This is a genomic window from Xanthomonas sp. NCPPB 1826 (assembly GCF_056725285.1).
This window is the reverse complement of sequence record NZ_CM161521.1, coordinates 3,965,741-4,427,113: the sequence shown is the minus strand read 5'-3', so window position 1 is coordinate 4,427,113 and position 461,373 is coordinate 3,965,741. Positions and strand designations below refer to the sequence as shown.

Here is a 461,373-nt window from a genome sequence, read left to right as displayed (position 1 = left end):
CCGGATCCGGCCGATGCCCAGGCCGCGCAGCATCGCCACCGCACTGCCGTAGCGGCGCTCGTCCGGGCCAAAGCCCAGCTGCGCATCGGCATCGATGGTGTCCAGGCCGGCATGCTGGTAACCGTACGCGCGCATCTTGGCGGCGATGCCGGTGCCGCGGCCTTCCTGGTCCAGATACAGCAGCACGCCGCCGCCGAGTTCCTTCAGCTTGGCCAGGCCATGCCGCAGCTGGTCGCCGCAATCGCATTTGAGCGAACCGAACAGATCGCCGGTCAGGCAGGAGGAATGCACGCGCACCGGCACTGCGGCCGACAGGTCGGGCTGGCCGACCACGATCGCCACCTGGTCGCGCTGCGCCACCCCGCCGCGAAACACCACGAACTCGCTCATCCCCAGCCCGCGCAACGGCACCGGCGTGCGGGTGACCAACTCGTAGCCGGCCGCGGCGGATTTGGCGCAGCCGCTGCCCAGATCGTCCAGTGCCAGCGACTGGCAACCGGCAAAGGCGGCGTGGTCATCCGCGTCGTGCAGCTCCACGGCCAGCATCGCCGGTAGCAGCAGGCCCAGCCGCGCAATTTCCACCGCGCCGGCATCCAGCGCATCGCCCGGGGTCCACTGCGTCGTTACCGGGGTGTCGCGCAGGTAGGCCAGGGCAGCGAGCTGGTCGTAGTCGTGTTCGACCAGCGCCACGCGTGCGCCCTGCGGCGCGCTCAGGCCCAGCACCTGGGCACGGGTCGGGGTGACGAACAGATAGTGCCGCCCCTGCGCCGCACGCGCGAAGGCCGCGTACGACTGCGCGGTGCTGCTGTCCAGCGCCAGCACCGCGCGCGCCTGCCCGTTGGCCGCCGTCAGCAGCACCGGGCGGCCGGCGCGCAGTTCGGAGGCGGCGCGCTCGCAACGGATCGCCGCCGGATCACCGAAGGCCTGTGCGCTGGGGGAGGGGACGGGGCTGCTCATGCACGACTCCAGATGGGGATTGCCACGGCCGCTTCAAGGCGGACGCCGCCGCGGCCGTTGCCTGCCGCGTGCGGCCATTGTCGCGTGGTTCGCAAGCGCCAGTCGCCACGGCCGGGTGGAACGCTGCATCCAGCGGCCGCCGTTTGAGTTGCGCGGCAGGCGTGGATTGGTTGCATGCCGGCTGCGTTGTTCATCGCCCGGCAATGCCTTTTAATCGCAAGACCCTCTGCCCGCACCGGACCCCATGTCTCTCATCGACTGCAGCGAAGACCGCCACGCCAGCGCCATCCTGGAGATCTTCAACGACGCCATCGCCAACTCGACCGCGTTGTACGACTACAAGCCGCGGCCACCGGAGAGCATGGTCGGCTGGTTTGCGACCAAGCGCGCGGGCGGCTTTCCGGTGATCGGGGTGGAAGCTGCCGATGGCAGCCTGATGGGGTTCGCCAGCTATGGCACCTTCCGCGCCTGGCCGGCGTTCAAGTACAGCGTGGAGCATTCGATCTACGTGCACCGCGACCATCGCGGCAAGGGGCTCGGACGCCTGCTGTTGCAGGGCGTGATCGCGGCGGCGGAACAACGCGGCGTGCATGTGCTGGTCGGCGGCATCGATGCCAGCAATCAGGCCAGCATTGCCCTGCACGAACAGTTCGGCTTCACCCATGCCGGCACCGTGCGCGAGGCCGGTTTCAAGTTCGGCCGTTGGCTGGACCTGGCGTTCTATCAGCGCATCCTCGCCACGCCGGCCGATCCGCACGACGATTGAGCCGCCGGCAACGCCGCGCTATGCGCAGGCGGATCCGTCTTCAGGCAGCCGGCGTCAGTGCGGATGCCGCTCGGTCGCATACGGATTGGGCTCGCCGCTGCCCGGCGGGCGCAGCGTGTAGCGCTTGTAGGTCCACTGGTATTGCGCCGGGTCGCGCCGGGCGATCTGCTCGATGCCCGCGTTGAGCGCGCTGGCGGCGCGCACCGGGTCGGCGTCGGCCACTGCCGGGTCGGCCGGCTGCACATGCAGCGCGAATTGCAGGTCGCCACCGGCCCGTTCGCACCAGCCATACAGCACGATCGCGCCGGTGCGCTCGGCCAGTCGGTTGACCAGGGTCATGGTCAGGGCGGGGGTGCCGAAGAACGGCGCAAACACGCCATCGCCCATTTTCGGCTGCTGGTCGGGCAGGATGCCGACCGCGCCACCGTCCTTGAGCACCTTGAACAACTGCCGCACCGCCGGGCCTTCGGCACGCACCTGGCGCACGTTGTCGCCGCCGCGTGCCAGTTGCAGGAAACCGTCCACCGCGTCCGATTCCGGCGGGCGATACACGATGGCGATCGGCCCGCGTTCGGACAGCCACTGGTTGAGCAGCTCCCAGTTGCCGAAGTGCGGCGCGGCCACGATGACGCCACGCCCGGAAGCCAGCGCCGCGTCGTAGAGCGCCTGGCCATTGCGTTGCAGCCGCGCCAGGTTCTCGGCCGGCGGGCGGGTCCAGGTGCGTAGCACTTCCAGCGTCTGCCGCGCGGTCGACCGCAGCACCTGCGCATGCAGCTTTGCGCGCTGGCCTGCATCCAGTTCCGGGTACGCCAGTTCCAGGTTGCGGCGTGCCACGCGCGCCTCGCGCGCATTGAGCTTGCGCCAGCTCCAGGCCAGCGCGTCGGCCACACGTTTGAGCAGCGGCCACGGCAGGCGGCCCACGGTGGCGGCGGTGGCGTAAAGCAGGCGAGCGCGAACATCGGGTTTCATCCGCGCAATTCTAAACAGCGCGGCCGGCGATGACCCGCGCGTGACAGTGCCAACCGTGCTGGGCATGCTGCGCGGCACAGTTTGCTGCCGGAGAGTGCCCATGCTTGCGCTGATCCAACGTGTCACCCGCGCCGCAGTCACGGTCGATGCGCAGACCGTCGGGCAGATCGGTCCCGGGCTGCTGGCCCTGGTCGGGGTCGAGCCCGGCGACAGCGACGCGCAGATCCGGCGCCTGGCCGAACGCCTGCTCGGCTACCGCGTGTTCGCCGACGACGCCGGCAAGATGAACCGCTCACTCACCGACACCGGCGGCGGCCTGCTGCTGGTCAGCCAATTCACCCTGGCCGCAGACACCAGTTCCGGCAATCGCCCCGGCTTCAGCACGGCGGCGCCACCGTTGGAGGCTGAACGGGCGTTCAATCAATTGGTGGCGATCTGCCGGCAAAAACATCGCGGCGGGGTGGAAACCGGGCGCTTTGGTGCCCATATGGTTGTCGACCTGGTCAACGATGGCCCGGTGACCTTCCTTCTCAGACCCTAGAAACCCACGTCCACCAGCGGTCCTGTCTTGAATCCGGCAGACCGGGCTTCACGCTGGTATAATGCTAGGTTCTCTTTCCAATCTCAAAGCCGGTGGCGCGAGCACTCATGGCCAACGAACGTCCTGCCCAGCAATCCGACATCAAGCTACTGATCAGCAAGGGCCTGGAACAGGGCTATCTGACCTACGCCGAAGTCAATGACCACCTGCCCGACGACCTGGTCGACCCGGAGCAGATCGAAGACATCATCAGCATGATCAACGGCATGGGCATCGATGTCCATGAAGTTGCGCCCGATGCTGAAACCCTGTTGCTCAACGATGGCAACACCGGCAACCGCGAGGTTGACGACACCGCAGCCGAAGAAGCTGCCGCCGCGCTGACCGCGCTCGACACCGAAGGTGGCCGCACCACCGACCCAGTGCGCATGTACATGCGCGAAATGGGCACGGTCGAGCTGCTGACCCGCGAAGGCGAAATCGCCATCGCCAAGCGTATTGAAGAAGGCCTGAGCCAGGTCCAGGCAGCGCTGGGTGTGTTCCCGCTGTCGACCGAAATGCTGCTGGCCGATTACGAAGCGCACAAGGAAGGCAAGAAGCGTCTGGCCGAGATCGTGGTCGGTTTCAATGACCTGATCGAAGAAGCCGACGCCGCCGCTGCTGCGCTGGCTGCCGCCGGCCCGGTTGCCGTCGACGAAGACGCGGTCGATGAAGACGACGACGAAGACGGCGATGACGACGCTGCCGAGGAAGAGGCCGGCCCGACCGGTCCGGACCCGGTGGAAGTGGCCACGCGTATGGAGAACCTGGCCAACGAATACGCCAAGTTCAAGAAGATCTATGCCAAGAACGGCGCCGAGCACAAGCTGGTGGTCAAGGCGCGCGAGGACATGGCTGCCATCTTCACCACGCTCAAGCTGCCGCTGCCGCTGACCGATGCGCTGGTCACCCAGCTGCGTGGCGTGGTCAACGGCATCAAGGATCACGAGCGTAAGGTGCTGCACCTGGCCACCACCGTGGCACGCATGCCGCGCAAGGATTTCATCCGCTCCTGGGAAGGCAACCAGACCAACCTGGAATGGGTGGAAGACGCACTCAAGCGCAAGCAGAAGTGGTCGTCGGCGCTGCGCGACGTCAAGGACCAGATCGTCTCCGAGCAGCAGGGCTCGATCGAGATGGAGAAGGCCAACTACCTGACCCTGGGCGAGATCAAGGAGATCAGCCGCGCGATGGCCTATGGCGAAGCCAAGGCACGCAAGGCCAAGAAGGAAATGGTCGAGGCCAACCTGCGCCTGGTCATCTCCATCGCCAAGAAGTACACCAACCGCGGCCTGCAGTTCCTCGACCTGATCCAGGAAGGCAACATCGGCCTGATGAAGGCCGTGGACAAGTTCGAATACCGCCGCGGTTACAAGTTCTCGACGTATGCAACGTGGTGGATCCGCCAGGCCATCACCCGTTCGATCGCCGATCAGGCGCGCACCATCCGTATTCCGGTGCACATGATCGAAACGATCAACAAGTTGAACCGCATTTCCCGCCAGATGCTCCAGCAGTTCGGCCGCGAGGCCACGCCGGAGGAGCTGGCCAAGGAAATGGACATGCCCGAGGACAAGATCCGCAAGGTGATGAAGATCGCCAAGGAGCCGATCTCGATGGAAACCCCGATCGGCGACGACGAGGATTCGCATCTGGGCGACTTCATCGAGGACACCAACGTGGAGTCCCCGATCGACAACACCACCAACATCAATCTTTCCGAGACGGTGCGGGACGTGTTGGCAGGGCTGACCCCGCGCGAGGCCAAGGTGCTGCGGATGCGCTTCGGTATCGACATGAATACCGATCACACGCTGGAAGAAGTGGGCAAGCAGTTCGACGTCACCCGCGAGCGGATTCGTCAGATAGAGGCCAAGGCGTTGCGCAAACTGCGTCACCCGAGCCGTTCGGAACAGCTGCGCTCGTTCCTGGACATCGACTGATCCGGTAGCCGTATCGGTGCAGTGATCACACAACAGCCCCGCACATGCGGGGCTGTTGCGTTGTGGGGCATGTCGCGAGCTATGCTTGCCCGGGTGGACGTCGCCGAAGCACGGACGCGCCGGGGGATGGCGCAGGCGACATTCACGCCCCGGCGACGAAGCCAGACAGCGGCGCAACATGAAGCCGGTGTTTCTGCCTGACTCACGTGACGTTCTAGCCGTGGCTTCTAAGTTGATGGACGAATGGAACGAGGCCGTCGTATGAGCAGGCAAAGCCGCTTTGAAACCACCACATACCGCGAGCACGAGATTCGCGTACGCACCGAGCAGGCGTCCCCGGGCGCCAGGTGGACACTGTGGGTCGACGTGTATGCACTGGGCGGCAAACGCCAGCCACGCATCGGTGGCCGGGAACAAGGATGGGAGACCTACCAGGAAGCCATCGCGCAGGGATTCCGCGCAGGCCGGCAATTGGTCGATGCGCAGCTTGAGGTGGCTTAGTAGCCGGGATTGGGGAGTGGGGATTCGGGATTGCTGAGGCGCTGATTGCTGGGGTGCTTGTGGCACCGGATCACCTACCGCGAATGGTGCGCAAGGCGCGGTCATCGCATACAAATTTAGAAGCCCGGCTCGCGCCGGGCTTTTTTGTGTGGGCATGTGCGGCCACGTGTGGGTGCGGGCGCTTCTCCTCATCAGTGCCTGATGTCAGCAGACAGCGACGTGCGCGGGCAGGTAAACTTTCGCCTCAGCTGGACGGTCCGACATGCCCCGCATCTCGCCACCCACCCTGCCGGGCCTATAGCTCAACGGTTAGAGCAGAGGACTCATAATCCTTTGGTTCCAGGTTCGAATCCTGGTGGGCCCACCAGTAAAATCAATGATTTGCTGACGCGTCTCACCTTAAGAGAGAGGCCAAAGGTACATTTTCGGTACAGTCCGGGAAGTAGAGACCTATGGCAACACTCGTAAAAACCCCCGCAGGTTCTTGGAAGGCCGTCATCCGTAAGACTGGATGGCCTCCTGCGATCAAGACATTCCGCACCAAGCGTGATGCCGAGGACTGGGCTAGGCGCACCGAGGATGAGATGGTGCGCGGTGTGTACATCCGCCGCGCCGGCTCCGAGCGCACTACCGTTGAAGCTGCGATGCGGCGATACCTGGCCGAAGTCACGCCAGGCAAGCGGCCTGTCACGCAGATCAGTGAAGTGCGCCGTGCCGAAGTTCTGATCAACCATCTTGGCCGTTATTCATTGGCGGCGGTGACCGCAGAGATCGTTGCTCGCTTCCGCGACGAGCGCTTGGCCGGAGACCTGGATGCGCAGGGTCAACGCCGGCCGCGCAGTAACAACACAGTGCGCTTGGAACTCGCGTTGCTTGGGCACATGTTTACGGTGGCATTGAAGGAGTGGGGCCTAGGGCTCATCCACAGCCCGGTGCTAGGCATTCGGCGCCCGCCACCTGGCCCTGGGCGAGATCGCCGCTTGATTCCGCACGAGGAGCAGCGCCTGCTTCGCGCAGTAGATGGCCACTCAAATCCGATGCTCGGTTGGATCGTACGCTTGGCCTTGGAAACGGGAATGCGCGCTTCCGAACTGGTGGGCTTGCGCCGCAGCCAGGTTGACTTGGTGCGCCGCGTGGCCCGTCTTCAGCAGACAAAGAACGGCAGCTCTCGGACTGTCCCGTTGACCCAGGAGGCTGTACAAGTCTTGCGAGTTGCCTTGGCTAACCCTGTACGTCCTATCGACACCGATCTGCTGTTCTATGGCGAGCCTGGGCGAGACGGTAAACGTCGCTCTTACCAATTCAATCCAGCTTGGATGAAGCTCAAGCGCGACGCCGGAATGGCGGACCTACATTTTCATGATCTACGGCATGAGGCAATCAGTCGACTTGTTGAAGCAGGCCTTTCAGACCAGGAAGTTGCTGCGATCAGTGGTCACAAATCCATGCAAATGTTGCGGCGATACACCCACCTACGGGCTGAGGATCTTGTATCAAAGTTGGACCGACTCGGAAGAGGGGTTGCCCAACTGATAAGTGGATAGGGAGATATCGTCTACCGCTTGATAACTTTGCTCAAGATGCGCTGTGTTCTCCCAAATACACCTTGTGGGAGCACGACCAAAGTATGTCAATTTGGCTTTCGTTAAGGGTGTGCGCAGGCAGAAGTAAGATTTGTTGTATTTCTGTTTTCCCTTGTTATCAGGCTTATTTTTAGCCGAAATTAGGTTTTCAGCGGATCAGGCGGTACCTGCAAAAAAAGCCAATATATAGCACCTTGGTATTCTAGAAATTTCAGTGAATGTTTGACCAAGGGATTTGAATTCATGAGGATGAGCATCTACAGAAATCAACCGTAGGTACATGCACTCCTATGACAACTGAAGAATATTTGCTGCAGAAGTATGGGCCGCTTATGAAGCTGGTTGACGTTGCCGCTCTTTTAGGACGTTCTCCCGATGGAATGCGTGTAGCGCTGTACTCGAATAATGAGGTTTCTCGAAAACTCAGGCCAACAATGTTGCGTGTAGGGAGGCGTGTCTACTTCCGAACGCTTCAAGTCAAGGATGCATTGTCACTTGACGGAGAAGCAGTGCCTGCCGACAGCGTTGCAGGCTAGTCTAGCTATGAGCGAATTTATCAGCATCAAGCGTCGTGCGTTCTCGGCAGTGCCTGATGACATCTTGACCGACAGCCGATTGGGATGGACGGCGCGTGTTGTCCTATCCTGGATGCTTGGGAGAAGTTCTGATTTCAAGTTAAATATTTGGCATGTACGTAAGACCTTCAAGTTGAGCGAGCAGCAGTGGCTTCGCGCTCGGAGAGAAATGCAAGCTGCTGGTTACTTCCAGCAAAAGCGGGAGCGTGATTCGCAAGGAAAAATAAAGTGGTTGCAAGTTGTCACAGATACGCCGGAGCAGCACATCGCTACGACTACATCAAACCCTGAACCATACCCCCAAAAACCTGGGTATGGCCGTCCAAAGCATGGCGACTCATCCAATGGCCTGTCAGGCCTTGGTGCACAGGGGGGTAAACCAAGTGTAAGTAGTACCAAGAAGAACAGTACCAACTTAATTAAGACTATTGATGAAAAACCACTACAACCTACTGCGTGTAAGGTCATCAACGGTAAAAACGATGGCGACACAGATGCAGGCGTCCCGGTTGGAAGAGAACTTTTCTGGCCGCACTCATTAAATGCGTCACAAAGGCGTGCAGTGGAACTGCTGATGGCTGGAATAGACGTTGACGAAGCACAGCTTCTCTTGGACGAGCTTGCCGGAGTGCTTTCGACCAACAGCATCAAGACCACCCCAGAACGTTGGCTAAGAGCCATCGTTTCGCGCTACGAGAGAGGTGAATTTGAGCCAGTAGCTGGAGTAGCCGTATCGGAGGCAAGAAAGAGCGCGAGCGAGAAGAAAGCGATTGAGCCAGTTCGTAGCCTTCAGCGATCGTCACCAGGGGCCAGCAAGCCGTACATGGATCAGATAGGTGCAATGCTTAGGGTGAAAACGTAAAAGCTAATGAGCACCACGACGCCTGATAAATATTTATCGTTTCATAACCTCGAAGACTACTGTGACAGTCTGGAAAGAAGATGGGAAATTCAGGTGATCTTACATGCCGAACGAAAAAGGGGATACGCAATGCGTATCAACGACGGCGCCGAATCCCGAGTAGTTGTCGATAGGTATGGCATGCAGCTATGGTTCCGCACCGTCGATCAGGCTTTGGAAGATCTGGCAGATGTACCGTATTTGAGCGAAAATCTAATCATCGTCCGAAGCAACTGGTAAAGACGATACGTTTCCAAGACCCTGGGTCGAGTTGCCCCAAGAACGCTTCGTGCGTACCGGGTGCCGGGCTGAAAAGAAGGCCCTGACAGCCATGAACAGAATGGCCGCATAGTGGGCTAAACGCCAAAGGCGAAGCTGCGGAGGCTAAGCCCCTCCTGACCCAGCCGGAACAGTCGGCCTCGTCCCTCCTAACGCAACAGGAGTGGCAATCATGCACATCAAAAAATCATTTCTTCTCGTAGGCTCACTGATGCTCGGCGGTTATGCCTACGCCGGCGTCCCGGTCACTGTCGTGGCCGACGTTCCTTCTACGATAAATCAGATCGAGACGATAGCGAAGTGGAAGGCACAGTATGACCAGATGGTGAGCCAGATTAACCAGATGCAGAAGCAATACGACGCAGTCACTGGCCCGCGCGGTTTGGGGCAGATCATGAACGATCCGGAATTGCGCGACTACTTGCCCAGGGATTGGCAAAGCGTCTACGACTCTGTGCGCAACGGCGGTTACAGCGGCCTTAGCAGCTCGGCAGCAGCCATCTACGAAGCTAACAAGATCTTCGACACATGCGCACGTCTTGTGGGCGATGCGCAGCGAACTGCCTGCCAGGCTGCAGCCGCGAAACCGGCGCAGGACAAGGCGTTCGTTGGCGATGCATATGAAGCTGCAAAGTCGCGGCTCGATCAGATCAGCTCGCTCATGGGCGAAATCAACAAGACACAGGATCCAAAGGCGATCGCTGAGCTGCAAGGACGCATCGCTAGCGAACAAGCGATGATCGCCAACGAGGATACCAAACTCCAGTTGTTTCAGATGATGGCGGTAGCTGAGGAAAAAATTCAGCAGCAACGACAACGCGAAATCAATGCGAAATTAAACTCGCGTCGTGGCTATTCCCCTTTGAGTCCAGTCGAATTCTAAGGAGGATTTATGCAGCACTTCATCGAATTACTGCTACTCATCGGATACGTAAATTTACCTATTAGGTTCTGGTTTTCAATTCGGAAATTCGGGTCTTCTCGTTTCAATGAAGCATTACGTGGCGATGCCCATATGTTTTGCCTCGATATCGTAGCAATGTTCTTTGCATTGGTCGCCTTCTACTGGATTGCGCATGAAACGCTGGGAGTTTCTATTCCCGGAATCAAGAACCTCGCGAGCTGGGAAGCAGAGGTTGTAGCGTTCGTTTTGACGGCGGCCTGCATCGCGCTTGCATTCGTGAATGGCAGGCAGCGTTTTCTAGATGCAACACGCGCCGGGATGCCGGAAGCAGCACTGAGGTGGCTTGCGACACGGCAAATCATCGTTGCTTCGGAAGTGTCCGCTGCGCTCACGCAGGTCCCGCACTCTACTAAGAGGATGTAACTATGAAAAAGTTTATCTATGTGACTTCGCTCGTCTTCCTCTTTGCTGGTTGCAACAACAACGAGCCAACCCGGACTGTCGCCGAGTACAAAGCAGACAGAGACCGACGCAATGCGATGTTGGCGGCCTGCAAGAATAACCCAGGCGAAAGGAGCTCGGCGCCGAACTGTATTAACGCGCAGCAGGCAGAAAACGAAATAGCTAATTCGCGTCGCGGTTACTCTCCGCTGCCCTCCGTAAAAATGGGGGAATGACATGTCAGACCCTATGATTTTTCAGTTCATAGGCGATTCCATTACTAACGCAATGGACGCATATGTCGAGTCAACGGTTCCCGTGGTGATTGAGAAAATCACGTTAAGTGCCGTCCTCTTGGGCTCACTTTACTATTCCATTACTGGAATTTTGATGACTTTGGGTCGCATTGATGGGCCGTTTTCTAAATTAATGCTGTCTTTTGGAAAATTCGCTTTAATCGGAGCGTTTGCGCTGAGCTCAGACATTTATATGAACTTTGTCGTTGCGTCCGGTCATGACTTAGAAGCCGGAATAACGCAGGCATTCTCAGGCGCCAACGGTGCCACTCCTGCTACCGTCTATCAGGTTCTTGACCAATCTGTCGGCAAAGGGCTCGATTTGTCAGGTGAGCTTTGGAATCGGGCCTCTGATAGAGGTGCGACCGAAATGGGAATGATGATCGGTGAATATTTTGAAGCGATTATTGTAGCTACCGCAACTCTTATAATAGCCGCCCCTGCTGGGGCAATGATTGTTGCATCTAAAACGCTGCTTGAATTGCTGCTAGGTATTGGGCCTCTTTTTATCATGCTGCTTATGTGGCCGACCACCAAGGCATTCTTTGATAGGTGGTTTGGCGAGGTGATAACGACCGTTCTTCAAATCGCTCTCGTAAGCGCCGTTCTAGCATTTGCGATGAAGATCTTCGTTGCGGTGGTCAGCGCCACAAATATCGACAGCGTTGACGCAAGCCCGTTTTTTGACTGCGTGCGCCTAATCATCATCACCGTGGTGATGCTTTGGCTTATGTATGTTGCTTACCAAAAAGGGGGCGCGCTTGCAGGGGGCATGACATCTGCAGCGATCACCTTGGGCGGCTTGGCTGCAGGTGCATCGGGAGTTGGGTCCGCGGTGGTGCGGTCAGTCAATCCCGTTTCCACTCGTCGCGATCTTGAATCAGGCATGATGGTGACGGCTGGGCGAACCAATCATCTTATTGCTGGCAATACGGTATGGAATCCCTCATATCGACAGCATGTACTAAGCAACGTGGGAAGGAACTGGGGCCGATCTAGTGGTGGTCAGGTTCAAAGTGGATAAGGACGAGGCCCCGCTTAGGCGGGGCTTTTATTTGGCTGACAGCCTAATATGTTGAGCTTGGATTTATCCTCTCATGTGCAAGACAGATTCAGCGCCGAACTGGCGCACCTGTAATGAGCCATGCCAGCTGCTGGTAAAGCTCTGGCTCAAGATGACTGCTGCCTGTGGCTCTATTTTTCGTCATGACGAAATTTTCAGGGCACAACACAGGCCTGATTGGTGAGCTCTAGGTGGCTTCATATGCGGTTTGCTTAGAACGCTGACAAGCATGGGTATGGAAGAGCTAGCTGAGAAATTTCGTCATGACGAAATTTATAGCCAGTGATAGCAAGGGTGATGGCAGCAGCAGTTGTGAAAATCAGATGCGGCATTAAGTGATTCGGCGAGCGAAGCAAGGAGATGGAAAAAGCGAAGAATGGACAATGCAGGATAGGCCCGAGGCCGGTAAACTGTGCGCACAGTTTAGTCGCAGGGTCTACCCTACGTTGATCGCGGATCAATTGGAGAAACCTGTGGAGACCTTCGGTAGAGGCATCAATGTGCATCTAAGCCCAGCTGAAAGCACAATGGGTCGCCTACTGCGAAGGGCGCCGGAAGACTCTGGGCGCTGCTATTCGCGAAGCAATTGAACACACGTTGGCTTCAGCTCCCGAGGAGCCTCCAAGGTCATACAAGCAAACACGGTAAGTGCCTGACGTAGAGCGAAAGGAGATTTCAGTTCCTGATGACTGCTTCCGAGAAGGAAGCAGTCCGAGAGCGTGCCAATGTCGAGAGGTGCTCGACGAGCGGATGGGTGATACTTGCTGTTCGCGCCGGCCTTACCGGCGAACCTCAATTCGGGACGAAAGTGTTTGGAGAGTCCAGCTACCAACTGTTTGTCTGGGCCCGGAACCTTAACCAGATTGTGCGGCGATTAAGGTATGCGCTGTATAGCGCTCAACACACGCCACAGTACCGTGCGCTGACGCCGAAGCACGCGCTGTGCCGCTTGAACTGACGCGCATGCGCATTCCGCCTGGGCTTGCTGCTCAGAGCAGAACTTCGCCGCGCATAGCTCTCGCCTAGCGCGATGTCATGCCGCTTCGCCGGCGCTGGCGCGTGCCCTCGCTTCAGGGCCATGCCAATCAGTGGCGTGCAGTGCAGTCCTATACTAGCGTTTGACTTTCAGTGCATGTACGGTAGTATTCCGTACAAGGAGAACTGTCATGCCTGCTGCTGCCGCCCGTCTCGACCTGCGCCTGAACTCCACTGACAAGGCGCGTATTACCCGTGCCGCCGACCTGCGAGGCGTGCCGCTGTCCGCTTTCGTGCGTGATGCGGTACTGCGCGAGGCCGAGAACGTTATGGCTGCGGAACTGACCGTCACCCTGTCGGTGGAAGAGTCTCGGCGCTTCCTCAAGGCTCTGGATGCTCCCTTCCGGCCGAACGCGAAGCTGAAAAAGGCCCTCGCCCGCGTCGCGCAGGCCTGAGAAGTGCTCGTTGTCGAGCAACTTAAGCCCAAGCGGCACCATCGCGACGGGTTTGTCTGCGGCGAACCCACGCTGGATGCCTACATCCGCCGGCAGGCCGCCCAGCATCACCGTGACGGCATCAGCACTACACACGTCCTGGCGGATGACGCGGATCTGACCTGCATCCTTGGCTACTACAGCCTGTGCGCTGCCCAACTTCTGCTGACCGACTTGCAGGAGGCTGATCGCAAGTACCTGCCCAACTACCCGGTGCCGGCCATCCGCATGGGACGGCTGGCCGTTTCGGTCAGTGAGCAGGGCAAGGGTCACGGTGATTACCTGCTGGCGCATGCCGTAGCGCGCTGCCTGGAGCTGCGCGAGCAGCTGGGGGTACGTGTGCTGCTAGTGGATGCGCTGCATGAGAAAGCGGCCCGTTTCTATCGCGCCTACGGCTTCCGCGATGCCACGGCGAATTCGCACACGTTGTATTTGCCTTTAGGGAATGCATGAACACGTTATAGGGGGCGCTGTTTCACGACTGACCGACTTGATTGCCCAAGCCAAGTTCAAGGATTCGAAGTTGTGTGCGGATCTGGACCCCCCGTTGAAGATGCTGTCGGCGCGGTTGCCGTTTGGTTTGACTTCGAGCGTAATAGTCTCAAGGCAGGCGAACCTATGAATTCTAGTCAAATCCTGGAATTTTCAGCTATTAGCGAAACGGTGTACATCGTCTTTAAGCAGACGCATCCGGTGTGCTTAGCGTCCAAAGTGGAGCTTGGAAGTTCGCCTAATCTAACTTGGGCGTCCCATCTGCAGCCTACTATGGCAAAGTAACCGCTGGGCGGATCGTGTCAGGATGCAGGAGGCGGGACGGCCGTCGCTGCCCCTACAAAAAGGAATTCAGGAGGAGCTGTGACCGTAATATTCGTTCATCTTTCGGACATCCATTTCGGTCAAGAGCGACCCGGAGGCCCGCGTAAAATCAATGAGGATGCTAGACGAGAGCTTATTGAGGACGCTGCCAACTTGATATCAAGCCTGCCCGGAGGAGCTGCATCGGGAATTTTAGTAACTGGTGACATTGCCTATGCAGGAAAGCATAGCGAATATGTGGATGCAGGTGATTGGCTTGATCAGCTAGCCGCACGTGTTGGCTGTGCACCGTCCGATATACAGATGGTTCCTGGAAACCATGATGTTGACCGCGACAAGATCGAGGGTGCGACCAAATTTTTGCTGGAATCTATCTACCAATCCGGTGAAACCGCATTGGACGAGATTTTGGCGGACAAGGCAGGTCGTGAGGCCCTATATACCCGGTTTGAGCACTATCGAAATTTCGCGACCGCATACGAGTGCCCACTAGACTGTGAGGGGCAAAGTACCGAAAGGAAGATTGAGCTAACACAGGGTCGATCCATTCGATTCGTCAGACTCAATTCTGCACTCACGTGCACCAAAGGGCGCGATGAAAAAGGGGCGCTCCTTCTCGGAAAGCAGCAACGCGTGATGCGGGCCGCTCCGGGTGAAGAGCTGGTTGTTCTGTCACATCACCCTTTGAGTTGGTGTGCGGACTCGGAGGATACTAGAAGTTTCCTTCGTGGTCGCGCTCGGATGTTCATCTCTGGTCATGAGCATTTGGCGGCCGTCTCGGTTGAAGAGATTGAGGAAGGGTGCTCCTTGATGATGCTTGCTGCGGGTGCGACCACGCCTGACAGAGTTGAAGGTGAATATACTTACGCCTACAACATCATCCAATTCGACTGGAATGAGAGCGCTGACGCGCTTGAGGTCACTCTTCATCTCCGGGCTTGGGACGACAGCCTAAAGCGCTTCGATTCCGATCAACGCCGTCTTGCAGAAACCGGAGAGACGACTGTGCTGGGGTCTCCAAATTTTGTCAAAGCACCTCGCCCCGCTACTGAGCAGCGAGACGACCCGGATGAGGCGCCTCCGCCAGTAGAGATCATTCGTCCCAGTGAAAACGAAGATCACACCCCTCTGCCCGCCACATCTGAAACCGAATACCGAAATCTCCATCTAAGGTTCTTTAGAGACATCTCTGAGGGCGATCGGCTAAGGATTTTCGCGGACCTAGATGCTATCGTCGGAGACATGAATGAAGGCTTCAATCATAGTTACCAGTCCAGCTTATTACGGGAGCTCGTGATGAACGAAAATAAGCTCAAAGTTCTGGACATGAAAGTAGCCGAAGTAGTTTTGGAGAGAACAAAGCCACAGGGGGAGAAATGAAAAAGCTAGCTGAGTATGCGTTGGTCTTCGGAGCGGCTGTCAATGATGACTGGGTTGAGAAGAGAGCTGCCGCTGTAATTGACATAGTCGAATGGATAGCTGCGTTTTCGGCACAAGAAGCTGTCAGATATGCGTCTGAGCTTGCAAACGCGATGGGAAATGTAGAGAAATTTCCCGGTCCAACTTCTTCTGTCATCGTGGAAAAAATCCAGAAACATGCAGTCTCATTTGTTGCAAAGAGCCAACACGACGAACTCCAGATCAAAGTACTAGGATCGATGGCAGCGATTCACTTCTTTGAAGTAGAACTTTCGGATTCGCAATCGGCATGTGCGGATATTTTGGCCGCAGCACTTTGGTCTGCACTTTCGTACCAGATTCCGATTGAGGAGACCAAGATAGAGGCCATAAGGCGCGATCTCCTAGTAGCCTCTCGCGCTCGGGCTCTGAACGCAGCAAATGCAGGCCGAGAACGTATGCCGGTGCCGGCGGTTGGTGCTGTCACTATCTCTCAAGACTCGCCTACAGGAGCCAAGGTCAATCAGGCCTTTAGTAAAGCAGTTGCGCCAATGTTAGAGGCGCTTGAAAAAAATGCCGAACTAGATCGTGAAGAGCTCGACTTCATGTGGTGGGTACTTGGAAATCATAGCGATAGCCTCGACCTCTCAATGGCCGAGCTTCCACTTCCAACCAGAGCCGTAGCATCTGGAATTGACGCCGCTAACCGATTGAAGAAGCCCCCGGGGAATGGCCATCGACACATTGTTTTGAGAGATGTCAGGGGTGGAGATCCCCTTTCTCTGGCCGAACTTCTCTCCTCGATTACGGCACACAGAGAAAAGCTTGCGGCTGCATTGACGCCTCCTACCCAGGCCCCGGCTGTGTTTCCCCTTTTGTATGCGATAGCCAATTCTTCTTCAGATGCTGCATTTTCTTCTGAGAAGCGCCCAGCTGGTGACTGGGGAGCAAGAGCCCTGCTAGAAGGCTCTGTGGCACGATTGGCCGCTAAATTCGCGGCACAGCCATGACAGAGGTACATTGTTCTGCGCCTGAATGCACTGTGGCGCAAACCAAACTCTGCATGAATGGGTATAACTCTCTTGATCTGTGCCCATATTCGTCATTAAGTGCCTTTGTTGAATCGCCCAACGAGGAAAATAAAGCTGGTGAGATAGATGGAAAGGAAAGCTCGGAAAGTACTTTTTCCGAGGACTCAGGGATCTCAGATGCCGGCGACGCAGTATTAGTGCCTCCGACAAGCTCGGCGGTAGCTCTGCCGCGAACGGGTACGCTGAGCCTCGAATCGGCCGGCGAGCTGATGCAAGAGCGATATGTCACCTTAATTGCAATCCTCGGGCTTCCCGACGCCGGCAAGACGGCTTGCATTGCTAGCCTGTATTTGCTCTTAGCTCACCACCGACTGAATGGATATAGCTATTTGGAGAGCCATACACTGATGGCTTTAGATGAAATATCTCGCGGCGCGCGTTGCTGGAACGCAGGCCATGCACCAGAGCAGATGACTACCCGCACAGAGATAAGCGACGCACGTCAGGCTGGGTTTCTGCATCTCCGCCTCAAAAGGCGTCACGACGAAAGACGCTTTGATCTTTTAATGCCTGACTTACCCGGAGAATGGACGACGTCTCTAATCAGCAACTCCGAGCGAGACAGGTTTGAGTTTGTCAAGTCGGCTGAGGTTATCTGGATAATGGTGGATGGCAGGCAGTTTGCCGATCACAAGACTAGGCAGCGTGCTGAGCACACTTTGACAAATCTGATTGAAAGACTGCATCCCCTGCTGACCTCGTTGCCACAGATTATTCTCGTAGCTACGTGGCGCGACAAGCAAACGTTCCCTGCAGCTTCACTAGTAAAGGTTCAAAGGGCCGCGCAATTACTTGGGTTAAATGTATCATTGTCACCAATCGCTTCATTCTCGAATGAGAAACAAATTGCACCAGGCGAAGGCTTGTCAGAATTGATAGACCTCACACTCTCACGGACGCATGCCGCTCCAGAGTCGTGGCCCGATGCTGAGCGCTCTATATCTAGCCGAGCTTTCGCCAACTACAGGAGGTTTGTGTGAGCCATCGCTCTGTCCTCTTGATTGGGGGTCCCGACTCAGGAAAAAGCAACTATGTTGGTCGCCTATGGATCGCGCTTAAGGAGCGCCGTGGTAGGCTTCAGCGGATCGGAATGCCCAGCAACATTGAATACGTAGATTCAATTTGCGAACAGCTCTTAAAGGGCGAATTCTCCGGCAGAACTGATCGTAGCTCCGAGAGGCGGGAATTCACCGCGCAACTCAAGGACGGAGATCATGGTTGTCCCTTTCACCTCGTAGTTCCGGATTTCTCAGGTGAGCTTTGGCATGAAGCAGTGCGCGATAGTGAGCTTCCTCAAGAGTGGCTAGAGGAAATAGAGAAGGCTTGTGGGGCCCTGCTATTCGTTCGTGTTCACTCACCGTCCAATGTTCAGCCAGTCGACTGGATTGTGGCTCCCGGCCAGCTTGCAGGAAAGTATGGTGGCCAAAATAACGAGACTGAGATCCCTACTCAGGTAGTGCTTTGCGAACTTCTACGACTACTCCAGCAACGCCTCTCTCGGCCAAGTAAGAAGCCCCGTGTTGCGGTGATGGTTACAGCATGGGACCTGCTTGACGAGGTCACTCGCGCAGCCGGCCCTCTGGCGTATCTCACTGCCCAGTTCCCTCTCTTCGCAGGTGCGATTGAAGGTTGCGAATCACTTGAGTTAAGCATCTACGGAGTGTCTATCGTCGGTGGCGACCTAGGGGAGCCCAACTTTCAACAGAAATGCCTTGAATCCGACCTCTCAGAGATGGGGCATATTCAACGGATGGTGGAAGGAAGCTGGGATGGATCGTCCGACTTGACGCTTCCAGTTGCATGGGTTGTTGGCGAGCAAGATTGAGATGAATTTGATTCTCAATCAGCAGTTGCATGGCTATCGGCAGGGGCACCAGATGCTCTCAACATGCATGAAGCTTGACAAAACTGATCAGGCATCAGTCGACCGTCTCTCGGACGTTGCTGGTCCTCTTCGGCCAAGCGAAAGGTTCCAGCCCTATCTTTCTTTGTACCCGCTGCCGTCGATGACACACTACGTAGTGGCGCGGACGTGGCAAGATATGGATGCCACTAGAGCTGGGTGTGTCAATACACGCAGCATTTTCGTTCCTATGGCTAAGTGGGAGCGCGGTGTAAGCCTTCAAGCCTGTGTTGCACTACTGGATACAGTTGGGCCTAAGGTCACTGCCGAACCATTAGAGTTACCTGTTACAAACTTTGCGATTGAAGCGGTTCAAGAGGGCAGCGCTTTTGAGCTCGTAGAGGCCATCTTTTTAGAAGATAGGCAGCCTATCGCTGTGTTTGGATCAACCGCAGCAGAAGCCATCGCGGTTCGTCTTATAACTGCGGTTTGGCCAAGGCTTAGATGTGAACTGGCTATATCTACTTTTGCACTATCACCTCGTTCACTTGGCGGAAGAAGCTTTGACATCGTCTTTTCTCCCAAAGATGCTCGGTCAAGGTTCGGTGATTGGAGCGGACGGAAGATCGACGCAGCACAAATTTCCCCTCCCAGGCATCGCTGGTCAGCAAGCATTGCAAAGCTGCTCTTCCAGAGTGCTCAGCCGTCCCTCATCAGCAACTCCGACGCTGAGTTAGTCACTGGGCTGGGTATTTCACAGGAGTCCGACCTTAGGATCGCTTACCTGTGGACCGAACTGTTAAAAAAGCTCCATCAGTCCCCTCATGCCATCCTCGGACTGCTTGATATCGCGAATAGTCGTCCACGCAGGAGCGTTGAATCTATACACGCACTTGAGCCACAGATCGCCAAATCGGCTGACCTAGCAGTCGATGCCCTGGCTCCTGCCGATGCTTGGCGGTTCTTGCTAGCGCTTACGGACAAGTTGCATGGCGTCCCTGTAGGTTTTTCTGTCCTACGTAGAATTCGTTCGGCTGCCTACAGGCTTGCAATATCTTCACCTGAAGTAGCTTTGCGTAGCATTGATATGCTCGTAGAATCTCGCGATCACCCGCTGCTTATTGGCCCATTGGGTGATGGAATCTCGCTGAGAAGAGACAGTCGGATCGCCGAAGAATTCTCGGGCGCGTCTCCTGCCGGCTTGATTCAAGCACTCGTGAGAAGTAGGTCTTTAGCCGGTTGGCTAATCCCCGAGCAACCACACCTCTCTGAGCATATTGCAGCGGGTCTGTCCCTCGCGTCACCAAGGCTGCAGCGAATAGCGAAAAGTAGGCTATTGCCGCTCCTAGTGGAGAGTGTCCACTTCGGCCCCGCCGCACTGCTCATTCGTAGCCTGGATGGGACTGAACTTTGCTGTGAGTTGGTCCGGCTTTATAAAGCAGGTAGCCTCAATGACTTGCGGTATCGCCAAGCGCTAAAACTTCGTTCAAAAGAGATTTCCGCGAAGAAATTGCTTATGGATGCTGCTGCCCATCTATCCGCAGCAGACGGTGCCTACTTGTTCATCAGCGAGATGCTCGCATCAAACGCACAAGATATTCGGTGGGTCATTGGAAATAAAAATCTTGTTCCGGAGACGAGAGCTCGATTGGCCGCCCACTTGGTCGACTTGGCGTCTGATAGCGAGTTGCGTGCCATGCTCGCATTTGACAAGGATTTATTTAAAGTAATAGGTATACTTTGCGAATTCCCGCATCGTAATGCGGACGAGGTAGTTCGTACTCTAAGTATTTTCCGGCCCGAGGGTGAATTGACGAATTTTTCGCTGCTTCGCGTGCTTCCGTTTGTATCTGGCAATGAGGCACAGTCACTTGCTGAGGCGTCATTAGAGCGTCTATTTATCGCCCCGACGAATAAGTCTTGGGCGCATTCAATTGAATCGATTACGGAATATCTTGGCGCAAGGGTGCACGCGAGTCGAATTGTCCGGGCGGCCATGCATCCTGATGTTTCTCTCGAAATATTCGAAAGAAATGTCGCCGCTATCGAGAGCTGCATTCCACCATTCAGGCGCAGAATTGTTAAGGAAATAAATCTTATAGCTCAAGCTATCAGCATGCGTGGATTCGCCGGCTATTCGCTTTCAACTGCGAGGGCGCTGGGCAGACTGATTTGGGACTCGGCAGCGGTCGACTCCCCCGCTCAGCTGAAAGCCGCCGCCTCGCTTTTACCTATCCTCCTAGCTACAAGGCATATCAATGCTGGACCGATGGTTGCTGCCACGTTCCCAACGGCTTACCAGGTCCTCAGACGTTCTGAAGACACATTCGGATTGTTCAAGTTTTTTACAAGTCACGATTGGGACAAATGCCGTGATGCAAGAGAGGACTTGGTTTCGTCCTATCTTGAATCGGAATGGGATGCTTTGGATTTTGCGACTACTGCTGCTAGATCCGAAGATATGAAGCGCATCTTGAAGGTACTAGCGCAGCGATCAGAGGGGGCCGAAGCAAGTCAGCGGATCCGAGCTGCTTCGACTCAGTTGCCACAGGGTTGGCGGTGGGAGATAGAAGAGGCACTTTCAGACCTTGATTTTAGAGGTAAAGACAAAAAAAAATAGTCCTTTACCAAATATTTAGATCGCGGTAAGGCTGCGGACATGCTGTTTGAGCTTTGAAGGCTATTAGCGGCTGACGAAACAGTGGCGTAACATCGCCGGTGCACTGGTGATGCCGGACGTTGCAGAGTTCCAGTTCAAGCCGCCGCGCGTGACCATTAGAGCACGATCGGCTGATCTGGAATAATGTACGTGCTCGATACCCCGAAATATCAGAGGTGCGCAAGTACGCCTCGGCAAGCGTAAAGCGATTGTGACAGCGTGGGGTGAAAGTGTTGATGCCGCCGACTTCTCATACCGGTCATCACTATCATGGAGCTAGAGCTCGCGTTCTGTCGGCTCAACACAAGGATGCAACCCGGGGGCCATACTGCGCTCCTGGCTCGATCAGCACGTATTATAACCGCAAACATTGCCTACTGATACCGCTGTTGCGCCGCGGCGCTCGTCTGTACGGATCTAACAAGCGCAATGAGCGCATCCGCTCGCAGCTGCGATAGTGCACAGCATGGCGGTGGTCACGCGCAAAGCAGCCGATTCAAGTCGACGGGAGTGACTATCGTCAACCCGTGGGCGCCACAGCCATAAACCGCTACGGGTTCAAGATTTTTCCAGATACTGGTACTCCAGCGGTACAGAGCTGAGTTTTGCGTACCTTCGGAAAGTTGCGCTAAACTACTGTCTCAGCTTACTTTTTTGTTCTGCTGCTTACGCTGCCTTGCGCTTGATTTTCCTAGGCATGGCGCGTTGACGACAAACTCATAATCCTTTGGTTCCAGGTTCGAATCCTGGTGGGCCCACCAAATTCCGGTTCAAGAACGTCCGATATAGTCCGGAAGGTTCAAGAAATCCCCTGAAAAACGTTGGTATTTGGTCTTGCAAGGTCCAGCTGGATCCAGCTGGATCCAGCTGCATCCATGTGTGAAGTGAGTCGGGCTGTGAGTCGTTCCATCGCATCTTGCCTGCCCGACTCACAGGTGCCTGACTCCACATGCTTACAGATACAAAGCTTCGCGCGCTTAACCCTCGGGATGCTGCTTTTCGGGTGGCTGACTCAAATGGCTTGTGCATTGAGGTGCGTACCACTGGTGCAAAGCTTTGGCGGTATCGCTATCGGTATGCAGGCAAGCCAAGCATGGTGACCATCGACGAGTATCCGGCGCTTTCACTGATGCAGGCTCGTGCAGAGCGCGACAAGCTACGCATGCTGCTGAAGGGTGGAGCTAACCCGGCCCATGTCGCTCGGATTGAGCGAGCGGTCCAAGCCGAGCGCGTGAACACTACATTCGGAACCATTGCGCTTGAGCTGTTGGCTAAGCGAGCGAAGGAGGGGCTAGGTCCAGGTTCGGTAAAGCGAGAGCGCCGTCTGATCGAAAAGGATTTGGCTTTTATTGCTGACATGCCGATCACTGATGTCAGTGCTCCCATTCTTCTGGCTGCTCTGAGGAAGCTGGAGCAAAGGGGCGTGGTGGAGACTGCCCACCGCGCGAGGTCTCATGCAGGACGAGTTTTCCAGTACGCGATGGTGACGGGTAGGACTCAGCGAAATCCTGCTGGGTGCATTGGAGCAGCGGCAAACCAAGCACTTCGCAAGCCTGACCGAGCCTGCGCAAATCGGCGAGCTGCTGCGCGCGCTGTGGGCCTACCAGGGCTCGCCTGTGACCTGCGGGGCCCTCAAGCTGGCTCCCATGCTTTTCGTGCGCCCTGGCGAATTGCGGCAGGCCAAGTGGACGGATATCGACTTGGAAGCCGGCGAGTGGCGCTACGTCACCAGCAAGACCAAGACCGCGCACGTTGTTCCTTTGTCAGCACTAGCAGTGGCAGTGCTTGAGGAACTGTGGCCACTGACCAAGCGCAGCGACTACGTGTTTCCCGGGGTGCCTAGCGCCGATCGCCCCATGAGCGAGAACACGGTCAATGCCGCGCTCCGCAATTTGGGTTTCGACGGCGAAACCATTGTAGGTCACGGCTCTCGTGCAATGGCGCGCACCGTGCTTTGGGGTTTCGCCCGACTACATCGAGCACCAGCTTGCGCATGCCGTGCGTGATCCATTGGGGCGAGCCTACGACCGCGCGGCGCACCTGCCAGAGCGCAAGAAGATGATGCAGGCGTGGGCGGATTATTTAGAAAGTTTAAGGACACATCGTTAGACAAACTAAGATTGGTCGGCAAGGGCACCTTCACCGTCGATGAGGTCGAATACAGAAGTGCGCGGGATATCATCACCGTGCGGGCGCGAAGTGCAGATCTGCACCATGCGTCTCAGGCGATGCGACCGCGCTGCCGATACTTAAGGGATGGACAGAGCCAAGTTGCGCATCGATCTCAATCACTTGCACGCAGCAGTGCCAGCACTGCGGGCGTCAATTCCGAATCGCTACCATTTCTTGCGGGCGTTCGCATGCATTGCGCGACTAATTAAAGAGAAGGTACTCACGTCCAAAGATGCTGACTTCGTCGGACGACGCATCGACGAGATGTTGTCTTGGCACGGGCTCGCAGGCGGCGAAAACAAGGTTAAGCCAATCGGTTGTTAGGCTGCGCTTACCGAGCCTGTGCTCGATACATGGCACGTGATCATCCACTGCTTGGCGTAGTCATACGCATAGCTTTGATCAGTGAAGCCGACACTGGTGACCGGGTGGCGATGAAGTGTGATACCGCCGGGTCTTGAAATCAGTTGCGGGCCGTGAGCATTTAATCGCCCACGTGCCGAATTGCGGTAACGCTCAACAGTGTTCCCCCCCTCGTGTGCTCGCCATCCTGCGGGATGAAACTGGATTGGAAAACGGGTCAGATTTTGTACTCCCGTGCTCGCTTTGATGCTGCCTCTACAAAACTTACCAACCTCACTCAGCTGCTCCTGTGTTGAAAATAAACGCGGAACGCGCGAGGGTGACTACAATCCTGCTTGCCGATCTCCAGGGCATAGTCTCTGAGCTCTACGCCGCTACATTGGGAACTGACACATCGTCGATAGGCTTCGCTCCGCCGTCACTTCAACATCGCTTTTTCTCCATGTCTGGCTGGATAGGGTACGGTTTCCCCGATCTGACGAGGATATCCTAATGGCAGAACCCAAAGAGAACTTGCTTGATTGGCTCCGCGATGCCCATGCGATGGAACAGCAGGCCGAAACTATGTTGAGGGGCCAAGCGTCCCGCATTGAGCACTACCCCATCTTGAAGGCGCGGATTGAGGAGCACATCCAAGAAACGATCGGCCAGAGAGAGTTGCTCGAGGGGTGTATCAAGCGTTTGGGCGGTTCTCCCTCCACGATCAAAGACGTGATGGGCAAGATGGCGGCTCTAGGCCAAGCGGTGGGTGGGATGACCGCATCAGACGAAATCGTGAAAGGCGCGATGGCCGGCTATGTCTTCGAACACTTCGAAATCGCGTCCTATACCGCGCTGATCGCGGCGGCCAAGACCGCCGGTGACCCGGAAACGGCGCGCGTATGCGAGGAGATTTTGGTTCAGGAGGAAGCAATGGCCGACTGGCTGGCGACGCACCTGCCGGAACTCACCGAAGAGTTCCTGGTGCGCGATGCAACTCCGGGCGTTGAGGCGAAGAAGTAAAGATTTGATATTCAACAGTACCCTGTCGGATGCGCTACGGTGATCCGACAGGGGGTCGACTTGCGACACGTCCTAGAGTGCGCGATAGACAAGACAGCGTCGGAACTCAAAAAGGGCGGGAAGCACAGTAAGAAACTACGCCGGCACGATGGCGAATAGCCACAAGGCCATTGGGGCTGGCTCAAACGCCACAGCAGTCTCGATGTGCTTGTTAGGGATAGACCAATAAACTGCACCTACTGCAACCCATGGGGCAACGTCCAAGATACTGTGAACGTGCTGTTCCAAGGGGCGGAGCGCTCGCTTGGGATAGGCCACCCGCGTGTCCCAATAGCCCGTGATCGCATGCAGGCACACCAGGCCCAGAAGGATCGCGAAAAGTGGTTGCGATGCTCGAAAGCAGAGCCAGAGGATGGTTGCCAACCCGAGGATTGCGATCTAAACCAAGTGCAGCCTGGATTCGTTTAGCCCCGACGTGGATTCGATACTGCTGGCTCTGTGCAGCTGAAAGTCAACGGCGCCCACAGTCAGCCAGAGCATATAAAGAATGTGCCAAGCCGTTACGTCCATGGCTGATTTGAACGTTTGCAGTCCCGGACTCTGTTGCAATCACTCTTCATCGTGACTCCTGGGCCGTGAAGCCGGAGGTTAGTTTGTCTGTAAATTCTAGGGGAGAAAATACGCAAGGCGGTGTGTATTTTCTGGCTCGCGTGCCACCCAACAAGCGATCAACAACAAGTAAGTAGTAATGCGGAGCAGAGCATGTCCCTCACCGGATACCGCTGCAAGCGAAGCTTTGACAAGACGAAGGAACCAGAGCCTGGCAAAGCATTGCCACAGGGATGACGGGCCATTCTTGTGATCCAGCTGCATCATGCCAGCCGACGTCATTACGGTTTTCGACTCCAAGTCGGTGGCGCGCTCAAAAGCTTGGCCGATGAGCGCAAGACGACTGATCTTGCCCGTCTCTTTCGGTAACAGATTCAGGAGAAAACATCATGCGTAGACCCATCCTATCCGCTGCGGCAGCCCTCGCCTTAACCGCGTGCGGGGGCGGAAACACCGAGTCCAGTGTCCAAGCTCCTGGGGCGGAGGAAACGGCCAAGACGAAGGCCTTGGAAACGGGTGCGGCAGTGATGCAGGATCGGCCGCCGATCGATGCCGTCAACGCCTACCTGGATGGATTCCATTTCTACAATGGTCAGATGAAGCTCCAGATGGAGGCTCATCATTACTGCTCTATCCTCAATGAGGATGTCATTCAGTGCACCATCTACGATGGCAATGTGAAAGACGCCAAGCTGATGGGCGTGGAATACATCATCAGTGAGAAGCTATTCGCGGGCCTCCCTGAGCAGGAGAAAGCGCTCTGGCATAGCCACGTCCAAGAAGTGAAATCGGGGCAGCTGATCGCACCAGGCATCCCGGAGGTGGCTGAGCACGAGCTCATGGAGAAACTCATCCGCACATATGGGAAAACGTGGCACACCTGGCACACCGACTTGGATAAAGACCTTCCGCGAGGCATGCCGCAGTTGATGATGGGCTTCACGGCCGATGGCCAAGCCGACCCGGCGATGGTGGCGGCTCGCGACGCGCGGCTTGGCGTCAGCAGCGAAGACAAGCGAAAGCGCCGCGTCGATATCGCCGTGCCGAACATAGACCCCGGGGCAGACGCCTGGCAAAAGGGGGCGGTGATCCAAGTCGAAGACCCAAGCGGTGGACACGCTCACGGAGCCGAGAGCCAGGATAAGGAGCCTTCCAACCGGAAAGAGAACGCGACGTCCAAGGGCTCGACCGACCAGTAGCGGGGGAAGTGCTTGGGGGACGTGGCCGACCAAGCCCGGCGCACGCTCCCCTCGCATAGTGCCCGCAGTCGGTTAAGAGGGTTCGGTGATGATTCGGGTCTTAGCTCACCTTGAGCCAGCGCCATGCAAGGGACCTCGTATCCGTGGATCTGCTGTGCGTTTAACTATCCCGTCCTGGCCCAAGAAAGCGACATGTCGCTGATCAAAAGTGCGGGGACGGACTGACTCATGGAACTCCGGCGCCTCAATCGCCTGTCTGGCTATGCGGGGCGCCCAGTGGTTTTGACTGAGGCGAGTCCTTCTGACGCAGGAAAATGGTCAAGATGACCAATGAGAGCACAGCCAAAAATTCGCTCTGCCAATTTTGGAAGGACTCGAACCAGAAGCTACTGCTCCAAAGGTGTTCCCAGCACGTGGGAGCAGGCTGTCCAAGCGCCATCTGCTCATCGACTTCCGCGCGCCAGCTGCCCGCCAGGTGCAACGAGAAGCTCAGGAGGAACAAGGCTCCGAAGGCGATCGCCAGGGAATGACCATATAAGGTTTTCCAGAGCCCTCCCTTGCGAACGGCCCAAGGCGTAGAACCAGCCTCAATGCGCTCTTTTTCCTGGGATTCGTCCAATGGGCGAGATTCAGCAGAGCCCTTCTGGCGGAGGCTGACGGTGAGCAGAACATACATGCCCATCTGAAGAAACTCGCTTTCCCAGTTCTCGAACGTGGCGCTGACGAAGTGCCCGCTGTGCAGATAGTTCCATAGATTCAATGACGCACGGTGTGCAGCAGCGAGTTCTTGATTGTGTGCCAAAAAGCCGGTCCACACTTGCCCCCCGAAGAAGCAGAGAAGCAAGAAGAGCAGCACGATCGATAACCCGTTTCGTTTCCACATGCGCATACGGCCTAGAGTTAAGCGAGCGACCCGACGTTAGTCCCGCCAGCGCAGAAATCCGTGAAGGAGCGGCAATGCGTGCCGCTCCCCCAAGTCGGCCGCTGAGTCAGGGCGCTTTGCCAGACGTTCCAGCTTGTCCAAAATTGGGCTGGGTCGTCCCGTTACGTTCCGACGTGCCCTCCGGCTCTCCTTCGCCCGCCTTGCCGCCCTTCCCGTGCCCGTGCTGGTTATAACCAGCGTTTTCGGTAGCACGGTCTTCGGCGGGGTGTTCATCCACCGGAGGCTTGGCTGGAACAAAGGGAGAGATGGGATCACTAGCTGGAAAGGTCTCCTCCAGCGCTTCTTCGTGATTACGCTCTGTGCGTGATTTTTGATGCTGCTGTTGGGCAGGCGTATCTTCGCGCGATTTTTCGCCCGGCGCCGGCAAATCTTTCTGGTCGCGTTCCATGGTCCTACCTCAAGCTGCTTGGATGGCTTTGGCGTTCCCGCCGGCCTTGGCCAGGAGGGTCAACTTTTCATCGGTTGCCTTCTCTTCTTCCAATGTCTCAAGAAGAAGTGGGAGCGCGTCCTTGTATCCGAGCTGCTTGGCGAGCGCCGCGATGGTGCCATACGAGGCGATTTCGTAGTGTTCCACCTTTTGGGCGCCGCCAATCAGCGCGGCGTCGCGCACTGCTCCTTTCTCGATCGAGTCGATGACTTCTTTACCTTCCTCGACCAATCCCTCCATAGCTGCGCACTTGATCCGCTTGAGCCGGATGCCCAGCACTTCGGCGACCTCATCGATGCGCTCAACTTGATGTTGCGTTTCTTCCAGATGGGTCTCAAACGCAGCCGCGAGATCCGGATTCTCTGCTGCCCGAGCCAAGCGGGGCAGGGCTTTGGTTAGCTGCTTTTCAGCGCTATAAATGTCAGAAAGCTCTTGAACGAACAGCTCTTCAAGGGTCTTGATGGCCATCTATCGGTCCTCTTCTAGGGGGGAGCCAATAACTTGCCGCTGGACTCGACCAAAAGACGTGAAGGCAGTCCTCCTAGCGTTGAGGCTCCCTTAACCAAGCCAGCCCCAAGCGGTGGGGGGCGGCCATGGGCGGGGGGCGCCAGCTGCCAGAGCCTCGGAGTGGGAGGTGGTCCAAAAACACGTCGCAGCCCACTGTGCTACGGCAAAGTGCTCGTTGCCTGCCAAGTCGTCGTCGACCGTGAGCTGGGTGGCCATACACCAGATCCTGTTCTCGGTTGCGATGTCGTGGAGCTTGAGTTGCGCGATTTCGTTGACACGCGTGCCGCTATAAAGTGCCGAGATGGGGCACCACCAGCAATGGGAAATTCCTTTGCCCAAGCGAAGAACGCGTCGGGATCGAAGATCTTCTGAAGGTCGGATTCCTCCAAGAATCGCTCGGCTTTCTTGCCACGGTTTGGGTCGGCCACCAGGTTTTTCTTGATCTTCCCCATTGCAGTCATAGGGTTTCCAAGAGTGGTGCGGCTAGCCACCAGGCGCCGGAAGAAGTTGGTCAGGCAAAGCTTGTCTTGGATCGGGGGGACTTACGAAGCCCCGGCCTAAGAATGAGTCGCCCGGCCTCAGATGAGCCGATGTTCCATTGCGTAGGGCGACAAGACGCCTGGCTCAGAACTTCCTGACATCGCGAACGGCTTGATGGCATACAAAAACAGCTATGGCGCAGTCCTCGCTAAATTGAGCGCTATGCCGATCCAAGCGGCCCAGTTAACCATCTTGGATCATTGCCGTTTGCCGATGCGCTGGCTCTGTGCGCGCCTCAACTCTGATCGCATCTTGTGGGCCAGCTTTGATGCTCGCCGGGCAGCAGGCGAGCCAGGAGCGGCGCGGCCAATTCTCCAGCGCTGTCAGGTCAGCCACGCGTGCATCTTATTCAGGTTAATTGGCCGCCGCTTTGCGTGGGTTTCAGAAATTCGTCAAGAATCTCGAAGAGCGACGCCAAGGTGTAGGGCTTTGGGAGGAATTTAGTTTTATCTGGAAGTTTGCCAGGGAGCTCCGTCCACCCGGAGATAAGAAGGACCGGGACGTTTATCTCCTTTTCCCGAAGCTCGCGTGTCATGTCGTAGCCGCTAATAGGTCCTGGCATGAATACATCGGTCACGATCAGATCAAGAGAGGGATGCAGATAGGCGACTTCAAGAGCCAATCGTGCGTCTGGCACTGCAATGACCTTGCAGCCGTACTCCTCCAAAACAGCGCCGGCTAGTTCGCGCATCGCGGCGTCGTCCTCGGCCAAGAGAACAAGCGGCTGACTTTTACTTTCAGACATTGTGTCGCCTATCGAACGGAATGCCTAATCATCTCCTGCTCGGCCTGCTACTACAATTGGCGAGTGGATGCGTTCGCTTTCATCTTGTGACTTATACCCAGACAGATATGCGGCCTGCGACATGAAATATTCATAAAATATATAGCCGCCGGTAGGCATGAGGAACATTGAGGCCAAAAGCGGGAAAATTTTGATAGCAACGAAAAAGGGGGCCTATGCGACCCCCTCACTTAATTATTCACTTAATTGTTCATCAGCCGAAGTCTGGCGTGGCTGTGCAGTCAGGGCTTGCGCTGGATATCACCTGTGGTGGAGCCGGCACCGGGGCCTGCGCCCAAATCAGCACCAGTTACACGGTCCAGCTCGGGATTAGAAATTAAACGCAGCGACATGGCCTCCAGCGCCTTAGTCTGGCTGGCGTCCAGCGCCACGGTAGCCAATCCATCCCCGCCATCGACTGCAGCCTGCTGTTCGTGGTCTGCGACGACCTCCCATTGCTCACCGCCATTCCAGGGGCCGGTAGTGTCACCATCGCCATGTGAGGTGTTGTAGTAGACATCGGTGAAGCGAGGATCACCTGGCAATTTGCCTGGCGGGAAATTGGGCTCGATCGAATACAGTGCTTTTTCGAAGGACTTTTGATGTGCAATTTCGCGCGTCATTAGGAAGCGCAAAGCATCCACAATGCCCGGATCGTCGGTGACATTGATCAGGCGCTCGTAAACCAGCTTGGCGCGTGCCTCCGCCGCGATGTTGGAGCGCATGTCGGCAGTTGGGCAGCCGATCGAATCGACGTATGCAGCGGTCCATGGCACCCCGCTTGAGTTCACCAGTGCCGGGCCACCGCCATACAGAATCTGCTGGGTATGACTGGTGCTGTTTTGCGTGAGCGTACGCATCTCCATGGCTTCTTCCATCCCTTCGGAGAGAACCGCCTTCGGCCCCTTATTAAGCATTGAGATAATCGAGCCAATAATCTCAAGATGGCTTAACTCCTCGGTAGCGACATCGAAGAGCAGATCCTTGCGCCCCGGATCGCTCTCGCCTAGGGCTTGGGTGAAATAACGCATTGCAGCGGCAAGTTCACCCTGCGGTCCACCAAATTGCTCAAGCATAAGCGTAGCCAGATCAGGGTTTGGCTGGGCCACTCGGACGGTATACATCAAACGCTTGTTGTGCATAAACATAGAAAATTTTCCTGGCTAGCTCCCAGTAATGACTGCTGCAGCTGGCCTGTAGCCGCTTAGGCTAGCTGGCCGAAGAATGGGAGGAGGCTGTGGGGTCTGCATACTTGGACGATTACGCCACGGCGCAACAGTACCACGCCGTGAATTTCATCATTAAGAGGAGAGATGGTTGCAATAAAAAGAAGCTATTGGAAATGCGTGGTCAATTAGTGAAGGGCTTGCAGCAGATAATCTAATTTGATGCGTGTTAGCGATGTTGCTAGGAGCGGTGATAAATCCGAGAAAGCGAGCTTTACCTTAGGTTGGCTTGTATGAAGACAGCGCCCGTATGTCTGCACAGACTCGACGAGTGTGCTTGGGGGAAAGTGTGGGAGCGCTAGCAGCATCAAGTTAAAAAGTTCGATACAAAGGGTCATAGACCCCGTCAATTCTCAATGAGGGAAGCATCGGTAGAGCGTTTCCGGCTTTATTGCAGGGATGGTTCATCAATCCCAGGCTGCTCGTGTCGCAGGCGCACGCAGAGTGGTTGAAGAGCAGCTTGCTATCGCTAGGCACAGTAACCAGCCCGCGAATCGAATTCCTGGAAGATGTAGTGCCTCGGCGATATCGCTCCTGGAATCGGGGTTCCTATGAAGGCCCGCCCTGACAATGAGCCACCAGGCCTTGGTTAGGCCGAGGTTCCTGACGTTGCTCAGGGCTCCAGACCTATGGTCTCGGAAACGCCCTCAACGGACTTTGATTCTGCCGGATGCTGGACCAATGGTCGCTCACCCCGTGCGACGTCTGAGCAGCGTCATGCAGGCAGCTTTTAAGGAATAGCGTTGACTTCACTCTGGCTTGCGACGGGGAGGCGAGCATGCGATGCCAAGACGAGCCCCAAGCGTCGCCGACATTCTCGAAAGGCAAGTGCGGACGCGGGCATGTCGCACGAATCAAGATTGTTTGCTTTCGCGTCCCATACGGCCAGTAGCACTTCCAGGTCACTTATCAGTCTCTGCATTCATGCCTTTTGATGCGCAGACGGTAGCCGTTGCTTTTGGTCTGGCCGTGCGGAGCAAGCCTGCCCAGCCACTATATCGGCGCTGTTTAAGCAGGCTCAGCGAGCCTATAGCGGATTCGACAATAGACGACCAGCGTTTGACATCGCTTTGTCTTGTGGAATGGTGTCAGATCAGAGCTCCGGTGGGCCCAGCAATTTGGGCCCACTTCGGTTCGGTCAAAACTCCTGCCAACCTGCGCCGTCTGTTGAACCAGTGAGTGACTCGAGTTTGCGTGGTGCCCGGTGCGGGACGAGTTTTGCGGGTGTCTTCAAAGGCGATGCCGTCTTTTTGCTGTTTGAGCTAGCAATGGCTGATGTGGCAGGAGTTATGCGGGCCGGAAGAACTTTCTCTTTGTCGATCTTGAAGACCGCCACCGCCTCGGTTAACTGGGTGGCCTGCTCTTCCATGGCCCGGGCTGCAGCGGTGGCTTCCTCAACCAGTGCGGCGTTTTGCTGCGTCGTTTCATCCATCTGCGTCACGGTGATGTTGACCTGCTCGATGCCGGCCGACTGTTCCTGCGAGGCTGCGGAGATCTCACCCATGATGTCAGTGACGCGCTGCACGCTGGAGACGATCTCGGCCATCGTTGTGCCCGCCGTATGCACGAGGGCGGAGCCTTCGGTGACGCGCTCGACAGAGTCGTCGATCAAGGTCTTGATTTCTTTCGCTGCGGCGGTGGATCGCTGAGCAAGGGTGCGCACTTCCGATGCAACCACGGCAAACCCGCGACCTTGCTCGCCAGCGCGTGCCGCTTCCACGGCTGCATTCAAGGCCAGGATGTTGGTCTGGAACGAGATACCGTCGATCACGCTGATGATGTCGGCAATCTTCTTGGACGAGGCCTCGATGCCGGCCATGGTCCCCACGACCTTGCTCACAATCTCGCCGCCCTGGGATGCCACACCGGCTGCCCCGATGGCTAACTGGTTGGCTTGGCGGGCGTGTTCGGCGTTCTGGCGGACGGTGGAGGTGAGCTCTTCCATCGAGGCGGCGGTTTCTTCCAGGTTGGCCGCCTGTTGCTCGGTGCGCTGCGACAGATCCTGATTGCCGGCCGCAATCTCGCTGGCCGCCGAGTTAATCGACACGGCGGATTGCTGGATGTGTCCAACAATTTCTGCAAGCTGCGCAGCAGTAGTGTTGGCGTTATCGCGCATCTGAGCGAACACACCCTTGAACTCGCCGGTCATGCGTGCGGTCAGGTCGCCTGCGGCGATGGACTGCAGCAGCGAAGACAGCGAATGCAGGTTCGTGTCGGCGGTGGCCATCAGCTGGTTCAAGCTCTCCACCATCACGCGGAAATCGTACTGGAAACGCTCGGCATCGCCGCGCACACTAAAGTCCCCTGCTGCAGCAGCTGAGGCGAGGTGACTTATCTCCTGATTGATCGCTGTCAGATTATGCTTGACCTGGTCCATCGTTTCGGTGAGCACAGCTTTTTCGCCGGGTAGTCGATCCATATCCTCGGAAAGATCGCCAATCGCGTAACGTCCTGTAATCTTTGCCAAGCGCATCATGATTTCAATGTGCGAGTTGGCCAATGCGTTGGCGTCGCGCACCATATGGCCATACTCACCTGGGAACGCTTCTTCATCCATGCGATAGCTGATCTCACCAGCATCGTGCTGGCGTGCCATCTCTAGCTGCGCCGCAATGACTCCTTGCAGACGGTCACGTATGCGATAGACCGCTTTGGCCAGTTGCACGGTTTCATCCTTACCCGTGACCTTGACGTCGACATTAAGCACTCCGTTTGACAGGTGTTCTACAGCCGTCACGGCCCCTCGGATCGAACGAGAAATCGCATTGCCAAGTATCAAGGCAATGCTGATTCCGGCTAAGGTGATCAATGCTAGCGCAACTGCAGAGAGGGTCATTGCGCGCGTGTTGGCCGCCTGCTGCTGCTGATAACGTAGCTTGGCTGAATTGCCGAGCTCCTCACGAAGTGTGGCAAGCCCAGCGAAGGTGGCATCGGCATTGTCTTTGACCTGAGTCCGATTGACTTCGGCGCCTCCTGGAATATCGCCAGCTTCGATCAACTCAACTTGGCGCTGCATACCTGCTTGCATCAACGCATAGCTCGCCGTGATTGCTTGCAACTTAGCCGTATGTTCCTTTTCCTGGCTTAGCAAATGTTTTAGCTCAACGATGCTGGCAGCCACTTGAGTGAATCGCTTTTCGTTCTCCTGTTTCCACTGTGCGATCAGTTCGGGCGTGCCGATAGCAATCATGCGCAGGATATTGATGTCGACCCGGGTCAGTTGACCGTCGATGCTGCTGGCAAGCGCAGAGCCTGTGAAGTCTCGATTATAGAGCGTGCCAACATTGTTCTTGGAAGTGTGAAGGCTATTCAATAGAAATAGGCAGAGCACGATGCTTGGAATCAGCGTTCCCAACAATGCTAGTAAAAATTTGCTCTTGATCGTGGTTAGCATGGCGGGGCCTTGTGCTGCGGCTGGGGGTGGGGAGGGCCGATGGGGAACGGGGAGAGTAGGCAGCCTGAAGCGCTACCTTGGCAGTCGATTCGTTCAGTCCGGTAGAGTTTGCTTGGTGCGTGTTACTGCTTAGCGGCACCCATCACGAAATCTTGACCGTGGTCCTGATACAGGCGGCTTGATGCCTGGGCGGCACGTCTTGTGTTCGTCGACCAGACGCTTTGATAAAGCGCCGCCTGGAGTTCACAAGCTAGGTTACCAACCCGCAAACGACATGCCCGGGAACTCGTGCCTTGGCGCGGCTCTTCCTGCAATGAGGGGGCTACGAAGACTTGGCCGAGCAAGGGAGGATAGGTCTGCCTGCTGCTAGGGCGCGCTAACCGAGCCCGTGCTCGACACGTAGCACGTAGCCATCCAGCACTTGGCATAGTCATACGCTGCGCTCTGATCAGCAAAGGTGGCATTTCTGAGTTGGCATCGGTGCAATGTGATGCCGCCGGGCCTGGAAATCAGGAGCTCCGGCACGAACTTTCCGTCGCACGGAATGCTGTGGGCCGTGAGCAGGTAATCGCCCACGTGCCGAATTGCGGTGACGCCCAATAGACATCCTCCTTGATGAGCGGCACCTACGTTCGTCCAACATCAGTGTCAGACGATCGGCTGTCGATGCTCGCCGAGTGACACACCATCATTATAGGAAAAGCCTCAAGCCGCTATCGGCAATAGGCGAACATGCCTGTAAGTATTTCCCTTACCCGCAGCTGTTGGTCCCGCTGACAGCGCCCATGCGTGCCCTCGTCCTTTGTCTTAGCCTGATCCTGCTGGGCCACCAATGAAACGCAGGCACTTGGACGCGCGCCCAAGTGCCTTTTTTTGGCTCGGAAACTACCGGGACACGTCGTGTTCTTCTTCGCTGATTGCGTAGTTGGCGTCTTCTGGATAAGCGTTTGCGTGTGCGGTAGTCATCGTGTCGCTCCGTTACGGTGCGCTTGCCTGCGCAGCCAGGTGAGGACATCAACTGCCGGGTCTTCATGCATGCAGACGTGCAGCCGGCCCAGTACGACGCTCTGCGCATCGCCGCCTGGCAACACGTCATCAAAGCCGGTGGCTTCGCAGGCGATCAGGACTGGCGGCAGACCAGGCTGCGCGTGGGCATGCAGCATGGCCAGCACATAGCCCTGCATCATTTCGAAGCTGAGGGTGACGCCTGTGCAGACGCGGAACTGTTTGCTAGTGCTCATGGCCGCACCTGCGCGCACAAGGGATCAACTGCAGCGATTGCTGCAGCAGCGTCGGCAAACGTGAAGGTGTGGATGGCTTTGCGTGCACTTGCGAGGTGCGCCATCAAGTTCAGCCACGCTGCATGGCTGCATTCGTGAGTGTTGGCGATCAGGCCCAAATGCTGGGGCATCCGGCGCGCCGCAAACGCGGGCGCTTCTTGGGTGTTGTAGGACATACGGGTCTCCTCAGGTTTTGGAAATCCGTCACCCCGACGCCAATCCGGGTGGCGGACGGTACGCGGTTGGCGTGCCGGCCTGAGGACCGGTGGGCCTTGCGGCCCCCGCGCACCGCCCGCCATAAAGCTGGCCGGCATGCGCCCGCGACGATGCGGGCGATAAAAAAGCGCCATGCATCGATCGATGGGCGCTGGTGCGCCTCAGGTTGCGGGACGCCAATCCCGGTCGCCGAATATGCGGCGACGCCCGAATACTCGCTCCAGCTCACGGCGCGTGTCAACGGGAAAGCATTGGAGTTAAGGGAGCTCATTTCGAGAATGTCCAACAGTGCTCGGTCATGCCTGCCGCATCTTCAGGCTGGGCTCTAGTAGTCGATGAGCGAGCACACGCGTCGAAGGTCAAGGCAGGTAGCCATGTCGCCCAACCTCTAATGGCGGGCATTGGCCAACGCGCCCGTCTGACCGCATGCGGCTCTCACGCCGCCGCTTGTCGTGTTGTCATGTCCACGCTACCGAGGGTCATTGGAAGGTCCATCAAGGCTGGCTGGGGCAGGGTTGGTCGATGACGCGCCGCCGGCGATCACACGTACCGCCAGCTCAATGGAAGACGCGTCACTCAAGCACACCTCCACACGCGGTTCAGCCTGGCGCAGGAGCACACCAATACGCGCTGCGATAGCCCTACGGGCGAATTCGCAGCGCGCAGCGCCAGCCGCTGGCGGATGCATCGGAGGTGATGCTTGTGCTTCAGGTTGCGGCTGGATAGTCGGTGTAACCCTCTGCGCCGCCGCCGTAGTAAGTGTCGCGATCCGGCGATGCGAGCGGTGCGCCTGTCTGCAGGCGTGCCACAAGGTCCGGGTTTGCAATGAAGGGCTGGCCGAACGCGGCCAGGTCGATCACTGCCTGATCGATCAACCGGGCCGCGCGCTCCAGGTTCAATTTGCCCGCAAGGATCACGGTGCCGCCGTAGGTGCGCTTGAACGCTGCGAGAAATGTTTCGCTCATGTCCGGCGAGCCGTTTGCGTGGTTGTCGTTTAGATGCACATACGCAAGCTCGCGCTTGGCCAGTTCTTCGGCCAGGTAGAGGTAACTGGCCTCGCTCTCGGCGTACGCGGGCATGTCGAATTGGCGATTGTTCGGTGCAAGGCGGATCCCCACCTTGCGTGAGCCGATGCGCGCGGCCACCGCATCCACGGTCTCGAGAATGAGCCGCGCCCTGTTCTGCAGCGAACCACCGTAGGCGTCGACACGGTCATTGGTGATCGGGTTGAGGAACTGCTCGAAGAGGTAGCCGTTGGCGGCATGGATCTCGATACCGTCGAAGCCTGCGTCGATCGCGCATTGTGCCGCGTGCTCGAAATCGCCGATGATGCCTGGCACTTCTTCGGTCTCAAGCGCACGCGCCGGGCTGGGCTCAGCCGTCCCGCGCGTTCCGTCTTCGCGGTAGATAAACGCAAAGCTCTTGGAGCTGGATGCCACCGGGCGCGTGCTCGCGCTCACCGGATCGGCGCCATCGGGCTGCAGCGAGGTATGCGACATGCGGCCCACATGCCACAACTGGGCGAAGATGTTGCCCTGTTGGGCATGCACTGCATCGGTCACCATCTTCCAGCCGGCGACTTGCTCCTGCGACCAGATGCCGGGCACATCGATGTAGCCCTGGCCTTGCTGCGAAACGGGAGTGCCCTCGCTGACGATCAGGCCTGCGCTCGCGCGTTGAGCGTAGTACGTCGCCGTCAATGCGTTCGCCACGCATCCCGGATTGCGCGCGCGGGTCATCGGTGCCATGACGATGCGGTTGCGCAGCCGGATGTCGCCGAGATCGAAGGGGTGGAAAATCGTTGATGTCATGGGGAGGGCGCTAGTTGGTGGGGACAGGCTAAAGAAGGTAAGGTTGACTTCGGCGCACATAAAGGCGCTTGGCGTCCCGCCATTGGGGACATTGATTCCCCAAAGGGCCGCTGATGATCCCTGTCGAGACACTCAATGGGCTGGTCACCTTCGTCACTGCGGCACGTTCCAGGACGTTCACCGAGGCGGCCGAGTCGCTGGGGATCTCGCGCTCGGCGGTAGGCAAGGCGATCGCCCGCCTGGAAGCGCGGCTGGGCGTGCGCCTGTTCCATCGCACCACACGCCGCATCGCGCTCACTGCTGATGGCGAATCCTATTTCGCGACGTGCGCTGCTGCGTTGGAAGAGATCGCCAGCGCAGAAGCTGGCCTGGCCTCTCAGTCGTCACTGCCCAGCGGCCGGTTGCGCGTGGACATGCCGTCGTCTTTCGGCCGCCACGTCATGCTGCCGATCCTGCTCCGCATCGGTGCAGCGCATCCCGATCTCCACTACACGCTTTCCTTCAACGACCATCTGATCGACCCGGCCCAGGAAGGCATCGACCTGACGATCCGGTTTGGTGGCGTTGAAAGCTCCGGTGGCCTGGTTGCGCGCAAACTGGGGCGGCAGCGACTGGTGCTATGCGCCTCACCTGGGTATCTCGCTGCACACGGAACTCCCCGCACCATCAAGGACCTGCAAGCGCATCGCAGCATCGTCGGCTTCCGCAATGGCCAGCCTGTCGGCTGGCGGTTTGGCGACACGGTGAGCGCCGGCGATTTTGTGCCGCAAGGAACGCATCAGTTGAATGACGGCGACGCGGTCATCGACGCCGCGATCGCAGGTCTGGGCATCTGCCAGATGCCGATCTCGCTGGTGCGCCCGCACATCCCGTCGGGCAGGCTGCAGCTCGTCCTGGAAGAGTGCACGGCCTATTGCATCGAAATCTACGCGCTGTGGCCGCGCACGCGCCACCTGCGCCCGAAGGTGCGCTACGTGGTGGACGAGTTGGTGCGGCTTTCCGCTGTCGGCACTTTCGACTAGACCAGCACAGCGATGCGCGCTGCCGCTGCCATCGATACCTCCGGCGGCGCACAGGTTGAAGCGCTACCTGCTTAGCGCGCTTGGCCGTCCCACAGCCCCATGAGCTGCGTGATCGCGGCATCCATCGCCTTGAAGCTCATGCCATCCCGGGCCAGCGTGGATAGCCCGAGCAGGAAACTGTCGAACACGCAGGTCAGTGCGGCGGCGTCCACGGCGGGCCCGAGTTCGCCGCCGGCGATGGCGCGGTCCACGCAGGCGCGGATGCCGGCGCGCGTGCGTGCGCGCGAGCGCGTCAGCGGTGTGCATAGTGCCGAGAGCTCCGGCGACGGCGCGCTCATCACTCCCAGCGTGACCATGCAGCCTTTCGGGTGGCCACGCTCGCACTGCATCTTGGCGGAGCGGCGCAGCGCAAGCTCCACCGCCTGCCTGGGGCCGAGCGCGGCGTCCCACAAGCAGTGGGTCACCTTGGCGTAGGTCGCCAGGTAGCGGTCCATGCATTCCTTGAAGAGCGCTTCCTTCGAGCCGAAGGCGGCATAGAAGCTGGGCGCGGTGATGCCGCCACCAATCGCGGCCTTGAGCTGGCTCAACGAAGTGGATTCGTAGCCCTGTTCCCAGAACAGGTGAAGCGCTTCTTCCACCGCGGCGTCACGGTCGAAGCTGCGTGGCCTTCCCATTTGCGCCATGGCGCCCTCCGATCTCTACATCAAGACTAGTCGATACAGATGTCATTGACAACGCGGTTGCCCTGCAGATATATATACCGAGCGATACATATGTAAACACTCAGTGGTGCCGGTCGGCAGGTCTCAGGACGAAGACCTGTTTTTTTGGTCTTGATGTGTATCGATCGATATATATGTAGAAGCCTGACCGGCATTCTCCCTCCCCAACGAAGGACAGCGTGTGACCTCTTCAACTGCATCCACTGCCGGTGCTATCCCGCCGCCATTACCCGTCGCCGCGCTGTTGGCGCTGGCCATGACCGGCTTCATCTGCATCGTGACCGAAACCCTGCCGGCAGGACTGCTGCCGCAGATGTCCGCAGGCCTTGGTATCAGCCCGGCACTGGCCGGGCAGACGGTGACCGCCTACGCGCTGGGGTCGGTGATTGCCGCAATTCCGCTGACCATTGCGACCCAGCAGTGGAGGCGGCGTAACGTCCTGTTGCTCACCATCGTCGGCTTCCTGCTGTTCAACTCGGTCACCGCACTGTCGACCAGTTACGCGCTGACCTTGGTGGCGCGCTTGTTTGCCGGCGCAGCGGCAGGCCTGGCGTGGAGCCTGCTTGCCGGTTACGCGCGGCGCATGGTGCAGCCGGACCAGCAGGGCAGGGCCATGGCGATTGCGATGGTGGGTACGCCGGTTGCGCTCTCCCTCGGCGTGCCACTGGGCACCTGGATGGGCGGCCTACTGGGCTGGCGCAGTGCGTTCGCCGCGATGTCCGGATTGACGCTCATCCTGATCGTGTGGGTGCTGCTGAAGGTGCCCGACTACCCCGGCCAGTCCGCAGCGCAGCGGGTGCCGCTGCGCAAGGTGCTCGGCACGCCGGGCGTGCGCCCGGTGCTCGCCACCGTGATGGCGTGGATGCTGGCTCACAACATCCTGTACACCTATGTGGCGCCGTTCGCCGCACACGCGGGGCTGGCACATCGCGTTGACGTGTTGCTGTTGATCTTCGGCGTTGCGGCACTGGTCGGCATCGGCGTGGCGGCAAAGTTGGTGGAGCAGCACCTACGTGGCACGGTGTTGGTGTCGTTGGCGACGTTCCTTGCGATCTCTGTGGTGCTGGCATTGCTGCAAAACGTGCAGCCTGTGGTCTACGTCTGTGTGGCGGGGTGGGGCCTGACCTTTGGCGGCGCGGCGACCCTGCTGCAGACCGCGCTTGCCGACAGCGCGGGCGAAGGCGCCGATGTTGCGCTGTCGCTCAATGTGGTTGCCTGGAACAGCGTCATCGCTGGCGGTGGCGTGGTGGGCGGCGTGCTGCTGGACCAATGGGGCGCGCAGACCTTTCCGGTTGCCATGGCCTTGCTGCTGGCAATCGGGCTGCTGATTGCATGGCGTGCCCGACAGCACGGCTTTGCGGCGGGCGCGCGCTCGCCGGTTGCCGGTCACTAGCGCTGCCCTGCCTGATGTCTTCCCGGCTGCGTTCGCCTGATACCCAGCGAGCGCAGCCGCAGGCAACTGCCGGCATTGCAGGTGTTTATACGTTTCATATACGATCCGTATATTCATGACATAGGAGCTTGCATGGGCATCGTCAATATCGATGACGAACTGCACGATCAGCTGCGCCGCGCGTGCACGGTGACCAGCCGGTCGATCAACGCGCAGGCCACTTTCTGGATCAAGGTCGGCATGCTGTGCGAGATGCATCCGGAATCCTCGTTCCAAGACATCGTGGCGCAGGAACTGCGCGCGGCAGGCGTGCGGCCGCAATCCCTGAAACCGGCGCGGACGTGATCAAGCAGCCGGCGGAGATTGCGTTGATGGCCAACGCCGGTGCGTTGCTGGCGCAGGTGTTCCATGCGCTGGATGAGCTGCCGCTGGCAGGCCGCAGCACGCTGGAACTCAACGACTTCGTCGAGCGGATGATTGTCGACGAGCTGGGCGCGCGGCCGGCCAGCAAGGGGCAGTACGACTTCCCCTTCGTGCTCAACGCCTCGATCGATGATGTGGTGTGCCATGGCGTGCCCGCGGCTGGGGACGTGCTGCGGAGCGGGCAGATCGTCAATCTGGATATCACGCTGGAAAAGGATGGCTATATCGCCGACTCCAGCACGACGTATCTGGTGGGCGAGGTGGCCTATCAGGCGCGGCGGTTGGTGCAGGCCACCTATCAGGCGATGTGGAAGGGGATTGCGGCGGTGCGTCCGGGCGCGCGGCTGGGCGACATCGGTCATGCGATCGCGCGGCATGCGCGCGAGCAGGGCTATAGCGTGGTGAAGGAATATTGCGGGCATGGCATCGGCCGGCAGATGCATGAAGAGCCGCAGATCCTGCACTACGGGCATGCCGGCACCGGGATGCAGCTGCAGGAAGGCATGGTGTTCACCATCGAGCCGATGATCAATCAGGGCAGGGCGGCGATCCGCGCCGAGCCGGATCAATGGCCGGTGCATACGCGCGACGGCAAGTTGTCGGCGCAGTTCGAGCACACCGTGGCGGTCACGCGTACCGGTGTGCGTGTGCTGACCTTGCGCCCCGGGGAAAAGCCGCTGTGTGCGCTGGGGTGAGCGCGCCGTCCCCCGGCGCGTGGCCTGCGCCCGCTGCCGCCGCTGTGTTCGTTGCGTGCACTGCCGCGGCCAGACTGCCGCGGCCAGACTGCGGCAGGTCAGCCAGGTTGCTGCACACTAGGCCGCATCGCTGACGTCTCCCGTGCGCCGGCACCTTGATCCGGCGGAGCGCTGGTCTTCCATGCAGCCACTTCCTCACAACCCCACGCACGCCGTGCACCCGGCAGTTGCATCCTGGCGACGGCCGCTGGAGTGGTTGCGCCGGCAGTTGCGCGCCAACGATCTGTGGTTCATCGGGCTGGCAGCCGTGGTGGGGCTGATCGCGGCGGCACTGATGGTGGTGCAGGCCGGCATGGCGCATGCGCTGCAGGCCTGGCTGTACGCGCTTGCGCCGGGCGAGCGGCTCAGCACTGCCGAATCGATCACCGCCACCCAGCTGCTGGTGTTGCCGTTGGGCGGCCTGTTGGTGGGCCTGGTAGCCTTGCTGGCACGGCGGCGCAAGCGGCCGCTGGTGGATGCGGTGGAAGCCAACGCCCTGCACGGCGGGCGCATGTCGATGCGCGACAACCTGATCGTTGCGGTGCAGACGCTGCTGTCCAACGGCTTTGGCGCATCGGTGGGGCTAGAGGCGACTTATACGCAGATGGGCGCAGGCGCCGGTTCGCAGCTGGGCCGTGTCCTGCGGGTACGCCGGGCCGACATGCGCACGCTGGTTGGTGCCGGCGCTGCAGGCGCGATCGCCGGTGCGTTTGGGGCGCCGCTGGCCGGTGCGTTCTACGCGTTCGAGATCGTGATCGGCGCCTATACGCCCTCGGCGCTTGCGCCAGTGGCCGCAGCGGCGCTGGCCGGCGCGTTCATGGCCAACGCGCTCGGCGCCGCGCCGTATTCGTTGCCGGCGGCGGTCGCCTATCAACTGCAGCCGCGTGACTATGCGATCTACATCGCGTTGGGGCTGACCTGCGCGTTGATCGGCATCGCGGTGATGCGGCTGGTGGCCGGTATCGAACGCGCCGTGGGGCGGATCGAGCTGCCGCTCTGGGGGCGCCCGGTGGTGGGCGGGTTGCTGCTGATTCCGCTGGCGATGTATTCGCCGCAAGTGCTGTCGTCGGGACATGGCGCCCTGCATCTGGACCTGACCAGCAGCAGCACGCTGCAGGTATTGGCCGGTTTGCTGGTGCTCAAATGCATCGCGTCGGGCATCTCGCTGGGTTTCGGCTTCCGTGGCGGCCTGTTCTTCGCGTCGCTGTTCATGGGCTCGCTGGTGGGCAGCCTGTTTGCGGTGTTCCTGAACCTGCTGGTCGGCGCCGCGGCAGTGGACATCACCAGCGCCTCGTTGGTGGGCATGGCTGCGTTGGCGGCAGCCATTGTCGGTGCGCCGATGACGATGGCCATGCTGATCCTGGAGGGCACGCACGACTTTGTGCTGGCGAGCGCGGTGATGGTGGCGGTGTTGGTGGCCAACACCGTGGTGCGCCAGGTGTTCGGCTATTCGTTCTCCACCTGGCGCCTGCATCTGCGTGGCGAGAACATCCGCAGTGCACGCGACGTGGGGTGGGTGCGCAATCTGTCGGCCGGCAAGATGATGCGCAAGGACGCCAACCACACTGCGCACGACACCACGGTCAGCGAGTTTCGCCGGCGGTTTCCATTGGGGTCCACGCAGCGCGTGGTGCTGGAAGACGCCGCCGGCCATTACGCCGGTGTGGTGCCGCTGGCGGTGCTGTACGCGGACAACGTGCAGGCCGATGCGCCGGTGAGCGACTACGCCAAGCACCGCGATGCGGCATTGCTGGCAGACACCGACATCGTGGCGGTGATGAAGGTCTTCGATGCCACGCAGGCCGACGAGCTGGCGGTGATCGATGCACAACGCAAGGTGCTGGGCGTGTTGTCGGAAGGCTTCGTGCGCAAGCGCTATGCCGAAGAACTGGAAAAGCGCGAGCGCGAACTGATGGGCGAGCGTGTGCTCGGCGACGACTGAGCCACACGCTGCCGGCAGCGGCTGAAGCGACAGGGCGCATGCTGGCCCTGCATATCCACTGCGTGCAGACGGTGTCTCACGCAGCGCCCTGCGCCCGCGACGCATGCAGCTTGCCCATCGACAGTGGCAGCATGCGATGCCAACACGCAGCTTCCAGCCGCCTGCGCGTTGGTGGTGCTCACGCATTGGCAGCGTTGCTCAGCCTCGACTGCTCGACGCGCGTGCGCAGCAGCGCGCCATCGGGTTGTGCAGACCGACATCAGCGCGTTAGCATGAAGCCTCGTCCAAAACGATTTCCTCCGACACATGACACCACCCTGACCTAAGGCATCACGCGCTCGCAGTTGCTGCGAAGGTCCAGGTATTTGACGTTCATGTATTCGCGCCGTGTGTTTGCCGGTGCGCGGAGTCGTTTCAATGTCCAGAGTTTTCTCGTTGCGCCAGCAATGGCTCGGCAACGTGCGTGGCGATGTGCTCGCCGGCATCTTGGTCGCGCTTGCGCTGATTCCCGAAGCCATTGCCTTTTCGATCATTGCCGGCGTCGACCCCAAGGTCGGGCTGTACGCGGCGTTCTGCATTGCGGTGGTGACTTCGATCGCCGGTGGCCGGCCCGGCATGATTTCGGCTGCCACCGGCGCGATGGCGTTGTTGATGGTGGATTTGGTCAAGGAGCACGGCCTGCAGTACCTGCTGGCGGCCACCGTGCTGGCCGGCGTGCTGCAGCTGATCGCCGCGGCATTGCGCCTGGGCGCATTGATGCGCTTTGTCTCGCGCTCGGTGATCACCGGCTTCGTCAATGCGTTGGCGATCCTGATCTTCCTGGCGCAGTTGCCGGAGCTGGTCGGCATGCCATGGCCGGTGCATGCGGTGTGTGCAGCGGGCCTGGCCATCATCTATCTGCTGCCGCGCTTCACCACGGCGATTCCTTCGCCGCTGGTCGCCATCGTAGTGCTGACGGCGGTGTGCGCGTACTGGCACATCGACATCCGCAACGTGGGCGACATGGGCCGTCTGCCCGACAGCTTGCCGGTGTTCCTGCTGCCGGACGTGCCGCTGACGTGGGACAGCGTGCGCATCCTGCTGCCGGTGTCGACGACGCTGGCCGTGGTGGGCCTGCTGGAGTCGTTGATGACCGCGCAGATTGTCGAAGACCTCACCGACACGCCGTCGCAGCGCAACCGCGAATGCGCAGGGCAGGGGCTGGCGAACCTGCTGGCCGGGTGCTTCGGTGGCATGGCCGGCTGCGCGATGATCGGGCAATCGGTGATCAATGTGCGCTCGGGCGGGCGCGGGCGCCTGTCGTGCCTGGTGGCCGGCGTCGTCCTGCTGCTGATGGTGGTGTATGGCGCGCCCAGGGTGCGCCAGATCCCGATGGCGGCACTGGTGGCGGTGATGATCATGGTCAGCATCGGCACCTTCAGCTGGGGCTCGCTACGCGATCTGCGCACGCACCCGGGGAGTTCGTCGGTGGTGATGCTGGGCACCGTCGTGGTCACGGTATGGACGCACGATCTTGCCCGCGGCGTGCTGGCCGGGGTGCTGCTGTCGGCGCTGTTCTTTGCGCGCAAGGTCGGGCGCATGTTGCAGGTGGAGGCCTGCGAGCGTGACGACGGAGTGCGCGTGTATGCGGTGCGCGGCCAGGTGTTCTTTGCATCGGCCGGCCAGTTCGTGGCCAGCTTCGATTTCCCGGGCACGCCGCCGAAGGTGCTGATCGATCTGAGCCACGCGCACTTCTGGGACATCAGCGCGGTGGCAGCGCTGGATCGGGTGGTGCTCAAGCTGCGCGCGCACGGCGCCGAGGTCGAGGTGATCGGCGTGAATCAGGCCAGCGATACGCTGATCGAAACCTTAGGAACCCACCGGCGCGATGGCGCGCGCCTGCAGCTGGGGCACTGAGCTTGGCTGCTCGTGCGCAGCCAGTTCGGCCGTCGGCGCTGCCGTGTGACGTGCATGGTCGTCCAGCAACGCGGACAGGCGACGATGGCAGTCGCGGAAGGCCAGCGCGGAGGCCGGCATGTCGCAGGCATCGAAGGTTCTGGCTTCGGCCTTCCAGGCGGCGAGCAGGTCTTTCAGGTCGCAGATCAGGCTCGGCATGCGGGTGACTCCGTGGGCGTTCTCATCACTACGGCCACAGGTGCCGGCCGGATGCAGTCGCGCTCGTTCGTCTCACGCATGGCCGCGCGGGGGCGCTGCCATCGTGCAGGACACACGTGCACGTCACATTGGCGGGAGGAGGGTGGCCGTGCGGTCTTTTACCGCTGGAGCAGACCATGAGCAACGACGAAAACGGCAACCGCGGCGTAGACGATCCGACTCCGCCCAATGGCATCAAGGCACCGGGCAGGGACAACACACCGATCCAGGAAGGGCCTGCGCAGGACAGCGAGATCGATGACGACGATGGCATCGAAGACCCGGTCGAGGACGATGACGACCTGGGCGCGGAAGACGACGAAGACGAAGACGACGACCAGTAAGCGCGTGGCAGCGTTGCACGCGGCCGTGCAACGCTGAACCCGGCAGAGGGCACCGGTTGCGCGGCATGTGCTGGCTGTGGCCGGCCATGCTGCCTAGACTTGCGGATTGCCCATCCTGTGACATCCATGGACACCTCCCTGTCGCCATTGCCCAGCATCGCGTTGGGCCAGTACCGCCACTTCAAGGGCGGCCGTTATGAAGTGCTCGGCGTCGTGCGCTGCAGCGAAACGCTGGCCCCGCTGGTGCTCTATCGCCCGTTGGACAGCGACGTCGGTCTGTGGGTGCGGCCGTATGCGATGTTCATCGAGCAGGTCGAGGTGGACGGCGTTGCGCGTCCCCGTTTTGCGCGGGTCGAGTAGGCGCGGCTTGGTCTGCCCGACGTCACAGGGCCGTTTGCGAGTACGTTGGCAATGACGGCCGCCGCCGATGCTGCGCCCGTCACCACGCCCGATGGCCGGTATCTGATCGTGCGTGGCCGGCTCTGGCGTACCGCCAACCCGCATCTGCGCGAAGACGTGCGTGCCGGGCTGGTCGCCGCCTTGATGGACGCGCGACGCGCGGTCAAGGCGGCCAAGCGCGACGGGGATGCCGGGCGGCTGGCTGCAGCGCGTGCGGCGGTGGATCGTGCCAAGACGGCGCTGGGAGAGCGCGGCCCGGTGTGGTGGAGCGATGGTGCCAAAGACTTCAATCGGCATCTGGTCAAGAACACGCCATACGCGGACTGGTTTGCGGCGCTTGCCGCGCCCGAGGCCTGAGTGCGCGTTGCGGCGGGCCAGGCGTGGTGCTGCCTGCAACGACAAGGCCCGGGAATCCCGGGCCTTGTCTGCTGGATCACACGCCCAGCGGTGTAGAGCGGCTGAGCAGGCTGCTGCGCTCAGCGCCCGGTGGGCACGGCCGGTGCACGGCATCGGCAAGGGCCATTCGGACACTCCGGTGCCGGACGCGCCGTTCGCACCCACCTGACGCCTGCTCGCAACATGGTGTCAGCCGCGCTTGATCGACGTGGCTGGAGAAGCGGGCAGCCGCCCTCAGCCCAGGTCGCAATTGCTCGGCTGCGGCCAGGTGGTGGCGGGCAGCATGGCCTTGACGGCGGCCGGTGCGGTGATGCCGATGGTGCTGGCGCCGTAGAGGTCTTCCAGTTCGTCGATGCTGACGATGTAGCTGTCCAGCGAACCGAGGTTGGCGCTGTTGGGAATCAGCCAGCTGATCGCGCGGGTGCCGCCGCCCGGGTTGGCGGTGATGATGGTCTTCCAGAAGAAGTCCGGGGTGCGGATGCCGTGGCTGCTCAGGAAGTAATCGTTGGTCGTGTCGCTGTAGATCACGCCGCCGTAGACCTGCACGCTGGCGATGTCGCGGTAACACTCGGCCACGTTTTCGGCGCGTACCCAGATGCCCTGGTTGAAGCTGGACACCTGCGGCACGATGTTGGACATCAGGTTGGCGCGACGGATGTAGGTCGCGTTGTAGTCCATGTGGTTGGAGGTCACCAGGTGCCCGCGATCGTAGCCGGTGCGCACGCTGGCGTAGGAGGCGGTGGAGGTCTGGCCGGCGCAGCCGCTGGGCAGTTCGGTGTCCAGATTGAAACTGGACGGGCGCGCGGCCGAGCCGGTATCGGCCTGCAGCACATACTCGTAGCGCAACGCGGTGTGGTTGGTGCAGTCGTAGCGCAAGGTGTAGCCGCCCTTGTTGAGGGTGACGACCTGGGCGTTTGCGCTGGCACTGGCAGCGGTGAACAGCAGAACGGCGAAGAAAGTCCGGAAGCGCATGGGCAGTGAATCTCCTGGAAAATCAATCGGACGCACGACGCCATCGCCGGCTGCCGGGGGGCAGATCGACGCTCAGCGGAACGCGCGCTGGAAGGGGGATAGTTGGCTCGCTTTTTTAGCGAGCGCGACAGCTATCGCATGCAAATGTTGCTTGGTGGTGACGTAGGCGTGAGGAATGTGCGGTCACGTCAGTTTTTCCGACAAAATTGTGACCGGTCTCGCGCATTGGGCGGCATACGGACTGGCAGGCGATAAGCGCGTGGTTATGCCTGGAGCGTGCGGATGCCCTTCCGCGCCAGGGTTTTTGCGATGGCGCACAGCTGCGCCATCAGCAGAGCGCGGTTGCTGCTGTCGGACAACCGCCCGCCTTGCGGTCGGGATACGCCAGCACACACCGGCAGGCGACACCGCCAGAGGTCAGGTTGGAAGCAGCGCAGTGCCGTTCGTCGGTGCAAGATGCGCGCCTTGCGACGCTGCCGTGCCGGCGCTGCGTTCGCCGTCGGCGGACACAAAAAACCCCCTTCTGCAGTCCATGCAGAAGGGGGCGTCAAATACGTCGCGAGACGATACGCTGGGTCGACTATGCGACCTCTTTTTCCAGTTGCGGTGCGCTGGCAGGCTGCAGCTGGAACAGCGAGACCAGCTGGGTCAGGGTGCTGGACTGCTTTTCCATCGCCCGTGCCGCGGCCATGGCTTCCTCCACCAGCGCTGCATTCTGCTGGGTGGTTTCGTCCATCTGGATCACCGTCTGGTTGACCTGTTCGATGCCGGCCGATTGCTCGCTGGATGCGGCGGTGATCTGGCCCATGATGTCGGTGACCCGATTCACGCTGGCGACGATCTCGGTCATGGTGGTGCCGGCCTTGTGCACCAGCACCGAGCCTTCGGCTACCTTGCCCACCGAGGCGTCGATCAGCTCCTTGATCTCCTTGGCCGCAGCGGACGAACGCTGCGCGAGCGTGCGCACCTCCGAGGCCACCACCGCAAAGCCGCGGCCCTGTTCGCCGGCACGTGCGGCTTCCACCGCCGCGTTCAAGGCCAGGATATTGGTCTGGAACGCGATGCCATCGATGACGCTGATAATCTCGGCGATCTTCTTCGAGGAGGTTTCGATGCCCGACATGGTGCCGACGACCTGGCTGACCACTTCGCCGCCCTTGGAGGCCACACTGGCGGCACTGCGCGCCAGTTCGTTGGCCTGCAGTGCGTGCTCGGCGTTCTGCCTGACGGTGGAGGTGAGTTCCTCCATCGAAGCGGCGGTTTCTTCCAGGCTGGCCGCCTGCTGTTCGGTACGCCGCGACAGGTCCTGATTGCCGGCGGCAATTTCGCCGGCCGCGGTGTCGATCTCCGACGAGGAATGCTGGATGCGCCCGACGATATCGGTCAGGCGATCCACCGTGGTGTTGGCATCGTCACGCATGCGTGCGAACACGCCGGCAAAATCGCCGTGCATGCGCGTGGTCAGGTCGCCGCTCGCAATCGCCTGCAACACCTGCGACACCGCACCCAGGCTCTTGTCCGAGCTGCTCATCAGGTGATTGAGGTCCACCACGATCTGGCGGAAATCATGCTCGAACGCGGTCTCGTCGCCGCGTGCGCTGAAGTCGCCTGCCGCCGCGGCCGATGCCAGCCGCTTGATCTCGCCGTTGATCGACAACAGGCTGGCCCGCACATCGTTGATCGACTGACTGATCACCGCCTTCTCGCCCGGCAAAGGCTCCAGCTGCTGCGACAGGTCGCCGGCGGCATAGCGCTCGGTCAATGCGACGATCTGCATCGTCACCGCGATATGGCTGGACACCAGCGCATTGCTGGCACGCACCATGCTGCCGAATTCGCCGGGGAATTCCTGCTCGGCGATACGGTGACTGACCATGCCGGCTTCATGCTTGTCGCCCATGTCGGTCTGCGCCTGGATCACCCGACGCAGCTGACGCTGCATGCTGTCCATCGCCTGCAGCAGCTGGCCGACCTCGTCGTTGCGGTCGATCGAGATGCTGTTGTCCAGCTTGCCCGACGACACCGCATGCGCAATGCCCACCGCACGGTTTAGCGGCTGGGTGATGGCGCGTGCCACGATCCAGCCGAAGGCGATGCACAGCACCGCACCGACCAGGCCCAGCACCAGCCCGCCGATGCTTGCCGCCACCGAGCTGTCCACCGCTTCCTGCACGGTGCCGCGGAAGCGTGCATCGGCACGCTTCTGCATGGCGGTCAGGGTGGTGCGATAGGTTTCCAGTGCCGGTGCCATGGCGCTCATCTGCGCCGCATCGGGTTCGCGCTGCTCCACGAACGCGGCGGCCACGCCGTGCGCCAGGCTGTAGTACTGATCGAACTGCTTGCCCAGGCCTGCCAGCTCCGTCGCATTGGCGGGATCGGATTTCTGCAGTTTCACGTAGGAGGCGTGGATCTCGTCGGCCACCGGCTTGGTGGCCGCCAACATGTCGGCATCGCCGGCGGCAGCGGCGCCGTTGAGCCCGTTGATGAGCTTGTCCAGCGCAGCCACGTTGCGTGTCATGGCGTCGAGCATCGGGAAATGCACGTCGCGTACCGCTTCCAGGCGGTCGTTGTTGCGGTGAAAGACCAGCGTACTGAAGGCCACATAGCTCGATAGGCAAAGGATCGCCACCGCGGCCGGCATCAGGATTTTCCAGAACAACGGTAGCGACAGGATGCGTCTCATGACTTGAGTCTCGAGCAGGTGGCGGGTCACGGCTTCAGGACGACCTTGACGCTGGCGTCGACTGCGCTGGCGCTGATGTAACCGATGGCGCCCGGCGTGGCGGCAACGGCTTTCTTGACCGCATCGTCGCCACTGACACGCTTGGGACGCTGCGCCTTGCCGGTGAACATCAGCTGCGACCAGTACGACTTCAGCTGTGCCGCGTCGCGTGAGGCCACTTTCTTGTAGAACTCATCGCGGGTGGCGACGCCTTCTTCCTGATCGATCGGTACCGCCGCGCCGCCACCGGGCAGGCTGTTGGATTTGGCCAGGAAGATCTGCGACACCTGCGCGGCGCTGAGGCTGTCCGGGCCGCCCTTGGCCGACATCACCACCACGACATCGGCATTGGCGCAGAACGCGGTCAGCGACAGCGCGGCAAGCAGAGAGACTGCAAAACACTTGGAAATGGTCATGGGGGCTCTCTTAGAACACGAAGTCGACGGAGGCCGACAGCAGGTTGTAGCTGCCGCCCGGACGGAAGCCCGGCTGGATGTTGTTCAACGACCCGAACGAGCCCGCGTTGTTGTTGATGTGGCTGGCCTGCAGCTTGAATGCGACGCTTTCACGCGCGTCCCAACGCAGCGATGCGGTAAAGCTGTGACGGCCGCTTTCGGCCTGCGCCAGTGCGCGCGTCATCACGCCGACCGGATCCTGGCCGGTCGCGATGGTCGGGCCCTTGCGATCGACGTTGGCATAGGTGACCGACGGCGTCAGCGTGCCGAAGCGACCGCCGACACTGAGATAACCGGAGGTGGTCTTGCCGTTGAGCGAGGGCGAGTAATCGGCGCGGATCACTTCGCTGCGCAGGAACCAGCTGCCCGGATCGTAGGCGTAACCCAGGCTGGCAAAGCTGCCGTCCACGCCATAGGTGGTCAGGCGATCGGCCAGCGCGGGATTGATGCGCTGATAGACCGAGAACAGGCGATCCAGCGCCGGTGTATCGAAATCGGTGGTGCCCACGATGTAGGCGGCGCGGAACGTGGACGCACCCGATTCCAGGCCCAGCGCCAGGCCGCGCATGGCGTACACATCGGCCTTCTTCGAATTGATGCGGCCGTAGAAGCCCTGCACGCTGACCACACTCTCGCCGGCGTTGATGGTGTACACGCCTTCGACGCCGTCCATCGGCAGCAGGTAGTTGTAGACCTCGTACGGCGGACGCACCCACGGGGTGGCGTAACCGACGCGCTGGTACTCGGACAGCATGTACAGCGGCGCAGTGATGCGGCCCAGGCGCGCGGCGAACTGCGGGCCGAACTGATACTTCACATGCGCCAGCGTGACCTTGGGATCGTAATCGCCGCGTTCGGCGTACTCACTGGTCACCTGCAACACGCCGGTGAACTTGTCGGTGAAGTTGGCATTGACCTGGCCGGCGATGCGCGAGTCCGGACGTGCCGAGGTGGAGTGGCTGGCACCGGCACCTTCCACGGTCTGGATGTCGGGCGTGAAGTCGGCCTGGTCCTCGGTCGAATGCACCACGCCCAGCGTGCCGAAGCCGCTGAAGGAAAACATCGAGTCCTGCTGCGCGTAGGCGCAGGTCGACGACGCCAGGGCGATGGCGCCACTGAGAAGCTTGACGGTCAATTTCATTGAAATCTCGGCTGAGTGGGTGGTGGACGCAGCGCCATGGGAAGCGCGCGGGCAGAACGGTGATGAGCGTCGCAACGCCCTGGATTGCGGTAGCGGCCGTCTGCATCATTGCTTTAGCGAGATTTTTACAACCTGGAAAAACCGGTTAAGAAACCAAAGCACCACAAGAAGTGGGCGATAGTTCCGCCCTATCGAGACGCGTAATTTAGGTGTTTGAAACAGCCGGAATGAATATCTTCGGACATAATCGTCCGCATCTCGGGCCTGCCGAGGATGAGCACAGCCGGTGAAGGGCGACGTAAGCAAAACACGCATTTTTCCAGGGGAAAATTGACATAGATGCGTTTGCTCCGAAGTGCACACGCAAAAAAACGCCACGCACTGGCGAGCCAGGCATGGCGGTCTTTGAACTATTTCGCGTGGGCGCGCCAGTTACTTATCGCCAGTGCGATGCGGCCAGCGGAGATTTTGCTTCGGCTGCATGCAGACGCGACGCGATACAACCGGCAAGTTACTGGAAACGTTTACTGCTGCCGTGTCGGGAGTTTCACCACCACCTTGATCTCGAAGCGAAAGCCGGCCAGCCAGGTCACGCCCACTGCGGTGACGGTGGGGTAGGGCGCCGGACCCCAGTAGCTCACCCACTTGTCCCACATGGCCTCGAACACCACGTCGGGGTCGAGCATGAACAGCGTGACGTCGACGACGTCCTGCGCGCTGCAGCCGGCCGCGGCGAGGATGGCATCGAGATTGGCGAAGGCGCGGGCGATCTCTGCCTCCAGCTCCGGCTCCGGCGAGCCGTCTTCGCGGCTGCCGACCTGGCCGGCGACGAACAGCAAGCCATCGGCGCGCACTGCCGGCGAATAGCGGTGGCGCTCGTACAGCGCGTGCCGCCCCTGCGGAAAAACTGCCTCACGTGTTGCCATGGTGACCTCCATCGGGTGTCGAATCGGAACAGGCAGGCAGCGTAGGTGCTTGTCTGCGCGCGATAAATCGGCGATGCCGACCAGCACTGTTTGTAGAATCCAAACAATCTTGGAGTCGGGAGTGGCGATGGACCGGTTCGACGCGATGCAGGCGTTTGCGCGGGTGGTGGAGACCGGCAGCTTCACCAAGGCGGCCGAGACCTTGCACATGAGCCGGGCCAGCGTGACCCAGCTGGTGCAGCAGCTGGAGGCACGCCTGCGCGTGAGGCTGCTCAACCGCACCACGCGGCAGGTGCATGTCACCGCCGATGGCGCGGCGTACTACGAGCGCGTGCTGCGGCTGCTGGCGGACATGGACGATGCCGAGACCAGCCTGTCCGATGCGTCGGCGCTGCCGCGCGGGCGCCTGCGCGTGGATGTGCCCAGCCCGTTGGCGCGCCTGATCCTGATGCCGGCACTGCCGGCCTTTCATGCGCGCTATCCGGATATCCAATTGGACATGGGCGTGAGCGATCGCCGCGTGGACCTGATCGGCGAGCACGTGGATTGCGTGGTGCGCGGCGGCACCATCACCGATCAGTCGCTGATCGCGCGCCGCGTGGGCGACCTGCAGGCGGGCGTGTACGCGGCGCCGGCGTATCTGCAGCGGCTGGGCATGCCGGCACACCCGCGCGAGCTGGAAAACACCCAGCACCGCTGTGTCGGCTTCATGCGCTGGCGCAGCAGCAAGACCGTGCCCTATGTCATGCAGCGCGGCAGCGAGGCGGTGCATCTGCAAGGGCGTTACGTGGTGGCGTCCGACGACGGCAACGCCTATCTGGCCGCCGGGCTGGCCGGCATGGGCGTGCTGTGGTTGCCGGTGTACATGGCCAGGGCGCATGTGGCCAGTGGCGAACTGGTGCCGCTGTTCGAGGACTGGCGGATGGAGCCGATGCCGCTGTCGATCGCGTTCCCGCCCAACCGGCATGTCAGCGCCAAGCTGCGTGTGTTCATCGAGTGGGTGAGTGCGTTGATGGCCGAGCATGCGCCAGTGGGAGCGCCGGCGCTGCGCTGAGCGCGCTGCGTGGCGTGGCTGATGTGGTCGTGATCGTGCACGCCAGACACGGGGGGCACGCACGCATGATGGAGCGCGCAGTGCGTGGTGAAGCGTCCTGTCTGCCGGCATGCAAGCGACGTTGCTGCCGGTATCGATGCCGATGCGGTCGCCGTTGCCGTCGCCACGGGCCTTGCGCGATGCGCGATGCGAAAGAAGCTCGAGCCGCATTGCCGATCCCACAGCGCGCAATCGACAATGCGCAGGGTCACTCCGCCAGTTGGCGCCGCACCGGATAACGCCAGCCGGTGATCGCCGCATACGGCGAGCGCGCATAGATCCATTGCAGCCGCGCATCGCCATCGGCGCGGAATGCGGCATCGTCTGCGAGCTTGCGTTCGAAGGCGGCGCGCAGGGCGTCGTCGCTGCGCAGCACGCGCTCGCTGAAGTCCACCAGCTCGGCGCCGTACAAGCCGCTGTCGGGGCTGCCGGCATTGCGGAAACGTCCGCTGGCCAGCAACGAGTCGCTGCTCTGCGGCTCGAGCAACGCGGCTGCCAGCATGCGCATCGGTTGATCGGCAGGCACGCGGATGCTGCCGGCGGCGAAGGTTTCTTCCACGTGCTCGGCGTGCGGCGTTTGTGTGCCGGCATCCTTCACTACGCGGATCTGCTGCACCTGGAGCTGGCGTGGCTGCTGCAGGCGTTCATAAGTGATGCCGTGCGCCTTGAGCAGTTCCACCACATCGTCGTTGCCGGGCGGGATCCACCAGGCGAGCGGGTAGCGCACCGCCTGGGTCTGGCGATAGCCGATCACCGGCAGGGTCCAGGTTTCATCGCGGCCCTCCCAGCGCAGTTCCTGCCGCCCGGATACCGGCGACAACGCGCGGGTGTAGCTCACGCCGTTGAACGGCACCTGGGCGATCGGCTGTTGCAGGCGTTCCCAGGCCACCATCAGTTCCTGCGGGCGGGCGGCGCGATCGGCGCGCTTGGCCGCATCGATGTTGCCTGCATCGCGGGCAACCACGCGCAGTGCTGCTTCCAGCAGCACATAGTCGCCCAGCACGCGCTGCCGGTACGACTTCAGGCGATGGTTCTCCACCAGCACGGTGGGGATGCCGGCGAAGTCGCCGTAGCCGGTGGAATAGCGCGGGCCTTCCGGCGCGTAGCGCAGGCCCGAGCGCGGCTCGTCTTCGTCGATCAGGCTCGGGTAGATGGCCGGTTCGTGGCCCTGTTTGCGCAATGCGGTATTCACCGCCGGCGTAAAGCGTTGCTGCAGCCAGTCGGCAGTGGCGCGCGAGCGTGCATAGGTGCCCCAGCCGGCGAAGGTAAAGGTGATGTCGTACTGGTGATCCAGCCCACCGCTGACATGCAGGTCGATGTAGAGCGCCGGATCCAGGCGATGCAGCAACGCGACCATCGCGCGCGTTTCCGGCGCTTCCAGGGTGAGGTAGTCGCGGTTGAGATTGATGCCGCGCGTGGTGGTGTTCCAGCCCATCTGTTGCGGGCCGCGCAATGCGGCGCCGATCAGCGGGCCGCGCTGCTCGTGACCGTCGGCATTGAAGATCGGCACGAACACCAGATCCACCTGGTCGAGCAGGTGGTCCTTGCCGCGTTGCGCGATATCGCGCAGCAGCATCAGGCCGGCATCCTTGCCATCGATCTCGCCGGCGTGGATGCCGGCCTGCGCCAGTACCACCGGTTTGCCGGGCGCGCCCTTGTGCGCGCGGACCAGCAGCAGGTCGCGGCCCTCGCTGCTCTTGCCGAACACCTCCAGCGACAGCAGCGGCGAGGCGGCGACCAGGCGCTCCAGCCAGGCGCGCGTCTGGTCGTAACTGGGCGTGCTGGCGAACGCGTTGCGCTCTGCCGGGGTGCTCCACGGATCGTCCGGTGTGACGATCAACGCCTCGCTGGCCCCATGCCAGGCGCGTACCGGCGGCAGCGGTGCGCTGGTGTCGATGGACTGCGCGCTGGCCTGTGCGGCGCTGAACAGGGTGGCGGCGAGCAGGCCGGCAGCGGCACGCGTGGTGCTGCGGCTGGCGGGCCCGGCGGCGTTGCCGGAAGCGGGTGCGGAAGCGTGCGAGGCTTGGGGGGCGGAGGGGCGCGTATCGGAAGTCATGTGGGACGTACGGGATCTCGATTGAGGGGAGAACGTGGCAAGGCTTGCTGGTCCTGGGTGGTTGCGACGGCAGCGGCGTTCGACGGCCGCCATGCCGCATCGACGCGTTACAGCGGACTGCGTGGGTCGGAGGGCGGAGGGCTGGTCTTTCCCTGGGCGCGGGTCGCGCGGTGCAGGGAGTTCCTGCCTCCGGCTGCAGCAACCAGCAGGATATTTGCGTAATACAGTAACATTTGACGGGCCGCGCTCGCGTCGACGGTCGCGCAGCCTGCTACCTGTGGTGCTGTCGCCCGAGAGGGATAACACCGCGCATTCGCCGCTCCGGCTGGCGCTTGAGCGGCGTCGCCCGGTCCACTGCAAGCGTCGAACGCAATGTGATAACGTATCATTTCGTTAAGCCATTGCCTTGCCATGCTTTCCAGTCCCCCAGTCGCCCCCGCCATCTCGATCAGCAACCTGCACGTGGCCTACCGCGGCCGCACCGTGCTGCAGGGGCTGGATCTGCAGGTCGCCCCCGGCAGTGTCTACGCCTTGCTGGGCGGTAATGGCGCCGGCAAGTCCTCCACGCTTTCCAGCTTGCTCGGCTTCGTCAAACCCACCTCCGGCAGCCTGCGGGTCGATGGTGTCGACCCGGTCGCCGATCCTGGCGCCGCACGTGCGCGGCTGGCCTATCTGCCGGAAAACGTGGCGCTCTACGAGCACCTGAGTGCGCTGGAAAATGCCGACTACCTGCTCGCGCTGGCCGGCCAGCGCCGCGGCCAGGCCGAGATCGGCCAGGCGCTGGCCGCTGCCGGCCTGCAGCGTGAGGCCTGGCGCCAGCGGCTGGCGGGGTTTTCCAAGGGCATGCGCCAGAAGGTGGCGATTGCAGTGGCCACGCTGCGCCAGGTGCCGGTGTTGCTGCTGGACGAGCCCACCTCCGGCCTGGACCCGCGCGCCATTGGTGACTTCAACCGCTTGGTGAGCAGCGTGCGCGAGCGCGGGGGCGCGGTGCTGATGGTGACGCACGACCTGCTCGGCGCAGTGGATGTCGCCGACCGGATCGGGTTCCTGGAACACGGGCGCATTGCCGAAGACATCGGTGCCGGCGACAGCGGCTTCGACGTGCGCAGCTTGCATGCGCGTTTTGCGCGTGCGCAGGATCGGGCTGCATGAGTCCTGTGCTGTTGGTCGCACGCGAGGAACTGCGTTTCATGGCGCGCAACCGTTCCGCTGCCATCGGTGTGGTGCTGCTGATGCTGCTCACGCTGGTGGCGGCATTGACCGCCGCGCATCATCAGCGCGAGGTGGCCGAGTTCCGCGCGCGCCAGCAACTGGCCGCGCAGCAGGCCTTCGAAGCGCAGCCGGACCGCCACCCGCATCGGGTGGTGCATTACGGCCACTTCATCTATCGCCCGTTGCCCGCGTTGGCCGCCTTCGATGCCGGCGTGGACGCGTTCACCGGCAACAGCATGTTCCTGGAAGGCCATCGCCAGAACACCGCCAACTTCGGCGATGTGCGTCAGAGCTCGCTGCTGGTGCGCTTCGGCCAGCTCACCCCCGCATTCGTGTTGCAGGTGCTGGCGCCGCTGCTGCTGGTATTTCTCGGCTATGGCGCGGTGGCGCGCGAGCAGGAGACCGGCACCTTGCGCGCGCTGTTGCTGCAGGGGGCCACGCGTGGGCAATTGTTCGGTGGCAAATATCTCGCGCTCGCGGTGGTGGCCGCAGCCTGCCTGTTGCCGGCCCTGGTCGGGTTGCTACCGATCGCGTCGTTGCCGGGTCAGGCGCTGCGGGTTGTGCTGCTGGTGCTGGCGTATGCGGTGTATCTGCTGGTGTGGTGCGCGCTGGTGCTGTCGGTGTCGATGCTGTGCCGGCGCGGCCGCGATGCGTTGCTGGTGTCGCTGGCGGTGTGGGTATGGCTGGCCCTGCTGGTGCCGCGCGTGGCGCCGGATGTGGCCAGTGCGGCGTACCGCCTGCCGACACGGCTGGAGACCGATGTGGCGATCCAGCGCGACCTGCGCACGCTCGGCGACAGCCACAACCCGGATGACCCGCACTTTGCGCAGTTCAAGCAGCAGACACTGGCGCGCTATGGCGTGCAGCGGGTGGAAGAGCTGCCGGTCAACTACAAGGGCCTGCTGGCGCTGGAAGGCGAGCGTCTCACCGCGAGCCTGTTCGAGCGCTACGCCGCACGTGATTCGGCCATCCAGCAGCAACAGAACTTGTTGGTGCGCACGTTCGCCTTGCTGAGCCCCACGGTTGCGCTGCGCGAGCTGTCGATGACGCTGGCAGAAACCGACCTGCGTGCGCATGAGCGGTTTCTCGCCCAGGCCGAGCATTACCGCTACACGCTGGTGCAGCAGCTCAACCAGCTGCAGGCAGATGCGGTGAGCATGGCCGACGACACCGCGCAGGATGCCGGTGCCGACCAACGCAAGCGCATCTCCTCCGCGCATTGGCATGCGATCCCGGTGTTCGCATTCCAGCCGCCGGCCACCACCGAGGTGCTGCGCGCCGCAGGCGCGGCGCTCGGCCTGGTCGGTGCCTGGCTGCTGGCGGCGCTGTGCATGCTGCTGGTGGCCGGCCGGCGTGTGGGAGTGGCGCGCTGATGCTGCTGTGGAAATACGAACTGCTGCTGTTGCTGCGCGCACGCGCCGCGCTGGCCGGCCTGCTGTTGCTGGCGGTGTTGACCGTGTGCAGCCTGCTCTCCGGCCAGCACCTCATCGCTGCGCAACGCGCCAACATCGCGCGCATTGCAGCGCTGCAGCAGGAGGACATCGCAGCGGTGCAAGACTATGTGGCGCGCTCCAACGACGCCGGCAGCGCGGCCTACTACAGCTTCCACCCGACCTGGGATGTGCCCACGCCACTGGCATTTGCTGCGGTGGGCATGCGCGATGTCTCGCCGTACATCCTGCGTGTCCGCGCGCTGGGCCTGGAAGCGCAGATCCACGATGGCGACAGCTACAACCCGGAGCTGGCACTGGCCGGGCGCTTCGACTACGCCTTCGTGCTGGTGTTCCTGCTGCCGTTGTTCGTGATCGCGTTGCTGTTCGATTTGCGCTCGGGCGAACGCGAGGCCGGGCGTGCGCGCATGCTCGCCGCATTGCCGGGCGCGGGCACCGCGTTGCTGGTGCGGCGCGTTGCGGTGCGTGCCGCTGCGGTGCTGGTGTGTCTGAGTGTGCCGTTTGTGATTGCCGCAACCTTCAATGCGGTGCCGCTGCTGCAGCAGCTCGCGGTGCTGGCATTGACCTGCGCCTATCTGCTGTTCTGGGTGCTGCTGTCGGTGCTGGTCGGGCGCCTCCACTGGCGCCCCGCCGCGCATGCCACCGCCCTGGCGACCTGCTGGGTGGTGCTGGCGCTGGTTGCACCGGCGTTGGCGCATGTGGCGATCAATCAGGCAGTGCCAGTCAACCAAGGCAGCGAGATCGCGCGGCTGCAGCGCGAAGCGGTCAACCACGCCTGGGACATTCCGCGCCAGGACACCATGCGGGCCTTCTACGCGCAGAACCCGCAGTGGGCGGACTCGGCGCCGCTGACCAGCGCGTTTCATTACAAGTGGTATTTCGCCTTCCACGAAAACGGCGACCAACAGGTGGCCCCGCAGGTCGCAGCGTATCGCCAAGGTTTGCAGCGACGTGAAGCACTGGCGCAGCGTGTTGCCGGCGTGTTGCCACCGGTGGCGTTGCAGGCCGCGTTGACGCGCCTGGCAGGCACCGATCTGCGCGCGCAACTGGCGTACCAGGACCGCATCCGCGCCTATCACCAGGCACTGCGGACGTTCTATTACGGCTATCTGTTCCGCGACCGCCCGTTTACGCGCGAGGACTTCGGGCGCGCGCCACGTTTCGATGCAAGCGCCGATCCTGCGTCATAGCGGCCGCTGCGTGTCACCCCTCACCTTCGTTGTCTCACTTGCGACCCGGGCCCAGCGCGCCCGGGTGCTTCAGGAGTCCTGCCCGATGTCCGTGTCCACGCCGCGCCGCCGTCTGTCCAACACGCTGCCTTTGCTCGGTGCACTGAGCTGCGCAGGCGTCAGTCCGCTTGCCGAAGCGGCCGAGCCGCAGGCGCGCGACCTGGATGCGGTGCAGGTGCGCAGCCAGTACACGCCGTACCGCGCATTGAGCGTGACCGGTGCCACCAAGACCGATGCGCCGCTGCGCGACCTGCCGATCAGTGCGCGCGTGCTGGACCAGACCCTGCTCGAGGACGCCGGCGTCAACGATCTGGCCGGCGCGCTGGAGATGGCCAGCGGCATCACCAAGGCCAACAACCTGGGCGGGTTGTGGGACAGCTATTCGATGCGCGGCTTCACCGGCGACCCGAATTTCAGCTCGGACTACATGGTCAACGGCTTCAATGCCAGCCGCGGCTACAACGGCCTGCGCGATGCGGCCAACACGCAGAGCATCGAGGTGATCAAGGGCCCGGCTTCGGCGTTGTACGGGCGCGGCGAGCCGGGCGGTGCGGTCAATATCGTCACCAAGAAGCCCTTGTTCCAGCCGCAACACAGCGCGGATCTGTCGGCGGGGCGCTTCGACAGTTATCGCGCTGCGGTCGACAGCACCGGGCCGCTGGGCGAGAACCTGGCCTATCGGTTGAATGTCATGCACAAGGATCAGCACAGCTTCCGCGACACCGTCGACAGCGACAACACGCTGTTGGCGCCCTCGCTGCTGTGGATGCCGACGCCCGATACCACGGTGTCCTACGAGCTGGAATTCGTGCGCATCCATGCGCCGTTCGATCGCGGTGTCACCGCCATCGATGGCGATGCCAATCGGCTGCCGGCCGGGCGTTTTCTGGGCGAGCCGCGCGATGGCGATATCGATCTGCATTCCACCGGGCACCAGGTGTTCGTGGTGCATGGCTTGAACCAGACGTGGTCGCTGCAGGGCGGGGCGACCTATCGCGACAGCGGCATGCGCGGTTTTTCCACCGAACCGTGGACGCTGCAGGCCGACGAGCGCACGCTGCGCCGCGAGCGCCGCTACCGCGATTATCAGGGCCGCGATATCGCCGCGCGTGCGGAACTGCTTGGCAGCTTGCAGGCGGGCAGCGTGACCCACAACGTGTTGTTCGGCGTGGATGGCAATCGCTTCGACGACAGCCGCTTCCAGCAGCGCGCACGCTCTGCGGCCACGCCGTACAGCATCGACGTGCTCGCGCCGCAGTACGGCGTTGCGCAGCCGGGGCGGCTGGCCACCATCACCGACACCGAGGAGCGCCAACAGGTGTGGGGCGTCTATGCGCAGGATCAGCTCGATCTTGGCGCGCGCTGGAAGGCCTTGCTCGGCCTGCGCTACGACCATTACCAGCAGGATCTCGACAACCAGCTGCGCGGCGCCACGCAGCGCGCCTCCGATGGTGTGGTCAGCCCGCGTGCGGGCGTGATCTTCCATGTCGACGCTGCGCTGTCGCTGTATGCCAGCGCTGCGGCGGGCTTTCGTCCCAACAGCGGCGTGGGCGCGGACGGGCAGAGTTTTGCGCCGGAGAAAAGCCGCTCGCTGGAAACCGGCTTGAAGTACGTGCAGCCCGGCGATGGCCTGGAAGCGACGCTGGCCGCGTTCCGCATCGACAAGAAGAACGTGCTGAGCCTGGACCCGGCTGACACCAGCTTTTCGCTGCCGGTGGGCGAAATGCGCAGCCAGGGCGTGGAGCTGGATCTGCTCGGTCGGCTGACCCCGCGCCTGGCCGCATCGGTGGGCCTGGCCTATACCGACTCGCAGGTCACGCGCAGCAGTGAGGCCGCCGCCGGCACCGGCTTGGCCGAGGGACGCCGCTTCCCGAACGTGCCGCGCTTCAGCGGCAATGCCTTCCTCAACTATGAGCAGCCGTTGACCGGCAAGCGCACTGCGGCAGTGGGCGTGGGCGTGTCGCATACCGGTGAGCGGCTGGGCTCGGTGGATACCAATACCGACTTCGTGCTGCCTGCGTACACGGTGTGGCGCCTGGTCGGGCATTACGACCTGAGCGAGCGCCTGCGCCTGTATGCCAAGGTCGAGAACCTTACCGACCGCCGCTACGCCGCGTTCTCCTACAGCGAGCAGTGGGTGTATCCGGGCGCGCCGCGCAGCTGGACGGTGGGTGTGCGGCTGCGGTTTTGATCAGCGCCCACATGTGATCGCCACCGACTGGCGACGTCCGACCATGCCTGCTTGATGGACCACGCCAGTGCTGGTCGGCGGATGCGAACGACGCCGACCAGCGCACTGGCCACGATCGTGCTGGACAGGTGCGCCATGCTGGTTTCAGCCAGCCGCCGTGTGCGTGCAGCGCCAGCGCGACTGACTGGTTGCGCTAGCTGCGCCGCGTGGACGGACGCTTGCTGCGCTTCTTGCCCGGCGCCACCGGCGCAGCGTCCTCGCTGGCCAACGCGCCACCGCTGTGCAGCTGCTCCAGCCACGACAGCGCGTCGACATAGCCGAGGAAGTGCTGCAGATAGCCCGGTGAGCACTCGCGCATCAGGCTGATGCAGCGATGCACCAGCACGCTGGAATTGAGCGGGCCGGCGTCCTTGGGGGCGTCCTGCAGCGACTGCCGCACCTGGCTGGCGGTGCGCACCGTGGTCCAGGTGCGGCGAAAATCCTCCAGCGCCGGCAGCTCGGGGAACTGCGTGGCATCGGCGCTTGCGGTCTTTCTGCTGTCCACTTCCATCAACGCGGCGTGGCCTGCCATCCGCTCGGCCAGTGCGCCCAGCGCGCTGCGTTGCGACGGCTGTGTAGCGGCGCTGGCGACACGGCGGCGTGCGGCTTGCTTCACCGTTGCCGCATACGCATCGACCAGCTTGCCCAGCTTTTCTTCCAGTACCTCGCGCACTGGCTCGGCCTGCGTGCCGGCACGCGCGGCCAGCGTTTCCATCAGATGGAAACGCACCGGGTCCAGCCGGTCGGCACCCTGGCTGCGCCAGCGCTGCAGGCGCGCGTGCGCGGATGTCGCCTGCGTGCTCATCGCGTGCCTGTGGCCGGTGCTGGCTTGGCGGCAGAGGAGGCACGCGACGTGGACGGGCGCGCAATCGGTGCGATCTCCACACGGCGGTTCCTGGCGCGGCGTGTTTCATCGGCATTGGAATCCACCGGCTGTTGCGAGCCGAAGGCTGCGGCAAACACCGATGCGGCCGGCACGCCTTCGGCAATCAATGCACGCGTCACCGTGAGTGCGCGTTGGGCAGACAGTTCCCAGTTGTCGGCGTAGCGACGGTTGCCGCCCAGCACCGGGCGGTCGTCGGTAAAGCCGCTGACCATCAGGATCTCCTCGCGTGCCGCCAGGTATTCGGTCAACGGCGCGGCCAGCGTCTTCAGCACCTCGCGGCCTTCCGGCTGCAACTGATCGGAATTGAAGGCGAACAACACATTGCCGCGGATGCCGATGCGGCCGTCGACCAGGGTCACGCGGCCGGCGGCCAGTGGCGCCGCCAGTGCCTGCTCCAGCGTCTTGCGGCGCTGCGCTTCGGCCTGACGCTGTTTGACCTCTTCGTCCAGGCGGCTGGACAGCTGCAGCTGCACGCCGATCACCCCGACCAGGATCAGCACGAACGCACCCAGCAGCACCGACATCAGGTCGCCGAAGGCGGCCCAGATCGGTGTGCCCGATTCGCCGTCGATGTCGATCTCGTCGCTCATGCCGCGCTGGCCTCGCCGGCAGCGGCCTCACCGGCATCGCCGCGGCCGCGATCGAGCTGGCGTAGTTCTTCGATGATCTGCTTCTGCGACAGCATGCTGAGGTCGACCACCTCGCGCGCCTGCGCCACGTAATACGCCAGTTGGTCGTCGCTGCGGGCCAGCGAGGCATCCAGTGCGCTGGCGACGTGCTGCAGGCGCTCGTTGAGCTCGCTGGTGGAGCCGCTGAACAGCTGCACCGCCACGCCGAAGGCTTCGCCCAGGCTGGCCACTTCCACCGCGCTGCCGCTGACATGTGCAGCCACCGCGCCGAGCTTGCCGGTTTCGCTGCCGATCTGCTCGGTGAGCTGGGTGCCCACGCGTTGCAGCAGGTCGGCCGAGGTGGTGACCAGCGCATCCACCGCTGCGCGCTGTTCGGTGGAGGCGTGATTAACCGCGTTGAGCAAGGTGTCCAGGGTGGCGAGCAGCTTGCTGCGTTCTTCCAGCATGGCGGTGTCGCGCACCATGCTCTCGGACAGGTTCTGGCGCAGCTCGGCCACCACATCGGCGGCCGCCTTGGGCGCTTCGGAGGCGATCTGCATCAGGCGCGCCACTTCGCTGATGGTGGCACTGGCCTGTGCCTGCGCCTGCGTGGACAGCTCGCTGGCGGTGCTGGCCAGGGTGTCGCAGATCGCCTGCTGCTGCTGGGTGACGCGCTCGCCGGTGCGTTCCCACTGCGTGCTCAGGTCTGCGCTCATCGCGCTGAAGCGCTCGCTCCACAGCGCCAGGCGCTGGGTGTCGCGGGCTTCCAGTGCGGCCTGCAGCTCGGTGTGCGATTGCTGCAGGGTGCCGACCAGGGCGGCGGCATGCGCGTCGAAGCTGGCGGTGGCGGCTGCCAGTGCGCCCTGGTGCTGGGCGGCCAAGGCGGCGCTGGCGTCCTGTTGCTGCGCCAGCGCGGCGCTCCAGGCGCTGGCGGTCTCGCTGCTGGACTGATCCATGCGCCTGGACACCGCATCGACCAGGGCGCTGGAGCGTGCGTCGAAGGTGCTGGCGAACTGGGTCAGGGTGCCCTGCAACTCCTGCGTCAGTGCGTGGTTTGCGCGTTGCTGTTCGGCCACCGCCGCGGTCCAGGTGGCGGCGGCAGCGGCGGTGCTGCTTTCGAAGCCGTTGCTCAGTCCATCGAGTTGCTGCTGTACGGCCTGGTGCACGCCGTCCTGCAGTGCGCTGCTCTGCTGCGCGAGCTGTGCGAGCGTGGCCTGCATTTGCGCGTTCAACGCGGCGCCTGCGCGCTGTTGCTCGGCGAGCACCGCGGCCCAGTGCTCGGCCGTGTCGGCGTTGCTGCGTTCGAACCCGTCATTGAGCGCGGCCAACTGCTGCTGCACCGCGTGGGTCACGCCGTCCTGCACCGCGATGCTGCGCTGATCGATCTGCGCCAGCGTGGTCTGCAACTGCTCGGTCAACGCGTGCTGCGCATGTTCCTGTGCAGCCAGCACGGCCTGCCAGTGCTCGGCGGCCGTCTGCGCACTGTGCTGGAAGCCGTCGTTGAGCGCGTGCAACTGCTGCTGCACGGCGGTGCCGACGCCGTCCTGCACGGCAGTGGTCTGCTGTGTGATCTGCTCCAGCGTGGCCTGCAACCGCGTGTCGAGCGCTTGCTGCGCGCGTTCCTGTGCGGCGAGCGCGCTGGTCCAGTGCGCGGCCGCGGCACTGGCGCTGTGCTGGAAGCCGCTGGTGATGCCGTCCAGTTGCTGCTGCACGGCATGGGTGAGGCGCTCGTGCAAGGCGGCGGTGTCGCGCGCGATGCTGGTCATGGTCGCTTCCATCGCCGGCTGCAAGGCCGCGCCCACCGCGCGTGCGCTTTCTGCCACGCCGCTCTGCAGCGATTGCTCCATCGCCGTGGCCAGGCGCGCGTAGGCCGCTTCGCTCCGGGCGTGGAATTCGGCCTGCTGCGCGGCCAGGCGTTCGTCGGCGGCAATGCTCTGCTGCTCGATGCTGTGCATCAGCGTCTGCAGGCGATCGATCAGCGTCGGCATCAGTGCGCTTTGCTGCTGCTGCAACTTGAACACTTCGCCACGCTGATGCGCGTCCGAATGCGGATGCAGCTCGGAGGCGATCTTCAGGTCCAGGCGCTGCACTGCCTGCAGCCGCTCGCGCCGGCACAGTGCCGACAACAGCCCCAGCATCGCGGAGGTTGCAACGCCGGCGATCGAGGTGCCGAACGCAAACGCCAGGCCTTCCACCGGCGCGGCCAGCGAGCCGCGGATGGCCTGCAGGTCGGTGGCGCTCTGCAATGCGAAGCCGGTGCCCTTGAGCGTGGCCATCATGCCAAGCAGGGTGCCGAGCATGCCCAGCAACACCAGCAGGCCGACCAGATACGGCGTCAGCACCGGTGCCGGCAACGCCACGCGCTCGCCCTTGATGCGCAGGCGCACCGCATTGCGCAGGCTCGGATGCAGGCGCTCCAGCCATTCGCCCAACGCCGATGGCGCGGTGGTCAACGCGGTGACCGCATCGTCCAGCGTCGCGCTGGCCTGGCGATAGCGGTACAGCTCCAGCGCGCCGGCCACATAACAGGCGCCGATCACTGCCGCGACGCAGGCGCCGAGCGGATTGGAGCCCAGATAACCGATGCCGACCCAGCAAACCGCCAACAGGCCGACGACAAACACACACAGGTGGACGAGAGTTCTGAACATGAGGTCCCAGTTAGCGGGTACGAAGCGCTGCGAGCAGGCCTTCGATCGGGTGAAAACGGACATCCAGTTCGGCGAGCAACACGCTCTGCATGTCTTTGCGAAACACATCCAGCCAGCCATCGGAGAGCGCGCGTGGCGCGGCCTCGCCGTCGGGTGCCGGGTTCTGCGCCTGCGCGGCATCGCGCAGGCGCTCGAAATGCGCGCCGAGCAGGTTCGGCACATGATTCAGCAGGGTCTGCTCGCGCGGGCTCAAGGTCAGCTCCATCACCGCATCCACCTCGGCCAGCCGCGCCATCGGCGCCGATTCCAGCGCCAGCATGTCGCGCAGGCGGCCACGCAGATCGCCGGTGGCGGTGCGCATCGCGCGTTGCATTGCCAGGTAGTGCTGGCGGAACGGGGCATAGTCGAGCGCGGGCGGCGCTGCCGCTGCGTCGATGTCGGTAGCGGCGGCGCTGCGCGCATCACGACGCGCGCGCGCGAGCACGGCATCCAGCTCGACCACGCTGCTGGTCGCCAGCCCGGTGCGCACGCGGGCGCAGGCCTCGGTATCGAGTCGGCGCGTGTCGGGCAGCGCGTCGATCTCCGGCAGCTTGCCATCCAGCGCCTTGGACACGGCGACCGCGCGCGTCCAGTCGATCCATTGGCTGAGCCGGTCGGCGAGCGCATGGTTGGACTGGGCCACGTGGGCATCGGTGAGGCGAGCAAGCAGGCGAATGAACGCCGGGCCCGACAGGGGCGCCCGTGGAGAAGCTTTCGCCATTGTTCCGGTCAAAGACCGCGCATTTTACACGGGAAGCTGCGCGGTTCGGCGCTTTGCACGGCAGCTGCGGGCTTGGCCGCGCAGGCCGGCCCTGGCGGCATTCAGCCGGCCTGGTGTGGGGGCATGCGTGCGATTGCAGCGTGCAGCGCTGCGATCCAGCGGGCGCAGCGCCCACGGATCGAGTCCATCTGTAGCGGTATCTGGCCTGCGCGTTCCGTGATCATGCACAGCGAGCGCGACCAACGCTGCGGGCCGGATGTGCCTGGCCCGCAACGCGATAACTCAGCCTCGGGCGCGATGTACCAACGGAATCAGCACCACGCCCAGCAGCGCCACCGCAGCGGCCACATAGCCGATGCTGCCCAGCCCCCAGGCCGGAATCACCAGCCCGCCGATGATGGCGCCGATGCCGATGCCGGCATTGGCCGCCGACACATTGGTGGTGCCGGCCAGCGCCTGCGAGTGGGTCACCGAGTTCATCACCCGCACCTGGCTGATCGGAAACAGCGCGGTGTAGGCAATGCCCCAGACCGCCAGGGTCAGATAGAGCAGCACGCCGGTCTTGGCCACCGGCACGCACAAGGCCATGCCCAGCGCGAGCAGCACCAGGAACACCGCCGTGGCACGCAACGGCGAGCGATCCACCACCCGCCCGCCCAGCCAGTTGCCGATCAGGCCGATCGCGCCGAAGCCCATCAGCCACCAGCCCACATTCGCCGCCGGCACGCCCACGCTGCGTTCCAGCAGGTCGGCCAGATAGGTGTAGGCGGTGAACATGGCGGTGAAGACCACCACCGACAGGATCACATTGGCCAGGAAGAAGCGCTCGCCGAAGATGCCTGCCTGCTGACGCAGATTCACCCGTTCGCTGCGGGCCACGGTCGGCATCCAGAGCGCCAGCGCCGCGGCCATCGCCAGCGACAGGGCGGCCAGGATCCAGAACGCGCCACGCCAGCCGATGCTGTTGGCGGCCACCGTGCCCAGCGGAATGCCGAACAGCAGCGCCGCCGAAATGCCCAGATACACCCGCGACACCGCACGCCCGGCGTGCTGCGGCCCGGCCAGTTGCCCGGCGGTTTCGCTGGCGGTTCCCCAGAACACCGGCAGCGCCAGCGCCGGCACGAAGCGGGCAAAGGCCAGCACCCAGATATTGGGCGCCAGCGCGGCCACCGCGTTGGAGACCGCAAACACCAGCAGGATCATGACAAACAGGCGCTTGCGATCCAGATGCGACAGCCAGGCGGTCAGCGGCGGGCCGAACAGCATCACCGTGAAGGCGAACAAGGTCACCAGCTGGCCGGCCGCTGAGATGGAAATTTCCATGTCGCGTGCAAGGCCGGGCAGCAGCCCGACGATCAGGTACTCGGTGGTGACGATCACGAACGCGGCAAACGCCAGGATGAAGATCGCTAGGCCGCTGCGTGCAGCGGCCGGCGCCGCAGTGGCGGAAACGGGGGAGGAGGTGGAGCCGACAGCAGACATGGCATGCGCCGCAGTGTGGGCTGGTCATCATGGGAAAGAATTAAGATCGTATATCGGGAGTATTTTCCGTACATTGCGGACTTAAGTTCTTGAATAAGCGCCCATGCATCCGTCCGAACGCGTCAAAGGCATCGATATCTTCGTCAGCGCCGCCGATGCCGGCAGCTTCACCGCCGCCGCCGAGCGGCTCAGCCTGACCAGCTCGGCAGTGGGCAAGGCCATTGCACGCCTGGAGATGCGCCTGGGCGTGCGTCTGTTCGCACGCACCACCCGGCGGCTGGCGCTGACCGACGCCGGCGCGGCGTTCTACCGGGTCTGCGTCAAGGTCCTCGACGAGCTGGAGGAGGCCGAGCACGTGCTACGTGCCGAAGGCCAGGCGCCCACCGGCCGGTTGCGGCTGGACCTGCCGGTGAGCTTCGGCCGGCACAAGGTGTTGCCGGTGTTGCTGCCGTTCTTCCAGCGTTATCCCGGCCTGCAGCCGGTCATTTCGTTCACCGATCGCTTCGTCGACATGGCCGAAGAAGGCATCGACATCGCGGTGCGCATCGGCGGGCCGGATCAGTGGCACAGCAGCCTGGGGCACCGCTATCTGGGCCATGAAAAACGCGTGTTCTGCGCCGCGCCGCAGTACCTGGCGCAGCGCGGCACGCCCGACAGCATCGCCGCCTTGCTGGCGCACGATGCGGTGCTCTACGGCAAGGCCGATGGCAGCAGTAGCCCGTGGTTGCTGCGGCATGGCGCAGGGCCGGTGGAACAGCGTGCGATGGACGCGCGGGTGGTGTTCGGCAATGCCGAGGCGCAGGTGGATGCGGTGGTGGCCGGGCTGGGTATCGCACAGCTGCCGACCTGGCTGATCGATCAGCACCTGCAGCGCGGCAGCCTGGTCGCGGTACTGCCGCAGTGCGATACCGAAGGCCTGCCGCTGCATCTGGTGTGGATGCGCGCGCGCCAGCTGCTGCCCAAGCTGAGCCGGTTGTTGGAATGCCTACAGCAGGGCTTGCAGGATGCGGCGTGAGTGCGGTGCCTGGCGTGGTGTCGTGCATGATCGCGGCAGCGGTTGCGCATGGTGCACATCGACGCGCCGCGATGCAGCGCCAGGTTCGGGTCAGCGCACACGCCAGCACACGCAGCAGCGGGCCCGATCAAGCGCAATCACGCCGGTCTGCGCCTGCTCTCTGACCAATTCAGCTCCAACCGCGCTGTCTCACGGCCGACCCTGTTTTGTAAGGTGAACGCGTGTAGTCTGCCGTCCGGGGACGATTCCCCAACGAGGTAACCGCAATGGATCGCTGCGACATGCAGGTGTCCGATCTCATGGTTCTGGAGTTACAAGGGTTCCACGCTGCCTATGGCAGTGGACCGGACTTCTGGGACGCGTATCAACGCATCATGACCCTTGCCGCGCAAGCCGGCGGCGATCTGATCACACTGGCCAACGAAATGGCTTCCCTGGCGCAGGGACTTGGCGCAACCAAGCACGCGCAACTGCTGTAACTCGCGACTGCCTGCCGGCGGCGCGGCTCTGCGTGCCGGGCGCAGGCCATTGTCGAAGAAGACGCTGCCCTGCAGCCGGCCGCGGTGTCTGCACGCGGCGCGGCATCGATCACCCAACTCCAACTCCAGCCGCGACAGCCACACCGCAGGTGTGCTGCCACTGCGACGCATTTACTCGGCGTCGGTTGTTGCGGTTGTCGCGGTCTCTGCTTCGGACGCGTCAGTTGCCTTGGCAGCAGGTTTCTTGACTGCCTTGGCAGGGGCGGCCTCGGGCTCGCCACGCTTCTTGTCGCGACGCAGCGGGGTATCGCCCAGACGCTCGATCGCGCCGCCGGATTGCTGGAACGCCTCCAGATCGGCGGCCAGCCGTTGCTCGGACAAACGCGGCTTGCCTGGCTGATTGCTCACGGTCATCGACTGACGGCGGGAGTTGTTCATGGCGAAATCCTCATGCGTTGTACAGCGTCAAGGGAATGCCCCGCCGGCGTTGGTCGTCGTAGGTGGCACGCACGTCGCGGCAATACGGCCCGGACATGACGAAACGCCGGCAGATTGCCGGCCGCGTCTCGTAGATCGAACAACACATGCGCGCCGCATCGATGGCCACGCACCAGCCTTCCTCGTCACGCGCCATCACGTGCCAACCTTGCGGTGTCACGCTGGTCAAGTGGTTGGGGATGCGGTCGGATGGATCGACCATGACGGTGAGCCGGCAACAGACGGCGTCGCAACGTTCGCAGAGATTCTTGATGGAGGAGGCCAGATAGAGTGAAGGCGACACCGGAGTCCGGCCGCCCTTGCACCATACACCCTGGGCGCGCCGGGGTGTGAACCGGTCCCCGCCGTGGCGGCAGCAGGCTGTTTTCTCGCGGCGCAAACCGCGATGATCGCGTTGCCGGCAGTGTCCTGCGTTGCGTGTGTGCCTGTGGATGCAAGCAGCGGCATGCTGCGCGCTCAATCGTGCTGTGGTCCGCCTGCGTACGATTGCGACGTTGCGGCAAGGTGCCGATGCATCCGACGTTCGCCTAAACGGTTGCCTTTGTCGCGCCGATGCGAAGACCTCTTTCACCTGTGCCGTCGGCAGACCACCGTAGCGTTGGGTGGTCCGCATCAACGCGACAGGAGATCCTATGAATACTGCCCATCAACACGCAACCGCGCCCGATCTGGCCGGCGATCAAGACGACCAACGCAGCGAGAAGGAAAAGCAGGACGCCTTGCAGGACGATGCGCTGGAAGAAACCTTTCCGGCCAGCGATCCGGTGTCGCCGTTCGTGCCGGCCAAACCGCTGGACTGACCCGGCCACACGAGCCAGCAACGCAAACGGCGCGGTCATCGACCGCGCCGTTTGCGTTTGCAGCGTTGCTGGCTGTTACGGCGTCAACACCACCTTGCGGCAATCGTCCTGCTTCTTGTCGAACAGCTCATAGCCACGCGCCGCATCGGCCAGCGGCATGCGATGGGAGATGATCGCGCTGGGCTTGAGGTCGCCATTGCCAATGCATTCCAGCAAGTGCGGCATGTGCTTCTGCACATGGGTCTGGCCCATCTTGAAGCTCAATCCCTTGTCGAAGGCATCGCCGAACATGAAGGCATGGATGAAGCCGGCATACACGCCCGGCACGCTGACCACACCGCAACGGCGCGTTGCCGCAATGCATTGGCGGATGGCAACACCGCTGCTGCCTTCCAGCTTCAAGTTGGTCAGTGCGGTTTCAATCGCGCTGCCTTCGGCCTCGAAGCCCACCGCTTCGATGCTGGCATCCACACCGCGGCCATCGGTTTGCGACACGATGACATCGGCCGGGTCGTCGACCTCGTCGAAGTTGATCGGAATGATGCCGTAGGCCTTGGACGCGAAGTCCAGCCGGTAGGCATGCCGGTCGACCATGAAGATGCGCTCGGCGCCCAGCATGCGGCAGCATGCCGCTGCCATCAGGCCCACCGGGCCGGCACCGAAGATTGCCACCGTCGAGCCCTGCTTGACCCCGGCATCGATGACGGCCTGATAGCCGGTCGGCAGGATGTCGGACAGGAACAGCACCTGCTCGTCATGCAATGCATCGGGCACCACCAACGGCCCGACATTGGCCTTGGGCACGCGCACGTATTCGGCCTGCCCGCCGGACAAACCACCATACAGATGACTGAAGCCGAACAGCGCCGCCGGCGGCCGCATGTCCTTGTGGTTGAGCGCCGCGCCCTTGCCGGTATTGGTGGTCTCGCAGGCGGAAAACTCCTGCAGCATGCAGTGGAAGCAACGCCCGCAGGCCACCACGAAGGGGATCACCACGCGGTCGCCGCGTTTGACGGCGGTGACGTCGGGGCCCACGTCTTCGACAATGCCCATGAACTCATGGCCAAGAATATCGCCATGCCGCAGATCCGGGATCTTGCCGCGGTACAGATGCAGATCCGAACCGCAGATGGCGGTGGCGGTCACGCGCAGGATGAGATCGTCGCGTTCGACCAGGACCGGGTCCGGCACGGTTTCGACCCGGACATCGCGTGAGCCGTGGTAGTTGAGGGCGAGCATGGGGGTTCTCCGGATAGGCCGTCGGTGTGCGGCAACACAGCCAGTGTCGGCAGCGCGCCGTTAAGTCCGTCAGCACGGCACGTGCGCACGGTGTGGACGCGTTCGATTGGCGACGCGGCGTTGATGCGCGTGTCACGTCTGGATAACCCGCGCGCTCGCACTCTCGAAGGCCACGCTGAATCGTTCGCAGCTCATGCGTGCAGCGACCATGCGACCCCGACAATCAACGATCGTGCCTTGCGCGATCAACCAGGAGACAACGATGGGAATTTTCAAGATGGTGACCGCCGGTGCAGTGGGCTACGTGGCTTACAAGGCATGGCAGCGTCGTCAGAACGAGTCTGGTGAAGCGGCCAGCCCGAAGAACAACGATCGCGACATTCAACCGCAGACGCTGAGCGCGCCGGCCAATGCGGGGAGCACGCCGCCGCATGGCGACCCGTTGCGTGATGCCGCTGCAATCTCCGGCGATCGCAAGCAGGCGCTTGGTGCGCTGGTGGTGTTCAACGAGCAGGAGCGCACGCTGGCGCAGCTGGCAGTCGTCAAGGGACTCGGTGGCGAGACCTTGCAGTTTGCACGCAAGATGGACGAGGCCCACAGTGCGGCACTGACCGATCTCAGCCGGTTTGCACCGGATCGCAGCGGCACGCTGGCGCAGGCCGCAACCACCCGCGCTGACGGCACCCGCAAGCGTCTGGAAGGCTTGAACGGCAAGGAGTTCGAAACGCAGTACCTGCAGGCCAGCGTGACCAGCCACGAGCAGGCGTTGACGTTGCTGGATGCGCAGTTGGCCAGCGAGCCGGGTTCGAGCGATCTGGGCAAGGAACTGCAGCGTGCACGCGAGACCATCGCCCAGCATCTGGAGCATGCCAAGTCCCTGCGCGCCAAGTCGAGCCAGGCGCACTGATCAGGCAGAGATGTTGATCGGGCACCGCGTGATGCGCGGTGCGATACAGGCAACAGGCAGCTTCGGCTGCCTGTTGTCGTTATGGGCATGGGTGGCACGCGTCGATCAGGTTCGCAACACGCAACATGCTTAGCGAGTGCTGGGCGATCTCATCTCCAAGCAGTCGTCATTGCTGATCAGGCATAGCCTGCTCGAATCCCGCCGCCTGGCGCTGCCACAGGCCATCGAACACGCCCCCATGGCCACGTAGCTGTGCCGGGTTGCCGTCCTCGACCACGCGGCCTTCCTGCAACACCACGATACGATCGAAGCCGATCACCGTGGACAGACGATGCGCCACCGCCAGCACCGTGCGGTCGCGCATCAGGTGATCCAGCGCGGCCTGGATTTCCGCTTCCGACTCGGTGTCCAGTGACGAGGTGGCTTCGTCCAGGATCAGGATCGGTGCGTCCTTCAGAAACGCGCGGGCGATGCCCAGACGCTGGCGCTGACCACCCGAGAGCATGACCCCGCGTTCGCCGACCTGGGTGTCGTAGCCCTGCGGCAGCTGCCGGATGAATCCATCGCAGAATGCGTGCCGCGCAGCATCCTGCACCTCCGCGTCGCTGGCCTCCGGGCGGCCGTAGCGGATGTTGTCGGCAATGCTGCGATTGAACAGCGCGGTTTCCTGCGGGACCACCGCAATCTTTTCGCGCAGGCTGTCCTGGCTGACGCTGCGGATGTCCTGGCCATCGATCAACACGCGTCCGGATTGCACATCGTCCAGGCGCTGGATCAAGGCGATCAAGGTGGACTTGCCGGCACCGGAGGGCCCGACGATGCCGACCTTCTGGCCGGCAGGGATATGCAGGTTCAATCCATCCAGCACCGCCGCCCGATCCGGATAGGCAAAGCGCACCTCTTCGAACCGCACATCGCCCTGGGCCAGGGCCAGCGGTGCGTCCGCATCGACGATGGCATGCGGTTGCAGGATGATCTGCAGCGTGTCGGCGATGGCGCCCAGCTGCTGGGTGGTATCCACCAGCGTCAGCGCCAGGTCGCGCGAGCCGTGCAGGATGCGGAAGGTCAGCGCGCTGACCAGCACCACGTCGCCCGCGCTCACCGTGCCGGCGCGCCACATGCTGATCGCCCAGATCAACATGCCGCCCGCCATCACCGACAGGCAGATGTCGTGGATCACGCGGGCCTTTTCCACGTACATCCAGCTGCGGCGATGGGCGACCGCCTCGTAGCCGATCTGCTCGGCCAGCCGCGCGCTTTCGCGGTCGCGTGCGGCAAATGCCTTGATCGTCCACACATTGGACACTGCATCCACCAGCTCGCCGCCCACGCGTGCGGCCTGCGCGGCAAAGCGCTGGTGCTTGGCGCGGCCGCGGATGCCGAAGCTGGTGATGATGGCCGCCACCACCGCGATAAAGCCGATCAAGGTGGCGGCCATGCGCCAGTCCACGGTGAGCAGCAGCACGATGGCGCCGATGAAGTCCACAATCGGCGGCACGATCTTCCAGGCCAGCCCGCCATAGATCTGCCCGGCCGCGCTGCCCAGCGCGGTGATGCGATTACCCAGGGCGCCGGCAAAATGCTCGCTGAAATAGCGCATCGGGTGGCCGGTGAGGTGGCGGAACAGATCCACGCGGATATCCACCACGCTGGCCACCACGGTGCGACAGCCCAGCCAGCCGCCCAGCCGCCACAGCAGGTTTTCGATGGCAATCAGGCCGATGAACAAGCCCAGCGGCAACCAGACATTGGCTTCGCTCCGCTGGTCGGTGGCCATCGCATCGACCAGCACCTTCATGCCGTATTGCACCGAGACCGCGCAGCCGGCAGCGCCGATGATCAGCAGCAGCAACCCGGCAAAGTGCCAGGGCCGCTGGCGAATGTAATGCCATAGAAAGCGCGCGGGAGTGTCCGGCAACAGGGCGGGCTGCGCGACGGTGTTCACGTATCGATGTCGGCCAGCGCACGCTGCGGTGCAGGCAGGCCAAAGCGTTCGTGTTCGCGGCGCAACTGCTCGGCCAGCCCGTCATGCAATGGGCGCTGGCCGTGTTCGTCGGCGTAGCCGAACACGCCGGTGGGGCAATGGCGGTAGTTGTCCCAGCCCGGATAGTCCAGCACCGGATACAGGCAGATCCCTTCCATCGGCACGCCTTGCTGCATGGCCAGTGCCACTTCGCTGCCGACGTGCGCAAGCCAGCCGGCGCGTTTGTCACCTTCCGCACCGGTTTCGGAGATGATCAGCGGGCGCTGATAGCGCCGCCAGAACTCATCCATGATCGCCGACAGCGGGCGGTGGTCCGCGGACGTGCGCGGAATCGGCGTACCGCCCAGATACCACTGGTTGTCGGCGTAGTAGTTGAGGCCGACGATGTCCAGATACTGCGGCGCGCCGCCCAGGCCGGGCCACTGCTTGCCGCAGATCATGTCCCAGGCTTCGAACTGCGCCACCCGCAGGCGCTCGGCTTCGCGACGCGGGCCGGGGCGGTCGTTGGAGGCGATCACATGGATGGCGGGGTCCACCTGCACGAAGCGCGCGCGCGGCTCCACCTGGCGCACCGCATCGATCGCGGCGATGGTGGCGCGTACCAGCTGATGCTTGAGCTCGAAGCCGCGCCCGCGTGCCAGCGGATGCATGCGCGCGTGATCGCCGCCGTTCCAGGCCCAGAACGAGATCTCGTTGAGCGGCGCATAGAACGGCACCGCATCGGTTTCGTTCTTGACGCATTGCGCCGCCGCGGCGGCAAACCGTGCGAAGCGATCGACGAACTGCGGGCTCCAGATATCCACATCGTCCGGCCAGCCGTAATGGCACAGGTCCCAGATCACCTGGGTGCCGGCGGCATTGGCGGCATGCAGCATCGGCAGGAAGCTGGACCAGTCGTAATGTCCGGGCCGCTGCTCGATCAGGTGCCAGCGCAAGCCGTCGCGCGCCGTGCGCATGCCATGTGCGGCGACGGCGCGGTAGTCGTTTGCCGCCCAGCGGTCGTGCCTGGTGCCGGCGATCAGATCCAGCCGGCGGCCATCGCGACGGCGATGGGTCGAACACTCGAACCCCGCCATGAAGAAACTGTCGAACACTGTGGGGCTATGCATCTGGGGTCCTGCTGCATCTCCGCCGCAGTCTGGCAGCGGAGCAATGGAAAGTGGCTGACACGACACGCCGGCTCGGTGAGCCGCTTCATGCATCACCCGCAACCAGACGTCTGCAGGGTGACATCCGGTGCTCAGGCGATCAGTTCGGCGCGGCGTTGGTGCTCGGCCTCTTCGATACGCTTGAACAAGGCCAGCGCCTGGCCGACGACCTGATCCATGTTGTAGTACTTGTAGGTGCCCAGCCGCCCCAGGAAGGTGACATTGGGCGTTTCGGCCGCCAGCCGCTCGTAGCGCCGGTACAACTCGGCGTTTTCCGCGCGCGGGATCGGATAATACGGATCGCCCTCGGCCGAAGGGTACTCGTGGGTGAGGCTGGTTTTGGGATGCTGCTGACCGGTCAGGTGCTTGTACTCGGTGATGCGCGTGTAGGCGACATCTTCGGCCGGGTAGTTGACCGTGGCCACCGACTGGAAGTGTTCCTGATCCACGGTGCTGTGTTCGAACCTGAGCGAGCGATACGGCAGCTTGCCGTAGCAATAGTCGAAGTATTCGTCCACCGGGCCGCTGTAGACCAGCTGGTCGTAGTCCAGTTCGTCGCGGATCTCACGGTAGTCGGTGTTGAGCATCACCTTGATGTTGGGGTGATCGAGCATGCGTTCGAACATGCGCGTATAGCCATGCAGCGGCATCTGCTGGAAGGTGTCGGTGAAGTAGCGGTCGTCGTCGTTGGTGCGGGTGGGCACGCGCGAGGTCACCGACTTGTCCAGCTGCGACGGATCCAGACCCCATTGCTTGCGCGTATAGCCCTGGAAAAAGGTTTCGTACAGTTCGCGGCCCACCTGGTTGATCACCACATCCTCGCTGGTCTGGATGTCGGCCACCGGCTCAGCGCGGCTGGCCAGGAACGCGGCAGCCTCCTCTTCGGTGGTGAGCTGCAGGCCATACAGCCGGTTCAAGGTGGTCATGTTGATCGGGATCGGCACCTGCTGCTCGCCTGCTTGCGCGAGCACGCGGTGCTCATAGGGCCGCCACTGGGTGAAGTTGGACAGGTAATCCACGATGCGCTGCGCATTGGTGTGGAAGATGTGCGGGCCATAGCGATGGATCAGCACCCCGGCGTCGTCATGAAAGTCGTAGGCATTGCCGCCGATATGCGGGCGGCGGTCGACCACCATCACGCGCTTGCCCAGGCCTGCCGCCAGGCGCTCGGCCAGCACGCTGCCGGCAAAGCCTGCGCCGATGATCAGGTAGTCGAATCCGCGCCGGGTGCCGCCAAGGGTGCGCGTGCTCGCCAGCGGGACGGTGCCCGACGGTGTCATTGCTTCCACGTGAGTTTCTCCTTCATCAAGTCATAGGTGTGGTCCCAGGACATATCGCCCAGCACCTGGTCGGCGGTTTCCAGCAGCTGCTCGCGATCGGCGCCGTCGCGCAGCGCGGCCTCGCAGGCGGCAACAAAGGCCGCGACGGTGTCGGCAATGCGCACCACGCCGGTGTCGCCATAGGTGCGCACCACATCGTGGATGGGTGTGGACACCACCGGGCAGCCGCCGGCCAGGTATTCGGGGGTCTTGGTCGGGCTGATGAAACGGGTGGAGGCGTTCATCGCGAACGGCATCAGCGCCACCTCCCAGCCGGACAGGTAGCCGGGCAGCTCGTCGTAGGTCTTGCCGCCGAGGTAATGGATGTTGGCGGCCTGCGGCAGCTCGGACGCGGCGATCTTGACCACCGGCCCGATCATCACGAACTGCCACTGTGGCCGCTGCTCGGCGATGTCGCGCAGCAAGGCCACGTCGAAGCGCTCGTCGATGACGCCATAGAAGCCGAGACGCGGATGCGGGATATCGGCTTGATCGGCTGGCTCCTGCTGTGGCTGGCGTGCGGCGGCGAAATGCGCCACATCCACGCTGCTGGGGAAGGCATGCGTGTTGGAGTGCAGCGCACGCTTGGCTTCCCAGATGCTGTAGCCACCGGTGAACACCACGTCGGCGCGTTGCAACAGCTCGCGCTCGCGCTGCACCAACTCGGGCGGTGCACCGCGAAATGCCGACAGCTCGTCCATGCAGTCGTAGACGATCGCACGCGGATGCAGATGCGCGCTGAAGCTCTGGCTCATCGGCGTGTAGTACCACAACAGCAGGTCGCGTACGCCGAGCTCGGCCAGGTAACCGTCCAGCAATTGGCGCTGCACTTGAACCGCGGCGTCGCCGGTACAGCCGGCCGGCAGGCGCGGCACCAGCACATGCAGGCCGCCTTCTTCGCCACGCACCTGCAGCCAGGGCTCGGATTCATCGCAGGCGATCGGCTCTTCCCAGAACAGCACATTGAAGTCGCCGGCAAAGCGCGCCATCAGATGTTGCGGGCGCTGGTAGACGAAACTCCAGCGCAGATGCGACAGGCACAGCAGGGTGGTCCGGGACGGATCGAACTGCGGCGTGCTGTCGGACGAAACGGCTCGGCGGGTCTTGCCGATGTCGTAATGGAACTGACCAGCCCAACTCATGGAATGACCTCACTAGAAGAAAGGAATGCGCGCCGATCAGGCGCGCGACAGACGGTCCGTCAGCAGCAGCGGGCGCGCCGGCTCGCTGCGACGACGGCCATCGGCCGCCGGCAACAGGCGGCGTACCGGTGCCACTGCGTCGCGGGCAAGCTCGGTTTCCGGCACCGGAGCCGGCGTGCGCGGCCGGCTCAGGCGCGAGGTGGCGTAGCCATCCGGGTGCATGGACTGCCAGCGCCAGGTATCGCGGCACATGCGGTCCAGGTCGTGTTCGGCCTTCCAGCCGAGCAGGCGATGGGCGAGCGTGGCGTTGGCGTAATACACCGCCACATCGCCACCGCGACGCGGTGCAATGCTGAGCGGAATGCGCCGGCCACTGGCCCGCTCGAACGCGGCGGCCACTTCGCGCACGCTGTAGCCGCGGCCGGTGCCGAGGTTCACCACCAGGCCGGTGCGCTCGCGCTGCAGGTAGTCGATGGCATCCACATGCGCGCGTGCCAGATCCATCACATGCAGGTAGTCGCGCACGCCAGTGCCATCGGCAGTGGGGTAGTCGTCGCCAAAGACCTGCAACGCATCGCGGCGACCGACCGCCACCTGCGCGATATACGGCATCAGATTGTTCGGCACGCCACGCGGGTCTTCGCCCAGATACCCGCTGGGATGTGCACCGACCGGGTTGAAGTAACGCAGCAGCGCCGCATTGAACTCCGGCCAGGCCGCGCTGAGGTCGGCGATCATCTCTTCCATCATCAGCTTGGTGCGCCCGTACGGGTTGATCGCCTTCAGCGGCGCGTCTTCGCGGATCGGGCTGGTGTTGGCATCGCCATAGACGGTGGCCGAGGAGCTGAACACCAGCCTGGTCACCTTGGCGGTGCGCATCGCACGCAACAGCGCCAGCGTGCCGGTCACGTTGTTGTTGAAGTACAGCAACGGCTCGCGCACCGATTCGCCCACCGCCTTGAGCGCGGCAAAATGCAGCACCGCGTCGATCTTCTTCGCAGTCAGCAGCTCAGCCAGCTCGGGCGCGCGCACATCCATGCGATGGAAGTCCGGGCGGAAACCCATCAAGTGCTGCAGATGGTCGAGTACGCGCTCGGAAGAGTTGCTCAAATTATCGACAATGCACACTTCATGGCCACGTCGCGCCAACTCGACGCAGGTATGTGAGCCGATATAGCCGGTGCCGCCAGTGACCAAAATTCTCATGGATGTCTGCCTTGTGGAGGGCGCTGACGCGCCGGCCTATCAATGGCGCGGATGCACCACCTCGCACGTTTCATGCGTGTTGCGTGATGTCATCGCGCCGGCAGGACATTGCGCTTGCGCCACGCAGGGGGTGGCAGGCAGCTCTGGGCGAGAAGAAAGGAGTTGTGCATCACGGTCCAACGCCACCTACGGTAGGAGGCGGGCCGTGAGAGCAGGCACAGTGGTGGGTGCGTGCCACGCGAGTATGGCCTTGACCGGAACCTCACCGTGACTGTGGGTGTGTGCGCGCGCGACATGTTGCGTGCGCAGTACAGTGCAAGAGACGAGGTCGCATCAGGCAGCTGCAAGCGCACGCTGCAGCAAACGAAAAAGCCCGCCTCGCTAAGCAAGCGAGGCGGGCTTTACAAGCAGGTGCAAGGTTGGATGGGGTTACAGCGTGACCGCGCCACCGGCAATGGTGAGCAACGTGCCCGAGGTGTAGCTGGCGGTATCGGCTGCCAGCATCACGTACGCAGATGCCAGCTCCACCGGTTGCCCGGGGCGACCCATCGGCGTCTGGCCGCCGAAGTTTTCCACCGACTCCTCATCCATGCCGGCGGGAATAAACGGTGTCCAGATCGGACCAGGCAGCACCGCATTGACGCGGATGTGCTTGTCGGCCAGCACGCCGGCCAGGCCAATCGTCAGGTTGGCCAGCGCACCCTTGGTTGCGGCATACGGCAGGATGTTCGGCGTCGGCTTCTTGGACTGCACCGAGGCGGTATTGATGATGGAGCCGCCGTCCTTCATCAGCGGTACCGACAACTGCACCAGGTGGAACACGGCATGCACATTGGTGTCGAAGGTCTTGCGCCATTCCTCCAGCGTGATGTCTTCGAAGTTCTCAAAATACTTCTGATAGCCGGCGTTGTTGACCAGGATATCCAGGCCGCCGAACGTGCTGTTGACCTGTTCGATCAACGCAGCCGCCTGGGCGGGGTCGCTGATATCGCAGCCCACCAGCAAGGCCTTGACGCCGGCTTTTTCGATCAATGCGCCGATTTTGGCGGCGTCTTCCTGCTCGTCAGGAAGATAGGCGATCGCCACATCGGCACCTTCGCGTGCATACGCGATCGCCACGGCCGCACCGATGCCGCTGTCGCCGCCGGTGATCAATGCACGTTTGCCGATGAGCTGCCCATGACCGACATAACTGTCTTCGCCATGATCCGGGCGCGGGTCCATCTTCTCGGTACGCCCGGGAAAGTTCTGCTGCTGCGGCTTGAATGGCGGGCGCGGATAGTTGGGTACGGGCATTTCGGTCTCCTGGCGGTGTGACGCATCACAATGACCGGCAGTGTGCGTGCGCAAACGTAAACGCGCGGGCTAGGCAATGTCGGCGGCGTGTGTGTTGAAGATGCCGCCGCTTGCGCGCGGCGTTGGCTTCACGCCATCGCGCAGCTTTGTTCACTGCTGTGCAATGCATGCCGGCCTAGCGTGGGCTCAAGACTACAAACGCAGGAGAACGACGATGGGCAGTGAACCGAAAAAGCCATGGGGTCCGGATGACGATCAGCAAAAGCCGTTTACGCCGCAGGAGCAGCGCAATGAGGATGTCGAGTGGAAGGTGCACGACATGCCCGACGAAGACCGCGATGTGAACAAGGCCGACCCCGAACACGATTACGAACGACCAGACGGCTCTGAGAAGCGCTGAGTCGCGCTCAACGCTGCAGTTCCGGTGTTCGCGATGCAAGCGCACGCAACTCCGCCGTCGTATCACAGCGCCGGCCCTGGCAGCCCCATGCACATTTTTTCTACGGCCAGTGTGTAGGCTAGTGGCAACACAGCGCGCCCGGTGCCTTGCGGCCGCGCTTGCGCAAGGCCCCAAGCGGCAACGATCCACGTCGGCACGAGCCGACAGTCCAGCAGGCGCGTCATAGCGCAGGCCAAGCGAGCTGATCCGCCAGCTCGGTCCAGCGGGACCCGTGTTCGGGCTGCCCTCCATCTCCTGCAAACCTTGCGCTCCTTGGCGTTTCGACCAATTCGACGCGCCTACCGACCCCGACCATGACGCTTGGCACTGGCGTAATCCGGCATTGCCGTGCGTACTTCGGTCAAACTTTTACGGCGAGCTCGACTTGGGGGAGCGAGCACCCACGCGGCCGGACGGCCGTGACAACGATGTGCCATCTCGTGGTGACGTGCAGGCGTGTTTTTCGCGCCGCCGTCACAATTCTCAACTGAACATGTACTAGTCATTGCGGACAGAAGCGCCCATGGACCGTCTTTCCTGCGCCATCATCGACGACGACGTGGAGTTCTGCGATCAGGTGGTTGAGTTAGCCACCGATAGCGGCTTCCGTGCCAAGGGCATCCACACCCTTGGCGAAGCCAGCCGTTGGCTGGACAGCAACTTCCCCGACCTGTTGGTGGTGGACGTTGGCCTGCCCGACGGCAGCGGTTTCGATCTCATCGAACGGCTCGACCCGGATCACACGCCGCAGATCGTGGTGGTCTCGGGCGATTACGCCTACGAAACCCAGGGCCGCGCGCAGCAGTTCGGCGTCAGCGAGTTCCTCACCAAGCCGTTTGCGCCCGAACGGCTGGAACGCGTGCTCGGCGGCCTGCGCGAAGCGCAGCAGGGCAACCTGGGCATCATCGGCAACAGCGACAGCATCGTGCTGTTGCGCAAGGACATCGTGCGCGTGGCGCCGACCGATCTGAATGTGCTGGTAACCGGCGAGACCGGCACCGGCAAGGATCTGGTCGCGCGCGCGATTCATCGGGTCTCCGGCCGGCGTGGTCGCTTCGTGCCGGTCAACTGTGGTGCGATTCCCGAGGAACTGCTGGCCAGCCAGTTGTTCGGTCACGAGCGCGGCAGCTTCACCGGCGCCGATCGTCGGCACGCCGGATTCCTGGAACAGGCCGCCGATGGCACGCTGTTCCTGGATGAGATCGGCGAGATGCCGACCCGGCTGCAGGTCTACCTGCTGCGCGCGATCGAGTCGCGCAGCTTCATGCGCGTGGGTGGCAGCGAGGAGATCCCGCTGGACGCGCGCGTGGTCGCGGCAACGCACCAGCATGTGCAACGCGAGCACGGCGTGCTGCGCGAGGATCTGTTCTACCGGCTCAACGAGTACCCGATCCAGGTGCCGCCGCTGCGCGAGCGTCGCGGCGATGCGCGGCTGCTGGGCCTGCGCGTGATCGATGAGCTCAACGTCAAGTACGGCACCCGCAAGCTGCCGACCAAGTCGTTGCTGCGCTATCTGGCGTACCACACCTGGCCGGGCAACGTGCGCGAGCTGCGCTCGTTCATCCGCTATCTGTACCTGCGCGCGGACGGCGATCTGCTGAGCGCGCCGGACGTGGTGCAGACCGTGCCACAGGCCGACGAAGACGGCTTGCTGATTCCGGCGGGGTGGACCATGCGCCAGGCCGAAGACGCCATGATCGAGGCGGCATTGGCGCGCACGCGCTTCAACAAGAAGGCGGCGGCGCGCGAGTTGGGGATCAGCGTGCGCACCTTGCACAACCGGCTCAGCGACAAGGACGCGTAGTGGGCGATGCATCCCAGGGGCGGCGGCGCGAGCTGCTGCATCAGCTGCGCAATCGCCTCAATGTGATGGGCTTTGCGTTGTATGCGTTACGCAATGAGACTTCCAAGCCCATGGAGACCTTGCGCACTACCCATCAATCGGCGGTGGAGTTGCTCAATCAACTGGGCGAAGAAGAGCGCGCCCTGCGCCAGGACGATGGGGTGTCCAGCGACAGCGCTGATCAGTAATGCTCGGCAGGCTGGGTCTGGTTGCTGAGCAGGGCGGTGATGGTGCGCGGGTTGTACGGCTTCATGCAGTACGACAGGTGCGCAAACCGCGGCGGTAGCGTATAGCGGTCGTAGCCGGAGCAGAACGAAAACGGCACGCCGCGCTCCAGCAGTGCGTCGGCAACCGGAAACACCGGTTGACCACGCACATTGACGTCGAGCAATGCGCCATCGATGGTCTGCCCGGAGGTCACCAGCGACAGCGCCTCCGGCACATTGCCCACCGGTCCAAGCACATAGACGCCGGCCTCCACCAACAGATCGTTGAGCGATTCGGCCAGTAGATAGTCGTCCTCGACCACGAGGATGCGGCGGCCGTTGAGTGGATTGTCCAGCATGGCGAACTCCTAAAGCGGTGGCGCTGTCTGGCGACGCGCAAGCCATAGTGCGCGTCGCGTCGGTTAACGCCGCGCGTAAGCAGGCGCTTCCAGTACCGGTCTGTGCAAGGCAGCTGTATCGCTCAGACGTCGCGTAGCAGTAGAGGCAGGTTTGCGCCATCATTGACGATTGCGCCCACACCCGGCGCGATTGATGCGATGGCTGCAATGACTGACGACGACACTTCCTGCGACGACACCGCAGCGCCTCCTGCGCACGAGGCCGTGGCGCCACCGCCGTTATTCATTCTCGGTGTCGGTGCCGATGGTCTGGATGCCACCCGCCTGGCCGAACTGCTCGACGCGGTCACCGGCGCGCCCAATCTGGTCATCATGCTGTTGCTGCGCGATCGTCATCTGCTGGACGAGCCGCGCCTGCGCGAGTTGCTCGGCCCGCAATCCAGCCTGCTGCTGGCGCCCGAGGATGGCGATGCGCTGCATCCCGGGCGCATTTACCTGCCGCCCAGCCAGACCCTGGTGACCCTGGAAGAAGGCCGGCTGCGGCTGCGCTCCCTGGAGGAGGCCAGCGATCACGGTTTGATCGACAGTTTCTTCGTCTCGATGGCGCACGACCAGGACGGCAACGTGATCGGCCTGATCATGGGCCGCTTCGACGGCGACGGCACCCTGGGCACGGCCGCGATCAAGGAATGCGGCGGTCTGGCGCTGGCGGTGGACGACCCGTCCTTGCACGGCATGGATCTGCGCAGTGCCGGCAACCCGGCCGCCATCAGCGACGACATCCTGCCGCTGCCGCGCGTGGCCGCACGCATCGCCGCGCATATGCAACGCCACCATCGCTTCGGTCATCCGGCACCGGTGGGCGTGCGTAACGGCAGCGAGAACGATCAGCTCAGCCAGGTCGCCAGCATCCTGCGCAATGCCACCGGCCATGATTTCCACGGGTACAAGCGCGCCACCTTCCTGCGCCGCGTGCAGCGACGCATGCAGGTGGTGCAGGTGGACACGCTGGAGCAGTATCTGGAGCAGCTGCGCAGCCGCTTCGACGAACCGCTGCTGCTGTTCAACGATCTGCTGATCGGCGTGACCCAATTCTTCCGCGACCGCCGCGAGTTCGAGTTTCTGGAGCAGCAGGTGATTCCGCGCCTGTTCCAGGGCAAGCAGCCGGGCGATCACCTGCGGGTGTGGGTGCTGGGTTGCTCCACCGGCGAAGAGGCCTATTCGTTGGCGATGCTGTTGCGCGAGCACGCACAGACGCTGGACGTGGCGCCACGCATCCAGATCTTCGCCAGCGATATCGACGGGCGGGCGTTGGCCATCGCACGGGTGGGCCGTTATTCGTCCAGCATCGTCGCCGACGTGGGGCCGGAGCGCCTGCAGCGCTGGTTCGTCAAGGAGGGCGATACCTATGTGGTGAGCAAGCAGCTGCGCGAGCTGTGCGTGTTCTCGCAGCACAGCATCGTCAAGGATCCGCCGTTCTCGCGGCTGGATCTGGTGTCGTGCCGCAATCTGCTGATCTACCTGGACGCCGAGCTGCAGAACCGGGTGATCCCGGTGTTTCACTTCGCCCTCAAGCCGGGCGGCTATCTGTTCCTGGGCAATGCCGAAAACGTCTCGCGGCATGCCAAGTTGTTCGCACCGGTGGAGCGCAGCTTCCGCGTGTTCCAGAAGATCGATGCCGACAGCCGCATGCATGCGACCTTCCCGTCGTCTTCGCTCGGACTGGACGGCCATGCACCGGCGGCCAACCGCCAGCAACGCAGTGTCAGCAATGCACTGGTGCGCGCCGGCGAGCGCATCGCCGATCGCTATGCCCCGGCCTATGCGGTGCTGGACGAGCATTTCGACGTGCTGCATTTCTCCTCGCAGGCCGGGCGTTTCATCCGTCCCGGCGGCGGCGCGCCCAGCCTCAACCTGCTCAACCTGGTTCACCGCGACCTGCGGCTGGAGTTGCGCAGCGCGCTCAGCCGTGCCGAAGCGGACATGACGCCGGTGCAGGCCAGGGGCATCCAGATGCACGAGGACGCGGCGACCCTGGCGGTGGACCTGTTCGTGGAGCCGACCTCCGATTCGGACGTGCCGCGCGGCTATGTGGTGTTGTTCCAGGAAGTGGAAGCGCGTGAACTGGCCGAGCTGGCGCCGCCGAAAGATACCGTGTCCGACAACGCACACGTGCAGGCGCTGGAGAACGAGCTGCGCATGACCCGCGAGCGGCTGCAGTCGATGATCGAGGAGCTGGAGAGCACCAACGAGGAGATCAAGTCCTCCAACGAGGAATACCAGTCGCTCAACGAAGAATTGCAGAGCGCCAACGAGGAGCTGGAAACCTCCAAGGAAGAGCTGCAGTCGGTCAACGAGGAGGTCACCACGGTCAACGGCGAGCTGGCTCACCGCGTGCAGGAACTTGCGCATGCCAACAGCGATCTGAAGAACCTGCTGGAAAGCACCCAGATCGCCACCGTGTTCCTGGACAACGAGCTGCGCGTCACCAACTTCACTCCCGCGGTCACCGACATCCTGCCGCTGGTGGAAAGCGACATCCACCGGCCGATCAGCAACATCAAGCTGCACGTGGCCTACGACGAGCTGCAGGACGACGTGCGCCGGGTGATCCGCACGCTGGCGGTGCTGGACCGCGAGGTGGAGAACCCCGCCACCCGTGCGCGCTACATGGTGCGCGTGCTGCCGTACCGCACCGTCAACAACTTCATCGGCGGTGCAGTGTTGACCTTCATGGACGTCACCCCGCTGACGCGCGCCGAGCGCGCGTTGCGCAGCAGCGAGCAGCGCCTGCGCACCTTGATGGAAGGCATTCCGCAACTGGTGTGGCGCTCGCTCGATGGCGGCCGCTGGACCTGGTCCAGCCCGCAGTGGTCCAGCTACACCGGCCAGCGCGATGGCGAGAGCCTGGAGCTGGGCTGGCTGCAGGCGGTGCACCCGGACGAGCGCGAGCTGACCTTGAATGCCTGGCACGACAGTGCGCGTACCGGCGGGCTGGATGTGGAACACCGCCTGTTCAACGCAGCTGAAGACGGCTACCGCTGGTTCCATACGCGCAGCGCGCCGGTGCTGGACGAACGCGGCCAGGTACTGGAATGGCTGGGAACCTCGACCGAATCGGACAATCTGCGCCGCCTGCAGGACGAGCAGCGCGTGCTGGTCAGCGAATTGCAGCACCGCACCCGCAACCTGATCACCGTGGTGCAGTCGGTCGCCAAGCAGACCGTCCAGACCAGCCACAGCATGCCGGAATTCGCCGGCAGGTTCGACGACAGGCTCTCTGCGTTGTCGCGTGTGCAAGGGCTGTTGTCGCAGTCGGACAACGAGCCCACCACCATCGGCGCACTGCTGCGGATGGAGCTGGATGCACTTGGTGCCGAGCCCGACCAACAGCGCATCGTGGTGGAAGGCCCGGATGTGGCGCTGCGCAAGTCCACGGTGCAGACGCTGGCGCTGGCGCTGCACGAACTGGCAACCAATGCGCTCAAGTACGGGGCGCTGGCGGTGGAGACCGGCACGCTGTCGGTGCGCTGGGACGTGGTGTCCACCAACGACGCTTCCGCACGCCTGGTGCTGTCGTGGATCGAAGAAGGCGCCAGCCAGCAGCGACGCGACGACCGCGACCAGGCCGGCGGATTCGGCCGCCGTCTGATCGAAAAGGCGCTGCCGTACAGCCATGGCGCACAGACGCGTTACGAGCTCAGCGATACACGCCTGGAATGCGAGATCCAGTTGCCGTTGACCTCGCTGCACGATCGGTAGACACCTGCGCGCGCACGTGCAGTCCGTGCGCACTCTGGCGGGCGCGGCCATGCCGATGTGCGAAATGCTGCGCATTCCGACGCGCCCCTCACGGAAAATCCTGCGCGTGCGTGCAGATGTTGCGACGGATTCGCACCTCGCGACGGTGCCGATGCCACGGCCGTCATGCAAGACCATTGCAGTGCATCGTTGCGCGGCGTCCCAAAAACTTGGCGCGTATTGTGCGTAGCTCCTGCTGTCATCAAGATGCACAGTGGAGTAAACATGATTACGCGCATTCTTCAGTTGTCGGGCCGCGTTGCGAGCAATGCCTGGGTCGAGATCGGTGTCGGTGCCGATGCCGACATTCTGGTTGCCGACCGTGGCGGCAAGCGCGAGGAGCGTGCAACCTTCGGTCGACGTGCTCCAGGACAGCAGCGCTCGATCAATACCCAGGAGCCGGAGTGGCTGGGGCGCGTCGACCTCGCCATCTGGGAAACCCAGCGCTGCCTGATCCCGCTGTGTGGCTTTGTCTGCGCCGCATCGGCTGATGGCGCCACGTCGGCGACCTGGTTGAGTCAGGACGGTGGCGCGCTGTACGCCGCGGGCCTGCGCAATGTCATGGATATCGGTGGCCGCCTGCAGATGGGGTTCTCGTTGCTGGTCGCTTCCTCGACCAGCCTACCGACACAACGCCCGTTATGCGTCGAAGGCGATGCCACGCAATGGCTGCAGGTCAGTGGCGAGGAGGCCATGCGTCATCTGCTGCCATGGCGGTTGGAACGCTGCACCACCGCAGCAGGCGTGCGTCCGGAGTGGGCCAGCGAAGCGCATGCCCAGCAGGCCGCGCCGGTGTGAAAGGCGCGGGCACGCAGTGATACCAGGAGGCCCGTCGGGCCTCTTTTCTTTTCAGTCGTTCGGTAACACCTTGCGTATTCGTCGGCGTCTTGTATCGAGCCACCCGTGTTGCACGGGCGTCGCAGACCACACTTCGACGTTGCCGCGATAGCTAACGCAAGACGACCAACGGCATGCAGCCTGCTGTCCACAGTAGGTTACGCATTAAAAAGCCCGGGTCGCGAACGACCCGGGCCAGTCTCGGCAACTGCTAGCGCTGAAGATCAGCGTTGGATGTCGCCGGTGGTGGAGCCGGCGCCCGGGCCTGCGCCCAGGTCCGCACCGGTCACCCGATCCAGCTCGGGATTGGACAGCAGGCGCAGCGACATCGCATCCAATGCCTCGGTCTGGGTCGCATCCAGCGCAACCGTGGCCGAACCATCGCCACCGTCGACTGCGGACTGCAGCTCACGGTCTGCCACCACGTCCCACTGCTCGCCGGCATTCCACGGGCCAACCGTATCGCCTTCGCCCTGCGACATGTTGTAGTAGATGTCGGTAAAGCGCGGGTCGCCCGGCAGCTTGCCCGGCGGGAAGTTCGGCTCGATCGAGTACAACGCCTTCTCGAACGACTTCTGGTGCGCCACTTCGCGCGTCATCAAAAAGCGCAGCGCATCCGCAATGCCCGGATCATCGGTGACGGTGATCAGGCGCTCATAGACCAGCTTGGCGCGTGCTTCGGCAGCGATATTGGAGCGCATGTCCGAGGTCGGGCAACCGATCGAATCGACATAGGCCGATGTCCACGGCACGCCACTGGAGTTGACCAGGGCCGGGCCACCGCCATACAGGATCTGCTGGGTGTGGCTGGTGCTGTTCTGGGTCATGGAGCGCATCTCCATGGCCTCTTCCATGCCCTCGGACAACACGGCCTTGGGGCCCTTGTTGAGCATGGCGATGATCGAGCCGATGATTTCCAGGTGGCTCAGTTCTTCGGTAGCGATATCGAACAACAGATCCTTGCGGCCCGGATCGTCTTCGCCCAATGCCTGGGTGAAGTACCGCATCGCTGCAGCAAGCTCGCCTTGCGGTCCGCCGAACTGCTCGAGCATCAACGTGGCCAGATCCGGATTGGGTTCGGCAACGCGAACGGTGTACATCAGACGCTTGTTATGCATAAACATGGATCGTATTTCCTGGCTGGCGCCCGGCGACGACTGCAACGCGGCATGCGCGCAGAAACCTGAGGCTGGCTACGGGTGGGGGTTGCCCGCGGGATGCGGACACACGCAGGCGGCAGCGCCGCCCGCGCGATGCATCAGGCCGCTTTGCTGGCCTTGGATGCCTTTTGATTGCCGCCTTGCTCGGCGAGCAGGGTCAGCTTTTCATCGGTGGCCTTTTCTTCTTCCAGCGTCGACAGCAGCAAGCTCACCGCATCGGTATAGCCAAGCTGCTTTGCAATCGCAGCGATGGTGCCGTACGAGGCGATCTCGTAATGCTCCACCTTCTGTGCGCCGCCGATCAGTGCCGCATCGCGTACCGGACCTTCTTCGATCTCGTCGATCACCTCGCGGCTTTCCTCGACCAGGCCTTCCATCGCGGCACACTTGATGCGCTTGAGCTTGATGCCGAGCAGTTCGACGATCTGGTCGATGCGTTCGATCTGGCCCTGGGTTTCTTCCAGGTGCAGTTTGAACGCTTCCACCAGCTTGGGTTCGGTGGCCGCACGTGCCAGACGCGGCAGCGATTTGGTCAACTGCTTTTCTGCGCTGTAGATGTCCGACAGCTCGTGGACGAAAAGCTCTTCAATTGTCTTGATCGCCATGGGCGGCTCCTTTGGATGGATAGGTAGATAAACGATGCGGTGCAGCGTGTGTGCGTCTTGCCTTCAATGCGTGCGAGCCAGCTGCGTCGTCACTCCAGCATTGCGTTGCCTGACTGACTGACGCCAAGCCTGCAATGCAGCGTTGTTGTCGTGCTTGCTCGCGCTGTCTCGCATGGTCGCTACGCTAATCGTCGGCGTGTTAGCGCGATCGGTGGATGCGGTGATGCTGAGGCGATAACGACCTGTGCCGTGAGTGGCGCGGTGATGATGCGCATGCAATCGATTCGCCAGCGCCGAGCCGTGGCAATTGCACTGCAACCGACCGAGGTTGATGCCGGCTCCTCGAGATGCATGCGCACAACGCACACCGCGGCCTTGCATGCGGCACCGGTGCGCCTGTGCCGATGTCGATGTCGATGCCATTGCGCGGATGTCGATACGGACGCGCAGCGATTGCACCCGCACCGCGCGGCATGCACGACGGGGAATGCACGCCGTTGCAGACCGATGCGCTACAACCGATGGCTCGTTCTTGCTCCTGGAGCTGCCATGACGCCGTTGGACAAACCGTTACGCCGCGAGCTGCAGATCGGCGAGCAGGCCTATACCTTGATCATCGACCCGCAGGGCTTGAAGCTGGTCGAAAAAGGCCGACGCAAGGGCGTGGCCTTGCGTTGGGACGAGCTGGTCAGCGGCGATGCCGCACTGGCCCGCGCGCTGCAGGCCTCGCTCGGCGAGTCCTGATCGCAGCGCGCGGGAAAACCGATTCAGCGCGCAGGAAACAACCGTGCCAGCTCGCGGACCGCTGCAGCGGACGCGGCGTGATCCGGCGTGGCATCGGGGTTGTTGAAATCGTGGGCACCTTGCGACTGCACCAGCAAGCCATCGCGGCGTGGCACCACATTGAGATTGTGGCCGCGCCAGACCAAGCCGTAGGTCACTTCCGGTTGCGGAATCAGGCGGGCGGTCTGCCCACGCACCGGGATGACGCTGTCGTCGCCAAGCAACACACGCGCGCCATAGCCGGTGGCATTGACCAGGATCTTTTCGCGCAACTGGCCGAACTGGCGCGGATGCTCGAAGTTGCGCGTGTACAGCTCGCCGCCGGCCCGCAGAAAGTCGTCCATCAGCAGGCGCGCGTAGGCGCTGAGGTTGAAGGTCAGCTGGCTGTAGCGGCGCACGAACGGCACCGGAAACGGATGACTGCCGGGCGCAACCGGTTGCGAGCGTGGGCCCAGATCGTCAAGCAGGTCGCGCTCCAGTAGCGGGTAGTCCGGCTCGTGCGCTTCGGCCGACGCGCTCGGTTGATCGAACGGCACATCCGACAACGCATAGCCATCGCGCCATTCGATCGGCTCGCCCGGCAGGCCCAGCAGGGTCTGGTAGCGACGAAACGAAATGCGCGCCATCTCTTCCCAGCGGGTCCTGAAATCCGCGCTGGCGTGCTCGCTGGTGCACACGCGCGAGTCCGGCGACCACACGCCAGTGGCGTAGAACGAGCGCACATCCGGCAGGCGCTCGCGCGCATAGATGCGCACGCGCAGGCCCGCGCGTTGCGCCACCAGCGCGGTGGTCAGCCCGATCGCGCCGCAGCCGATCACCGCCAACTCGCGCGCATCCGCATCGGCGGCACGCACCAGCCGCAGCGCATGCTCGGCCGCGCCCCACGACAGCGACCACCCGCTGCCGCCATGTCCGTAGTTGTGCACCACCGTCTTGCGGCCGATGCGCTCGGCCTCGATCCGCGGCCCCTGTGCACGGAACGGACGGGTGCAGCCGTTGATCGCGATGATGCGATCGACAGCCGCACGGATCGGCGCCAGCGGCGGCGCTGCGGCGAACTGGTCGGGCGAGGCGCCCGGCGGCATGGCGGGTAGCGGCGAGGACGGCACAGCGGCCGCCTTGCCGGTCGCGGCCCAGCTCCCGGTGGAAGCGGCCGCGAGCGCGAGACCGGCGCTGTGCAGGAAATGACGACGGTGCATGCGGCTCCTGAGCGATGTAGAGAAGGTGATTGGGATAACGGCGCCCGCGCGGCCGGCCACGCGTAGCGCGCGCGGTGCAGTACCGGTAAACGCCAGGCCATGCGCTGCGCGCCAGCGACCGGCACCCGCAGCATCGTCGGTCGCGCACGCCGAGCATACCGCGCGCATCTGTGCCTGCCACCGCCGACCAAGCAGGTTTCGCACCGCGATCCGGGCAATTGAGGCCGCGCCGGCGGCCATTCGTCGCCCGGGGCTTTCGCCCGATCGCTTGCCGGCTATGCTCGCCGCGTCCCAACCCAACGAGTCGCCACCGTGTCTGCCAGCGTCTTCCTGATCGTGCGTATCGTGTTCGCCTGGGCCGCCGCATTGGTGGTGGCCGGGATCATGTGGGCGCAGTTGTTCGGCTCCACGGGCGCGTTCTTCGGGCTGATCTGCGTGGTGCTGCTGACATTGGCCCTGATGAGTGCGATCACGCATGTACGGCGGGTGCGCCTGATCGCCGGGCGGCTGGATCACGACACCTTGTCGACCCGCCAGCGCCGCCAGATCGAGGTGCCGCTGGACGTGCAGGCCAGCTTTGCCGTGGTCGAAGAGGCCGTGCGTGTGCTGCCGCGCGTGCAGGACATCGAATGCGCGCCCGGCAGCCTGCTGATCCGCGCCAAGGTGTGCCGCATCGACCCTTACGAAGGACGTCAGCCCTCGCGCTGGAACCTGTTCGCGCGTTTTGCGATCAAGCGCAACCAGGTGCTGGTGACGATCGCGCCGGGGCAGGGCACCAGCAGCGTCACCGTGTTGTGCGAACCCGACGCCGGTGCCTGGGTGGACCTGTTTGCGGTGGACGAAGGCAGCAATTACGAGAATGCCGAGGCGATCAACCGTGCGGTGGTGCGCCGGGTCGGCGAGCAGCGTCGCGACGAACAGGCCGCGGCCGAGCAATCGGTGATGGAAAAGGAACTGGCGGTGGCCCGCCTGAACCTGCTGCATGCCCAGGTCGAGCCGCACTTTCTCTACAACACGCTGGCCAGCGCGCAGGTACTGGCGCGCACCGACCCGCCGCGCGCGGAGATCATGATCGGGCACCTGATCCAGTACCTGCGCAGCTCGCTGCCCAGTGCCGATGGGGCCATCTCCACCCTGGGCGAAGAACTCGAACGTACCCAGGCCTATCTGGAAATCCTGCGCATCCGCATGGGCACGCGACTGGTCCTGCAGGTGGAAGTGCCGTACGAGCTGCGCGCGCTGCAACTGCCGTCGATGATGCTGCAGACCCTGGTGGAGAACGCGATCAAGCACGGGCTGGAACCCAAGCCCGGCGGCGGTACGATATGGATCCTTGCGCGTCGCGTCGACGACCACGCCACGCTGACCGTAGCCGACGATGGCCAGGGCTTCGGCACCCACACCCAGGGCACCGGCATCGGCCTGAAGAACCTGCGCGAGCGGCTACAGTTGATCTACGCCGGCAAGGCCAGCTTTGCCATCGTGTCCAATTTTCCCAGCGGAGTGGCCGCCACCATCAGCCTGCCTCTGCCGGCGCAGATGACCGCCACACGCATGCCGCCGCCGTTGCCAGGCACGCACAACTCCACCGCGCAGGTGAAGGCATGAGCGCGCTGCGTGCGGTGATTGCCGAAGACGAAGCGTTGCTGCGGCAGTCCCTGCTCGCGCTGCTGGCCGAGGTGTGCCCGCAGCTGCAGGTGGTGGGCGAATGCGAAGACGGCGCCAGCGCGCTGGAGACCATCGCCACCCAGCAGCCGGATGTGGTGTTTCTGGATATCCGCATGCCCGGGCTCACCGGCATCGAGGTGGCGGGTGCGCTGCGCGAGGTCAGCCCGCGTACCCAGGTGGTGTTCGTCACTGCCTACGACCAGTACGCCATCGATGCGTTCGAACACGGTGCGGTGGACTACCTGCTCAAGCCGATCAGCCGCGAGCGCCTGCAGGCCACCTGGCAGCGCGTGCAGCAGCGCGCCGCCGCCGGCCAGCCGGATGGCCAACTGCTGGAGACCTTGCTGAAGCGCCTGTCCGCACGCCCTGCTGCCCCCAGCGTCGCGCCGCCACTGGCCTGGCTCACCGCCAGCAGCGGCCGCGAGACGCGCCTGATCGCGCTGGACGAGGTGGCGTATTTCCAGGCCGACCAGAAATACACCACGGTGATGACCGCCGCCGGCGAGGCGATCCTGCGCACGCCGCTGCGCGAGTTGCTCGACGTGCTGGACCCGCAGGTGTTCAAGCAGATCCACCGCTCCACCATCGTCAACATGAAGGCGGTCGCCTCGGTGGTGCGCGAGGACACCGGCAAGGGCCGCCTGGCGCTGCGCGGGCGCAGCGAAACGCTCACCGTCAGCCAGCCCTTCATGAGCCTGTTCCGCGGCATGTAATTCCCCCGATCGCATCGACTGAAAGGATTGCTGATATGCGCCTGATCGCCTCCCTCGTGTATTGCCTGCTTGCCTTGGCCGGTTGCCACGACCGCAACGGCACCACCTCCATCACCCGCGCCACCAGCAATGGCCAGGACGTGATCTTCAGCAAGACCCTGGCCACCGCTACCGACCTCAATGTGCACTGCCTGGCCAGCAGCAGCGGTCGCTGCCATTACCTGGTGTACGAGGAACACTGCGCCGCGCCTGCCGCGGGCAACACAACGGGCATGCCGGCCTGCGCACGCAGGACGCTGGACAGCTTTGCGCTGACACCGGGGCAGGTGCGCGAACTGCGCGGCATTCCGCGTCAGGCGCATACCTGTGTGGATACCAGCGCGCCCAGCGCCGACTGCCATGGCTGAGCGGGCATTGCGGGTCTGGCTCGGCGGAAACACGCTTCAGCTATGTAGCAAGCCATGCTGCAACCGGACGCAAGCCTGAATACGCACTGACGATCAGCGGCCGCTTCTGCGATCATTGCGGGCTTGTTGCCGGTTCACGGCGTCCTCACTGCCAGGCTTCTCATGTCCGAACAATCGCTACGCCGCGACGTTGGCCCCTTCGCCCTCATGCTCACCGGCCTGGGCTCGATCATCGGTTCCGGCTGGCTGTTCGGTGCCTGGCGCGCTGCCGGCCTGGCCGGCCCCGGCGCGATCTGGGCCTGGATTCTGGGCGCGGCGATCATCACCACCATCGCGCTGTCCTACGCGGAACTGGGCGCGATGTTCCCCGAGTCCGGCGGCATGGTGCGCTACAGCCATTACTCGCACGGCTCGCTGGTGGGCTTCATCGCCGGCTGGGCCAACTGGATCGCGATCGTGTCGGTGATCCCGGTCGAGGCCGAGGCTTCGGTGCAGTACATGGCCTCCTGGCCATGGGCCTGGGCGCAGGGCCTGTATGTGCAGGCACCCGGTGGGGCGGGGGAGTTGTCGGTGCCCGGGCTGCTGATCTCGGCGGTGCTGGTGCTGGTGTATTTCTTCCTCAATTTCTGGAGCGTCAAGCTGTTCGCGCGCTCCAATACCCTGATCACCGTGTTCAAGCTGGTGGTGCCGGCGGCGACCGGCGTGGCCTTGATCGCCAGCGGCTTCCATAGCGAAAACTTCAGCGTCGGCATCCACGGCGATGCGCACGTGATCGACCTGGCCGCGGTGCTCACCGCAGTGGCTACCGCCGGCATCGTCTTCAGCTTCAACGGTTTCCAGAGTCCGGTGAACCTGGCCGGTGAAGCGCGCAACCCGGGCCGCAGCATTCCGTTCGCGGTGCTGGGCTCGATCGCGCTGGCCACGGTGGTCTACGTGATCCTGCAGGTGGCCTATATCGGCGCGGTGCCGCCGGACCTGCTGGCCAAGGCCGGCTGGCACGGCATCGATTTCCGCTCGCCGTTCGCCGAGCTGGCCATCATCGTCAACCTGCATTGGCTGGCGATGCTGCTGTACATCGATGCGTTCGTCAGCCCCAGCGGCACCGGCATCACCTATACCGCCACCACCGCGCGCATGGTCTACGGCATGGAAAAGAACGGCACCATGCCGTCGGTGCTGGGCAAGCTGCACCCGGTCTGGGGCGTGCCGCGCATGGCGATGTTCTTCAACCTGGCGGTGTCGTTCGTGTTCCTGTTCTTCTTCCGCGGCTGGGGCACGCTGGCAGCGGTGATCTCGGTGGCGACCATCATTTCCTACCTCACCGGCCCGATCAGCGCGATGGCGCTACGTCGGCACGCGCCGGAGCTGCATCGCCCGCTGCGCATCGCCGCGCTGCCGGTGCTGGCCGGCGTGGCCTTCGTGATGGCGACCGAGCTGCTGTACTGGGCGCGCTGGCCGCTGACCGGCGAGATCATCCTGCTGATGGTCGTGGCGCTGCCGGTGTACTGCTACTACCAGGCCAAGCAGGGCTGGCCGGACCTTGGCCGCAACCTCAAGGGCGCGGCCTGGATGATCTGCTACCTGCCGACGATCGCGCTGCTGTCCTGGGCCGGCAGCAGCGACTTCGGCGGCCATGGCTATCTCAGCTACGGCACCGATCTTGCGGTAGTGGCTGCAGTCGGCGCGGTGTTCTACATCTGGGGCGTGCGCAGCGGCTGGCGCACCCCGTCGGTGGAGAAGGCCGTCGCGCAGGCGTGAGCGCCTGATCGCTGATTGCTGCTGAAACAAGGCGTCTGTCTCCGGGCGCCGCAAACAAAAAACGGCCGGTGCACTGCACCGGCCGTTTTTTGTTGGTCGCCACGCACGCCATTGAGTGCAGCGATTGGCGCCGCCTGGCAGCGCACGCCGTGTTGCGATCGGACATCGGGCGCATCAATCAGGCCGTTTCGCCCGACGCGCGGCCTCGCCGATGCCTTGCGGCAACCACCGCATCCATCACAAACCGCTACGCCAGCGTCCCCGCCGCCGCACTGTGGGGAGCGGTATTGGCCACCAGCCGCGGCGCACCATCGAAGCGGTCCAGATCACGCAACAGTTCGGTGTAGCGACGCAGCCGCCCCATCTCGCGCATGTTGACGATGTCCTCGTGGCGCAATTCGCGCCTGGAACTGACCTCCTGCTTGTAGCGCAGCACTTCCGGATAACGGCGTGTCATGTCCAGCGCATCGGCCACGCATTCGACCGAGTCGGCATCCGGGGTGACCCGTGCGCGACTGTTGAAGGCGCGCAGCCAGCGTTCGAAACCGGCGCTGTGGTCGAACAGATCGGCGATGTACCACATGACGAACAGGATCGAGGCCCACGAGGTAAAGATGATCACCACGCGGCTGAAGGTGAGGTGGTAGTCGTTCTGCCAGAGCTGGTGGGTAATCACGCCCAGCAACACCAGCGAGATTGCCTGCCAGCCGATGATCGAGGCGATCACCCACTGTTTCTTGGCCACCTTGAGCAGATTGAGCTCCTGGTCGAGCTGTTCGTCGGTCTTTTCGCGCCAGTGCGCGACCTGCTCGTCGAAGGAGAGCCGATGGAGTGCGTTGTCCTGCAATAGCAGGCCCAAACCCTGGAACAAAGCGATCATGACAAGCTCCTGACGGATGGCTGGTACGAACGACTTGCTGCACCCGGCAACGCGCCGGTGCCCTGGAGCGACCGGGCAGCGGCTGGCAGTGATGCAGGCCGGTGCGCGGACGGCCCTAGTTCTAGCACTTTCGCCGTGCTTGGCAATGCCTGCTATGCGCCGAAGGCCAGCCAATCCTGCGCACCGGCGCACAAATCGCGGTATTCAGGCGCTTTGCAGCGTTTGCCGGCCGGCTGCAGCTGCAGTGCGCCGCCATTCTTGCTGCACTGCACACCCGCGCCTGCGTGATTACAGCCGTGGCGGTTGCGACCGGCGCGACCCAGTCCGGCGTACAGATCGCGTGAGCGCCGCGCAAGCATGCATGCCGCGCAAGGTCCAGCGACAGGCGGGCAAGCACCCGCCGAGAATGTCGGCGCGCATGGATACAAGCAGCGCACACGCCGCCGCCTTTCACCAATCCCAAATCCCCAATCCCCAATCCCAGCCCCTCAGCGCCACGACGCGGTCTTGCAACCGCCTAGGTATCCTTGCGCGCATGTCAGCCGTCCTGCGTACCCTCACTGCTCCCGCCGCCAGGCAGATCCATCGCTGGGTGCTGGGCGCGTTTCCGCGTGGCCAGAGCACCATCGACTACGACCAGCCACTCGGAGATCCCGGCATCTTCGGGCCCGACAGCGTCACCTGGCGCGTGCATTCCGAATTCCCCGGCATGTTGTCCGGCGGGCTGTGCGCATTGATGCTGCAGCTGCTGCACCCACGTGCGCTGGCCGGGGTCTACGACCATTCCAACTTCCGCGCCGACCTGATCGGGCGGCTGCGGCGCACCACCAACTTCGTCGCCGGCACTACCTACGCTCCGCGCGCCGAGGCCGAGCAATTGATCGCCCGCGTGCGCAGCATCCATTCGCATATCCACGGCCACACCGCCGACGGCGTGCCTTACGACGCCAACGACCCGCAGTTGCTGACCTGGGTGCACGTCACCGAAGCCTATGGTTTTCTGCAGGGCTGCCGACGCTATTGCCGCGACGTGCCAGCGCACATCGCCGATCGTTACTACGACGAAGCGCGCCGCGTCGCCGAAGCGCTGGGCGCCGCCGATGTGCCCGCCAGCGAAGCACAGGTCGGTGCGTATTTCGCCACCGTGCGCGGGCAATTGCGCATGGACACGCGCTCGCGCGAAGTGCTCGACATCCTCACCAGCATCCAGCTGCCGGTGCCGGCGGCCGGTCTGTCGCGCGGGGTGTTTCTCGGTGCCGGTACCGCCCTGTTGCCGGGCTGGGCCAGCGACATGCTCGGCCGCACCACCACACAGCGCGCACAGGCACATGCGTCGGCGCGGCTGCTGCGCAGCCTGTCGCCCTTGTTCCGCATCGCGCTACGCGACGGGCTGTCCGCACGCGCCTGCCGCCGCATGCAGCTGCCGCAGACGATGTTGCTGGAGTGGCCCGGGGCGCGGTGAGTGCGGGTGCTTGCCTGGTGTGCAGGGCGATGGTGTGACGCGGGGGCTGGCTACCAGATCCGCACCCGTTGCTCGGGCGGCAGGTACAACTGCTCGCCTTGCTGCACATTGAACGCCGGATACCAGGCATCGAGGTTGCGCACGGTCTGCGCGCGGAAGCGTCCAGGTGCGTGCACGTCGGTGAGCACAGCATTGCGTAGCGCCGCATCGCGGTACTTGCCGCGCCAGGCCTGGGCAAAGCCCAGGAAAAAGCGCTGGTCCGGGCTGAAACCGTCGATGGTCTGCGGCTTTTTGCCCCGCAGCGACAGCTGATAGGCGTCGTAGGCAGTGGCCAGGCCGGCGACATCGGCGATGTTCTCACCCAGCGTCAGCTTGCCATTGACGCTCAGGTCGTCGAACGGCTTGTACGCACTGAACTGCGCGGCAAGCGCATTGCCGGCGGCCTCGAACTTTTTCAGGTCCTGCGGCGTCCACCAGTTGTGCAGTTCGCCATGTTCGTCGAACTGCGCGCCCATGTTGTCGAAGCTGTGGCTGATCTCGTGGCCGATCACCGCGCCAATGGCGCCGTAGTTCACCGCATCGTCTGCGGCCGGATCGAAGAACGGCGGCTGCAGGATCGCGGCCGGAAACAGCAGGCGGTTTTCCAGCGGTACGTTCAGCGCGTTGACCTCCTGCGGCAGCATGTACCACTCGCGGTGATCCACGGCCTTGCCCAGCTTGGCCAGATTGCGCCGGTACTCGAACAGCTCGGCGCGCTGCACATTGCCCAGCGCGTCGTCGCGGCGCACATCCAGCGCGCTGTAGTCGCGCCAGGTGTCCGGATAACCCACCGCCACTGTCAGCCCGGAAATCTTGGCCTTGGCATGCTGTTTGGTCTGCGGGCTCATCCACTCCAGCGCATCGATGCGTTTGCCGAAGGCGGTGACGATGTTCCTGACCATCTCCTCGGCACGCGTCTTGGTCTGGGCGCTGACGTACTTCTGCACGTAGCGCTCGCCCACCGCTTCGCCCAGGGCCGCGTTGGTGGCGTCGATGCCGCGCTTCCAGCGCTGCCGTTGTTGCGGTGTGCCTTCCAGCGTGGTGCCGTAGAACGCAAAGCGCTCGTCGGCAAAGGCCTTGGACAGATACGGCGAGGCGCGGTCCAGGGCGCGAAAGCTCAGATAATCCTTCCAGGTCTGCAGCGACTCGGAGCGCACCAGCGCCGACAACCCGGTCACCGCGCCGGGCTGCCAGACGATGAAGTCCGGCTGCGCCTTCAGGCCGGCCGCTTCAAAGAACGGCGCCCAGTCCAGGCCGGGCGCGTTGCGCGCGAAATCGGCCTGTTTCCAGGGGTTGGCGCCGGCCTGCACGTTGTTGGTCTGTTCGGCGGTGGCATGCACGCGTGCCATCGCGGTTTCCAGGGTCAGGATGCGCTCGGCCCTGGCCGCCGCGTCGTCGATGCCGGCCAGTTCAAGCAGCTTGACGATGTGCGCGCGGTAGGCGTCGCGCATCTGCGTCATGCGCCCGTCGTCCAGATAGAAGCTGCGGTCCGGCATGCCCAGGCCGCCCTGCACCAGATATGGCACGTAGCGGCCCGGATGATGCAGATCCTGCGAGATCCACAGACCGAACAGCCGGTCGGTGTGGAAGTTGGTTGAGTTGAGAAGATCCACATCGGCGCGTAGCTGGCCGCCCAGGGTGCGCGCCAGCGCCTGCTTGTCATCCAGCTGCGCGATCGCATCCAGTTCCGGTTGCACCGGGCGCACGCCCTTGGCCTCGATGCCGGCTTCGTCCATATAGGCCGCGTAGTAATCGCCAATCTGCTTGTCTTCGCCGGTGACACGGTCGTTGGCGGCGGCGCCTTCGATGATGTCGCGGCTGTGCTGCTCGGTCTCGATCGCGATACTGACGAAGCTGTTGAAGCTGGAGCGGTCGTCCGGGATCTGGGTGGTCCTGACCCAGTTGCCGCTGGCGTAGCTGAAGAAGTCGTCGCCTGGTGCCACGCTGCGGTCCATGCCTGCCGCATCGAAACCGAAATCGCCCAGCTTGGGCGTGGTGGGCGCGGGCTTGGCGTGCCCCGTCGTTGCCGGTGAGGTGCCATCGCGGTGGCACGCGGCGGTGCTCAGCAGGGCAGCCGACAGCGCAGCGATCAGGACAGGGCGGTGCAGAAGAGCCATGCGAGTACAACTCGGAAACGAAAAACAGACATACCAGTGTAAATTGCCGCCGTCGCCACGTCCCGACGCGATGGCAGCGCGCGGCCGGCCTGGCAGCCGGCGGACACGCGCGGTTCAGCGCCGGCGCTGGTACCAGAAACCCAGCGCATCGCGGGTCTGCAGCATGCCGCGCCCGCGCCATAGAAAGCGCAGCAGCAGGCTCAGGTGCTCGCGCTTGGAAAAACTGCGCAGCTTGCGGTCGGAGGTGTGTACGGTCTGGCGCAGGATCACGAACCGCCCGCAGCGTGCCAGCGCGCGACTCAATGCCACGTCTTCGCCGGCGTAGTAACGCGTATCGAAGCCGCCGGCGCTGACGTATGCCGCGCGCGTGCAGAACAGGAAGCAGCCCGGGGCAATGCCGCTGAGACGGAACAGCCAGCCGAACGTCGCCTGCGCCATGCGTTCGAACCAGGCGCGCCTGCCCTGCAGATGCACCTGCGCGCCACCGCCGACCGCGCCGTTATCCAGCGCCGCCAGCGCCGCGCCGACCACCTGCGGGTTGATCAGCGTATCGGCGTCCAGAAACAGCAGGCGATCGCCTTGCGCCTGCTGCGCGCCGGCATTGCGGGTGGCGGCAATATGGCGCAGTTGCACCTCCAGCACCTGCGCACCGGCCGCGCGCGCGATGGCGGCGGTGTCGTCCTCGCAGGCATCGGCCACCAAGATGACCTCGTAGTCCAGCTGCATGGCCTGCGCACAGGCCTGCAGGCATTGCAGCGTCTGGCCGATCAGCGCGGCCTCGTCATGGGCGGGGATTACGAACGACAGCATGGCAGGACGTGGCACTCGGACGGTGGTGATGCCAAGTGTGCGAGCCATACCGGTGCGATGGCGTGAGCGCACGCAATCGCCGCACAGCTGCGACTGCGTGCACTCACGTGAGCACGCTCAGCGGCTGAGCGCGCCCATCATCGCTTCCGGATACCGCGTACCGGATGCGGCCTGCAACGGGAAGATCGCATCGATGCGTGCGAGCTCGTCCGGCATCAGCGCCACATCGAGCGCGCCCAGGTTTTCTTCCAGGTAGGCCAGCCGCTTGGTGCCCGGGATCGGCACCAGGTCCTGGCCCTGCGCCAGCACCCAGGCCAGCGCCAGCTGCCCCGGCGTGATGCCCTTGTCGGCGGCGATCGCCTTGACCTGCTCCACCAGTTGCAGGTTGCGGGTGAAGTTCTCGCCCTGGAAACGCGGCGAATGGCGACGGTAATCGTCGGCCTCGAAGTCGTCCGGCGAGGCGAATGCGCCGGTCAGGAACCCGCGGCCCAGCGGCGAATACGGAACGAATCCGATCCCGAGCTCGCGCACGGTGGCGAAGACGCCGTTGTCCTCCGGCTCGCGCGACCACAGCGAGTATTCGGTCTGCACCGCGGTGATGGGATGCACCGCATGCGCACGGCGGATGGTGGCTGCAGCGGCTTCCGACAGCCCCAGGAAACGCACCTTGCCCTGTTCGACCAGACGCGACATCGCACCGACGGTGTCTTCGATCGGCACGTTGGGGTCCACGCGGTGCTGGTAGTACAGGTCGATGTGCTCCACGCCTAGGCGGCGCAGGCTGGCTTCGCAGGCCGCTTGCACATAGTCCGGGCTGCCGTCGATGCCGCGCACCGACGGGTCGTTGGGGTCGAGCTTGATGCCGAACTTGGTGGCCAGAAACACCTCGTGACGGCGCGCGGCAATGGCCTTGCCGACCAGGATTTCATTGGTGTGCGGGCCGTACATGTCGGCGGTGTCGAGCAGGCTGACGCCGTGGTCGAGGGCACGATGGATCACCGCGATCGAGCCGGCCTCGTCGCTGCGATCGCCGTAGAACGCGCTCATGCCCATACAGCCGAGGCCGAGCGCAGAGACGGTGGGGCCGGAACGGCCAAGCGTGCGGGTTTGCATGGTGGAGGGAACTCCGTGCGGCGAACAAGTCAGGGGAGGATGCGGCGGCGCGCGTTAGCACGATGTGGCCCGGGCGGTGACGCGCCATGGGCGGCTGGCGGGCTGCCGTGGCGTCCGCTGGGCGCACAGGCAAACGTCGCACAGCCAAGCGGTCGGCAGCACAGCGCGCAAAAACCCGGGCGCGCGACGCGACTGCACGCAAGCCCCGCGCATGTCGGCAGGCCAGGGCCCACCGCCATACGCGGGTGTTCTTACGTAGGCGCTACCACTGGCCGCTTCAGCCCTTGAGCTTGCCGGCGAATTCAGCCACGCGCTTGCCGAGCAGCTTGGCGGTTTCCAGATCGCCGCTGCGCGGCGCTTCTTCCGGCGAGGCATCGGATGGCGAGATCGCCAGCGCGCCTGCCGAACCGGCGGTCCAGTTGATGTCCTGCGGACCGTGCGCCTTGGTGTTGGACGGCAGCAGGCCGGTACCTACCCAGACCTGGCCGTGCTGCTGCGACAGCGTCCAGAAATACTGGATGGTGGCGTACTTGTCGCCGTTCACCGAGGCCGAGTTGGTGAAGCCGGCGGCGATCTTGTCCTTCCAGGCCTGCGCAAACCACGGCTTGGAGCTGGCGTCGGCAAACTTCTTGAACTGCCACGCCGGCCCGCCCATATAGGTGGGGCTGCCGTAGATGATGGCGTCGGCTGCGCCGATCGCCTCCCAGGCGTCGTCGGGCAGGTTGCCGTCCTGATCGATGCGGTACAGCGTGGCCTCGCCGACACTGGCGGCGCCGGCATGCACGGCCTCGGCCAGTTTGACGGTGTGGCCGTAGCCGCTGAAGTAGATGATGGCGATCTTGCTCATGCGCAGTCCTGTGGGTCGAGGGGGCCCGATTGTGACCACACATGCCGTGTCAGGTTAATGACCATCGACGGGACGTACTGTTGCCGGGCTCATCAGCGCCCGGGATCGCCCATGCTGTCGACCAGGTAGTCGATGAAGCTGCGCACCTTCGGGGCCAGGTGGCTGCGGCTGGTATAGACGGCAAAGATGCCGATCTCCCCTAGTGCGTACTGCGGAAGGATGCGCACCAGCCGGCCGGCGGCCAGGTGCTCGTCGGCCAGGAAGTCCGGCTGCATCGCGATACCCAGGCCGGCCACCGCCGCCGCGCTCAGCACATGCCCGTTGTTGGCGCGCAGGCTGCCGTGGATGCGCACATCGCTATCGCCATCGGGCCCATGGAAGCGCACCTCGTCGCCGTTGGGCGAGTAGTGGTACAGCAGGCAGTCGTGGCCGGCCAGGTCGGACGGATGCATCGGGGTGCCGGCACGGGCCAGGTAGGCCGGCGCCGCGCAGGGCACCAGGCGGACCGTGCCCAGGCGCCGGGCAATCAGCGTCGGCGCCGGCTGTCGGGTGATGCGGATGGCGACATCGAAGCCTTCTTCGACCATGTCCACCAGCCGGTCCGACAGCGACAGGTCCAGTTCCACCTGCGGGTAGCGCGCGCAAAAGCCCGGCAGCAGCGCGGCCAGGCGCTCGATGCCATAGCTCACCGGCGCGTTGACACGTAGTACCCCGGCCGGCTCCAGCGCCTGCGCGCCGACCGTGGCCTCCAGATCGTCCAGGTCGGCCAGCAGTTGCAGACAGCGCTGGTAATACGCGGTGCCGGCGCTGGTCAGGCTGACCCGCCGGGTGGTGCGGTTGAGCAGGCGGGTACCAAGCCGTTGCTCGAGCGCGGCGACCTGCCGGGTCACGCTGGCGGTGGAGCGGTCCAGCGCATCGGCGGCGGCACTGAAACCGCTGCGTTCGGCCACTGCTGCGAACACGCGCATCGCATCGAGGGTATCCATGGATGTCCGATTGTTGCTTTGATCGCAATAAATTATCCGAACTAAAACTATTTATCAGAAATTTGTAAGTAATAGGCTGTGCAGGTCCTCACTGGAGTCCGTCCAATGTCCACCTCGCTTGCTTCCCCGCGTACCGCTGCCTATGGCGCCGCCTTGTTGCGCATCAGCCTGGGCGCGCTGTTCCTGGTCCATGGCCTGATCAAGTTGCTGGTGTTCACCCCGGCCGGCACCGTGGCCTATTTCCACTCGCTGGGCCTGCCGGGCGCGCTGGCCTATCTCACCATCGCGCTGGAACTGGGCCTGGGCCTGTCCTTGCTGCTGGGCATCTATGCGCGCTGGATCGGGTTGCTGGGCGTGCCGCTGCTGCTGGGCACCATCGTCAGCGTGCACGGCGGCAACGGCTTCGGTTTCTCCAATCCGGGCGGCGGCTGGGAATACCCGGCGCTGTGGGCGGTGTTGCTGATCGTGCAAGCCCTGCTCGGCGAAGGCGCGTGGGCGCTGAAGCCGGCGCGTTGAGGCTGCCTGTCGTTCTTTCGAGGAGTACGCCATGACCCGTTTGCCTTCCCTGTACATCTCGCACGGATCGCCGATGACTGCGCTGCAGCCAGGGCCGGTCGGCGAGCGCCTGGCCGAGCTCGCGCAGACCTTGCCGCGGCCGCGCGCGATCGTTGTTGCGTCCGCGCACTGGCTGGGCCGTCGCCCGCTGGTCAGCGGTGCGGCGCGGCCGCCCACCATCCATGACTTCGGCGGCTTCCCGGCGCCGCTGTACGAGCTGGAATATCCCGCGCCCGGCGAGCCGGCGCTGGCGCAGCAGATCCTGCGCCGGCTGGAACAGGCCGGCCTGCATCCGCATCTGGATCCGCAGCGCGGCTTCGATCATGGCGTGTGGGTGCCGCTGCGCCTGCTGTATCCGGCCGCCGACATCCCGGTGGTGTCGGTGTCGATCCAGCCCGAGCTGGGGCCGGCGCACCAGTTTGCGGTCGGCCGCGCGCTGGCGCCGCTGCGCGAAGACGGGGTGCTGGTGATCGGCTCCGGCAGCATCACCCATAACCTGCACGACTTCCGCCATGGCTACAGCGCCGAGCGCGAGGCGCCCTATGTGCGGCCCTTCATCGAGTGGACCGAGCGCAAACTGGTGCAGGACGACATCGCCGCGTTGCTGGACTATCGCCGGCAGGCACCGCATGCGGCACGGGCGCATCCCACCGACGAGCACCTGTTGCCTCTGTACGTGGCGATGGGCGCCGCCGGCGTCGACCGGCTCGGCGCACAGCGCATCGATGCCGGCATCGATGCGGGATTTCTGGCGATGGATATCTACCGGTTCGACGGCGATCCCGGCGATGATCGCGCGTTTGCGGGCCCGGTCGCCGCCTGAGCCCTGGCGACCGCAGCACGCCTGCACCGTCGCCGTCACCGACGGGGCAGGCAGCATGCCGGCCCCGCAATCCCGAGGCACCACCCAGCCGCCTGCAAGCCAAGGCATGTGGCCAGTTACTGCCGCTGCAAACCGCTGTGGTGCGGTGGCTACACCAGGCAAGACCCATGGCGATACGGCTTGGTATCTACGGCACACCGGCCCGCAGCAGCGACAAGGCATGCTGCCCGCAAGAGCCAGCGGCGCAGCCACAAGGCATGCTGCCGACAAGTGCCGGCAGTGCAGCGCTCTGAAGCATTCACGATGAAGGTGCTGTGCAGTCTCATAGGCTGAGACGCCTTCACGACATGCTGCTTGCGTGAAAATCCTCGACAAACTCGCAGTGCTGGCCGATGCGGCCAAATACGACGCGTCCTGCGCCTCCAGTGGCGCGAACAAGCGCAATTCGCTTGGCACCGGCGGGATCGGCAGCACCGAGGGCATGGGCATCTGCCACTCGTACACGCCCGACGGCCGCTGCGTGTCGCTGTTGAAGATCCTGCTCACCAATTTCTGCGTGTTCGATTGCGCGTATTGCGTCAACCGTGTGTCCAGCAACGTGCGCCGTGCGCGCTTCACGCCGGAAGAAGTGGTCACGCTGACGCTGGACTTCTACAAGCGCAATTACATCGAAGGCCTGTTCCTGTCCAGCGGCATCATCCGCAACTCCGATTACACGATGGAGCAGCTGGTGGAAGTGGCGCGGCAGCTGCGCGAAGTGCATCATTTCGCCGGCTACATCCACCTCAAGACCATCCCCGATGCGACGCCGGAATTGCTGGCCGCCGCCGGCCGCTACGCCGACCGCCTGAGCATCAACGTGGAGCTGCCGACCGAGCAGGGATTGACGCTGCTGGCGCCGGAAAAAAGTGTCGGCGGCATCCGCTCGGCAATGGGCGAACTGCGTTGGCGCATCGAAGAAAACCAGCTGGAGCGCAAGGCCGAAAAGCTGCGCCGCGCCAAGCCGCCGCGCTTTGCACCGGCCGGGCAGAGCACGCAGATGATCGTCGGCGCCGACGATGCCAACGACCGCAGCATCCTGGACACCAGCCACAATCTCTACGGCAATTACCGGATGCGCCGTGTGTATTACTCGGCTTTCAGCCCGATCCCGGATGCCTCGTCCAAATTGCCGCTGCAGGCACCGCCGTTGCAGCGCGAACACCGGCTGTATCAGGCCGACTGGTTGCTGCGCTTCTACGAGTTCAGCGTGGAGGAGATCGCACCGGCGCAGTCCAGCGGCATGCTCGATCTGGACGTGGATCCGAAGCTGGCCTGGGCGCTGCGCAATCCCGAGCGGTTTCCAGTGGATCTCAACGCGGCGCCGCGCGAGATGCTGCTGCGGGTGCCAGGCCTGGGCACCCGCAATGTGGAGCGCCTGTTGTTGTCGCGCCGGCATGCGCGCTTGCGGGTGGGCGACCTGGCGCGGTTGCGGGTGCCGATGAAGAAGCTGCTGCCGTTTGTGAGCGTGCTGGACCATCATCCGCGCCAGCGCCTGGACGACCCGGTGCGCTTGCGCGCGCAACTGGCGCCGGCACCCAGACAGGCGAGTTTGTTCGATTGAACCCGCAGCTGGCCGCCGGCATCCGGCGCTCCGCCGCGTCCGCCGGCGTCTGCCGTGTTGCCGGGCAAGCTGCCCGAAGCGCGGATAAGGATGGCATCAGGCGCAAAGCTGCCACCGAACGCCAGTGCTGACACAGGAACGCGACGCTTTGCGAATCCCCAATCTTAAATCCCCAATCCCACCTCTCCATCCCGACCGCCGCGATGTTCAACGCTGACGTCGAGCCGGGCTGGAGCCTTGAAACATGGCGTGCGCTGGCGCGGGCGGGGTGGTGCGCGCAGGTGGAGCCCGACTCCATCGCGTGGAATGGCGGAGCGCAGGGCGGCTTGTTGATGGGGCAGGGGCTGCTGGATTTGCCGGCAGTGGCTGCGGCGCCGCGGGTGTCGGCGGAGTTCCTGCAGATGGCGGGAGCGGTGCTGTGTCACCGCGATCCGCAGCGCTATGCGGTGCTGTACCGGCTGTTGTGGCGTGTGGCCTGCGGCGAGCGCGCGCTGCTGGAGCGGGCCACCGATGTCGATGTGCATCGGGTGATGCAGTGGCAAAAGGCGGTGCAGCGCGATACGCACAAGATGAAGGCGTTCGTGCGCTTTCGGCGTTTGCCGGTGGAAGAGGAAGACTTCGTGGCGTGGTTCGAGCCCGAACATTGGATCGTGGATCGGGTGGCGCCGTTTTTCGCGCGCCGCTTCGCCGGTATGCGCTGGGCGATCCTCACCCCGTATCGCAGCGTGCGCTGGGACGGCGAGGCGTTGACGTTCGGCGAAGGCGCCGTGCGCACCCAGGTGCCGGCCGAAGATGCGCAGGAGACGCTCTGGCGCACCTATTACGCGCATATCTTCAATCCGGCGCGGCTCAATCCAACCATGATGCGGCAGGAAATGCCGCAGAAATACTGGAAGAACCTGCCCGAGGCGAGCCTGTTGCCGGAGCTGATCCGCGAGGCGGGTGTGCGCGTGCGCGAGATGGCCGAGCGTGCGCCCGAGCCGGTGCGGCGACGAGTGCCGGTGGCGCCGACGCCGACCCCGGAAGTGGCCACGCAAAGCCTGGCGCAATTGCGCGTGGCCGCGCGCGATTGCCGGCGCTGTGCGTTATGGCAACCGGCAACGCAAACGGTGTTCGGCGAAGGGCCGAGCGATGCGTCGGTGATGGTGATCGGCGAGCAGCCCGGCGACGAAGAGGATCTGAGCGGGCGTCCGTTCGTCGGGCCGGCCGGGCGTTTGTTCAATATGGCGCTGGGCGAGATCGGCATCGACCGCGCCACGGTCTACGTGACCAATGCGGTCAAGCATTTCCGCTTCGAGCAACGCGGCAAGCGGCGTCTGCATCGCAACCCGGAACGGTCGCACGTGCAGGCCTGTAGCGGCTGGTTGCATGCCGAACGCGCGCAGCTGCGTCCGGCGCAGATCGTCTGCCTGGGCGCGACCGCCGCACAGGCGGTGCTGGGGAACGGCTTCCGCTTGATGCAGCAGCGCGGCCAGTGGCAGCGGCTGGACGACGGCACGCCGGTGCTGACCACCGTGCATCCTTCATGGGTATTGCGGCAGGGCTCGGAGGCCGCGCGCGAGGAAGGCTACCGCGGGTTTGTCGAGGACCTGCGCCAGTTGCTGGATGCACCGGTTGCTGCAGAGCGCATGGTGAAGACATAAAAAATGCGCGTGCAAATGCACGCGCACGGTGTCGGAGAACGAGACACCAAGTGGAACCACTGGCGAGCCAGTGGTTCCCTCACCGCCGCTTTGCGGTGTGGTGGGGCTGCCTGGAGCCTGTTTCCAGGCACGCGCGGATACAACGCTGCAACAGTGTCTGCGCCTGTTGCTGTGCAGCCGATGCGCCGGCGTTGTAGGGCAACGCCAGCGCGGCCAATCACTTCAGGCAAGAGCGACAAACAGGATTGCTGCAGGGTGGTCAGACAGGCGCGGTCGGTGTTCGACATCGGCATGTACCACCCGTACCTGCCGGTGTCGAGCGCAGCGTCCACGCTTACCCGAGTGCTTGCGGCAATGCAGCTGCTCTGAACGTTGCTGGCGTGCGCAAATCGTCGTCGACCCATCGACGGAACCTGGCTGCGTTCCGCCGATGCAGGTCACGCGCCTGCGACTGCCTGCGTCAGGCAGCAAGCTGCCGTTACGGCATCAACACCTTGTCGACCACGTGGATCACGCCATTGCTCTGCATGACATCGGCAATGGTGACGTTGGCGGTGTTGCCCTTGGCATCGGTGATGGTGACCTTCTTGCCGTTGAGCTTTGCGGTCAACGCCTCGCCCTGCACGGTGGTCAGCGAGGCGCTGCCGCCGCCGGCCTTGATCTTGGCGACCAGCGATGCGGCGTCGACCTTGCCCGGTACCACGTGATAGGTCAGCACCTTGGTCAGCGTGGGCTTGGATTCGGGCTTGAGCAGCGTTTCCACCGTGCCGGCCGGCAGGGCGGCGAATGCGGCGTTGGTCGGGGCAAACACGGTGAACGGGCCCGGCCCCTTTAGCGTGTCGACCAGGCCGGCGGCCTTGACCGCGGCGACCAGGGTGGTGTGGTCCTTGGAGTTAACGGCGTTGTCGACGATGTCCTTGGTCACCAGCATCGGCGCACCGCCCACGGTCGGGTTCGATGCGGCGTAAGCGGGGGCCATGGCACTGGTCAGGGCAATGGCAGTGGCAATGGCAAGCGACTGGAATGAGGTCTTCATGAGGCATCGATCCTTTGGGTAAGCGACTGCCTGGATGGCAATCGTAGTGCTGGATACGCGGGTAGATGCAGCGCGGATGCATCACGCGGTCTTTACACAGGCGTACCCGGCACTGCGTCGCTCGAGACCGTCATAACGCAGGCATCGATGCAGCCTGTTGCGCTCGCTGGGCTCGGGCGGCAACTGCAACCCGGGCATGTGCCGGTCGTCCAAACCGAAGCGATGCAGGTCGAGGTGCCATTGCAGACAGGACGCGATTCGCCTGCCACCGTCCATGCGATACGCAGCCAGTGCAGGCAAGGTTCAATGCGTTGCTGACGAAAATTGCCAGCAAACGCAAACAGGGTAGGCAGGATTATCTTTGGTGTTGCAACCTGATTATCGAATGCGTGAATCTCGAGTGGCTTTTTTTGCTACATGAGTTCGTGGGTGAAGCCGGACTAAATAAGCAACGCTGTAGCATGATGTCGTCAGTGATCTGCTGCTGGTGTCATGTAACCTCGCGCCGCCGGCTGCACTCATCGCAGGCAGCGTGGAGTGCAGATAACGACGCTGAACCTTGCAGGCTGGCGTCCGCATTTGCGGGCAACGCAATTCACCCGATCACGCAGAAAGGTTGTAGCTAGATGACGCAGAAAAAAAACCAATGCACGCGGCTGGCACTGCGAGTATTCATGGCTACAAGCGTAATGGTGTGCGGCATCACGCAGGCCTCGGCCGCAGTGCGGGCTCCGACGTCAACGCCGGCAAAGGCCGTTGCTCCGTCCAGTGAAGCCTATCGGCCAGGGCAGCAATGGATCGTTCCGGGCGAGTGGCAGTTCACTATCGATGCCGTGCGCCCGGCCAGGGTGAAAATCCATGACGATGGCGGTGGATCCTGGCGGCCCACGCAGGTGCTGCTGGTGAGTTACAGCTACAGGAACATCGGGTTCGATGACAGCGCCAACTACAAGGGTGGCGGGCCGTCGACGCTGGCGTTTTCAAAAGCCCATATCGATGTGGTCGATGCCAACGATGCGGACAATGGCGGCGCAGGCAATTACCCGGTGCACCTCAAACTCGTGGAAGACGCCGAAGGCCAGAAGATCGGCCAGCAGATGGTCGGCGCACAGTGGCCGTATGCCTTCCGGAAAAAGCCCAAGGCAGTCAAGGTGGTGGTGAGTCACTACGACTCCAGGCTGCAACTGCAGCAAGCGACCTTCATCGTCCCGGTCAAGACCACGCGGCAATCGCCTCCGCATGCGAACAGGCACATTCGCCACAGCTGATTGCAGTCTGTCGGTGAGCTGCCTGGCAGGGCACTCCCTCAACAGGGCGCACGCGTCCATTCGCTGGCGTATCCAACGGCGCCGGGTCGACGCGAGTCGGCAACGGTGTGACATCGACGGGCCCCGATGGCAGATCTGCCGCAACGAACGGCAAGCCGGGCGAGGTGGCGCAAAGGTTTCATCGCCGGATGCAAACCGGTATGTTTCCGTAGGCGCGTGATGGTGCGTTGCACTATGCGATGCCGCACGCGCGCACCGTTTCTTCTTCCGGGTTTTCCATGCATTCGATCGATGTCGTCCTCGCCATGTTGCTGGCGGTCGCGGCCAGCGGTTATCTGATCCGCATCCTGCCGTTCTCGTTGCCCCTGCCGTTGGTCCAGATTGCGCTTGGCGCGGTGGTTTCGGGTGTGTTCGATGCCGGGCACGAGCTGGAACCGGAGCTGTTCTTCCTGTTGTTCCTGCCGCCGCTGCTGTTCCTGGATGGCTGGCGCATTCCCAAACAAGGCCTGTTCCGCGACAAGGCGGCCATCCTCGAGCTGGCGCTGGGTCTGGTGGTGTTCACCGTGATCGGTGCGGGCCTGCTGATCCATTGGCTGATTCCGGCGATGCCGCTGGCGGTGGCTTTCGCGCTGGCGGCGATCATCTCGCCGACCGATCCGGTGGCGGTGTCCTCGATCGCCTCCAAGGTGTCGATCCCCAAGCGGCTGATGCACATCCTGGAAGGCGAGTCCCTGCTCAACGATGCCTCCGGGCTGGTGTGCTTCCAGTTCGCGGTGGCCGCGGTGCTGACCGGCAGCTTCTCGCTCGCCACCGCCTCGCTGACCTTCCTGTGGGTGGCATTGGCCGGCTTGGCGCTGGGCGTGGCGACCACGTTTGGCCTGAGCCGCATCCAGGCCTGGATCTGGCGCCACTTCGGCGAGGAGCCGGGTTCGGCGATCCTGGTCAATCTGCTGACCCCATTCGCGGCCTATCTGCTGGCCGAGGCCTTCCATGCCTCCGGCATCCTGGCCGCAGTGGCCGCCGGCGTCACCATGAGCTACGTGGAAATGGCCGGCAACGCGCCGGGCAATATGCGGCTGCAGCGCTCGGCGGTGTGGGACACGGTGCAGTTCACCTTCAACGGCATCATCTTCGTGCTGCTGGGCGAACAGTTGCCGGGCATCCTGGACGGGGCGGTGCGCAGCGTGCAGGAGGCTGGGCACCTCAATCCGTGGTGGCTGGCGGTGTACGTGGCCACCATCAGTGCCAGCCTGATGGCGTTGCGCTTCGTGTGGGTGTTCCTGTCGCTACGCTGGAACATCTTCAAGGCGCAGTGGCGCGGCGAGCAGCATGTCAGCCCGCCATGGCGCATCGTGGTGGCGGTCTCGCTGGCCGGCGTGCGCGGTGCGATCACCCTGGCCGGCGTGCTCACGCTGCCGTTGATGCTGGAAGACGGCTCGCCGTTTCCGGCCCGCCAGCTGGCGATCTTCCTGGCCGCCTCTGTGATCCTGGTGTCGCTGCTGGTGGCCAGTGTGGCCTTGCCGCGGCTGCTGCGCGGGCTAGAATTGCCCGAAGAGGAAGACGAGCAGCTCAAGGAAGACCTGGCGGTGAAGGCGGCCTCGCAGGCGGCGCTGGAAGCGGTGGAAAAACTGCGTCAGCGGCTGGTGGACGGCAGCAAGCATGCCGAGCGCTACAACGCCGCCGCCAACCAGGTCAGCCAGCGTTATCAGCGCAAGCTGGGTGCAGTGGACATGGCCGAGACCGATCCGGAAGAGGCCGGTGCCTACGAACAGGCGCTGCGCCAGTTCCGCCATGCCGCGCTGGTGGCCGAGCGCAACGAGCTGTTCAAGCTGGCCAGGCGCCGCGAGATTTCCGACGACCTGTCGCGCCGGCTGGTGCGCAATCTGGACCTGATCGAGTCGCGCAAGCGCGCGTGAGCGCGCGGGAATCGGGAGTGGGGAATCGCAGGAGCCACAGCGGTTGCCGTGTTCGGGTAGGAGCGCACCTGGGCGCGATGGGACGTTGGCGGGCAAGCCCCATCGCGCGCAAGCGCGCTCCTACATGGAGATGCGTCGACTACCGGACGCAGCAGGCGTGTGCGGTCCAGTTCGCTGAGGCTTCCCGGCGCGCGCCGGAAGACACCATTCCATTCGCACTTCTCCCATCTTCATGGCGCACGGCCTACCCTGTGCGGCTGATCGCTCCAGTGCAGAAGACATGACTCCAATCGTTTCCATCCAGGGATTGAGCAAGACCTACGCTGGCGGTTTTCAGGCGCTCAAGCAGGTGGACCTTCAAATCCGGCGCGGCGAGATCTTCGCGCTGCTCGGTCCCAACGGCGCCGGCAAGACCACGCTGATCAGCATCATTTGCGGGCTGATCAACCCCAGCACCGGCACCGTGCTGGCCGATGGTCACGACATCGTGCGCGACTACCGCGCCGCGCGTGCCAGCATCGGCCTGGTGCCACAGGAGCTGGCCACCGACGCGTTCGAAACCGTGTGGGCCACCGTGCGCTTCAGTCGCGGGCTGTTCGGCAAGCCGGCCAATGCGGCGTATCTGGAAACGGTGCTGCGCGAGCTCTCGCTGTGGGACAAGCGCCACAACAAGATTTCCACGCTGTCCGGCGGCATGAAGCGGCGCGTGCTGATCGCCAAGGCGCTGGCGCACGAGCCGCGCATCCTGTTTCTGGACGAACCCACCGCAGGCGTGGACGTGGAGCTGCGTCACGACATGTGGCAGATGGTGCGCAGGCTGCGCGAGCAGGGCACCACGGTGATCCTGACCACCCATTACATCGAGGAAGCCGAAGACATGGCCGACCGGGTCGGGGTGATCAATCGCGGCGAGCTGGTGCTGGTGGAAGACAAGCACACGCTGATGCGCAAGCTCGGCAAGAAGCAGCTCACGCTGAGCCTGCAGGCGCCGCTGCAGGCCATCCCGGCCGCGCTGGGCGATCTGCCGCTGGAACTGTCGGCCGACGGCAACAGCCTGATCTACACCTTCGACACCCAGGCCGAGCAGACCGGCATCGGCGCGTTGCTGCGCCGGCTCAACGAGCAGGGCATCGACTTCAAGGACCTGCATTCCAGCGAGAGTTCGCTGGAGGAGATATTCGTCAACCTGGTGCATGGCGCCCGCAACGTGGAGGTGCGCGCATGAACCGGCATGCGATCGCGGCGATCTACCGCTTCGAAATGGCGCGCGCCTTCCGCACGCTGACCCAGTCGATCGCCTCGCCGGTGTTGTCGACCTCACTGTATTTCGTGGTGTTCGGCGCGGCGATCGGCTCGCGCATGGGCGACATCGACGGCATCAGCTACGGCGCCTTCATCATTCCCGGGCTGGTGATGCTGTCCCTGCTCAACGAGAGCATTTCCAACGCCTCGTTCGGCATCTACATGCCGCGCTGGGCCGGCACCATCTACGAGGTGCTGTCGGCACCGGTAGCCTGGTGGGAGATCGTGATCGGCTACGTGGGTGCGGCGGCGACCAAGTCGGTGTTGCTGGGGTTGCTGATCCTGCTCACCGCGCGGCTGTTCGTGCCTTATGAGATCGCGCATCCGCTGTGGATGCTGGGCTTTCTGGTGCTCACCGCGCTGACCTTCAGCCTGTTCGGTTTCATCATCGGCATCTGGGCCGACGGCTTCGAAAAACTGCAGGTGATCCCGCTGATGGTGGTGACGCCGCTGACCTTCCTGGGCGGCAGTTTCTACTCGATCAACATGCTGCCGCCGCTATGGCAGAAGGTCACCCTGTTCAACCCGGTGGTGTACCTGATCAGCGGGTTCCGCTGGAGTTTCTACGGCAAGGCCGACGTGCACATCGCGGTGAGCACCGGCATGACCTTCCTGTTCCTGCTGGTGTGCCTGGGCGTGGTGGCGGCGATCTTCCGCAGCGGTTACCGGCTCAAGGCGTGAGTGGTGAATGCAGTGGTTCGGTCGGCCGCATCCTGGTGGATGCCGTCGGCAGTCCGGGTCAACGCTGACTGGCGCGAATGCGCTGCGCCCTCGCGGCTCGCGTGACGCGCCGTGAAACCGGCTCTGGGGGTTCGGTAGCGGCATCCATGCCGCCACACGGTCTCGCAATCGGCGAGGGCGCCACGCCAGAGAGTTGGTCGGTGTTGAAAACCATGCACACCGATATTCCTGGCTGGTCTTTGCCCACGCACCGTCGCCGGACCTGACGCGGCATTGATGCGGCGTCAGCGCTTATGCAAGACGTACTTGTTGCAGCGTGCCCCGCGAAGGTGGGCGGCCAGGGCGCAGGGCAGCCGGCCTGCAGTAGCTTGGTGTGACGTGGTGGTGTCAGCCGCTCTTATTCGGCAGCAGGCTTGGCGTCGCCCTTGGTGTCCAGGAAGTAGGCTACCACCTCGCCCTTGATCTTCATCGTCATCGGGTTGCCGCGACGGTCGCGGGCCTTGCCGACCTGCACCTTGATCCAGCCTTCGCTGACCGAATATTCCTCCACGTTGTCGCGTTCGACACCGTTGAAGCGCACGCCGACGCCGCGGCTGAGCGCATCGGCATTGTGGAACGGGCTGCGTGCATCGATGGCCAGATGATCGGGAGGGGTATCGCTCATGGGAAAGGCGTCATGGCGGCCGGGATGGCCGTCTTCGGCCGCACAGGATACGGGCCCGCGCCGCGAAGATCAGCCCCGGCGCTGCCTGCGCACGCGCCGGGCGGTTTGCTTGCGCCTCGCCAGGCCTCACACTTCACGCCTGCATCCCTGGAACCAGACCGCCATGCCCGATAACAGCGCCGATTACGAAGACGACGAAGGCCTGCAGCCCGAAGGCGACGAAGACGATGTCGACGACCACCCGGCGCGGGTGTGGAATCTGCTGGTGTTGATCAATCCCGGCGACGAAGACACCGCATTGGGCCAGTTCGATACATGGCGCGAGGCGCAGGCCGACCTGGACGACGACGAGGGCGACGATGCCTGGTTGTGGGCCTTGAAGGATGCGATCGACTGGCGCTCGGGCTTTTTCGTGGACTGGAAAGACACCGACGCGTTCATTGCCGCCATCGACGAACTCAGCGCGCGCTGGAACCTGCGCATCGACTGGGGCGGCGACCTGGATGACGAGGAGTTTTCCAGCGATCTGAGTGTGCCCGACCTGATGGCGGTGGCCTTCGATCGTCTGCGCGAGCACGGCTACTCGCTGTGGAACTGGAACACCGGCGGCGACGCCTATGCCGGCTGGATCGCGCTCAGTCGCGACGACGACGCCATGCTGGCGCTGACCTCGCTGCTGGGGGTGGAAGTGCGGCTGGGGAATGAGGCGTTCTGAGGGGCCGGGATTGGGGAGTTGGGATTGGGGAATCGGGAATCGTAGAAGCGATCTGTGGGTGTGGTTGTGCCGAGCCGCGGTGGTGCGTGCTGCTGCGGCAGCACGCCAAGCGCGTGGTAGCCGCTAGGGTCTGCGCGCAGGCATTGTCCACGGCCCGGCGATTGCCACGTAGGAGCGTGCCTGCGCGCGACGGGCGTTACCGGGACAGCCGCTCGCGCGCTAGCGCGCTCCTACAAGGGCGTGCTGCCCTCTGCAGATGCGTGCCGTCATCACGGGTGCTGGACGTCGCAGGCCTCCAGGCCGATACGCATGCACGGCCCAGCGATTGCCGCGTAGGAGCGTGCCTGCGCGCGACGGGTGTTACCGGGACAGCCGCTCGCGCGCTAGCGCGCTCCTACAAAGGCGTGCTGCCCTCATGCAGATGCGTGCCGTCATCGCGGGTGCTGGACGTTGCAGGCCTCCAGGCCGATACGCATGCACGGCCCAGCGATTGCCACGTAGGAGCGTGCCTGCGCGCGATCGGGCGTTACCGGGACAGCTCCTCGCGCTCAGGCGCGCTCCTACAACGGCGCGCCGCCGATCAGCCCGCGGCCATCGCCGTTACGACTCCCCAATCCCGACTCCCCAATCCCCGCCTCAAGGCGCCTCGCCGCGCGCCTGTGCACGCGCGTTGGCGATCAAGGCCTTGAGCAAGGCGCGGTCGGTGTGACGGGAGATCGCAATGGCACCGAGCGCGATCGCTTCGGCGCGTAGCGTTGCGGACACATCGTAGTGCGCGCCGCTGAGTTTGTTCTGGAAGGCGCGGCGGGGAATGCCCAGCCGCGCCGCCATCGCATGCAGCTCGTCCAGCGTATCGCCGAGCAGGTGCGCCCAGCGCTGCTCGCGCCACGGATGCACCGCATCGTCGACGTAGACGGCCACCGGCAGGCCCTTAGGCCTTCTTGCCCTTCTTCTTCTTGCCGCCGTCAGTTGCGTCGTCGGCGTCGTCCTGCGACGCGTCGCCTGCGGTGTCGGCAGCGGCATCTTCGGCGGTGGCATCAGCATCGGCATCGGTGTCCGCGTCGGCATCTGCCTGGGCATCGCTTGCCTCGGCGTCTGCGTCTTCGGCTTCGCCGTCGTCGCCTTCAGCGTCGCTGTTCTCGAACTCGGACACCAGCGTGGTCAGGTATTCCTCGGCGGTCTTGCCGTCTTCGGCGGCCAGGTCGTCGATCATCTGCTGCAGCTGGGTGGAGTATTCCAGCGAGATAGTCTTGCCTTCCTTCTCCTGCAGATTGGCCAGGTGCTTGAGCATGGCCAGCATCGGCACCGGGTTGTCGGCGCTGCCCATGGTCTGGCCGCCGATCGACAGCAGCCATTCGCTGCCGTTCTGCAAGCCGATCGCAGCGACCACGCGGCCGTCGGCATCCTGCAGCACGGCATGGTTGGCGATCTGCGGCGCCTGGCCCAGACGGACGATCGGGCGCTTGGGTTGGGACTTCTTGCGCTTGTCGCGCTTGGCCTTGGAATTGCGGGACACGGTGTTCTCGACGCTGGGAATGGCCGACCATTCTAGGCGCTTGCGCGTGACCCGGCTCGGGTGCCGCCGCCAGGCCGATGAACGCCGGCCGCGCCGGGCGATGCTCCTGTCGGCGCTTCCGGCGTTCCGAAGGCCGCTGGCGCCGATATGTCGGACAGGCTGCAGCGGCTGGCACCGCGGGTCTTTCGGAGCGCCAACGCGCGATTGCCGGTCAGGATCGGCATGCAGTCCGACAAACAGGACGACAAGTAGCCCGCAGAGCGACCAGATCCGGGATGCACATCAAGTTCGGGATGCACATCGGATTCGATATGCACGATAATGTCTGCCGTCTGCCGTCTGCCGTCTGCCGTCTGCCCGCAACCGCAACCGCAACCGCAGCCCGCAACCGTCCGCAGCTGTCCGCAGCTGTCCGCAGCTGTCCGCAACCGCCAAGAACGCCAAGAACGCCAAGAACCGCCAGACAACTTCAGGCCAAGTTCCCTCCGCCGCCCTCAGCGCCGCGCGGGTACTTCGCTGACGGCAGTGCGCGGTGCGGCCACGGCGGCTTCGGCAGCCTTGGCCAGTGCGGTGGCCGAAGCCACCTGGCTGCGCGTGGAGACGCGCGGTGCCGCCGGCGCGGCGCTGGTGACCGGGGGTGCTGCAGCAGGCGGTGTGGCGCTGGCCGCAGCCGCAGGTCCGCCCGTCGGCGCAGCTGCGGTGGGTCCTGCCGCTGGCAGCGCGGCAGGGGTCCCCACCGCGGTGGTGGCGGTCGCTGCGGCACTCAGATCCGGCACATGGGTGTCGGCATCGTGGGTCGGCTTGCCCAGCGCAATGCCCTGGCCGGCGCCGGCCAGCGCGGCTTGTTCGGCATCCTGGGTCATCACCACGATGCTGATGCGGCGGTTGATCGGGTTTTGCGGGTCGGTCTTGTCGAACAGCACCGACGAGGACAGCCCCACCACGCGGGTGACCTTGGCATCGTCCATGCCGCCGCCCACCAACGCACGGCGCGCGGCATTGGCGCGGTCGGCGCTGAGTTCCCAGTTGGTGTAACCGGTATCGCTGCTGTAGGCGGTGGTGTCGGTGTGGCCGGTGATGCTGATGTGGTTGGGCACCTGGTTGATGAAGCTGGACAGCTCGCGCAGGATCGCCACGGTGTACGGCTTGAGCTGGTCGCGGCCCATGTCGAACATCGGCCGGTTCTGCTTGTCCACGATCTGGATGCGCAGGCCGTCCGGGGTGAGGTCGAGCAGCAACTGGTCCTTGAACGGCTCCAGCGCCTGGCTCTTGTCGATGGCCTCTTTCAGGTCCTGCATCAGCGCTTCCAGGCGCTTCTTGTCCCTGGCGCGGCTGTCTTCGTTGGTGTCGGCGGCGTTGTCGCGCTTGCGGCCCATTTCGTCCTTCTGCCCCTTGGCCATGTCGGCGGTGCCGCCGAGCTTGATCATCGAGGTGCTGGCGCCGCCGGGGCCGTTCATGCCCGGCGAGGGGGCCGGCGACTTGCCCGACAACGGGCTGGGATTGCGGAAGTATTCCGAGATCGCCGCGCGCTGCTCCTTGGTGGTGGCGGCCATCAGCCACAGCACCAGGAAGAACGCCATCATCGCGGTCACGAAGTCGGCAAACGCCACCTTCCAGGCGCCGCCATGATGGCCGCCGCCCTGCACCTTCTTGACCCGTCGGATGACGACGGTGGATTTGCCCTCGGCCATGACCGCGGTCCTACTTGATCGTCTTCAGGTGCGTTTCGAAATCCGCAAAGCTCGGACGCACGTTGGAGGGCAGCGTCTTGCGCGCGAATTCCAGCGCAATCTTCGGGTTGTAGCCACGCAGGCAGGCCAGCAGCGCGGTCTTGACCGCCTCGTACATGCGCCCGTCCTGCTCGGCGCGCGCTTCCATCGCTGCGGCCAGCGGTGCGACGAAGCCATAGGCCAGCAAGATGCCCAGGAAGGTGCCGACCAGGGCCGCGCCGACGTGGTGGCCGATCTCCTCGATCGGCCCGCCGATCGAACCCATGGTGATCACGATGCCGAGCACGGCCGCCACGATGCCGAAGCCGGGCAGGCCGTCGGACACCTTGCTCAACGCATGCGAGGGCGCCAGTGCTTCGTGGTGATGTTTTTCCAGCTCCAGCTCGAGCAACGGCTCCAGCTCGTGCGGCTCGATGTTGCTGCCGATCATCAGGCGCAGGCAGTCGGTGATGAAGTCCAGCAGGTGATGGTCGGCGACCACCTTGGGGTAGTTGCCGAAGATGGTGCTGTCCTGCGGTTTTTCGACGTGGTCTTCCAGCGCCATGAAGCCGTCGCGGCGCGCCTTGTTGAGCAACTCGTAGATCAGGCTCAGCGTGTCCTTGTAGTCGTCGGACTTGTACTGCGGGCCCTTGAACACGCCCAGGATGCTGCTGAAGGTCTCCTTGACGATCTTGCCGGGCGTGCTGACCAGAAACGCACCGAACGCCGCGCCACCGATGATCATCAGCTCGTACGGCTGCCAGAGCGCGCCCAGCTTGCCATGCGACAGCACATAGCCGCCGAGGACACTGACGATGACGACGATGAAGCCGATGATGATGAGCATGGCGCAGCCAAAAGCAAACAGGGTTGCTGTTGTTTCGGCTTGCGCGGCGGATTCTTGAAGCGCACGGCGTGAAGGTGTGCGGTGTAACTGAACGATCGCTTGGTCGATCGCATCTTCACGCGGCAGGTTGCGGCGCTGTCGTTAGTTGCGCCAGGTGCGCTCAGGCCGTTCCAGCTTTTGATTGAAGGGCTTTGCGGCGCGGATGCCCACTGCAAGCAACCCCTGCAACGCTCGTCGTGACATCGCCTTGCTCAGGTCAATCGCGCCTGGCTACAGCGGTGGTTCGACGCCTTGTCGGGGTCGCTGCATCGCGTCGGCGATGCGGCAGCGCCTGCCAGTGGGCGCAGGTGTTGCAGGCATGCATCCGGCACGGAATCCCTCCGGGCCGGATGCATGTGTCGGCTCAGGCCGGTTGCGCTTCGGCGCCTGCGCGCTGCAAGGGGTTGGGCAGGGCCTGGCCGTTTTCGGTAAAGCCCAGCGAGACCGAGTTCAGGCAGTGGCGTTCGCCGGTCGGCGGCGGGCCGTCGGGGAACACGTGGCCCAGGTGGCTGTCGCAGCGCGCGCAGACGATCTCGGTGCGGATCATGCCGTAGCTGGTGTCGCGGATTTCGCGCACATGGGCGGTGTCGTACGGGGCGAAGAAGCTCGGCCAGCCGGTGCCGGATTCGAACTTGGCGCTGGAGCGGAACAGCGGCAACCCGCACAGGCGGCAGGTGTAGACGCCGTCGAGCTTGTTGTCCAGGAACACCCCGCAGAACGGCGCTTCGGTGCCATGGTGCAGCAGCACGCGCTGTTCCTCGTCGCTGAGCCCGGCGATCAGGGCGTCGCGTTGGGCGGGGGAGGGAGGGGTCAGGTCGAACTGGCTCATGGGGTTCTCGCATGCGCGCGCTGGCAGGGTGCCGCGCCTGCCTCCGTGATGTGGGCGCTGTCGGCGTGGTTCAAGCGTGCGGGGACCAAGCCCCTCTCCCGTCGGCGCGCCACGGCACAGCTTGCGCGCCACTGGCGCGCGTGCCTTGGTGCGCCTGCGCCGCTTGCGCAGGCCGGGGCGCGGAGCGGGGGTTGGGGTGAGGTTACTGCGGCGAAGCCATTAAGCAGTAGTGATTGCCAGGCTTCACGCACCCCCATCCGGCACTGCGCGCCACATCGTCCCGATGGAAGAAGGAGGTATTTTTCGCGCCGTGATCATCTGGCGAACGCGTTCATCCCGCAGCCGATCCCGCGTATTGCCGCAGCACGCCGGCGCCCCCATCCAGTGAGTACTCCTCGATCAAGCACGGTGTCCGTCATGGCGATCCCTTCTTCAATGCGCGGCCTGCTGCTGTGCGGCCTGCTAGCTGCCGCCGGCGCCGCGGCGGCGCAATCGGCCACCAGCACACGCTCGTCCAATACACTGCAGCCGATCACCAGCCCGACGCCCGCCCAGCCCACGCTGACCGCGCCGCGCGCAGTGCAGCCCGCGCCGGCCACGGCTCCGGTGCCATCGCAGCTCGGCCAGCGCCCGTCCGCGCCCACCATCCCGACCCGTGGCCCGGCCCAAACGCCGGTGGCGCCGGCCGGCAGCCAGGTTGCGCCGGCCAGCGCGCCGATGGTCTATGACCGCAATGGCCGCTTGCTGCACGGCATGCAGCCGGCCGGCGCCAACCGGGTGCTGGATACCAAGACCGGGCGCTATTACGACGCGGTCCCGGCCGGCGACGGCATGCGCGTGGTGCGCTGACCCGCGCCATTACGAATCCTCACTCCCGAATCTCGAATCTCAGCCTTCGATCGGCAACGCCAAGGTCTCCTTGACCTCTTCCATTACGATGTAGCTCTTGGACTCGCGCACATGCGGCATGGTCAGCAAGGTGCTGCCGAGCAGCTTGCGGTAGGAGGCCATCTCGCTGATGCGCGCCTTGAGCAGGTAGTCGAAATCGCCCGAGACCAGATGGCATTCCAGCACGTTGGGCAGCTTGAGCGCGGCGCGCCGGAACTCCTCGAAAATGTCGCCGGACTTGTAGGCCAGGCTGATCTCCACGAACACCAGCAGGCTGGCCTTGAGATAGTGCGGGTCCAGCCGCGCGTAGTAGCCGGTGATGGCGCCATCGCGCTCCAGCCGGCGCACGCGCTCGGTGCAGGGCGTGGTCGACAGGCCCACCCGCTCGCCCAGTTCGGTAAAGGAAATCCGCCCCTCCTGCTGCAGGATGCGCAGGATCTTGCGGTCGATCTTGTCCAGCTCGCGGGTGCGGGTCGTCATCGGGTCTGCTTCCACAGGGTTTGACAGGAGGATTCACTGCCAAGGCGGGCTGATTCCAGAAATGGCACTGCCTGGCTCGCAATATACTGCGTCTAACTGTCCCCCTCGGCGCCTGGTTGTGGGGGAATACCCTTTCCAGGAGAACGACATGCGGGTGCTCATTCTCGGTAGTGGCGTCATCGGCACCACCACGGCCTGGTATCTGGCGCAAGCCGGTTGCGAGGTCACCGTGGTCGACCGCCAATCGGCGGCGGCGCTGGAAACCAGCTACGCCAATGCCGGCCAGCTGTCGTTCGGCTACACCTCGCCGTGGGCCGCGCCCGGTGTGCCCGGCAAGGCGGTGAAGTGGCTGTTCGAGCAGCATGCACCGCTGTCGATCCGGCCCACCCGCGACCTGCGTCAGCTGGCCTGGCTCAGCCAGATGCTGCGCAACTGCACCGCCGAGCGCTACGCGGTGAACAAGGCGCGCATGGTGCGCATGTCCGACTACAGCCGCGATTGCCTGAACGCATTGCGTGCCAGCACCGGCATCGAGTTCGAAGGCCGCCAGCTCGGTACCACTCAGCTGTTTCGCACCCAGCAGCAACTGGATGCCGCCGCGCAGGACATCGAGGTGCTGGCCCAGTACGGCGTGCCCTACGAGCTGCTGACCCCGGCGCAGATCGCACAGTTCGAACCGGGCCTGGCCGGCGGTGGCGCGCAGATGGCCGGCGCCCTGCGCCTGCCCGAGGACCAGACCGGCGACTGCCGGCTGTTTACCCAGCGCCTGGCCGAACTGGCCGCGCAGGCGGGGGTGGAGTTCCGCTACGGGCAGCAGATCGAGCATCTGCAGCACGCAGGCGGGCGCGTCACCGGCGTGCAGATCGATGGCCGCATCGAGACCGCCGACCGCTACGTGCTGGCGCTGGGCAGTTATTCGGCCGACCTGCTGCTCTCGCTCGGCCTGCACCTGCCGGTGTATCCGCTCAAGGGCTATTCGCTGACCATCCCGATCGTGGATGCCGCGCGCGCGCCGACCTCCACGGTGCTGGACGAGAGCTACAAGATCGCGCTGACCCGCTTCGACGACCGTATCCGCGTCGGCGGCATGGCCGAGGTGGCCGGCTTCGACCTGTCGTTGAACCCGCGCCGCCGCGCCACGCTGGAGATGGTGGTCAACGACCTGTTCCCCGGTGCCGGCGATCTGGCCCAGGCCGAGTTCTGGACCGGCCTGCGCCCAGCCACGCCGGACGGTACGCCGGTGGTCGGCGCCACGCCGTATGCCAACCTGTTCCTCAATACCGGCCACGGCACCCTGGGCTGGACCATGGCCTGCGGCTCGGGCCGCTATCTGGCCGACCTGATGCAGGGCCGCACGCCCGACATCGATAGCGAAGGCCTGGACATCTTCCGTTACCTGTCGCCACGCAGCGCCCGCGCGCAGCAGGAGGCCGCGTAGTGCGTCCTGCGCAAGCGTTGATCGACCTGGACGCATTGCGTCACAACTACCGCCTGGCCAAGCGCCTGGGCGGCAGCAAGGCCCTGGCGGTGGTCAAGGCCGATGCCTACGGCCACGGCGCGGTGCGCTGCGCGCAGGCGCTGGACAGCGAGGCCGACGGCTTTGCGGTGGCCTGCATCGAAGAAGCGCTGGAGCTGCGTCAGGCCGGCATCCGCGCACCGATCCTGCTGCTGGAAGGGTTCTTCGAACACGACGAACTGCGCCTGATTGCCGAGCATGATCTGTGGACGGTGGTGGCCACGCCGCAGCAGGTGCGCGCACTGGCCGAGTTCCAGAGCCCGCGTCCATTGCGGGTATGGCTGAAGCTGGACAGCGGCATGCATCGGCTGGGCCTGTCACCGGAAGACTTTCGTGCGGCGTGGTTGCGTCTGCGCGGGCTGCCGCAGATCGCCTCGCTGGTGCTGATGACCCACCTGGCGCGCGCCGACGAGCTGGAGTGCAGCCGCACCGACGAACAGGCGGTGGCGTTCGCGCTCACCGCAGGCGGCATGCAGGCCGAAACCAGCCTGCGCAATTCGCCCGGCCTGCTCGGCTGGCCGGCGCTGCGCAACGATTGGTCGCGTCCGGGGCTGATGCTGTACGGCGCAAACCCGTTCCCGCAGGACACCGACACCACCGCGCAACTACGCCCGGTGATGACGCTGCGCTCGCGCATCATCTCCGTGCGCGAGCTGCCGGCCGGCGAGCCGGTGGGGTACGGCGCCCGCTTCGTCGCCGAGCGTCCCACCCGCGTCGGCGTGGTGGCGGCCGGCTATGCCGACGGCTATCCGCAGTTCGCTCCCAACGGCACCCCGCTGCTGGTGGATGGCCAGGTCTGCCCGCTGATCGGGCGCGTGTCGATGGACATGCTGACCGTGGATCTCACCGAGCACCCGCAGGCCGACATCGGTGCGTCGGTGCAGCTGTGGGGCGATGCGCCGCGGGTTTCCCCGTTGGCGATGCAGTGCAATGTCAGCGCGTATCAACTGATGTGTGGACTCAAGCGCGTGCCGCGGACGTATGTGGGTGAGGCGGCAGTGGGCGAGGGAGTCACGCGGTGAGATGTCCCTTCTCCCATCGGGAGAAGGTGCTCCGAAGGGGCGGATGAGGGGACGTACCAAGCCACATGCACCTGGAACAACAGGTGGGCTTCGCCCGTACCTTCACCCCAACCCCCGCTCCACGCCCCGGCCTGCGCCAGCGGCGCCGGCGCACCAAGGCACGCGCGCCAGTGGCGCGCAAGCTATGCCGTGGCGCCCCGGCGGGAGAGGGGCTTGAAGCAGCAGCTCACAACCCCGCAGTACTCCGGTCGCCGCGGAACTGCTTGCGCACCCAGTCGTCGACCATCGCCTTTTCGAAGCGCAGCGGATCGCTGTCGGTCAGGCGCGGGCCGCTCATCAGAAACGCCGAATCCACCAGCTTGCGTTCGCCCTGGTCGATCACCTGGCCATCGGCGCCGGTCAGCGTGTAGTTGAAGCTCAGGCGCGGCGGGTAGATGTCCTTGACGATGCGCACGTCCTGCATGCGCGGCCCGTGCCAGGGCTCGTACTGGCCGGCGCGGCGGATGTCGGTGATGGTCACGCTCAGGCGCTGGCCGTCGGGCAGCTTGCGCGCGGCGCTCTGCTGGAAATAGGTCGCCAGCTGGGTCACCCAGTCGCCACGCTGCGCTTCCCAGCGGTTGCCGCTGAAGCGCACTTCGGAAAACTGCGCCGGGTCGGTCCAGCGCACATCGACCTTGCCATCGCTGGTCAGCGCGCGCGGCGCCTGCGGGTCGGTGACGTTGCGTATACGTGCCTGCGCGCCGGTTGCCGCGAGCAGTCCTGCCAGCAACAGGCTGGCGCCGCAAAGGCTGGAACGTTTCATGGAAAGTCTCCAAGCGGAAGGTACGTGGACGTACCGGGCGTCGTTGCAGTGTGGGGGCGCGTCTGCCTGCCGGCAACGCTTGCCGCGCAAGGGCTGGCAGGCCATTGCCACGCGGTTAATCCGCAACGCTGGCGCCATGACGGCGGGTTCACCGCGCCTGCGCCTGCGCTTCACGGCGCAGCCCGGAAGATCGCCAGCATGGACACCCACTCTTTCCGCACAAAGCCAGCCTCTTCGGCGCCGGCACACATGCCGTCGGACGTGCGCCTGCAGTTCATCGACTGGGCGAAACAGCACGGCCATAACCCCGCCACCGGGGCCGCCGCCTTCGTCGCCCTGCAAAGCGATGTGGACCTGGATCTGGCCACGCGCACGCTGCGTCTGGAGCCGGGAGCCTCGCCGCGTGATGCCTTGCGCGAGCACCTGGCCGCGCTGGCGCGCCAGGGCGATGTGGCGGTGCAGTTTCCGCCGGTCTACGCCTACACCGCCGCCAACGGGCTGGAGTACCGCTACTCGCTGATGCTGGTGATTGCCGAGGATTGCGTCGAGTGGACCGGGCGGGTCTGGCAGGACCTGGATTACCAGGGGATGCTCACCGGCCGCGGCCAGGGTCCACGCGCCAACTACACCCAACTGGCGCGGATGGCGCTGGAACACGAGCTTGATCAGGAGCGTCCCCGTTATGTCCAGGCATGAACTCGAATTGCAGTTGCCGCTGGGCGCACAGGTCGCCACCGGCGAGGATGGTTTCAGCGAGCGCTGCCGCAGCGAATGCGCCAAGCTAGGCCTGTCGCGGGTGCGGCTGCTGTTGCTGGACGCCGAGTACGCGCGTTCCACCGCCTGGCGCGAAGAAGCGCAGCGCTGGATGGACGAGCAGTTGCGCCGCGAAGGCGAGTGGGTGTTTCGCGGCGTGATCGCCGGGATCGTGGTGCTGGCGGCATGCATCGCGCTGTGCGCGGCGCTGCTGTGGTGATCCCCGGGGAGCCGGCGGCACGCGCGTGAACCGGGCCGGCCGGCTGTGCACCCGCTGACGACACCGGGCGTGGTTTCATCTGCTCGTCATCCGCCCTGGCATCACCCCTGGATCCCGATTTGAGCACCTCGACCACCAGCCCCGATCTGGCTACTAGCCACCCGGCAGCCCTCGCCGAGCCCTTCCTCGACCCGGGGATGTACCACGAGATCTTCCATAACCTGGACGCGGGGTTTTGCGTCATCGATATGGTGTTCGATGGCGACAAGGCCGTCGATTACGTGATCCGGATGACCAATGGCGCATTCGAGCGCTACACCGGTCTATCCAATGTGTTGAACGTGTCCATTCGGGGCATGCTGGTCGATCACGAACAGGAATGGTTCGACCGCTACGGCCATGTCGCCCGCACCGGCAACCGCATCCACTTCGAAATGCAGGCCAAGGCATTGCGCCGCTGGTATTCGGTGGACGCATTCCGGGTCGGGCAGCCGGAGCAGGCGCGGGTGGCGGTGTTGTTCATGGACATCACCGAGCGCAAGCGGGTGGAGCGCGAGCTGGCCGAGAGCGAGGCGCGTTTCAGCGCCCTGGCCGATGGCCTGCCAATGCCGGTCTGGGTACTGGACGCGCAAGGCGTGGTGCGCTTCGTCAACAGCGCCTATGGCGAATTTTTCGGCATCGACATTTCCAGCGGCACGGTGTCGGCCTGGAGCGAGTTGCTGCATCCGGACGACCTGTCGATCTTCCAGTTCGAACTGGCCACCGCACTGGAAGAACAGCGCGGCCTGCACGCCCTGGTGCGCGCGCGTCGCCACGACGGGCAGTGGCGCTGGATCGAAATGACCGCCACGCCGCGCTACTCGGCTGACGGGCGTTTCATCGGCCTGGCCGGCAGCAGCCCGGACGTGACCGAACAACGCGAGATCGAACTGGCGCGCGAGCAACTGCTCGAATCCGAGCGCAGCGCACGCAACGAAGCCGAGAGCATGGCGCGGCTGAAGGACGAGTTCCTGGCCACCTTGTCGCACGAATTGCGCACGCCGCTGACCACCATTCTGGGCTGGAGCGAGCTGCTGCTGCAGCGGGTCGAAGAAGGCCATCCCAACTACAAGGGTCTGTCGGTGATCGCCAGCAGCGCCCGTGCGCAGAAACGCCTGATTTCGGACATGCTCGACCTCAGCAGCATGTTGCTGGGCAAGGTGCAGTTGGAGGTCGAGTCGCTGGATCTGGTCGAACAGGTGCGCGAGGCCCTGAACACCCAGGAGCTGGCTGCCGAGGGCAAGGACCAGGTGCTGGAAGTGCATGCCCCGTCCGCGCCGTGTCTGGTGCTGGGCGATGCCACGCGGCTGCAGCAGGTGCTATGGAATCTGCTGTCCAACGCGATCAAGTTCACCCCGGCACATGGCCGCATCGACGTCACCATCGAACGCGACGACAGCCACCTGCTGGTCGCGATACGCGATTCGGGCGACGGCATCGCAGCGGAGTTCCTTCCGCATCTGTTCGGCCGCTTCCGCCAGGCCGACGGCACCACCACGCGCCAGCATGGCGGCCTGGGCCTGGGCCTGGCGATCGTGCAGCAGCTGGTGGAAATGCATGGCGGCCAGGTCAGCGCCACCAGCGGCGGTCGCGGCAAGGGCGCCACCTTCACCGTGCGCCTGCCGGAGCATATTCCAGATCAGGCCAGGCGTCCGCGGCGTGAGCTGCGCCGGCGCTTGATGTCCGAACAGATCATCGAAGCGCGCGCGCTCAATGGCTTGCGCCTGCTGGCGGTGGAAGACCAGCCGGACATGCTCGATTACCTGCGCCGCCTGCTGGAAGAGCAGGGCGCCGAAGTGGTCACCGCCGGCAGCGCCACCGATGCGCTGGCATTGATCGATCATCGCGGCCACGCACGCTTCGATCTGATGCTGACCGACATCGGCATGCCGGGCATGGATGGCTACGGGCTGATCCGCACCGTGCGCGAGAACATGGGGCTGGACGCGGCGGCACTGCCGGCCGTGGCAGTGACCGCCCTGGCACGCGACGACGATCGCAAGCGCGCGCTGGACTCCGGTTTCCAGGAGCATCTGGCCAAACCCTACAGCGTCGCCCAACTGGTCACCGCGGTGCGTGCCGCGCGCGAATCGGTGGAGTGAGAGGGCAGGCGGCGCCGATGTCGCGCCGCTGTTCCGGCTGACAAGCACAGGTGAAAGAGGCTGTTTACTGCCTCTTTCACGGCCGATGGCCTAGCGTGGTGCATTCCCTCGATGGAGATGACGCCATGTCCAGATACGCCCCGCATGTCTATTCGGAACAAGTGCAGATCGCCACGCTCGAACATTGGGTGTCGCTACTCGGTGGGCAGGAGCGCGTGCGCGTCGAGCTCGACGACGGCAGCATGATCAGCGGCACCGTCGCCGTGCGCCCGAGCATCCAGACCTATCTGGACGACCAGCAGCGCGAAGGCCTCAACGGCCAGTTGCGCATCGACCAGCTGGATGCCGCGCAAGAGCCGCACTGGATCTGGATGGACCGCATCGTGGCCGTGCACCCCTTGCCGTTGGGCAGCGATCCGCAAGCCGCTCCCTGAGTCACGCATTGACGATGTGTTTACTTCTCGTCATGGCGTTGACGGCATGATGGCCGATTGTCGTAACTGTTCAGGATCAATCGCGCAATGAATGCTCCCGCGTTGAAGCTCGCCCGCTGGCCGCTGTCGCTGATGACCGTCGCCATCCTCGCCGCCTGCGGCGATACCGCCACGCTTGCCATCGAACAAGGGACCGGGCCGAACCCGCAATTGCCCGAGCCGGTCAAACGCCTGATCCCCACCGTCAAGGTGGCACCGGTCAAGCGCTGGACCGAGAACGCCAAGCCGATCGCTGCCGACGACCTGCAGGTGGCCGCGTTTGCACGCGACCTGGATCACCCGCGCTGGGTCTATGTGCTGCCGAACGGCGACGTGCTGGTGGCCGAGACCGCCGAGCCGCCCAAGCCGGAAGACGCTGAAGGCGGCGGCATCCGCAAGAAGGTGCAGGGCGCGATGATGAGCAAGGCCGGCGCCGTGGTGCCCAGCGCCAACCGCATCACCTTGCTGCGCGATGCCGATGGCGACGGCGTGGCCGAAGTGCGCACCCAGTTCATCAGTGGCCTGTTTTCACCGTTCGGCATGGCCCTGATCGGCAATCGTTTCTACGTGGCCAATGCCGATGCGCTGGTGAGCTTTCCGTACAAGCCCGGCGAGACGCATATCACCGCCAAGCCGACCTTCGTGGCCAATCTGCCGGGCGGCCTGAATCACCATTGGACCAAGTCGCTGCTGGCCAGTGCCGACGGCAGCAAGCTGTATGTCGGCGTCGGTTCCAACAGCAACGTGGCCGAAAACGGCATGGAGGCCGAACTCAACCGCGCCGCGATCCTGGAGATCGACCCGGCCACCGGCAGCAGCCGGGTGTTCGCCAGCGGCCTGCGCAATCCGGTCGGCACCGCCTGGGAGCCGCAGAGCAAATCGCTGTGGGTGGTGGTCAACGAGCGCGACGAGATCGGCAGCGATCTGGTGCCGGACTACCTGACCTCGGTGCGCGACGGCGGCTTCTATGGCTGGCCCTACAGCTATTACGGCCAGCATGTGGACGAGCGGGTCAAACCGCAGAACCCCGAGCTGGTGGCCAAGGCGATCAAGCCCGACTACGCGCTGGGGCCGCATACCGCCTCGCTGGGCCTGAGCTTTGCCAGCGGAAGCCTGTTGCCGGAGCGCTTCCGCCAGGGCGCCTTCATTGGCCAGCACGGTTCGTGGAATCGCGACCCGCCCAGCGGCTACAAGGTGCTGTTCGTGCCGTTTGTCGATGGCAAGCCCAGCGGCACGCCGATCACCGTGCTGGATGGGTTCCTGGATGCCGAAGGCAATGCGCAGGGGCGCCCGGTGGGCGTGAGCCCTGACAATACCGGGGCGCTGCTGGTGGCCGACGATGTCGGCAATGTGATCTGGCGGGTGACACCCAAGGCGCGCTGATCCAGATAACGCGCTGGCTTAGGCGTTCAAACGAAAAAACCGGGCCCAGGCCCGGTTTTTTCATGCGTATGCCGCGGTCTTGCGCGGCGCCACGCGGCCAATGCGTTTGCGCTCAGCGCGGCGGCTCGGGCGAGGCGCTGAAGCGGCGCGCATAGCCACGTTCTTCGGTGATCCGGCTGATGTCGTCATCCGCCATTTCCGGGGCGCCATACACCGCATACGCCACGCTGCCATCGTCGCGCTCGCCGACTTGGTGCAGGCGGTAACGCGGCCGGCCCGCACCGGTGTTTTCGGGGTAGTGCATCGGTGGCGGGGTGTCATCCAGATCCATTTCGCTGTTGTCGACCACTCCACCTACGAACAGGGCTCGCATCGCGTCTCTCCGGTATTGGTGTGATTCCAGCCTAGGCGGGCGGATGTTGCGTGCGCATCAATAGACCGTATAGACATTGGAAGGGTCGCTGTCTGCAGGTCACGCAATCGAATGCCCGCCCAAGCGGGCGCCAGGGCGGGCGGCAGGCAGCGCTCCCTTACAATGGCGGCCTGTTCCCGACCCGATGATCCGATGGCTGGCCCGCACGATGCCCCGCTTCAAGCTCTGTTTCTGCCCTTCGCCCAGGGCGTGCTGCCATGGCCCAGCGGCCCGGTGCTGTTCCTGCGCGCGCGCGACGGGTTCCCGCTGCGCGAGCATGCGGCTGCCGATGCGCTGACCTGCGAGCAGAGCTTTCGCCCCTTCGCCGAGGCGCTGGAGCGCAACGGCTGGAACGTGCGCGAAGAGAGCGAGATCGAGGCCGACAGCACCCGTTATGCCTTGGTGCTGGTGCTGCCGCCGCGGCAACGCGAGGAAGCGCGTGCCCTGTTCGCGCGCGCGGTCGCGCTGGCCGCACCGGGCGGCCGCGTGGTGGCCTGCCAGTCCAACAACGAGGGCGCGCGCTCGGGCGAGGCGGATCTGCGTCAGCTCACCGGCCTGGCCGGCAGCCTGACCAAGCACCATTGCCGCACCTACTGGAGCGCGCCGCTGCCTGCCGACACCGATGCGGCGCTGCAGGCGCGCTGGGCCGCGCTGGATGCGCCGCGCCCCATTCTGGACGGGCGCTTCGTCAGTCGCCCCGGTGTGTTTGCCTGGGACCGCATCGATCCTGCCTCGGCGCTGCTGGTCGAGCATCTGCCGAGTACGCTGGCCGGGCATGGCGCCGATCTGGGCGCGGGCTTCGGTTATCTGTCGGCCGAGGTGCTGGCGCGTTGCCCCAAGGTCACCGGGCTGGATCTGTACGAGGCCGAGGCGCGCGCGCTGACCCTGGCGCGGCGCAACCTGCAGGCCATCGCGCATCCGGCGCAGCTGCAGTACCACTGGCGCGACGTCACCGCTGGCCTGGGGGCGCAGTACGATTTCATCGTCAGCAACCCGCCGTTCCACACGCCTTCGCGTGCCGATCGCCCGGATATCGGCCAGCGCTTCATCGCCGTGGCCGCGCAGGCGTTGCGCCCGGGTGGGCAGCTGCTGCTGGTCGCCAACCGGCATCTGCCCTACGAGTACGTGCTCAACGAAAGCTTCGGGCAGGTGCGCGTGGCCGCCGAACGCGACGGCTTCAAGCTGATTTCCGCCATCCGCGGCCGCGGAGCGCGCGCATGAAGCTGGTCAAGCACATCGCCAACCTCGGCTACGGCAGCCGCAAGCAGGTGACCCAGCTGTTTCGCCAGGGCGCGGTCACCGACGCCGCCGGCGAGGTGCTGTATGCCGACGACCAGGTGGAGCACGATGCGATCCGCATCGATGGCGAACCGCTGGATCCGCCGGCGGGTTTCAGCCTGTTGCTGCACAAGCCCGGCGGCTACACCTGCTCGACCAAGGACACCGGCCGGCTGATCTACGAACTGCTGCCGCCACGCTTCCGTTCGCGCGCGCCGGTGCTGGCGCCAGTGGGGCGGCTGGATCGCGAGACCAGCGGCATGTTGCTGATGACCGACGACGGCGCGCTGCTGCACCGGATCATTTCGCCCAAGTCGGCGCTGGACAAGGTTTACGACGTCACCCTGGCCGAGGACCTGCGCGGCGACGAGGCGGCGCTGTTTGTCAGCGGCACGCTGTTGCTGGAAGGCGAAACCAAGCCGCTGCTGCCGGCCGAACTGGACGTGCTCGGCCCACGCGAGGCACGCCTGACCCTGCACGAAGGCCGCTACCACCAGGTGCGGCGCATGTTCGCCGCCGCCGGCAATCACGTGGTGGCCTTGCACCGCAGCCGCATCGGTGGCTTGGCGCTGGACGGTCTGCCGTCCGGGCAATGGCGCGCGCTGGGGGCAGGGGATCTTGCGGTGTTGTTCGGCCGCAGCGAGCAGGCCTGAGCCGCGCCGCCAGTGCTTGCGCCTGCGGCGCTCCCGGCCTGCGCGGTGTGCTGCAGGCCGCCTTCGCCGCAATGCCTCAGACGTACTGCATCTTGCGCGACATGCCGCCATCGACGATGAAATCCTGTCCGGTCACAAAGCCGGACAGCTGCGGCGACAGCAGATAGACCGCCAGTTGCGCGATGTCTTCCGGCGTACCGACCCGTCCGGCCGGATGCTGGGCATGGTCGCGCCGCGACAGCTTGGGTGTACGCCGGCGCGCCGGTGCGCGCCAGGCGTCGGTGCTGATCCAGCCCGGGCTGATGCTGTTGACGCGCACCTGCGGGCCTTCGCTCAGTGCCAAGGCGTGGGTGAAGGCCACCAGCCCGCCCTTGGCGGCGGCATAGGCTTCGCTATGCGGCTCCGATTGCCAGGCGCGGGTGGAGGCGATGTTGACGATCGCACCGCCGCCCTGGGCCTGCGCCAATGCGGGCAAGGCCTGCTTGCTGCACAGGAAGGCGCCATGCAGGCTGGCCAGCCTGCGATTCCACTCCTCCCAGTCCAGTTGCGGCAATGGCGGCACATGCGGATCGGCCACGCCGGCGTTGTTGACCAGGCCATCGAGTCGCCCGAAGCGGGTGAGCGCGGTGGCGATCAGGCGCGCTGCCTGGGCCGGGCGCGCGGCATCGCACCGCACGAAGGCACTGCGTCGCGGCAATGCCCACTCCTGCAGGCAGGCCTTGCCGGCATCGGCATCCAGGTCGCCGATCACCACGCTGCCGCCGGCGCCCAGCACCGCCTGGGCAATGCCACGGCCGATGCCTTGGGCGCCGCCGGTGACCACCACCACGCGGTCCTGCAACGGGGAGGGATTCCATGCGGAGACGGCGGGGGTCAGGGGCATCGGGCGCACCAGGGGAGTGAGGTCGCGCGCACTGTAACGCGGGCGCCGTGGTGGCCGTAGCAACGCGATCGCCGCGCGTGACGCATGCATGTTTGTGGCTTGCGCGCCGTTAGCGCGTCATGCCGCGCCGCTGCGTGCCGGCATCGCTGCGCGTTTCAGGCACGCGCAACCGCACGCGATGCGGCGGTCAGTGCTGCGATGCGCTCAACAACCGTTCCCAGCCGTCCTGGCCCAGGCGTTCCAGCGTCTGGATATTGCGTTCGACGATCACGTCCGGGTCCGGAAACGCGGCCACCGCACGCTCCACGCTGTCTTCGCGCAGCAGGTGCAGGGTGGGGTAGGGCGAGCGGTTGGTAAAGTTGGCCACGTCATCCACCGCCGCGCCTGCGAACTGATAGTCCGGATGGAAGCTGGCCACCTGCAACACGCCACCCAGATCCAGCGCTTCCACCGCCGCATCGGCGTTGTCGAGGAAGTCGTTGTAGTCCAGGAAATCGGTGAGCACGTCCGGATGCACGATCAAGGTGGTGTCGATCTGCTCGGCCGGCGTGTCGCGCAGCAACACCAGTTCTTCGGCCAGTTGTTCGAGCAGCGCTTCGGGCGTGCTGGCATCGCTGAGCACCAGCCGCACCTGCTCCTTGACGTAGACCGCCTTGGCGAACGGGCACAGATTCAGGCCGATCACCGCGCGCTCGATCCACTGGCGGGTGGCGGTCAACGGGTCGAGCGTGGCAGGCGTGGTCGTCATCGTGGCGGCGGCGTGATGGTGGGCCAGTGTATGCGATCGCTGCCGGCGTGGCCGCCTGTGCCGGTGTGGTGCAGCGCGGGGCCGGCGCTTGGCGGAACGCAGGAAAAACTCCAGCAGTTGCAGCGCTGAGGCGGCCTAGGTGGCATCCGCATGCGTGTTTGCGCCGACATGCGCGCGCAGAAACGCAATCGATGCCTGCGCAACTTTATCGGCGTGCGGGGTCTTGTGCGGCGAGCCGATCGCATGCGCGCCGGTGTCGAAGGCCATCGCGCAGGTGTGCTCCGGCGCGCTGCCGAGCGCAGCGAACATCGCCAGCATCGCCGGCACCGAGGCGGTGGGATCCTCCTCGCCGTTGGCAGCGCGGTAATAGCCCAGAAACACCGGGCATTGCACGCGTGGCCACGGTGGATCGGCGGCAACCGCGTCGAACAGGCTGCGCAGCGCGCGGAATCCATCCGGGTGAATGGTGCCGGACCAGAACGCCAGCGACGCGGCGGTGCGCGGGCGCGGGTCGGTCAAGGGCGTCTGCGCGGCGCAGACCTGATCCAGCAGCGCCGGGTCGGCCGGCCGGATGCCAGGTGACCAGGCGACTACTGCAGCCACCGCGTCGGGGCGCTGTGCCGCAAGCCACAAGCCCAGCGTGGCGCCCATGGACGAGCCGACGATCGCCACGCGTGCGCCCATGTGCTGTGCCTGCTCCAGCGCATCCAGGGCCGAGGCCTGCAACATCGCCGGCGTCAGTCCCTGCATCGCATCGGCGGCGCTGCGGCCATGCCCGGGCCAACGGTGCACGTACAGGTTGGCAGCCAGCGCATCGGCGATCTGCTCGGGCAGTTCGCCGGCTTCTCCCGGGCTGGCGGTGAACCCGTGCAGGTACAGCAGCGCCAGCGGCGTGCGTGTGCGCGCGGCGGTGTGCCAGTGCCGGCGTGCCGCGTTGCCCGGTTTCAGGTCAGCCGGTTGCATGGGTGGCATGCGCGGCGAGGATGGCCAGCAATTGGTGCGCGTTGATCGGTTTGGACAGATAGCCGGCCACGCCGGCCGCGGTGGCCTCGCGCATCGAATCGGTGCGGGTGTCGGCGGTCAGCACGATGATCGGCGGCAGCGCGGCGATCGCCGCGCGCGCCTCCCCCAGCGCGTCCCAGCCCGAGGTGCCGGGCATGTGCAGGTCGAGGAACACCAGGTCCGGCGCCGCCTCGCGGATGCGCTGCACCGCGTTGCTGCCATCGCTGTGAAAGCTCACCCGGTGCCCGGCACGGGTGAGCAGATTGCCGATCACCAGCCGATTGGTGTCCATGTCCTCGAACACCAGGCAGTGCAACGGCGGCACCGTCTCGGCATGCTGTTGCAGGGCCTCGCGCAGCGCCGGCGGGCGGCAGCCTTGCGCCGCGGCGGCGGCCAGTGCGAAGGTCCAGCGAAACACGCTGCCGCCGCCGGGGTTGTCGCGCACGCTCAGGCTGCCGCCCATCGCCTCGGACACCGACAGCGCAATGAACAGGCCCAGCCCGACCCCGCCCTCGGCACGGCTGAAACCGGTGCTGAGCTGGGTGAAGGGCGTGAAGATATAGGCCTTCTGGGCGTCGGGGATGCCGATGCCGGTGTCGGTCACGGTCACCGCGATCGCCCAGCGCTGCTGCACCTGCGTGGCGGCGATCAGCACGTCGACCGCGCCACCGGCCGGGGTGAACTTGATCGCATTGATGACCAGATTGGTGATGACCTGTTCGATACGCCCCTCGTCGCCGATGAGGTCAGGCGTCTGCGCGGCATCGCTGCGCAGCGCCAGCGCCACGCCCTTGGTCGACGCTGCACTCGCGCACACCGCTTTGACCGTGGCCAGCACGTCGAGCAGGCTCAGCGGCTTGCTGTGCAGTTGCAGCCGGCCACCGTCGATGCTGGCCACGTCGATCACTTCGTTCACCCGATGCCGCAGCGCGATCGCATTGACCGTCACCGCCTGCATCAGTTCGCGCTGTTGCGCCGACAAGGTGCCGCTGTCGATCAGCTGCGCGCAGTTGATGACCGCGTTCAACGGAGTGCGCAGTTCGTGGTTCATGGTGCTGATGAAGCGGCTCTGCGCATCGCGCGAGGCCAGCGCCTGCAGGGCGATCTCCTGCATTGCACTGACGATGCGCGCCACCAGCAGCGGCAGCACCACGCTCAGCGCCACCGCATACACAAAGTAGGCCGGCCGCGACAGCCAGTAGCCGGCCGGCGCGGTCAGCAGCATCAGTACGAAGGTGCTGAGCAGCACCGGCAGCGTCGCCTTCTGCCCATAGCGCGCTACCGCGGCGATGGTGATGAAGGGCAGGAAGGCATTCAGCGACATCAGCAGGATGAAGGCCAGATAGGTCTGGATGCCGATGAACAGCAAATTCATCGCAAAGCCGATCGCATCCAGCCACTCGCCCGGCGGAATGATCCTGCGTCGCACCAGCACCATCCAGACCACCGCCACCATCCACAGCGTCGCCGCGGTGGGGAAGACCGCCTGTGCATCCCTGACCAGCACCGGTTGCGGCCCGTACAGCCAGCCGAAGCACCACAGCGCCACGATGGTCTGCACGATCACCCGGCCGACGCAGGCGCGATATTCCAGGAACGATTCGAACAGCCGCACCAGCCTGTCGTTGCGCAGCTGCCGGGCGGCCAGAATCAGGCCGGGCGCCGCGCGGTTGGATCCACTACGCATGGGGGGCGGTGTCGTCGTTGGGGAGGGTGCGCCGGTAATTCTCGACCAGCAGGCCGGCCGCGGTCGCAATCGCGGTGTAGCGCTGCGCAAGCGCGGACCCCGGTTCGCCGCCGTCGACATCGCCGCGCAACTGGTCGCAGGCATTCAGCAGTTCGGCAGAGCCGGTCAGCGAGAGCGTGTTCTTGAGCGAATGGATCTGCTCCAGTGCCTGCGCCTGGGTGGTGCTGGCCTGGCCGAGCGTGCAGCTGGCGATGGCGCGCTGCACTTCCACCGCAAACGCATCGGCAAACGCTGCAGCCGCCAGCGGGTCCAGCCCGGCCAACGTGTGCAGCGTCGAGCCGGCTTCGATGCGTGGCTGTGCATGCGTCACGGCGCACGCCGTCCCGGCAGCGGGCGGCGCCTGCGGCACCGTGGCCAGGTGTGCGCGTTGCAACAGGCTGGAGAGCAGGCCACGCATGCTTGCATCAGATCCGTAACGCGCCGGCGCGCGCGTGGCCGATGCCCGGGCAGCGGACAGCCGGCACGCCGCGCTGCGCGGCCCGCCTGCACAGCGTGGCACGACAAGGCGCCGTGTCAGCCACCACGCGTGCTCAGTCGCGGAAGTTGTCGAACTGCAGCGGCAGCTCGAAATCGGCCTTCTTCAGCAGCGCCATCGCATCCTGCAGATCGTCGCGCTTCTTGCCGCTCACGCGCAGCTTGTCGCCATTGATCTGCGCCTCGACCTTGAGCTTGGCTTCCTTCAGCTTGGCCACCAGCTGCTTGGCCTGCTTCTGCTCGATGCCCTGCTTGACGGTGACCTTCTGGCGCGCACCGGCCAGGTTGGTTTCCATGTCGCCGAACTCCAGGCAACGCACGTCGATGCCGCGCGCCAGCAGGCGCGCGCGCAGGATGTCGGTCATCTGCTTGACCTGGAAATCGCTGGGCGCGGACTGGTTGATCGCCTTGCCGTCTTCCAGCTCGAACCTGGCCTCGACCCCCTTGAAATCGAAGCGCGTATCCAGCTCGCGGTTGGCCTGGTCCACCGCATTGGTCAGTTCGTGCTTGTCGACTTCGGACACCACGTCGAAGGAAGGCATGCAAAGCTCCTGCTGTCTGTAAACAGCCGCCATTCTAGGGCATCGCGTCACCGCCCCTGTCGACACAGGGTTGCCAGTCTGCGCGCACGCGCAGCGATAATGGTCCATGCCCACCACCCGCTCTCCGCTTCCCGCCATCACCTGGATGGTGGCCGCCGTGGCCTGTTTCTCGCTGATGGATGCGGGAATGAAGCTGCTGTCGGCGCATTACCCGCCGCTGCAGGTCACCCTGCTGCGCGGCGCCGCCTCGCTGCCGTTCGTGCTGGTGTGGGTATTTGCCACCGCCGGCCCGCGCTCGATCGTGCCGGTGCGCTGGGGCCTGCACCTGCTGCGCGGGGTACTGGGCATGGTGATGATCGGCTGCTTCGTCTACGGCCTGAAGCGCATGCCGCTGTCGACCGCCTACACGCTGTATTTCGTCGCCCCGCTACTGGTGGCGGCACTGTCGGTGCCGTTGCTGGGCGAGCGGGTCGGGCCACGCCGCTGGACGGCGATCGGCATCGGCCTGGTCGGGGTGATCGTGGTATTGCGCCCGGGCGTGGACGGGCTGATCTCGCTGCCCGGGCTGATGGTGGTGCTGGCGGCCACCGCCTATGCCATCGCCGCCATCACCGTCAGTCTGCTGACCCGCACCGACACCCCGCAGGCGATGGTGGTGTGGTTCCTGCTGTTCATGGCGGTCGGCGCCGGCCTGCTGGCCATCCCCGACTGGGTGCCGTTGCGGGGCGAGCACGCCTGGCTGATCGCCGGCATGGGCCTGGCCGGCGCACTGGGGCAGATTGCGCTGACCCAGGCCTTCCTGCGCGGCGAGGCCTCGATGATCGCGCCGCTGGAATACACTGGCCTGGTCTGGGTGATCGGCTTGGACTGGCTACTGTGGCAGACCCTGCCCGACAGCTGGACCTGGACCGGCGCCGGCATCATCGTCGCCAGCGGGCTGTATCTGCTGCGCCGGGAGCGGATTCGGAGGGCGGATCGGCCGATGTCGTTGGATAAGCCGTGATTGGGGATTCGGGATTCGGGATTGGGGATTCGCCAGAGCAACGGCAAGGCGCTCTGGCTTTTGCGAATCCCGAATCCCGAATCTCCAATCCCGTCCTATGCCAATCCCCAATCCCGACTCCCCAATCCCCAACTTAGAACTCATTGGAATATCGTCCGCAAACATTGACTGGTAGGCTTCACGGCCCCCCAATCGGCCACGCGCGGTGATCCAGTTTCAGCGCCTGCACAAGTCTTATTCCGTTGACGGTCGCCAGATCGTGGCGCTGCATCCACTCGATCTGCGGATCGGCCCCGGCGAGGTGTTCGGCATCATCGGCCATTCCGGTGCCGGCAAGTCGACCCTGATCCGGCTGATCAACCGGCTGGAAGAGCCCAGCGGCGGGCGGCTGCTGATCGGCGACGAGGACGTCACCGCGCTGGACAGCCAGGGCCTGCGCGCGCTGCGCCGGCGTGTCGGGATGATCTTCCAGCACTTCAACCTGCTGTCCTCGCGCACCGTGGCCGGCAATGTGGCGTTTCCGCTGGAACTGGCTGGCACCCCGCGCGCCGAGGTCGATGCGCGCGTGGCCGAGCTGCTGGCGCGGGTCGGGCTGGAGCAGCATGCCAGCAAGTACCCGGCGCAGCTGTCCGGCGGGCAGAAGCAACGCGTGGGCATTGCGCGCGCGCTGGCCACCCGGCCGCAGATCCTGCTGTGCGACGAGGCCACCAGCGCGCTGGACCCGCAGACCACCGCCTCGGTGCTGCAGCTGCTGGCGCAGATCAACCGCGAGCTGGGCCTGACCATCGTGCTGATCACCCACGAGATGGACGTGATCCGCCGCGTCTGCGACCGCGTCGCGGTGCTGGATGCCGGCAAGCTGGTGGAAACCGGCCCGGTGACCGAGGTGTTCCTGCACCCGCAGCACGCCACCACCCGGCGCTTCGTGTCCGAAGCCGAGCACGTGGACGAAGCCGAGCTGCATCGCGACTTCGCTGCAGTGGGCGGGCGCATCGTGCGGCTGACCTTCCTGGGCAACGGCACCTACGAACCGGTGCTGGGCCGCATCGCCCGCGAGACCGGGGTCGACTACAACATCCTGTCCGGGCGCGTGGACCGCATCAAGGACACCCCGTACGGCCAGCTCATCGTCGCGCTGACCGGCGGCGACCATAACGCGGCACGCGCCGGCTTCGTCGCCGCCGGCGTGCACGTGGAGGATCTGCGCGTATGACTCTGATCGCCACGACAAGCGGGTTTTTCCGCAATCTCGATGCCGCCAAGTGGGGCGACATCGGCCAGGCCACGCTCGATACCTTGCTGATGCTGGCCGGCGCGTTGCCGCTGACGCTGCTGATTGGCCTGCCGCTGGGCGTTGCGCTGTTCCTGTGCGGTGCCCCGCAGCTGCGCCGCCGCCCGGTGCTGTACGGCGTGCTCGCGGCACTGATCAACCTGCTGCGCTCGGTGCCCTTCATCATCCTGATGATCGCGATGATTCCGCTCACGCTGATGCTGATGGGCACCTCGCTGGGCGTGCGCGGCGCGATCCTGCCGCTGGTGGTCGGCGCCGCACCGTTCTATGCGCGGCTGGTGGAAACCGCCTTGCGCGAAGTGGACCGCGGGATCATCGAAGCCAGCCAGGCGATGGGCGCCACCACCCGCCAGCTGGTGCTGCGCGTGCTGCTGCCCGAAGCGCGCCCGGGCCTGATCGCCGGCGCCACCGTGACCACCATCGCGCTGATCGGTTTCACCGCGATGGGTGGTGCGATCGGCTCCGGCGGGCTGGGCGATGTCGCGTACCGCGAGGGCTATCTGCGCTCGCATTCGGATGTCGCGCTGATCACCGTGATCGCCCTGCTGGTGCTGGTGCAGCTGCTGCAGATGCTGGGCGACTGGCTGGTGGCGCGCTACAGCCGGCGCTGAGCTCAACCGGGATCGCGCGTTGCCGGCGCGCGCGGGGCCCAGCAAGCAACACGGGCCTGCCGATCGCGGCCACACCCGCGGTCTGCTAGGTTTAGCGCTTGCGGCAGTGCCGCATTCCTCCTCCCACGGACCCCCACATGAGCACATTCGCGTTTCGTTCCCTCCTGGCTGCGGCCACGCTGGCCCTGGCCTCCTGTGGTGGTAGCGGTGGCAGCAGCGGCGGCGACACACTGACGGTGGCCGCCACCGCGGTGCCGCATGCCGAGATCCTGGAGGTGGTCGAACCGCTGCTGGCCAAGCAGGGCGTCAAGCTGGACGTGCGCGTGTTCAACGACTACGTGCAGCCCAACGACCAGGTCGTGCAGAAGCAGATCGACGTCAACTACTTCCAGACCGAGCCGTATCTGGATGCCTACAACCGTGACCGCAAGAGCCAGCTGGTGACCGTTGTCGGCGTGCATATCGAGCCGTTCGGTGCGTATTCGCGCCGGTTCAAGGCATTGGCCGAACTGCCCAACGGCGCCGACGTGGTGATTCCCAACGACCCGAGCAACAACAGCCGCGCGCTGATCCTGCTCGACAAGGCAGGCGTGATCAAACTCAAGGACCCGAGCAATGCCCTGTCCAGCCAGCGCGACATCGTCGAGAACCCCAAGCAGCTGAAGTTCCGCGAGCTCGATTCGGCGATGCTGCCGCGCGTGCTCGACCAGGTCGACCTGGCACTGATCAATACCAATTACGCGCTCGACGCCGGCCTCAATCCGACCCGCGACGCGCTGGCGATCGAGAGCAAGGACTCGCCGTACGTGAACTTCCTGGTCTCGCGCCCGGACAACAAGGACGACCCGCGCGTGCAGAAGCTGGCCAAGGCCTTGACCAGCCCGGAGGTGAAGGCGTTTATCGAGCAGAAGTACAAAGGCGCGGTGTTGCCGGCGTTCTAAGAGCGGCGATCAAACCGACCGCGCTCACTGCCAGGCGGGTGTGGTCGATGCTCCGCATCGGCATGCACCCCGCGAACAAGCCGGTTGTTGCGCGCCGTCCACGTTCACCTGGTGTCCGCGCGTTTCGGGTTGCCAACCACTCTTCGCCGCCACCGAGCATGTGATGCCACTTCTCCTCGCCATACCGCTGGCCGTGATCATCGCCCTGGCGGTGTTCGCGGTGTTGTTGCCGTTGTCGCTGGTGCAGCGCTTTCGTGTCGGCACCGCGCGGCGGCAGGCACGCGGCTGGCTGTTGATGATCAATCTGGTCTCGGCCGGCCTCTCCACGGTGTTGTTCGTGATCTTCGTGTTGATCGCCGCCGCGTTCTGGCCCGGCGCGATCAGCCACGCCGCCTTCGGCTGGGCCTGCGGGCTGGCGCTGGGGCTGCTGGCACTGCGTCTGACCCGCTTCGAGCGCACCCAGCAGGGCCTGTTCTACCGGCCCAACCTGTGGCTGGTGCTGGCCCTGACCGCGCTGGTGGTGGTACGCGTGATCGCCGGCATGGTGCAGGGGTGGCGCAGCACCTGGCAGGGTGCTGCCTGGCCCACGGAAGGGTGGCTCAGTCACGCCAGCCTGTTGGGCGCGGCCGGCGTACTGCTCGGCTATGCGCTCGCCTATGCCACCTTGCTGTGGTGGCGCTGGCGCAGCGCGCGCCTGCGCGGCAGCGTCTACTGGCGCTGAGCGGGCGGCGCCACGATTTCAAAGCATAAAAAAACGGGCCTTGCGGCCCGTTTCTTGTTCGACTGAAACGTCGCTTTCCCGCGTGCTTAGAAGCGCGCGCCGACGCCGAAGCCGACGGTCCACGGATCCAGTTCCAGCTCGCTGCCGGTGCCCTGGCCGCCCACGCGCAGTTCCGGACGCGAACGCATGTAGCGGGCGTCGGCACGTGCGAACCAGGTGGAGTTGATGTTCATGTCCACGCCGACGGTGCCGATGACGCCCTTGGCGGTGTCCAGGCCCACGTGCTGGCCGGTGGCCGACGCCGCGTCGATCTTCTCGTTGCTGAAGTTCGACTCGTAGTAGCCCACGCCCACGAACGGACGGAACACGTTATCGGCCTGGCCGAAGTGGTACTGGCCGCTGATGGCGATCGGCTGCTGCTCGACGGTACCAATCTTGCCCACGCCATCGGCGTTGACACGGTGGTTGAACTTGTCGGCGGCGCCCCACAGCTCAACGGCCCAGTTGTCGTTGATGTAGTAGCTGGCGCTCAGCGTCGGTGCCGGGCCGCCATCGACGTCCAGGCCCGGAGCCGGATCGTTCTTCGGCTTGATCAGAGCAACACCGCCGACCACTGCCCAATGCTTTCCGGAAGCGCTATCGGCGCTGGTGGAAGCCGAGGAGGTGTCGCCGGTGTAGGTGGTGTCTTGTGCAAATGCCGACGGCGCAAACGCAAGTGCGGATACGGCAGCCAGGCTCAGGATGGAAATGGCACGCATTGGGGGGTCTCCTCAGTGTTCTTGTTAGGCCCGTGGAGTGGGCCGCGCCAAAGCTATTCCTGAAAATCTGAATCCACGCCCACCCGTGGCTCGCTAAAATTTCGTTTGTTCAGCAAGTTTCCGGAGAAGGCCGTGGCTGCAACAGGCAAGCTGAAAAAGACATTCACGCAGATGCGATCGCCGTGACGAAAACCGACCTGTTGCAGGGCCTTCCAGCGCACATTCCTAACGATTGCCGTGTCCTGGTGCTCGGCTCGATGCCGGGCAACGCCTCGTTGCACGCGGCGATGTACTACGCCCATCCGCGCAACCGTTTCTGGCCGTTGATGCAGGAACTGCTGGGCATCGAGGCCGGGTTGGCGTATCCGGCGCGCCTGCAGGCGCTGGCCAACTGCGGGGTGGGCCTGTGGGATGTGATCGGCCAATGCGAGCGGCGCGGCAGCCTGGACACCGCCATCGTCGCCAGCAGCATCGTGGTCAATCCGCTGGCGGCGCGGCTGGCGACGCTACCGCAGCTGCGTGCGGTCGCCTGCAACGGTGCGGCCGCCGCGCAGGCATGGCGCCGCCATGTGCAGCCGCTGCTGCCCGTCGCCCTGCACACGCTGCCGGTATGGGCCTTGCCGTCCACCAGCCCGGCCAATGCAGCATGGTCGCTGCCACGGCTGTGCGCGGCCTGGCAGCCGCTGCGCGACGCGCTGGATTAATGACGTCGGATCGCCGCGCAACCAACCCATGAGCGAAGACATCAGCGAGCCAATGGCGCCATGCGAGCCATGTGCCTGCGTCGTGGCGGGTTTGGCCGACACCTGTCACCACCGCAACGCCGGCCGTGTTGGTCAGCGCGCAGCCACCGGCCGGAAGTCATGCCAGCGTCCGGCACGGGCAAGTGCCGCTCCCGTGCAGGCATGCTGCAGCCAACGCATCAACGGAAGCGACCAGATGGCGATCAAGCACGCATTACCGATGGCAGCGGGCCTGCTGCTGGGCCTGCTGGTCGCCGTACCGGCCGCCAGCGCCGACGATCTGCACTGCAATGTCAGCAGCGACTACGACCTCACGCTCAACCCGCGCAGCCTGATCCTGATCCGCGCGTCGGGTACGCCGCAGCGGCTGGTGATGCGCCAGGGCGCCTTGTTCGTCGACGACCGCTGGGTCGCGGTGAGCGCGGACGATCGCGCGCGGTTGATCCAGTTCGAGCGGCAGACCCGCGACGTGGTGCCGCTGGCGCAGGAGGTCGGGCGCGAAGCGGCCGACATCGCCGTCACCGCGCTGGGCGAGGTGGCGGCCGGCTTCAGCCGCAGCCCCGAGGCCACACGCGTGCAGCTGGCGGCCGTGCGCGAAAAGATCGACACCCGCCTGAAGCAGAGTTTCGGCAAGAGCCAGCTCACCTCGATCGATATCGATGACGACATCGGCGCGATGGTGGCCGAGCTGCTGCCGCAGCTGATCGGCGATGTCGTCGCCGGTGCGGTGCAGTCGGCACTGACCGGAAACGATCTGCAGCTGCGGTCGCTGGAAGGGGTGGAAACGCGCATCGAGCGCCTGATCGAGCCGCAGGCGCGGGCGTTGCGGCCACGCGCGCAGCAACTGTGCACGCGGGTCGAGGCGCTCGACGGCTTGGACAATGCGCTGGCGTATCGTTTGCCTTCGGGCGAGCCACTGCAACTGTTGCGGGTCGATCGACGCGCGTCGAAATGATCCGGCGCATGCGCCGGCGAACGCTGCATCCCGTCCGGTGCGCGACTTTTTCCACGGCAATGGTTGGCGCTGCGGCCCGCAGCCGGCCACAATAGGGGTTTCCCCATTCTGTTGCCGGAGTTCCCCGTATGGCCGAAATCAAGGAAGCACTTGTCCCCGATATCGGTGACTACAGCGATGTCCCGGTAATCGAGGTGCTGGTGTCGGTCGGCGATACGGTCAGCAAGGACCAGAGCCTGGTCACGCTGGAATCGGACAAAGCCACGATGGAAGTGCCCTCGTCGGTGGCCGGCGTGGTCAAGGAGATCAAGGTCAAGGTCGGCGATTCGCTGTCGCAGGGCGCGCTGGTCGCGCTGATCGAAGTGGCCGACGCCGGCGCCGAAACCGCCGCCGCACCCGCCCCGGCCGCCGCTCCGGCCGCTCCGGCCAAGGCTGCGCCCGCTGCCGCGCCGGCGCCTGCCGCCAAGGCCGAGCCGGCTGCGCCTGCCGCGTCCTCGGACGGCGGCCTGGTCGAGGCCCGTGTGCCCGATATCGGCGATTACACCGACATCCCGGTGATCGAGGTGCTGGTCGCCGTTGGCGATACCGTCGCCAAGGACCAGAGCCTGGTCACGCTGGAATCGGACAAGGCCACGATGGAAGTGCCGTCCTCGGCCGCCGGTGTGGTCAAGGAACTCAAGGTCAAGGTCGGCGACACGCTTTCGCAGGGCAATGTGGTGGCGATCATCGCTGCCAGCGATGGCGGCGCCGGTGCGGCGCAGTCCCCGGCCAAGCCCAGCACCGACACCGCCGAAACCGCCGGCAAGGTCGAGCCGGTCGCCGTGTCTGCGGTGCCGGACAAGCTGGCCCAGCGCGAGATCGCGCAGGTGCAGGGCGCCCGGTCCAGCGAGGCCGCGCAGCCTGTGCAGGGCGGCCAGCCGTCGGCCGGGCAGCCGTCCAGCCCGCCGGTGACCTTCGACGCCGACAGCGTGCTGCCGTCCAAGGTGGCCTACGCCAGCCCGGTGGTGCGCGTGTTCGCACGCGAGCTCGGCGTGGATCTGAACCAGCTCAAGGGCAGCGAGAAGGGCGGCCGCATCACCCGTGAGGACGTGCAGCGCTTCGTCAAGGCCGCACTCAGCGGCGGCGCGCCTGCCGCAGCCGGGGCCGCACCGGCCGGTGGTGGCAACGGCCTGAACCTGCTGGCCTGGCCGAAGGTGGACTTCAGCAAGTTCGGCGAGACCGAGACCCAGCCGCTGTCGCGCATCAAGAAGATTTCCGGTGCCAACCTGGCACGCAACTGGGCAATGATTCCGCACGTCACCCAGTTCGAATCGGCCGACATCACCGACCTGGAAGCCCTGCGCGTGGCGTTGAACAAGGAAAACGAGAAGGCCGGCATCAAGCTGACCATGCTCGCCTTCTTGGTCAAGGCCAGTGCCGCGGCGTTGAAGAAGTTCCCCGAGTTCAACGCCTCGCTGGATGCGGCCGGCGAGAACCTCACCCTGAAGAAGTACATCAACATCGGCTTCGCCGCCGACACCCCGAACGGCCTGGTCGTGCCGGTGATCCGCGACGTCGACAAGAAGGGCGTGCTGCAGATCGCACAGGAAAGCGGTGAGCTGGCCAAGAAGGCGCGCGACGGCAAGCTCGGCCCGGCCGACATGAGCGGCGGCTGCTTCTCGATCAGCTCGCTGGGCGGCATCGGTGGTACGGCGTTCACGCCGATCATCAATGCGCCGGAAGTGGCGATCCTGGGCGTGTCCAAGTCGGCGATGCAGCCGGTGTGGAACGGCAAGGAGTTCGCACCCAAGCTGATGCTGCCGCTGTCGTTGAGCTACGACCACCGCGTCATCGACGGCGCGCTGGCCGCACGCTTCACCACCTACCTCAGCCAGGTGCTGGCCGACATGCGCCGCGTCCTGCTGTGAGAGCAGCGCTGCTGACCTTCGCCCTGCTGGGCGTGCTGCCGTGGACATCCGCGGCGGCACGCGAGTGCGAGAGCACGCTCGGGCGCGGCTGGCCGCCGGCGGTGGGCAATTACGGCACCGCGGTGACCACGCTGCTCGACGCCGGCACCAGGCCGAGCCTGTCGTTGCTGACGCTGCCCACCCGTGGCGTGGAAAGCGGGGTGTCGCTGGTACCGGGCAAGGACGGTGCCGACTGGACCCTGCGGCATAGCCGCGCCGACGAGCGCGTCTACAGCTGGGTCAGCCAGAGCGATCGTGGCAGTGTGCAGTTCCGCACCGCGCAGACCCCGGAAACGGTCGAGATCCCGATTCCGGCAGCGTTGGCAAGGCGCCTGGTCAGCAACTGGACCGGCGCACTGACGCAACTGGCGCCGAGCGGTCGCGGCGCCCCGGTGAGCGAGGGCGAGGTGCTGTCGTTCCAGGTCGATGGCGTGCGTTACAGCGGCACCCGCCCGAGCTGCGGCGCCGGCGAGTTGCTGCTGCAGCAGGCCGCGTTGCTGATCGAAGCCAGCGAAGGCAAGGAAAAGAAGCGCGACAAGCGCTGGACCCAAATCGAATCGTCGCTGGATGAACTCCAGCAGACGCTTGCCGGCACGGCCGGTTGAGCCACAGGAGAAGCAAATGGCGGTCATTGAAATCAAGGTTCCTGACATCGGCGATTACAGCGATGTCCCCGTCATCGAAGTGCTGGTCGCCGTCGGCGACAGCGTGCTCAAGGATCAGGGCCTGGTGACGCTGGAGTCGGACAAGGCCACGCTGGAAGTGCCGTCCTCGGCCGCCGGTGTGGTCAAGGAGCTCAAGGTCAAGGTGGGCGACAGCCTGTCCGAAGGTGCGCTGGTGCTGCTGCTGGAAGCCGAAGGTGAGGCCGCCGCACCGGCTGCGCCCGCCAAGGCCGACAGCAAGCCCGCACCGGCGGCTGCAGCGCCTGCCGCCGCGCCCGGCAGCAAGCCGCCGGTAACGCCGTCGCATCGCGCTCCGGCCGAACCGGCGCCGTCCAAGCCGGCGCTGGCCAGCGGCAAGCCGGCCGATATCGAATGCAAGATGGTGGTGCTCGGCGCCGGCCCTGGCGGCTACACCGCCGCGTTCCGTGCCGCCGACCTGGGCCTGGATACGGTGCTGATCGAGCGCTACGCCAGCCTGGGCGGGGTCTGCCTCAATGTCGGCTGCATCCCGTCCAAGGCGCTGCTGCATGCCGCCGCGGTGATCGACGAAGTGGCGCACGCCGGCGATTTCGGCGTGGACTTCGGCCAGCCCAGGATCACCCTGGACAAGCTGCGCGAGTACAAGGAAAAGGTGGTCGGCAAGCTCACCGGCGGCCTGGCCAGCATGGCCAAACAGCGCAAGGTGCGCACCGTCACCGGCGTGGCATCGTTCGTGTCGCCCAACGAGCTGGAGATCGTCGGCGACGACGGCAAGACCCAGCTGCTGCGTTTCGAGCACTGCATCATCGCCGCCGGTTCGCAGGCGGTAAAGCTGCCGAACTTCCCGTGGGACGACAAGCGCGTGATGGACTCCACCGACGCGCTGGAACTGCACGACATTCCCAAGACCCTGCTGGTGGTCGGCGGCGGCATCATCGGCCTGGAAATGGCCACGGTGTACAGCGCGCTCGGCAGCAAGGTCACCGTGGTCGAGTTCATGGACCAGCTGATGCCGGGCGCCGACAAGGACCTGGTCAAGCCGCTGGCAGATCGCCTGAAGAAGCAGGGCGTGGAGGTCCATCTCAAGACCAAGGCCACCGACGTCAAGGCCGACGCCAGCGGCATCACGGTGTCGTTCGAAGCGGCCACCGAGGGCGAGAAGCCGGGTTTGCAGGCCACCGCCTACGACCGCGTGCTGGTGGCGGTTGGCCGCACGCCCAACGGCAAGAAGATCGGTGCCGACAAGGCCGGCGTCACCATCACCGAGCGCGGCTTCATCCCGGTCGATCGGCAGATGCGCACCAACGTGCCGCACATCTTCGCCATCGGCGACATCGTCGGTAACCCGATGCTGGCGCACAAGGCCACCCACGAGGGCAAGCTGGCCGCCGAAGTGGCTGCCGGCGAGAAGAAGGAATGGGTGGCGCGGGTGATTCCGTCGGTTGCCTACACCAACCCGGAAATCGCCTGGGTCGGCGTGACCGAGACCGAGGCCAAGGCCAAGGGCCTGAAGGTCGGCGTGGCCAAGTTCCCGTGGGCCGCCAGTGGCCGCGCGATCGGCATCGGCCGCACCGAAGGCTTCACCAAGCTGATCTTCGACGAAGAAACCCACCGCGTGATCGGTGGCGCCATCGTCGGCGTGCATGCCGGTGATCTGCTGGCCGAGATCGGCCTGGCGATCGAGATGGGCGCCGAGGCCGAAGACATCGGCCACACCATCCACGCGCATCCGACCCTGAGCGAATCGGTCGGCATGGCCGCAGAGGTCTACGACGGCACCATCACCGACCTGTACATCCCGAAGAAGAAGTAAGCGCACGTCAGCACTTGCTAGCGACAACGCCCCGCCCCGCGCGGGGCGTTGTCGTTTCGGTGTGCTGCCGGGAGGGGTTGCGGGGTGCGGCCGTTCCCACCGGGGCATTGCATGCGCCACGGAATGCATTGCTCGCAGTGTTGATGCTCTGCGCTGTGGTCCCATGGCGCGTTGCAGCTGCGCAACAGGACGAGGGTCCGGCGCATCGTCGCCGGGCACAATGACCTGCCGTGCGGCCCAGGCGGGCGTGACGGTGTGGATGCTGGTGCGGCATTGCCATGCTGATCCGGCCTTCAAGGCGCAGATGCCGGGTGCGCTGACGCAACAGGTCGCGCATGGCGATATCGGTGCACTCGCTGGTGCTGTCGGCACCGCGCAAAAAAGACAAAAGGCCCGCAAAACGCGGGCCTTTTGGTGCAACGCTGCGCGTCGATCAGAACGCGAACGTCACGCCTGCAACCGGGCCCTTGAACTCCTGCTTCAGGCCGATCAGGCCGTCGCTGCCGCGCTGGTCGACGTCGAGCTTGAACCAGTCGTAGCCGGCGAAGATGCCGAAGTTCTTGGTGAAGCGGTATTCGGCAATCGCGTTGGCGCGGCTCAGGTCGCCGTCGTAATCACCGAAGTCGCCCCAGCTGGTGTTGAGGTACTGGCCCTGCACGTTGAACAGCCAATGCTCGCTCGGACGGGCGGTGAAGCGGATGCCGACCACCGGCGCAACGCCGTCTTCGCTTTCGTCCAGCACGTCGCCACTGAAGACGCTACCCAGGTCGGCGTATGCGTTGGCTTCGACCTTGGCGTATTCGGCGCCGATCTGCAGGCCCAGGCTGAATTCCGGCGAGTCGATGACCGAGTAGTCATACACCAGGGTGGCAACCTGATACTTCAGCTCGCCCTTGATGAAGCTGCCGGTCGGCACGGTGACGCCACCGCCGCTGATGTCCTGGGTCAGGGTCTCGCGGCGATCCTTGTCGTACTTGAAGTAATCGAAGATCAGGCGCTGGCGGGTGCTGATGCGGAACACGCCATCGACGCGCGGCTCCCATTCCTTGCCACCGAGCTTGAAGTCTTCGTTGACCGACACGTTGTTGCCCGCCACCAGCGTGTTGCCACGGATGGTGTTGTCGTTGTCGACGTTCATCGCACCTAGACGGAGCTGGAAGCGGTCATCGGTATCTTCGGCGTGCGCCGGCGCGGCGTAGGCGGCAGCCAATACGCACGGGATGGCCAGTGCGAGAAGGTGTTTCATGGGGGAGCTCCGAATTCTTGGAATGGTCAGGCGGTTCGGCCTGTGCGGCGCATCTTCGATAAGACCGCGTCTTCCATAAGTGAAGGAGCTGTCGCATTGTTGTGAAGGCCGAGATAGCAATCGGACAAAACGGTCCGCTGCCACGGGCCGTCAGACTTTAGTCGTACGCCGCGCAATCCGGGCGCCAATGGCGAAGCGGTACGGCTGCTGTCGCAGCACGATGGAGCCGATTGGACCGCCGATGGGAAGGTCGCAGGGTGCGACAAAATGCGCAAAAAGCAGGAGCCCCGGTGCTCTGGGGCTCCCATACGCGACCTGCGGCAGGACCTTTCGACGAGGATGTGCAGGCCTCGCCGGTTATGACCGCCGGTTTGTGGCAAAGTTCCCACCCGCCGCGGCAACCCCTGTATGGTGCGACGCAGCAACGGATGACCTCTGCCGGTTGTCTCGCAATTTGTCCCATTGCTATACTTTCGCGGCTCGACGAGGCGCATCTGCGCTTCCCACTCATTCACACGTAAGGTAACCGTAGTGCTGAACTCCGTTGACGCGGGTCGGCGGTTGATGCTGCGCGCTGCGGTATATCCGCTTGCCGCTGTAGCTATAACCAGTCTGGGGTTGCTGTTGGTCGGTCCCCGTTACTCTGCCGGTCTGGCATTGACCGGATTTGCGACGGTGCTGGGCGGTTGGGTGGCAGCACGTACCGCGCTAGGTGGCGGTATTCAGGCAGCCGGCATTGCCATGGTCCGGCTGATTCTGGCAATGGTGTTGAAGTGGGTGTTGGTTTTCGTGGCGCTGGCGCTTGGCTTCGGCCTGTGGCGGCTGCCTCCTCTGGCCTTGCTGGCGGGTATCGCCATCGGGCTGATTTTTCAGGTTCTGGCTCTGGCCAGGCGTTGATTCGAACTTAAAGGGCTCCGGACACATGGCGGGCGAGGCAGCAACACCTACCTCCTATATCCAGCATCACTTGCAGAACCTGATCTATCCGGTTCGCGAGGGTGGCGGCACGTTTTGGACCATCCACGTCGACACCCTGGTCATGGCGGTGTTGATGGGCCTGGTGATGGTCTTCGCGTTCTGGACGGCGACCCGCAATGCCACCGCCGGCGTGCCGGGCAAGTGGCAGGCGTTTGTCGAGATCTGCCTGGAGTTCGTCGACCGCCAGGCCAAGGACACCTATCACGGCAGCAGCAAGCTGGTGACGCCGATCGCGATCACCATCTTCTTCTGGATCCTGTTGATGAACCTCATCAAGATGATCCCGGCCGATTTCATCGCCATCCCGCTGGGCTGGGCCGGCATCCATGCCTGGAAGCCGGTGCCCACCGCCGACGTCAATGCCACCCTGGGCATGTCGATCAGCGTGTTCTTCCTGATGATCGTCTTCTCGCTGCGCTCCAAGGGCGTGGGCGGCATGACCAAGGAATTCCTGACGGCGCCGTTCGGCAAGTGGATGATGCCGTTCAACCTGCTTTTGAACATCGTCGAGTGGCTGAGCAAGCCGATTTCGCTGGCGATGCGACTGTTCGGCAACATGTTCGGCGGCGAGATCGTCTTCCTGCTGATCTGGGTGCTGGGCGGTGCGGGCATCGCCGGCATGGTCGCTGGCGGCGTATTCGGCCTCGGCTGGATGCTGTTCCACCTGTTGGTGATTCCGCTGCAGGCCTTCATTTTCATGATGCTGTCGATCGTGTATCTGAGCCTTGCCGAAGACAGTCACTGAGTTTCGCTGCACCCTTCATACGCTTCATCCCGATTCATCCATCACCCTTAGAAACTTTCGTTCGGAGATCACCATGTACCTCGCCGTCCTGACCAACCTCGCTCAAGTCCAGAGCTCCACCGTCCTCGCCGTCGGCATCATGATCGGCCTGGCCGCGCTGGGTGCCGGCCTCGGTCTGGCCATCATGGCTGGCAAGTTCCTGGAATCGGCTGCGCGCCAGCCGGAACTGATCCCGGTGCTGCAGGTCCGCATGTTCATCACCGCCGGCCTGATCGACGCCGCGTTCATCATCAGCGTCGCCGTCGGCCTGCTGTTCGCCTTCGCCAACCCGCTGGCCCAGGTGTTCATCGAGCGTCTGTCGCAGGCTGCCGGCTGATCCAGCGGTAGCAGGATGTGGAGGCAACCGCGTGCGGTTGCGTCCGCGGATGAAGGTCGGAAAGCGTCGCCATGCGGTGGCGCTTTCACCCCTAAACAGCGATTGAGCGACCCATGGATATCACCCTTACCATCTTTGCCCAGGCGCTGGCCTTCGCCGGTCTGATCTGGATCGTCGCGACCAAGATCTGGCCGCCGCTGCTGCAGGCGATCGAAGAGCGTCAGCAAAAGATCGCTGAAGGTCTGGCTGCGGCCGATCGCAGTCAGAAGGATCTGGCGCAGGCGCAGGAAAAGGTCAACGAAGCACTGAAGGACGCACGCACCAAGGCCAACGAGATCATCGATCAGGCCCATGCGCGCGCCAACCAGATCATTGAAGCGGCCAAGCACGAGGCAATTGCCGAAGCCAACCGTCAGAAGGATCTGGCGCAGACCGAGATCGACGCGTCCGCCACGCGTGCCCGCGAGGAACTGCGCAAGCAGGTGTCCGTGCTGGCCGTCAGCGGTGCCGAGAAGCTGCTCAAGCGCGAAATCGATGCCAACGCCCACAAGGCGCTGCTCGACGAGCTGGCGGCGGAGATTTAATCGATGAGTCAGGCCCTCACACTTGCCCGTCCGTACGGCCGCGCCGCGTTTGCGATCGCGCGTGAGGGCGGCAACTTCGCGCCCTGGTCCGATGCGCTGGCGTTTTCGGCGCAGGTGGCCGGCGACCCGCGCGTGGCCGCGCTGCTGCTCAACCCGGCCCTGGGCCAGGATCAGGCAGTGACGTTGTTGGCGCCGCCGCAGGCGAGCGAAGACTATCTGCGTTTCCTCGGTCTGCTGGCCGACGCGCAGCGGCTGTCGCTGCTGCCGGAAGTGGCAGGACTGTACGAACAACTGCGGGCCGAAGCCGAACACGTCGTCAAGGCGACGGTGACCTCGGCGGCTGCAATGAGCCAGGCGGAACTGGACACGATCGCTGCTGCGCTGAAGAAGCGTTTCGGCCGCGAGGTGGACATCACCACCGCGGTGGATGCTTCGTTGATCGGCGGCGCGGTGATCGACACCGGCGACGTGGTCATCGACGGCTCGCTGAAGGGCAAGCTTGCGCGTCTGCAAAGCTCGCTCGCCCACTGAATTCACATAAACGCATGGCCCTCGCGGCCGGCACCTAGGACTGAACGATGGCAACCACGCTCAACCCCTCCGAAATCAGCGACCTGATCAAGACCCGCATCGAGGCGGTCAAGCTGTCCGCAGAGTCGCGCAACGAAGGCTCCGTGACCAGCGTGTCCGACGGCATCGTGCGCATCTTCGGCCTGGCCGACGTGATGCAGGGCGAAATGATCGAACTGCCGAACAACACCTTCGCGCTCGCACTGAACCTGGAGCGCGATTCGGTCGGCGCCGTGGTGCTGGGCGATTACGAGAACCTGCGCGAAGGCGACGTGGCCAAGACCACCGGCCGCATCCTGGAAGTGCCGGTCGGTCCGGAACTGCTCGGTCGCGTGGTCAACGCGCTGGGCGAGCCGATCGACGGCAAGGGCCCGCTGGGCGCCAGCCAGACCGCACCGGTGGAGCGCGTTGCGCCCGGCGTGATCTGGCGCAAGTCGGTCGACCAGCCGGTGCAGACCGGCTACAAGTCGGTCGATGCGATGATCCCGATCGGCCGCGGCCAGCGCGAGCTGGTCATCGGTGACCGTCAGACCGGCAAGACCGCGCTGGCGATCGATGCGGTGATCAACCAGAAGGGCACCGGCATCAAGTGCGTGTACGTGGCGATCGGCCAGAAGGCCTCGACCGTTGCCAACATCGTGCGCAAGCTCGAAGAGAACGGCGCGCTGGCGCACACCGTGGTGGTGGCTGCGACCGCGTCCGAATCGGCCGCGATGCAGTACATCAGCCCGTATGCCGGCTGCACCATGGGCGAGTACTTCATGGACCGCGGCGAAGACGCGCTGATCGTGTACGACGATCTGTCCAAGCAGGCCGTGGCCTACCGCCAGATCTCGCTGCTGCTCAAGCGCCCGCCGGGTCGCGAAGCCTATCCGGGCGACGTGTTCTATCTGCACTCCCGCCTGCTCGAGCGCGCTGCGCGCGTGTCCGAGGAGTACGTGGAGAAGTTCACCAACGGTGCGGTGATAGGCAAGACCGGTTCGCTGACCGCGCTGCCGATCATCGAAACGCAGGCCGGCGACGTGTCCGCGTTCGTGCCGACCAACGTGATCTCGATCACCGACGGCCAGATCTTCCTGGAAACCGACCTGTTCAACGCCGGCATCCGCCCGGCCGTGAACGCCGGTATCTCGGTGTCGCGCGTCGGTGGTGCGGCCCAGACCAAGATCATCAAGAAGCTGTCCGGCGGCATCCGTATCTCGCTGGCGCAGTACCGTGAGCTGGCGGCGTTCGCGCAGTTCGCCTCGGACCTGGACGAAGCCACCCGCAAGCAGCTCGAGCGCGGTCAGCGCGTCACCGAGCTGATGAAGCAGAAGCAGTACGCGCCGATGTCCATCGCCAACCAGGCGCTGTCGATCTATGCCGTCAACGAGGGCTACCTCGACGAAGTGCCGGTCAACAAGCTGCTGGCGTTCGAAGAAGGCCTGCACGCGCACTTCGCCAACACCCAGGGTGAGCTGGTCTCCAAGATCAACAGCACCGGCGGCTGGGACAACGACATCGAAGCTGCCTTCAAGAAGGGCATCGAAGAGTTCAAGACCACGGGCAGCTGGTAACAGCGCCGGGAGTCGGGATTGGGCATTCGGGATTCGTAGGAGCGGTGATCTGAGGGCTTGAACGCCCAGGATCACCACTTCGGATCTCCAGATTCAGGTACTCGGGGTTTGTGGGTGAGGTGACGTCGGCGGCTTTGGCCAATCCCGAATCACCCATCTCGAATCCCACCATCGAAGCGAGCGAGTATGGCAGGCGGACGCGAAATCAAAACCAAGATCAAGAGCGTGCAGAACACCCGCAAGGTGACGCGCGCGCTCGAAATGGTCTCGGCCTCCAAGATCCGCAAGGCGCAGGACCGTATGAAGACCTCGCGTCCGTACGCGCAGGCGATGAAGCAGGTGATCGGGCATCTGGCGCAGGCCAGCACCGATTACCAGCATCCGTTCCTGGTCGAGCGCGAGCAGGTCAAGCGGGTCGGTTACATCGTGATCTCCTCCGACCGCGGCCTGGCCGGCGGTCTGAACAACAACCTGTTCCGCAAGATGCTGGGCGAAGTGCGTCCGTGGCAGGACAAGGGCGCCGAGATCGACGTGGTGACCATCGGCCAGAAGGCTTCGGCGTTCTTCCGTCGCATCAAGGTCAACATGGTCGGCAGCGTCACCCATCTGGGCGACAGTCCGCAGATCGAGCAGTTGATCGGTGTGATCAAGGTGATGCTGGATGCCTTCGTCGAGGGCAAGGTGGACCGCGTGTATCTGGTCTACAACCGCTTCGTGAACACGATGACGCAGAAGGCCAGCTTCGATCAGCTGCTGCCGCTGCCGGCTGCCGAGCACAAGGTGGCGCACCACGATTGGGATTACCTGTACGAACCCGATGCCGCGACCGTGCTGGAGCACGTGATGACGCGTTACATCGAGTCGCTGGTGTATCAGGCCGTGCTGGAAAACGTGGCCTCCGAGCATGCTGCGCGCATGGTGGCGATGAAGGCCGCCAGCGACAACGCCAACAAGATGATCGGCACCTTGCAACTGGTCTACAACAAGGCGCGTCAGGCGGCGATCACCCAGGAAATTTCGGAAATCGTCAGCGGCGCGGCCGCGGTATAAGCACGGCCGGGATTGGGGATTCGGGATTGGTAGGAGCGCAGCGAACTGTGCCTTTGCGAATCCCCAATCACGAATCCCAAATCACAAAATTCCACGAGATGGCATTTGCCACTCGGACAGAACAAAGCTAACCGGAGCAGCAAAATGAGTCAGGGCAAGATCGTTCAGATCATCGGCGCGGTCGTCGACGTCGAATTCCAGCGCAATGAAGTGCCGAAGGTCTATCACGCGTTGAAGGTCGAAGGCACCGAAATCACCCTGGAAGTGCAGCAGCAGCTCGGCGATGGCGTGGTGCGCACGATTGCGCTCGGCTCCACCGACGGCCTGAAGCGCAACCTGCTGGCCACCAACACCGAGCGCGCGATTTCGGTGCCAGTCGGTGCCGGGACGCTGGGCCGCATCATGGACGTGCTGGGTCGTCCGATCGACGAGGCCGGCGACGTGCAGGCGTCGGACCATTGGGAAATCCATCGCGCTGCGCCGTCGTATGAAGACCAGTCCTCCAGCACCGAGCTGCTGGAAACCGGCATCAAGGTCATCGACCTGATGTGCCCGTTCGCCAAGGGCGGCAAGGTCGGCCTGTTCGGCGGCGCCGGCGTCGGCAAGACCGTCAACATGATGGAGCTGATCAACAACATCGCCAAGGCGCACTCGGGTCTGTCCGTGTTTGCCGGCGTGGGCGAGCGTACCCGTGAGGGCAACGACTTCTACCACGAGATGAAAGACTCCAACGTGCTGGACAAGGTCGCGATGGTGTACGGCCAGATGAACGAGCCGCCGGGCAACCGTCTGCGCGTCGCGCTGACCGGCCTGACCATGGCCGAGTACTTCCGCGACGAGAAGGACGAGAACGGCAAGGGCAAGGACGTGCTGTTGTTCGTGGACAACATCTACCGCTACACGCTGGCCGGTACCGAAGTGTCCGCGCTGCTCGGCCGCATGCCGTCGGCAGTGGGCTACCAGCCGACCCTGGCCGAGGAAATGGGCGTGTTGCAGGAACGCATCACCTCGACCAAGAGCGGTTCGATCACCTCGATCCAGGCCGTGTACGTGCCTGCGGACGACCTGACCGACCCGTCGCCGGCGACCACCTTCGCCCACCTGGACTCCACCGTCACGCTGAGCCGTAACATCGCTTCGCTGGGTATCTACCCGGCGGTGGATCCGCTGGATTCCACCAGCCGCCAGATGGACCCGCTGGTGATCGGCACCGAGCATTACGACACCGCCCAGCGCGTCCAGCAGACCTTGCAGAAGTACAAGGAACTGAAGGACATCATCGCGATCCTGGGCATGGACGAGCTGAGCGAAGAAGACAAGCAGTCGGTGTCGCGCGCACGCAAGATCGAGCGCTTCTTCAGCCAGCCGTTCCACGTGGCCGAAGTGTTCACCGGCTCGCCGGGCAAGTACGTCTCGCTGAAGGACACCATCCGCGGCTTCAAGGCGATCTGCGACGGCGAGTACGACCACCTGCCGGAGCAGGCGTTCTACATGGTCGGCAGCATCGAAGAAGCCGTCGAGAAAGCCAACAAGATGAGCGCCAAGGCGTAAGAGCCGGGATTTGGCATTCGGGATTCGGGATTTGGTACGGCGGTGAGCGGGGTGCGGAGACGAGGTGAGTGGCCACAGTGAAAGCTGCGGTCGCCAATCCCGAATCCCCAATCCCCAATCCCCGCCTCACAACGCGAGGCACCATGAGCACTATCCGTTGCGACATCGTCAGCGCCGAGAAGGAAATCTTCCACGGTGAGGCGACGCTGGTCGTGGCCACCGGCGAGTTGGGTGAGCTGGGCATCGCGCCCAAGCACGCACCGCTGATCACGCGCCTGAAGCCGGGCAAGGTGGTGGTCACCACCGCCAGCGGCGAACAGCTGGACTTCGCCATTTCCGGCGGCATCCTGGAAGTACAGCCGCAGGTGGTGACCGTGCTGGTCGACACCGCGGTGCGCGCGCAGGACATCGACGAAGCCGCCGTGCGCAAGGTCAAGGAAGAGGCCGAGCGTCTGCTGGCCAACCGTGGCGACACGGTGGATGTGGCCGATGCGCAGCGTCGGCTGGCCGAGGCGACCGTGCAGCTGCAGGCACTGGAACGCCTGCGTCGCAACCTCAAGCACTAAGCACGTTTGCGTGCGCGCATTTGCTAGCGCACACACACGTGATACCCGATGCACCGCCGCACGCAGGTGTGGAGTGAAAAACGCCGACCCCAGGGTCGGCTTTTTCGTTTCTGGAGCTGCGCGTGCGTGGCGCCGCCCCCATGCCTGGGCACAGCAGGCACACTGCCTGCCTTGCGCTGTGCCGCCGGTTGCAGCGTGGCGCGGCCCCTCACTCACGCACGTCGAGGAACACCCGATGACCCGCACGATCGATGGCTTTCGTAGTTATGCGCTGAGCGGCCTGCTGGCTGTGGCGATGCTGGGGTGCGCGCTGCCTGCACGCAGCCAGCCGCCGCTGGATCCGCTGCTGGATCGCATTATGCAACGCAATGCCATCGGCGATGCGGTGGCGCTGAGCAAGTGGGACAGCGGCAAGCCGGTGCTGGACCAGGCCCGCGAGGCGGCGGTGCTGCAGAGCGTGCGCGAGCAGGCGCCTGCGCATGGGCTGGATGCCGACGATGCGGCGCGTTTCTTCGCCGCGCAGATCGAGGCCAACAAGGCGGTGCAATACGCATTGTTGAACCACTGGCGCGAACGCGGACGCGCGCCGGACACGGCGCGTCCGGATCTGGCGAGCCTGCGCACGCGTCTGGATCAACTGCAAGGCGAATTGCTCGACGCACTGGCCGAGGTCGCGCCGGCACGTGCAGCGCCGCAATGCGCGACCAGCACCGCGCGTGCCGCCGCCCATTACGCCGCGCAATGGCAGCTGGACGCGCTGCATCGCGCGGCGCTGGTACGCAGCCTGGGCGATTTCTGCCACTGATACGGGCCGGGTCCGACACTGCCCGGGCTCAGGGACGCTCGCTCAGCGATACACCACGTGCCGGCCCAGGAAAAACGACACGATCGCCAGCCCGCCCTCCACCAGCGGTTTGGCCAGCCAGGCCAGACGCAGGCCGACCAGATCCACCGTTGCCGACAATAGCCAGGTGCTGATGAGCGTGAGTGCCAGCCACATCAGCGCAAAGCGGCGAAAACGCAGCCAGCCCAGACGTGCGCCGCCTCCCTGGGCAAAGGTGTAGCGGCCATTGAGCCAGAAGCCCAGCACCGCGCCACTGATCCGCCCGAGCAGATTGGCCGGCACGGCAGGCATGCCGGCTGCGGTGGCGACGATGAAGATGCCGCAGTCCACCGCTAGCTGCAGGGCACCAATGATCATGAATTGGCTGCCTTGGCGGAACAGACTCATACGGGCCGGGTCATCGTGGAAGGGTGACCATGCTAACCGCAGCGGCGCTTGAAAAGTGTCATCGTCGCGCGTGCTGCAGGCAGGACACGACGCACTGCCGGGACAGCGACTAGAATTTGGTTCTCCCATGTTCTGGAACGCTTCGATGACTCTGCCCTTGTACGTCGTGATCCTGGCTGCGGGCGAGGGCAAGCGCATGCGCTCGTCCCTGCCCAAGGTGCTGCAGCCGCTGGCGGGCCAGCCGATGCTGGCACATGTGATCGCCACGGCGCGGCAGCTGCAGCCGGCAGCGATCCATGTGGTGCACGGGCACGGCGGCGAGCAGGTGCAGGCGGCGTTTGCTGCGCAGGGCGATCTGCACTGGGCCGAGCAACGGCAGCAACTGGGTACCGGGCATGCGGTGCAGCAGGCGATGGATGCGATTCCGGATGCGGCCACGGTGCTGGTGCTGTACGGCGATGTGCCGCTGATCCAGTCGCAGGACCTGCTGCAGCTGCTGCACGCACCCGGGCGCATGGCGGTGCTGGTGGCCGATGTGCCCAATCCCTCCGGCTACGGCCGCATCCTACGCGATGCCGAGGGCAAGGTGGCCGCGATCGTCGAGCAGAAGGATGCCAACGACGAGCAGCGCCGCATCCGCACCATCAACACCGGCATCCTCACTGCCGAGTCCACGGCGCTGCGCCGTTGGCTGGCCGGTCTGTCCAACGAGAATGCGCAGGGCGAGTTCTATCTCACCGACGTGTTTGCCAGCGCCGCCGCCGATTTCACCCCGGCCGACATGGTGCATGTGGCCGACGCGCAGGATGTGGAAGGCGCCAACGACCCCTGGCAGCTGGCGCAGCTGGAACGCGCCTGGCAGCTGCGTGCCGCCCGTGCGCTCTGCCTGCAGGGCGTGCGCATGGCCGACCCGGCGCGCGTGGAGCAGCGCGGCACGGTGACCGTGGGCAGCGACGTGCAGCTGGATATCGACGTGATCCTGGAAGGTGATGTGACGCTGGGCGATGGTGTGGTGATCGGTCCGTTCGTGCGCTTGCGCGATGTGACGCTCGGCGCCGGCACGCAGGTGCGCGCACATTGCGATCTGGAAGGCGTGGTGACCGAAGGGGCGGTGCAGATCGGTCCATTCGCGCGGCTGCGTCCCGGCACCGTGCTGGCCGATGGCGTGCATATCGGCAACTTCGTCGAGACCAAGAAGGTCACGATGGGTGTGGGCAGCAAGGCCAATCATCTGACCTATCTGGGCGATGCGGTGATCGGCAGCAAGGTCAACATCGGCGCCGGCACCATCACCTGCAACTACGATGGGGTGAACAAGTCGCAGACCAGCATCGGCGATGGCGCCTTTGTCGGTTCCAACAGCGCACTGGTGGCACCGATCGAGATCGGTGCCATGGCCACCATCGGCGCGGGCTCGGTGATCACCCGCGATGCGCCTGCCGGGCAGCTCAGCGTCACGCGTGCGCGTCAGACCGTGGTCGAGGGCTGGGAGCGCCCGACCAAGAAGTAGCGTGCCTGCAGGCGTGCGGCCTGGCTGCACGTCGCTGCGGCGCGCACAGCTGCTGTAAAGCGATGCCATGCATAGGCTATGCCCGTCACGATGGCTCAGGAGGTACACGATGCGAACGCCACGTTGCGCGTTGCTGGTGACATGGCTGCTGCTATTGGCGGCAGTGCTGCCAGCTGCGGCCCATGCGCAGACCTACCGGCTGTATCTGGCGCCGGACGGCAACGATGCGGCGGCAGGCACCAGCGCGACGACCGCGTTGCGGAGTCTGGCGGCCGCCCAGCAGCGGCTGCTGGAGCAACGGCCCAGCGGCGCGGTGGACGTGGTGATCGCCGCCGGCACATATCTGCGGCAGTCGGTGCAATGGACATTCACCAACGGGGCGCCCATTCGCTTTATCGCCGCGTCCGACGCAGCCGCGCCACCGTGGTTCGACGGGCGCGGTGGCGCGACCTGGTTCACGCTGAAGGGCGGCAGCGATGCTGCCACCCGGCTGACCTTCACCGGGTTGAAGGTCAGCAATTACTGGATGGCGATGGACCTGGGCAGCAGCAAGCGCAGCGCGGACGGCAACAGCGGCAACATCATCCGCAACATGACCTTCGAACGGATCGGTGGTGTCCATGGCAGCAGCAGTGAGGCCGCCTATTCGTTCGCGGCGATCCGCCTGCAGAACTCGCGCGACAACCGCATCGAACACAATCGCTTCGTATCGATCGAAAACGACACCCGGACCTCGGGTTTCGTGCACGCGATCTACCTGGCGCGCCACTCCTCCGGCAACCGCATCGAAGGCAATACCTTCACCGACGTCAACGGCGATGCCGTGCGTACCCGCGATGCCTCCGACAACACCTACGTGGCGGCCAACCGTTTCGTCCGGGCCGGCAAGTACGCGGCGTTTTCGGACTGGATCAAGCCCGATGGCGAGTGTCCGTCGCAAGGCGGGCAGTTCGTCGACAACACCGTTGGAACCGGCTATTACGGCACGATCGCCGCCACCCGCACCAGTGGTGCCGACGATGCCTGCGGTGCGTTGAAACAAGCGCGGATTGAAGAACGCGGAACGGTGCGCGGCAACTAGCCGGCCGCCGCCGCCGGCAGCAGCAAGGTGACGCACAACCCGCCGTGTTCGCGGTTATGCAGCGAGATGCGCCCGCCGTGCGCTTCAGCGATCTCGCGGGTGAGCGCAAGCCCGAGCCCTGTGCCATTGCGCTTGGTCGAGTAGAACGGCATCAGTGCGTTATGCAGCACGGCCTCGTTCATGCCGTTGCCGCGGTCCAGCACTTCGATCCGTAGCCATTGCGGCACGCGCGTGACGCGCACGGCGACATCGCTGTTGGGCGGCTGCGCTTCGCTGCAGGCTTCGTGCGCGTTCTTGAGCAGGTTGAGCAGCGCCTGCTCGATCTGCGCGGCATCGATGCGGCTGGAGACATCGCTCAGTGCGCCCTGCAGCTGAAACGGAATCTGCTGCCGCAAACGCTCCAGGAATGGTGCCCATTCGATGGTCTGCAACTGCGGCTGCGGCAACTTGGCAAAGCGGGCGTAGCCGCGGATGAAGCCTTCCAGATGACGTGCGCGTTCTTCGATGGTCTCGAACACCGTGCCGAGCCGGTCGGTGCGTTCGCGGCGCAGCAACTCGGCGCCGGAATGTGCCAGCGATGCGATCGGTGCGAGCGAGTTGTTCAATTCATGGCTGATCACGCGGATGACCTTCTTCCAGGTCTGCACTTCCTGGCGCCGCAGTTCGGTGGTCAGGGTGCGGATCAGCAGCAGCTCGTGACCGCGTCCGTTGAGATGGAAACTGCGGCGTGACAGGTGATAGATCTGCTCGTCGTCTTCGTCATCGCCGTCCTCGCGGACCGCAAACAGGCAATCGCCGCCGCGGGCCAGCGCATCGCGCAGTTCGCCGGGCATGCGCGCGAGTACGTCGTCCAGGTGCTGGCCTTCGAGCTTGCGCCCATCGTGCAGCAACTTGCGTGCGGCGTTGTTGGAAAAACCGATGCGGCGCACGCCATCGCCACCGGCCACCACCAGCAGCATCGCCACCGGGGTGTTCTGCAGCATGGTGTCGAGCATCAGTTCGCGCTGCACCAGGTTGCGCCGTTGCGCGCGCAACACCTCGCCCAGTTCCGCATGCGCCTGCACCAGCTGCGCCAGCTCGTCGTTGCCGCGCCAGTACACGCCGAAGTTGTATTCGCCATCGCGGTAGCTGCTGGTGGTGCCGGCCAGGGCACGGAACAGCGAGCGCATCGGCGCAGTGGCGCGGCTGAGGCTGAACCACATGGCCGACAGCAGCACCACCACCGACACCGCAGCCACTTGCCAGCCACGGTCCATCCAGTACGCCATGAACCAGGGCAGCGCGGCGGCCAGCGCCAGCACCGGCAACAGCCGCAAGAACAGCGAGAACGTGAAGGAACGTTGCCACATGTCGGGAATCATTCCGAAGTGATGCCGTAGCGGTCCATGCGCCGGTACAGCGCCTGCCGGCTCAGCCCCAGCTCGGCAGCGGCCTGGGCGATGACGCCCTGCGCGCGCGCCAGTGCCTGCTCGATACGGGCGCGATCCGGCTCGCCCGTTGCCGGCGCGGCCGGGCGCGACGCGGCTGCGCGCGGTAGGTTCAGATCGCCGGCTTCGATGCGCACGCCTTGCGCAAGCAGCGACGCGCGTTGCAGCACATTGCGCAGCTCGCGCACGTTGCCGGGCCAGGCGTGCCGCTGCAGGGCATCGCGCGCCTGCGTGGACAAGGGTTTTTCGCCGGCCAGGAAGTGCTCGGCCAATGGCCCGATATCGCCGGGGCGTTCGGCCAGGGCGGGCAGCGCGATTTCCACCGTGTTGAGGCGGTAATACAGGTCTTCGCGGAAGCTGCCATCGCGGATCATGGCCTGCAGGTCGGCATTGGTGGCGCTGATCACGCGCACCTTGGTGTGGCGTTCGCGGTTGGAGCCCAGCCGCTCGTAACGGCCGGTTTCCAGCACGCGCAGCAGCTTCATCTGCCCGGCCAGCGGCAGGTTGCCGATTTCGTCCAGAAACAGCGTGCCGCCATCGGCGGCTTCGAACTTGCCTTCGCGCGCCTTGTTGGCGCCGGTATACGCGCCGGCTTCGGCGCCGAACAGCTCGGCTTCGATCAGTTCGCCCGGCAATGCGCCGCAATTGAGCGCAATGAAGGGGCCGTGTTTGGCGGGAGAGTTGGCCTGGATGATCTCGGCGATCTTCTCCTTGCCGCTGCCGTTGGGGCCGGTGATCAGTACCGGCAGATCCGAGCGTGCGACCTGGCAGGCGAGCGCGATTGCGCGTTCGCTGGCGGGGTCGGCGAACACCGCGCCGCGCAGGTCGTAACGTTGGGTCAGCTGCTCGCGACCGCGCCGCTCGCGCTCGCGCCGACGTTCCAGCTCGCGGCGCGCTTCGGACAGCTCCAGCAGGTTGTTGACCGTGGTCAGCAGCTTGGTGTCGTCCCAGGGCTTGGCGATGTAGTCGGCCGCACCGGCCTTGACCAGGCCCACCGCGCTGCCCAGGTGGGTCCAGGCGGTGAGCAGGATCACCGGCAAGTCCGGGTGGCGCTGACGGATCTGAGTGAACAGCGCTTCGCCTTCCTCGCCGGAGGTGGTGTCGGCGGTGAAGTTCATGTCCTGGATCACCAGATCAAATCCCTGCTCGTCCAGCAGTGCCAACCCGGCCTGCGGCGAGTGCGCATGCCGCGCCTCGATATCGTGCAGCGAGAACAGCACCTCCAGCGCAGTGGCCACGGCGGTGTTGTCGTCGATGATCAGGATCTGCGGCATCGCGGTGCTCGGTGAAAGGCGCGGGAGGGAAGGGCTATCAGAACAGGATTCGGGGCGTGGCGGAACCGTGCGAGCAATAGGGAGGACATGAGCCTGACTGGCCTTTGCCGGACGGAGCTGATCCCGGCAATCCAGTGATGGTCTGATCGGTGCGACGAGGTTGGCAGCGGGCATGCGTCGATGCCGAGCTCAAGTGCAGGTTCCGGCGCAATACCGGATATCAAGACGGGCAGGCGCCTGCGACACAGGCGCCTTGGTAGACAGGGCGGTGGTGACAAAATCGGCATTGCCCAGGCGGCCGACGGCCAAGTCGCTTGTGGCGATGCTGCCATCGCGCAGGATCTAAGCAACATCACTGTGTGCTGTGTGCTGCGCGTCAGTGGGTCGACAGCGACCGCTGACGCGCAGCGTGCGCATCACGCACTGCGCGTGGCCACCGCCGGCGGCACCATCGCGGCGCGCCGTGCGGGCCAGTACACGGCGATCTGGCCCAGCGCCCAGAGCAACAGTGCGCCGATCGGCAGATACAGCACCGGCAGGCGCGGCAATTCGTAGCGGGCCATCAGCCAGACATTGATCGAGTACGCCAGCAACATGCCGAGCACGATGCCGACCGAGGCCAGCAGAAAATTCTCAATCTGGAAGTAGCGCAGGATCTGGCCGCGTGTGGCACCCAGTGCACGACGAATGCCAATCTGCTTGGTGCGTTGCTGCACCCAGAAGCTGGCCAGGCCGACGATGCCCAGCGCGGTGACGATCAGTAGCGCGATGCTCATGGTGATCAGCAGCCAGGCCATGGAGCGATCCTGTCGATAGAAATTGCGCCGCATCTGCTCGAACACCTTCGGTTTTTCGATGATGCGGCTTGCGCTGTTCTTTTCCAGCGCTGCCACTGCCTGACGCAGCACCTCGTCACGACGCGCCGGATCGGTGCGTAGCAGGTAGCGGCCGCCGTCCTTGTAGGTCATCTTGATCGGGGTCAGCATCGAATCGTCGTAAACAGCTGCGCCGCCATAGTCGTTAACGCGCGCCAGATGCTCCACGATGCCGACGATCTTCATGGGCGTGTCGCCGCGATAGATCGATTTCCCCAGGGCTGACTGGCCGGGGAACAGCTTGTGGGCTGCACTTCTGGTCAGGATGGCACTTGGGACGTTGGCCGTCTTGTCATCGGACCAGGTGAATTCGCCTTCCGTGAAACGGCGCCCCTGTACCAGCGTCAGGCCCATCGTATCCAGGGTCTGACTGTCCCCGGTGTAGTCGTTGACGTTGATCGTGGAGTTCTTCTGGTCAGCCGTCAGTTTGAGGCCACTGACCCACATGTTGTCGCCATAAGGAATCTGACTGACGCTGGAGGCATATTTGACGCCGGGAATGCTGCGCAGTGCAGCCAGGTCTGTCTCAGTGAGTGCGCGTGCGTCTTCATCGCGCCCGATACCGCTGATGCTGAGCGTCACCAGTTCGTTCTCTGCCAGACCGCTGGGGCGTTGTGTGCGCTCCAGGCGATCGCCGATCAGGAACAAGGCATTGGAGATGATGGCGCAACTGAGTGCTACCTCGAGCACGATCAGGGCAGCCGCCGTTTTGTGGCGTCGCAGGGTGGACAGAATGGGGCGGATTTCCATGGGCAATTCCTTGAGAAGGGCTGGCGAAACGCTGCGAAAGGGCGCGCGGTTCGGAGGTCAGCTCACTGCGCTTTGAGTTGGATGGCCGGTGGCACGGTGCATGCGCGCCATGCGGGGAGTAGCCCGGCCACGATGCTGGCCACCAGCGCGAGAGCAAACGTGGCCAGCAACATTGCCGGATCCAGCCTTGCCAGGTCGGCATATTGAGCGGGTTGTTGACGCACCCCCCACAGCCCCAACGCGGCAAGACCGAGCCCCAGGATGCCGCCGACCAGACCGATGGTTCCTGCCTCGACCAGCGACTGCGCGAAGATGCTGCGCTTGGTTGCCCCCAGTGCCCGGCGCACGCCGATCTCTCCACTGCGGCGCATGAATTTGGCCAGCAACAGGCCGACGGTATTGACCAGACACACCAGCAGGAACCCGAATGCCAGCCAGGTCTGCAGGCGCACATCGCTGGGAACGACCTTCTTGAAGTCCAGCCACTCCATCACGCTGCGCAGCTGGACGTTCGTGGGCTGCTCGAAGCGCCCGGCCCGTCGCTGCTGATCCGAATAGTTCTCCAGGTACTGACGGTACGCAGTGACCTTCTGTGGCGTATCCAGTTGCACCCAGTATTGGACCCAGGAACAGGCTGCGTTGATATCTTCCGGCGAACTGCTTTCGCCCCAGCATGAACGCTGTCCACTGTTTGAGAGTTTCAGTTCCATTGCGGTACTGAACGGCAGGAAGACCTGCTCGGACTTGTCGTAAGCCTGGCCACCCAGGTTGTAGAACGCTGGGGTCAACCGCCATTCGCGAACAACACCCACAACCCGCATGATGTTGCGATTGACGTTCACCGTGCGGCCGACGCTGTCCTCACCATGGAAGAGCTTCTTGTTCAGTGCTTCGGAGATCACCACCACCCGGGCACGGCTGCCGTCATCGCTGGCCGTCCAGGGGCCGCCATAAAGAAAGGGCACATCGAACATGGGGAAGAAATCAACGGACGTGTAACGCGCGTCCAGCATCATTGGCCGCAACGTGGTGTTGTCTGGTTCCAGCGGAACGGTGCCTGCGGTCATCATGACCTGACGGTCCCCACGCTTTTCCCGTAGCAGCGCCTCGGCATCGAAGCGGGTCAACTGATCCAGTGCATCGTCGTCTTGATAGCCCAACGAACGCGCATCGAGCTGCGGATGAAACAGCGTGCCGCTTTTCCCCGGCAACGGATCGCCAGACAGGATGTAGAACACCGTCAGGGTGGTCATGCTGGCGCCGATGCCGAGCGCGATGGCCAGCACCATCAGCGCGGTGAGCACCTTGTTGCGGCGGAAGCTGCGTAAGGCAAGATTGAAGTAGTAGCCGAACATGGGATGTGCCTCTTACTCGGCCAGGGTGGCGGCGCTGTCGCGCGAGCGCATCAGGGCGGGGTTGCGTTCCAGGTCGGTGGCCTGGCCGTCGACGATATGCACGTTGCGCTGCGCGCGTGCGGCCAGTTCCGGGTCGTGGGTGACCATGACGATGGTGGTGCCCTGGCTGTTGATCTCCTCCAGCAGTTCCATCACCCCGCGTGCCATCTGCGAGTCGAGGTTGCCGGTGGGTTCGTCGGCCAGCAACAGGCGCGGGCTGCCGGCCAGCGCACGCGCGATGGCGGCACGCTGCTGCTGGCCACCGGACAGCTCGGTGGGGTAGTGCTTCAGGCGCGAGCCCAGGCCGACCTTGGTCAAGGCTTCTTCGATGCGCTGCTTGCGCTCGGCCGCGGCCATGCCGCGATAGCGCAGCGGCACATCGACGTTGTCGAACAGGTTGAGATCGGGAATCAGGTTGAAGCCCTGGAAAATGAAGCCGATCTTGCGGTTGCGCAGGCGCGAACGCGCGTCGTCGGACAGATGGCTGACGTCTTCGCCGTCGAGCAGATACTGCCCGCTGGTGAAGGTCTCCAGCAGCCCGGCCAGGTTGAGGAAGGTGGTCTTGCCCGAGCCGGAGGGGCCGGTGACCGCGACGAACTCGCCTTCGCGCACATGCAGGTCCAGCGAGCGCAGCGCGTGCGTTTCCACCTGTTCGGTGCGGAAGACCTTGGAGACCGATTGCATCTTGAGCATTGCCGATTCCTTTACGAAGAAGGTGTGTGCGAAAGAGATTGAGAGTGGCTGACAAACCGTGGCGAGCAGCCCTGACGGCTGCGCAGCAGGTGTGCTGGCCGCTTTTAGTGAACGGTGACGCGCGGCGCATCCCCGAAGTTGTCTGCGCCGGAGACCACCACGCGGTCGCCGACCTGCAGCCCGGACAGCACCTGCACCTCGCCCAGGCTGCTGACGCCCATGCGCACCGGACGGCGCACCGCGGTGTTGCCATCCATCACATAGGCGTAGCTGCCGCCGGACTGTTCGACGAACGGGCCGCGCTCGACCTTGAGCACGTTGCGGCGCGTGTCCATCACCACGCGTGCGCTCATGCGCTGGCTCTGGCGCAGGCCCGGCGGCTGCTTGTCGGCAAAGCGGATGCGTGCGGTGACTTCGCCATTGACCACTTCCGGCGACACCGCCGAGATCGCGCCGGGGAACGGCTCGCCGCTGCCGCTGGTGAGCTGCGCCGGCATGCCGATCGCCAGATCGCGCGCAAAACTTTCCGGCACCTTGATCTCCACTTCGAACTTGGACAGGTCCACCACGCCCAGGATCGGCGCGTTCGCCGCGACCTGGGTGTGCTGCACCGCCTGCACCTGGCCGACCTGGCCATCGAACGGCGACAGCAGCGTGAGCGCATCCACCTGGCGCTGCACCTCGGCCACCACCGCGCGCTGGCGGTCGGCGAGCAGGCGCTTGTTGCGCGAATCCAGGTCTGCACCCTGGCTCTTCAGCGACGCATCCCGCTCGGCGTGCTGCAGGTCGATGTCGGTCTTCTTCAAGGTGTCCTGCGCCTTGGCCAGTTCCACCTGCGGCACCGCGCCGCCATCGTAGCCGCGCTGGTAGCGCTCCAGGTCGCGCGCGGCGGCCTGCTTGTCGATCTTGGCCTGGTCGGTGAGCTTGCTGGCCGTGGCGCGGGCCAGGGTGGCATCCAGTGCGGCGCGGCTGGACTCGGCTTCCAGCCCGGCCAGGGTGGCCTGCTCCTGCGCCAGCTTGCTGCGCAGCTCCGGGCTGTCGATGCGGGCCAGCTCCTGGCCCTGCTTGACCACGTCGCCGGCCACCACGCTCAGCGTCACCGTGCCGGCCGAGATGGCGTACAGCACGGGGCTGTTGGCGGCGATGACGCGGCCGTCGGCGGCGATGTCGCGCACCAGGTCGCCCTGGCTGACCGTGGCGATCCGCACCCGGCTGGCATCGAACGAGCGGCTACCGGCGCTCCACGCGGTGACCGCCCAGCCGATGCCGGCCAATACCGCGACCACCGCGATGCCGGGCCATAGCCAGCGGCGCCAGGGCGCGCTCTGGGCGGGTGTACGGAGAACCTGGTCCTGGGCGGAGGTATCGCGAATCATGGTCGGCTGGCTCGGTGGCGTCACTGTGATAAAGCAGGACGTGTGCCAACCTTTAAGTCGTTGAATGCAATCGTTTTTAGACGTTAGTGGTCAGTGTCCGCAGTGTCCGCGGACACTGCTGCGGACACGCTGTCCGGGCATGGTCATGCAGCGGACAATAGCGGACACGCTAAAATGCCTGGCTTATTCCTCAAGTACCTCAAGGGTTGTCCTATGTGCGGCATTGTCGGAGCGATCGCCGGGCGCGATGTGGTCCCGGTCCTGATCGAAGGACTCAAGCGTCTGGAATACCGTGGCTACGATTCCTCCGGCATCGCCGTGCTCGATGGAGCCCAGATACGCCGCGTGCGCCGCACCGGGCGCGTGGCGGAGATGGCGCAGGCGGCGCAGGCCGAGCAGTTCGGCGCCACGCTGGGCATCGGCCACACTCGCTGGGCCACCCATGGCGGGGTCACCGAGGCCAATGCGCACCCGCACATCAGTGACGGCGTGGCACTGGTGCACAACGGCATCATCGAAAACCACGAACAGCAGCGCGAGAAGCTGCGTGCGCTGGGCTATACCTTCGAGTCGCAGACCGATACCGAAGTGATCGCGCACCTGATCCATCACCATCTGGGCAGTGCAGGCGACCTGTTGACCGCGCTGCAGCGCACCGTCAAGGAGCTCACTGGTGCCTACGCGCTGGCAGTGATGAGCCAGGCCGAACCGGAGCGCTTCGTCTGCGCGCGCATGGGCTGCCCGCTGCTGATCGGCGTGGGCGAGGGCGAGAACTTCGTCGCCTCCGATGTCTCGGCCATCGTGCAGGCCACCCGCCAGGTGATTTTCCTGGAAGAGGGCGACACCGCCGAACTGCGCCGCGATGGCGTGCGCATCTTCGATGGTAACGACGCACCGGTCGAGCGCCCGCTGCACCTGTCGGATGTGTCGCTGGCATCGCTGGAACTGGGCCCATTCCGCCATTTCATGCAGAAGGAAATCCACGAGCAGCCGCGTGCGCTGGCCGACACCATCGAGGCGGCGATCGATGCCAAGGGCTTCCCCGCGTCATTGTTCGGCGCCAATGCCGAAGCAGTGTTGCGCGATATCGACGGCGTGCAGATCCTGGCCTGCGGCACCAGCTACTACGCCGGCATGACCGCGCGTTACTGGATCGAAGCCATCGCCGGGCTGCCGTGCAGCGTGGAGATCGCCAGCGAATACCGCTACCGCGCTGCCTACGCCAATCCCAGGCACCTGATCGTCACCATCTCCCAATCCGGCGAAACGCTGGACACGATGGAGGCGCTGAAATACGCCAAATCGCTGGGGCACCTGCACACCTTGTCGATCTGCAACGTGCCAGAAAGCGCGATCCCGCGCGCCAGCGAACTGGTCTGCTACACACGTGCCGGCGCCGAGATCGGCGTGGCCTCGACCAAGGCGTTCACCACCCAGCTGGCGGTGTTGTTCCAGCTGACCATGGTGCTGGGCAAGTTGCAGGGGCGCATCAGCGAGGCCGAGGAAGCGGAGTATTTGGAACAGCTGCGTTTCCTACCGGGCAGCGTGCAGCACGCGCTGAATCTGGAGCCGCAGATCATGGCCTGGGCCGAGCGTTTTTCGGCCAAGGAAAACGCATTGTTTCTCGGCCGCGGCCTGCATTACCCGATCGCGCTGGAAGGCGCGCTCAAGCTCAAGGAAATCTCCTATATCCACGCCGAAGCGTATCCGGCCGGCGAGTTGAAGCACGGCCCGCTGGCCCTGGTGGACGCGGCGATGCCGGTGGTGGTGATTGCGCCGAACGATCGCCTGCTGGAAAAGGTCAAATCCAATATGCAGGAAGTGCGCGCCCGTGGCGGCGAGCTGTTCGTGTTCGCCGACCAGGACAGCCACTTCAGCGAGTCCGAAGGCGTGCACGTGATCCGCACTCCGCGCCACGCCGGCGTGCTGTCGCCGGTGATCCACACCATCCCGGTGCAGTTGCTGGCCTACCACACCGCACTGGCACGCGGCACCGATGTAGACAAGCCGCGTAACCTGGCCAAGTCGGTGACGGTGGAGTAGCGGCACAAGCCCGGCATGGTGCGTGGTCGGAGATGACGATCGGTAACTGGAGAGTCATTCGTCCAACTGGCGCTGACGGGTGATGGGCGTGCAGGTACCGATTCGTCCAACATGAAAAATGCAGAAGGGCGGGGTGCGTCATTGCTCCGGCCCTTTCGCTTCCACAGCGCGACTCGTGGCGTGTCACCCATAGACTGGATGGCGCATGCTGGTTATGCGAGGGGCTTGGCCTGACCATTGAGGCGCGACTTGGCATCCAGGGCGCTAGTCGTGCTCTCGCTCCCCTGCGAGGATCGCTGCGAGGGCGTCCATGTTCAGCACATTGACCTTGCCGTAGCCAACGTCGATCAAGCCTTGGGCTTTCCAGGCCTTCAAGAGCCGGTTCACGGTAGGACGGGAAACGCCCAGCCTGTCGGCAAGAGCACTCTGTGGCAAGCGGATGCTGGGTTGGGCAGTGAGAAGCTGGGCCGCCAGCCGGCGTTCGAGCGAACGTGCCTGATTGGCTTCAATCCAGTTCAGGGTCTGCCGATAGCGTGAGCACACCAGACGGGTGATGGCCAGCAGCGCCGCCGGGTTGGATGCGATCACCCGGTTGAAGGCGACAGTCGAGACGACGGCGATCTTGCTACGTCCGTGGGCCACCGCGCTGAACGCCCGTGCCCGCGCATCCAGTAGCGGAACTTCCCCAAACCACTGGCCTGGTCCAAGCACCAGCGACAGCCTCTCGCTGAGCTGCATCGGCTCCAGTGAGACCCGGACCGCGCCGCTGAGAATGCCGAACATGCAGGCAGGGGTGGAGCCCAGATCAAAGATCCGCTGGCCCGCGACAAACGTTCGAACCGACGCCTGGGAGAGAAAAATCTCTGCAATCTCTGGACTCAGGGTGCCATCGTCGGGCATGGCCGGGACCGTGGTCGAACTGTTCTGATTTTACAGTCTGGCGGGTTCAACGGGGGCACCATGCTGGCCTAATCCTTGGAGCACCAGCCATGTATGTGGGTCACTTTGCGATCGGACTGGCCTTGAAAGCGCGCTTTCCGAGTACCCCGACGCTTCCGCTCCTGCTGGGCGTCGGCTTCCTCGACATCCTGGACGGCATCTTCATCATGCTTGGCTGGGACCTGGTAACGCCCAACCTCGCTGCAGGCCCCTATCTGTTCTTCGACCTGACATTCATCGACTGGGATCATTCGCTGTTGGCGGCGGTCGTGTGGTCGGTTGTCTGGGCTGGTTTCTTCTGGAAAGACAGGCGCGTTGCAGTCCTGGCGTTCATCGCGTCCTTCTCTCACTTCCTCGCCGATTGGCCGATGCACAACAATGACCTGGCGCTTTTGCCGCATTCACAGACCCACCTTGGCCTGGGACTGTGGGGACGGCTGGGAACTGCCTCGTGGGTGATCGAAGGAATCTTTGTTGCGGTGCTGGCCGCCTACGCCTGGCAGTCGGCGCGCAAGCGGGGGGTGAACTGGAACTGGCCGCTTGTCGTCTTGACGGTCGCGTTCTTCAATCTCTCCCCGTGGCTGTCTCCGATGAAGCACATCGCCGTGCTGGACGAGCCGGCGGCACATCTGCTGCATGGCTTGCTCGTAACGCTGGGGTTTCTTGTGCCGGGTGCATTGCTCACGTGGCTCGTGGATCGTGAAGCGCGAAAGACACTGGTGTTGCGTCCCTGATGACGCGACCGGCAGCGGCAGTGGGCTCGGTCGCGGGTAGCGGTTGACTGGCGCCGTGCAAGGCGCTGCTCGGGGGGGGCAACCCATTGCGCGATCCGGCTGCGGTGCACGACTGGCAGACGACGGGCCCGGCTGCCAACGCGATGGCCCAGGTTATGCATACGCTTCCTGCGAGGGTCCCATCACGCAGGAGGACGTATGCACGAGTCTTTCAAACAGGGCGCGCCGGCGGAATTGTGGCAGGCGTTGGTACGTGAGGCGGGGCAGCGGATTGCACAGCCGCTGGACGAATCGCGCGAGCATTATCTGGTCTTCGTGTTGCTGCGCCTGCAGCGCGATGCGCAGCTGTTTTCGCGCACGCAGGCCCTGGCCTGGTTGCACGCGCAGGACCAGATCGGCAGTCTGCGGGCCGATGCATTGCGCGACATCGGAGATCAATGCCTGCTGATTGCCGGCCTGTTTCCCGGCATTGCACAGCGCCGGCGGCTCAGCGTCGACTACTTCATCGAGCTGGGCCGCGGCGCGTATTTCGAAGTGGCCGACACGCGTTACAGCGATGCAGGTCTGTTCGCGCAGTTGGCCGGCACCTATCGCGAGTTGGTCCGCACGCTTGCGGCGCTGCGCCCGCCGCGCGAGTGGCAGCGCAGTCACGGCGGGCTGCTGCATGCGTAGATAAGCGTCACTTCCGGGGCGGTCCCTACAGCTGTGGGGACCGCCCCGACTGCCAATTACCCATGATGCGCTCACACTAAGTCTGCAACTGAGCGTTCTAGCCGACTGCGGACCGTTGTCTGATGGACCAAAGCACTGTGTCGTTGGTCGCTGTCCGCGCGATCTGACAGTGCCATGTCGCATTGCGTGGGGGACACGCAATGCGACGCTCTCCAGGGGAAGGAATCCATGAAAGCATTAATTGCAGTGGCGATCTCGGCGCTGAGCGGGGCCGCAATGGCCAGCGACGTCCCGCCCGGTTATGCGGGCGTGGGCGGCATGACCTTGCAAGACATCGACCCGGCCATCTATGCCTATCACTACGACCACGGCTTCGTTGGCGAAGACGCGATGGGGTGGGATCCGGCGCTGCAGTTCGCCTGGTCGCGCATCGCTGCGGCCAAGGTCTGCGGCCAGCAGCCTGTCGAGCAGGACGCCCTCGTTGCCAGGCTGGTTGCGCAGTACGGCCAGGATGCGGCCGTGCATCAAGTCAATGGCATCGCATTTCATGAAGTGCAGATGCGCGCCTCCAGCGCGTTCTGTACCGCCACCCGTGGTGCCGAGGCGGTGGCAGTATTGCCCGCATTTGCCAACGGCGATTTTTCGACGGCAACGACCTATGCCGCGGCTGCAGTTGCCGGCACGCTGTCGGTCGCCGAGACACAGCAACAGCCCTCCGCACAGACACAGGGCGATGCCGACGCAGTCATTGCACCATCGGCGGATTGGGCGTTGCAGCTGCCGTTGCATGCCAGCATGCGTGTGGGGTCCAACGGCCTGCCTAACGGCGACGAAATGTTGCGCGTGGTGCGGCGCGGGCACACCGGGGCAGTGGTGGGCCTGCAGATCGCCACAAGCCTGTTCACGCGCGGCGTCGCAGTGTCGGCCTTCGGCAAGGGGCAGCTGAAAGGCGAAAAGATGGAGGCCGTGGGCAATCCCGGTTATCAACTGCAGCGTGATGCGGTCAATGCGCGCCTGAAGAGCTACTTCACCGGGCATCCGGCAGCACTGCCGGCAGAACCGTTCCCGCTGCAGGTCCTGATGTCCGATTGGCTGCTCGTCTACCAGAGCCTGGCCGATACCAAGTCGCCCTACGAGCTGCGCTACGCGGTAACGATTGGCGGTGAACACTCCGGACTGTTGAAGCGCAAGGCGAGTCCGGTCAATCTGGACTGCGCGCCCACACCGCGCACTGCATCGCTCGAGGAGTGGGAGGCAAACGACTACGCGCTGGTCAAGCAGGCCGCACAGGCCTACAGCGAGGAATGCGCCGCAAAATTTGCCGAGCAGTTACCGCAGTGGTTCCCGGATAGAGAGGCAGTTGCCACCTCCAACTGAGGCAACGCGTCATGCCGCAGCATGGCGCCTGCATCTAAGAGTGGCTACAAAACTACTGCGCCGCCGTCAGGCGGGCGCGGCCGGTGCTCGGAATTATCATGCACCACTCTCAACATCGCGGGCCTGAGCGCGCCGTCCGCACTCACCTGATGATCGCACGCTACGTTGCGTTAGCCGCTGGAAGTGCGCTGCGCGCATCCAGCTGTGTCGGCGTTCTCTGCCGACATACCCTGCTCGAGAGCGAAGTACCGACAGCGCATGTGCCTGAAACAAGAATGCCCGGGAACCCCGGGCATTTTGTTATGGGTTACGCCAGCGGCGTATTGGAAATGATCTCCACCCAGTAGCCGTCCGGGTCCTTGATGAAGGCCAGGTGCTTCATGCGGCCGTCTTCCAGGCGTTTCTGGTACGGCACGTTGAGGCTATCGAAACGTGCGCAGGCGGCGTGGATGTCGGGCACCGAGATGCAGATGTGGCCGAAGCCGCGCGGCTCGCTGTTGCCGTCGTGGTAGACCGGGCCGTCCTGGGTTTCGGTGCCGTGGTTGTGGGTGAGTTCGAGCACGCCGGGGATGCCGGCCATCCACAGCCGACGCGCGGCATCGTCGTCGGGGATCGCGGTGCCGTCGGGCAGCAGGGCCAGGAAGTACAGGCTGAACTGCGCATCGGGAAAGTCGCGTGCGTCCAGCAAGCGGAAGCCCAGCACGCGCGTGTAGAAATCCAGCGAACGCTGCGCATCCTTGACGCGCAGCATGGTGTGGTTGAACACGAAACCGGCGGTGTCGGCAGATGCGGTGCTGGCGCCGGGGACGTGTTGCAGGTCGGTCAAAGGCATTGCGGTCTCCTCGATGGAATGCGGGGGCAGGTCAGGCTGCACTGGACGTGGATGTTAGCGGGGCAATGGTTGTCGGCATGTCTGCACCTTGCATGTCGGCGGTCTGGCCGCGTCGCTATCTGATTGATCACGCGCGGCGGCACGAACTGTGCTGTTCAAGGCCGTGGCATGGGCCTGCACCCGAATACGAGCGGTCAGGCCCATGCGCACGGCGCTGTCTCAGAACCAGATGCGCAGGCCGGCAACAAACCGGCTGTCGCGTACAGGCTCATCGTCGATCGCGGCGCGGCGGGCGGTGTCGCCGAAACTGCGGCTGTGCACCCAGCCGATATAGGGCGCGAAGCGGCGGGTGATTTCGTAGCGCAGCCGTAGGCCGACCTCGACCTGCTCCAGCCCGCTGCCGACGCCGCGCCGGTCATCGTCGGTGAGGGCGATATCGGCTTCCACGCGTGGTTGCAGGATCAGCCGGTTGGTGAGCAGCACCTCGTACTCGCCTTCCAGGCGTAATGCCGCGCGGCTGCCGCTGCCGACATAGAGCGTGGCTTCGGTCTCGAACTTGTAGGGCGCCAGGCCCTGCACGCCGAAGGCGGCCCAGCTGCGCTGCTCACCCGCTCCGATGTCCTGACGTGCGCCAACCAGCAGGTCCCACCATGGCGAGATGGCGTGGCCATAGAACGCTTCCATCGATGCGGACTGCGTGCGCCCGTCCTGCCGCTCGCCTTCGCTGCGCAACCAGAGCCGGCCGATATCGCCGCCGATCCAGGCGCGCGCTTCCCAGTCCTGGCCACTGCCGCGCGTGGTGTCGAAGGCTTCCAGTCGATCGAGCAACACGTAGTGATTGATGCCTGGCGCGTGCATCGCATGGTGCTGCAAGGGGGCGAATGCCGCCGCGATCTCCTCGGCAGTGGGCTCGGGGATCGGCGTACGTGGCAGTGCGCCGGTGCCGGGCGATGCCGGCGTTTGCGTCACCGCTTCGGCATGCGGCGCGTGCTCCATGTCGGAGTGATCCATCGCCCCATGCTGTTGCTCGTGCTGCATCGACGCATGATCCATCGATGCGTGCTCCATTGCATCGTGGTCGCTGTCTGCCTGTGATTGCCGGGCGTGGTCCAGTTGTGGATTTGCAGAGGTCTGGTGTGCGGAGTGCTGGACATCGGCATGCTGCATGCCTGCGTGGTGCATCGATGCCGGCGCTGCCGAAGCGTCGGGCTGTACTGGGTGTTGCGCAGGCATGCTGTCAGCAGCCTTTGTCGATGCTGATGCTGATGCTGATGCAGTGCTGGAGTGCTGCGCGTGCTGCATCTGTGCATGATCCATTTGCATCGCCTCTGCGCTCTGCTGCGCGGATGGCGGCGATGCCTCCGTTGCGATGGATGTCTGCGGCTGGGCCGCCTGCATTACATGTGCGCCATCGACGTGCGCGGATGACTCCATCGCCGCATGCTGATGCTCCTGTGCAGTGGCCGATGCGCTCAGCAGCAGTGCGAGCAGCGTCCTGTATTGCGTCCGTAGCGTACTCATGCCTCCACCCGCACTTCGCGCATCATGCCCGCTTCCATGTGGTACAGCAGATGGCAATGGTAGGCCCAGCGGCCCAATGCATCGGCGCGGACGCGATAGCTGCGGCGTGTGCCGGGCGGCATGTCGATGGTGTGCTTGCGCACCTGGAAATTGCCATCGGCGTCTTCCAGATCGCTCCACATGCCGTGCAGATGGATGGGGTGCTGCATCATGGTGTCGTTGACCAGTACGATGCGCAGCCGCTCGCCGTACTGCAGCCGCAAGGGCTCTGCCGAGGCGAAGGCGATGCCGTCGAACGACCAGGCGAATTTTTCCATATGCCCGGTCAGATGCAGCTCGATCTCGCGGCCGGGTTCGCGCCCATCCGGATCCTCGAACAGGCTGTGCAGGTCGGCGTAGCGCAGCACTTGGCGGCCGTTGTCGCGCAGGCCAACTCCGGGATCGTCCAGGCGCGGTGAAGTGGCATTGCTGCGCATGTCGATCAGCGGGTTGCCGTCTTCGCTGGCGGGGTGATGCGGCGTCTTGTCATCTGTATGCGCTTGGGTATCGCCATGCGTATGCATGTCGTGCATCGCATGCGCTGCCTGCATCCCGGCTGCGCCGTGCATGGCGTGACCTGCATGCGCCATGCCATCGCCGTGCCCCATGTCCTGCATGGTGAGGATCGCGCGCGGATCCAGCGCGGGAATCGGTGCCTGCAGCCCATGCCGCACCGCCAGCGTGCCGCAGGCGAATCCGGTGCGGCCCATGTCCTGCGCGAACACGGTAAACGCGTCCTGGCCGATGGGCTCGACAAGCACGTCGAAGGTCTCGGCCGCCGCAATGCGCAGCTCGTCCACGCTGACCGGATGCACGTACTGGCCGTCGGCGGCCACCACGGTCATGCGCAGGCCGGGGATGCGGATGTCGAAGTAGGTCATCGACGAGCCGTTGATGAAACGCAGCAGTACTTTCTCGCCAGGCTTGAACAGGCCGGTCCAGTTGCCGGCCGGGGCGACGCCGTTGAGCAGGTAGGTGTAGGTGTTGGCGTTGACGTCGGACAGGTCGGTCGGGGTCATGCGCATGCGCCCCCACATGCCGCGGTCGGCCAGCGTTGCGCGCAGGCCGTCGTCGCGCGCGTCGCGCAGGAAATCGCCCACCGTGCGCTGCGCGTAATTGTCGTGGCTGGGCATCTGCTTGAGCCGCCGGAACAGCGCGGCCGGGTCCAGGTCGGTCCAGTCCGAGAGCAGCAGCACATGTTCGCGATCGTGCCGGTACGGCGGTGGTGTCAGCGGATCAATGACGATCGCACCGTACAGGCCGGCCTGTTCCTGAAACATCGAATGGCTGTGATACCAGTAGGTGCCGGACTGGCGCAGCGCGAAGCGGTAGTGGTATTCCTGGCCCGGCGCGATGCCGTCGAAACTCATCCCCGGCACGCCGTCCATGTTGGCCGGCAGCAACAGGCCGTGCCAGTGCACCGAGGTGGGTTGGTCAGCCAGCGCGTTGCGCACGCGCACGCTGATCGTGTCGCCTTCGCGCCAGCGCAGCGTGGGGGCCGGCAGGCTCTGGTTGACGGTGATGGCGGGGCGGCTGCGCCCGGTGAGGTTGACCGGCATACGGCCGATCTGCAGCGTCTGGCTGCTGCCGCGCAGGACCGGCGTACTCACCGGGTTGGACGCACGCGCATCGCTGCGCCACAGGCCGCCGGCGGCGGCAACGCCGCCCAGGGCAAGGCCTTGCACGAAGCGGCGTCGACTCAGGCCGCCACAGGAAGGGGGATCGAAAGAATTCGGATCGAAAGACATGACATCTCCACTGCGCCCCACCACCGAAGGCGGACGCATCACATCGCTTAGAAACCCCGCGCAGCAAGCGCACGGGCCCGATGACGGCGCAGCCGTCAGCGCTCAGGCGATGGGAGGTCGAACCGGTTGTTCGGGCACCGGGCTGCTGCGCCCTTCGGCCAGGGTGGCAGGCAGGGTGGGGCGGCCAGGCAGGCCGGCGGGCACCGCAGGCAGGGTCAGCAAGGCGAGGCTGCAGTGCTGCAGGCAGTCGCAGCTGCCCAGCTTGCAGCAGTCGGCCGCGTGCGCGTGCTGGGTTTTATCAGGGGGATGCGTCGCAGCGGGCGGCGGCATGTCGGCATGGCACGGCATCGCGGCCGACATGGGCGCGTGCGCCATCGACGCGGTCGCAACCATCCCGGCCGACGCCATCTCCGGCAGCGCCATGCCCACCGACGCCCACGCGCCGGTAGCCGTATTGGCAACCAGGCACAGGCACAGCAGCAGGCGGAGCAGGCAACGCAGCACGGGCAGTCAGGGCGGGGCGGTCAGGTGCGACGAGCATAGCATCGGCTCCCAGCTGTCCGCCCGATGACCCGCCGGCCGTGGCCGCGCGCCCGGCAGCGGTAGAATTGACGCTTCCTTCGCCGCACAGTCCTGCCATGTCGCAGCGCCAGTGGGTGGCCGCCGCCATCCAGAAGATCGAGGCCGATTTCAACCGTTCGGCCGACACCCATCTGATTCCGATGGACCTGCCGGGCTTTCCGGGCATCGACCTGTATTTCAAGGACGAGTCCAGCCACCCGACCGGCAGCCTCAAGCACCGGCTGGCGCGCTCGCTGTTCCTGTACGCGCTGACCAACGGCTGGCTGCGGGCCGGGCGGCCTGTGATCGAGGCCTCCAGTGGCTCGACCGCCATCTCCGAGGCCTATTTCGCGCGGCTGCTGGAGGTGCCCTTCATCGCGGTGATGCCGGCTTCGACCTCACCGGAAAAGATCGCCGCGATTCAATTCCAGGGCGGCCGCTGCCATCTGGTCGAACGTGCCTGCGATCTTGACAGCGCCTCGCACCAGCTCGCGCGCGAGACCGGCGGCCACTTCATGGACCAGTTCACCTACGCCGAGCGCGCCACCGACTGGCGCGCCAACAACAACATCGCCGAATCGATCTTCAAGCAGCTGGCCGAGGAGCCGCATCCGATTCCCGACTGGATCGTCTGCAGCCCCGGCACCGGCGGCACCAGCGCCACGCTCGGCCGCTATGTGCGCTATCGGCGCCATGCCACCCGCATCCTCTGCGCCGACCCGGAAGTGTCGGTGTTCTTCGACGGCTATTGCCGCGCGGTGGACGGGCAGTGCCCCAAGGAGCTGGCCATCACCGGCGGCTCGCGCATCGAAGGCATCGGCCGCCCGCGGGTGGAGTCCAGCTTCATCGCCAGCTGCGTGGACGTGATGATCAAGGTGCCCGACGCCCTGAGCCTGGCCGCCATGCGCCATGTCAGCGCCACGCTCGGCCGCCGCGTCGGTGGCTCCACCGGCACCAACTTCGTCGGCGTGCTGCAGGCCGCCCAGCGCATGCGCCAGGCCGGCCGCAGCGGCTCCATCGTCACTATCCTGTGCGATGCCGGCGAGCGCTATGCGCACAGCTATTACGACCCGGCCTGGTACGTGGCGCGCGACATCGACGTCACCGACAGCGATGCGGCCATTGCCATCGCCGTCAACGGCGGCGACCTACCTGCGCTGCCTTGTGCGGCGCTGGAATGATCGCCATATCCGATCAGCTGCTGGCAAAACCGTTGCGTCTGGCAACGTCTGTCAGCCCCTCGCCCTGATTCCTGATCCAGTCCACCGCCGGAGCGCCCCATGACCAACCCGCTGCTCGACCTGTCCGGACTGCCGTCCTTCGATGCGATCCGCCCCGAACACGTGGGCCCGGCAATCGACCAATTGCTGGCCGACGCCGAGGCCGCGGTGAAAGCGGCCGAGCAGGTCAGCCCGGTCAGCTGGGACAGCTTCGTGGTGCCGCTGGACGATGCTACCGAACGGCTGTGGCGTGCCTGGGGCCAGGTCGGCCATCTGCAGGCGGTGGTCAACACGCCGGAACTGCGCGAGGCCTACAACAGCAATCTCCCCAAGCTCAGCCGCTTCGGCAGTGCGCTGGCGCAGAACCTGGCGCTGTATGCGCAATACAAGGCGCTGGCCGAAGCGCCGGAAGCGGCGCACTACGACGCCGCGCGGCGCAAGGTGCTGGAAAACGCGCTGCGCGATTTCCGCCTCGGCGGTGCCGAGCTGGACGATGCGTCCAAGGCGCGGTTTGCGCAGGTCCAGGAAGAACTTTCCGCACTGGCCGCCAAGTTTTCGCAGAACGTGCTCGATGCCACCGATGCTTGGTCGTACGTGAGCGAAGACGCAACCGAGCTGTCTGGCCTGCCGGCCGAGGTGGTCGCCGCTGCACGCGCGGCCGCGGAAAAAGACGGCGTGCAGGGCTGGAAGCTGACCTTGCAGATGCCGTGCTATCTGCCGGTGCAGACCGATGCGGACAATCGCGAGTTGCGCGCGCGGCTGTACCGCGCCAACGCCGAGCGCGCCTCCGAGTTCGGCGATGCCGCGTTGGACAACAGCGCCAATATCGATCGTATCCTGGCCCTGCGCGCCGAGCTGGCACAGCTGCTCGGCTTTGCCAGTTACGCGGAGTATTCGGTCGCCACCAAGATGGCGCAAAGCCCGGATGAAGTGATGGGCTTCCTGCGCGATCTGGCAGTGCGCGCCAAGCCGTATGCGCAACGCGACCGTGCCGAGCTCGAAGTCTTCGCCCGCGACGAACTTGGCCTGGACGAACTGCAGGCCTGGGATCTGGCCTACGCCTCCGAGAAACTCAAGCAGGCGCGCTACAGCTTCTCCGAGCAGGAGGTGAAGCTGTACTTCACCGAGCCCAAGGTGCTGGCCGGTCTGTTCGATGTGATCCACAGCCTGTATGGCCTGACCGTCAAGCCAGACCGCGCGCCGGTCTGGCATGCGGATGTGCGCTTCTATCGCCTGGAAGATGCGCAGGGCGAGCTGGTCGGCCAGTTCTATCTGGACCTGTACGCGCGCGAAGGCAAGCGTGGCGGCGCGTGGATGGACGATTGCCGCAACCGCCGCGACACCGCCAACGGCGTGCAGACGCCGCTGGTGTATCTGGTGTGCAACTTCGGCCGTGGCAGTGGCGATACGCCGGCCACGTTCCGGCATGGCGAAGTCACCACGCTGTTCCATGAAATGGGCCACGGCCTGCATCAGTTGCTGACGCGCATCGGCGAGTTGGGCGTGGCCGGTATCAACGGCGTGGAATGGGACGCGGTGGAACTGCCGAGCCAGTTCATGGAGAACTTCTGCTGGGAATGGGAGCGCGTGCAGGCGATGACCGCGCACGTGCAGACCGGCGAGCCGCTGCCGCGCAACCTGTTCGACCGGCTGCTGGCCGCACGCAATTTCCAGAGCGGCATGTTCACCGTGCGCCAGCTGGAGTTCGCGTTGTTCGACATGCAGCTGCACAGCAGCTTCGACCCGACCCAGGACAACGTGCTGCAGTTGATCGAACGGGTGCGCGACGAGGTGGCGGTCAACCGCCCGCCGGCATGGAATCGCTTCCCGCACCAGTTCAACCATATCTTCGCCGGCGGTTACGCAGCCGGTTACTACAGCTACAAGTGGGCCGAAGTGCTCAGCGCCGATGCCTACGCCGCCTTCGAAGAAGCGCCTGAGCAGGTGGCCGACACCGGCGCGCGCTTCCGCCATGAAGTGCTATCGCGTGGCGGCAGCCGCAACGCGGCCGACAACTTCCGCGCCTTCCGTGGGCGTGCGCCGAACATCGATGCACTGTTGCGGCACAACGGCATGGCCGGCTGAACCGGGAGTGGGGAATCGGGATTGGGGAGTGGCAAGAGCGATCTCTCGACACAAATCCCCAATTCCCAATTCCGCGCGGCGCCCGGCGCCGCGCCCTCACACCCGGCCGAACACCAGCGCCGCGTTGGTGCCGCCGAAGCCGAAGCTGTTGGACATCACCGTGTTCAACGTGGCGTCCTGGGTCTGTCGCAGGATCGGGAAGCCTTCGGCGCGCGGATCGAGTTCATCGATATGCGCCGAGCCGGCCATGAAGCCGTCGCGCAGCATCAGCAGGCTGTAGATCGCCTCGTGCACGCTGGCCGCGCCCAAGGAATGGCCGGACAGCGCCTTGGTCGAGGACAGCGGCGGGACGTTGTCGCCGAACACCTCGCGTACCGCGCCCAGCTCGGTCACATCGCCCAGCGGCGTGGAGGTGCCGTGCGTGTTGAGGTAGTCGATCGGCTGCGTCAGGCCCTGCATGGCCATGTGCATGCAGCGCACCGCACCTTCGCCGCTGGGCGCCACCATGTCGGCGCCATCGGAGGTCACGCCATAGCCGAGCAGTTCGGCATGGATGCGTGCGCCGCGCGCGATGGCGTGGTCATAGTCTTCCAGCACCAGCATGCCGCCGCCGCTGCCGATGACAAAGCCGTCGCGTTGCGCATCGTAGGGCCGCGAGGCCACTGCGGGGCGATCGTTGAAGCCGGTGGACAGCGCGCCCATCGCATCGAACATCACGCTCATGGTCCAGTGCAGTTCTTCGCCGCCGCCGGCGAACATCACATCCTGCGCGCCGTGCCGGATCAGGTCCGCGGCCGCGCCGATGCAATGCGCCGAGGTCGCACACGCGGCCGACAGCGAATAGCTCAGGCCACGGATCTTGAACGCGGTCGCCAACGAAGCGGAGACCGACGAACACATCGTGCGCGGCACCATGTACGGGCCGACCTTGCGCACGCCACGGTTGCGCAGCAGATCGGCGGTTTCCACCTGCCACTGGCTGGATCCGCCACCGGAGCCGGCAATCAGGCCGGTGCGCAGGTCGCTGACCTGCTCGGCATCCAGTCCGGCATCGGCGATCGCATCGCGCATGGCCAGATAGGCGTAGGCCGAGGCATCGCCCATGAAGCGCTTGAGCTTGCGGTCGATCAGGCTGTCCAGATCCAGCGCCACCGCACCGCCGACCTGGCTGCGCAGGCCGGCGTCGGCATGATCGGGCAATGCGGTGATGCCCGAGCGGCTCTCGCGCAAGGCGCTGGAGACGGTGTCCAGATCATTGCCCAGGCAGGAAGTGATGCCCATTCCGGTGACGACGACGCGACGCATCAGAAATTCTCCGTTGAAGTGAACATGCCCACGCGCAGATCGTTGGCCGTGTAGATTTCGCGCCCGTCCACCAGCATGCGTGCATCGGACTGGGCCATCACCAGCTTGCGGTTGATCACGCGGCTGATATCGATTTCGTAACTGACCAATTTCGCGCTCGGCAACACCTGGCCGGTGAACTTGACCTCGCCGCAGCCCAGCGCGCGGCCGCGGCCCGCTGCGCCGATCCAGGTGAGGAAGAAGCCGGTCAGCTGCCACATCGCGTCCAGGCCCAGGCAGCCGGGCATCACCGGGTCGTCGATGAAGTGGCAGCCGAAGAACCACAGGTCCGGGCGCACGTCGAGTTCTGCGCGGATCAGGCCCTTGCCATGCGCGCCGCCGCTGTCGTTGATCTCGGTGATGCGGTCGAACATCAGCATCGGGTCGTTGGGCAGGCGGGCACTGTCGGGTCCGAACAATTCCCCGCGCGCGCTGGCCAGCAATTGGTCGCGCGAGTACGCACTTTGACGAGTCATGACGAACGTTTCCTGCAAGAAGCGAAAGGCGAGGCCGGCAAGGGTGCATGAGGGCGCGCGGTTCAATCAAACGTTTTATCCGTACGCATGCGTGCTGTTTTCAGCCGGTTGCGCAGTGTGGCAAGCATGTGTTGCAGACAGGATCCAGAGCAGATGACAGCATTCAGCGGGACGCGGTCAGGCATGCCTGCTCGGCGTGGATCGGCACATAAACAGATGCAGCAGAGCGTCCCGCTAGCGCTTGCGTCCGTTCGCGCCCGGGCGTGCGCGATGGCGCGGCGCAAGGCGTGAGACGCGGCTGATTTATCATGGTCCGACGCTTTCGGAGAGATGCCAGCTTGATGCGCAAGATCGTGCACGTGGACATGGATGCGTTCTACGCGTCCGTGGAGCAACGTGACGATCCATCGCTGCGCGGCAAGCCGGTGGTGGTGGCCTGGCGCGGTGCGCGCTCGGTGGTGTGCGCGGCCTCGTACGAAGCGCGCACCTACGGCATCCGTTCGGCCATGCCGGCGCTGCGTGCCGAGCGCCTGTGTCCGGACGCGGTGTTCGTGCCGCCGGATTTTGCGCGCTACAAGGCGGTGTCGCGGCAGGTGCGCGAGATCTTCCATCGCCACACCGATCTGGTCGAGCCGCTGTCCCTGGACGAGGCCTATCTGGATGTCACGCAAGCCAAGACCGGCATGCAGCTGGCCACCGAAATCGCGCAACTGATCCGCAGCCAGATCCGCGAGGAAACCCAGCTTACCGCATCGGCCGGCATCGCACCGAACAAGTTCCTGGCCAAGATCGCCTCGGACTGGCGCAAGCCCGACGGGCAGTTCGTCATCGCGCCCAGTCGTGTCGATGCGTTCCTGCTGCCGCTGCCGGTCAACCGCATTCCCGGCGTGGGCAAGGTGATGGATGGCAAGCTGGCGGCGTTGGGGATCGTCACCGTCAGCGATCTGCGGCTGCGCCCCCTGGAAGAATTGCAGGCGCATTTCGGCAGCTTCGGGCAGAGCCTGTACCGCCGCGCACGCGGCATCGACGAGCGCCCGGTCGAGCCGGATCAGGAGGTGCAGTCGGTGTCCTCGGAAGATACCTTCAGCGAGGACATCGCGCTGGAGGCACTGGATCCGCACATCCTGCGCCTTGCCGAAAAGACCTGGCTGGCCACGCGCCGCACCGAGCGGATCGGGCGCACCGTGGTTCTCAAGTTGAAGACCTCCAACTTCCGCATCCTGACCCGCTCGTACACGCCAGATCAGCCACCGGCCTCGCTGGAGGCATTGGCGGAGATCGCGCTGGCGCTGACCCGGCGCGTGGAGTTGCCCGACGACACGCGCTATCGCCTGGTCGGGGTGGGATTGAGCGGTTTCAGCGACGCGGAAGAGGGCGCGGTACAGGGCGAGTTATTTGGCGACATGCCGCCGGCGCAGTGAGCGCGGGGCGGCATGGTTGCTGTACCGCGGCCGCGGCCGCGGCGTGTGGTGCATGCAGCGATGACTGCAACCGCGCAGGCATCGACGCTGACATCGGCCGTTCGCACCACGCCACGGTGACGCGCCCTGAATCCCGCAGCTCGTACACTGCAGGCCGCTCCCCCAACGAGACTGTGCGCATGTTCCCGTATCCGCTGGTGATCTTCGACCTGGATGGCACGCTGGTGGACAGCGCGCCCAATATCGCCGAAGCGCTCAATGCCACCTTGCAGGAACTCGGGCTGCAGCAGTTCAGCGAGGCGACGATCCGCAGCTGGATCGGTGAAGGCGTGCACGTGCTGCTCGCCACCGCCTTGCGCGAAGCCGGCGGCACCCACGATGCCGATACCGAGATGCCGCTGATGATGCGCCACTACCAGGCCAGCCTGCTGCATAACCCGCAGCTGTATCCCGGTGTTGCCGAAGCATTGGCCGGCCTGCGCGAGGCCGGCGCCACGCTGGCGCTGTGCACCAACAAGCCAGCGCGCTTCATCGCACCGCTGCTGGAGCACCTGGACATCGCCGCGCATTTCAGCAGCGTGCTCGGTGGCGATTCGCTGCCGCAGCGCAAACCCGATGCAGCGCCGCTGCTGCACCTGGCCAGGCAGTTCGGGCACACACCGCAGCAATGCCTGATGGTCGGCGATTCGGCCACCGATGCGGCGGCTGCAAATGCCGCGGCAATGCCGCTGGCGATGGTGCGTTACGGCTATCTGCGCGGCTTCGATGTGCAGAGCGCCGGTGCCGTGGCCATCATCGATGACATGCGGCAATTGCTGGCGCTGAAGTAAGACGCGCAGTGTTGCCAGCGCGGATGCGGGCGTCGTCCACATCGCGGTGAAGCATCCAATGCCACCATCGGCTGGCGGCGTTTGTCGCCTTGAATGAAGGTCTTTCGCACGCTGTCCGCATCGTCGGCCAGCTAACGCGTACTGTTCCCCACCGGTGCGCGGCATTGGTGACGTCTGCGCTGCCGGAAGCGGCAATGCCTGCGTGCGGCCGTGCCAGCGCAGCGTTCCGATTTGAGAATGAATCGCATCTGTGTAGAATGCGCGGACACGCTTGACTGCGTCAGCGCCGCGCACGCGCGTTGTGCGCGGCGCTGCATGCATCACCCCCATCGTGTCACCTCAAGCCGTCGCCAGAGGTCCATCTCCTGTCGAGAGGTTTGAGAATGTCCGCATCACGCCGGTCATGGATGTCTGCGCCTGCACGTCGTCCCGTGTTGTCCCACCGTCAGCTGGTGCTGGCCATTGCTCTCGGTTGCGGCAGCTGCATCTGCAGCGCATCGGCCGAAGATGTTGCAGCCGAGCCGCAGTCGCTGGACACCGTGCACGTCACCGCCGCGCAGATCGCACGCCAGGCCTTGGGGTCATCGGTGATCACCGCCGAAGACATCGAACGGCGCCCACCGGTCAACGATCTGTCGCAGTTGCTGCGCACCATGCCGGGCGTCAACCTCACCGGCAATAGCGCCTCCGGCCAGTACGGCAACAACCGGCAGATCGATCTGCGCGGCATGGGCCCGGAAAACACGCTGATTCTGGTCGATGGCAAGCCGGTGGGATCGCGCGATGCGGTGCGCATGGGCCGCAGCGGCGAGCGCAATACGCGCGGCGACACCAACTGGGTGCCGGCCGAAGCGGTGGAGCGCATCGAAGTGCTGCGCGGCCCGGCCGCGGCACGTTACGGCTCCGGTGCCTCCGGCGGTGTGGTCAACATCATCACCAAGAAGCCGACCGGCGACCTGACCGGCTCGATGACGGTATTCGGCCTGGTGCCGCAGCACAGTGCCGAAGGCGGTGGCCAGCGTGCCGGCTTCCAGCTCAGCGGGCCGCTGAGCGACACGTTCTCGTTTCGCCTGTATGGAAACCTCAACAAGACCGATCCGGATTCGCTGGAGCTCAATCGCCGCTTTGCCAGCAGTGCCGCCGCGGTGCCGCCGGCCGGGCGCGAGGGCGTGCGCAACAAGGACATCAATGGCCTGCTGCGCTGGGATCCGATGGAAGGCCAGGTGATCGAACTCGATGCCGGCTTCAGCCGCCAGGGCAATCTGTACGCCGGTGATCGTGCGGTCAGCGCCGATGGCCTGGCCGGTGCCGATCTGGGCGCACTGTTCGGCAGCGAAACCAACACCATGATCCGCCGCACCGCCTCGCTGACCCATCGCGGCACCTGGGCGCTCGGCACCTCGCGCCTCACCGCCGCCTATGAAGGCACCGACAATACCCGCCTCAACGAAGGCTTGGCCGGCGGCCCCGAAGGCTCCATTGCCGCCAGCCTGCTCAATTCCACCGCCACGCTCGACAACCTCAACATCGACGGCGAGTTCAACATGCCGCTGCAGGCCTGGGCCGAGCAGGTACTGACGCTGGGCTTCGAGCGCCGCCAGAGCCGCCTCAGCGATGCGTATTCGATGTCGCAGACGGTGAGCGCCGGCGGCGGTTTTCCCGGTCTTGCCAATGGCACGCGCAGCCCACGCAGCGAGGCCACGCTCAGTGCGGTGTATCTGGAAGACAACATCTATGCCAGTGAGCGGCTGACGCTCACGCCCGGTGTGCGGTTGGATCACCACAGCCAATTCGGCAACAACCTCAGCCCCAGCCTCAACGTGCAGTACAAACTCAGCGAAGACTGGTTGCTCAAGGGCGGCATCGCGCGCGCCTTCAAGGCGCCCAACCTGTATCAGTCCAACGCCAATTATCTGTATTACACACGCGGCAATGGCTGCCCGGTGCTGTTCCCCAATCTTGGTTCGGGCTGCTATATCCAGGGCAACGACAACCTCGATCCGGAGACCAGCATCAACAAGGAGATCGGCATCGAGTGGGCACCGCAAACCGGTCACCACGCCTCGCTGACGTACTTCCACAACGCCTACGACAACAAGATTGTCGCCGGTATGACGCCGGTCAATATCACGGTCGACCGGCGCGGGCAGGTGTTCCAGTGGACCAATGCATCGCAAGCGATCGTGCAGGGCGTGGAAGGCAATCTCACGTTACCGCTGCTGGGCGAGCAGGGTCGCGAGCTGAAGTGGAACACCAATGTCACCTACATGATCGAGAACAAGAACACCGCGACCGATCAACCGCTGTCGGTGATCCCGGAATACACCGTCAACACCACGCTGGATTGGCAGCCGACCCAGGCCTTGTCGCTGCTGCTCACCGGGACCTTCTACGGCAAGCAGGAGTCGGCCACGCAATCGAGCACCAGCGGCGGCGCCATCGCCCCCGACACGCGCGACCCCTATGACCTGTGGGGCGTCAGTGCGCGTTACCGGATCACCCGCAAGGTCAGCGTGGGCGTCGGTGTGGACAATCTGTTCGACACCCGTCTGTTCCGCGAAGGCACCAACAACACCGGCGGCGCGGCGGGTGCAGCCACCTACAACGAACCCGGGCGCGCGTTTTGGGCGAGCCTGAGTTTCGGTTTCTGAAAGCGACGCGGCGCCACGTGCGAACGTGCGCGCCGCAACAGGAGAGTGCAATGACCCGACAGCATCGTTGGCTGCTTGCGTGTGCCGCTGCGCTGATGTGGATCGCCGGCGCTGTGCCGGCGTTCGCACAGCCGGACCTGAGCCGCACGATCGGCAGCACCGTCGCCGATCGTCCCAGTGCCTCGTATGTGTTCAGCGCGTTGCGCCTGGATTCGGCCGATGGCCAGCGCCATTACCGTGTGCGCATCGCCACCCCTAAAGCTGCGCCACCGGCTGCGGGGTATCCGGTGGTGTATCTGCTGGATGGCAATGCCGCGCTGATGGAGCTGGATGAGCGCCTGCTCAACAGCCTGACCACCCACGGCGATGCGCCGGTGCTGGTGTTCATCGCCGACGACAGCGCATTGCGCATCGATGCGGTGGGACGCAGCCTGGACTACACGCCTGCGCGCTATAGCGACGGGCGGGTGGAAACCGATCCACTCGATCCGCAGCGCAGAACCGGCGGTGCGGCGGCGTTCGCGCAGCTGATCGCAACAGCCATCCGCCCGCAGGTGGAAGCGCGCGTGGCGGTGGACCGTCAGCGGCAGACGCTGTGGGGCCATTCGTATGGCGGATTGTTCGTGCTGCAGGTGTTGCTGACGCAGCCGCAGCTGTTCCAGCACTACGTCGCGGTCGACCCGTCGCTGTGGTGGGGCGATGGATTTGTCGTCCAGCAGGCGCAGCGTGTGGTCGACCATGCACGGGAGCGTTCGGCAGGCACGCAGCCATCCAGGCGTCGGCTGACGCTGATGGCAGGCGAGGGCGCACCATCGGCGAACAAGGCAAAACCGGATCGCCCGGGGCGGCCGCGCGCGGATCCACAGGCCGCCCGACGCCTCGTCGTGCTGCTGTCGTCGTTACCCGGCCTCACCGCCGACTATCAACCGCTGCCAGGCCTCAGCCATGGCCAGACGTTGGGCGCATCGCTTGCGCCAACGCTACAAGCTGCAGCGACGCGTTGATGAAGTCAGATCAAGCAAGCGATCGAAGATAAACCGCTCCAGATATCGACAAGCACGCTGTTGCTGGTCGCAGCGCTGGCGCCATGCGCATGCAGCGGTGACACCTCGGCGCAGGCACTCAATCGTCGCGCGTTTCGCTCAGGTCCGCAGTGTCGTCGTCTGCTTCGCCCATCTCACCGTGCGTATCGTCGTTGTCGGCGCGTGCGTAGTGCACGGTTTCCACCGGCCCACCGACCGCGCGGCCGCGCACCGGCAACAGCGCACTGGCTGCCTCGTATTCGGCCAGCAAGGCATGCCGGCGCGCTTCCGGCACGTCCTGCCAATGGCAGTCGGTCAATGCGCCTTCCAGCGAATACAGCAGGTTGAGGCTGGGCTTGAAGCCGGCGCGGCGCACTTTGACGAATGCGCCCACCGCGCCCACCGCCTGCAGATCCTGCTGCGTGCGCAGGCCGACCTGGCGCAGCCACGCCGCACTTTTCGGGCCGATGTTGCGCAGCCGTTCGGTGGTCACGTCAGCGCGCCGACAAAGACCTGGGCAATGGCTTCCAGGCCGCGCTGATCGTCGGCGTCGAAGCGATCCAGCTCCGGGCTGTCCAGATCCAGCACGCCGATCAGCGCATCGCCCTTGACCAGCGGAATCACCAGCTCCGAGCGCGAGGCCGAATCGCAGGCGATATGCCCCGGGAAGGCATCCACGTCGGCAATGCGCTGACTCTGCCGGGTACTGGCAGCCGCGCCGCACACGCCCTTGTCCAGCGGAATGCGCACGCAGGCCGGCAAGCCCTGGAACGGCCCCACCACCAGCTCGCGGCCGTCGTAGAAATAGAAGCCGGCCCAGTTGAGCGACGGCAACGCATTGAAGATTAGTGCGGCCAGGTTGGCGGCATTGGCGATCCGGTCCGGCTCGCCATGCACCAGGGCCTGGGCCTGGGCGGTGAGCTGGGCGTATTGTTCCGGCTTGCTGCCGGTCAGCGAAGAGGTTGCGAACATGGCCGAAGTTTAGCAGCGGCCATCCGCAGCGGCATTGCGACTCAGCCGCGCGTTCGGATCCGCACGCTATGCTGCGCGCCCCCACGGCAACCGCGGCGCGGCCGCAGGAACACACGCATGCAGCTTCCGGCGTTGTATGTCACCGGCACCGACACCGGCATCGGCAAGACCATGGCCAGCACCGCGCTGCTGCACGCACTGCGCAGGCAGGGCCACACGGCGGTCGGCATGAAGCCGGTGGCCAGCGGTTGCGAGCACACGCCGCAGGGCTGGCGCAACGAGGACGCGCTGGCGCTGCAGGCCGCCAGCGCCCCGCAACCCGATTACGCCACCCTCAATCCCTATGCCTTGCCGGCACCGCTGGCGCCGGAACTGGCCGCCGCCGATGTCGGCGTGACTCTGTCGCTGGAGCCGATCGCCCAGGCCTTCGCGCAATTGCGCGCGCAGGCCGAGGTGGTGGTGGTGGAAGGTGTCGGCGGCTGGGCTGCGCCCTTGAGCGCCGATCTGGACCAGGCCGATCTGGTACGTGCGCTCAAGCTGCCCGTGGTGCTGGTGGTCGGCATCCGGCTGGGCTGCATCAATCACGCGCGCCTGAGCGCCGCGGCGATCGCTGCCGACGGGCTGGACTGCATCGGCTGGATCGCCAACGAGGTCGACCCGCAGATGGAGCGCATCGAGGAGAACATCGGCATGCTGCGCCAGCGCCTGGCGATGCCGTGCTGGGGCCGCATCGCCTGGCGGCCGGGCGCCGATGCCGCGGCGCAGTCGCTGGGGCTGCACGTGCCGGTCTGAGTGACGTTGGCTATCGGGCGACCGCGTCACTGCGACGCGGATCGCCAGATGTCGTCCCAGCCTTGCGCGCCGCCGGGGACTCGCCCTGCGTCCCGGCGTTTCCACTGCACCGGCGCCGCGCCGCGATAGCACTTGGTCGGATTGGCAGTACGCGCAATGCGCAGACAATAAAAAAGCCCGACAGAGGGAGGGATCTGTCGGGCCGGATTGCATGGGGGGAGGGACCCATGCAAAGACGCTGAATTTTTTGTTGGCGCTTACGTGCGCCGGGTCTTGCCTTTGGCGGCCTGCTCGCTGTTGGCCTCGAACTGCTGCTTGGCCAGTTGGCCGAGCGCATCGGATGCCTTCAATCCCAGTCCGACCACTTCCTGATTCACCGAAGCCAGCCGTTCCAGGTTGTCGCGGGCCAGTTGCAGCCCCTTCGGCCAGAGCGTCTGGTAGGCGCCAAGGTCGCGGGCCTGGGCAAACTCACCGAAGAAGCTGGTGGTCGCACTGACGTTGCGTTCGAGCGTCTTCAGCTGCAGGCCAAACGCGTTTTCCGCGTGTTCCATCGCCAACTGGTTGGCGCGTGCCGCTGCAGAGGCAAAGCTGTTGAAGCCGTTTTCGAACTGCGCCGACATTGCGAACCCCTTGGGGAAGGCTGTGACCGTTGTTGCGTTGCAGCATACGCGGATATTGCTGCGATGCAACACGTTTGCTGAAAATTTCCGAAATCGCCTGCAAAGCGTTTTGAAATCAATCCATTATCCGTGCCGTAGAAACGGCAAGACCGCTCTGGAGGCGGCCTTGCGTCACACCACTGCGCTGCGCGATCAGCCGCGATAGCGGCAGCCGGAGGTGCAGGTTTCATGCACCACGATCTCGCTCAGCTGCGGCAGCGCCGGCTTGAGCTGGTCCCAGATCCAGATCGCCAGCCGCTCGCTGGTCGGGTTTTCCAGCCCCTCGATGTCGTTGAGGTAGTGGTGGTCCAGGCGGTCGTAGATCGGTTGGAAGGCGGCCTTGATGTCGCCGAAATCCATGATCCAGCCGGTCTCGGCACCGGGTTCGCCGCTGACATGCAGCTCGACCCGGAACGAATGCCCGTGCAGGCGGGCGCACTTGTGGCCGGGGGGCACATTGGGAAGCCGGTGCGCGGCTTCGAGCGTAAAGACTTTGAAGATATCCATGCGCGCCATTGTAAGTGCGCCGGTGCCTGTCGGACTGACCCGATCACGGCGACACAGCGTCTCTGCGCCCTGGCGTGGCACCCGTAACGGGGGGGGGTCGCGTTTTGCGCCGGAGCGCCGCACCCGGTCGGCCGCACAAAGTGCGATGCGCGCTCTACCGCGTCCGGCCAGCGGCGTGTGTCACCGCGCGTCATATCTCTATGCAGATCTGTAATTTTTGTTAATCGATTGCGCATGGCCCACTGCAAAACCCCCATTCATGGATGCCGTGCGTGAAGCGCCCGATGCCTTATCTGCTGTCTGCTGCCGTTCTGTCGGCGCTGATTCCCCTTGCCCATGCCGACGACGCGACACCCGACACGGGCAAGACCCTGGCCACCGTCAGCGTCACCGGCTCCAATATCAAACGCACCGACAGCGAAGGCCCGAACCCGGTGCAGGTGATCGACCGCCAGCAGCTGGAGCAGTCCGGCAAGGTCACCGTGGCCGACGCGCTGCGCTCGATCTCGGCCAATACCGGCAACGCCACCAACGAAACCACCAACAACGGCTGGGCGTCCGGCTCGGCGGGCATCGGCCTGCGCGGGCTGTCGCAGAAGAACACCCTGGTGCTGCTCAACGGACGCCGCCTGGCCAACTACGGCTTTCCCGCCAATGGCCTGGGCGACACCTTCGTCAACCTCAACACATTGCCGCTGGTGGCGGTGGAACGCATCGAAGTGCTCAAGGACGGCGCCTCTGCCGTGTACGGCTCCGACGCGGTGGCCGGGGTGGTCAACATCATCACCCGGCAGGATTTCCAGGGCGCCGAGCTGGGCTTGAGCGGCGGCACCTCCGATCAGGGCGGCATGGATACCCAGCGCGCCAAGTTCATCGGCGGCATCGGCGACCTGGACCGCGACGGCTACAACATCCTTTTCAGTTTCGACGCCTACAACCGCGACCGGCTGGATCAGGATCAGCGCGCGCTGACCCGCTCGGGCATCTACACCGACCTGCCCGGCGGGCGCTGGAACGGCTGGTCGGCCAAGGGCGCGCGCTATCTGGTCGGCGGCCGCTCGGTGCCGATGCTGGATGCGCAAGGCAACTGCCCCAGCGGCACCGTGCTGACCGCCAGCGCGCCGATCGACGGCCTGGCCGGTGACACCTGCGGCTTCAACCAGGCCCCGTTCACCACGCTGATTCCCTCGACCAAGCGCTATCAGGCTTACACCAACGCCACCTTCCGGCTCAGCGACAATGTCGAAGCGTTCGGCGAGGCGCTCTACAGCGAGGTCAAGGGCGTGTCGATCTTCGGCTCCAGCCCGTACTTCACCTTGGAAGGCGGCCGCTTCGCCTTGAACGCCAGCAGCGGGCTGGCCGAGCCGGTGTCCAACCTGCTGCCGGCCTCCAGCCCGTACAACCCGTACGGCACCGCGGTGCCGATCGAATACACCTTCTTCGACCTGGGCCAGACGGTCAAAACCAATCGCTCGCAGTCCTATCGCTTTCTTGGCGGTGTGCGCGGCAAGACCGAGCGCTGGGATTGGGAGGCGGCTGCGTTCGCCGCACGCAGCACCGAGCACGAAACCGTGTCCGGTGGCTTCGCCAACCGCTTCACGCTGGCGCAGGCGCTGGCTGACGGCAGCTACAACCTGCTTGACCCGTCCGCCACGCCGCAGTCGGTGATCGACGGCATCAACCTCAGCACGCTGCGCCCGGCGCAATCGACGCTGCGCGGCGTCGACGCCAAGGTGTCCGGCAACCTGTTCGAGCTGCCTGCCGGCAGCGTCGGGTTCGCTGCCGGCGCCGAGTGGCGGCAGGAGGAACTGGTCTCGCGCAATCCCTGGCAGATCGACCAGGGCCTGCAGATCCGCCCCGCGATTGCCGCGGTGGATGGCGAGCGCAGGGTGTCGGCGCTGTATGCCGAGGTCAACCTGCCGCTGCTGCGATCGCTGGAACTGCAACTGGCCGGGCGCGGCGATCACTACAGCGATTTCGGCGAGGCGTTTTCGCCCAAGGCCAGCCTGCGCTGGCAACCGCTGGACGCCGTACTGGTACGCGCGGCCGCCTCGCGCGGCTTTCGCGCACCGTCGTTGTCGGAGAATGCGGCCAGCACCAACATCTCCTACGGCTCGGTGGTCGACCCGTTCGATCCGGACGTGCCGGGCTCGCGCCAGAACCCGACCTTCTTCACCGTCGGCAACACCGCGCTCGAACCCGAGCGCACGCGCAGCTACAACCTGGGCGTGGTGCTCTCGCCGTGGGCCGACACCAGCCTGAGCGTGGACTGGTACAAGATCGAACTGGAGAATCTGGTCGGCACCGGCAACAACGCCACCATCGTGCAGAACAACGACCCAACCGACGTGATTCGCAACGAGCGCGGCACGTTGGTGGCGGTGTACAACCGCTACCAGAACCTCAGCGAGCTGACGACCTCGGGGATCGATGTCGAACTGCGCCAGCGCTGGCGCACCGAGGCAGCCGGCAACTTCGGCCTCAATACCGCCTATACCCATGTGCGCGATTACCGCCGCCCCACCGTGGTCGGTGGCCCGTTGCAGGATTACGCCGGCAGCAATCTCGGCCCGTCGCTGCCACGCAACAAGGCCACCACCACGCTGGACTGGAACCTAGGCACCGTCAGCGCCGCACTGACCTGGTACTACACCGGCGGCTACGACCAGAAGGCCAGCGCCGCGGCCACTGCCGTGCAGTCGCGCGTGGGCGACTACAACCAGTTCGACCTGTATCTGGGTTACACCGGCATCGACAAGCTCACCCTGTACGCCAAGATCGAGAACCTGGCTGACAAGCAACCGCCGGTCGACGCCTCGTTCCCGGGCATTCGTGCGCCTTACGACTTCACCCAGTACGACCTGCGCGGGCGTTATTTCACCGTGGGCCTGGACTATCGATTCTGATCGGAATACGCACGGCCCATGCACGCCCGTGCGATGGTGCGTGCGTGCTCCAGCGTGCTGTCTCAACCCAATCGCCATTCGCCCCCGGACACTCTTCAAGGAACTCCGATGACGTCTTCGCCGCATGCCTGGCTGCTCGCCCTGGCCTTTGTCGCACCTTCCCTCGCTGCCCAACCTGCGGCCCAACCCGTTGCGCTGCCGGGTTATGACGCCGCTGCCGCACGGGCGCAGCGCGCGCTGGAAGCGCGTTTCGATAGCGGCCTGAAGGACGCCGATTATCGCGGCTGGTTGAAGCAATGGTCGTCGGCGCCCAATCACGTTGGCTCGCCGCATAACCTGGAGAACGCCCGCGATTTGCAAACGCGCTTGCGCGGCTACGGGTGGGATGCGCGCATCGAAACCTTCGAGGTGCTGTGGCCCTCGCCCAGGAGCTCGCAGCTGGAATTGCTCGGCCCCAAGCCGTATGTCGCGCGTCTGAAGGAGCCGCCGCTGCCGGGCGACAGCACCTCAACCCAGACCGAAAACGTGCTGCCGCCGTATGTGATCTACGGCGGCAACGGCGATGTCACCGGCGCTCTGGTCTACGTCAATTACGGCATCGCTGAAGACTACGAAGCGCTGGCGCGCAACGGCGTGGATGTGCGCGGCAAGATCGTCATCGCCCGCTACGGCAAGGGCTGGCGCGGGCTCAAGCCGCGCTTGGCGCAGGAGCATGGCGCCATCGGCGCGATCATCTATTCCGATCCGCGCGACGACGGTTATTTCCAGGATCGGGCGTATCCGGATGGCCCGGCGCGCAATCAGTGGAGCGTGCAACGCGGCTCGGTTGCCAATTTCGCGATCTATCCCGGCGATCCGCTGACCCCGGGCGTCGGCGCCAGCAAGGGCGCCAAACGCCTGAAGATCGACCAGGCCGGCAGCGTGTTGAAGATCCCGACCCTGCCGATCAGTTGGGGCGATGCGCAGCCCTTGCTGGCCGCGCTGGGCGGGCCGGTGGCACCGGAGGACTGGCGTGGCGCGCTGCCGATCACCTACCGCATCGGCGGCGGCGACACCGCGCGCGTGCATCTCAAGGTGGATGCGGAGTGGGGCAGCAAGACCATCTACAACGTCATCGCCACCCTGCGTGGCAGCGAGTATCCGGACCAGTGGGTGGTGCGCGGCAATCACCGCGACGGCTGGGTGTTCGGTGCGGCCGATCCGCTCTCGGGTACCACCGCCTTGCTGGCCGAAGCCAAGGCGATCGGCGAGCTGGCCAGGCAGGGGCAGCGCCCCAAGCGCACGCTCGTCTACGCCAGTTGGGACGGCGAGGAGGCCGGCCTGCTCGGCTCCACCGAATGGGCCGAACAGCATGCCGACGAACTGCGCCGCAAGGCAGTGCTGTACGTCAACACCGACGGCAACGGGCGCGGCTTTCTCACTGCCGGCGGCAGCCATGCGCTGCAACGCCTGGTCAACGGCGTGGCGGCAGATCTGCGCGACCCCGACAGCGGCGTGAGCGTGCTCGAACGGCAACGCGCCCGTGCCCGCATCGACGCGCTGGCGCCCACCGCCAAGCCGGCGCAGAAGGACATCGCCAAGCAGCTCGCGGCCGGCGGCGACGTGCCACTCAAGGCACTCGGCTCGGGCAGCGACTACAGCCCATTCCTCCAGCATCTGGGGCTGACCACGCTGGATCTGGGCTATGGCGGGCAGGGCGGCGGCAGCGGTGTCTATCACTCGCTGTACGATTCCTACGATTATTTCGCGCGCTACATCGACCCGGACTTCAGCTATCTGCCGCTGTTGTCGCAGACGGTCGGCCGCACGGTGCTGCGCGTCGCCAACGCGCCGGTGTTGCCGCAACGCTTCGGCGACTTCGCCGACGCGGTGGCCGGCTACGCGCAGGAGCTCAAGCAGCAGGCCGACAGCGACCGCACTGCCGCCCGCACCCAGGCCGAGTTGTTGCAGGCCGGTGCCTATGCCGCCATCGATAACCCGAATCGGCCGCAACTAGCCCCCGAGCCGAAAGCCGCGGTGCCGCAGATCGACTTCGCCGCACTGGATCAGGCCATTACTCGCCTGCAAACCAGTGCCAGACGCTATGACGATGCGCTGGCATCGCGCGGCGTCGGGTTGGATGCACGCGTACGCGGCAAGCTCAATGCCTCGCTACAGCGCATCGACCAGACCCTGCTGGCTGAAGGCGGTCTGCCGGGGCGGCCGTGGTACCGGAACCTGATCTACGCGCCCGGCCTGGCCACCGGATACGAGGTCAAGACCTTGCCCGGCATCCGCGAAGCGCTGGAAGACCGGCGCTGGGAGGATCTGAGCGCCTACATCGTGCAGACCGCCGCGGTGCTGGATCGGTATCGCGAGGCGATCGATCGCAATACGGCGTTGATCGAAGGCTAGGCGAGCAACGAACGGTGGTTGCTTGCGCAGCCACCCGTCATTCCCAGGGATCGCTGTATAACTGCGGCCATCTTGGGATGGCACGCACGAGGCTCGGGCGCCATCTCCTTCGCGCTGCATCACGCGTATCGCCTGAACTGCGCCCACAAAAAAGCCGCCCCGAAGGGCGGCTTTTTCTTTCAGTTCAACGCAGACCTGCGCCGGTCGCACCGGCGCACAGGCATCAGCGCGTACTGCTCGGACGCTGACCGCCACGGCCACCATCGCGACGGCCTGCGCCGGCACCGGCGGCAACACCGGCCTGACGCGGACCGCTGCTGCGCTGGCCGCCCGGCTTCTTCGGGCCGGCATGCGCATGCGCCTGACGCGGTGCATCGCCATGCGGACGACGGGCGTGGCTCTTGCGCGGGGCGCGATCGCCACCCGGCTGCTCGGCACGGCCCGGCGCGCTATTGCCCCAACGGATCGGGGTCTGCGGCTCGTAGCCCGGCACGTCGCGGATTTCCACGTCGCGGCCCAGCATGCGCACGATCTGGCGCAGCAGCTTGGCTTCGTCCTGCGCCACCAGCGAGATCGCCTCGCCGGTGGAACCGTTACGGCCGGTGCGGCCGATGCGGTGCACGTAATCCTCGGCCACCATCGGCAGGTCGTAGTTGATGACCTTGGGCAGCTGGTCGATGTCGATGCCGCGCGCGGCGATATCGGTGGCCACCAGCACAGTCACGCGGCCGGCCTTGAAGTCGCTCAGCGCGCGCATGCGCTGGCCCTGGCTCTTGTTGCCGTGGATCGCCGCGGTCTTGATGCCGGACTTCTCCAGGAACAACGCCAGCTTGTCGCTGCCGTGCTTGGTGCGGGCAAACACCAGGGTCTGCTCGCGGCTGTCCTGCGCCAGCAGGTGCAGCAGCAGGTCGCGCTTGCGCGCGCCATCGACCGGGTGCACGCGGTGGGTGATGCTCTCGGCCACGGTGTTGCTCGGGGTGACCTGGATCTGCATCGGGTTGCGCATGAACTCCAGCGCCAGCTGCTTGATGTTCTCTTCGAACGTTGCCGAGAACAGCAGGGTCTGACGGTCCTGGCGCGGCAGCTTGGTCAGGATGCGCTTGATCGACGGCAGGAAGCCCATGTCGAGCATGCGATCGGCTTCGTCCAGGATCAGCACTTCGATGCCGGACAGGTCCACGCTGCGACGCTCGATATGGTCGATCAGCCGGCCCGGGCAGGCGATCAGCAGGTCCACGCCGCGACGCAGGGTGTCGAGCTGGTTGCCCATGCCCACGCCGCCGTAGATCACCGCGCTCGGGATGCGCAGGTACTTGCTGTAGCCGCGCAGGCTGTCGTGCACCTGGGTGGCCAGCTCGCGGGTGGGGGTCAGGATCAGCGCGCGCGGCTTGCGCGGGCCGTTGACCGGCTGCGGCGAGGTGCCCAGGTGCTGCAGCAACGGCAGGCCGAACGCGGCGGTCTTGCCGGTACCGGTCTGTGCGCCGGCCAGCAGGTCATGCCCTGCCAACACCAGCGGGATGGCCTGCTGCTGGATCGCAGTTGGGGTTTCGTAACCCTGCTCGGCCAACGCGCGCAGCAGGAAGGGCGCCAGGCCCAGGGATTCAAAAGACATCAGGAAGCTCCAAGTAAAGCGTCGCCGCCAGGCCAGGCCCGGAGCGCAAACGCATTGCAGATGCAAAAAAGTGAGGCTCGGAGCGTTCCCGTGAACCGCGCTGCGAGATGGTGGAACAACCCAATCAAGACGCGATGGGTTTGTCGGCACCACGAAAGGCGTCGGGTGGGGCGGGCGAGCGGATCGATCGATCCTGGCCTCGCCGGCTGTCCCTAAGGGAAACGGACGGCCGCATGCAGACCGGGCCAGTGTACGCGCGTTTGGCGCGCTGCACAAAAGGCGAGTTCATCGGTTGGGCTACGGGTCAGTTGTTTCAGTTGCAACCACTGTTGCGGCAGGCCGTACAATCGACCGATCAGCCACAGCACAGGACGGTCATGAAGCTAGGTTCCCTGAAGGAAGGCGGCCGCGATGGCAGCCTGATCGTGGTCGCGCGCGACCTGCGCACCGCGGTCCGCGCCACCGGTATCGCGCCCACGCTGCAGCGCGCGCTGGAAGACTGGAGCAATGTCGCGCCGCGCCTGAATGCCTTGTCGGCCTCGCTCAACGAGGGCAGCGCCGATGGCGTGTTCGATCTGGATCTGCAGGCGCTGGCCGCACCGTTGCCGCGCGCCTACGAGTTCGTCGACGGCAGCGCCTACCTGCCGCACGTGGAGCGCGTGCGCCGTGCGCGCAATGCCGAGGTGCCGGAAAGCTTCTACACCGACCCGCTGATGTACCAGGCCACCAGCGCCGGGTTCTACGGACCGCGCGATGCGATCAAGGTGATCAGCGAAGACCACGGCATCGATCTGGAAGCCGAGCTGGTGGTGATCACCGACGATGTGCCGATGGGCGCCTCGCCCGAGCAGGCCGCCGCGCATATCCAGCTGGTCGGCCTGGTCAACGACGTGTCGCTGCGCAACCTGATCCCGGCCGAGCTCGCCAAGGGCTTCGGCTTCGTGCAGTCCAAGCCGCGCTCGGCGCTGTCGCCGGTGTTCGTCACCGTGGATGAACTGGACGAGGCCTGGCGCGACAACAAGGTGCACCTGCCGCTGGTCACCCACGTCAATGGCGCCTGGTTCGGCGCTCCGGAAGCCGGCAACGACATGCAGTTCGACTTCGCCCAGCTGATCGCCCACGCGGCCAGGACCCGGCCGCTCTCGGCCGGCACCATCGTCGGCTCCGGCACCATCGCCAACCAGGACACCACGCTGGGCGCCTCGTGCTTTGCCGAGCAGCGCGTGGTGGAAACCCTGCGCGACGGCACCCCGAGCACGCCGTTTCTGTCCTTCGGCGACGTGGTGCGGATCGAGATGTTCGCTGCCGATGGCGCCAGCATCTTCGGTGCGATCGAACAGCGCGTCGAACGTCAGCCGCTGCCATGAGATCGGCAAGGGCGTCTGCACAACACTGCATGCGAGGCCGGGCATGAGCGCGCCACTGGAATTGTTCTCGTACTGGCGCTCCAGTGCCGCGTATCGCGTGCGCATCGGCCTGCACCTGAAGGCGCTGGCCTACCTCGCGCATCCGGTGCATCTGGTGCGCGACGGCGGCGAGCAGCATGCACCCGTCTACGCGCAGCTCAACCCGCAGGAACTGGTGCCCACGTTGCGGCACGGCGCGGTGGTGATTCCGCAGTCGCTGGCGATCCTGGAGTATCTGGAAGAGGCGTTCCCGGACAGCGCGCGGCTGCTGCCCGCAGCGCCGGCCGCGCGCGCCCGCGTGCGCGCCCTGGCGCAGGTGATCGCCTGCGACGTGCATCCGCTCAACAACCTGCGCGTCACCCAGTTTTTCGAGCGCGAATGGCAACGAGATGCCGCGCAGCGCCAGCAATGGACACGGCACTGGATGCAGCGTGGCTTTGCGGCGCTGGAAGCGCAGTTGGCCGGTGACCCGCATGCCGGCACGTTCTGCCACGGCGACACGCCGGGCCTGGCCGATTGCCTGCTGATCCCGCAGCTTTACAACGCGCGCCGTTTCGAAGTCGATCTGGTGGCGTATCCGATCCTGCAACGTATCGAACAGGCCTGCTTGGCATTGCCGGCATTCGCGGCGGCGCGGCCGGAAATGCAGGCCGACGCGGTGCCGGCCTGATCGGCAGCAGGCCTTTGCCTGGTGCGGGGGCACATCCGCGTTGAATCGCAGCCCGGGCAGGGCAGGTACCGGTAGCGAGCGGTTGTCGGCCGGCTGGGCGGCGCGCAGGCGGGCGGGCTGTCTCCGCGCACTGCGCATCGGCCGCGCTCGCGGCACTCATGGGTTGATCGGAGCTAGCTGCTGCGCTGTCCCAACCGTGCGCACCGCTCGTACGCCGGCAACAGCGCTGCGCAATCCGCCGCTCCGGGCAAGTGCGCGGCAATAGCGCGCACTTGCAAATGATCAGATAAAGCCGTGGCTGATCTTCGGCGCTGCTGCCGTTTCGTAATCCGCGTACGGGTCGTGCTCGCCGGAACCGCCCTCGGACAGGCGGAACTTCAGCGCCAGGCCATCGCGCGAGTCGGCCGCGCGCAGCGCTTCCTCCTGCTCGATTTCGCCGGACTTGACCATGCGGAACAGGCATTGGTCGAAGGTCTGCATGCCTTCTTCCAGCGATTCCTCCATCGCCTGCTTGACCTCGTGCACCTGGCCACGACGCAGCAGGTCGCGGATCATCGGCGTGTTGAGCAGCACTTCGGTCGCCGGCCGGCGGCGTCCGTCCACGCCCTTGACCAGGCGCAGCGACACCACGGCGCGCAGGTTCAGCGCCAGGTTCATCAGCACGTTCTTGTGCGCGCTCTCGGGGAAGAAATTGAGGATGCGCTCGATGGTCTGGTCGGCATTGTTCGAGTGCAGCGTCGCCAGGCACAGGTGGCCGGTCTCGGCGAAGGCGATCGCCGCCTCCATCGTCTCGGCATCCAGGATCTCGCCGATCAGGATCACGTCCGGCGCCTCGCGCATCGCGTTTTTCAGCGCGCTCTGGAAGGCGTGCGTGTCCAGGCCCACCTCGCGCTGGTTCACGATCGACATCTTGTGCTTGTGCAGATATTCGATCGGGTCCTCGATGGTGAGGATGTGCCCGGTGGTGGTGCTGTTGCGGTGGTCGATCATCGAGGCCAGCGAGGTCGACTTGCCCGAGCCGGTCGAGCCGACCACCAGCACCAGCCCGCGCGGGGTCATGATGACGTCCTTGAGCACCTGCGGCAGGTTGAGCTCTTCGATGCTGGGGATCCGGCTGCGGATGGCGCGGATCACCATGCCCACCTCGCCGCGCTGCTTGAACACGTTCACGCGGAAGCGCCCGGCGTCGGACAGGGCAATGGCCATGTTGAGCTCCAGGTCGCGCTCGAACTGCGGTACCTGGCCTTCGTCCATCAATGAATAAGCGATTTTCTTGACCATTCCCGGCGGCAACCCCGTATTGCCGAGCGGGTAGAGCTTGCCTTCGATCTTGATGTACACCGGTGCGCCGGTGGTCAAGAACATGTCCGAGGCATTCTTTTCGGTCATCAGCTTCAGGAAGTAGCCGATATCCATGCGCAATGGTTCCCCAACAAACAGCAGCGTCTCGTTGCAAGTCCGCCGCAGGCTTCCGACAATGGCCGTGCTCGAGACTTCTCGCTACGGCTCCCCTAATGACGGCTAGCTTCGCATACTTGCGGCGATCCCTGTATGGCATCGCCTGTTTCATGGTTCTTTCCTCTCCGGCTGCCGCCCAGGTGGCACCGGAGCTCACCGCCGCCGAACAGGCCGTGCAACGCGCCACCCAGGCCGATGCCGACCAGTACGCCCCCGATCTGGTCAATCTGGCCCGCCAGGAACTGATGCAGGCCCAGCAGGCTCAACTGGAAAAGCGCCAGCGCAAGCAGGTGCCACAGATCGCCTTGCGCGCAGCGGCCGACGCCGATCTGGCCAAGGCGCGCAGCGAAGAGGCGGTGGTCACCGCCCAGCTGGAACAGCGGCGCAAGGAAGTGGCGCAACTGCAGAACAGCCTCAACACCGGGGAGGCCGGCCGATGAAACTGCGTCCGCTTCTCTATCTGGGTGTACTGAGCCTGGGCACCCTGTCGTCGCTGGCGATGGCGGCCAAGGACGACCCGCAGGCCGACGCGCTCAACCGGCGCCTGGCCGCGCTGCAGAACGACCCGCAGACCAATGAACTGGCCCGCTTCGAGCGGCTGCAGGCGCAGCAGAGCGTGGCGGCGCTGGCCGAGGCCAAGCGGCGCGACCGCGACGAGCTGGTGTTTCTGGCCGACCGTCGGGTCGAAATCGCCGAACTCACCGCCCGCACCGCACTGGCGCGGCGCGAGCTGGATCGGCTGGAAGGCACCCGCAACGACCTGCTGATCGAAGCCAGCCGCCGTGACGCCTCGCGCGCGCGCCAGGAAGCCGAGCGTCTGCGCGTGCAGGCGCAGATCCAGGCCGAAGAGGCCGAGCGCATGCGGCAGGCGGCCGAACAGGAAACCCTGGCCCGCCAGGACGCCGAGCTGGCGCTGACCAGCGTGGCCGGCAAGCAGACCGCCAAGCTCAATGCGGCCCAGCAGAAAGCGGTGCAACTGGCGCATGAAGAGGCCGAGCTGGTGGCCGGGGCCAAGTTGCCGTCCGCCAAGTTCGACAGCCGCGGCGAAGTGTTTTCGCTGGGCAGTGGCGCCTTCGGTGGCAAGGCCGCGCTGTCCGGCGACGCCGCGGGGCAGGCCAAGGCACTGGCCGAGTATCTGAACATCGGCAAGAAAGGCCGGGTCAGCATCGTCGGCTACGACAGCGATGCGGCCACCGCCGAGAAGCGGGCCGAAGCGTTACGCGATGCCCTGGTGGCTGCAGGCGTTGCCAGCGCACGGCTGCAGGTCAATGGCACCAAGGCCGCCGCCAGCAAGACGCGCGCTGCCGAGGTGGTTGTCTCGCCGTAATGCAAGTGGTTGGAAGTTAAGGTTTTTTAACCCGGGCATGACGCCCGGTTGAACCGCGGTCACTGATTGAGGCAGGGAACGGCAAAAGCAGCCGTTCTGGCCTTGAACCCCCTCCGCGACCGGCGTAGGGTCGTACTCCCGGGCAGCACTCCGCTGCCTGGAAGTACGGAGGGCCGGGCCAGTGACGCAAGGGCACGTATCAACGCAGTTCGGTGGACAGCTTTTTGGTTCCGCCAGTGCGCTTGCCATTGTGATCCGCGAGTCTTCCATCCCCAAGCAGCGCCCCGTGCCGCCCGCGGCCGGGGCGTTCTTGTTTTAAGTGTTTCAAGTGAAGGAGGTAACGCCATGTTCGAAGGGCAACCGCAGACCGAAATTGACGCATTGGTCAAGTCCGATCCCGAGTTCAAGCAGCTGTACCAACGCCACAAGCTCTTGAACAAGAAATGCATGGATGCCGAACTCGGGGTACTCCCCATCGACGACGTAACCTTGGGCCAGATGAAGCGCGAGAAGTTGCAGGCGAAAGAAAAGCTCACCCGGATGTACGACCAGCTCACCCACTGATCCTTCCCCACCGCTAGAACAAGTTCACCGCCGCGGGCGGTGGCGGCCTCCTCGTCGGCTTGCCACCGTCCGCGTCTTTATTTGCGCATCTGCGTGTCACGCGCCTGGCAGCAGGGCGCACTGCCCGTCTAGCGGCCGCGCAGTCAGGCCGATGGTGGTGGCGCAGCGCTGGCTGAGCCCGCCCGTTCACGGGCCGGCGCGATCGGTTCCAGTCTGAATGAGCATTCCCCAGCCGTTCGTCGGATAATGGGCGGCCAAGCCCCGCGCGACGCAGTGACGATATTCCGATGGCGATCCATTCCTCCGTACTCGAACTGATCGGCAACACGCCGATCGTCAAGGCACAGCACCTGGACACCGGCGTCTGCGAGCTGTTCCTCAAGCTGGAGGCGGCCAACCCCGGTGGATCAATCAAGGACCGCATCGGCCTGTCGATGATCGAGGCGGCCGAACAGCGTGGCGACCTCACCCCGGGTGCGACCCTGGTCGAAGGCACTGCCGGCAACACCGGCCTGGGTCTGGCACTGGTCGCCCAGCAGAAGGGCTACCGGTTGATCCTGGTGGTGCCGGACAAGATGAGCCGCGAGAAGATCTTCAACCTCAAGGCCATGGGCGCCCAGGTGGTGCTGACCCGGTCGGACGTGGCCAAGGGCCACCCGGAGTACTACCAGGACCTGGCCGCCAAGATCGCCGCCGAGACCCCGGGCGCCTACTTCATCAACCAGTTCGGCAACCCGGATAACCCGGCTGCGCACGAATTCGGCACCGGCCCGGAGATCCTGGCGCAGATGGACAACGATCTGGATGCGATCGTGTTCGGCTGCGGCAGCTCCGGCACCATGACCGGCCTGTCGCGCGCCTTCGCCACCGCCTCGCCGCACACCGAGCTGGTGCTGGCCGACCCGGTCGGCTCGATCCTGACCCAGTACATCGAAGAGGGCACGGTCAGCGAGAAGTCCGGTAGCTGGCTGGTCGAAGGCATCGGCGAGGACTTCCTGCCGGACATCTCCGATTTTTCGCGGGTCAAGAAGGCCTATTCGATCACTGACGCGGAAAGCTTCCACACCGCGCGCGAGTTGCTGGCCAAGGAGGGCATCCTCGGCGGTTCGTCCACCGGTACCCTGCTGGCCGCCGCGCTGAAGTATTGCCGCGAGCAGACCACGCCCAAGCGCGTGCTGGTGTTCGTCTGCGATACCGGCAACAAGTACCTGTCCAAGATGTACAACGACTACTGGATGCTGGACAACGGCTTCCTGGAGCGCCCGCAGCACGGCGACCTGCGCGACCTGATCCTGCGCCCGTACAACAAGCGCGATACCGTGGTGGTCGGGCCGAAGGATCTGCTGACCACCGCCTACCAGCGCATGAAGCTGTACGACGTCTCGCAGCTGCCGGTCATCGATGACGGCGAGCTGGTCGGCATCGTCGACGAGAGCGACGTGTTGCTGCATGTGTACGGCGACGAGGCACGCTTCCGCGACCCGATCTCCACGGCCATGGTCAGCAAGCTCGATCGCCTGGATGTCGCCTCACCGATCGAGGCGCTGCTGCCGGTGTTCGACCGCGGCCAGGTCGCCATCGTCATGGACGGCAACCAGTTCCTGGGCCTGATCACCCGCATCGACCTGCTCAACTACCTGCGCCGCCGCGTGCAGTGATTTTGCATCTGGAATCAGCAGGCCGCCCAAGGCAGGATGGCTCGCTGACTGTGCGGTCGCCAAGTCAAAAATGGCGCCTAATCCCACCTCATCTATTCTGCTGTCTGTAAAGGTCATACATGTCCGCCACCGTTGCCGCCGTCATTCCAAGTTACAAAGTCACCCAGCATGTTCTCGGCGTGATTGCGCAGATGGGACCGGAAGTAAGTCGCATTTATGTGGTAGACGACTGCTGTCCTGATCGCAGTGGCGACTTCGTTGAAAGTAATTGCACGGATGAACGGGTGGTGGTAATTCGGCACGAGCAGAATCAAGGTGTAGGGGGAGCGGTAATGACCGGCTATCGAGCCGCCATTGCCGACGGAGTCGAGATCATCGTCAAGGTGGATGGCGATGGGCAGATGGATCCTGGCCTGATTCCGAGTTTTATCGCCCCTATCCTGACCGGCGAGGCGGACTACACCAAGGGAAATCGCTTCTTCGACCTCGAACGGATTGCACAGATGCCGAAGCTGCGTTTGTTTGGCAATGCGGGGCTTTCTTTCCTAACTAAACTGTCATCGGGATATTGGGATCTTTTCGACCCGACAAACGGTTACACGGCTATCCATCGGGATGTGGCCTACCATCTCCCGCTTGACCGGATCAGCCGCCGCTATTTCTTTGAAACCGACATTCTCTTCCGGCTCAACACACTGCGCGCCGTGGTGCTTGACGTACCGATGCATGCCAAGTACGCCGATGAGGTGAGCAACTTGAAGATATCGAAGGTGCTTACAGAGTTTTTGTTCAAGAACCTGCGCAACTTCGGTAAGAGAATTCTGTACAACTATTACCTTCGCAATATGTCGCTGGCTTCGCTGGAGCTGCCTGCGGGGATCGTGATGTTTTCGTTCGGGGTCGTCTACGGGCTGCAGCACTGGTTGACCAGCCTTGGAACGGGCGAAGCGGCCACCAGCGGTACGGTCATGTTGGCGGCGATGCCGGTACTGGTCGGAGTGCAATTATTGCTTGCCTTCTTCGGCCAGGATATTGCCTCGGTACCGCGGACTGCGGTGCATCCTCGCCTTCGCTGGTCTGCCCTCCAGGAGCGTCACGCATGACGCGGGTTGTCGCTCAGTCTGAAGCACGTGCACCGCAGGTATGGCCGCTGTTTCTGGTGGCCGCACTGCTGGTTAGCTTGCTGTTTTCTGCGATAACGCCGCCTTTCCAGGCGCCGGACGAGTTCGATCATGTCAAACGTGCGTATATGCTTGGCCAAGGCCAGATACTACTGAAGTCGGTGGACGGGTCGCCGTCTGGCGGGTATCTGGACAGCGGCCTGGTCGCGTACATGGAAAGATTCACTCCGCTCAAAGGTGTGGCGGCTCGCAAGATCTCCAGCGATGAACTCCTTGCTGCCGGAGACCTGCAATGGACAGGCAAACCCCAGTTTCAGACTGCCGTCGGTACGGCGTACTACTTTCCGCTGATGTACGCGCCGCAGGCTCTGGGCCTTGGTATGGGAAAAGCGCTGGACCTCAGTGTTGGCAAGTCTTATCGGTTGGCGCGCCTGCTGGAATTGCTGACGTGCGGCATTCTCTTGATGCTCGCTTTCCGGCTACACCGTCCCTCAGCAGCGATCCTAGTGCTGCTTGCGCTTCCCATGAACCTGTTCCTGTTTGGAACGGCGGTGCTGGATCCCATGGCGACGTCGGTCGCTCTTCTAAGCATCTGTGCTTTCATGCGAGTGTCGGTGGATCGCCATGAAGCATCCAACTGGACCATGGCCGCGCTTTCCATCGGCGTGCTGTTGCTGTGCGCTTGTAGGGCAAACATGTTGCCGATGTTGCTACTGCCGTTCCTGGCATGGTGGATGGTCAGGGAGCGTCGCCAGTTGTATATCGCAATTGCCATTGCTGTGTTTGTCGTCGCCTGGACGCTGTTCACTGTAAAGACAACGGTGTACCCGGCGGGAGGGCGGCAACTGGATCACGCCGGACGCCTCCTGCATTTCGTGTCCCACCCGGGGGAGCTTTTCTCTATCCTCTATGCTACTTGGACCGATATGGGGCGCATGTCGTTCTACTCGGTTTCATTCATCGGTGTGCTGGGTTGGCTTGATACTCCTTTTTCTCCGGGGTTCTACAAATTTGCTGCAATCGCGCTGTTTGCCGTTATTGCGCTTTCGCTCAACCTCGATGGATGGCGTGGTCAGGCACTGCCTCGTTCGGCCCTTGTCGTTATTTGCGCGGGCTCAATTCTCATGACGTTCCTGGCGCTGCTTGTTCAGTGGACGGATCCTGCTTCTCCGACCGTGGATGGCGTGCAGGGCCGCTATTTGTTGATTCCACTGATGTGTTTGGTAATGGCACTGACCGCCGACCATCGCCCGCGCAACAGCATTCAATTCCAGGCTAGCCATATGTTGGCTGGATTGATGTTATGTGTGACGGCCTATTCGTCGGCCGCCTTACTTGTGCAGCGCTATTACACTTTTCCCGTTCAGATGGTGCAGGACGCGTTCGAGCTAAAGCCTTCTCCACCATTGACCGGCGACCAGACCGTACAACTTCACTTTTCCCCGGCGCAACAAGACAGCCCGGCGCCATTGGATCGGATCGGCATACGATTTGGTACTTACATGACGCGACACAAGGGGCAGGCGGAACTGCGGGTCTGGACCCACGATGGGACGACAACGGTGGTCCCATTCGAGCTGGCGCCTTTGGTGGATAACGGCTATGCGGAATTCGTGCTAGAAGGTAAGCCGTACGTGGGTGGCGAAGTCGTTGCTCGTGATGGCATGGGAGTGAGTATCTGGGAAAGCCATGGCAAGGACAGCATCCGGAGCTGCGTGCTAATGCATACACAGAAACATGTAGCGTTGTTGGCACAAGGTTGTCCGGAGCCATAACCGAGGGGGCGTAGCCGCGGAGTTGCAGCCCAGCCTGCCATTTAGTTTGGCCTCGATATCGATTGCGTTGGTAAACTGCTGACAATCTGGGGACACAACATGAACTATCAGCCGAAGAACGCTGACAAGCTTGATGTAATTCAAGCTTTGCGCGGCGTTGCTGCGCTGCTGGTGGTGTTTTATCACGGAGTTGGTTATCAGCCCCGGTCGAAGGAATCAGGCGTCGAGCACGTGTTCTCGATGGTGGGTGCGTCCGGCGTTGATCTGTTCTTCATGATTTCCGGGTTCATCATGGTTTATGCAACCCGCAATGCTATTGGGGGCTTTAGCGACACCTGTACGTTTCTGATCAAGCGAATTGCCCGAGTATTTCCGGTATATTTCGTCGCCACACTGTTGTATGTGCCCATGATGTTGCTCTTGGGAAGCTACGTTGGACACATCGACATAATGACTGACGTCAATCAGATCATTCGATCGGCGCTGATGATTCCCACCAACTTCGGTTCTCGTGCTCCTTACTTTGGTGGGTCAGTGCTGCATGTTGGCTGGACAATCAACTATGAGGTCTACTTCTACGCGTTGTTCGGCCTCTCCCTGATGTTTGGCCGGTTACGTTGGGTTGCGCTCAGTACAATTGCCGTGGTGCTTCTGATTGCGTTGCCCATGACCGTGGCCAGGCCGTCACTCGATGCATACGTCGACTACGGGTTCAACAGCCCGATCAACTTTGCCACAAACCCCATGCTCTGGGAGTTTTTTGTCGGCGTGGTCATCGGGCGCATCTATCTGTCCCGGTTCAAGCTGTCTACGGTGGCCGCAGGCCTGTTTTCGGTCACGTCGCTGACCGCACTGATCTGGTTTCTGTTGAACGATGTCTCGTCGAAGTTCGGCTTTACCGGTTGGGCGCTGCCTTACGCACTGCTGCTTTTCGCGCTGACGATAGGCAGCAAGACGATGGATATCCGTTGGCCGCGCAGCCTAGTCTGGGCCGGCAACGTTTCTTTCTCGCTATATCTGGTCCATCCATTCGTCATTCATCCGGCATACCAGATTTTTTGGGGGGAGAAGACGGCGCCATGGATGAACAATGTTTGGTTCATGCTGGTCCTGTGCGCCCTCTCTCTGTGCCTATCTGCGGTTTCCTACCGCTATCTCGAAGTGGGCCTGAGCGAGCGAATCCGTAGTGCATCGCTTGTGGCATTTCGGAAGTGGCAGCGCTCACCCGGTCCCGCTTCGCCCCCCGAACGGTCGGCACCAGCGTCTGACTCAAAGGGGACGGTCGCATAAGTTGTCATGGACGAGCATAAGGGCGCCGAATTTCGATTCGCCGCCTTTCCCTCATGCGATCTGGGTTGGCAAACGCCAGTTGACGGGTTGGCGCTCGACTACTTCCAACAAGTAGTCGGTCAATTCATCAGCCTGCTCGTCGAATAGGCGGACCATGTCAGCGTGCGGATTGCGGTATCCGTCGAGCTTGTCCGGCGCTTCAAGTAGATTGCGGATCACGGCCTGAAGTGCGGTGCCGTCATCGTCGAGAGGAATGATATTGCCGTTCTGACCGTCCACGATGTCTTCAATCACGCCGCCCGCGTCGGTTGCAATGACCCATACATCGCGGATCAGGGCCTCCCTGACGGACAGACCAAAGCTTTCTTTCCACTGTGTTGGGAATAGGAGGACATCGATGCTGCCAAAGAAATCATCGATAGTCTGCTGAGTGTAGGCTGGGACAGCCTTGAATACCCCTGGTACCTTCCAGTTGGATTCGAAGATGGAGCGCCGGCCCAGGTTCAGCTCATTATCCACTACGTGAAGCTCGTAGTTGGTGTGGCTGAGCCCCTGAAGTGCCTTCTTGATCAACGGGCTTCCCTTGATTGGGCCCTCCCCGCCAACAAATCCGAACCTGATCTTCCGGGTACTCGGCGCGGAACGATTAGGCATCACCTTCGGCTTGGCGATGCCATTCTTGTTGACGCGCAGTCGAGACGGATCGAAGCCATTGTCGGCATAGATCCCTGCAAAGAACTGACTGGGCGACAGCAGCAACGCCGCTCCAGTAAGCACTTCATGCAACCGGTGCTGGCGGTACGGGTTCATCGCAGGATGCGGAACGCAGGTCTTACAGACGTCCAAGTCGACCTTGCGCTGGTAGCAGTACTGACCCTTGTCATTGACCATGAACTGCCGTGCGCAGATCCACCACGCATCATGCAGCGTGACAACGAATGGCACGCCTTCGGCCTGGCAGACCTCAGCGATCTGGATACCGATGCCCTGGATAGAGTGGATGTGCACTACATCTGGGCGCCAGGCACGTAGAACTTCGCGGAAGCAACCCGTGGGATAGGGGTTGTCGAACTGCAGTGCAGGATCATTCTCGTGAGGTAGGCCCATGGCAAACACTTCGCCGGCACTGGACTGGTATCGCACTACTTTGTACGCATGCACATCGGTGGTGGGAAGCGTTGTGAATGTTGCATACTCAGCCCGCCCATCGGCATTGATGATGCGTTCCATTTGCTCAGCGACAATCGTCGCCCCACCGAAACTCCGCGGCTCGAAAAAGATGTTCACGCCCAGAATACGAGGGCGCGGGCGCGGTGCGACTGCGAGGGACTGAAGCCAGGGTTCCAGGCGGTGCACGGCGACGGCTTGCGGAATGTAGTCTTCTTCCACGTGCAGACGCGCGGCTTCGCCGATCTGGCGTCGCAGGCCCGGACTTTCGACAAGCGCCATCAGGCACATTTCCCACTCGGCTTCGGACCCGGCCAGCATGCCTGTCACGCCATGCTCGATGGTCTCCTGATACTCCACCGTCGGCGTGCACACGCTGGGGATGGACAAGATTCCAGCTTCCAGATATTTGATGTTCGACTTCGTGTCATTGAACGTCGTGCGTTCAAGTGGCGCAATGTTGATCTGGCACTTGGCGAGACGGCGCATGTACGTCGAGTAATCAGATGGCGGCAGCCTCTCGATCTGGGCATCAAGCTCCTTGAACTCAGGAGGTAGGTTCAGATGACCGATGATTGTCAGGCGAACATCGTAGCGCTTGCGCAAGATTCGAAGGATGGCGGGGGCCGCGACGCGGAAATCCGAGTCGTGTGCTTTCGAGCCAGAGCCGTATACGATGCGCAGGAGTCCATCTCCCCTCGGCGGCGCAGAGGCGATCTCTTCTGCGGCACGCAAGGTCTCGATGTCCAGCGCATTCTCAACTACCCAAGTGTCTTCCGCGCCAGCAGTACGCATTGCGTCTGCCATTGCGGTCGTGGATGCGATGCACCCATCGCAGGCAAGCATCGCCTTCCTGTATAGAGGTACGCCTTCCAGAATTCCCTTGCGTACCGCAGGTGGTAAATCATTGATATTGCTGTTGTTGAGATAATGTTCTAGATCGAAGATGAGGTCATCGACTTCCCAGAAGGTGCGCACCCCCATCGAACGTGCCAGCGCAATGGTTTCCATCTGATCTGGATAACCGGGAACACGATAGAACACCGCCACGTTGTGCGTGGCAAGCAGGTCGCGGGTGCATACATTGTCGACCCAATTGACGATGGTGCAGTCGTATCCCAGCCCCTCGATCATCTGCTGCTTTTGCAACACACGATACTTGAGACATTGCGCGATGCCCATTTCGGCAACGAGAAGTACGCGCGTTCGTTGTGAAGTGCTGCCTGGGATTGCGGCGGGCAAAGGGTACTCGGGATTCAACTTCCAACTTCCGCCGCCACCGGCACGGAGCAGCGTCGATGGCTGCCTCAGCTGGTTGCTTATCCGGCGCCCGGCCTCGCGTAGTCCATTCTGCTTCGAGACGCGCAGGGTGGCCTTGGCCAAAATGAAGAGGTTTCTCAATATCCCCCACACTTTTCTCAATACGAGGTGGACGCCGCGCAGTGGCGCGGTCAATCGCCAGGATCGGGAATGTAGCATCGAGCCAATCTGCCCGTGTGCTGCGCGCAGATTGTCGAAAGTAGATTGGGTGGCAAGACCAGATGCTTCCAGCGCGCGGCGAAGTGATGCCACTTTACGCTCAGCCTTGGCCAGCGCTTGCGTTGCGTTGTCGAGTTCGCTGTGCTGGGCACCTAGCGAAGCTTGCAGTTCTGCCAGCTTGTGTCGCTGCTCGGTGAGCAGCAACTGCGCGTCTTCCAACGTCAAGATGGCGGTCTCGTCCTGGACTGACCCCGGAGTAAAGCCTGCACCCACAAGAAGGTCGGCACCTGAAGTGAAAAGCCAGTGCAGGCCATCATCCAGGGCTTGACCGGCCACCACGCTATCGCGAGGAGGAGGTCCTTCCAGGACCACTGCACCCCGTGGGGCCAAGCGCCTGATCCAGTCCATGAGCTGCCAACCGTCACTGATGCGATCCGGTGACAGCAGGATCAGCGCGTTGGCAGGCTGATTGCCTAGCTCATCAGGGTTCTCTACCCTGACGAGAGGCAGGGCAGAGACGGCAGTCTCGCTACGGAGCGCAGTAAACAATGCCGAGCGGGCGTCGCCCGCATCCACCATGTGATCCGGCCGCAAGGACTTCAGCAGCCAGGCCGCGATGTGCTCCGGGGAGGCTGGCTGCTGGAGCGCCGAAGGCACGGCTGGATCAACACGATGCTTCATTAACGATTCCGAATAAAGTGAGGTTAAGACTTTGCTGTCAGGCGGTCAGTGGGAATTGACAAATTGCTCGTAAGCGGAAACGACCGATTCAGTGTCGCCGAACATTCTGATCGATCCATTGTCCATCCACATTACCTTATTGCAAACCCGGCGAATTTCTTCGTTGGAATGCATCGCCAACACGACGATGTCTGATCGGCCGTGCAGGTCTTGGAGACGCTGTTTTGCCTTTTGCATGAAGCCAGCATCGCCCACGCCCATCACTTCGTCCAGCAGTAGAATCTGCGCATCTACTGCAGTGGAAATGGCGAAGGCCAAGCGGACACGCATGCCACTCGAATACGTGCGGGTGGGCAAGTCGAGGTAATCGCCAAGCTCGCTGAACTCGGCGATGCTGTTCTGCTTCTCGATGATTTCCTGCTTGGTCATGCCCAGCAGCAGCCCGCGAAGGCGGATGTTCTGCCAGCCCGTAGAGTTATCATCCATGCCAAGACTGATGTCGAGCAGGGGTACCACCTTACCGTCCAGCCTGACGGTGCCACCCGTCGGCGCATAGATGCCGCCCAGGACCCTCAATAGCGTGGATTTGCCTGCGCCGTTGTGGCCGATGAGACCGATGCGGTCACCGGTCTCCAAACGAACACTGACGTCCTGCAGCGCACGGACGACGATCACGCCGTCATTGCTATCTGCCACTGCATTGGATCGGCCCAGTCGCATTACCTGGCGTTTGAGCGATCGTCCATGCACCTCATAAATAGGCAGGTCGAGACTTACATGATTGAGTTCAATGAATGCCATGAGAAATCCTTACACCCAGTACGAGATACGCTTGTGGTATCGGTTGATCATTACTAACGCAACCAACCAGCCAGCAATCGCCATGACGATAGCCACTGTCCATGTCCGTGCGGATGGAACTTCCCCCAGCAGCGGCTGTCGAACCGCGTTGAGCAGGTAAGCCATCGGATTCAAATTGACGATGAATGAGTACTTCGTGAGCGCTTCGGGCTTGTACATGATCGGAGTAACGTAGAACGCTACCTGCATGACGGCCGCCACTATCTGCGGAAAATCGCGGAAGCGTGCCGAAAGGATGCCCGACAACGTCGCCATCCACGTCGCATTCAAGACCAGCAGCAGGATGCCGGGAATTACGAGCAGAATGGTATCCCAGCGCTTGACTCCAAAAATCGCCAGTAGCAGTACAACAATGACAATGTTGTGGGCGAGGATCAGAAGGTTACGCCACGGCACCTGAAGGATGTAGATGAACTTGGGTGTCGCCACCTGGCGGATATAGGACGCATTGGCAATGAATGCATTGCTGCCTTCCTGGACAGTGCTGGTGAACATTCCCCACATGACTAGGCTGATCGCAAGGTAGGGAAGATACTCACTGAGTTTCTGTCCAAACAGGGTGCCGTAAACCATGCCGATGGACGCGATGATCACACCCATGCTAATGGTCAGCCAAAATGGGCCAACCCGCGAGCGGGCGTAACGCTGCCGGATTTCAAGCCAACCGAGCAGCGTCCAGAGGCGCCATGACAGAAGGCTGCGCCTCAGATCGGATATTGCTTCATTCATTATTGGTTCTCATGGATTCAAGGTACCCGCGATGCCTCGCGGCAGTACGGGCGATAAGAGGCTCAGCGTCCGAGGGCCGCATCGAGCTCGCGGCGGAGATCTGCCAGGTCTTCGACACCAACCGACAGCCGGATCAGGTTGTCCGTGATCCCAAGACGCTTCCGCTGGGCCGGGGGGATGGAGGCGTGGGTCATGACGGCGGGCAGCTCGATCAGGCTCTCCACCCCGCCCAGCGATTCGGCCAGCGCGAACAGTTCGCACCTTTCTAGCATCCGACGCGCCTTCACCTTGCCGCCCTTCACCCGCATCGAAATGATGCCGCCAAAGCCATCCATTTGGCGCTTGGCCAGGGCGTGCTGCGGATGACTCTGGAGACCAGGATAAATAACGGATTCGACTCGATTTTCGCGCTCAAGCCATCGAGCCAGCTCAAGCGCACTTTCGTTGTGCGTTCGCATGCGAAGGTGCAGCGTCTTGAGTCCGCGTAGTGCGAGAAACGAATCAAATGGTCCGGCAACCGATCCGATAGAGTTCTGTAGGAAAGCCATCTGCTCCGCGAGTGCGTCGTTCGCCACCACCACGATACCCCCGACCATATCGGAGTGACCGTTGAGGTATTTTGTTGCGGAATGCAGGACTAGATCAGCGCCGTATTCCAGCGGTCGCTGGATCATGGGCGAGCAGAATGTATTGTCCACCACCAAGAGCAGGCCGTGCTTTCTAGCGAACTCCCCGAGCTTCTGAAGATCGACGACCTTCAGCAAGGGGTTAGTGGGCGTTTCGGCCCAAATCATTCGTGTATTGGGGCGGAGCGCGGACCGGATTGCGTCAAGATCATTTAGATCCGCATAGGTGAACTGCAGTCCCGCCGAACGTTGGCGAACCCGCTCGAACAGTCGGTAGGTTCCTCCATACAGATCGTCCATTGCGATCACGTGGTCCCCGGTGTCCAGCAATTCAAGCACCGTGGAAGCAGCACCCAGTCCGGAACCGAAAGCGAAGCCGGCCTTGCCCCCTTCCAGACTCGCAACGCACGCCTCGTAGGCGCTTCGTGTCGGATTCTGGGTGCGCGAGTACTCGTAGCCCTTATGCTCGCCCGGACTTGTCTGCACGTAAGTCGAGGTGGCGTAGATAGGGGTCATGATCGCGCCGGTCGAGGGATCGGGCGTCTGACCTGCATGAATGGCTCGGGTACCAAGCCCAAGCGGATGCGGGATTTTTGCCATCGGGATACAACCTAGACCAAGGGATGGGCATTCTAGGGCAAGCTCAGCCCCGCCGCGTCAGCTTGGTTCAGCTTTTCGGCGCGCTAGTGGATAGTATGCGGGGCGTGTTAAGGCGGGGCGGGGGCGCTTACCCGTCCATCTGCTATTCAACGTCTTGTCCTGAGGAGTGCCCTCGGCGCCCGCCCGCGTGCCCTGATATGCGAAGAGGATAAAGATATGACCCGCCGGAAGGCGCTCTGACCCCTGCCGTAGTAGGGATGATCCTACTCACAATAGCCGTGCTGGCATGCGGCCAAGTTCTGTTCCAGCAGGCTTCTGGTCAATTGTCGTTTTCCCGGCCTGCCAGCCTGATCTCCTGGACACTTTTTTGTCTCTCGGCCTATGGCATTGCGACGTTGCTGTGGCTGGCTGCGCTGTCTCGCGTTCCTTTATCCGCAGCATTTCCGTTCTACGGTTGACATTTTCTACTTGTGCCGTTATTCGCGTATTGGCTCCTGCATGAGCCAATTCGCCCGCAGGTTTGGATTGGAGGCGGGGTCGTCATGCTAGGTGTATTGATTGCTTCATGGGGGCAGTGACTAACGGTTGAGAGGGCTGATATAACCATCTTCAACACTTGAGTGATGGCGAAATCATCTGCATGTCGCGTCGTACAGAGGCTCTCGCCGCGCTGTAGAAGCCCATCGAATCTATGGTCTCGCCAGTAAAGCCCCGCCAACGGGAGGACGTCACGTATCGGTGATTAGCACCTTCAATGGCATCTTTTACGCGATCGAGCAGACACCGCTTCTTCGAATTGCTCAACGTTGTCCGGGCGGTCTTGCCTCGAAGGATGTCTGCCGCTTCATGAGGCGCGCTACGTCATAGCGCGCGACCTTGACCCGCCCGCGTCGGATTTGCACCAAGCTTGCGCACATCGTAGACCTTGAAATTCTCGTCACATCCGCGTTTGCTCTGCGCCATCAACGGTTCCTCGGTCTTCTCTTGCTTACAGGACGACTGGGCATTAGGCGGTCCACTAGATACAGCTGGCGTCCCTGCCAACCTTGAATATACCTGGAAGCGTCCATGTATCTATCAATGAGCCGGGATAGAAGAAGACTGCGCATGGCGATCGTCTGCCATGCGTCGTAACACAGAGCGGCTTGGCTTCAAGCAAGCGCAGCCTCCAGCTCCGGCAGCAGGGTGAACAAATCCCCCACCAACCCGATGTCGGCAATCTCGAAGATTGGCGACTCCGGGTCCTTGTTGATTGCCACGATCGTTCCGGCGTCCTTGATGCCGGTCAGATGCTGGATCGCCCCGCTGATGCCGATCGCCACGTACAGCTCGGGCGCGATGATCTTGCCCGTCTGGCCGACCTGCAGCTCGTTCGGTACGTAGCCGGCGTCCACGGCGGCGCGCGAGGCGCCCACGGCGGCGCCGAGTTTGTCGGCCAGGCTGTAGATGTGCTGGAAGTTCTCGGCCGAACCGACGCCGCGGCCGCCGGAGACCACGCGCTTGGCGCTCTGCAGGTCCGGGCGATCGGAGCTGCCTGCGGCCAGGCCAACGAACCGGGTGTGGGTCGGCAACACTGCATCCACAGCGATGGACTCGATTGCTGCACTGCCGCCGGCTGCCGCTTCCGGCCAGGAGGCGCTGCGCACGGTCGCAACCACGACCTGGTCGGCCGGTGCTTTCACCGTGATGATCGCGTTGCCGGCGTAGATCGGGCGCTTGAAGGTGTAGGCATCTTCAACCGCCATCAGGTCGGACACCTGGTTGACGCCTAGCAGCGCGGCCACGACCGGCATCAGGTCCTTGCCGAACGTGGTCGAGGGGCCGAACACGTGGGTGTAGCCCTGGCCGGCGAGCTGGGCGATCTGCGGCCCCAGCACCTGCGCGATGGCGTGTTCATTGGCGGCGTTTGCCACTGTCAGCACGCGAGCAACGCCCGCCAGCTGCGCGGCCTGGGTCGCAACTGCGGCCGGATCGGCCGCCAGCACGACGATGTCGATGGACTCGGCCGACACCGCGAGCGCGGCGCTGAGGGTCTTGGCGGTGGCCGCGTTGAGCTGGCCGTTGAGATGTTCGGCAACAATGAGAACCTTGGCCATTACAGCAACCCCTTCTGCTTGAGTGCGGCCACCAGCTCGGCGGCGTCCTTGACCATCACGCCGCGGCTGCGCTTGGACGGCGGCGCGTAGTGGGTAGTGGCCAGGCTGTCGTGCGCATTGACGCCGAGATCGGCAAAGGCAAGCGTTTCCAGCGGCTTGCTCTTGGCCTTCATGATGTCCGGCAGCTTGATGAAGCGTGGCTCGTTCAGGCGCAGATCGGTGGTGACGACTGCCGGCAGGTCCACTTCCATCGTCTCCAGGCCGGCATCGACTTCGCGGGTCACCGTGGCCTTGCCATCGGCGACCACCAGCTTGCCGGCGAAGGTCGCCTGCGGGCGGCCCCACAGGGTGGCCAGCATCTGGCCGGTCTGGTTGGCGTCGTCGTCGATCGCCTGCTTGCCCAGGATGACCAAGTCCGGCTGTTCCTTCTCGACCAGCTTGAGCAGGGTGCGCGCGGCGGTCAGCGGCTGGATGGCCGCGTCGGTGACCACGTGGATGGCGCGGTTGGCGCCCATGGCCAGGCCATTGCGCAGATGCGCCGCAGCATCTGCCGGTGCCAGGGTGGCGACCACCACCTCGGTGGCGATGCCGGCGTCGCGCAGGCGCAACGCCTCTTCCAGGGCGATTTCGTCGAACGGGTTCGGTGAAAGCTTGACGCCGTCGGTGACCACACCGGAGCCATCGGGCTTGACCTGAATGCGGACGTTGTAGTCCACCACGCGCTTGTAGGCGACGAGGATTTTCATCGTGTACGAGATCCTTCAGCTGTTGCGGGAAGGCCCGGCCGCGGCGGCAGGCTCGGGAGTGGGGCCATTCTAACCGGGCGGGATGCACCATGCGATGGCGTATGGATGCTGCGGCGCAACACTTGCGCGTATCGTTTGGGCAATGCTTAGGCCCCGGTATTGCTCCGGCCGTATATCCTGTGTGGTTTGAGAACGCAGCGCAGCGCGCGCGACCAGGAGGGGTAGATAGTGGCGACTTGGCTAGTGACCGGCGGGGCCGGTTTTATCGGCGGAAATTTTGTTCTCGAGGCAATCGCGCGCGGCATCCGCGTGATCAATCTCGACGCGCTCACCTATGCGGGGAACCTGAACACGCTGGCGTCGCTGGAAGGCAATGCCGACCACGTCTTCGTCAAGGGCGACATTGGCGACGGCGCGCTCGTGACCCGTCTGCTGCAGGAACATCAGCCGGACGCAGTGCTGAACTTCGCTGCCGAAAGCCATGTGGATCGCTCGATCGAAGGCCCTGGCGCGTTCATCCAGACCAACGTTGTCGGCACCCTGGCCTTGCTCGAGGCCGTGCGCGACTACTGGAAGGCGCTGCCGGATGCGCGTCGCGAGGCCTTCCGGTTCCTGCATGTGTCCACCGACGAGGTCTATGGCACGCTGGGCGAGACCGGCAAGTTCACCGAGACCACGCCGTATGCGCCAAATTCTCCGTACTCGGCGTCCAAAGCCGCCTCGGATCACCTGGTACGCGCGTTCCATCACACCTACGGGCTGCCGGTACTGACCACCAACTGCTCGAATAACTACGGCCCATATCATTTCCCGGAAAAGCTCATTCCGCTGGTGATCGCCAAGGCGCTGGCCGGCGAGCCGTTGCCGGTGTACGGCGATGGCAAGCAGGTGCGCGACTGGTTGTTCGTCAGCGACCACTGCGAGGCAATCCGCACCGTGCTGGGCAAGGGCAAGGTCGGCGAGACATACAACGTGGGCGGCAACTCCGAGCGCCAGAACATCGAGGTCGTGCAGGCGATCTGTGCGCTGCTGGATCAGCATCGCCCGCGTGAGGATGGCAAGCCGCGCGCGAGCCAGATCACCTATGTCACCGATCGCCCCGGACACGATCGTCGCTACGCGATCGATGCCTCCAAGTTGAAGAGCGAGCTGGGTTGGGAGCCGGCGTATACCTTCGAGCAAGGCATCGCGCAGACGGTGGAGTGGTACCTGACCAACCAGACCTGGGTGCAGGGCGTGCTGGATGGCAGCTATCGGCTGGAACGGATCGGCGCCGCGGCCTAACGCGAGCCCTTAGCAAGAGCCCGCGCATGCAAGCGTGTGCGGGCCTCAACAGGACATCCCTGATGACACAACGTAAAGGCATCATTCTGGCGGGCGGCTCCGGCACGCGCCTGTACCCGATCACCAAAGGCGTCAGCAAGCAGCTGCTGCCGGTGTACGACAAGCCGATGATCTATTACCCGCTGAGCGTGCTGATGCTCGCGGGTATCCGCGACATCCTGATCATCAATACGCCGCACGAGCAGGCGCTGTTCCAGTCGCTGCTGGGCGATGGTTCCCAGTGGGGCGTCAATATCCAGTATGCCGTGCAGCCCAGCCCTGACGGCCTGGCGCAGGCCTATCTGATCGGTCGCGAGTTCGTCGACGGCAAGCCGAGTTGCCTGGTGTTGGGCGACAATATCTTCCACGGGCATGGTCTGACCGATACCTTGCGCCGCGCCGATGCGCGTGAGCAAGGTGCAACCGTCTTCGGTTACTGGGTCAACGACCCGGAGCGCTATGGCGTTGCCGAATTCGATCAACAAGGCAAGGTCATCGACATTGCCGAAAAGCCGGAAAAGCCCCGTTCCAACTACGCCGTCACTGGCTTGTATTTCTATGACGGCAAGGCCAGCGACTACGCGGCTGCGTTGAAGCCTTCGCCGCGCGGCGAGCTGGAGATCACCGATCTCAATCGCTGCTATCTCGATGCCGGCAATCTGCACCTGGAGCCGCTGGGGCGCGGGTATGCATGGCTGGATACCGGTACGCATCAGTCATTGCACGAAGCGGCCAATTTCATCGAGACCATCCAGATGCGCCAGGGCCTGCAGGTGTGCTGCCCGGAAGAAATCGCATTTGGTCAGGGCTGGATCGATGCGGAGCAGCTGGAGCGCCTGGCGGCGCCGTTGTTGAAGAATGACTATGGCAGGTATCTGCACGAATTGGCCGTACGAGGAGTAGTGCCTTGAAAGTGATCGAAACGCGTCTACCTGGTTGCGTCGTCATCGAGCCGGCAGTGTTCGGCGATGCGCGCGGCTATTTCTTCGAAACATGGAATGCCGAACGCTTTGGTCAGCACGGCTTGCCGACGCAATTCGTGCAGAGCAACGTGTCCACCTCCGCCAAGGGCGTGCTGCGTGGTCTGCACTACCAATGGCCGCGTCCGCAGGGCAAGTTGGTCAGCGTGCTGGAGGGCGAGGTCTATGACGTCGCCGTCGATGTGCGTCACGGCTCGCCCAACTTCGGTCAATGGGCGGCGGTGGTGCTGAGCGCGGAAAACAAGAAGCAGTTCTGGATTCCGGAAGGCTTCGCGCACGGCTTTGCAGTATTGTCCGAACGTGCAGTGTTCAGTTACCTGTGCACCGACGTCTATGTCAAGGAAGCCGATGCCGGCGTGCGCTGGGACGACGCTGCGATCGGGATCGATTGGCCGATCAGCGATCCGTTGCTGTCTGCCAAGGATGCCGACGCGCCGTTCCTGGGTGACGTAGCGGTCGATCGCTTGCCGGTGTTTACCCCGTGACCACATTGGTCTTTGGAGCGAACGGGCAGGTCGGCACCGAGCTGCTGCGCGCACTGGCAGCCGATGGTGCAGTACAGGCCACCACGCGCAGCGGGCAGTTGCCTGATGGCAGTGCCTGCGAGGTGGCGGACTTCGACGCACCGCAGACGCTGACGTCCTTGCTGGACCGGATCGGCCCGAGCCGCGTCGTCAATGCCGCCGCCTATACCGCAGTGGATCGCGCCGAGCAGGACCGCGACGGCGCATTACGCGCCAATGCGACCTCGCCCGGCGTCATCGCCGCATGGTGTGCATCCAACAACGTACCGCTGGTGCATTACTCGACCGATTACGTCTTCGACGGTCAGGGCACCGCGCCGTATCCGGAGGATGCGCACACCTCGCCGCTGGGCGTGTATGGCGAGACCAAGCTTGCTGGCGAGGAGGCGATCCGTGCTTCGGGCGCGCAGCATCTGATCCTGCGCACGGCATGGGTGTACGCCTCGCACGGCGCGAATTTCCTGCGCACCATGTTGCGTGTCGGTGCCGAGCGCGATGAGCTGCGGGTGGTGGCCGATCAGGTTGGAACACCGACACCCGCCGCCCTGATTGCCGATGTCACTGCGCAGTTGCTGCGCCAGCGCACACCCGACACGTCGGGTACCTGGCACCTCACGGCTGCAGGGCAGACCAGCTGGCATGGTTTTGCCGAGGCGATCTTCCAGCAAGCTGTCAGCGCAGGCCTGTTGTCGCGTGCACCGCGCGTGGTACCGATCACGACCGCCGACTATCCGACGCCTGCAAAGCGGCCGGCGTACTCGCGGCTGTCGATCGACAAGCTGCAGCGCGATTTCGACATCATGTTGCCGGACTGGCAGCTCGGCCTGCAGCGCGTGATTGCCGAAATCGCCGCTGCCAGACAGTAAATCGGCGACTCCGGGCGGTGGCGATAGTTCCGCCGATCCATGCAGGCCGCAAAAACAAACAGCCGGGAATCCCCGGCTGTTTGCGTATGTGTTGCAGAGTCCTGCAAGCGACCAATCAGGTGCGCCCGTAGGTGTCTTCGAAACGCACGATGTCGTCTTCGCCCAGATAGCTGCCGGACTGCACTTCGATCAGTTCCAGCGGCAACTTGCCCGGATTGCGCAGGCGATGGGTCACGCCCAGTGGGATGTAGGTACTCTGGTTTTCGGTCAGCAGCAGCACCTCTTCGCCACGGGTGACTTCGGCGGTTCCGCTCACCACGATCCAGTGTTCGGCGCGATGGTGGTGCATCTGCAGGCTCAGCACCGCACCGGGTTTGACGGTGATGCGCTTGACCTGGTGGCGCTGGCCCATGTCGATCGAATCGTAGGCGCCCCACGGGCGATAGACCTTGCGATGCCAGGTGGCCTCGGAACGACCAGCCGTCTTGATCTGGCCCACCACGTCCTTGACCTCCTGGATGCGATCGCGGTGACCGACCAGCACGGCATCCGGCGTCTCGACGACGACGACGTCTTCCAGGCCGACCATGGCGATCAGGCGCGAGCCGTACGCATAGGTGTTCTTGCAGTCCAGCTGGATGACATCGCCGTAGTGGGCGTTGCCCTGGGCGTCCTGCTTGGAGACGTCCAGCAGCGACGACCACGAACCGACATCGTTCCAGCCGGCATCCAGCGGCACCACCACTGCATCGGCGGTCTTTTCCATCACCGCATAGTCGATCGAATCCGATGGGCTGGAGGCGAACGCATCCTTATCCAGACGGGTGAAGTCGGCGTCGCGCTTGCCGCCTTCCCACGCCTTCTGGCATGCATCGGCGATGGCGGGCTGGAACTTGCGCAGTTCTTCCAGATAGCGCGAGGCACGGAACAGAAACATGCCGCTGTTCCAGTAATACTCGCCGCTGGCCAGATAGCCTTGCGCGGTGGCCAGGTCGGGCTTTTCGACGAAGCGTTCGACGGCGCTGACGCCGGTACCCGCGCTTGCCTTGATATAGCCGTAGCCGGTTTCGGGCGCGGTGGGCTTGATGCCGAAGGTGACCAACTTGCCTTGTTCGGCTGCAGTCGCCGCCAAGGTGACCGCGGCCTGGAATGCCGCTTCATCCTGAATCACGTGATCGGACGGCAGCACCAGCAGCAGCGGATCGCTACCGTCGCGAGTCGCTTCCAGTGCAGCAACGGCGATGGCCGGCGCGGTATTGCGACCCTTGGGCTCGAGCAGGATGGCCGACGGCTTCACGCCCAACTGCTGCAACTGCTCGGCGGCCATGAAGCGGTGTTCTTCGTTGGCCACCACGATGGGGGCATGCGCCGCCACCGGGGCGGAACGCAGCCAGGTGGCCTGCAGCATGCTGTGCTCGCCGACCAGCGGCAGGAACTGCTTGGGATACGATTCGCGCGACAACGGCCACAGGCGCGTGCCGGAACCGCCGGACAGGATGATAGGTAGGACGTCGCTCATGGGCGGGGGAAACTCCAAAGTGCGTCTAAAGGTGGGAGAGGGGGTGAATCAGCCGCGCAGCAGATCGGAAATTTCCTGCGTACGCGTTTCCAGCAGTGCGGCATCGCCACGCGTTTCCACGTTCAGACGCAGCAGCGGCTCGGTGTTGGAGCTGCGCAGGTTGAAACGCCATTGGCCGAAGTCGGCACTGATGCCATCGGTGTAGTCCAGTTCCGGCGACTGATCGCCGTAGTGATCCATCACGCGGGCAACCGCCGCCTTGGCATCGTCCACCTTGAAGTTGATCTCGCCGCTGCAGGGGAATTTCTGCATGCGCGCCTCGACCAGATCCGCCAGCGAACGACCGGACTGCGACACCAGCTCGGCGATCAACAACCACGGGATCATGCCGGAGTCGGCGTAGGCGAACTCGCGGAAATAGTGGTGCGCGCTCATCTCGCCGCCATACACGGCATTTTCGCTGCGCATCTTTTCCTTGATGAAGGCATGGCCGCTCTTGCACAGCACCGGGGTGCCGCCAGCGTCCTCGACCATCTCGACGGTGTTCCAGGTCAGGCGCGGGTCGTGCACGACCTTGCCACCCGGCTGCTTGGCCAGGATCGCCTGGGCCAGCAGGCCGACCAGGTAATAGCCTTCGATGAAGCGGCCGGTGTGGTCGAAGAAGAAGCAGCGATCGAAGTCGCCGTCCCAGGCAATACCGAAGTCGGCGCCATGTTCCTTGACCGCCCTGGCGGTGGCGTCGCGGTTTTCCGGCAGCAGCGGGTTGGGGATGCCGTTGGGGAAGTTGCCATCGGGTTCATGGAAGACGCGGATGAACTCGAACGGCAGCTGCGGGGCAAGCAGGTCGACGATCAGGCCGGCGCCGCCGTTGCCGGCGTTGACCACCAGCTTGAGCGGCTTGAGCGTGCTGCGGTCCACGTAGCTGAGCAGATGCTCCAGGTAGGCGGTCTTGTCGGTGCGGCTCTGCTCGCTTGCGGTGGGCTCGCCCGGCGCGGCGGTATCGGCAGCGACGGTGTCGCGGATCGCGAACAGGCCGGTGTCGGAGCTGATCGGCCGCGCCTGCTCGCGGACCAGCTTCATTCCGTTGTAGTCCATCGGGTTATGGCTGGCAGTGACCATCACGCCGCCGGCTGCCTTGAGGTAATCGGTCTGGAAATAGACCTCCTCGGTGCCGCACAGGCCGATGTCGATCACTTCGCGGCCGCTGGCGCGCAGGCCGGCCGAGAGCGCTTCCTGCAGGCCGGGACTGGCCAGGCGCACATCGTGGCCCAAGACCACGGGCCCTTGCTCCAGCTGCGCCGCCAATGCCACGCCGATGCGGCGCGCCAAGTCCTCGTTGAGTTCATCCGGCACGCGGCCGCGAATATCGTAGGCCTTGAAGGCGGGTAGCGTCATGGGCAATTCCTGGGGTGGGGGAATTCCGAGTTTAGCGGCTGTGCCGTGTCTTGGGTGTGGCGGAATTGCGATCGGGGACAGGGAACAGTCAGCGGCTAGAATGGCCGCTTCACATCAGCGAGGCGAGGGCGGTGATGAGCAATGGTGGACGTGGTGCGGCAAGCGGCAAACGCTATGCCGACGCCGGGGCGGCGCTGGATGGGGTGCTGGCCGATGGCCAGACCCTGGCGGTCGGCGGCTTCGGATTGTGCGGAATCCCGGAAGCGCTGATCGCGGCAGTGCGCGAGAGCGGGGTCAGCGGATTGACCGTGATCTCCAACAATGCGGGTGTCGACGGATTCGGGCTGGGTCAATTATTGGCCACCCGGCAGATCCGCAAGATGATTTCGTCCTACGTGGGCGAGAACAAGGAATTCGAGCGGCAGTACCTGGCCGGCGAACTCGAGCTGGAGTTCAACCCGCAGGGCACGCTGGCCGAGCGCCTGCGCGCGGGCGGTGCGGGAATTCCCGCGTTCTATACCGCAACCGGCTACGGCACCATCGTCGCCCAGGGTAAGGAAACCCGGCAATTCGACGGCAAGCAGTACGTAATGGAAACCGCGCTGCAGGCCGACGTCGCGCTGGTCAAGGCCTGGCGTGCGGACACGGCTGGCAATCTGGTGTTCCGCAAGACCGCGCGCAACTTCAACCCGGCCTGCGCCATGGCCGGTCGCGTCTGCGTCGCCGAGGTCGAGGAGATTGTGGAGGTGGGTGCGATCGATCCGGACCAGGTGCATCTGCCCGGCATCTATGTCGACCGGCTGGTGCTCAACGCCACCCCGGAAAAACGCATCGAACAGCGCACCGTGCGCGAAGGACAGCACTGATGGCCTGGACCAGAGACCAGATGGCCGCACGTGCGGCGCGCGAGTTGACCGATGGTGCCTACGTCAACCTGGGCATCGGCCTGCCGACGCTGGTGGCCAACCACATTCCCGATGGCGTGGACGTGTGGCTGCAATCGGAGAACGGCCTGCTCGGCATTGGCCCGTTTCCCAGCGAGGACGAGGTGGATGCGGACCTGATCAATGCCGGCAAGCAGACAGTCACCGCGCGTGCCGGCGCCAGTTATTTTGGCAGCCACGACTCGTTTGCAATGATCCGCGGCGGGCACATCGATCTGGCGATTCTCGGTGCGATGCAGGTCACCGAGCGCGGCGACCTAGCCAACTGGATGGTGCCCGGCAAGATGGTCAAGGGCATGGGCGGCGCGATGGACCTGGTGGCTGGCGTCAAGCGCGTTGTCGTGCTGATGGAACACGTCGCCAAGGACGGCAGCCACAAGATCCTGCCCGAATGCGACCTGCCATTGACCGGTGTCGGCGTGGTCGATCGCATCATCACCGACCTGGCGGTATTCGACGTCACCGATCGCGGGCTGGTGCTGGTGGAGGCGGCCGAGGGAGTGGAGCTGGATGAGTTGCGCGCCAAAACCGGTGTCGCATTCGTTGTGCAAACACGAGACTAGTTGCGTTGCAATCCGCAAGGCGCCGTCACGGCGCCTTGCGTGCATACCGATAAGGCTCGGCTGTTGGTGTTTTGATAATGCCCAGTGTTTGTTCGATCGTGGTGACGCGATGCCCGGAACTGGTCACTGCAAGACCGACGAAGCGCTCGATTGCATGGGCAAGGGTGCCGTCGATCTGCCCTTGTTCGCTTTCAAACTCGCTCGGATGAAGATGTGCATCCAGCAATGGGCGTAGCGACTCCAGCCGTGCCCAGAACATGCTGCCGGAAGCAAACAAGCTAGTTGCGTCCGGTGCATCCGTGCCTGTACGAACAGCAAGATAATCCAGTGCGTCAGCGTTGCCGCCGATAAAGTCGGTTACCGGTAAGAGATGACCGTCAGGTGCCATGAGACCGACAAGCGGATCGGTAGAGAACGCATCCACGATCGCATCGACCCGTTGCGGCATGAGCAATGCAGCGAGCATCTCGTTTCGCCATGCATTTCCGTCATCGCGATGAGTCGATTTCTTGGTGTGCAGCTTCAAAACCAGCTGCACGCCCTCATCGAGTAGCCGGTTGGCCACATGCAGGAAAGGCAGGATGTCGCGCCCACGATTTTCAAAGCCTTCCACCTCGGCCTGGATGCCGCGCTGCTGTATGCATTGATTGACTTCGATGACCTTGGTGAGGTCGGTCGTGACGATGATGCGCAGTGGAGTTCCGCACTCGACAATTGCATCGAGCATCTCGTTCAGTACATCAAGATACCAGGCGTGCAAGACCACGCATGCGCTTGGCGAACGTGATTCGGTTACAACGTCTGGTGCACGCGTCAGCGCCTGACGTGTTGCCTCCAGCCACGCATGTCCCAAGCGCGCATCTGGTTCGAGTACCGCACCTTCGGCCCACTCGTTCCATGCATTGATGAATACCATGCGGTGAGCTGGCGGCGCACTGGCGAGGCGATGGCGCAGGGTGCGCGATAGCCAGTCCCGATAGCGGCGGGGGGATGCGTGCAGGTAGATGCGTCCTTTTCCCGAGCGTCGTGGTTCGTTGTCCCAGCCCGGATTGACGCCCGGATACAGCGTGTACTCGCGTAGCGGTCGCTGTTCCATGTCGCGCGCAAGTTCTCGCCAATCGAGTACCTCGCCGTTGAACTCCGGGTTCAGCAATCGCTGTCTGGCAGTGACCGACGCTGGCGTACTCATGTTGGGAGGGAATTCGACCGCGGCATCGAATCCGATGTCGCGCGGATCGGGGCGCTCGAAACCCTGCACGTAGGCCAGATGAATTTCGCCGACCCCGTTATCGCGACACCACGTGCGCCAACGCGCTGCGGTCTGTGCGGGATCAGGCAATAAGTGTGGCCGATACACCAACAGTAACGGCCGGCCATCCACCCGCAGATATGTCGGATTGCGTAGATATGTCGCGACATGGGCAATAAAGGCGAGGTCGTCGTCTGCGCTGTGCGCCTGGTCGATCAGAATGTCATCGCCACGGCCATCCCAGCGGCGCGCCCACTTCTCGTTTGCCCAGCAAAGGCAAAAAGGCAACGTGATCGAGGTATCTTCGTGCCGTTGGGCAATCGGCATTTCCAGCAAGGTTTTGCCGGCAAACCAGTAGAAATAAAAGCAAAACGCGCCAAGGCCGTACTCCTGTGCCAGACGTGCCTGCTCGCGCATGACCTGCGGTGTGCGAAGGTCGTAGAAGCCCAGATCCGCCGGAAGGCGTGGTTGTTGATGGCCTTCGAACTGTGCAAGCGCGCGGCTGACATTGCGCCATTCGGTAAAGCCTTTGCCCCACCACGCATCGTTCTCCGGGATGGGATGAAATTGCGGCAGATAGAACGCAACCAGGGTCGCGGGAAGCGTCTTGGGCAATGTGGCAGTGCGATAAGGTACGTGGCCGATCGCCGCTTCGTCACTGCGTGCTGCAGGGCGTCGCGAGATGCCATGGACTGCGCGGCCGCGTACAGGCTCAGGTACCCAGTCGGCATGTCGGTCCAGGAACCAGCTACGCCACCGGTCACGCGTTGCATCAGTTAAAGGAATTGCACGAAACCCTGCGCGCAACAGTCCAAACAGTTGCGCGCGCACACGTGACTGCATCGAGCGTCCCGCTGTACTCACAGATTCTGGTAGTTCGGGCCCGAACCACCCTCCGGCGTGACCCAGGTGATGATCTCGTACGGGTCCTTGATGTCGCAGGTCTTGCAGTGCACGCAGTTGGCGGCGTTGATCTGCAGGCGCTTGCCGGAGGGGCTGCCGGTGTCTGCGACCATTTCGTAGACGTTGGCCGGGCAAAAGCGTGTGCAGGGATTGTCGTATTCCTGCACGCAGCGGGTGGCGCAGACGTCGGTGTCGAGCACCTTCAGATGCACGGGCTGGTCTTCGTCGTGCTCGGTGGCGGCGAAGTAGACCGCCTGCAGGCGGTCGCGCGGGGCGAGCTCGCGCGTGCCGTAGTCGCGGTTGGGTTGCTCGTAATCGCCGATCTTGTGCAATGCCGACCAGTCGGGTTTGTTCTTCAGCGTCCATGGCGAGGCGCCCTTGAGCGCGGTTTCCCAGGCGGCATTGAGCAGGCCGAACCACAGGCCCTTCTTGAAACCGGGCTTGATGTTGCGCACCTGCTTCAACTCGGCCATCGCATCGGACGCGCGCAGTTTCGCGTCGAAGCCTTGCGGCGCCAGCTGCGATTGCACCAGATGTTCGGCGGCCAGCATGCCGCTGCGGATCGCCTGATGGGTGCCCTTGATCTTGGGCACGTTGAGCAGGCCGGCGGTGTCGCCGATCAGCAGGGCACCGGGCATTTCCACCTTCGGCAGCGACTGCCAGCCGCCGGTGACGATGGCACGCGCGCCGGCCGAGAGAATGCTGCCGCCTTCCAGCAACGGCTTGATCAGCGCGTGGTTCTTCCATTGCTGGAAGGCCTCCCACGGCTGGTACTTCGGGTCGCTGTAGTCCAGCCCGCTCACATAACCGAGCGCGATCTGGTTGTTGTCCAGGTGATACAGGAAGCTGCCACCGTAGGTGCGGTTGTCGGCCGGCCAGCCCAGTGTGTGCACGATCTTGCCGGGACTGACGCGCCCTTCCGGTACCTGCCACAGCTCCTTGATGCCGATCGAATAGCCCTGCGGGTCGGCATCGGCGGTGAGGTCGAAGCGTTTGAGCAGGCGCTTGGTCAGATGCCCGCGCGCGCCTTCGGCCAGCACGGTGACCTTGGCACGGATATCGATGCCGGCGGTGTAACCGGGCTTGTGCGAACCGTCCTTGGCCACGCCCATGTCGCCGATACGCACGCCGATGACCTGGTCGTTGTCGTCGTGCAGGGTTTCGGCGGCGGCAAAGCCGGGGTAGATCTCCACCCCCAGCGCTTCGGCCTGCGGCGCCAGCCAGGCGCACATTGCGCCCAGGCTGACGATGAAGTTGCCGTGGTTGCGCATGCCTGGCGGCACCACCGGGAACTTGCGCGCGCTGTCCTTGCCGAGAAACCAGAATTCGTCGTCGGTGGCGGCTACGCAGATCGGCGGCGGGTTGTCGCGCCAGCCCGGCAGCAAGGCATCCAGCGGACCCGGCTCGATCACCGCGCCGGACAGGATATGCGCACCGATGGTGCTGGATTTTTCGATCACGCAGACGCTGATGGCCGGATCGAGCTGCTTGAGCCGGATCGCAAAGGCCAGCCCGGCCGGACCGGCGCCGACGGTGACGACGTCGTACTCCATCACGTCGCGCTCGACCGTCTCTGGCGCATTTGCGCCGACTCCTGCTTCCGACATTGCTCCGCTCCCGTTGGCTCGATGGCTGCTGCGCATTTTCCGGGATTCGATGTGACGGCGGCAAATCGGATCGATTCATCCGCGCCGCGCAGCCTCCACTCAGCGGGCGCGTGCTAGCGTTTGATGCATGAAGATTCGGGTGGCGTTGCCGCAAGCGGAGATCGCCTGGTGTCGCGGCTGGTTGCCGCGCGCGCAGGCCGATGCGCTGCTGCAGGCGCTGCTGACGCAGGTGCAGTGGGAAGTACATCGCATCCGCATGTTCGGGCGGACGGTGGATTCGCCGCGTCTGAGCAGCTGGATGGGCGATGCGGACGCCAGCTATCGTTACTCGGGCACGCAGTTCGCGCCGCAGCCGTGGCTGGAGGTATTGCAGCCTTTACGCGCACGCCTGCAGGCCGAGACCGGGGCGCCGTTCAACAGCGTGCTGGCCAACCGCTACCGCAGCGGCAACGATGCGATGGGCTGGCATAGCGACGACGAGCCGGAGTTGGGCGCGCGACCATTGATCGCCTCGGTAAGCCTGGGTGCGACGCGGCGCTTTGCATTCAAGCATCGCGACGATGCTGCGTTGAAGCAGACGCTGGAATTGGGGCACGGCGATCTGCTGTTGATGGCAGGCGATACCCAGCGCCACTACAAGCATGCATTGCCGCGCACCGCAAAGCCCATCGGCGAGCGCATCAATCTGACCTTTCGCCAGATTGCGCCGCGCGTGTCCCAGCCATAAGAGCGGCTAACGAAGCGTAGCGAGCGCTAGGCTGGCGGTGAGTGCAGTGGTTTTGTTGTCCACATCTTGGTGGATGCAGTCAGCAGTCCGAGTCAAACGCTGAGTGGGTCGAGGGCGCGGTGCCCTTACCGCTCGCGGGACACGCCGTGAACCCGTCCCTGGGGGCTCGGTGGCGGCATCCATGCCGCCACACGGTCCCGCAATCGGTGAGGACACCGCACCAGACAGTTTGCTGGCTGCTTTGTTGAAAGCCATGCACACCGACCATCTCGACTGATCCTTGCCCGCCCACCGTCGCGGGACCTTATGCGGCATGGATGCCGCAGAAGAGCCTACATGGACGTACTTGCGGCGTGTCCCGAGATGGTGGGCGGGCAAAGGCCCTGCAGCCAGGCCGCAGATCAGCCGCCCCGCGGTAGACCGGCGTGAAGTGCTTTGTTAACCGCTCTAAGATCTGTCGCCTGCGCTTACAACGAACGCGGCAGGCTCTGGCTATCCTGCTGGCCGGTGACCAAGGTCCAGCCGACCAGTTCGGTGGTGACCTGCGTCATCGCCTGTTCGAATGCCGCTGCCACCGCAGCCGTGTCGGTGCCGCTGGACGGGCGTGCGACCAGGAAGGTGCGCGAGGCCACCACGCGCTGATCGGCGGCGTGCAGCAGTTTGGCATTGAGTTCGATGGTGGCCGAGGGCAGCGACTGGCCGGCGTAATCGGACTCGAAGCGGCGCAGGTCGATCGCCAGCTTGTAGTCGGAGCGGATGCCGGTGCCGATACGGGCGACGGCGGCGATCTTGCCGGAGTCCTCGAACGCGCGCACCACACTGTCTTCCAGCATGTCGGTGGCCGGCTGCGCCCAGCCTGCGCCGTGATAGACCTGCAACTCGCCCGGGGTCGGGCGCACGTTGATGCGCGGGCTGTCGATCACCCGCGCGGCGCTGGGCTTGGACACCGACAGTTGCCAGGTTACCTGCGGCCAAGACGGGTTCGGCGTGATCCGCACGTTAGGTGCGTAGATGGTGGCCGGCTTCTTGTCGCCGCCGGTCAACACCGAGCAGCCGCCCAGCGCCAGCAACGAGACGCACAACATGGGACGCAACAGGCGCATGGCAGTCATTTCGGTTCGAACTCCTTGGGTGCGTCGCGGCCGAGCAGGTAGCGCGCAGGGTTGTTGTCCAGTTTGTCGCTGACCCGGCGCAGGTCACGGATCAGGCCGCGCAATTCGGTCAGCGTGGGCCCGAGCTGGCCCAGTCCGTCGTTGGCAAAACTATTGATGGCCGCGCGGTTCTCGCCAAGGATGTTGTCGGCGTTGCCGGCGGCCGAATCCAGCTTGACCAGGGTGGCATCGAGCTTTTCCAGGATGCCCGGCAGCTGCTGTACCAGGTTCTGGTCCAGCCGCTTGATGGTGCCGTTGGTGGTGGTCAGGGTGGTGTCCAGATTGCGTGCAGCATCGCGCGCGCTGACGATCAGCGCCTGCATGCCTTCGTCGCGGTCGGCGATGCCGCCGCTTATCTTTTCCAGATTCTGCAAGGTGGCGGTGATGCTGGCCACGTTCTTGTCCGAGAGCATCTGGTCCATGCGCTCGACGATGCGATTGGCGGTGTCGGTGATGTTCTGCAAGGCCGACGGCGTGGTCTGGATGATCGGCGCATCGCTCTTGTCGATGGTGGTCAGCGACGGTGCCTCGGGCGTGCCGCCGGAGAGCTGGATGATCGACGGGCCGGTCAGGCTGGTGATGGCTAGCTTGGCGCGGGTATCGCTCTTGATCGGCGTGGTGGAGTTCACCCGCACGTGCGCGACCACCTGGCGCGGGTCGTTCGGCGCCAGCGTCAGCTCGGTGATCGAGCCGACCGCGATGCCGTTGTATTGCACCGGGCTGCCGACCGTCAGGCCGGTCACCGCCTCGCGGAACACCACCCGGTATTGCTGCCAGGTACGGTCGGAGGAGTATTTTGCGGCCCATAGCCCGAACAGCAGCAGGGCCAGGCCCGCCACGATGGTGAAGGCGCCGATCAGGACGTAATTGGCTTTGGTTTCCATGCTCAGGCGGTCTCGGTGGAGTCGGTCTTGGCCGCGCGCGCGGCGCGGGCGCGCGGACCGTGGAAATATTCCTGGATCCAGGGGTGGTCGATCTGCTCGACTTCGGCCAGCGGCGCGTTGGCGATCACCTTGCGATCGGCCAGCACCGCGATGCGGTCGCAGATGGCGTACAGCGTATCCAGGTCATGGGTGATCAGGAACACGGTCAGGCCCAGCGCCTGCTGCAGGGTGCGGATCAACCGGTCGAAGGCGGCCGCGCCGATCGGGTCCAGCCCGGCGGTGGGCTCGTCCAGAAACAGCAGCGGCGGATCCAGCGCCAGCGCCCGCGCCAGGCCGGCGCGCTTGCGCATGCCGCCGGACAGCTGCGAGGGCAGCTTGTCCAGTGCATCGGCCGGCAGGCCGGCCAGCTTGATCTTCAGCAGCGCCAGCTCGAAATACCAGCGCTCGGGAAACTCGCCGTGATGCTCCTTCAGCGGGACCTGCACGTTTTCGCCGACGGTCATCGACGAGAACAGCGCGCCGTCCTGAAACAGCACCCCGGTATTGCGGGTGATGTGCTGGCGGTCGGCAAAACGACCCGAGCGCGCGTCCGCCCCCAGCACCTGGATGCTGCCGGCGTCCGGCTCGCGCAGGCCCAGGATGCTGCGCATCAGTACCGACTTGCCGGTGCCCGAGCCGCCGACCACGCCCAGGATCTCGCCGCGACGCACGTCCAGGTCCAGCTCCTCGTGCACGACCTGGCTGCCGAAGCGATTGGTCAGCCCGCGCACCGAAATCGCCAACTGGTCGTCGTCGGCGTCGGTCTCTGTGCCGGGATTGGGGATTTGGGATTTCGGATTGGTCACAGCACAGCTCTCCCGAGTGTCAGGGCGCCAGCTGCGCTTGTGCCTTGCACGAATCCCGAATCCCGAATGTCGAATCCCGGTCTCATCACCACCCCATCTTCATGAACCACAGCGCGGCTATCGCGTCGAGGATGATGACCAAGGAAATCGTCTGCACCACCGAGGAGGTGGTGCGTTCGCCAACCGACTGCGCGGTGCCGCTGACCTTCAGGCCTTCCAGGCAGCCGATCAGGCCGATCACCAGCGCAAACAGCGGCGCCTTCGACAGCCCGACCAGGAAATGCCGCAGCTGGATGGTGTCGTGCATGCGCGCCAGGTACATCTGCGGCGGAATATCCAGATCGAACGCGCCCACGGTGACGCCACCGGCCAGGCCGGCGATCATCGCGATGAAGGTCAGCAGCGGCAGGGTGAAGATCAGCGCGAGCAGGCGCGGGATCACCAGCAGGTCGATCGGGTCCAGGCCCAGGGTGCGGATGGCATCCACTTCCTCGCGCGATTTCATCGCACCGATCTGCGCAGTGAAGGCGCTGGCCGTGCGCCCGGCCAGCACGATGGCGGTCAATAGCACCGCGAACTCGCGCAGGAAGGCGATCGACACCAGCTCCACCACGTAAATCTCCGCGCCGAAGTCGCGCAGGATGGTCGAGCCCAGGAACGCGATCACCGCGCCGACCAGATACGACAGCAGCACCACCAGCGGCACCGCATCCAGGCCGACCTGCTCCATGTGGTGCACGGTGGAGGTCAGGCGGAAGCGGCGCGGCTCGTGGATCAGCCGCGCGATCTTGACTAGGTTTTCGCCCAGAAAGCTGTTCAGCTCCAGAATGCCCTGGCCGACGCCGTGGGTGGTGCGGCCCAGACGGTCCAGCGCGGCGACGAAGCCGTAGTCGCGTTTGGGCTTGGGGCGTTCGTCGTTGAGTTCCTCGATGGTGCACACCAGCGCCTGGTGCTCATCGCGGAAATCGATGGCGTCTTCCTTCAGGCCCATGCGGCTGGCGAAGCGCAGCAACTGCAGCACGCCGGCCGAATCCAGTTGCCCGATGCCGCGCGCGTCGATGCGCCGGACCCCTTCGGGCACGGCCTGCAGCAGCTCGGCCTGGGGCAATGCGGTCGCCAGGACCCAACTGCCAGCAAGGCGGACCTGTGCGTGATCCTGCGAGTCTTGTTCGATGCGTGGAGGTTGCGCTTTGATCATGGGTGGCCTGTCCGTGGCGCCAGCATACCGCGCCCGGCGTGAGCGAATGATGGGGACGCTTCGCACCTGCGGTCCCGGCACAGACAATCGGCACGCCGGCCAGGTGCGCTGCGGCATACACTGGCGGCCTCGCCAGACGGCGTTTCTCCGATCCGACCCGCCACGCATGTCCGCTGCCACCGTCGTCCAACCGTCCGCCAGCGCCACCTATGCCCAGCGCGTCGCCTTTGTTTCGGAAATCGCCGGACGCCTGCATTCCTACGGCACCACGGCGCAGCGTCTGGAGGCCGCCGTGGTCGGACTGTCGCAGAAGCTGGGCCTGGACTGCGAGCCCTGGTCCAATCCCACCGGGATCATTTTGAGCTTCAGCGACCCGACCAAGGCCATCGGCTCCAGCGACATCACCCGGGTGATCCGGCTGGCCCCGGGCGAGAACGACCTTTACAAGCTCAGCGTGGCCGATTACGTGGCCGACGGCGTGGCCAACGGGCGCATGAGCATCGCGCAGGGCCACACCGCGCTGCGGCGGCTGGACCGCGAGGTCGATCGGCGCGGCAAGACCATGCAGGTGCTGGCATTCGGGCTGGCCGCTGCCGGCGTGGCAGGGCTGTGGAAACTGCCCTGGCTGGATATCGCCACCGCCGGCGCGATCGGGATGTCGATCGGCCTGCTGACCCAGTACACCGACAGGCGGCCGGCGACCAAGGAAGCCGGTGAGGCGCTGGCCGGCCTGCTGGCCGGGGTGGTGGCCGCGGTGGTGGCGTCGCTGGTCGGGCCACTGAACCTCAATACGGTGATCATCGCCTCGCTGGTGGTGCTGCTGCCCGGCATGTCGTTGACCAATGCCTTCAACGAGCTGGCCAGCCAGCACTGGGTCTCGGGCACGGCGCGGCTGGCCGGTGCGGTGACCACGGTGCTCAAGCTCACCGTCGGTGCGGTCATCGCGGTGACGCTGACCCAGGTGCTCGGCCTGCACCCGCAGGTGGCCGCATTGCGCCCACAGTCCGGCTGGGTGGAGTGGGCCTCGCTGCTGGTGGCCGCCTATGCGTTTGCGGTGTTGTTCAAGGCCAATCGACGCGATTATTTATGGATCATGGCGGCGGCCATGTCCGGGTATGTCATCGCGCGTTATGCCGGGCATGCCTGGGGTGGCCCGGCCGGCGTCTTTGCATCGGCCATGGCATTGACCGCCGCCGGTAATCTGTTTGGGCGGGTGGTGCAAAAACCCGGTGCATTGATCCGTTTGCCCGGCATCATCATGCTGGTTCCGGGCAGTGTCAGCCTGCGTGGCTTTCTGACCCTGGTACAGCAACAGGATGTCAGCGTCGGGCAGGCCGCACTATTGGCGGTGACCAATATCGTGATGGCCTTGATGGCCGGATTGCTGTTCGGCAATCTGTTGATTCCGGCTCGCAAGAATTTATGACCGGTAGAAAAACGCGCAATAAAAAACGCCGGCACTGCCGGCGTTTTTTATTGGTAACAATCAAGCAGCCTTGGGCTTCTTGGTCGCGCGCTTGGTGGCGGCTTTGCGCGGCGCGGCCTTCTTGGCCGGGGTCTTCTTGGCGCTGACCTTGCTGATCAGAAAGTCTTCGACCTTCTTACCGGCGGCGGTCAGTTCGGCCAGCCAGCGCGGCTGCTTGCCGCGGCCGGTCCAGGCTTCCTGGGGATTGGCGGGGTTGCGATACTTCGGCGGAACCTTGCCCAGCTTGCGGCCGGCGCGCGGGCCCGGCTTGGCAGCGGCAGCCGGACGACCCGGGCCGGCGCTGGCGCCAAACAATTCTTCGATGGAATAACCCTGGGCTTTTGCCGCGCGGGTCAGCTGCGTGCGAACCTTGGCAATCGGGGCGCGCTTGGCAACCACGGTCTGCTGCTTTTTCGCATTTTTGATCAGTGCACCCAATTGCTTGGCCGATAGGCCGCTAAGATCGATCGACATCACTACTCCGGAAGATGAGAGAGAAAAGAATGCCGGTCCGTGGCAGCGCTGGCCATCATAATGTCAGAAAACCCAAGTGACAAATGCGCCGAAATAATTCGGCGCCTTGTGTTCATCCAATTGAAGTAGTTTCGGGTGATTTGATCAACGACCCAGGCGGGAGAATAACCCGGCCTTATCCAGGTTTTCTGCTGCCTCCGCAGTGCGGGCGCGATATTCAAATGTACCGGCGGCCAATCCGCGTTCGGAGACCACCACCCGATGCGGAATACCCAATAGTTCCATATCTGCAAACATCGCGCCCGGACGCAGGCCGCGGTCGTCCAGCGCCGCTTCGATCCCTGCGGCGATCAATTCGTCCAGCAATGCCTGAGCGGCGGCAACCACCTGCGCATCCTGCTTGGGGTTGATGATGCAGACCACCACCTGCCACGGTGCCATCGGCGCGGGCCAGACGATGCCGGCATCGTCATGGTTCTGCTCGATCGCCGCCGCCACGATGCGCGAAATGCCGATGCCGTAGCAGCCCATCTTCATCACTGCGGGCTTGCCGTTCTCGTCGATCACGGTGGCCTGCAATGCCTGCGCATACTGGCTGCCGAGCTGGAACACATGGCCTACCTCGATGCCGCGGGCCAGTCGCAGCTCGCCGCCATCGGCCGCGCGTTCGCCGTCGATGACGTTGCGCACATCGGCAACGGTTTCCGGTTCGGGCAGGTCGCGGCCCCAGTTGACGCCCACCAGATGCGCGCCGGGCACATTGGCGCCGACCACGAAATCGGCCAGTGCCGCGACATCGCGATCTGCCACCACGCGCACCGGGCGGGCGGTATTCACCGGACCCAGGAAGCCCGGCTCGCAGCCGAGGTGGTCGCGGATTTCGGTTTCGTTGGCCAGACGGTAGCCGGCCAAGCCGGCAACCTTGCCAAGCTTGATCTCGTTGACGACGTGATCGCCGCGCACCAGCACCAGCACGAAGCCGGCTTCGGTCATTACCGCCACCGACTTGACCGTGCGCTGCAGCGCGATGCCCAGCAACTGGGCGACGTCTTCGCAGGTCTTCTGGGTGGGCGTTGCGACCTGGCGCATCGTCTCGCCAGCCGCGGCGCGCGGCGCGGGCAGGGCGGCGCTGGCGGTTTCCACGTTGGCGGCGTAATCGGAGCCGGTGGAGAACGCCAGCGAGTCCTCGCCGGAGGCGGCGATGACGTGGAATTCCTGCGAGGCGTCGCCGCCGATGGCGCCGGAGTCGGCCTGCACAGCGCGGAATTCCAGCCCAAGGCGGGTGAAGATGCGGGTATAGGCCGCGCGCATGTTGTCGTACTCGCGCGCCATGTCGGCATCGGTGAGATGGAAGGAATAGGCGTCCTTCATCAGGAATTCGCGTGCACGCATCACGCCGAAGCGCGGGCGGATCTCATCGCGGAACTTGGTCTGGATCTGGTAGAAGTTCAGCGGCAGCTGCTTGTAGCTGTTGATCTCCTGGCGCGCGAATTCGGCCGCGGCCTCTTCGGCGGTCGGGCTGTAGCAGAACTCCTGCTCCTTGCGATCCTTGATCTTGAGCAACTGCCCGCCGAACTTCTCCCAACGGCCGGTGGCGTCCCACAGCTCGCGCGGCTGGATGGTGGGGAACAGCACTTCCACCGCCCCGGCGCGGTTCATCTCCTCGCGCACGATGGCCTCGACCTTGCGCAGCACGCGCAGACCCAGTGGCGACCAGGTGTACAGCCCGGAGGCCAGCTTGCGGATCATGCCCGCGCGCAGCATCAGACGGTGGCTGACCAGCTCGGCGTCGGCCGGGGTTTCCTTGGTGGTGTGCAGGTGGAACTGGGAAAGACGCATCGGGCTTCGCTTGGGCGGAAAGCCCATAGTTTGCCAGTCTCGCGCCCTGCCGGTCAGTGGCACCGGCCGATCGGCCGGATGCATGGACCGGCAGGTGGCCGGTCCCGGGCCGGCTCAGGTGGCCGGATTGCCGCTCGCTGCCGGCTTGCAATAGGCCTTGGCGGCCGCCTCGGCGAGATTGCGCTGCGCCGCGCGGGCGTCCGGGTCCAGCGGGGTGCCGGGCTTGCCGTCGGCACCGGCGCCCATGGTGACCTCGCCCTTGCCGCTGAGCAGTTCCAGGTTGCGGCGTGCGGTCAGGCAGTCGGCCGATTCAGGCGTGGCGGCTTCCGGCGCGGCGATGGCGGCGGTGCCGCTGCGCGCATCGATCCGGCGCGCTTCGTAGCGCTGGCCGGTCGGTGGCGGGGTTTCGGTGTAGTGGGTGACGCCCTTGGCGTCCTTCCATTTATATAGATCGGTGGCGCCGGCGGCGGCGCTGACCAGCATCAACAGGGCGCAAAGCCCGGACGACAGGTGCATGTGGCTTCCCCTGGATGATTCCCGCGGCGATTGCAGCATCCGCGGCCCGCGCTGGCAAGTGACGCCGCAGGCGCGCTACCGCCGGACGGACCTCAGGCCCTACACTTGCCGGATGGATGAGATGAGACCGCCCCCGCGCTCGCGCACGATTTACCTGCTGCCGAACCTGTTCACCACCGCCGGGCTGTTTTCCGGTTTCTACGCCATCATCGCCGCCGCCAATGGGCAATTCGTCCAGGCCGCCATGGCGGTGTTCGTGGCCGCGGTGATGGACGGGCTGGACGGCCGGGTCGCGCGCCTGACCAATACCAGCAGCGAATTCGGCGTGCAGTACGACTCGCTGGCCGATCTGGTCAGCTTCGGCATGGCCCCGGCGCTGGTGATGTACCACTGGTCGCTGTCGGCATTGAAGTACGACAGCAACGTGATGGGCCGGGTCGGCTGGTCGGCCGCGTTTCTGTATGCGGCCTGCGCGGCGCTGCGGCTGGCACGCTTCAATACGCAGGTGGGTGTGGTCGACAAGCGCTGGTTTATCGGTTTGGCCAGCCCGGCGGCTGCCGGCCTGATGATGTCCTTCGTGTGGGCGTTTGCCGACGACAGCCTGGGCTTTGATGGCGAGCAGCTGCGTTACCTGGCGCTTGCGGTCACCGTGGTAGCGGCCTTGCTGATGGTCAGCCGGATCCGGTTCTGGAGTTTCAAGGGCGGCGCGCGTGGTCCGCGCGCCGACCGTGTGCCGTTCCTGGCACTGGCGATCGCCACGGTGGTGATCGCGTTGCTGGTGATCGATCTGGCGCGTTCGCTGCTGGTGATTGGCGTGCTGTATGCGCTGTCCGGCCCGGTAATGTGGCTGTGGCGGCGCTGGCGGCGCACGCCCGAGCTGCCATGAGTCAATTGGCCTCCGAGCCGATGTGGTCCGATTTGCAGGTGTCGTACCTGCAGGCGTTGGGGCACACGGTGTATCTGGACCGCGACAGCGTGGACGTGGCGGCGGCGCCTGACGAGACGAGCGAGCGTGCGCCGGCGGCGGCACCGCCGCGCGTGGAGCGCGCGCTGCCAACGCCGGCGCCTGCGGCACCGCCTGTGGTGCGTCGCAGCGCACCGGCCGCACCGGCCGACGTGCCGCAGGCGGTCACGACTGCGGCTTCGACGGCGCCGCAACGGCGCAGCCGGGTCGGCATGCCCGATCGCCTGCAGATGGCATTGCTGCGCGCCTCCGGCTGCAATCCGGGCGATCCGAATACCCAGGCGTTGATGGCGTCCTGGCCGCTGGCCGAGTTACGTGGCAATCCGGCAGCCAAGCGCGCGCTGTGGCCGCAACTGCGTGCGCTGCGGCGGCGTCGGGATCCGGCATGAGCGCCTTGAACGTGCCGCTGCCCACCTCGCTGCGCGCCATGCGCGAGAGCGATCTGGATGTGGTGATGGAGATCGAACACCGCGCCTATCCGTTCCCGTGGACGCGCAGCATCTTTCGCGACTGCCTGCAGGCCGGCTATCCGGGCTGGGTGATGGAGCAGGGCGGGCAGGTCATTGGCTACGGGGTGATCAGCATCGCCGCTGACGAGGCGCACGTGCTCAATGTCTGCATCGCACCGGAGGCGCAATCGCAGGGGCATGGCCGGGTGCTGTTGCGCGCGCTGATCAAGGGTGCCTGCGATCGCGGCGCGCGTCGCGCGTTTCTGGAAGTACGCCCGTCCAACCCGTCGGCGATTGCGCTGTATCACTCCGAAGGTTTCAATGAAATCGGACGGCGCCCACGCTACTACCCCTCCAACACCGGTCGCGAAGATGCGTTGGTGATGGCGATCGAGTTGTCCTTCGAAGGGTTTTCCTGAGCGCCATCGGCGGTAGCTGATGGGAGTGGTTTCGCGCGTGCTGCTTGAACCGCGCGCATACACCTGATACCTGCCGCGCGGTTGCCCTGTTGAAGGGGCTCACGACCTGGAGACGCCAGTCTGCTCTTGGGTCACGGTCAGACGACCGCTCCGGAGCTTTCGGTTCGCAGCATGCGGCTTTGTCGTTACGAAATACGCTCGGGTAATCAGGCAATCGCGCACCGTGACCTGAGCCTTGCATGTCGCTGCAATCGATCGCAACAGGCCGCACTTTTCCTCCATCGCAGCGTTTGGGTCGGCCGCCTGCGCGCCGTCATCTGCCATGACGCGCTTGCGTGCGTCATGGTGATTATTTCGCCATCTTGCATTTGATGTTTTCAGCGGCGTGATCAATTGCGTCCAGACGTGCGCGATACCGCACGATGGCGATCCATCGCATTGCAGCCGCTGTACGCGTCAAAAAAACATGCAGGCATGTGATCGTGGCGGCACACCGTGCTGGACCTGTGTCCGTCTGCATTGCGATGCGGATCATGCTGCGCTGCAGTGTCCTTACGCCTGTCTCTGCGTGTCTTGATTGCAGCGTTTTGTCTTCTCTTGCGTGTCCCGCAACCGTTTGCGTGACTGCGCGTGCACATCGATGCATCGGCTAGATACAAGCCATTGCGATGCTCCTAGTATCGGTGCCGCGGAACTGAACATTACAGAGATGAAAAGTATGTTCCGCGCCTGCTAGACGAGGAGTGTGCCGCCGCGCGGCGCATCGAACCCATCCGAGGGAGACATCAAGATGAAGCCGAAATTTTCAACGGCGGCCGCCGCGTCGCTGTTTGTCGGGTCGTTGCTGGTCGTTGGCGTTGCCTGCGCCGATCCTGCACTGGAAGTTGCAACCACTGGTTGGGCAACACAGAACGGGGGGACCAAGGGCGGCTCCAAGGCGGCCGCTGCCAACATCTACACGGTCAAGACTGCCGCCGAGCTGAAGAACGCGCTGAAGGCCAGCGTGGGCAGCAACGGGCGCATCATCAAGATCAGCGGCATCATCGATATCAGCGAGGGCACGCCGTATACCAAGACCTCGGACATGAAAACCCGCGCGCGGTTGGATATCCCGACCAAGACCACGCTGATCGGCATCACCAGCAACGCGGAGATCCGCGAAGGCTACTTCTACGTCAAGGCCAATGACGTCATCATCCGCAACCTCACCATCGAAAATCCCTGGGATCCGGAGCCGGTCTGGGATCCGGATGACGGCAGCGCCGGCAACTGGAATTCCGAGTACGACGGCCTCACGGTCGAGGGCGCAACCAATGTGTGGGTGGACCATGTCACCTTCACCGACGGCCGCCGCACCGACGATCAGAACGGCACCGCCAACGGTCGCCCCAAGCAGCATCACGACGGCGCGATGGACGTCAAGAAGGGCGCCAACTTCGTCACCATTTCCTACTCGGCGTTCAAGTCGCACGAGAAGAACGACCTGATCGGCTCCAGCGACAGCGCCTCCAGCACCGACAGCGGCAAGCTCAAGGTGACCATCCACAACACCTTGTTCGAGAACATTTCCGCGCGGGCACCGCGTGTGCGTTTCGGTCAGGTGCATCTGTACAACAACTACCACGTCGGTAGCACCAGCAATAAGGTCTACCCGTTCTCGCACGCGCATGGCGTGGGCAAGGAGTCCAAGATCTTCTCCGAGCGCAACGTGTTCGACATCAGTGGGGTGAGCAGCTGCGACAAGATTGCGGCCGATTACGGCGGCAGCGTGTACCGCGACCAGGGCTCGCTGCTCAACGGCAAGGCGCTGACTTGCTCGTGGAATAGCAACATCGGCTGGACCCCGCCGTACACCTATAGCCTGCTGTCGGCCGACAAGGTCGCTGCGGACGTCAAGGCCAAGGCCGGCGCCGGCAAGCTGTAAGCGTTACCACCGCAACGCCGAATGCAGCGCCCGCAAGACGGGTGCTGCATTTGCGTGTGTGCACTGCATGCGGAGTAGACGCAAGCAGGAAAATAATTTTCAGAAACAGACTATTCAATACTTTTCATAAGCATTAGGGTCGAGTCGCGTTCGCTAGGGGACTGGCCTTGATGGCCTGGGCGATTGCATCGGGGAGCGCGTCGTCTCATGCGGCGCGCCATCGCGTTACTCATCCAAGAGAATTCATCACCATGTCGAAAGCATCGACAGTCGTTGGTCGTACCGTTGTGGGCGTCGTTCTGGGTGCTGCGTTGTTGTCTCCTGCGGCCTACGCTGCAGATCCGTCGCTGGACGTGGCCACCACCGGTTGGGCCACCCAGAACGGCGGAACCAAGGGCGGTTCCAAAGCCGCGGCGGCGGACATCTACACCGTCAGCACGGCAGCGCAGTTGAAGGCCGCGTTGAAAGCCAAGGCGGGCAGCAACGGCCGCATCATCAAGGTCAAGGGCGTCATCGACATCAGCGAAGGCAAGGCTTATACCAAGACCTCGGACATGAAGACCCGTGCGCGGTTGGACATCCCGACCAAAACCACGTTGATCGGCCTCGGTACCAATGCGGAAATCCGCGAGGGCTATTTCTACATCAAGGCCAACGACGTCATCGTGCGCAATCTCACCATCGAAAATCCATGGGATCCGGAGCCGAAGTGGGATGCCGACGACGGCGATAACGGCAACTGGAATTCTGAATATGACGGTCTGACCGTGGAGGCGGCCACCAACGTCTGGGTGGACCATGTCACCTTCACCGACGGTCGCCGCACCGACGACCAGAACGGCACCGCCAACGGCCGCCCCAAGCAGCATCACGACGGTGCGATGGACGTCAAGAAGGGTGCCAACTTCGTCACCATCTCCTACTCGGCGTTCAAGTCGCACGAGAAGAACAGCCTGATCGGCTCCAGCGACAGCGCCTCCAGCACCGACAGCGGCAAGCTCAAGGTGACCATCCACAACACCTTGTTCGAGAACATCTCGGCACGCGCGCCGCGTGTGCGTTTCGGCCAGGTGCACCTGTACAACAACTACCACGTCGGCAGCACCAGCAATAAGGTCTATCCGTTCTCGCACGCGCACGGTGTGGGCAAGGAGTCGAAGATCTTCTCGGAGAACAATGCGTTCGACATCAGCGGCGTGAGCAGCTGCGACAAGATCGCCGGCGACTACAAGGGCAGCGTGTATCGCGACCAGGGTTCGCTGATCAACGGCAAGGCGCTGAACTGCTCGTGGAACAGCAACATCGGCTGGAAGCCGCCGTATACCTATAGCCTGCTGGCCGCCAACAAGGTGGCTGCAGACGTCAAGGCCAAGGCCGGCGCAGGCAAGCTGTAACGCGTCTGCCACAGGCAACGCTGCGATGCGTGCAGCGTTGCACGTTTTCCCGCAACGCCCGCATCAGTGCGGGCGTTGTGCGTGTTGGCGGCGCTAGATCTTGGCGCGCTGTTCGCGCAGGCCGGTCAGTTGCGTGGTCCAGTCGTTCAGGCGCGCGCGCTCCTGCTCGACGACGACGGCCGGTGCGTTCTGCACGAAGGTGGCGTTGCCCAGCTTGCCATTGCACTTGCCGATCTCGCCTTCCACGCGCTTGATCTCCTTGTCCAGGCGCGTGCGTTCGGCATCCATGTCGACCAGGCCTTCCAGCGGCACCAGCAGGGTCAGCTCACCGACGATGGCCGTGGCCGACGGCGGCGTGTCCTGGCCGGCCTCCAGCCAGTCGATCGCTTCGAGCTTGAGCAGGAACGACAGCTGCGAGGCAAAGCGGCCAACACGGGCGCGATCGTCGGCAGTGCCGGCCTGCAGCAGCAGGCGCACCTGCTTGGACGGCGGCACGTTCAACTCGCTGCGCACACGACGCAGTGCCGACACCATCGACTTCAGCCATTCGACATCGGCCTCTGCGCCGGCGTAGCTGGCGGTATCGATATCGCCGGCCTGCGGGAATGCCTGCAGCGAGATCGTGGCGGCGGTGATGCCCAGGCGCGGTGCGACCTGCTGCCACAGTTCTTCGGTGACGAATGGGGTGAGCGGGTGCAGCAGGCGCAGCAGCGCTTCGAGCACGTAGAGCAGGGTGTGCCGCGTGCTGGCGGCAGCTTCGCTGTCCTGGCCATTGAGCGCGGGCTTGGCCAGTTCGACGAACCAGTCGCAGAACGCATTCCAGGCGAACTCGTACAGCGATTGCGCGAGCAGATCGAAGCGGTAGTTGGCGTAGTGCGCGTGGGTTTCCGCAGTGACCTTGTCCAGGCGCGCCAGAATCCATTGCTCGGCTTCGGTGCGCGGTTGCGGCACGCCGGCAAAGCGCGCGCCTTCGGTGTTCATCAGCACAAAGCGCGTGGCGTTCCACAGCTTGTTGCAGAAGTTCTTGTAGCCTTCGGCGCGGCCGAGATCGAACTTGATGTCGCGGCCATGCGTGGCGAGTGCGGCGATGGTGAAGCGCAGCGCGTCGGCACCGTGGGCGATGATGCCGTCCGGGAATTCCTTACGCGTGGCTTTCTCGATCTTCTCGGCCATGCGCGGCTGCATCAGCCCGTTGGTGCGCTTGGCCACCAGGTCTTCGATGCTGATGCCGTCGATGATGTCCAGCGGATCGAGCACGTTGCCCTTGGACTTGGACATCTTCTGGCCCTGTGCATCGCGGATCAGGCCGGTGATGTAGACATCGCGGAATGGCACCTGGCCGGTGAAGCTGTCGGTGGCCATGATCATGCGCGCCACCCAGAAGAAGATGATGTCGAAGCCGGTGACCAGCACCGACGACGGCAGGTAGCGCTCGAAGCCGCGCTCGGCCATCGCGTTCGCATCCGGCCAGCCCAGCGTGGAGAACGGCCACAGTTGCGAGGAGAACCAGGTTTCCAGCACATCGCTGTCCTGATGCAGCGCGACGTCCGCACCCAGGCCATGTTTCGCGCGCACCTCGGCTTCGTCATGGCCGACATAGCACTTGCCTGCCTCGTCGAACCACGCCGGGATGCGATGGCCCCACCACAGCTGACGGCTGATGCACCAGTCCTGGATGTTCTCCATCCAGTGGCGATAGGTGTTGATCCAGTTCGGCGGCACGAACTTGACCTGGCCGCTTTCGACCAGCTCCAGGCCGCGCCTGGCCAGCGCGTCCATCTTCACGAACCACTGGTCGGTCAGATAGGGCTCGATCACCTGGCCGGTGCGATCGCCGCGCGGCACCTGCAGCTTGTGTGGCTTGGTTTCGACCAATACGCCCAAGTCTTCCAGTTCCGACAGCACCAGCTTGCGGGCGTCATAACGATCCAGGCCGCGATAGCGCTCCGGCGCATCCTCGTTGATGGTGGCGGTGACGGTGAACAGATTGATCAGCGGCAGGTCATGTCGCACGCCCACCTGGTAATCGTTGAAGTCATGCGCAGGCGTGACCTTGACCACGCCGGTGCCGAAGGCGCGGTCGACATAATCGTCGGTGATCACTGGCACCTGCCGGCCGGTCAGCGGCAGCACGATGCGGGCGCTGTGCAGCGTGGCGTAGCGCGGATCTTCCGGATGCACCATCACTGCGGTATCGCCCAGCATGGTTTCCGGGCGCGTGGTGGCGACCACCAGGTAATCGCGGGTTTCGCGCAGCGTCTCGACGCCGTCGGCATCGTGCTCGACGTGCTCGTAGGTCACGCCATCGGCCAGCGGATAGCGGATCGACCACAGGAAGCCGTCTTCTTCGACGTTTTCCACTTCCAGGTCGGAGATCGCGGTCTTCAGCACCGGGTCCCAGTTGACCAGGCGCTGGCCGCGATAGATCAGGCCCTGCTCGTACCAGCGCACGAAGGCTTCGTTGACCGCAGCCGACGGCTGCGGGTCCATGGTGAAGGTGCTGCGCGACCAGTCGCTGGAGGTGCCCAGCCGGCGCATCTGGCGCTCGATGGTGTCGCCGGACTCGGCCTTCCATTCCCACACCTTGGCGATGAAGCCCTCGCGCCCGAGCGAGTCGCGCGTTTCACCGTTGCCTTCCAGGGCCAGGTTGCGCGACACCACCATCTCGGTGGCGATGCCGGCATGGTCGGTGCCCACCTGCCACAGCGTGTCGAAGCCGCGCATGCGGTGATAGCGCACCAACGCATCCATCAGTGTCTGCTGGAACGCATGGCCCATGTGCAGCGTCCCGGTCACATTCGGCGGCGGCAGCAGCACGGTATACGGCTCACCCTTGCCGGACGGCACGAAATAACCGGCCGCCTCCCACTGCGCGTATAGGCGCGATTCGAAGGAAGAGGGTTCGTAGCTGGAGGCGAGGGTGGTCATAGAGAGGCGGCGATTCGTTGTTCGGGATTCGGGATTGGTTGCGTCATGGGGCCGGCGAGAAGCACTGGCAATCCACTCATCAACATCAGCGGTGTGCGGCGGAGCGAGGATCAGCTATTCGGAAGTCGTCGTTGGATGCAGCCTCGGGGTGCGCAAAAAACCTGCTTTTGCCAATCCCCAATCCCAACTCCCCAATCCCCGCCCCTCTCACATGTCGTATTTGGTCAGTTCCAGGCCCAGGGCCTTGTACTGCTTCCAGCGCTCGCGCAGCGGTTCGCGGGCGGCGGGGTCGGCCGGGACGACTTCCAGTACGCGGTCGCAGGCGCCCAGGTAGGGGTCGTCGCGCAGGTTGATTACCAGCGGGCGCGAGGGAGCATCGAACTCCGGCGAGGCGATCAGCACCGGCGCCAGTTCGTCTTCCTCGTCGGTGCCGGCGATCTGGTGCGGGATGTAGGCCTCGTCGTCGAATGCCCACAGCAGATCGTCCAATGCCTCGGCCTGCGCGGCGTCGCGCGCCAGGATCAGCGTGGACAGGTTGGCGTCGTTGGCCTTGCGCGCCAGCTCGCAGACCAGCCGCAGCGGTTCGTTGAGGAAGCGCGGTTTGGCGATCAGGTAAAAGTCGGCACGGGGCATCAGGGCAGGGATTCGTTGAGGGGGATTCGGGATTGGCAACGGCAGGTCATGGCCGTCCGCACACTGCTACGGACGGCGGGATGCATGCGCTTTGCACGCATCCCGAATCTCCATTCCCCAATCACGCCGCGCCGCTTGCGGCGCGATCCAGCAACCACTGGGTCAGCAGCCCCACCGGGCGGCCGGTGGCCATGCCGCGCTTGCCTTCGTCGCTGGCGACGCCGGCGATGTCCAGATGCGCCCAGCGCTGGTTCTCGGTGAAGCGCGACAGGAAGCAGCCGGCGGTGATCGCGCCGCCCCAGCGGCCGCCGATGTTGTAGACGTCGGCGAAGGTGGAATCCAGCAGGCCCTGGTACTCGTCCCACAGCGGCAGGCGCCAGGCGCGGTCGAACACGTGCTCGCCGGCGGCCAGCAGTTCGTTGGCCAGGTCGTCGTGCTTGCTCATCAGGCCGGCGGTCTGGTGGCCGAGCGCCACCATGCAGGCGCCGGTCAGCGTGGCCACGTCCACCAATGCTTCGGGGTTGAAGCGCTCGGCGTAGGTCAGCGCATCGCAAAGGATCAGGCGGCCTTCGGCGTCGGTGTTGCCGACCTCGATGGTCTTGCCGGACATGCTGGTGATCACATCGGAGGGGCGGTACGCATTGCCGTCGATGGCGTTTTCCACTGCCGGTACCACCACCACCAGGTTGATCGGCAGCTCGGCCTTGACCGTGGCCACGAAGGTGCCGATGACGTTGGCGCCGCCGCACATGTCGTACTTCATTTCCTCGATGCCGCCCTGCGTCTTGAGGTTGACGCCGCCGGTGTCGAAGGTGATGCCCTTGCCGACCAGCACGTACGGACGCGCGTCGCCGCCGCCGTTCCACTTCAGCACGATCAGCCGCGGGCGGTTGGCCGAGCCACGCGCCACCGACAGCAGCGAGCCCATGCCGAGCGACTCCATCTGCGTCTCGTCCAGGATCTCGGCCTCGGCGCCGGGGAACTTGCCGGCGAACGCGGCGGCGGTTTCGGCCAGATAGGCCGGGGTGCAGTAGTTCGGCGGCAGGTTGCCCAGCTCGCGGGCGAATTCCACGCCCTCGGCGGTGGCCACGCCCACGGCCAGTGCGCGGGCGTCGTCGCCGGCGATCGCCAGCGTGGTCAGGCCGGTCTCGTCGACCTTCTTCTTGCCCAGCGTGGCGGTGTAACGGTAAGCGGCGTGGTCGCTGACGATGATGGCCTGGCGGATGTTCCAGGCGCTGTCGCGCGCCTTGACCGGCAATTCGGTCAGGGTGAGCAGGGCGGTGCCGACCGGGCCGGTCTTCAGCGCGCGGGTCGCGTCGCCCACCGCCTTGAGATACGGCGCCACGCCGAACTTGCCGGCTTCGCCCAGGCCGACCACCAGCACGCGCGGAGCGGCGACGCCGGGCAGGTCGTGCAGCAGGCTGGTGCTGCCGGTCTTGGCAGCCACATCGCCACGTGCCACCAGGGCCGTCAGACGGCCCTGGCTGGCGCTATCGAGTGCCTGGGCACCGGGCGACAGGGTCTTGTCGGCGAACACGCCAACCACGATGCAGTCGACGGCGGCGCTTGCCGGCGCGTCTTGGTTCAGGGTGAATTGCAGGGCCATTGATCAGATTCCGTAGGCAAATCCGTACAATCGCGGGCTGTTTACGCCAACCGGACTAGGCTGGCGCCGCCGCGAACGAATCCGAGAGTTTAAAACAAGCCCACCCCATGCCGAAGCTCGATCGATACCTGCTTAGCGATTTCACCCAGAGCTTCCTGGCCACCTTGATCGTGCTGCTGGTCGTCAGCGTCGGCGGTGTGCTGGTGGATATCCTCGGCAATATCGCCGATGGCCGCATCCCTGCTCGCTTGCTGCTGTCTCAGGTGGGCCTGCAATTCGTGGCGTATCTGCCGATCATCCTGCCGCTGGCGCTGATGCTGGGGCTGTTATTGGCACTGGCGCGGCTGTACCGCGATTCAGAAATGGCCGTCATCACCGCCATCGGTGTGGGCCCGCGGCGCATGTTGCGGCCGATGCTGATGCTGGTGGTGCCGGTGGTGGTGGTGATCGGGCTGTGCTCGCTGTGGCTGGGCCCCTGGGCCAGCCGCACCGCCGAGACCATGCTGGAAGACGCCAACCGCAGCATCGTGATGGCCGGCCTGGAGTCGGGCAAGTTCACCCCGCTGTCCGGTGGCGGGGTGGTCTACCTGACCACGATCTCGGCCGACGGCAAGGGCCTGGGCAAGGTCTTCATGCAGCGCCAGAAGGACGACCGCATCGATGTGGTCACCGCCGACCGCGGCGCGATGTTCTTCGAAGGCAAGGCCGACCGTTATCTGCGCCTGGAGGACGGTTACCGCATCGAGGGCCCGGCCGCCGGCAACACCCTGGACTACCGCCTGATGAAGTTCGCCAGCAACGATGTGGCCTTGCCCGACCGGACCCAGGTGCACGATGCCAACGATCCGGAAGTGATGTGGACCACGCAGTTGCTGTCGGACCAGCGCCCGGCCGCGCGCGCGCAGCTGCATGAGCGCCTGGCGCCGCCGCTGCTGGCGCTGGCCTTCGCGCTGCTGACCCTGCCGCTGTCGCGCAGCGCGCCGCGGCAGCAGCGGTATGGCCGGATCATGCTGGCCTTCCTGGCGTACATGGTGGGCACCAATCTGATGATCGTCGGCACCCAGTGGATCGCCAATGGCAAGACGCCGGCCGCGCTCGGTCTGTGGTGGCTGACCCTGCCGCTGCTGGCGGTGGCGATCTGGGCGTATGCGCGCGATGGCCGCGTGCGTCGGCCGAGGGTGCGCGCATGAGGCTGATGCCGCGGGTGCATGACTGGTACATCGGGCGCGCGGTGTTGTTCACCGTGCTGCTGACATGGGCGGTGCTGCTGGGCCTGGACCTGGTCAACGCCTTCGCCAGTGAGGCCAAGAACATCGGCCAGGGCAGTTACAGCTTTGGCCATGCGGTGGCCTATGTGGCCTATACCGTGCCGCGCCGGGCCTACACCTTGTTTCCCACCGCGGCGGTGATCGGCGCCTTGATGGGCCTGGGCCAGCTGGCGGCAACGTCCGAGCTCACCGCGCTGCGCGCGCTGGGGGTGTCGCGCAAGCGCATGTCGGCCTCGGTGGTGGCGGCCATGGCGCTGCTGACCGCCACCATGGTGATCAGTGGCGAGACAGTGGGGCCGTGGGCCCAGAACCAGGCCGATACCCTCAAGACCAGCGCCCGCTACAACAGCAATATGGCCGGCTCGCGCTATTCCGGCCTGTGGGCGCGCGAGGGCGACACCTTCCTCAACGCGCTCAGCGGTGAAGAAAAGCTGCTCGATGGCGGCGGCACCGCGCTGGACCTGCACGATGTGCGGCTGTACCACCTCGATGCCAGCGGCCGCATGCAGCAGCTGACCTACGCGGCGCTGGCCGAGAACCGTAATGGGACCTGGACGCTGCGCCAGGTGCGTCGCGACACCTTCCAGGAACGCTCGGTGCAGCGCGAAACCTTCCCCGAGCTGCCGTGGCAATCCCAGCTCAGCCCGGCGGCGCTGGCGGCCGGTCTGGCCAAGCCGCGCAACCTGTCCGCGCGCGACCTGGAACAGAGCATCGAGTACCGCCGCCGCAACGGCCTGGACGCACGCGACTACGAAGACCAGTACTGGAGCCGCTGGTTCTATCCGCTGAACGTCCTGGCGCTGTGCCTGGCGGCGATTCCGTTCTCGTTCGGTTCGCTGCGTAGCGGCGGCCTGGGCAAGCGGCTGTTTCTGGGCATCCTGTTCGCGCTGGGGTTCTGGCTGCTGCAGCTGTTCTTCGGCCGCATGGCCGGCGCACTCAAGCTGGATTACCGCATCGCCTACGCGCTGCCGCCGATGGTGATGCTGGGCGTGTCGGCGTGGCTGTTCCGACGGCGCAGTAGCTGACGCAGATGCGTCGGTTCAGCGTGTTCGGAACCGTGTTCTGCCTGTTCTAAGCAGCGCTTGCCGCTTCGTTCGTGCGGGCGGTCAGTACGTCGCATGACGGCCGCACTGTGGCGGCGCCTGGTGTAGAGATCGGCAAGAGGCCGGTCTAAGCGTTTCAGCGCTTCGGCGTGCGCTGCAGCCGGGTGCCGCTGGCGCGGTCGTGCCAGGCCAGGCGGTCGCGGTCCAGCCAGGCCCACCAGAACCCTACGCCAGCCAGGGCCAGCGACAGCGTGCCGACGGCATAGCGGATCCAGAGCGCGCGCCAGGTGGCTTGCGGGCCGACCAGCGACAACCGCCACGGGCGCATGCCCAGGGTCTGGCCACCTCGTCGCCAGCTGACGGTGGCGTACACCCCGGCGGCGATCCAGCAGCACAGCCACAACAGCCATTGCCAGCCGCTGAAGGGGGCGATGTTTTCGCGGGCCGGGTGCCCGGCAAGCGTAAAGCCCAGCGTGAACGCGGCGGAGATCAGCATCCACAGCGCCAGGACCGGCCAGGCGTCGTAGCACAGGGCCAGCAGGCGCCAGACCACCAGGGCGGGCGGTCGCGCGCTGCGCGGTGAAGGGGACGAGGTCATGCCGCGAGCATAGCCGGCGCAGGCGATCGGGCAACGTCGCGCTGCGGCAATCCCGCGCCGGGCCAGGCCTGTGCGTCGAGGCAGGAGCGATGTGGTGGGTGGCTTGTCGAGGCAAGCCGCACCGCCAATCCCGCGGCTGGCCAACACGGCGCGCCGCAAAGCGCGTGCCACGCTCTATGCTGTTGCGATGTCAGCCAGCAGTCCCGCCGAACGTCGCCAACTGGCGCAACACCTGCCACCGGTGCAGGCCGCCGATGCCGCCGCCATCGAACGCTTCCTGGACCGGTTGTGGGCCGAGCAGGGCGTGGCACGGCAGACCCTGGACAGTTACCGGCGCGACCTGGAAGGACTGGCGCGCTGGCGCGACGGTGCCGGCGGCGGCCTGCTGGGTGTCGATCGGGCGGCGTTGTTCGACTATCTGCGCTGGCGCTCTCAGGCCAATTACTCCCCACGCAGCACAGCGCGGCTATTGTCGACGCTGCGGGCGTTCTACGCGCTGTGCCTGCGCGATGGGGTACGTAGCGACGACCCGACGGCGCTGATCGACCCACCAAAGTTGCCCCGTAGCTTGCCCAAGGCGCTGACCGAAACGCAGATCGAGGCGCTGTTGGCCGCGCCCGAGATCGACACGCCGCTGGGCCTGCGCGACCGCGCAATGCTCGAGCTGATGTATGCGGCCGGCCTGCGCGTCAGCGAACTGGTCAACCTGCCGGCGGTGGGGGTCAACCTGCGCCAGGGCGTGCTGCGGGTCACCGGCAAGGGCAGCAAGGAGCGGCTGGTGCCGCTGGGCGAGGAATCCCAGCACTGGCTGGAGCGGTATCTGAGCCAGGCGCGCCCGCTGCTGGCCAGCCACAAGGCGGTGGCGGCAGTGGATGGTCAGGTGCCGTTGTTCATCGATGCAGCGCGGCAGCCGCCCAGCCGCCAGCAGTTCTGGGCGCTGGTCAAACGCTATGCGGCGGTGGCCGGGATCGACCCCGCCACGGTCAGCCCGCACGGGCTGCGGCACAGCTTTGCCACCCATCTGCTCAACCACGGCGCGGACCTGCGCGCGCTGCAGATGCTGCTCGGTCACAGCTCGCTGTCCACCACGCAGATCTACACCCTGGTGGCGCGTCAGCACCTGCAGAAGCTGCACGCCGCCCATCATCCGCGCGGCTGACTGCGGCTGCAGGCGCAGCGGCGGCCCGCCATGGCCCATTCAGCGGCTTGGCCGGTAAACAAGCATCCCGCTCGCTGCCTGGCTTCATCTGCGCTGTGCGAGAATCCATGCACCCCATTCCACTGGATGCGTGAATGTATCGTCTTGCCATCGCCGCGCTGCTGGGCGCAATCAGCCTTACCGCCTGCGCGCAATCCTCGCAGCCTGCGGCAAGCAATGCCGGCGCCAAGCCAGCTGCCGCCGCTGCCCCCGCCGCTGCGGGCAATGTGGACCAGCGTGTGAGCGTCGCGCTCAAGGCGCTGGATCCGGATTTCAAGCCGGACTACATCGGCGCCGCGCCGTTTCCCGGTTTCCGCGAAGTGGTGGTCGGCGGACAGGTGCTGTACGTCAGCGACGACGGCCGTTACCTGATCCAGGCGCAGCCGTTCGACATCCAGAACAAGCAGTTCGCTGCCAGCCCGGGCCTGCTGGCCTACCGCCGCAAGCAGCTGGAGACCGTACCCAAGGCCGACCGCATCGTGTTCGCGCCGGCAAACCCCAAGTACACCGTGACGGTGTTCACCGACGTGGAATGCGGCTACTGCCGCAAGCTGCACAGCGAGATCGGCGAGCTCAACAAGCAGGGGATCGCGGTGGAATATCTGGCGTTTCCGCGCATGGGCCTGGGCAGCCAGGACCACAAGGAAATGATCGCGGTGTGGTGCGCGGCCGACCGCAAGCAGGCACTGACCGCGGCCAAGTCCGGGCAGCCGGTGAATGCCAAGGACTGCAAGAACCCGGTGTCGATGGAATACACGCTGGGCCAGCGTCTGGGCGTCAATGGCACCCCGGCGATCTTTGCGCCGGACGGCACCCAGCTCGGTGGCTACCTGCCGCCGGCGCAGCTGCGTGAGGCGCTGGAAAAGCGCGCGGTCAGCACTGCCGGCGGCAGCCGCTGAGGTATCCGGCAGCGGCGCCGGGATGCCGGCCGCTGCGGCGGTCGGTGTGATCGATCAGGAGGCCGGAATGCATGCATTCCGGCCTCCTTGCGTTTCAGGGTCGGGCTGGCTGCACGGTTGATGCGGTGAGAGCGGCGGTGGACCGGTGGTGGCTAGCGCTGCCGACGTTGCCACCGCGCTGCGACCCGGCCCAAAGGCGTGCGTGCGGGTGAATCCCTGCTGGCATCGCCATCCGCCTTCGCCGTTGCCGCATCGGCCGGAATGCGCCGAATCCGGCCCGGGTTGTGCGAATGATCACTGCATGGATCGGCGGCCCACCCACGCCGGGTCCGGCGCCGACGCATCAGCTCCGTTACAATCTGCAGCCCCGTTTCTGACACGGTTCCCCGGACATGATGGTCCTCGAGGGCGCTTCCGCCCTTTCGCCGTTCCGCCGCGCTCGGCTCGAAACCCGCCTGCAAACCCTCGTTCCCGCGCTGCGCATCACCGGCGCCTGGCACGTGTACTTCATCCGCGCCGAGGCCGGGCAAGCGCCCGACCAGGCCACCTTGCAGCGGATCCTGCAGGCCGAAGCCGCCCCCGCGCCGCGGGCCGAGGATGCTTCCTCGCGCTATGTGGTGCCGCGTCTGGGCACCTTGTCGCCGTGGTCGAGCAAGGCCACCGAACTGGTGCGCGGGGCCGGGCAGCCGATCCAGCGCGTGGAGCGCGGCACCCGCATCGATCTGGCCGGCTGGCCGGCCGACGAGGCGATGCAGGCCGCCTTGGCCAAGCTGCTGCACGACCCGATGACGCAGTCGCTGCTCGGCTCGGCCGCGGCCGCCGAGGCGCTGTTCAACGTGCCCGATCGCGGACAGTTGCAGCGCGTGCCGCTGGCGGCGCTGGAACAGGCCAACCGCGACCTCGGCCTGGCGCTGGCGCAGGACGAGATCGACTACCTGCGCGAACGCTTCGCCGAGCTGGGCCGCGACCCGGCCGATGTCGAGCTGATGATGTTCGCCCAGGCCAATTCCGAGCACTGCCGGCACAAGATCTTCAATGCCAGCTGGACCATCGACAGCAAGCCGCAGGAACGCTCGCTGTTCCGCATGATCAAGCACACCCACCAGCAGACCCCACAGCACACCTTGTCGGCCTACAGCGACAACGCGGCGGTGGTGGAAGGCGTGCCGGCCGCGCGCTATCGCCCGGATCCGGCCAGTGGCGAGTACCGTGCCGAGGCGGTGCTGCCGTCGGCGTTTGCGATCAAGGTCGAAACGCATAACCACCCCACCGCGATCGCGCCGTTTCCCGGCGCCGCCACCGGTGCCGGTGGCGAGATCCGCGACGAAGGCGCCACCGGCCGCGGCGGCAAGCCCAAGGCCGGGCTGACCGGGTTCACGGTGTCGCACCTGCGCATCCCGACCCTGCCGCAGCCGTGGGAGGCGCCGCGCGCGCTGAACCCGCGCATGGCTCCGGCGCTGGACATCATGCTCGACGGCCCGCTCGGCGGCGCCGCGTTCAACAACGAATTCGGCCGGCCGAACCTGCTCGGCTATTTCCGCAGTTTCGAGCTTGCCGAAGGTGAGGGCCTGACCCGCGCCTACGACAAGCCGATCATGCTGGCCGGCGGCCTGGGCGCGATCGATCGCAATCAGGTCGAGAAGCTGCGCCTGCAGCCCGGCGATGCGGTGATCGTGCTGGGCGGCCCGGCGATGCTGATCGGCCTGGGCGGCGGTGCGGCCAGCTCGGTGGCGGCCGGCGACAGCGCCGAGGCGCTGGATTTTGCCAGCGTGCAGCGCGAAAACCCGGAGATGGAGCGCCGCTGCCAGGAGGTCATCGACCGCTGCGTGGCGCTGGGCAGCGACAACCCGATCCGCTGGTTCCACGACGTGGGCGCGGGCGGCCTGTCCAATGCCATCCCCGAGTTGCTGCATGACTCCGGCGTGGGCGGCATCATCGACCTGGGCCGCGTGCTCACCGACGACCCCTCGCTGTCGCCGCTGGAACTGTGGTGCAACGAATCGCAGGAGCGCTACGTGCTGGGCGTACCGCAGGCACGCCTGGACGAATTCGCCGCCATCTGCGCGCGCGAACGCTGCCCGTTTGCCGCCGTCGGCGTGGCCACGGCCGAGGAGCGGCTGGTGGTTGGCTATGGCGTGTTTGGGGACGGGAATCGGGATTCGGGAATCGGGAATGGCAACAGCACGCTGCCGGCTGCCGATGTCGCTTCTCGCCATTCCCCATTCCCCACTCCCGATTCCCCGCTCCCGATCGACCTGCCGATGGATGTGCTCTTCGGCAAGGCACCAAAGATGCATCGCGATGCGGTGCATCCGCCGGCTCCGCAGTGGCCGGTGCTGCAGACCGCCGCGCTGGACCTGCAGCAGGCCGGCCTGCGCGTGCTGGCGCATCCCACGGTGGCGTCCAAGAGCTTTCTGGTGACCATCGGCGACCGCAGCGTGGGCGGCCTGACCGCGCGCGAGCAGATGATCGGGCCGTGGCAGCTGCCGCTGGCCGATTGCGCGATCACCCTGGCCGGCTTCGACACCTTCGCCGGCGAGGCGATGTCGATCGGCGAGCGCACTCCGCTGGCGTTGTTGAACGCCGCCGCGTCGGCGCGCATGGCGGTGGGCGAGGCGATCACCAACCTGTGCGCCGCGCCGGTGCAGACGCTGGACAGCATCAAGCTGTCGGCCAACTGGATGGCTGCCGCCGGTCACGCCGGCGAGGACGCCCTGCTGTACGACGCGGTGCGCGCGATCGGCATGGAGCTGTGCCCGGCGCTGGAACTGAGCGTGCCGGTGGGCAAGGACTCGCTGTCGATGCAGGCACAGTGGGTTGTCGGGAATGGAGAATCGGGAATCGGGAATGGCAAAACGCCGCAGCCCTCCGCTTCCACCATTCCCCATTCCCCATTCCCCATTCCCGGTGAAACGCACAAGAGCGTTTCACCGGTCTCATTGATCATCAGTGCGTTCGCGCCGGTCGGCGATGTGCGCACGCAGTTGACGCCGTTGTTGCGCAGCGACGAAGAGAGCGAGCTGTGGTTGATCGGTTTGGGCGGCGGCAAGCAGCGCCTGGGCGGTTCGGTGCTGGCGCAGGTGTATGCCGACGCTGCGGCATTGCCGGCGTTCGGCGGCGAGGTGCCGGATCTGGACGATGCGCAGCGGCTGCGCAGCTTCTTTGAACTGATCCGCGCGGCGCGCGAGAGCGGCCTGTTGCTGGCGTATCACGACCGCAGCGATGGTGGTGCGTTTGCGGCGCTGTGCGAGATGGCGTTCGCCTCGCGGCAGGGCCTGGATATCACTCTCGATGCCTGGGGCGACGATGCGTTCCGCAGCCTGTTCAATGAAGAACTGGGTGCGGTGGTGCAGATCGCCAGTGAGGATCGCGCCGCGTTTGCCGATCTGGTCGAGCGGCATGCGCTGACCGAGTGCGCGCAGCGCATCGCACGCCCCACCGGCGCGCCGCGCATCCGCGTGAGCGGGCAGGGCCGGGTGCTGGCCGAGTGGCGTTGGGAAGCCTTGTTCGATGCCTGGTGGTCGGTGACGCACGCCATGCAGAAATTGCGCGACAACCCGGAAACCGCCGACGAGGAGCGCGCGCAGGCACGCGACTTCCAGGCGCCGGGATTACGTCCGAAGCTGGTGTTCGACCCGTCCGAAGACGTGGCCGCGCCGTTCGTGGCGACCGGCGCGCGGCCCAAGGTGGCGATCCTGCGCGAGCAGGGCGTCAACGGGCAGATCGAGATGGCCTACAACTTCGAACGCGCCGGTTTCCGTGCGTTCGACGTGCATATGAGCGATCTGATCGAAGGCCGTGTGGATCTGGCGCAGTTCTCCGGGTTTGCCGCCTGTGGCGGCTTCAGCTACGGCGACGTGCTGGGTGCCGGCCGTGGCTGGGCCACCTCGATCCTGGAGCGCTCGGCCTTGCGCGACGCGTTCGCCGCGTTCTTTGCGCGCAGCGATACCTTCGCGCTGGGGGTGTGCAACGGCTGCCAGATGCTCAGCCAGCTCAAGGACATCATTCCCGGTGCCGAGCATTGGCCGCGCTTTTTGCGCAATCGCAGCGAGCAGTTCGAAGCGCGCACCGCCTTGCTGGAGGTGGTGGAGTCGCCATCGATCTTCCTGCGCGGCATGGCCGGCTCGCGGATCCCGGTGGCGGTGGCGCATGGCGAAGGCCGCGCCGAGTTCGACACCGTGGTGGATCAGGCGGCTGCCCGGGTGGCCCTGCGCTTCATCGATGGCGATGGCGCGGTGGCATCGCAGTACCCGCTCAATCCGAACGGCTCGCCGGACGGCATCACCGGCCTGACCAGCAGCGACGGTCGCGCCACCATCCTGATGCCGCATCCGGAGCGCACCCCGCGCACGGCAAACCTGAGCTGGCACCCGGCCGACTGGGGCGAGGACTCGCCGTGGCTGCGCATGTTCCGCAACGCGCGGGTCTGGTGCGGTTGACGGTAGGGAGGTGTGCGGCGTGAGCTGAAGCACCGTACCAACCATGTCATTGGACGGCCGTGTGCAGCGATGCACACGGCCGTTGTCGTTTCCGGTATCGGAACTGCGCGGCTGCATGGGATGGTATCGAGTCGTTCGACCGTTGCCGCGACCGGCGTGGCGATGCGTGGTGCTTTATGAGCAAGAAAATGCATGGCCGCGTTTGGGTCGACTGCAGGCTCCCAAGGAGCCAGGCTCGCCTGCGACGTCTGCCAATGGCAGCTGCGTCCTTGCACGCAGCGCGTGCAGTGGCAGGACACTCGAGAAAAACGCGGTTTTCCAACCTGGCCTGCGGCCAGCACAAGGCTTGTCGCCATCACGTTGCATGCGTTGCCGATGGGGGCGAACGCCTACGGTCGCATTGGCGCCGTTGCGATGAAATGCATTTAGTGAAGGTCGAAACATGGTTTACTTTAAGTAACTATAAAAACTACTAGGTATTTAGTCGAAGTATCTGGTGATGCTGCTTGTGTGACGTCAATCTCAATTGAACTTTTGGTTTTTCAATAGATTCAGACCACGTTATGAATCTTCGATTCATGGCGTTTCTGCAGCACTTTATGGATTGATCGTGGATGCTTTTGCGCGGGTAGTTGCCGCTGCAGAAGCAGGGCGAGTGCGTTTTCGATAAACCTCAGGGGGACCGTGCGATGCAATCGCACGGTGGTCGGTTTTTACATGCCAGACCATTGGGGAGTAAGTCGTTAATGAAGCGAATTCAATTGGATGCCGGTGGTGAGCAGCGTGCTCATCGCCGAACGGTAAGGCTTGCCCGCGACACGGGAAATCAAGCGTTATATCGATCTGCGGGGCATGCGCGCGGCAGGCTGGCGGCGGCAATGCTGCTGGCGCTTGCCGGCATGGCTGGAGTTGCCCAGGCCACGACCACGCAAGCCGACGCGCTTGCACATTGCACGGTCGTCCAAGGCCAACAGCGTTGCGACACCGATGCGGCGACAAGCGACAGCGCCGCGCCTGCAACAGCGCGCGCGCAAACAGCGGCAATGCCTGCGGCAGATGCCGATGCACCGGCGTTCGCAGATGGGCAGGATGCGCTGGCCCTGGGCAATGCGAGCAATGCGCTGGGCGATGGAGCCAGCGCGTTCGGCGGCGGAAGCCTGGCCTTGGAGCGCGACGCCACCGCGATCGGACACAACGTGTCGGCCGCAGGGGAATCGGCAACCGCCGTCGGCAGCGTGGCAACGGTCTACGACTACGACGCATCCGGATTTGTCATCGGGCAACGCGAACAGGCCACGCAAGCGTCCGGTGTGGGAGCCACCGCCGTCGGCGGCGGTGCAGTGGCTGGGGATCCGTTTTCCAGCGCCGTTGGCAGCGGCGCCAGCGCCACTGGCGTGCAGAGCGCGGCGCTGGGTTATCGCGCACAGACCTTCAACGACGGCGCCACCGCCATCGGCGGGTTATCCACGGCAAGCGGTTTTCTCTCCACCGCCGGCGGCTACAGTTCGCGTGCCAGTGGAGACACGTCCACCGCCTTCGGTTACCGGGCGCGCAGCCAAGGCAGCAGCAGTATCGCGGTAGGCGATACCGCATTGGCCAGTGGCGTGCAGAGCGTGGTGGTCGGTGGCATCAGCAACTTCGGCTCGATCACCGCTGCCACCGGAACAGGTGGCATCGCGCTCGGCGCAGGCGCGCAGAGCCAGTCCGATTATGCGATTGCCATTGGCTACGATTCCAACATCTTTCCCAATGCGCCAGGCAATACCGATGCAGTGGCGATCGGCCATAGCGCCGGTTCGTTCGCACCACGCACGGTGTCGCTGGGTGGCTTCTCATTGGCGATGGGCGATGGTGGCATCTCGATCGGTCACGACAGCACCGCCTACACTGAAAACAGCATCGCATTGGGCGCACGTGCCGGCACCTCGTGGTTCAACGGCAACAACACCGCGATCGGTGCAGATTCCGAAACCAATGGCATCGATGCGGTGGCGATCGGCTATGGCGCGCGCGTGGGCGATTTTGTCGACGATGCCTGGAACCGCTCTGCCTCCAGTGCCGTTGCACTGGGCGCGCATTCCTACGCGAACCGCAGCAACACGGTGTCGGTTGGCGATGTGCAGGCGGGGCTGACGCGGCAGATCACCAGCGTGGCGGCAGGCACCGAGGCCAATGATGCGGTCAATGTCGCCCAGCTCGACAGCGTGCGTGCGGTGGCCGACCGTCTCGACAGCACGCTGGCGATCGGCAAGACCGATACGGACGAAGTCGCTGCCCATGTCGACGGACTCAATGCGCTGGCGTTGGGGAGCGCCAGCAACGCGATCGGCGATGGTGCCAATGCGCTGGGCTCGGGCAGTCTGGCACTCGGGCGCGATGCCGTGGCCGTCGGCCGCAACGCCAGCGCAGCCGATGCCTCGGCCGTTGCAGTGGGTGGCGTCGCGTCCGTGCCGGTGTTCGATGCGGCGGGTTCCATCGTCGGCGCGCAGGAACAGGCCACCCTGGCCCAGGCGAGCGGTGCGGCGGCGCTGGGCAGCGGGGCGATTGCCACGCGCAGCTTCGCCACCGCGGTCGGCACGGGGGCAGCGGCCAGCGGTGAGCAATCGATGGCGGCGGGATTCAGCGCACGTGCGCAGGATGATGTTGCCACCGCGGTGGGCGCGTTCTCGACCGCGCGCAGTGCGGCGGCGTCGGCCTTCGGTTTTGGTGCGCGGGCCGATGCGAGCATGACCACGGCGGTGGGCTTCAATGCCTCCAGTCTTGGCGAGAGCAGTGTTGCCGTGGGCAGTCTGGCGGTTGCCGCCGGCGAGCGCAGCGTGACGCTTGGCGGCATGTCGCTGATCAGCTCCACGCTCAGGCCGGCGGGTGCGTTCCGGGTCGGTGGTGTTGCCATTGGCGCCGGTGCGCGCAGCGACGGCGATTACGCCGTTGCGCTTGGCTACAACGCCAACGTGTTCTCCAACGACAACAATACCGACGCGGTGGCGATCGGCCATAGCGCCGCGTCGTTCGCTCCGCGCACGGTGTCGCTGGGGGCATTGGCATCTGCCGAGGGCGCGGAGGGCATCGGCATCGGCTATGACGCGCGTGCCACCTCCAGCAGGAGCATCGCGATCGGGAGCGGCGCCAATACGTCGATCCTCTATGGCGACAATATCGCGCTGGGAACCAACGCCAAGGCGGATGCACCCGATGCGATTGCGATCGGGCGCAATGCCAATGTGGGCGTGTTCGTCGGTGAAACGGGCAGCGCGGCGGTGGCATTGGGCGTGCAATCCAATGCGCTGGGCAACAACAGTCTGGCAGTGGGCTACAACGCGTTTACCCGCGAGGGTGGCCCTGATGCCGTCGCACTCGGTGCCAATGCCGGTGCCAGCGGTGCCGATTCGGTGGCGCTGGGCGCAGGTTCGCGCAGCTACGAGGCCAACGTGGTGTCGGTGGGCAACGGCAATGGCCGCGGTGGTCCGGCCACGCGCCGCATCGTCAATGTCGGCAATGGTGCGATTGCCGGTGGCAGTACCGATGCGATCAATGGCGGCCAGCTGTTCCAGTCGTTGAGCAATGCCGCCAGCTTCCTCGGCGGTGGTGCGGCGATCGGTGCGCAGGGCGTGTTCGTTGCGCCGACCTACGTAATCCAGGGCAGCAGTTACCGTAATGTGGGCGAGGCGCTGACTGCGCTGGACAGCAAGGTCAGCGAGCTGGATGCGCGTGGTGGTACGGCGAGGCCTGGCGCTGCGGCGCGTTCGGCGGCGGCGCGTGCGGCAACGGCGCCAGCCCCGGCTGCGGACGCCTCGACTGTCGCCACTACCGCAGATGCGACAGACGATGGCCTGCAGTCGACATCGCTGGCCATTGACGGCATGGCCGACAGCGCGGTGTCCTCCGTCACTGCAACGGCGAGCGGGCTTGCCGCAAGCAACGCGGTCCAAGGCACGCCCACCGCCGCAACGGTCGGCAGCATCACCCCGGCCGCAACGTCCACCGCCGTCGGCACGGCGGCAGTGGCCAATCACGTGACCGGCACGGCGATCGGCGGCAGCGCGTATGCGCATGGCCCCAACGACACCGCGATCGGCAGCAACGCACGCGTCAATGCCGACGGCAGCACCGCGGTCGGCGCCAACACGCAGATTGCCGCGGTGGCGACCAATGCGGTGGCGATGGGCGAAGGCGCGCAGGTCAGTGCGGCCTCCGGCACGGCGATCGGCCAGGGCGCACGTGCGAGTGCGCAAGGTGCGGTCGCGCTGGGGCAGGGCTCGGTTGCCGATCGTGCCAACACGGTGTCGGTGGGCAGCGTCGGCGGCGAGCGTCAGGTGGCCAATGTGGCCGCCGGCACACGTGCCACCGATGCGGTCAACAAGGGCCAGCTGGACAACGGCGTTGCCGCGGCCAACAGCTATACCGACAGCCGCTACAACGCGATGGCCGACAGCTTCGAGACCTACCAGGGCGATATCGAAGACCGTCTGCGCCGGCAGAACCGCCGGCTGGATCGTCAGGGCGCGATGAGCTCGGCGATGTTGAACATGGCCGCCAGCGTCGGTGGCATCGCCACGCAGAACCGCGTCGGTGCCGGCGTCGGTTTCCAGAACGGCGAGTCGGCGTTGTCGGTGGGCTATCAGCGTGCGATCAGCCCGCGCGCCACCCTGACGGTGGGCGGGGCACTCAGCGGTGACGACCGGTCGATCGGCCTGGGTGCCGGCTTCGGCTGGTAGCGCAGGTCTTGCCATCGCAGCGGCTGCGCTTGCGGCGGCTGCGTGCTCACTCATTAGCATTTCATCTTGAAGAGGACGTCATCGTGATTCAGACCCATCGTTCCCGAACCCTCGCCATTGCCTGCAGCGCGGTGCTGTCGCTCGCCAGCGGCATCGCCAGCGCGGCCACACCAGACGGCATGCGCAGCGCGCAACAGTTGCAGGCCATGCGCGATGCACCGGTCGACGCCATCATCGTCACCTATCGCGGCGGCACAGTGAGCGCGCGCAACGTCGGCGCCGCGTCCACGGCCACCATCACTGCGGCGGCATCACGCGCGGCAGTGCGCCTGGCACCGGCCGCGCGCAGCGGCGCGCAGGCGGCGCCGACGCATGTGCGTACCCTGGCGGTGGGCGGTGAGTTGATCCGGCTGCCCACGCAACTCAGCCGCAGCGACGCCGACCGCCTGGTGCGCGAGCTGCAAGCCGATCCGGCGGTGGAACATGCGCAGATCGATGCACGCGCCTATCCGTTGCAGAGCAGCGGCGGCAGCTTGCCCAACGATCCACTGCTGGCCAGCAATCAATGGCATCTCACCGATCCGGTCGGCGGCATCGATGCGCCGGCGGCGTGGAAGACCGCGCAGGGCGAGGGCGTAGTGGTGGCGGTGATCGACACCGGCATCCTGCCGGCGCACCCGGATCTGGCCGGCAATCTGCTGCAGGGCTACGACTTCATCACCGATGCCGGCCGGTCGCGACGTCCGACCGATGCGCGCGTGGCGGGTGCGCTGGACCGTGGCGACTGGGAAGCCGAAGACGGCGAGTGCGGCATTTTTTCTGCGGCGCACGACAGCTCCTGGCATGGCACGCACGTGGCCGGCACGATCGCCGAAACCACCGGCAACGGCATTGGCGGTGCCGGTGTGGCCTACAAGGCCAAGGTGCTGCCGGTCCGCGTGCTCGGTCACTGCGGCGGGTCGTTTTCGGACATCACCGATGCCATCGTGTGGGCGTCCGGCGGGCATGTGGAGGGTGTGCCGGACAATCGCGACCCGGCGGAAATCATCAACATGAGCCTGGGCGGTTTTGGCCCCTGCGATTCGGTCACGCAGGCGGCGATCGACGGTGCGGTGTCGCGCGGCACCACCGTGGTGGTGGCGGCCGGCAACGATGGCTCGGATGTGTCCAGTGCGGTGCCGGCCAACTGCGCCAATGTGGTGTCGGTGGCGGCCACCCGCCTGACCGGCGGCCTGGCGTACTACAGCAATTTCGGCAGCTTGATCGATCTGGCCGCACCCGGCGGCGGCGCGCGCGATCTGGCAACCGACACCTTGTACGACGGCCCGATCGGCAGCTGGATCTGGCAGACCGGTTACACCGGCAAGACCACGCCCACGTCCGGCCAGTTCGACTACATCGGGCCCGGCTTTGCCGGAACTTCGATGGCCTCGCCGCATGTGGCGGGGACTGCCGCACTGGTGCAGAGCGCGCTGATCGCCGATGGCAAGCCGCCGCTGACACCCGCCGCGCTGGAACGCCTGCTCAAGCGCAGTGCGCGCGCGTTTCCGGTGCAGTTGCCGTTGAGCACGCCGGCCGGCAGCGGCATCGTGGATGCCGGCGCGGCGATCGATCGCGCGCTGCGCCGCTGCGACAGCGGCGATCTGGGCTGCCAGCTGGATGCGCAGACGCTGCGCAACAGCGTGCCCGAGCGCGGCTTGTCCAATGTGGCCGGCGATGCCGGTGTGTTCGCCTTCGAAGCGAGCGCAGGTGCGGTGCTGAGCTTCATCAGCTTCGGCGGCAGCGGGCAGGCGGCGCTGTATGTCGCCCTGGGCCGCGCGCCGAGCGCGACCGACAACGACGGCATGTCCAGCCGCAGCGGAACCAGCCAGACGGTGCGCTTCACCGCACCGCGTGCCGGAACCTATTTCATCCGGCTCGACGGCAGCAGCTTCGATGGAGTGAGCCTGTTGGCGCGCCAGTGATCCGACACATGGCGGCGCGAAGGGGCGCTGACGTCGGTTTCCTGGCGCAGTAATGCGGGTAAAACCGCTCTCGTCGTGGACCGTGATGGGCTGAGTCGTCGGCGCGGGGAGCGCTGACCCGATTCCTGACCTGTTCGGCGCGCGGTTTTGCGCAACCAAGCCTGCTGGCGTCCTGCCAGCGGGCTTTTTTGTCTGCTGTGGACATGCGTATTCAGCTTGGAAATGTCTTCCAGGACATGATCTAGATCGCTGTTTTCCAAAGAATTATCAAAAAACGAATAAAAGCAAGCCGAAGTGTGATGGAAAACACACTCAGCTTCGCTTTCTGTCAAAAACTTGACGCCTGATTTGACCGCTGTTAACACTTCGCTCAGTTCTATGGTTGGGTAGCGTTCACTTTTTGACTATCCAGGGTGCAGCTTCCCGCGCACCGCCATTTGGCCCATGGCGCCAATCACCACGGGGATCGCAGCGGCTGGAAGGCCCTCGCGATGGTGGGTGTTCGTCAAAAAACCAGTCCCAACATTCAGGAGCAGTGCGTCGATGAATCGGATTTATCGCAAGGTCTGGAACAAATCGTTAGGCGTGTGGGCCGTGGCATCGGAATTGGCCAGCGGCGACAGCCCGGGCGCAGTGAGCACCGCCGCATTCATCGACCGCCGCCAGAGCCGTTGCCTGGTTGCCGCGATCGCCCTGGCGCTGGGTAGCGCCGGCATCGCAATCCCCCTTTCTGCAATGGCGCAATCGGTCGAGGTCGGCCGCGGCGCATCGGCACCTGCCGCCAACGCCACTGCCATCGGCGCCGGCAGTCGCGCCAGCGCCACCGGTGCGCTCGCCAGCGGTGCCGACAGCAGCGCCAGCGGCGTGAACAGCAGCGCGATCGGCCGCCAGACCAATGCGATCGGCGAGAACGCGGTGGCCATCGGCTACAACAGCTTCGTACGCCAGAGCGGCGAAAACGGCGTGGCGCTCGGCGCCAACGCCGGCGTGACCGGCGCCAACTCGGTGGCGCTGGGCGCAGGCTCGCGCACCCACGAAGACGATGTGGTGTCGGTCGGCAGCGGCAATGGCCGCGGCGGCCCGGCCACGCGCCGCATCACCAATGTCGGCGCCGGCGTCAACGCCACCGACGCGGTCAACGTGGCGCAGTTGCGCGACGTGGCCGATGTGGCCGAAGACACGGCCACGTTCTTCAAGGCGACTCCGGGCGAAGACAGCGTCGGCGCCTATGTCGAAGGCGATAGCGCGCTGGCTGCCGGCGATGCGGCTAATGCGGTAGGCACGGCGACCACTGCGCTGGGAACCGGTGCCAATGCGGTGGCCGACAATGCCACCGCGGTCGGCGCCAATGCGCTCGCCTCCGGGCAGAACAGCGCGGCATTCGGCCATAACGCGCAGGCCAACGGCCCCGGCAGCGTGGCCGTGGGCGGCGCTGCCGTGGACGAAGACGGCGAGCCGTTGATCACCAGTGGCGGCGTGCCGGTCACCACCGGCGCCACCAGTGCCGGCGTCGGCGGAACCGCGGTCGGCGCCAGCGCCAATGCGGATGGCTTCGCCGCCTCGTCGTTCGGCGTCGGTGCGTATGCGGCCGGGACGCAGTCTTCCGCGTTCGGTGCGGTGGCCAATGCGGCGGGCGATTACGCCACTGCGGTGGGCACGCAGACCAGCGCCAGCGGCACCAGCAGCACCGCTGTCGGTGGTCCGGTCGATTACATCCCGGGTCTGGGCTTCTTCGTACAGACCCAGGCCAGCGGCGAAGCCTCCACCGCGCTCGGCGCCGGTGCGATCGCATCGGGCAGCTACACCACGGCCGTGGGCACGCTCAGCGAGGCCTCCGGCACCGAAGCCACCGCGGTGGGTTACTTCGCCTATGCACCTGGCGAAGGTGCCACGGCAGTCGGTCCGGAATCCTGGGCCAGCGGCGAACTGAGCACCGCGCTGGGTTACTACAGCACCGCACGCGGCGCCAACTCGGTGGCCTTGGGCGCCAACTCGGTGGCCACGCGCGCCAACACCGTATCGGTGGGTGCAGCTGGCGACGAGCGTCAGATCACCAACGTCGCCGCCGGTACCGAAGGCAGCGATGCGGTCAATCTCAATCAGCTCACCGCCGTGTCCGATGTCGCCGCCACCACCGCGCGCACGTTCGTGGCCGCCGGCGATGGCACCGCGATTGCGGAAGGCGTCGACAGCGTTGCGGCCGGTTCCAATGCATCGGCTTACGAGGATTACAGCACTGCGCTGGGTTCGAGCAGCCTGGCGTCAGCGGTCAACACCACTGCGGTCGGCAGTGGTGCGGTGGCCAATGTCAACAATGCCACCGCGCTCGGCTTCAACAGTATCGCCAGCGACCGCTATGCCACCGCCGTGGGTGCCGACAGCACGGCATCGGGCTTCTATGGCACTGCAGTCGGCGGCACCAGCGTGGCCAATGGTCGTGGCGGTACCGCGATCGGTTTCGAAAGCATCGCCAATGGCCTCGAATCCACCGCGCTCGGCTTTGCCAGCGTGGCCTGGGGCGACACCAGCACCGCAGTGGGTGCGGAAAGCACCGCCTACGGCGCGGGCAGCGTCGCGGTGGGCATCACCTCGGCCGCCAGCGGCAGCGTTTCGGTCGCCATCGGCGACAATGCCTATGCCGGCGGTGCGCGTGCAATCGCCATCGGTTCGCAGTCAGTCGGGTATGGCGATCGCAGCATTGCGCTGGGCACCGAGGCAGTCGTCGAAGGCGCAGACAGCATTGCGATCGGCGACGGCGCGCGGATTGCGGTCGACAACAGCGTTGCGCTCGGCGTCGGCGCAGTGGCCGATCGCGCCAGCACGGTGTCGGTGGGCACGGTTGGCGGCGAGCGTCAGATCACCAATGTCGCTGCCGGTACCGAAGGCACCGATGCGGTCAATCTGGATCAGCTCACTGCAGTGTCCGAGGGCGCCGCCAACACCGCGCGCACGTTCGTCGCCACCGGTGACGGCACCGCAATTGCCGAAGGCGCCGACAGCGTTGCGGCAGGTTCCGATGCGTCGGCACTCGCCGATAACAGCACGGCGCTGGGTGCCAGCAGTATCGCCAGCGGGCGCGGCGCAACCGCACTCGGTTATGAGAGCCTTGCCAACGGTGCTGCATCCACTGCGGTGGGTGTGGCCAGCGTGGCGTGGGGCCAGGGCAGCACGGCACTGGGTACCGACAGCGTGGCCTACGCCGACAACAGCGTGGCGCTGGGCGCCGGCGCGGTTGCCGATCGCGACAACACGGTGTCGGTCGGCAGCGTCGGTGGCGAGCGCCAGATCACCAATGTCGCCGCCGGTACCGAGGGTACCGATGCGGTGAACCTGGACCAGCTCAACGCAGTCGGCGAAACCGCCGAAACCACTGCGCGTCTGTTTGCCGGCACCGGCACCGGCACCGCCGATGCGCAGGGCGAGGACGCCACTGCAGCCGGCTCCAACGCTACCGCGGACGGCGATTACAGCAGCGCGTTCGGCTCCAGCAGCCAAGCCACTGCGATCGGCGCCGTCGCCATCGGCAGCGGTGCCAGCGCCACCGCGCAGTACGCCAATGCGGCCGGTTACAACGCCGCTGCCAGTGGCTACGGCAGCATCGCCAACGGCGCCTTCAGTCAGGCCAGCGGCGATTACGCCGTGGCCGTGGGTGGCGAGAGCGAAGCCGCCGGCGCGCAGAGCACCGCGCTGGGTGCGGCGGCAGGTGCGTATGGCGATGGTTCCCTGGCCGCCGGCACGCTGAGCGTGGCCGATGGCAGCGAAACCACCGCGGTGGGCTATTTCGCCAGCGCCAGTGGCGAGTCGGCCACTGCGGTTGGCGCAGAAAGCGTGGCCGATGGCACCAGCGCGGCCGCGTTCGGCTTCGGTGCCGAGGCCACCTCCAACTACTCCACCGCCTTGGGCGGCTATTCCAGTGCGACCGGTTTCAACAGCACCGCGCTGGGCAATTTCAGCACCGCCAGCGGCTCCAATACCGTGGCCGTGGGTGGCGATGCCACCGCAACCGGCGACTACAGCGTTGCGGCCGGCCAGGGCAGCGTGGCCAGCGGCTACAACAGCGTGTCGGTCGGTGGCGCCCTGCTCGGCCTGTTGCCGACCGAAGCCTCCGGCGACTTCTCCACCGCGCTCGGCGGCGCGGCATGGGCACCGGGCCTCAACAGCACCGCGCTCGGCAATTTTGCCGAATCCACCGGCGAAAGCAGCGTGGCGCTGGGCGCCGATTCGGTGGCCGATCGCGACTTTGCGGTCTCGGTGGGCAGCGCCGGCAACGAGCGTCAGATCACCAATGTGGCTGCCGGTACGCAGGGCACCGATGCGGTGAATCTGGATCAGCTCAACGCCGTTGCCGAAACCGCGCAATCCACCAGCAAGTACTTCCAGGCCAGCGGCAGCGATGACAGCGATGCCGGTGCCTACGTCGAGGGCGACAACGCGCTGGCCGCAGGCGAGGGCGCCAATGCCACCGGTACCGGCGCCACGGCGTTGGGTGCCGGTGCGCAGGCTGTGGTCGATAATGCAACGGCGGTTGGCGTGAGTGCGCTGGCCAGCGGAACCGGCGCAGCGGCGGTGGGCAACAACGCCCAGGCCACCGGTGAAAACAGCAGCGCCGTCGGCAGCAATGCCCTGGCCAGCGATGTCGGCGCCAGCGCAAACGGTGCCGGCGCGCAGGCGATTTCGACCTATGCGACCGCGCTCGGCAGCGAAGCGGTGGCATCGGACAACCAGGCCACCGCGGCCGGTTTCCGCAGCACCGCCTCCAATGTCGGCAGCGCCGCCTTCGGTGGCTACAGCGAATCCAGCGGCAGGCTGTCGTCGGCGCTGGGCTATGGTGCGGTGGCGTCCAGCGACTACAGCACCGCCGTGGGTGCTGCCGCACTGGCCTCCGGCGCAAGTGCAGTGGCCGTGGGCGAATTCAGCGAAGCCACCGGCGAAGAAAGCGTGGCCGTCGGCGGCAGCACGTTCTTCGGCTTCATCCCGGCGCGTGCCTCCGGCACCGGCGCTGCTGCATTCGGCGCGGGCGCGTGGGCCACGGCCGACTACACCACCGCCATCGGCTGGAATTCGTATGCCGACGGCGTCAATGCCACCGCGCTCGGCCAGAGCGCGGCGGCACTTGCCGACAACTCGCTGGCCCTGGGTGGCAACAGCCGCGCCGATGCCGTCGGCGCCAGCGTGGTCGGTGTGGATGCATCGGCAACCGGCATCAACAGCACCGGTGTCGGTCGTCAGGTCAATGCGATCGGCGAGAACGCGGTGTCGGTCGGCTACAACTCGTTCGTGCGCCAGAGCGCGGTCAATGGTGTGGCCCTCGGTGCCAATGCCGGTGCGACCGGTGCCGATTCGGTGGCGCTGGGTTCGGGGTCGCGCACCTACGAAGCCGACACGGTGTCGATCGGCAGCGGCAATGGCCGCGGCGGTCCGGCCACGCGTCGCATCGTCAATGTCAGCGACGGCCAGGCGGCGACCGATGCGGTCAACAAGGGCCAGCTGGATGCCCTGGCGGCCGATGTGCAGACCACCACCGGCATGGTGCAAACCACCGGTGAAGGGGTGGCCAGCGCGACCGGTGATCGCGCCACCGCCGCGGGCGCCGGCGCAACTGCCAGCGGCGCACGCAGCGTGGCGATCGCCTCCGGCAGCCGCGCCTCGGCCACCGGCGCCAGCGCCATGGGCGTGGATAGCAGCGCCAGCGGCGTGAACAGCACCGCGATGGGCCGGCAGACCAATTCCATCGGCGAAAACGGTGTGGCGTTGGGCTACAACTCCTTCGTGCGCCAGAGCGGTGCCAATGCGGTGGCGCTGGGTGCCAATGCCGGTGCCAGCGGTGCCGACTCGGTGGCGTTGGGCTCGGGTTCGCGTACCTACGACGCCAACGTGGTCTCGGTGGGTAGCGGCGATGGCCGCGGCGGCCCGGCCACGCGCCGCATCGTCAATGTCGGCAATGGTGCGATTGCCGGTGCCAGTACCGATGCGATCAACGGCGGCCAGCTGTTCCAGTCGTTGAGCAACGCCGCCAGCTTCCTCGGCGGTGGCGCGGCGATCGGTGCGCAGGGCGTGTTCGTCGCGCCGACCTACGTGATCCAGGGTGCCAGCTACAACAATGTCGGTGCGGCATTGACCGCGTTGGACAGCAAGGTCACCGAGCTGGATGCACGCGGTGGTACCGCAACGGCCAGCACCGCGGCGCGCACGCTGTCGCTGCGCACTGCAGGGGTGCCTGCAGTGGCTGCGAGCGCAGTGAGCGCATCGAGCAATGCCGTTGCCGATACCGGCGCAAGCGTGCAGGGCACACCCACCGCCGCAGTGGTCGGCAGCATCACCCCGGCCGCAAGCTCCACCGCCGTGGGCACGGCCGCAGTGGCCAACCACGTGACCGGCACGGCGATCGGCGGCAGCGCGTATGCGCATGGCCCCAACGACACCGCGATCGGCAGCAACGCACGCGTCAATGCCGACGGCAGCACCGCGGTCGGCGCCAACACGCAGATTGCCGCGGTGGCGACCAATGCGGTGGCGATGGGCGAAGGCGCGCAGGTCAGTGCGGCCTCCGGCACGGCGATCGGCCAGGGCGCACGTGCGAGTGCGCAAGGTGCGGTCGCGCTGGGGCAGGGCTCGGTTGCCGATCGTGCCAACACGGTGTCGGTGGGCAGCGTCGGCGGCGAGCGTCAGGTGGCCAATGTGGCCGCCGGCACACGTGCCACCGATGCGGTCAACAAGGGCCAGCTGGACAACGGCGTTGCCGCGGCCAACAGCTATACCGACAGCCGCTACAACGCGATGGCCGACAGCTTCGAGACCTACCAGGGCGATATCGAAGACCGTCTGCGCCGGCAGAACCGCCGGCTGGATCGTCAGGGCGCGATGAGCTCGGCGATGTTGAACATGGCCGCCAGCGTCGGTGGCATCGCCACGCAGAACCGCGTCGGTGCCGGCGTCGGTTTCCAGAACGGCGAGTCGGCGTTGTCGGTGGGCTACCAGCGTGCGATCAGCCCGCGCGCCACCCTGACGGTAGGCGGCGCACTCAGTGGTGACGACAGTTCGATCGGTGTGGGTGCCGGCTTCGGCTGGTAACGCGCCGCTGCATGACACGCGGCGGCGCCGATGTGCGCCGCCGCGCCAGAGCAAGGCCTGAGGGGGCGGGCAAGGACCGTGGCTGGGCCGGCCAACGGATTCGATGGAGTGATGGCCTTACCAGGAGTGGCTGATCGAACGCAGCGCGCTGCACCGCAGTTGCGCCGCAGTTCGGAAGCCGCTCCCAGCTGATCGACGAAAAACACGAAGAGGACTTCACCGTGATCGACAAGAATTTCCGTCTCTCCCCGCTGACCGGCGCCATCCTGATGATGGCACTCGGTGCATCGGGCACGCTCGCTGCTGCCCCGAAACTGCTGGTCAAGGAACCGACCCAGGCAGCATCGGCCGGCGCTGCGTTCAGTAGCCGCCTGATCGTGCGCTACAAGGACAACACTGCTGCCGCGACCGATCGCGCCAGCAAGCTGAGCGCGGTACAGGCCGCGGTCGGCCGTGTCGGTGCGAGCACCGGCGCACGCAGCAGCGCAGCCGCCGCCAAGGCGACGTATGTGCGCAAGCTCGGCATCGGCTCGGACCTGATCAAGCTGTCCAGCACGCTGACCACCGCCCAGGTGGACAAGGTGGTGGTCGAGCTCAAGAACGACCCGTCCGTGGCCGACGTGCAGATCGATCGCATGCTGCGCCCGGTCGACATCAAGAAGAGCGTCGCCGCCACCGACGTGACCCCGCAACTGGTGCCTAACGATCCGCTGTACGCGCAGTACCAGTGGCATCTGAGCAACCCCAACGGCGGCATCAATGCGCCGGCCGCTTGGGATCTGTCGCAGGGCGCGGGCGTGGTGGTGGCAGTGCTGGATACCGGCATCCTGCCGGGCCATCCGGACTTTGCCGGCAACCTGCTGCAGGGTTACGACTTCATCACCGATGCCGAAGTCTCGCGTCGTCCCACCGATGCCCGCGTGCCGGGCGCGCTGGATTACGGCGACTGGGAAGAGGCCGACAACGTCTGCTATGACGGCTCGGTGGCACAGGAGAGCTCCTGGCACGGCACCCACGTCTCGGGCACCGTGGCCGAGGCGACCAATAACGGCGTGGGCATGGCTGGCGTGGCGCCAAAGGCGACCATCCTGCCGGTGCGCGTGCTCGGCCGTTGCGGCGGTTACACCTCCGACATCGCCGATGCGATCGTCTGGGCCTCCGGCGGCACGGTCGCTGGCGTGCCGGCCAACACCAACCCGGCCGAGGTGATCAACATGAGCCTGGGTGGCGGCGAGCCCTGCGATTCGGCCACCCAGCTGGCGATCAACGGCGCGGTCGCGCGCGGCACCACCGTGGTGGTGGCGGCCGGCAACAGCGGCGAGGATGCGGCCAACCATTCGCCGGCCAGCTGCAACAACACCATCACCGTGGGTGCCACGCGCATCACCGGCGGCATCACCTACTACTCCAACTACGGCAGCAAGGTCGACCTGTCCGGCCCGGGCGGCGGTGGCAGCGTGGACGGCAATCCGGGCGGTTACATCTGGCAGGCCGGCTACACCGGTGCGACCACGCCGACCTCGGGAACCTATACCTATATGGGCTTGGGTGGCACCTCGATGGCATCGCCGCACGTGGCCGGTGTCGTCGCCCTGGTGCAGAGCGCGGCGATCGGTCTGGGCGATGGCCCGCTGACCCCGGCCGCGGTGGAAGCTCTGCTCAAGCAGACCAGCCGTCGCTTCCCGGTGACCCCGCCGGCCAGCACCCCGATCGGCAGCGGCATCGTCGATGCCAAGGCCGCATTGGAAGCGGTGCTGGTGGAGCCCTGCGATCCGGCCACCGAGAGCTGCGCGCCGACCGCCATCGCCCTGACCAACAAGGCCCCGCTGACCGGCCTGAGCGGTGCTTACGCCAGTTCCACGCTGTACAGCTTCGAAGCCAAGGCCGGTGCCGTGCTCAGCTTCATGACCTATGGCGGCACCGGCGATGTGTCGGTGTACGTCAGCCATGAAGCCGAGCCCAGCGCCACCAGTTACGACGCCAAGTCGACCCGCCCGGGCAACAGCGAAACCGTGCGTTTCACTGCCCCCAAGGCCGGCACCTACTACATCAAGTTGGTGGGCGCTGCCGACTACGCGAAGCTGACGCTCGTCGCACGACAGTAAGCCGTCCCATAGTGTGACCGATGCCCCCGGCCAATCACCGGGGGCATCGTTTTTCAGGGCGATTCAGATGCGTACGGTTGATCGTCGCGGCAAACTGCTACAGTCGGCGCCGGACCAGTGGAGACGAGTGTGAACGCGGTTGCCGTCGATCCAATTGAGCATCGCAGTGCGGAGACACGCATCGTCGAAGCGCTGCTTGAACGCCGTCGTCTGAAAGACACCGATCTGCTGCGCGCGCGCCAGTTGCAGACCGAATCCGGTATGGGCCTGCTGGCCTTGCTGGGCCGTCTGGGCCTGGTGTCCGAACGCGATCACGCGGAGACCTGCGCCGATGTGCTGGGCCTGCCGCTGGTGGATGCACGCCAGCTCGGCGATACCCCACCGGAAATGCTGCCGGAAGTGCAGGGGCTGTCGCTACGTTTCCTCAAACAATTTCATCTATGCCCGGTCGGCGAACGCGATGGCCGGCTGGAGTTGTGGATCGCCGATCCCTACGACGATTACGCGATCGACGCGGTGCGGCTTGCGACCGGTTGCCCGTTGCTGCTGCAGGTCGGCCTGCGCTCGGAAATCGATGACCTGATCGAACGCTGGTACGGCCAGGGCCGCAGCGCGATGGGCACCATCGTGGAAACCGCCGATGGCGATGCCAACAGCAGCGACGATATCGAAGCGCTGCGCGACCTGGCGTCCGAAGCGCCGGTGATCCGGCTGGTGAATCTGGTGATCCAGCACGCGGTGGAGCTGCGCGCTTCGGACATCCATATCGAACCGTTCGAAAGCCGGCTCAAGGTGCGTTACCGCGTGGACGGTGTGCTGGTGGAAGGCGAAAGCCCGCCGGCCAAGCTCACCGCTGCGGTGATCAGCCGCATCAAGATCATGGCCAAGCTCAACATCGCCGAACGCCGGCTGCCGCAGGACGGCCGCATCATGCTGCGCGTGCAGGGCAAGGAGCTGGATCTGCGTGTCAGCACCGTGCCCACCGCGCACGGCGAGAGCGTGGTGATGCGCCTGCTCGACCGCGAAACGGTGGTGTTCGATTTCTACAAGCTCGGCTTCACCGAAGAGTTTCTGCCGCAGTTCCGCAAGGTGCTGGAGCAACCGCACGGCATCATGCTGGTGACCGGCCCGACCGGTTCGGGCAAGACCACCACGCTGTACACCGCGTTGAGCCAGCTCAACACCTCGGATGTGAAAATTATCACCGTCGAAGACCCGGTGGAATACCAGATCGAAGGCATCAACCAGATCCAGGCCAAACCGCAGATCGGGCTGGATTTCGCCAACGCGCTGCGCAGCATCGTGCGTCAGGATCCGGACATCATCATGATCGGCGAAATGCGCGATCTGGAAACCGCGCGCATCGCGATCCAGTCCGCGCTCACCGGCCATCTGGTGCTGTCCACGCTGCACACCAACAACGCCGCCGGCGGCATCACCCGTCTGCTCGACATGGGTGTGGAAGACTATCTGCTCACCTCCACCATCAACGGCATCCTGGCGCAGCGCCTGGTGCGCAAACTCGACCTGGCCAACGCCGAGCGTTATTTGGCATCGCCGGAAGAAATCGAACGCTTCAACCTGCGCCGGCTGCAACCGGACGGCGAGATTTACCTGTATCGTCCGCGTGCCTCGGCTGCCGCGCCGACCGGTTACCTGGGCCGCACCACCATCGTCGAATTCCTGGTGATGAACGACGAATTGCGGCGCGCGGTGATGCGCCGCGCCGGCATGGGCGAGATCGAACAACTGGCGCGCAAGGCCGGCATGCGCACCATGTACGAGGACGGCCTGTCCAAGGCCTTGCGCGGCGAAACCACCATCGAAGAAGTGCTGCGCGTGACGGAGGATGCGTGAGAGTCAACGGAGCCACAGCGAGCATCGGATGCTCAGGATCGGAAGATAAGCAGGGCAAGGTCCCGGTAACGCGTCGCGCACGCGCACAGCTGCGCCCACTCGCGCCAACGCAGCGCAGGCTCCTGCTTTTCCCGATTCCCGATTCCCGATTCCCCACTCCCGGCCGTCCAGCCTGATGCCCCTGTACCGCTACAAAGCGCTCGACGCCCATGGCGAAATGCTCGATGGCCAGATGGAAGCGGCCAGCGACGCAGACGTTGCGCTGCGCCTGCAGGAGCAGGGCCACCTGCCGGTGGAAACGCGTCTGGCCACCGGCGAAAACGACTCGCCGTCGTTGCGCATGCTGTTGCGCAAGAAGCCGTTCGACAACGCCGCGTTGGTGCAGTTCACCCAGCAGTTGTCCACGCTGATCGGGGCCGGCCAGCCGCTGGATCGTGCGTTGTCGATCCTGATGGATCTGCCCGAAGACGACAAAAGTCGGCGCGTGATCGGCGATGTGCGTGACACCGTGCGTGGCGGCGCGCCGCTGTCCTCGGCACTGGAACGCCAGCACGGGCTGTTTTCCAAGCTCTACATCAACATGGTGCGTGCGGGCGAAGCCGGCGGCAGCATGCAGGACACGCTGCAGCGCCTGGCCGATTACCTGGAGCGCAGCCGTGCGCTGCGCGGCAAGGTGATCAACGCACTGATCTATCCGGCGATCCTGCTGGCGGTGGTGGGCTGCGCGCTGCTGTTCCTGCTCGGCTATGTGGTGCCGCAGTTCGCGCAGATGTACGAAAGCCTGGACGTGGCCTTGCCGTGGTTCACCCAGGCGGTGTTGAGCGTGGGCCTGCTGGTGCGCGACTGGTGGCTGGTGCTGATCGTGGTGCCGGGCTTGCTGGGGCTGTGGCTGGATCGCAAACGCCGCAATGCCGCGTTCCGTGCCGCGCTGGATGAGTGGTTGCTGCGGCAGAAAGTGGTCGGCAGCCTGATCGCGCGCCTGGAAACCGCACGGCTGACGCGCACGCTGGGCACCTTGCTGCGCAACGGCGTGCCGCTGCTGGCGGCAATCGGCATTGCGCGCAACGTGATGTCCAATCTGGCGCTGGTCGAGGATGTCGACGCCGCGGCCGATGACGTCAAGAACGGCCATGGCCTGGCGATGTCGCTGGCACGCGGCAAGCGCTTCCCGCGGCTGGCCCTGCAGATGATCCAGGTCGGCGAAGAATCGGGCGCCCTGGACACGATGCTGCTCAAGACCGCCGACACCTTCGAGCTGGAAACCGCGCAAGCCATCGACCGCGCGCTGGCCGCGCTGGTGCCGTTGATCACGCTGGTGCTGGCCTCGGTGGTGGGGCTTGTCATCATTTCGGTGCTGGTGCCGCTGTATGACCTGACCAATGCCATCGGATAACGTGGCGTTGGATTCACAACAACTTTCCGGTGACCGCGCGACACCCATGCGGGAACCATTGCAATGCCCGCCGTGTCATCTTCTGGCGGCAGCATCTTTCATCGACGTGCAAGGAAATCGTTCATGATCAAGCGCTCCATCACCCGTAGTCCGTCGCGTGCAGGCCAGGCCGGCATGAGCCTGCTGGAAATCATCATCGTCATCGTCCTGATCGGCGCGGTGCTGACCCTGGTCGGCAGCCGTGTGCTCGGTGGTGCCGATCGCGGCAAGGCCAACCTGGCCAAATCGCAGATCCAGACCCTGGCCGGCAAGATCGAGAATTTCCAGCTCGACACCGGCAAGTTGCCGAGCAAGCTCGATGACCTGGTGACCCAGCCGGGCGGCAGCAGCGGCTGGCTGGGACCGTACGCCAAGCCGGCCGAACTCAACGACCCGTGGGGCCACACCATCGAATACCGCGCGCCCGGCGATGGCCAGCCGTTCGATCTGATCAGCCTGGGCAAGGACGGCCGCCCCGGTGGCAGCAGTTACGACGCGGACATCAAGTACCAATAAGCCGTTCGCCATGCGCGTTGCGTGTCAGCCGTTGCGTCATCCGCATGGAGTGGTCGGCCCTGGTCGTCCCCGCACGCGTGGCAGTTCGTTGCTGGAGATGTTGCTGGTCATCGCCCTGATCGCGATGGCCGGCGTACTGGCCGCCGCCGCGCTCAATGGCGGGATCGACGGCATGCGCCTGCGCACCGCCGGCAAGGCGATCGCCTCGCAGCTGCGCTATACGCGCACGCAGGCGATTGCCACCGGCACGCCGCAGCGGTTTCTGATCGATCCGCAGCAGCGCCGCTGGGAAGCACCCGGCGGCCATCACGGCGATCTGCCGTCGTCGCTGGAGGTGCGTTTCACCGGCGCGCGGCAGGTGCAGTCGCGGCAGGATCAGGGCGCCATCCAGTTCTTCCCCGATGGCGCCTCCACCGGCGGGCGCATCGATCTGCGCGTCAAGGACGCGACCTGGCGCGTGGACGTGGGCTGGATCACCGGCGAAGTGCGTTCCGGCCAGTTGCGGACGCCGGCGCCATGAAGCGCCAGCGCGGTTACACGCTGATCGAGGTGATCGTCGCCTTTGCGTTGCTGGCGCTGGCGTTGAGCCTGTTGCTGGGATCGCTGTCCGGTGCCGCGCGTCAGGTGCGTGCGGCCGACGAGAGCACGCGCGCCACCTTGCATGCGCAGTCGTTGCTGGCAGCGCAGGGCATGGATAAGCCGCTGGTGCCCGAGCAGCAACAAGGCACCTTCGAAGACGGGCATTTCCGCTGGTCGATGGATGTGCGCCCGTACGACGAACCACGACGCAATCCGCAGGCGCCGGTCTCCCCCGGCGCGCACACGCTGCTGCAGCTGACCCTGGTGGTGCGCTGGGGCGAGCAGCCCAACCAGGTCCTGCAGTGGCGCACCTTGCGGCTGGTGGCTGCGGCGCAGCCGGGCAGCGCGCCATGAGTCGCTCGCGCAGTGCCGGCTTCACCTTGATCGAAGTATTGCTGGCGACGATGTTGCTGGTCGGCGGGCTGGCATTGGCGTTTGCCACCTTGCGCTCGGCCAGCGCGGTCAGCCAGCGCGGCGAGGCGATCGCCCAGCGCAGCGAACGCGTGCGTGCGGTGGAAGAATTTCTGCGCCGGCGGCTGGCGGCGGCACTGCCGATCGCGATGGGCATCGACCCGCAGAGCCAGCAGCCGATGCTGTTCATCGGCGAGCCGCAGCGTCTGCGTTTTGCCGCCGATGTACCGGATTACCTGGGCCGCGGCGGGCCGTACCTGCACGATCTGTCGGTGGCCGGCGATGGCGAACAGCGCACGCTACGGATCGCATTGACCATGCTGCAATCGGGCAAGTCGATCGAAGAGGGCACCACGCTGCCGCCGGAAACACTTGCCGAAGACGTGCAGCAGGTGAGCTTTCGGTATCGCGGCATGGATCCGCAGAGCGGCCGCCTGAGCGCATGGTTGCCGCAGTGGGAATGGCACGACCGTCTGCCGTTGCTGGTGCGCATCGAGATCCGTAGCGGCGGTGCCGCCTGGCCGCCGCTGGTGGTGGCCTTGCCGCAATCCAGCAACCCGGGAGCAGGGCAATGAGCGCAATGCGCGGTGCCGCGCTGGTGTTGGTGCTGTGGCTGATTGCGCTGCTCACCGCGATGATCGGCGCATTCGCGCTGACCGCGCGGGTGGAAGCACTGCAGGGCAGCATGCTGCGCAATGGCGCGCAGGCGCAGGAATATGCGCGCTCCGGGCTGGAATACGCATTGTCCCGCCTGCAGAGCACCGACACCCAGGCACGCTGGCTTGCAGACGGCCGGCGCTATCGTTGGCAGATGGACGATGCCACGGTGGAGATCCGCATTACCGACGAAAGCGGCAAGGTGGACTTGAACATGGCCGAGCCCGCGCTGCTGGCCGGCCTGATACGCGCGGTCGGTGGCGAACAGGGCCGCGATACGCGCATTGCCGGTGCGATCGTCGACTGGCGCGATGGCGATTCGCTGAGCCAGCCCGGCGGCGGCGCGGAAGATCGCGATTATGCCGATGCCGGATTGCCGTACGGCGCCAAGGATGGCCCGTTTGAAACGCTGGGCGAGTTGCGCCTGGTGCTGGGAATGGATGGCGAGCTGTATCGCAAGCTATTGCCCAACCTCACCCTGTACAGCGGACGCTCGCGCCCCGAAGCGCGCTTTGCGCCGGGCCCGGTGCTGACCGCGATGGGCCTGGATGCGCGGCAACTGCTGGCCCAGCGTGACGCGCCGCCGGGTTTGCCGGGCAGCGAGGCGACGGTCGGTGGGTCGGACACTTATAGTATCGAGAGCCGGGCGCGACTGAGTCAGGGACGCGAGGCTGTGTTGCGGGCGGTGGTCTCCACCAGTGCGTCCGCATTACCTGGGTCGGCATATACCGTGTTGCGTTGGGAAGAGGGAGCAGCAGTGCAATGACCGCATGGCGGGACACCTTGGGTCGTATCGGCGTACGCGCCATGCCGGGAGCCGGAGGCTTCTGGCGTTGGTGGCAACAATCGCTGCTGGCCTGGCTGCCGCAGCGCTGGCAATGGCAGTTGGGCCTGTCGCCGTCGCGGCTGTTGTTGCAGCCCGATGGGCAGGCATTGCAGTTGCTGCGTCAGCGCGATCACAGCAGCGAGACCATCGCCAGCCTGCCGTGGCCGGTGCAGCCGCAGGAAGTCCATGCCTTGTTGCCGACCGCGCTGGAAGGCCTGCCGCGGCATTGGCTGCTGCCGGCCGCGCATGCCTTGCGTCGTCCGTTGCGCCTGCCTGCTGCGGCAGCGGCGCGGCTGCAGGATGTGGCGCGCTTCGAGATCGATCGGCAAACCCCGTTCACTGCCGACCAGGTGTACTTCGATGCGCGCGTGCTGGACGTGCGCGAGGACGGCCAGCTCGATGCCGAACTGGTGGTGGTGCCGCGGCGCCTGATCGATGGCCCGGACGGCGTGCCCGACGCATGGGCCAGCGCCTTGTCCGGCATCGATGTCGCCAATGCGCAGGGCCTGCCACTGGGCGTGAACCTGCTGCCGCCGGCGCGGCGGCTGCGGCGCAGCGACCCGATGCAGCGCTGGAATCTGTTGCTGGCCGCCGCCGCACTGGTGCTGCTGGCCGTGGCCGGCTGGCTGCTGCTGGACAACCGCCGCCAGGCCGCCGACGACTTGCGTGCCAAGGTGCAGGCCAACGCCGCGCGTGCGCGCCAGGTCGCCGCCGAACGCCAGCAATTGCTGGATCTGGTCGAAGGGGCCAACTTCTTCCAGCAGCAACGCGCCACCCGCCCCACCTCGGTGGAAATCTGGGACGAACTGAGCCGGCGTCTGCCGGGCGGCACCTACCTGGAAAAATTCTCGGTCGAAGGTGGGCAATTGCAGTTGATCGGCTTGAGCAACGAAGCCTCCTCGCTGGTGCGGCGCCTGGAAGGCTCGCCGCTGTGGCGCACGCCCTCGCTGACCGGCGTGTTGCAGAGCGATGCCGGTCGCAACGTCGACCGCTTCACCATCACCGCCGAACTGGCCGGCCCCGATGCCAAGGAGGCGGCCGATGCCACGCAGCGTTAAGCGCGATCGCTGGATCGCTTTGGGCCTGCTGTTGCTGGTGATCGGCGTGGCCTATCTGGTGCTGGTGCACCCCTGGTTCACCCAGCCGATGATCGCGGTGCAGGACGACCTGCAAGCGCTGCGCGAGCGCGAGCTGCGCGTGCGCGTGCAACTGCAGCAGGCGCCGGAAGTCAGCAAACGGCTACGCCAGGCGCGCCAGACCCTGGAAAGCCGTCCGGGCTTCCTGCCGGAAACCTCGGCCGAACTGGCTTCGGCCGGCCTGGTGCAGCGGCTGGAACGCGCGGTGGTGGAAGCCAGCCCCGGCAACCGCAGCTGCGCGATCAGCAACCGCTCGCCGCTACAGCCGGAAAGCAAGGACCGCTTCACCCGCGTTGCGGTGCAGGTGCGCCTGCGCTGCGGCACGCCGGAGCTGGCCTCGGTGCTGTACAGCCTGGAAAACGGCACCCCGCGCCTGTTCGTGGACAACCTCAACGTGATGGCGCAGCGCTACCAACTCTCGCCCAACGAAAGCGGTAACGGCCTGGACATCGCCTTCGAACTGGCCGGCTACCTGCGCCCTGGCGCCAGCGCCGCGCCGTTGAACACCGACGCCGCGCCCGCCGCCCCCGACGCCGCGGAGGCCAGCAATGCGCCTTGACATGATCGGCCTGCGCACCTGGCTGCTGGCCACCGTGGTCGGCTGGGCGCTGCTGGTGTGCGTGCTGGCGGTGGCCGGGCTGGGCAAGCGCGTGGAGCTGCTGCCGGACGACCCGGCGCTGGTGCAGCGCCTGCCCACCTTGCCGGCACCGGCGCCGGAACGGCTGGGCGCGTTCGAAAAATATTCGGAGATCGCCGCGCATCCGGCCTTCGCCGAAGACCGCCTGCCGCATCCGTTCTTCCTGTCCGGCAATGACGGCAGCAGCGCCGCCTCGACGGTGCGCCTGACCGGCGTGCTGCTGACGGACAACTTCAAGATGGCCACGCTGACGCTGGATCCACAGGATTCGGTGCGTGTGCAGCTGGGCGGCGAAGCGGTCAAGGGCTGGCGCCTGCTCGCCCTGCAGCCGCGCAGCGCAACCATCGAAGGCCCCGGCGGCACCCAGACACTGGAGCTGCACGTGTTCAACGGCCTGGGCGGGCAACCGCCCACCGCCAATGCGGGCGCGCGCGGCGCTGCCGGCGCCATGCCGCCGTTGCCGTCGCCCGATGCCGCCGCGGCCGCACCGACGCAGCCGCCGCAGACCCAGCCCGCCACGCCGCCACAGCAGCCCGGTGGGCAGACACCGCCGACGGTGCCGCCGCAGCGCAGCGATGGCGCCCAGGAAGCCCCACGCCCCTCCGATGATCAGATGCGCGCCATCCGCGAACGTATCGAAGCCCGACGCCGCCAGCTGCAACAGCAGCGCCAGAGCGGCTCTACCCCCGGTCAGACCCAATGAGTGAACGCATGACGCAGCGCCTGTTTCCCGTGTCCCTGCTGATCGGCCTGCTGGCCGGTTGCGCCACCACTCCGCCGCCGGACGTGCGCCGCGACGCGCGCCTGGACCCGCAAGTCGGCGCCGCCGGCGCCACCCAGACCAGCGCCGAGCAACGCGCCGAGGGCAATGCCAGCGCCAAGCCCACCCCGGTGATCCGGCGTGGCAGCGGCACCATGATCAACCAGAGCGCGGCGAGCGCGCCGGCACCGACGCTGGGCATGGCCAGCAGTGGCAGCGCCACCTTCAACTTCGAAGGCGAATCGGTGCAGGCGGTGGTCAAGGCGATCCTGGGCGACATGCTCGGGCAGAACTACGTCATCGCCCCCGGCGTGCAGGGCACCGTGACCCTGGCCACGCCCAATCCGGTCTCGCCGGCGCAGGCCTTGAACCTGCTGGAAATGGTGCTGGGCTGGAACAACGCGCGCATGGTGTTCAGCGGCGGCCGCTACAACATCGTGCCGGCCGACCAGGCGCTGGCCGGTACCGTCGCGCCCAGCACCGCATCGCCGTCGGCCGCGCGCGGTTTCGAAGTGCGCGTGGTGCCGTTGAAGTTCATCTCCGCCAGCGAAATGAAGAAGGTGCTCGAGCCCTATGCGCGCCCGAACGCCATCGTCGGCACCGATCCCTCGCGCAACGTGATCACCCTGGGCGGCACCCGCGCCGAGCTGGAGAACTACCTGCGCACCGTGCAGATCTTCGACGTGGACTGGCTGTCCGGCATGTCGGTGGGCGTGTTCCCGATCCAGTCCGGCAAGGCCGAAAAGGTCTCGGCCGATCTGGAGAAGGTGTTCGGCGAGCAGAGCAAGACGCCCAGCGCCGGCATGTTCCGTTTCATGCCGCTGGAAAACGCCAACGCGGTGCTGGTGATCACCCCGCAGCCGCGCTACCTGGACCAGATCCAGCAGTGGCTGGACCGCATCGACAGCGCCGGCGGCGGCGTGCGGCTGTTCTCGTACGAGTTGAAGTACATCAAGGCCAAGGATCTGGCCGACCGCCTGTCGGAAGTGTTCGGTGGGCGCGGCAACAACAGCGACTCCAACGCCTCGCTGGCCCCGGGCTCGGAAACCAGCGTGCTTGGCGGCGTAGCCGGCAACCGCGACAGCAGCATGGGCGGCAGCTCGGGCACTACCGGCGGCAGCATCGGCGAGAGCAGCGATGGCAGCTCCTCCGGCAGCAGCTTCGGCGGCAGCAGTGGCAGTGGCAGCAGCAGCGGTGGACTGGGCAACGGCAGCCTGCAACTGTCGCCGCGCAGCAACGGCAATGGCGCGGTGACGCTGGAAGTGGCAGGCGACAAGGTCGGCGTGTCGGCGGTGGCCGAGACCAATACCTTGCTGGTGCGCGCCACGCCGCAGTCGTGGAATTCGATCCGCGACGTCATCGAAAAGCTCGATGTGATGCCGATGCAGGTGCATATCGAAGCGCAGGTGGCCGAGGTGAATTTGACCGGTGCGCTGAGTTACGGCGTTAACTGGTATTTTGAAAATGCAGTAAATGCACCAGCAACCGCGACCGATGGCGGTCTGACCAATGGAACGGGCATCGGTCTGGGAGCTGGTCTTGCAAATGCAGCGGGACGTAACATCTGGGGTGACATTGCCGGGAAAGTCGGTAGTGGAGGGGTTGCTTGGAGTTTTCTAGGGAAAAACGCTGCTGCGATTATCACTGCGCTCGATCAAGTAACTAACGTTCGCCTGCTGCAGACGCCTTCTGTGTTTGTGCGCAACAATGCCGAAGCGACGCTCAATGTCGGTTCGCGTATTGCCATCAATTCGACGTCCATCAATACCGGGCTCGGTAGCGACAGCAGCTTCTCTTCGGTGCAATACATCGACACCGGTGTGATCCTGAAAGTACGGCCGCGCGTCACGAAAGACGGCATGGTATTCCTAGATATCGTGCAGGAGGTCAGTAGTCCAGAGAATCGCCCTGCTGCTTGTCTTTCTGCGACAGCAACAGTCAATGCGGCTGCCTGCAATGTCGATATCAACACGCGTCGCGTCAAGACAGAAGCAGCCGTGCAGAGTGGTGACACCATCATGTTGGCGGGCTTGATCGACGACAGCACAACTGACGGTAGCGACGGTGTGCCGTTCCTGAGTAAATTGCCGGTGGTCGGCGCTCTGTTCGGGACAAAGACCAAAGATTCTCGTCGCCGCGAAGTCATCGTGTTGATCACCCCGTCGATCGTGCGCAACCCGCAGGAAGCGCGCAATCTCACCGACGAATACGGTCAGAAGTTCAAGGCCATGGAGCCGCTGAAACCCAGCCAGAAGCCGCAATGAGTGCGGCACTGCCCGTCGTGCTGGTGCCGGTCGGCACCGACGACGAGGCCCTGGATGCCTGTCTGGGCGCACTGGATGCCGCCACGCCCGCCGGCACGCGGGTGTGGCTGGCCGACGACGCGCAGGCCGGCCCGCGTGGCCGCGCGGTGATCGCGCACTGGTTGGCGCGCACGCGGCTGCAGGCCCATCACACCCGTCGTCAGCGCATGCTCGGCGAGGTGGCCCATCTGGACGAAATGCTCAGCGGCTGCGGCGATGCCGATGTGGTGGTGCTGGGTGTGGATGCCTGCCCGCTGCCGGGTTGGTTGAATCAGCTCGATGCCTGCTTTGCGCGCGATGCGGCGATTGCCACCGCCACCCCGTGGAGCAATGTGGGCGAAGCCTGCAGCTGGCCACGCCTGGGCGAACTCAATCCGATGCCCGCCGCGCCGGAGCGGCTTGCCGCTGCGTGTGCGGCGATGCCGCCACTGCATCCGGAACTGCCGTCGGCAATCGGCCACGCGGTGCTGCTGCGCGGCAGCGCGCGGCGTAAGGCCGGCGGCCTGGACGCCAGCAGCTATGGCTCCTGGTATGCGGCACTGGTGGACCTGAGCCTGCGCATGGCTGGGCTGGGATGGTGCAATGTGCTGTGCGATACCGCCTTTGTCGCCTCGCCGCACGAAGGCCGCCCTGCCGATGGCGACATGGATGCACTGGCCACACGCTGGCCGGCCTGGCACGCACGCCTGGCCAACTTCCTGATGCACGACCCGCTACGTGCGCAACGCGATCAACTCTCGCAGTTGCTAGCCGATTTACCGCCGCCGGATCCACAACGCAGGCTATTTGACGCGTAGAACAGCTGCCAAAGCAGCATGCTCACCGTCAGGCGGGCGCAGCCGCTGTTCGGTGGACTCGTACAGTGCAGTTCTTGAGCGCTGTCCTATGCAACCTGACGACTACTCGCCCTGCGGTGAGTGCAGTGGCTTTGTCGGCCCTATGTTGATGGATGCTAAGGGAAGTCCAGGTCAAACGCCGAGTGGGTCGAGGGCGCGGTGCCCTCACCGCTCGCGGGATACGCCGTGAACCCGTCCCTGGGGGCTCGGTGGCGGCATCCATGCCGCCACACGGTCCAGCAATCGGCGAGGCCACCGCACCAGAGAGTGAGTCGGTTGCTTTGTTGAAAACATGCCCACCGACCATCTCGACTGGTCCTTGCCCGCCCACCGTCGCGGGACCTTACGCGGCATGGATGCCGCGTAAGAGCTTACAAGGACGTACTTGCAGCGTGTCCTGCGATGGTGGGCGGGCAAGGGCCCTGCAGCCAGGCCGCAGGGCAGTGACTGACGTGACGTCGTCTTGTTAGCCGCTCAAGAAGCCGACCGCATCGGTGCCTCGGTGCGTACCACCACATCCAGCGCATCGTGGCGCCAGGATTCGATATCCAGTTCCACCGCGCGGCCGTCTTCGGCGAAGCTGATCCGCTGCAGCCGGAAGCAGGGTGTGCCGGTGGTGGACTGCAGCAACAGGGCTTGCGCGGCATCCAGCCCGGCCGGATGCATCGACAATTGTGCGCGGCTCAGGAATAGCCCGAGTTTCTGGTTGAACACGCTCGACAGCGAGCCGGCCAGGTCGTGTTCCATCAGGCCCGGCGCCCAGGCGGCCAGCACCACGTTGGTTTCCAGCAGCACCGCGCGGCGGTCGATCCAGCGCCGGCGTTGCAACACGAAGACTTCGTCGTACGGCGTCTCCAGCCGTAGCGCGGCCGCGTAGACAGCCCCCGCTGCCTGCCGGGTGGCACTCAATAGCTCGGTGCGCGGTTTGCGCCCTTGCGCCGCCACGTACTGCATGAAACCGGCGATGCTGGTGGGGTCGTAGCGCACGCGCGGTGCGCTGACGAACCAGCCGCGCCGGTTCTCGCGGTAGATGCGGCCCTGCGCTTCCAGTTGCTGCAAGGCCTCACGCAAGGTGATGCGGGTGCAGCCGAAGCGTTCGGCAAGCTCGCGCTCCACCGGCAGGCGCTGATCCGGGCCCCATTCGCCCGCGGCGATCTGCGCGGAGACGATTTCGGTGATGGCGTGTTGGCGCGACGCGCTCATGCGGCGACCTGCCGATGGTGGCTGCGGCGCAGATGCAAGGCAGGCGGATAAGAGAGGTGCATGCAGCGATGGTAAAGAAGAACGCGCCCGCAAACTGCAGGTGGCTCAGGCAAGGCCCGCCGGGTTCTGCTGCTGTTGGGTTTTCCAGCTGCGCCATCCATACAGCGCCAGCAGTACGAAGCCTGCATACAGCAGTGCGGTGGGATACAGCCCCTTGCTGACGAACACGCCCACGTAGACGCAATCGAGCACGACCCACAGTATCCAGTTGGCGATGCGCTTGCGTGCGGCCCAGACGCTGGCGACCAGGCTGAAGCTGGCCAGCGCCGCGTCCAGCCACGGCAGTGCGGCATCGGTGCGGTGATGCATGTAGGCACCGAGTGTGGCAGCGAACACGGCACCGATGCACAGCGAGATCCACAGCTCCGCCTGCGGCATCGGCAACGGGCGAATGCGTGTCTGTGTGGCCATCCCGCGCCGCCACTGCCACCAGCCGTACAACTGGGTCAGCACGTAGACGCCTTGCAGCAGCATGTCCGAGTACAGCTTCCACTGATAGAACAGCCAGGCATACAGCGCCACCGCGACGATGCCGACCGGCCAGCACCAGCGAATGCGCCGCGCGGTCAGCCAGACACCGAGCAGGTTGATCACGACGGCGGCAGATTCGAGCAATGACATGGAAGGTCTGGGGAGGATGTCTGATGGAAGAGGGATCGAGGGCAGGGACGCAGAACAGTTCAACGCGATCGTGCAGGCAGGCCGAGCGCGTTCACCGCCTGTAGCCGATACCTGCAGCGCACGCGGCCCGCGCAGCACCACTGTCGCGTAACCCATGCAGCTCGGACGTCAGCGGATCGCATGGCCGCATCGGCTGCGTTTAGAAGTCCAGCTGCACGGTCAGACGCGCCGTGCGCGGCGCGCCCGGGAACAGATAGGCATCACCCTGGTATTCGCCGCTATCGCGCCAGTAGCGCTTGTCGAACACGTTGTCCACGTTCAGGCGCCAGGTGGTGGCCAGCCCGCCCAGCGCGGTGGCGTAACGCGCGCCCAGGTTGGCCACGGTGTAGGCCGGCACGCTGGCGTTGCCGAGCCGGTCGGCGAACTTGCGCCCGCTGTATTGCGCGCCCGCCAGCAGCGCCAGGCCATCGATGCCGGGCACGCTGTAATCGGCCTGCAGGCTGGCGCGCAGCTTGGGCACGTTGATGGCTTGGTGGCCTTCGTACTCGGCAATGTCGGTGTCTTCGGCACGGGCGCGGATGGCGGCAACACTGGCGAACACGCGCAATTGCGCGGTGGCCGCGCCATCGGCCGACAACTCCAGGCCACGGTTGTGCAGGCGGCCCTGTTGCACATAGCGCAGGCCACCATCGGCCTGCGGCTGGGTGAACTGGTAGGCCTGGCGGATGTCGAACAGCGCTGCGCCCAGGCGCAGACCGTCGAGCTCGAATTTTGCGCCGGTCTCCAGCTGGTAGGCATTGGTCGGCGGCAGGCTCTCATCGGCGTTGTCGGCAAACCACGGGGCGGTGCCGCCGGCGGCCAGGCTCTTGGCGTAGCTGGCGTACAGCGATACCTGCTGCTGCGGCTTGAACAGCAGCGCGGCCTGCGGCAGCAGCGTGTCCTTGCGCGTGCGTCGCTCCAGCACGCCATCGCGGTCGAAGCTGCGCTCGTCCAGGTGTACATAGCGCGCGCCCAGCGACAGCTCCCATTGCGAACCCAGCCCGATCCGGTCGGCGACCACCAGGGCCCGTTGGCGGCTGTCCAGGCGGCGTTGCTTCGGGTCCAGGGCGACGTCGGTCTGTGCAAACACCTCCGGGTCGCGGTCGATGCTGCCGCTGCCGACGAATTCGTTGACCGAACCGAAGCGATCGATGGTGCGGCGTAGCCAGTCGCCGCCGATGCTCAGGCGGTGATCCAGCGCGCCGGTGAGTACACGGCCTTCGAGCGTGGCACGCAGTTGATCGTGCACACGGGTGTCGTCGGGGCTGCGGTAGTCGTAGACGTCGTACTCGCCTTGCGCGCTGAAGAAATTCGGGGTGACGCTGTCGGCGCAACTGATCGCGCCATAACAGCCCCAGGCGAACGCGGAGAAATCATTGATCACCGAGCGGCTGCGTGACGCTTCAGCGGTGGCGCGCCAGTTGTCGTTGAATTGGTAGGCGTAGCGCAGCTGCGCATTGAGCGAATCCATCTCCACCGGCCGCGACCACGGCTGGTAGCCGAGCAGGCGATGCACATCGATGTCGCGCGGTACCTGTGTGCCACCGAGCAATTGGTAGCCGGGCACCGAGCGTTGCTGCCGATGCTGATACTCCACATCCAGCTGCAGCAGCGACTGCGGGCTGATCTTCCAGTCGCCGGCCAGCGACAGGAAATTGCGATAACCGTCGGCGTGGTCGACATAGCTGTTGATGTCTTCGCGCGCGGCGTTGACGCGCAGGCCCAGGCTGCGCTCGGCGCCGAACCAGTCGCCCAGGTCGGCGGCCATATAGCGCGAGCCTTGTTCGTCGGTGCCCAGGGTCACGCTGCGCACGTGCTCGGGTCGCTTGGTGCGGTAGTCGATCAGTCCGGCCGGTTCGTTGACACCCGATTGCAGCCCGGCCAGGCCCTTGAGGATCTGCACCTGCTGCTTGTTTTCCAGTGCGATGGATTGCTCGCCCACCGCGCTCAGGCCGTTGATGCGGTAACTGTTGGCGGCGTTGAGCGAATAGCCACGCACGACGAAATTCTCGTAGTAGCCGATCGGGGCGTAGGCGTCGCCGGCGGAGGCATCGGCGCGCAATACCTCGCTGAGCACGCGTGCCTGACGGTCGAGCAATTGCTGGCGCTCGATCACCGCGATCGAGGCCGGCGCATCCAGCAGCCGCGTGGTGCCGAAGCCGCTCAAGGCCGTGCTGGCGTCGGCGCGTTCGCCGCGCACGTTGACCGCATCCAGCTCGACTGCCTCAGCACCGGGTTGTTGCTGTGCGAGTGCAGGCGTGGCGATGCACAGCGCAAGTGCAAGCGCGAGCGGGCGGCGGTAGGGCAGGGGGGCGGACAGGTGCATGCGCAGGGCTCGAAAAGGAAGAGGAAAAACGCTCATGGCAACCGGCGCGCGCGTGCGTGCAGGTGATCGAGCAGGCACTGGCCATCGGCGCTGGCAAACCAGTCCGCATGGCCGAGCAGGTAACGGTGATAGGCGATGTCGGCGTTGTCGGCCGAGCGGGTGATGCCGGCGAAGTATTCGATCTCGCTCAGGGCGAAGTCGGCATGCACGATCGGCAGCAAGGCGGCCAGCTGCCGCAGCTGCGCGGCGCCCAGTGCGCAGTACCGGGCGTAGCCGTCCAGCAAGGCGTCGAGCTGCTCCAGCTGCGGCTGCGCGCGTTGCCCCGTATCCAGGTTCAACCATGGGATCAGATTGCGTTCGATTGCCGTGGCCAGGTCGAACATCGCAAAGCTGCGGTCGCACAGGCCGAAGTCGAACACCGCGCTGACCTCGACGTCGCCATCGTCGTGTGTGCGCCACAGCAGGTTGGAGGCATGCCAGTCGCCATGCGTCCACAGCGGCGGCAGTGCGCCGGGCGCCGACAGCACCGGCCAGGCCCGGGCGTGCCAGGGCAGCAGGTGGTCGGTCAGATCACGGCGCCAGGGCCGGTCCTGAAAATCGGCGGCCAGGCCGGGGCGCGACAGCAAGGCCTGTTCCACTGCCCGGATCGGGTCGGCCTGCGCGAACAGGGCCAGGTTGGCCACCAGTACGCTGCTGCGGCGTGGTGGCGCATCGAACCCCTGTGCTGCCAGATGCAGGCGTGCCAGCGCGGCACCTGCCGCCGACGCATGCGGGGTGCTGGTAAAGGGCGTCCACGACAAGGCATCCCGATACAGGTCCTGGCCGAGCCCTGCGCGCTGCACTTCGTAGACCCAGTCCGCATCGGCCAGGGCTGTGCGGCCCGCGGCATCGTGCAGCACCTCGACCACCGCTGCGCCGGCCCAGCGCAGATGCGCCATGAAGACGTGCTCTTCGCGCAACGCAGCGACATTGCGCACGCTGCGGTGATGCCGCTTGACGATGAGCGTGCCGCTGGCGGTGTCCACGCAGGCGGCGGCGGAAAACGGGCGGGCGCTATGCCAGCGAACCAGTTCGCCACCGACAGGAGCTGAAAAGTGCTGCAGCACGCGACGGATTTCGTCGGCGGTCAACACCGGCCAGTCGGGCAGCGCCAGCTCCAGGCTCATGCCATGCACCTGATGCGAGGTGCTCATGCGCCCGGCTCCGGCAATGTGGTGCGGGCTAGTGGTATAGACCAGTCGATCGGTGCCGAAGCGGCGGACCCGGCGCGCGCGCCGGCGACAACACGGACGGCGCTGCCAGGCCGTCGTTGCGGCGCGCGCGCCATCAGGCGGTTGCGCTGCAGGGAATGAAAAGGCAGCGCAACACCGAAAGGTCGCTGGCCGTCATCTCGACACTAAAAAATGTGGGGCGCGCCGTGGGCGGCGCCTGCGCAAAACCGCTGGGCGGTTCCGGGCGCGCAGTATGCCTGCTGCTGCTGTCAGCCGCCATGTCGGCGCTGGCAGACGCACGATGGCGTTGCGCTGCCCCGGCACCGGATAATGGCCGGATGACTCCCGTCCAGATTGCCGCCGTCGTCGTCACCTATCAGAGCAGCAGCACCATCGATGCGTGCCTGGCGCGGCTGCGCGCGGCCGAGGGCATCAGCGAGATTCGGGTGGTCGACAACGCCTCCAGCGACGACACCCTGGAGGTCGTGCAGCGGCATGCGCTGGCCGATGCGCGGCTGCACTTCATCGCCAATCCGGACAACCCGGGCTTTGCGAGCGCCTGCAACCAGGGCGCGCGCGACTCGCAGGCGCCCTGGCTGGTGTTCATCAACCCGGACCTGATGGTCGAGCGCGACACATTGGCGCAGCTGTGCGCACGCGCGTCCGGGCACGCGGCGGTGCTGTTGGGCGTGGAGCAGGTGGACGAGCACGGGCAGCCGGATGCCGCCGTGCGCCGCCGTGACCCGGATTTTGCCGCGATGCTGCGCGCGCCGCGCGCTGCCGCCCAGCTGGCGGTGCCGGCCGATCCGTCTGCGCCCCTGCAGGTGGTGGACGCCATCTCCGGTGCCTTGATGCTGATGCAACGCAGCCTGTTCGACCGGCTCGACGGCTGGGACGGCGCCTACCGTCTGCACGCCGAAGACCTAGACCTGTGCCGGCGTGCGCGTCAGGCCGGCGCGCTGGTGGCGGTGGCCAACGATCTACGGGTCGTGCACGTGCGCGGCGTGTCCAGTCGTGCGCGGCCGTTCTTTGTCGAGTGGCACAAACACCGCGGCCTGTGGCGCTATTTCCGCAAGTTCGAGGCGGGCCAGCGGGGGCTGCTCACCCGCCTTGGCGTATGGCTGGCGATCTGGACCCACGCCGCCGCCCAGGTGCCGCGATTGTTGCAAAAGAGATGAGCTCGCTCGCGTTAAATTTGTGATAAATCAGTGATGGGTGGCGGCACTTAACTGTGATACGTTTCGCCTCGAAGTGTGATCAATCACTAGCTTCCTGTCCCTTCCGGGTCCCCCATCAGGAATCGTGCAAATGTCCTTACAGAACGACCCGCAATTGCGGGTACGTCAGCCGTGCGCCGCCGCGCTGCAGTCCAGTCCGGTTGTCTCGCCCTCTTCTCTTGATTCCATCGCTCGCCGCGTGCCGGTGGCTGCGCTGTCGGCGCTCGCGCTGAGCTGCCTGATGGCGGCCTTGCCGGACACGGCCGTGGCAGGCGCCTGGACCCAGCCGCAGGGCGACACCCTGGTGATCGTCAAGGCGCTGCATAGCGATGGCACCGGCTGGTTCGACGATGCCCATCACCGTGGCGATTTCGGCAACAACGGACGCAGCCGCCAGGACCAGCTCAATGTCTACGTCGAGCATGGCCTGAGCGACAAGCTGAGCTTTATCGGCAATTTCTATTTCACCGAAGTCGGTTTCAACAACGACGAACCGATGAACAATGCGCCCGGACGGGCACGCCGCAGCACCACCGGTTTTGCCGATCAGGAGATCGGCCTGCGCTACGCACTGCCAGGCGCGGCCGACGATGTCTGGCGTAGCTCGGTGCAGGCCCTGGTCAGCATCCCGGCCTATGGCCGTAGCAAGACCTATCACCCGAATAATCCTGGGCGCGACCCCGCGCTCGGCCTCGGCGACTACGGCCTGGAGCTGCGTTACAGCCGCGGCCGTGGCTACACGCTGGGCGGGCGCAACGGCTACGTCGATCTGGGTGGCGCGGTACGCCTGCGCGGCAGTGCCGCTTCCGACGAAGTGCGGGTGGACGCGTCCACCGGCCTGAGCCTGACCCCGAGCTGGTTGCTGCTTGGCGAAGTCAACGTGATCCAGGGCCTGGGTAACGGGCGTAACGACGCGTTTGTCGTTGGTTCGACACCTGGCGATTCCGGCTTTGTCGCCACCGGCACCAACTACGACCTCACCAAGCTGCAGCTGTCCACGCTATACACCGCGCCGGGCGGCAGCCAGTGGCAGGTGGGATATCAGCAGCCCGTCATGGGCCGCAACACCGGCGCCGCAGGTGGGCCATTCGTGGCCGCCTGGTGGCGGTTCTAAGGACGCCACGACAATGACGGTCACCTGCGAAATGGACGCGCTGGGACGGGCACCGGACATCGGCCGCGAACGCGGTCTGTTGGGTCGCGCGCTGGTCACGGCAGGCGTCATCACCGACGAACAGCTGCGTTCTGCGCTGGCGTTGCAGCAACGCTGGAACTCACGCCTGGGCGATGTGATCCTGGCCCAGCGCGGCGTGCCGGCGCAGCGGTTCTATGCCATCGTTGCCGCGCACTTCGGCCTTGAGTTCATCGATCTGGTGCAGCAGCCGCCGGATCCGGAACTGCTCACCCCTGGCGATCTGGAAAGTTACGCGCAGCGGCTGCTGCTGCCGTGGCGTCGCGAAGACGGCGTGCTGGTGCTGGCCGTGGCCGATCCCGACCCGGCGGTGTTTGCCTGGGCGCGTGCGCACTATGGCGAGGACGTGCGTTTTGTCGGCACCGCCAAGTTCGACATCATCTGGAGCCTGCAGCGTTACGCCGACGAGCAGCTCACCGACAACGCGCTGAACCTGCTCGCCGCGCATGCGCCGACCTATTCGGCGCGCCAGGTGGTGACGCGCGGACAGAAGTTCACGCTGTGGGCAATCGCCGCGGTGCTGGTGATCGCCATGGTGCTGTTTCCGGTGCCGGCCCTGATCACCGTCAACGTGCTGGTGGCGCTGGGCTTTCTGGCGACCTTCGGGCTGAAGCTGTTGCTGGTGTGGTTCGGCTCGCGCCACCGCATCGACATCAAGGTCACCGAGGACGAAGTGGCCGCGCTGCGCGATGACGACCTGCCGGTCTATACCGTGCTGGTGCCGATGTACAAGGAGCCGGAAGTCCTGCCGATCCTGGCCAATGCGTTGCGCAAGCTGGATTACCCGATCAGCAAGCTCGACGTGAAGCTGGTACTAGAGGCGGACGATTTCGACACCATCGAGGCCGCCAAGAAACTCGGCCTGGAAGCGTTCTTCGAAATCATCCGGGTGCCGCCGTCGCAGCCCAAGACCAAGCCCAAGGCCTGCAACTACGCGCTGCATTTTGCGCGCGGCGAACTGCTCACCATCTACGACGCCGAAGACAAGCCCGAGCCGGATCAGCTCAAGCGCGTGGTGGCGGCGTTCCGCAAGGCCGACAAGGATGTGGTGTGCATCCAGGCGCGGTTGAACTACTACAACGCCGACGAGAACTGGCTGACGCGGATGTTCACGCTGGAGTACACGCTCTGGTTCGACTTCTACCTGCCGGCGCTGGAATACCTGCGCATCCCGATTCCGTTGGGCGGCACCTCCAACCACTTCCGTCTGGATGTGTTGCGCCAGGTGCGCGCCTGGGACCCGTATAACGTCACCGAAGACGCCGACCTGGGCGTGCGGCTGATCCAGAACGGCTACCGCGTCAACGTGGTCAACTCCACCACGTTCGAAGAAGCCAACGTCAGCATTCCCAACTGGATCCGGCAGCGTTCGCGCTGGCTCAAGGGCTATATGCAGACCTGGCTGGTGCACATGCGCGACCCGGTGCATCTGTATCGCAGCACCGGATTCAAGGGCTTCTGGGGCTTTCAGTTCTTCATTGGCGGCGGTTTCTTCACCGCGTTGGGCGTGCCGGTGCTGTGGGCGCTGTATGTGGTCTGGGTAGTCACCGGGACAACCGCGTTCGAGCGCTTTTTCCCGCCGTGGCTGGCGACCGTGTCGTTGGTCAATCTGTTGTTGGCCAATGCGTTCTTCATCTACATCACGCTGGTGGCTGCGTTCAAGCGCGACTACTTCAAGCTGGCGCCCTACGCGCTGACCGTGCCGTTCTATTGGGCGCTGCAGTCGATCGCCGCTTACAAGGGTCTCTGGCAGCTGATCCACAATCCGTTCTATTGGGAGAAGACCACTCATGGCATCAGCAAGCATTCGGAAAACGAGCGCCGCGCCGCACTCGAAGAGTGAGTCGGCAGTTTCGCGTCGTCACAGCGGGCTGCCGGCGTTTCTGGTTGCCGTGGTGGCCCTGTCGCTGCTGAGCCAGCCGTTGCTGCTGCAGTCGGTCGGCTCCGCCGCACCGGCAATCGCACCAGCAGCCGGCTTGCCGGCAACCGGCTTGTTGTCGTGGGCGATCAATCTGGGGCTGGACAGCTGGAACCTGCCGTTCCAGGTCTGGCCGTTCCTGGCAGTGGCCGCCAACGCGCTGTTCCTGTCGCTGCTGTGGCGCGATCTGGCCGGTGTGTTCGGACGCGGCTGGGCCAGTGGTTTGACCCTGCTGGTGGGCTGCAATCCACTGTTCCTGCTGCCGATCGCCGCAGGCGGAAGCCAGGCGGTGGGTCTGCTGGCGTTCTACGGCTTGTGCCGCACCCTGCGCCGCCTGCAGACGCCGGTAGAGGCCTTCACCTATCTGCGCATCGCTGGCTGGTTGTGCATCCTGCTGTGCCTGGACCTGCAGACACTGGCGCTGTCGACGATGGTGGCGCCGTGGCTGCTGCTGGTGATGCCGCCGCAGATGCTGCGCAAGGCGCCGGGTTCGTTCTACCTGGTGTGCTATCTGCCGTTCGCGTTTCTGGTCGGCATGTGGGCCTACGTCAATCTGACCGTGTTCAACGCACCGTGGCCGACGCTGTCCAGTATCGGGCAGGGCGCGCATCCGCTGCCGTTGCCGCTGGCCGAGCATGCGCAAGATTGGCTGCCGGCCGTGCGCTGGGGCGTGGCGGCGGTGGTTTGCTTCCCGGTGCTGGCGTTGCTGGCCCGCAGCCGCAGCAGTGCGCTCACGCGCGGCGTGCTGGCCAGTGCCGGCACCGTGATCTGTGCGGCGGCGTTGTCGTTTGCGTTCGGCTGGGCCGGGTTCGATGCCTTGCTGCTGCTGTGGGTGCCGGCAGCGTTGCTGCTGCGCGCGCTGCATGCCGATCAGCGCAGTCAGGCCGCCGGCCTGCTGTTGCTGGGCCTGATCGGTGCGGCCTGGGTACAGCCGCAGGGCTGGGGCAGCTGGATGCGTGCGGCGCCTGCCGATGCGCAATCCTTGCTGCAGGGCGAGGCGGTGGTCATGCGCGCGCCGGTATCGTTGCCGACCGGCTCGGCGACGCCGGCAGCGGACGCTGTGCAGGCGCAGCCCACAGCTGCGACTGCCGCGAATGTGGCCGCACCCACGCAGCTCGCTGCCGGTGCCACTACGCCTGCTGCCACTGCTGCAATGGTGCAGCCGGACAAGAACACTGCGGTCATCGGTGCAATGGACTGCGCGCCTACCACGACCGCGTCCACCACCGAGGCATCCGCCACATGTTCAAACGCGTTCTGAGCGCCGCGTTTCTGGTCGGGGCGTGCATGTTGGTCAACGGCTGCAACGCCGATGCATCGACGTGGATGGGCGCCAACGTCAAGGTCTCGGCCAATGCGCCGTGGGAAAGCGAGGCGGCGGGGCAGTCGCTGGACGCGCTGGCCAAGACCGGCGCCAGCAAGGCGCTGCTGGTCGCGTTTGTGTGGCAGGCCAACCCGCAGTCGAACGACCCGGTGCTGGGTAGCGACAGCAGCGTGGAGGCCATGCGCGCCGCGTTGCGGCAAAGCCACCAGGCCGGCCTGCAGGCCACGCTCAAGGTGCATGTGTGGATTCCCGGGCATTGGGCCGGCGACACCGCGCCCACCGACCAGGCAGCCTGGTTTGCCGCGTACCAGAACGCGTTGCTGCCGTTGGCCAGACTGGCCGAAGACGAGCACGCCGAAGCGCTGGTGATCGGCACCGAACTGCGCAAGCTGCAGGACGCGCCGCAGTGGCCCGGCCTGGTGGCGGAAGTGCGCAAGGTCTACCACGGCAAGCTGCTGTATGTGGCCGACGGCATGGAGCACGCCGAAAGCTTCCGCTACTGGTCCTTGTTCGATGCGGTGGGCACCAGCCTGTATCCGCGTCTGTCCGAAGCGGCCGGCACGCGCACGGCAGAGATGAACGCCGCCGCGCAGCGCCTGCAGCAACTGGGCCAGCGCGTCGGCAAGCCGGTGTGGGTGGCAGAGCTGGGGCTGCGTTCTGCACGCGGCAGCCTGGCCGCGCCCTGGGAGAGCCCGGAGCAACGCGCCGCTGCAGTGGACACCCGCCTGCAACTGCAGGTGTTGCAGCAGTGGCGCAAGGTGCTGCAGGCGCATGGCGTGGAAGGCATCGCGCTGTGGTGCTGGTACACCGACCCCAAGGCCGGTGGCCCGGGCGACAGCGACTTCACCGTGCAGGGCAAACCGGCGCAGCAGGTGCTGGCGCGCTGAGCGATGGCGCCTGGCACTCTCCAAGGAAGTGCCAGGCGCAATTGCCGAGGTGACTTGCCTGGCAAATCGACAGGCGCACCGCCGCTGCGCAGCGCAGCGCTTCCCGAGGCATCAGCGGATTTGCACGCAGTGCGATCGCCGCTGCGGGCATAATCCGGCAGCATGATCATCCATTCGCTGCTCGACACCGACCTGTATAAATTCACCATGATGCAGGCGGTGCTGCATCAGCATCCGGCCGCGCAGGTGGACTACCGCTTCAAGTGCCGCACGCCCGGCGTGGATCTGGCCCAGTTCATCGACGAGATCTCGCGCGAGATCGATGCGCTGTGTCGGCTACGGCTGCGCGAGGACGAAGTGGCCTATCTGCGCGGCCTGCGCTTCATCAAGCCGGATTTTGCCGACTTCCTGGCGCTGTTCCATCTGGACCGCAAGTATCTGCAGCTGTCGGCATCGACCACCCACCCGGGCGAGATCGAACTGACCATCCGCGGCCCGTGGCTGTATACCATCCTGTTCGAAGTGCCGTTGCTGGCGATCATCAACGAGGTGTGGTTCCGCAACACCTCCGAGCCGGATTACGAAGAAGGCCGCAGCCGCCTGCGCGAGAAGGTGAGCAGCCTGCGCAGCATGCCGGCCGGCTGCAAGATCGCCGACTACGGCACCCGGCGGCGCTATTCGCGGCACTGGCACGGCGAGTTGCTGCCGTTGCTGCGCGATGGCCTGGGCGAGCAGTTCGTCGGCACCAGCAATGTGTATTTCGCCAAGCATTACGGCCTGACCCCGCTGGGCACGATGGCGCACGAGTACCTGCAGGCGTTTCAGGCGCTGGGGCCGCGGTTGCGCGACTCGCAGGTGGCGGCGCTGGAATCGTGGGCGCGCGAGTACCGCGGCGATCTGGGCATCGCCCTATCCGATGTGGTGGGGCTGGACGCGTTCCTGCGCGACTTCGATCTGTACTTCTGCAAGCTGTTCGACGGCATGCGGCATGATTCGGGCGACCCGTTCGAATGGGGCGAGCGCGTCATCGCCCATCTGCAGGCACACCGCATCGACCCCGCCGCCAAGGTGCTGGTGTTCAGCGATGGCCTCAACATCGACAAGGTGATGCGGCTGTACGCGCACTTCCACACGCGCTGTCGGCTGGCGTTCGGGGTCGGTACCAGCCTCACCAACGACCTGGGGCCGACACCGCTGCAGATCGTGATCAAGATGGTCCGCTGCAATGGCCAGCCGGTGGCAAAGCTCAGCGACTCGCCGGGCAAAAGCATGTGCGAAGACGCCGGTTACCTGCGCTATCTGCGCGATGTGTTCGGCCTGCCGCCGATGCCGGAAGCGGGTGACCACACGCGGCAGTGACTGACGTATAGCGGCAGCTTGTGCCGAGGCCTGACAGAGCTGTCAGGGAATGGCCGAAAAAAATGCGATGCAGCGCTCAATTGGCCGCATGGGTTCGTTAACATTGGCATCACGCTTGCTTCACTTCTGATGCACGCGATGTTGATGTATGGCCTCCTTCCCGCGCGACGTCTCAATGACTGCACCCGACCCATTGTCGCTGTACCGCGCGCGCAGCTGCTCCCGGCAGTGGCTGGGCTTTGTGCGTGCGATGGCCGCCGAGTTCGGCGCCGAGTTGCCCGAGGATGATCTGGCCCCGTTGATGGCGCGCATCGGCCGGCGCTTCGCGCGCGAACACCGGCTGGCGCACTGCACGACCCTGGACGAGATGCAGCAGGCCGCCAACGCAGTGTGGGAGCGCTGCGATTGGGGCCAGTGCGCGATGCACGAACACGCCGACCAGGTGCGGATCCAGCACGCCAGCGCGCCGTTGAGCGTGGCACTGGATGGCGCGCCATGGAGCGATGGGTTCCTGCAGGGCGTGTACGAAGGATGGTTCCAGCAACTGGGGATGCTGGCAGGCCTGGCGGTGCAGACCGCGCCAGGCGACAGCGTCGATCTGCGCAACTTCGTGTTGATGCGGACGGCATGAACGGCTGAAGTCGGGCAAGGGGAGTGTGATGGCACCGAAGAACAACAAGGCAACCTCCGGGCATGACGACGTGTCCGGCCTGTTCGCGCGGTTGGGGACGCCGGCGAGCGCGGGCTATCAGGATTTCGCCCACACCCAGCTGCCGCCGCGCAGACCGGGAGTGACGCAAACGCCGGTCCCGGCAACGGTCGAACAGACCCCCGCTGCGGCGGATGCCGTGCAGGTGCCAGCGCCGCTGCCGGCGCCCGCGACATCAGTGCCTGACGTTTTGCCTGCCGTGCAGGCAGCGCCGGTGGCGCGTCGGTCAGTGCCTGTCGAAGGGACGGCAGGCTCGCCGCTCGATGCGCTCGCGCCGCTGCGCAAATTGCGCCAACTCGACGAGCCCGCAGCGCCTGCAGCGCAGCCGGGCGAGCGCCAGGCGCAGACGCCGTTGGAGCGTTTGTTCCAGCGGCTGTTGCAGGCCGATGCGCCCAGCGCGACGCAAAGCCCGCTGCAGCGACTGCGCTCGCGTTGATCAGCACCACCGTGTGACTTCCGGCAAGCGCCGCTGCGCTCGCCTGTTTCGCCTTGCTTTGCCGCACGCCGCCACGCTTGAAGGATTATCTGATGACTGCTGCCAGCCTCCGTTCCGGATCACCGCTGCCCACGCTGGCGACCTGGGCGCTATGGTTGCTGGGCGGCTTGCTGCTGGTGTTCGTGGTCGCCGTGCCGATGGATGTCACCCAGCAACTGGTGTTCTCCGGGGTGCTGTTCGCCGTTGCGCTGGCGGTGCGCAAGCGCGGCGGGCGGGTGGTGATCCTGACGATGATGGGCATGTCGCTGGCGGTGTCGTGCCGCTACATCTGGTGGCGCACGACCCAGACCATGGGCGTGGGCAGCGCGGTGGATTTCATCCTGGGCCTGGGCCTGCTGGGCGCGGAGCTGTATGCGTTCGTGATCCTGGTGCTGGGCTATTTCCAGGTGCTGTGGCCGCTCGATCGCAAGCCGGTGCCGTTGCCGGCCGACCAGTCGCTGTGGCCGAGCGTGGACGTGTTCATTCCCACCTACAACGAGCCGTTGTCGGTGGTGCGCACCACCGTGCTGGCGGCCAGCGTGATCGATTGGCCGGCCGGCAAGATCACCATCCATCTGCTCGATGACGGCCGCCGCGACGCGTTCCGCGACTTCTGTGCCGAGGTCGGCATCAACTACGTCACCCGCACCAACAACGCGCACGCCAAGGCCGGCAACATCAATGCCGCGCTGAAGAAATGCAGCGGTGAGTACGTGGCGATCTTCGATTGCGACCACATTCCCACCCGCAGTTTCCTGCAGGTGGCGATGGGCTGGTTCCTGCGCGACACCAGGCTGGCCCTGGTGCAGATGCCGCACTATTTCTTCTCACCCGACCCGTTCGAACGCAACCTGGGCACGCATGGCAAGGTGCCCAACGAAGGCGAGCTGTTTTACGGCCTGCTGCAGGATGGCAACGACCAGTGGAATGCGACCTTCTTCTGCGGTTCCTGCGCGGTGATCAAGCGCAGCGCGCTGGAAGAGGTCGGCGGGGTGGCGGTCGAAACCGTCACCGAGGACGCCCACACCGCGCTCAAGCTGCAGCGTCGCGGTTATCGCACCGCCTACCTGGCGGTGCCGCAGGCTGCAGGCCTGGCCACCGAAAGCCTGTCCGGGCATGTGGCGCAACGCATCCGCTGGGCGCGCGGCATGGCGCAGATCGCGCGCATCGACAATCCGCTGCTGGGGCGCGGGCTCAGGCTCTCGCAGCGGCTGTGCTACCTCAACGCGATGCTGCACTTCTTCTACGGCTTGCCGCGCATCATCTATCTCACTGCGCCGCTGGCCTATCTGTTTTTCGGCGCGCACGTGATCCAGGCTTCGGCATTGATGATCCTGGCTTATGCGTTGCCGCACCTCCTGCAGGCCAATCTGACCAATCTGCGGGTGCAGAGCCGCTTCCGCCATCTGCTGTGGAACGAGGTCTACGAGACCACGCTGGCCTGGTACATCTTCCGTCCCACCCTGGTTGCGCTGCTCAACCCCAAGCTGGGCAAGTTCAATGTCACGCCCAAGGGCGGGTTGGTGGCGCGCAGTTATTTCGATGCGCAGATCGCCAAGCCGTACCTGTTCCTGCTGTTGCTCAACCTGGCCGGTGTGGCTGCCGGCGTGCTGCGCTTGATCTATGTCGGCGGCAGTGGCGAGCAGCAGACGATCTGGTTCAACCTGGCCTGGACGCTCTACAACATGGTGCTGCTGGGCGCCACCATCGCCACCGCCAGCGAAACCCGCCAGGTGCGCAGCGCCCACCGCGTGCCGCTGGATGTCCCGGTCAATCTGTATCTGCCCGATGGCAGCGTGCTGCCCAGTCGCTCATTGAATTTTTCCACCGGCGGCATGGCGATCAGGCTCGCCCAGCCGCAGCCGATCGAGCCGGGTTTGCCGGTGCAAATCGGCCTGAGTCATCGCGGCGTGGAGCAGACCTTGCCGGCGGTGGTGCGCCAGGACCGCGACGGCCAGGTCAGCGTGCAGTTCACCGCGATGTCGATGGAACAGGAGCGCTGGCTGGTGGCCTCGACCTTTGCGCGCGCCGACATCTGGCTATCGCAATGGGGCCAGCACGACCGCGATTCGTTCTGGCGCTCGATGGGCCAGGTGCTGGCCGCCAGCGCGCGCGGTTTCGGACGCCTGGGCGGGCATATCGCACTCAGTGCGCGTCAGGGCTTCCGCCCGGCGCGCGCGCTGGATCTGGAGTCGTGAGCGTGACGCCTGCCGTTTCCCTTTTCCCTGCCAAGAAGCCACCGATGCGAATGTCCCCGGCCGTGTTGACCTGTGTGCTCACCCTGCTGACCGGCCTGGCGCAGGCGCAGCAGGCCGTGCCGGCAACGGCGACGACCACCCTCAACGAGCAGGCAGGCACCGCCGCGAGCGCGCCGCCCGCATCGGCAGCGATGCCGGCCGGCAGCACCCGCAGCTCCAGCCTGCGCGAACTCGGCATCGACTACGAGATCACCCTGCGCGGCGTGCAGGGCAGTGCCGGCGTGCCCTTCAGCGTGCGCAGCGACGAGATCGTCACCGCCGCCACGCTCAACCTCAAATACAGCTATTCGCCCGCGCTGTTGCCGGACCTGTCGCATCTGAAGGTCACCATCAATGGCGTCACCGTGGGTACCTTGCCGGCCGACAAGGCCAATGCCGGCAAGCTGCTCTCGGCCGATCTGCCGATCGACCCGCGCCTGGTCACCGATTACAACCAGCTCAACCTGCAGTTGATCGGCCATTACACGCGCGAGTGCGAAGACCCGGACCACAGCAGCCTGTGGGCGAATGTGGACGCGGCCACCAGCCTGTCGCTGACCACCACGCCGCTGGCGCTGGCCAATAACCTGGCGTTGTTGCCGGTGCCGTTCTTCGATGTGCGCGACACGCGTCGGCTGGAATTGTCGTTCTACTTTCCGCAGCGCCCGGACAACGCCACGCTGCAGGCGGCCGGCGTGGTGGCCTCGTGGTTCGGCACCCTGGCCGGCTACCGCGGCGCGGTGTTCCCGGCCTCGACCGAAGCGCTGCCGTCCACCGGCAACGCAGTGGTGTTCGCCACGCCCAGCACGCTGCCTGAGCAGTTCGCCACCGCCGACAGTGGCGTGGCCGATATCCGTGGCCCGACCGTGGCAGTGGTGGTCAACCCGACCGATCCCAGCGGCAAGCTGCTGCTGGTGCTCGGCCGCAACAGCGAAGACCTGCAACGCGCCGCCACCGCGCTGGCCTTGCGCGCGCCGTTGACCGGGGCGGTCGCCCGCATCGGCGAGGTCAGCGCGCCGGCGCCGCGTCGGCCGTACGACGCGCCCAAGTGGGTGTCCAGCGAGCATCCGGTGCGCTTCGGTGATCTGGTGACCCAGCCCGGCCAGCTCAATGTCAGCGGCTATCAGCCGGACCTGATCCGGGTCGGCCTGCAGTTGCCGCCGGACCTGTTCGTGTGGGAGCGCGACGGCATTCCGGTTGCGCTGAAATACCGCTACACGGTGCCGGACGTGGATAACAAGTCCGCGCTCAACGTCAGCATCAACGAGTCGTTCGTGACCACGCTGCCGCTGACCGGCCGCCCGTTCGCCGAGTCCACCCCGAGGCGCTGGTGGAACAGCCTGGGCGCGCGCGGCAGCATGCCGGTGCATCAGGATCTGACATTGCCGGTGGGTGCGTTCTCGGCCAACAGCCAGTTGCGCTTCCACTTCTTCTTCGATCGTCCGCAGGGCGAGCAGTGCAAGAACACCTTCCCGGACGTGTCCGGCGCCATCGATGCCGATTCCAGCATCGACCTGAGCGGCTTCCACCACTACATGGCGATGCCGAACCTGGCCGCGTTCGCCAATGCCGGTTACCCCTTCACGCGCCTGGCCGATCTGTCCGAATCCACCATCGTGCTGCCGGACAATCCGGGCGACCAGGACCTGGGCAATGTGCTGACCCTGCTCGGACGCTTCGGCGCCTCCACCGGGTATCCGGCGCTGCATGCGCAGATCATCGGTGCCGGCGCGGTGCAGCAGCACGCCGACCGCGACCTGTTGCTGCTCGGCAGTACGCAGTCGCAGCCGCTGTTCAAGCAATGGCGCGCACAGCTGCCGGTGGGCCAGGACGGGCAGGCGACCCGCTTTGCGCTGACCGATTGGGTGCTGGAAAAACTGCCGGGTTTCCTGTCCTTCGATGCGCAACGCACCGACTTGCCGACCACCACCGAAATCGCCCTGCAACCGCAGCCGGACGATGTGCTGTTGATGGGATTCGAATCGCCGTTGAAGTCCGGCCGCAGCGTGGTCGCGTTCCAGAGCGAAGACCCGGCCAACATGAGCCGGCTGTTCGACGCCTGGTTCGACCCGACCCTGCTCAAGGACTTCCAGGGCAGCGTGGTGTTGCTGCAGCAGAAAAAGGTCATCAGCCTGGTCGGCAACCAGACCTATTACGTGGGCCATCTGCCGCTCCCGACCTGGTTGCGCTGGTACTTCTCGCACCACCCGGTGTGGCTGGCGTTGACCGTGGTGCTGCTGGCGCTGTTGCTGGCGCTGGCCGCGCGCGTGCTGCTGCGCCGGCATGCCGCCGAGCGACTCAACGGAGGCGGCAGCGCATGAGCGCGTACGACAGCGCCGCGACGATGACGCGCCGCAGCCTGCTACGCGCCGGTGCGCTGGCCGGCCTGGCCGCGCTGCTGCCCAGGCGCGCAGCGGCGGCGGCCAGCCAATGCGGGCCGTGGCCGCTGTGGAATGCCTTCGTCGACAAGCACATCCAGCCCGACGGGCGGGTGGTGGATTTCCTCAATCCGGACCAGCGCTCGACCTCCGAAGGTCAGTCGTACGCGCTGTTCTTCGCCCTGGTCAACAACGACCAGGTGCTGTTCGAGAAAGTGCTGGGCTGGACTCGCCACAATCTGTGTGGCGGCCGCCCGGACCTGAATCTGCCGGCGTGGTTGTGGGGGCGCGATGGCAGCGGCAGCTGGCGCGTGCTCGATGCCAATACCGCCAGCGATGGCGAGCTGTGGATTGCCTACGCGCTGCTGGAAGCCGGCCGGCTGTGGAGCCGGCCCGGTTACCTCAAGGCCGGCCAGCAGATCCTGCAACTGATGCGTCAACAGGAGGTGGCCACGCTGCCGGGCCTGGGCGCGATGTTGCTGCCCGGCCGCACCGGCTTTGCCGAGAAGCAGCGCTGGACGCTCAATCCCAGCTACCTGCCGATCCAGGTGCTGCGGCGCTGCGCCAACGCCGACCCCAAGGGGCCGTGGGCGGCGATCGCCAGCAATGCCGCACGCGTGTTGCGCGAGAGCGCGCCGGTGGGCTTTGCGCCGGACTGGACGGTGTGGGATGGCGAGCGCTTCAGCCCCGATCCGAAGCGCGGCAACGTCGGCAGCTACGACGCGATTCGCGTGTATCTGTGGGCCGGCATGCTCGATGCCGGCGAGCCGCTGCGCAGCGGCTTGCTGCGCGACCTGTCCGGCCCGGCCGACCTGCTCGCCGCACAGACCCCGTTTGCGGAAAAGATCGACACCGCGCGCGGCGTGGGCAGTGGCGCATTGCCGGTTGGGTTTTCTGCCGCGCTGTTGCCGTACCTGAGTGCGATGGGCCAGCCCGCGCTGCTCAAGGCGCAGGCGCAGCGCATTCCCGCCGCCGCGCAAGCCGCAGCCGCTGCGCTGCCGTACTTCGAACGCACGCTGGCCCTGTTCGGACAGGGCTGGCTTGAGAACCGTTACCGCTTTGCCGCAGACGGGCGCCTGCTGCCCGCCTGGAGAACGCCTGCATGCTCCGCAAAAAACTGACCCCGCTGTACCTCGTCGGCATGATCGACCTGTGCCTGCTCGCCTCGCCGGTGCAGGCGCAGACCAGTGCCACCCAGCAACTGGTCGGGCAGGGCAATTACTGGCACGACCAGGGCCGCGACGATCTGGCCGCCGACACCTGGCGCAAGCTGCTTGGCGTCGATCCGGATCAGCCCGACGCCTTGCTCGGCCTGGCGCAGATCGATCTGGCGCAAGGCCGTCAATCCGAAGCACGCAAGCGCCTGCAGCAACTCGACGCCGCACACCCGCAATCGCCGCAGGCACAGCGCCTGCGCGCGGCGATTGGCGCCCGTGGCAGCAGCGCTGCCGGCGAAGATCCGAACCTGCGCAACGCACGCCGCGCCGCCGCAGCCGGGCGCTATGTGGAAGCCGCGCGCAATTACGAAGCGCTGTTCGCCGGCAAGCCGCCGCCGCCGGCGTTGGCGCTGGAGTACTACCAGTCGCTGGCCGGCACTCCCACCGGCTGGGAGCGTGCGCGTGAAGGCCTGCAACGCCTGCAATCCAGCCAACCGGGCAACCCGTCCGTGCAACTGGCGCTGGCGCAGGTGCTGAGTTACCGCGAACCCACCCGCCGCGACGGCATTGCGCAACTGCGCACGCTGGCGCAACGCGCCGATGTCGGTGGGCCGGCGCGCACCAGCTGGCGCCAGGCGCTGCTGTGGCTCAACGCCGGCGTGGCCGATGCGCCGCTGTACCAGGCATTCCTTGCCGGTACCCCGGCCGATGCGGAAGTCACCGCCAAACTCGGCCAGCTGCGCGAACAACGCAGTGCGGCCACCGCCGCGCCGGCCGACCCCAATGGCGTGCTGCTGGGCGAAGGCTTCCGCGCGCTGGGCGCCAACAATCTAGGCGCTGCCGAACAACGCTTCACGCAGGTGTTGCGCGCACGTGCGCGTGATCCGGAAGCGCTCGGCGGCCTGGGCTCGGTGCGCCTGCGTCAGCAGCGTTTTGCCGAAGCGCAGGAGCTGCTGCGTCCGGCGGCGGCGAATAACGGCAAATGGAAGGGCGCGCTGGATAGCGCGCGCTACTGGCTGCAGCTGCAGCAGGCCGAGGCCGCACGCACACGCGGCGATCTGGCCCAGGCGCGCCAGCTGGTGGAGCAGGCGGTGCAGCTGCTGCCCAACGAGCCGGCCGCGCAGGTGGCGCTGGGCGGCCTGCAGGCCGCCAGCGACCCGGCCGCCGCCGAGGCCAGCTACCGCAAGGCGCTGTCGCACGACGCCGACAATGCCGGCGCGCTGCAGGGCCTGGTCGGTTTGTACAGCCGCCAGGGCCGCATGCAGGAAGCCAGCGACTTGTTTAATCGCCTGCCTGCCGCAGAACGTGCCAAAGCCGGCGGGCAAGCCTTGCTGCGTTCCAACGTGCAGCGCGCCCGTGCCCGCCAGGCGCTGGAAGCCGGCGATGCGGTCAGCGCGCAGACCGAGCTGGAAGCGGCGATGGTCGAGCGCCCGGGCGATGCCTGGATCCGTCTGGATCTGGCCCGCCTGTACCAACAGGCCGGCCGCCCCGATCAGGCCCGCAGCGTGATGGATGGCCTGCTCGCCGTGCATGGCGACCAACCCGAAGCGCTGCAGGCCAACGCCTTGCTGGCGCAGGAAAGCGGCGATTGGCAGGGCGCCTACGACAGCCTGGAGCGCATTCCGGTCGCATCGCGCACGCCGGAGATGACCCAGCTGCGCACCACCGCCTGGATCGAACTGCAGGCGCGTCAGGCACGGATGCTGGTGGAGCAGGGCCGGCCGGGCGACGCGCAGCAGTTGCTGGCGCGCACCGAAACCGCGCTGGGCAATCAGCTCGACGACCCGCAGTTGCTGGCCGCACTGGCCGGCGCGCATGCCGATGCCGGCAACGCCCCGCGCGCGCTGACCCTGGCCCAGCGCCTGGTCACCGGCGCCACGGTGCGCAGCGAAGATCGCCTGCAATATGCCGGCGTGCTGCTGCGCGCGCACCAGGACGCCGAACTGTCGGCGGTGCTGCGCCAGTTGCAGGCCACCACCCTGACCCCGGAACAGCTGCGTCGTTATCAACGCCTGCGCAGCGCCTACACGCTGCGCCAGGTGGATGCGCTGCGCGAACTCGGCAACCTGGAAGGCGCCTACGACGCGCTGTCGCCGATCCTGGCCCAGCAGCCGGACAGCCGCGATGCGCAGGCCGCGCTCGCACGGCTGTATGCCGCCTCCGGCGACCAGCGTCAGGCGCTGGCGATCTACCAGCAGATCCTGCAGCGTCATCCCGACGACCTGGACACGCTCACTGCCGCCGCCAACAGCGCGGCCGCGCAGTCGGATTTGCGCAATGCCGAGCATTACCTGCAACGCGCGCTGGCGCAGGCACCGGAGTCGCCGGAGGTGCTGGCCGCGGCCGGCCGCGTGTATCGCAGCGCCGGCAAGAACCGCAAGGCCGAGCAGTATTTCCGTGCCTCGCTGGCCGCGCAGCAGCGTCAGGCCGGGCAACTGGACAATGGCCTGCCGTCCGCGCGTGGTCCGTCCGCGGTCGCGTCCTCCAGCCGCCCGCTCAATCCGTTCTCTGGCATGACCGGCGGCATGCCACGCTCGCCGGCGGTGTTGTCCGAGCGCATGGATGCGGGTAGCGCCTATGGCGATGTGTCCGTTGCACCGGTGGCAGCATCGCCGGGCTCTGCACGGTTCGCCACTGCCGCACCGATTGGTGCGTCTGCCGACAATGGTGGCGATACGTTGCCGCCGCCGGTTAGCGCCGGCACTGCGCCCGCCATGCTGCCGGTCTCCAGCGGCCGCATGCGCGGTTCGTCGCGCGGCGACGGGCTGCTTGCCGCGCGCGCGGTTGCGCCGATCGCCGCGGACGCCGGTCCACGTCTGACCAAGCCCGCCGCACAGGCGTTGCCGCCGCTCGGCAGCGGCAACGGCGTGCTCGACGAACTGCGTGCGGTGCAGTCGGAAAACAGCGACAACCTCGCCGGCGGCGCGTTGTACCGCTCGCGCGATGGCGAAGACGGTCTGGGGCGCCTGGACGATATCGAAATGCCGGTCCAGGCCGAGTTCGCCGTCGGCGACGGCAAGCTCGGCGTCACCCTGACCCCGACCATCGTCGATGCCGGCACGCTGACCACCGATTACGTCACCGCCAGCCGCTTGGGCAGCGGCCCGCAGACCGCCATCAACGATGCGCTGGCGGCCGATCGCGGCCCGATCGATACGCTGGTCAGCTCGTCGATGTACCAGTTGCTCGCCACCGAAGGCGACACCGCCGCCACGCGCGAACGCCTGCGTCGCTACGCCTTGAACACCGGCCTGTTCAACGACCTGCTGGTCGAGAACAACAACAGCAATGCCGCCGCCGTGGCGGCGCTGGCCAATGAACCGTTGCCGGCCTACCTGCTCGGCATCAACGCCTCCAACACGCCGATCGCCCAACTGGCGCGCGACATCCTCGGCAACGCCGCGCTTAGCGAACAGCTGGCTGCCGGCGATGCGGCCGCGTTGCGCGCGCTGGTCGGCAGCACGGCCGCCGCACAACAGACTCCGACCGGGCTGGCGGCCACGCTCAACACCATGGCCGCCACCGGCAACGGCGCGCGCCGGCTCAGCCAGGACGACACCGGGGTGGGCGTCGGTGTGCGCTATCGCAATGGCGGGTTCAGTGCCGACATCGGCAGCACCCCGATCGGCTTCCAGGAACAGAACCTCATCGGCGGCGTCGGCTATCGCGGCGAGCTCGGCGATGCGGTGAGCTGGTCGGCCGAAGCCTCGCGGCGCGCGGTCACCGACAGCGTGCTGTCGTTCGCAGGCGCGCAGGATGCACGCAGCGGCCGCGAATGGGGCGGGGTGACCAGCAATGGCGTGTCGTTGTCGGCCACTGCCGACAATGGGCTGCTGGGCGGTTATGCCAATCTTGCCGCGCACCGTCTGCTCGGCAACAACGTCGCCGACAACGACCAGCGCCAGCTCGACCTGGGCTTCTACGTGCATGCACTGGAAACCCGGCACCAGTCGCTGACGGCCGGCATCAATCTGACCGCCATGCAGTACGACAAGAACCTCAGCGGCTTCACCTACGGCCATGGCGGTTACTTCAGCCCGCAGGACTATGTGGACCTGGGTTTCCCGGTGCACTGGAGCGGCCGTAGCGCCGGCCAGACGGTCAACTGGAAGGTCGATGCCAGCATCGGCGTACAGCACTTCAGCACCGACGCCTCGCCGTATTTTCCGACCGATCCCACCCTGCAGCAGGCTGCCTACGATGCCGCCTCGCTGGCGGCCTTGCTCGGGCTGGTCAACCGCTACACCGACCCGGTGTATGCGGGCGAAAGCCGCACCGGCGTGTCCTACAACCTCAGTGGCGCGGCCGAATGGCAGGTGGCGCCGCAGCTGTTCCTGGGCGGCCGCATGACCTTCAACAATGCGCGCGACTACAACCAGTTCAGCAGCAATCTCTATCTGCGGTTCGTGATGGATCGGCTGGGTGCGGCACTGGGTCGCGCGCCACAGGTGCTGACCTCGCCATACGCTGCCGATCGTTGATGACAAGGCAGACCGACCGCGCGGCCATCTGGCCGTGGCGGTTGGTCTGCGCTGTGGTGGGTGTCTCTGGCCGGCGTTTTGCTGCGCGCTGTACACGCTTGCTGGCGCGCGCGCGCCAGGTTCGGTGAGGTGTTGTGCATCGCTGGTGGCTGGTCAGCATGACGACGACAAACGAACGGCGCCTCCCGGCGCCGTTCGCATTGCATCGATTACCGCAGACTGCGCTTGTTGTTACGGGCGCACCTTGGTGGCACAGACAAACACCGCTGCCTGTTGAATGCGGCTGATCGCACCCTGGTTCTGCAACTCGCGTGCGTGCTCGTCCATGCAGGTCAGGTACCCCAGACGGTTGCCGGCATTCTGCGCCTTGCACAGGCTGTTTTCGGCCGAGATGTTCGCGCCGGGAATCAGCCCGCCGGTCTCCAGCGTCGGCACCAGCGTATTGCAGCTGCCCAGCTTGGCCAGCCCGCGATTGAGCGTCCAGCCGATATCGGCAAACAGCGCCGGGGTCAGGTCGATGTTCAGATGCGCCTGTACTTCCGGCGTATCGAACGGTTCCATCAACGCGTTGGGCTGCAGGTCGGTATCGAAGTGCGAGAACGTCGAACCACCGGCCACCACGCTGGGTGCGTACAAGCGCGTGCGTCCCGCGCTGTCGGTGCCCTGCAGCAGCTCGGGGTCTTCGTACAACGCCGCCACCACTCCGGCGCTGCCCTTCAGCCGCGTGCCATCGGCCTGCGAGACCATGATGGCCGGGATGGTGATGTCGGTGATTGGCGGTGCGGCATTGCCCATCGTCTGCACGCCGGACGCGTTATTGGCCACGATCACGCCCACCGCACCGTTGAGCTGTGCGTTCTTGACCTTGATCGCGAACGCGCAGGTGCCGCGGTCGATCAGCGCCACCTTGCCGGCCACCTCGGCCGCATTGACGAACGGCGTTTCGCAGCCATCGCTGGCTGACGCGGCAGCCACGCCGTCATTGACCGTCACCACTGCGCGTGCCGGGAAATTGGCCGCCGTGGCCAGCGGCCCGAAGCTGGCAAAGCCCACCTCGAACTTGCCGGCTGCGCTGGCCGGTGCGCTCACCTGCAACAGGGTGCGCGGATCCAGGATCAGCGCCGCCTCGCGGTTGACGCGCGTGCCGGCCCAGACCGTACGGCCGGGCGTGCGCATCGCTTCGGCACGCAGCGCGTTGGTCATGGCCGGATCGTCGAAGCGCTTGTTCTGCACATTGTCGAAGGCCTGCGCGGTGTAGACGTCGGTCAGGCCGCTGCCCGAGCCGAGCACGCCGGTGGTCTTGTTGAGGAAGCCGGCCGCACCCAGGCCGTGGCCAATCTCATGCATCACCACGTTGAGGAAGTTGATCTGGCCTTCGGGCGTCTTGCCGTCCAGGCCCAGGTACCAGCCCGAGCCGGCCAGGCAGTCGTCCTTGCCCAGGTCGCCGTTGAATTGCGAAAACACGTCGGCCGGATCGCTGGGATCGGGGACCAGGTCCTGCCCGGCGATCGCATCGCCCAGCGCGGACGGATACAGCGTATTGGGCTTGGAACCGGGGAAATCGTTGACGATCCAGTTCGGGCCGGCCTGGCCCAGCGTGCCGCCGGTGGCGGTGCAGGTCAGCCGTGCGAACGAGGCATACACCTTGATCTCGACATTGCTCTGCAGCACTGCGCCCCACAGGTCCATCGCGTATTGGTAGGCGATGCGACGCTGCTCGCCAACCGAGCGCCCCGGGTTGCCGCCCAGGGGCGCAGCGCTGGTGGGGTCGTTCAAGCCGACGCTGGTGCCGGCGTCGCCATTGATCAGCGTGACGTTGGCGGCGCTGGCGTGCAGCGGCGCGATGGCGGCAGCCACGGCCAGGGACAGCAGCAACAAGGGCTTATTCATGCGGCGGCGCTCCGTGCTCGGCGTGGGCGGGTTGGGTGGCGGCGTCTTCGCCGTGCTCGATGACGATGCGGCCATCGGCCTGACGGGTCGCCATCAGTGAGCTCATCTGCGTGGCCGGCAACTTGCGCGCCACGGTGCCGTTGGGCAGGCGTCGCTCGGTCGCGCGTGCGGCAGATTCGGTCTGCGGCACCGCGGTGCGGGCAGCGCTGCTGCGGGCAGCCGAGGCGGCCTGCTGGTCCAGCGCCGCGCTCTCGGCGTCGGTCAGCGGGCGCAGCTTGCCGGTGGCGGGGTCGATGCCGACCTTGGAACTGCTGGTTGCTGCCTCCTGCGCGACGGCCATGGCCGGCAGACAAACGACGCACAACACACCGGACAGCATCCATCCGGGCTTACGAAAGCTCATCATCGTTGGGGTTTCCTTGGGTCCAGCAGGGAAAAGGGACGCCGTGCAGACACCAGCGTCGGGGGAATCCTTCCGTTTCAGTCTGTTCATGACTGAATCATGAATCCGTGATGTGTGTCAATCTTTTGACATATAGGCCACTGAATGCGAAGCGAGAGCCTGAAACGGTTATCGCCGCACTTGCGTTGGGGAAATTTCTGGGCGGTGCAGCGGCAGCTGGCACCCAAATCGGCCAGATTTTTGACGCGAACCAACCGGGCCGGAAGCCTCCCTTCCTCCCTGCGGGAGAAGGTGCTCCAGCCAAGATCTGGACGACTTATTCCCTTCTCCGCTTGGGAGAAGGTGCCCCGAAGGGCGGATGAGGGGTCGTGCGAAGCCAGGTGGAGGTTGAGAGCAGGGTGCGAGTACGCCTGAGCTTCGCCCCGTACCCTCACCCCAACCCCTCTCCCGAGGGATAGGGGCTGTATTCCGACCCGGCCAGTGGCCCGGCCTACGCAGGCAGTGCGGTCGTACCAATGCGCGCAAGCCATGCGTTGGTGGCCTGCTGGGAGATGCTTATGCCCGGCATCGGCATCGGCATCGGCATCGGCATCGGCATCAGCGCTTTCTTCGCGTACCTTGCGCTTGTCCCGCACGCAGCGCGTGTCATACGACCGCAGCGCGTTACAGTCTTGACCACTCCGCGCACCAGGTCCCCATGCACGCCGTCATCTATCACAACCCCAATTGCGGGACTTCCCGCAATACGCTCGCCCTGATCCGTCATACCGGCATCGAACCGCAGATCGTCGATTACCTGCAGCACCCGCCCACCCGCGAAACGCTGCAGTCCCTGATCGCCGCCGCCGGCATCCCGGTTCGCGAGGCCATGCGTCAGAAAGGCACCCCGTATCTGGAACTGGGACTCGACGATCCCGCGCTGGACGACGCAGCGTTGCTGAGCGCAATGCTCACGCATCCGATCCTGATCAACCGCCCCTTCGTGCAAACCGCGTTGGGGACGCGCTTGTGCCGCCCCTCCGAACGCGTGCTCGACCTGCTGCCACCCGCGACGAGCGGCTTCGTCAAGGAAGATGGCGAACGCGTGCTGGACGATGCCGGGCAACGCGTAACAGTCTGATAGACAGATACCCGAAACACGCAGTCATCCCAAAATGCGAAACGCCAAGCAGCGCCACTGACGCCCCAGCTACCAATCCCTAATCCCGAATCCCGAATCCCGAATCCCTAATCCCTAATCCCTAATCCCTAATCCCTAATCCCTAATCCCTAATCCCGAATCCCGAATCCCCAACCTCACCCCCACCTACCGCACAGGTCTTAAAATCGCCGCAACGTTCCCGGGAGCAGTCAGATGATTCGCGAAATTATCCGCATGGGCGACAAGCGCCTGCTGCGCGTGGCGCCGCCGGTGACCAACCTGGGCAGTGCCGAGCTGCGCGCGCTGGTGGCCGACATGTTCGAGACCATGGACGATGCGCGCGGCGTGGGCCTGGCCGCACCGCAGATCGCGGTGGATCTGCAGCTGATGGTGTTCGGCTTCGAAGCCAGCGAACGCTATCCCGACGCACCGGCGGTGCCGCGCACCGCGTTGGCGAATGCGCAGATCGAACCGCTGTCGGAGGAGATGGAAAACGGCTGGGAAGGGTGTCTGTCCATTCCCGGCCTGCGTGCCGTCATTCCGCGCTATCGCCACATTCGCTACCGCGGCTTTGCGCCGGACGGCAGCCCGATCGAGCGCGAGGCCGAAGGTTTCCACGCACGCGTGGTGCAGCACGAGTACGACCATCTGGTCGGCCGCTTGTATCCCTCGCGGATCGAGAACTTCGACACCTTCGGCTTCGAAGACGTGCTGTCCTACGACCTGTAGGCCATCGGTCGCAGCTGCACCCGGATGTGACAAGGGCGCCTTGCGGCGCCCTTGTCATGCTTACTTGAGCGCCTTGAAGCGCAGACGCTTGGGACCTGCGTCATCGCCCATGCGGCGGCGCTTGTCTTCTTCGTACTCGCGGTAGTTGCCCTGGAAGAACTCCACGTGCGAGTCGCCTTCGAACGCCAGGATGTGCGTAGCGATGCGATCCAGGAACCAGCGATCATGCGAGATCACGAAGGTGTTGCCCGGGAATTCCAGCAACGCATCTTCCAGCGCACGCAGGGTCTCGATGTCCAGGTCGTTGGACGGTTCGTCGAGCAGCAGCACGTTGCCGCCCTGCAGCAGGGTCTTGGCCATGTGCAGACGACCGCGCTCACCACCGGACAGCGAACCGACCATCTTCTGCTGGTCCTGGCCCTTGAAGTTGAAGCGGCCGATGTAGGCGCGCGACTGGATCTCCACGCCGTTGATGTTGAGGATGTCCAGGCCGCCTGCGATTTCCTGGAATACGTTGTGGTTGCCTTCCAGCTTGTCGCGGCTCTGGTCCACGTACGACAGCTGCACGGTCGGGCCGACCACGATCTCGCCGGAATCGGGCTTCTCCGCGCCGGTGATCATCTTGAACAGGGTCGACTTACCGGCACCGTTGGGGCCGATGATGCCGACGATGGCGCCGGGCGGCACGATCATCGACAGATTGTCGATCAGCAGGCGGTCGCCGAACTTCTTGGAGACGTTCTTGAATTCCATCACCGCATTGCCCAGGCGCTCGCCCGGCGGGATGAAGATTTCATTGGTCTCGTTGCGGCGCTGGTAGTCCACCGACTGCAGTTCTTCCAGGCGGGCCAGACGCGCCTTGCCCTTGGTACGGCCGCCCTTGGCATTCTGGCGCGACCATTCCAGTTCCTTCTGGATCGCCTTCTGGCGTGACTTTTCCTGGTTGTCTTCCTGCTTGAGGCGCTCGTCCTTCTGGGTCAGCCAGTCGGTGTAGTTGCCCTTCCACGGAATGCCGCGGCCGCGATCCAGTTCCAGGATCCACTCGGCGGCGTTGTCGAGGAAGTAGCGATCATGCGTCACCGCCACCACGGTGCCGGTGTAGCGCGCCAGGAACTGCTCCAGCCATTCCACCGATTCGGCGTCCAGGTGGTTGGTCGGTTCGTCGAGCAGCAGCATGTCCGGCTTCTGCAGCAGCAGCCGGCACAGCGCCACGCGGCGCTTTTCACCACCGGACAGCTTGCCGACCACCGCCTCCCACGGCGGCAGGCGCAGCGCATCGGCGGCCACGTCCAGCTGGTTTTCCAGGGTGTGCGCGTCGCCGGCGGCCAGGATCGCTTCCAGGCGTTCCTGTTCCTTGGCCAGGGCGTCGAAATCGGCGCCTTCCTCGGCATAGGCCAGGTACACCGCATCCAGCGCGGCCTGGGCCTGTAGCACGTCGCCCACGCCTTCCTCGACCGCTTCGCGCACGGTGTGCTCGGGGTTGAGCTGCGGTTCCTGCGCCAGGTAGCCGACCTTGATGCCGGCCTGCGGACGGGCTTCGCCCTCGAAATCGGTATCCACGCCGGCCATGATCTTCAGCACCGTGGACTTGCCGGCGCCGTTCAGGCCCAGCAGGCCGATCTTGGCGCCCGGGAAAAAGCTCAGCGAGATGTCCTTGATGATCTGCCGCTTGGGCGGGACCACCTTGCTGACGCGGTTCATGGTGTAGATGTATTGCGACATGGGTGCTCCGTGGACGCAGGCAGCCCACCGGCCGGGGCCGGAGGCAGCGGAAAAGGGATTGCGCCGATTATACGGGCAAGCGGCCTGGCTCGCGGCGACGCGGCGGTAGCTAAACGGCAGCCTACCGCCTACCTGAATGGGCGTTTTCGTAATCGATTCCAGCAAGAATGCGTTAAGGCGGCCAGCGCCTTAATGAAATTGCGACATCGCAGACAGGAGCAATCCCATGAACCGCAAACGCATCGTGACTGTTGTGCTTTCCTCCATCCTGGCGCTGGGCTCCGTGGCCCCGGCAGCGTTTGCCGACGACTGGGGCCGCGGCCACGACCGTCGTGGTCATGACCGTGACGATCACCGCGACCGCGACCGCGATTACCGTGGCAATTGGCGCAACGACCGCCGCGACTGGCATGACGAGCGCCGGGCCGACCGCCGCGATGACCGCCGTTACTACAGCAATGGCTACCGCGAGGGTTATCGCGATGCCCGTTATCAGGACCGTCGCTACGACCGCAACCGGGTCTATGTCTACGATCGCCCCAGCTACTACCGCGCCGGCCCGCCGCCGTGGGCCCGCGGCCAGCGTTTCCACGGCCCGGTCTACGTGATCAACGACTACGACCGCTACAACCTGCGCCGCCCGCCGTATGGCTACCGGTGGCAGCGCGACAACACCGGCAATCTGCTGCTGGTGGCCATTGCCACCGGTGTGATCGCCGACCTGGTGCTCAACAACTAGGCCTCGGCGCTGGCTCGGCCAGCGGGCAGGGCATCCGCAAAGGCGCACTCCGGTGCGCCTTTGTCGTTTCAGGGCGGAACCCGCCATGGCGCGCCTGGCCTGCGCCAGCGTCGCAATTGGTCACCTGTCCGCGCGGGGGCTTACAATCTGCGCCCCTACTGGCAACAGCTGCCCCGGAGCTCTGCATGTTCTCGCGCGATGTCCGACTGGAAACCTACGACCCCGAACTGGCCAAGGCCATCGCTGCTGAAGCCGGCCGCCAGGAGGATCATGTCGAGCTGATCGCCAGCGAAAACTACTGCAGCCCGCTGGTGATGGAAGCCCAGGGCAGCCAGCTGACCAACAAGTACGCCGAAGGCTACCCGGGCAAGCGCTACTACGGTGGTTGCGAGTTCGTCGACATTGCCGAGCAGCTGGCGATCGAACGCATCAAGCAGGTGTTCGGCGCCGATTATGCGAACGTGCAGCCGCACAGCGGCTCGCAGGCCAACCAGGCGGTGTATCTGGCGCTGCTGCAGCCCGGCGACACCATCCTGGGCATGAGCCTGGCCCATGGCGGCCACCTGACCCACGGCGCCAAGGTCAACGTCTCCGGCAAGCTGTTCAACGCCGTGCAGTACGGCGTCAACGAGCAGGGCCTGATCGACTATGACGAGGTGCAGCGTCTGGCCACCGAGCACAAGCCGAAGATGGTTGTGGCCGGCTTTTCGGCGTATTCGCAGAAGATCGACTGGGCGCGTTTCCGCGCCATCGCCGACAGCGTCGGTGCGTATCTGTTCGTGGACATGGCGCATGTGGCCGGCCTGGTCGCCGCCGGTGTGTATCCGAGCCCGCTGGAGCATGCGCACGTGGTCACCTCGACCACGCACAAGACCCTGCGCGGCCCGCGTGGCGGCATCATCGTGGCCAAGGGCGCGAGCGAAGAGCTGCAGAAGAAGCTGCAGTCGATCGTGTTCCCCGGCATCCAGGGCGGCCCGCTGATGCACGTGATCGCGGCCAAGGCGGTGGCGTTCAAGGAAGCGCTGGAGCCGGAATTCAAGACCTACCAGCAGCAGGTGGTCAAGAACGCGCAGGCGATGGCCAACACGCTGATCGCGCGTGGCTACAAGATCGTGTCCGGCGGCACCGAAAATCACCTGATGCTGGTGGACATGATCGGCCGCGACGTCTCCGGCAAGGACGCAGAGGCCGCGCTCGGCAAGGCGCACATCACCGTCAACAAGAACTCGGTGCCCAACGACCCGCGCTCGCCGTTCGTCACCTCCGGCCTGCGCCTGGGCACCCCGGCGATCACCACCCGCGGTTACATGGAGCAGGACAGCATCGACCTGGCCAACTGGATCGCCGACGTGCTCGACGCTCCCAGCGACGAAGCGGTGCTGGCCAAGGTCCGCGACGCGGTGACCGCGCAGTGCAAGAAGTATCCGGTGTATGGCTGAGGTGCCGGGATTGGTGATTCGGGATTGGGGATGCGCGGCAAGTGCGTCCTTGCTCCTGCTGTTGCCAATCCCTAATCCCCACTTCCCAATCTCGGCGACCTGATGCACTGCCCCTTCTGCCAGCACAACGACACCCGCGTGATCGATTCGCGGGTGTCCGAAGACGGGACGACGATTCGTCGGCGTCGCGAGTGCGAGGCGTGTGGCGAGCGTTTCAGCACCCTGGAAACGATCGAACTCAAGCTGCCGACCGTGGTCAAGAGCGATGGCGGGCGCGAGGCGTTCGATGCGCGCAAGCTGCGCACCAGTTTCGACCGCGCGCTGCAAAAGCGCCCGGTGTCCGAAGAACAGATTGAAGCGGCAGTGCGCGCGGTGGTGCATCAGTTGCGCATGTCCGGCGAGCGCGAGGTGGGCTCGCTGCGGGTGGGCGAATACGTCATGGTCGAGCTGCGCAAGCTGGATCATGTGGGCTATGTGCGCTTCGCCTCGGTGTACCGCAGCTTTCAGGACGTGGCCGATTTCCGCGAGGAAATCGAAAAGCTCGAGCGCGAGCTCCCGGTCGGCATCGAGCAGTTGCCGTTGCTGGAAGCGGCCCTGGAGCGCGCCGGCAAGCCCGGCAAGCGGTGAGCGCGATGCGCATTGCCTGCGTGGCCGACACGCCGCAGCTGCTGTCCGCCATCGCGCAGGCGCATCTGCAGGCCTTCGGCAGTCTGTTGCCGGACTGGAATTTCGATGAGGCCTTGAGCGAGTTGCGCAGCCACACCCGCGACGGGGTGATCCCGACCACGTGGGTGGCGCTCGATCAGGCGCAGTGGCTCGGGTCGGTCAGCCTGCTGGAAAACGACGATTCGCGTATCCGGCAATGGTCGCCATGGCTGGCGTCGCTGTACGTGCAGCCGCAGGCGCGCGGGCAGGGCATTGGCGAGGCGCTGGTGACGCACTGCGTGCAGGCCGCTGCGCGCATGGGCGTGCCGGCGTTGTACCTGTATTGCCAACCAGTGCTGGTGCCGTTTTATCAGCGGCTGGGCTGGCAGACGCATGCAGAATTACTGCTGGGGCCGATGCAGATCGTGGTGATGTGTATCGAACCGCAAGCGGCAACGCAATGAGCGCAACCGCCGACGATCATCGCTGGATGGCGCAGGCATTGCGCCTGGCCGAGCGTGGCGCCTACACCACCCGCCCCAATCCGATGGTTGGCTGCGTGATCGTGCGCGATGGCGTGTGCGTGGGCGAGGGCTTTCATCAACGTGCCGGCGGCCCGCATGCGGAAGTGTTCGCACTGCGCGCGGCTGGCGCGCTGGCGCGTGGCGCCACCGCTTACGTCACGCTGGAGCCGTGTGCGCATTACGGACGCACGCCGCCCTGTGCCCTGGCCTTGATCGATGCCGGCGTTGCGCGTGTGGTTGCGGCGATGGCCGACCCGTTTCCGCAGGTCAACGGCGGCGGGTTTGCGCTGCTGCGCGAGGCCGGGATCGAGGTGCTGAGCGGCGTCCTGCAGGCACAGGCGCGCACGCTCAACCAGGGATTTCTGTCGCGGGTGGAGCGTGGGCGGCCGTGGTTGCGGGTCAAGCTCGGCGCCAGCCTGGATGGACGTACGGCGCTGGCCAGCGGTGAATCCAAGTGGATCACCGGAAGTGACGCGCGCGCAGATGTGCAGCGCTGGCGTGCACGTGCGGGCGCGATCCTCACTGGTGCAGGCACGGTGCTGGCCGACGACCCCTCCATGACGGTGCGGCTGGGCGATGACACGCCGGTCGTGCCGCCGCTACGCCTGGTGCTCGATGCCGGGCTACGGACGTTGGCGTGCAGGAACATGCGTCAGGGCGATGCGCCCACGCTGTATCTGCATGGCGAGGATGTGGCTGCACCTTCGCTGGACGATGCGCAGTTCCTTGCGATGCCGTTGCAAGCCGGCCGCTTCGATCTGGCGGCGGTGTTGGCCCTGCTTGGCGAGCGCTGCATCAACGAGGTGCATGTGGAAGCCGGCGCAACGCTGGGTGGTGCGCTGCTGCAGGCCGGCCTGGTCGACGAACTGCTGGTCTACATGGCGCCGGTACTGCTGGGCGATACCGCCAGGCCGCTGCTGGCCGGGCTGGGCATCGAGACGATGGCGCAGCGCGCTGCGTTGCAGCTGCTGGATGTGCGCCAGCTCGGTCAGGATCTGCGTCTGCGCTATGCGCCGGTTGTTGCCGGGTGAGCGCTGCATGGCCCGCGCGATGCCGCGCAGCTGTACTGTTGCGCGCATAAAAAAAGGCCCCGCATGCGGGGCCTTGGTGCATCTGAGTCGCGTCGATCAGAAGCTCGCGCGCACGCCGACCTTGTACTGGTTGGCGTCGTCGATGAACTGCGCTTCGGCGACCAGGCCCCAGGTGCGGGTGAAGTTGACCTGACCACCCAGGGTGCCGACGAACTCGCCTTCGTCCACGTCGCTACCGTCGATATAGCCGGCCTTGATCCAGGCTTCGGTCCGCGGCGAGGGCTTGCCGCGCAGGCCCAGGTTGGCGAAGCCCAGGTTAGTCGAGTCCGACGCCTTGTCGATCGAACGGCCGCGCAGGCGCAGATCGGATTCGACCTTGGTGCGCAGCACGCTGATGTCGGCGGTGAACTCGACGCGCTCGGTCATTTCCTGGCGGTAACCGATACCCGCCGTGGCCTGCTGCAGGGTGCCGTCGATCACGAAGCCGCTGCCGAGGTTGTAGTCCTTGGTGGCACGCTCGTAGCTGGCCAGCAGGTAGACCGGCTGGGCAATCTGCCAGGAGCCGCGGATGTAGCCGCCATCGATGTCGTCGGACGCGTCGTTGACGTTGATCTCGGTCCGGTTCCAGCCGCCTTCGACGTAGGAATAGCTCAGGCCTTCGGCCGAAGCAGCAAACGGTGCGGCGGCCAGCAGGGCAGCCAGAATCAGGGTGTTACGCATTGGATGTCTCTCTCCGAATTGATGTCCGTGTCTCCGTCCCGTTGCGGGAGGGAAAAAGCGACGTCTCCCGTCGCGGCGCGTAAATTAACAGATCCTTCACAATCCTGGCTATGGGGGATTTCCCGACATGACGCAGTGTCCTGCCAGCCTTGGCCCACGCTCAGCCATCGCGCCGATGTGCCCTGTTAGACTTTGCGCACCGGTTCGCCGGTACTCACGAACGTCTTCAGGGCGGGGTGCGATTCCCCACCGGCGGTAGGCATGCGCAAGCATGCGAGCCCGCGAGCGCTTGCACTTCAGGGTTGAGCGGATCCACGCGAAACCCCTGCTGCGCAAGGTCAGCAGATCCGGTGCGATGCCGGGGCCGACGGTATAGTCCGGATGAAAGAAGACGGCCAACGCGCAGCCTTGCGGCTGTGCGCGCGCCTGTTTGCCTTGTGGCGTTTTTCGCTCAACTCCTGCGAGAAACGACTATGTCCATGCGTCACCCGTCGCGCTGCGTCGCGATCTTCCACAGCACTTTGTCTGCGCTGTCGTCATCAACGACGGAGGTGTGCTGATGTTTACCGGAATCATCGAAGGCGTCGGCCATCTGGCGGCGCGCCAGCCGCAGGGCGGCGATGTGCGTTTCACCTTCGCCACCGGCAACCTGCCGTTCGAGGCGGTGCAGCTCGGCGAGAGCATTGCCGTCAACGGCGTGTGCCTGACCGTGATCGCTTTCGACGCGGGCAGCTTCCAGGCCGATGCCTCCACCGAAACCCTGTCGCTGACCACGTTGGGCGCCTTGCCGGAAGGCGCGTTGCTCAACCTGGAGCGCGCGATGCGCCCGACCGACCGCCTCGGCGGGCATCTGGTCAGCGGGCATGTCGACGGTCTGGGCCGGGTGCAGTCGGTACATGGCGATGCGCGCGCGCAGCGCTGGCGGTTTGCCGCCCCGCCGGCGGTGTTGCGCTATGTCGCCAAGAAGGGCTCGATCTGCGTGGACGGGGTCAGCCTCACCGTCAACGAAGTGGATGAGGATGGCTTCGAGGTCGCGTTGATTCCGCACACGGTGGCCAACACCGCGTTTGCGCAGACCGCGGTTGGCGCGGCGGTGAATCTGGAAATCGACTTGGTGGCGCGCTATGTCGAACGCCTGCTGGGCACGCGGGGTGCGGCATGAATTTCGCACCCGTTCCGGAATTGATCGAGGAACTGCGCGCCGGCCGCATGGTGGTGATCGTCGATGACGAGGACCGCGAGAACGAAGGCGATCTGATCATGGCGGCCGAGCTGGTCAAGCCGTCGGACATCAACTTCATGGTGACCCACGCGCGCGGGCTGGTGTGTCTGTCGCTGACCCGCGAGCGCTGCGCGCAGCTCGGCCTGGCGCCGATGGTGCGCAACAACACCGCGCAGTTCCAGACCAACTTCACCGTCAGCATCGAGGCGGCCGAAGGCGTGACCACCGGCATCTCCGCCTACGACCGCGCACACACCGTGCGCACCGCGGTGCGGCCGGATGCCAAACCGCAGGATCTGAGCCAGCCGGGGCATATCTTCCCACTGATCTCCCAGCCCGGCGGCGTGCTGACCCGCGCCGGCCATACCGAAGCGGCTAGCGACCTGCCGATGCTGGCCGGGCTGGAACCGGCCGGCGTACTGGTGGAAGTGCTCAACCCGGACGGCAGCATGGCGCGGCGCCCGCAGCTGGAGGTGTTCGCACGCGAGCACGGGCTGAAGATGGGCTCGATCGCCGATCTGATCGCCTACCGCCTGGCCAACGAGCACACCGTCGAGCGCGTGGACGAGCGCGAGATCAGCACCGAGTTCGGCCCGTTCACGCTGGTGACCTACCGCGACCGCATCGCCCACGACCTGCACTTTGCGCTGGTGCGCGGCACTGCCGATCCGGCCACGCCGACGCTGGTGCGCGTGCAGGTGGAAAACCCGCTGGCCGATCTGCTGCACTGGCAGCGCGACGACTTTGGCGTGGCCGCCACCGATGCCTTGCGTGCGATCGCCGCCGAAGGGCAGGGCGTGATGGTGGTGCTGTCGGCACCGCGCGACACCGAATCCTTGCTGGCACGGCTGCGTCAGCAACCGGAAGCGGCCACCAACGCCAAGGACGTCAGCCAGTGGCGGCGCAACGGGGCCGGCGCGCAGATCCTGGCCGAACTGGGCCTGGGCAAGCTGCGCGTGCTGGGCACGCCGCGGCGTCAGGTGGGCCTGGCCGGGTTCGGGCTGGAGGTGGTGGAGTACCTGGAATGCCACGCGGGCGAAGGGGTGCGCTCGGTGCCGGCGGCCGCGCTGCCCTGATGTAGCGCGCGCGGCCTGGAGCCGGCGCTGTTCGGTGGTTGCCGGGCGCGCAACAGGAACCGCGCTGTCCGAGTGGCGCGCGCGGTTGTTGCGCATCGACCATGCCAGCTGCCCGCCGGACCAGCCCGTGCTGCGCGCTCCCGAATCGTTTCCTGGCGACATGGCCGGGGCTGCTTCGGCACCCCGGCCGCCACGTACCGGCCGGGCCAGGCCCCGGCAGCTGTTAAACTTGCCGCCCCCTCGAGTTGCCGACCCGCATGACCCACTACGAAGGCGATCTCCGCCCCACCACCGCGCGCTTTGCGATCATCGCCAGCCGCTGGAATGCCCGCATCACCGACGCGTTGGTCACCGGTGCGCGTCAGAGCCTGGCCGGCAACGGCATCGGCGAGGACGCCATCGACGTGATCCGCGTGCCGGGCGCCTGGGAAATCCCGATCGCCGCCAACCGCCTGGGGCAATCCGGACAGCATGCGGCGATCATCGCGCTGGGCTGCGTGATCCGCGGCGACACCCGCCACTACGAACACGTCGCCGACCTGTGCGCCGAAGGCCTGATGAGCGTGCAGTTGCAGACCGGCGTGCCGGTGCTCAACGGCGTGCTCGCGGTTGAGCGCGTGGAAGATGCCGAGGCGCGTGCCGGTGGCAGCCATGGCAACAAGGGCGAAGAATGCGCGCTTGCGGCATTGGAACTGGTCAATTTGATGGAGTTGTTGCCATGAGCAAGTCCGGTGGACACGCCCGCCACGTCCGTCGCGACGGCATCGACCCGGTGCTGCGTTCGCGCGCGCGTCGGCGTGCCTTGCAGGCGGTGTATGCCTGGCAGATTTCCGGCGGGTTCGCCAAGCAGGTGATCTCGCAGTTTGCGCACGAGCAGGCGCACGAAGTGGCCGATCTGGCCTATTTCGAAAACCTGGTCGAAGGCGTGCTGAGCAACCGCGCCGAGCTCGACACCGCGCTGACGCCGTATCTGGATCGCGGCGTGGAAGAGGTCGACGCGATCGAACGTGCAGTGCTGCGCCTGGCTGCCTATGAGCTGCTGTATCGCCAGGACGTGCCGTACCGCGTGGTGATCAACGAAGCGATCGAAACCGCCAAGCGCTTCGGCTCCGAACACGGCCACACCTACGTCAACGGCGTGCTGGATCGCGCCTCGGTGGAGTGGCGCAAGGTGGAGTCGGGCGCTAGCGGCGCCTGAGGCGCCGCGGGATTGGGCAGTTGGGATTGGGGATTGGCCGCGGCGCTGGTCCCTGCCAATGTGCGGCGTGACCAATCCCCACTGCCAAATCCCCAATCCCGGCCCTTCAAATGCCCGAATTCGATCTAATTGCCCGCTTGCGCGCGCGCATTGCGGCGCGTGCGGATGTGCCGTTGGGGATTGGCGACGATGCGGCGCTGCTGCAGCCGCCGCCGGGCGAGCAACTGGCGATCACCGCCGATACGCTCAATGCGGGCGTGCATTTTCCGCACGAGACGCGTGCCGAGGATCTGGGCTGGAAGACGCTGGCGGTCAATCTGTCCGACTTGGCGGCGATGGGCGCGCAGCCGCGCTGGTGCACCTTGTCGCTGTCGTTGCCGCACGATGATGCCGCATGGGTCGACGCGTTCGCTGATGGATTCTTTGCACTGGCCGATGCGCATGACATTGCGCTGGTCGGTGGCGACACCACGCGCGGGCCGTTGTCGTGTGCGGTGACCGCGATCGGCAGCCTGCCACCGGGTGCGGCGCTGCGTCGCGATGGCGCACGTGTGGGCGATGACGTCTGGGTCACCGGCGCGCCGGGTGAGGCGGCGGCGGCCTTGTCGCTGTGGGAGGCCGGCCAGCTGGACGTGACCTGTGCGGCGGCCGATCCGTTGCACGAACTGTGGCGCGGCCGCCTGCTGCGCCCGCAGCCGCGCGTGCAGGCCGGGCTGCGCTTGCGTGGACTTGCGCACGCCTGTGTGGACATCTCCGATGGCTTGCTGGCCGATCTGGGCCATCTGTGCGAACGCAGCGGCGTGGGCGCGCAGCTGGCGCTGGCGGCACTGCCGGCAATGCCACGCAGCACCGGGATCAGCGCGCTGCAATGCATCGGCTGGCAACTCGGCGGCGGCGACGACTACGAGCTGTGCTTCACCGCCGCCGTGCAACACCGCGACGCAGTGGCGCAGGCGATGGACTTCGCCGGAGTCGCGGTGACGCGTATCGGCCAGATCGTCGCCACGCCAGGCGTGGTGGTCCACGACGCGGACGGCAACCTGTGGCAGCCGCCGCAACGCGGGTATCAGCACTTCGTGGGCTGAGCTGAGCGCGCGGGAGGCGTGGCGCGGGCGTGCTGCATCGCAGCCAACGTCTGCGGGTCTGGAGCGGCCAGGCGATAAGCGCCCGCTGTTTCCACTTGCCGGCCGGGCCCGCGACTGCGGCGCGCCCGCCTCCCGAATCCCGCCTCCCGCCTCCCGCCTCCCGAATCCCGCCTCCCGAATCCCGCCTCCCGCCTCCCGCCTCCCGAATCCCGCCTCCCGAATCCCGAATCCCGAATCCCGAATCCCGAATCCCGAATCCCGAATCCCGAATCCCGAATCCCGAATCCCGAATCCCGAATCCCGAATCCCGAATCCCGAATCCCGAATCCCGGCCCTTGAGCCATACCGTACCGTCTGGTACGTTCGCGACGTTCTCCCCCGAACCACGGATGCATGGCAGTTGCCGCTGGGCCATCCCGGCCCGGCCTTGCGTGGGAGAGATCCGCATGAACAAGCGTTGGATCGGACGCATCGCCGCATTGGCGTTGCTGGTGGCATCGGCGTCGGCGGTGGCGGGCGCTTTCAGCAAGAGCTACGAACGGATTCCCGGCTGGGACGGCGCACCGATGGGCGCACTGGTCTTGGTGCCGCAGGGGCAGGGCAGCGGGCCGTTTCCGCTGATCGTGATGCCGGCCAGCTGGTCGTTGCCGAATCTGGAGTACCTCGGCCGCGCGACCCAGCTGGCCAGCGATGGCTACGTGGTCGTCAGCTATACCTCGCGCGGGTTCTGGGATTCGGCCGGGCAGATCGATATCGCCGGCGCCGACACGGTGGAAGACGTCAGCGCGGTGATCGACTGGGCGCTGGCGCATACGCCTGCGAACCCGAATGCGATCGGTGCGTCGGGCATCTCGTATGGCGCGGGCATCAGCCTGCTGGCGGCCGAGCGCGATCCGCGCATCAAGGCCGTGGCTGCGCTCAGCGGCTGGGCCGATCTGGAAGCGTCGCTGTATTCCAACCGCACCGTCAGCCAGCAAGGCGTTGGGCTGTTGGTCGGTGCCGGCGCGTTGACCGGACGTCCCGGCCCGGATCTGGCGCAGATCAGCACACGGGTTGCCGTTGGCGATTACGACGGCGCCGTGCAGGGCTTCCTGCCGCAGGCCGCGTCGCGCAGCCCGGCAAGCGATGTGGCCGCGCTCAATGCGCGTGGCACGGCGGTGCTGCTGGGCAATGCCTTCAACGACGGCCTGTTTCCGCCGAACCAGACCATCGCATTCTTCAATCAGTTGCGCGGGCCCAAGCAGTTGCTGCTCAGTCAGGGCGATCACGCCACCGCAGAACTGCCGGGCGCGCTCGGCCTGCCCAACGAGGTCTACACGGCGACCACGCGCTGGTTCGATCGTCATCTCAAGCAGCTGCGTAACGGCGTGGACAGCGAAGCGCCGGTGCGGCAGTCGCCGCGCGCGGGGCAATGGCTGGAGTACGCGGACTGGGCGTCGGTGCAGCAAGGCAACACGCGCCTGGGGTTATCCGCACCTTCCGGATTGCTCAGCCCCACCGGCGGCTTGATCGGTGATACCGCCAGCGGATGGCAATCGCGCATTGCCACCGATGTGCCGACATTGGCCGACTCGGGCGTGGTCCTGGTCAGTGGCCTGTTGCAAGGCATCGGTGTGCCGGTCACCACCTCGATTCCGTTGGTCAATCGCATCGGCGCGGCAGTGTGGGTGGGTGCGCCAGCGAACACACTCCGGCGACTGGCCGGCAGTCCATCGCTGCGCGTGACCGTGGTACCCAGCCAATCGAAAGTGAGCCTGTTTGCCTATCTGTATCGCATGGACGCGTTAGGCGTGGCGCAATTGATCACGCATGCGCCGTACTCGCTACGCGGGGCTACACCTGGCCAAGCAGTGACGCTGGATTGGCCGCTGCAAGCGGCTGCTACGGAGATTCCGGCAGGGCAGCGCCTGGTGCTGGTGATCGACACGCAGGACGTGCGCTACACCGATGCCAGCGATGGTGGCGGCACGGTGACGTTTACCTCGCCGGCGGCAACGCCATCGGTATTGAACGTGCCGCTGCGGTAACGCTGCGCTGGGCTAACTCGGATAACGCAGGGTCCGGTCATCGTTCAATGCAAGCCGAGCAACGCGCAAGCTTTAGAAAGTATTGATTAACTTTTTGGTGCGGTGTCCTCGCCGCTTGCGGGACCCTTGGCGGCATGGATGCCGCCCACTGAGCTTCCAGGGATGGAGTCACGGCGTGTTCCGCAAGCGGTGAGGGCGCTTCGCACTCGACTAACCGGAATTTTGGCCGCATCTAACAAACGACGCTATGACTCGACTGTTGACTGCCTTGTGTCTGGAAGTAAATTGCCCGCGCGGATAGATCAGTTGTAGAGCGTTGGTCTGCGGCTTGGCTGCAGGGCCCTTGCCCGCCCACCGTCGCGGGACACGCCGCAAGTACGTCCGTGTAGGCTCTTACGCGGCATCCATGCCGCGTAAGGTCCCGCGACGGTGGGCGGGCAAGGACCAGTCGAGATGGTCGGTGTGCATAGGCAAGCGAGGCATGACATGCGTTTTTGTATGGCAGCATGCCCGATCAGTTGTCCAAGACGAGCCGAGCAAAGCAATAAGCCGGTTTTCAATGAAGCAACCTAAAAACTTCTCCAAGTCTCTATGCGCTTTGGGCGTCGTACTCCGAAGGCCTGGATAGCGCGGATGGTCAGTTGTAGAGCGGTTGATCCGCGGCTTGGCTGCAGGGCCCTTGCCCGCCCACCATCGCAGGACACGCCGCAAGTACGTCCTTGTAGGCCCTTACGCGGCTTCCATGCCGCGTAAGGTCCCGCGACGGTGAGCGGGCAAGGACCAGTCGAGATGGTCGGTGTGCACGGGCAAGCAGCGCATGACATGTCGAGATGGTCGGCGTGCGTGGTTGTCTTTGGAGATCCGGGATGCGCGGATAGGTCAGCTGTAGATCGGCGTGTCCCGAAGCCGGCGATGGCGCCGCGCCCTCGGCCTTGTCTTCAGGCCGAAAAAGTATGCGGTTCGGCTGCAAATGCCACTGCCAGTGCGCCCTTGCCGACGTTGACCATGCCGGTCAGGCTCATCACGCTTTCGAACAATTCCACGTCGTGGGTCTGACAGGCGCTTTGCAGGGCGGCGTAGCCGGGCAGGGCGTGCAGCTCGGCCAGTTCGCCGCCGTAGCCCACGCACACGGTCGGTGTCATCAAGCCCTCGCGGACCTTGCGCACGGTGAAGCCGAACAGCTTTTCGACCGACGGCTCGAAGCCTTTCAACTTGGCCACCGGTTCGGTGACGCCGCGGTAGGCGCGCAGCACCGGCTTGATGTCCAGCGCGCTGCCGAGCGCGGCGCCGATCAGGCCCACGCTGCGATCGCCCTTGGTGCGTGCACGCGCACGCAGGTAATAGAGATCGCGTGGAATCATGTAGCCGTAGGTGTGTTCGGCCAGCTGTTCGAGCCGGCTGCGGATTGCCGCCACGCCCTGACCCTGCGCGCGCAGGCGTACTGCTTCCACTGCAGTGATGCCCTGGCCGGCAAACAGGTTGAGCGTATCGATCACGCGCAGCGCGAACGGCGAGGTGTGGCCGGCCGCCTGCCGGATCGGCTTGTAATCGTTGAGGATCGCGAAGCTGGCCTGCATCGCATTGTCGAAGATCTGGCTGCGCAGCTTGGAGATGGTCAGGCAGAACACGTGGTCGTAGTCGATGACCAGCCGTTGCAGGAACAGGTCGCGAATCTGGTTGACAGAGAACGGCGTGGTTTCCGCTTCGTGCCCACGCTCGGCCACATGCGCCTGCAGAAAGCTCAGCGTCGCTTCCTCGTCGCGGTGATCGGCCAGCACCGCTTCGCCGATGCGTACGCTGATCGGCAATACGATGACGTTGTTGCGTTGAATGAAGTCCTGCGGCAAATCGCAGGCACTGTCCACCACGATTCCGATGCGCATCGTCGCCCCCTCCGGCTGTTGCGTTATCTGTAATTGCGAACGCTATCGCAAAACAGCGGAGGCGAGTAGGGCTGCCGGCCGAAAGCTGGGTACCCCTAAGCAAGGGCGCGCGAGGGGAGCCCGGCGCACTGCCACCAGGCAAGCTCGACGCATCCGAATAGGGCCTGGAGCAAGCAGCCGCAGGCGTGGCCGAAACGCAGACCACCGCCATGTGGCTCTGCACCATTCGCGCGCACCGCACCGTCATGCAGATGACCGGTACATCCTGTCGCACTGCGATTTACGTTGCGAACTGAGCATCGGCGCACGCTTCTGCTGCAAGGTAGCGCCCGCTATCGCAGATGACGAGCGAGGCCTGCCGCAATTGCTATAGCTCCCGTCACAAGGCCGCTGCTAGGGTCCGACGCGACCGCTGCAAAGCGGCTTCTCGACGCTGCCGCACCGGCATCGCCGCGCTGAACCCACACGGAGAGAGTCAACATGCAGAACAGCCAATCCAGCACCCTTACTCAGACCGGCGCACAGGCGCCGACTACACGGCGGCGCGCATCGCGCTGGTGGAAGGCTGCGCTGGCCGTGGGTCTGGTCGCCCTGGCGCCGGCGGCGCTGGCCGGTCCCTACAAGGTCTTCGGCAACCACTATGCGTGGGTCAATAATTTCAACGATCCCAACAACATCATCCAGGGCACGTTCGGCACCGGCAGCACGCCCGAGCTGACCGTCACCTTCAACTTCGCCGACTACAATCTCTATGGCTATCCGGCGATCGTGCGCGGCTGGCATTACGACTGGAACCCGACCAGCGACACGCTGTTTCCGCGGCAGATTTCCTCGCTGAGCAAGATCCCGCTCAAGTTCACCTACAGCGCCGGCGGGACCAATCTCGCAGGCGATTTTGCCTACGACATCTTCTTCCGCTGGGATACCGCCAAGGGCAACCCGCAGCTGGAAGTGATGATCTGGGGCGATCACAACTCCTGGCCGATCGGCACACTGACTGCCAGCAAGGTGATCACCGCGGGCGGGCGCACCTTCGACCTGTGGGAGGGCTTCAACTCCGGTGCCGGCTATTACGTCTACACCTTCATCCCGACCGGCACCGCCGGGCAGGCCACGCTCAAGACCAGCGGCAGCCTCAACGTGGACGCCAAGCCCTTCCTCAACTGGTTGCAGACCAACCGGTCCAAGGATGGGCGCTACAACAACAGCATGTATCTGCATGCAGCCGAAGCCGGTTTCGAAGTGGTGCGCGGCAATGGTTGGGCAAAGGTGAGCGCGACGCTGGATGCGCAGTAAGTACAGCGTCCATCGGCCGCACGGCTGAGGGCGCAGTTGGCGTTGGAGACCGGCGTGCAGCACACCGCACGCCGGTGACCGCATCTGCTGCGCTGGCTTGAAGATAATCGTCGACGATTGCCGACCGCTTGAGAGTCAATGAGGTGGCGTGTGCGCGGCGCATGCATTGCATGCCTCGCGTACTGGATGAGGCCACGGTGACCGGTTCGCATGGATGACCACATCTGCGCCCCGTCAGTGCGTGGACATTCGGAATACCGCGCGCCTGCGTCGTGGTGCCGGATGCGCAAGGGTCGGTCATCCACTGCGCGGTGTTGCGCCGTTGTGGTGGGGGCTGTGTCCAACCATCCATCATCGGAGTACACCCATGCAAGTGCACGACGGTTTTCGTTCGCTGCTGTCCCTGCGTTGCGGCTTGTCGTTGCCGCGCGCCGCTGCGCTGGCCTTGGCACTGGCCGCTGCCAGCGCCAGTGCCTATACCGGCCAGACCAAGGTCTACGGCACGCAGTACGCTTACAACAATAATTTCAACGACAAAAACAACAATATCCAGGCGACGTTCGGGTCGGGTAGCACGCCGAGCATGACAATCAGCTACAACCTGCCCAGCGGCGCCTTGTATGGCTACCCGGCGATCTGCCGCGGTTGGCATTACACGATGAATCCGGCCACCGACAGCTACTTTCCGCATCAGGTGTCCAAGATCGCCAGCTTGAGCGGCGCATTGGCATTCACCACCAAGGGTAGCGGGCAGACCGGCGATTTCGCCTACGACCTGTTCTTCCGCAAGGACACCAGCAAGGGCAATCCGCAGCTGGAAGTGATGATCTGGGGCGCCAACAATTCGTATCCGCTGGGCACCCTGACGACCTCCAATGCCATCACCTCAGGCGGCGTCACCTACGACCTGTGGGAAGGCAACAACGATGCCGCCGGCTATTACGTCTATACCTTCATTCCACATGGCACGGCCGGCAACAGCAATGCCTTGCCTGCCAAGGGCAATGTCAATGTCAACGTCAAGGCCTTCCTGACCAGGTTGCAGGACTTGCGTGCCAGCGATGGCCGCTACAGCAATGCGCTGTATCTGCAGGTGGTGGAAGGCGGTTTCGAGGTCACCGGCGGCATGGGTACGGTGTCGCTCAGCGGGTCGATTGCCGCCAAGTAAGCATGCTTGCCGATAGCGATCGACTGACGGCAGTCAGGCAGGCCGAGCAGCGCGTAGGTCTTGTGCATGACGACGTGCATTGACCACGCATTGTCAGGGCCTGCCATTTCCTGAGCCTTATGCGCCATCGCATTCACCGCACGCAGCCGCGGCGGTGAATGCGACATCGGTGTGTCTTGCACTGCCATCGTCATCCCTGCGCACATGCCAATCAAATGCGGCACGTGCCACGGGCCCATGCGTGCTAGGCATTGTTGCGCGCTGCTCGCACCTGTCCGGCATCCCGCTCGCCAAAGCGCTTACAGCGCCACCAACTGGATACTGTCGAACACCACGGCCGGGCTGAGAAAGCCGTTGTCCGGCGATCCCGAGGCGATGCCGATCTCGATCCGGTTGCTGCCCGATTGCAGCGCAGATGCCGGGATGTCCACCTCATACAGCGTGTTGTTGCCGCGCCATGTGCCGCGGGTGATGCCGCGTGTCTTGGGTTGCGTGGGCGCGGACGGCACCGGGCCATTCCAACGCGCATTGACGCTGATCTGCGGGCGCGCGCCGACCTGCGTCAGTGGCACGAAGATGCGCAGGCGATAGCCACGCACTTCACTCGAGCCCAGGGTGAAGTCGATGCGGGTCGAGGTGTTGATGCCGCGCCATTGCACTGCCGGAAAGCTGCCCGCACTGCTCGATCCAACCGAATATGTCACCGGGGTCCAGCTCATGCGCTTGTCGGATGGATGCGCACGTGGCAGCAGATCCGCATGGCGGAAACCGGCCGGCGTGCCATCGGCCGTGCCGATTTGCCACTTGAGCGTTCCCGGCAGCACAACAGCTTGCAGTGCCGCTTGCGTGGTCGCGTTGGCGTGGATCTCCACATCGCGTTGCGCGACCTCCAGTTCGTTCTGGTAGAGCGTCATGCGGTAGCGTCCCGGGCGCACGCCGGCAATCTGGTAATCGCCGCTGCCGTTGGCGGTGGCCCAGTATTCGGCCTGGTCGTTGCGCAGGCCGATCACGGCAGGCTGGCCGGACAGCACGCCGCTCACCCGGCCGCTCAGCGCTCCGCGCCCGTCGCTGGCGAGATAACCGGTCAAACCCAGCGTTGCATCGACGAAGGCGGTGTCCAGTTGCGCGCTGGAAGGCGTCCCGCCATCGGTGAACAGCAGCCCGTACACCCCATGCAGGCCACCGCGGAATGCCTCGGTCTGGGTGTGATCGGAATACATGTAGTTATAGAGCCCATGCGTCACGCGGGTTTTCTGGGTGGCGATATCCTTGAAGAACGGCCCGCCGGAACTGCGTTCGCGGTTGCCCATCAGCATGAACACCGCCACGCCCGAACCGCTGACCCCGTGCACCTGGTCGTCCATCATGCGGCGCGCCGAATAGAACTTGGAACTGGTACGTCCGTCCGGCAGCAGGAACACGTCTTCGCCTTCCACCGGGCTGCCGACATTGGAGTCCGGCTCCTGCTGCGCATTGGGCAGCTTGGCAACGTTCAAGCGGGTGACAAAGCGCAGCTCGCCGATTGGCAGCAACGTCGGTGCATAGGTGGCCATGTAGATCGCGTTGCGGCCCTTGCGTGCGATGTAGTACTGGGTCAGGTCGCCGGCCTTGGCCGAGACCACGATCGTGGCGCCCACCACGCGCGCCTCCACACTGGCGCTGCCCAGGCCGGAGGCGATCTGCGAGCCCTTGGACTCGGTGGTCTGCAGCTCGTTGTCGCGATAACGCATCGAGACGATGTCGCCGTTGCCGGCGTTGACCGCAAACACCAGCTCGGCGCCGGTATCGACAACCACACGGTCGCCGCTGCGGGTGACGCCAAATGCGGCGATGGCCGGCGCGCTGACGCTGCCGTACAGGAACAATGTGCACGCCAGGATGCGCAGGATAGTGCGGGGCATATCGATCTCCATGCCGAAGTAGGGGCGTCGCTATGGTGCCGACGCGCGATGCTAGGCGGGCTGGACAACGACGGCGATGGCCGGACTTGCAGAGCGTGCACCGCGTACAAAATGCAGTGCTGAAACGCAGCGCAGTTCACGCTCTCTCTGCGATGCGCAGGCATGCGGGACGACGCCAGGGCATTGCGGTGCGCCAGCCGGGCATGCGCCCTTACGCATCAGTGCGGCCGCGCTTGTCGGGCAGCGTCAGCCCAGGGCGTCGCGCGCCGAGGCGATGGCGGCCATCCACTGTTCGCGTTTGCCGATCACGAAACGGTGCTCGCCGCCGTCGTGCAGCTGCACCGCCAGCGATGTCGGCGCCACCGGCAGCAGGCCGAACAGGCGCGTCCAGCGTGGTTGCATTGCTGCAATCTGGCTCAGGTGCACGGTCAGCGACCGGGTCTGTATGTTGTAGGGATGCGGCTGGAAGTGCAGCGCATCGGCGGTCAGGATCAGCCGCCCGCCGACCGCTTCCAGCCCGCGTATCAGGTTGGCCGGCGCCTGGCGCAGCACGACGCGATCGATCGAGCGCAAGCCGCCTCCCTGGAACAGCGAGGTCACGGTGACGCAGTGGCGGCGCAGGCACGCCGTTGCTGCTGCCGAAACAGGACGCCAACGCTGTCGATCAGTGCCAATGAGGAGACGGAAAACATGCGGTAGGCCTGAAGGAATGCATCAATGCGGCGTTTGCCGCCGGGAAGACGCAGTGATGCGGCACGACGCCACATCGCCGATGTACGCCACGCCACCGCCGACCAGATACATCAGCAGATCGTGCACGGTGGCGGTATTGCCAAGCGCGATGTAGGCCGCGCTGCCCGGGCGCAGTCCGAGCCGGTCGGCCAGATGCAGCGCCTGCAGCCCTTCGATCAGGCACCCGATTGCCACCGCCAGCACGCACGCCCAGCGTGGCGGCAGCGCAAGCACACCGCGCAGTCCGCAATACACCAGGATCACCGCCAGCACATCGCCCAGGCTGCCGCGGACCCACGGCCCGCCAAGTCTGCCAGCGCCGATCGCCACTTCGATGACAAACACGGCGAGCGCGATCAGCAGGTAGACGCAGCGCACGCCCAACGCCATGCGGGTCATTGCGCTGGCACGCGGGTGCGTTGGCGCCCGAGCGTGAACGCGCCGGTCAGCGGAATGCTGACGCCGCGCCGGCGGTCCTTGACCGTGACCTGCACCTGCCAGCGGCCGGGCGGATCGCTGGCTTCGGCAATCACCTGCAAGGTCGCCTGCGCCAGATAGACATTGCGTGGATCGCCCTTGATCTCGCCCTGCAGGCACGGCGTATCGACCGTGTCCTGCGCCACATGCCCGGTAGGGTCGGTCACCCGGATGCTGCACACCACATCGGCATGGCGGTGCTCGTCCAGGCCGGGGTTGGACAGAAACGTGAGCACGAACAACGCCTCGCCGGTGCCGACATGATCGACCGCCTTGAAGTGCGGCACGGTATCGCTGGGCGTAGTCCATTTTTGCTCCCAGTCCGCATCGGAGGTCACCAGGAGGCTGGCGCCAAAGTCCTGCACGGTGTTGCGGCTGGGCAAGGCGGGAACCGACCGGCCTTGCCGATCGACCCAGCCCGACTGGGCGAAGGCAGCGAGTGGAAGCAGCACCAGCGATGCGATCAGAATGCATAACAAGCGCATGGGCAGTCCTTTGCAGACGACGCCACCGGCACGGTGCCGGCGAGCAAGGCATGCAGTGTGCCAGCGCACGCGGCGCCGGCAGCTGTCGCAATGTGGCGGTATCGCAACGGCGGCGCGCGCAACCGCACGCCGCTCCCGATCACTTCAGATAGGCCCGCGGCAGCGCGCCGGCCGGTTGCATGTAACGCTCGCGCAGCTCGGTCTGGCGTGAGCGCATCGGCATGTCGCGACCGCCCAGCCACACCTGCTCGGCGTAGTGGGCGACATCCAGCGGGTCGCCTTCCCACAGCACCAGGTCGGCCTGCTTGCCGACCGCAATGCTGCCGATGCGATCGGCCACGCCGAAGATCTCTGCCGGCACCCGGGTCAGGCCGGCCAGGCCGGCTTCCCACGGCAAGCCGTTGGCCACCGCATTGCCGGCCAGCTGGCGCTGTTTGCGCGCGTTATGCGAGGCATCGCCGCTCTGGGCAAAGCTCACCTCCACGCCGGCCGCGCGTAGCCGTGCGGCATTTTCCAGCGTGGCACCGATCTGGTCGAAGGTGGACGGCAGGTCCGCCAGCGCGTCCACCAGCACCGGCACCCTGGCCTGCGCCAGTTGCGGCGCGAGCTTCCAAGCCTCGGCGCCGCCGGCAATGGCGATGCGCACCTTTTCGCGCTGCGCCCAACGCAGCAACTGGCGGATGTCTGCGGCTCGCTCCACCTGCACCACGATGCGGCCTTGCCCGGCCAGGTACGTGGCCAGCACGCTGCGGCCGACCGGGGTCAGCAGCGCATGCGGTGAGTCGGCCGGCACGCGTCCGCGCGCTTCGGCCACCAGCTGGTCGAGCAGCATCCATTGCGCGGCGCGTGAGCTGCCGGTGAGATCGGAGGCAGCCGCACCGATGCGGATGAACAGGGCATGCGGGCCGAGCGGGTCCGGGCTGCCATCCAGCCGCACCACGCCGCCTTGCCCGGCGATGAAGGCACCGCTGGTGGTCGCGCCCAGCGCGGTGAAGCCGATGCCTTCCACGCGCGCCACCGGCACCAGCACCGAATCGGGGTTGTAGGCCAGGGTGACGTCGAATTCCGGACGCATCGGCTGGTCGCTGAGCTTGACGCCGCTGTCCACGGTGCTGTCTTCGCCGGAGACTTCTTCGATGCCGATCTCGGTGATGCCGCCGAACAGGGCCGGCGTCAGCGGGCGGCCCCTGGCCTCGACCACGCGGCCATCGGCCGGCACGGCCAGATTGCTGCCGATCGCGCGGATCACGCCGCCCTGCACCAGCACATCGGTATTGCGCAGCGTGCCTTGCGCGGTGGCGGTATGCACGGTTGCGCCACGGATCAGCACCTGCTGGCCGAATGCGGGCAATGCAAGCACCGCCAGGACCACCGCGGAGATCGCACGCAGACGCGGGCGCATTCCAGTTGTGCGGCTCATCGCGCCACCTCCTGGCCGAGCATGAAGTCCGACACCGGCTGCAGGCGGCGATCGTGGCGGTCGTAGACCTGCGCGCCGTCGATATAGACCTGTTCGGCCAGCGCGTAGGAGCTGAAGGGATTGCCGTTCCACACCACCATGTCGCCCATCTTGCCCGGCTCCAGTGCGCCGGTCTGCTGCTCGATGCCAAGCGCCTTGGCGGCATTGCTGGTGAGCCAGCGGATCGCACGCTCGGGCGGAATCTCCATTCCGCTGCGGCGCGCGTTGGCGAGCACCTTGGCCGCTTCCTGATTCAGGCGCTGGATGCCTTCTTCCGAATCCGAATGCACGATGGCGCAGCTGTTGGCCGGCCTGTCGACCAGCGCGATGTTTTCCTGGATGCCATCGAAGGCTTCCATCTTGAAGCCCCACCAGTCGGCCCACAGCGCGCCGCAGACGTTCTCCTGCGCCAGCCGGTCAGCCAGCTTGTAGGCCTCCACGCCGTGATGGAAGGCGGCGATGTGGAAGCCGAACTCCTTGGACAGGTCGAGCATGGTCGCCATCTCGTCGGCGCGGTAGCAGTGGATATGCACGCGGATGTCGCCGTTGATCGCGCCGGCCAGCGTGTCGAGCTTGAGATCGCGCTTGCCGCCGGCATCGCCGCTGCTGTCGTTGTCGCCGCCGCTGCTCCACCAATGGCGCTTTTTCGCGGTCTTTTTCTTCGGCGCATTCTTCTGCAGGTACTCGGCCGCATCGATGAAGGCGGCACGGTAGCCGGCCACGTTGCCCATGCGCGTGCCGGGGCCACCCTTCTGGCCATACACGCGCTTGGGGTTCTCGCCGCAGGCCATCTTCAGGCCCCAGGGGGCACCGGGAAACTTCATGCCCTGGTAGGTGGTGGAGGCGACATTCTTGAGGGTGACGCCGCGCCCGCCAATCAGATTGGCCGAGCCGGGCAGTACCTGCAGCGAGGTGACGCCGCCGGCCAGGGCGGTGCCGAAGCCGGGATCCTGCGGCCAGATCGAATGCTCGGCCCACACGTTCGGCGTCACCGGGGCGGTCATCTCGTTGCCATCGCTGTGCGCGCTGACGCCGGGGCTGGGATACACGCCCAGATGCGAGTGCACGTCGATGATGCCGGGGGTCACCCACTTGCCGGTGCCGTCGATGCGGCGCACATCGGCCGGCGCCTCCAGCCCGCGCCCGACCGCGGCCACCTTGCCGTCGCGCAGCAGCACGTCGGCATCGTCCAGCCGCTGGCCGGTGCCGGTGAGCACGGTGGCGTGCTGGATCAATACCGGAGCGGACGCGAGCGCACGGTAGGTGCTGGGATAGGGGTCTTGCACGAAACGCGATGCCGCAGACACAGGACCGCACAGCACGGCCGCGCCGAGCGCGGCGAACAGGATGGAACGCATGGATTTCCCCGGTGCAACGAAAACGTCAGCCGCAAACCTAGCGGCCGGCGGCGTGCTTGCCAAGTGCTGCACCGTCGGTGGCGGCGGGCTCATCACATGCGCCAGTGCATGCTGTGCGGTATTCGTCAGGGAATACGTCGATGATCGTCAAGTCAGAGCGCAACAAACAGGCCGATGTGGTGCTGGCTTTCTGGGAGCTGGCCGGCTCGGCCCGCTGGTTCACGCACAACGATGCGTTTGATGCCAACTTCCGCCAGCATTTCAGCGAGCAGCACTTTGCAGCAGCGCGTGGCGAGTATGCGCACTGGATGGAGCGAGCCGAAGATGCGCTGGCCTTGCTGATCCTGCTCGACCAGTTTCCGCGCAACGCGTTCCGCGGCAGTGCGCATGCCTATGCCACCGACGGCCTGGCGCTGTCCTGCGCCAGGCAGGCAATCGCCAGCGGCTTCGATCAGCAGGTCTCCGCGCAGTTGCGGCTGTTTTTCTATCTGCCGTTCGAGCATGCCGAAGATCTGCAGGAGCAGGCGCGCTCGGTGCAGCTGATCACCGCGCTGGACGATGCAGAAACCACGCGCTGGGCAGTGGAGCACCAGCGGATCATCCAGCGCTTCGGACGCTTCCCGCATCGCAATGCGGTACTGGGGCGCGAGACCACCGCCGAAGAGCAGCAGTTTCTCGATGACGGCGGATTTGCCGGCTGAGGGAGGCGACGATTGGCCTGCCGCGGTTGCACGTAGCTGTGGCTTTTCCGCGCTGCACATTGCATATGGCCACGCGGAGCGAGTGGGCGATCGACGCGATCGGTTGATGGCGCACATACGCGCGCTGTCGCGCGTTGATCGACATCGTGCAGCGGTGCAATCACACCAATAGCCTCGCACCGTCGATGCGAATGACTTGCGCGGCGGCGAGCCGCGCGCTTGCGTACCCTGTGCGGGCCGCAATGCGACGCCGGCAGCTGCGGGCATCGGCCATCGCGCTGCGATCGATCAACAGCCGCCCATCAAGCCTTCCGACCGCCAGTTGGTGCCTTCGCCGAGCAGCAGGTAGAAGCCGTAGCTCTCGTAGCCGCTTTCCGACAGCACGAAGTCGAGCGTGCCGTTGCCGTCGATATCGCCGAACTGCAGCAGATGCGTGCGCAGTGGCAGGTCTTCGCAATCGTCGCAGCCGCTGGCCGCGCTGCCCTTGCGGAACTGCCAGCGGCTGCCGTCATGTTCGAAGATCGCAAGCACGGCCAGGACGCCGGTCGGGTTGTCCGGGTTGCCGGTCCTGGTCGGGTGATGGGAGGTCAGCACGGCCACGCGTCGCTGCGGCTGCCGGGTGTCGGTCACGATCTGCAGCGCCGCCAGACCCTGTGCACGATCGGCAGGGAATGCTGTCAACGCCTGGGCTAGCGCTGCCGGCTTGACGCTGTTGCGCAGCTGCGCGGTCGCGCCGGCCTGGCGCAACAGCTCGGCCTGTTCGGCAGCGGTGGCGTTACGGCTGGCAAAGCGCTTGCCGGGATTGACGTCCACCGTCGATAACAGCGGCGAATTGGACAGCGTGCCAGTGCCCTTCAAGCGCAGTTTTGCCGTGCCGCCGCACATGCTGTTGTCGTCGACGCTCAGCGACGCAAGCCGCACGGTGCCGCTGGACACGCCCGCATTGAAGACCTGCAGCGGCTGGCTCAGCAGCGACCTGGGCATGCTGGACTCCTTCGCTACGCCGCTGCCCAGCCACACCGGAATGTATTCCAGCGGGTCTTCGCTTGGCTGGTTGTCGTAGGTCTGTACCAGCATGACTGCGCGTGCCGGTTCGGCGGCCTGTGCGGCCAGCGGCAACAGCGCGGCCAGTGCGAGAGAGAGCAGGCGGGTGTGCATTGCAGCGACGTCCTTGTGCGTGTCGATCCATGAAAAAACGGACGCTCGGTGGAGCGCCCGTTCGGGGTGTGCACTGTAGCAAACGCGGCTAAAAACCTGGCCGGCGGTTGCGGCGGGCCATCGCCGGATGCGGATTCCCGCCGCCGGCTGTGCCGTCTGGCTTGCTCAGTACTTGGCCACGCCGTTGTCCACCTCGTCCGACCAGGCGTCGATGCCGCCGGTGACGTTGTAGACGTTGCTGAAACCCAGGCCGCGGAAATGCTCGGCCGCCTGCAGGCTGCGCCCGCCGCGATGGCACAGGAACGCCAGCGGGGTGTCCTTGGGCAACTGCTCGATGGCGGCGCGCTCGTGCGCGTCCAGCGTACGGAACGGCGCGGCAACGCTGGCCAGGGCACGCTCGTCGGCCGGGCGCACGTCCACCAGGGTCAGCGTACCGGCCTTGATGCGGTCGTCGGCATCGCGCACCGACAGCTCCTGCACCGGCTTGGGCGCGTTGGGGTTGTCGATGGCCAGGCCACGGCCGCGGATGTCGTCCACCCAGTCGATGGTGATGCCGTCGGCGCGGCGGGCGCTGGCCAGGTCGAACTGCACGCGCAGGCCGTTGGATTCGGCCGCGATGGCGTTCGGGTTGGTCGGCGCCAGCTGGAAGTTCGGCTGGAAGTTGGCATCGATGGCCAGCGTCAGCGAGGCATCGGGCGCATCGGCCAGCGCGCCCTTGAGCATCTCGACCGCGGCCGGGGTGATGGTGATCTTGGGCGGGGTCCGGTCTGGCGCCTGCAGGCCCAGCATGCTGCTCAACTCGCCGCTGTCGGCCATTTGCAGGATGATGTCGCTGCCGCCGATCAGCTCGCCGTCCACATACAGCTGCGGAATGGTCGGCCAGTCGCCGTAGGCCTTGATGCCTTCGCGGATCTCCTGGTCGGCCAGCACGTTGACGTGGGCATAGTCGATGCCCAGACCGTCCAGCACGCCGACCGCCTTGGCCGAAAAACCGCACTGCGGCATGCCGGGCTGGCCTTTCATGAAGAGCACCACACGGCTGGATTGCAGCAGCGTATCGATGCGGGAACGCAGGGCGGGATCGAGGGACATGGCAGCACTTCGGTCAGATCGTGGAGTCCGGGCATTCTACGCCGCATGGCATCATGCGGCATGACCACGCTTCAAACGCTGTATCGCATCCCCTCGCACCCGTACCGCTGGGTGGGCCTGCTGGCCCTGTCGCAGGCGGCGGTGGCGCTGCTGTGGTGGCATCTGGGCTGGGCCTGGGGCGTGCCGGCGTTGCTGGTGTCGCACGCCTTGTTCGTGGTGCCGGTGTTCCTGCCGCGCGCGCGCCTGTACGCGCCGGTGCTGGCGCGCCTGCCGGGCGGCGCCCCGCAGGTGTGGCTGACCATCGACGATGGTCCCTCCGACGACACCCCGGCGATATTGGATCTGCTGGACGCCTTCGATGCCAAGGCCACGTTCTTCGTGGTCGGCGCACGCGCCGAGCAACGGCCTGAACTGGTGCGCGAGATCGTGCGCCGCGGGCATGGCATCGGCAACCACAGCCATACCCATCCGCAGGCCTGGTTCTGGGCGCTTGGCCCGTACCGCATGGCGCAGGAAATCGGCCAGGCACAGCGCGTGCTGGCCACCATCACCGGGCAGGCGCCGCGGCTATACCGCTCGGTGGTGGGCATGACCAATCCCTTCGTCGCCTCGCCGCTGCGTGCGCACGGGCTGACCCGCGTGGCCTGGAGCGCGCGCGGTTTAGACGGGGTGCGTTGCGAGCCGGAGGCCACCGTGGCCCGCATCGTGCGCGACCTGCGCCCCGGCGCCATCGTGCTGCTGCACGAAGGCGCCGCACACGGCCACAACCTCACCATCCTGCGCGGCGTGCTGGAGGCGATGCACGCACGCGGCCTGGCGGGACGGCGTCCGCTCTGAGGTCCTGCGCAAGGCGTGGCCGATGGCGTGGAAGCAGAGCGTGTGTTGCCGGATCCATCGTCACTGTCGGCAGGCATGCTTCGGTGCGACGCGATCTTTCTTGTTCGCCGGATTGCCCGGAGCTGGCGCCCCTGAGCCCCGGCATCGACCCGCGCATGTATTGACAGCGATTTAACGCGGATCGAACATGCGCCCCCAGCCAGCAAACGGTGCGCGCCTTCCGGTGGCGCTGCCGACGCCAGCCTCAATAGCCGTCATCGACGGCCATATTCGCTCTTGAGGCTGACCCCATGTCCCATCGCATCGTCCCTGCGCGCGCGCTCCCGCGTGCGGATCTCCGTTCGCCGCAGCTCCCGCTGGCGTACTCCCTGCTGGCGCTGGCCTGCGCATGGCCGTTGGCGGCTGCGGCGCAATCGAGCACGCGCGACCCGGTCGATCTGGACCGCCTGCAGATCGAGGCACACCGCGGCGCCGCGACAGAAGGCAGCGACTCCTACACCGCCGATGTGGCGCGCAGTTCGACCAAGCTGGAGCTGTCGCTACGCGAGACGCCGCAGTCGGTGGTGGTGGTGACACGCCAGCAGATCGTCGACCGCAACCTGCAATCGCTGCAGGACGTCACCGACACCGTGGCCGGCTTCAACTCGCCGACCTGGGACACCGAGCGCACCTACATCAATGCGCGCGGCTTCGAAGTGGACTACTACCGCATCGACGGCATTCCCACCGACTACACCGGCGATGTGCAGCAGAACATGGCGATCTACGACCGGGTGGAAATCATCCGCGGCGCCAATGGCCTGACCACCGGCGCGGGCAGCCCGGCCGCGTCGATCGACCTGGTGCGCAAGCATGCCGACAGCGATGTGTTCACCGGTCGGGTCGATCTGTCGGCAGGGCGTTGGGACCGCTATCGCGGCACCGTCGACCTGCAATCGCCGTTGAACGCCGCCGGCAACGTGCGTGGGCGGGTGGTTGCCAGCTACGAGGACAAGCAGTCCTTCCGCGATTACTACAGCAAGCATTCGTCGCTGTTCTACGGCATCGTCGATGCGGATTTCAGCGATGCCACCCGCGGCTACATCGGCATCAACAAGCAGCGCAACGACGGTCGCGGCACCACCTGGGGCGGGGTGCCGGCATACTTCAGCGACGGCAGCCGCACCGATTTTGCACGCTCGGATTCGTTCACGCCGCGCTGGGCGCGCGGCGTGGCCGACACCACCAATGCGTTTGCCGGCCTGACCCATCGCTTCGACAACGGCGCGCAGCTGCACGTGGAATATTCGCATCAGCGGTTCGAAGCCGATTGGAAGTCGGTGTTGTTCGGCTACTTCGATTACCCGGACCGCCAGACCGGCCTGGGCCTTGCCAACACTTTTGGCGGGCGCTATCCCGCACTCACGGCGCAAAACAGCCTGGATGCCTACCTCAGCGTGCCGCTGACCTGGTGGGGCCGCAACCACGAACTGGTCGCCGGTGCCACCTGGATGAACCGCAACGTGCGCAGCTGGTCCAATGGGCCGCAGCCACCGCAGGTGCTGACGGCCGAAAGCGTCTACGCATGGACCGGCAGCATGGCGCAGCCGCAATGGACGCCGTTGGTGAAGGGCGAAGAACGCGACGTGCGCCAGGTGGCCGCCTACGCTGCCGGCCGCTTCAGCCTGACCGACGCGCTCACGGCCATCGTCGGCGCACGCGTCACCGACTGGAAGAACACCGATCAACTGGTGCCGGCCAATACCTACGAGCGTCGCGGCCGCACCACGCCGTACGCCGGCCTGATCCTGGACGTGGACGACCACCATTCGCTCTACGCCAGCTACACCGGCATCTTCAAGCCGCAAAACAATCGCGACCGCAGCGGGCGCTATCTCGCCCCGCTGGAAGGCAACAGCTACGAGGTGGGCGCCAAGGGCGAATACCTCGGCGGCCAGCTCAACGCGGCGCTGGCGTTGTTCCGTATCGAGCAGGACAACCTAGCGGTCAACGACCCCGGACAATTCGTGCCCGGCACCACCAATCAGGCTTTCCTGGCCGCGAAGGGCACGGTCAGCCAGGGCGTGGAATTCCAGCTCGACGGGCAGCTGTCTGAACAGTGGCGGATCGCGTTCGGCTTTGCCCAGTTCGATGCCAACGATGCCAGCGGTGTCGACGTCAATCCGACCAGCCCGCGTCGCGAGGCCACCCTGTTCACCAGCTGGCAGACCGGCCCATGGCGCGTGGGTGGTGGCCTGAGCTGGCAGTCGGCCATCCACGAATTGATGTCCGGGCCACAGGGCACAACGCAGCGGCTGACCCAGGGCAGCGTGGTGTTGGCCAACGCGATGGCACGCTACAACATCAACCAGGCATGGTCGGCGCAGCTCAACGTGCGCAACCTGTTCGACCGCAAGTACTACGCCAACATCGTCTATCAAAGCCAATTGATCTACGGCGACCCGCGCGATGTGGAGCTGACGCTGTCCTGGAAGTTCTGACCTTGCTCCAGACGACAGGCTTTGGCGGCAAGGATGCCGCCAATGAGCCTTCACGCACGGATTCACGGCGTGTCTCGCTAGCGGCGAGGGCGCCGCGCACTTGGCAAACCAGGCCTTTGCCTGCATCCAAACGGCGCGGCGACTCGATCACTTGGTTGCCCGAAGTGATTGGTCATCGCGGATGGGTCAGTTGTAGAGCGGCTGCTCTGCGACTTCGCTGCAGGGTCCTTGCCCGCCCACCATCGCAGGACACGCCGCAAGTACGTCCGTGTAGGCGCTTACGCGGCATCCATGCCGCGTAAGGTCCCGCGACGGTGGGCGGACAAAGACCCGTCGAGATGGTCGGTGTGCATGGCTTTCAACAAGGCAACCAGCGGATTCTCTGGGGAGTGGGGCACCACCCCTTGAAAACGTGGCCCGGGATCATCCGCATGACGTCAACAGCGGCTGTCAAAACGACTGCGCGGCCAGTGCCCGGTGCGGCATGTGCTACGCGTCCACCCCGGTTACTGCGTGCCATCCACATCCGTCCGGCAACCGCGCGTTACGTTTTGTCACTCGTTCTGAATCGAGCCAGGCACGTTGTGCACGGCCTCAGCGCGGCTCGGCCACGATCAACCAGTTGTTGAACGGCGTGTTGCCATACAACGGCGCAAATGTCGCGCGCAGACCGGCAGCGTCCAGCTGCGCCTGCAGGCTGTCGCGGGTGGGATAGCTGCGCGGCATGCGCTGCATCCAGCCGCTCAGATGTGCCAGCACGTCGGTCACGCGGCTGGTGCGGCCACGGCTGCTGGCATCGCCCAATGCGCTGCGGATCACCAGCTTCGCGCCTGGCGTCAGCATCTGCGCCACGCTGCGCAGCAGGCTGGCCTGCATGTCGGCCTGCAGATACTGCAGCACGTCCAGAATGGTCACGCTGCCGCGGTGTTGCGGCCAGGCCACGCTCAGATCGACCACGGCGAACTGCGTATTGCCCAATGCCGAGCGCTGCGCGATGTGTTGCGCGCGCCGGATCTTGGACGCGTCCACATCCACCCCGTGATACGCCAATGCCTGGCCATCGGCACGCAATGCATGCGCGAGCAGGCCCAGCCCGCAGCCCAGATCCAGCACGGGCGCGGTGGTACTGCGCAACTCGGCCAGCACGCCCGGATACAGCGGGTCGGTGCGCAGCTTGGCTTGGGTGTAGTAATAGTCGTAGCGATTGCCTAGCGGATGCGGCGGCAAAAACGCGCGCGCGATCGCCAGCGCCTGCGCGCGGCTCATGGGTTGGGTGGCGGTGCTGTGCAATGTCGTTCCTTGGCAATGAGGCTTGGTGCGCGGCTAGCTTGGGGTCTGCTAAGGCGATTGGGGCTGCTCACGCGTGGCGTGGTCCATCCCGATCGCGTTGGCAGCCGCTATCGCATCGCGCGCCGCTGGCAGTGCCAGTGCGGTCCAGCGCGCATACATGGCGCCGGAGGGATGCAGGCCATCGTCGACCAGCATGTCGGCAGCGTCGCCGCCATCGCGGCTGGTGGCGGTGATGTCGACAAAGCGCACCGAGCGCGCGGCGCAGCGTTCGGCGGCCACGCTGTTGAAGGCATCGATCTGTGCGCCGATCAGTGCCGCATCGCCGCCTTGCGTATGCGCAAACGGAGTCAGCCCCCAATCGGGAATCGACAGCACGAACACACGTGCCGCAAGCCCGCCGGCGCACCCGATTGCACGCTGCAACAACGCATCGAACTGGCTGCTGTATTCGTCCAGCGAGCGTCCGCGGTATTGATTGTTGACGCCGATCAGCAGGCTCACCAGCTCGAACGGCCCCTGCGGCGCAGCGGCATCGAGACCGGCCTGCAGCTCGTCGGTGGTCCAGCCGGTGGTGGCGATGATCTGCGGCGGCGCCACATTCCAGCCGTAGGCACGCAAACCGTCGACCAGTTGCACCGGCCAGCGCTGCTCGGGGGCAACGCCTTCGCCGATGGTGTAGGAATCGCCGAGCGCCAGATAGCGCAGCGGCGTGCCGGCCGCCGCCATCACGCCACGCTGCGCGACTTGAGCGGTACGACCTTGGTGACCGCCTCGGCGCGGCGCGCCAGGGCACGGTCGATGCGTGCGAACACATCGCGCATCACCGGCGCTTCCGGCATCAGGGTCACGCGGAAGTGGTGGCGGTAGGGCACGTTGAAACTGGAACCCGGCACCACCAGCACGCCTTCCTCGTTCATCAGGTCGAGCGCGAATTCGTGATCGTCGAAGTTGCGCGCGGCCGGGCCGACCACCGCCGGGAACGCGTACAGCGCACCGGCCGGCGCCACCAACGACAGGTGCTCGCTGGCCGCGCAGGCCTCGATCACCGCACGGCGGGTTTCGTACAGACGGCCACCCGGCGCGCACAGCGCCGAGATGGTGTCCGGCCCGTTGACTGCCGCGTCGATGGCGTACTGGCCCGGCACGTTGGCGCACAGGCGCAGCGCGCCGAGCAGGTCCATCGCGTTGCGCAGGTCGTTGATGCGCGACTGCTCGCCCGACAGCAGCGCCCAGCCCACGCGCCAGCCGCAGGCGCGGTGCACCTTGCTCAGGCCGCCGAAGGTGATGCACGGATGCGCACCGGCCAGCGGCGCCACTGGCACGAAGGCGGCGTCGTCGTAGAGCACCTGGTCGTAGATCTCATCGACCATCAGCAGCAGGTTGTGCTTGCTGGCGATGGCCACGATGCGCTCCAGCAGTTCGCGCGAATAGCTGGCGCCGCTGGGATTGTTCGGATTGATCAGCACGATGGCGCGGGTGCGCGAGGACACCAGCGTCTCGATTTCCACCGGGTCCGGCTGGAAGTCGTTTTCCGGGGCGCAGCGGTAATACACCGGCCGGCCATCGTTGAGGATGGTGGCGGCCGACCACAGCGGATAGTCGGGCGAGGGCACCAGCACTTCGTCACCGGGATTGAGCAGCGCACGCAGCGACAGGTCGATCAGCTCGCTGACGCCGTTGCCGACGAAGATGCGGTCCGGATGCGCATCCGGGTGCTGGCGCCGCGCATACGCGGTGGCGATCGCCTCGCGCGCTTCCGGCAGGCCTTGCTGATGGGTGTACGGATCGGTGCGGCCCATGTCGTCGGCGATCGCGCGCTGCAGATGCTCCGGCGCACGGAACCCGAACGCGCCTGGATTACCGATATTGAGCTTGATCAGCTTGCGGCCCTGCGCCTCCAGTTCCCGCGCTCGTCGCGCCAGCTCGCCCCGGATTTCGTAGCGGACTTCGGACAGACGCTCGCGGATGGCGAGCGGCTTTTGCGGGGCAGTGGACATGCGACGGGCCGGTTGTAGGCGTGAGGCTTGGCATGGTAGCGGAAATATGACAGGCGGACATGCTTGCATCGGCAACGATGTCAAGGGGCGCTTCAGCCCGGGCGCAAGGCCGATTGCACAAGCCGCTGCGGCCAGCCGGCTAGAATCGCCCCATGAGCATTGTGTCCCCCGATTACCCCACCCTCCAGTCCATTGGCTGGCCCTGGCCTGGCCCTGCCGAGGATCCGGCCTGGCAGGCGCTCTTTGCCGCGCATCCGCAGGCGTTGCCGGCGCGGGTGGTGGAGCAGCACCGCACCGGCTATGTGGTTGCAGATACGCCGGAGGCCGGTCTCAAGGCCGAATCGTTGCCGGAGTGGCAGCGGCCGCGGTTTCCCAGCCATGAGCGGGCGTCGGTGGGCGATTGGGTGCTGATGGAGGGCAAGCGCATCGTGGCCTTGCTGCCACGGCGCACCTCGATCAAGCGCGGCGCGGCCGGCGAGCATTACCACCAGCAGGTGATCGCGGCCAACATCGATACGGTGTTCATCGTGTGCGGGCTGGATGCGGACTTCAATCCGCGCCGCATCGAACGCTATCTGCTGCTGGTCGGCGGCGGCGGTGCCGAGCCGGTGGTGGTGCTGACCAAGGCCGATCAGACCGAATACGCGGAGGACGCATTGGCGGTGCTGGAGGAACTGGAAGCGCAGAACATCCCGTTGCGCGCGGTCAACGCCAAGGATCCGGACAGCGTGGCGGCGCTGCGGCCGTGGCTGGGCGATGGCCGCACCGCAGTGCTGGTGGGCTCGTCGGGCGCGGGCAAGTCGACGCTGACCAATACCTTGCTCGGATCGCAGAAGATGAAGACCAATGCGGTGCGCGAGAACGATTCGCGCGGCCGGCATACCACCACCCACCGCGCCTTGATTCCGTTGCCGTCCGGTGCCTGCCTGATCGATACGCCCGGCATGCGCGAACTCAAGCCCACCGGCGAAGAGGATCTGGCCGAGGGCGGCTTCTCCGATGTGGAGGCGTTGGCGGCGCAGTGCCGCTTCAACGATTGCGCGCATATCGCCGAGCCCGGCTGTGCGGTGCGTGCGGCGATCGAGGCCGATACGCTGGATCCGGAGCGGGTGGCCAATTACATGAAGCTGCGCGTGGAAGTGGCCGCAGCGGCCGAAAAGCTTGCCACACGCCTGGCGCAGAACAACCGGGGCAAGGGATCGGGCCGGCGGCCGGCCAGCGTCGACCGCAACGGACGCCGCTGATGCCATCGCGCAAGGGGCCGCCGGACATCGTCCATCATGCGGCGCTGGATGCGCGCCTGGTCAAGGCCGTGCGCGGCGTGCGCTTGCTCGCGCTGGCCAGCTGGCCGCGCTCGCTGCAGGAGCCGTTCCTGCAGAGCGTGACACGTGGGCAGCCGGAGCTGCCGCAGGTGGAGTATCCGCGACTGGATTTCGGCGATACCCGGCGCGAGCTGGCGGCGATCGCCAAGCAGGCCGATCCGCATCACCCGTTGGGCGCCTACCTGATCGACTCGACCCATAGCTGGGGCCTGGCCGCCGGACTGCTGGAATCGCTGGGCACTCCCGCAGTCAGCGATTACTCGGCGCAGCTGTTCGGCGTGCCCGATGACCCGATGCCGGGCAACGGCCCGAGCACGCGCGAGGCAGCGCGGCACTTCATCCAGATCGCGCGGGAGCTGGACCGCGAACTGCTGGCGCCGGAAGAACAGGTGCCGGTGTCGGCAACCGCCCTGCGCATGCAGCTGCAGAACGATCTGGACGCCTTCTTCGAAGGGCGCGTCATCACCGTCACGCTGGATCCGGATCTGCTGGCCAAGGCGGCGGCCGGCGCGCATCGCATCCGCCTGCGCAGCGGCGCCACCTTCAGCGATTACGATCGTGCGCAGCTGTTCCATCACGAGGCGCTGGTGCATTCGCTGACCGCACTCAACGGGCGCGCGCAGGTGCATCTGCCTAGTCTGGGCATTTCCTCGCCGCGGACCACCGCGACCCAGGAAGGCCTGGCGACGTTTGCCGAGCAGATCACCGGCAGCATCGATATCGAACGCATGAAGCGCATCAGCCTGCGTATCGAGGCGATTGCGATGGCGCGCTCGGGTGCGGACTTCATCGAGGTGTTCCGCTATTTCACCGCAGGCGGGCAGAGCGCGGCGGAAAGCTTTTCCTCGGCGCAGCGCGTATTCCGCGGCGTGCCGACCTCCGGCGGCGGTGCCTTCACCAAGGACACGGTGTACCTGCGCGGGCTGGTGGCGGTGCACACCTTCTTCCGGCATGCGCTGCAGCGCGATCAGCTGCAGCTGTGCCGTTACCTGTTCGCCGGCAAGATGGCATTGGGCGATGTGGCGCGCTTTGCGCCCTTGTTCGACAGCGGTGTGCTAGTCGCCCCGCGCTGGTTACCGCCGTGGGTGAGTCGGGTCAGCGGCCTGGCCGGCATGCTGGCGTTTTCGTTGTTCGCCAATCGCATCCGCATGGATCAGCTGCAGCCACCGGCGATGAACGTCTGACGCTCGCCGAGCAACTTGCGCGCAGTTGCCGCGTCAACGCGGTGGCGCGGCGAAGCAGCCGCGGGCGCGAGTCGGGCAACACCGCGCAGCGCCTGACACGTGCCTGGCAGTGCATTGCTTCCACTGCAAGGCGCTGAACGGTAAGCATCGTGCCGACGCGTTCTACACGATGCTGCAACGGACTGCACCGGACACTGTTCGCCTTGCCCGAGATGGGCCATGACACGAGGCGATACGATGAAAATCCTGATGGTGCTCACTTCCCACGACCAACTCGGCGATACCGGCAAGAAGACCGGCTTCTGGCTGGAGGAATTTGCCGCGCCGTATTACGTGTTCAAGGACGCCGGCGCAGACATCACCCTGGTTTCGCCCAAGGGTGGTCAGCCGCCGCTGGACCCCAAGAGCGACGAGCCCGATGCACAGACCGAGGCCACCAAGCGCTTCAAGCAGGACACCGACGCGCAGAAAGCATTGGCCAGCACGCAGCGCCTGGCGGACGTCAAGGCCGATGACTTCGATGCGGTGTTCTACCCGGGTGGCCATGGCCCGTTGTGGGATCTGGCCGAAGACGCGGATTCGATTGCGCTGATTGAAGCATTCGCCGCGGCCAACAAGCCGCACGGCCTGGTGTGCCACGCACCGGGCGCGCTGCGCCGGGTCAAGGGCAGCGATGGCAAGCCGTTGGTCAACGGCCGCCGCGTCACCGGCTTCACTAATAGCGAAGAAGAGGGCGTGGGCCTGACCAAGATCGTGCCATTCCTGGTCGAAGATGTGCTGACCGAACTTGGCGGCCGCTACGAGAAGGGCGCCGACTGGGGCGTGCATGTGGTCACCGACGGCTTGCTGGTCACCGGCCAGAACCCGGCTTCGTCGGAGAAGGCTGCCGAGGCGTTGCTTGAGTTGTCGAAGCGCTGATTCTGCGGTTGTCGTCTGGTGATGTTTGGACGGCCACCGGAAGACATCGCGACGTTTGATTTGGAGTGGCTAGCAGCACGGAGCGAGTAGCCGTCAGGTGAGGTGCGGACGTCGCGTAGGCACTGGAGTGTCCGCGTGGTGCATACCGGTGCCGAGCGGCGGCCGCACCTGTCTGACGGTAAGTGCAGTAGCTTTTTAGCGTCCTTCGTCGTGTGCTTTAAAAGCGCCGCATCGTCCAACAACCGGAAGCAATCCGGTGCTCGCAACCAAACGAACCGGCCATGCTGACTGGTCCTTGTCCGCCCACCGTCGCGGGACCTTACGCGGCATGGATGCCGCGTAAGAGCCTACAAGGACGTACTTGCGGCGTGTCCCGCGACGGTGGGCGGACAAGGGCCCTGCTGCCAGGCCACAGATCGTCCGCCCTAGCCGCAGATCGTCCGCACTGCAAGCGCGCGATAGACCTGCACAATCGCGTTCAAGCAATACGCTCCAGCCAGCGCACCGCATAAGCCGGCAGTACCAGCCGCATGTCATCGCTCAGCGATTCGACAGCCGCCTCGCCGCCATCTGCCACCACCTTCCATCGGCCATCTCCGAGCGCGGCAAGCTCTACCGTCAACGGTTGTTTGCCGAAGTTGTGCACGGCCAGGAAGCGATCGCCGCGCGTCAATGCAAACAGGCGCGCATCGCCCAGCGCAAGGCTGCCCAGCGCCTGATCGGCAGCTAGTGCAGGCAGCGCGGCACGTTGCCGGATCAATCCACGTAGCCGGCGATACACCGTGCCGCTCAGGCTACCCGCATCTTCGCGCTGTGCTGCAAGCTGCCAATCCATTGCCGGGCGATGCAACCAGCGACCTTCATGCCGACGCTGCGGATCGTCGCGGTAGCTGCCGTCGTTGGGCAGGGCGAGTTCGTCGCCCATGTAGATCAACGGCACGCCCGGCATCGCCAGCGCGATGGCATAGAGCAACACCAGCCGATCCACCGCCATGCGCAACGCCGCCGTATCGCCCGATGCCTGTGCGGCCTGGATCCCGGCCAGTGCCGCGGCCATGCCATTGGTGCCGTGCACGCCGTCGCCACTGCTCTGGAAGCTCTCGCCACGCGCGTAGCTGCCCGGCACCTCGTTGGCATAGAAGCGCGCGACATCGCGCAGTGCGAATGGCGGCTGCGCGGCGTTGCCGGCGGCTTCGTGTTGCAGCACGTTCCAGCCGATATCGTCGTGGCAGCGCACATAGCTCAGCCAGGCGCAGTTGGCCGGCAAGGGCGGGCTATGCGCGATGACGTTGTGCAGGATGTCGCCGCGTTGCAGCGCCAGCGCCGACCAACCGGCCGCCATCAGCGTGCTGTGATAGGCCAGGTGGCATTCGTGGCCCTGGTCTGTACCGCTGCCGAAGTAAGGCGGCAATTGCGTCATCGGCACGATGGCTTCGGCCTTCATCACCACCGACGGCGCAACGATGTCGGTGACCGCGCGTAGCGCCACCAGCAGGGTATGCGCCTCGGGTTGATTCATGCAGTCGGTGCCGGTGCGCTTCCACAGATACGCGGTGGAATCCAGGCGGAAGGCTTCCACACCCAGGTTGGCCAGCTGCAGCATCGCCAGCGCCATCTCGCCGAACACCGCCGGGTTGCTCCAGTTCAGATCCCACTGATAGGGATAGAACGTGGTCCACATCCACTGGCCGGTGGCGTCCACCCAGGTGAAGTTGCCGGGTGCGGTGTGCGGGAAGACCTGCCCCAGCGTGGCTTCGTACTGGTCGGGCTGCGTGCGATCGGCGAAGTGATGGTAGTAATCGAGGTAGCGCGCATCGCCGGCCCGCGCCGCCTGCGCCCAGGCGTGATCGTCGGCGGTATGGTTGAGCACGAAATCCGCGCACAGGCTGATGCCGGCCTCGCGCAGGCGTGTGGTCAGCGCGACGAGATCGTCGTTGCTGCCCAGGCTTGGCTCCACCTGGCCATAATCGCTGACCGCAAAGCCACCATCGTTATCGCCGGCGCGTGCACGCAGGAACGGCAGCAGGTGCAGATAGCGCACACCCAGTTCCTGCAAATACGGCACGCGTTCGGCCACGCCTTGCAGCGTGCCGGCGAAGCGGTCCACGTAGGCGCTGTAGCCCAGCATGTGCTGCTCGCCGAACCAGCCGGGCTGACGCGTTGTGTCGAGCTGTTGCAGTGGCTGTGGCCGCTGTTGCGCGCTACTGCCAAGCGCGCTCAACCACTGCGTCAGCCACGACGCATAGTCCGGGCGTTGTCCATACAGCGCTTGTAGCGCGTCGAGTAAACGCGGCGCATGCCGGTCGAAGCGCGGCAACAGCGCGCTCGCACGCTGCGCATCCAGGGGCGCGGCAAAGGCCGCGCGCAATGCAGAGAAATCGGTGGGGGAGGTGCTCATTGGCAAGCGCCGGGACGAACCCGGCGAGGGGTCCTTAGAAGTCGTAACGCAGGCTGATGCTGGTGGTGCGGCCGGCAATCGAGCGCGCGCGGATGATGCCATTGGCCGGGATGCTGGCTTCCTCGGCCTCGGTGAGGCCGAAGGTGTTGAACAGGTTGTTGACGTTGAGCGCGACGGTGAGTGCGTCGGTCACGCGGTAGTCGCCGAACAGGTTCACCTGCGTATAGCCCGGCATCTTCAGCTGGTTGGAGTCCTGGGTATAGGCATCGGTTGTGCCGATCAGGTTGATGCCGAACTGGTAGCCGTCGCCGCGATAGCTGGGTGTCAACTGCCACACCACATCGGCCTGGCGACGCGGCACGTTGCCGGTGTTTTCCGGAGTGATCTGGTCCTTGGAAATCTCCGCATCGGTCCAGGTCAGGCCGCCGTTGACGGTGAAGCCTTCGTAGCGATAGCTGGCTTCCAGTTCCACGCCGTGCGCCTCGTAGCTGCGGTTGAAGAAACGCTGGCTGGTGACTTCGAAGTTCTGTTCCTCGGTGCGCGCCGAGAACGCAGTGGCGAACAGGCTCAGGCCGTCGCGGCGCCACTTCAGGCCGGCTTCGGCCTGGCGGACCACGTTGACGCCTTCATCGGAGGAGACCGAGCCGTCGTCGCGGACCACGCCGAACAGCAGGCGGTCGGCATTGGCGCGTGCGCCGCGGCTGATGCGCGCGAACGCGCCCAGGTCGTCGTTGATCAGGTAGTTGCTGCCCAGCGAATACGACAGGTAGTTCCAGTCGTAATCCACCGGCCGTGCGTTGGCGGTATCGACCGTGGCCACGCGCTGTTCCACCGGCTGGATCACGCCATCGCCGTTGACGTCCAGGTTCTGCGCGATCGCGGTGCCGGCATAGCTGCCGCGTGCATCGCCCATGTCGTAACGCAGGCTGCCGTCGATGCTGAACTTGCCGCTGTCGAAGGTCAGTGCGACGTACGGCGCGTTGACGTCGTAGCGCACGTCGTAGCTGCGGGTGATGCAGCAATCGCCCCAGAACGGGGTGCCGTACGCATACAAACCGTTTTGCGAGCGCGACACGCCGCCGGCATCGACCACGTTGAGCAGGCGCGAATCGCGGCCCAGGCTCTGCACGTAGGAGTTCCAGGTCCAGTCCATGTCGATGGTCTGGCGCGAGCTGTAATAGCCCATGCGCAGGTTGAGCGTGCGGCCGTCGCCGCCGAACTCGCGTGAGACGCTGAGGTCGTTGGTGACGTTGCCCAGGTCGTTGATCGCCACGTTGAACAGATGCGTGCGGATCGCGTTGCCGGTGTAGGCCTGGCCGGCGTCCGGGCCGCTGGCCTGCACCAGTTGCGCGCCGGCGCCGCCGATGGACGCAGCCAGCGTGGCGGCATCGGTGACCTCGGCCGGGAACGGGCTGACGAAGCGGCCGCTGTTGTCGGCGATGCGGAACTTCTCGCTCAGGTTCCAGCCGCTGCCCAGGTCGAACCAGGCCTCGGCGCCGATGGTGCGCGAGATTGGGTGCATGCCGTCGCCCAGGTCGGTGCGGCGCGGCTGGTTGTTGCCATCCAGGCCGACATCGGTGCGGAAATTGCGGCTGTACAAGGTGTCGTTGCCCGGATCGAAGCCGGCAAAGCCGCCCAGGTCCGGCGAGCCGTCGCGGCCACGCACGGAGGTCGGCACCGGCAGATAACCGGCGGCGCGATCGTTGAGGTATTTGCCGTAGACACGCACGTAGCCGTTCTCGAACAGCCGGGTCAGGTTGGCCTTGAGCTGGCCGCCTTTGTCGGTGGTGTAACCGGCATCGCGCACGCCATCGCCCTGGCGGAAGAAGCCGCCGATGTTGAACTGCCAGTTTTCCGCGAACGGCGCGCCGTAGTCGAAGTCCACGCGGGTGTTGTCGTAATCCAGGCCGCGGCTCACGCCGACACTGCCGCCTGCGGTGTCGCCGGTCTTGCTGATGAAGTTGATGATGCCGCCGGGCGCGTTGCTGGTGAACGTCGATGCGGAGCCGCCGCGGATGGCTTCGATGCGGTCCAGGGTGAAATCCGAGCGCAGGAAGATGTCCGAGTTGCCGAAGGCGATATCGCCGAATTCCATCACCGGCAGGCCGTCTTCCTGTAGCTGCAGGAACTTGGCGCCGCCGGAGGCGACCGGCAGGCCTCGCACGGCGATGTTGGCATTGCCTTCGCCACCGCTGGATTCGGAGCGGATGCCGGGGATGTTGCGGAAAATCTCGGCGGTGCTGCGCGGCGCCGATTGTTCGATCGCCTCGGCGCCCACGGTGCTGACCGACACGCTGGACTTCAGCTTGGTGGTGGCGGTGGAGGTGCCGGTGACGAACACCGAATCCAGATTGACCGCGGCGCTGTCGGCGGCCGGCGGGGTGACGGGTGCGGCCGTGGTCGCGTCCTGCGCCAGCGCGGCAGGCGCGCACAGGCAGGAGGCGACCGCGCAGGCCAGGGCATGCAGGCGCAGGGTGTGCAAGGTGGACATCGCGGTTCTCTCTCTCACGGATGGTGGTGTGCCGACGCCTGCATCGTCCCCTCCCAGGGAGTGGCCGGGTGGCCTGCAGTGCGAGCGCAGTAATACGCCCCAATACAATCGATTGCAATCTTGCGCTGCAGCATCATTTCTAGGCTTGCGAGCTTATGTTTCGGTACGCGAAAAACGTGTTGCGGCGCAGCGTTACAATCGATTGCAAAGACGGCAGGGTACAGTGCGCTGCGGCCACTGGGAGCCGCACCGATGCCCAGGGTTATGCATGTCGTCGACCGCCACTCCGTTCTCCTTCGCGCGCATCCTGGCGCTCAACGCCGGCTTCTTCGGCGTGCAATACAGCTTCGGCCTGCAGCAGAGCAACATGAGCCCGATCTACAACTATCTGGGCGCCGATCACGCGAGCCTGCCGTACCTGTGGCTGGCCGGGCCGATCACCGGGTTGGTACTGCAGCCGTTCGTCGGCGCGTGGAGCGACCGCTCGGTGACCCGCTGGGGCCGGCGCATGCCGTACATGGTGCTGGGCGCGCTGGTGTGCAGCCTGTGCCTGCTGGCGATGCCGTTCAGCACTGCGCTGTGGATGGCGGTGTGCCTGCTGTGGATCCTGGATGCGGCCAACAACGTGGCGATGGAGCCATACCGCGCACTGGTCAGCGATGTGCTGGCGCCACCGCAGCGGCCGCTGGGCTATCTCACCCAAAGCGCGTTCACCGGGCTTGCGCAGACGCTGGCCTATCTCACCCCGCCGTTGCTGGTGTGGATGGGCATGAACCAGGATGCCGCCAATGCGCACCACATTCCCTATGTCACCATCGCCGCCTTCGTGATCGGCGCGGGGTTTTCCGCGGCCTCGATCCTGCTCACCGCGCGCAGCGTGCGCGAGCCGGTGCTTGCGCCGGCAGAGATCGCGCGGATGCGCCAGACCGGTGCCGGCCTGGGCGCGACAGTGCGCGAAATCTACGGCGCCCTGCGCGCGATGCCGCCGACCATGCGCCAGCTCGCGCCGGTGATGCTGTTCCAGTGGTACGCGATCTTCTGCTACTGGCAGTACATCGTGCTGTCGCTATCGACCAGCTTGTTCGGCACCACCGAAGCCGACTCGCATGGCTTCCGCCAGGCCGGCCTGGTCAATGGGCAGATCGGCGGGTTCTACAATTTCGTCGCGTTTCTGGCCGCGTTTGCGATGGTGCCGGTGGTGCGCCGCATCGGCCCCAAGTACACGCATGCGGCCTGCCTGGTCGCGGCCGGTGTGGGCATGTGGGTATTGCCGGGTATCCAGGACCGCTGGCTGATGCTGCTGCCGATGATCGGCATCGGGCTCGCCTGGGCCAGCATGATGGGCAACCCGTACCTGATGCTGGCCGACAGCATTCCGCCCGAGCGCACCGGTGTGTACATGGGCCTGTTCAACCTGTTCATCGTGCTGCCGATGCTGATCCAGATCGTCACCTTGCCGCTGTACTACGAGTGGTTGTTGCACGGCGACCCGCGCAACGTGATCCGCCTGGCCGGCGCACTGATGCTGGCCGCCGCGGTGGCGATGCTATGCGTACGCGTCCGCAAGCCCAAGGCAGCAGTGGTGTAGCCGCGACGGTTACGTCTGTGTCGCTGCATACTGAAGCAGCCGACCGCGATCACGCCGGCGGCAACGCGCAGTTGCGCGCCGCACACCAGCACGCCCGCTCTTACGATTCCCGATTCCCCAATCCCCATTCCCGGCCTCAAGCCGACTCACGCACCACCAACTTCACCGGCATCTCCACTGACTCCACCGCTTCGCCGCCGATCAACGCCAGCAGCCGGTCCACCAGCAGGCGCGCGGCCAGGCCCAGGTCCTGCCGCACCGTGGTCAACGGCGGTTGGCTGTAGGCGGCCAGCGGAATATCGTCGAAGCCCACCAGCGAGATGTCCTGCGGCACGCGATGCCCGGCTTCGACCAGGGCGCGGATCGCGCCGACCGCAATCACGTCGGAGGCGGCGAACAGCCCATCCGGCGGATCGGTCTTCTTGAGCATGGCGCGGGTGAGGCGGTAGGCGTCTTCGCTGAGGAAGTGGCTACGCGCATGCAGGCGCGTATCGAACTCCAGCCCGTGCCGTTGCAGTGCATGGCGATAGCCGGCAAAGCGCGGTGCGACCTCGGGCAACTGGTCGTCGCCGAGAAAGGCGATACGGCGACGGCCGCTGGCGATCAGATGTTCGGTGGCCAGCGCGCCGCCCTGGAAATTGTCGCTGCCCACGCTGATGTACGACTGCCCGTCGATGCGGCTGCCCCAGACCGCCATCGGAAGGCCATCGCGCGCGGCTTCGTCCAGCGCGGCATGTTCGGAACTTTGCCCCAGCACGATCACGCCATCGGAGCGGCTGCCGCGTGCGAGTTGTTCCACCCATCCGTCCTGATGCCGGTCGAGCTTGGACAGCAGCATGCTGTAGCCGCGCCCGGTCAGTTCCTCGGCCAGCAGCGCCAGCATCGTCATCATGAAGGGGTCCGACAGCGGCTGGTCCAGCGCATGCATCATCGGCACTGCCACGCTCACCGTGTTGGAGCGTTTGGCGCGCAGGCTGCGCGCAATCGGATCCACCTGGTAGCCGGCATCGGCGGCAATCTGCTTGATGTACGCACGCGTCCGCTCGGCCACCACTGGGCTGCCGGCCAGGGCACGCGACACGGTGGATTCGGACACGCCTGCCATGCGGGCGATGTCGGCCATCTGCGGGCGGGCACCCGGCGTGGCGCGTTCTGAAGGTTTGGCCATGTCAGCGCAGTGCGGAAAAACCCGAGTGTAATCAGTTCGCGCTGGAGGCGGGTTGATCGACGCAGTGGCGGCCGCTTGTGCGCGCCGGTCAAACGCAGTCACGCACCTGCATGCAAGCGGCAGGCGCGCGTGGCGTGCATGACAGCGGCCACGACTAGCGCGGGGCTTTGGAGCGGTGAGGCTTCAGAGCAGTAAAGCTTGAGAGCAGTCAGGCTTGAGAGCAGTGAAACTTCAGAGCAGTCAAGCATTAGAGCAGTGAGGCATCAGAGCAGTGAAGCTTCACCGCGACTACCCAGGACCGCGCTCAGCGACATGCTGGCGCGCTCGGTGTTCGGAGCCGGCATGTATCGTTTGCGCAGTAAGACACCGGCATGCCGGCGGCACCGATATGACGCCCGCGTGCCACCTGCTGTCAGCGGCTCTCAACCCATGTACAGACCGCCGTTGACCGCATAGTCGGCGCCGGTCACGTAGGCGGCCTCATCGGAGGCGAGCCAGGCGCACAGCCCGGCGACTTCGGCCGGTTTGCCGAGCCGGCGGATCGGCACCGAGGTGGCCAGGCGGTCGAGCACGTCGGGTGGGAAACTGCTGATCGAGGCGCTGGCGATATAGCCCGGCGAGATGGTGTTGACGGTGACCCCGCGCGAGGCCACTTCCTGCGCCAGGGCGCGGCTGAAGCCATGCATCGCCGCCTTGGCGGTGGCGAAATTGATCTGCCCGATCTGGCCCTTGTGCGCACTGACCGAGCCGATGTTGACGATGCGTCCCCAGCCGCGCGCGGTCATGCCATCGACCACCTGCTTGGTGATGTTGAACAGGGAATGCAGGTTGCTGGCGATCACCACGTTCCAGTCGTCGCGGCTCATCTGCCGGAACAAGGTGTCGCGGCTACCGCCCGCGTTGTTGACCAGCACATCGATTTCGCCGACCTCGGCCTTGACCTTGGCAAAGGCAGCCACAGTGGAATCCCAATCGGCGGCATTGCCTTCGGAGGCGACGAACTCGAAGCCCTGCTCGCGCTGTTCGCGCAGCCAGGAGGTTTTGCGCGGCGAATTGGGCCCGCAACCGGCGACCACGGTATGCCCGCTGCGCGCCAGCTTCTGGCAGATCGCGGTACCCACACTGCCCATGCCACTGGTGACGTATGCGATGCGAAGTGTCATTGCTTGAACTCCTTCGGAGTTTGGGAATGGGGAATCGGGAGTGGGGAATCGGTAGAGCAGGAGCCGCTTTTGCGGCTTCTGTTCGCCATGTGGAACTCAGGAATCGACATGACAGCACAGCGCCGCCCTTACGATTCCCCACTCCCGATTCCCCATTCCCGGCGCGCGGCTAGCGCGCCAACGGAAACAGGCCAAACAACAACCCGCCCGCCAACATCAACAGGGAAATCAGCACTGCCCACTTCAGCGTGAAGCGCTGATGGTCGGCGAAGTCGACCTTGGCCAGGCCGACCAGCAGATAGGTCGATGGAACCAACGGGCTGAGCAGATGCACCGGTTGCCCGGCCAGCGAGGCGCGTGCCATTTCCACCGGGGTGATGCCGTAGTGGCCGGCGGCCTCGGACAGGATCGGCAGCACGCCGAAGTAGAACGCGTCGTTGGACATGAAGAACGTAAACGGCATGCTGACGATCGCGGTGATCACCGCCAGATACGGGCCCCAGCTGTCCGGGATCACCGCCAGGAAGCTGCGCGACATCGCTTCGACCATGCCGGTGTTGGACAGGATGCCGGTGAAGATGCCGGCGGCGAAGATCAGTGACACCACCGACAGCACATTGCCGGCGTGATTGACCAGGCGGCGGCGCTGCTCGGCCAGGTTGGGGTAGTTGATCATCAGTGCCAGCGCAAAGCCGATCATGAACAGCACCGGCATCGGCAGCACGCCGACCACCAGCGCGGCCATCAGCGCCAGGGTCAGGAGCAGGTTCACCCACAGCAGCTTGGGCCGCTTCATGTCCTCGGTGTCTTCCACGCGCGGCAGTGCATCGCTTTCCTCAGGGATGCTGGTGTCCAGCCAGTTGCCGTCGGCGGGCAGGCGTACCACGCCCAGGCGGCGCCGTTCGCGCATGCCCAGATACCAGGCCAGCGTGAGGATGCCGGCGATCGCCATCGCCATCGCCGGCACCAGCGGCACGAATACATCGGCCGGATCCACGTGCAGGGCGGTGGCGGCGCGCGCCGTGGGGCCGCCCCACGGGGTCAGGTTCATCACGCCGCTAGCCAGGATGGTCACGCAGGTGAGGTTGAGCGCGTTCATGCCCAGGCGCTGGTACAGCGGCAGCATCGCCGACACGGTGATCATGTAGGTGGTGGAGCCATCGCCGTCGAGCGAGATCAGCATTGCCAGGATCGCCGTGCCCATCACGATCTTCAGCGGATCGCCCTTGACCAGGCGCAGGATGCGGCCGACCAGCGGATCGAATAGGCCGGCATCGATCATCACCCCGAAGTAGAGGATGGCGAACATCAGCATTACGCCGGTGGGCGCGATCTTCTTGATGCCGTCGAGCATCATCTCGTTGATGCCGGTGCCGAAGCCGCCCAGCAGCGCGAACACGATCGGCACCGTGATCAGAGCCACCAGCGGCGACAGCCGCTTGCTCATGATCAGGTACATGAAGGTGATCACCATTCCGAAACCGAGCGCGGTCAGCATGCGGGCAAATCCTTTGAGGCGTACAGCAGGGGGAGAGTGGAGCGCGCGGCGGCGGGTGCATTGCAGCAGCGGTAATGCATCATGCGAAAGTCAGGCAAACGGTCAGAAGTCGTACTGGAAGCGGCCGGTCACCGCCAGCGTGTGATCGACCACCGCATCGACCATGCGGTCGCGGTTGCGGCTGTCGATCACATTGAGCATCACGCGCAGGTTCGGCTTGAAATACCAGTTGCCGCCCAGCGTCCACGACTGTGTGCTGGCATTGATGAAGTCGGGTTGGCCATCCAGATGCTGATCGCCGCGCATGTAGTCGTAGCGCAAGGCCAGCTCGAACGCGCCGGAGGGGCGATTGGGCGTCTTGATCCGGCTGAAACGCCCGGTCTTGCGGTCGTAGCCGCGCGACTCGCCGGTGACGAACCAGCTGACTAGGCCGTAGCTGGCCAACACCTTGGCATGCTGGGAGCCGTCGTCGAGCAGGCCGCCGCTGAATTCGCTCTGCCACGACCATGGGCCCAGCACTTCGGCGTATTCCAGCGACCATTTGTCGAAATCGGTATCGCGGCCATCGGCAAAGCGCGCCAGGGTGATGCGGCTGTTGTTGGCTAGATCGTTTTCCGGGCGTGGCCGGATCAACAGGGACGCCGCGCCACCGCTGCCCGGATGCGAATAGCGTTCGTGCGCCAGCGACACGCCCAGGTGGCGCAGCCGTGCCTCGCCCATCTCCGGTGCGAAGGTTAGCCGCGTGCCGAGCGCGCCGCCCTTGGTCGAGGAATTGTCGATGCTTTCCAGGCTGTAGGCCGCAGTGGACCAGGTCGCATCGGGGCGATTGGCCTGCCAGGAGATCGCCTTGCGATAGATTGGCGCCAGCGTGGTGGAGGCATAGCCGCGTTCCAGGAACGGGCCGTAGTTGGAGCCGGTGCGATCGTCCAGCGAGAAGTACTGTTTGAACTGGCCCACGGTCAGCGTACCGGCGGAAAACTTCTTGGCGATGTACACATCGCGCGCCAGGATGCCGCGGCTGCCGGACTCGTATTGCAGGCCGGCAAATTCCGCCTCGGCCTTGTAGGTGAAGCCGTAGAACTTGCCGGCCACATCCAGCCACACGCGGCGGAACTGGGTGTCGTTGCGCTCGGGCGTGCCGCGTTCGTCGTTGTCGAACACGGTGAAGTCCCAGTGCACGCGCCCACCCACCCCGGCGGTGACCGGGCCGTCGCCGTCGGCCGCATGCGCCGCCGGTGCCAGGCACAGCGCGGCGCAGGTGGTGAAGACGCGCAGACGCAAGGTGTCGTTGCTCACAGACCCTCCCAGGTACATGTGTGAATCACGTTCAGCGATGCACCGCACAAGCACGCTGCGGCGCGTTGGCAGCAGCCTAGTCCGGTGAAGCTGTCATGGACCTGTCAGGGCGGGGGAATCGGGAATGGAGAATGGGGAATCGCAAAAGCCCAAGAGCTTTTGTCCGCGAGGGCTGTTACCTTCCGGCCGCGGCCAACCGCTGTTCCGATTCCCGATTCCCCATTCTCGATTCCCCGCCCATGCGCCTGCTGCTAGTCGAAGACAACGCCGATCTCGCCGATGCCATCGTGCGGCGCATGCGCCGTAGCGGGCATGCGGTGGATTGGCAGTCCGATGGCCTGGCGGCGGCGAGTGTGCTGCGCTATCAGAGCTTCGATCTGGTGGTGCTGGATATCGGCCTGCCCAAGCTGGATGGACTGCGCGTGCTGGCCGGGATGCGCGAGCGTGGCGATACCACGCCGGTGCTGATGCTGACCGCGCGCGACGGCATCGAAGACCGCGTGCAGGCACTGGATGTCGGGGCCGACGACTACCTGGGCAAGCCGTTCGATTTCCGCGAGTTCGAGGCGCGTTGCCGGGTGCTGCTGCGGCGCAATCGCGGGCAGGCCAGCGAGGTGGTGCAGATCGGCGGGTTCGTGTTCGACAACGCCGCGCACACGCTGGTGCTGGACGGGGTGCCGATCGAGTTGCCCAATCGCGAATACCGCCTGTTCGAGATCCTGATCGGGCGCCTGGGCCATGTGGTGGGAAAGGACGAGATCGGCAACGGCTTGTTCGGTTTCGACGACGATGCCGGGCCGAATGCGATCGAGCTGTATGTCGGCCGCCTGCGTCGCAAGCTGGCGGGCGCGCCGTTGCGCATCGTCACCGTGCGCGGCGCCGGCTACAAGCTCGAAGAAGCCGATCCGCATGCGCCGGTGGAGCCGGGCGTCGATGGCTGAGCCGCGCATGGTGGCACCGTCGATCCGGCGCACTTTGCTGCTGTATCTGGGCAGCCTGTCGGTGCTGGGCGCGGTGGTGCTGTTCTTTGCCGCACGCGACTACGGCGAGCGGGCCGCCAACCGCTCCTACGACCACCTGCTGGTGTCCTCGGCCCTGTCGATCGTCGACAGCGTGGCGCTGGTCGGCGGCGACTGGCAGGTGGACCTGCCGTATGCCTCGCTGGACCTGCTCGGCATGGCACCGGAAGACCGCGTGTTCTACCGCGTGTTCGATGCGCAAGGCCGCACCATCACCGGCGAAGAGAGCTTGCCGTTGCCGGCGCGCGCGCCCGGCGACGAGCGCCCGGTGCTGTTCGATGCCGACTACAGCGGCGAGCCGGTGCGCTTTGCGGTGGTGATGCATCGGGTGGCATCGGCCTCCGGGCAGGGCGAGGTGCGCGTGCAGGTCGGTCAGACCCGGCGCGCGCGCGATGCGGTGGCACGCGATGTGGTGCTCAACGCACTGGTGGCGATCGGCGTGCTGTCGCTGCTCGCCCTGGGCCTGGTGTGGCTGGGCGTGTATCGCGCCCTGCGCCCGTTGCAGCGTATCGAGCGCGACCTGTCGCGGCGCGAGCCCTCCGACCTGAAACCGCTCAGCGTGCCGGCGCCGCAGGAAATGCAGTTGATGGTGACCGCGCTCAACCGCTTCATGGCGCGGCTGTCGTCCAGCAACGAAACCCTGCGCGCCTTCATGGCCGAAGCCGCGCACCAGATGCGCACGCCGCTGGCCGCCTTGCGCGCGCAGGCGCAGCTGGCGATGGACGACGACGACCCGCGCGAGATGCAACGCAGCCTGGTGGCGATCGAGCGCAATGCCAGCCATATGAGCCGGCTGCTCAATCAATTGCTCAGCGACGCCAGCGTGATCCACCGCGCCAACCTGCAGCGCTTTGCCACCGTGGACCTGGCCGAAGTGCTGCACCAGGCCTTGCACGAGGCCTTGCCGCGCAGCGACGGCGCACCGCGCGTGCACCTGGCGATCGACCCGCAACCGGCACTGCTGCGCGGCGATGCATTGCTGCTGCGCGAGGCGCTGAAGAACCTGATCGACAACGCCTGCAAATACGGTGCCGGGGCGCCGTTGCAGGTGGCGCTCACCAGCGACGGCAGCCATCACGTGCTGACCATCGCCGATCACGGCCCCGGCATTCCCGCCGCCGAAGCCGAGCGCGTGTTCGAGCGTTTCGTCCGCGGGCCGGATGCGCCGGCCGGCGGCGCGGGGCTGGGGCTGGCCATCGTCAAGCGCGTGGTCGAAGCGCACGGCGGGCGCATCGATCTGAGCAACCGCGTCGGTGGTGGGCTGATCGCCTCGTTGCATTTTCCTGGAGGGACGCGGTGATGCGCGTGCTGTTGCTGATGGTGGTCTTGCTGGCGCCGGTTGTTGCGCGTGCCGCGCCCGGCGATGTGCGGGTGTTTCCTGCGCACGGCCCGAAACAGGCGCAATTACGCGTGCAAGGCTCCACCGATCTGGAAGTGTTCGGTGCGGTCATCCAGGACTACCAGCGCCTGCATCCGGGCACCGAGGTGATCTACGAGGACGTGATCGCCTGGGACATCTACGAGCGCTATCTGCATCCGGGCAAGGCCACGGCTGCCGCCGACATGCTGATCAGCGCCAGCATGGACTTGCAGACCAAGTTGGTGAACGACGGCCACGCGCTCGCGCATCGCTCCGCGCAGACCGAAGCGCTGCCGGCGTGGGCGCAGTGGCGGCATGAAGTGTTCGGCATCAGCTACGAGCCGGTGGCGATCGTCTACAACACACGCAAGCTGGCGGCCGCGCGGGTGCCGCGCACGCGCCGGCAGTTGCTGGCCTTGCTGCGCGCGCCCGACGCGCCGCTGCGCGGCCGGGTTGGCACCTACGATGTCGAGCGTAGCGGCGTGGGCTATCTGTTTGCCACCCAGGACGGGCAGGTCGGCAGCATTGCCGGCGCGTTGCTGGCCGCGTTGGGGGCCAACCAGGTCAGGCTGGAAGAACGCACCGGCACCTTGCTCGACCGCGTCAGCCGTGGCGAGCTGCTGCTGGCCTACAACGTGCTCGGCTCCTACGCGCAGACGCGCATCGACGCCGGCGCCCCGCTGGGCATCGTGCAGCCGCAGGACTACACGCTGGTAGCCTTGCGCACTGCGGTGATCCCCAGGACTGCACCGCACGCGCCGGAGGCACGCAGGTTCCTGGATTACCTGCTCTCGCCACGCGGCCAGCAGGTGCTCTCGCGCGAGGCGCGGCTGATGCCGATCCTGCCGGCCGCCGGCGGCCGTGGCGGCTCGGCGCAGCCGCCGTTCCGGCCGATCCCGCTCGGCCCCGGCCTGCTGGTGTATCTGGACAAGCTCAAACGCCGGCAGTTCCTGGATGCCTGGCGGGCCAGCACGCAGCCGCCGCGCTAGGCGAGCGCGACGACCTGCGCGAACGGCTTGCATGCCGGCGCGGCGCGCGCCGCCGCCCTCGGCGTGCGGGGTGTGGGGTGTGGGGGCGGCGATTTCCACGCCCATGCTGGCTGCCCGACAGGCCCGGTGCCTGCGCAGCGAGCCAGGGATGGATGCCCGGGCGCGGGAAACCGACACAGCCATGTGCCAGACTTGGCGCATGGCCGATCTCACCATCCTCGTCGCCGACGACCACCCGTTGTTCCGTGCCGCCGTGATCCATGTGCTGCAGCAGACCCTGCCGCAAGCCGATGTGGTGGAGGCCTCCAGCGCCGCCACGCTGAGCGCCATGCTGCGCTCGCACCCACAGGCCGAGCTGGTGCTGCTGGACTTGGCGATGCCGGGCGCACGCGGCTTCTCGGCGCTGTTGCACGTGCGTGGCGAGCATCCGGATATCCCGGTGGTGGTGATCTCCTCCAACGATCACCCACGCGTGATCCGGCGCGCACAGCAGTTCGGCGCGGCCGGCTTCATTCCCAAATCCACCCCGGCCGAATCGATCGGCACCGCGGTGGCCAGCGTGCTGGAGGGCGGCACCTGGTTCCCGCCGATGACTGCCGAGCGCTCGGAGGCCGACGCGCAACTGGCCTCCAAGCTCGCCCAGCTCACCCCGCAACAGTTCCGCGTGCTGCTGAGCCTGGCCGATGGCCTGCTCAACAAGCAGATCGCGCACGAACTCGGGCTGGCCGAGAACACCGTCAAGGTACACGTCACCGCGATCCTGAAGAAGCTGGATTGCTACAGCCGCACGCAGGCGGCAGTGCTGGTCAAGGCGCTGGAGCCGGAAGGCGAGGGCTGATCGCTCCGGCAAACGCCTTGCGGAGTCCGGTCAGCGCCGGATTGCGGCGAGCAGGCGCGGTGCAGCGGTGGCGCGCAGATTCTTGCCCATCTGCACTCCGCTCTGGTCAGCTGCGCAGCTGCAGCTTGTGCGTCCCGTAGATGAGCTGCTGCGCCATCGGCCGGCCGATAAAGCGTTCCGGGAAGATCGGCGCCAGCGCGCTGATCCGATCCAGCCGAGCCAGGTGTTCATCGCTCAAGACAATTTGCAGCGCACCGAAGTTGTCCTCGGCCTGCTGCAGCGTGCGCGCGCCCATCACCGGCGAGACCACGGCCGGATTGCGCAAGGTCCAGGCCAGTGCCACCTGCGAGCGCGAGGCGCCCAGTTCCTCGGCGACCGCACCGACCGCATCGGCGATCTCCAGCGAGCGTGCGTTGAGATGTCCGGTCGAGGCGATCACGCCCTTGCGGCTGGTCGAAACCTCGGCTGCGTTGTCGTCGGAGAGATCGGCGCGGCTGTACTTGCCGGTCAGGATGCCACCGCCCAGCGGCGACCATGGCAACACGCCCAGGCCCAGCTCGCGTGCCATCGGCAGCAACTCGTGTTCGACGCTGCGCTCGACCAGGCTGTATTCGATCTGCAGCGCCACCAGCGGCGACCAGCCACGCAGGTCGGCCAATGTCTGCAACTGCGCCACCCGCCAGGCCGGGGTGTTGCAGATGCCGAGGTAAAGCACCTTGCCCGATTGCACCAGATGCTCCAGCCCGCGCATCACTTCCTCCGGCGAGGTGGTGAAATCCCAGGCGTGCAGATACAGCAGGTCGATGCGGTCGGTGTCGAGCTGGCGCAGGCTGGTCTCCACCGAGCGGATCAGGTTGAGGCGATGGTTGCCGCCGGCGTTGATGTTGTCCGGATCGCGCGCCATGGTGAATTTGGTGGCCAGCACGAAGCGCTCGCGGCGGTGCTTGAGCAGCGCGCCGAGGATGCGCTCGGAGCCGCCGTTGGTGTAGTTGACTGCGGTATCGATGAAATTGCCGCCGCGGTCGGCATACGCATCGAAGATGCGCCTGGCTTCGTTGGCGTCCGCGCCCCAGCCCCAGGCTTCGCCGAAGGTCATGGTGCCCAGCGACAGCGGCGAAACGCGCAGGCCGGAGCGGCCGAGCAGGCGATAGTGGTCCAGCGACAGTGTCTGACTCATGCGGTGTGTCTCCCGGTAGTGGCGTTGTGCGTGTTGCGATGCACTGTGCCGCGGGCCGCCGGGTCGGCGTGAGCCTGGTGATCTGGCATCCTTGCCCGATCGTCCGGATCGTCAACTCGGCATCGTCACGTAGGGATGCGTGCTCCTGGGGCGCGATTGAGCGACCAAGACGCTGATGTCTGCGACTTCGCTGCAGGGCCCTTGCCCGCCCACCCTCGTGGGACACGCCGCAAGTACGTCCCTGTAGGCTCTTACGCGGCATCCATGCCGCGTAAGGTCCCGCGACGGTGGGCGGGCAAGGACCTGTTGGGATAGTCGGTGTGCATGGTGCAATCAATGCACGTGCATGTTGTTCGGATGATCTGCGGGCTGGCTGCAGGGCCCTTGCCCGCCCACCCTCGCGGGACACGCCGCAAGTACGTCCTTGTAGGCTCTTACGCAGCATCCATGCCGCGTAAGGTCCCGCGACGGTCGGCGGGCAAGGACCTGTCGGGATAGTCGGTGTGCGTGGTGCAAGCAATGCACGATGCATGTTGTCCGGATGGTCTGCGGGCTGGCTGCAGGGCCCTTGCCCGCCCACCATCGCAGGACACGCCGCAAGTACGTCCATGTAGGCTCTTACGCGGCATCCATGCCGCGTAAGGTCCCGCGACGGTGGACGGGCAAGGACCAGTCGAGTTGATTGGTGCGCATGGCTTGCAATAAAACAGCCAGCAAACTGTCTTGTGCGGTGTCCTTGCCGCTTGCGGGGCCGTGTGGCGGCATGGACGCCGCCACCGAGCCTCCACGGACGGATTCACGGCGTGTCCCGCGGGCGGCGAGGGCACCGCGCCCTCGACCGCCTAGGCTGTTGATTGCACCTAACGACGCGAGGACTTGGCATACATGCGCAGCAGCACGCTTGCACAGGCGTATCCCGCGCGCTGCTGACAATCACGCCACGCCATCAGAAATCCAGCGAATAGCCCAGCGTGATGGTGCGGCCGCGCCCGGCGAAGTAGCGTAGCGGTTCGACCAGGGCCGATTGCGAGTAGTAGGTGATGTACTGCTTGTCGAACAGGTTGGACACACCCATGCGCACTGCGCCACGCGGCAACGCGTAGTTGAACGTCGCATCCACCAGCGTGTAGCCACTGAAGCGCTTGTCGGCCTCGTCGAAGGATTGGCTGAAGGCATGCTGGGCCTGCACGAACGAGGAGAGCTTCGGCGTCCACTGCGCCGACCACGAGGCAATCACCCGATTGGGTGCCACGTTGAGCCCATCCAGGCGTGCGTCCAGCTGCCCATCGTTGTCGCTGTCATAGCGGCCACGGGTGTAGGCGTAGGACAGGCGCAGGCGATGCGCTGCATCCAGGCGATAGCCCAGGCTGGCGTCCACGCCCTGCACGCGGGTCTTTTCGCGGCTCATCATGAAGGCGCCGTTGATCGGCACCACGCGTGTGCCCAGGTCCGAGTTGGACTGGAAGTAGCTCAGGTCCGCATCGACGGCGCCGCGTGTGAGGCGGGTGCCCGCTTCCACGCTCTTGGTCAGGATCGGCTCCAGCGTGCTCAGGCTGGCCACGCGCGTGCCCGGCGTGTTGATCGCGCGCAGCACGCGGCCCACGTCCGGCATGCCGAAGCCTTCGGAATAGCTGGTGAAAAAGCTCACACCCTCGAGCGGCGTATAGACCAGGCCGGTGTTGTAGAGGGTCTGGTTGAAGTCGAGCGTGCCACCTTCGACAGCGACCCGGTTGTAGCGCCACAGCGTCTGGTAGCTGTCGATCTGCAACTCGGCTTCTTCGCGGCGCACGCCGGCGTGCAGGGTCAGCGTGGGCAGCAGCTTGTATTCGCCCTGCACGAACAGCGACAGATTGCGGTAGTCCGACTCGGGCACATAGGTACGCCCGGTGCCGTACAGATCCTGCTTGCCGGTGTCGGCCAGCAGGTCGACGCCGCCGGTGAGCTTGAGCCGGCTGTCGAGCAGGTCGTCCCTGGTCAGGGTGATCTTGCTGCCCCACTTGGAGGCGACCGAACGCGATTGGTCGTACAAGGTGCCGACCGGGGCGATGCGCGGGTCCTGAAACGTGGACGAGTTGTCGGCACCGAACAGCCCTTCGAATTCCTGGTTGAACACCATCGCGCTCAGTTGCATGCCGGCCAGATCGTCATGGGTGTACGACAGGCTGGAGGTCAGCACATCGTTCCAGGGCGCGGTGCCCTGCGGGGTGCCGCGCACCGAGCTGGTGGGCAGGCCTTGCGCGCGGTTGCCGGCGACGCCGACGTAGTCGTTGTCGTTCTTGATGCGGTAGCGGTTGACGCTGACGCTCAGGCGCTGGGTGTCGGTGAGCGCGTAGCCAAGCTTGGCCAGCACGTCGTAGCTCTTGGACGTCATCAGGTCGCCCTGGGTGTTGTCGGCGCCGATCGGCCGGCCTTGTCCATCCACATACAGGCCCTGGTCGCTGTAGCTGGCCGAGAACAGGTAATCGAGCTTGTCCGAGCGGCCGTCCACGCGGTAGCGGGTCTCGACGCTGGTGGTTTCCGCACGCGTTTCGGAGCTGGGCGCGGTGGCTTGCACGTCGATGTGCTGGTTCAACGAGCCGTCCTGCGGGCGCCGGGTGATGATGTTGATGGTGCCGCCGGTGGCGCCCAGGCCGTTGATGGCATTGGCGCCCTGGATGACTTCGATGCGCTCGACCATCGCATAGTCGATGGTGTGCGCCTCGCGTCCGGTGGGGCGGATCGGATTGGACTGCGGCACGCCGTCGATCAGGATCAGCGGCGTGCGCCCGCGCAGGGTTTCGCCGCTGCCATTCATCTTGCCGCGGCTGGGCGTGTACGAGGGAACCAGGTTGGCGAGCACGTCGGAGGAGTTGCTGGAGATCGTCAGCTGCTGCTGGATCTGCGCCTTGTCGATGATCAACACCGTCTGCGGCGATTCGGCCACGGTCATGTTGGAGCGCGAAGCGGCGACCACCACGGTGTCCAGCGTGTCGGTGACGTCCGATTGCGCGGACGCGGTGGCAGAGGCGAGCAGGCAGAGCGTGGCAACGAACGGCATGCCGGCCGATCCGGAGACGGGAGATTTCATCGGGCAAGGAACTCCAAGGCGCGGTCGGCACAGACGCAGCACGTGCACGGCAACGCGAAAGGTGAAGATTAAATGGGAATCATTATCGCCATTCTAGCAGGCACGAGCGCCGCCACGCTGGGCATGCCGTAGCGTCGCGCGTTGCAAATGCGCGCGTTGGCAGCATCGCGGCGATGCCCGAACCATGCGCCGCGCGTGCAGGTATCACCTGCGTCGGAAACAGGCCTATGCAGTCCTGCGGCGATGACCGCCTGCACGAATGTTGCAAGCCGCGCGCGCCGCATCTGCACGCGTCTGCGCACGCAGCGCAGCAGGCAACTGTCTATGCTATGGCGACCGCCATCGAACATCGCAGCCGCGGCATCGTGACCATCAAATTCGACCTCAACGATCTACAGGCATTCCGTGCCGTTGCCGAAAACGGCAGCTTCCGCCGCGCTGCCGAACGCATCCGCATCACCCAGCCGGCGCTCAGCCGCCGGATCGACAAGCTCGAGTCGGCGTTGAACGTCAAGTTGTTCGAGCGCACCACGCGCAAGGTCGCGCTCACCACGGTCGGGCAGGCGTTCATGCCGCAGGTCGAGCGCATGCTCGACGACCTGGACATGGCGCTGATGAGCATCGGCGATGCCGGATCCAGCCGGATGGGCACGGTGACCGTGGCGTGCGTGCCGTCTGCGGCGTATTACTTCATGCCCCAGGCGATTCACGGACTGCATCAGCTGTTTCCGAAGATCCGCATCAGGCTGTTCGATGGCAGCGCCAGTCACGTCAGTGCGGCAGTGGCCTCCGGCGAGGCGGACTTCGGCGTCAGCTTCAGCGGTAACCTGGCACCGGAGGTCGAGTTCGAGCCACTGCTGCAGGAGCGCTATGTGATTGCCTGCCGCCGGGACCATCCCCTGTCCGGGCGCGAGCAGGTCAGCTGGCAGGAAGCCTATGGCCATGACTACATCACGCTCGACAAGACCTCGGGCAACCGGCTGGTGCTGGATCGGGCGCTGTCTGCATTCACGCCGGAGCAGCCGAGCATCTGCGAAACCCGCCACGTCACTACATTGCTGGGCTTGGTGGAGGCCGGCGTCGGCATTGCCGCCGTTCCTTCGATCGCCATGCCTTCCGGCCCGCATCCGGTGCTGGCCGCGGTGCCGCTGGTCGAACCGGAGGTGTTGCGCAACGTGGGGATCCTCAAACGCCGCGGACGGACGCTGACACCGACCGCGCTCGAACTGGCGGAACTGGTGCGACGGATGCCCGCGCGCTCACGGTGAGACCGGATCCAGGCCGGTCGCGCGCGCGACCGCCTGCGCGTCACCCGACTGCAGGTAGGCAAGCAGGCGCCTGGCCGCTGCGGGATGATCCGCGTTGACCGGCACGCCCGCCGCATAGCGCGTGATCGACTGCAGCGGCTCGGGGATCTTGCCGACAACATCCACGCCTGCCACCGGGAGCAGTTCGGCCACCTGCTGAAAGCCCAGCTGATAACTGCCGTCGGCCACCACCGAGCCCACCGGGATGCGTTCGATCTTGCGGCTCTTGGCCATCATCGGGCCCTGGATCTGCAACTGCTTGAACAGCGTGGTCTCGATGTAGACGCCACTGGCGCTGTCGGAATAGGCAACGGAATCGGCCTGCAGCAACGCGTGTTTGAACTGTTCGACGGTATCGATCTTCGGCTTGGGTGCGCCACTGCGCACCACCATGCCGATGCGGGAATCGGCCAGCTCCACCCGCGATGCCGGGTCCACCAGTCCTGCATCGATCAGTTTCTGCAGTGCGCTGCCCACCATGATCACCACATCGGCATGCTCGCCACGCGCAAGCCGGTTGGGAATGGCTTGCGGCGTCTGTCCCATCGAAGGGCCGTGCAATGTCGCAACCGTCACCCCGGTCTGCCTGCTGTACTGCGGCGCCAGACGTTCGAAGGCGGCAGTGAAACCGCCGGAGGTCATCACGGTCAGATCCTGCGCGGCTGCGGCCGGCGATAGCAGGGCCGTGGCGACAACCGCAGCCAGCAATCCTTTCCAGAGGGCACGCATCATTTCGCCGCTCCCGCAGCCGGATCGAGGCCGGTCGCTGTCGCTGCGTTGCCATGCCGGCGATACAGGAACAGCGTCGCCAACAGCGCGCACACCGATGCGAACACCAGCCAGTACCCAGGGGCCGCCTTGTCGCCGCTGACATGGATCAGCCAGGTCGACATCACCGGCGTAAACCCGCCAAAGACTGCCGTGGCCAGGCTGTAGGCGAGCGAGAAGCCCGCCACCCGCACATGCGCCGGCATCAGTTCGGTGAGCGCGGGAATCATGGCGCCGTTGTAGATGCCGTACAGGAAGGACAGCCACAGCAGCGCCTGCAACATGTGCGCAAAGCTCGGTGCGGATGCAAGGAACGCGAGCACCGGATAGGCGCTCAGTGCGCACACCACCGCCATGGTCACCAGCAACGGCTTGCGGCCGAAGCGGTCGCTGAGCGCGCCGCCGATCGGCAGCCAGAGGAAGTTGGAGATGCCCACCAGCAGCGTCACGATCAATGCGTCGCCGGTGCTGAGCTTGAGCACGCTCTTGCCGAAGGTCGGTGCGTATACGGTGATCAGATAGAACACGGTCGTCGTCAGCGCCACCATCAAGCCGCCGGCAATCACGGTGCCGGCATTGTTCGCCAGCCCGCGCATCACCTGCTTCATCGTCACCCGCTGGGTGCGCTGCGCGAACTCCGCAGTCTCTTCCAGGCGCCGCCGCAGCAAAAAGATGAAGGGGATGATGACGCAACCGATGGCGAAGGGAATCCGCCAGCCCCACTGCGCCAGATCCTGCGGTGGCATCAGCTGGTTGAGCGCATAGCCGATGGCGGCCGCAGCGACGATGGCCACCTGCTGGCTGGCCGACTGCCAACTGGCATAGAAGCCGCGCCGCCCCGGCGTGGCCATCTCGGCCAGATACACCGACACACCGCCCATTTCGGCACCCGCCGAGAAGCCCTGCAGTAGCCGTCCGAGCAGCACCAGTGCCGGTGCCCACAAACCGATGCTGGCATAGCCCGGCACCAGTACGATCAGCACCGTGCCGCTGGCCATGATCGCCAGGGTGACGATCAAGCCCTTGCGACGCCCGACATCGTCGATGTAGGCGCCCAGGATCACCGCGCCCAGTGGGCGCATCAGAAAGCCTGCGCCAAACACCGCAAAGGTCATCATCAGCGAAGCGAATTCATTGCTCGCCGGGAAGAACACCGCGGCGATCTGGGTTGCGTAGAAACCAAACAGGAAAAAGTCGAACTGCTCGAGGAAGTTGCCCGAGGTCACCCTCAGCACCATCCCCAGTTTCGACTGCCGCGTTGCCTCAAGGTTCGAAGTCTGCATAGATCGCCCTCCACGATAGGTATGCACGTGCGTCTGATAGGTGAGGCGATCGATTCTGGTGGAGCGGGCCAGCATTGATAATTGTTGCTTTCTCATCGACTGATGCGCGTTGAACATCAACCACGCCGGAGCAATGCTCGACTCGACTTGGCGGCGATGCGACGAACGTGGCAAGCAGCAGGTGCATGCAGGGAGTCCGCGAGACGTGGGCGTTTATCGATCCAGGGCGTAGAAACGAACGCTGTCTCGAGCTGCCGATGCGCAGATCAGTCTTGAGCGACGCGCGTGCTACCGCTCTGCATCAAGTACGAGGCCGCATGCCGTGCCGGCAGCCGGGCAAACTACCCGCGCCGCAACAACATCTGGGTGACCAGTGCGCGCAGCGCGGGCGGGCGCACCGGCTTGGTCAGGAATCCCCAGCCCAGGTCGAGCGCGTGTTCGCGCAGCGCCGGGTCGGGTTCGGCGGTGACCAGGATCACGCGCGGTTCGCGTTGCCAGCGTTGCACCAACTGCGGCAGCAGCATGGGGCCGTAGTGCTCGCCCATGCGCACATCCAGCAACAGCAGCTCCGGCACCTCGTCGGGGCTAGCGGCGGCCAATGCCTCGTCGGGTCCGCCGGCAAAGTCCACGCGGCATTCCCAGCGTTCCAGCAGGGCACGGCTGGCCTCGCACACGCGCGGGTCGTCGTCCACGCACCACACGCGGCAGCCGTGCAGGATCGGGTCGTTGGCGTTTTCTGCGGTGGTGGTGGTTGGCGGCGGCAATTGCCTGACGATGGCCGCGCGTTCGCCCAGCGGCACGGTTACCGAAAACACGCTGCCGCTGCCCAGCGTGGAACGCAGGCCGATGCGGTGGCCGAGCAGCCGGCCGATGCGCTCGACGATGGCCAGGCCCAGACCGGCGCCGCGATCGTTGGCCACGCCGTCGTCCAGGCGCCGGAATTCTTCGAAGATCTCTTCCTGCAAGGCCTCGGGAATGCCGGGCCCCTGGTCGTGCACCTCGATGCGCAGCCAGCCGCCGCGACGACGGCAACCGATCAGCACCCGCCCGCGCGGGGTGTAGCGGATGGCGTTGGACAGGAAGTTCTGCAGGATGCGCCGCAGCAGGTTTTCATCGCTCAACACCACCGCGGACGTGGGCACCCAATCCAGCACCAGGCCGCGGTCTTCGGCCAGGATGCCGAACTCGCGGGCCAGCGTTTCCAGCAGCGGGGCGATGGCGAAATCGCGCACCTGGGTCTTCAGGCTGCCGGCCTCCAGCCGCGAGATGTCCAGCAGGCTGTTGAGGATGGCGTCCTGCGCGGCGAGTGCGCCTTCGATGTTGTCGACCACGCGCGCGCTGCCGGCCTCGCGCACCTGTCCGCGCAGGACCGAGACGAACATGCGCGCGGCGTTGAGCGGTTGCAGCAGGTCGTGCACGGCCGAGGCGACAAAGCGGGTCTTGTAGCGGTTGGCGCTCTCGGCCTCGCGCTTGGCCGCAGCCAGGTCGCGAGTCCGTTCGGCCACGCGGTGTTCCAGTGCATCGGCCAGCGAGCGCAGCTCGCGCGCGGCGTTCTTGTAACTGGTGATGTCGGCATAGCTGGTGACGAATCCGCCATCGGGCAGCGGATTGCCGCGGATTTCCAGCACGGTGCCGTCTTCCTTCTCGCTCTCGCGCATATGCGGTTTGCCGCTGCGCAGATGATTGAGGCGGCGTTCGATCGCCGCTTCGATCGGCCCTGGTCCGAGCAGGCCGCGGCGTGCGTTGAAGCGGAACAGGTCTTCGATCGGCCGGCCGATCTTCAGCAGTTCGGGCGGGAAGCGGAACAGCTCCACATAGCGCGAATTCCACGCCACCAGATTGAGCGCCTCGTCGATCACCACCACGCCCTGCGGCAGGTGTTCCAGACTGCGGCTCAGACCGGCGTTGGCCTGTTGCGCGGCGGTGACCACGCCATCCTGCGCGGTACGCAGTTCTTCGGCATGTTGTTGCAGCAGTGTCTCCAGCTCGTGCCGGCTGCGCTGGCGCAACGCGGACAGGCGCCGCCGCTGCTGCACGAACAACCACAGCAGCGCCAGCGCCAACCACGCACCGGCCGCGGCAATCGCCGCGGCGCGGCCGGCCGCCGCGCTGGCGCGGGTGTCGTGCAGCAGATGCAGGCGCCAGCCGCTTTCGGGCACCTCCAGGGTCTGCCACAGCACCGGGCCGGCGAGCGGTGGGTCGCTGACCTCGGCCAGCACGCCGCCGTTGCCGGTCTGCTCGATCAACCGGCGCCGCAGCGGCAGCAAGCCCTGGTCGGCGTACTGGCGGGTGCTGCGCAATTCGCTGCGATCGCGCAGGCTCAGCGGGGCCAGCATGCGGTAGCGCCACTGCGGGCGGCTGGCCAGGAACACCACCGCATGCGCGTCGGAGGCCAGCACGATGTCGGGGGTCTGCAGCCACTCGCGTTCCAGCGCGGCCAGCGCGATCTTGATCACCACCACGCCCTGTACCTGGCCATCGGGATCGACAATGGCCTGCGACAGGAAGTAGCCGGGTTCGCTGGTGGTCATGCCGATGCCGTAAAAACTGCCGCTGCCGTTGCTCCGTGCCTGCTGGTAATACGGGCGGAAGGCGTAGTCCACGCCCACGTTGCTGCGCGCTGCGCGCCAGTTGCTGGCAGCCAGCGCGATGCCGTCGTGGTTGATGAGCGTCAGCGTGGAGGATTGGGTGACGTTGTTGGCGCGTTCCAGTTTGCGATTGAGCCGCTCCACCTGCGCGGCCGACAACGGGCCGGAAACGGCCGCGCGCAGTTCCGGGTCCAGCGCCAGGATCTGCGGCAGCGTGCGATAGCGATCGATGCGTTGCTGCAGGGCCTGCGCGTACAGGCGCAGCTGGCGCCGCACGGTGGCGCTTTCCTCGTGCAGGGCGTTCTGTTCGACAAAGTGCCCGGCTGCCAGCATGGCCACCAGCATCCCGCCCAACACGATGGTCAGGGTGAGCAGCAGACGACGGCGTTGCGAGGCGTACATGCCGACAAGTATGGCGGTGCGCCGATGCATCGTGCAGCCATCGCCACCACGGCGCCCCGAAAACGACTGCGGCCGCATCCCCGGAAGGATGCGGCCGCAGGGGCCTGCATGCTGGCTTGAATGGACAGGTTGCCACGTCGAAGCGGTCAACCGAAGCCAACCCGCGGCCGACAAGACCCGGGTCAGCGTTGCGCGATAAGGCTTAGAACTGCACCTGCGCGCGCAGCTCCATCACATGCGGGGTTTCATGCACGCCGTTGCGCGTGGCATCCACCCAGCTGTAGTTGGCCTGCATCTTGAAGTGGCTGGTGAGGTACCAGTTGGCGCCGATGGTGGTGTCGTGCTGGCGGCCGCCGCTGACGCGGTTGTCTTCCAGATCCAGGCGGCTGTAGCGGGCGGTCAGCTCGACCGCGCCGTAATCGTGCGCCGGCTTGATGTTGCCCGGTACGCCGCCGGCATAACTGCGCGACTCGCCGGTCAGCGTCCAGGTGCCATAGAGGTATTGGCCCTGCGCGATGTAATGCGGCAGGTTGTTGTTACGTGCTACCTCGGCGCGCAGCGCTTCGCTCTGCAGCGAGAACGGGCCGTGGATCCACACCGCTTCCACGCCGGCGCGGATCACGTGGTCCACGTCGAGAATGGTGCCGGTGTCGATCAGGCGCACGTCGGTGAGGCCGGCTTCCGGGCGGGCACGCAGGCGCACGCGCGGGCTGAACGACACGCCGCGGCCGTCGCTGAAGCCGCGCGGGTTTTCCACCGAACCGGCCAGGCCCAGGTGCAGCACGTTGCCTTCGGCCTTGAACGGGGTCCAGGCGGCATGCACGGCCTGGGTGGTGCCCGGGTTGTCGCCCTGCAGGTCCTTGCCGCCGTAGGCGCCGGCCTGCAGCAGGTACTGCTGGCGCTCCAGCGTCCATTCCACGCCGGTGCGACGGCCCTGGAACACCGCCTGGATCGGCAGGCCCAGTTCCATGAAGCTGCCGGCACGCGAGCTCTGCACCGCTTCCAGACCCACCGGCACCTTCATGTAGCCCATCCGCACGCGACCGTAGTCCTGGCCGAACAGCGCCTTGGTCTCGACGCGGAAGAACACGTCCAGCCACAGCTTGGACTCGAAGTCGAAATACACCATGGCGTCGTAGACGCCCTTCTTCTTGAGGGTGGCGCCGAATTCCTTGCGGCGGAAGTCGGTGCGGTCTTCCAGGCGGTCGTCGCCGGAGAAGTTGTTGTCGTCGTAGGCATAGTTGCCGGTCAGGCCGAGCTCGGTGCCATCCCCGAAGGTGTATTTGGTGGGCCAGTTTTCCAGCGAGGTGGCCGCATTGGCGGCAGCGGGCGCGGCGGCGATGGCCAACGCGAGAACGAGCGGATTGAGGCGCATAGGTGTGGTCTTCGGCAAGGAGAAGGGGCCGGGCGTCCTGCCATGGCGGTCGCACTGAACAGCTTCAGCAAGCGCGCAGGTTCCGGACGGCCAACAACACAGGAATCGGTGTCTGCGTTAAACGGAATTAACGGCCGGTGGTGGCGCGGCTGAAGTGTAAGGCGACGTTCAGCCCGGGGACAGTGCGTAGTACCAATGGGCTATCGGCTCGGGCTGTGACGTACGGCCAGAATGCCCGCACCGGGTACCTGCTCAGGCACCCTCTATGTTCCCTCGGAGTGGCGTCATGCACATCAGCAAGCCTGCCGGCCCCTTGCCGGCGCCCGTCCCGTTTTACCGTCAGCTGTATTTCCAGGTGGTGGTGGCGATCGTCCTGGGTGCCCTGCTGGGCCACTTCGAGCCGGCCTTCGCCGAAAGCCTGAAGCCGCTGGGCGATGCCTTCATCAAGCTGGTGAAGATGATCATCGCCCCGGTGATCTTTCTGACCATCGTCACCGGCATCGCCGGCATGACCCACCTCAAGACGGTGGGCCGGGTCTTCGCCAAGTCGATGACCTACTTCCTGTTCTTCTCCACGCTGGCGTTGATCGTGGGCATGATCGTGGCGCACGTGGTGCAGCCCGGCGCCGGCATGAACATCAACCCGGCCGAGCTGGATCAGAGCGCGGTCAACACCTACGTGCAGAAGTCGCACGAGCTGAGCCTGGTCGGCTTCCTGATGGACATCATCCCGGCCACGCTGGTCAGCGCCTTCGTCGATGGCAACATCCTGCAGGTACTGTTCGTGGCGGTGCTGTTCGGGATCGCGCTGGCCCTGGTCGGCGAGCGTGGCCGCCCGGTGCTGAGCTTCCTGGAAGCGCTGACCGCGCCGGTGTTCCGCCTGGTGCACATGCTGATGAAGGCCGCGCCGATCGGTGCGTTCGGTGCGATCGCCTTCACCATCGGTAAGTACGGGGTGGAATCGCTGGTCAATCTGGCCTGGCTGGTGGGTTCGTTTTACCTGACCTCGCTGTTCTTCGTGCTGGTGATCCTGGGCATCGTGTGCCGGTTGTGCGGCTTTTCGGTGCTCAAGCTGATCCGCTACCTCAAGGCCGAACTGCTGCTGGTGCTGGGGACCTCCTCGTCGGAGTCGGCACTGCCGTCGCTGATGGAGAAGATGGAAAAGGCCGGCTGCGAGAAGTCGGTGGTGGGCCTGGTGGTGCCGACCGGTTACTCGTTCAATCTGGATGGCACCAACATCTACATGACCCTGGCCGCGTTGTTCATCGCCCAGGCCACCAATGTGGACCTGAGCCTGGGCCAGCAGATCACCCTGCTGGCGGTGGCAATGCTCAGCTCCAAGGGTGCGGCCGGCGTGACCGGCGCCGGCTTCATCACCCTGGCCGCCACGCTGTCGGTGGTGCCGGACGTGCCGGTGGCCGGCATGGCGCTGATCCTGGGCGTGGACCGCTTCATGAGCGAGTGCCGCTCGCTGACCAACTTCATCGGCAACGCGGTCGCCACCGTGGTGGTGTCGCGCTGGGAAAATGCGCTGGACCGCGACCAGCTCAAGCTGGTGCTGGATGGCGGCTCGCCGCCGCTGCAGGCACCGGTGGCCTCGACCGACGTCGTCGCCCCGATCAGCGCACGCTGATGCTTCCTGCGGCCCTGTAGTCCGTCGGCGCTGCCGGCGGGGTGCAGGGCCGTTTCCGCTTCCAGCCCACACTGGCCGCCGCGCACGACGCGCTGCAGCCTGCGATCTTCCTGCCACGCCGACAGCTGCGCGACAGGCCCTTGTTCAGGCAGGAGGGTAGAATTCAGCCCTCCTGCGCCTTCGAGACCCACACAGCCGATGTCCAACGACGACTTCAAACAGGCCGCCCTCGACTACCACCGCCAGCAGCCGGCCGGCAAGATCAAGGTCACCGCGACCAAGCCGATGCTGACCCAGCGCGATCTGTCGCTGGCGTATTCGCCGGGCGTGGCCTTCGCCTGCGAGGCGATCGTCGAGGAACCCACCCAGGCCAGCGAGCTCACCGCGCGCGGTAATCTGGTGGCGGTGATCACCAACGGCACCGCCGTGCTGGGCCTGGGCAACATCGGCCCGCTGGCCTCCAAGCCGGTGATGGAAGGCAAGGGCGTGCTGTTCCAGAAGTTCGCCGGCATCGACGTGTTCGACATCGAGATCAACGAGAACGACCCGGACAAGCTGGTCGACATCATCGCCAGCCTGGAGCCGACCTTCGGCGGCATCAATCTGGAAGACATCAAGGCGCCGGAGTGCTTCATCGTCGAGCGCAAGCTGCGCGAGCGCATGAACATCCCGGTGTTCCATGACGACCAGCATGGCACCGCGATCATCGTCGGCGCCGCCGTGCTCAACGCGCTGGTGGTCACCGGCAAGAAGATCGAAGAGGTCAAGCTGGCCACCACCGGCATGGGCGCGGCCGGCATCTCCTGCGTCAACATGCTGGTCTCGCTGGGCCTGAAGCCGGAAAACATCCTGGCGCTGGACCGCGACGGCGTGATCCACACCGGCCGTACCGACCTGGACCCGGACAAGCAGCGCTATGCGCGCGACACCGACAAGCGCACCCTGGCCGAGATCGTCGAGGGCGCGGACATCTTCCTGGGCCTGTCGGCGGCCGGCATCCTCAAGCCGGAGATGGTCGCCAGCATGGCGCGCCAGCCGGTAATCTTCGCGCTGGCCAATCCCAACCCGGAAATCACCCCGGAAGCGGCCAAGGCGGTGCGTCCGGATTGCATCATCGGCACCGGCCGTTCGGACTACCCGAACCAGATCAACAACGTGCTGTGCTTCCCGTATCTGTTCCGCGGCGCGCTGGACGTGGGTGCCACCGGCATCAACGAGGAAATGAAGATCGCCTGCGTCAAGGCGATTGCGGCGATGGCGCGGCGCGAGGCCTCCGACCTGGGCGCGGCCTACGGCGGCGAGACCCCGAGCTTCGGCCCGGAATACCTGATTCCGCGTCCGCTGGACCCGCGCCTGCTGGTGGAGCTGTCGTCCGCCGTTGCGCAGGCGGCGATGGATTCGGGCGTGGCCACGCGCCCGATCACCGACATGGAGGCCTATCGCGACAAGCTCGGCCAGTTCGTCTACCGCACCAGCCTGATGATGAAGCCGGTCTACGACCGCGCGCGCGCCGACAAGCAGCGCGTGGTGTATGCCGAGGGCGAAGAGGAAGTGGTGCTGCGCGCAGTGCAGAACGTGGTCGACGAAGGCCTGGCGTTCCCGATCCTGATCGGCCGCCCGGACGTCATCGAGGCGCGCATCGAGCGCATGGGCCTGCGCCTGACCGCCGGGGTGGATTTCGAGATCACCAACATCCTCGACGATCCCCGTTTCAACGAATACTGGCAGTACTACCACGCGCTCACCGAGCGTCGCGGCGTGACCGTCACCGCCGCCAAGGAACTGATGCGTTCGCGTCCGACCCTGATCGCCGCGGTGATGGTGGCGCGTGGCGAAGCCGATGCGATGCTGTCCGGCGTGGTCGGCCGTTTCCACAAGAAGCTGGGCTACGCACGCAGCGTGATTCCGCTGGAGCCGCGGGTCAGCTCCACCTCGGCGATGACCGGCGTGATCAACCAGCTGGGCGTGTTCTTCTTCCTGGACACGCATGTGCAGGAAGACCCGACCGTGGAGCAGGTGGTCGAGGCGACGCTGCAGGCTGCGTACCGCCTGAAGCTGTTCGGCATCGAGCCCAACATCGCGCTGCTGTCGCACTCCAACTTCGGCAGCCACGACTCGCGCGATGCGCTGAAGATGCGCCAGGTGCGCGAGGCTCTGCTCAAGCGCAAGCCCGAGCTCAACATCGACGGCGAAATGCAGGGCGACACCGCCTGGGACGAGGCGCTGCGCAAGCAGATCATGCCCAACAGCACCCTCAAGGGCCGCGCCAACCTGTTCGTGCTGCCGAACCTGGAGGCGGCCAACATCGCCTACAACCTGGTGCGCGTGTTCACCGACGGCGTGGCGATCGGCCCGATCCTGATGGGTATCTCCAAGCCGGTGCACATCCTCACCACCAGCGCCACCTCGCGCCGGGTGATGAACATGACCGCGATCGCGGCGGTGGATGCGCAGATCCGCCGGCAGCGCGATGCCGAGAAGAACGCCAGCGAAAAAAATAGCGGTTGAGATCCCCCACCGGGAAAACACCGCAAACCGATTCGCTAGCGGCACCAGACGCACCGCACCAAAGCCCCTCTCCGCCCCGGGGCGACAAGGCACTGCTTGCGCGCCACTGGCACGCGTGCCTTGAAGTGCCCACGCCGCAAGCGCGGGCCGGGGCGCGGAGCGGGGGGTGGGGGAGGGGGCGGTTCACCAGCGCTGCTGACGTTGCAGTGAAACCCCGCTCCGGCAGCCCTCGTGCAACTCCGTCGATTGCGTGAGCAGGTGCCTGCATCCTGCAGTCACCTGCCTGCAGAAAGCAGCGCGATCAGCGATGCGAGACCGGCGCCTCAACGCGCCGCAGGTTCAGCCCCCAACAACTCGATCTCCGCCAGTTGCAGTTTCGCAGGTGCGCTGAATCGCAGCCGATACTCGGCATACGCACCAGGTGCAGCAATGCGAAACGGCCGCGTCTGCAATGGCCAGTCAAACGTTTCCTCGCGGCGCTGATCGACCACCTTCCACGCACCATCGGTCGTCCGCGCTTCCAGCGTCCATCCGCTCGCCGCAATCGCTGCGTTGCCGCTGGTCAGCGTGTAGAGCGTCGGCGTGCCGCGCGCCATGCCGCTGAACGTCAGTGTCGATGCCGATGCAACTGCAGCGACCGTCCCCGCATCGTCGTCATGCAGTGCAGCGACATCGGCACCATCGGCCAGGGTGATGCGCGCCGTGTCTCCGAGCACATCGCGCAACGGGGCAGGGCGTTCACCCGCAGGCGTCAGCGATGGCGGCGCATCGTCCGGCCCGGTGCCCCAGCGCGAGGGCGTCGGCCCCATGACGAAGTCCAGCGTCGCACCATTGGCGATGTCTGCATGCGGCAACCAGGTCTTGCGCCAGGGCTTGCCGTTGACCTTGAGCGATTGCACGTAGACGTTTTGCGGCGAATTCTGCGGCGCATTGACCGTCAGCGTCCGGCCGTTGGGCAAGCGCAGGCTGGCGTGCTTGAACAGCGGCGAGCCGATCACATAGTCCGGCGTACCCATGCGCAGCGGATACAGCCCCAGCGCTGCGAACAGATACCACGCCGACATTTCGCCGTTGTCCTCATCGCCGGGATAGCCCTGGCCGATCTCACTGCCCAGGTACAGGCGCGCCAGGATCTCGCGGGTCAGGCGTTGCGTCTTCCATGGCTGCCCGGCGTACAGGTACATCCACGGGATATGGTGCGCGGTCTGGTTGCTGTGCGCGTACATGCCCATGCGCACGTCGCGCGCTTCGGTCATTTCGTGAATGGTGTCGCCGTAAGAGCCGGCGAACCTGGCCTCGGCGGTCTCGGGGGTGGCGAAGAACGTATCCAGCTTCGCTGCCAGACCGGCGCGTCCTCCATACAACGCGGCCAGGCCTTGCCCATCGTGCGGTGCGGTGAACGCAAACGTCCAGCCGCTGGACTCGGTGTAATCGTGGCCCCAGACGCGCGGATCGTACTGTGCCGCGTCCACGCGCCAGTTGCCGTCCGGCGTGCGGCCCTGGAAGAACCCGATCGCCGGATCGAACAGTGCCGAATAGCCCGCCGCGCGGTGACGGAAATACAAAGCCTCGGTTGCGTAACGCTCGCGCGCCGTGGCTGTTTTCGCCTGCGTGGCCAGCACATCGGCCATGTTGGCGATACCGAAGTCGTTGAGCGCGCCTTCCATCGACCACGACATGCCTTCGTGCGTGTCGGTATCGGCATAACCGCGAAAGGTCGAACGTGCCATGCCCTTGCGGCCGACATGCCTGTCGGGCGCCACCACGGTGGCGTTCTTGCGTGCGGCAACATACGCCTCAAGCGGATCGAAGCCCTGCACGCCCTTGAGCCAGGCATCGGCAAAGGCCACGTCGGAACTGGTGCCGACCATCAGATCGGCATAGCCGGGCGACGACCAGCGCGCCACCCAGCCGCCCGCGCGCGACTGCTCCAGAAAGCCTTGCACCAGCGCACCGGCATCGTCGGGCGCGAACAAGGCGTACGCCGGCCATGCAGTGCGAAAGGTGTCCCACAAGCCGTTGTTGACATAGACCCGACCATCGCGGATCGGCGCAAAGCTGCGCACCGCGCTGCCATCGATGTTGTCGTCCGACCAACTGCTCTGGCTGGCGTAACGCCAGTCCGGTGCGCTGGCGCTGCCGACGTTCTCATGGCCGGAGTTGGGGTACAGGTGCAGGCGGTACAGGTTGGAGTACAGCGTGGTCTTCTGGTCGGCGGTGGCATCGGGCACCTCCAGGCGTCCCAGCAACGCATCCCAGGCGTCCTGCGCACGCGTGGCAACCTGCTCGAATGTTGCCTGCGGCGCGATTTCCAGGGCCAGGTTGTGCTTGGCCTGATCCAGCGAGATCAGCGAGGTGGCAATACGCATCTGCACCTGCCGGGTGCTGCCTGCATCGAACTTGATCCAGCCGGTGGGCCGGCCGGTACCGCTCAGGCCGCTGGTTTTCCACGGCGTGTCGAAGCTGGCATAGACGTACATGCGCGTGGCGCCGGTCGATAGCCCGCTACGCACATCGGTGTAGCCGGAGAGCGTCTGTGTTGCCGCATCCAGGCGCAGCCCGCCGCGCGCGTCCACATTGTCGAACACCAGATTGGCATCGCCCTGCGCCGGGAAGCGAAAGCGGAACAGCGCGGCATGGTCGGTCGGTGCGATCTCGGCCTGGATCCCGTTATCCAACCGCAGCGCGTAGCGATAGGGACGCGCAGTTTCATTGGCATGCGAAAACGTCAGTGCACGCTGTTTACGATCGGCTGGCGGCACGCCGGCGGCCAGCGACGGCATCACCTGAAAGGTCTGGCGGTCGCCCATCCACGGGCTGGGCTGATGGCTGAGCGACAACGCCTGCAGGCGCGGGCGATTGTCCGCATCGTTGTGTTCGTTCCAGCGATACAGCCAGGTCAGCGTGCCCGCATCGGTCACCGGCGTCCAGAAGTTGAAGCCATGCGGCACGGCCGTTGCAGGGAAATTATTGCCGCGCGAGAACGTGCCATTGGATTGCGTGCCGCGTGTAGTCAGCACCCAATCCGACGGACGCGTTGCCGGCGTCAGCGGCACCTCGGCAAGCGCGATATCGTCGATCCAACCGGCACTGGTCGCGCCTGCGGGCGGCGCAACGTCCAGCTCGATCGCACGCACACGGCGGCCACGCAGGCCGGGCACGTCGCCCAGCCGCACCGCCTTGCGCGCCCATTGCTGCGGATACAGCGTCTTCGACTCGCCTTGCGCCTGCGCAGCTAGCGCGACGCCATGCTGATCCCGCGCAGCGCTGGCAGACACGCGCGTGCCGTCGTCCAGCAGCAGATCCAGGGACACGTAGGTCGACGCCACATGCTCGCCGCCCACACTCTCCGGCAATACCAGCCACGACAGCGTCGTATCGGCACCGATCGGGACATCGGCGGTAAACAGGGTGCGCCGCCCACCAGCGGCATGACTTTGATACCGCAAGGCATGCGCACCGCTGTAGCCGGCGTTGGGCTTGGCCGCATACGGCGCGGCCGGGCCGGTACCGATGGCAATCTGCACATCGCCTGCCGCCGCGCTCACCGGCAACGGTTGCCCGGGCTCGAACGAACTCGAAAACTCAATTGCCGCGCTCACCGACAGCGGCGCAGCGCAGCCCAGGGCGACAACCAGCCGGAGCAACAGCTCACGCGGGTGCAACAGCACAACAGACGAGGTCACGTGGCGATGTCTCCTTGGGTGCGATACCGCAGGGCAGGTCCGGCCGAGTGCTGCGTGCGATCCGGACACGGGGCGCAGGCGCGGGGCGGTGCGCCATGGTCAGGCGATGATAAGCGCGATGTCCGTGTGGGGTGGCCTGGCGCTGCCGGACCAGCAAGGCCGCGGCCCTGCCGAACCTGCCGCATCTCTCGAGGTTGCCGGCGCCCGCGCTGGCGTCGAGACCATCGCCACCCAAACCGGCGTCGCCCGCTCAATGGGCCGATCACCACGCAGGCTGCTAGAATCCGCGCTCTGCCTTTGCCTCTACGATCGTGCCGCCATGAGCCAGACCGCCACCGCGCCCGCCAATGCCGAATCGCGCTACACCGTGCATCGCAGCGATCTGCCGCTGAGCTGCCCGACGCCGCAGATGGCGTTGTGGAACTCGCATCCGCGCGTATACCTGCCGATCGAAGACGAGCCCAACTGCGAAGCCAAGTGCCCGTACTGCGGCGCGCTGTTCGTGCTCGCCGACTGATCCTGGCCGGATGCACCGCCTGACCGTGGTGCAACTGCTGCCGGCGCTGCAGTCCGGCGGCGTCGAGCGCTCCACCCTGGAAATCGCCGCTGCGCTGGTGCGCGCCGGCCACCGCGCGGTGGTGGTGTCGGCCGGCGGTCGCCTGGTCCAGCCGCTGCTGGAGGCGGGCGGCGAACATCTCACCCTGGACATCGGGCGCAAGTCGCTGCTGACCTTGCGTCATGTGGTCGGCCTGCGCCGGCTGTTCGCCGAATTGGGCGCCGACATCGTGCATGCGCGTTCGCGCCTGCCGGCCTGGCTGGGCTGGTACGCGTTGCGCGGCATGCCGCCAGCCACGCGGCCGCGCTTTGTCACCACCGTGCACGGGCTCAACTCGCCCAGCCGCTACAGCGCTGTGATGACCTACGGCGAGCGGGTGATCTGCGTGTCGCAGACGGTGCGCGAGTACGTCTGCACGCACTATCCGCAGACCGACAGCGCGCGCTTGCGCACGATACCGCGTGGTGTCGATATCGCGCAGTTTCCGCGTCGCCCGCATCCGGATCGACGCGCGCGCACCTGGGCACAGAGCATGCTGCCCGGCCTGCCGGCCGATGCGCCACTGCTGCTGCTGCCCGGGCGCGGCACCCGCCTGAAGGGGCACACCGACGGTCTGCAACTGCTTGCCGACGTACGCGCTGCCGGCGTGCCGGCCTGGTTGTGGCTGCCGGGCGCGCGCGAGCCGGGCCGCGAGGCCTATCTGCGCGAGCTGGAAGCCGAGGCCACCAGACTGGGCGTGGCCGAGGCGGTCGCCTTCACCGAACCCACCGCACGCATCGCCGAGGCCTATGCCGCCAGCGAGCTGGTGCTGCAGCTGTCGCGCAAACCCGAGGCCTTCGGCCGCACCGTGGTGGAGGCCTTGTCAGTAGGCCGGCCAGTGCTGGGGTGGGCGCATGGCGGCGTCGGCGAGCTGCTGGCCGAGTTGCAACCCGGTGGCGCGGTGCCGGCCTTCGATGCCGCTGCCTTGCGCACCCAGGCGCTTCATTTGCTGCAGCAGGCGCCGACACCGCCCGCCGTGCTTCCCTATACGTTGCAGGCCATGCAAGCGGCCACCCTGAAGGTCTATGACGAACTCCGCCGCTGAGGCCATCCCTCCCGCGTCCGTGCTGACGCCCGATGCCGGTCGCTGGGCGCCGCTGTGGGTGATCCTGTTCGTGGCCCTGTGGCCCACGCCCGGGCTGGCCGAAACGGTGTTGTCGCTGGGCGCGCTGTTTGCGGCGTATCGCCTGCTGCACGCGCGGTTCCGCGGCGGCACCCGGCTGCTCAGCGGTGCGGCCTGGGCGCTGACCAGTGTGTTGTTCTTCGCGTACTGGTTGCCGCAGATGCTGTCGGCGTTCGATGCGGTGGACGTGGGCCGCGCGCTGCGCAAGTCGGCCACCGATCTGCGCTATCTGCCTTTCATGTGGTTGTGCGCGATCGCGGTGGCCAATGCGCAGCGGCGTCGGCGCACCTTCACCGGCCTGGCAGTGATCGGCGCGGTGTGGACGCTGGATGCGCTGCTGCAGGCTGCGTTCGGCAACAGCCCGTTGTTCTTCGGCCTGGATCAGATCAAGCAGCTGATCAGCGGGCATGGCCTGTGCACGCCGCAGGAGCTGGCCCTGGTCGACCGCCTCAGCGGCGTGCTGGGGCCGTGCAACCTCAAGTTCGGCCAGACCCTGGCCAGCCTGTCGCCCTTCCTGTTACTGGCGCTGGGCCGGCGCCATACCTGGGCCTGGGCGGGCGCTGCGGCGGCGGTCGGGGTGGTGTTGGTGCTGGCCGGTTCGCGGGCGTCGTGGATCACCTACGGCGTGATCGTGCTGCTGTCCGGCTGGCAGTTGCTGGGTGGCCGTCGCCTGCTGGGAGTGGCGCTGATCGGCGCGCTGCTGGCGGCCGGCGTGGTGGCGGTGGCGCCGCAGGCGCGCGAGCGGATCCAGCGCACCGCCCTGGCCTTTAGCGATGGCGAGCAGGGCGTCGACCAGGCCCTGTCCGGGCGTGCGCAGATCTGGGGCGCGGCGCTGTGCATGATCCGCGCGCATCCGCTCAATGGCGTGGGCGCACGCGGATTTCGGCAGGCGTATCCGGCCTGCAATCCGGCCCCCGCGCAGGCGCCGGCATGGGGCGACGGGCCGGCCTTCCATGCGCATCAGATCGTGCTGGAAATCCTGGCCGAAACCGGGGTGATCGGCTTGCTGCTGTGGCTGGCCGGTGCGGCCCAGGCCTGGCGCGCGTGGCGCTACTCCAGCCTGGCTGCGCGCGCGCAGGCACGCCCGGCAATGATCGCGCTGGTGGCAACCGTGTTCCCGCTCAATACGCATCTGGCGTTCTATTCCAGCTTCTGGGGCGGGCTGAGCCTGATGCTGGCCGGCCTGTATGCCGGTGCCTTGCTCAACGACGACGCAGATCAGCAGCCGCCGCGCTGACTCGCCGCACGTCCGTGCGCTGCTGCGGCTGCACGCAGCGCAGGCATGAGACCCGCCGACATCAGCGATAGAATTCGCTGCGCCCGCCCGGCTGGCGCTTGAAGCGCCGATGGATCCACAGGTACTGGTCCGGCGCCTCGCGCACCATGTCCTCGATCGCCGCATTGACCTGCGCGGTATCGGCGATCACATCGTCGGAAGGGATGTCTGCCAGCGGCGGTGCGATCTTGAGGATGTAGCGGCCACCTTCGCGCCGATGGAAGTACGGCACCACCGCGCAGCCGGTCAGCCGCGCCAACTGGTGGGTGGCGGTGATGGTGGAGGCCGGATGCCCGAAAAACGGCACGAACACGGTGTCCTTGCCGCGCATGTCCTGATCCGGCGCGTACCACAGGAAACCGCCGCGCTTGAGGTGCTTGATGGTGGCGCGCAGATCCTCGTTGGCGAACATGTGCGTGGCATAGCGCAGCCGCCCGCGCTTGACCGCCCACTCGAACACCGGATTGCGATGCCTGCGGTACATGCCGGCCAGCGGTACGTAATCGCATAGCAGCCGCCCGCACATCTCCAGCGTCATGAAGTGGCCGGACACCAGCAACACGCCGCGCTTTTGTTCCTGCAGACGGTGCAGATGTTCCAGCCCTTCGACCTGCACACCCGGCCGGATGGCATCGATGCTGCCCCACCAGGCACGCGCGAATTCGAACAGGCCCACGCCCAGCGCATCGAAACTGTCGCGCAACAGCCGCGCCCGCCAGGCATCGTCCTGTTCGGGAAAACATAGCTTGAGGTTGACCTCGGCAGCGCGCCGACGTGTGCCGGCCAGGCGCATCGCGATCCAGCCCACGCCACGGCCGAGCGCGCGCTGCAGCGTCCAGGGCAGGCGCCCGGCGATCACCATGACGGCAAGGGCCAGATACATCGGCCAGTGCCTGGGGTTGCGCAGTGAAGGGCGGACAGCGACGTTGGCGGGTTCGGACATGCGTCAATTCTAAGGGATCACGCGCGCGCGTCGGCGTGCACATGCGCACGCCGCAACGCTCCCGTATCCTGCAGCGATGCGGAAAGACCCGATCGAATGGCTGTTGCGCGGACTGTACTCGGCGCTGTTGTACCTGTTGCTGCCGGTGACGGTGTACCACCTGGTGTGGCGCGGTTTTCGCGTGCGCGAATACTTCAACCGCTGGAACGAGCGCTATGCCTCCTACACGCATGCCTGCGGTCGCCCGCGCGTGTGGGTGCATGCGGTGTCGGTGGGCGAGGTCAATGCCGCTGCGCCGCTGGTCAACGCCTTGCGCGCGCAGCGTCCGGATATCCGCTGGGTCATCACCACCATCACCCCCACCGGCTCCGAGCGCGTGCGCGCCGTCTGGGGCGATGCGGTGGACCACGTGTATCTGCCCTATGACGTACCTGGCAGCGTCGGCCGGTTCCTGGAGCATTTCCGCCCCCGCCTGGCGTTGATCCTGGAAACCGAACTGTGGCCCAACATGTTGTTCGGCTGCCGCGATCGCAGGATTCCGGTGTACATCCTCAATGCGCGGTTGTCGGCGCGCTCGCTGCGTGGCTATCGCCTGCTGGCGCCGTTGATCAGCCGCGCGCTGCGCAGCGTCACCTGCGTGGCGGCGCAGTCGCACGACGATGCCGAACGCTTCATCACGCTGGGTGCGCGGCCCGACCAGGTGATCGCACTGGGCAATCTCAAATTCGATATCGCCGCGCCTGCGCAGTTGCAGGCCCTGGTCGCGCAGTTCCATACGCATGTGCCGGCAACGCGGCCGGTGTGGATTGCCGCCAGCACGCACGAAGGCGAGGAAGCGGCCGTGGCCGACATCCATGCGCGCCTGCTGCTGCAGTTTCCTGATCTGCTGATGTTATGGGCGCCGCGCCACCCGGAGCGCTTTCCCAAGGTCGAGGCCGTGGCGCGCGAGCGTGGCTGGGCCGTGTCCACGCGCAAGAGCCAGCAATGGCCGCAGGCGCGCGACAAGGTGTTTGTCATCGATACCCTGGGTGAGCTGATGAGCTTCTACGCCTGCGCGCAGGTCGCCTTCGTCGGCGGCAGTCTGCAGCCGATCGGCGGGCACAATCTGCTCGAACCGGCAGCAGTCGGCACGCCGGCAGTCACCGGCCCGCATCTGCACAATTTCTCGGAGATTTCGCGGCGCATGCGCGAGGCCGATGCGGTGGCCATCTGCGACGATGCCGACTGCGTCTACCACGATCTTGCGCGCCTGCTCGGCGACCCAGCCCAGCGCGAGGCGATGGCCGCAGCAGGGCTGGCCTTGGTTGCCAATGGCAAGGGCGCGGTGGCGCGGACGCTGGTGCAAATCGCACCGGACCTGCCCCCGGTGGTGAGTGAGGGCGCGGCGTCCTGAGGATGTCACTGCGCCTGCACTGCAGCGTTGCAGTGCAGGCGCAGTCACGCTAATGCGCGTCATCCAACGGCCTTGGAGTGCCAACAGGACGTGGCGATCGCGCAGTCGTGTTATCAGCCGCTTTGAGCGTCATCTGGAGAGTCTCAAGCCGCATTGTTCCAGCGTGCGGTGTCCTCGCCGCTCGTGGGACATGCCGTGAATCCATCCCTGGAGGCTCGGTGGCGGCATCCATGCCGCCGCACGGTCCCGCAACCGGCGAGGACACCGCACCAGAGAGTTCGCCGGTTGCTTTGTTGAAATTGCTTGCAAACCTGCACACCGACCACCTTGACTGGTCCTTGCCCGTTCACCGTCGCGGGACCTGACGCGGCATGGATGCCGCGTAAGAGCTTACAGGGACGTACTTGCAGCGTGTCCCGCGATGGTGGGCGGGCAAGGGCCCTGCAGCCAAGTCGCAGATCAGCGGCTAATGCCGCAGTCATCGCAGAGATCGCACGCAGCCAGGTACGCGCGTGCATCGGACATAAAAAAGGCGGGCCTGCGCCCGCCTCTTTAGTTACCTATCCGCCCGCATTACTGCAGCGAGCCACTGCCCTGCAGCTTGGACTCTGCATCCTGCGACAGCAGACGGTTCACGTCCTGCAGGTCGGTGATGTCGAGCTTGCCGATCGCCTGGCCCAGCAGCAGACGGTTCTGCAGGAAGTTGTAGCGCGACTGCGCGTAGTTCAGCTGCGCCTGGAACAAGGTGCGCTGGTTCTGCACCACGTCCAGCACGGTGCGCGTACCGACTTCCAGACCCACCTGCGAAGCGTCGTAAGCGGCCTGCGCGGAGACCACGGCCAGGCGGCGTGCTTCCACTTCGCTGATGCCGGCGACCACGGTCTGGTAGGCATTGCGCGTGTTGCGATCCAGCGCGCGCTTCTGCTGCTCGTAGGTGTCCTGCTGGATATCGCGCTGCGACAGCGCCTGACGCACGGCCGACTGGGTGGCACCGCCAGCGAAGATCGGAATCGACAGCGTGATGCCGATCGAATCGGTATCGATGTCGCGGCCGCTGGTGGTGAAGTTGCCGGCCGCCTGGTCGACGGTGCCTGCGCCTCCCCAGCTGTTGGTGCGGCCGATGTTAGCGCCAAGGTTCAAGGTGGGGTAGTGGCCCGCACGCGCGGCATTGACCTGCGCCTCGGCAGCGCTGACCTGCAACTGCTGCGCCTTCAACGCCGGGTTATCGGCGATGGCAGTGGAGACCAACTGGTCAACATTGCTGTAGGCGGCAGGTACTTCCGGGCGGAATTCTTCCGGCAACGCGCGCAAGCCGACGACGGGCTGGCCGGTAAGCTCGGTCAGTGCCTGGTAGTAATCCTTGAGCGTATTGCGGGCATTGATGGTGTCGGCGCGCGCCTGGTCATACTGAGCGCGGGCTTCGTGCACGTCGGTGATCGGTGCCAGGCCCACTTCCAGACGCTTGTCGGCGTAGTCGAACTGCTTCTTGGCAGCCGCTTCGTTGGTCTCTGCCGCCGCCAGCGATTCGATGCCTACCAGTACCTGGAAATACGCCGCCGAGGTGCGGGTGATCAGGTCGTTGTTGGCCGATTCCAGCGTGAAGTCCGCCGCCTTGGCCACTTCGCGCTGTGCACGCAGATTGGCGAACTGCGCCCAGTTGAAGATGGTCTGGTTGCCCTGGATCGCGTATTGACGCTGCTTGGTGGTCGAACGGCCATCCACGCCTTCCAGCTCGCGGTGCGACTGGGTGTACCCGGCGGTGCCGTCCAACTGCGGCAACAACGCCGCACGCGCCTGCACCTGACCTTCCCGGTTGACCAGGCGGGTGGACTCGGCCACTGCCAGCTGCGGATCGCCGTTGCGGGCCATTTCGTAGACCTGCAGCAGATCGGTGGCGTTCGCAGCCATCGGAGACAGGGCGGCGGCCAGCGCCAGGACGAGGGATCGGCGGATCATCGGGGAAGCTTCCTTGGGAATCAGAATTGGAATCGGGGCGTCGGTGCGGCGCCCTGGAGATAGGCGAGGTCGGTTTCGAACAACGATTCGATGCGCGGCGCGTTGACGTCGCCACGGACCAGGACCGCTTCCATCACCGGATCGTGACCGCGCACCACGAACAGCCGGCCGTTCGGGCGCAGCCACTGCAGCCATTGCGTCGGCAGCGACTCGACCGCGCCGGTCACACAGATGGCGTCGAAGCGGCGCTCGCTCTGCCAACCGAACACGTCGGCGGTCTCGATACGCACGTTGCTGCCCAGGCCGCTGTTGTCCAGATTGGCGCGTGCAGCGGCGGCCAGTGCCGGGTCGATCTCCAGGCTCAGCACTTCGCGGGCCAGCGCGGCCAGGCAGGCGGTGGAAAACCCGCTGCCGGTGCCGATTTCCAGCACGTCTTCGCCCGGCTGCAGATCCAGCGCCTGCAACATGCGGCCTTCCACCACCGGCTTCATCATCTTGTGGCCGGCCGACAGCGGGATTTCCACGTCGACATAGGCCAGGGTCTTGTAGGCCTCGGGCACGAAGGCTTCGCGCGGCAGGCGCGCCAGCACCTCGAGCACGCGCAGGTCCAGCACGTCCCACGGCCGGATCTGCTGTTCGACCATCTTTTCGCGGGCCTGGGAAAAATCGATCGTCATGGTGCGGTTATCCAACGCGGTGGGGCAGGCATTTTACCGGTGCACGGGGCAACTGGCGCATCTAGCATCGCTGCGCGCCGCCAAACGGCGCAGTGCCGGAAGTCATCGCCACCAAAGGCCGGGGGCGATCAGCGCGGCGCATACGCCCTCAAAAAGAAATCCACGCTGGCCTGCAGGTGCTCGTCCACCTGCGCGCGGGTGGGCTGGCCATGCAGGCCGCACATCATCAGCGCATACAGCTCGCCCTTGAGCAGGCAGAAGAACTGCGAGGCTGCACGCGCCACATCGTCGATCTTCAGCTGGCCATCGGCCACGCGTGCGGACAGGAAATCCGCCAGCGCCTGCTGGGTTCGCTTGGGGCCGGCGTCCCAGAACATCTCACGTACATGTACGTCGCCGGTGCCCGGCGCCATCATCATGCGGTGGGTGGCGATGGCCGAGTCGGTGCTGACCATGGCGAAGAAGGCGTCGGCGATTTCGATCAGCTGATCGCGCAGCGCGCCCTCGGGGGCGTGGTCGAACAGGTCGTCCGGCATCATGTGCTGGCATTGCGCACGGATCGCCTCGGAAAACAGGCTCTCCTTGTCGCCAAAATGACTGTAGACGGTGAGCTTGGAGACGCCCGCCTGCGCGGCGATGCCATCCATGCTGACACCGGCATACCCCTGCTCCATGAACATGGTGCGGGCAGCGCCAAGGATGGCGGCGCGTTTCCCAAGATCCTTGGGCCGTCCGGGGCCGTTGCTCTTGGCCTTGGACTTGAGGGGGGGCGAGCTGGACATGGTGTCAATACTAGACCATCGGGTTCTATATTTATACTCGCCGCCCGCCGAACCCCTTGAAGCACTCAGGAACGGTCGCGCCACCGCGTTAGCTGCGCACCAGCTTGGTTATGGCCGGTAATTGTTTCAATTGAATGCCTCCCGGTGTCATGGTGCTTCCCATCCTTGTGGGGAATCCACCTAGCGCGCCGAAAAACCCCCGGTGATAGATTGACTAACGGTCTGTCGGCGCATGTCGGCAGCACCTTTTGCCAGCACAACGAGGGGATGGGAGAGCGTGGACAGGGTCGGGGCGCATGCGCATACAGGCTGCGTCCGCAGCACATGCGTGCGGCGGGCCGGGCTGCTGTGGCGATGGGCGTTGCTGGCCTGCATCCTGCTCGGCGTGTGGCCGGCCGGCGCCCAGCCGCCGACCCATACCGCGTATCACACCGTCACGCGCTGGAGCATGGACGACGGCCTGCCGCACAACCTGGTGCATGCGGTGGCGCAGGGCGCCGATGGCCTGATCTGGCTGGGCACCTGGGAAGGCGTGGCGCGCTTCAACGGCCGCGACTTCACCGTGTATGACCGCCAGAACACACCGGGCGTCGAGCTGGGGGGCGTGTTCGTGGTGGTACGCGACAGCACCGGCGGGATGTTGTTCGGCACTGCATTCGACGGGGTCTATCACTACCAGGACGGCCACTGGCAGCACCTGGGCGACGCTTCGGCGCGGCACCTGGCGGTCAGTGCACTGCTGCGACGCGCCGATGGCGCGCTGTGGGTCGGCACGCCGCAGACGCTGTACCGCATCGAGCCGGACGGGCGGGTGGTGGACGTCGGTCGCCAGGCCGGCCTGCCGCGCGCGCGCATCACCGCGCTGGCGTCCGAGGGCGACGGCGCTTTGTGGGTGGGTACTGAAGTCGGACTTTATCGTCTGCCCCACGATGGCAGCGCAGCCGAGGCCTGGGGCAAGACGCATGGGATGCGCGCCGCACCGGTGCGGCGGCTTGCCAGCGATCGTCAGGGCGGCTTGCTGGTCGCTGGCGACGACGGCGTGTGGTGGTGGAGCCGTGGCGGTGGCCTGCAGCGGTTCCGCCAGGGCCAGCGGGTGGATGCATTGCTGCTGGATCGGCGCGGGCATCTGTGGATGAGCCTGCCGTCGGGCACGCTGGTGGTCCACAGCGGCGCGGATGCGCCGGACGAACAGATCGCCATTTCCGGAGTCGCCAGCCCGGCGCTACTGGAAGACGCCGAGGGCCTGATCTGGGTCGGCAGCACGCACGGCCTGTTTCGCATTGCTGAAGGCGCCGCGCACGGCATCACCCACGAAGACGGGCTGGCCTCGGACTATGTGCGCACGGTGCTGCAGACCGGCGACGGCACCGTGTGGGTAGGCAGCGCGGTGGGCCTGGACCGCTGGCGCAATCGTCAGATCAGCCGCGTGTCGGTGGTGCCGAACCAGGGCGGACGCGTGCTGGAGCAATCGGTGCTGGCCCTGGCCGACGCCGGCGATGGCGGCGTCTGGGCCGGCACCTACAGCCAGGGCGTGGTGCGGCTGGACGCGCAAGGTCGCGTGCTGGCGCGCATCGGTGCGGCCGATGGCCTGCCGTCGCTGTCGGTGCGCGCGGTGTTGCCGGATGGCCAGACGCTATGGATCGGCACCACGGCCGGGCTGGTGCGCTGGCGCGATGGCAAGGCACGCCGCTACACCGCCGCCGACGGCGTACCCGATGGCTCGGTGCAGGTGCTGTATCGCGACACGCTGGGCACTGTGTGGATTGGCACCGATCGCGGCATGACCGCGCTGTCGGCAAACGGCAGCACGCGCGCATGGCTGGGCGAGCAGGATTTTCCCGGGCAGAACGCCTTCGACTTCCTGCGCGATGCCAAGGGCGACCTGTGGATCGCCAGCGATCGCGGCCTGCTGCGCCTGAGTGGTGAGACCTTTCGCGTCTACGACCACCGGGTCGGGCTGCCGCGCGACAAGGTGTTCCGGGTGATCGATGACGGCCGCGGTTATTTCTGGTTGTCGAGCAACCATGGCGTGTTCCGCATCGCGCGCAGCGACTTCGACCAGCTCGATGCCGGCACGCGCGAGCAGTTGAGCGTGGAGGTGGTGGATCGCAGCGACGGCATGCCCGGCAATCAGGGCAACGGCAGCAGCGCGCCGGCCGGCTGGATGACGCAGTCCGGGCAGCTGCTGTTCCCCACCGCTGCGGGCCTGGGCGTGATCGATCCGGCGCGCGTGGGCACCTTGCAAGGCCATCGCGTGCCGATCGTGTTCGAGCGCCTGCTGGTCGACGGCATGGTGCAGCCGCTCAATGGCCTGCATCGCTTCGGTGCGGAGACCCGGCGCATCGCCATCGGCTATGCCGGGTTGAATTTCCGTGGCCCGGACAAGGTGCGCTACCGCTACCGGCTAGAAGGCTTCGACCCGGACTGGGTGGACGCCGACAGCACCAGCGAGGCGGTCTACACCAATCTGCCGCCGGGCCGTTTCCGCTTCCGTGTCCAGGCGATGTCGCTGCCGGTGGACTGGCGGCAGACCGCGCTGTTGGGCGAATCCAGCCTGGTGATCGCCCTGGCGCCGCCGTGGTGGCGGCGTGGCGAAGTGATCGCCCTGGGCATCCTCGGGCTGGGCAGCCTGATCTACGGGTTTTATCTGTGGCGCACCGCCAGTTATCGCCGCCGGCAGCGCCAGCTCAATACGGTGATCGACGCACGCACACGCGAGCTGAGCGACAAGAACCTCGCGCTGCAGCAGGCCAGCCAGGAGCGCGAAGCCCTGATGCGCCAGCTCGAATACCGCGCCAGCCATGACGTGCTGACCGCCTTGCCGAATCGCCGCGAGGCCGAGCGGGTCCTGCAGCAATGGTTCGACGACGCGCGCGCCGGTGGCGCCCCGTTGGCGTTGGTGCTGATGGATATCGACCACTTCAAGCACATCAACGACGAATACGGCCACGAGGTCGGTGACGCGGTGCTGTCCGCGATCGGCGAAGCACTCAGTGAACAGGATCGGGCGCAGTGCTTTGCCGCGCGCCACGGTGGCGAAGAGTTTCTGCTCGCGGCAGTGGGTGTGGACGCGGCACAGGCGCGCGCGCTGTTCGAACGCATGCGCCAGCGGCTCGCCGCGATCGCTGTCCAGACGCAGGGCACGACGGTGCGCTGCACCGCCAGCATGGGCATGGCGATGAGCGATGAGGCACCGAGCCGGCGCGAATTGCTGGCACTGGCAGACCGCCGTCTGTACCAGGCCAAGCGGCTGGGGCGCGATCGGTTGGTGGATCAATAAGGCTGCTGCGTTGCCGGCTGCGTGGAGCCGACCGACTCCGCACACCGATCTATCTTGTGCACGACATCTGAAGTTCCTCGCGAATGCTCCGACCTGCTGCGGGCGCCTGCACGCGTGCCGGTGTGGGACACGCCGCAAGTACGTCCGTGTAGGCTCTGGCGCGGCATCCATGCCGCTCAAGGTCCCACACCGGCACGCGCGCAAGCACCACCAGTTGCTATAGGTTGCTGAAAGAAATGCAGAGGGCATGCTGGGCTGCATAGCGTCCATCCTGGCGCAGTAAGAGCAGATAGATGGCTTACCGATTACGTTGGCCATGAAATCGGCAGGCAACCACACGTGCTTGAAAGCATTGCTTGCCGATCAGCGGCGCCGCGCTGCCGCTGCGCTCACGTCTGCAGCTGGTCCGCCTGCGCATGCAACAACGCGACAAATGCCTGCGCGGCGCGCGACAGGGTGCGCCCGCCATGGGTCACGCAGCCCAGCTCGCGCGACAGCGCCACATCCGGCAGCGGCAGCGCCACGATCTGATGGTCGATCATGCGCTCCGGCAACACGCTCCACGCAAGGCCCACCGACACCAGCATCTTGATCGTCTCCAGATAGTTGGTGGTCATGCGCAGGCTCGGCACCAGGGCGCGTTCGGCGAACAGGCCGGCGACGATGCGATGGGTGAACGTGCCCGGGTCCGGCAGCACCGCCGGATGCGCCACCACATCTTCCAGCGACACCGCGCGCAATGCGGCCAGCGGGTGATCCGGCGCCACCACGAACTGCAGGCGGTCATGCCAGATCGGTTGCGCGCGCAGCGGCGCACGCGTGTCCGGTGCCAGCGTGGTGACCGCCAGCTCCACCTCGCCGCGCAGCACCGCAGCATAGGCCAGCTCCGAATCCAGAAACTGGATGTCCAGCGCGGCCTGCGGGTGTTGCGCAGCGAAGCCGCGCAGCAGGGCGGGCAGGCGGTGCAGGCCGACATGATGGCTGGTCGCCAGGCTCAGGCGCCCGCCGACCGCCGCGCCAAGATGCTCCAGCACGCGGCGGGTGTCCTGCAGCTCGGCCAGGATGCGTTGCGCACGCGGCAGCAAGGCCTGGCCGGCCTCGGTCAGCACCACCTGGCGACCAAGGCGGTCGAACAGCCGCGCCGACAGCTGCGCTTCCAGCAAGGCGATCCGCTTGCTCACCGCCGGCTGGGTGAGATGCAAGGCCTCGCCGGCTGCTGAAAAGCTGCCGCTCTCGGCGATCGCCACGAAGGCGCTGAGGCTTGCCAGGTCCATTGCCATTCCCAAATTTCATTTGTTGAATAAACAATATGAATTTGCGTTATCCAAGGCAAGCTCCTAGCATCGAATGCAGCCAGGTGGTGCTCCCACCATCCGCCAACCGGATCGCCGCAATGACTGCCAAGACGCTGTACGACAAGCTGTGGGACCTGCACGAGGTCACGCGCCGCGACGATGGTTCGTCGCTGATCTACATCGACCGCCACATCCTGCACGAAGTGACCTCGCCGCAAGCGTTCGAAGGCCTGCGCCTGGCCGGGCGCAAGCCGTGGCGCATCGACGCCAACATCGCCACGCCCGACCACAACGTGCCGACCACGCGTGCCGAGCGCCAGGGCGGGCTGGAGTCGATCTCCGACGAAGTCTCGCGGCTGCAGGTGCAGACGCTGGATGAGAACTGCGACGACTTCGGCATCCTTGAGTTCAAGATGAACGATGCGCGCCAGGGCATCGTGCATGTGGTCGGCCCGGAGCAGGGCGCCACCCTGCCGGGCATGACCGTGGTCTGCGGCGATTCGCACACCTCCACGCATGGCGCGTTCGGCGCGCTGGCGCACGGCATCGGCACCTCCGAGGTCGAGCATGTGCTGGCCACGCAATGCCTGATCGCCAAGAAGATGAAGAACATGCAGGTGCGGGTGGAAGGCACGCTGCCGTTCGGCGTGACCGCCAAGGACATCGTGCTGGCGGTGATCGGCAGGATCGGCACCGCCGGCGGCAACGGCCATGCGCTGGAATTTGCCGGCAGCGCGATCCGCGACCTGTCGATGGAAGGCCGCATGACCATCTGCAACATGTCCATCGAAGCCGGTGCGCGCGTGGGCATGGTGGCGGTGGACGAAAAGACCATTGCCTACGTGCAAGGTCGTCCGTTCGCGCCCAAGGGCGCCGACTGGGAGGCGGCGGTCGCGCTGTGGCGCACGCTGGTCTCCGATGCCGACGCGCACTTCGACACAGTGGTGGAGCTGCGCGCCGAAGACATCAAGCCGCAGGTCAGCTGGGGCACCTCGCCGGAGATGGTGCTGGCGGTGGATCAGCAGGTGCCCGACCCGGCAACCGAACAGGATCCGACCCGGCGCGACTCGATCGAGCGCGCGCTGAAGTACATGGGCTTGCGCGCAAACCAGCCGATCACCGAGATACGCCTGGACCGCGTGTTCATCGGCTCGTGCACCAACTCGCGCATCGAAGACCTGCGTGCGGCCGCTGCGGTTGCGAAGGGCCGCAAGGTCGCCTCCACCATCAAGCAGGCGCTGGTAGTGCCGGGCTCGGGTCTGGTGAAAGCCCAGGCCGAGGCCGAAGGCCTGGACAAGGTATTTCTGGACGCCGGCTTCGAATGGCGCGAGCCGGGTTGCTCGATGTGTCTGGCGATGAACCCGGACAAGCTGGGCAGTGGCGAACATTGCGCCTCTACCTCCAACCGCAACTTCGAAGGCCGCCAGGGCGCCGGCGGGCGCACCCATCTGGTCAGCCCGACAATGGCCGCAGCGGCGGCGGTCAGCGGGCATTTTGTTGATGTGCGTGACCTTGGAGATTCGGGAATAGGGATTCGGGATTCGTAAAAAGCGCTCCGCCATCCCCAGCCTTTTCGAATCCCCAATCCCCAATCCTCAATCCCGGCCTCTCTCAATGACCCCTTTCACCCAACACACCGGACTGGTGGCGCCGCTGGATCGCGCCAATGTCGATACCGATCAGATCATTCCCAAGCAATTCCTCAAGTCGATCAAGCGCACCGGCTTCGGGCCGAACCTGTTCGACGAATGGCGGTATCTGGACATCGGCGAGCCCGGTCGCGACAACAGCCGGCGCCCGCTCAATCCGGAGTTCGTGCTCAACTTTCCGCGCTATCAGGGTGCCAGCGTGTTGCTGGCACGCGAGAACTTCGGCTGCGGTTCCTCGCGTGAGCACGCGCCGTGGGCGCTGGACGAATACGGCTTCCGCACCGTGATCGCGCCCAGCTTTGCCGACATCTTCTTCAACAACAGCTTCAAGAACGGCCTGCTGCCGATCGTGCTGGCGGAGGCGGAAGTGGACGCCCTGTTCGAGCAATGCCTGGCCACCGAGGGCTACCAACTCACCGTGGATCTGGCCGCACAGCGCGTGCGGCGCCCCGATGGCGTGGAATACGGCTTCGACATCGATGCATTCCGCAAGCACTGCCTGCTCAACGGCCTGGACGACATCGGCCTGACCCTGCAGGACGCCGATGCGATCGGCCGCTTCGAGCAGGGCCATCGCGCGCGTCAACCTTGGCTGTTCGGCGCGCTGCAGTGAGCGCGGTTGCCAACGCCGATGCGGGTGCGCTGAGCGAGTATGTCGCTGCGCAGTTCGGGCCGCAGGCGCAGGCTTATCTGCACAGTGACGTGCATGCGCAAGGCGCCGAGTTCGCCGAGCTCCGCGCTGGTCTGCAGGGTCATCGCAACGGGCGATTGCTCGACCTGGGCTGCGGTGCCGGGCATGTGAGTTTCCAGCTGGCGCCGCTGATGGCCGAGGTGGTGGCCTACGATCTGTCTGCCGACATGCTCGAGGTCGTGGCGGCCACTGCCGCAGAGCGTGGTCTGACCCAAGTGCGCACGGTGCAAGGTGCCGCCGAGCGCCTGCCGTTCGAGACCGGCAGCATGGATGCAGTGGTCAGCCGCTACTCGGCGCACCATTGGAGCGATCTGGGGCAGGCGCTGCGCGAAGTGCGGCGCGTGCTGCGTCCAGGCGGAATTGCGGCCTTTGTCGACGTGGTGGCGCCAGGCCTGCCGCTGCTGGATACGCACCTGCAGGCGATCGAGTTGCTGCGCGATACCAGTCATGTGCGTGACTACAGTGTTGTGCAGTGGTTGCAGACGCTGGGCGATGCCGGCTTGCAGGTGCAGCGGCATCATTGCCAACGGCTGCAGCTGGACTATCTGAGCTGGGTGGACCGCATGCGCACGCCTGAGGTGTTGCGCGCGGCCATTCGCGCATTGCAGGGCGCGGCGGTAGACGAAGTGCGCGAATACTTTCAGATTGCGGCCGATGGTTCCTTCAGCACGGATGTGCTGGTGGTATGGGCGGCACGTTGATTTTCAGGGCGCTACGGCGCCAACTTATGAGGATTGCATGAGCAAGCAGATTCTGATTCTTCCTGGCGACGGCATTGGCCCGGAGATCATGGCCGAAGCGGTCAAGGTGCTGACGCGCATCGATGCGCAACATGGTTTGGGTTTCAGCCTGGTGTACGACGAACTCGGTGGCGCGGCCTACGACAAGTACGGCAGCCCGCTGGCCGACAAAACGCTGGACCGCGCGCGCGCCGCCGACGCGGTGCTGCTGGGCGCCGTCGGTGGGCCGCAATGGGACACCATCGACCCATCGTTGCGCCCGGAGCGGGGCCTGCTCAAGATCCGCTCGCAGCTTGGGTTGTTCGCCAACCTGCGTCCGGCACTGTTGTATCCGCAGCTGGCCGAGGCCTCCACGCTCAAGCCGGAGGTAGTATCCGGGCTGGATCTGCTGATCCTGCGCGAGCTCACCGGCGGCATTTATTTCGGTCAGCCGCGGGGCACGCGTACGCTGGAAAACGGCGAGCGTCAGGCCTACGACACGCTGCCATATAGCGAAAGCGAAATCCGCCGCATCGCCAAGGCCGGCTTCGAGATGGCACGTTTGCGCGGCAAGAAGCTGTGCTCGGTGGACAAGGCCAATGTGTTGGCATCGAGCCAGCTATGGCGTGCCGTCGTCGAAGAAGTGGCCAAGGACTATCCGGACATCGCGCTGTCGCACATGTACGTGGACAACGCGGCGATGCAGTTGGTGCGTGCGCCCAAGCAGTTCGACGTGATCGTGACCGACAACATGTTCGGCGACATCCTGTCCGACCAGGCGTCGATGCTCACAGGCTCGATCGGCATGCTGCCTTCGGCCTCGCTGGATGCCAACAGCAAGGGCATGTACGAGCCGTGTCATGGCTCGGCGCCGGACATCGCAGGCAAGGGCATCGCCAATCCGCTGGCCACCATCCTGTCGGTGGCAATGATGTTGCGCTATACGTTTGCGCAATCTGCTGCAGCTGATGCGATCGAGCAAGCGGTCGGCAAGGTGCTCGACCAGGGCCTGCGCACCGCCGACATCTGGTCGGAAGGCACGACCAAGGTTGGCACGGTGGCAATGGGTGATGCAGTGGTGGCCGCGCTGTAACAGCGCCCGCTTCCCCGAGGCGTGGTGGCTGTACTGGTAGCTATCGTTCTTCTGACGATAGCCACTTTCGTTTGGTTGACCGATTCGTGATCACATCATTCGACCGAGGGGCTGGCATGAAATCGGCGGCTGTCGTGCGCAGGACTGGTGGGCATGCAGGGTCGGTCGGCGGCGCGGCGTCGCATCCGGTGTCGGGACACGCCGTGAATCCGTCCCTGGAGGCTCGGTGGCGGCATCCATGCCGCCACACGGTCCCGCCCCCGGACGCGGCACCACGCTCCCAAGATTGCTACTGCTGATCGGCAAGCAATGCTTCAAGCAGGTGTTGATGCCTGCGGACTTCCTGGCGATGTAATCGGCAAGCCATCTATCTGTTCACGTCGCCAGGATGGACGCTCCGAAGGACCTCCAGCCCAGCATGCTCTCTGCATTTCTTTCCGCCACCGATAGCAATTGGTGGTGCTTGCGCGGGTGCCGGCGTGGGACCTTGAGCGGCATGGATGCCGCGCCAGAGCCTACATGGACGTACTTGCGGCGTGTCCCACACCGGCACGCGTGCAAGCGCCCGCAGCAAACCGAAGCATTCGCGTGGAACTCCGGATGTCGTGCACAAGATTGATCGGTAGGCGGAGTCGGTCGGCAGCGCGGCGCCGCATCCGGTGTCGGGACACGCCGTGAATCCATCCCTGGAGGCTCGGTGGCGGCATCCATGCCGCCACACGGTCCCGCCCCCGGAAGCGACACCACGCTTCCACCATTGCTATTGCTGATCGGCAAGCAATGCTTCAAGCGCGTGTTGATGCCTGCGGACTTCCTGACCGATGTAATCGGCAAGCCATCTATCTGCTCACGTCGCCAGGATGGACGCTACGAAGGACCTGCAGCCCAGCATGCCCTCTGCATTTCTTTCCGCAACCGATAGCAACTGGTGGTGCTTGCGCGGGTGCCGGTGTGGGACCTTGAGCGGCATGGATGCCGCGCCAGAGCCTACATGGACGTACTTGCGGCGTGTCCCACACCGGTACGCGTGCAAGCGCCCGCAGCAAACCGGGGCATTCGCACAAAGCCGGCAGACCTCGTGTGCGAGGGTGTTCTGTGTCGGTACGAGTGCACGCGCCCGCAGCAAATCGACGGCCTTGCAAGAAAGTTGGGACACCAAAACCAAAACGGCCAGCAGATCACGCTGCCGGCCGTCAGGTTTTCATCATCTAGCAAACTACCGTTATTACGCCACCGCAGCCGTCTTACCGGCGACCACGCCGCGCTCGCGCTGACGCAGCAGGCGGTTGGCCACATCCAGCCATGCCAGGGCGCTGGCTTCGATGATGTCCTTGCTGGTACCGGTGCCTTCGTATTCCACGCCGTCGTGGCGCACGCTCAGGCTGGCTTCGCCGCGTGCATCTGCGCCGATGCCCACGCTGTGTACCTGGTAGCTGTCCAGCTCCAGCTTCACACCGGTGGCCGAGGCCAGCGCGCCGAAGAGCGCGTCCACCGGGCCATTGCCTTGGGCGGTTTCGGCCACGCGATTGCCTTCCGGGTCGGAGAGTTCCACCAGCGCATTGGCACGGCTGCCGACATCGCTGATGGTCATCGATGCCAGGCGATAGCCTTCCTGCACGGTGGCGTCCTGCATCAAGGCCTGCAGGTCCGCGTCGGTGACCACACGCTGCTTTTCGCACAATGCCTTGAACTGCTCGAAGACCAGCTTGACCTCTTCTTCCTCCAGCAGGTACCCCAAGGCACGCAGGCGCTGTTCCACCGCCGCGCGGCCGCTGTGGCGGCCCAGCACCATCTGCGAGGACTCCCAGCCCACGTCTTCCGGACGCATGATTTCGTAGGTGCCGCGATGGCGCAGCATGCCGTGCTGGTGAATGCCCGACTCGTGCGCGAACGCATTGCCGCCGACCACTGCCTTGTTGCGCTGCACCGGCATGCCGACCAGGCGCTGCAGCAACTGCGAGGTGGAGACGATGCGTGGGGTGTTGATGTCGGTATCGATGTTGTAGAACGCACCGCGCACCTTCAGTGCCATGGTGATTTCCTCCAACGCGCAGTTGCCGGCGCGCTCACCGATGCCGTTGATGGTGCACTCGACCTGCCGTGCGCCGCCTTCGATCGCCGCCAGCGAGTTGGCCACCGCCAGGCCCAGATCGTTGTGGCAGTGCGCGCTGAAGATCACGGTATCGGCACCTTCCACGCTGGCGATCAGGCGCGAGAACATGCCGCGGATCTCTTCCGGCGTGGTAAAGCCCACCGTGTCCGGCAGATTGATCGTGGTGGCACCGGCAGCGATCGCCACGCGCGCCACCTCGGCCAGGAAATCCTCTTCGGTGCGGGTGGCGTCTTCGGCGGAGAACTCGATGTCGTCGATATAGCCGCGCGCCAGCGTCACATGCTTGTGCACCGACTCCAGCACCTGCTCGCGGCTCATGCGCAGCTTGTGCTCGCGGTGCAGCGGGCTGGTGGACAGGAAGACATGCAGGCGCGGATTGGCGGCCGCCTCCAGTGCACGTGCGGAGGTCTCGATGTCGGCCTGCAGGCAGCGCGACAGCACCGCCAGCGTGGGGCGACGCAGCTCGCGGCCGATCATCGCGACGGACTCGCGGTCCGAATGCGAACTGGCCGGGAAACCGGTTTCGATGATGTCCACGCCGAGTTCGTCCAGCGCGCGCGCCATTACCAGCTTTTGCTGGGGCGTCATGCTGCAGCCGGGGGATTGCTCGCCGTCGCGCAGGGTGGTGTCGAAAATTCGGATACGCGGGGTCTGGTTGGATACGGTCGTGTTCACCAGGAAGACTCCTCTACGGCGATGGCGGTGACAGGCGTTGGAGCGACTGCGGATGGGCGGGAAAGAACGGGTGTTTCGGGAAGTGACTTGGCGCTGCGTTCGTTGCGAAGTCGCTCGGTATTGCGACGACGCGGCTTGCGTGGCGGCCGCGGCCGCACCTCGGACAAGAGTGTGGCCAGAACAGTTGCGTCGATATTACCGCCAGAGACCACCGCACACTTGCGTTTCCCTGAAACGCGGCGACCGGCGGCCAAGGCCAGCGCGCCAGCGCCCTCGGCGATGACGTGTTCTTCCAGTGCCAGGCGCACCAGCGTTTCGCGCAATTCGGCCTCGCGCACGATCACCACATCGTCGAGCAGGCTCGAGCACAGGCGGCGGGTCAGAAAGCCGGGAATCTTGACCTTCACGCCGTCGGCCAGCGTGGGGACGGGAGTGATTTCACGCAGATCGCCGCGCACGGCGCGCGCCATCGAATCGACGCCTTCCACCTGCGCGCCGACGATGCGCACGCCTTGCGATTTCAGCGCCAGCGCCACCCCGGAGGCCAGCCCGCCGCCGCCGATCGGCACGATCACCACGTCCGGCGCATGCGCGGCCAGTTCGATGCCGACCGTGCCTTGCCCTGCGATCACATCCGGGTCGTCGAAGGCGGACAGAAAACGGTAGCCGTTCTGGTCGGCCAGCTCGCGCGCGAACGCAAACGCCTCGTCGTAGCTGTTGCCATGCTGGCGGACGGTGGCGCCCCAGTGCGCGACGCCGGCGATCTTGGTCTGCGGCGCGCCGTAGGGCATCACCGTGATGGCCTGCACGCCCAGCCGGTACGCCGACCACGCCACACCTTGCGCATGATTGCCTGCCGAGGCGCAGATCACCGGGCGCTCGTCGCCGCGTTCCAGCCCTGCCAGCAGGGCGTTCAATGCACCGCGCACCTTGTAGGAGCCGGTGCGCTGCAGATTTTCCAGCTTCAACCACACACCGAAGCGCTCGGCGTAATGCAGCGGCGTGGGCGACAGATACTTGCGCAGACGGGCCTGCGCGGCCAGGACGTCGGCCACGCTGACCGCCACGTCGCCTACGTCTGGCTCCTGCGGGGAGGGGCGGCCGGAATCAGGCATTGCGGCACGCGCACGGCCGATCCGGGAGAAGACACCTCCGGACAGCGGTTTCATGCTCGCGCGAGGTCCGGGCGTTCACGCCGCGACCTCGACCGAGTCCAGCACGGTGATCACCACCGACTCGCAGTCGTACACCTTCTCCAGCTGCAGGCGTAGCGTCTCCGGCGGGCGGGTGCTGTCCACGTCCAGTTGCAGATGCCAGCGGCCGGCATCGTCCGGGGCGCTGGCGCCCTGGATGGCGCAGGGGCGGAAGCCGCGTCGCTCGGTCATGCCGAGCACGCGCACCAATGCGCCTTCGGCCGGCTTCAGCACCAGATCAAGCCGGTAACGCATGCGATGTCTCCTTGGCCGCGTGTGCGGGATTGCTGTCCAGCATGGTGCTGTTGGCGTTGTTGGGCGGCACCAGCGGCCACACGTTGGCACGCGCGTCGATGGCCACATGCAGCAGGCCGGGGCCGGGTTGCGCCAGCAGTTCGGCCAGCGCGGCATCGACATCGCCGCGCGCGATGATGCGCTTGGCCGGGATGCCGAAGACCTGCGCCAGGGCGGCAAAATCCGGGTTGTCGGACAGATCGATTTCGCTGTAACGCTCGGCAAAGAACAGTTCCTGCCACTGCCGCACCATGCCCAGCGAGCTGTTGTCCAGCAGCACGATCTTCACCGGCAGCTTGCAGCGCGCGATCGTCACCAGCTCCTGCACGTTCATCATGAAACTGCCGTCGCCGGAGACCAGCACCACGGTGCGGTCGGGGCAGGCGAACTGCGCGCCCATCGCCGCCGGCAGGCCGAAGCCCATCGTGCCGAGCGCGCCGCTGGTGAGGTGATTGCGCGGATCGTTGAAGCGGCAATGCTGGGCCACCCACATCTGATGCTGACCTACATCGCAGGCGATGATGGTGTCGGCCGGGGCCACTTCGCTCAGGCGCTTGAGCAGCGCCGGCGCGTAGATATCGGTGCCGGGCGCGTCGTAACGCGCGCCGAATTTTTCGCGGTTGGCAAAGCAGCGCGTACGCCATGCCTGGCAATTGCCACGTGCTGCGCTCAATGCCTTCAGACTGACCGCCACATCGCCGGGCACGGCGATGTCGGCCGTACGCAGCTTGGAGATTTCATACGCATCGGCATCCAGATGGATGACGCGCGCAAATGGTGCGAATTCGCTCAACTTGCCGGTGGCACGGTCATCGAAGCGCGCGCCGACCACCACCAACAGATCGCATTCCTGGATCGCCATATTGGCCGCACGGGTGCCGTGCATGCCCAGCATGCCCAGATAATCCGGATGCGCATGCGGCAACGCGCCCAGGCCGCGCAAGGTCAGCGCGGTGGGAATGCCGGTGGCTTCGACAAAGCGCCGAAACGCCTCCACCGCACCGGCCAGGGCAATGCCGCCACCGCCGTAGACCACCGGGCGTTCGGCGCTGGCGATGGCCGCCAGCGCTTCGGCCAATTTCGCATCTTCCGGGGCCGGAGGCGGTAACACTGCCGCCGGCACATGATCGGGCAGATGCGAGGCGTCGGCGATCTGCACGTCCTTGGGCAGGTCGATCAGCACCGGCCCGGGGCGTCCCTCGCGTGCGATGCGGAACGCTTCACGCACCATCTCCGGAAGATCCTCCACACGCCGCACCAGAAAGCTGTGCTTGACGATCGGCATGGTCATGCCGAACACGTCCAGTTCCTGGAACGCATCGGTGCCCAGTAGGGGCGTGGCGACCTGGCCGGTCAGGCACACCATCGGGACCGAATCGAGCATCGCATCGGCGATGCCGGTGACCAGATTGGACGCGCCCGGGCCGGAAGTGGCCACGCACACGCCGACCCGGCCGCTGGCACGGGCGTAGCCGTTGGCGGCGAGGGCAGCGCCCTGTTCGTGACGGACCAGGATGTGCTTGAGCCTGGAATCCACCAGGGCGTCGTAGAACGGCATGATGGTGCCGCCCGGATAACCGAACAGCGTTTCCACGCCTTCGGCTTCCAGGGCCTGCGTCAGCCAGCGCGCGCCGTTGCGGGGCGTGCTGTGTGCGGAGGTGTTCATGCGTTGCGGACCTTCGGTGTTAGCGGTGGGGGTGCGGCGGCATTACGCCGCTTGTTGATTCGCAGGTGCGGCGGCGGCCTGCTGCTGACCGTTGAGCCACACCATCTTGGCGCGCAGCTTCTTGCCCACTTCCTCGATCGGGTGCTCCAGATCGGCCTGCTTGAACTTGTTGTAGTTCGGCAGGCCGGCTTCGTATTCGGCCACCCAATTCTTGGTGAAGGTGCCGTTCTGGATATCGGTCAGCACGTCCTTCATGCGTGCCTTGGTGCTGGCGTCGATCACGCGCGGGCCGCTGACATAGTCGCCGTATTGCGCCGTTTCGGACACGAATTCCAGCATGCGGGTGATGCCGCCTTCGTAAAACAGGTCCACGATCAACTTCAGTTCGTGCAGCACTTCGTAGTACGCGATCTCCGGCTGGTAGCCGGCTTCCACCAGCACTTCGAACCCGGCCTGCACCAGCGACGAGGCGCCGCCGCACAGCACGGCCTGCTCGCCGAACAGATCGGTTTCGGTCTCTTCCTTGAAGGTGGTCTTGATGATGTTGGCGCGCGCGCCGCCCAGGCCGCCGGCATAGGTCAACGCGAACTGCTCGGCCTTGCCGCTGGTGTCCTGGTAGACCGCATAGATGCACGGCACGCCGCGGCCGATCTCATATTCGCGACGCACCAGCGCGCCCGGGCCCTTCGGCGCGACCAGCACCACGTCCAGGTCGGCGCGCGGGGTGATCATGTCGAAATGCACGTTCAGGCCATGCGCGAACAGCAGGCAGGCGCCTTGCTTCATGTTCGGGGCGATGACTTCTTCGTAGAGCTTCTTCTGCACCATGTCCGGGGTCAGTATCGCGACCAGGTCGGCACTCTTGACCGCCTCGGCCGGCGCCACCACGGTGAAGCCATCGGCCTGGGCCTTGGATTCGGTCGGGCCACCGGCACGTAGGCCGACGGTGACGTCGAAGCCGGAATCGCGCAGGTTCAGCGCATGCGCGCGGCCCTGGCTGCCGTAGCCGATGATCGCGATTTTCGGTTGGGTGTCGTTGCTCATGGAGTAGTCCTTGCGGGGTTGGCAGTGGGAAAAGGATCAGCAGACAGCGTCAGGGGCTGGCCGGCCGAGCAAAGCGGGGATGGACGACGGCACCGGCCATGCAGGCACTGCACCAGCGCAGTGGTCGGCGCGGGTAGGGCAACTGGTGGCGATGTCGGTGATGTCGTTCATGTCATTCGAAACTTTTGGTGGTCCCTGAAACGCGAAACCCCGCGCCGTTGCCGGTGCGGGGTCTGATCGAAGCCTTGTGTGTCTGTTGCCTACACGAAGTCCCGTCCCGCACCGGTTGGCGAGGTAATAAGTACGAGCACGAGAAGCGACGCTGCCGACGCGCCGATGGGCGCGGACACTGGGGCGTTCGAGGTGGTGTGGCGGTGCGACATGTGATTGAGATAACCATCGCCGCAGGTGGGGTGTCAACCCTTGCGCATGAAACGGCCGCATCAATCGGCGCTGTGTCGCGCGAAACCGCGTGGCAGCAGCATGGTTGCTATTGAAACCGCGTCGCTGCAGGCCGGTAACGGGCGATGCGAGTCACTAAATGCGCGGCATTTGTGCTGGCAGACAGTGCTCACCGAGCGAGGCGGCCCGACCCGCTGGTATGGTTGGCCACTCACCTGTGGTGTCCGGGGATCTTCTGTCATGCGTCGCGTACCTGTGTTGTTGATGTCTGCCTTGGCGCTGCTCGCGCCGCCCCTCAGTGCTGCCGACCGGATCACCGGGCAGCCGTTCGCCACCCGCTCGGAAGTCATCGCCCCGCATGCGATGGCGGCGACCTCGCAGCCGTTGGCCACCCAGATCGCGCTGGATGTGATGAAGGACGGCGGGTCGGCGGTGGATGCGGCGATTGCCGCCAATGCCGCGCTGGGCCTGATGGAGCCCACCGGCAACGGCGTCGGCGGGGATCTGTTTGCGATCGTCTGGGACCCCAAGACCAGCAAGCTTTACGGCTACAACGGCTCGGGCCGCTCGCCCAGATCGCTGACCCTGGCCGAGTTCCAGCGCCGTGGGCTGAAGGACATACCGCCGACCGGCCCGTTGCCTGTCTCGGTGCCGGGCGCGGTGGATGGCTGGTTCGCGCTGCACGAGCGCTTCGGGCGCAAGCCGATGGCGCAGAACCTGGCTCCGGCGATCCGCTACGCCCGCGAGGGCCATCCGGTGGCCGAGACCATCGCCTATTACTGGGACCGCTCGGTGCCGCGCCTGTCGCAGTACCCCGGCTTCAAGGAGCAGTTCACCATCGACGGCCATGCCCCGCGCAAGGGCGAGCTGTGGAAGAACCCGAACCTGGCCAACACCTTGCAGCAGATTGCCGACGGTGGCCGCGATGCGTTCTACAAGGGCGACATCGCCCGCACCATCGGCGCCTATTTCAAGGCCAATGGCGGCTACCTGAGTTACGAGGATCTGGCCAGCCACACCGGCGAGTGGGTGGAGCCGGTGTCCACCAACTACCGTGGTTATGACGTCTGGGAGCTGCCGCCCAACAGCCAGGGCATCGCCGCGCTGCAGATGCTCAATATCCTGGAGGGCTACGATTTCTCCAAGATCCCGTACGGCTCGGCCGAGCATGTGCACCTGTTCACCGAAGCCAAGAAGCTGGCCTTCGCCGACCGCGCGCGCTTCTATGCCGACCCGGCCTTCCAGCCGGCGCCGCTGGCCAGGCTGATTTCCAAGGACTACGCCGCGCAGCGTCGCGCGCTGATCTCCATGGACAAGGCGCTCAAGGAAGTGCAGCCCGGCACGCCAAAGCAGCTGGAAGAAGGCGACACCATCTACATGACCGTGGCCGATGCCGACGGCATGATGGTGTCGCTGATCCAGTCCAATTACCGCGGCATGGGCAGCGGCATGGCCCCGCCCGGGCTGGGCTTCATCCTGCAGGACCGCGGCGAGATGTTCGTGCTGAAAAAGGATCACCCCAACGGCTACGCGCCGGGCAAGCGGCCGTTCCAGACCATCATTCCCGCCTTCGTCACCAAGGACGGCAAGCCGTGGCTGAGCTTCGGGGTGATGGGCGGGGCGATGCAGCCGCAGGGGCACGTGCAGATCGTGATGAACCTGGTGGACTTCCATATGAATCTGCAGGAAGCCGGTGACGCGCCGCGCATCCAGCATGAAGGCTCCACCGAGCCGACCGGCCAGGCCACCGCGATGAGCGATGGTGGCGAGGTCAACCTGGAAACCGGCTTCTCCTACGACACCATCCGCGCGTTGATGCGCAAAGGCCACCGGGTGATCTTTGCCGATGGCCCGTATGGCGGGTACCAGGCGATCGCGCGCGACCCGACCAGCGGCGTGTACTACGGCGCTTCGGAAAGCCGCAAGGACGGGCAGGCCGCCGGCTACTGAGCAAGCGCCTGCGGTGCGTGGCGCCGCTCAATTGCAGCCGCAGCGCGCCGCTAATGATCATGATGGATTAGGAATGCCCATGAGCTCGATGCAACAGCCCGATCCGCCGTCGCAAACGCATGCGGCGCTGCTCCCCGATGCACCGGTCGCGCTGTTGCGGCTATCGGCCGAGGCCTGCGTGGTGGCCTGCAATCGCGCTGGCCTGGATGTCCTGGGCAAGACCGCCGGCGAGCTGCAGGGCGCGCCGGCGTCGGTGTTGTGGGGATTGAGCGCAGCCGATCTGGTCGGCGAAGACGGCGTCTGGGCAGCCCCCGGCGACGACCCAGCCCGGCGCGTGCGCTATGTGCGCGACCGCGAGCACGGTGGCTGGATGCTGTCGCTGCCGCATGTGGAAACCGCGATCCTGCTGCGCGAAGCCACCCGCCTGGCCGAAGACAGCCGGCCGGTGCCGATCTCGCCGCTGCTGCAGCCGTTGGTGGCGCGCCTGCAGGCCGAGCACGAAGACCGCACCGTGCTGGAGCGCACCGCCCAGGCGCTGGCCGGCTGTGAGCTGGAACTGCTGCTGCCGCCGGGTCTGGCGGAGACCGACATGGGGCGCCGGCTGCAGGCCGGCTTCGGCAACCTGGCCGAGGCGATCCGCCAGGCAGTGGCGTTGTCGGTGCAGATCGCCGCCGAAGTGCCGCCGCTGGTGGCCGAGAACGACGAGATGGTGCGTCAGTCGCAGGCGCAGACCGAAGCACTGGATGGCGCCCGCACGGCGGTGGAGCGGCTTGCTTCGAGCCTGCACGACGTCAATGCCGATCTGGCACAGGTGATCGCGCTGGCCGCCAGTGCCGACGACAGCGCACGTCAGGGCGTCGCCGCCGCGCACGCGCTGGGCCAGGCCATGCACGAAGTGGAACGCCGCGCCGCGCGTGCCGGCGAGGTCATCGAAGTCATCGACTCGGTGGCGTTTCAGACCAATATCCTGTCGATCAACGCCAGCATCGAAGCCGCGCATGCCGGCGATGCCGGGCGCGGGTTCGCGGTGGTCGCCACCGAGATCCGCCGCCTGGCCGAACGCGCGGCAGCGGCAGCGCGCGACGTGCGCGCGATCCTGGCCGAAACCAGCGCCGCGGTGGGCGAGGGCGCAGCCTCCGCGCGCGGCACCGAAGCGGTACTCGACGGCATCACCCGCATGCTCGGCCAGGCCAGCAGCGCGATGACCACGGTGGCCGGGCGGATCCAGGCGCAGGACGGCGAGATTCGCGGCATCGAAAGCGCCGTCGATGGCGTGGTGGCGCTGGGGCGCAGCAACCTGCAGCATGCCGCGCATGTGGCCGAACGCAGCGAGGCGCTGGAGCGCGGCACCGAGACGCTGCGCGACTGCGTGGGCCTGTTCCGTCTGCCGGCCGACCCGCTGACAGTGCCCCGGCACGCGCGCGTCAAGGAACTCGCCGTGGCGACCGCCGCTCGTATCGGCACTGCCCTGGCGCAGGCCATCGCACGCGGCCAGATCGACGAAGCGGCGCTGTTCGCCCGCACCTATACACCGATTGCCGGCGTGGAGCCGGCCAAGTTCAGCACCGACTTCGATGCGCTTTGCGACGAGGTGTTGCCCGCCTTGCAGGAACCGTTGCTGGATGCGCATCCGTGGATCGTGTTCGCCATCTGCGCCAACCCCGACGGCTATGTGCCCACGCACAATCTGCGCTTCACCCAGCCGCTGACCGGCGATCCCAAGCGCGATCTGCTCGGCAACCGCACCAAACGCAAGTTCACCGACCGCGTCGGCCGCAGCGTGGGCGCGCACACCGACCCGTATCGCCTGCAGGTCTACCGCCGCGACACCGGCCAGATCATGTTCGACCTGTCGGCCCCGATCTTTGTGGGCCGCAAGCACTGGGGCGGTTTGCGGGTGGGCTACACGCTGGAATGACGCGACCGCATGCGTGCACGCTCCAAAAAAAGCCGCCGAAGATCGGCGGCAGGGAGAGAGAGAGCAGGTTTCTTGTTGTAGTGACTGCAGGCTAGCGGGGCGATGTGCCGTGGAAATGTCCCTGCATGGCGCCGCTGGCGTGCTGCGTGCCAGGCGGCCGCCTGCGTGTCAGCCCTGGCACATGCACAACGACCCCCCGAAGGAGGTCGTTGTGACAACCGGTGTGTCCAGACAGCGGACCGGCGACGCAGGCGGCGCGATCAGAAGCGCTGGGTGTACTGCAGATAGCTGTAGCGTCCCGGGATGGCATAGGCCGAATCGAACGAGTTGGCAGAGGCGCTGAGCGCCACCGGTGGGTCGCGGTCGAAGACGTTGTTCAAACCCACGCGCACGGTTGCATTCCACGGCAGCTGGTAAGACACCTGCATGTCGTTGAACGCAGTTGCCGCGACGTGGCGATAGTTGCTGGCGTCGTCCAGTTCCGAGTCGTAGTCCTTCATGCCCGAGTAGTAACGCACGGCCCAGTTGGCGGCCAGGTTGCCGTAGCTCCAGTCCAGGGTGAGCGTGCCGCGCGTGCGCCAGTTCGGGTTATCGGTGTGGTAGATGCCGTTGTAGCTTTCCCAGGCCGAATTGTCGTCCTGCTTCTGCTCGTTGACGGCCACGTAGGTCGAATCCAGCGTCAGCATGAACTGGCCGATCGCGGTCTGCGGCAGCTTGTAGCGCGCGGTGAAATCGTAGCCTTCCATGCGTTGCTCGCCGACGTTCACCGGCTGGATCACCAGGCCGGTGATGGCGCCGGTGGCATCGCGGGTGACCAGGTCGCAGAACGCCGAGACATTGAACTGATAACACTGCGACAGGATCTGGTTGGCGCTGAATTCGGTGATGGCGTCGGTGATCTTGATCTTCCACCAGTCCAGCGACACATCCAGGCCTTGCACCGAGGCGGGGCTGTAGACGAAACCGAGCGTGGCGTTCTTGGATTTTTCCGGCTGCAGGTTGGCGTTGCTGGTGTAGGTGAACGGATAGATGGTCTGGCCGGAGTTGCCGCTGGCGCTGTTGTACTCGGCCACGTAATTGGCCGGTACGCCGCCGGCCGCGCACGCGGCAGCAATCGCGCCGGTGTAGGAGGTGCTATTGGTCGAGCAGGGATCGGAATAGGTATCGAAGCTGTCCGATGCGCCCAGGTACAGGTTTTCGATCGATGGCGCGCGGAAGCCGGTGGCGTAGTTGCCACGGATCAACAGGTCGGCGACCGGCTTCCACTTGAAGCCGAATTTGCTGTTGGTGGTGCTGCCGAAGGTGTTGTAGTCCGAGTAACGCACGGCTGCGCTCAATTCCAGCAACTGCGCACCGGCCACATCCTTCAGCAGCGGAATCGCCACTTCGGTGTAGTAGTCGTTGAGCGTGTACGAGCCGGAGGTGGGCGTAAACGAATTGCCCGAGGTGTAGCCGGCCGAAATCAACGCATCCGGCGAGGAGAAGCCGCTTTCCTCGCGATGCTCGACACCGGCGGCAAAGCTCATCCAGCCGGCGGGAAGCTCGAAGAGATCGCCGGTGAGGTTGGCAGTGAAACTGCTGTTCTTGTACTGATAGGTGTTGTGCGCGGTGAACAGGATGTAGTCCAGCATCTCCTGGGTCACGCCACCGGCCGGGGACAAAGGATTGAACGGCACGCAGCCGGCAATGACGGCGCCGCCGCTGTCCAGGCACGACAGGGTGCCATTGACGATGCCGGATGCACCGAGCGCGTTGCCCAGGTTGAGCAGGTTGACATCGCCGTACTGGGTTTCGGTCTGGTCGGTCTGATTGTGCGCAAAGCCCACATCCCAGCTGAACTGCCTGTCCGCAAACTGGAAGTCGCCTTCCAGCCCGGTATACACGTGCGAAGTCTTAACCTCCTGCTGGTAGGTGCGCGCGAACTCGGTCAACCGGTGCGACCAGCCCACATCGCGTCCGTCGCCGCCATAGGCGCTGTTGTACGGGTTGTAATAGCTGTCGCCGCTCATCAGGATGCCGGTGTTGACCGAGGCCAGCGGAAAGCCGGCCAGCTGCTGTGACGATTGGCGGCGGTTGTAGAGCCCATCGAACTTGAAGCGCACGTTGTCGGTGAGTGCGTAGTTGCCCTGCACGTACAAGGCATCACGCTTCTGCGGCGTGACCAGGTAATTGTCCTTGGCGTAGTTGTAGCCGTAATCGGAGGTATTGAAGGCGGTGTACTGGTCCAGGCCGTAGCGCGGATAATTGCTGTCGCCGCTGGCGGTTGCGCTGCCGGGCAACACGGTCCAGGCACCGCTGTTGCCACCTGCGCGCAGGCGGCCACTTGCCGAGTAGCTGCTGTAGGCCGACGACCCTGCGCCATACACCGGCTCGGCCGATATCTCGCGGTCGCCTGCTATCACCGCATCTTCCTTGACGCTGGACAGCCCGATCACCAGGTTGCCGCGCTCGCTGGTGGCGCCCACGGTGGCATCGAACGAGGTGCGCTGACCGTCACCCTGGCCGTACTGACCGACGTAGGCATTGACTTCGGCACCATCGAAATCGCTACGGGTGATGATGTTGACCACACCGGCGATGGCATCGGAGCCATAGATCGACGATGCGCCGTCCTTGAGCACTTCCACCCGCTCCACGATGGCCGACGGAATGGTGTTGAGATCCACCGAGCCGGACAGGCCCGACACCCAGCGCCGTCCGTTGACCAGTACCAAGGTGCGCGAGGCACCCAGGTTGCGCAGGCTCACGGTGGCCGAGCCGTCGCCGCCGTTGTTGACGGTGGAGTTCATCGTTGCGCCATTGGAGGGGATGCGCTTGAGCACGTCGGCCACCGAGGTCAGGCCCTGCTTTTCGATGTCCTGGCGCGTGAGCACCAGCACCGGTTGCGAATTTTCCACATCGACCGAGCGGATGCGCGAGCCGGTGACTTCGATCTTGTCCAGATTGGTCGGACTCTTGTCGGTCTGTTCCTGGGCAACGGCACTGGTGGTGATGCACAGGCCGATGGCGATCGCGAGCGAGCCCCGACGCAAGGTCAGGTGGAGCGTGGGCATAGTCATGTGTACGGCGATTCCCGATAGAGGAGGAACGACAGCGCGATCCCCGTTGGATGGCACCTGCACGCGTGTGTTCATCGACACGACACGCAGGCTTAGCGGGAATTTAACGAGCGGGTGTCGCCACCGTTTTTCGCCGATCGGCGCCTTGTTGCGGCGCGGCGCGCGCAGTGCGTGGACGCGCCATGCAATGCCGTGCGGACGCTGCGCGTGTGCGGTGCCGACCTGTGATGCCATGCGCGGACACATGTCGCTGTGGAGCGCGACAACACTGCTGTGCTCACCGCAGGCGGATGTGGACGCCCCCGAATCGACAGGCGTCACCACGCACCTCGGTGCGAAGCGTGTTGCTGGCAGCCGCGACATTTTTTAGCCGTGCACGGTGCGATGTGGTTTAATCGCCGCCGAAGTGGGGGTACCGCAGTACGCTGCGGTTGAGATAGTCCCTTCGAACCTGATCCGGCTGATACCGGCGTAGGGAAGCTTCGTTAGATGCGAGGGTCCGTGCCTGCACGGGTGCATCGCCATTGAGCGCCGCCGCTTCGTCCGCCTGCGAATCCTTCGCAGAGCCAGCGCCGTGGGTGCTGGTCTTCCAGCACACAGGACGAACGCCATGAATGCCGCGCCTACCGTTTTGCAGCAACAAGCCCAGTCGCTGTCCGAGGCTGTGACCCAGCCGATTCCAGGCTCCCGCAAGATATTCGTGCAGGGCTCGCGCGCCGACCTGCAGGTGCCGATGCGCGAGATTGCATTGACCCGCACACCGACCCTGTTCGGTGGCGAGGACAACGCGCCGCTCAGCGTCTACGACACCTCCGGGCCGTATACCGACCCGCATGCCGCGATCGATCTTGTCGCCGGTCTGGCGCCGCTGCGCGCGCGCTGGATCGCCGAGCGTGGCGATACCGTGGCGCTGGACGGCCTGAGTTCCAGCTTCGGCCGCGGCCGTGAGCACGATGCGCGCCTGGATGCGGTGCGTTTTCCTGCGCGGCGCCTGCCACGCGTGGCGCGCGAGGGTGCCAATGTCACCCAGATGCATTACGCGCGGCGTGGCATCATCACCCCGGAAATGGAGTTCGTGGCGATCCGCGAAAACCAGCGCCTGGAGGCGGTGGCCGACGCGATGCTGCGCAAGCAGCATCCGGGCGAAGCTTTCGGTGCCGCGATCCAGCAACGCATCACGCCGGAATTCGTGCGTGACGAAATCGCACGTGGCCGCGCGATCCTGCCCAACAACATCAATCACCCGGAAAGCGAGCCGATGATCATCGGTCGCAATTTCCTGACCAAGATCAACGCCAACATCGGCAACAGCGCGGTGTCGTCCGGCATTGCGGAAGAGGTCGAAAAGCTGGTGTGGTCGATCCGCTGGGGCGGCGACACGGTGATGGACCTGTCCACCGGCAAGCACATCCACGAAACGCGCGAATGGATCATCCGCAATTCGCCGGTGCCGATCGGCACGGTGCCGATTTATCAGGCGCTGGAAAAGGTCGACGGGCGTGCGGAAGAGCTTACCTGGGAGATCTTCCGCGACACCTTGATCGAGCAGGCCGAGCAGGGCGTGGATTACTTCACCATCCACGCCGGCGTGCTGCTGCGCTATGTGCCGCTGACGGCCAAACGGGTCACCGGCATCGTCTCGCGCGGCGGGTCGATTCTGGCCAAGTGGTGCCTGGCCCATCACAAGGAAAACTTTCTCTACACGCACTTCGAAGACATCTGCCAGATCATGAAGGCCTATGACGTGGCGTTTTCGCTGGGCGATGGCCTGCGCCCGGGCTGCATTGCCGATGCCAACGACGCAGCCCAGTTCGGCGAGCTGGAAACGCTGGGCGAGCTGACCAGGATCGCCTGGAAGCACGATGTGCAGACCATGATCGAAGGTCCGGGGCACGTGCCGATGCAGCTGATCAAGGAAAACATGGACAAGCAGCTGCGCGAATGCGGCGAGGCACCGTTCTATACCCTGGGGCCGCTGACCACCGATATCGCGCCCGGCTACGATCACATCACCAGCGCCATCGGTGCGGCGATGATCGGCTGGTTCGGCACCGCGATGCTTTGCTATGTCACGCCCAAGGAGCATCTGGGCCTGCCCAACCGGCAGGACGTACGCGACGGCATCATGGCCTACAAGATCGCCGCGCATGCCGCGGACCTGGCCAAGGGGCATCCTGGCGCACAGGTGCGCGACAACGCCTTGAGCAAGGCGCGTTTCGAATTCCGTTGGGATGACCAGTTCCATCTCGGGCTGGATCCGGAAAAGGCCAAGGAGTTCCATGACGAAACCCTGCCCAAGGACGCGCACAAGCTGGCGCACTTCTGCTCGATGTGCGGGCCGCATTTCTGCTCGATGAAGATCACCCAGGACGTGCGCGATTACGCGGCCGAGCACGGTATGGGCGAGGCGCATGCATTGTCGGCGGGAATGGAAGAGAAGTCGGCCCAGTTTCTGGCGCAAGGCGCGCAGGTGTACCGCGCCACGTGACATGCGGCACCATCGTTGCGTTGCAACAATCGGCTGCCTGCTTAAGAGAAATTCAGCTTCGGCTTAGTCAGATCGCAGCGCGGTGCGCAAGTGCCGCGCTGCGACTGCATTGCAAGCGGTTACAGCCCGCAAGCATTTCGCGGCATTTTCCTGAATCGCAGATAAAAAAATCGCGCCAGAGGCGCGAAGGGGACATCGTAATTATTTGAATTCGTCGGCGAGAGAGAGAGAGCCTGACGTCGCCACCTGTCGTAGGGAAGCAACGAGGCATAGAGTAAAATTTGCACCAAATGGATGCATGACACAGTTGGTTGTGGTCCTTTGCTGAATTTGGCGTTTCGCGCGAAGTGCGTGTTGCGTTCTTTGTAGTCCTTGCATGCCGATGCGTGTTTCTTGCCGATGAGTGTTCCTCCCGCTAATGCGATGCCATCGGGCCGGTTACGTGTCGGCCAGTGCGTGGTCGACGTCGCCTCGCGCGAAGTGCATGCGCCCGGCGTTAAGCGCGCCGCGCGTCTGGCACCGAAATCCCTGGCGGTATTGCTGACGCTGGCGCGGCAGCCGGGCCAGGTGGTGACGCGCGAGCAGCTGTTGGCCGAGGTCTGGCCCGACACCTTGCCGACCAACGACGTGGTGACCCAGGCGGTCACGCAACTGCGCAAGGCACTGGCCAGCAACGGCAGCCAGCGCTTCGAGCATATCGAGACCATTGCCAAAACCGGCTATCGGCTGCTGGCCCCGGTTGCGTGGGAGCAGCCGTCGGACGGTCCGGCCGATGTTGCCGCGCCTGCAACGGCGGTGACCGCATCGGACAACGAGCCCGACGAGCGCAACCGCACCGCCGGCGTCACCGCCACTGCCGCGTTGCAGCGCAGCCCGGTCACCCGGCAGCCCCCAGCGCCGGTTCCGGCTGCGTCGGCTGCAGCGAAGCAGCGCCGATGGATGGCCCTGGCGGTGGCCAGCGTGGCTTTGCTGGTGGTGCTGGCGCTGGCGGCGCGGACGCTATGGATGCGCGCGCCCGAGCGCGATGCGGCAGCGGCCTCGGCAGTGCTCGGCAGCCCCAAGCGCCCGTATCAGATCATCACCGCAGGCGGTGGTTTCGATCTCACGCCCAGCCTGTCGCCGGACGGGGCGATGGTGGCCTACGCCTCGCTGACCAGCGATCGCGCAGGCACCTCGATCCTGGTCAAGACCACCAACAATGCTTACCCGCGCGTGCTCGACACGCCGGCGGCCGGCATCTCCGATCGGCTGCCGGCCTGGTCGCCGGATGGACGCGAGATCGCCTTTTCGCGGCAGGCGCCCGATGGCAGCTGCCGCATCATGATTGCCGCCGCCAACGGCCCGGCTGCTGCACGCGAGGTGGCGCGCTGCGACGGTGCGGACATGCTGAGTTTCAGTTGGTCGCCGGACGGCCGTGCCCTGCTGTTCGGCAGCATGACCGGCGCGCACGGAGCGCCGCGCATGCGGCGGCTGGATCTGGAAACCGGCCAATGGCAGCCGCTGAGCTACAGCGCGCAACCGAGCGACTTCGACTACACGCCGCGCTATTCGCCGGACGGGCACTGGATCGTGTTTCTGCGCAATCCGCAGCTTGGCGATCTGTGGCGCATCCCGGCAAACGGTGGAACCGCCGAGCGGCTGACCCACGACAACGCCGATATCCGCGGCTGGAGCTGGTTGCCCGACGGCAGCGGCCTGATCTTCGGGCGCCGTGTGGACAGCGAAGCGCGGCTCTACCGGCTCGATCTGGTCGACCGCAGCCTGCATGACCTGGGTGTGGACGATGCGCAGGCGCCGGATGTGGCGCACGGCCATCTGGTGTTCGTGCAGCGCAAACCGCAATTTGGCGTCTATCAGGTCATTCACGACCCCATGAATGGCGGCTACATCCGCCGCCGGCTGTTTCCTTCCAGCGGGCGCGACGACCAGCCGATGATCGCGCCGGACGGGCGCCAGTTGATCTTTGCCTCCAATCGCTCCGGTGCGTACGGCCTGTGGTGGGGCGATGTCGGCAAACCTGGCTCGGTGCGGCTGATCGAAGGCCTGCGGCCGGATGCGCGCCAGGCCGCCGACTGGTCGGCCGACTCGCAACGCGTGCTGGTCAGCGGCAGCGACGCGCAGGGGCATGCGGCACTGTTCGAAGTGACCCCGGGCACGGGCAAGGCGCTGCGGCTACCGGTGCCGCAGCCGCGACCGCTGCAGGCGATCCATGTTCCCGATCCCGATCGATTGTTGGTGGTGGCTGCCGCCGATGATGGGCACACCTTCGCCACGCTCTACGACAGACGCAGCGCTCCATGGCGCGCGCTGGCGTCGTTGCCGGACGTCTCGCAGCTGCGGCTGGACCGCGTCAGCGGCCAGGTATTGCTGACGCGTCTGACCGGCGGCGGGCTATGGCAGGTGGCCCCGTCGCTGGCGGCCGACACCTTGCAGCCGGTCGATCCGCAGCAACCCTCGCGCTGGCGCTATCGCAGCTGGGCGCCCGGCGCGCGTGGTCAGGTGCATTACCTGTCGTCCAACGACACCTGCGCCACCCATGACAGTGAGCTGCGCGGTGGTGACGGGCGCTGCCTGGACGTGGCCAAGTACACCACCATCAACGGTTTCAGCGTGGATCAGCGTAGTGGTGCGCTGTATGTGGCACTGGCGGAGGAAGATGGCAGTTCGATCGCCTTCATGCCCTTGCCGGAACGCCTGGCCACGCCCCTGGGTGTGATGTCCAACCTGTTGATCGTGCTGAGGAAAGTCGCCTCGTAAGTTCTTCGGAAAGACTTCGTGGCAATTTCGGCAGACCTTCGTCGGAACTTCCTGACTCACGCCAGATTCGGCAAAACACTACGCCCTCTTTTGTACAGGGGGCTGCCACCATGCAACAGGTCATCACCGCAGATCGCGGACTCGCACTCTCATTGGACGGTGCCAGCGAGCCGACGTCGACGACCTGTCTGGCGGTCTCGCGCTTGGGCAGCATCCGGACCGCGGCCACCACCTTCACGCTGTGGGTGCAGCTGCGCGGCCGCGCCTGGGTGGAGTCCAAGGAAGGGCGCTTCCGTCTACGCGCTGGCGACTGGATCGCCTTCGACAAGGAATCGCACCCCACCGTGCAGGCCGATCGCAGCGCGCTTTGTGTCGGCGTCAGCCTCGATGGCGACAGCCTGCAATCGCTGGCCGAGTTGACCGACGCCACCCTGTATCCGGGACGCAGCCAGCTGTCGCGTGGCGATCTGCGCATTGCACTGCGCCTGTGGCGCAACGCGGCCGCACAGAGCGGCAGTGCATCGGCACGCCCGTTGTTGCTGCATCTGGCTGCAATGCAACGCGACTTCGTCGCGCAGGAGCAGCGCTGCCCGGGGCGTTCGCGCAGCCGTCGCCGTCAGGTCTTTGGTCGCATGCAGCGCGCGCGCCTGTATCTGGAAGGCAACAGCGACCGCGTGGTGCGCATCGCCGAGCTGGCGCAGCTGACCAACTTCTCCAGCTGGTATGTGTCCAAGACGTTCCAGAGCCTGTACGAGGAAAGCCCGCAGGCCCTGTCGGCACGGTTACGGCTGGAGCGCGCCTCCGATCTGCTGCGCGATACCTCGATGATGATCGGCGAGGTTGCGGCCGCAAGCGGGTTCGACAATTGCTGCAGCTTTGCGCGTGCATTTCGTGCGCGTTTCGGTGTCTCCGCATCGCATTACCGCGACCAAACGACAAATCCGCCAGATTCGGCAAAGCCACGGAACGTGACGCGCAAAGCGACGATGTTCACGCAATCGTAATTTGCACAGGGGCGCTTAACGCGCCACTAACGAACCCTGGAGAGATTGATGAAACTTCGCACCTCCGCAGTGCGGCTGGGCCTGTTGCCCGCCGGTATTGCGATCGCGTTGACGCCGGCATTTGCCGCCAATGCACAAGAGCAGTCCGCCGCCCCGTCGACCACGACGCTGGACCGCATCGAAATTACCGGCTCGCGCATCCGCTCGGTCGACGTCGAAACCGCACAGCCGGTGTTCACCGTTACCCAGCAGGACATCCAGAAGTCGGGTCTGGTCAGCGTTGGTGACATCCTCCAGAACCTGTCGATTGCCGGTACGCAGACCTACAGCAAGGCTGCCGTGCTGACCTCCGACCCGGAACAGGGCGGCCAGTACGTCAACCTCTACAACCTGGGCGAGAACCGTACCCTGGTGTTGGTGAACGGCAAGCGTTGGACCAGCAGCCTGTCGGGCCTGACCGACATGTCCACCATCCCCAGTTCGCTGATCGAGCGCATCGAAGTCCTCAAGGACGGCGCCTCGGCAATTTACGGCTCTGACGCCGTGGCCGGCGTGGTCAACATCATCCTGCGCCAGAACTACGACGGCGCAGAAGCCTCCGCGTACTTCGGCCAGAACGGGCGTGGCGACGGTTCCAAGGAGCAGTACTCCTTCACCGCCGGCACCACCACCGATCGTTCCTCGCTGGTGTTCGGTGTCAACTACACCAGCGAAGATCCGGTGTGGGCCAAGGATCGTGCACTGACCCGTTATTCGGCTGGCCCGAACCACATCGAAGACAGCCTGAGCGCGACCGGCCCATGGGGTCGTTTCACCTCCAACGGTGAAACCTACATCCTCAACCACACCGGTTCGTTTGACGGCCGTGGCGTGGGTGCGGATTCGCGCAACATCGCCAACTACCACAACGACATCACCACCGACGACTATTACAACTCCGTCGACCAGATGATGTTGCAGCAGTCCAGCAAGAACAAGTCGATCTTCACGACCGGCAGCTACAACATCACCGACAGCATCACCTTCAAGTCGACGGCGATGTATTCCGAGCGCGACTCGAACCGTCAGATCGCCGGTTACCCGCTCAACGCTCGTTCGCAGCCGCAGTTCCCGGTGGCGATCAGCGGTGGCAGCTACTACAACCCGGTCGGCCAGGACATCACCAGCTGGTTCCGCCGCACGGTTGAACTGCCGCGCACCACCGAAAACAACGTCAAGTCCACCCACTTCGATGCCGCGCTGGAAGGCGTGTTCGACGTCGGCAGCCATGGCTGGAACTGGGACGTGGGCTTCAACTACAACAAGTACGATGTGACGCAGGTTTCGCGCGGCAACATCAACCTGTTGGCGTTGCAGAAGGCGTTGGGTCCGTCGTTCCTCAACGCCCAGGGCCAGGTGCAGTGTGGTACCGCTGCCAGCCCGCTGCCGCTGGGCACCAGCAATGCGCTGGGCCAGTGCACCCCGTTCAACATCCTGGGTGGTCCGTCGGCCTCCACAGCGGATGCGCTGCAGTACATCAATGCACTGGGCCAGTCCACGCAGCAGAGCCTGAGCAAGCAGTGGACCGCCAACGTCACCGGTGGCCTGTTCGATCTGCCAGCCGGTGAGCTGGGCTTCGCTGCAGGCGTCGAACACCGCGAAATCAGCGGTTACGACTATCCGGATCAGCTGTCCAGCGCCGGTTACACCACCGATCTGGCCGCACAGGCAACTGAAGGTCGCTACCAGACCAATGAAGCCTATCTGGAGCTGCTGATCCCGGTGCTGAAGGATCTGCCGGGCGCCAAGGAACTGTCGTTTGACGTGGCTGCGCGTTACAGCAACTACAGCCGCTTCGGCGATACCACCAACAGCAAGTTCAGCTTCACCTGGAAGCCGATCGACGACCTGCTGGTGCGCGGTACCTACGGCACCGGCTTCCGTGCTCCCACCTTGGACGACACTTTCGGTGGCGGTTCGCAGAGCTTTGATGACTTCACTGATCCCTGCGATGCAACCTTCGGTTCGCTGGGTAATGCCGGCGTGGCCGCGCGCTGCGCAAGCGAAGGTCTGGCAGGCAACTTCCGTCAGACTGACACTGCTAACAACCCGGTGACCCAGCGTGACGTTCAGGGCAACGCACCGTTCAATGCGGGCGTTGGTAATGCCGAGCTTGAGCCGGAATACAGCATCACCCGGACCGTAGGCATGGTCTACAGCCCGCATTGGGTGCAGGGCCTGGACTTCTCGCTGGATTGGTACCGCATTTCGATCTCCAACATCATCACCGCGTTGACGGCCAATGATGTGTTGAACAACTGCTACCTCAACAATCTGGCCAGCTACTGCGCGGACTACGGTCGCGACGCGGTTACCGGCCAGGTCACCACGCTGAGCCGCGGCAACGTCAACCTGGGGCGTCTGGAAACCGAAGGCTACAACTTCGGCGTGCGTTACCGTCTGCCGGAAACCGCGTACGGCAAATTTGCCGTCAACCTGGACTCCAACTACCTGGCGACCTACAAGTCGCAGGCAGAAGCTGGCGCCGAATGGGCTAACGATGCGGGCTATTGGAACTACCCGCGCGTCCGTGCCACCTTGGGGCTGGACTGGTCGCTGGGTGCGTTGTCGGCCAACTGGAACCTGCGCTACTACGGCGGTTTCCGTGATTACTGCTGGGATGCATCAGCAGGCATCGAGTGCAACAACCCGAACTACCAGACGCCGAATCCGGCATGGGGCGGCGGCACCGGTTCCAACAAGAAGGGCTCGATCTCCTACCAGGACGTCTCTGTTACCTGGCAGGCTCCGTGGGATGGCAGCGTGACCGTTGGTGCCCGCAACATCTGGAACAAGCAGCCGCCGGTGACCTACTCGATCACCAACAGCAGCACCGCTGCGATCGATCCGATGCTCGACTACGACCGCTTCCTGTTCGTGCAGTACAACCAGCGCTTCTGATCATCGAAGTGGCGTAAAGATTGAAGAAAAACGGGCCGAAAGGCCCGTTTTTTTGTTTCCGGATCTTGAGTAAGGCAGGCAAGGTCTGACAAACGTCATCGCTGCCAGGTGCGTTGTGTTTTTGCTTGCCTGACCATGTGTTGCGCCTTGCTGGGATGACAGGCGCGCTCGATCGTTCGTTGCGCGTCACCGCACGAGCCATGTCGCGATATCTATACAAATCGCGAGCGCAGTGATGCGTGCGCAGACACGTCGCATCGCGCCCTGTCTGCATTTGCGTATTTGCAAGCAGCCAAAGAAAAAGGCGCGACCAAGTCGCGCCCTTTCTGTTGCATCGACCCGGTGCCGCTCTCAGGCCTCAGCAAGCCCCAGCAAGGTATCGGCCTGTTCGCGCCAGGTTGGCAAACGTGTGAGCACACCAACCTTGGACAGGTACTCTTCGTCCACGGTTTCGCCGCTGGCCAATGCGGTGGCCACATGCACTGCGCCGGTCACCCAGAAACTGCGCAGGCTGGAGCGTTGCGGGTGGCGATGGAAGGCCACCGCTTCGATGATCGGCATCGGCAGGCCCCACAGGCCGAGCAGGTACGCGCCGGCTTCGGTATGGCCCAGGCGATCGTCGCCGCCTTCCAGTGGCGGCTCGCGCTCGTCGCGCACGCCGGGCAGCAACAGGCCGATATCGGCCAGCAGCGCGGCGGTGGAGCCGAGTTCTGCGCTGGTCGGCGGCAACACCTTGGCGGCCAGCCGCGAGGAGAGCAGGGCGCGGCGCTGCATCGCATTGCGCTCGGCCGGGGTCAGCGTCTGCACCGAGAACACTTCACTGGCCAGGACCAGATCGCGCAATGTGGCCACGCCCAGGCGGGTCACTGCCGTGCGCAGATCGGTGATGCTGCGGCCGCCGGAGAAGAACGCGGAATTGCACAGCTGCAGCACCTTGGCCGCAATCGCCGGATCGCCGGCGATCAGCTTGGCGATATCGGCCGCGTCGGCGCCTTCGTCTTCTTCCAGCGCATGCATCAGGCTCAGATACAGATGCGGCGGCGACGGCAGTTTTTCGATCCGGCCGATCGCCGCGCGCAGGCGCGGGTTGCCGAGCAGATCGCGCAGTTCTTCCAGGCTGGTGATGGCTTCGAGCAGGACTTCCGGGGCCAGCGGCATCGGCAGGAAGCGGTGCGCCACGCCAATGATGCGCGCCGGCGGCGTGCGCTGACCATCCTGGGCATCGATCAGGGCGATGCGGATGGTATCCGGGCGCAGCGTACGGATCTGCCCCAGCAACGTGGCGGAAGTGAGGTCAGGCAGGACGGGGGCGACGATGACCGCATCGAACGGCGACAACGCAGCCGCTTCGATCGCCGAATTGCCGTCGGCCACCTGCTGTACCTGCCACTGATCACCCAGATCGGCGACATAGTCGCTCAGTTCGGACGGAAGACTGGCTTCGTCCCCAACAAACAGAATACGCAAGACACTTCCCCAAGAGTCACCGGTGGCAGACACCGGCCAAACGCTGTCGGCAATGTACCCAATCTGCCGCCGGCGGTCACCGGGATCACGCCGGAAGCGTGATCCCGATCGCCCCGCGGTTGCGGGGCTGCATCACGGTCGTTGGATCAGGGTGCGTCGGAATTATAGCGTTCCACCGACTCCACCAGGATGCGCTTGGCCTCGGCCGCGCCGCCCCAGCCATCCAGCTTGACCCACTTGCCCTTCTCCAAGTCCTTGTAATGCTCAAAGAAATGGCCGATGCGCTCCATCCAGTGGCTGGACACCTGGTCGATATCCTCGATATGCGCGTAGCCGGAGAAGATCTTCTCGATCGGCACCGCCAGGATCTTTTCGTCGCTGCCTGCCTCATCGCTCATGCGCAGCACGCCCACCGGACGGCAACGCACCACCGAGCCAGGCACCAACGGCAGCGGCAGCACCACCAGTACGTCGGCCGGGTCGCCGTCGCCGCACAGGGTGTTGGGCACATAGCCGTAGTTGCAGGGGTAACGCATCGGGGTGGACAGGATGCGGTCGACGAAGATCGCGCCGCTGGCCTTGTCCACTTCGTACTTGACCGGCTCCGAATCCTTCGGAATTTCGATGACGACGTTGATTTCTTCCGGCAGATTCTTGCCGGAGGTGACCAGTTCAAGACCCATGCGCGTAACTCCCGAGGCGTCATCTAGTGTGTGGAGCGCGATTCTACGCGTTCGGCTGTTGCGGTGCAGCGACACTGAATGGGCAATGTTCTGACCGCCGCATGCGGCATAGCCCGCATTCATCCCGGGAAGCTCCCCGATCGTCGCGGCCCGCGGCGCAGCGCACGCTGCAGACTCATCCACTGCTCGGGAACTGCCATGTTCAAGCCTGTGCGTTTGCTCGTTGTGCTGCTGCTCTCCGGTGCCACCCATCTCGCCTCTGCGGCGACGCCGGCGCCGACCTTCGTCGATGCGGTGGACTGGCCCGCCAATGGCGAAGGCTGGGAAGCCTTTGTCGATCTGGAGCAGCGGCTGGAACAGGATTTCGACAACATCTGCGGCGACACCTTTTGCGGTGGCGAGTTCAGCGACTACCAGGCGCTGCGCTTGCGTTGCTCGGTGCATCGGGTCAGCGGGGTGGTGCGCAGCTGCATCTGGACCTTCGGTGCCAGCGAGGTCAGCGTCGATCCCGGCAGCGGGTACCTGCGCTCGGACAGTCGGGTCTGGCGCTGCACGGCACCGCTGAAGGCAGGGACGCGTCTGGACGAAATGTACCGCACCTTGGCGGTGAACAACCCGCTGTTCGAGCCACTGCCCGGTGGGGCGCCGCCGATCTATGACGGCTTGATCGGTTGCCTCTGAGGGGCGTGTCACAGCGCAAGCTGTGGCCCGGTGTGCTGCCCGGTGCAGTGATTGCGTGCGGGCGCGGGGCCTGGCCGGCTTCGGCCGGTGCGAGCCGATGCGGCACGCGGACCTCAAGGCCACAGACCTATCGCCTGCCCGTAGCGGGCCGACAAGCGGTGCAAGCCGGCGCAGGGACCGGTGCGGTGCCTGGTACCCGGAACGTGAGCCGGCACGTTCCGGGTACCGGCTTCCATCACATTCGATCCGCCTGCGGCTTGCGAAAAGTCGGCCTCAAAGCAGCGGCACCAGCAGCAGGGCCACGATGTTGATGATCTTGATCAGCGGATTGATCGCCGGCCCGGCGGTGTCCTTGTACGGGTCGCCTACCGTATCACCGGTGATGGCGGCCTTGTGCGCCTCGCTGCCCTTGCCGCCAAAGTGGCCGTCTTCGATGTACTTCTTGGCGTTGTCCCAGGCCCCGCCGCCGGTGGTCATCGAGATCGCTAGGAACAGGCCGGTCACGATCGTGCCGATCAACAAGCCGCCCAGGGCACGTGGGCCGAGCAGCAGCCCGACCACCACCGGCACCACCACCGGCAGCAGCGAGGGCAGGATCATTTCGCGGATCGCCGAGCGGGTCAGCATGTCGACTGCGCGGTCGTATTGGGGCTTGGCGGTGCCGGCCATGATCCCGGGAATCTCGCGGAACTGGCGACGCACTTCTTCGACCACCGCGCCTGCCGCGCGCCCCACCGCTTCCATCGCCATTGCGCCGAACAGATACGGGATCAAGCCGCCGATCAACAAGCCGATGATCACGCTGTGGTCGGACAGGTCGAAGGCGAAGACCTCGCCGGGATTGGCCGCCTGCAGGTTGTGCGTGTAGTCGGCAAACAGCACCAGCGCGGCCAATGCGGCCGAGCCGATCGCATAGCCCTTGGTGACCGCCTTGGTGGTGTTGCCCACCGCATCCAGCGGGTCGGTGATGTTGCGCACCTCCGGCGGCAGCTCGGCCATCTCGGCAATGCCGCCGGCGTTGTCGGTGATGGGCCCGTACGCATCCAGCGCCACGATCATGCCGGCCATCGACAGCATTGCCGTCGCTGCGGTTGCAATGCCGTACAAACCGCCAAAATGAAACGCGCCCCAGATTGCCGCGCACACCGCTATGACCGGCAGCGCGGTGGATTTCATCGAGACGCCCAGGCCGGCAATGATGTTGGTGCCGTGGCCGGTGGTGCTTGCGGCGGCCACCTGCTGCACCGGCTTGTATTGGGTGCCGGTGTAGTATTCGGTGATCCAGACGATCAGGCCGGTGAGGACCAGGCCGATCAATGCGCAGGCATACAACGCCGTGGCGCCATGGATGTTGTCGCGCATCAGCGACTGGGTGATCGGCCAGTAGGCGAGTGCGGCCAATACGCCGGAAACGACCACGCCTTTGTAGAGCGCGCCCATGATCGAGCCGCCCGCTTTGACCTTGACGAACGAGGCGCCCATGATCGAGGCGATGATGGAGACACCGCCCAGCACCAGCGGGTACAGCACCGCGTGCGGACCGGTTTCACTCAACGTCAGGCTGCCGAGCAGCATCGTGGCGATCACGGTGACCGCATAGGTCTCGAACAGATCCGCCGCCATGCCGGCGCAGTCGCCGACATTGTCGCCCACGTTGTCGGCGATCACCGCCGGGTTGCGCGGGTCGTCCTCGGGGATGCCGGCTTCCACCTTGCCGACCAGATCGGCGCCCACATCCGCGCCCTTGGTGAAAATACCGCCACCCAGGCGCGCGAAGATCGAAATCAGCGACGAGCCGAATGCCAGCCCTACCAGCGCATGCAGGTTGCGCTCCAGCGGCAGTCCCATCGCTTGCAGCACCGCGTAATAGCCTGCCACCCCGAGCAATCCCAGCCCCACCACCAGCATGCCGGTGATGGCGCCGCCGCGGAACGCCACATCCATCGCAGGGCCGATGCCATGGCGTGCGGCCTCGGCCGTGCGCACGTTGGCGCGTACCGACACGTTCATGCCGATATAGCCGGCCAACCCAGATAGCACCGCACCGATCGCAAACCCGATGGCGGTGTACCAACTCAGAAACAGCCCGACCAGGACGAACAGCACGCCGCCGGCAATCGAAATGGTGAGGTATTGCCGGTTGAGATACGCGCGTGCACCTTCCTGGATCGCGGCGGCGATCTCCTGCATGCGTGCGTTGCCGCTCGGCTGCGCGATCACCCAGCGTGCCGATACACCGCCATAGACGATTGCCAGGACCGCACACCCCAGCGCAAGTGGTAACCCGTGGTGTTCCAGCATGACCCCTCCCAGAGAATGGATGTCGTCCGGTCGGGACGAACCAAGGGCGATGCACGCAGCGAGTGGGGTGGCGAATACGGACTCGACGGCCATGGAGGCCGTAATGCGCGTCGCGATGTTCGGGTGGCCGGATTGCGGGCGAGTATGCGCCCCGGCCTGCACCGCTGCCACCACCGCGGCTTTGGCGCGTCGTTCAGTCGCGGCATGACAGCCTGCGGCCAACGTGATCGAGCCGATCCAGGAGTGACGATGTCCAACCATGCCGCATCAAAATATGCCGTGACGATCGCTGCAGTACTGCTCAGCGCCCATGCGCTCGCTGCCGAACCGACACCCGAATTGAAACAGCGCCCGGCCGGCACCGCGCAAGCAGTCGGTGCCGTGCACACCCTGCGCCAGATTCCCGAAGCCTGTGCGCGCCTGGAAGGCGTGTTTACCGGCAATGCTGCACAGCCGTATACCTTGTCGGTGGTGCGCAGCAGTCCCACCTGCCAGCCGCGCGCCCGCTTCGTGGATTTCGCCAAGGCCACGCCCAGCGTCGCATCGGGCTGGATCTTCAACGACCTGATCCGTGTCCCCAGCGCGGCCTGCCCCGCGCAGCAGGCGGTGGTGCGCATCTGGCGCAAGCCGGTGGATGCCAAGCCGCAGCTCGACGGGCAAGGCCAGTCGCGCATCTATCTGGAAGACGCCAAGCAACAGGCTGCCGCCGGAAAGATCCCGCAGGTGCCGATGTTTGCTGCGCAGCAGACGATGGAAGGCAAGGCCTGTCAGTAACTCAGGCGTTAGCTTCAGTCACGCGATCAACGACAAACCCCGGCCAGGCCGGGGTTGTTTATATGACGCTTCGCAAGACCGCGATGTACCGTCGCAGCGGCGGATCCATCGATCAGTGCCGCAAAAAGCCTGGACGATGAAGGTAAGCGCTGTATCGACGGCCCGCATCCCGTGTCGCGGTGCATGAGCACTAAGGCAGAAGTGCGAGCGGGTGTATGGGCGTGCAGTGCCCATTACCTCTTCCGATCGCCCATGCCGACGTTCATCCCTCCCACTTCGGCAATTTTTTCGCCACTGCCACGTTCTTCAGCGTCACATACTTCGGCAACCCGTCGCTGCCGTAGGCCAGCGGCGCTTCGCCCTTGATCAAAGGGGCGAAATAGCGGCGGGCGCGTTCGGTGATGCCGAAGCCGTCCTTGCGCAGGAAGCTGGGCGGCATCTTCTTTTCGTGGTTCGCCACCTTGTGTAGTGGGGCCGGCACGATCTTCCAGCGGTACGGCGCGTCGCTGACGCGTTCGATCACCGGGATCACCGCGTTCATGCCCTTCAGTGCGTATTGCACCGCGGCCTTGCCGACCGCCTGTGCCTGTTCCCAGTCGGTCTTGGAGGCCAGATGGCGTGCGGAACGCTGCAGGTAATCGGGCAGGGTCCAGTGCACCTTGTAGCCGAGTTCCTGCTTGACCTGCGCAGCGAGAAACGAGGCCACGCCGCCCAGTTGCGCATGGCCGAACGAATCGGCCGCACCGCCGGCATCGGCAACAAAGCTGCCGTGCGCGTCCTGGATGCCTTCGCTGGCCACGACCACGCACCAGCCGACCTTTTCCACCACCTGCTTGACCTTGGCCAGAAACACGGTCTGGTCGTAGGCGCGCTCGGGCAGCAGGATGATCTGCGGCGCCTCGTCCGGGCCCTGGCCGGCCAGGCCTGCGGCAGCGGCCAGCCAGCCGGCGTGGCGGCCCATCGCTTCATAAATGAAGACCTTGGTCGAGGTGTCAGCCATGGCGGCGACATCCAGTGCGGCCTCGCGCACCGACACTGCGGTGTATTTGGCCGCCGAGCCGAAGCCGGGGCAGGTGTCGGTCACCGCCAGATCGTTGTCGATGGTCTTGGGCACGCCGATGCAGTGCAGCGGGTAGCCATAGGCCTTGGCCAGTTGCGAGACCTTCCAGGCGGTATCGGCCGAGTCGTTGCCGCCGTTGTAGAGGAACCAGCGCACATCATGCGCACGCAGCACATCGAGCAGGCGCTCGTACTTGGCGCTGTCTTCTTCCAGCGACTTGAGCTTGTAGCGGCACGAGCCGAACGCGCCACCCGGGGTCTGCGCCAGTGCGGCGATTGCGGCGGCGGACTCCTTCGATGTGTCGATCAGCTCCTCGCGCAATGCGCCCAGGATGCCGTTGCGTGCGGCCAGCACCTTGATCTTGCGAGCGCGCGCCTCGGTGATCACGCCGGCGGCGGTGGCGTTGATGACGGCAGTAACGCCGCCGGATTGGGCATACAGCAAGTTGCCAGTAGACATAGGGGGGCGGGCTCCTCGATGGGACATGGCGCAGGGGACAGTGCCGGGACATTCCCCGGATGCGGTAAGCTGCACGACCATACGGTCAGCGCTGGCGAAGACCTGAGTCTAACGCCGCCAACCGCAACGCGTTTTTATTCGAAAGTGGAGTCCACTGATGCGATTGGTTCTGTTGGGACCGCCCGGTTCGGGCAAGGGCACCCAGGCGACACGTCTCAAAGACAAGTTTGAGATCCCGCATATTTCCACCGGCGATCTGCTGCGCGCCGAAGTGGCCGCCGGCTCGCCGCTGGGCCTGAAGGCCAAGGAAGTGATGGCACGCGGTGATCTGGTCTCCGACGAGATCCTGCTCGGCATGCTGGAGGCGCGGCTCGGTCAGGCCGATGTCGCCAAGGGTTTCATCCTCGACGGCTATCCGCGCAACGTGGCGCAGGCCAATGCGCTGGACGACCTGCTCGGCAAGATCGGTCAGCCGCTGGATGCGGTGGTGCAGCTGGATGTGGCCAGCGAATTGCTGGTCGAGCGCATCGCCGGCCGCGCCAAGGCCGAGGGCCGCGAGGACGACAATCCCGAGTCGGTGCGCAAGCGCCTGCAGGTCTATACCGACTCCACGGCACCGGTGATCGGTTTCTACGAACAGCGCGGCAAGCTGGCACGCGTGGACGGCGTGGGCTCGCTGGATGAAGTGCTGCAGCGTATCGGCACCGCGCTCGGTCGCTGAGACGGTTCGGGCCGGGCAATGCGCCCGGTCCATCCGCCGCGCTGGAATCCGTCGCGACTTGCGTAACGCATTGATTGCACAAAAGAAAAACCCCGGATGTACAAGACGCCCGGGGCAGAATAACGCCAGTAATGAGCTTGCTCAGAGCCCCACAGCATGAGCTCCCTGGGGATTTGGCCTCTTGGGGAGTAGGACCAAAGGGGTGCTGCGACTGGCGTTCAGCATAGTGATGGATGTGACGCAGTTCGCATATCGGGAAATTCCCGACAGTACGGTAGGTCTTTCCTGACACTGCGCTCGGCAGCGAGGCGGAATGCCCGGCAACTCCGGCGATCGGCGACAATGCGCCCCATGACCAAACTCCACATCCTCGGCATCGCCGGGACTTTCATGGGCGGTGTCGCCGCCCTTGCGCGCGAGCTGGGCTGGCAGGTAGAGGGCAGCGACCAGGCCATCTATCCGCCGATGTCCACCCAGTTGGAAACCCTCGGCATCGCGCTGGCACAAGGCTACGCGCCGTCCAATATTTCGGCCGATGCCAGCGATGTCGTCATCGGCAATGCCTTGTCGCGCGGCAACCCGGCGGTGGAAGCGGTGCTCGATGTCGGCCGTCGCTACAGCTCTGGTGCGCAGTGGCTGGCCGAGCAGGTGCTGCCGGGCCGCGACACCCTGGCCGTGGCCGGCACCCACGGCAAGACCACCACCACCACCATCCTGAGCTATCTGCTGGAGGCCGCCGGGCGCGCGCCGGGCTTTCTGATCGGTGGCGTGGCCGAAGATTTCGGGGTGTCGGCGCGACTGGGCCAGGGGCGTGAATTCGTGGTGGAGGCGGACGAATACGACACCGCGTTCTTCGACAAGCGCAGCAAGTTCGTGCACTACCGGCCGCTGGTGGCGATCCTCAACAACCTCGAGTACGACCACGCCGACATCTTTCCGGACGTGGCCGCGATCCAGCGCCAGTTCCATCATCTGGTACGCACGGTGCCGGCGCGCGGGCGGCTGATCGTCAACGGCGAGGATGCGCGCCTGGCCGAGGTGCTGGCGATGGGCTGCTGGACGCCGGTGGAGCGCTTCGGTTTCGATGCCACTCTCGAGTGGAGCGCTCGCTTGATCGCCGCCGACGGCAGTGCGTTCGCGGTGTTGCAGCGTGGAGTGGAGATCGGCCAGGTGCAGTGGCCGCTGGTCGGGCGGCATAACGTGCTCAATGGATTGGCGGCGCTGGCGGCCGTGCATGCGGTGGGCGTGGATCCGGCGACGGTGATGCCGGCGCTGGCGCGCTTTCAAAGCGTCAAACGGCGGCTGGAGCTGTTGGGGCAGGCGCGCGACATCACCGTGTACGACGACTTCGCTCATCACCCCACTGCGATTGCGACCACCTTGCAGGGCTTGCGTGCGAAGGTCGGCGCGGCGCGCGTGCTGGTGGCGATGGAGCCGCGCAGCAATTCGATGCGGCTGGGCGCACATGCGCAGGCGTTGGCGCCGTCGTTGCGCGATGCCGATGCGGTGGTGTTTCTGCATCGCCCCGAACTGGCCTGGGATGCCGCACCGATCATCGCGCAGGTGCGCGGTGACGCGCACGTGGCGCATGACGTGGAGGCGTTGCTGCAGACACTGGGCGAGATTGCGCAGCCGGGCGACCATGTGGTGTTCATGTCCAATGGCGGTTTCGATGGCGCACCGCGTCGCTTCCTGGCGCAATTGTCCCGATGACCGGCCTCACGACCACCGCCGACACCAGCGCCTTGCCGCTGTTTCCGCTGCACAACGTGCTGTTGCCGGGTGCGGCAATGGGCTTGCGCGTGTTCGAGCGCCGCTATCTGGATCTGGTGCGCGAGAGCGGCCGCACCGGCAGCAGCTTCGGTGTGTGCCTGATCCTGGATGGCACCGAAGTCGGCGTGCCGGCAACACCGGCTGCGTTCGGCACCGAAGTGCGTATCGAGGATTTCGATGTCGGTGCCGATGGCGTGCTGGTGCTGCGCCTGCGTGGCACGCGTCGCTTCCGCGTGCAGCGCTCGCGCATCCGCGACAACGGGTTGGTGGTCGGCGAGGTGAGTTGGTGCGAGCCCGACAGCGACGACGAACTGCGGCCCGAGCATGGCCTGCTGGCAACCGTGCTCGAGCGCATGCTCGAACAGGTCGGCGGCGAATTCGCCTCGGCCGGGCCGGAGCTGCTGGACCAAGCGGCATGGGTCGGCTGGCGGCTGGCCGAACTGCTGCCGTTGACCGAGCAGCAGCGTCTGTCGCTGTTGCAGCTAGACGATCCGCATCGGCGCCTGGACCAGTTGCTGGCCTGGATGCCGTGACGCGGTGAGACAACCACGCGCGTGACCCATCACCGCGCTTGCACCCTTGCAACGGCACACTCGCCACGCTTGAGTGCGCTCACGATGGCATCCATGCAGTGGATGCGCGCATGGGCGTCACCCGTTATCGATCCACGGAGTGTGCCTTGATCATCGATGTCAGACCGCGTGTGGCGGATGTGTTCAGTCAGGTCTGGCGGACCCTGGCGGTGTTGTTCGTCTGGGACGTGTTGATCACGATCATCTACTACGTGCTGCCGTTCCGCGCGCCTGCGTTGCCGTTGACCATCTTCGGTTCGGCGCTGGCGTTGTTCCTGGGCTTTCGCGCCAACTCGACCTATCAACGCTGGTGGGAAGGGCGCGTGCTGTGGGGCCAGATGATCAATGCATCGCGCAATCTGGTCCGCCTGAGCATCAGCATCCTGTCCGCACCGGAAGCGGCAGCGCTGGGCCGCACCATCGCGCTGCGCCAGATCGCCTACGTCAATGTGTTGCGCTGCCAGCTGCGCCGGCTTCCGGTGGCGATGGCGCTGGAGCCGCGTCTGCATGCCGACGAAGTGGCCGCGGTGATCACGCGCACCAATGTCGCCAATGGCCTGCTCGACACCACTGGCCGCAGCGTCGAGCAGGCGCGCCGCGATGGCTGGATCGACAGCATTCAACAAGCCAGTGTCGAGCGCATCCTGGTGGACATTGCCAACGCGCAGGGCGGCATGGAACGGCTGAAAAATACGCCGTTGCCGTATCAATACCGCTTCTATCCGAACCTGTTTACGCGGCTATTCTGCGTCTTGCTGCCGATCGGCCTGGTGGAGACGCTGCAATACGCAACGCCGGTGGGGTCGACCGTGGCCGGCCTGATGTTCCTGGCGGTGCTCAAGATCGGCGACGAGTTGGTCGACCCGTTCGCCAATACCATCCACGACCTGCCACTGGACAGCATGTGCCGCACGGTGGAAATCGACGCGCTGCAGGCCATCGGCGAACAGGCGCCCGAGCCGATGCAGCCGGTGGATGGCGTGCTGTGGTGAGTGCATCGCGCCTGCACCAATGCGGCTTGTGCGTATCCAAACGGCGCTGAAGCGCACGCTCTCGGTCACCTCGAGAGCTGATCGAACAGTGCGGATGCGTCGGTTGTAGAGCGGCTGATCTGCGGCTAGGCTGCAGGGGCCCTTGTCCGCCCACCGTCGCGGGATGCTGCCACCGAGCCTCCACATACGGATGCACGGCGTGTCCCGCGAGCGGTGAGGGCGCCGTGCGCTCGACTAACCAGGCTGGTGACCTAGACATTCGGCTGCATCCACGCGATGCGGACACGTTGCCGCCATCGGTACAGCGTTCAAGAAGTTTTATTAGCAGTTCTTGTCTACACGACAACGCGTTCGTTGACCGATCGCTGTTGCCCGATCGATCAACGGCGCTGTTGTGACGGACCCGATGCAGTCGGATTGGATGCCGTGGTGTCCGTCTGCGGTGCAGCGTTGTCTTTGTCCTCTTGCCGCAGCGCATTTCCCGACGTGCTGTCGATCAGGATCACCGGCACCTGCGAGCGTCGGCGCTGTTCCAGGCGATACGGCAATGGGTCCAGTGCCTGGCGCAGGGCGCTCAGTGCCGGGTCGACCCCACGCAGCGGATACCACAGGCCGATCAGGCTGAAGTGGCGGCTGTAGCGCAGCGTCTGCGTGCTGCCCACCCACAACGGTTGCGCGCCGGGCTGCAGGCGTGCGGCCGCTGGCCACAGGCGCAACACATGCACATGGCCGGGCGCAGCGTGACGCACCATCAGCAGGGCTTCGACCTGCGTGTCCAGCGTGGCCGGCAGGATCGGGACCTCGTCCGGACGGCCGCTGACATCGAGCAGATGCAGTGCCTGTTCCCAACCGGCTTGCGGTTGCACCCGCCAACCGCGTGCTTCCAGCTGACGCTGCAGCGGTGCCAGCGGGCCGGCCAGTTGCACGTCCAGCGGCCAGCGCTGGTCGTCGTCGAATTCGTTGCGGCGTGCGGGCAGCAGGCGCCACTGGCCATTCCACCAATCACTGGCGGGCAACTCCATCAGCAACGGCGGCGGCGGTTCGAACCTCGCCAGCTTGGTGCCCAGGTTGCGCGGTGCGAACATGATCGCGCAGGTCAGGAACACGCCGTAGAAGATCCACGAGACCGGCTTGACCCAGAACGCGCGGGTGGCGCGACGGCGATAGGCGATGCCCAGCACCAGCAGCCAGAAGATGCCGAACAGCATGCCGCCGACCACGTCGCTGAGCCAGTGCGCGCCCAGATACAGGCGCGCGAAGCCGATCAGCGAGACGATCGCGCCGCTGACCAGATACGGCCACACCCGGCGTCGGCCCGGCAGCTCGCGCGCGATCAGCAGCGCAAAGAAGCCAAAGCCGATCGTGGCCATGGTGACCGCTACCGACGGAAACCCGAAACCGCTGCTGGCCGCCGGCGGGCGTACGACCTGCACGGTGGCGCCCAGCAATTGTGTCAATGCCAGGCCGAAGGCCAGCGCGATCACCCAGTGCGCCACCGCCATCCAGCGGCGCCGCCAGGCCAGATAGCCCATCGCCGCCGCAATCGCCGGCAGCAACACCTGCCAATCGCCCAGCGAGGCCAGCGCCACCATCGGGTAGTCGGCCAGCGGGTTGCGCAGCGCCAGCATCAGGTCGTGCACGGCCAGGTCCACGCGCAGCGGCTCGCCATGCGCCAGCACCACCATCAGCAACACGAACCAGCCCCAGCCCAGCAACAACAGCATCAACGCCATCATCGCCAGCGGCACCGACTCGCGACGGCGCGGGTCGAACACGCTCACCGACCAGTTGCCCAGCACCGGATGCCGATGCGACCACTCCAGCAGGCGCGCCAGCAAGGCGTCCAGATGGCCGGCCGACCAGCGGTACGAGTACAGCACCATCGCCCAGGCCAGGCCGATCACGGCGGCCAGCAAGGCGACCACCACGAACAGCCGGCCGGCCACCGCGGCCACCGCGTCGTAGGCGGTGCCCAGTACCCAGCCGGGCACCAGGAACAGCAGCGCCCACGAGATGCAGGCCAGGGCGCTGGCGATCAGATAGCGTTTGAACGGCATGTGCGACATGCCGGCGATGGCCGGCACGAATGGCCGCACCGCGCCCACATAACGTGCGATCAGGATGCTCTTGAAGGCATTGCGCCGGAACAGCAGCTCGCCACGCTCCAGCAGTTGCGGGTAGCGGCGAAACGGCCAGTAGGCGTGCAACTGGTGGCCCCAACGATGGCCGACCCAGAAGCTCAGCGCATCCCCGACGAAGGCGCCCAGGGTGGCGCAGGCCACCGCATACGGCCCGTTGATCTGCCCCAGCCCGATCAGCACGCCGATGGCGAACAGCAATGGCAGCGCTGGCACGATGGCGCCGAGCACGATCACCGCATCGGAAAATGCGATGGCAAAGATCACCACGCCAGCCAGGGTGGGGTGGTGTCCGATCCACTCCAGCGTGGCGTCGATCCATGAATTCATCCCACGATTATAGGTGGGCATGGCGACCAGGTGACTTGCGCCCTCGTCACATCGCCCGGTCCGCTTCACCTCGGGTTGCGGGCGGATCAGAGCGTACGCGAGCTTGACCGCAGGCAACGCCCGCTGTGGCGATGCAGGCGCCCCGCCTACAATGGGGGATGAGTGACGAACCCGCCGGCAACCTACCGCTGAAGTCCGATACCTTCGGGCGCATCCTGCTGATCCGCGACGCCGATCGCCTGTTCGTGCGGCGCGACCTGAGCGCGGCGCCGTGGCTGCTGCGCGGTGTGGCCTGGTGGCTGGCGCGGCGCGAAGCCCTGGCCCTGCGCCAGCTCGATGGCCTGGCGCGGACACCGCGTCTGTTGCACTGGGACGGACGCCATCTGGATCGCAGCTATCTGGCCGGCGATGCGATGTACCAGCGCCCGCCGCGCGGCGATCTGGCCTACTTCCGCCGTGCGCGCAGGTTGTTGCAGCAGCTGCACCGCCGCGGGGTGGCGCACAACGATCTGGCCAAGGAAGCCAACTGGCTGGTGCAGGACGACGGCAGCCCGGCGGTGATCGATTTCCAGCTGGCGGTACGCGGCAATCCGCGCGCGCCCTGGATGCGTCTGCTTGCACGCGAAGATCTGCGGCACCTGCTCAAGCACAAGCGCATGTATTGCCCGGCCGCGATCACCCCGGTGGAACGCCGCGTGCTCAAGCGCACCTCCTGGGTGCGCAAGCTGTGGTTCGCCACCGGCAAGCCGGTCTACCGCTTCGTGACCCGCCGCGTGCTGCATTGGGAAGACAACGAGGGGCGGGGGCCGAGGCCTTGAGGGACGGGGATTGGTTATTGGGGATTAGTAAGAGCGTATGGCTTGGGCCTGCGGGTTGGTCGATGCGAGTGGGGGAGGCGATACGCTTTTGCGAATCCCGAATCCCGCACCGTTCTTGCTCGGGTTGTAAGCTTTTGCGATCCCCCAATCCCCAATCCCCAATCCCATGACCTTAAACGGCAAAACCCTCTTCATCACCGGTGCCTCGCGCGGGATCGGCCTGGCGATTGCGTTGCGGGCGGCGCGGGATGGGGCCAATGTGGCGATTGCGGCCAAATCGGCAGTGGCCAATCCCAAGTTGCCCGGCACCATCCACAGCGCGGCCGAGGCGGTGACTGCGGCCGGTGGGCAGGCGCTGGCGCTCAAGTGCGATATCCGCGACGAAGCGCAGGTGCGTGCCGCGGTGGCCGCCACGGTCGATGCGTTTGGCGGCATCGATATCCTGGTTAACAACGCCAGTGCGATCTGGTTGCGTGGCGCGTTGGAGACGCCGATGAAGCGCTTCGACCTGATGCAGCAGGTCAACGCGCGCGGCAGTTTTCTGTGCGCACAAGCGTGCCTGCCGCATCTGTTGCAGGCGCCCAATCCGCACATCCTCACGCTGGCGCCGCCACCGTCCTTGAACCCGGCGTGGTGGGGCGCGCATACCGGCTACACGCTGGCCAAGATGGGCATGAGCCTGGTGACGCTGGGGCTGGCAGCCGAGTTCGGCCCGCAAGGCGTGGCGATCAATGCGCTATGGCCGCGCACGGTGATCGCCACCGATGCGATCAACATGATCGATGGCGTGGATGCGGCCGCGTGTCGCCGGCCGGAGATCATGGCCGACGCGGCACATGCGGTGCTGACGCGCGAGGCGGCCGGATTTCATGGCCAGTTCCTGATCGACGACCAGGTGCTGGCCGAGGCCGGCGTCACCGACCTGAGCGGCTACGCGGTCGACCCGTCGCGCGCGTTGTTGCCGGACCTGTTTCTCGACTGAGCGCGGCCAACGGCCCGCGCGCGCAGCCGGCCTGATACGGATACGCCGTCAGCGGCGCATGCGGCCAGCGCGATTCGAAAAAATCGATGCAGCGGACCAGCGGCCGCGCCCCCCGCGTGCCAGGCCGTAGGCGCCCGGGCGTGAGCACAGGGAGTTCACAGTCGTGTTTGCTATCGTGCGCGGCTGAAACCGTTTCCAACAGGGATGTACAGCGCGTGTCTCCGATGTTCCGTGTAGTCGTTTTGGCGGCGTCCGTGTCCGTCCTGGTGGCCGCTTGCGGCGGCAAGTCGCCGCCGCCTGCAACCGGTGCCAAGACGAGTGAAAAACAGCCGGACTCCCTGCAAGGCGTGACCGCAAAGCTCGGCGCCTACATCGACTGCTTCAACCGCATCGATGCGAAGGTGCACGCCGGCGCCAGGCAATACACCGGCTGGATGCAGGACCCGTTCGCCGGCCCCACCGGTCGCGAATCCGGCATGACCGGTCCGTACGATATCGACGCCTACGACATGAAGCAGTGCGATGCGCCGGTCAGCGCCGCCGCTGCGGCGAACCCGTCGCTGCCTGCATTGGACAAGGCGGCGCGCGACTACCGCGCGGCATTGAAGGCGCTGCAGCCGATCAGTCACGCGGTAGCCGACTACTACACGCGTCAGGACTACGAAGACGACCAGTTCGCCAAGGGCAAGCAGCTGCACCCGGAGCTGATGGAGGTGCTGGCCACTTATGCCGATGCCAGTACCGCCTTCAGCGCCGAACTGGACACGCAAAACGACGCGGCGCAACGCGAAAAACTCAAGATGCTGGAGCAGGGCGAGGGCCGCACGCGCGAATACTACCGGCTGGCGATGATGCTCGACGCCAAGGAGATCGCCGATGCGCTGGAACAGGAGCAGTTCGACGTGCCACGGGTCAATACGCTGCTGGACAGCTTCAACCGCCTCTCCGACGAGGCGCATGCCAAGGTGGCCGATCAGGAACCGGGCAAGCTGGACTGGAACAGCTTCGAGACCGCTGCGGAAACCTTCCGCAGACAAGCCAAGGCGCGGGTGAAACGCGTGGTCGAAAGAACGCCCTATAGCAAGATGGAACAGGGCTGGCTGGACAACCCCTCGCTGGCGCCGGAGGGTTCGCCACGCAAGTTGCTCAACACGTACAACGCGCTGGTGTTCGAAAGCAATCGTCAGTAATTGCCGCGCTGCACCCGACGCGCGCGTGCCAAGGGTGCGCCGCGCCAGATGTCATTCGGCCGCACGCTGCGGCAGCCACCTCGTTCAACCCATCACTGGAACCCAAGATGACCCTTCGACTTCGTTATGCGCCGCTCACCGCGGCGATGGCTTTCGCCGCGCTGCTTGTCGGCTGCCAGAAAGACGCACCTGCCGCCGCAGTGGAAGGCGCCGACAAGATCAATGCCTACATCACGTGCTTCAATGGCGTTGAGCAGCCGATCCACGAGAGCTATCAGCAATACATCGAGTGGATGCAGGACCCCGAGGCTGGCCCGACCGGCAAGGAAAGCGGTATCCATGCACCGGGCACGGTGCTGTCGCATCACGTGGACGAATGTGGCGCGCCGATGACTGCGGCGCTGGCGCAAACACCCGCCAACCCCGAGCTCGATCCGGTGGCCAAGACCTATCAGGAACGGTTCACCGCACTCAACGAGCGTATCGGCGAAGCGGTGCGCTACTACGACCGCGAGGATTATCTGCGCGACGACGGCAAGGGCATGAAGGCGCTGCACGCACCGCTGATGCAGGCCTACCAGGCCTTCTTCGAAGCCGGTGAAGCCATGAGTACCGCACTCGAACGTAACGAAGACATGCGTCGCCAGGCGCAGATCGATGCGATCGAAAAGGAAGAAGGCCGCAGCGCCTCCTGGTATCACCTGAAGATCATCGGCGAAGGCAAGCAGCTGGTGCAGGTGCTCGACAGCGACACGCCGGATCTTGCCGCAGCGCAGTCCCAGCTCGCGCGTTACCAAGGCATTCTGGAAGAGGCACAGAAAGCCAAGGTCGGCCAGGGCGATGCGATGTGGGGCCACATGGAACGCTCCGCCGACAAGCTGGCGCGCGAGTCGGGACGACTGGTCGAACGTATCCGCACCAAGACACCATTGAACAAGAGCGAGCAGATGCTGCTGGAAAGCGGCTCCATGCCGCCGGGCGGCACCCGCCAGGCCGTGCTAGCCAGCTACAACGATCTGATCGACATGAGCAACCGCATGTCGCATTGATGCTTTGCGGGCATTCCTGTCGCGTTGTGTAAGCGGATCGCGCACTGCTTTTACCGTGCACACCGATTATCTCGACAGGCCCTTGCCCGCCCATCGTCGTGGGACCTTACGCGGCATGGATGCCGCGTAAGAGCCTACATGGACGTACTTGCGGCGTGTCCTGCGATGGTGGGCGGGCAAGGACCCTGCGGCCAAGCAACAGATCATCCGCTCTACGACTGATCTATCAGCACTACCCAAGTCCATCGAAACACAACACATAAAGAAGTCGAGACCTGGAAGCGTGACCGTGTTAGGCGCGATCAGCTGCTCAGATCAAAAGTTCGGCGAGTCGACGGCGCGATGCCCCCACCGCTTGCGAGAAATGCCGTGAATCCGTGCCAGCAGGCTCCGTAGCGGCATCCTTGCCGCCAAGGGTTCCGAAATCGATAAGACCACCGCAGATGTCAGCCTTGTTGTGTGCCGATGGGAACCGCAAAGCCGGCTGCCTCCGCTTCTCGGCGGGCGCAGGCATTGCGTCGCGTCGGCAGCACCGCGTCAGCCGTTGGAGATCTCCGGCAGCGGCTCGGCACACTGGCGGCAATAGCGTGCATCGGACGCGTGGCCTTCCAGCCCGCAACGTGGACAATTGCGCGTATCGCGCTTGCCGGTGTGGCCACCTTCGCGCAGCGTGCTGGCCAGCTCGGCGGTGTAGATGCCGGTGGGCACGGCGATGATGCTGTAGCCGATCAGGATCAGCGCCGAGGTGATGAAGCGGCCCAGCGTGGTCTGCGGCACCAGGTCGCCAAACCCCACCGTGGCCATGGTCACGATGGCCCAGTACATGCTGGTCGGGATGCTGGTGAACCCATGTTGGGGGCCTTCGATCACATACATGGTGGCGCCGGCGATCACGGTGATGGTGAGCACGCTGAACAGGAACACCAGCACCTTGCGCCGGCTGCGCCATAGCGCGTCCACCAGTTGCCCGCTTTCTTCGATGTAGCGGGTGAGCTTGAGGATGCGGAACAGGCGCAGGATGCGCAGCACACGCACCACCAGCAGCGTCTGCGCACCGGGCACGAAGAACGACAGATAGCTGGGCAGAATCGAGAGCAGGTCGATCACGCCCCACACGCTCAGTGCGTAATGCAGTGGACGCCGCACCACCGCCAGGCGTAACGCGTATTCGACGGTGAACAGGACCGTGAACGCCCATTCCAGCGGCACCAGCCAGTGCGCCGAATGCGAATGGATGCGCGGCACGCTGTCGATCATGATCACCACCACGCTGGTGAGGATCGCCACCACCAGCATCAGGTCGTAGTGCGCGATGGGCGGGTGTCGTGCCGGTAGATGATGTCGAACCATTGCCGGCGCCAGCCGTGGTCGGTGGCGGGAGTGAGCTGAGGATCGGAGAAGGGGCGCATCCGCGCATTGTGCCGCAGGCCGGCGAATGCGCGAGAATGCGCGTTCTCCCTCCGCTTCTGTGACCCACCATCATGAGCACCGCTGCCGATTCGCCCCTGTCCCTCGCGCATTACTACCTGCCGGTGTATCGCCCGCGCCAGGTGGTGCTGGAGCGTGGCCAGGGCAGTCGCGTGTGGGACGACCAGGGCCGCGCGTATGTGGATCTGTCCGCCGGTATTGCGGTCAGCGGGCTGGGCCACAACGATCCGGACCTGATGGCCGCGCTGACCGAGCAGGCCGGCAAGCTGTGGCACACCAGCAATGTGTTCTTCAGCGCACCGCCGCTGAAGCTGGCCGAAGAGCTTGTCACCGCCTCGCGCTTCGCGCACAAGGTGTTCCTGTGCAATTCGGGTACCGAGGCCAACGAAGCGGCGATCAAGCTGGTGCGCAAGTGGGCCAGCAGTCAGGGCCGCCCGGCCGACAAGCGCGTGATCGTGACCTTCCGCGGCAGCTTCCATGGGCGCACCCTGGCGGCGGTCACCGCCACCGCGCAGCCCAAGTATCAGGAAGGCTACGAGCCGCTGCCCGGCGGGTTTCGCTATGTGGACTTCAACGATGTCGCCGCGCTGGAAGCGGCCATGGCCGCGGGCGATGTGGCCGCGGTGATGGTCGAGCCGATCCAGGGCGAGGGCGGGGTGATGCCGGCCGAGCCGGGCTTCCTGAGCCACGTGCGTGCGCTGTGCGACCAGCACGATGCGCTGCTGGTGCTGGATGAGATCCAGTGCGGCATGGGCCGGACCGGCACGCTGTTCGCGCATTGGCAGGAGCAGGTGACGCCGGACATCGTGACGCTGGCCAAGGCGCTGGGTGGCGGCTTCCCGATCGGCGCGATGCTGGCCGGCCCCAAGGTGGCCGAAACCATGCAGTTCGGCGCGCACGGCACCACCTTCGGCGGCAACCCGCTGGCCGCGGCGGTGGCGCGCGTGGCGCTGCGCAAGCTGGCTTCGCCGCAGATCGCCGAGAACGTAGCGCGTCAGTCTGCGGCGCTGCGCGCCGGCCTGGAGGCGCTCAACGCCGAGTTCGGCCTGTTTGCCCAGATCCGCGGACGTGGCCTGATGCTGGGCGCGGTGCTGGCGCCGGCGCATGCCGGGCAGGCCGGCGCGATCCTGGATTTTGCCGCCAAGCATGGCCTGCTGTTGCTGCAGGCCGGGCCGGATGTGTTGCGCTTCGTGCCGGCACTGAATCTGACCGATGTCGAGCTGGCCGATGGGTTGGAGCGCCTGCACCTGGCCATTGCCGAGTACGTGGCGCAGAAGTGATGGAGTCCTGCGCGTTCTGCACCGTCGTGGCGGGTGCCGCGACAGTGAGCACGGTGGGGTAAGCGGCGCGGGTCGTTGCGTTTCTTCGACGCGTTCAACGCTGCGAGCGTCGTCTTGCGTCACCCTTGAGGGGGATCAGTGTTTCGCGATGCTCAACGATTCCCGATTCCCGATTCCCGATTCCCGATTCCCGATTCCCAATCCCCAATCCCCAATCCCCAATCCCCAATCCCCAATCCCGGCCCTTCACCCCAGCCCATACCGCTTCAGCACCCGCCGCAACGCCCGCGCATCGCGCACCGTGTCCGCATGCAGGCCGGCAGCGCGGGCCCCGCGCACGTTGACGAACAGATCGTCGACAAACAACGTGCGCGCAGCACTAGTATCCAGTTGTGCAAGCGCGCGCTGATACACCTGCACATCGGGCTTGCGGCCGCCGAGTGCGCCGCTGCACAGCACGCGGCCCTGCAATAGCGGAAACAGCGGCGGCACGATCCGCTCAATCGCTTCCACCATCAACGGCCCGTTGTTGGTGAGCACCGCCACCGCGGTGGTTGCCGCCACCGCCAGCACCTGCGTCAGCACCGACGGGTCGGCGTGGCATGCCGCCACTCGTGCGTCGATCCAGGTGGCGCGATCGATCGCGTAGCCAAGGCCCTCGCTGAGCTGCGCCAGATAGGCCGGCGTGTCGATCACCCCGGCGTCGTAGGCGCGCTCCAGTCCCTGCTCGAACAACACCTGTTGCACACGTTGCGGCGTGCACGCCGCCGCATTGGCAAGCGCCGCCACACGGCGCGGCCGCGAATAGCTGGCCAGCACGCCGTCGAAATCGAGCAGTAACAGGGACGGTGCTGCAGGCGGCATGGGCGGACTCGGGATGTGGCGGGGCAGCGTTGTCGATTCGCCGCGGCAGGGCAAGCGCGCAAGGCCTGGTATGTCCGGATGCACGCAGGTGGGTGGGGATAGTACCTATTCAGATCGTTGAATTCGGCAGCAACCTACCCACCCGCGCCGCCCCTACCCTCCGCGCGGCACTTGCGGTGGAACTGTGCTGGGTATGGTCGATGCATGCCGCATCCGCGGTGTCAGCCGGTCTTGGGGAGCGGGCCCGGTCACTCAGCACGTCACACCATCCAGGGGGTCGATTGCATGCGCAAGCGCTTGAACACCGATCAACTGGCGGCGTCGGTCGCCGCCATTCTCACCACTGCCACGCGTGGTCGCACGCTGGCTTCGATGACCTTGGTGCTGGCTGGCGCACACAGCCTGCCCGTCCTGGCACAGGAAGCGCGCACGCTGGACGCGGTCAGCGTGGTCGGTACCGGCTCCACGCGCACCACGGCTTCCATCTCCGTTGCCGAGATCCAGGCCCAGGTGCCCGGCGTGGCACCACAGCAGTTACTGGCGAGCCTGCCCGGCGTGAATGTGCAGACCACCGATCCGTTCGGGCTGTACGAATTCGGCGACTCGATGACCATCCGCGGCTTTTCCGCCAACCAGATCGGCGTGACCCTGGACGGCATTCCGATCGAAACCTTCGACACCCGCGAAGGCGGCCCGATCACCCGCTACGTGTCCAGCGAGAACCTGCTCGACGTCACCGTGTCGGCCGGTTCCGGCGATGTCACCCAGCCTTCCTACCACGCACTTGGCGGTGCGATCCGCTACACCAGCCTGCCCCCGAAAGGCGGCGACAGCTGGAGCGGCAATCTCACCCAGACCATCGGCTCGGACGATCTGGTGCGCAGTTTCGTGCGGCTGGATACGCCGGATTGGTGGGAAGGCGGCCCCAGTGCCTATCTGTCTGCCTCGCGCACGCAGGGCGGGGTGTGGGACATGGAACCGGCCACGCAGAAGAGCGATCACTTCGAAGCCAAGATCCGCCAGGCCTGGGACGTGGGCCACCTGACCCTGGGCTGGATCTACAACAACCGCAAGGACTACGACGTGCAGTCGTACAACTCCGACGGCTCGGTGGCGTGGGATCTGCACGAACGCATCACCGGCAATCCGGAAGTGGATGCCGAGCATTACAGCGAATGGCAGAACGGCCGCCGCGACTCGCTGCTCAGCCTGCACGGCGATTTCCTGTTCAACGATGCGATCGGTTTCACCTTCACCGGCTACTACGAGAACAAGCATGGGTACGGCGTGGGCGGCACGCCGCCGAGCACGGCCACTGGCCTGTACAACGATGCCATCGCCGGTACGCCAGGGCGCACCGACATCGCCATCAACGACCCGCAGATCGTCGATGCCAACGGCAATGTCACCCGCGTCGGTGCGATGACGCGGCGCGAGGAAATCATGGGCGGCGATCGCTACGGCGTGACCACCGCGGTGTCGTGGGAGACCGAGCACAACAAGCTCGAAGTCGGTGCGTGGTACGAGAACTACGACTTCGACCAGGTGCGCCCGCTGTACAACCTGGACCCGGCCACCGGCGCACTGCTCAAGGGCTCGCTGCCGATCGTCATCTACTACGACAACCACTTCTCCACCGAGGTGAAGCAGCTCTACATCAAGGACACGCTGCGCTTGCTCGATGACCGGCTCACCATGGAGTTCGGCGCCAAGGGGCTGGATGTCAAACGCGACTACAACGGCATCGCCAATCTCGATGACTTCAATGTCGGTGTGCGCCGCGATGTCACCATCAAGAACAGCGACTGGTTCCAGCCGCAGGTCGGCGCCAGCTTCCAGCTCGCCGACGGCGTGCAGGTATTCGCCAACTACGCGGAGAACTTCAGCTCGGCGCCGCGGCTGGCGTTGACCTCGGGTGCATTCAATCCGGATATCGCGCCGGAGGAATCCACCAATATCGATATCGGCATCCGCGCCGAATCCAGCCAGTGGAGCGGCTACGTCGCTGCCTACAAGATCGATTACGAGAACCGCATCATCGCGCTGACCGACCCGGACCCATTGGTGGTCGCACCCACGATCTACGCCAACGTCGGCGACGTGCAGACCTATGGTGCGGAAGTGTCCGGCATGTGGAAGCCGGCACCGGGCTGGCGGCTGGGAGCGTCGCTGACCTGGAACAAATCCGAGTTCCAGGACAATTATTTCGGCCCGGTCAGCGGCAACCTGGTGCAGGTGGAAGGCAACGAAGTGCCGGACTCGCCCAAGGTGATGTTCAGCCTCAACGGCGGTTGGGAGGGCGAGCATTTCTTCGCCAACCTCGACACCAAATACACCGGCAAGCGCTACGGCGACACGCTCAATACCGACCAGGTGGATGCCACCTTCATCGTCAACGGCAGCCTCGGCTACCAGGGCGAGGATGCCGGGTTCCTGGCCGGTGGGCGGCTGCAGTTGTCGGTCTACAACCTGTTCGACAAGGACGATGCGATCGGTGCGGTGTTCCCGAACGAGAGTTCCGGCTCGTACCAGTTGATCGCACCGCGCCAGCTGTTCGCCAGTCTGTCCTACAAGTTCTGAGGCGGTGATGCGGCCGGCGTCACTGCCGGCCGCGTCATGCGTTTTGTCAGTCGCACTCGTTCCATGACATGCAAGGACTACGCGTTGATGCAAGGCAATCATTCTGGGGCGATGACGCGGCGGCAACTGCTGGCGCGCATCGGCATGACCGCTGGCGGCGCGATGATGTACCAGGCGATGAGCAGCCTGGGCATGGCAGCCGAATCAAATTTCAAAGGGCCGCTGCAACTGGATGGCGACCCGAAGGGCGCCTCGGTGCTGATTCTGGGGGCGGGGCTGGCCGGCATGGCTGCGGCCTTCGAACTGCGTAAAGCGGGGTACCGCGTGCAGGTGCTGGAGTACAACGACCGCCCCGGTGGGCGCAACTGGACGCTGCGCGGCGGCGACCGTTACACCGAACTCGGCGGGGCGACCCAGCATTGCCAGTTCGACGACGGGCTGTACCTCAATCCGGGGCCGTGGCGCATTCCGCATCACCACAAGGCGGTGCTGAGTTACTGCAAGCAATTCGGTGTGGCCCTAGAGGCGTTCAACCAGGTCAACTACAACGCGCTGTTGCACAGCCAGCAAGGCTTTGGCGGCAAACCGCAGCGCTTTCGCGCCATCGATGCCGATTACAAGGGCCATGTGTCCGAGCTGCTGGCCAAGTGCACCCAGCAGCAGGCGCTGGACAAGAGCGTGAGCCGCGAAGACCAGGAGGTGCTGTTGGAGTCCTTGCGGACCTGGGGCGCGCTCGACCACAAGTTCGGCTACGTCAAAGGCAAGGACAGCAGCGAGCGGCGCGGCTTTGCGCGATATCCCGGCGGCGGCCTGTCGGGCAAGCCGGAGTTCTCCGATCCCTTCAGCGTGCAGGATGTGTTGCGTTCGCGTCTGTGGACCACGCTGGCGGCCGGCAACAACTACGAAATGCAGACCACCATGTTCCAGCCGGTGGGCGGCATGGACCAGATCGGCAAGGCGTTCGCGAAGCAGCTTGGCGATGCCATCACCTACAACGCCAAGGTCACCAGGATCGATCAGGATGGCAACGGCGTGCGTGTGTCCTGGCAGGATGCCGCGCATGGCGGCGAAGAACGCATCGCCAGCGCCGATTGGTGCATCTGCACGATTCCGTTGTCGGTGCTCAGCCGCATCCCGGTCACCGCCGGCGACGCGATGACTACCGCGATCGGCCAGGTGCCGTACGCGGCATCGGTGAAGGTGGGCCTGCAATTCAAGCGCCGCTTCTGGGAAGAGGACGAGGCCATCTACGGCGGCATCAGCTACACCGATCTGCCGATCACTTTGATCAGCTATCCCAGCACCAACTATCACAGCCCCGGCAAGGGCGTGCTGCTCGGTGCCTACGTCTGGGGATTGGACGCCTACCAGTTCACCTCGATGCCCCCGGAGCAGCGCGTGCGCAAGGCGGTCGAATACGGCACGCAGCTGCATCCGCAATATCCACGCGAGTTCGAGAACGGCATTTCGGTCGGTTGGCACCGCGTGCCGTTCACGCATGGCTGTTTCGGCATGTGGAGCGAGCAGGCGCGTGCCGAACACTACACGCCGCTGTGCCAGATCGACGGGCGCCTGGCGCTGGCCGGTGAACACGTCTCCTATATTCCG

Annotated in this window: 366 protein-coding genes, 1 tRNA gene, 3 other RNA genes, 6 pseudogenes and 2 riboswitches (2 of these 378 only partly in view); of the genes and pseudogenes, 220 read left to right on the top strand and 156 right to left on the bottom strand. The window is 65.1% G+C overall.

Going from position 1 to position 461,373, the window contains the following annotated elements; genetic code table 11:
* On the bottom strand, positions 1-957 hold the 5' portion of the coding sequence (ribA, locus tag AC1PLA_RS18575; RefSeq protein WP_481105102.1) for a GTP cyclohydrolase II RibA. 177 nt of this gene lie to the left of the window's left edge; the window shows 957 of its 1,134 coding nt (coding positions 1-957); its start codon is at positions 955-957; its stop codon lies beyond the left edge, outside the window.
* A gap of 244 nt (positions 958-1,201) precedes the next feature.
* Between ribA and AC1PLA_RS18570 the strand changes: the two genes are divergently transcribed.
* On the top strand, positions 1,202-1,723 hold the full coding sequence (locus AC1PLA_RS18570) for a GNAT family N-acetyltransferase (RefSeq protein WP_016902496.1): 522 nt from the start codon (positions 1,202-1,204) through the stop codon (positions 1,721-1,723).
* Between the two features lie 54 nt (positions 1,724-1,777).
* On the opposite strand, the gene AC1PLA_RS18565 is transcribed toward AC1PLA_RS18570, so the two are convergent.
* Positions 1,778-2,794 carry a lauroyl acyltransferase gene (locus AC1PLA_RS18565; protein ID WP_481105101.1) on the bottom strand — a complete coding sequence of 339 codons (1,017 nt, stop codon included), beginning with the start codon at positions 2,792-2,794 and terminating at the stop codon, positions 1,778-1,780.
* Between AC1PLA_RS18565 and dtd the strand changes: the two genes are divergently transcribed.
* The 22 genes and pseudogenes from dtd to AC1PLA_RS18455 all read left to right on the top strand — a co-directional run bounded on the left by dtd (position 2,793) and on the right by AC1PLA_RS18455 (position 26,379).
* A complete protein-coding gene (gene dtd / locus AC1PLA_RS18560) occupies positions 2,793-3,233 on the top strand; it encodes a D-aminoacyl-tRNA deacylase (RefSeq protein ID WP_046344664.1) in 441 nt (146 codons plus the stop codon). The genes AC1PLA_RS18565 and dtd overlap by 2 nt on opposite strands.
* Positions 3,234-3,340: 107 nt before the next feature.
* Positions 3,341-5,215, top strand: a complete 1,875-nt coding sequence (gene rpoD / locus AC1PLA_RS18555) for an RNA polymerase sigma factor RpoD (RefSeq protein WP_016902493.1) — start codon at positions 3,341-3,343, stop codon at positions 5,213-5,215.
* A 187-nt stretch (positions 5,216-5,402) separates the two neighbouring features.
* Positions 5,403-5,716: pseudogene (locus tag AC1PLA_RS18550) on the top strand (hypothetical protein).
* Positions 5,717-6,007: 291 nt separating this feature from the next.
* Positions 6,008-6,083: transfer RNA gene (locus tag AC1PLA_RS18545), tRNA-Ile, on the top strand.
* 85 nt (positions 6,084-6,168) lie between these two features.
* A complete protein-coding gene (locus AC1PLA_RS18540; RefSeq protein WP_481105100.1) occupies positions 6,169-7,260 on the top strand; it encodes a site-specific integrase in 1,092 nt (363 codons plus the stop codon).
* A gap of 582 nt (positions 7,261-7,842) precedes the next feature.
* Complete coding sequence (locus AC1PLA_RS18535) at positions 7,843-8,736, top strand: hypothetical protein (protein WP_481105099.1); 894 nt, start codon at positions 7,843-7,845, stop codon at positions 8,734-8,736.
* A 6-nt stretch (positions 8,737-8,742) separates the two neighbouring features.
* A complete protein-coding gene (locus AC1PLA_RS18530; RefSeq protein WP_481105098.1) occupies positions 8,743-9,015 on the top strand; it encodes a hypothetical protein in 273 nt (90 codons plus the stop codon).
* 211 nt (positions 9,016-9,226) lie between these two features.
* The gene (gene virB5 / locus AC1PLA_RS18525) at positions 9,227-9,937 is read left to right on the top strand and encodes a P-type DNA transfer protein VirB5 (protein WP_481105097.1); all 711 of its coding nucleotides are present in this window, start codon (positions 9,227-9,229) and stop codon (positions 9,935-9,937) included.
* A gap of 9 nt (positions 9,938-9,946) precedes the next feature.
* Complete coding sequence (locus AC1PLA_RS18520; protein ID WP_481105096.1) at positions 9,947-10,381, top strand: hypothetical protein; 435 nt, start codon at positions 9,947-9,949, stop codon at positions 10,379-10,381.
* A gap of 2 nt (positions 10,382-10,383) precedes the next feature.
* Positions 10,384-10,635 carry an EexN family lipoprotein gene (locus AC1PLA_RS18515; protein ID WP_481105095.1) on the top strand — a complete coding sequence of 84 codons (252 nt, stop codon included), beginning with the start codon at positions 10,384-10,386 and terminating at the stop codon, positions 10,633-10,635.
* 1 nt (position 10,636) lies between these two features.
* On the top strand, positions 10,637-11,719 hold the full coding sequence (locus AC1PLA_RS18510) for a TrbL/VirB6 family protein (RefSeq protein ID WP_481105094.1): 1,083 nt from the start codon (positions 10,637-10,639) through the stop codon (positions 11,717-11,719).
* 1,205 nt (positions 11,720-12,924) lie between these two features.
* Positions 12,925-13,188: a type II toxin-antitoxin system TacA family antitoxin gene (locus tag AC1PLA_RS18505; protein WP_481105093.1), complete on the top strand. Its 264-nt coding sequence runs from the start codon at positions 12,925-12,927 to the stop codon at positions 13,186-13,188.
* Positions 13,189-13,191: 3 nt separating this feature from the next.
* Positions 13,192-13,680 carry a GNAT family N-acetyltransferase gene (locus tag AC1PLA_RS18500; protein WP_481105092.1) on the top strand — a complete coding sequence of 163 codons (489 nt, stop codon included), beginning with the start codon at positions 13,192-13,194 and terminating at the stop codon, positions 13,678-13,680.
* Positions 13,681-14,082: 402 nt separating this feature from the next.
* Positions 14,083-15,423 carry a metallophosphoesterase gene (locus AC1PLA_RS18495; protein WP_481105091.1) on the top strand — a complete coding sequence of 447 codons (1,341 nt, stop codon included), beginning with the start codon at positions 14,083-14,085 and terminating at the stop codon, positions 15,421-15,423.
* Positions 15,420-16,451 carry a GTPase-associated system all-helical protein GASH gene (locus AC1PLA_RS18490; protein WP_481105090.1) on the top strand — a complete coding sequence of 344 codons (1,032 nt, stop codon included), beginning with the start codon at positions 15,420-15,422 and terminating at the stop codon, positions 16,449-16,451. The genes AC1PLA_RS18495 and AC1PLA_RS18490 overlap by 4 nt, the downstream gene beginning before the upstream one ends.
* Before the next feature lie 53 nt (positions 16,452-16,504).
* Positions 16,505-17,512 carry a TRAFAC clade GTPase domain-containing protein gene (locus AC1PLA_RS18485; protein WP_481105089.1) on the top strand — a complete coding sequence of 336 codons (1,008 nt, stop codon included), beginning with the start codon at positions 16,505-16,507 and terminating at the stop codon, positions 17,510-17,512.
* 110 nt (positions 17,513-17,622) lie between these two features.
* Positions 17,623-18,357, top strand: coding sequence for a TRAFAC clade GTPase domain-containing protein (locus tag AC1PLA_RS18480; protein WP_481105088.1), 735 nt, complete (start codon positions 17,623-17,625; stop codon positions 18,355-18,357).
* 1 nt (position 18,358) lies between these two features.
* Positions 18,359-20,995, top strand: coding sequence for a GAP1-N1 domain-containing protein (locus tag AC1PLA_RS18475; protein ID WP_481105087.1), 2,637 nt, complete (start codon positions 18,359-18,361; stop codon positions 20,993-20,995).
* Between the two features lie 988 nt (positions 20,996-21,983).
* A pseudogene (locus tag AC1PLA_RS18470) lies at positions 21,984-23,143 on the top strand (tyrosine-type recombinase/integrase).
* Positions 23,144-23,154: 11 nt separating this feature from the next.
* A pseudogene (locus AC1PLA_RS18465) lies at positions 23,155-23,274 on the top strand (phage late control D family protein); the annotation flags it as partial.
* A gap of 787 nt (positions 23,275-24,061) precedes the next feature.
* The gene (locus AC1PLA_RS18460; protein WP_104570791.1) at positions 24,062-24,571 is read left to right on the top strand and encodes a ferritin-like domain-containing protein; all 510 of its coding nucleotides are present in this window, start codon (positions 24,062-24,064) and stop codon (positions 24,569-24,571) included.
* A 998-nt stretch (positions 24,572-25,569) separates the two neighbouring features.
* Entirely contained in the window at positions 25,570-26,379 is an 810-nt protein-coding gene (locus tag AC1PLA_RS18455; RefSeq protein WP_104570789.1) for an OBAP family protein, read from the top strand.
* A gap of 244 nt (positions 26,380-26,623) precedes the next feature.
* On the opposite strand, the gene AC1PLA_RS18450 is transcribed toward AC1PLA_RS18455, so the two are convergent.
* From AC1PLA_RS18450 to AC1PLA_RS18400, 11 genes and pseudogenes are all read right to left on the bottom strand, one after another.
* Positions 26,624-27,262 (bottom strand): DUF6766 family protein, encoded by a 639-nt coding sequence (locus AC1PLA_RS18450; RefSeq protein ID WP_181143269.1) that lies wholly within the window; start codon positions 27,260-27,262, stop codon positions 26,624-26,626.
* A 106-nt stretch (positions 27,263-27,368) separates the two neighbouring features.
* A complete protein-coding gene (locus tag AC1PLA_RS18445) occupies positions 27,369-27,710 on the bottom strand; it encodes a hypothetical protein (protein WP_481105086.1) in 342 nt (113 codons plus the stop codon).
* Positions 27,711-27,719: 9 nt separating this feature from the next.
* Positions 27,720-28,217: a YciE/YciF ferroxidase family protein gene (locus AC1PLA_RS18440; protein WP_104570786.1), complete on the bottom strand. Its 498-nt coding sequence runs from the start codon at positions 28,215-28,217 to the stop codon at positions 27,720-27,722.
* Positions 28,218-28,996: 779 nt separating this feature from the next.
* Positions 28,997-29,132: pseudogene (locus AC1PLA_RS18435) on the bottom strand (phage virion morphogenesis protein); the annotation flags it as partial.
* Positions 29,133-29,145: 13 nt separating this feature from the next.
* Positions 29,146-29,541: a response regulator gene (locus tag AC1PLA_RS18430; protein ID WP_104570785.1), complete on the bottom strand. Its 396-nt coding sequence runs from the start codon at positions 29,539-29,541 to the stop codon at positions 29,146-29,148.
* A 281-nt stretch (positions 29,542-29,822) separates the two neighbouring features.
* Positions 29,823-30,728 carry a manganese catalase family protein gene (locus AC1PLA_RS18425; RefSeq protein ID WP_104570784.1) on the bottom strand — a complete coding sequence of 302 codons (906 nt, stop codon included), beginning with the start codon at positions 30,726-30,728 and terminating at the stop codon, positions 29,823-29,825.
* Between the two features lie 808 nt (positions 30,729-31,536).
* Positions 31,537-31,728 carry a hypothetical protein gene (locus tag AC1PLA_RS18420; protein ID WP_425519206.1) on the bottom strand — a complete coding sequence of 64 codons (192 nt, stop codon included), beginning with the start codon at positions 31,726-31,728 and terminating at the stop codon, positions 31,537-31,539.
* A 216-nt stretch (positions 31,729-31,944) separates the two neighbouring features.
* Positions 31,945-34,200: a methyl-accepting chemotaxis protein gene (locus AC1PLA_RS18415; RefSeq protein WP_104570783.1), complete on the bottom strand. Its 2,256-nt coding sequence runs from the start codon at positions 34,198-34,200 to the stop codon at positions 31,945-31,947.
* Between the two features lie 962 nt (positions 34,201-35,162).
* Positions 35,163-35,441 carry a hypothetical protein gene (locus AC1PLA_RS18410; protein ID WP_481105085.1) on the bottom strand — a complete coding sequence of 93 codons (279 nt, stop codon included), beginning with the start codon at positions 35,439-35,441 and terminating at the stop codon, positions 35,163-35,165.
* Positions 35,438-35,656 carry a hypothetical protein gene (locus tag AC1PLA_RS18405; protein WP_102255879.1) on the bottom strand — a complete coding sequence of 73 codons (219 nt, stop codon included), beginning with the start codon at positions 35,654-35,656 and terminating at the stop codon, positions 35,438-35,440. The genes AC1PLA_RS18410 and AC1PLA_RS18405 overlap by 4 nt, the downstream gene beginning before the upstream one ends.
* Positions 35,657-36,403: 747 nt before the next feature.
* A complete protein-coding gene (locus AC1PLA_RS18400) occupies positions 36,404-37,507 on the bottom strand; it encodes an alkene reductase (RefSeq protein WP_481106231.1) in 1,104 nt (367 codons plus the stop codon).
* A 113-nt stretch (positions 37,508-37,620) separates the two neighbouring features.
* On the opposite strand from AC1PLA_RS18400, the gene AC1PLA_RS18395 reads away from it, so the two are divergent.
* Entirely contained in the window at positions 37,621-38,529 is a 909-nt protein-coding gene (locus AC1PLA_RS18395) for a LysR family transcriptional regulator (protein WP_481105084.1), read from the top strand.
* Between the two features lie 71 nt (positions 38,530-38,600).
* Here the strand turns inward: AC1PLA_RS18395 and AC1PLA_RS18390 are convergent, their stop codons facing one another.
* A complete protein-coding gene (locus AC1PLA_RS18390; RefSeq protein WP_102255853.1) occupies positions 38,601-39,212 on the bottom strand; it encodes a TetR/AcrR family transcriptional regulator in 612 nt (203 codons plus the stop codon).
* 220 nt (positions 39,213-39,432) lie between these two features.
* Between AC1PLA_RS18390 and AC1PLA_RS18385 the strand changes: the two genes are divergently transcribed.
* The 5 genes from AC1PLA_RS18385 (at position 39,433) to AC1PLA_RS18365 (ending at position 45,639) form a co-directional block, all read left to right on the top strand.
* The gene (locus AC1PLA_RS18385) at positions 39,433-40,644 is read left to right on the top strand and encodes an MFS transporter (RefSeq protein WP_481105083.1); all 1,212 of its coding nucleotides are present in this window, start codon (positions 39,433-39,435) and stop codon (positions 40,642-40,644) included.
* Positions 40,645-40,776: 132 nt separating this feature from the next.
* Positions 40,777-40,989, top strand: coding sequence for a ParD-like family protein (locus tag AC1PLA_RS18380; protein WP_024938505.1), 213 nt, complete (start codon positions 40,777-40,779; stop codon positions 40,987-40,989).
* Positions 40,986-41,762 (top strand): type I methionyl aminopeptidase, encoded by a 777-nt coding sequence (map, locus tag AC1PLA_RS18375; protein WP_481105082.1) that lies wholly within the window; start codon positions 40,986-40,988, stop codon positions 41,760-41,762. The genes AC1PLA_RS18380 and map overlap by 4 nt, the downstream gene beginning before the upstream one ends.
* A gap of 181 nt (positions 41,763-41,943) precedes the next feature.
* Entirely contained in the window at positions 41,944-43,743 is a 1,800-nt protein-coding gene (locus AC1PLA_RS18370) for a chloride channel protein (protein ID WP_024938503.1), read from the top strand.
* Between the two features lie 417 nt (positions 43,744-44,160).
* On the top strand, positions 44,161-45,639 hold the full coding sequence (locus AC1PLA_RS18365) for a SulP family inorganic anion transporter (RefSeq protein ID WP_481105081.1): 1,479 nt from the start codon (positions 44,161-44,163) through the stop codon (positions 45,637-45,639).
* Here the strand turns inward: AC1PLA_RS18365 and AC1PLA_RS18360 are convergent.
* Positions 45,592-45,837 (bottom strand): hypothetical protein, encoded by a 246-nt coding sequence (locus AC1PLA_RS18360; RefSeq protein ID WP_481105080.1) that lies wholly within the window; start codon positions 45,835-45,837, stop codon positions 45,592-45,594. The two genes, AC1PLA_RS18365 and AC1PLA_RS18360, sit on opposite strands and share 48 nt — an antisense overlap.
* 176 nt (positions 45,838-46,013) lie before the next feature.
* On the opposite strand from AC1PLA_RS18360, the gene AC1PLA_RS18355 reads away from it, so the two are divergent.
* The 4 genes from AC1PLA_RS18355 to AC1PLA_RS18340 all read left to right on the top strand — a co-directional run bounded on the left by AC1PLA_RS18355 (position 46,014) and on the right by AC1PLA_RS18340 (position 47,210).
* Positions 46,014-46,220, top strand: coding sequence for a hypothetical protein (locus tag AC1PLA_RS18355; protein WP_047127422.1), 207 nt, complete (start codon positions 46,014-46,016; stop codon positions 46,218-46,220).
* A gap of 126 nt (positions 46,221-46,346) precedes the next feature.
* Positions 46,347-46,580: a DUF1653 domain-containing protein gene (locus AC1PLA_RS18350; protein WP_047129433.1), complete on the top strand. Its 234-nt coding sequence runs from the start codon at positions 46,347-46,349 to the stop codon at positions 46,578-46,580.
* A 51-nt stretch (positions 46,581-46,631) separates the two neighbouring features.
* On the top strand, positions 46,632-46,976 hold the full coding sequence (locus AC1PLA_RS18345) for a hypothetical protein (RefSeq protein WP_481105079.1): 345 nt from the start codon (positions 46,632-46,634) through the stop codon (positions 46,974-46,976).
* Positions 46,977-47,133: 157 nt separating this feature from the next.
* Positions 47,134-47,210: non-coding RNA, sX9 sRNA (locus AC1PLA_RS18340), on the top strand.
* A gap of 39 nt (positions 47,211-47,249) precedes the next feature.
* On the opposite strand, the gene AC1PLA_RS18335 is transcribed toward AC1PLA_RS18340, so the two are convergent.
* The 5 genes from AC1PLA_RS18335 to AC1PLA_RS18315 all read right to left on the bottom strand — a co-directional run bounded on the left by AC1PLA_RS18335 (position 47,250) and on the right by AC1PLA_RS18315 (position 53,231).
* Positions 47,250-47,987 carry a DNA/RNA non-specific endonuclease gene (locus AC1PLA_RS18335; protein WP_039518674.1) on the bottom strand — a complete coding sequence of 246 codons (738 nt, stop codon included), beginning with the start codon at positions 47,985-47,987 and terminating at the stop codon, positions 47,250-47,252.
* Positions 47,988-48,567: 580 nt separating this feature from the next.
* A complete protein-coding gene (locus AC1PLA_RS18330; RefSeq protein ID WP_102583574.1) occupies positions 48,568-50,700 on the bottom strand; it encodes a methyl-accepting chemotaxis protein in 2,133 nt (710 codons plus the stop codon).
* Complete coding sequence (locus tag AC1PLA_RS18325) at positions 50,697-51,125, bottom strand: type 2 periplasmic-binding domain-containing protein (protein ID WP_102583573.1); 429 nt, start codon at positions 51,123-51,125, stop codon at positions 50,697-50,699. Before AC1PLA_RS18325 ends, AC1PLA_RS18330 begins: the two co-directional genes overlap by 4 nt.
* A 10-nt stretch (positions 51,126-51,135) precedes the next feature.
* The gene (locus AC1PLA_RS18320) at positions 51,136-52,305 is read right to left on the bottom strand and encodes a hypothetical protein (RefSeq protein WP_039518677.1); all 1,170 of its coding nucleotides are present in this window, start codon (positions 52,303-52,305) and stop codon (positions 51,136-51,138) included.
* A 524-nt stretch (positions 52,306-52,829) separates the two neighbouring features.
* Positions 52,830-53,231: a Rid family hydrolase gene (locus AC1PLA_RS18315; protein ID WP_039522479.1), complete on the bottom strand. Its 402-nt coding sequence runs from the start codon at positions 53,229-53,231 to the stop codon at positions 52,830-52,832.
* Positions 53,232-53,358: 127 nt separating this feature from the next.
* Here AC1PLA_RS18315 and AC1PLA_RS18310 point away from each other — a divergent pair, with 127 nt between their 5' ends.
* A complete protein-coding gene (locus tag AC1PLA_RS18310) occupies positions 53,359-54,285 on the top strand; it encodes a LysR family transcriptional regulator (RefSeq protein WP_374151314.1) in 927 nt (308 codons plus the stop codon).
* A 247-nt stretch (positions 54,286-54,532) separates the two neighbouring features.
* Here AC1PLA_RS18310 and AC1PLA_RS18305 read toward each other — a convergent pair whose 3' ends face one another.
* Positions 54,533-56,380 (bottom strand): M14 family metallopeptidase, encoded by a 1,848-nt coding sequence (locus AC1PLA_RS18305; RefSeq protein ID WP_374151313.1) that lies wholly within the window; start codon positions 56,378-56,380, stop codon positions 54,533-54,535.
* Between the two features lie 411 nt (positions 56,381-56,791).
* Between AC1PLA_RS18305 and AC1PLA_RS18300 the strand changes: the two genes are divergently transcribed.
* The 4 genes from AC1PLA_RS18300 (at position 56,792) to AC1PLA_RS18285 (ending at position 62,463) form a co-directional block, all read left to right on the top strand.
* Positions 56,792-57,532: an ABC transporter ATP-binding protein gene (locus AC1PLA_RS18300; protein ID WP_349780423.1), complete on the top strand. Its 741-nt coding sequence runs from the start codon at positions 56,792-56,794 to the stop codon at positions 57,530-57,532.
* Positions 57,529-58,965, top strand: coding sequence for an ABC transporter permease (locus AC1PLA_RS18295; RefSeq protein ID WP_349780422.1), 1,437 nt, complete (start codon positions 57,529-57,531; stop codon positions 58,963-58,965). Before AC1PLA_RS18300 ends, AC1PLA_RS18295 begins: the two co-directional genes overlap by 4 nt.
* On the top strand, positions 58,965-60,233 hold the full coding sequence (locus AC1PLA_RS18290) for a DUF3526 domain-containing protein (RefSeq protein WP_349780421.1): 1,269 nt from the start codon (positions 58,965-58,967) through the stop codon (positions 60,231-60,233). The genes AC1PLA_RS18295 and AC1PLA_RS18290 overlap by 1 nt, the downstream gene beginning before the upstream one ends.
* Positions 60,234-60,318: 85 nt before the next feature.
* Entirely contained in the window at positions 60,319-62,463 is a 2,145-nt protein-coding gene (locus tag AC1PLA_RS18285) for a TonB-dependent siderophore receptor (protein ID WP_481105078.1), read from the top strand.
* 193 nt (positions 62,464-62,656) lie between these two features.
* On the opposite strand, the gene AC1PLA_RS18280 is transcribed toward AC1PLA_RS18285, so the two are convergent.
* The 5 genes from AC1PLA_RS18280 to AC1PLA_RS18260 form a co-directional block, all read right to left on the bottom strand.
* Positions 62,657-63,307 (bottom strand): DUF2894 domain-containing protein, encoded by a 651-nt coding sequence (locus tag AC1PLA_RS18280; RefSeq protein WP_104574635.1) that lies wholly within the window; start codon positions 63,305-63,307, stop codon positions 62,657-62,659.
* Positions 63,304-63,978, bottom strand: coding sequence for an OmpA family protein (locus tag AC1PLA_RS18275; RefSeq protein WP_065048311.1), 675 nt, complete (start codon positions 63,976-63,978; stop codon positions 63,304-63,306). The genes AC1PLA_RS18280 and AC1PLA_RS18275 overlap by 4 nt, the downstream gene beginning before the upstream one ends.
* Positions 63,975-66,647 carry a DUF802 domain-containing protein gene (locus AC1PLA_RS18270; RefSeq protein ID WP_481105077.1) on the bottom strand — a complete coding sequence of 891 codons (2,673 nt, stop codon included), beginning with the start codon at positions 66,645-66,647 and terminating at the stop codon, positions 63,975-63,977. Before AC1PLA_RS18270 ends, AC1PLA_RS18275 begins: the two co-directional genes overlap by 4 nt.
* Positions 66,648-66,657: 10 nt before the next feature.
* Positions 66,658-67,407 (bottom strand): DUF3348 domain-containing protein, encoded by a 750-nt coding sequence (locus tag AC1PLA_RS18265; RefSeq protein ID WP_167705971.1) that lies wholly within the window; start codon positions 67,405-67,407, stop codon positions 66,658-66,660.
* Positions 67,408-67,689: 282 nt separating this feature from the next.
* Entirely contained in the window at positions 67,690-68,889 is a 1,200-nt protein-coding gene (locus AC1PLA_RS18260; protein ID WP_481105076.1) for an MFS transporter, read from the bottom strand.
* A gap of 103 nt (positions 68,890-68,992) precedes the next feature.
* Here AC1PLA_RS18260 and AC1PLA_RS18255 point away from each other — a divergent pair, with 103 nt between their 5' ends.
* Positions 68,993-69,904 carry a LysR family transcriptional regulator gene (locus AC1PLA_RS18255; RefSeq protein WP_481105075.1) on the top strand — a complete coding sequence of 304 codons (912 nt, stop codon included), beginning with the start codon at positions 68,993-68,995 and terminating at the stop codon, positions 69,902-69,904.
* Positions 69,905-70,170: 266 nt separating this feature from the next.
* On the top strand, positions 70,171-70,383 hold the full coding sequence (locus tag AC1PLA_RS18250; RefSeq protein ID WP_016900938.1) for a hypothetical protein: 213 nt from the start codon (positions 70,171-70,173) through the stop codon (positions 70,381-70,383).
* Between the two features lie 171 nt (positions 70,384-70,554).
* Here AC1PLA_RS18250 and AC1PLA_RS18245 read toward each other — a convergent pair whose 3' ends face one another.
* Together AC1PLA_RS18245 and AC1PLA_RS18240 are read right to left on the bottom strand one after the other, a co-directional pair.
* Positions 70,555-70,821, bottom strand: coding sequence for a hypothetical protein (locus AC1PLA_RS18245; protein ID WP_039518701.1), 267 nt, complete (start codon positions 70,819-70,821; stop codon positions 70,555-70,557).
* 10 nt (positions 70,822-70,831) lie between these two features.
* Entirely contained in the window at positions 70,832-71,164 is a 333-nt protein-coding gene (locus tag AC1PLA_RS18240) for a YkgJ family cysteine cluster protein (RefSeq protein WP_481105074.1), read from the bottom strand.
* A 349-nt stretch (positions 71,165-71,513) separates the two neighbouring features.
* On the opposite strand from AC1PLA_RS18240, the gene AC1PLA_RS18235 reads away from it, so the two are divergent.
* A complete protein-coding gene (locus AC1PLA_RS18235) occupies positions 71,514-71,681 on the top strand; it encodes a hypothetical protein (protein ID WP_164737064.1) in 168 nt (55 codons plus the stop codon).
* A gap of 75 nt (positions 71,682-71,756) precedes the next feature.
* Here AC1PLA_RS18235 and AC1PLA_RS18230 read toward each other — a convergent pair whose 3' ends face one another.
* The gene (locus tag AC1PLA_RS18230) at positions 71,757-72,920 is read right to left on the bottom strand and encodes a zinc-dependent alcohol dehydrogenase (RefSeq protein WP_024938479.1); all 1,164 of its coding nucleotides are present in this window, start codon (positions 72,918-72,920) and stop codon (positions 71,757-71,759) included.
* 262 nt (positions 72,921-73,182) lie between these two features.
* On the opposite strand from AC1PLA_RS18230, the gene AC1PLA_RS18225 reads away from it, so the two are divergent.
* A complete protein-coding gene (locus AC1PLA_RS18225) occupies positions 73,183-73,827 on the top strand; it encodes a DUF4142 domain-containing protein (RefSeq protein ID WP_024938478.1) in 645 nt (214 codons plus the stop codon).
* 166 nt (positions 73,828-73,993) lie between these two features.
* Here AC1PLA_RS18225 and AC1PLA_RS18220 read toward each other — a convergent pair whose 3' ends face one another.
* The 6 genes from AC1PLA_RS18220 to AC1PLA_RS18195 form a co-directional block, all read right to left on the bottom strand.
* Positions 73,994-75,772 (bottom strand): ABC transporter ATP-binding protein, encoded by a 1,779-nt coding sequence (locus tag AC1PLA_RS18220; protein WP_039518703.1) that lies wholly within the window; start codon positions 75,770-75,772, stop codon positions 73,994-73,996.
* The gene (locus AC1PLA_RS18215) at positions 75,769-76,920 is read right to left on the bottom strand and encodes a beta-glucosidase (protein ID WP_104570762.1); all 1,152 of its coding nucleotides are present in this window, start codon (positions 76,918-76,920) and stop codon (positions 75,769-75,771) included. The genes AC1PLA_RS18220 and AC1PLA_RS18215 overlap by 4 nt, the downstream gene beginning before the upstream one ends.
* A 131-nt stretch (positions 76,921-77,051) precedes the next feature.
* Positions 77,052-78,239: a UDP-galactopyranose mutase gene (gene glf / locus AC1PLA_RS18210; RefSeq protein WP_481106230.1), complete on the bottom strand. Its 1,188-nt coding sequence runs from the start codon at positions 78,237-78,239 to the stop codon at positions 77,052-77,054.
* On the bottom strand, positions 78,236-79,420 hold the full coding sequence (locus AC1PLA_RS18205; RefSeq protein ID WP_481105073.1) for a glycosyltransferase family 1 protein: 1,185 nt from the start codon (positions 79,418-79,420) through the stop codon (positions 78,236-78,238). Before AC1PLA_RS18205 ends, glf begins: the two co-directional genes overlap by 4 nt.
* A gap of 36 nt (positions 79,421-79,456) precedes the next feature.
* Entirely contained in the window at positions 79,457-80,626 is a 1,170-nt protein-coding gene (gene galE / locus AC1PLA_RS18200) for a UDP-glucose 4-epimerase GalE (RefSeq protein WP_026064005.1), read from the bottom strand.
* A 429-nt stretch (positions 80,627-81,055) separates the two neighbouring features.
* Entirely contained in the window at positions 81,056-81,922 is an 867-nt protein-coding gene (locus AC1PLA_RS18195; RefSeq protein ID WP_102253341.1) for a glucose 1-dehydrogenase, read from the bottom strand.
* Positions 81,923-82,136: 214 nt separating this feature from the next.
* On the opposite strand from AC1PLA_RS18195, the gene AC1PLA_RS18190 reads away from it, so the two are divergent.
* From AC1PLA_RS18190 to AC1PLA_RS18180, 3 genes are all read left to right on the top strand, one after another.
* Complete coding sequence (locus AC1PLA_RS18190) at positions 82,137-82,322, top strand: hypothetical protein (protein WP_016900925.1); 186 nt, start codon at positions 82,137-82,139, stop codon at positions 82,320-82,322.
* A 562-nt stretch (positions 82,323-82,884) separates the two neighbouring features.
* Complete coding sequence (locus AC1PLA_RS18185; RefSeq protein WP_016900924.1) at positions 82,885-84,165, top strand: sigma-54-dependent transcriptional regulator; 1,281 nt, start codon at positions 82,885-82,887, stop codon at positions 84,163-84,165.
* Positions 84,165-84,392 carry a hypothetical protein gene (locus tag AC1PLA_RS18180; protein WP_039525141.1) on the top strand — a complete coding sequence of 76 codons (228 nt, stop codon included), beginning with the start codon at positions 84,165-84,167 and terminating at the stop codon, positions 84,390-84,392. Before AC1PLA_RS18185 ends, AC1PLA_RS18180 begins: the two co-directional genes overlap by 1 nt.
* Here the strand turns inward: AC1PLA_RS18180 and AC1PLA_RS18175 are convergent.
* Positions 84,386-84,769 carry a response regulator gene (locus AC1PLA_RS18175; protein ID WP_039518715.1) on the bottom strand — a complete coding sequence of 128 codons (384 nt, stop codon included), beginning with the start codon at positions 84,767-84,769 and terminating at the stop codon, positions 84,386-84,388. The two genes, AC1PLA_RS18180 and AC1PLA_RS18175, sit on opposite strands and share 7 nt — an antisense overlap.
* 207 nt (positions 84,770-84,976) lie before the next feature.
* Here AC1PLA_RS18175 and AC1PLA_RS18170 point away from each other — a divergent pair, with 207 nt between their 5' ends.
* Together AC1PLA_RS18170 and AC1PLA_RS18165 are read left to right on the top strand one after the other, a co-directional pair.
* Complete coding sequence (locus AC1PLA_RS18170) at positions 84,977-88,531, top strand: CheR family methyltransferase (RefSeq protein ID WP_481105072.1); 3,555 nt, start codon at positions 84,977-84,979, stop codon at positions 88,529-88,531.
* Between the two features lie 264 nt (positions 88,532-88,795).
* Entirely contained in the window at positions 88,796-89,368 is a 573-nt protein-coding gene (locus AC1PLA_RS18165; RefSeq protein WP_016900920.1) for a hypothetical protein, read from the top strand.
* Between the two features lie 263 nt (positions 89,369-89,631).
* On the opposite strand, the gene AC1PLA_RS18160 is transcribed toward AC1PLA_RS18165, so the two are convergent.
* The gene (locus AC1PLA_RS18160; protein ID WP_481105071.1) at positions 89,632-90,531 is read right to left on the bottom strand and encodes a manganese catalase family protein; all 900 of its coding nucleotides are present in this window, start codon (positions 90,529-90,531) and stop codon (positions 89,632-89,634) included.
* 134 nt (positions 90,532-90,665) lie between these two features.
* Entirely contained in the window at positions 90,666-91,172 is a 507-nt protein-coding gene (locus tag AC1PLA_RS18155; RefSeq protein ID WP_016900918.1) for a YciE/YciF ferroxidase family protein, read from the bottom strand.
* A 549-nt stretch (positions 91,173-91,721) separates the two neighbouring features.
* Between AC1PLA_RS18155 and AC1PLA_RS18150 the strand changes: the two genes are divergently transcribed.
* Positions 91,722-91,916: a hypothetical protein gene (locus AC1PLA_RS18150; protein WP_039816086.1), complete on the top strand. Its 195-nt coding sequence runs from the start codon at positions 91,722-91,724 to the stop codon at positions 91,914-91,916.
* A gap of 23 nt (positions 91,917-91,939) precedes the next feature.
* On the opposite strand, the gene AC1PLA_RS18145 is transcribed toward AC1PLA_RS18150, so the two are convergent.
* Positions 91,940-93,154: an FAD-dependent oxidoreductase gene (locus tag AC1PLA_RS18145; RefSeq protein WP_481105070.1), complete on the bottom strand. Its 1,215-nt coding sequence runs from the start codon at positions 93,152-93,154 to the stop codon at positions 91,940-91,942.
* A 312-nt stretch (positions 93,155-93,466) separates the two neighbouring features.
* Between AC1PLA_RS18145 and AC1PLA_RS18140 the strand changes: the two genes are divergently transcribed.
* From AC1PLA_RS18140 to AC1PLA_RS18125, 4 genes are all read left to right on the top strand, one after another.
* Entirely contained in the window at positions 93,467-94,762 is a 1,296-nt protein-coding gene (locus tag AC1PLA_RS18140) for a sensor histidine kinase (RefSeq protein ID WP_481105069.1), read from the top strand.
* Positions 94,759-95,535: a LytR/AlgR family response regulator transcription factor gene (locus AC1PLA_RS18135; protein ID WP_039518725.1), complete on the top strand. Its 777-nt coding sequence runs from the start codon at positions 94,759-94,761 to the stop codon at positions 95,533-95,535. The genes AC1PLA_RS18140 and AC1PLA_RS18135 overlap by 4 nt, the downstream gene beginning before the upstream one ends.
* A gap of 35 nt (positions 95,536-95,570) precedes the next feature.
* Positions 95,571-95,942 (top strand): hypothetical protein, encoded by a 372-nt coding sequence (locus AC1PLA_RS18130; protein WP_481105068.1) that lies wholly within the window; start codon positions 95,571-95,573, stop codon positions 95,940-95,942.
* A gap of 162 nt (positions 95,943-96,104) precedes the next feature.
* Positions 96,105-97,700 carry an APC family permease gene (locus AC1PLA_RS18125; RefSeq protein ID WP_024940772.1) on the top strand — a complete coding sequence of 532 codons (1,596 nt, stop codon included), beginning with the start codon at positions 96,105-96,107 and terminating at the stop codon, positions 97,698-97,700.
* Between the two features lie 247 nt (positions 97,701-97,947).
* Here the strand turns inward: AC1PLA_RS18125 and AC1PLA_RS18120 are convergent.
* Positions 97,948-98,669, bottom strand: a pseudogene (locus tag AC1PLA_RS18120) (hypothetical protein).
* 446 nt (positions 98,670-99,115) lie between these two features.
* On the opposite strand from AC1PLA_RS18120, the gene AC1PLA_RS18115 reads away from it, so the two are divergent.
* On the top strand, positions 99,116-100,042 hold the full coding sequence (locus AC1PLA_RS18115; protein WP_481105067.1) for an oxygenase MpaB family protein: 927 nt from the start codon (positions 99,116-99,118) through the stop codon (positions 100,040-100,042).
* A 50-nt stretch (positions 100,043-100,092) separates the two neighbouring features.
* On the opposite strand, the gene AC1PLA_RS18110 is transcribed toward AC1PLA_RS18115, so the two are convergent.
* From AC1PLA_RS18110 to AC1PLA_RS18090, 5 genes are all read right to left on the bottom strand, one after another.
* Positions 100,093-102,162, bottom strand: a complete 2,070-nt coding sequence (locus AC1PLA_RS18110; protein ID WP_481106229.1) for a M13 family metallopeptidase — start codon at positions 102,160-102,162, stop codon at positions 100,093-100,095.
* Between the two features lie 150 nt (positions 102,163-102,312).
* Positions 102,313-103,008: a glycosyltransferase gene (locus AC1PLA_RS18105; protein ID WP_104599937.1), complete on the bottom strand. Its 696-nt coding sequence runs from the start codon at positions 103,006-103,008 to the stop codon at positions 102,313-102,315.
* Between the two features lie 117 nt (positions 103,009-103,125).
* Positions 103,126-104,121 carry an aldo/keto reductase gene (locus tag AC1PLA_RS18100; RefSeq protein ID WP_024940767.1) on the bottom strand — a complete coding sequence of 332 codons (996 nt, stop codon included), beginning with the start codon at positions 104,119-104,121 and terminating at the stop codon, positions 103,126-103,128.
* Positions 104,122-104,398: 277 nt separating this feature from the next.
* Positions 104,399-104,968 carry a flavodoxin family protein gene (locus AC1PLA_RS18095; RefSeq protein WP_039518741.1) on the bottom strand — a complete coding sequence of 190 codons (570 nt, stop codon included), beginning with the start codon at positions 104,966-104,968 and terminating at the stop codon, positions 104,399-104,401.
* A 92-nt stretch (positions 104,969-105,060) separates the two neighbouring features.
* Complete coding sequence (locus AC1PLA_RS18090; RefSeq protein ID WP_047127395.1) at positions 105,061-105,954, bottom strand: LysR family transcriptional regulator; 894 nt, start codon at positions 105,952-105,954, stop codon at positions 105,061-105,063.
* A gap of 105 nt (positions 105,955-106,059) precedes the next feature.
* Here AC1PLA_RS18090 and AC1PLA_RS18085 point away from each other — a divergent pair, with 105 nt between their 5' ends.
* From AC1PLA_RS18085 to AC1PLA_RS18070, 4 genes are all read left to right on the top strand, one after another.
* Positions 106,060-106,470 carry a DoxX family protein gene (locus AC1PLA_RS18085; protein ID WP_039518743.1) on the top strand — a complete coding sequence of 137 codons (411 nt, stop codon included), beginning with the start codon at positions 106,060-106,062 and terminating at the stop codon, positions 106,468-106,470.
* A gap of 31 nt (positions 106,471-106,501) precedes the next feature.
* On the top strand, positions 106,502-107,332 hold the full coding sequence (locus AC1PLA_RS18080) for a dioxygenase family protein (RefSeq protein WP_481105066.1): 831 nt from the start codon (positions 106,502-106,504) through the stop codon (positions 107,330-107,332).
* A 358-nt stretch (positions 107,333-107,690) separates the two neighbouring features.
* The gene (locus AC1PLA_RS18075) at positions 107,691-108,935 is read left to right on the top strand and encodes a putative DNA modification/repair radical SAM protein (RefSeq protein ID WP_016900902.1); all 1,245 of its coding nucleotides are present in this window, start codon (positions 107,691-107,693) and stop codon (positions 108,933-108,935) included.
* 203 nt (positions 108,936-109,138) lie between these two features.
* Complete coding sequence (locus tag AC1PLA_RS18070; protein WP_104599939.1) at positions 109,139-110,578, top strand: UdgX family uracil-DNA binding protein; 1,440 nt, start codon at positions 109,139-109,141, stop codon at positions 110,576-110,578.
* Positions 110,579-111,056: 478 nt separating this feature from the next.
* Here AC1PLA_RS18070 and AC1PLA_RS18065 read toward each other — a convergent pair whose 3' ends face one another.
* Positions 111,057-111,614 (bottom strand): fasciclin domain-containing protein, encoded by a 558-nt coding sequence (locus AC1PLA_RS18065; protein ID WP_047129402.1) that lies wholly within the window; start codon positions 111,612-111,614, stop codon positions 111,057-111,059.
* A gap of 626 nt (positions 111,615-112,240) precedes the next feature.
* Here AC1PLA_RS18065 and AC1PLA_RS18060 point away from each other — a divergent pair.
* From AC1PLA_RS18060 to AC1PLA_RS18045, 4 genes are all read left to right on the top strand, one after another.
* Positions 112,241-112,882: a hypothetical protein gene (locus AC1PLA_RS18060; protein ID WP_481105065.1), complete on the top strand. Its 642-nt coding sequence runs from the start codon at positions 112,241-112,243 to the stop codon at positions 112,880-112,882.
* Between the two features lie 278 nt (positions 112,883-113,160).
* Positions 113,161-114,798 (top strand): Na+/H+ antiporter, encoded by a 1,638-nt coding sequence (locus AC1PLA_RS18055; protein ID WP_016900897.1) that lies wholly within the window; start codon positions 113,161-113,163, stop codon positions 114,796-114,798.
* A gap of 280 nt (positions 114,799-115,078) precedes the next feature.
* Positions 115,079-116,023 (top strand): ABC transporter ATP-binding protein, encoded by a 945-nt coding sequence (locus tag AC1PLA_RS18050; RefSeq protein WP_039518748.1) that lies wholly within the window; start codon positions 115,079-115,081, stop codon positions 116,021-116,023.
* Complete coding sequence (locus AC1PLA_RS18045; RefSeq protein ID WP_016900895.1) at positions 116,020-116,781, top strand: ABC transporter permease; 762 nt, start codon at positions 116,020-116,022, stop codon at positions 116,779-116,781. Before AC1PLA_RS18050 ends, AC1PLA_RS18045 begins: the two co-directional genes overlap by 4 nt.
* 397 nt (positions 116,782-117,178) lie before the next feature.
* On the opposite strand, the gene AC1PLA_RS18040 is transcribed toward AC1PLA_RS18045, so the two are convergent.
* The gene (locus AC1PLA_RS18040) at positions 117,179-117,445 is read right to left on the bottom strand and encodes a DUF3297 family protein (RefSeq protein WP_024940706.1); all 267 of its coding nucleotides are present in this window, start codon (positions 117,443-117,445) and stop codon (positions 117,179-117,181) included.
* Between the two features lie 163 nt (positions 117,446-117,608).
* Between AC1PLA_RS18040 and AC1PLA_RS18035 the strand changes: the two genes are divergently transcribed.
* Positions 117,609-118,160: a DUF6630 family protein gene (locus AC1PLA_RS18035; RefSeq protein WP_024940705.1), complete on the top strand. Its 552-nt coding sequence runs from the start codon at positions 117,609-117,611 to the stop codon at positions 118,158-118,160.
* Between the two features lie 636 nt (positions 118,161-118,796).
* Here the strand turns inward: AC1PLA_RS18035 and AC1PLA_RS18030 are convergent.
* The 5 genes from AC1PLA_RS18030 to msrB all read right to left on the bottom strand — a co-directional run bounded on the left by AC1PLA_RS18030 (position 118,797) and on the right by msrB (position 123,100).
* The gene (locus AC1PLA_RS18030; RefSeq protein ID WP_024940290.1) at positions 118,797-119,081 is read right to left on the bottom strand and encodes a DUF4031 domain-containing protein; all 285 of its coding nucleotides are present in this window, start codon (positions 119,079-119,081) and stop codon (positions 118,797-118,799) included.
* Between the two features lie 10 nt (positions 119,082-119,091).
* On the bottom strand, positions 119,092-119,676 hold the full coding sequence (locus AC1PLA_RS18025; RefSeq protein ID WP_024940289.1) for a hypothetical protein: 585 nt from the start codon (positions 119,674-119,676) through the stop codon (positions 119,092-119,094).
* A 494-nt stretch (positions 119,677-120,170) separates the two neighbouring features.
* On the bottom strand, positions 120,171-121,367 hold the full coding sequence (gene motB / locus AC1PLA_RS18020; protein WP_024940288.1) for a flagellar motor protein MotB: 1,197 nt from the start codon (positions 121,365-121,367) through the stop codon (positions 120,171-120,173).
* Between the two features lie 10 nt (positions 121,368-121,377).
* Positions 121,378-122,232, bottom strand: a complete 855-nt coding sequence (gene motA / locus AC1PLA_RS18015; protein WP_024940287.1) for a flagellar motor stator protein MotA — start codon at positions 122,230-122,232, stop codon at positions 121,378-121,380.
* Positions 122,233-122,635: 403 nt separating this feature from the next.
* On the bottom strand, positions 122,636-123,100 hold the full coding sequence (gene msrB / locus AC1PLA_RS18010) for a peptide-methionine (R)-S-oxide reductase MsrB (protein ID WP_039525207.1): 465 nt from the start codon (positions 123,098-123,100) through the stop codon (positions 122,636-122,638).
* A gap of 417 nt (positions 123,101-123,517) precedes the next feature.
* On the opposite strand from msrB, the gene AC1PLA_RS18005 reads away from it, so the two are divergent.
* A complete protein-coding gene (locus tag AC1PLA_RS18005; protein ID WP_104624001.1) occupies positions 123,518-123,949 on the top strand; it encodes a hypothetical protein in 432 nt (143 codons plus the stop codon).
* Positions 123,950-123,988: 39 nt separating this feature from the next.
* Here AC1PLA_RS18005 and AC1PLA_RS18000 read toward each other — a convergent pair whose 3' ends face one another.
* A complete protein-coding gene (locus AC1PLA_RS18000; RefSeq protein ID WP_024940284.1) occupies positions 123,989-124,468 on the bottom strand; it encodes an Lrp/AsnC ligand binding domain-containing protein in 480 nt (159 codons plus the stop codon).
* Positions 124,469-124,616: 148 nt separating this feature from the next.
* On the opposite strand from AC1PLA_RS18000, the gene AC1PLA_RS17995 reads away from it, so the two are divergent.
* Both AC1PLA_RS17995 and alr read left to right on the top strand, forming a co-directional pair.
* Positions 124,617-125,906: a D-amino acid dehydrogenase gene (locus AC1PLA_RS17995; protein ID WP_104599943.1), complete on the top strand. Its 1,290-nt coding sequence runs from the start codon at positions 124,617-124,619 to the stop codon at positions 125,904-125,906.
* Positions 125,906-127,006, top strand: a complete 1,101-nt coding sequence (alr, locus tag AC1PLA_RS17990) for an alanine racemase (RefSeq protein ID WP_104599944.1) — start codon at positions 125,906-125,908, stop codon at positions 127,004-127,006. Before AC1PLA_RS17995 ends, alr begins: the two co-directional genes overlap by 1 nt.
* A gap of 226 nt (positions 127,007-127,232) precedes the next feature.
* Here the strand turns inward: alr and AC1PLA_RS17985 are convergent, their stop codons facing one another.
* A complete protein-coding gene (locus AC1PLA_RS17985) occupies positions 127,233-127,808 on the bottom strand; it encodes a DUF3016 domain-containing protein (protein WP_104599945.1) in 576 nt (191 codons plus the stop codon).
* 249 nt (positions 127,809-128,057) lie between these two features.
* On the opposite strand from AC1PLA_RS17985, the gene AC1PLA_RS17980 reads away from it, so the two are divergent.
* The 5 genes from AC1PLA_RS17980 (at position 128,058) to AC1PLA_RS17960 (ending at position 132,778) form a co-directional block, all read left to right on the top strand.
* Entirely contained in the window at positions 128,058-128,504 is a 447-nt protein-coding gene (locus tag AC1PLA_RS17980) for a hypothetical protein (RefSeq protein WP_024940280.1), read from the top strand.
* Positions 128,491-128,781 (top strand): hypothetical protein, encoded by a 291-nt coding sequence (locus AC1PLA_RS17975; RefSeq protein ID WP_016903448.1) that lies wholly within the window; start codon positions 128,491-128,493, stop codon positions 128,779-128,781. The genes AC1PLA_RS17980 and AC1PLA_RS17975 overlap by 14 nt, the downstream gene beginning before the upstream one ends.
* Positions 128,782-128,888: 107 nt before the next feature.
* Positions 128,889-130,922, top strand: coding sequence for a hybrid sensor histidine kinase/response regulator (locus tag AC1PLA_RS17970; RefSeq protein ID WP_104599947.1), 2,034 nt, complete (start codon positions 128,889-128,891; stop codon positions 130,920-130,922).
* A gap of 125 nt (positions 130,923-131,047) precedes the next feature.
* On the top strand, positions 131,048-131,356 hold the full coding sequence (locus tag AC1PLA_RS17965) for a DUF3247 family protein (RefSeq protein ID WP_016903450.1): 309 nt from the start codon (positions 131,048-131,050) through the stop codon (positions 131,354-131,356).
* Between the two features lie 87 nt (positions 131,357-131,443).
* Complete coding sequence (locus AC1PLA_RS17960) at positions 131,444-132,778, top strand: PQQ-dependent sugar dehydrogenase (protein ID WP_481105064.1); 1,335 nt, start codon at positions 131,444-131,446, stop codon at positions 132,776-132,778.
* Positions 132,779-132,890: 112 nt separating this feature from the next.
* On the opposite strand, the gene AC1PLA_RS17955 is transcribed toward AC1PLA_RS17960, so the two are convergent.
* A complete protein-coding gene (locus AC1PLA_RS17955; protein WP_087962350.1) occupies positions 132,891-133,151 on the bottom strand; it encodes a hypothetical protein in 261 nt (86 codons plus the stop codon).
* 192 nt (positions 133,152-133,343) lie between these two features.
* Between AC1PLA_RS17955 and AC1PLA_RS17950 the strand changes: the two genes are divergently transcribed.
* Positions 133,344-134,411, top strand: a complete 1,068-nt coding sequence (locus AC1PLA_RS17950) for a class I SAM-dependent methyltransferase (protein WP_024940274.1) — start codon at positions 133,344-133,346, stop codon at positions 134,409-134,411.
* Positions 134,408-135,121 (top strand): pseudouridine synthase, encoded by a 714-nt coding sequence (locus tag AC1PLA_RS17945; RefSeq protein ID WP_481105063.1) that lies wholly within the window; start codon positions 134,408-134,410, stop codon positions 135,119-135,121. The genes AC1PLA_RS17950 and AC1PLA_RS17945 overlap by 4 nt, the downstream gene beginning before the upstream one ends.
* Positions 135,122-135,197: 76 nt before the next feature.
* Here AC1PLA_RS17945 and AC1PLA_RS17940 read toward each other — a convergent pair whose 3' ends face one another.
* The 6 genes from AC1PLA_RS17940 to AC1PLA_RS17915 form a co-directional block, all read right to left on the bottom strand.
* Positions 135,198-136,004 (bottom strand): SDR family oxidoreductase, encoded by an 807-nt coding sequence (locus AC1PLA_RS17940; protein WP_481105062.1) that lies wholly within the window; start codon positions 136,002-136,004, stop codon positions 135,198-135,200.
* Between the two features lie 187 nt (positions 136,005-136,191).
* Positions 136,192-136,752, bottom strand: coding sequence for a DUF1415 domain-containing protein (locus AC1PLA_RS17935; RefSeq protein ID WP_016903456.1), 561 nt, complete (start codon positions 136,750-136,752; stop codon positions 136,192-136,194).
* Between the two features lie 135 nt (positions 136,753-136,887).
* On the bottom strand, positions 136,888-137,715 hold the full coding sequence (locus AC1PLA_RS17930; protein WP_104555191.1) for an alpha/beta hydrolase: 828 nt from the start codon (positions 137,713-137,715) through the stop codon (positions 136,888-136,890).
* Positions 137,702-139,441, bottom strand: a complete 1,740-nt coding sequence (locus AC1PLA_RS17925; protein WP_126962696.1) for an ATP-binding response regulator — start codon at positions 139,439-139,441, stop codon at positions 137,702-137,704. The genes AC1PLA_RS17930 and AC1PLA_RS17925 overlap by 14 nt, the downstream gene beginning before the upstream one ends.
* Positions 139,434-139,898, bottom strand: a complete 465-nt coding sequence (locus AC1PLA_RS17920; protein ID WP_481105061.1) for a hypothetical protein — start codon at positions 139,896-139,898, stop codon at positions 139,434-139,436. The genes AC1PLA_RS17925 and AC1PLA_RS17920 overlap by 8 nt, the downstream gene beginning before the upstream one ends.
* 133 nt (positions 139,899-140,031) lie before the next feature.
* On the bottom strand, positions 140,032-140,517 hold the full coding sequence (locus AC1PLA_RS17915) for a YajQ family cyclic di-GMP-binding protein (protein WP_016903460.1): 486 nt from the start codon (positions 140,515-140,517) through the stop codon (positions 140,032-140,034).
* A gap of 106 nt (positions 140,518-140,623) precedes the next feature.
* Between AC1PLA_RS17915 and AC1PLA_RS17910 the strand changes: the two genes are divergently transcribed.
* The 5 genes from AC1PLA_RS17910 to AC1PLA_RS17890 all read left to right on the top strand — a co-directional run bounded on the left by AC1PLA_RS17910 (position 140,624) and on the right by AC1PLA_RS17890 (position 145,084).
* A complete protein-coding gene (locus AC1PLA_RS17910) occupies positions 140,624-141,520 on the top strand; it encodes a DMT family transporter (RefSeq protein ID WP_481105060.1) in 897 nt (298 codons plus the stop codon).
* A 205-nt stretch (positions 141,521-141,725) separates the two neighbouring features.
* Positions 141,726-142,733 (top strand): methionine ABC transporter ATP-binding protein, encoded by a 1,008-nt coding sequence (locus AC1PLA_RS17905; RefSeq protein ID WP_016903462.1) that lies wholly within the window; start codon positions 141,726-141,728, stop codon positions 142,731-142,733.
* A complete protein-coding gene (locus AC1PLA_RS17900) occupies positions 142,730-143,422 on the top strand; it encodes a methionine ABC transporter permease (protein ID WP_024940266.1) in 693 nt (230 codons plus the stop codon). Before AC1PLA_RS17905 ends, AC1PLA_RS17900 begins: the two co-directional genes overlap by 4 nt.
* A 137-nt stretch (positions 143,423-143,559) precedes the next feature.
* Positions 143,560-144,363: a MetQ/NlpA family ABC transporter substrate-binding protein gene (locus AC1PLA_RS17895; protein WP_024940265.1), complete on the top strand. Its 804-nt coding sequence runs from the start codon at positions 143,560-143,562 to the stop codon at positions 144,361-144,363.
* 163 nt (positions 144,364-144,526) lie between these two features.
* Positions 144,527-145,084 carry a CcdC protein domain-containing protein gene (locus AC1PLA_RS17890; protein ID WP_024940264.1) on the top strand — a complete coding sequence of 186 codons (558 nt, stop codon included), beginning with the start codon at positions 144,527-144,529 and terminating at the stop codon, positions 145,082-145,084.
* A gap of 86 nt (positions 145,085-145,170) precedes the next feature.
* Here the strand turns inward: AC1PLA_RS17890 and AC1PLA_RS17885 are convergent, their stop codons facing one another.
* Positions 145,171-145,842, bottom strand: a complete 672-nt coding sequence (locus tag AC1PLA_RS17885; RefSeq protein WP_016901022.1) for an OmpW/AlkL family protein — start codon at positions 145,840-145,842, stop codon at positions 145,171-145,173.
* A 176-nt stretch (positions 145,843-146,018) separates the two neighbouring features.
* On the opposite strand from AC1PLA_RS17885, the gene AC1PLA_RS17880 reads away from it, so the two are divergent.
* The 5 genes from AC1PLA_RS17880 (at position 146,019) to lpdA (ending at position 151,940) form a co-directional block, all read left to right on the top strand.
* Positions 146,019-146,546 (top strand): DNA-deoxyinosine glycosylase, encoded by a 528-nt coding sequence (locus AC1PLA_RS17880; protein WP_481106228.1) that lies wholly within the window; start codon positions 146,019-146,021, stop codon positions 146,544-146,546.
* A gap of 235 nt (positions 146,547-146,781) precedes the next feature.
* Positions 146,782-147,540 carry a DUF2884 family protein gene (locus tag AC1PLA_RS17875; protein WP_039529675.1) on the top strand — a complete coding sequence of 253 codons (759 nt, stop codon included), beginning with the start codon at positions 146,782-146,784 and terminating at the stop codon, positions 147,538-147,540.
* Positions 147,541-147,668: 128 nt separating this feature from the next.
* The gene (locus AC1PLA_RS17870) at positions 147,669-149,447 is read left to right on the top strand and encodes a dihydrolipoyllysine-residue acetyltransferase (protein ID WP_167763652.1); all 1,779 of its coding nucleotides are present in this window, start codon (positions 147,669-147,671) and stop codon (positions 149,445-149,447) included.
* Positions 149,444-150,091, top strand: a complete 648-nt coding sequence (locus AC1PLA_RS17865; protein WP_228911171.1) for a hypothetical protein — start codon at positions 149,444-149,446, stop codon at positions 150,089-150,091. The genes AC1PLA_RS17870 and AC1PLA_RS17865 overlap by 4 nt, the downstream gene beginning before the upstream one ends.
* 16 nt (positions 150,092-150,107) lie before the next feature.
* Positions 150,108-151,940 carry a dihydrolipoyl dehydrogenase gene (lpdA, locus tag AC1PLA_RS17860; protein ID WP_481105059.1) on the top strand — a complete coding sequence of 611 codons (1,833 nt, stop codon included), beginning with the start codon at positions 150,108-150,110 and terminating at the stop codon, positions 151,938-151,940.
* A 433-nt stretch (positions 151,941-152,373) separates the two neighbouring features.
* On the opposite strand, the gene AC1PLA_RS17855 is transcribed toward lpdA, so the two are convergent.
* Entirely contained in the window at positions 152,374-153,186 is an 813-nt protein-coding gene (locus tag AC1PLA_RS17855) for a hypothetical protein (RefSeq protein ID WP_026064024.1), read from the bottom strand.
* A 531-nt stretch (positions 153,187-153,717) separates the two neighbouring features.
* Here AC1PLA_RS17855 and AC1PLA_RS17850 point away from each other — a divergent pair.
* From AC1PLA_RS17850 to AC1PLA_RS17805, 10 genes are all read left to right on the top strand, one after another.
* Positions 153,718-154,083 carry a hypothetical protein gene (locus AC1PLA_RS17850; protein WP_016901016.1) on the top strand — a complete coding sequence of 122 codons (366 nt, stop codon included), beginning with the start codon at positions 153,718-153,720 and terminating at the stop codon, positions 154,081-154,083.
* A 25-nt stretch (positions 154,084-154,108) separates the two neighbouring features.
* Positions 154,109-154,909 (top strand): F0F1 ATP synthase subunit A, encoded by an 801-nt coding sequence (atpB, locus tag AC1PLA_RS17845; RefSeq protein ID WP_016901015.1) that lies wholly within the window; start codon positions 154,109-154,111, stop codon positions 154,907-154,909.
* 73 nt (positions 154,910-154,982) lie between these two features.
* Complete coding sequence (atpE, locus tag AC1PLA_RS17840; protein WP_002814105.1) at positions 154,983-155,285, top strand: F0F1 ATP synthase subunit C; 303 nt, start codon at positions 154,983-154,985, stop codon at positions 155,283-155,285.
* Positions 155,286-155,398: 113 nt separating this feature from the next.
* Complete coding sequence (locus AC1PLA_RS17835) at positions 155,399-155,869, top strand: F0F1 ATP synthase subunit B (protein ID WP_016901014.1); 471 nt, start codon at positions 155,399-155,401, stop codon at positions 155,867-155,869.
* A 3-nt stretch (positions 155,870-155,872) separates the two neighbouring features.
* Positions 155,873-156,400: a F0F1 ATP synthase subunit delta gene (locus tag AC1PLA_RS17830; RefSeq protein WP_016901013.1), complete on the top strand. Its 528-nt coding sequence runs from the start codon at positions 155,873-155,875 to the stop codon at positions 156,398-156,400.
* A 47-nt stretch (positions 156,401-156,447) separates the two neighbouring features.
* Positions 156,448-157,995 carry a F0F1 ATP synthase subunit alpha gene (atpA, locus tag AC1PLA_RS17825; protein WP_349780395.1) on the top strand — a complete coding sequence of 516 codons (1,548 nt, stop codon included), beginning with the start codon at positions 156,448-156,450 and terminating at the stop codon, positions 157,993-157,995.
* Between the two features lie 186 nt (positions 157,996-158,181).
* Positions 158,182-159,045 carry a F0F1 ATP synthase subunit gamma gene (gene atpG, locus AC1PLA_RS17820; protein ID WP_065032896.1) on the top strand — a complete coding sequence of 288 codons (864 nt, stop codon included), beginning with the start codon at positions 158,182-158,184 and terminating at the stop codon, positions 159,043-159,045.
* 144 nt (positions 159,046-159,189) lie between these two features.
* Positions 159,190-160,596, top strand: coding sequence for a F0F1 ATP synthase subunit beta (gene atpD, locus AC1PLA_RS17815; protein WP_016901010.1), 1,407 nt, complete (start codon positions 159,190-159,192; stop codon positions 160,594-160,596).
* 143 nt (positions 160,597-160,739) lie between these two features.
* Positions 160,740-161,162 carry a F0F1 ATP synthase subunit epsilon gene (locus tag AC1PLA_RS17810; protein ID WP_024938404.1) on the top strand — a complete coding sequence of 141 codons (423 nt, stop codon included), beginning with the start codon at positions 160,740-160,742 and terminating at the stop codon, positions 161,160-161,162.
* Positions 161,163-161,397: 235 nt separating this feature from the next.
* A complete protein-coding gene (locus AC1PLA_RS17805) occupies positions 161,398-161,967 on the top strand; it encodes a chorismate mutase (protein WP_349780394.1) in 570 nt (189 codons plus the stop codon).
* A 42-nt stretch (positions 161,968-162,009) separates the two neighbouring features.
* Here AC1PLA_RS17805 and AC1PLA_RS17800 read toward each other — a convergent pair whose 3' ends face one another.
* Positions 162,010-162,393: a GtrA family protein gene (locus AC1PLA_RS17800; RefSeq protein ID WP_349780393.1), complete on the bottom strand. Its 384-nt coding sequence runs from the start codon at positions 162,391-162,393 to the stop codon at positions 162,010-162,012.
* 145 nt (positions 162,394-162,538) lie between these two features.
* Here AC1PLA_RS17800 and glmU point away from each other — a divergent pair, with 145 nt between their 5' ends.
* A complete protein-coding gene (gene glmU / locus AC1PLA_RS17795) occupies positions 162,539-163,903 on the top strand; it encodes a bifunctional UDP-N-acetylglucosamine diphosphorylase/glucosamine-1-phosphate N-acetyltransferase GlmU (RefSeq protein ID WP_349780392.1) in 1,365 nt (454 codons plus the stop codon).
* 109 nt (positions 163,904-164,012) lie between these two features.
* Entirely contained in the window at positions 164,013-164,984 is a 972-nt protein-coding gene (locus AC1PLA_RS17790; protein ID WP_349780391.1) for a NosD domain-containing protein, read from the top strand.
* Here the strand turns inward: AC1PLA_RS17790 and AC1PLA_RS17785 are convergent.
* From AC1PLA_RS17785 to AC1PLA_RS17760, 6 genes are all read right to left on the bottom strand, one after another.
* A complete protein-coding gene (locus AC1PLA_RS17785) occupies positions 164,981-166,333 on the bottom strand; it encodes a sensor histidine kinase (RefSeq protein ID WP_016901004.1) in 1,353 nt (450 codons plus the stop codon). The genes AC1PLA_RS17790 and AC1PLA_RS17785 overlap by 4 nt on opposite strands.
* A gap of 8 nt (positions 166,334-166,341) precedes the next feature.
* Positions 166,342-167,685, bottom strand: a complete 1,344-nt coding sequence (locus AC1PLA_RS17780; protein ID WP_349780390.1) for a sigma-54-dependent transcriptional regulator — start codon at positions 167,683-167,685, stop codon at positions 166,342-166,344.
* A gap of 416 nt (positions 167,686-168,101) precedes the next feature.
* The gene (locus tag AC1PLA_RS17775; protein ID WP_481105058.1) at positions 168,102-169,310 is read right to left on the bottom strand and encodes an ABC transporter permease; all 1,209 of its coding nucleotides are present in this window, start codon (positions 169,308-169,310) and stop codon (positions 168,102-168,104) included.
* Between the two features lie 62 nt (positions 169,311-169,372).
* Positions 169,373-170,665 carry an ABC transporter permease gene (locus AC1PLA_RS17770; RefSeq protein WP_104646390.1) on the bottom strand — a complete coding sequence of 431 codons (1,293 nt, stop codon included), beginning with the start codon at positions 170,663-170,665 and terminating at the stop codon, positions 169,373-169,375.
* Between the two features lie 12 nt (positions 170,666-170,677).
* A complete protein-coding gene (locus AC1PLA_RS17765; protein ID WP_016900999.1) occupies positions 170,678-171,397 on the bottom strand; it encodes an ABC transporter ATP-binding protein in 720 nt (239 codons plus the stop codon).
* Between the two features lie 104 nt (positions 171,398-171,501).
* Positions 171,502-172,773, bottom strand: coding sequence for an efflux RND transporter periplasmic adaptor subunit (locus AC1PLA_RS17760; RefSeq protein WP_026064021.1), 1,272 nt, complete (start codon positions 172,771-172,773; stop codon positions 171,502-171,504).
* A gap of 213 nt (positions 172,774-172,986) precedes the next feature.
* Between AC1PLA_RS17760 and glmS the strand changes: the two genes are divergently transcribed.
* Entirely contained in the window at positions 172,987-174,816 is a 1,830-nt protein-coding gene (gene glmS, locus AC1PLA_RS17755; RefSeq protein WP_481106227.1) for a glutamine--fructose-6-phosphate transaminase (isomerizing), read from the top strand.
* Positions 174,817-175,080: 264 nt separating this feature from the next.
* On the opposite strand, the gene AC1PLA_RS17750 is transcribed toward glmS, so the two are convergent.
* Complete coding sequence (locus tag AC1PLA_RS17750) at positions 175,081-175,716, bottom strand: Crp/Fnr family transcriptional regulator (protein WP_481105057.1); 636 nt, start codon at positions 175,714-175,716, stop codon at positions 175,081-175,083.
* 89 nt (positions 175,717-175,805) lie between these two features.
* Here AC1PLA_RS17750 and AC1PLA_RS17745 point away from each other — a divergent pair, with 89 nt between their 5' ends.
* From AC1PLA_RS17745 to AC1PLA_RS17730, 4 genes are all read left to right on the top strand, one after another.
* A complete protein-coding gene (locus AC1PLA_RS17745; protein WP_481105056.1) occupies positions 175,806-176,489 on the top strand; it encodes a hypothetical protein in 684 nt (227 codons plus the stop codon).
* A 198-nt stretch (positions 176,490-176,687) separates the two neighbouring features.
* Complete coding sequence (locus AC1PLA_RS17740; protein ID WP_104555207.1) at positions 176,688-177,161, top strand: hypothetical protein; 474 nt, start codon at positions 176,688-176,690, stop codon at positions 177,159-177,161.
* 228 nt (positions 177,162-177,389) lie between these two features.
* On the top strand, positions 177,390-178,538 hold the full coding sequence (locus AC1PLA_RS17735) for a hypothetical protein (RefSeq protein ID WP_481105055.1): 1,149 nt from the start codon (positions 177,390-177,392) through the stop codon (positions 178,536-178,538).
* A 98-nt stretch (positions 178,539-178,636) separates the two neighbouring features.
* Positions 178,637-178,714, top strand: a non-coding RNA gene (locus AC1PLA_RS17730) — sX9 sRNA.
* A 131-nt stretch (positions 178,715-178,845) separates the two neighbouring features.
* Here AC1PLA_RS17730 and gloA read toward each other — a convergent pair.
* From gloA to AC1PLA_RS17710, 4 genes are all read right to left on the bottom strand, one after another.
* Complete coding sequence (gene gloA / locus AC1PLA_RS17725) at positions 178,846-179,370, bottom strand: lactoylglutathione lyase (protein WP_481105054.1); 525 nt, start codon at positions 179,368-179,370, stop codon at positions 178,846-178,848.
* Between the two features lie 219 nt (positions 179,371-179,589).
* Positions 179,590-180,891, bottom strand: coding sequence for a copper resistance protein B (locus tag AC1PLA_RS17720; RefSeq protein ID WP_481105053.1), 1,302 nt, complete (start codon positions 180,889-180,891; stop codon positions 179,590-179,592).
* Positions 180,888-182,699 (bottom strand): copper resistance system multicopper oxidase, encoded by a 1,812-nt coding sequence (locus AC1PLA_RS17715; RefSeq protein ID WP_212579675.1) that lies wholly within the window; start codon positions 182,697-182,699, stop codon positions 180,888-180,890. Before AC1PLA_RS17715 ends, AC1PLA_RS17720 begins: the two co-directional genes overlap by 4 nt.
* Before the next feature lie 81 nt (positions 182,700-182,780).
* The gene (locus AC1PLA_RS17710) at positions 182,781-183,182 is read right to left on the bottom strand and encodes a CopL family metal-binding regulatory protein (protein ID WP_053045874.1); all 402 of its coding nucleotides are present in this window, start codon (positions 183,180-183,182) and stop codon (positions 182,781-182,783) included.
* Positions 183,183-183,316: 134 nt separating this feature from the next.
* On the opposite strand from AC1PLA_RS17710, the gene AC1PLA_RS17705 reads away from it, so the two are divergent.
* Both AC1PLA_RS17705 and AC1PLA_RS17700 read left to right on the top strand, forming a co-directional pair.
* Positions 183,317-184,420: a PLP-dependent cysteine synthase family protein gene (locus AC1PLA_RS17705; RefSeq protein WP_481105052.1), complete on the top strand. Its 1,104-nt coding sequence runs from the start codon at positions 183,317-183,319 to the stop codon at positions 184,418-184,420.
* Between the two features lie 99 nt (positions 184,421-184,519).
* Positions 184,520-186,544, top strand: coding sequence for a M3 family metallopeptidase (locus tag AC1PLA_RS17700; RefSeq protein ID WP_481105051.1), 2,025 nt, complete (start codon positions 184,520-184,522; stop codon positions 186,542-186,544).
* A 96-nt stretch (positions 186,545-186,640) separates the two neighbouring features.
* Here the strand turns inward: AC1PLA_RS17700 and fabB are convergent, their stop codons facing one another.
* Positions 186,641-187,849 (bottom strand): beta-ketoacyl-ACP synthase I, encoded by a 1,209-nt coding sequence (gene fabB, locus AC1PLA_RS17695; protein WP_024938384.1) that lies wholly within the window; start codon positions 187,847-187,849, stop codon positions 186,641-186,643.
* A complete protein-coding gene (fabA, locus tag AC1PLA_RS17690; RefSeq protein WP_039522501.1) occupies positions 187,849-188,364 on the bottom strand; it encodes a 3-hydroxyacyl-[acyl-carrier-protein] dehydratase FabA in 516 nt (171 codons plus the stop codon). The genes fabB and fabA overlap by 1 nt, the downstream gene beginning before the upstream one ends.
* Before the next feature lie 341 nt (positions 188,365-188,705).
* On the opposite strand from fabA, the gene dinB reads away from it, so the two are divergent.
* From dinB to AC1PLA_RS17670, 4 genes are all read left to right on the top strand, one after another.
* Positions 188,706-189,785, top strand: a complete 1,080-nt coding sequence (dinB, locus tag AC1PLA_RS17685) for a DNA polymerase IV (protein WP_039525307.1) — start codon at positions 188,706-188,708, stop codon at positions 189,783-189,785.
* A gap of 179 nt (positions 189,786-189,964) precedes the next feature.
* Entirely contained in the window at positions 189,965-190,615 is a 651-nt protein-coding gene (gph, locus tag AC1PLA_RS17680) for a phosphoglycolate phosphatase (RefSeq protein WP_115511622.1), read from the top strand.
* 434 nt (positions 190,616-191,049) lie between these two features.
* Positions 191,050-193,266: a TonB-dependent siderophore receptor gene (locus AC1PLA_RS17675; RefSeq protein WP_481106226.1), complete on the top strand. Its 2,217-nt coding sequence runs from the start codon at positions 191,050-191,052 to the stop codon at positions 193,264-193,266.
* Between the two features lie 95 nt (positions 193,267-193,361).
* Positions 193,362-194,270 (top strand): alpha/beta hydrolase, encoded by a 909-nt coding sequence (locus AC1PLA_RS17670; RefSeq protein WP_481106225.1) that lies wholly within the window; start codon positions 193,362-193,364, stop codon positions 194,268-194,270.
* 118 nt (positions 194,271-194,388) lie between these two features.
* On the opposite strand, the gene AC1PLA_RS17665 is transcribed toward AC1PLA_RS17670, so the two are convergent.
* Positions 194,389-194,781: a TfoX/Sxy family protein gene (locus tag AC1PLA_RS17665; RefSeq protein ID WP_039512971.1), complete on the bottom strand. Its 393-nt coding sequence runs from the start codon at positions 194,779-194,781 to the stop codon at positions 194,389-194,391.
* A complete protein-coding gene (locus tag AC1PLA_RS17660; protein ID WP_006450459.1) occupies positions 194,778-195,260 on the bottom strand; it encodes a GAF domain-containing protein in 483 nt (160 codons plus the stop codon). Before AC1PLA_RS17660 ends, AC1PLA_RS17665 begins: the two co-directional genes overlap by 4 nt.
* Before the next feature lie 117 nt (positions 195,261-195,377).
* Between AC1PLA_RS17660 and bioD the strand changes: the two genes are divergently transcribed.
* Positions 195,378-196,052: a dethiobiotin synthase gene (bioD, locus tag AC1PLA_RS17655; protein WP_054592357.1), complete on the top strand. Its 675-nt coding sequence runs from the start codon at positions 195,378-195,380 to the stop codon at positions 196,050-196,052.
* A gap of 257 nt (positions 196,053-196,309) precedes the next feature.
* On the opposite strand, the gene AC1PLA_RS17650 is transcribed toward bioD, so the two are convergent.
* Together AC1PLA_RS17650 and queD are read right to left on the bottom strand one after the other, a co-directional pair.
* Positions 196,310-196,672: a phasin family protein gene (locus AC1PLA_RS17650; protein WP_039518815.1), complete on the bottom strand. Its 363-nt coding sequence runs from the start codon at positions 196,670-196,672 to the stop codon at positions 196,310-196,312.
* Positions 196,673-196,864: 192 nt separating this feature from the next.
* A complete protein-coding gene (gene queD, locus AC1PLA_RS17645) occupies positions 196,865-197,218 on the bottom strand; it encodes a 6-carboxytetrahydropterin synthase QueD (protein WP_024938374.1) in 354 nt (117 codons plus the stop codon).
* Positions 197,219-197,502: 284 nt separating this feature from the next.
* On the opposite strand from queD, the gene AC1PLA_RS17640 reads away from it, so the two are divergent.
* Positions 197,503-200,124, top strand: a complete 2,622-nt coding sequence (locus AC1PLA_RS17640; protein ID WP_481105050.1) for a TonB-dependent receptor plug domain-containing protein — start codon at positions 197,503-197,505, stop codon at positions 200,122-200,124.
* Positions 200,125-200,232: 108 nt separating this feature from the next.
* Entirely contained in the window at positions 200,233-202,518 is a 2,286-nt protein-coding gene (locus AC1PLA_RS17635; protein WP_481105049.1) for a transferrin receptor-like dimerization domain-containing protein, read from the top strand.
* A gap of 223 nt (positions 202,519-202,741) precedes the next feature.
* Here the strand turns inward: AC1PLA_RS17635 and AC1PLA_RS17630 are convergent, their stop codons facing one another.
* Positions 202,742-204,130: a DEAD/DEAH box helicase gene (locus tag AC1PLA_RS17630; RefSeq protein WP_024938371.1), complete on the bottom strand. Its 1,389-nt coding sequence runs from the start codon at positions 204,128-204,130 to the stop codon at positions 202,742-202,744.
* Positions 204,131-204,438: 308 nt separating this feature from the next.
* Here AC1PLA_RS17630 and AC1PLA_RS17625 point away from each other — a divergent pair, with 308 nt between their 5' ends.
* Positions 204,439-205,497 (top strand): fumarylacetoacetate hydrolase family protein, encoded by a 1,059-nt coding sequence (locus AC1PLA_RS17625; RefSeq protein WP_026064014.1) that lies wholly within the window; start codon positions 204,439-204,441, stop codon positions 205,495-205,497.
* Between the two features lie 43 nt (positions 205,498-205,540).
* Positions 205,541-206,206 (top strand): maleylacetoacetate isomerase, encoded by a 666-nt coding sequence (gene maiA, locus AC1PLA_RS17620; protein ID WP_481105048.1) that lies wholly within the window; start codon positions 205,541-205,543, stop codon positions 206,204-206,206.
* Between the two features lie 282 nt (positions 206,207-206,488).
* Here the strand turns inward: maiA and AC1PLA_RS17615 are convergent, their stop codons facing one another.
* The gene (locus AC1PLA_RS17615) at positions 206,489-207,622 is read right to left on the bottom strand and encodes a PilT/PilU family type 4a pilus ATPase (protein ID WP_481105047.1); all 1,134 of its coding nucleotides are present in this window, start codon (positions 207,620-207,622) and stop codon (positions 206,489-206,491) included.
* A gap of 98 nt (positions 207,623-207,720) precedes the next feature.
* On the opposite strand from AC1PLA_RS17615, the gene AC1PLA_RS17610 reads away from it, so the two are divergent.
* The 7 genes from AC1PLA_RS17610 (at position 207,721) to AC1PLA_RS17580 (ending at position 215,399) form a co-directional block, all read left to right on the top strand.
* Positions 207,721-208,104, top strand: a complete 384-nt coding sequence (locus AC1PLA_RS17610; RefSeq protein WP_481105046.1) for a DUF4398 domain-containing protein — start codon at positions 207,721-207,723, stop codon at positions 208,102-208,104.
* Entirely contained in the window at positions 208,101-208,991 is an 891-nt protein-coding gene (locus tag AC1PLA_RS17605) for an OmpA family protein (RefSeq protein WP_481105045.1), read from the top strand. Before AC1PLA_RS17610 ends, AC1PLA_RS17605 begins: the two co-directional genes overlap by 4 nt.
* 345 nt (positions 208,992-209,336) lie before the next feature.
* Positions 209,337-209,555 carry an HP1242/YdcH family protein gene (locus AC1PLA_RS17600; protein WP_002814034.1) on the top strand — a complete coding sequence of 73 codons (219 nt, stop codon included), beginning with the start codon at positions 209,337-209,339 and terminating at the stop codon, positions 209,553-209,555.
* A 287-nt stretch (positions 209,556-209,842) separates the two neighbouring features.
* On the top strand, positions 209,843-211,213 hold the full coding sequence (locus tag AC1PLA_RS17595) for a pyridoxal-phosphate dependent enzyme (RefSeq protein ID WP_039513649.1): 1,371 nt from the start codon (positions 209,843-209,845) through the stop codon (positions 211,211-211,213).
* A 119-nt stretch (positions 211,214-211,332) separates the two neighbouring features.
* Positions 211,333-212,316: a glycosyltransferase family 2 protein gene (locus tag AC1PLA_RS17590; RefSeq protein ID WP_349780654.1), complete on the top strand. Its 984-nt coding sequence runs from the start codon at positions 211,333-211,335 to the stop codon at positions 212,314-212,316.
* Positions 212,313-214,109 carry a DUF2142 domain-containing protein gene (locus AC1PLA_RS17585; RefSeq protein WP_481105044.1) on the top strand — a complete coding sequence of 599 codons (1,797 nt, stop codon included), beginning with the start codon at positions 212,313-212,315 and terminating at the stop codon, positions 214,107-214,109. The genes AC1PLA_RS17590 and AC1PLA_RS17585 overlap by 4 nt, the downstream gene beginning before the upstream one ends.
* A 99-nt stretch (positions 214,110-214,208) precedes the next feature.
* Positions 214,209-215,399 (top strand): acyltransferase family protein, encoded by a 1,191-nt coding sequence (locus AC1PLA_RS17580; protein ID WP_349780652.1) that lies wholly within the window; start codon positions 214,209-214,211, stop codon positions 215,397-215,399.
* Positions 215,400-215,450: 51 nt separating this feature from the next.
* On the opposite strand, the gene AC1PLA_RS17575 is transcribed toward AC1PLA_RS17580, so the two are convergent.
* From AC1PLA_RS17575 to AC1PLA_RS17550, 6 genes are all read right to left on the bottom strand, one after another.
* Positions 215,451-218,726 carry a glycosyltransferase gene (locus AC1PLA_RS17575; RefSeq protein WP_349780651.1) on the bottom strand — a complete coding sequence of 1,092 codons (3,276 nt, stop codon included), beginning with the start codon at positions 218,724-218,726 and terminating at the stop codon, positions 215,451-215,453.
* 45 nt (positions 218,727-218,771) lie between these two features.
* Positions 218,772-219,527 (bottom strand): ABC transporter ATP-binding protein, encoded by a 756-nt coding sequence (locus AC1PLA_RS17570; protein WP_481105043.1) that lies wholly within the window; start codon positions 219,525-219,527, stop codon positions 218,772-218,774.
* 9 nt (positions 219,528-219,536) lie between these two features.
* Positions 219,537-220,316: an ABC transporter permease gene (locus AC1PLA_RS17565; RefSeq protein ID WP_197944233.1), complete on the bottom strand. Its 780-nt coding sequence runs from the start codon at positions 220,314-220,316 to the stop codon at positions 219,537-219,539.
* A 62-nt stretch (positions 220,317-220,378) separates the two neighbouring features.
* Positions 220,379-221,542: a trans-sulfuration enzyme family protein gene (locus AC1PLA_RS17560; RefSeq protein WP_481105042.1), complete on the bottom strand. Its 1,164-nt coding sequence runs from the start codon at positions 221,540-221,542 to the stop codon at positions 220,379-220,381.
* Positions 221,543-222,693: 1,151 nt separating this feature from the next.
* On the bottom strand, positions 222,694-223,638 hold the full coding sequence (locus tag AC1PLA_RS17555) for an electron transfer flavoprotein subunit alpha/FixB family protein (protein ID WP_481105041.1): 945 nt from the start codon (positions 223,636-223,638) through the stop codon (positions 222,694-222,696).
* Complete coding sequence (locus AC1PLA_RS17550; RefSeq protein ID WP_481105040.1) at positions 223,638-224,384, bottom strand: electron transfer flavoprotein subunit beta/FixA family protein; 747 nt, start codon at positions 224,382-224,384, stop codon at positions 223,638-223,640. The genes AC1PLA_RS17555 and AC1PLA_RS17550 overlap by 1 nt, the downstream gene beginning before the upstream one ends.
* 228 nt (positions 224,385-224,612) lie before the next feature.
* Here AC1PLA_RS17550 and rfbB point away from each other — a divergent pair, with 228 nt between their 5' ends.
* The 4 genes from rfbB (at position 224,613) to rfbD (ending at position 228,077) form a co-directional block, all read left to right on the top strand.
* The gene (gene rfbB / locus AC1PLA_RS17545; protein ID WP_481105039.1) at positions 224,613-225,668 is read left to right on the top strand and encodes a dTDP-glucose 4,6-dehydratase; all 1,056 of its coding nucleotides are present in this window, start codon (positions 224,613-224,615) and stop codon (positions 225,666-225,668) included.
* 62 nt (positions 225,669-225,730) lie between these two features.
* Complete coding sequence (gene rfbA / locus AC1PLA_RS17540; protein WP_016903936.1) at positions 225,731-226,618, top strand: glucose-1-phosphate thymidylyltransferase RfbA; 888 nt, start codon at positions 225,731-225,733, stop codon at positions 226,616-226,618.
* Positions 226,615-227,172, top strand: a complete 558-nt coding sequence (gene rfbC / locus AC1PLA_RS17535) for a dTDP-4-dehydrorhamnose 3,5-epimerase (protein WP_016903935.1) — start codon at positions 226,615-226,617, stop codon at positions 227,170-227,172. Before rfbA ends, rfbC begins: the two co-directional genes overlap by 4 nt.
* Positions 227,169-228,077 carry a dTDP-4-dehydrorhamnose reductase gene (gene rfbD / locus AC1PLA_RS17530; RefSeq protein WP_481105038.1) on the top strand — a complete coding sequence of 303 codons (909 nt, stop codon included), beginning with the start codon at positions 227,169-227,171 and terminating at the stop codon, positions 228,075-228,077. The genes rfbC and rfbD overlap by 4 nt, the downstream gene beginning before the upstream one ends.
* Positions 228,078-228,192: 115 nt before the next feature.
* Here rfbD and AC1PLA_RS17525 read toward each other — a convergent pair whose 3' ends face one another.
* Entirely contained in the window at positions 228,193-229,596 is a 1,404-nt protein-coding gene (locus AC1PLA_RS17525) for a mannose-1-phosphate guanylyltransferase/mannose-6-phosphate isomerase (protein WP_481105037.1), read from the bottom strand.
* Positions 229,597-229,644: 48 nt separating this feature from the next.
* Positions 229,645-230,991 carry a phosphohexomutase domain-containing protein gene (locus AC1PLA_RS17520; protein ID WP_046344371.1) on the bottom strand — a complete coding sequence of 449 codons (1,347 nt, stop codon included), beginning with the start codon at positions 230,989-230,991 and terminating at the stop codon, positions 229,645-229,647.
* Between the two features lie 134 nt (positions 230,992-231,125).
* On the opposite strand from AC1PLA_RS17520, the gene AC1PLA_RS17515 reads away from it, so the two are divergent.
* Positions 231,126-231,857, top strand: coding sequence for a CoA transferase subunit A (locus tag AC1PLA_RS17515; protein WP_046344369.1), 732 nt, complete (start codon positions 231,126-231,128; stop codon positions 231,855-231,857).
* Positions 231,857-232,498, top strand: coding sequence for a CoA transferase subunit B (locus tag AC1PLA_RS17510; protein ID WP_481105036.1), 642 nt, complete (start codon positions 231,857-231,859; stop codon positions 232,496-232,498). The genes AC1PLA_RS17515 and AC1PLA_RS17510 overlap by 1 nt, the downstream gene beginning before the upstream one ends.
* 25 nt (positions 232,499-232,523) lie before the next feature.
* Here the strand turns inward: AC1PLA_RS17510 and AC1PLA_RS17505 are convergent, their stop codons facing one another.
* Together AC1PLA_RS17505 and AC1PLA_RS17500 are read right to left on the bottom strand one after the other, a co-directional pair.
* Positions 232,524-234,590 (bottom strand): glycoside hydrolase family 99-like domain-containing protein, encoded by a 2,067-nt coding sequence (locus tag AC1PLA_RS17505; RefSeq protein ID WP_481105035.1) that lies wholly within the window; start codon positions 234,588-234,590, stop codon positions 232,524-232,526.
* Between the two features lie 17 nt (positions 234,591-234,607).
* Positions 234,608-236,257, bottom strand: a complete 1,650-nt coding sequence (locus tag AC1PLA_RS17500) for an electron transfer flavoprotein-ubiquinone oxidoreductase (RefSeq protein ID WP_016903954.1) — start codon at positions 236,255-236,257, stop codon at positions 234,608-234,610.
* 127 nt (positions 236,258-236,384) lie between these two features.
* Between AC1PLA_RS17500 and AC1PLA_RS17495 the strand changes: the two genes are divergently transcribed.
* Complete coding sequence (locus AC1PLA_RS17495; protein WP_039518875.1) at positions 236,385-236,984, top strand: alpha-ketoglutarate-dependent dioxygenase AlkB family protein; 600 nt, start codon at positions 236,385-236,387, stop codon at positions 236,982-236,984.
* Positions 236,985-237,451: 467 nt separating this feature from the next.
* Here the strand turns inward: AC1PLA_RS17495 and AC1PLA_RS17490 are convergent, their stop codons facing one another.
* The 4 genes from AC1PLA_RS17490 to AC1PLA_RS17475 all read right to left on the bottom strand — a co-directional run bounded on the left by AC1PLA_RS17490 (position 237,452) and on the right by AC1PLA_RS17475 (position 241,179).
* The gene (locus tag AC1PLA_RS17490; protein ID WP_127158832.1) at positions 237,452-238,096 is read right to left on the bottom strand and encodes an ABC-type transport auxiliary lipoprotein family protein; all 645 of its coding nucleotides are present in this window, start codon (positions 238,094-238,096) and stop codon (positions 237,452-237,454) included.
* A complete protein-coding gene (locus AC1PLA_RS17485) occupies positions 238,093-239,019 on the bottom strand; it encodes an MlaD family protein (RefSeq protein WP_016903957.1) in 927 nt (308 codons plus the stop codon). Before AC1PLA_RS17485 ends, AC1PLA_RS17490 begins: the two co-directional genes overlap by 4 nt.
* A 2-nt stretch (positions 239,020-239,021) precedes the next feature.
* Positions 239,022-239,864 (bottom strand): ABC transporter ATP-binding protein, encoded by an 843-nt coding sequence (locus AC1PLA_RS17480; protein WP_481105034.1) that lies wholly within the window; start codon positions 239,862-239,864, stop codon positions 239,022-239,024.
* Positions 239,865-239,949: 85 nt separating this feature from the next.
* The gene (locus AC1PLA_RS17475; protein ID WP_372469938.1) at positions 239,950-241,179 is read right to left on the bottom strand and encodes an MlaE family ABC transporter permease; all 1,230 of its coding nucleotides are present in this window, start codon (positions 241,177-241,179) and stop codon (positions 239,950-239,952) included.
* Positions 241,180-241,228: 49 nt separating this feature from the next.
* Between AC1PLA_RS17475 and AC1PLA_RS17470 the strand changes: the two genes are divergently transcribed.
* On the top strand, positions 241,229-242,488 hold the full coding sequence (locus AC1PLA_RS17470; RefSeq protein ID WP_039518883.1) for a threonine/serine exporter family protein: 1,260 nt from the start codon (positions 241,229-241,231) through the stop codon (positions 242,486-242,488).
* A gap of 60 nt (positions 242,489-242,548) precedes the next feature.
* On the opposite strand, the gene AC1PLA_RS17465 is transcribed toward AC1PLA_RS17470, so the two are convergent.
* From AC1PLA_RS17465 to AC1PLA_RS17455, 3 genes are all read right to left on the bottom strand, one after another.
* A complete protein-coding gene (locus AC1PLA_RS17465; protein ID WP_039518886.1) occupies positions 242,549-243,001 on the bottom strand; it encodes an H-NS histone family protein in 453 nt (150 codons plus the stop codon).
* A gap of 144 nt (positions 243,002-243,145) precedes the next feature.
* Positions 243,146-244,840, bottom strand: coding sequence for a proline--tRNA ligase (locus tag AC1PLA_RS17460; protein ID WP_481105033.1), 1,695 nt, complete (start codon positions 244,838-244,840; stop codon positions 243,146-243,148).
* 114 nt (positions 244,841-244,954) lie between these two features.
* Positions 244,955-245,356, bottom strand: a complete 402-nt coding sequence (locus AC1PLA_RS17455; RefSeq protein ID WP_039516234.1) for a DUF4124 domain-containing protein — start codon at positions 245,354-245,356, stop codon at positions 244,955-244,957.
* Between the two features lie 112 nt (positions 245,357-245,468).
* Between AC1PLA_RS17455 and pssA the strand changes: the two genes are divergently transcribed.
* The 5 genes from pssA to AC1PLA_RS17430 all read left to right on the top strand — a co-directional run bounded on the left by pssA (position 245,469) and on the right by AC1PLA_RS17430 (position 250,506).
* Entirely contained in the window at positions 245,469-246,242 is a 774-nt protein-coding gene (gene pssA, locus AC1PLA_RS17450; protein WP_016902892.1) for a CDP-diacylglycerol--serine O-phosphatidyltransferase, read from the top strand.
* Positions 246,239-246,709: an alanine acetyltransferase gene (locus AC1PLA_RS17445; RefSeq protein WP_102251254.1), complete on the top strand. Its 471-nt coding sequence runs from the start codon at positions 246,239-246,241 to the stop codon at positions 246,707-246,709. Before pssA ends, AC1PLA_RS17445 begins: the two co-directional genes overlap by 4 nt.
* A complete protein-coding gene (rimI, locus tag AC1PLA_RS17440) occupies positions 246,706-247,188 on the top strand; it encodes a ribosomal protein S18-alanine N-acetyltransferase (RefSeq protein WP_024939133.1) in 483 nt (160 codons plus the stop codon). Before AC1PLA_RS17445 ends, rimI begins: the two co-directional genes overlap by 4 nt.
* 790 nt (positions 247,189-247,978) lie before the next feature.
* Positions 247,979-249,112 carry a pectate lyase family protein gene (locus AC1PLA_RS17435; RefSeq protein ID WP_039518897.1) on the top strand — a complete coding sequence of 378 codons (1,134 nt, stop codon included), beginning with the start codon at positions 247,979-247,981 and terminating at the stop codon, positions 249,110-249,112.
* A 251-nt stretch (positions 249,113-249,363) separates the two neighbouring features.
* The gene (locus AC1PLA_RS17430; protein ID WP_102583500.1) at positions 249,364-250,506 is read left to right on the top strand and encodes a pectate lyase family protein; all 1,143 of its coding nucleotides are present in this window, start codon (positions 249,364-249,366) and stop codon (positions 250,504-250,506) included.
* Positions 250,507-250,599: 93 nt separating this feature from the next.
* On the opposite strand, the gene AC1PLA_RS17425 is transcribed toward AC1PLA_RS17430, so the two are convergent.
* The 3 genes from AC1PLA_RS17425 to AC1PLA_RS17415 all read right to left on the bottom strand — a co-directional run bounded on the left by AC1PLA_RS17425 (position 250,600) and on the right by AC1PLA_RS17415 (position 255,673).
* A complete protein-coding gene (locus AC1PLA_RS17425) occupies positions 250,600-253,434 on the bottom strand; it encodes a valine--tRNA ligase (protein ID WP_481105032.1) in 2,835 nt (944 codons plus the stop codon).
* A gap of 207 nt (positions 253,435-253,641) precedes the next feature.
* Positions 253,642-254,067: a DNA polymerase III subunit chi gene (locus tag AC1PLA_RS17420; protein WP_047127277.1), complete on the bottom strand. Its 426-nt coding sequence runs from the start codon at positions 254,065-254,067 to the stop codon at positions 253,642-253,644.
* Positions 254,068-254,188: 121 nt separating this feature from the next.
* A complete protein-coding gene (locus AC1PLA_RS17415; protein WP_481105031.1) occupies positions 254,189-255,673 on the bottom strand; it encodes a leucyl aminopeptidase in 1,485 nt (494 codons plus the stop codon).
* 107 nt (positions 255,674-255,780) lie between these two features.
* Here AC1PLA_RS17415 and lptF point away from each other — a divergent pair, with 107 nt between their 5' ends.
* Together lptF and lptG are read left to right on the top strand one after the other, a co-directional pair.
* Positions 255,781-256,863 (top strand): LPS export ABC transporter permease LptF, encoded by a 1,083-nt coding sequence (lptF, locus tag AC1PLA_RS17410; RefSeq protein ID WP_024939128.1) that lies wholly within the window; start codon positions 255,781-255,783, stop codon positions 256,861-256,863.
* Positions 256,860-257,966 carry an LPS export ABC transporter permease LptG gene (gene lptG / locus AC1PLA_RS17405; RefSeq protein WP_104570688.1) on the top strand — a complete coding sequence of 369 codons (1,107 nt, stop codon included), beginning with the start codon at positions 256,860-256,862 and terminating at the stop codon, positions 257,964-257,966. The genes lptF and lptG overlap by 4 nt, the downstream gene beginning before the upstream one ends.
* 154 nt (positions 257,967-258,120) lie before the next feature.
* Here the strand turns inward: lptG and AC1PLA_RS17400 are convergent, their stop codons facing one another.
* On the bottom strand, positions 258,121-258,582 hold the full coding sequence (locus tag AC1PLA_RS17400) for an RDD family protein (protein WP_104570687.1): 462 nt from the start codon (positions 258,580-258,582) through the stop codon (positions 258,121-258,123).
* Between the two features lie 187 nt (positions 258,583-258,769).
* Here AC1PLA_RS17400 and xerD point away from each other — a divergent pair, with 187 nt between their 5' ends.
* The 19 genes from xerD to AC1PLA_RS17305 all read left to right on the top strand — a co-directional run bounded on the left by xerD (position 258,770) and on the right by AC1PLA_RS17305 (position 292,884).
* Positions 258,770-259,741, top strand: coding sequence for a site-specific tyrosine recombinase XerD (gene xerD, locus AC1PLA_RS17395; protein ID WP_016902882.1), 972 nt, complete (start codon positions 258,770-258,772; stop codon positions 259,739-259,741).
* Between the two features lie 134 nt (positions 259,742-259,875).
* The gene (locus AC1PLA_RS17390; RefSeq protein ID WP_016902881.1) at positions 259,876-260,679 is read left to right on the top strand and encodes a DsbC family protein; all 804 of its coding nucleotides are present in this window, start codon (positions 259,876-259,878) and stop codon (positions 260,677-260,679) included.
* 392 nt (positions 260,680-261,071) lie between these two features.
* Positions 261,072-265,118 (top strand): phosphoribosylformylglycinamidine synthase, encoded by a 4,047-nt coding sequence (gene purL, locus AC1PLA_RS17385; protein ID WP_481105030.1) that lies wholly within the window; start codon positions 261,072-261,074, stop codon positions 265,116-265,118.
* Between the two features lie 746 nt (positions 265,119-265,864).
* Positions 265,865-269,833 carry a YadA-like family protein gene (locus AC1PLA_RS17380; RefSeq protein WP_481105029.1) on the top strand — a complete coding sequence of 1,323 codons (3,969 nt, stop codon included), beginning with the start codon at positions 265,865-265,867 and terminating at the stop codon, positions 269,831-269,833.
* A 179-nt stretch (positions 269,834-270,012) separates the two neighbouring features.
* On the top strand, positions 270,013-271,797 hold the full coding sequence (locus AC1PLA_RS17375) for a S8 family peptidase (protein WP_481106224.1): 1,785 nt from the start codon (positions 270,013-270,015) through the stop codon (positions 271,795-271,797).
* A 543-nt stretch (positions 271,798-272,340) separates the two neighbouring features.
* A complete protein-coding gene (locus AC1PLA_RS17370) occupies positions 272,341-278,868 on the top strand; it encodes an ESPR-type extended signal peptide-containing protein (protein ID WP_481105028.1) in 6,528 nt (2,175 codons plus the stop codon).
* A 221-nt stretch (positions 278,869-279,089) separates the two neighbouring features.
* On the top strand, positions 279,090-280,973 hold the full coding sequence (locus AC1PLA_RS17365) for a diffusible signal factor-reguated S8 family serine peptidase (RefSeq protein WP_016901936.1): 1,884 nt from the start codon (positions 279,090-279,092) through the stop codon (positions 280,971-280,973).
* Positions 280,974-281,102: 129 nt separating this feature from the next.
* The gene (gene gspE, locus AC1PLA_RS17360) at positions 281,103-282,830 is read left to right on the top strand and encodes a type II secretion system ATPase GspE (protein ID WP_029218997.1); all 1,728 of its coding nucleotides are present in this window, start codon (positions 281,103-281,105) and stop codon (positions 282,828-282,830) included.
* A 175-nt stretch (positions 282,831-283,005) separates the two neighbouring features.
* Positions 283,006-284,223, top strand: coding sequence for a type II secretion system protein XpsF (gene xpsF / locus AC1PLA_RS17355; RefSeq protein WP_211920909.1), 1,218 nt, complete (start codon positions 283,006-283,008; stop codon positions 284,221-284,223).
* A gap of 123 nt (positions 284,224-284,346) precedes the next feature.
* On the top strand, positions 284,347-284,778 hold the full coding sequence (gspG, locus tag AC1PLA_RS17350) for a type II secretion system major pseudopilin GspG (protein ID WP_024939118.1): 432 nt from the start codon (positions 284,347-284,349) through the stop codon (positions 284,776-284,778).
* A gap of 10 nt (positions 284,779-284,788) precedes the next feature.
* Positions 284,789-285,298, top strand: a complete 510-nt coding sequence (gene xpsH, locus AC1PLA_RS17345) for a type II secretion system protein XpsH (protein WP_039525438.1) — start codon at positions 284,789-284,791, stop codon at positions 285,296-285,298.
* Entirely contained in the window at positions 285,295-285,711 is a 417-nt protein-coding gene (gene xpsI, locus AC1PLA_RS17340; RefSeq protein ID WP_029218999.1) for a type II secretion system protein XpsI, read from the top strand. Before xpsH ends, xpsI begins: the two co-directional genes overlap by 4 nt.
* Positions 285,708-286,343: a type II secretion system protein J gene (locus tag AC1PLA_RS17335; RefSeq protein ID WP_016901925.1), complete on the top strand. Its 636-nt coding sequence runs from the start codon at positions 285,708-285,710 to the stop codon at positions 286,341-286,343. Before xpsI ends, AC1PLA_RS17335 begins: the two co-directional genes overlap by 4 nt.
* Complete coding sequence (locus AC1PLA_RS17330; RefSeq protein WP_102253417.1) at positions 286,340-287,191, top strand: type II secretion system minor pseudopilin; 852 nt, start codon at positions 286,340-286,342, stop codon at positions 287,189-287,191. Before AC1PLA_RS17335 ends, AC1PLA_RS17330 begins: the two co-directional genes overlap by 4 nt.
* A complete protein-coding gene (locus AC1PLA_RS17325) occupies positions 287,188-288,309 on the top strand; it encodes a PilN domain-containing protein (protein ID WP_029219000.1) in 1,122 nt (373 codons plus the stop codon). Before AC1PLA_RS17330 ends, AC1PLA_RS17325 begins: the two co-directional genes overlap by 4 nt.
* Entirely contained in the window at positions 288,293-288,946 is a 654-nt protein-coding gene (gspM, locus tag AC1PLA_RS17320; RefSeq protein WP_016901906.1) for a type II secretion system protein GspM, read from the top strand. Before AC1PLA_RS17325 ends, gspM begins: the two co-directional genes overlap by 17 nt.
* The gene (gene xpsN / locus AC1PLA_RS17315; RefSeq protein WP_039510363.1) at positions 288,936-289,727 is read left to right on the top strand and encodes a type II secretion system protein XpsN; all 792 of its coding nucleotides are present in this window, start codon (positions 288,936-288,938) and stop codon (positions 289,725-289,727) included. The genes gspM and xpsN overlap by 11 nt, the downstream gene beginning before the upstream one ends.
* Positions 289,724-292,048 carry a type II secretion system secretin GspD gene (gene gspD / locus AC1PLA_RS17310; RefSeq protein WP_481105027.1) on the top strand — a complete coding sequence of 775 codons (2,325 nt, stop codon included), beginning with the start codon at positions 289,724-289,726 and terminating at the stop codon, positions 292,046-292,048. Before xpsN ends, gspD begins: the two co-directional genes overlap by 4 nt.
* The gene (locus AC1PLA_RS17305; protein ID WP_481105026.1) at positions 292,045-292,884 is read left to right on the top strand and encodes a glycosyltransferase family 2 protein; all 840 of its coding nucleotides are present in this window, start codon (positions 292,045-292,047) and stop codon (positions 292,882-292,884) included. The genes gspD and AC1PLA_RS17305 overlap by 4 nt, the downstream gene beginning before the upstream one ends.
* 513 nt (positions 292,885-293,397) lie before the next feature.
* Here the strand turns inward: AC1PLA_RS17305 and AC1PLA_RS17300 are convergent.
* The 4 genes from AC1PLA_RS17300 to AC1PLA_RS17285 form a co-directional block, all read right to left on the bottom strand.
* Positions 293,398-294,126 (bottom strand): UTRA domain-containing protein, encoded by a 729-nt coding sequence (locus AC1PLA_RS17300; protein ID WP_481105025.1) that lies wholly within the window; start codon positions 294,124-294,126, stop codon positions 293,398-293,400.
* Between the two features lie 105 nt (positions 294,127-294,231).
* Complete coding sequence (pnuC, locus tag AC1PLA_RS17295) at positions 294,232-294,807, bottom strand: nicotinamide riboside transporter PnuC (protein WP_481105024.1); 576 nt, start codon at positions 294,805-294,807, stop codon at positions 294,232-294,234.
* 199 nt (positions 294,808-295,006) lie between these two features.
* On the bottom strand, positions 295,007-297,172 hold the full coding sequence (locus tag AC1PLA_RS17290) for a TonB-dependent receptor (RefSeq protein ID WP_481105023.1): 2,166 nt from the start codon (positions 297,170-297,172) through the stop codon (positions 295,007-295,009).
* Between the two features lie 32 nt (positions 297,173-297,204).
* Positions 297,205-298,365, bottom strand: coding sequence for a phosphotransferase enzyme family protein (locus AC1PLA_RS17285; protein ID WP_481105022.1), 1,161 nt, complete (start codon positions 298,363-298,365; stop codon positions 297,205-297,207).
* Between the two features lie 356 nt (positions 298,366-298,721).
* Between AC1PLA_RS17285 and AC1PLA_RS17280 the strand changes: the two genes are divergently transcribed.
* The 12 genes from AC1PLA_RS17280 (at position 298,722) to AC1PLA_RS17225 (ending at position 317,717) form a co-directional block, all read left to right on the top strand.
* Entirely contained in the window at positions 298,722-299,561 is an 840-nt protein-coding gene (locus AC1PLA_RS17280) for a glycosyltransferase family 2 protein (protein WP_481106223.1), read from the top strand.
* 130 nt (positions 299,562-299,691) lie between these two features.
* Positions 299,692-300,714, top strand: a complete 1,023-nt coding sequence (locus AC1PLA_RS17275; protein ID WP_164737061.1) for a hypothetical protein — start codon at positions 299,692-299,694, stop codon at positions 300,712-300,714.
* A 13-nt stretch (positions 300,715-300,727) separates the two neighbouring features.
* Complete coding sequence (locus AC1PLA_RS17270) at positions 300,728-302,635, top strand: glycosyltransferase family 2 protein (RefSeq protein ID WP_481105021.1); 1,908 nt, start codon at positions 300,728-300,730, stop codon at positions 302,633-302,635.
* A 49-nt stretch (positions 302,636-302,684) separates the two neighbouring features.
* Positions 302,685-303,971 carry a hypothetical protein gene (locus AC1PLA_RS17265; RefSeq protein WP_481105020.1) on the top strand — a complete coding sequence of 429 codons (1,287 nt, stop codon included), beginning with the start codon at positions 302,685-302,687 and terminating at the stop codon, positions 303,969-303,971.
* Positions 303,953-304,921, top strand: coding sequence for a glycoside hydrolase family 113 (locus AC1PLA_RS17260; protein ID WP_104646334.1), 969 nt, complete (start codon positions 303,953-303,955; stop codon positions 304,919-304,921). Before AC1PLA_RS17265 ends, AC1PLA_RS17260 begins: the two co-directional genes overlap by 19 nt.
* Before the next feature lie 162 nt (positions 304,922-305,083).
* Positions 305,084-306,280: a nicotinate phosphoribosyltransferase gene (gene pncB / locus AC1PLA_RS17255; RefSeq protein WP_481105019.1), complete on the top strand. Its 1,197-nt coding sequence runs from the start codon at positions 305,084-305,086 to the stop codon at positions 306,278-306,280.
* 175 nt (positions 306,281-306,455) lie between these two features.
* Entirely contained in the window at positions 306,456-306,911 is a 456-nt protein-coding gene (bcsD, locus tag AC1PLA_RS17250; RefSeq protein WP_411758409.1) for a cellulose biosynthesis protein BcsD, read from the top strand.
* Between the two features lie 28 nt (positions 306,912-306,939).
* Positions 306,940-307,425, top strand: coding sequence for a hypothetical protein (locus AC1PLA_RS17245; RefSeq protein ID WP_481105018.1), 486 nt, complete (start codon positions 306,940-306,942; stop codon positions 307,423-307,425).
* 92 nt (positions 307,426-307,517) lie between these two features.
* On the top strand, positions 307,518-309,662 hold the full coding sequence (bcsA, locus tag AC1PLA_RS17240; protein ID WP_065046391.1) for a UDP-forming cellulose synthase catalytic subunit: 2,145 nt from the start codon (positions 307,518-307,520) through the stop codon (positions 309,660-309,662).
* A 44-nt stretch (positions 309,663-309,706) separates the two neighbouring features.
* Positions 309,707-312,022, top strand: a complete 2,316-nt coding sequence (gene bcsB, locus AC1PLA_RS17235; protein WP_481105017.1) for a cellulose biosynthesis cyclic di-GMP-binding regulatory protein BcsB — start codon at positions 309,707-309,709, stop codon at positions 312,020-312,022.
* A complete protein-coding gene (gene bcsZ, locus AC1PLA_RS17230) occupies positions 312,019-313,200 on the top strand; it encodes a cellulose synthase complex periplasmic endoglucanase BcsZ (RefSeq protein WP_481105016.1) in 1,182 nt (393 codons plus the stop codon). Before bcsB ends, bcsZ begins: the two co-directional genes overlap by 4 nt.
* The gene (locus tag AC1PLA_RS17225) at positions 313,182-317,717 is read left to right on the top strand and encodes a cellulose biosynthesis protein BcsC (protein ID WP_481105015.1); all 4,536 of its coding nucleotides are present in this window, start codon (positions 313,182-313,184) and stop codon (positions 317,715-317,717) included. The genes bcsZ and AC1PLA_RS17225 overlap by 19 nt, the downstream gene beginning before the upstream one ends.
* Positions 317,718-317,948: 231 nt before the next feature.
* On the opposite strand, the gene AC1PLA_RS17220 is transcribed toward AC1PLA_RS17225, so the two are convergent.
* Positions 317,949-319,607 (bottom strand): PA domain-containing protein, encoded by a 1,659-nt coding sequence (locus AC1PLA_RS17220; RefSeq protein WP_481105014.1) that lies wholly within the window; start codon positions 319,605-319,607, stop codon positions 317,949-317,951.
* The gene (locus AC1PLA_RS17215; protein WP_481105013.1) at positions 319,600-320,013 is read right to left on the bottom strand and encodes a post-PEP-CTERM-1 domain-containing protein; all 414 of its coding nucleotides are present in this window, start codon (positions 320,011-320,013) and stop codon (positions 319,600-319,602) included. The genes AC1PLA_RS17220 and AC1PLA_RS17215 overlap by 8 nt, the downstream gene beginning before the upstream one ends.
* 694 nt (positions 320,014-320,707) lie before the next feature.
* Between AC1PLA_RS17215 and arsC the strand changes: the two genes are divergently transcribed.
* Complete coding sequence (gene arsC / locus AC1PLA_RS17210) at positions 320,708-321,130, top strand: arsenate reductase (glutaredoxin) (RefSeq protein WP_481105012.1); 423 nt, start codon at positions 320,708-320,710, stop codon at positions 321,128-321,130.
* Positions 321,131-321,364: 234 nt separating this feature from the next.
* Positions 321,365-321,880: a peptide deformylase gene (gene def, locus AC1PLA_RS17205; RefSeq protein WP_024940593.1), complete on the top strand. Its 516-nt coding sequence runs from the start codon at positions 321,365-321,367 to the stop codon at positions 321,878-321,880.
* Between the two features lie 60 nt (positions 321,881-321,940).
* On the opposite strand, the gene ettA is transcribed toward def, so the two are convergent.
* Positions 321,941-323,602 (bottom strand): energy-dependent translational throttle protein EttA, encoded by a 1,662-nt coding sequence (gene ettA, locus AC1PLA_RS17200; RefSeq protein ID WP_039512462.1) that lies wholly within the window; start codon positions 323,600-323,602, stop codon positions 321,941-321,943.
* 226 nt (positions 323,603-323,828) lie between these two features.
* Here ettA and AC1PLA_RS17195 point away from each other — a divergent pair, with 226 nt between their 5' ends.
* The 5 genes from AC1PLA_RS17195 (at position 323,829) to ribD (ending at position 327,980) form a co-directional block, all read left to right on the top strand.
* Complete coding sequence (locus AC1PLA_RS17195; RefSeq protein ID WP_039525491.1) at positions 323,829-324,341, top strand: RcnB family protein; 513 nt, start codon at positions 323,829-323,831, stop codon at positions 324,339-324,341.
* Between the two features lie 185 nt (positions 324,342-324,526).
* Positions 324,527-325,780, top strand: a complete 1,254-nt coding sequence (gene glyA / locus AC1PLA_RS17190; protein WP_104575345.1) for a serine hydroxymethyltransferase — start codon at positions 324,527-324,529, stop codon at positions 325,778-325,780.
* A gap of 102 nt (positions 325,781-325,882) precedes the next feature.
* Positions 325,883-326,407, top strand: a complete 525-nt coding sequence (gene nrdR, locus AC1PLA_RS17185) for a transcriptional regulator NrdR (protein WP_006453216.1) — start codon at positions 325,883-325,885, stop codon at positions 326,405-326,407.
* Positions 326,404-326,889, top strand: coding sequence for a GNAT family N-acetyltransferase (locus AC1PLA_RS17180; protein ID WP_481105011.1), 486 nt, complete (start codon positions 326,404-326,406; stop codon positions 326,887-326,889). The genes nrdR and AC1PLA_RS17180 overlap by 4 nt, the downstream gene beginning before the upstream one ends.
* The gene (ribD, locus tag AC1PLA_RS17175; protein WP_481105010.1) at positions 326,886-327,980 is read left to right on the top strand and encodes a bifunctional diaminohydroxyphosphoribosylaminopyrimidine deaminase/5-amino-6-(5-phosphoribosylamino)uracil reductase RibD; all 1,095 of its coding nucleotides are present in this window, start codon (positions 326,886-326,888) and stop codon (positions 327,978-327,980) included. The genes AC1PLA_RS17180 and ribD overlap by 4 nt, the downstream gene beginning before the upstream one ends.
* 96 nt (positions 327,981-328,076) lie before the next feature.
* Here the strand turns inward: ribD and AC1PLA_RS17170 are convergent, their stop codons facing one another.
* On the bottom strand, positions 328,077-328,700 hold the full coding sequence (locus AC1PLA_RS17170; protein WP_104567979.1) for a hypothetical protein: 624 nt from the start codon (positions 328,698-328,700) through the stop codon (positions 328,077-328,079).
* Positions 328,701-328,918: 218 nt separating this feature from the next.
* Positions 328,919-329,097: riboswitch (FMN riboswitch) on the top strand.
* Between the two features lie 162 nt (positions 329,098-329,259).
* On the opposite strand from AC1PLA_RS17170, the gene AC1PLA_RS17165 reads away from it, so the two are divergent.
* The 6 genes from AC1PLA_RS17165 (at position 329,260) to AC1PLA_RS17140 (ending at position 335,308) form a co-directional block, all read left to right on the top strand.
* On the top strand, positions 329,260-329,862 hold the full coding sequence (locus AC1PLA_RS17165; protein ID WP_039529699.1) for a riboflavin synthase: 603 nt from the start codon (positions 329,260-329,262) through the stop codon (positions 329,860-329,862).
* Entirely contained in the window at positions 329,859-330,998 is a 1,140-nt protein-coding gene (gene ribB, locus AC1PLA_RS17160; protein ID WP_039519001.1) for a 3,4-dihydroxy-2-butanone-4-phosphate synthase, read from the top strand. The genes AC1PLA_RS17165 and ribB overlap by 4 nt, the downstream gene beginning before the upstream one ends.
* 257 nt (positions 330,999-331,255) lie before the next feature.
* Positions 331,256-331,720: a 6,7-dimethyl-8-ribityllumazine synthase gene (gene ribH / locus AC1PLA_RS17155; RefSeq protein WP_005997267.1), complete on the top strand. Its 465-nt coding sequence runs from the start codon at positions 331,256-331,258 to the stop codon at positions 331,718-331,720.
* Positions 331,717-332,196: a transcription antitermination factor NusB gene (gene nusB / locus AC1PLA_RS17150; RefSeq protein ID WP_016902286.1), complete on the top strand. Its 480-nt coding sequence runs from the start codon at positions 331,717-331,719 to the stop codon at positions 332,194-332,196. Before ribH ends, nusB begins: the two co-directional genes overlap by 4 nt.
* Before the next feature lie 110 nt (positions 332,197-332,306).
* Entirely contained in the window at positions 332,307-333,281 is a 975-nt protein-coding gene (gene thiL / locus AC1PLA_RS17145) for a thiamine-phosphate kinase (RefSeq protein ID WP_481105009.1), read from the top strand.
* Between the two features lie 446 nt (positions 333,282-333,727).
* Entirely contained in the window at positions 333,728-335,308 is a 1,581-nt protein-coding gene (locus AC1PLA_RS17140) for a CocE/NonD family hydrolase (protein ID WP_481105008.1), read from the top strand.
* Positions 335,309-336,246: 938 nt separating this feature from the next.
* Here AC1PLA_RS17140 and AC1PLA_RS17135 read toward each other — a convergent pair.
* Complete coding sequence (locus tag AC1PLA_RS17135) at positions 336,247-337,191, bottom strand: DegV family protein (protein WP_481105007.1); 945 nt, start codon at positions 337,189-337,191, stop codon at positions 336,247-336,249.
* 480 nt (positions 337,192-337,671) lie between these two features.
* On the opposite strand from AC1PLA_RS17135, the gene AC1PLA_RS17130 reads away from it, so the two are divergent.
* Both AC1PLA_RS17130 and AC1PLA_RS17125 read left to right on the top strand, forming a co-directional pair.
* Complete coding sequence (locus tag AC1PLA_RS17130) at positions 337,672-338,487, top strand: GH12 family glycosyl hydrolase domain-containing protein (protein ID WP_016902289.1); 816 nt, start codon at positions 337,672-337,674, stop codon at positions 338,485-338,487.
* 367 nt (positions 338,488-338,854) lie between these two features.
* Positions 338,855-339,655: a GH12 family glycosyl hydrolase domain-containing protein gene (locus AC1PLA_RS17125; protein WP_481105006.1), complete on the top strand. Its 801-nt coding sequence runs from the start codon at positions 338,855-338,857 to the stop codon at positions 339,653-339,655.
* A 299-nt stretch (positions 339,656-339,954) separates the two neighbouring features.
* Here AC1PLA_RS17125 and AC1PLA_RS17120 read toward each other — a convergent pair whose 3' ends face one another.
* The 6 genes from AC1PLA_RS17120 to AC1PLA_RS17095 all read right to left on the bottom strand — a co-directional run bounded on the left by AC1PLA_RS17120 (position 339,955) and on the right by AC1PLA_RS17095 (position 346,067).
* Positions 339,955-341,556 carry a rhamnogalacturonan lyase B N-terminal domain-containing protein gene (locus AC1PLA_RS17120; RefSeq protein WP_481105005.1) on the bottom strand — a complete coding sequence of 534 codons (1,602 nt, stop codon included), beginning with the start codon at positions 341,554-341,556 and terminating at the stop codon, positions 339,955-339,957.
* Positions 341,557-341,802: 246 nt separating this feature from the next.
* On the bottom strand, positions 341,803-342,129 hold the full coding sequence (locus AC1PLA_RS17115; protein WP_349779539.1) for a hypothetical protein: 327 nt from the start codon (positions 342,127-342,129) through the stop codon (positions 341,803-341,805).
* Positions 342,130-342,270: 141 nt separating this feature from the next.
* The gene (locus tag AC1PLA_RS17110; protein WP_349779440.1) at positions 342,271-342,687 is read right to left on the bottom strand and encodes a ribosomal maturation YjgA family protein; all 417 of its coding nucleotides are present in this window, start codon (positions 342,685-342,687) and stop codon (positions 342,271-342,273) included.
* Positions 342,684-343,250 carry a hypothetical protein gene (locus AC1PLA_RS17105; RefSeq protein WP_349779441.1) on the bottom strand — a complete coding sequence of 189 codons (567 nt, stop codon included), beginning with the start codon at positions 343,248-343,250 and terminating at the stop codon, positions 342,684-342,686. Before AC1PLA_RS17105 ends, AC1PLA_RS17110 begins: the two co-directional genes overlap by 4 nt.
* Before the next feature lie 139 nt (positions 343,251-343,389).
* The gene (locus tag AC1PLA_RS17100) at positions 343,390-344,670 is read right to left on the bottom strand and encodes an amidohydrolase family protein (RefSeq protein WP_026064271.1); all 1,281 of its coding nucleotides are present in this window, start codon (positions 344,668-344,670) and stop codon (positions 343,390-343,392) included.
* Positions 344,667-346,067 (bottom strand): amidohydrolase, encoded by a 1,401-nt coding sequence (locus tag AC1PLA_RS17095; RefSeq protein WP_039519021.1) that lies wholly within the window; start codon positions 346,065-346,067, stop codon positions 344,667-344,669. The genes AC1PLA_RS17100 and AC1PLA_RS17095 overlap by 4 nt, the downstream gene beginning before the upstream one ends.
* A gap of 140 nt (positions 346,068-346,207) precedes the next feature.
* Between AC1PLA_RS17095 and AC1PLA_RS17090 the strand changes: the two genes are divergently transcribed.
* Complete coding sequence (locus tag AC1PLA_RS17090; protein WP_349779443.1) at positions 346,208-346,768, top strand: DUF924 family protein; 561 nt, start codon at positions 346,208-346,210, stop codon at positions 346,766-346,768.
* Positions 346,769-347,056: 288 nt separating this feature from the next.
* Here AC1PLA_RS17090 and AC1PLA_RS17085 read toward each other — a convergent pair whose 3' ends face one another.
* Together AC1PLA_RS17085 and grxD are read right to left on the bottom strand one after the other, a co-directional pair.
* Positions 347,057-347,926, bottom strand: coding sequence for a hypothetical protein (locus tag AC1PLA_RS17085; protein ID WP_349779444.1), 870 nt, complete (start codon positions 347,924-347,926; stop codon positions 347,057-347,059).
* Between the two features lie 165 nt (positions 347,927-348,091).
* Positions 348,092-349,018 (bottom strand): Grx4 family monothiol glutaredoxin, encoded by a 927-nt coding sequence (gene grxD, locus AC1PLA_RS17080; protein ID WP_024938949.1) that lies wholly within the window; start codon positions 349,016-349,018, stop codon positions 348,092-348,094.
* Between the two features lie 45 nt (positions 349,019-349,063).
* Here grxD and AC1PLA_RS17075 point away from each other — a divergent pair, with 45 nt between their 5' ends.
* Both AC1PLA_RS17075 and AC1PLA_RS17070 read left to right on the top strand, forming a co-directional pair.
* The gene (locus tag AC1PLA_RS17075) at positions 349,064-349,855 is read left to right on the top strand and encodes a polysaccharide deacetylase family protein (protein ID WP_481105004.1); all 792 of its coding nucleotides are present in this window, start codon (positions 349,064-349,066) and stop codon (positions 349,853-349,855) included.
* A 290-nt stretch (positions 349,856-350,145) separates the two neighbouring features.
* On the top strand, positions 350,146-352,335 hold the full coding sequence (locus AC1PLA_RS17070) for a TonB-dependent siderophore receptor (protein WP_481105003.1): 2,190 nt from the start codon (positions 350,146-350,148) through the stop codon (positions 352,333-352,335).
* Positions 352,336-352,929: 594 nt separating this feature from the next.
* On the opposite strand, the gene AC1PLA_RS17065 is transcribed toward AC1PLA_RS17070, so the two are convergent.
* The 3 genes from AC1PLA_RS17065 to AC1PLA_RS17055 form a co-directional block, all read right to left on the bottom strand.
* Positions 352,930-353,601: a methyltransferase gene (locus tag AC1PLA_RS17065; RefSeq protein ID WP_003483442.1), complete on the bottom strand. Its 672-nt coding sequence runs from the start codon at positions 353,599-353,601 to the stop codon at positions 352,930-352,932.
* Positions 353,602-353,673: 72 nt separating this feature from the next.
* Complete coding sequence (locus tag AC1PLA_RS17060; RefSeq protein ID WP_481106222.1) at positions 353,674-354,351, bottom strand: SGNH/GDSL hydrolase family protein; 678 nt, start codon at positions 354,349-354,351, stop codon at positions 353,674-353,676.
* Positions 354,351-355,622, bottom strand: a complete 1,272-nt coding sequence (locus tag AC1PLA_RS17055; RefSeq protein WP_047129295.1) for a pyridoxal phosphate-dependent aminotransferase — start codon at positions 355,620-355,622, stop codon at positions 354,351-354,353. Before AC1PLA_RS17055 ends, AC1PLA_RS17060 begins: the two co-directional genes overlap by 1 nt.
* Before the next feature lie 152 nt (positions 355,623-355,774).
* On the opposite strand from AC1PLA_RS17055, the gene rsgA reads away from it, so the two are divergent.
* From rsgA to AC1PLA_RS17040, 3 genes are all read left to right on the top strand, one after another.
* A complete protein-coding gene (gene rsgA / locus AC1PLA_RS17050; protein ID WP_024938955.1) occupies positions 355,775-356,866 on the top strand; it encodes a ribosome small subunit-dependent GTPase A in 1,092 nt (363 codons plus the stop codon).
* Positions 356,866-358,128 carry a flavohemoglobin expression-modulating QEGLA motif protein gene (locus AC1PLA_RS17045; RefSeq protein ID WP_481105002.1) on the top strand — a complete coding sequence of 421 codons (1,263 nt, stop codon included), beginning with the start codon at positions 356,866-356,868 and terminating at the stop codon, positions 358,126-358,128. The genes rsgA and AC1PLA_RS17045 overlap by 1 nt, the downstream gene beginning before the upstream one ends.
* Before the next feature lie 237 nt (positions 358,129-358,365).
* On the top strand, positions 358,366-359,046 hold the full coding sequence (locus AC1PLA_RS17040) for a type 1 glutamine amidotransferase domain-containing protein (RefSeq protein WP_104560022.1): 681 nt from the start codon (positions 358,366-358,368) through the stop codon (positions 359,044-359,046).
* Positions 359,047-359,113: 67 nt separating this feature from the next.
* Here AC1PLA_RS17040 and AC1PLA_RS17035 read toward each other — a convergent pair.
* From AC1PLA_RS17035 to AC1PLA_RS17025, 3 genes are all read right to left on the bottom strand, one after another.
* A non-coding RNA gene (locus AC1PLA_RS17035) (sX9 sRNA) lies at positions 359,114-359,190 on the bottom strand.
* A 334-nt stretch (positions 359,191-359,524) separates the two neighbouring features.
* Positions 359,525-361,444: an alpha-amylase family protein gene (locus tag AC1PLA_RS17030; RefSeq protein WP_481105001.1), complete on the bottom strand. Its 1,920-nt coding sequence runs from the start codon at positions 361,442-361,444 to the stop codon at positions 359,525-359,527.
* Positions 361,445-361,478: 34 nt separating this feature from the next.
* Complete coding sequence (locus AC1PLA_RS17025; RefSeq protein WP_047129293.1) at positions 361,479-363,935, bottom strand: TonB-dependent siderophore receptor; 2,457 nt, start codon at positions 363,933-363,935, stop codon at positions 361,479-361,481.
* A 268-nt stretch (positions 363,936-364,203) separates the two neighbouring features.
* Here AC1PLA_RS17025 and AC1PLA_RS17020 point away from each other — a divergent pair, with 268 nt between their 5' ends.
* The gene (locus AC1PLA_RS17020) at positions 364,204-365,523 is read left to right on the top strand and encodes an MFS transporter (protein ID WP_039525534.1); all 1,320 of its coding nucleotides are present in this window, start codon (positions 364,204-364,206) and stop codon (positions 365,521-365,523) included.
* Positions 365,524-365,659: 136 nt separating this feature from the next.
* On the opposite strand, the gene AC1PLA_RS17015 is transcribed toward AC1PLA_RS17020, so the two are convergent.
* The 4 genes from AC1PLA_RS17015 to AC1PLA_RS17000 form a co-directional block, all read right to left on the bottom strand.
* Positions 365,660-366,691, bottom strand: a complete 1,032-nt coding sequence (locus AC1PLA_RS17015) for a LacI family DNA-binding transcriptional regulator (RefSeq protein WP_024938961.1) — start codon at positions 366,689-366,691, stop codon at positions 365,660-365,662.
* Positions 366,692-367,113: 422 nt separating this feature from the next.
* Positions 367,114-367,854, bottom strand: a complete 741-nt coding sequence (gene phbB, locus AC1PLA_RS17010; protein WP_016904744.1) for an acetoacetyl-CoA reductase — start codon at positions 367,852-367,854, stop codon at positions 367,114-367,116.
* A 169-nt stretch (positions 367,855-368,023) separates the two neighbouring features.
* Entirely contained in the window at positions 368,024-369,352 is a 1,329-nt protein-coding gene (locus tag AC1PLA_RS17005; protein ID WP_039519049.1) for a CitMHS family transporter, read from the bottom strand.
* A 102-nt stretch (positions 369,353-369,454) separates the two neighbouring features.
* A complete protein-coding gene (locus AC1PLA_RS17000) occupies positions 369,455-370,648 on the bottom strand; it encodes an OprO/OprP family phosphate-selective porin (protein WP_481105000.1) in 1,194 nt (397 codons plus the stop codon).
* 239 nt (positions 370,649-370,887) lie between these two features.
* On the opposite strand from AC1PLA_RS17000, the gene AC1PLA_RS16995 reads away from it, so the two are divergent.
* The 4 genes from AC1PLA_RS16995 (at position 370,888) to AC1PLA_RS16980 (ending at position 374,854) form a co-directional block, all read left to right on the top strand.
* Positions 370,888-371,589 (top strand): response regulator, encoded by a 702-nt coding sequence (locus AC1PLA_RS16995; protein WP_016904741.1) that lies wholly within the window; start codon positions 370,888-370,890, stop codon positions 371,587-371,589.
* Entirely contained in the window at positions 371,582-372,967 is a 1,386-nt protein-coding gene (locus AC1PLA_RS16990) for a sensor histidine kinase (RefSeq protein WP_039510483.1), read from the top strand. The genes AC1PLA_RS16995 and AC1PLA_RS16990 overlap by 8 nt, the downstream gene beginning before the upstream one ends.
* Positions 372,967-374,016: an ABC transporter substrate-binding protein gene (locus tag AC1PLA_RS16985; RefSeq protein WP_047127218.1), complete on the top strand. Its 1,050-nt coding sequence runs from the start codon at positions 372,967-372,969 to the stop codon at positions 374,014-374,016. Before AC1PLA_RS16990 ends, AC1PLA_RS16985 begins: the two co-directional genes overlap by 1 nt.
* 199 nt (positions 374,017-374,215) lie before the next feature.
* Positions 374,216-374,854 carry a response regulator gene (locus tag AC1PLA_RS16980; RefSeq protein ID WP_024938967.1) on the top strand — a complete coding sequence of 213 codons (639 nt, stop codon included), beginning with the start codon at positions 374,216-374,218 and terminating at the stop codon, positions 374,852-374,854.
* 106 nt (positions 374,855-374,960) lie between these two features.
* On the opposite strand, the gene AC1PLA_RS16975 is transcribed toward AC1PLA_RS16980, so the two are convergent.
* Positions 374,961-376,031: an aldo/keto reductase gene (locus tag AC1PLA_RS16975; protein WP_481104999.1), complete on the bottom strand. Its 1,071-nt coding sequence runs from the start codon at positions 376,029-376,031 to the stop codon at positions 374,961-374,963.
* A gap of 946 nt (positions 376,032-376,977) precedes the next feature.
* A complete protein-coding gene (locus AC1PLA_RS16970; RefSeq protein WP_481104998.1) occupies positions 376,978-379,098 on the bottom strand; it encodes a TonB-dependent receptor in 2,121 nt (706 codons plus the stop codon).
* Positions 379,099-379,463: 365 nt separating this feature from the next.
* Here AC1PLA_RS16970 and AC1PLA_RS16965 point away from each other — a divergent pair, with 365 nt between their 5' ends.
* The gene (locus tag AC1PLA_RS16965; protein WP_026064333.1) at positions 379,464-380,366 is read left to right on the top strand and encodes a LysR family transcriptional regulator; all 903 of its coding nucleotides are present in this window, start codon (positions 379,464-379,466) and stop codon (positions 380,364-380,366) included.
* Here AC1PLA_RS16965 and AC1PLA_RS16960 read toward each other — a convergent pair.
* The 4 genes from AC1PLA_RS16960 to AC1PLA_RS16945 all read right to left on the bottom strand — a co-directional run bounded on the left by AC1PLA_RS16960 (position 380,358) and on the right by AC1PLA_RS16945 (position 386,821).
* Positions 380,358-381,137 (bottom strand): substrate-binding domain-containing protein, encoded by a 780-nt coding sequence (locus AC1PLA_RS16960; protein WP_481104997.1) that lies wholly within the window; start codon positions 381,135-381,137, stop codon positions 380,358-380,360. The two genes, AC1PLA_RS16965 and AC1PLA_RS16960, sit on opposite strands and share 9 nt — an antisense overlap.
* A complete protein-coding gene (gene tcuC, locus AC1PLA_RS16955) occupies positions 381,134-382,483 on the bottom strand; it encodes a tricarballylate/proton symporter TcuC (RefSeq protein WP_481106221.1) in 1,350 nt (449 codons plus the stop codon). The genes AC1PLA_RS16960 and tcuC overlap by 4 nt, the downstream gene beginning before the upstream one ends.
* A gap of 314 nt (positions 382,484-382,797) precedes the next feature.
* On the bottom strand, positions 382,798-385,446 hold the full coding sequence (locus AC1PLA_RS16950) for a hybrid sensor histidine kinase/response regulator (RefSeq protein WP_481106220.1): 2,649 nt from the start codon (positions 385,444-385,446) through the stop codon (positions 382,798-382,800).
* A gap of 202 nt (positions 385,447-385,648) precedes the next feature.
* A complete protein-coding gene (locus tag AC1PLA_RS16945; protein ID WP_481104996.1) occupies positions 385,649-386,821 on the bottom strand; it encodes an OprO/OprP family phosphate-selective porin in 1,173 nt (390 codons plus the stop codon).
* Positions 386,822-387,107: 286 nt separating this feature from the next.
* Here AC1PLA_RS16945 and AC1PLA_RS16940 point away from each other — a divergent pair, with 286 nt between their 5' ends.
* Both AC1PLA_RS16940 and AC1PLA_RS16935 read left to right on the top strand, forming a co-directional pair.
* Positions 387,108-388,454 carry a dicarboxylate/amino acid:cation symporter gene (locus AC1PLA_RS16940; protein ID WP_016902552.1) on the top strand — a complete coding sequence of 449 codons (1,347 nt, stop codon included), beginning with the start codon at positions 387,108-387,110 and terminating at the stop codon, positions 388,452-388,454.
* 198 nt (positions 388,455-388,652) lie between these two features.
* Positions 388,653-390,962 carry an NADP-dependent malic enzyme gene (locus AC1PLA_RS16935; protein ID WP_016902553.1) on the top strand — a complete coding sequence of 770 codons (2,310 nt, stop codon included), beginning with the start codon at positions 388,653-388,655 and terminating at the stop codon, positions 390,960-390,962.
* A gap of 323 nt (positions 390,963-391,285) precedes the next feature.
* Here the strand turns inward: AC1PLA_RS16935 and AC1PLA_RS16930 are convergent, their stop codons facing one another.
* On the bottom strand, positions 391,286-394,648 hold the full coding sequence (locus AC1PLA_RS16930; protein WP_481104995.1) for a GH92 family glycosyl hydrolase: 3,363 nt from the start codon (positions 394,646-394,648) through the stop codon (positions 391,286-391,288).
* A 319-nt stretch (positions 394,649-394,967) separates the two neighbouring features.
* Between AC1PLA_RS16930 and AC1PLA_RS16925 the strand changes: the two genes are divergently transcribed.
* The 3 genes from AC1PLA_RS16925 to AC1PLA_RS16915 are packed head-to-tail and all read left to right on the top strand — an operon-like array spanning position 394,968 to position 397,603.
* Positions 394,968-395,165, top strand: a complete 198-nt coding sequence (locus AC1PLA_RS16925; RefSeq protein ID WP_016902555.1) for a zinc-finger domain-containing protein — start codon at positions 394,968-394,970, stop codon at positions 395,163-395,165.
* Positions 395,166-395,175: 10 nt separating this feature from the next.
* Positions 395,176-396,288: a glycosyltransferase gene (locus AC1PLA_RS16920; RefSeq protein ID WP_481104994.1), complete on the top strand. Its 1,113-nt coding sequence runs from the start codon at positions 395,176-395,178 to the stop codon at positions 396,286-396,288.
* The gene (locus AC1PLA_RS16915; RefSeq protein WP_481104993.1) at positions 396,269-397,603 is read left to right on the top strand and encodes an O-antigen ligase family protein; all 1,335 of its coding nucleotides are present in this window, start codon (positions 396,269-396,271) and stop codon (positions 397,601-397,603) included. Before AC1PLA_RS16920 ends, AC1PLA_RS16915 begins: the two co-directional genes overlap by 20 nt.
* A 61-nt stretch (positions 397,604-397,664) precedes the next feature.
* Here AC1PLA_RS16915 and AC1PLA_RS16910 read toward each other — a convergent pair whose 3' ends face one another.
* Positions 397,665-398,585, bottom strand: a complete 921-nt coding sequence (locus tag AC1PLA_RS16910) for an LpxL/LpxP family Kdo(2)-lipid IV(A) lauroyl/palmitoleoyl acyltransferase (RefSeq protein WP_481104992.1) — start codon at positions 398,583-398,585, stop codon at positions 397,665-397,667.
* 76 nt (positions 398,586-398,661) lie between these two features.
* On the opposite strand from AC1PLA_RS16910, the gene waaA reads away from it, so the two are divergent.
* Entirely contained in the window at positions 398,662-399,978 is a 1,317-nt protein-coding gene (gene waaA, locus AC1PLA_RS16905; RefSeq protein WP_104542324.1) for a lipid IV(A) 3-deoxy-D-manno-octulosonic acid transferase, read from the top strand.
* Between the two features lie 573 nt (positions 399,979-400,551).
* On the opposite strand, the gene AC1PLA_RS16900 is transcribed toward waaA, so the two are convergent.
* From AC1PLA_RS16900 to AC1PLA_RS16890, 3 genes are all read right to left on the bottom strand, one after another.
* A complete protein-coding gene (locus AC1PLA_RS16900) occupies positions 400,552-401,934 on the bottom strand; it encodes a TolC family outer membrane protein (protein ID WP_104560007.1) in 1,383 nt (460 codons plus the stop codon).
* Positions 401,935-401,954: 20 nt separating this feature from the next.
* Entirely contained in the window at positions 401,955-402,611 is a 657-nt protein-coding gene (locus AC1PLA_RS16895) for a protein-L-isoaspartate O-methyltransferase family protein (RefSeq protein WP_481104991.1), read from the bottom strand.
* Positions 402,612-402,739: 128 nt separating this feature from the next.
* Positions 402,740-403,393, bottom strand: a complete 654-nt coding sequence (locus AC1PLA_RS16890; protein WP_065032828.1) for a TetR/AcrR family transcriptional regulator — start codon at positions 403,391-403,393, stop codon at positions 402,740-402,742.
* Positions 403,394-403,625: 232 nt separating this feature from the next.
* On the opposite strand from AC1PLA_RS16890, the gene AC1PLA_RS16885 reads away from it, so the two are divergent.
* Positions 403,626-406,673, top strand: a complete 3,048-nt coding sequence (locus AC1PLA_RS16885; RefSeq protein WP_481104990.1) for a diguanylate cyclase — start codon at positions 403,626-403,628, stop codon at positions 406,671-406,673.
* A 389-nt stretch (positions 406,674-407,062) separates the two neighbouring features.
* Here the strand turns inward: AC1PLA_RS16885 and AC1PLA_RS16880 are convergent, their stop codons facing one another.
* Positions 407,063-407,947: a LysR family transcriptional regulator gene (locus AC1PLA_RS16880; protein WP_039525576.1), complete on the bottom strand. Its 885-nt coding sequence runs from the start codon at positions 407,945-407,947 to the stop codon at positions 407,063-407,065.
* 119 nt (positions 407,948-408,066) lie between these two features.
* Here AC1PLA_RS16880 and leuC point away from each other — a divergent pair, with 119 nt between their 5' ends.
* The 4 genes from leuC (at position 408,067) to leuB (ending at position 412,120) form a co-directional block, all read left to right on the top strand.
* The gene (leuC, locus tag AC1PLA_RS16875; protein WP_481104989.1) at positions 408,067-409,515 is read left to right on the top strand and encodes a 3-isopropylmalate dehydratase large subunit; all 1,449 of its coding nucleotides are present in this window, start codon (positions 408,067-408,069) and stop codon (positions 409,513-409,515) included.
* A 67-nt stretch (positions 409,516-409,582) separates the two neighbouring features.
* Complete coding sequence (gene leuD, locus AC1PLA_RS16870; protein ID WP_054591288.1) at positions 409,583-410,230, top strand: 3-isopropylmalate dehydratase small subunit; 648 nt, start codon at positions 409,583-409,585, stop codon at positions 410,228-410,230.
* Between the two features lie 29 nt (positions 410,231-410,259).
* Entirely contained in the window at positions 410,260-411,009 is a 750-nt protein-coding gene (locus AC1PLA_RS16865; RefSeq protein ID WP_481106219.1) for a class I SAM-dependent methyltransferase, read from the top strand.
* A gap of 37 nt (positions 411,010-411,046) precedes the next feature.
* On the top strand, positions 411,047-412,120 hold the full coding sequence (leuB, locus tag AC1PLA_RS16860; protein WP_481104988.1) for a 3-isopropylmalate dehydrogenase: 1,074 nt from the start codon (positions 411,047-411,049) through the stop codon (positions 412,118-412,120).
* A gap of 1,225 nt (positions 412,121-413,345) precedes the next feature.
* Here leuB and AC1PLA_RS16855 read toward each other — a convergent pair.
* The 5 genes from AC1PLA_RS16855 to ilvC form a co-directional block, all read right to left on the bottom strand.
* The gene (locus tag AC1PLA_RS16855) at positions 413,346-414,908 is read right to left on the bottom strand and encodes a 2-isopropylmalate synthase (RefSeq protein ID WP_481104987.1); all 1,563 of its coding nucleotides are present in this window, start codon (positions 414,906-414,908) and stop codon (positions 413,346-413,348) included.
* A complete protein-coding gene (locus AC1PLA_RS16850) occupies positions 414,905-415,975 on the bottom strand; it encodes a threonine dehydratase (RefSeq protein WP_230582128.1) in 1,071 nt (356 codons plus the stop codon). The genes AC1PLA_RS16855 and AC1PLA_RS16850 overlap by 4 nt, the downstream gene beginning before the upstream one ends.
* A 123-nt stretch (positions 415,976-416,098) precedes the next feature.
* On the bottom strand, positions 416,099-416,356 hold the full coding sequence (locus AC1PLA_RS16845; protein ID WP_047127199.1) for an ACT domain-containing protein: 258 nt from the start codon (positions 416,354-416,356) through the stop codon (positions 416,099-416,101).
* Positions 416,340-418,061, bottom strand: a complete 1,722-nt coding sequence (gene ilvG, locus AC1PLA_RS16840) for an acetolactate synthase 2 catalytic subunit (protein ID WP_016902671.1) — start codon at positions 418,059-418,061, stop codon at positions 416,340-416,342. The genes AC1PLA_RS16845 and ilvG overlap by 17 nt, the downstream gene beginning before the upstream one ends.
* A 42-nt stretch (positions 418,062-418,103) precedes the next feature.
* The gene (gene ilvC / locus AC1PLA_RS16835; RefSeq protein WP_039519112.1) at positions 418,104-419,105 is read right to left on the bottom strand and encodes a ketol-acid reductoisomerase; all 1,002 of its coding nucleotides are present in this window, start codon (positions 419,103-419,105) and stop codon (positions 418,104-418,106) included.
* Positions 419,106-419,747: 642 nt separating this feature from the next.
* Here ilvC and ggt point away from each other — a divergent pair.
* Together ggt and AC1PLA_RS16825 are read left to right on the top strand one after the other, a co-directional pair.
* Entirely contained in the window at positions 419,748-421,457 is a 1,710-nt protein-coding gene (ggt, locus tag AC1PLA_RS16830; protein ID WP_481104986.1) for a gamma-glutamyltransferase, read from the top strand.
* A 79-nt stretch (positions 421,458-421,536) separates the two neighbouring features.
* On the top strand, positions 421,537-423,375 hold the full coding sequence (locus tag AC1PLA_RS16825; RefSeq protein ID WP_481104985.1) for a methyl-accepting chemotaxis protein: 1,839 nt from the start codon (positions 421,537-421,539) through the stop codon (positions 423,373-423,375).
* A 260-nt stretch (positions 423,376-423,635) separates the two neighbouring features.
* Here the strand turns inward: AC1PLA_RS16825 and AC1PLA_RS16820 are convergent, their stop codons facing one another.
* Complete coding sequence (locus AC1PLA_RS16820) at positions 423,636-426,407, bottom strand: TonB-dependent receptor (protein ID WP_481106218.1); 2,772 nt, start codon at positions 426,405-426,407, stop codon at positions 423,636-423,638.
* 425 nt (positions 426,408-426,832) lie between these two features.
* Positions 426,833-426,930: riboswitch (TPP riboswitch) on the top strand.
* A gap of 114 nt (positions 426,931-427,044) precedes the next feature.
* Between AC1PLA_RS16820 and thiC the strand changes: the two genes are divergently transcribed.
* From thiC to AC1PLA_RS16800, 4 genes are all read left to right on the top strand, one after another.
* Positions 427,045-428,922: a phosphomethylpyrimidine synthase ThiC gene (thiC, locus tag AC1PLA_RS16815; RefSeq protein WP_047129273.1), complete on the top strand. Its 1,878-nt coding sequence runs from the start codon at positions 427,045-427,047 to the stop codon at positions 428,920-428,922.
* A gap of 423 nt (positions 428,923-429,345) precedes the next feature.
* The gene (locus tag AC1PLA_RS16810; protein ID WP_481106217.1) at positions 429,346-431,679 is read left to right on the top strand and encodes a winged helix-turn-helix domain-containing protein; all 2,334 of its coding nucleotides are present in this window, start codon (positions 429,346-429,348) and stop codon (positions 431,677-431,679) included.
* 110 nt (positions 431,680-431,789) lie between these two features.
* Positions 431,790-432,683, top strand: coding sequence for a helix-turn-helix domain-containing protein (locus AC1PLA_RS16805; RefSeq protein ID WP_053051493.1), 894 nt, complete (start codon positions 431,790-431,792; stop codon positions 432,681-432,683).
* 48 nt (positions 432,684-432,731) lie between these two features.
* Positions 432,732-435,623, top strand: a complete 2,892-nt coding sequence (locus AC1PLA_RS16800; protein ID WP_481104984.1) for a TonB-dependent receptor plug domain-containing protein — start codon at positions 432,732-432,734, stop codon at positions 435,621-435,623.
* A 351-nt stretch (positions 435,624-435,974) separates the two neighbouring features.
* On the opposite strand, the gene AC1PLA_RS16795 is transcribed toward AC1PLA_RS16800, so the two are convergent.
* Together AC1PLA_RS16795 and ppa are read right to left on the bottom strand one after the other, a co-directional pair.
* Complete coding sequence (locus AC1PLA_RS16795) at positions 435,975-437,123, bottom strand: HDOD domain-containing protein (protein ID WP_026064365.1); 1,149 nt, start codon at positions 437,121-437,123, stop codon at positions 435,975-435,977.
* Positions 437,124-437,236: 113 nt separating this feature from the next.
* Positions 437,237-437,773, bottom strand: a complete 537-nt coding sequence (gene ppa, locus AC1PLA_RS16790; protein WP_002804918.1) for an inorganic diphosphatase — start codon at positions 437,771-437,773, stop codon at positions 437,237-437,239.
* A gap of 198 nt (positions 437,774-437,971) precedes the next feature.
* On the opposite strand from ppa, the gene AC1PLA_RS16785 reads away from it, so the two are divergent.
* Positions 437,972-438,454, top strand: coding sequence for a hypothetical protein (locus AC1PLA_RS16785; RefSeq protein ID WP_481104983.1), 483 nt, complete (start codon positions 437,972-437,974; stop codon positions 438,452-438,454).
* 273 nt (positions 438,455-438,727) lie between these two features.
* Here the strand turns inward: AC1PLA_RS16785 and AC1PLA_RS16780 are convergent, their stop codons facing one another.
* Positions 438,728-440,755 carry a sodium-translocating pyrophosphatase gene (locus AC1PLA_RS16780; RefSeq protein WP_481104982.1) on the bottom strand — a complete coding sequence of 676 codons (2,028 nt, stop codon included), beginning with the start codon at positions 440,753-440,755 and terminating at the stop codon, positions 438,728-438,730.
* Between the two features lie 249 nt (positions 440,756-441,004).
* Here AC1PLA_RS16780 and AC1PLA_RS16775 point away from each other — a divergent pair, with 249 nt between their 5' ends.
* Positions 441,005-441,529, top strand: coding sequence for a hypothetical protein (locus AC1PLA_RS16775; RefSeq protein WP_481104981.1), 525 nt, complete (start codon positions 441,005-441,007; stop codon positions 441,527-441,529).
* Between the two features lie 262 nt (positions 441,530-441,791).
* On the opposite strand, the gene AC1PLA_RS16770 is transcribed toward AC1PLA_RS16775, so the two are convergent.
* A complete protein-coding gene (locus AC1PLA_RS16770; RefSeq protein WP_126967872.1) occupies positions 441,792-443,048 on the bottom strand; it encodes a 6-phosphofructokinase in 1,257 nt (418 codons plus the stop codon).
* 157 nt (positions 443,049-443,205) lie between these two features.
* Here AC1PLA_RS16770 and AC1PLA_RS16765 point away from each other — a divergent pair, with 157 nt between their 5' ends.
* From AC1PLA_RS16765 to AC1PLA_RS16750, 4 genes are all read left to right on the top strand, one after another.
* Complete coding sequence (locus AC1PLA_RS16765) at positions 443,206-443,769, top strand: adenylate kinase (RefSeq protein WP_047127187.1); 564 nt, start codon at positions 443,206-443,208, stop codon at positions 443,767-443,769.
* A gap of 342 nt (positions 443,770-444,111) precedes the next feature.
* Entirely contained in the window at positions 444,112-445,482 is a 1,371-nt protein-coding gene (gene mpl / locus AC1PLA_RS16760; RefSeq protein ID WP_481104980.1) for a UDP-N-acetylmuramate:L-alanyl-gamma-D-glutamyl-meso-diaminopimelate ligase, read from the top strand.
* Positions 445,479-446,075 carry an LON peptidase substrate-binding domain-containing protein gene (locus AC1PLA_RS16755; protein WP_016902688.1) on the top strand — a complete coding sequence of 199 codons (597 nt, stop codon included), beginning with the start codon at positions 445,479-445,481 and terminating at the stop codon, positions 446,073-446,075. The genes mpl and AC1PLA_RS16755 overlap by 4 nt, the downstream gene beginning before the upstream one ends.
* Before the next feature lie 146 nt (positions 446,076-446,221).
* A complete protein-coding gene (locus AC1PLA_RS16750; RefSeq protein ID WP_481104979.1) occupies positions 446,222-447,106 on the top strand; it encodes a bestrophin family protein in 885 nt (294 codons plus the stop codon).
* Positions 447,107-447,486: 380 nt separating this feature from the next.
* On the opposite strand, the gene AC1PLA_RS16745 is transcribed toward AC1PLA_RS16750, so the two are convergent.
* Positions 447,487-449,574 (bottom strand): bifunctional DedA family/phosphatase PAP2 family protein, encoded by a 2,088-nt coding sequence (locus AC1PLA_RS16745; protein WP_481104978.1) that lies wholly within the window; start codon positions 449,572-449,574, stop codon positions 447,487-447,489.
* 158 nt (positions 449,575-449,732) lie between these two features.
* Here AC1PLA_RS16745 and AC1PLA_RS16740 point away from each other — a divergent pair, with 158 nt between their 5' ends.
* The 4 genes from AC1PLA_RS16740 (at position 449,733) to AC1PLA_RS16725 (ending at position 453,613) form a co-directional block, all read left to right on the top strand.
* The gene (locus AC1PLA_RS16740) at positions 449,733-450,392 is read left to right on the top strand and encodes a serine/threonine-protein kinase (RefSeq protein WP_016903010.1); all 660 of its coding nucleotides are present in this window, start codon (positions 449,733-449,735) and stop codon (positions 450,390-450,392) included.
* Between the two features lie 166 nt (positions 450,393-450,558).
* The gene (locus AC1PLA_RS16735) at positions 450,559-451,374 is read left to right on the top strand and encodes an SDR family oxidoreductase (protein WP_104555306.1); all 816 of its coding nucleotides are present in this window, start codon (positions 450,559-450,561) and stop codon (positions 451,372-451,374) included.
* Positions 451,375-451,589: 215 nt separating this feature from the next.
* A complete protein-coding gene (locus tag AC1PLA_RS16730; protein WP_481104977.1) occupies positions 451,590-452,564 on the top strand; it encodes a YiiG family protein in 975 nt (324 codons plus the stop codon).
* Positions 452,565-452,671: 107 nt separating this feature from the next.
* Positions 452,672-453,613, top strand: a complete 942-nt coding sequence (locus AC1PLA_RS16725; RefSeq protein ID WP_481104976.1) for a YiiG family protein — start codon at positions 452,672-452,674, stop codon at positions 453,611-453,613.
* Between the two features lie 537 nt (positions 453,614-454,150).
* Here AC1PLA_RS16725 and AC1PLA_RS16720 read toward each other — a convergent pair.
* Positions 454,151-455,022, bottom strand: a pseudogene (locus AC1PLA_RS16720) (ion transporter).
* Between the two features lie 72 nt (positions 455,023-455,094).
* Between AC1PLA_RS16720 and AC1PLA_RS16715 the strand changes: the two are divergent.
* Positions 455,095-456,321 carry an acetylornithine transaminase gene (locus AC1PLA_RS16715; protein WP_481104975.1) on the top strand — a complete coding sequence of 409 codons (1,227 nt, stop codon included), beginning with the start codon at positions 455,095-455,097 and terminating at the stop codon, positions 456,319-456,321.
* Between the two features lie 246 nt (positions 456,322-456,567).
* Here the strand turns inward: AC1PLA_RS16715 and AC1PLA_RS16710 are convergent, their stop codons facing one another.
* Positions 456,568-457,185, bottom strand: a complete 618-nt coding sequence (locus tag AC1PLA_RS16710; protein ID WP_481104974.1) for an HAD-IA family hydrolase — start codon at positions 457,183-457,185, stop codon at positions 456,568-456,570.
* A gap of 297 nt (positions 457,186-457,482) precedes the next feature.
* Here AC1PLA_RS16710 and AC1PLA_RS16705 point away from each other — a divergent pair, with 297 nt between their 5' ends.
* Together AC1PLA_RS16705 and AC1PLA_RS16700 are read left to right on the top strand one after the other, a co-directional pair.
* Positions 457,483-459,765, top strand: coding sequence for a TonB-dependent receptor (locus tag AC1PLA_RS16705; RefSeq protein ID WP_180968642.1), 2,283 nt, complete (start codon positions 457,483-457,485; stop codon positions 459,763-459,765).
* Between the two features lie 87 nt (positions 459,766-459,852).
* Positions 459,853-461,373 carry the 5' portion of a flavin monoamine oxidase family protein gene (locus AC1PLA_RS16700; RefSeq protein WP_024938097.1) on the top strand. 87 nt of this gene lie beyond the right edge of the window, so the window shows 1,521 of its 1,608 coding nt (coding positions 1-1,521); the start codon lies at positions 459,853-459,855; its stop codon lies beyond the right edge, outside the window.

What these genes read in the sequence shown, in the direction of transcription:
- AC1PLA_RS16950 (WP_481106220.1), bottom strand. Translation starts at nt 385,446, where the DNA reads ATGTACGCCTCGCAACGCCGTCGTCTGCTGCTCACCCTGACCATCGTG.
- AC1PLA_RS17580 (WP_349780652.1), top strand. Translation starts at nt 214,209, where the DNA reads ATGAACTATCAGCCGAAGAACGCTGACAAGCTTGATGTAATTCAAGCT.
- AC1PLA_RS17445 (WP_102251254.1), top strand. Translation starts at nt 246,239, where the DNA reads ATGAGTCAATTGGCCTCCGAGCCGATGTGGTCCGATTTGCAGGTGTCG.
- AC1PLA_RS18515 (WP_481105095.1), top strand. Translation starts at nt 10,384, where the DNA reads ATGAAAAAGTTTATCTATGTGACTTCGCTCGTCTTCCTCTTTGCTGGT.
- AC1PLA_RS16880 (WP_039525576.1), bottom strand. Translation starts at nt 407,947, where the DNA reads ATGGACCTGGCAAGCCTCAGCGCCTTCGTGGCGATCGCCGAGAGCGGC.
- AC1PLA_RS16940 (WP_016902552.1), top strand. Translation starts at nt 387,108, where the DNA reads ATGCACATCAGCAAGCCTGCCGGCCCCTTGCCGGCGCCCGTCCCGTTT.
- ribD (WP_481105010.1), top strand. Translation starts at nt 326,886, where the DNA reads ATGAGCGCAACCGCCGACGATCATCGCTGGATGGCGCAGGCATTGCGC.
- AC1PLA_RS17305 (WP_481105026.1), top strand. Translation starts at nt 292,045, where the DNA reads ATGAGTGCGGCACTGCCCGTCGTGCTGGTGCCGGTCGGCACCGACGAC.
- AC1PLA_RS16775 (WP_481104981.1), top strand. Translation starts at nt 441,005, where the DNA reads ATGTCCAACCATGCCGCATCAAAATATGCCGTGACGATCGCTGCAGTA.
- AC1PLA_RS18275 (WP_065048311.1), bottom strand. Translation starts at nt 63,978, where the DNA reads ATGAGCGACGAGATCGACATCGACGGCGAATCGGGCACACCGATCTGG.
- AC1PLA_RS16920 (WP_481104994.1), top strand. Translation starts at nt 395,176, where the DNA reads ATGCACCGCCTGACCGTGGTGCAACTGCTGCCGGCGCTGCAGTCCGGC.
- AC1PLA_RS17600 (WP_002814034.1), top strand. Translation starts at nt 209,337, where the DNA reads ATGTTCGAAGGGCAACCGCAGACCGAAATTGACGCATTGGTCAAGTCC.
- AC1PLA_RS17085 (WP_349779444.1), bottom strand. Translation starts at nt 347,926, where the DNA reads ATGCACACCCGCCTGCTCTCTCTCGCACTGGCCGCGCTGTTGCCGCTG.
- AC1PLA_RS17290 (WP_481105023.1), bottom strand. Translation starts at nt 297,172, where the DNA reads ATGCACCTGTCCGCCCCCCTGCCCTACCGCCGCCCGCTCGCGCTTGCA.
- AC1PLA_RS18190 (WP_016900925.1), top strand. Translation starts at nt 82,137, where the DNA reads ATGGGCAGTGAACCGAAAAAGCCATGGGGTCCGGATGACGATCAGCAA.
- AC1PLA_RS16885 (WP_481104990.1), top strand. Translation starts at nt 403,626, where the DNA reads ATGTCGGCAGCACCTTTTGCCAGCACAACGAGGGGATGGGAGAGCGTG.
- AC1PLA_RS18390 (WP_102255853.1), bottom strand. Translation starts at nt 39,212, where the DNA reads ATGGCGCAAATGGGAAGGCCACGCAGCTTCGACCGTGACGCCGCGGTG.
- AC1PLA_RS16970 (WP_481104998.1), bottom strand. Translation starts at nt 379,098, where the DNA reads ATGAAATCTCCCGTCTCCGGATCGGCCGGCATGCCGTTCGTTGCCACG.
- AC1PLA_RS16765 (WP_047127187.1), top strand. Translation starts at nt 443,206, where the DNA reads ATGCGATTGGTTCTGTTGGGACCGCCCGGTTCGGGCAAGGGCACCCAG.
- AC1PLA_RS18425 (WP_104570784.1), bottom strand. Translation starts at nt 30,728, where the DNA reads ATGTTTATGCACAACAAGCGTTTGATGTATACCGTCCGAGTGGCCCAG.
- AC1PLA_RS17890 (WP_024940264.1), top strand. Translation starts at nt 144,527, where the DNA reads ATGCCACTTCTCCTCGCCATACCGCTGGCCGTGATCATCGCCCTGGCG.
- AC1PLA_RS18065 (WP_047129402.1), bottom strand. Translation starts at nt 111,614, where the DNA reads ATGAAGACCTCATTCCAGTCGCTTGCCATTGCCACTGCCATTGCCCTG.
- glf (WP_481106230.1), bottom strand. Translation starts at nt 78,239, where the DNA reads ATGACACCGTCGGGCACCGTCCCGCTGGCGAGCACGCGCACCCTTGGC.
- AC1PLA_RS18320 (WP_039518677.1), bottom strand. Translation starts at nt 52,305, where the DNA reads ATGAAATTGACCGTCAAGCTTCTCAGTGGCGCCATCGCCCTGGCGTCG.
- glmS (WP_481106227.1), top strand. Translation starts at nt 172,987, where the DNA reads ATGTGCGGCATTGTCGGAGCGATCGCCGGGCGCGATGTGGTCCCGGTC.
- atpB (WP_016901015.1), top strand. Translation starts at nt 154,109, where the DNA reads ATGGCGGGCGAGGCAGCAACACCTACCTCCTATATCCAGCATCACTTG.
- AC1PLA_RS18530 (WP_481105098.1), top strand. Translation starts at nt 8,743, where the DNA reads ATGAGCACCACGACGCCTGATAAATATTTATCGTTTCATAACCTCGAA.
- AC1PLA_RS16890 (WP_065032828.1), bottom strand. Translation starts at nt 403,393, where the DNA reads ATGTCCAGCTCGCCCCCCCTCAAGTCCAAGGCCAAGAGCAACGGCCCC.
- AC1PLA_RS16825 (WP_481104985.1), top strand. Translation starts at nt 421,537, where the DNA reads ATGAGCTCGATGCAACAGCCCGATCCGCCGTCGCAAACGCATGCGGCG.
- AC1PLA_RS18420 (WP_425519206.1), bottom strand. Translation starts at nt 31,728, where the DNA reads ATGCAGAGACTGATAAGTGACCTGGAAGTGCTACTGGCCGTATGGGAC.
- AC1PLA_RS18135 (WP_039518725.1), top strand. Translation starts at nt 94,759, where the DNA reads ATGAGCGCGCTGCGTGCGGTGATTGCCGAAGACGAAGCGTTGCTGCGG.
- AC1PLA_RS17435 (WP_039518897.1), top strand. Translation starts at nt 247,979, where the DNA reads ATGAAGCCGAAATTTTCAACGGCGGCCGCCGCGTCGCTGTTTGTCGGG.
- AC1PLA_RS17790 (WP_349780391.1), top strand. Translation starts at nt 164,013, where the DNA reads ATGCGAACGCCACGTTGCGCGTTGCTGGTGACATGGCTGCTGCTATTG.
- AC1PLA_RS17170 (WP_104567979.1), bottom strand. Translation starts at nt 328,700, where the DNA reads ATGCGTAACACCCTGATTCTGGCTGCCCTGCTGGCCGCCGCACCGTTT.
- pssA (WP_016902892.1), top strand. Translation starts at nt 245,469, where the DNA reads ATGGATGAGATGAGACCGCCCCCGCGCTCGCGCACGATTTACCTGCTG.
- AC1PLA_RS17215 (WP_481105013.1), bottom strand. Translation starts at nt 320,013, where the DNA reads ATGATGAGCTTTCGTAAGCCCGGATGGATGCTGTCCGGTGTGTTGTGC.
- AC1PLA_RS17045 (WP_481105002.1), top strand. Translation starts at nt 356,866, where the DNA reads ATGCCATCGCGCAAGGGGCCGCCGGACATCGTCCATCATGCGGCGCTG.
- AC1PLA_RS18045 (WP_016900895.1), top strand. Translation starts at nt 116,020, where the DNA reads ATGAACCGGCATGCGATCGCGGCGATCTACCGCTTCGAAATGGCGCGC.
- AC1PLA_RS17635 (WP_481105049.1), top strand. Translation starts at nt 200,233, where the DNA reads ATGACGTCTTCGCCGCATGCCTGGCTGCTCGCCCTGGCCTTTGTCGCA.
- AC1PLA_RS17590 (WP_349780654.1), top strand. Translation starts at nt 211,333, where the DNA reads ATGTCCGCCACCGTTGCCGCCGTCATTCCAAGTTACAAAGTCACCCAG.
- AC1PLA_RS17330 (WP_102253417.1), top strand. Translation starts at nt 286,340, where the DNA reads ATGAGCGCAATGCGCGGTGCCGCGCTGGTGTTGGTGCTGTGGCTGATT.
- AC1PLA_RS17005 (WP_039519049.1), bottom strand. Translation starts at nt 369,352, where the DNA reads ATGCTGACCGCGCTCGGTTTCGGAATGGTGATCACCTTCATGTACCTG.
- AC1PLA_RS18060 (WP_481105065.1), top strand. Translation starts at nt 112,241, where the DNA reads ATGACGCAGAAAAAAAACCAATGCACGCGGCTGGCACTGCGAGTATTC.
- AC1PLA_RS18255 (WP_481105075.1), top strand. Translation starts at nt 68,993, where the DNA reads ATGCATCCGTCCGAACGCGTCAAAGGCATCGATATCTTCGTCAGCGCC.
- AC1PLA_RS17520 (WP_046344371.1), bottom strand. Translation starts at nt 230,991, where the DNA reads ATGACGCTACCCGCCTTCAAGGCCTACGATATTCGCGGCCGCGTGCCG.
- AC1PLA_RS17985 (WP_104599945.1), bottom strand. Translation starts at nt 127,808, where the DNA reads ATGAAACGTTCCAGCCTTTGCGGCGCCAGCCTGTTGCTGGCAGGACTG.
- AC1PLA_RS17555 (WP_481105041.1), bottom strand. Translation starts at nt 223,638, where the DNA reads ATGGCCAAGGTTCTCATTGTTGCCGAACATCTCAACGGCCAGCTCAAC.
- bcsA (WP_065046391.1), top strand. Translation starts at nt 307,518, where the DNA reads ATGACTGCTGCCAGCCTCCGTTCCGGATCACCGCTGCCCACGCTGGCG.
- motA (WP_024940287.1), bottom strand. Translation starts at nt 122,232, where the DNA reads ATGCTCATCATCATCGGCTTCATCGTCGTCATCGTCAGTGTCCTCGGC.
- AC1PLA_RS17020 (WP_039525534.1), top strand. Translation starts at nt 364,204, where the DNA reads ATGTCGTCGACCGCCACTCCGTTCTCCTTCGCGCGCATCCTGGCGCTC.
- AC1PLA_RS17425 (WP_481105032.1), bottom strand. Translation starts at nt 253,434, where the DNA reads ATGACCACCCTCGCCTCCAGCTACGAACCCTCTTCCTTCGAATCGCGC.
- AC1PLA_RS17565 (WP_197944233.1), bottom strand. Translation starts at nt 220,316, where the DNA reads ATGAATGAAGCAATATCCGATCTGAGGCGCAGCCTTCTGTCATGGCGC.
- AC1PLA_RS18430 (WP_104570785.1), bottom strand. Translation starts at nt 29,541, where the DNA reads ATGTCTGAAAGTAAAAGTCAGCCGCTTGTTCTCTTGGCCGAGGACGAC.
- AC1PLA_RS18395 (WP_481105084.1), top strand. Translation starts at nt 37,621, where the DNA reads ATGATCCCTGTCGAGACACTCAATGGGCTGGTCACCTTCGTCACTGCG.
- AC1PLA_RS16960 (WP_481104997.1), bottom strand. Translation starts at nt 381,137, where the DNA reads ATGATGCGTGCCCTCTGGAAAGGATTGCTGGCTGCGGTTGTCGCCACG.
- AC1PLA_RS17420 (WP_047127277.1), bottom strand. Translation starts at nt 254,067, where the DNA reads ATGCCCCGTGCCGACTTTTACCTGATCGCCAAACCGCGCTTCCTCAAC.
- AC1PLA_RS18130 (WP_481105068.1), top strand. Translation starts at nt 95,571, where the DNA reads ATGCGCCTGATCGCCTCCCTCGTGTATTGCCTGCTTGCCTTGGCCGGT.
- AC1PLA_RS16800 (WP_481104984.1), top strand. Translation starts at nt 432,732, where the DNA reads ATGAAACTTCGCACCTCCGCAGTGCGGCTGGGCCTGTTGCCCGCCGGT.
- AC1PLA_RS18350 (WP_047129433.1), top strand. Translation starts at nt 46,347, where the DNA reads ATGGACACCTCCCTGTCGCCATTGCCCAGCATCGCGTTGGGCCAGTAC.
- AC1PLA_RS17135 (WP_481105007.1), bottom strand. Translation starts at nt 337,191, where the DNA reads ATGCGCATCGGAATCGTGGTGGACAGTGCCTGCGATTTGCCGCAGGAC.
- AC1PLA_RS17275 (WP_164737061.1), top strand. Translation starts at nt 299,692, where the DNA reads ATGTCCTTACAGAACGACCCGCAATTGCGGGTACGTCAGCCGTGCGCC.
- AC1PLA_RS17740 (WP_104555207.1), top strand. Translation starts at nt 176,688, where the DNA reads ATGCACGAGTCTTTCAAACAGGGCGCGCCGGCGGAATTGTGGCAGGCG.
- AC1PLA_RS18490 (WP_481105090.1), top strand. Translation starts at nt 15,420, where the DNA reads ATGAAAAAGCTAGCTGAGTATGCGTTGGTCTTCGGAGCGGCTGTCAAT.
- rsgA (WP_024938955.1), top strand. Translation starts at nt 355,775, where the DNA reads ATGAGCATTGTGTCCCCCGATTACCCCACCCTCCAGTCCATTGGCTGG.
- AC1PLA_RS18455 (WP_104570789.1), top strand. Translation starts at nt 25,570, where the DNA reads ATGCGTAGACCCATCCTATCCGCTGCGGCAGCCCTCGCCTTAACCGCG.
- AC1PLA_RS17490 (WP_127158832.1), bottom strand. Translation starts at nt 238,096, where the DNA reads ATGACTGCCATGCGCCTGTTGCGTCCCATGTTGTGCGTCTCGTTGCTG.
- AC1PLA_RS17465 (WP_039518886.1), bottom strand. Translation starts at nt 243,001, where the DNA reads ATGTCGATCGATCTTAGCGGCCTATCGGCCAAGCAATTGGGTGCACTG.
- pncB (WP_481105019.1), top strand. Translation starts at nt 305,084, where the DNA reads ATGATCATCCATTCGCTGCTCGACACCGACCTGTATAAATTCACCATG.
- AC1PLA_RS18295 (WP_349780422.1), top strand. Translation starts at nt 57,529, where the DNA reads ATGAGTCCTGTGCTGTTGGTCGCACGCGAGGAACTGCGTTTCATGGCG.
- AC1PLA_RS16900 (WP_104560007.1), bottom strand. Translation starts at nt 401,934, where the DNA reads ATGATCCGCCGATCCCTCGTCCTGGCGCTGGCCGCCGCCCTGTCTCCG.
- AC1PLA_RS17550 (WP_481105040.1), bottom strand. Translation starts at nt 224,384, where the DNA reads ATGAAAATCCTCGTCGCCTACAAGCGCGTGGTGGACTACAACGTCCGC.
- xpsF (WP_211920909.1), top strand. Translation starts at nt 283,006, where the DNA reads ATGCCCCTGTACCGCTACAAAGCGCTCGACGCCCATGGCGAAATGCTC.
- AC1PLA_RS18040 (WP_024940706.1), bottom strand. Translation starts at nt 117,445, where the DNA reads ATGAGCGATACCCCTCCCGATCATCTGGCCATCGATGCACGCAGCCCG.
- AC1PLA_RS17110 (WP_349779440.1), bottom strand. Translation starts at nt 342,687, where the DNA reads ATGACCCGCATGGCGTTGGGCGTGCGCTGCGTCTACCTGCTGATCGCG.
- AC1PLA_RS18520 (WP_481105096.1), top strand. Translation starts at nt 9,947, where the DNA reads ATGCAGCACTTCATCGAATTACTGCTACTCATCGGATACGTAAATTTA.
- AC1PLA_RS18315 (WP_039522479.1), bottom strand. Translation starts at nt 53,231, where the DNA reads ATGGCAACACGTGAGGCAGTTTTTCCGCAGGGGCGGCACGCGCTGTAC.
- AC1PLA_RS17875 (WP_039529675.1), top strand. Translation starts at nt 146,782, where the DNA reads ATGGCGATCAAGCACGCATTACCGATGGCAGCGGGCCTGCTGCTGGGC.
- AC1PLA_RS17510 (WP_481105036.1), top strand. Translation starts at nt 231,857, where the DNA reads ATGGCCTGGACCAGAGACCAGATGGCCGCACGTGCGGCGCGCGAGTTG.
- AC1PLA_RS17525 (WP_481105037.1), bottom strand. Translation starts at nt 229,596, where the DNA reads ATGAGCGACGTCCTACCTATCATCCTGTCCGGCGGTTCCGGCACGCGC.
- gspM (WP_016901906.1), top strand. Translation starts at nt 288,293, where the DNA reads ATGCCACGCAGCGTTAAGCGCGATCGCTGGATCGCTTTGGGCCTGCTG.
- AC1PLA_RS17935 (WP_016903456.1), bottom strand. Translation starts at nt 136,752, where the DNA reads ATGACGACCACGCCTGCCACGCTCGACCCGTTGACCGCCACCCGCCAG.
- AC1PLA_RS16740 (WP_016903010.1), top strand. Translation starts at nt 449,733, where the DNA reads ATGAGTGACGAACCCGCCGGCAACCTACCGCTGAAGTCCGATACCTTC.
- dtd (WP_046344664.1), top strand. Translation starts at nt 2,793, where the DNA reads ATGCTTGCGCTGATCCAACGTGTCACCCGCGCCGCAGTCACGGTCGAT.
- AC1PLA_RS18090 (WP_047127395.1), bottom strand. Translation starts at nt 105,954, where the DNA reads ATGGATACCCTCGATGCGATGCGCGTGTTCGCAGCAGTGGCCGAACGC.
- AC1PLA_RS17500 (WP_016903954.1), bottom strand. Translation starts at nt 236,257, where the DNA reads ATGTCGGAAGCAGGAGTCGGCGCAAATGCGCCAGAGACGGTCGAGCGC.
- AC1PLA_RS17470 (WP_039518883.1), top strand. Translation starts at nt 241,229, where the DNA reads ATGTCCGCTGCCACCGTCGTCCAACCGTCCGCCAGCGCCACCTATGCC.
- AC1PLA_RS17485 (WP_016903957.1), bottom strand. Translation starts at nt 239,019, where the DNA reads ATGGAAACCAAAGCCAATTACGTCCTGATCGGCGCCTTCACCATCGTG.
- AC1PLA_RS18405 (WP_102255879.1), bottom strand. Translation starts at nt 35,656, where the DNA reads ATGTCCTACAACACCCAAGAAGCGCCCGCGTTTGCGGCGCGCCGGATG.
- AC1PLA_RS17630 (WP_024938371.1), bottom strand. Translation starts at nt 204,130, where the DNA reads ATGTCTTTTGAATCCCTGGGCCTGGCGCCCTTCCTGCTGCGCGCGTTG.
- AC1PLA_RS18070 (WP_104599939.1), top strand. Translation starts at nt 109,139, where the DNA reads ATGTTCAACGCTGACGTCGAGCCGGGCTGGAGCCTTGAAACATGGCGT.
- AC1PLA_RS17705 (WP_481105052.1), top strand. Translation starts at nt 183,317, where the DNA reads ATGTCGCAGCGCCAGTGGGTGGCCGCCGCCATCCAGAAGATCGAGGCC.
- AC1PLA_RS17430 (WP_102583500.1), top strand. Translation starts at nt 249,364, where the DNA reads ATGTCGAAAGCATCGACAGTCGTTGGTCGTACCGTTGTGGGCGTCGTT.
- arsC (WP_481105012.1), top strand. Translation starts at nt 320,708, where the DNA reads ATGCACGCCGTCATCTATCACAACCCCAATTGCGGGACTTCCCGCAAT.
- AC1PLA_RS18440 (WP_104570786.1), bottom strand. Translation starts at nt 28,217, where the DNA reads ATGGCCATCAAGACCCTTGAAGAGCTGTTCGTTCAAGAGCTTTCTGAC.
- AC1PLA_RS17910 (WP_481105060.1), top strand. Translation starts at nt 140,624, where the DNA reads ATGCCCACCACCCGCTCTCCGCTTCCCGCCATCACCTGGATGGTGGCC.
- AC1PLA_RS17075 (WP_481105004.1), top strand. Translation starts at nt 349,064, where the DNA reads ATGGCATCATGCGGCATGACCACGCTTCAAACGCTGTATCGCATCCCC.
- AC1PLA_RS16715 (WP_481104975.1), top strand. Translation starts at nt 455,095, where the DNA reads ATGAGCACCGCTGCCGATTCGCCCCTGTCCCTCGCGCATTACTACCTG.
- AC1PLA_RS18205 (WP_481105073.1), bottom strand. Translation starts at nt 79,420, where the DNA reads ATGAGTTGGGCTGGTCAGTTCCATTACGACATCGGCAAGACCCGCCGA.
- bcsB (WP_481105017.1), top strand. Translation starts at nt 309,707, where the DNA reads ATGCGAATGTCCCCGGCCGTGTTGACCTGTGTGCTCACCCTGCTGACC.
- AC1PLA_RS18055 (WP_016900897.1), top strand. Translation starts at nt 113,161, where the DNA reads ATGCATTCGATCGATGTCGTCCTCGCCATGTTGCTGGCGGTCGCGGCC.
- AC1PLA_RS17945 (WP_481105063.1), top strand. Translation starts at nt 134,408, where the DNA reads ATGAAGCTGGTCAAGCACATCGCCAACCTCGGCTACGGCAGCCGCAAG.
- AC1PLA_RS17800 (WP_349780393.1), bottom strand. Translation starts at nt 162,393, where the DNA reads ATGAGTCTGTTCCGCCAAGGCAGCCAATTCATGATCATTGGTGCCCTG.
- queD (WP_024938374.1), bottom strand. Translation starts at nt 197,218, where the DNA reads ATGGATATCTTCAAAGTCTTTACGCTCGAAGCCGCGCACCGGCTTCCC.
- gspG (WP_024939118.1), top strand. Translation starts at nt 284,347, where the DNA reads ATGATCAAGCGCTCCATCACCCGTAGTCCGTCGCGTGCAGGCCAGGCC.
- ilvG (WP_016902671.1), bottom strand. Translation starts at nt 418,061, where the DNA reads ATGAACACCTCCGCACACAGCACGCCCCGCAACGGCGCGCGCTGGCTG.
- AC1PLA_RS17280 (WP_481106223.1), top strand. Translation starts at nt 298,722, where the DNA reads ATGACTCCCGTCCAGATTGCCGCCGTCGTCGTCACCTATCAGAGCAGC.
- nusB (WP_016902286.1), top strand. Translation starts at nt 331,717, where the DNA reads ATGAGCAAGTCCGGTGGACACGCCCGCCACGTCCGTCGCGACGGCATC.
- AC1PLA_RS16925 (WP_016902555.1), top strand. Translation starts at nt 394,968, where the DNA reads ATGAGCCAGACCGCCACCGCGCCCGCCAATGCCGAATCGCGCTACACC.
- AC1PLA_RS18105 (WP_104599937.1), bottom strand. Translation starts at nt 103,008, where the DNA reads ATGCTGTCGTTCGTAATCCCCGCCCATGACGAGGCCGCGCTGATCGGC.
- AC1PLA_RS17285 (WP_481105022.1), bottom strand. Translation starts at nt 298,365, where the DNA reads ATGAGCACCTCGCATCAGGTGCATGGCATGAGCCTGGAGCTGGCGCTG.
- bcsZ (WP_481105016.1), top strand. Translation starts at nt 312,019, where the DNA reads ATGAGCGCGTACGACAGCGCCGCGACGATGACGCGCCGCAGCCTGCTA.
- AC1PLA_RS17460 (WP_481105033.1), bottom strand. Translation starts at nt 244,840, where the DNA reads ATGCGTCTTTCCCAGTTCCACCTGCACACCACCAAGGAAACCCCGGCC.
- fabA (WP_039522501.1), bottom strand. Translation starts at nt 188,364, where the DNA reads ATGACTCGTCAAAGTGCGTACTCGCGCGACCAATTGCTGGCCAGCGCG.
- AC1PLA_RS17780 (WP_349780390.1), bottom strand. Translation starts at nt 167,685, where the DNA reads ATGCCGCAGATCCTGATCATCGACGACAACACCGCCGTGGCCACTGCG.
- dinB (WP_039525307.1), top strand. Translation starts at nt 188,706, where the DNA reads ATGCGCAAGATCGTGCACGTGGACATGGATGCGTTCTACGCGTCCGTG.
- AC1PLA_RS17900 (WP_024940266.1), top strand. Translation starts at nt 142,730, where the DNA reads ATGACTCTGATCGCCACGACAAGCGGGTTTTTCCGCAATCTCGATGCC.
- AC1PLA_RS18400 (WP_481106231.1), bottom strand. Translation starts at nt 37,507, where the DNA reads ATGACATCAACGATTTTCCACCCCTTCGATCTCGGCGACATCCGGCTG.
- AC1PLA_RS17835 (WP_016901014.1), top strand. Translation starts at nt 155,399, where the DNA reads ATGGATATCACCCTTACCATCTTTGCCCAGGCGCTGGCCTTCGCCGGT.
- AC1PLA_RS18270 (WP_481105077.1), bottom strand. Translation starts at nt 66,647, where the DNA reads ATGTTCAGAACTCTCGTCCACCTGTGTGTGTTTGTCGTCGGCCTGTTG.
- AC1PLA_RS17390 (WP_016902881.1), top strand. Translation starts at nt 259,876, where the DNA reads ATGTATCGTCTTGCCATCGCCGCGCTGCTGGGCGCAATCAGCCTTACC.
- mpl (WP_481104980.1), top strand. Translation starts at nt 444,112, where the DNA reads ATGCGCCCCATGACCAAACTCCACATCCTCGGCATCGCCGGGACTTTC.
- AC1PLA_RS18265 (WP_167705971.1), bottom strand. Translation starts at nt 67,407, where the DNA reads ATGGCGAAAGCTTCTCCACGGGCGCCCCTGTCGGGCCCGGCGTTCATT.
- AC1PLA_RS18155 (WP_016900918.1), bottom strand. Translation starts at nt 91,172, where the DNA reads ATGGCGATCAAGACAATTGAAGAGCTTTTCGTCCACGAGCTGTCGGAC.
- AC1PLA_RS17950 (WP_024940274.1), top strand. Translation starts at nt 133,344, where the DNA reads ATGGCTGGCCCGCACGATGCCCCGCTTCAAGCTCTGTTTCTGCCCTTC.
- bcsD (WP_411758409.1), top strand. Translation starts at nt 306,456, where the DNA reads ATGACTGCACCCGACCCATTGTCGCTGTACCGCGCGCGCAGCTGCTCC.
- AC1PLA_RS17300 (WP_481105025.1), bottom strand. Translation starts at nt 294,126, where the DNA reads ATGAGCGCGTCGCGCCAACACGCCATCACCGAAATCGTCTCCGCGCAG.
- AC1PLA_RS17060 (WP_481106222.1), bottom strand. Translation starts at nt 354,351, where the DNA reads ATGGCGGCGGCCGGCACGCCGCTGCGCTATCTGGCGCTCGGCGATTCC.
- AC1PLA_RS16810 (WP_481106217.1), top strand. Translation starts at nt 429,346, where the DNA reads ATGCCATCGGGCCGGTTACGTGTCGGCCAGTGCGTGGTCGACGTCGCC.
- AC1PLA_RS18380 (WP_024938505.1), top strand. Translation starts at nt 40,777, where the DNA reads ATGGGCATCGTCAATATCGATGACGAACTGCACGATCAGCTGCGCCGC.
- glmU (WP_349780392.1), top strand. Translation starts at nt 162,539, where the DNA reads ATGACTCTGCCCTTGTACGTCGTGATCCTGGCTGCGGGCGAGGGCAAG.
- AC1PLA_RS17505 (WP_481105035.1), bottom strand. Translation starts at nt 234,590, where the DNA reads ATGCAGTCACGTGTGCGCGCGCAACTGTTTGGACTGTTGCGCGCAGGG.
- AC1PLA_RS17270 (WP_481105021.1), top strand. Translation starts at nt 300,728, where the DNA reads ATGACGGTCACCTGCGAAATGGACGCGCTGGGACGGGCACCGGACATC.
- AC1PLA_RS17130 (WP_016902289.1), top strand. Translation starts at nt 337,672, where the DNA reads ATGCAGAACAGCCAATCCAGCACCCTTACTCAGACCGGCGCACAGGCG.
- AC1PLA_RS18540 (WP_481105100.1), top strand. Translation starts at nt 6,169, where the DNA reads ATGGCAACACTCGTAAAAACCCCCGCAGGTTCTTGGAAGGCCGTCATC.
- AC1PLA_RS17955 (WP_087962350.1), bottom strand. Translation starts at nt 133,151, where the DNA reads ATGCGAGCCCTGTTCGTAGGTGGAGTGGTCGACAACAGCGAAATGGAT.
- AC1PLA_RS17610 (WP_481105046.1), top strand. Translation starts at nt 207,721, where the DNA reads ATGACGGCTAGCTTCGCATACTTGCGGCGATCCCTGTATGGCATCGCC.
- AC1PLA_RS18365 (WP_481105081.1), top strand. Translation starts at nt 44,161, where the DNA reads ATGTCCAGAGTTTTCTCGTTGCGCCAGCAATGGCTCGGCAACGTGCGT.
- grxD (WP_024938949.1), bottom strand. Translation starts at nt 349,018, where the DNA reads ATGTCCCTCGATCCCGCCCTGCGTTCCCGCATCGATACGCTGCTGCAA.
- AC1PLA_RS16945 (WP_481104996.1), bottom strand. Translation starts at nt 386,821, where the DNA reads ATGCGCCTCAATCCGCTCGTTCTCGCGTTGGCCATCGCCGCCGCGCCC.
- ggt (WP_481104986.1), top strand. Translation starts at nt 419,748, where the DNA reads ATGCGTCGCGTACCTGTGTTGTTGATGTCTGCCTTGGCGCTGCTCGCG.
- AC1PLA_RS16755 (WP_016902688.1), top strand. Translation starts at nt 445,479, where the DNA reads ATGACCGGCCTCACGACCACCGCCGACACCAGCGCCTTGCCGCTGTTT.
- AC1PLA_RS18570 (WP_016902496.1), top strand. Translation starts at nt 1,202, where the DNA reads ATGTCTCTCATCGACTGCAGCGAAGACCGCCACGCCAGCGCCATCCTG.
- AC1PLA_RS17100 (WP_026064271.1), bottom strand. Translation starts at nt 344,670, where the DNA reads ATGAGCCGCACAACTGGAATGCGCCCGCGTCTGCGTGCGATCTCCGCG.
- AC1PLA_RS18305 (WP_374151313.1), bottom strand. Translation starts at nt 56,380, where the DNA reads ATGACTTCCGATACGCGCCCCTCCGCCCCCCAAGCCTCGCACGCTTCC.
- AC1PLA_RS17895 (WP_024940265.1), top strand. Translation starts at nt 143,560, where the DNA reads ATGAGCACATTCGCGTTTCGTTCCCTCCTGGCTGCGGCCACGCTGGCC.
- AC1PLA_RS16735 (WP_104555306.1), top strand. Translation starts at nt 450,559, where the DNA reads ATGACCTTAAACGGCAAAACCCTCTTCATCACCGGTGCCTCGCGCGGG.
- AC1PLA_RS18285 (WP_481105078.1), top strand. Translation starts at nt 60,319, where the DNA reads ATGTCCGTGTCCACGCCGCGCCGCCGTCTGTCCAACACGCTGCCTTTG.
- AC1PLA_RS17660 (WP_006450459.1), bottom strand. Translation starts at nt 195,260, where the DNA reads ATGTTCGCAACCTCTTCGCTGACCGGCAGCAAGCCGGAACAATACGCC.
- AC1PLA_RS16845 (WP_047127199.1), bottom strand. Translation starts at nt 416,356, where the DNA reads ATGCGTTACCGGCTTGATCTGGTGCTGAAGCCGGCCGAAGGCGCATTG.
- AC1PLA_RS17125 (WP_481105006.1), top strand. Translation starts at nt 338,855, where the DNA reads ATGCAAGTGCACGACGGTTTTCGTTCGCTGCTGTCCCTGCGTTGCGGC.
- msrB (WP_039525207.1), bottom strand. Translation starts at nt 123,100, where the DNA reads ATGAGCCAGTTCGACCTGACCCCTCCCTCCCCCGCCCAACGCGACGCC.
- xpsI (WP_029218999.1), top strand. Translation starts at nt 285,295, where the DNA reads ATGAAGCGCCAGCGCGGTTACACGCTGATCGAGGTGATCGTCGCCTTT.
- ilvC (WP_039519112.1), bottom strand. Translation starts at nt 419,105, where the DNA reads ATGAGCAACGACACCCAACCGAAAATCGCGATCATCGGCTACGGCAGC.
- AC1PLA_RS18325 (WP_102583573.1), bottom strand. Translation starts at nt 51,125, where the DNA reads ATGACCATTTCCAAGTGTTTTGCAGTCTCTCTGCTTGCCGCGCTGTCG.
- lptG (WP_104570688.1), top strand. Translation starts at nt 256,860, where the DNA reads ATGAGGCTGATGCCGCGGGTGCATGACTGGTACATCGGGCGCGCGGTG.
- AC1PLA_RS18475 (WP_481105087.1), top strand. Translation starts at nt 18,359, where the DNA reads ATGAATTTGATTCTCAATCAGCAGTTGCATGGCTATCGGCAGGGGCAC.
- AC1PLA_RS17650 (WP_039518815.1), bottom strand. Translation starts at nt 196,672, where the DNA reads ATGTCGGCGCAGTTCGAAAACGGCTTCAACAGCTTTGCCTCTGCAGCG.
- AC1PLA_RS18345 (WP_481105079.1), top strand. Translation starts at nt 46,632, where the DNA reads ATGACGGCCGCCGCCGATGCTGCGCCCGTCACCACGCCCGATGGCCGG.
- AC1PLA_RS18565 (WP_481105101.1), bottom strand. Translation starts at nt 2,794, where the DNA reads ATGGGCACTCTCCGGCAGCAAACTGTGCCGCGCAGCATGCCCAGCACG.
- AC1PLA_RS18370 (WP_024938503.1), top strand. Translation starts at nt 41,944, where the DNA reads ATGCAGCCACTTCCTCACAACCCCACGCACGCCGTGCACCCGGCAGTT.
- atpE (WP_002814105.1), top strand. Translation starts at nt 154,983, where the DNA reads ATGTACCTCGCCGTCCTGACCAACCTCGCTCAAGTCCAGAGCTCCACC.
- gspD (WP_481105027.1), top strand. Translation starts at nt 289,724, where the DNA reads ATGAGTGAACGCATGACGCAGCGCCTGTTTCCCGTGTCCCTGCTGATC.
- AC1PLA_RS17030 (WP_481105001.1), bottom strand. Translation starts at nt 361,444, where the DNA reads ATGAGCACCTCCCCCACCGATTTCTCTGCATTGCGCGCGGCCTTTGCC.
- AC1PLA_RS18225 (WP_024938478.1), top strand. Translation starts at nt 73,183, where the DNA reads ATGGGAATTTTCAAGATGGTGACCGCCGGTGCAGTGGGCTACGTGGCT.
- AC1PLA_RS16805 (WP_053051493.1), top strand. Translation starts at nt 431,790, where the DNA reads ATGCAACAGGTCATCACCGCAGATCGCGGACTCGCACTCTCATTGGAC.
- AC1PLA_RS17605 (WP_481105045.1), top strand. Translation starts at nt 208,101, where the DNA reads ATGAAACTGCGTCCGCTTCTCTATCTGGGTGTACTGAGCCTGGGCACC.
- AC1PLA_RS17195 (WP_039525491.1), top strand. Translation starts at nt 323,829, where the DNA reads ATGAACCGCAAACGCATCGTGACTGTTGTGCTTTCCTCCATCCTGGCG.
- AC1PLA_RS17095 (WP_039519021.1), bottom strand. Translation starts at nt 346,067, where the DNA reads ATGCGTTCCATCCTGTTCGCCGCGCTCGGCGCGGCCGTGCTGTGCGGT.
- xpsN (WP_039510363.1), top strand. Translation starts at nt 288,936, where the DNA reads ATGCGCCTTGACATGATCGGCCTGCGCACCTGGCTGCTGGCCACCGTG.
- AC1PLA_RS17090 (WP_349779443.1), top strand. Translation starts at nt 346,208, where the DNA reads ATGATCGTCAAGTCAGAGCGCAACAAACAGGCCGATGTGGTGCTGGCT.
- rfbA (WP_016903936.1), top strand. Translation starts at nt 225,731, where the DNA reads ATGACACAACGTAAAGGCATCATTCTGGCGGGCGGCTCCGGCACGCGC.
- AC1PLA_RS17700 (WP_481105051.1), top strand. Translation starts at nt 184,520, where the DNA reads ATGACCAACCCGCTGCTCGACCTGTCCGGACTGCCGTCCTTCGATGCG.
- AC1PLA_RS18360 (WP_481105080.1), bottom strand. Translation starts at nt 45,837, where the DNA reads ATGCCGAGCCTGATCTGCGACCTGAAAGACCTGCTCGCCGCCTGGAAG.
- AC1PLA_RS18415 (WP_104570783.1), bottom strand. Translation starts at nt 34,200, where the DNA reads ATGCTAACCACGATCAAGAGCAAATTTTTACTAGCATTGTTGGGAACG.
- AC1PLA_RS17065 (WP_003483442.1), bottom strand. Translation starts at nt 353,601, where the DNA reads ATGAGCCGCGCGCAGGCGCTGGCGATCGCGCGCGCGTTTTTGCCGCCG.
- AC1PLA_RS16915 (WP_481104993.1), top strand. Translation starts at nt 396,269, where the DNA reads ATGACGAACTCCGCCGCTGAGGCCATCCCTCCCGCGTCCGTGCTGACG.
- AC1PLA_RS17455 (WP_039516234.1), bottom strand. Translation starts at nt 245,356, where the DNA reads ATGCACCTGTCGTCCGGGCTTTGCGCCCTGTTGATGCTGGTCAGCGCC.
- AC1PLA_RS17070 (WP_481105003.1), top strand. Translation starts at nt 350,146, where the DNA reads ATGTCCCATCGCATCGTCCCTGCGCGCGCGCTCCCGCGTGCGGATCTC.
- AC1PLA_RS18480 (WP_481105088.1), top strand. Translation starts at nt 17,623, where the DNA reads ATGCCCAGCAACATTGAATACGTAGATTCAATTTGCGAACAGCTCTTA.
- AC1PLA_RS17595 (WP_039513649.1), top strand. Translation starts at nt 209,843, where the DNA reads ATGGCGATCCATTCCTCCGTACTCGAACTGATCGGCAACACGCCGATC.
- AC1PLA_RS16780 (WP_481104982.1), bottom strand. Translation starts at nt 440,755, where the DNA reads ATGCTGGAACACCACGGGTTACCACTTGCGCTGGGGTGTGCGGTCCTG.
- AC1PLA_RS18170 (WP_481105072.1), top strand. Translation starts at nt 84,977, where the DNA reads ATGACTGACGACGACACTTCCTGCGACGACACCGCAGCGCCTCCTGCG.
- galE (WP_026064005.1), bottom strand. Translation starts at nt 80,626, where the DNA reads ATGAGAATTTTGGTCACTGGCGGCACCGGCTATATCGGCTCACATACC.
- AC1PLA_RS18450 (WP_181143269.1), bottom strand. Translation starts at nt 27,262, where the DNA reads ATGTGGAAACGAAACGGGTTATCGATCGTGCTGCTCTTCTTGCTTCTC.
- AC1PLA_RS17325 (WP_029219000.1), top strand. Translation starts at nt 287,188, where the DNA reads ATGACCGCATGGCGGGACACCTTGGGTCGTATCGGCGTACGCGCCATG.
- purL (WP_481105030.1), top strand. Translation starts at nt 261,072, where the DNA reads ATGATGGTCCTCGAGGGCGCTTCCGCCCTTTCGCCGTTCCGCCGCGCT.
- AC1PLA_RS16710 (WP_481104974.1), bottom strand. Translation starts at nt 457,185, where the DNA reads ATGCCGCCTGCAGCACCGTCCCTGTTACTGCTCGATTTCGACGGCGTG.
- AC1PLA_RS17805 (WP_349780394.1), top strand. Translation starts at nt 161,398, where the DNA reads ATGACCCGCACGATCGATGGCTTTCGTAGTTATGCGCTGAGCGGCCTG.
- AC1PLA_RS16985 (WP_047127218.1), top strand. Translation starts at nt 372,967, where the DNA reads ATGCGCGTGCTGTTGCTGATGGTGGTCTTGCTGGCGCCGGTTGTTGCG.
- AC1PLA_RS17585 (WP_481105044.1), top strand. Translation starts at nt 212,313, where the DNA reads ATGACGCGGGTTGTCGCTCAGTCTGAAGCACGTGCACCGCAGGTATGG.
- motB (WP_024940288.1), bottom strand. Translation starts at nt 121,367, where the DNA reads ATGGCCGAGGGCAAATCCACCGTCGTCATCCGACGGGTCAAGAAGGTG.
- AC1PLA_RS18280 (WP_104574635.1), bottom strand. Translation starts at nt 63,307, where the DNA reads ATGAGCACGCAGGCGACATCCGCGCACGCGCGCCTGCAGCGCTGGCGC.
- AC1PLA_RS18230 (WP_024938479.1), bottom strand. Translation starts at nt 72,920, where the DNA reads ATGCTCGCCCTCAACTACCACGGCTCACGCGATGTCCGGGTCGAAACC.
- rimI (WP_024939133.1), top strand. Translation starts at nt 246,706, where the DNA reads ATGAGCGCCTTGAACGTGCCGCTGCCCACCTCGCTGCGCGCCATGCGC.
- fabB (WP_024938384.1), bottom strand. Translation starts at nt 187,849, where the DNA reads ATGCGTCGCGTCGTCGTCACCGGAATGGGCATCACTTCCTGCCTGGGC.
- AC1PLA_RS17960 (WP_481105064.1), top strand. Translation starts at nt 131,444, where the DNA reads ATGAATGCTCCCGCGTTGAAGCTCGCCCGCTGGCCGCTGTCGCTGATG.
- AC1PLA_RS18165 (WP_016900920.1), top strand. Translation starts at nt 88,796, where the DNA reads ATGATTACGCGCATTCTTCAGTTGTCGGGCCGCGTTGCGAGCAATGCC.
- AC1PLA_RS18185 (WP_016900924.1), top strand. Translation starts at nt 82,885, where the DNA reads ATGGACCGTCTTTCCTGCGCCATCATCGACGACGACGTGGAGTTCTGC.
- AC1PLA_RS17515 (WP_046344369.1), top strand. Translation starts at nt 231,126, where the DNA reads ATGAGCAATGGTGGACGTGGTGCGGCAAGCGGCAAACGCTATGCCGAC.
- AC1PLA_RS17120 (WP_481105005.1), bottom strand. Translation starts at nt 341,556, where the DNA reads ATGCCCCGCACTATCCTGCGCATCCTGGCGTGCACATTGTTCCTGTAC.
- leuC (WP_481104989.1), top strand. Translation starts at nt 408,067, where the DNA reads ATGACTGCCAAGACGCTGTACGACAAGCTGTGGGACCTGCACGAGGTC.
- AC1PLA_RS17570 (WP_481105043.1), bottom strand. Translation starts at nt 219,527, where the DNA reads ATGGCATTCATTGAACTCAATCATGTAAGTCTCGACCTGCCTATTTAT.
- AC1PLA_RS17140 (WP_481105008.1), top strand. Translation starts at nt 333,728, where the DNA reads ATGAACAAGCGTTGGATCGGACGCATCGCCGCATTGGCGTTGCTGGTG.
- ribH (WP_005997267.1), top strand. Translation starts at nt 331,256, where the DNA reads ATGACCCACTACGAAGGCGATCTCCGCCCCACCACCGCGCGCTTTGCG.
- AC1PLA_RS18215 (WP_104570762.1), bottom strand. Translation starts at nt 76,920, where the DNA reads ATGCATAGCCCCACAGTGTTCGACAGTTTCTTCATGGCGGGGTTCGAG.
- AC1PLA_RS17415 (WP_481105031.1), bottom strand. Translation starts at nt 255,673, where the DNA reads ATGGCCCTGCAATTCACCCTGAACCAAGACGCGCCGGCAAGCGCCGCC.
- AC1PLA_RS17830 (WP_016901013.1), top strand. Translation starts at nt 155,873, where the DNA reads ATGAGTCAGGCCCTCACACTTGCCCGTCCGTACGGCCGCGCCGCGTTT.
- AC1PLA_RS16990 (WP_039510483.1), top strand. Translation starts at nt 371,582, where the DNA reads ATGGCTGAGCCGCGCATGGTGGCACCGTCGATCCGGCGCACTTTGCTG.
- AC1PLA_RS17735 (WP_481105055.1), top strand. Translation starts at nt 177,390, where the DNA reads ATGAAAGCATTAATTGCAGTGGCGATCTCGGCGCTGAGCGGGGCCGCA.
- bioD (WP_054592357.1), top strand. Translation starts at nt 195,378, where the DNA reads ATGCAGCTTCCGGCGTTGTATGTCACCGGCACCGACACCGGCATCGGC.
- AC1PLA_RS17745 (WP_481105056.1), top strand. Translation starts at nt 175,806, where the DNA reads ATGTATGTGGGTCACTTTGCGATCGGACTGGCCTTGAAAGCGCGCTTT.
- leuD (WP_054591288.1), top strand. Translation starts at nt 409,583, where the DNA reads ATGACCCCTTTCACCCAACACACCGGACTGGTGGCGCCGCTGGATCGC.
- AC1PLA_RS18310 (WP_374151314.1), top strand. Translation starts at nt 53,359, where the DNA reads ATGGACCGGTTCGACGCGATGCAGGCGTTTGCGCGGGTGGTGGAGACC.
- AC1PLA_RS16980 (WP_024938967.1), top strand. Translation starts at nt 374,216, where the DNA reads ATGGCCGATCTCACCATCCTCGTCGCCGACGACCACCCGTTGTTCCGT.
- AC1PLA_RS17575 (WP_349780651.1), bottom strand. Translation starts at nt 218,726, where the DNA reads ATGAAGCATCGTGTTGATCCAGCCGTGCCTTCGGCGCTCCAGCAGCCA.
- AC1PLA_RS17995 (WP_104599943.1), top strand. Translation starts at nt 124,617, where the DNA reads ATGCGGGTGCTCATTCTCGGTAGTGGCGTCATCGGCACCACCACGGCC.
- phbB (WP_016904744.1), bottom strand. Translation starts at nt 367,854, where the DNA reads ATGACACTTCGCATCGCATACGTCACCAGTGGCATGGGCAGTGTGGGT.
- atpA (WP_349780395.1), top strand. Translation starts at nt 156,448, where the DNA reads ATGGCAACCACGCTCAACCCCTCCGAAATCAGCGACCTGATCAAGACC.
- AC1PLA_RS17760 (WP_026064021.1), bottom strand. Translation starts at nt 172,773, where the DNA reads ATGATTCGCGATACCTCCGCCCAGGACCAGGTTCTCCGTACACCCGCC.
- xpsH (WP_039525438.1), top strand. Translation starts at nt 284,789, where the DNA reads ATGCGCGTTGCGTGTCAGCCGTTGCGTCATCCGCATGGAGTGGTCGGC.
- AC1PLA_RS17720 (WP_481105053.1), bottom strand. Translation starts at nt 180,891, where the DNA reads ATGAGTACGCTACGGACGCAATACAGGACGCTGCTCGCACTGCTGCTG.
- AC1PLA_RS17925 (WP_126962696.1), bottom strand. Translation starts at nt 139,441, where the DNA reads ATGCGTAGTGGATCCAACCGCGCGGCGCCCGGCCTGATTCTGGCCGCC.
- AC1PLA_RS17640 (WP_481105050.1), top strand. Translation starts at nt 197,503, where the DNA reads ATGCCTTATCTGCTGTCTGCTGCCGTTCTGTCGGCGCTGATTCCCCTT.
- AC1PLA_RS17940 (WP_481105062.1), bottom strand. Translation starts at nt 136,004, where the DNA reads ATGCCCCTGACCCCCGCCGTCTCCGCATGGAATCCCTCCCCGTTGCAG.
- lptF (WP_024939128.1), top strand. Translation starts at nt 255,781, where the DNA reads ATGCCGAAGCTCGATCGATACCTGCTTAGCGATTTCACCCAGAGCTTC.
- ettA (WP_039512462.1), bottom strand. Translation starts at nt 323,602, where the DNA reads ATGTCGCAATACATCTACACCATGAACCGCGTCAGCAAGGTGGTCCCG.
- glyA (WP_104575345.1), top strand. Translation starts at nt 324,527, where the DNA reads ATGTTCTCGCGCGATGTCCGACTGGAAACCTACGACCCCGAACTGGCC.
- AC1PLA_RS18460 (WP_104570791.1), top strand. Translation starts at nt 24,062, where the DNA reads ATGGCAGAACCCAAAGAGAACTTGCTTGATTGGCTCCGCGATGCCCAT.
- AC1PLA_RS17930 (WP_104555191.1), bottom strand. Translation starts at nt 137,715, where the DNA reads ATGCAACCGGCTGACCTGAAACCGGGCAACGCGGCACGCCGGCACTGG.
- AC1PLA_RS18085 (WP_039518743.1), top strand. Translation starts at nt 106,060, where the DNA reads ATGTCCACCTCGCTTGCTTCCCCGCGTACCGCTGCCTATGGCGCCGCC.
- AC1PLA_RS17775 (WP_481105058.1), bottom strand. Translation starts at nt 169,310, where the DNA reads ATGGAAATCCGCCCCATTCTGTCCACCCTGCGACGCCACAAAACGGCG.
- AC1PLA_RS18095 (WP_039518741.1), bottom strand. Translation starts at nt 104,968, where the DNA reads ATGAGCAAGATCGCCATCATCTACTTCAGCGGCTACGGCCACACCGTC.
- AC1PLA_RS17965 (WP_016903450.1), top strand. Translation starts at nt 131,048, where the DNA reads ATGTCCAGATACGCCCCGCATGTCTATTCGGAACAAGTGCAGATCGCC.
- AC1PLA_RS17055 (WP_047129295.1), bottom strand. Translation starts at nt 355,622, where the DNA reads ATGTCCACTGCCCCGCAAAAGCCGCTCGCCATCCGCGAGCGTCTGTCC.
- AC1PLA_RS18260 (WP_481105076.1), bottom strand. Translation starts at nt 68,889, where the DNA reads ATGTCTGCTGTCGGCTCCACCTCCTCCCCCGTTTCCGCCACTGCGGCG.
- AC1PLA_RS18535 (WP_481105099.1), top strand. Translation starts at nt 7,843, where the DNA reads ATGAGCGAATTTATCAGCATCAAGCGTCGTGCGTTCTCGGCAGTGCCT.
- AC1PLA_RS17975 (WP_016903448.1), top strand. Translation starts at nt 128,491, where the DNA reads ATGTCCAGGCATGAACTCGAATTGCAGTTGCCGCTGGGCGCACAGGTC.
- AC1PLA_RS17560 (WP_481105042.1), bottom strand. Translation starts at nt 221,542, where the DNA reads ATGGCAAAAATCCCGCATCCGCTTGGGCTTGGTACCCGAGCCATTCAT.
- AC1PLA_RS18510 (WP_481105094.1), top strand. Translation starts at nt 10,637, where the DNA reads ATGTCAGACCCTATGATTTTTCAGTTCATAGGCGATTCCATTACTAAC.
- AC1PLA_RS17495 (WP_039518875.1), top strand. Translation starts at nt 236,385, where the DNA reads ATGAAGATTCGGGTGGCGTTGCCGCAAGCGGAGATCGCCTGGTGTCGC.
- AC1PLA_RS17475 (WP_372469938.1), bottom strand. Translation starts at nt 241,179, where the DNA reads ATGCCGCAGCGCACCTGGCCGGCGTGCCGATTGTCTGTGCCGGGACCG.
- AC1PLA_RS17370 (WP_481105028.1), top strand. Translation starts at nt 272,341, where the DNA reads ATGAATCGGATTTATCGCAAGGTCTGGAACAAATCGTTAGGCGTGTGG.
- AC1PLA_RS18335 (WP_039518674.1), bottom strand. Translation starts at nt 47,987, where the DNA reads ATGCGCTTCCGGACTTTCTTCGCCGTTCTGCTGTTCACCGCTGCCAGT.
- AC1PLA_RS17750 (WP_481105057.1), bottom strand. Translation starts at nt 175,716, where the DNA reads ATGCCCGACGATGGCACCCTGAGTCCAGAGATTGCAGAGATTTTTCTC.
- AC1PLA_RS17785 (WP_016901004.1), bottom strand. Translation starts at nt 166,333, where the DNA reads ATGTGGCAACGTTCCTTCACGTTCTCGCTGTTCTTGCGGCTGTTGCCG.
- AC1PLA_RS18160 (WP_481105071.1), bottom strand. Translation starts at nt 90,531, where the DNA reads ATGTTTATGCATAACAAGCGTCTGATGTACACCGTTCGCGTTGCCGAA.
- AC1PLA_RS16770 (WP_126967872.1), bottom strand. Translation starts at nt 443,048, where the DNA reads ATGTCTACTGGCAACTTGCTGTATGCCCAATCCGGCGGCGTTACTGCC.
- ribB (WP_039519001.1), top strand. Translation starts at nt 329,859, where the DNA reads ATGAATTTCGCACCCGTTCCGGAATTGATCGAGGAACTGCGCGCCGGC.
- AC1PLA_RS16910 (WP_481104992.1), bottom strand. Translation starts at nt 398,585, where the DNA reads ATGTCCGAACCCGCCAACGTCGCTGTCCGCCCTTCACTGCGCAACCCC.
- AC1PLA_RS18245 (WP_039518701.1), bottom strand. Translation starts at nt 70,821, where the DNA reads ATGAACAACTCCCGCCGTCAGTCGATGACCGTGAGCAATCAGCCAGGC.
- AC1PLA_RS18050 (WP_039518748.1), top strand. Translation starts at nt 115,079, where the DNA reads ATGACTCCAATCGTTTCCATCCAGGGATTGAGCAAGACCTACGCTGGC.
- ppa (WP_002804918.1), bottom strand. Translation starts at nt 437,773, where the DNA reads ATGGGTCTTGAACTGGTCACCTCCGGCAAGAATCTGCCGGAAGAAATC.
- xerD (WP_016902882.1), top strand. Translation starts at nt 258,770, where the DNA reads ATGTCAGCCAGCAGTCCCGCCGAACGTCGCCAACTGGCGCAACACCTG.
- AC1PLA_RS18485 (WP_481105089.1), top strand. Translation starts at nt 16,505, where the DNA reads ATGAATGGGTATAACTCTCTTGATCTGTGCCCATATTCGTCATTAAGT.
- def (WP_024940593.1), top strand. Translation starts at nt 321,365, where the DNA reads ATGATTCGCGAAATTATCCGCATGGGCGACAAGCGCCTGCTGCGCGTG.
- AC1PLA_RS18410 (WP_481105085.1), bottom strand. Translation starts at nt 35,441, where the DNA reads ATGAGCACTAGCAAACAGTTCCGCGTCTGCACAGGCGTCACCCTCAGC.
- AC1PLA_RS17165 (WP_039529699.1), top strand. Translation starts at nt 329,260, where the DNA reads ATGTTTACCGGAATCATCGAAGGCGTCGGCCATCTGGCGGCGCGCCAG.
- AC1PLA_RS17375 (WP_481106224.1), top strand. Translation starts at nt 270,013, where the DNA reads ATGCGCAGCGCGCAACAGTTGCAGGCCATGCGCGATGCACCGGTCGAC.
- AC1PLA_RS18145 (WP_481105070.1), bottom strand. Translation starts at nt 93,154, where the DNA reads ATGCACCGTCGTCATTTCCTGCACAGCGCCGGTCTCGCGCTCGCGGCC.
- AC1PLA_RS18035 (WP_024940705.1), top strand. Translation starts at nt 117,609, where the DNA reads ATGCCCGATAACAGCGCCGATTACGAAGACGACGAAGGCCTGCAGCCC.
- AC1PLA_RS17615 (WP_481105047.1), bottom strand. Translation starts at nt 207,622, where the DNA reads ATGGATATCGGCTACTTCCTGAAGCTGATGACCGAAAAGAATGCCTCG.
- AC1PLA_RS18150 (WP_039816086.1), top strand. Translation starts at nt 91,722, where the DNA reads ATGACGCCGTTGGACAAACCGTTACGCCGCGAGCTGCAGATCGGCGAG.
- AC1PLA_RS16745 (WP_481104978.1), bottom strand. Translation starts at nt 449,574, where the DNA reads ATGAATTCATGGATCGACGCCACGCTGGAGTGGATCGGACACCACCCC.
- AC1PLA_RS18290 (WP_349780421.1), top strand. Translation starts at nt 58,965, where the DNA reads ATGCTGCTGTGGAAATACGAACTGCTGCTGTTGCTGCGCGCACGCGCC.
- lpdA (WP_481105059.1), top strand. Translation starts at nt 150,108, where the DNA reads ATGGCGGTCATTGAAATCAAGGTTCCTGACATCGGCGATTACAGCGAT.
- thiC (WP_047129273.1), top strand. Translation starts at nt 427,045, where the DNA reads ATGAATGCCGCGCCTACCGTTTTGCAGCAACAAGCCCAGTCGCTGTCC.
- AC1PLA_RS16725 (WP_481104976.1), top strand. Translation starts at nt 452,672, where the DNA reads ATGACCCTTCGACTTCGTTATGCGCCGCTCACCGCGGCGATGGCTTTC.
- AC1PLA_RS17335 (WP_016901925.1), top strand. Translation starts at nt 285,708, where the DNA reads ATGAGTCGCTCGCGCAGTGCCGGCTTCACCTTGATCGAAGTATTGCTG.
- maiA (WP_481105048.1), top strand. Translation starts at nt 205,541, where the DNA reads ATGAGCGCGCCACTGGAATTGTTCTCGTACTGGCGCTCCAGTGCCGCG.
- atpD (WP_016901010.1), top strand. Translation starts at nt 159,190, where the DNA reads ATGAGTCAGGGCAAGATCGTTCAGATCATCGGCGCGGTCGTCGACGTC.
- AC1PLA_RS18100 (WP_024940767.1), bottom strand. Translation starts at nt 104,121, where the DNA reads ATGCAAACCCGCACGCTTGGCCGTTCCGGCCCCACCGTCTCTGCGCTC.
- AC1PLA_RS18115 (WP_481105067.1), top strand. Translation starts at nt 99,116, where the DNA reads ATGTCAGCCGTCCTGCGTACCCTCACTGCTCCCGCCGCCAGGCAGATC.
- AC1PLA_RS18445 (WP_481105086.1), bottom strand. Translation starts at nt 27,710, where the DNA reads ATGGAACGCGACCAGAAAGATTTGCCGGCGCCGGGCGAAAAATCGCGC.
- AC1PLA_RS18235 (WP_164737064.1), top strand. Translation starts at nt 71,514, where the DNA reads ATGAATACTGCCCATCAACACGCAACCGCGCCCGATCTGGCCGGCGAT.
- AC1PLA_RS17040 (WP_104560022.1), top strand. Translation starts at nt 358,366, where the DNA reads ATGAAAATCCTGATGGTGCTCACTTCCCACGACCAACTCGGCGATACC.
- AC1PLA_RS16975 (WP_481104999.1), bottom strand. Translation starts at nt 376,031, where the DNA reads ATGAGTCAGACACTGTCGCTGGACCACTATCGCCTGCTCGGCCGCTCC.
- pnuC (WP_481105024.1), bottom strand. Translation starts at nt 294,807, where the DNA reads ATGTCATTGCTCGAATCTGCCGCCGTCGTGATCAACCTGCTCGGTGTC.
- AC1PLA_RS16995 (WP_016904741.1), top strand. Translation starts at nt 370,888, where the DNA reads ATGCGCCTGCTGCTAGTCGAAGACAACGCCGATCTCGCCGATGCCATC.
- AC1PLA_RS17025 (WP_047129293.1), bottom strand. Translation starts at nt 363,935, where the DNA reads ATGTCCACCTTGCACACCCTGCGCCTGCATGCCCTGGCCTGCGCGGTC.
- AC1PLA_RS17015 (WP_024938961.1), bottom strand. Translation starts at nt 366,691, where the DNA reads ATGGCCAAACCTTCAGAACGCGCCACGCCGGGTGCCCGCCCGCAGATG.
- AC1PLA_RS16935 (WP_016902553.1), top strand. Translation starts at nt 388,653, where the DNA reads ATGTCCAACGACGACTTCAAACAGGCCGCCCTCGACTACCACCGCCAG.
- AC1PLA_RS17105 (WP_349779441.1), bottom strand. Translation starts at nt 343,250, where the DNA reads ATGCGCTTGTTATGCATTCTGATCGCATCGCTGGTGCTGCTTCCACTC.
- thiL (WP_481105009.1), top strand. Translation starts at nt 332,307, where the DNA reads ATGCCCGAATTCGATCTAATTGCCCGCTTGCGCGCGCGCATTGCGGCG.
- AC1PLA_RS16785 (WP_481104983.1), top strand. Translation starts at nt 437,972, where the DNA reads ATGTTCAAGCCTGTGCGTTTGCTCGTTGTGCTGCTGCTCTCCGGTGCC.
- AC1PLA_RS17770 (WP_104646390.1), bottom strand. Translation starts at nt 170,665, where the DNA reads ATGTTCGGCTACTACTTCAATCTTGCCTTACGCAGCTTCCGCCGCAAC.
- AC1PLA_RS17225 (WP_481105015.1), top strand. Translation starts at nt 313,182, where the DNA reads ATGCTCCGCAAAAAACTGACCCCGCTGTACCTCGTCGGCATGATCGAC.
- leuB (WP_481104988.1), top strand. Translation starts at nt 411,047, where the DNA reads ATGAGCAAGCAGATTCTGATTCTTCCTGGCGACGGCATTGGCCCGGAG.
- AC1PLA_RS18080 (WP_481105066.1), top strand. Translation starts at nt 106,502, where the DNA reads ATGACCCGTTTGCCTTCCCTGTACATCTCGCACGGATCGCCGATGACT.
- AC1PLA_RS17220 (WP_481105014.1), bottom strand. Translation starts at nt 319,607, where the DNA reads ATGAATAAGCCCTTGTTGCTGCTGTCCCTGGCCGTGGCTGCCGCCATC.
- waaA (WP_104542324.1), top strand. Translation starts at nt 398,662, where the DNA reads ATGCGGAAAGACCCGATCGAATGGCTGTTGCGCGGACTGTACTCGGCG.
- AC1PLA_RS17260 (WP_104646334.1), top strand. Translation starts at nt 303,953, where the DNA reads ATGTTCAAACGCGTTCTGAGCGCCGCGTTTCTGGTCGGGGCGTGCATG.
- AC1PLA_RS17885 (WP_016901022.1), bottom strand. Translation starts at nt 145,842, where the DNA reads ATGCGTGCCATTTCCATCCTGAGCCTGGCTGCCGTATCCGCACTTGCG.
- rpoD (WP_016902493.1), top strand. Translation starts at nt 3,341, where the DNA reads ATGGCCAACGAACGTCCTGCCCAGCAATCCGACATCAAGCTACTGATC.
- atpG (WP_065032896.1), top strand. Translation starts at nt 158,182, where the DNA reads ATGGCAGGCGGACGCGAAATCAAAACCAAGATCAAGAGCGTGCAGAAC.
- AC1PLA_RS17870 (WP_167763652.1), top strand. Translation starts at nt 147,669, where the DNA reads ATGGCCGAAATCAAGGAAGCACTTGTCCCCGATATCGGTGACTACAGC.
- AC1PLA_RS18195 (WP_102253341.1), bottom strand. Translation starts at nt 81,922, where the DNA reads ATGCCCGTACCCAACTATCCGCGCCCGCCATTCAAGCCGCAGCAGCAG.
- AC1PLA_RS18175 (WP_039518715.1), bottom strand. Translation starts at nt 84,769, where the DNA reads ATGCTGGACAATCCACTCAACGGCCGCCGCATCCTCGTGGTCGAGGAC.
- AC1PLA_RS18300 (WP_349780423.1), top strand. Translation starts at nt 56,792, where the DNA reads ATGCTTTCCAGTCCCCCAGTCGCCCCCGCCATCTCGATCAGCAACCTG.
- AC1PLA_RS18000 (WP_024940284.1), bottom strand. Translation starts at nt 124,468, where the DNA reads ATGACGACCCGCACCCGCGAGCTGGACAAGATCGACCGCAAGATCCTG.
- AC1PLA_RS18250 (WP_016900938.1), top strand. Translation starts at nt 70,171, where the DNA reads ATGGATCGCTGCGACATGCAGGTGTCCGATCTCATGGTTCTGGAGTTA.
- nrdR (WP_006453216.1), top strand. Translation starts at nt 325,883, where the DNA reads ATGCACTGCCCCTTCTGCCAGCACAACGACACCCGCGTGATCGATTCG.
- AC1PLA_RS17765 (WP_016900999.1), bottom strand. Translation starts at nt 171,397, where the DNA reads ATGCTCAAGATGCAATCGGTCTCCAAGGTCTTCCGCACCGAACAGGTG.
- virB5 (WP_481105097.1), top strand. Translation starts at nt 9,227, where the DNA reads ATGCACATCAAAAAATCATTTCTTCTCGTAGGCTCACTGATGCTCGGC.
- AC1PLA_RS17915 (WP_016903460.1), bottom strand. Translation starts at nt 140,517, where the DNA reads ATGCCTTCCTTCGACGTGGTGTCCGAAGTCGACAAGCACGAACTGACC.
- AC1PLA_RS17855 (WP_026064024.1), bottom strand. Translation starts at nt 153,186, where the DNA reads ATGAAACACCTTCTCGCACTGGCCATCCCGTGCGTATTGGCTGCCGCC.
- AC1PLA_RS18125 (WP_024940772.1), top strand. Translation starts at nt 96,105, where the DNA reads ATGTCCGAACAATCGCTACGCCGCGACGTTGGCCCCTTCGCCCTCATG.
- AC1PLA_RS16895 (WP_481104991.1), bottom strand. Translation starts at nt 402,611, where the DNA reads ATGACGATCGATTTTTCCCAGGCCCGCGAAAAGATGGTCGAACAGCAG.
- AC1PLA_RS18355 (WP_047127422.1), top strand. Translation starts at nt 46,014, where the DNA reads ATGAGCAACGACGAAAACGGCAACCGCGGCGTAGACGATCCGACTCCG.
- AC1PLA_RS18505 (WP_481105093.1), top strand. Translation starts at nt 12,925, where the DNA reads ATGCCTGCTGCTGCCGCCCGTCTCGACCTGCGCCTGAACTCCACTGAC.
- gloA (WP_481105054.1), bottom strand. Translation starts at nt 179,370, where the DNA reads ATGCCTTTGACCGACCTGCAACACGTCCCCGGCGCCAGCACCGCATCT.
- AC1PLA_RS17810 (WP_024938404.1), top strand. Translation starts at nt 160,740, where the DNA reads ATGAGCACTATCCGTTGCGACATCGTCAGCGCCGAGAAGGAAATCTTC.
- AC1PLA_RS17400 (WP_104570687.1), bottom strand. Translation starts at nt 258,582, where the DNA reads ATGACCTCGTCCCCTTCACCGCGCAGCGCGCGACCGCCCGCCCTGGTG.
- AC1PLA_RS17920 (WP_481105061.1), bottom strand. Translation starts at nt 139,898, where the DNA reads ATGCGTGGCCTGCTCTCCAGCCTGTTGCAACGCGCACACCTGGCCACG.
- AC1PLA_RS17980 (WP_024940280.1), top strand. Translation starts at nt 128,058, where the DNA reads ATGCCGTCGGACGTGCGCCTGCAGTTCATCGACTGGGCGAAACAGCAC.
- AC1PLA_RS18005 (WP_104624001.1), top strand. Translation starts at nt 123,518, where the DNA reads ATGGCGATCCCTTCTTCAATGCGCGGCCTGCTGCTGTGCGGCCTGCTA.
- gph (WP_115511622.1), top strand. Translation starts at nt 189,965, where the DNA reads ATGTTCCCGTATCCGCTGGTGATCTTCGACCTGGATGGCACGCTGGTG.
- AC1PLA_RS17380 (WP_481105029.1), top strand. Translation starts at nt 265,865, where the DNA reads ATGAAGCGAATTCAATTGGATGCCGGTGGTGAGCAGCGTGCTCATCGC.
- AC1PLA_RS17245 (WP_481105018.1), top strand. Translation starts at nt 306,940, where the DNA reads ATGGCACCGAAGAACAACAAGGCAACCTCCGGGCATGACGACGTGTCC.
- AC1PLA_RS17670 (WP_481106225.1), top strand. Translation starts at nt 193,362, where the DNA reads ATGTGGATCGCCGGCGCTGTGCCGGCGTTCGCACAGCCGGACCTGAGC.